The 444,176-nt window shown below is 64.1% G+C and carries 444 protein-coding genes, 12 tRNA genes, 1 other RNA gene and 1 pseudogene (2 of these 458 cut by a window edge); 245 read left to right on the top strand and 213 right to left on the bottom strand.

Annotated features, from left to right (window positions below):
* On the top strand, positions 1–2,183 hold the 3' portion of the coding sequence (locus ACQY80_RS14235) for a CDC48 family AAA ATPase (protein ID WP_428680940.1). The gene continues 142 nt to the left of window position 1, outside the view; only the last 2,183 of its 2,325 coding nucleotides appear in the window; the start codon falls outside the window, past its left edge; the stop codon is at positions 2,181–2,183.
* Positions 2,184–2,199: 16 nt separating this feature from the next.
* Here the strand turns inward: ACQY80_RS14235 and ACQY80_RS14240 are convergent, their stop codons facing one another.
* Entirely contained in the window at positions 2,200–3,462 is a 1,263-nt protein-coding gene (locus ACQY80_RS14240; RefSeq protein WP_428680942.1) for an MFS transporter, read from the bottom strand.
* 185 nt (positions 3,463–3,647) lie between these two features.
* Here ACQY80_RS14240 and ACQY80_RS14245 point away from each other — a divergent pair, with 185 nt between their 5' ends.
* Positions 3,648–4,283 (top strand): class I SAM-dependent methyltransferase, encoded by a 636-nt coding sequence (locus ACQY80_RS14245; protein WP_428680944.1) that lies wholly within the window; start codon positions 3,648–3,650, stop codon positions 4,281–4,283.
* On the opposite strand, the gene ACQY80_RS14250 is transcribed toward ACQY80_RS14245, so the two are convergent.
* Positions 4,280–5,476: a phospholipase D-like domain-containing protein gene (locus ACQY80_RS14250; RefSeq protein ID WP_428680946.1), complete on the bottom strand. Its 1,197-nt coding sequence runs from the start codon at positions 5,474–5,476 to the stop codon at positions 4,280–4,282. The genes ACQY80_RS14245 and ACQY80_RS14250 overlap by 4 nt on opposite strands.
* Positions 5,477–5,608: 132 nt before the next feature.
* On the opposite strand from ACQY80_RS14250, the gene rpoZ reads away from it, so the two are divergent.
* On the top strand, positions 5,609–5,953 hold the full coding sequence (rpoZ, locus tag ACQY80_RS14255; RefSeq protein WP_428680948.1) for a DNA-directed RNA polymerase subunit omega: 345 nt from the start codon (positions 5,609–5,611) through the stop codon (positions 5,951–5,953).
* A gap of 71 nt (positions 5,954–6,024) precedes the next feature.
* On the opposite strand, the gene ACQY80_RS14260 is transcribed toward rpoZ, so the two are convergent.
* The 13 genes from ACQY80_RS14260 to wecB all read right to left on the bottom strand — a co-directional run bounded on the left by ACQY80_RS14260 (position 6,025) and on the right by wecB (position 19,164).
* Entirely contained in the window at positions 6,025–6,630 is a 606-nt protein-coding gene (locus ACQY80_RS14260) for a DUF3800 domain-containing protein (RefSeq protein ID WP_428680950.1), read from the bottom strand.
* Positions 6,631–6,646: 16 nt separating this feature from the next.
* The gene (locus tag ACQY80_RS14265) at positions 6,647–7,132 is read right to left on the bottom strand and encodes a hypothetical protein (RefSeq protein ID WP_428680952.1); all 486 of its coding nucleotides are present in this window, start codon (positions 7,130–7,132) and stop codon (positions 6,647–6,649) included.
* A gap of 23 nt (positions 7,133–7,155) precedes the next feature.
* Complete coding sequence (locus ACQY80_RS14270; protein ID WP_428680954.1) at positions 7,156–7,533, bottom strand: hypothetical protein; 378 nt, start codon at positions 7,531–7,533, stop codon at positions 7,156–7,158.
* Positions 7,534–7,588: 55 nt separating this feature from the next.
* Positions 7,589–9,532, bottom strand: a complete 1,944-nt coding sequence (gene ftsH, locus ACQY80_RS14275; RefSeq protein WP_428680956.1) for an ATP-dependent zinc metalloprotease FtsH — start codon at positions 9,530–9,532, stop codon at positions 7,589–7,591.
* Positions 9,533–9,617: 85 nt separating this feature from the next.
* On the bottom strand, positions 9,618–10,619 hold the full coding sequence (tilS, locus tag ACQY80_RS14280) for a tRNA lysidine(34) synthetase TilS (protein WP_428680958.1): 1,002 nt from the start codon (positions 10,617–10,619) through the stop codon (positions 9,618–9,620).
* Positions 10,573–11,526 carry a tetratricopeptide repeat protein gene (locus ACQY80_RS14285; RefSeq protein WP_428680960.1) on the bottom strand — a complete coding sequence of 318 codons (954 nt, stop codon included), beginning with the start codon at positions 11,524–11,526 and terminating at the stop codon, positions 10,573–10,575. The genes tilS and ACQY80_RS14285 overlap by 47 nt, the downstream gene beginning before the upstream one ends.
* A 120-nt stretch (positions 11,527–11,646) precedes the next feature.
* Entirely contained in the window at positions 11,647–12,513 is an 867-nt protein-coding gene (locus ACQY80_RS14290; protein ID WP_428680962.1) for a helix-turn-helix domain-containing protein, read from the bottom strand.
* 356 nt (positions 12,514–12,869) lie between these two features.
* Positions 12,870–14,171 carry an ATP-dependent protease ATPase subunit HslU gene (gene hslU / locus ACQY80_RS14295; RefSeq protein WP_428680964.1) on the bottom strand — a complete coding sequence of 434 codons (1,302 nt, stop codon included), beginning with the start codon at positions 14,169–14,171 and terminating at the stop codon, positions 12,870–12,872.
* A gap of 2 nt (positions 14,172–14,173) precedes the next feature.
* Positions 14,174–14,740 (bottom strand): ATP-dependent protease subunit HslV, encoded by a 567-nt coding sequence (gene hslV / locus ACQY80_RS14300; RefSeq protein WP_428680966.1) that lies wholly within the window; start codon positions 14,738–14,740, stop codon positions 14,174–14,176.
* A 53-nt stretch (positions 14,741–14,793) separates the two neighbouring features.
* Positions 14,794–15,867: a mannose-1-phosphate guanylyltransferase/mannose-6-phosphate isomerase gene (locus ACQY80_RS14305; protein ID WP_428680968.1), complete on the bottom strand. Its 1,074-nt coding sequence runs from the start codon at positions 15,865–15,867 to the stop codon at positions 14,794–14,796.
* Between the two features lie 22 nt (positions 15,868–15,889).
* Complete coding sequence (locus tag ACQY80_RS14310; RefSeq protein WP_428680970.1) at positions 15,890–16,696, bottom strand: class I mannose-6-phosphate isomerase; 807 nt, start codon at positions 16,694–16,696, stop codon at positions 15,890–15,892.
* Between the two features lie 46 nt (positions 16,697–16,742).
* On the bottom strand, positions 16,743–18,038 hold the full coding sequence (wecC, locus tag ACQY80_RS14315; RefSeq protein WP_428680972.1) for a UDP-N-acetyl-D-mannosamine dehydrogenase: 1,296 nt from the start codon (positions 18,036–18,038) through the stop codon (positions 16,743–16,745).
* Positions 18,025–19,164: a non-hydrolyzing UDP-N-acetylglucosamine 2-epimerase gene (wecB, locus tag ACQY80_RS14320; protein WP_428680974.1), complete on the bottom strand. Its 1,140-nt coding sequence runs from the start codon at positions 19,162–19,164 to the stop codon at positions 18,025–18,027. Before wecB ends, wecC begins: the two co-directional genes overlap by 14 nt.
* Positions 19,165–19,309: 145 nt before the next feature.
* Here wecB and ACQY80_RS14325 point away from each other — a divergent pair, with 145 nt between their 5' ends.
* The 8 genes from ACQY80_RS14325 to ACQY80_RS14360 all read left to right on the top strand — a co-directional run bounded on the left by ACQY80_RS14325 (position 19,310) and on the right by ACQY80_RS14360 (position 29,512).
* Positions 19,310–20,134, top strand: coding sequence for a metallophosphoesterase family protein (locus ACQY80_RS14325; protein ID WP_428680976.1), 825 nt, complete (start codon positions 19,310–19,312; stop codon positions 20,132–20,134).
* A 52-nt stretch (positions 20,135–20,186) separates the two neighbouring features.
* Positions 20,187–21,554 (top strand): O-antigen ligase family protein, encoded by a 1,368-nt coding sequence (locus ACQY80_RS14330; RefSeq protein WP_428680978.1) that lies wholly within the window; start codon positions 20,187–20,189, stop codon positions 21,552–21,554.
* 152 nt (positions 21,555–21,706) lie between these two features.
* Positions 21,707–22,354, top strand: a complete 648-nt coding sequence (locus ACQY80_RS14335; RefSeq protein WP_428680980.1) for a polysaccharide biosynthesis/export family protein — start codon at positions 21,707–21,709, stop codon at positions 22,352–22,354.
* A 29-nt stretch (positions 22,355–22,383) separates the two neighbouring features.
* Positions 22,384–24,579, top strand: coding sequence for a GumC family protein (locus tag ACQY80_RS14340; RefSeq protein ID WP_428680982.1), 2,196 nt, complete (start codon positions 22,384–22,386; stop codon positions 24,577–24,579).
* On the top strand, positions 24,569–25,804 hold the full coding sequence (locus tag ACQY80_RS14345; RefSeq protein WP_428680984.1) for a hypothetical protein: 1,236 nt from the start codon (positions 24,569–24,571) through the stop codon (positions 25,802–25,804). Before ACQY80_RS14340 ends, ACQY80_RS14345 begins: the two co-directional genes overlap by 11 nt.
* A 95-nt stretch (positions 25,805–25,899) precedes the next feature.
* A complete protein-coding gene (locus tag ACQY80_RS14350; protein WP_428680986.1) occupies positions 25,900–27,285 on the top strand; it encodes an exopolysaccharide biosynthesis polyprenyl glycosylphosphotransferase in 1,386 nt (461 codons plus the stop codon).
* Between the two features lie 90 nt (positions 27,286–27,375).
* Positions 27,376–28,536 carry a hypothetical protein gene (locus tag ACQY80_RS14355; RefSeq protein WP_428680988.1) on the top strand — a complete coding sequence of 387 codons (1,161 nt, stop codon included), beginning with the start codon at positions 27,376–27,378 and terminating at the stop codon, positions 28,534–28,536.
* 34 nt (positions 28,537–28,570) lie between these two features.
* Complete coding sequence (locus ACQY80_RS14360; protein ID WP_428685876.1) at positions 28,571–29,512, top strand: GDP-mannose 4,6-dehydratase; 942 nt, start codon at positions 28,571–28,573, stop codon at positions 29,510–29,512.
* Positions 29,513–29,536: 24 nt separating this feature from the next.
* Here the strand turns inward: ACQY80_RS14360 and ACQY80_RS14365 are convergent, their stop codons facing one another.
* Positions 29,537–29,959, bottom strand: coding sequence for a DUF4112 domain-containing protein (locus ACQY80_RS14365; protein WP_428680990.1), 423 nt, complete (start codon positions 29,957–29,959; stop codon positions 29,537–29,539).
* Between the two features lie 43 nt (positions 29,960–30,002).
* Positions 30,003–31,496, bottom strand: coding sequence for an ABC transporter substrate-binding protein (locus ACQY80_RS14370; RefSeq protein ID WP_428680992.1), 1,494 nt, complete (start codon positions 31,494–31,496; stop codon positions 30,003–30,005).
* 125 nt (positions 31,497–31,621) lie between these two features.
* On the opposite strand from ACQY80_RS14370, the gene ACQY80_RS14375 reads away from it, so the two are divergent.
* On the top strand, positions 31,622–32,455 hold the full coding sequence (locus ACQY80_RS14375) for an enoyl-CoA hydratase-related protein (RefSeq protein ID WP_428680994.1): 834 nt from the start codon (positions 31,622–31,624) through the stop codon (positions 32,453–32,455).
* A gap of 12 nt (positions 32,456–32,467) precedes the next feature.
* On the opposite strand, the gene ACQY80_RS14380 is transcribed toward ACQY80_RS14375, so the two are convergent.
* Positions 32,468–32,553: transfer RNA gene (locus tag ACQY80_RS14380), tRNA-Leu, on the bottom strand.
* 89 nt (positions 32,554–32,642) lie between these two features.
* On the opposite strand from ACQY80_RS14380, the gene ACQY80_RS14385 reads away from it, so the two are divergent.
* Positions 32,643–33,587 carry an ABC transporter ATP-binding protein gene (locus ACQY80_RS14385; protein ID WP_428680996.1) on the top strand — a complete coding sequence of 315 codons (945 nt, stop codon included), beginning with the start codon at positions 32,643–32,645 and terminating at the stop codon, positions 33,585–33,587.
* A complete protein-coding gene (locus ACQY80_RS14390) occupies positions 33,584–34,351 on the top strand; it encodes an ABC transporter permease (protein WP_428680998.1) in 768 nt (255 codons plus the stop codon). Before ACQY80_RS14385 ends, ACQY80_RS14390 begins: the two co-directional genes overlap by 4 nt.
* A 33-nt stretch (positions 34,352–34,384) precedes the next feature.
* On the opposite strand, the gene ACQY80_RS14395 is transcribed toward ACQY80_RS14390, so the two are convergent.
* The 4 genes from ACQY80_RS14395 to aroA form a co-directional block, all read right to left on the bottom strand.
* The gene (locus ACQY80_RS14395; RefSeq protein ID WP_428681000.1) at positions 34,385–34,663 is read right to left on the bottom strand and encodes an integration host factor subunit beta; all 279 of its coding nucleotides are present in this window, start codon (positions 34,661–34,663) and stop codon (positions 34,385–34,387) included.
* Positions 34,664–34,871: 208 nt separating this feature from the next.
* A complete protein-coding gene (rpsA, locus tag ACQY80_RS14400; protein WP_428681002.1) occupies positions 34,872–36,584 on the bottom strand; it encodes a 30S ribosomal protein S1 in 1,713 nt (570 codons plus the stop codon).
* Positions 36,585–36,863: 279 nt separating this feature from the next.
* Entirely contained in the window at positions 36,864–37,487 is a 624-nt protein-coding gene (locus tag ACQY80_RS14405) for a (d)CMP kinase (protein ID WP_428681004.1), read from the bottom strand.
* On the bottom strand, positions 37,484–38,812 hold the full coding sequence (aroA, locus tag ACQY80_RS14410) for a 3-phosphoshikimate 1-carboxyvinyltransferase (RefSeq protein WP_428681006.1): 1,329 nt from the start codon (positions 38,810–38,812) through the stop codon (positions 37,484–37,486). Before aroA ends, ACQY80_RS14405 begins: the two co-directional genes overlap by 4 nt.
* A gap of 125 nt (positions 38,813–38,937) precedes the next feature.
* On the opposite strand from aroA, the gene ACQY80_RS14415 reads away from it, so the two are divergent.
* Together ACQY80_RS14415 and ACQY80_RS14420 are read left to right on the top strand one after the other, a co-directional pair.
* Complete coding sequence (locus tag ACQY80_RS14415; protein WP_428681008.1) at positions 38,938–39,261, top strand: TIGR02300 family protein; 324 nt, start codon at positions 38,938–38,940, stop codon at positions 39,259–39,261.
* 129 nt (positions 39,262–39,390) lie between these two features.
* Positions 39,391–39,466 (top strand) — tRNA-Ala (locus tag ACQY80_RS14420).
* A 49-nt stretch (positions 39,467–39,515) separates the two neighbouring features.
* Here the strand turns inward: ACQY80_RS14420 and ACQY80_RS14425 are convergent.
* A complete protein-coding gene (locus ACQY80_RS14425; protein WP_428681010.1) occupies positions 39,516–40,721 on the bottom strand; it encodes a cation:proton antiporter in 1,206 nt (401 codons plus the stop codon).
* A gap of 86 nt (positions 40,722–40,807) precedes the next feature.
* The gene (locus tag ACQY80_RS14430) at positions 40,808–41,254 is read right to left on the bottom strand and encodes an RrF2 family transcriptional regulator (protein ID WP_428681012.1); all 447 of its coding nucleotides are present in this window, start codon (positions 41,252–41,254) and stop codon (positions 40,808–40,810) included.
* Between the two features lie 150 nt (positions 41,255–41,404).
* Between ACQY80_RS14430 and ACQY80_RS14435 the strand changes: the two genes are divergently transcribed.
* Genes ACQY80_RS14435 through ACQY80_RS14445 form a run of 3 tightly spaced genes read left to right on the top strand, consistent with a single transcriptional unit; the run spans position 41,405 to position 43,303 of the window.
* A complete protein-coding gene (locus ACQY80_RS14435; RefSeq protein ID WP_428681014.1) occupies positions 41,405–41,968 on the top strand; it encodes a hypothetical protein in 564 nt (187 codons plus the stop codon).
* Entirely contained in the window at positions 41,952–42,668 is a 717-nt protein-coding gene (locus ACQY80_RS14440) for a hypothetical protein (protein WP_428681016.1), read from the top strand. The genes ACQY80_RS14435 and ACQY80_RS14440 overlap by 17 nt, the downstream gene beginning before the upstream one ends.
* A gap of 32 nt (positions 42,669–42,700) precedes the next feature.
* A complete protein-coding gene (locus ACQY80_RS14445; protein ID WP_428681018.1) occupies positions 42,701–43,303 on the top strand; it encodes an HD domain-containing protein in 603 nt (200 codons plus the stop codon).
* Positions 43,304–43,392: 89 nt separating this feature from the next.
* On the opposite strand, the gene ACQY80_RS14450 is transcribed toward ACQY80_RS14445, so the two are convergent.
* Both ACQY80_RS14450 and ACQY80_RS14455 read right to left on the bottom strand, forming a co-directional pair.
* Complete coding sequence (locus ACQY80_RS14450; protein ID WP_428681020.1) at positions 43,393–44,196, bottom strand: enoyl-CoA hydratase-related protein; 804 nt, start codon at positions 44,194–44,196, stop codon at positions 43,393–43,395.
* A 583-nt stretch (positions 44,197–44,779) separates the two neighbouring features.
* On the bottom strand, positions 44,780–45,418 hold the full coding sequence (locus ACQY80_RS14455) for a hypothetical protein (protein WP_428681022.1): 639 nt from the start codon (positions 45,416–45,418) through the stop codon (positions 44,780–44,782).
* A 77-nt stretch (positions 45,419–45,495) separates the two neighbouring features.
* Here ACQY80_RS14455 and ACQY80_RS14460 point away from each other — a divergent pair, with 77 nt between their 5' ends.
* Both ACQY80_RS14460 and ACQY80_RS14465 read left to right on the top strand, forming a co-directional pair.
* Entirely contained in the window at positions 45,496–47,085 is a 1,590-nt protein-coding gene (locus ACQY80_RS14460) for a peptide chain release factor 3 (protein WP_428681024.1), read from the top strand.
* A 56-nt stretch (positions 47,086–47,141) separates the two neighbouring features.
* A complete protein-coding gene (locus ACQY80_RS14465; RefSeq protein WP_428681026.1) occupies positions 47,142–47,606 on the top strand; it encodes a hypothetical protein in 465 nt (154 codons plus the stop codon).
* Here the strand turns inward: ACQY80_RS14465 and dinB are convergent.
* The 10 genes from dinB to ACQY80_RS14515 form a co-directional block, all read right to left on the bottom strand.
* Complete coding sequence (gene dinB, locus ACQY80_RS14470) at positions 47,599–48,657, bottom strand: DNA polymerase IV (RefSeq protein WP_428685877.1); 1,059 nt, start codon at positions 48,655–48,657, stop codon at positions 47,599–47,601. The two genes, ACQY80_RS14465 and dinB, sit on opposite strands and share 8 nt — an antisense overlap.
* A gap of 223 nt (positions 48,658–48,880) precedes the next feature.
* A complete protein-coding gene (locus ACQY80_RS14475; RefSeq protein ID WP_428681028.1) occupies positions 48,881–49,846 on the bottom strand; it encodes an NAD(P)H-dependent flavin oxidoreductase in 966 nt (321 codons plus the stop codon).
* 137 nt (positions 49,847–49,983) lie between these two features.
* Complete coding sequence (locus tag ACQY80_RS14480) at positions 49,984–50,523, bottom strand: nuclear transport factor 2 family protein (RefSeq protein WP_428681030.1); 540 nt, start codon at positions 50,521–50,523, stop codon at positions 49,984–49,986.
* Between the two features lie 19 nt (positions 50,524–50,542).
* Positions 50,543–50,977 (bottom strand): PaaI family thioesterase, encoded by a 435-nt coding sequence (locus ACQY80_RS14485; protein WP_428681032.1) that lies wholly within the window; start codon positions 50,975–50,977, stop codon positions 50,543–50,545.
* Positions 50,977–52,791 carry an AMP-binding protein gene (locus tag ACQY80_RS14490; protein ID WP_428681034.1) on the bottom strand — a complete coding sequence of 605 codons (1,815 nt, stop codon included), beginning with the start codon at positions 52,789–52,791 and terminating at the stop codon, positions 50,977–50,979. Before ACQY80_RS14490 ends, ACQY80_RS14485 begins: the two co-directional genes overlap by 1 nt.
* Entirely contained in the window at positions 52,792–53,649 is an 858-nt protein-coding gene (locus ACQY80_RS14495) for an SDR family NAD(P)-dependent oxidoreductase (protein ID WP_428681036.1), read from the bottom strand.
* A gap of 10 nt (positions 53,650–53,659) precedes the next feature.
* Positions 53,660–54,427: an enoyl-CoA hydratase/isomerase family protein gene (locus ACQY80_RS14500; RefSeq protein ID WP_428681038.1), complete on the bottom strand. Its 768-nt coding sequence runs from the start codon at positions 54,425–54,427 to the stop codon at positions 53,660–53,662.
* Positions 54,428–54,456: 29 nt separating this feature from the next.
* On the bottom strand, positions 54,457–55,620 hold the full coding sequence (locus tag ACQY80_RS14505; RefSeq protein WP_428681040.1) for an acyl-CoA dehydrogenase family protein: 1,164 nt from the start codon (positions 55,618–55,620) through the stop codon (positions 54,457–54,459).
* The gene (locus ACQY80_RS14510) at positions 55,617–56,411 is read right to left on the bottom strand and encodes an enoyl-CoA hydratase/isomerase family protein (RefSeq protein ID WP_428681042.1); all 795 of its coding nucleotides are present in this window, start codon (positions 56,409–56,411) and stop codon (positions 55,617–55,619) included. The genes ACQY80_RS14505 and ACQY80_RS14510 overlap by 4 nt, the downstream gene beginning before the upstream one ends.
* 118 nt (positions 56,412–56,529) lie before the next feature.
* Complete coding sequence (locus ACQY80_RS14515; RefSeq protein WP_428681044.1) at positions 56,530–57,069, bottom strand: TetR/AcrR family transcriptional regulator; 540 nt, start codon at positions 57,067–57,069, stop codon at positions 56,530–56,532.
* 352 nt (positions 57,070–57,421) lie between these two features.
* Here ACQY80_RS14515 and ACQY80_RS14520 point away from each other — a divergent pair, with 352 nt between their 5' ends.
* Positions 57,422–59,722 carry a TonB-dependent receptor gene (locus ACQY80_RS14520; protein WP_428681046.1) on the top strand — a complete coding sequence of 767 codons (2,301 nt, stop codon included), beginning with the start codon at positions 57,422–57,424 and terminating at the stop codon, positions 59,720–59,722.
* A gap of 75 nt (positions 59,723–59,797) precedes the next feature.
* On the opposite strand, the gene ACQY80_RS14525 is transcribed toward ACQY80_RS14520, so the two are convergent.
* Together ACQY80_RS14525 and ACQY80_RS14530 are read right to left on the bottom strand one after the other, a co-directional pair.
* Positions 59,798–62,005 (bottom strand): CoA transferase, encoded by a 2,208-nt coding sequence (locus tag ACQY80_RS14525; RefSeq protein WP_428681048.1) that lies wholly within the window; start codon positions 62,003–62,005, stop codon positions 59,798–59,800.
* Positions 62,002–62,412: a GFA family protein gene (locus ACQY80_RS14530; RefSeq protein WP_428681050.1), complete on the bottom strand. Its 411-nt coding sequence runs from the start codon at positions 62,410–62,412 to the stop codon at positions 62,002–62,004. Before ACQY80_RS14530 ends, ACQY80_RS14525 begins: the two co-directional genes overlap by 4 nt.
* 112 nt (positions 62,413–62,524) lie before the next feature.
* Between ACQY80_RS14530 and ACQY80_RS14535 the strand changes: the two genes are divergently transcribed.
* A complete protein-coding gene (locus ACQY80_RS14535; protein ID WP_428681052.1) occupies positions 62,525–63,937 on the top strand; it encodes an aldehyde dehydrogenase family protein in 1,413 nt (470 codons plus the stop codon).
* A gap of 4 nt (positions 63,938–63,941) precedes the next feature.
* Entirely contained in the window at positions 63,942–65,147 is a 1,206-nt protein-coding gene (locus ACQY80_RS14540) for an acyl-CoA dehydrogenase family protein (protein ID WP_428681054.1), read from the top strand.
* On the opposite strand, the gene ACQY80_RS14545 is transcribed toward ACQY80_RS14540, so the two are convergent.
* Both ACQY80_RS14545 and ACQY80_RS14550 read right to left on the bottom strand, forming a co-directional pair.
* Positions 65,144–66,148: an acyl-CoA dehydrogenase family protein gene (locus ACQY80_RS14545; RefSeq protein ID WP_428681056.1), complete on the bottom strand. Its 1,005-nt coding sequence runs from the start codon at positions 66,146–66,148 to the stop codon at positions 65,144–65,146. The two genes, ACQY80_RS14540 and ACQY80_RS14545, sit on opposite strands and share 4 nt — an antisense overlap.
* A gap of 1 nt (position 66,149) precedes the next feature.
* Positions 66,150–67,766 (bottom strand): GMC family oxidoreductase, encoded by a 1,617-nt coding sequence (locus ACQY80_RS14550; protein WP_428681058.1) that lies wholly within the window; start codon positions 67,764–67,766, stop codon positions 66,150–66,152.
* A gap of 119 nt (positions 67,767–67,885) precedes the next feature.
* Here ACQY80_RS14550 and ACQY80_RS14555 point away from each other — a divergent pair, with 119 nt between their 5' ends.
* From ACQY80_RS14555 to ACQY80_RS14575, 5 genes are read left to right on the top strand one after another with little or no spacing between them, the layout of a single operon-like run.
* A complete protein-coding gene (locus ACQY80_RS14555; RefSeq protein ID WP_428681060.1) occupies positions 67,886–69,064 on the top strand; it encodes an aromatic ring-hydroxylating oxygenase subunit alpha in 1,179 nt (392 codons plus the stop codon).
* A gap of 37 nt (positions 69,065–69,101) precedes the next feature.
* On the top strand, positions 69,102–70,601 hold the full coding sequence (locus ACQY80_RS14560) for a class I adenylate-forming enzyme family protein (protein ID WP_428681062.1): 1,500 nt from the start codon (positions 69,102–69,104) through the stop codon (positions 70,599–70,601).
* A gap of 10 nt (positions 70,602–70,611) precedes the next feature.
* Positions 70,612–71,832, top strand: a complete 1,221-nt coding sequence (locus ACQY80_RS14565) for a cytochrome P450 (RefSeq protein ID WP_428681064.1) — start codon at positions 70,612–70,614, stop codon at positions 71,830–71,832.
* A gap of 2 nt (positions 71,833–71,834) precedes the next feature.
* Positions 71,835–72,233, top strand: coding sequence for a Zn-ribbon domain-containing OB-fold protein (locus ACQY80_RS14570; protein ID WP_428681066.1), 399 nt, complete (start codon positions 71,835–71,837; stop codon positions 72,231–72,233).
* Positions 72,233–73,399 (top strand): thiolase C-terminal domain-containing protein, encoded by a 1,167-nt coding sequence (locus ACQY80_RS14575; protein ID WP_428681068.1) that lies wholly within the window; start codon positions 72,233–72,235, stop codon positions 73,397–73,399. Before ACQY80_RS14570 ends, ACQY80_RS14575 begins: the two co-directional genes overlap by 1 nt.
* A 6-nt stretch (positions 73,400–73,405) precedes the next feature.
* On the opposite strand, the gene ACQY80_RS14580 is transcribed toward ACQY80_RS14575, so the two are convergent.
* Positions 73,406–74,050 (bottom strand): TetR/AcrR family transcriptional regulator, encoded by a 645-nt coding sequence (locus tag ACQY80_RS14580; protein WP_428681070.1) that lies wholly within the window; start codon positions 74,048–74,050, stop codon positions 73,406–73,408.
* A gap of 76 nt (positions 74,051–74,126) precedes the next feature.
* Positions 74,127–74,846 (bottom strand): SDR family NAD(P)-dependent oxidoreductase, encoded by a 720-nt coding sequence (locus ACQY80_RS14585; protein WP_428681072.1) that lies wholly within the window; start codon positions 74,844–74,846, stop codon positions 74,127–74,129.
* Between the two features lie 83 nt (positions 74,847–74,929).
* On the opposite strand from ACQY80_RS14585, the gene ACQY80_RS14590 reads away from it, so the two are divergent.
* From ACQY80_RS14590 to ACQY80_RS14600, 3 genes are all read left to right on the top strand, one after another.
* Positions 74,930–75,793, top strand: a complete 864-nt coding sequence (locus tag ACQY80_RS14590) for an alpha/beta fold hydrolase (RefSeq protein WP_428681074.1) — start codon at positions 74,930–74,932, stop codon at positions 75,791–75,793.
* Positions 75,794–75,940: 147 nt separating this feature from the next.
* Entirely contained in the window at positions 75,941–78,406 is a 2,466-nt protein-coding gene (locus ACQY80_RS14595; RefSeq protein WP_428681076.1) for a TonB-dependent receptor, read from the top strand.
* Between the two features lie 83 nt (positions 78,407–78,489).
* The gene (locus ACQY80_RS14600) at positions 78,490–78,807 is read left to right on the top strand and encodes a 2Fe-2S iron-sulfur cluster-binding protein (protein WP_428681078.1); all 318 of its coding nucleotides are present in this window, start codon (positions 78,490–78,492) and stop codon (positions 78,805–78,807) included.
* An 82-nt stretch (positions 78,808–78,889) separates the two neighbouring features.
* Here ACQY80_RS14600 and ACQY80_RS14605 read toward each other — a convergent pair whose 3' ends face one another.
* Entirely contained in the window at positions 78,890–80,344 is a 1,455-nt protein-coding gene (locus tag ACQY80_RS14605) for an alpha/beta fold hydrolase (protein ID WP_428681080.1), read from the bottom strand.
* 112 nt (positions 80,345–80,456) lie between these two features.
* Between ACQY80_RS14605 and ACQY80_RS14610 the strand changes: the two genes are divergently transcribed.
* Together ACQY80_RS14610 and ACQY80_RS14615 are read left to right on the top strand one after the other, a co-directional pair.
* A complete protein-coding gene (locus ACQY80_RS14610; RefSeq protein WP_428681082.1) occupies positions 80,457–81,917 on the top strand; it encodes a LytR/AlgR family response regulator transcription factor in 1,461 nt (486 codons plus the stop codon).
* 340 nt (positions 81,918–82,257) lie between these two features.
* Positions 82,258–82,542, top strand: coding sequence for a hypothetical protein (locus tag ACQY80_RS14615; RefSeq protein WP_428681084.1), 285 nt, complete (start codon positions 82,258–82,260; stop codon positions 82,540–82,542).
* A 120-nt stretch (positions 82,543–82,662) separates the two neighbouring features.
* Here ACQY80_RS14615 and ACQY80_RS14620 read toward each other — a convergent pair whose 3' ends face one another.
* Positions 82,663–83,055, bottom strand: coding sequence for a hypothetical protein (locus ACQY80_RS14620; RefSeq protein WP_428681086.1), 393 nt, complete (start codon positions 83,053–83,055; stop codon positions 82,663–82,665).
* Between the two features lie 191 nt (positions 83,056–83,246).
* On the opposite strand from ACQY80_RS14620, the gene ACQY80_RS14625 reads away from it, so the two are divergent.
* Positions 83,247–83,651 carry a hypothetical protein gene (locus ACQY80_RS14625; RefSeq protein ID WP_428681088.1) on the top strand — a complete coding sequence of 135 codons (405 nt, stop codon included), beginning with the start codon at positions 83,247–83,249 and terminating at the stop codon, positions 83,649–83,651.
* Between the two features lie 535 nt (positions 83,652–84,186).
* On the opposite strand, the gene ACQY80_RS14630 is transcribed toward ACQY80_RS14625, so the two are convergent.
* On the bottom strand, positions 84,187–84,663 hold the full coding sequence (locus ACQY80_RS14630; protein ID WP_428681090.1) for a YrhB domain-containing protein: 477 nt from the start codon (positions 84,661–84,663) through the stop codon (positions 84,187–84,189).
* Between the two features lie 96 nt (positions 84,664–84,759).
* Here ACQY80_RS14630 and ACQY80_RS14635 point away from each other — a divergent pair, with 96 nt between their 5' ends.
* Together ACQY80_RS14635 and ACQY80_RS14640 are read left to right on the top strand one after the other, a co-directional pair.
* On the top strand, positions 84,760–85,443 hold the full coding sequence (locus ACQY80_RS14635; RefSeq protein WP_428681092.1) for a hypothetical protein: 684 nt from the start codon (positions 84,760–84,762) through the stop codon (positions 85,441–85,443).
* A 784-nt stretch (positions 85,444–86,227) separates the two neighbouring features.
* On the top strand, positions 86,228–86,464 hold the full coding sequence (locus ACQY80_RS14640; RefSeq protein ID WP_428681094.1) for a hypothetical protein: 237 nt from the start codon (positions 86,228–86,230) through the stop codon (positions 86,462–86,464).
* 40 nt (positions 86,465–86,504) lie between these two features.
* Here the strand turns inward: ACQY80_RS14640 and ACQY80_RS14645 are convergent, their stop codons facing one another.
* The 9 genes from ACQY80_RS14645 to ACQY80_RS14685 form a co-directional block, all read right to left on the bottom strand.
* The gene (locus tag ACQY80_RS14645; protein WP_428681096.1) at positions 86,505–86,756 is read right to left on the bottom strand and encodes an HGGxSTG domain-containing protein; all 252 of its coding nucleotides are present in this window, start codon (positions 86,754–86,756) and stop codon (positions 86,505–86,507) included.
* Positions 86,644–87,273 (bottom strand): hypothetical protein, encoded by a 630-nt coding sequence (locus tag ACQY80_RS14650; protein ID WP_428681098.1) that lies wholly within the window; start codon positions 87,271–87,273, stop codon positions 86,644–86,646. Before ACQY80_RS14650 ends, ACQY80_RS14645 begins: the two co-directional genes overlap by 113 nt.
* The gene (locus tag ACQY80_RS14655) at positions 87,270–88,025 is read right to left on the bottom strand and encodes a hypothetical protein (protein ID WP_428681100.1); all 756 of its coding nucleotides are present in this window, start codon (positions 88,023–88,025) and stop codon (positions 87,270–87,272) included. Before ACQY80_RS14655 ends, ACQY80_RS14650 begins: the two co-directional genes overlap by 4 nt.
* Before the next feature lie 10 nt (positions 88,026–88,035).
* A complete protein-coding gene (locus tag ACQY80_RS14660; RefSeq protein WP_428681101.1) occupies positions 88,036–88,218 on the bottom strand; it encodes a helix-turn-helix domain-containing protein in 183 nt (60 codons plus the stop codon).
* Between the two features lie 101 nt (positions 88,219–88,319).
* A complete protein-coding gene (locus tag ACQY80_RS14665; RefSeq protein WP_428681103.1) occupies positions 88,320–89,114 on the bottom strand; it encodes a hypothetical protein in 795 nt (264 codons plus the stop codon).
* A gap of 6 nt (positions 89,115–89,120) precedes the next feature.
* Positions 89,121–91,916: a DNA methyltransferase gene (locus tag ACQY80_RS14670; RefSeq protein WP_428681105.1), complete on the bottom strand. Its 2,796-nt coding sequence runs from the start codon at positions 91,914–91,916 to the stop codon at positions 89,121–89,123.
* A 61-nt stretch (positions 91,917–91,977) separates the two neighbouring features.
* On the bottom strand, positions 91,978–93,210 hold the full coding sequence (locus ACQY80_RS14675; RefSeq protein ID WP_428681107.1) for a tyrosine-type recombinase/integrase: 1,233 nt from the start codon (positions 93,208–93,210) through the stop codon (positions 91,978–91,980).
* A 199-nt stretch (positions 93,211–93,409) separates the two neighbouring features.
* A tRNA-Gly gene (locus ACQY80_RS14680) sits at positions 93,410–93,483 on the bottom strand.
* A 58-nt stretch (positions 93,484–93,541) separates the two neighbouring features.
* The gene (locus tag ACQY80_RS14685; protein WP_428681109.1) at positions 93,542–94,789 is read right to left on the bottom strand and encodes a bifunctional alpha/beta hydrolase/OsmC family protein; all 1,248 of its coding nucleotides are present in this window, start codon (positions 94,787–94,789) and stop codon (positions 93,542–93,544) included.
* Between the two features lie 220 nt (positions 94,790–95,009).
* Here ACQY80_RS14685 and ACQY80_RS14690 point away from each other — a divergent pair, with 220 nt between their 5' ends.
* The 4 genes from ACQY80_RS14690 (at position 95,010) to ACQY80_RS14705 (ending at position 98,366) form a co-directional block, all read left to right on the top strand.
* Positions 95,010–95,183: a DUF1328 domain-containing protein gene (locus tag ACQY80_RS14690; protein WP_428681111.1), complete on the top strand. Its 174-nt coding sequence runs from the start codon at positions 95,010–95,012 to the stop codon at positions 95,181–95,183.
* Between the two features lie 367 nt (positions 95,184–95,550).
* Positions 95,551–96,147 carry an EF-hand domain-containing protein gene (locus ACQY80_RS14695; protein ID WP_428681113.1) on the top strand — a complete coding sequence of 199 codons (597 nt, stop codon included), beginning with the start codon at positions 95,551–95,553 and terminating at the stop codon, positions 96,145–96,147.
* Positions 96,148–96,285: 138 nt separating this feature from the next.
* Positions 96,286–97,014, top strand: a complete 729-nt coding sequence (locus ACQY80_RS14700; protein WP_428681115.1) for a response regulator — start codon at positions 96,286–96,288, stop codon at positions 97,012–97,014.
* Positions 97,011–98,366: a sensor histidine kinase gene (locus ACQY80_RS14705; protein ID WP_428681117.1), complete on the top strand. Its 1,356-nt coding sequence runs from the start codon at positions 97,011–97,013 to the stop codon at positions 98,364–98,366. Before ACQY80_RS14700 ends, ACQY80_RS14705 begins: the two co-directional genes overlap by 4 nt.
* On the opposite strand, the gene ACQY80_RS14710 is transcribed toward ACQY80_RS14705, so the two are convergent.
* From ACQY80_RS14710 to ACQY80_RS14740, 7 genes are all read right to left on the bottom strand, one after another.
* Positions 98,357–99,157 (bottom strand): acyl-CoA thioesterase, encoded by an 801-nt coding sequence (locus ACQY80_RS14710; protein ID WP_428681119.1) that lies wholly within the window; start codon positions 99,155–99,157, stop codon positions 98,357–98,359. The two genes, ACQY80_RS14705 and ACQY80_RS14710, sit on opposite strands and share 10 nt — an antisense overlap.
* A 7-nt stretch (positions 99,158–99,164) precedes the next feature.
* Complete coding sequence (locus ACQY80_RS14715; protein WP_428681121.1) at positions 99,165–100,334, bottom strand: saccharopine dehydrogenase family protein; 1,170 nt, start codon at positions 100,332–100,334, stop codon at positions 99,165–99,167.
* A 71-nt stretch (positions 100,335–100,405) separates the two neighbouring features.
* A complete protein-coding gene (locus ACQY80_RS14720; protein ID WP_428681123.1) occupies positions 100,406–100,897 on the bottom strand; it encodes a DoxX family protein in 492 nt (163 codons plus the stop codon).
* 79 nt (positions 100,898–100,976) lie between these two features.
* Positions 100,977–101,531: a dCTP deaminase gene (dcd, locus tag ACQY80_RS14725; RefSeq protein ID WP_058816578.1), complete on the bottom strand. Its 555-nt coding sequence runs from the start codon at positions 101,529–101,531 to the stop codon at positions 100,977–100,979.
* 39 nt (positions 101,532–101,570) lie between these two features.
* Complete coding sequence (locus tag ACQY80_RS14730; RefSeq protein ID WP_428681126.1) at positions 101,571–102,020, bottom strand: cytidine deaminase; 450 nt, start codon at positions 102,018–102,020, stop codon at positions 101,571–101,573.
* Complete coding sequence (locus tag ACQY80_RS14735; protein WP_428681128.1) at positions 102,017–102,784, bottom strand: glycoside hydrolase family 25 protein; 768 nt, start codon at positions 102,782–102,784, stop codon at positions 102,017–102,019. The genes ACQY80_RS14730 and ACQY80_RS14735 overlap by 4 nt, the downstream gene beginning before the upstream one ends.
* Before the next feature lie 2 nt (positions 102,785–102,786).
* Positions 102,787–103,284 carry a UPF0262 family protein gene (locus ACQY80_RS14740; protein ID WP_428681130.1) on the bottom strand — a complete coding sequence of 166 codons (498 nt, stop codon included), beginning with the start codon at positions 103,282–103,284 and terminating at the stop codon, positions 102,787–102,789.
* A 131-nt stretch (positions 103,285–103,415) separates the two neighbouring features.
* Here ACQY80_RS14740 and ACQY80_RS14745 point away from each other — a divergent pair, with 131 nt between their 5' ends.
* The gene (locus tag ACQY80_RS14745; RefSeq protein ID WP_428681132.1) at positions 103,416–104,927 is read left to right on the top strand and encodes a replicative DNA helicase; all 1,512 of its coding nucleotides are present in this window, start codon (positions 103,416–103,418) and stop codon (positions 104,925–104,927) included.
* Between the two features lie 3 nt (positions 104,928–104,930).
* Here the strand turns inward: ACQY80_RS14745 and ACQY80_RS14750 are convergent, their stop codons facing one another.
* The 6 genes from ACQY80_RS14750 to astD all read right to left on the bottom strand — a co-directional run bounded on the left by ACQY80_RS14750 (position 104,931) and on the right by astD (position 110,367).
* Positions 104,931–105,722: a phosphoadenylyl-sulfate reductase gene (locus ACQY80_RS14750; protein ID WP_428681134.1), complete on the bottom strand. Its 792-nt coding sequence runs from the start codon at positions 105,720–105,722 to the stop codon at positions 104,931–104,933.
* Positions 105,715–106,128 carry a DUF934 domain-containing protein gene (locus tag ACQY80_RS14755; protein ID WP_428681136.1) on the bottom strand — a complete coding sequence of 138 codons (414 nt, stop codon included), beginning with the start codon at positions 106,126–106,128 and terminating at the stop codon, positions 105,715–105,717. The genes ACQY80_RS14750 and ACQY80_RS14755 overlap by 8 nt, the downstream gene beginning before the upstream one ends.
* The gene (locus ACQY80_RS14760; RefSeq protein ID WP_428681138.1) at positions 106,121–107,752 is read right to left on the bottom strand and encodes a nitrite/sulfite reductase; all 1,632 of its coding nucleotides are present in this window, start codon (positions 107,750–107,752) and stop codon (positions 106,121–106,123) included. The genes ACQY80_RS14755 and ACQY80_RS14760 overlap by 8 nt, the downstream gene beginning before the upstream one ends.
* A gap of 1 nt (position 107,753) precedes the next feature.
* Positions 107,754–108,050 (bottom strand): DUF2849 domain-containing protein, encoded by a 297-nt coding sequence (locus ACQY80_RS14765; RefSeq protein WP_428681140.1) that lies wholly within the window; start codon positions 108,048–108,050, stop codon positions 107,754–107,756.
* Positions 108,047–108,844 carry a uroporphyrinogen-III C-methyltransferase gene (gene cobA / locus ACQY80_RS14770; RefSeq protein WP_428681142.1) on the bottom strand — a complete coding sequence of 266 codons (798 nt, stop codon included), beginning with the start codon at positions 108,842–108,844 and terminating at the stop codon, positions 108,047–108,049. The genes ACQY80_RS14765 and cobA overlap by 4 nt, the downstream gene beginning before the upstream one ends.
* Positions 108,845–108,921: 77 nt before the next feature.
* The gene (astD, locus tag ACQY80_RS14775) at positions 108,922–110,367 is read right to left on the bottom strand and encodes a succinylglutamate-semialdehyde dehydrogenase (protein ID WP_428681144.1); all 1,446 of its coding nucleotides are present in this window, start codon (positions 110,365–110,367) and stop codon (positions 108,922–108,924) included.
* 140 nt (positions 110,368–110,507) lie between these two features.
* Between astD and ACQY80_RS14780 the strand changes: the two genes are divergently transcribed.
* The 3 genes from ACQY80_RS14780 (at position 110,508) to ACQY80_RS14790 (ending at position 114,064) form a co-directional block, all read left to right on the top strand.
* Positions 110,508–111,398, top strand: coding sequence for an alpha/beta fold hydrolase (locus ACQY80_RS14780; protein ID WP_428681146.1), 891 nt, complete (start codon positions 110,508–110,510; stop codon positions 111,396–111,398).
* Complete coding sequence (locus ACQY80_RS14785; protein ID WP_428681148.1) at positions 111,395–112,576, top strand: glycosyltransferase family 4 protein; 1,182 nt, start codon at positions 111,395–111,397, stop codon at positions 112,574–112,576. Before ACQY80_RS14780 ends, ACQY80_RS14785 begins: the two co-directional genes overlap by 4 nt.
* An 84-nt stretch (positions 112,577–112,660) precedes the next feature.
* Positions 112,661–114,064 (top strand): NAD(P)H-dependent flavin oxidoreductase, encoded by a 1,404-nt coding sequence (locus ACQY80_RS14790; protein ID WP_428681150.1) that lies wholly within the window; start codon positions 112,661–112,663, stop codon positions 114,062–114,064.
* 21 nt (positions 114,065–114,085) lie between these two features.
* Here ACQY80_RS14790 and ACQY80_RS14795 read toward each other — a convergent pair whose 3' ends face one another.
* The gene (locus ACQY80_RS14795; protein ID WP_428681152.1) at positions 114,086–115,084 is read right to left on the bottom strand and encodes a 2-hydroxyacid dehydrogenase; all 999 of its coding nucleotides are present in this window, start codon (positions 115,082–115,084) and stop codon (positions 114,086–114,088) included.
* 137 nt (positions 115,085–115,221) lie between these two features.
* Here ACQY80_RS14795 and ACQY80_RS14800 point away from each other — a divergent pair, with 137 nt between their 5' ends.
* On the top strand, positions 115,222–115,680 hold the full coding sequence (locus ACQY80_RS14800; RefSeq protein WP_428681154.1) for an SH3 domain-containing protein: 459 nt from the start codon (positions 115,222–115,224) through the stop codon (positions 115,678–115,680).
* A 26-nt stretch (positions 115,681–115,706) separates the two neighbouring features.
* Here ACQY80_RS14800 and ACQY80_RS14805 read toward each other — a convergent pair whose 3' ends face one another.
* The 3 genes from ACQY80_RS14805 to ACQY80_RS14815 all read right to left on the bottom strand — a co-directional run bounded on the left by ACQY80_RS14805 (position 115,707) and on the right by ACQY80_RS14815 (position 118,085).
* On the bottom strand, positions 115,707–116,102 hold the full coding sequence (locus ACQY80_RS14805; protein ID WP_428681156.1) for a hypothetical protein: 396 nt from the start codon (positions 116,100–116,102) through the stop codon (positions 115,707–115,709).
* Between the two features lie 133 nt (positions 116,103–116,235).
* Positions 116,236–116,706 (bottom strand): hypothetical protein, encoded by a 471-nt coding sequence (locus ACQY80_RS14810; protein ID WP_428681158.1) that lies wholly within the window; start codon positions 116,704–116,706, stop codon positions 116,236–116,238.
* Positions 116,707–116,897: 191 nt separating this feature from the next.
* Positions 116,898–118,085, bottom strand: coding sequence for an acetyl-CoA C-acyltransferase (locus tag ACQY80_RS14815; protein ID WP_428681160.1), 1,188 nt, complete (start codon positions 118,083–118,085; stop codon positions 116,898–116,900).
* A gap of 160 nt (positions 118,086–118,245) precedes the next feature.
* Between ACQY80_RS14815 and ACQY80_RS14820 the strand changes: the two genes are divergently transcribed.
* The gene (locus ACQY80_RS14820) at positions 118,246–119,700 is read left to right on the top strand and encodes a coniferyl aldehyde dehydrogenase (RefSeq protein WP_428681162.1); all 1,455 of its coding nucleotides are present in this window, start codon (positions 118,246–118,248) and stop codon (positions 119,698–119,700) included.
* Between the two features lie 66 nt (positions 119,701–119,766).
* Positions 119,767–119,851, top strand: a tRNA-Leu gene (locus ACQY80_RS14825).
* Between the two features lie 18 nt (positions 119,852–119,869).
* Here the strand turns inward: ACQY80_RS14825 and ACQY80_RS14830 are convergent.
* Genes ACQY80_RS14830 through ACQY80_RS14840 form a run of 3 tightly spaced genes read right to left on the bottom strand, consistent with a single transcriptional unit; the run spans position 119,870 to position 125,272 of the window.
* Positions 119,870–120,811 carry a DUF4886 domain-containing protein gene (locus ACQY80_RS14830; protein WP_428681164.1) on the bottom strand — a complete coding sequence of 314 codons (942 nt, stop codon included), beginning with the start codon at positions 120,809–120,811 and terminating at the stop codon, positions 119,870–119,872.
* A gap of 1 nt (position 120,812) precedes the next feature.
* Positions 120,813–123,899, bottom strand: a complete 3,087-nt coding sequence (locus tag ACQY80_RS14835; protein WP_428681166.1) for a TonB-dependent receptor domain-containing protein — start codon at positions 123,897–123,899, stop codon at positions 120,813–120,815.
* Positions 123,900–123,937: 38 nt separating this feature from the next.
* On the bottom strand, positions 123,938–125,272 hold the full coding sequence (locus tag ACQY80_RS14840) for a dicarboxylate/amino acid:cation symporter (protein ID WP_428685879.1): 1,335 nt from the start codon (positions 125,270–125,272) through the stop codon (positions 123,938–123,940).
* A 213-nt stretch (positions 125,273–125,485) separates the two neighbouring features.
* On the opposite strand from ACQY80_RS14840, the gene ACQY80_RS14845 reads away from it, so the two are divergent.
* The 3 genes from ACQY80_RS14845 to ACQY80_RS14855 all read left to right on the top strand — a co-directional run bounded on the left by ACQY80_RS14845 (position 125,486) and on the right by ACQY80_RS14855 (position 129,461).
* Positions 125,486–127,234, top strand: a complete 1,749-nt coding sequence (locus tag ACQY80_RS14845; RefSeq protein WP_428681168.1) for a sensor histidine kinase — start codon at positions 125,486–125,488, stop codon at positions 127,232–127,234.
* On the top strand, positions 127,231–128,568 hold the full coding sequence (locus ACQY80_RS14850; RefSeq protein ID WP_428681170.1) for a sigma-54-dependent transcriptional regulator: 1,338 nt from the start codon (positions 127,231–127,233) through the stop codon (positions 128,566–128,568). The genes ACQY80_RS14845 and ACQY80_RS14850 overlap by 4 nt, the downstream gene beginning before the upstream one ends.
* 272 nt (positions 128,569–128,840) lie before the next feature.
* The gene (locus ACQY80_RS14855; RefSeq protein WP_428681172.1) at positions 128,841–129,461 is read left to right on the top strand and encodes a PilZ domain-containing protein; all 621 of its coding nucleotides are present in this window, start codon (positions 128,841–128,843) and stop codon (positions 129,459–129,461) included.
* A gap of 3 nt (positions 129,462–129,464) precedes the next feature.
* On the opposite strand, the gene ACQY80_RS14860 is transcribed toward ACQY80_RS14855, so the two are convergent.
* Positions 129,465–130,109, bottom strand: a complete 645-nt coding sequence (locus ACQY80_RS14860; protein ID WP_428681174.1) for an FABP family protein — start codon at positions 130,107–130,109, stop codon at positions 129,465–129,467.
* A 112-nt stretch (positions 130,110–130,221) separates the two neighbouring features.
* Between ACQY80_RS14860 and ACQY80_RS14865 the strand changes: the two genes are divergently transcribed.
* Entirely contained in the window at positions 130,222–130,677 is a 456-nt protein-coding gene (locus ACQY80_RS14865) for a hypothetical protein (protein WP_428681176.1), read from the top strand.
* A 3-nt stretch (positions 130,678–130,680) separates the two neighbouring features.
* Here ACQY80_RS14865 and aguB read toward each other — a convergent pair whose 3' ends face one another.
* From aguB to ACQY80_RS14880, 3 genes are all read right to left on the bottom strand, one after another.
* Positions 130,681–131,532 carry an N-carbamoylputrescine amidase gene (gene aguB, locus ACQY80_RS14870; RefSeq protein WP_428681178.1) on the bottom strand — a complete coding sequence of 284 codons (852 nt, stop codon included), beginning with the start codon at positions 131,530–131,532 and terminating at the stop codon, positions 130,681–130,683.
* Between the two features lie 55 nt (positions 131,533–131,587).
* Complete coding sequence (locus tag ACQY80_RS14875) at positions 131,588–132,571, bottom strand: agmatine deiminase family protein (protein ID WP_428685881.1); 984 nt, start codon at positions 132,569–132,571, stop codon at positions 131,588–131,590.
* Positions 132,572–132,707: 136 nt separating this feature from the next.
* The gene (locus tag ACQY80_RS14880) at positions 132,708–134,393 is read right to left on the bottom strand and encodes a M28 family metallopeptidase (RefSeq protein WP_428681180.1); all 1,686 of its coding nucleotides are present in this window, start codon (positions 134,391–134,393) and stop codon (positions 132,708–132,710) included.
* Positions 134,394–134,561: 168 nt separating this feature from the next.
* On the opposite strand from ACQY80_RS14880, the gene ACQY80_RS14885 reads away from it, so the two are divergent.
* The gene (locus ACQY80_RS14885; RefSeq protein ID WP_428685883.1) at positions 134,562–136,538 is read left to right on the top strand and encodes an alpha/beta fold hydrolase; all 1,977 of its coding nucleotides are present in this window, start codon (positions 134,562–134,564) and stop codon (positions 136,536–136,538) included.
* Between the two features lie 63 nt (positions 136,539–136,601).
* Here ACQY80_RS14885 and rpsD read toward each other — a convergent pair whose 3' ends face one another.
* Positions 136,602–137,213, bottom strand: a complete 612-nt coding sequence (rpsD, locus tag ACQY80_RS14890; RefSeq protein WP_428681182.1) for a 30S ribosomal protein S4 — start codon at positions 137,211–137,213, stop codon at positions 136,602–136,604.
* 199 nt (positions 137,214–137,412) lie between these two features.
* Between rpsD and ACQY80_RS14895 the strand changes: the two genes are divergently transcribed.
* The gene (locus tag ACQY80_RS14895) at positions 137,413–137,727 is read left to right on the top strand and encodes a chorismate mutase (RefSeq protein ID WP_428681184.1); all 315 of its coding nucleotides are present in this window, start codon (positions 137,413–137,415) and stop codon (positions 137,725–137,727) included.
* A 50-nt stretch (positions 137,728–137,777) separates the two neighbouring features.
* Here ACQY80_RS14895 and ACQY80_RS14900 read toward each other — a convergent pair whose 3' ends face one another.
* The 6 genes from ACQY80_RS14900 to rpiB all read right to left on the bottom strand — a co-directional run bounded on the left by ACQY80_RS14900 (position 137,778) and on the right by rpiB (position 141,265).
* Positions 137,778–138,008, bottom strand: a complete 231-nt coding sequence (locus ACQY80_RS14900) for a hypothetical protein (protein ID WP_428681186.1) — start codon at positions 138,006–138,008, stop codon at positions 137,778–137,780.
* An 80-nt stretch (positions 138,009–138,088) separates the two neighbouring features.
* The gene (locus tag ACQY80_RS14905) at positions 138,089–138,817 is read right to left on the bottom strand and encodes an RNA methyltransferase (protein ID WP_428681188.1); all 729 of its coding nucleotides are present in this window, start codon (positions 138,815–138,817) and stop codon (positions 138,089–138,091) included.
* Positions 138,814–139,281, bottom strand: a complete 468-nt coding sequence (gene nrdR, locus ACQY80_RS14910; RefSeq protein ID WP_428681190.1) for a transcriptional regulator NrdR — start codon at positions 139,279–139,281, stop codon at positions 138,814–138,816. The genes ACQY80_RS14905 and nrdR overlap by 4 nt, the downstream gene beginning before the upstream one ends.
* A gap of 3 nt (positions 139,282–139,284) precedes the next feature.
* On the bottom strand, positions 139,285–139,503 hold the full coding sequence (locus ACQY80_RS14915; RefSeq protein ID WP_428681192.1) for a hypothetical protein: 219 nt from the start codon (positions 139,501–139,503) through the stop codon (positions 139,285–139,287).
* 5 nt (positions 139,504–139,508) lie between these two features.
* Positions 139,509–140,816, bottom strand: a complete 1,308-nt coding sequence (glyA, locus tag ACQY80_RS14920) for a serine hydroxymethyltransferase (RefSeq protein ID WP_428681194.1) — start codon at positions 140,814–140,816, stop codon at positions 139,509–139,511.
* A complete protein-coding gene (gene rpiB, locus ACQY80_RS14925) occupies positions 140,813–141,265 on the bottom strand; it encodes a ribose 5-phosphate isomerase B (RefSeq protein WP_428681196.1) in 453 nt (150 codons plus the stop codon). Before rpiB ends, glyA begins: the two co-directional genes overlap by 4 nt.
* A 146-nt stretch (positions 141,266–141,411) precedes the next feature.
* Here rpiB and ACQY80_RS14930 point away from each other — a divergent pair, with 146 nt between their 5' ends.
* Positions 141,412–141,576 (top strand): hypothetical protein, encoded by a 165-nt coding sequence (locus ACQY80_RS14930; RefSeq protein WP_428681198.1) that lies wholly within the window; start codon positions 141,412–141,414, stop codon positions 141,574–141,576.
* A 7-nt stretch (positions 141,577–141,583) separates the two neighbouring features.
* On the opposite strand, the gene ACQY80_RS14935 is transcribed toward ACQY80_RS14930, so the two are convergent.
* Positions 141,584–142,240 carry an alpha/beta hydrolase gene (locus tag ACQY80_RS14935; protein WP_058453864.1) on the bottom strand — a complete coding sequence of 219 codons (657 nt, stop codon included), beginning with the start codon at positions 142,238–142,240 and terminating at the stop codon, positions 141,584–141,586.
* A 138-nt stretch (positions 142,241–142,378) separates the two neighbouring features.
* On the opposite strand from ACQY80_RS14935, the gene ACQY80_RS14940 reads away from it, so the two are divergent.
* The 12 genes from ACQY80_RS14940 (at position 142,379) to ACQY80_RS14995 (ending at position 152,704) form a co-directional block, all read left to right on the top strand.
* Positions 142,379–143,470, top strand: a complete 1,092-nt coding sequence (locus ACQY80_RS14940) for a cysteine desulfurase family protein (protein ID WP_428681200.1) — start codon at positions 142,379–142,381, stop codon at positions 143,468–143,470.
* Complete coding sequence (locus ACQY80_RS14945; RefSeq protein WP_428681202.1) at positions 143,467–143,805, top strand: 2Fe-2S iron-sulfur cluster-binding protein; 339 nt, start codon at positions 143,467–143,469, stop codon at positions 143,803–143,805. Before ACQY80_RS14940 ends, ACQY80_RS14945 begins: the two co-directional genes overlap by 4 nt.
* Entirely contained in the window at positions 143,805–144,683 is an 879-nt protein-coding gene (gene bla, locus ACQY80_RS14950) for a class A beta-lactamase (RefSeq protein WP_428681204.1), read from the top strand. Before ACQY80_RS14945 ends, bla begins: the two co-directional genes overlap by 1 nt.
* A 54-nt stretch (positions 144,684–144,737) precedes the next feature.
* Positions 144,738–144,835, top strand: an RNA gene (gene ffs / locus ACQY80_RS14955) — signal recognition particle sRNA small type.
* Positions 144,836–144,878: 43 nt separating this feature from the next.
* The gene (locus ACQY80_RS14960) at positions 144,879–146,573 is read left to right on the top strand and encodes a DNA polymerase III subunit gamma/tau (protein WP_428681206.1); all 1,695 of its coding nucleotides are present in this window, start codon (positions 144,879–144,881) and stop codon (positions 146,571–146,573) included.
* 9 nt (positions 146,574–146,582) lie between these two features.
* Positions 146,583–146,918, top strand: coding sequence for a YbaB/EbfC family nucleoid-associated protein (locus tag ACQY80_RS14965; RefSeq protein ID WP_428681208.1), 336 nt, complete (start codon positions 146,583–146,585; stop codon positions 146,916–146,918).
* Between the two features lie 130 nt (positions 146,919–147,048).
* Entirely contained in the window at positions 147,049–149,445 is a 2,397-nt protein-coding gene (lon, locus tag ACQY80_RS14970; RefSeq protein WP_428681210.1) for an endopeptidase La, read from the top strand.
* 160 nt (positions 149,446–149,605) lie between these two features.
* Positions 149,606–149,878: an HU family DNA-binding protein gene (locus tag ACQY80_RS14975; protein ID WP_037510426.1), complete on the top strand. Its 273-nt coding sequence runs from the start codon at positions 149,606–149,608 to the stop codon at positions 149,876–149,878.
* Between the two features lie 162 nt (positions 149,879–150,040).
* Positions 150,041–150,115 (top strand) — tRNA-Val (locus ACQY80_RS14980).
* 90 nt (positions 150,116–150,205) lie between these two features.
* Complete coding sequence (locus ACQY80_RS14985; protein ID WP_428681213.1) at positions 150,206–150,520, top strand: PepSY domain-containing protein; 315 nt, start codon at positions 150,206–150,208, stop codon at positions 150,518–150,520.
* Positions 150,521–150,640: 120 nt separating this feature from the next.
* Positions 150,641–151,303 (top strand): response regulator transcription factor, encoded by a 663-nt coding sequence (locus ACQY80_RS14990; RefSeq protein WP_428681215.1) that lies wholly within the window; start codon positions 150,641–150,643, stop codon positions 151,301–151,303.
* A gap of 96 nt (positions 151,304–151,399) precedes the next feature.
* A complete protein-coding gene (locus tag ACQY80_RS14995; RefSeq protein WP_428685885.1) occupies positions 151,400–152,704 on the top strand; it encodes a sensor histidine kinase in 1,305 nt (434 codons plus the stop codon).
* Positions 152,705–153,262: 558 nt separating this feature from the next.
* Here ACQY80_RS14995 and ACQY80_RS15000 read toward each other — a convergent pair.
* On the bottom strand, positions 153,263–153,958 hold the full coding sequence (locus tag ACQY80_RS15000; protein ID WP_428681217.1) for a glutathione S-transferase N-terminal domain-containing protein: 696 nt from the start codon (positions 153,956–153,958) through the stop codon (positions 153,263–153,265).
* On the bottom strand, positions 153,955–154,239 hold the full coding sequence (locus tag ACQY80_RS15005; protein ID WP_428681219.1) for a chorismate mutase: 285 nt from the start codon (positions 154,237–154,239) through the stop codon (positions 153,955–153,957). The genes ACQY80_RS15000 and ACQY80_RS15005 overlap by 4 nt, the downstream gene beginning before the upstream one ends.
* 104 nt (positions 154,240–154,343) lie before the next feature.
* Between ACQY80_RS15005 and ACQY80_RS15010 the strand changes: the two genes are divergently transcribed.
* The 4 genes from ACQY80_RS15010 to ACQY80_RS15025 all read left to right on the top strand — a co-directional run bounded on the left by ACQY80_RS15010 (position 154,344) and on the right by ACQY80_RS15025 (position 158,564).
* The gene (locus ACQY80_RS15010) at positions 154,344–155,357 is read left to right on the top strand and encodes a polyprenyl synthetase family protein (protein WP_428681221.1); all 1,014 of its coding nucleotides are present in this window, start codon (positions 154,344–154,346) and stop codon (positions 155,355–155,357) included.
* 10 nt (positions 155,358–155,367) lie between these two features.
* Positions 155,368–155,754, top strand: coding sequence for a DUF1801 domain-containing protein (locus tag ACQY80_RS15015; RefSeq protein ID WP_428681223.1), 387 nt, complete (start codon positions 155,368–155,370; stop codon positions 155,752–155,754).
* Positions 155,751–158,219 (top strand): ATP-dependent helicase HrpB, encoded by a 2,469-nt coding sequence (gene hrpB, locus ACQY80_RS15020; protein WP_428681225.1) that lies wholly within the window; start codon positions 155,751–155,753, stop codon positions 158,217–158,219. Before ACQY80_RS15015 ends, hrpB begins: the two co-directional genes overlap by 4 nt.
* Positions 158,220–158,285: 66 nt before the next feature.
* Complete coding sequence (locus ACQY80_RS15025; protein WP_428681227.1) at positions 158,286–158,564, top strand: ETC complex I subunit; 279 nt, start codon at positions 158,286–158,288, stop codon at positions 158,562–158,564.
* A 30-nt stretch (positions 158,565–158,594) separates the two neighbouring features.
* Here the strand turns inward: ACQY80_RS15025 and ACQY80_RS15030 are convergent, their stop codons facing one another.
* The 5 genes from ACQY80_RS15030 to ACQY80_RS15050 all read right to left on the bottom strand — a co-directional run bounded on the left by ACQY80_RS15030 (position 158,595) and on the right by ACQY80_RS15050 (position 160,668).
* Positions 158,595–158,813 (bottom strand): DUF4170 domain-containing protein, encoded by a 219-nt coding sequence (locus ACQY80_RS15030; protein ID WP_428681229.1) that lies wholly within the window; start codon positions 158,811–158,813, stop codon positions 158,595–158,597.
* An 83-nt stretch (positions 158,814–158,896) separates the two neighbouring features.
* Positions 158,897–159,286 carry a hypothetical protein gene (locus ACQY80_RS15035; protein ID WP_428681231.1) on the bottom strand — a complete coding sequence of 130 codons (390 nt, stop codon included), beginning with the start codon at positions 159,284–159,286 and terminating at the stop codon, positions 158,897–158,899.
* Positions 159,270–159,659 (bottom strand): hypothetical protein, encoded by a 390-nt coding sequence (locus ACQY80_RS15040; protein ID WP_428681233.1) that lies wholly within the window; start codon positions 159,657–159,659, stop codon positions 159,270–159,272. Before ACQY80_RS15040 ends, ACQY80_RS15035 begins: the two co-directional genes overlap by 17 nt.
* Positions 159,659–160,111: a phage holin family protein gene (locus ACQY80_RS15045; protein ID WP_428681235.1), complete on the bottom strand. Its 453-nt coding sequence runs from the start codon at positions 160,109–160,111 to the stop codon at positions 159,659–159,661. The genes ACQY80_RS15040 and ACQY80_RS15045 overlap by 1 nt, the downstream gene beginning before the upstream one ends.
* Before the next feature lie 17 nt (positions 160,112–160,128).
* The gene (locus tag ACQY80_RS15050) at positions 160,129–160,668 is read right to left on the bottom strand and encodes a hypothetical protein (RefSeq protein WP_428681237.1); all 540 of its coding nucleotides are present in this window, start codon (positions 160,666–160,668) and stop codon (positions 160,129–160,131) included.
* Positions 160,669–160,896: 228 nt separating this feature from the next.
* On the opposite strand from ACQY80_RS15050, the gene eno (ACQY80_RS15055) reads away from it, so the two are divergent.
* Positions 160,897–162,171, top strand: coding sequence for a phosphopyruvate hydratase (gene eno / locus ACQY80_RS15055; protein ID WP_428681239.1), 1,275 nt, complete (start codon positions 160,897–160,899; stop codon positions 162,169–162,171).
* 98 nt (positions 162,172–162,269) lie between these two features.
* Here eno (ACQY80_RS15055) and ACQY80_RS15060 read toward each other — a convergent pair whose 3' ends face one another.
* Positions 162,270–162,701 (bottom strand): hypothetical protein, encoded by a 432-nt coding sequence (locus tag ACQY80_RS15060; RefSeq protein WP_428681241.1) that lies wholly within the window; start codon positions 162,699–162,701, stop codon positions 162,270–162,272.
* 75 nt (positions 162,702–162,776) lie between these two features.
* Positions 162,777–164,708, bottom strand: coding sequence for a S9 family peptidase (locus ACQY80_RS15065; protein WP_428681243.1), 1,932 nt, complete (start codon positions 164,706–164,708; stop codon positions 162,777–162,779).
* 328 nt (positions 164,709–165,036) lie between these two features.
* On the opposite strand from ACQY80_RS15065, the gene ACQY80_RS15070 reads away from it, so the two are divergent.
* From ACQY80_RS15070 to ACQY80_RS15100, 7 genes are all read left to right on the top strand, one after another.
* Positions 165,037–165,231 carry a hypothetical protein gene (locus ACQY80_RS15070; RefSeq protein WP_428681245.1) on the top strand — a complete coding sequence of 65 codons (195 nt, stop codon included), beginning with the start codon at positions 165,037–165,039 and terminating at the stop codon, positions 165,229–165,231.
* A 90-nt stretch (positions 165,232–165,321) separates the two neighbouring features.
* A complete protein-coding gene (locus ACQY80_RS15075) occupies positions 165,322–165,648 on the top strand; it encodes an FtsB family cell division protein (RefSeq protein ID WP_428681247.1) in 327 nt (108 codons plus the stop codon).
* Positions 165,649–165,779: 131 nt separating this feature from the next.
* Positions 165,780–166,850 carry a pyruvate dehydrogenase (acetyl-transferring) E1 component subunit alpha gene (gene pdhA / locus ACQY80_RS15080; protein ID WP_428681249.1) on the top strand — a complete coding sequence of 357 codons (1,071 nt, stop codon included), beginning with the start codon at positions 165,780–165,782 and terminating at the stop codon, positions 166,848–166,850.
* Between the two features lies 1 nt (position 166,851).
* On the top strand, positions 166,852–168,225 hold the full coding sequence (locus tag ACQY80_RS15085) for a pyruvate dehydrogenase complex E1 component subunit beta (RefSeq protein ID WP_428681251.1): 1,374 nt from the start codon (positions 166,852–166,854) through the stop codon (positions 168,223–168,225).
* A gap of 46 nt (positions 168,226–168,271) precedes the next feature.
* The gene (locus ACQY80_RS15090; RefSeq protein ID WP_428685887.1) at positions 168,272–168,853 is read left to right on the top strand and encodes a hypothetical protein; all 582 of its coding nucleotides are present in this window, start codon (positions 168,272–168,274) and stop codon (positions 168,851–168,853) included.
* An 86-nt stretch (positions 168,854–168,939) separates the two neighbouring features.
* The gene (gene cysE, locus ACQY80_RS15095) at positions 168,940–169,659 is read left to right on the top strand and encodes a serine O-acetyltransferase (protein ID WP_428681253.1); all 720 of its coding nucleotides are present in this window, start codon (positions 168,940–168,942) and stop codon (positions 169,657–169,659) included.
* Positions 169,659–170,006, top strand: coding sequence for a DUF2794 domain-containing protein (locus ACQY80_RS15100; RefSeq protein WP_428681255.1), 348 nt, complete (start codon positions 169,659–169,661; stop codon positions 170,004–170,006). Before cysE ends, ACQY80_RS15100 begins: the two co-directional genes overlap by 1 nt.
* A gap of 90 nt (positions 170,007–170,096) precedes the next feature.
* Here ACQY80_RS15100 and ACQY80_RS15105 read toward each other — a convergent pair whose 3' ends face one another.
* From ACQY80_RS15105 to ACQY80_RS15135, 7 genes are all read right to left on the bottom strand, one after another.
* Positions 170,097–171,614 carry a SulP family inorganic anion transporter gene (locus ACQY80_RS15105; RefSeq protein ID WP_428681257.1) on the bottom strand — a complete coding sequence of 506 codons (1,518 nt, stop codon included), beginning with the start codon at positions 171,612–171,614 and terminating at the stop codon, positions 170,097–170,099.
* 2 nt (positions 171,615–171,616) lie between these two features.
* The gene (locus ACQY80_RS15110; RefSeq protein ID WP_428681259.1) at positions 171,617–172,309 is read right to left on the bottom strand and encodes a carbonic anhydrase; all 693 of its coding nucleotides are present in this window, start codon (positions 172,307–172,309) and stop codon (positions 171,617–171,619) included.
* An 81-nt stretch (positions 172,310–172,390) separates the two neighbouring features.
* Positions 172,391–173,710, bottom strand: a complete 1,320-nt coding sequence (locus ACQY80_RS15115; protein WP_428681261.1) for an ATP-binding protein — start codon at positions 173,708–173,710, stop codon at positions 172,391–172,393.
* The gene (locus tag ACQY80_RS15120) at positions 173,707–174,417 is read right to left on the bottom strand and encodes a response regulator (RefSeq protein WP_428681263.1); all 711 of its coding nucleotides are present in this window, start codon (positions 174,415–174,417) and stop codon (positions 173,707–173,709) included. Before ACQY80_RS15120 ends, ACQY80_RS15115 begins: the two co-directional genes overlap by 4 nt.
* A gap of 297 nt (positions 174,418–174,714) precedes the next feature.
* On the bottom strand, positions 174,715–175,788 hold the full coding sequence (locus ACQY80_RS15125) for a hypothetical protein (protein ID WP_428681265.1): 1,074 nt from the start codon (positions 175,786–175,788) through the stop codon (positions 174,715–174,717).
* Between the two features lie 77 nt (positions 175,789–175,865).
* Positions 175,866–176,522, bottom strand: a complete 657-nt coding sequence (locus tag ACQY80_RS15130; RefSeq protein ID WP_428681267.1) for a DUF4328 domain-containing protein — start codon at positions 176,520–176,522, stop codon at positions 175,866–175,868.
* A 61-nt stretch (positions 176,523–176,583) separates the two neighbouring features.
* On the bottom strand, positions 176,584–177,486 hold the full coding sequence (locus ACQY80_RS15135; RefSeq protein ID WP_428681269.1) for an SDR family oxidoreductase: 903 nt from the start codon (positions 177,484–177,486) through the stop codon (positions 176,584–176,586).
* Between the two features lie 204 nt (positions 177,487–177,690).
* On the opposite strand from ACQY80_RS15135, the gene ACQY80_RS15140 reads away from it, so the two are divergent.
* The gene (locus ACQY80_RS15140; protein ID WP_428681271.1) at positions 177,691–179,064 is read left to right on the top strand and encodes an OprO/OprP family phosphate-selective porin; all 1,374 of its coding nucleotides are present in this window, start codon (positions 177,691–177,693) and stop codon (positions 179,062–179,064) included.
* 76 nt (positions 179,065–179,140) lie between these two features.
* Complete coding sequence (locus ACQY80_RS15145; RefSeq protein ID WP_428681273.1) at positions 179,141–179,593, top strand: glycine zipper 2TM domain-containing protein; 453 nt, start codon at positions 179,141–179,143, stop codon at positions 179,591–179,593.
* Between the two features lie 21 nt (positions 179,594–179,614).
* Here the strand turns inward: ACQY80_RS15145 and phoB are convergent, their stop codons facing one another.
* The 6 genes from phoB to ACQY80_RS15175 all read right to left on the bottom strand — a co-directional run bounded on the left by phoB (position 179,615) and on the right by ACQY80_RS15175 (position 185,733).
* A complete protein-coding gene (gene phoB / locus ACQY80_RS15150) occupies positions 179,615–180,310 on the bottom strand; it encodes a phosphate regulon transcriptional regulator PhoB (RefSeq protein ID WP_428681275.1) in 696 nt (231 codons plus the stop codon).
* Positions 180,310–181,029, bottom strand: coding sequence for a phosphate signaling complex protein PhoU (gene phoU, locus ACQY80_RS15155; protein ID WP_428681277.1), 720 nt, complete (start codon positions 181,027–181,029; stop codon positions 180,310–180,312). The genes phoB and phoU overlap by 1 nt, the downstream gene beginning before the upstream one ends.
* A 25-nt stretch (positions 181,030–181,054) precedes the next feature.
* A complete protein-coding gene (pstB, locus tag ACQY80_RS15160; RefSeq protein WP_428681279.1) occupies positions 181,055–181,837 on the bottom strand; it encodes a phosphate ABC transporter ATP-binding protein PstB in 783 nt (260 codons plus the stop codon).
* A 2-nt stretch (positions 181,838–181,839) separates the two neighbouring features.
* Positions 181,840–183,096: a phosphate ABC transporter permease PstA gene (gene pstA / locus ACQY80_RS15165; RefSeq protein WP_428681281.1), complete on the bottom strand. Its 1,257-nt coding sequence runs from the start codon at positions 183,094–183,096 to the stop codon at positions 181,840–181,842.
* A complete protein-coding gene (pstC, locus tag ACQY80_RS15170; protein ID WP_428681283.1) occupies positions 183,089–184,465 on the bottom strand; it encodes a phosphate ABC transporter permease subunit PstC in 1,377 nt (458 codons plus the stop codon). Before pstC ends, pstA begins: the two co-directional genes overlap by 8 nt.
* Positions 184,466–184,683: 218 nt before the next feature.
* Positions 184,684–185,733 (bottom strand): substrate-binding domain-containing protein, encoded by a 1,050-nt coding sequence (locus tag ACQY80_RS15175; RefSeq protein ID WP_428681285.1) that lies wholly within the window; start codon positions 185,731–185,733, stop codon positions 184,684–184,686.
* Positions 185,734–185,966: 233 nt separating this feature from the next.
* Between ACQY80_RS15175 and ACQY80_RS15180 the strand changes: the two genes are divergently transcribed.
* From ACQY80_RS15180 to ACQY80_RS15195, 4 genes are all read left to right on the top strand, one after another.
* On the top strand, positions 185,967–187,067 hold the full coding sequence (locus ACQY80_RS15180) for an AAA family ATPase (protein ID WP_428681287.1): 1,101 nt from the start codon (positions 185,967–185,969) through the stop codon (positions 187,065–187,067).
* Positions 187,064–187,747 (top strand): DUF4276 family protein, encoded by a 684-nt coding sequence (locus ACQY80_RS15185; RefSeq protein WP_428681289.1) that lies wholly within the window; start codon positions 187,064–187,066, stop codon positions 187,745–187,747. Before ACQY80_RS15180 ends, ACQY80_RS15185 begins: the two co-directional genes overlap by 4 nt.
* On the top strand, positions 187,747–188,055 hold the full coding sequence (locus ACQY80_RS15190; RefSeq protein ID WP_428681291.1) for a putative quinol monooxygenase: 309 nt from the start codon (positions 187,747–187,749) through the stop codon (positions 188,053–188,055). The genes ACQY80_RS15185 and ACQY80_RS15190 overlap by 1 nt, the downstream gene beginning before the upstream one ends.
* 126 nt (positions 188,056–188,181) lie before the next feature.
* Positions 188,182–188,727: a hypothetical protein gene (locus tag ACQY80_RS15195; RefSeq protein WP_428681293.1), complete on the top strand. Its 546-nt coding sequence runs from the start codon at positions 188,182–188,184 to the stop codon at positions 188,725–188,727.
* A 56-nt stretch (positions 188,728–188,783) separates the two neighbouring features.
* On the opposite strand, the gene ACQY80_RS15200 is transcribed toward ACQY80_RS15195, so the two are convergent.
* Together ACQY80_RS15200 and uvrA are read right to left on the bottom strand one after the other, a co-directional pair.
* Positions 188,784–189,494, bottom strand: a complete 711-nt coding sequence (locus ACQY80_RS15200) for a hypothetical protein (protein WP_428681295.1) — start codon at positions 189,492–189,494, stop codon at positions 188,784–188,786.
* A 128-nt stretch (positions 189,495–189,622) separates the two neighbouring features.
* A complete protein-coding gene (uvrA, locus tag ACQY80_RS15205) occupies positions 189,623–192,517 on the bottom strand; it encodes an excinuclease ABC subunit UvrA (protein ID WP_428681297.1) in 2,895 nt (964 codons plus the stop codon).
* Positions 192,518–192,750: 233 nt separating this feature from the next.
* Between uvrA and ACQY80_RS15210 the strand changes: the two genes are divergently transcribed.
* Positions 192,751–194,835, top strand: coding sequence for a M13 family metallopeptidase (locus ACQY80_RS15210; protein WP_428681299.1), 2,085 nt, complete (start codon positions 192,751–192,753; stop codon positions 194,833–194,835).
* Position 194,836: 1 nt separating this feature from the next.
* Here the strand turns inward: ACQY80_RS15210 and ACQY80_RS15215 are convergent, their stop codons facing one another.
* A complete protein-coding gene (locus ACQY80_RS15215; RefSeq protein WP_428681301.1) occupies positions 194,837–196,372 on the bottom strand; it encodes a BCCT family transporter in 1,536 nt (511 codons plus the stop codon).
* Between the two features lie 133 nt (positions 196,373–196,505).
* On the opposite strand from ACQY80_RS15215, the gene ACQY80_RS15220 reads away from it, so the two are divergent.
* Positions 196,506–196,874 carry a hypothetical protein gene (locus ACQY80_RS15220; protein WP_428681303.1) on the top strand — a complete coding sequence of 123 codons (369 nt, stop codon included), beginning with the start codon at positions 196,506–196,508 and terminating at the stop codon, positions 196,872–196,874.
* A gap of 12 nt (positions 196,875–196,886) precedes the next feature.
* Here the strand turns inward: ACQY80_RS15220 and ACQY80_RS15225 are convergent, their stop codons facing one another.
* A complete protein-coding gene (locus ACQY80_RS15225; RefSeq protein WP_428681305.1) occupies positions 196,887–197,432 on the bottom strand; it encodes a hypothetical protein in 546 nt (181 codons plus the stop codon).
* A gap of 232 nt (positions 197,433–197,664) precedes the next feature.
* Between ACQY80_RS15225 and ACQY80_RS15230 the strand changes: the two genes are divergently transcribed.
* Positions 197,665–198,006 (top strand): UrcA family protein, encoded by a 342-nt coding sequence (locus ACQY80_RS15230; protein WP_428681307.1) that lies wholly within the window; start codon positions 197,665–197,667, stop codon positions 198,004–198,006.
* Positions 198,007–198,084: 78 nt separating this feature from the next.
* Here the strand turns inward: ACQY80_RS15230 and ACQY80_RS15235 are convergent, their stop codons facing one another.
* From ACQY80_RS15235 to ACQY80_RS15255, 5 genes are all read right to left on the bottom strand, one after another.
* Positions 198,085–198,816: a LytR/AlgR family response regulator transcription factor gene (locus tag ACQY80_RS15235; RefSeq protein ID WP_428681309.1), complete on the bottom strand. Its 732-nt coding sequence runs from the start codon at positions 198,814–198,816 to the stop codon at positions 198,085–198,087.
* Entirely contained in the window at positions 198,816–199,985 is a 1,170-nt protein-coding gene (locus ACQY80_RS15240) for a sensor histidine kinase (protein ID WP_428681311.1), read from the bottom strand. Before ACQY80_RS15240 ends, ACQY80_RS15235 begins: the two co-directional genes overlap by 1 nt.
* Before the next feature lie 93 nt (positions 199,986–200,078).
* On the bottom strand, positions 200,079–201,554 hold the full coding sequence (locus ACQY80_RS15245; protein ID WP_428681313.1) for an MATE family efflux transporter: 1,476 nt from the start codon (positions 201,552–201,554) through the stop codon (positions 200,079–200,081).
* The gene (locus ACQY80_RS15250; protein WP_428681315.1) at positions 201,551–202,039 is read right to left on the bottom strand and encodes a hypothetical protein; all 489 of its coding nucleotides are present in this window, start codon (positions 202,037–202,039) and stop codon (positions 201,551–201,553) included. Before ACQY80_RS15250 ends, ACQY80_RS15245 begins: the two co-directional genes overlap by 4 nt.
* A complete protein-coding gene (locus ACQY80_RS15255; RefSeq protein WP_428681317.1) occupies positions 202,036–204,729 on the bottom strand; it encodes a valine--tRNA ligase in 2,694 nt (897 codons plus the stop codon). The genes ACQY80_RS15250 and ACQY80_RS15255 overlap by 4 nt, the downstream gene beginning before the upstream one ends.
* Before the next feature lie 87 nt (positions 204,730–204,816).
* Between ACQY80_RS15255 and ACQY80_RS15260 the strand changes: the two genes are divergently transcribed.
* Positions 204,817–205,164: a cupin domain-containing protein gene (locus ACQY80_RS15260; RefSeq protein WP_428681319.1), complete on the top strand. Its 348-nt coding sequence runs from the start codon at positions 204,817–204,819 to the stop codon at positions 205,162–205,164.
* A 19-nt stretch (positions 205,165–205,183) separates the two neighbouring features.
* On the opposite strand, the gene ACQY80_RS15265 is transcribed toward ACQY80_RS15260, so the two are convergent.
* The gene (locus tag ACQY80_RS15265) at positions 205,184–207,253 is read right to left on the bottom strand and encodes a prolyl oligopeptidase family serine peptidase (protein WP_428681321.1); all 2,070 of its coding nucleotides are present in this window, start codon (positions 207,251–207,253) and stop codon (positions 205,184–205,186) included.
* 129 nt (positions 207,254–207,382) lie between these two features.
* Here ACQY80_RS15265 and ACQY80_RS15270 point away from each other — a divergent pair, with 129 nt between their 5' ends.
* Positions 207,383–208,087: an HPP family protein gene (locus ACQY80_RS15270; protein ID WP_428681323.1), complete on the top strand. Its 705-nt coding sequence runs from the start codon at positions 207,383–207,385 to the stop codon at positions 208,085–208,087.
* Here the strand turns inward: ACQY80_RS15270 and ACQY80_RS15275 are convergent.
* Positions 208,084–209,361 carry an amidohydrolase family protein gene (locus ACQY80_RS15275; protein WP_428681325.1) on the bottom strand — a complete coding sequence of 426 codons (1,278 nt, stop codon included), beginning with the start codon at positions 209,359–209,361 and terminating at the stop codon, positions 208,084–208,086. The genes ACQY80_RS15270 and ACQY80_RS15275 overlap by 4 nt on opposite strands.
* Positions 209,334–210,245, bottom strand: a complete 912-nt coding sequence (ypfJ, locus tag ACQY80_RS15280; protein WP_428681327.1) for a KPN_02809 family neutral zinc metallopeptidase — start codon at positions 210,243–210,245, stop codon at positions 209,334–209,336. Before ypfJ ends, ACQY80_RS15275 begins: the two co-directional genes overlap by 28 nt.
* Before the next feature lie 160 nt (positions 210,246–210,405).
* On the opposite strand from ypfJ, the gene ACQY80_RS15285 reads away from it, so the two are divergent.
* The 5 genes from ACQY80_RS15285 to ACQY80_RS15305 all read left to right on the top strand — a co-directional run bounded on the left by ACQY80_RS15285 (position 210,406) and on the right by ACQY80_RS15305 (position 215,388).
* Entirely contained in the window at positions 210,406–211,551 is a 1,146-nt protein-coding gene (locus ACQY80_RS15285) for a patatin-like phospholipase family protein (protein ID WP_428681329.1), read from the top strand.
* Between the two features lie 45 nt (positions 211,552–211,596).
* Complete coding sequence (locus ACQY80_RS15290; protein WP_428681331.1) at positions 211,597–212,382, top strand: 3-hydroxybutyrate dehydrogenase; 786 nt, start codon at positions 211,597–211,599, stop codon at positions 212,380–212,382.
* A gap of 103 nt (positions 212,383–212,485) precedes the next feature.
* Positions 212,486–213,124, top strand: a complete 639-nt coding sequence (locus tag ACQY80_RS15295) for a DUF4893 domain-containing protein (RefSeq protein ID WP_428681333.1) — start codon at positions 212,486–212,488, stop codon at positions 213,122–213,124.
* 16 nt (positions 213,125–213,140) lie between these two features.
* Entirely contained in the window at positions 213,141–214,472 is a 1,332-nt protein-coding gene (locus ACQY80_RS15300) for an amidohydrolase (protein WP_428685889.1), read from the top strand.
* Positions 214,473–214,563: 91 nt separating this feature from the next.
* Positions 214,564–215,388, top strand: a complete 825-nt coding sequence (locus ACQY80_RS15305) for a response regulator transcription factor (RefSeq protein WP_428681335.1) — start codon at positions 214,564–214,566, stop codon at positions 215,386–215,388.
* Between the two features lie 60 nt (positions 215,389–215,448).
* Here ACQY80_RS15305 and ACQY80_RS15310 read toward each other — a convergent pair whose 3' ends face one another.
* Both ACQY80_RS15310 and ACQY80_RS15315 read right to left on the bottom strand, forming a co-directional pair.
* The gene (locus ACQY80_RS15310) at positions 215,449–216,297 is read right to left on the bottom strand and encodes an alpha/beta hydrolase family protein (protein WP_428681337.1); all 849 of its coding nucleotides are present in this window, start codon (positions 216,295–216,297) and stop codon (positions 215,449–215,451) included.
* Positions 216,298–216,299: 2 nt separating this feature from the next.
* Complete coding sequence (locus tag ACQY80_RS15315) at positions 216,300–217,067, bottom strand: crotonase/enoyl-CoA hydratase family protein (protein ID WP_428681339.1); 768 nt, start codon at positions 217,065–217,067, stop codon at positions 216,300–216,302.
* A 264-nt stretch (positions 217,068–217,331) separates the two neighbouring features.
* On the opposite strand from ACQY80_RS15315, the gene ACQY80_RS15320 reads away from it, so the two are divergent.
* Together ACQY80_RS15320 and ACQY80_RS15325 are read left to right on the top strand one after the other, a co-directional pair.
* Positions 217,332–217,514, top strand: coding sequence for a DUF465 domain-containing protein (locus ACQY80_RS15320; RefSeq protein ID WP_428681341.1), 183 nt, complete (start codon positions 217,332–217,334; stop codon positions 217,512–217,514).
* Positions 217,515–217,587: 73 nt separating this feature from the next.
* Complete coding sequence (locus tag ACQY80_RS15325; RefSeq protein WP_428681343.1) at positions 217,588–218,571, top strand: TerC family protein; 984 nt, start codon at positions 217,588–217,590, stop codon at positions 218,569–218,571.
* A gap of 33 nt (positions 218,572–218,604) precedes the next feature.
* Here the strand turns inward: ACQY80_RS15325 and ACQY80_RS15330 are convergent, their stop codons facing one another.
* Positions 218,605–218,904, bottom strand: a complete 300-nt coding sequence (locus tag ACQY80_RS15330) for a WYL domain-containing protein (protein ID WP_428681344.1) — start codon at positions 218,902–218,904, stop codon at positions 218,605–218,607.
* 283 nt (positions 218,905–219,187) lie between these two features.
* Complete coding sequence (locus ACQY80_RS15335; RefSeq protein ID WP_428681346.1) at positions 219,188–220,780, bottom strand: isocitrate lyase; 1,593 nt, start codon at positions 220,778–220,780, stop codon at positions 219,188–219,190.
* Positions 220,781–220,941: 161 nt separating this feature from the next.
* On the opposite strand from ACQY80_RS15335, the gene ACQY80_RS15340 reads away from it, so the two are divergent.
* The gene (locus tag ACQY80_RS15340; protein WP_428681348.1) at positions 220,942–222,330 is read left to right on the top strand and encodes a helix-turn-helix domain-containing protein; all 1,389 of its coding nucleotides are present in this window, start codon (positions 220,942–220,944) and stop codon (positions 222,328–222,330) included.
* A 15-nt stretch (positions 222,331–222,345) separates the two neighbouring features.
* Here the strand turns inward: ACQY80_RS15340 and prfH are convergent, their stop codons facing one another.
* The 3 genes from prfH to ACQY80_RS15355 are packed head-to-tail and all read right to left on the bottom strand — an operon-like array spanning position 222,346 to position 224,560.
* On the bottom strand, positions 222,346–222,972 hold the full coding sequence (gene prfH, locus ACQY80_RS15345; protein WP_428681350.1) for a peptide chain release factor H: 627 nt from the start codon (positions 222,970–222,972) through the stop codon (positions 222,346–222,348).
* Positions 222,969–224,075, bottom strand: a complete 1,107-nt coding sequence (locus tag ACQY80_RS15350; RefSeq protein WP_428681352.1) for an RNA ligase RtcB family protein — start codon at positions 224,073–224,075, stop codon at positions 222,969–222,971. The genes prfH and ACQY80_RS15350 overlap by 4 nt, the downstream gene beginning before the upstream one ends.
* Positions 224,072–224,560, bottom strand: a complete 489-nt coding sequence (locus ACQY80_RS15355; protein WP_428681354.1) for a hypothetical protein — start codon at positions 224,558–224,560, stop codon at positions 224,072–224,074. Before ACQY80_RS15355 ends, ACQY80_RS15350 begins: the two co-directional genes overlap by 4 nt.
* 385 nt (positions 224,561–224,945) lie before the next feature.
* On the opposite strand from ACQY80_RS15355, the gene ACQY80_RS15360 reads away from it, so the two are divergent.
* Positions 224,946–225,794, top strand: coding sequence for a sensor domain-containing diguanylate cyclase (locus ACQY80_RS15360; protein WP_428681356.1), 849 nt, complete (start codon positions 224,946–224,948; stop codon positions 225,792–225,794).
* Between the two features lie 108 nt (positions 225,795–225,902).
* The gene (locus ACQY80_RS15365) at positions 225,903–227,180 is read left to right on the top strand and encodes an HD-GYP domain-containing protein (RefSeq protein ID WP_428681358.1); all 1,278 of its coding nucleotides are present in this window, start codon (positions 225,903–225,905) and stop codon (positions 227,178–227,180) included.
* Here ACQY80_RS15365 and ACQY80_RS15370 read toward each other — a convergent pair.
* The 3 genes from ACQY80_RS15370 to ACQY80_RS15380 all read right to left on the bottom strand — a co-directional run bounded on the left by ACQY80_RS15370 (position 227,177) and on the right by ACQY80_RS15380 (position 230,081).
* On the bottom strand, positions 227,177–227,737 hold the full coding sequence (locus tag ACQY80_RS15370; RefSeq protein WP_428681360.1) for a methyltransferase family protein: 561 nt from the start codon (positions 227,735–227,737) through the stop codon (positions 227,177–227,179). The two genes, ACQY80_RS15365 and ACQY80_RS15370, sit on opposite strands and share 4 nt — an antisense overlap.
* A gap of 104 nt (positions 227,738–227,841) precedes the next feature.
* Positions 227,842–228,837: an aldo/keto reductase gene (locus ACQY80_RS15375; RefSeq protein WP_428681362.1), complete on the bottom strand. Its 996-nt coding sequence runs from the start codon at positions 228,835–228,837 to the stop codon at positions 227,842–227,844.
* Complete coding sequence (locus ACQY80_RS15380; RefSeq protein WP_428681364.1) at positions 228,834–230,081, bottom strand: dicarboxylate/amino acid:cation symporter; 1,248 nt, start codon at positions 230,079–230,081, stop codon at positions 228,834–228,836. Before ACQY80_RS15380 ends, ACQY80_RS15375 begins: the two co-directional genes overlap by 4 nt.
* Positions 230,082–230,242: 161 nt before the next feature.
* Between ACQY80_RS15380 and glmM the strand changes: the two genes are divergently transcribed.
* From glmM to folP, 7 genes are all read left to right on the top strand, one after another.
* Complete coding sequence (glmM, locus tag ACQY80_RS15385) at positions 230,243–231,583, top strand: phosphoglucosamine mutase (RefSeq protein ID WP_428681366.1); 1,341 nt, start codon at positions 230,243–230,245, stop codon at positions 231,581–231,583.
* A 2-nt stretch (positions 231,584–231,585) separates the two neighbouring features.
* Entirely contained in the window at positions 231,586–231,810 is a 225-nt protein-coding gene (locus ACQY80_RS15390) for a DUF1272 domain-containing protein (RefSeq protein WP_428681368.1), read from the top strand.
* Positions 231,807–232,964, top strand: a complete 1,158-nt coding sequence (thiD, locus tag ACQY80_RS15395; RefSeq protein ID WP_428681370.1) for a bifunctional hydroxymethylpyrimidine kinase/phosphomethylpyrimidine kinase — start codon at positions 231,807–231,809, stop codon at positions 232,962–232,964. The genes ACQY80_RS15390 and thiD overlap by 4 nt, the downstream gene beginning before the upstream one ends.
* Positions 232,961–233,515 (top strand): ribonuclease HII, encoded by a 555-nt coding sequence (locus ACQY80_RS15400; protein WP_428681372.1) that lies wholly within the window; start codon positions 232,961–232,963, stop codon positions 233,513–233,515. Before thiD ends, ACQY80_RS15400 begins: the two co-directional genes overlap by 4 nt.
* A 16-nt stretch (positions 233,516–233,531) precedes the next feature.
* Positions 233,532–234,428: an oxidoreductase gene (locus ACQY80_RS15405; protein ID WP_428681374.1), complete on the top strand. Its 897-nt coding sequence runs from the start codon at positions 233,532–233,534 to the stop codon at positions 234,426–234,428.
* Between the two features lie 210 nt (positions 234,429–234,638).
* Positions 234,639–235,778, top strand: coding sequence for a site-specific DNA-methyltransferase (locus tag ACQY80_RS15410; protein ID WP_428681376.1), 1,140 nt, complete (start codon positions 234,639–234,641; stop codon positions 235,776–235,778).
* On the top strand, positions 235,778–236,908 hold the full coding sequence (gene folP / locus ACQY80_RS15415) for a dihydropteroate synthase (RefSeq protein WP_428681378.1): 1,131 nt from the start codon (positions 235,778–235,780) through the stop codon (positions 236,906–236,908). The genes ACQY80_RS15410 and folP overlap by 1 nt, the downstream gene beginning before the upstream one ends.
* Here the strand turns inward: folP and ACQY80_RS15420 are convergent.
* On the bottom strand, positions 236,905–238,338 hold the full coding sequence (locus ACQY80_RS15420) for a sigma-54-dependent transcriptional regulator (RefSeq protein WP_428681380.1): 1,434 nt from the start codon (positions 238,336–238,338) through the stop codon (positions 236,905–236,907). The genes folP and ACQY80_RS15420 overlap by 4 nt on opposite strands.
* A gap of 237 nt (positions 238,339–238,575) precedes the next feature.
* Here ACQY80_RS15420 and ACQY80_RS15425 point away from each other — a divergent pair, with 237 nt between their 5' ends.
* The 7 genes from ACQY80_RS15425 (at position 238,576) to ACQY80_RS15455 (ending at position 245,036) form a co-directional block, all read left to right on the top strand.
* Positions 238,576–238,695 (top strand): aa3-type cytochrome c oxidase subunit IV, encoded by a 120-nt coding sequence (locus tag ACQY80_RS15425; RefSeq protein ID WP_428681382.1) that lies wholly within the window; start codon positions 238,576–238,578, stop codon positions 238,693–238,695.
* A gap of 13 nt (positions 238,696–238,708) precedes the next feature.
* Entirely contained in the window at positions 238,709–239,830 is a 1,122-nt protein-coding gene (locus ACQY80_RS15430) for an NAD(P) transhydrogenase subunit alpha (protein WP_428681384.1), read from the top strand.
* Between the two features lie 118 nt (positions 239,831–239,948).
* On the top strand, positions 239,949–240,563 hold the full coding sequence (locus ACQY80_RS15435) for a fasciclin domain-containing protein (protein WP_428681386.1): 615 nt from the start codon (positions 239,949–239,951) through the stop codon (positions 240,561–240,563).
* Between the two features lie 147 nt (positions 240,564–240,710).
* A complete protein-coding gene (locus ACQY80_RS15440; RefSeq protein ID WP_428681388.1) occupies positions 240,711–240,992 on the top strand; it encodes a proton-translocating transhydrogenase family protein in 282 nt (93 codons plus the stop codon).
* A 1-nt stretch (position 240,993) separates the two neighbouring features.
* On the top strand, positions 240,994–242,481 hold the full coding sequence (locus tag ACQY80_RS15445; protein WP_428681389.1) for an NAD(P)(+) transhydrogenase (Re/Si-specific) subunit beta: 1,488 nt from the start codon (positions 240,994–240,996) through the stop codon (positions 242,479–242,481).
* Positions 242,482–242,496: 15 nt separating this feature from the next.
* Positions 242,497–243,468, top strand: a complete 972-nt coding sequence (locus ACQY80_RS15450; RefSeq protein WP_428681391.1) for an alpha/beta fold hydrolase — start codon at positions 242,497–242,499, stop codon at positions 243,466–243,468.
* Positions 243,468–245,036, top strand: coding sequence for an FAD-binding oxidoreductase (locus ACQY80_RS15455; protein ID WP_428681393.1), 1,569 nt, complete (start codon positions 243,468–243,470; stop codon positions 245,034–245,036). The genes ACQY80_RS15450 and ACQY80_RS15455 overlap by 1 nt, the downstream gene beginning before the upstream one ends.
* Before the next feature lie 94 nt (positions 245,037–245,130).
* Here ACQY80_RS15455 and ACQY80_RS15460 read toward each other — a convergent pair whose 3' ends face one another.
* Genes ACQY80_RS15460 through ACQY80_RS15470 form a run of 3 tightly spaced genes read right to left on the bottom strand, consistent with a single transcriptional unit; the run spans position 245,131 to position 246,904 of the window.
* The gene (locus ACQY80_RS15460; RefSeq protein WP_428681395.1) at positions 245,131–245,424 is read right to left on the bottom strand and encodes a hypothetical protein; all 294 of its coding nucleotides are present in this window, start codon (positions 245,422–245,424) and stop codon (positions 245,131–245,133) included.
* Positions 245,424–246,500 (bottom strand): hypothetical protein, encoded by a 1,077-nt coding sequence (locus tag ACQY80_RS15465; RefSeq protein ID WP_428681397.1) that lies wholly within the window; start codon positions 246,498–246,500, stop codon positions 245,424–245,426. Before ACQY80_RS15465 ends, ACQY80_RS15460 begins: the two co-directional genes overlap by 1 nt.
* Complete coding sequence (locus ACQY80_RS15470; protein WP_428681399.1) at positions 246,497–246,904, bottom strand: DUF4383 domain-containing protein; 408 nt, start codon at positions 246,902–246,904, stop codon at positions 246,497–246,499. The genes ACQY80_RS15465 and ACQY80_RS15470 overlap by 4 nt, the downstream gene beginning before the upstream one ends.
* 150 nt (positions 246,905–247,054) lie before the next feature.
* On the opposite strand from ACQY80_RS15470, the gene ACQY80_RS15475 reads away from it, so the two are divergent.
* Positions 247,055–247,753 (top strand): aspartate/glutamate racemase family protein, encoded by a 699-nt coding sequence (locus tag ACQY80_RS15475; RefSeq protein ID WP_428681401.1) that lies wholly within the window; start codon positions 247,055–247,057, stop codon positions 247,751–247,753.
* Positions 247,754–247,768: 15 nt separating this feature from the next.
* Here the strand turns inward: ACQY80_RS15475 and ACQY80_RS15480 are convergent, their stop codons facing one another.
* Positions 247,769–248,170, bottom strand: a complete 402-nt coding sequence (locus tag ACQY80_RS15480) for a DUF2147 domain-containing protein (RefSeq protein WP_428681403.1) — start codon at positions 248,168–248,170, stop codon at positions 247,769–247,771.
* A gap of 112 nt (positions 248,171–248,282) precedes the next feature.
* Between ACQY80_RS15480 and ACQY80_RS15485 the strand changes: the two genes are divergently transcribed.
* The 8 genes from ACQY80_RS15485 to ACQY80_RS15520 all read left to right on the top strand — a co-directional run bounded on the left by ACQY80_RS15485 (position 248,283) and on the right by ACQY80_RS15520 (position 255,878).
* Positions 248,283–249,500 (top strand): parallel beta-helix domain-containing protein, encoded by a 1,218-nt coding sequence (locus ACQY80_RS15485; RefSeq protein ID WP_428681404.1) that lies wholly within the window; start codon positions 248,283–248,285, stop codon positions 249,498–249,500.
* Positions 249,497–250,522: an SO2930 family diheme c-type cytochrome gene (locus ACQY80_RS15490; RefSeq protein ID WP_428681406.1), complete on the top strand. Its 1,026-nt coding sequence runs from the start codon at positions 249,497–249,499 to the stop codon at positions 250,520–250,522. Before ACQY80_RS15485 ends, ACQY80_RS15490 begins: the two co-directional genes overlap by 4 nt.
* A gap of 8 nt (positions 250,523–250,530) precedes the next feature.
* Positions 250,531–251,175, top strand: a complete 645-nt coding sequence (gene maiA / locus ACQY80_RS15495; protein ID WP_428681408.1) for a maleylacetoacetate isomerase — start codon at positions 250,531–250,533, stop codon at positions 251,173–251,175.
* Positions 251,172–253,226, top strand: a complete 2,055-nt coding sequence (locus ACQY80_RS15500) for a TonB-dependent receptor (protein WP_428681410.1) — start codon at positions 251,172–251,174, stop codon at positions 253,224–253,226. Before maiA ends, ACQY80_RS15500 begins: the two co-directional genes overlap by 4 nt.
* Before the next feature lie 64 nt (positions 253,227–253,290).
* On the top strand, positions 253,291–253,737 hold the full coding sequence (locus ACQY80_RS15505) for a MarR family winged helix-turn-helix transcriptional regulator (protein WP_428681412.1): 447 nt from the start codon (positions 253,291–253,293) through the stop codon (positions 253,735–253,737).
* A complete protein-coding gene (locus ACQY80_RS15510; protein WP_428681414.1) occupies positions 253,730–254,011 on the top strand; it encodes an HPr-rel-A system PqqD family peptide chaperone in 282 nt (93 codons plus the stop codon). Before ACQY80_RS15505 ends, ACQY80_RS15510 begins: the two co-directional genes overlap by 8 nt.
* On the top strand, positions 254,008–254,874 hold the full coding sequence (locus ACQY80_RS15515) for an HprK-related kinase A (protein WP_428681416.1): 867 nt from the start codon (positions 254,008–254,010) through the stop codon (positions 254,872–254,874). Before ACQY80_RS15510 ends, ACQY80_RS15515 begins: the two co-directional genes overlap by 4 nt.
* Positions 254,871–255,878 carry a nucleotidyltransferase domain-containing protein gene (locus ACQY80_RS15520; RefSeq protein WP_428681418.1) on the top strand — a complete coding sequence of 336 codons (1,008 nt, stop codon included), beginning with the start codon at positions 254,871–254,873 and terminating at the stop codon, positions 255,876–255,878. Before ACQY80_RS15515 ends, ACQY80_RS15520 begins: the two co-directional genes overlap by 4 nt.
* On the opposite strand, the gene ACQY80_RS15525 is transcribed toward ACQY80_RS15520, so the two are convergent.
* Entirely contained in the window at positions 255,875–256,537 is a 663-nt protein-coding gene (locus ACQY80_RS15525) for an HAD-IA family hydrolase (RefSeq protein ID WP_428681420.1), read from the bottom strand. The two genes, ACQY80_RS15520 and ACQY80_RS15525, sit on opposite strands and share 4 nt — an antisense overlap.
* 60 nt (positions 256,538–256,597) lie before the next feature.
* Between ACQY80_RS15525 and glmU the strand changes: the two genes are divergently transcribed.
* From glmU to ACQY80_RS15570, 9 genes are read left to right on the top strand one after another with little or no spacing between them, the layout of a single operon-like run.
* A complete protein-coding gene (glmU, locus tag ACQY80_RS15530; RefSeq protein WP_428681422.1) occupies positions 256,598–257,950 on the top strand; it encodes a bifunctional UDP-N-acetylglucosamine diphosphorylase/glucosamine-1-phosphate N-acetyltransferase GlmU in 1,353 nt (450 codons plus the stop codon).
* Positions 257,947–258,510, top strand: a complete 564-nt coding sequence (locus ACQY80_RS15535; RefSeq protein ID WP_428681424.1) for a GNAT family N-acetyltransferase — start codon at positions 257,947–257,949, stop codon at positions 258,508–258,510. Before glmU ends, ACQY80_RS15535 begins: the two co-directional genes overlap by 4 nt.
* A complete protein-coding gene (locus tag ACQY80_RS15540) occupies positions 258,507–258,821 on the top strand; it encodes a hypothetical protein (protein WP_428681426.1) in 315 nt (104 codons plus the stop codon). The genes ACQY80_RS15535 and ACQY80_RS15540 overlap by 4 nt, the downstream gene beginning before the upstream one ends.
* Position 258,822: 1 nt before the next feature.
* Entirely contained in the window at positions 258,823–259,284 is a 462-nt protein-coding gene (locus ACQY80_RS15545; RefSeq protein WP_428681428.1) for an N-acetyltransferase family protein, read from the top strand.
* Between the two features lie 30 nt (positions 259,285–259,314).
* Complete coding sequence (locus ACQY80_RS15550) at positions 259,315–259,539, top strand: ribbon-helix-helix domain-containing protein (RefSeq protein WP_428681430.1); 225 nt, start codon at positions 259,315–259,317, stop codon at positions 259,537–259,539.
* Complete coding sequence (locus ACQY80_RS15555) at positions 259,536–259,904, top strand: PIN domain-containing protein (RefSeq protein WP_428681432.1); 369 nt, start codon at positions 259,536–259,538, stop codon at positions 259,902–259,904. The genes ACQY80_RS15550 and ACQY80_RS15555 overlap by 4 nt, the downstream gene beginning before the upstream one ends.
* A 15-nt stretch (positions 259,905–259,919) precedes the next feature.
* Positions 259,920–261,743 (top strand): glutamine--fructose-6-phosphate transaminase (isomerizing), encoded by a 1,824-nt coding sequence (glmS, locus tag ACQY80_RS15560; protein ID WP_428681434.1) that lies wholly within the window; start codon positions 259,920–259,922, stop codon positions 261,741–261,743.
* On the top strand, positions 261,740–262,234 hold the full coding sequence (locus tag ACQY80_RS15565; RefSeq protein ID WP_428681436.1) for an STM3941 family protein: 495 nt from the start codon (positions 261,740–261,742) through the stop codon (positions 262,232–262,234). The genes glmS and ACQY80_RS15565 overlap by 4 nt, the downstream gene beginning before the upstream one ends.
* 60 nt (positions 262,235–262,294) lie before the next feature.
* Positions 262,295–262,708: a GFA family protein gene (locus tag ACQY80_RS15570; RefSeq protein ID WP_428681438.1), complete on the top strand. Its 414-nt coding sequence runs from the start codon at positions 262,295–262,297 to the stop codon at positions 262,706–262,708.
* A gap of 21 nt (positions 262,709–262,729) precedes the next feature.
* Here ACQY80_RS15570 and ACQY80_RS15575 read toward each other — a convergent pair whose 3' ends face one another.
* On the bottom strand, positions 262,730–262,918 hold the full coding sequence (locus tag ACQY80_RS15575; protein WP_428681440.1) for a hypothetical protein: 189 nt from the start codon (positions 262,916–262,918) through the stop codon (positions 262,730–262,732).
* Positions 262,919–262,979: 61 nt separating this feature from the next.
* Here ACQY80_RS15575 and ACQY80_RS15580 point away from each other — a divergent pair, with 61 nt between their 5' ends.
* From ACQY80_RS15580 to ACQY80_RS15595, 4 genes are all read left to right on the top strand, one after another.
* Complete coding sequence (locus ACQY80_RS15580) at positions 262,980–263,639, top strand: HAD family hydrolase (protein WP_428681442.1); 660 nt, start codon at positions 262,980–262,982, stop codon at positions 263,637–263,639.
* Positions 263,640–263,659: 20 nt separating this feature from the next.
* On the top strand, positions 263,660–263,932 hold the full coding sequence (locus tag ACQY80_RS15585) for a hypothetical protein (RefSeq protein WP_428681444.1): 273 nt from the start codon (positions 263,660–263,662) through the stop codon (positions 263,930–263,932).
* 174 nt (positions 263,933–264,106) lie between these two features.
* On the top strand, positions 264,107–264,979 hold the full coding sequence (locus ACQY80_RS15590; RefSeq protein ID WP_428681446.1) for a dienelactone hydrolase family protein: 873 nt from the start codon (positions 264,107–264,109) through the stop codon (positions 264,977–264,979).
* Between the two features lie 26 nt (positions 264,980–265,005).
* On the top strand, positions 265,006–265,305 hold the full coding sequence (locus tag ACQY80_RS15595) for a hypothetical protein (RefSeq protein ID WP_428681448.1): 300 nt from the start codon (positions 265,006–265,008) through the stop codon (positions 265,303–265,305).
* A gap of 4 nt (positions 265,306–265,309) precedes the next feature.
* Here ACQY80_RS15595 and ACQY80_RS15600 read toward each other — a convergent pair whose 3' ends face one another.
* From ACQY80_RS15600 to ACQY80_RS15610, 3 genes are all read right to left on the bottom strand, one after another.
* Positions 265,310–265,762, bottom strand: coding sequence for a DUF411 domain-containing protein (locus tag ACQY80_RS15600; RefSeq protein ID WP_428681450.1), 453 nt, complete (start codon positions 265,760–265,762; stop codon positions 265,310–265,312).
* Positions 265,763–265,825: 63 nt separating this feature from the next.
* Entirely contained in the window at positions 265,826–266,842 is a 1,017-nt protein-coding gene (locus ACQY80_RS15605) for an aldo/keto reductase (protein ID WP_428681452.1), read from the bottom strand.
* A gap of 63 nt (positions 266,843–266,905) precedes the next feature.
* Positions 266,906–267,496, bottom strand: a complete 591-nt coding sequence (locus ACQY80_RS15610; RefSeq protein ID WP_428681454.1) for a LysE family translocator — start codon at positions 267,494–267,496, stop codon at positions 266,906–266,908.
* Positions 267,497–267,569: 73 nt separating this feature from the next.
* Between ACQY80_RS15610 and ACQY80_RS15615 the strand changes: the two genes are divergently transcribed.
* The 8 genes from ACQY80_RS15615 to queE all read left to right on the top strand — a co-directional run bounded on the left by ACQY80_RS15615 (position 267,570) and on the right by queE (position 274,252).
* Complete coding sequence (locus ACQY80_RS15615; protein ID WP_428681456.1) at positions 267,570–268,022, top strand: Lrp/AsnC family transcriptional regulator; 453 nt, start codon at positions 267,570–267,572, stop codon at positions 268,020–268,022.
* Between the two features lie 67 nt (positions 268,023–268,089).
* Positions 268,090–269,076, top strand: coding sequence for an LLM class flavin-dependent oxidoreductase (locus tag ACQY80_RS15620; RefSeq protein ID WP_428681458.1), 987 nt, complete (start codon positions 268,090–268,092; stop codon positions 269,074–269,076).
* Positions 269,077–269,184: 108 nt separating this feature from the next.
* On the top strand, positions 269,185–270,372 hold the full coding sequence (locus ACQY80_RS15625) for an aspartate aminotransferase family protein (protein WP_428681460.1): 1,188 nt from the start codon (positions 269,185–269,187) through the stop codon (positions 270,370–270,372).
* The gene (gene argF / locus ACQY80_RS15630; RefSeq protein ID WP_428685891.1) at positions 270,369–271,295 is read left to right on the top strand and encodes an ornithine carbamoyltransferase; all 927 of its coding nucleotides are present in this window, start codon (positions 270,369–270,371) and stop codon (positions 271,293–271,295) included. The genes ACQY80_RS15625 and argF overlap by 4 nt, the downstream gene beginning before the upstream one ends.
* Positions 271,292–272,206, top strand: a complete 915-nt coding sequence (locus ACQY80_RS15635; RefSeq protein ID WP_428681462.1) for an Hsp33 family molecular chaperone HslO — start codon at positions 271,292–271,294, stop codon at positions 272,204–272,206. The genes argF and ACQY80_RS15635 overlap by 4 nt, the downstream gene beginning before the upstream one ends.
* A gap of 147 nt (positions 272,207–272,353) precedes the next feature.
* Complete coding sequence (locus ACQY80_RS15640; RefSeq protein ID WP_428681464.1) at positions 272,354–272,761, top strand: DUF3617 domain-containing protein; 408 nt, start codon at positions 272,354–272,356, stop codon at positions 272,759–272,761.
* Positions 272,762–272,931: 170 nt separating this feature from the next.
* Entirely contained in the window at positions 272,932–273,615 is a 684-nt protein-coding gene (gene queC / locus ACQY80_RS15645; RefSeq protein WP_428681466.1) for a 7-cyano-7-deazaguanine synthase QueC, read from the top strand.
* Positions 273,616–273,619: 4 nt separating this feature from the next.
* Complete coding sequence (gene queE / locus ACQY80_RS15650; protein ID WP_428681468.1) at positions 273,620–274,252, top strand: 7-carboxy-7-deazaguanine synthase; 633 nt, start codon at positions 273,620–273,622, stop codon at positions 274,250–274,252.
* Between the two features lie 3 nt (positions 274,253–274,255).
* On the opposite strand, the gene ACQY80_RS15655 is transcribed toward queE, so the two are convergent.
* Positions 274,256–274,591: a hypothetical protein gene (locus tag ACQY80_RS15655; protein ID WP_428681470.1), complete on the bottom strand. Its 336-nt coding sequence runs from the start codon at positions 274,589–274,591 to the stop codon at positions 274,256–274,258.
* 9 nt (positions 274,592–274,600) lie between these two features.
* On the bottom strand, positions 274,601–275,254 hold the full coding sequence (gene lipB, locus ACQY80_RS15660; protein WP_428681472.1) for a lipoyl(octanoyl) transferase LipB: 654 nt from the start codon (positions 275,252–275,254) through the stop codon (positions 274,601–274,603).
* A 131-nt stretch (positions 275,255–275,385) separates the two neighbouring features.
* Here lipB and ACQY80_RS15665 point away from each other — a divergent pair, with 131 nt between their 5' ends.
* Together ACQY80_RS15665 and ACQY80_RS15670 are read left to right on the top strand one after the other, a co-directional pair.
* Positions 275,386–276,129, top strand: coding sequence for a hypothetical protein (locus ACQY80_RS15665; protein ID WP_428681474.1), 744 nt, complete (start codon positions 275,386–275,388; stop codon positions 276,127–276,129).
* 74 nt (positions 276,130–276,203) lie between these two features.
* Positions 276,204–277,079 carry a hypothetical protein gene (locus ACQY80_RS15670; RefSeq protein ID WP_428681476.1) on the top strand — a complete coding sequence of 292 codons (876 nt, stop codon included), beginning with the start codon at positions 276,204–276,206 and terminating at the stop codon, positions 277,077–277,079.
* 54 nt (positions 277,080–277,133) lie between these two features.
* On the opposite strand, the gene hemF is transcribed toward ACQY80_RS15670, so the two are convergent.
* Complete coding sequence (gene hemF / locus ACQY80_RS15675) at positions 277,134–277,994, bottom strand: oxygen-dependent coproporphyrinogen oxidase (protein ID WP_428681478.1); 861 nt, start codon at positions 277,992–277,994, stop codon at positions 277,134–277,136.
* On the bottom strand, positions 277,991–278,449 hold the full coding sequence (locus ACQY80_RS15680; RefSeq protein WP_428681480.1) for a tRNA (cytidine(34)-2'-O)-methyltransferase: 459 nt from the start codon (positions 278,447–278,449) through the stop codon (positions 277,991–277,993). The genes hemF and ACQY80_RS15680 overlap by 4 nt, the downstream gene beginning before the upstream one ends.
* A gap of 225 nt (positions 278,450–278,674) precedes the next feature.
* Here ACQY80_RS15680 and petA point away from each other — a divergent pair, with 225 nt between their 5' ends.
* From petA to ACQY80_RS15705, 5 genes are read left to right on the top strand one after another with little or no spacing between them, the layout of a single operon-like run.
* The gene (gene petA, locus ACQY80_RS15685) at positions 278,675–279,232 is read left to right on the top strand and encodes a ubiquinol-cytochrome c reductase iron-sulfur subunit (RefSeq protein WP_428681482.1); all 558 of its coding nucleotides are present in this window, start codon (positions 278,675–278,677) and stop codon (positions 279,230–279,232) included.
* A 13-nt stretch (positions 279,233–279,245) separates the two neighbouring features.
* A complete protein-coding gene (locus ACQY80_RS15690; protein ID WP_428681484.1) occupies positions 279,246–280,526 on the top strand; it encodes a cytochrome b in 1,281 nt (426 codons plus the stop codon).
* A gap of 31 nt (positions 280,527–280,557) precedes the next feature.
* The gene (locus tag ACQY80_RS15695; protein ID WP_428681486.1) at positions 280,558–281,367 is read left to right on the top strand and encodes a cytochrome c1; all 810 of its coding nucleotides are present in this window, start codon (positions 280,558–280,560) and stop codon (positions 281,365–281,367) included.
* 23 nt (positions 281,368–281,390) lie between these two features.
* On the top strand, positions 281,391–281,945 hold the full coding sequence (locus ACQY80_RS15700) for an adenine phosphoribosyltransferase (RefSeq protein WP_428681488.1): 555 nt from the start codon (positions 281,391–281,393) through the stop codon (positions 281,943–281,945).
* 13 nt (positions 281,946–281,958) lie between these two features.
* On the top strand, positions 281,959–282,513 hold the full coding sequence (locus ACQY80_RS15705) for a nucleotidyltransferase family protein (RefSeq protein ID WP_428681490.1): 555 nt from the start codon (positions 281,959–281,961) through the stop codon (positions 282,511–282,513).
* 68 nt (positions 282,514–282,581) lie between these two features.
* Here ACQY80_RS15705 and ACQY80_RS15710 read toward each other — a convergent pair whose 3' ends face one another.
* Positions 282,582–283,349, bottom strand: a complete 768-nt coding sequence (locus ACQY80_RS15710) for a DUF1134 domain-containing protein (protein WP_428681492.1) — start codon at positions 283,347–283,349, stop codon at positions 282,582–282,584.
* A gap of 236 nt (positions 283,350–283,585) precedes the next feature.
* Here ACQY80_RS15710 and ACQY80_RS15715 point away from each other — a divergent pair.
* Positions 283,586–283,675: transfer RNA gene (locus ACQY80_RS15715), tRNA-Ser, on the top strand.
* Positions 283,676–283,783: 108 nt separating this feature from the next.
* Positions 283,784–284,293: a dihydrofolate reductase family protein gene (locus ACQY80_RS15720; protein WP_428681494.1), complete on the top strand. Its 510-nt coding sequence runs from the start codon at positions 283,784–283,786 to the stop codon at positions 284,291–284,293.
* Here ACQY80_RS15720 and ACQY80_RS15725 read toward each other — a convergent pair whose 3' ends face one another.
* The gene (locus tag ACQY80_RS15725) at positions 284,294–285,205 is read right to left on the bottom strand and encodes a DMT family transporter (RefSeq protein ID WP_428681496.1); all 912 of its coding nucleotides are present in this window, start codon (positions 285,203–285,205) and stop codon (positions 284,294–284,296) included.
* Positions 285,206–285,426: 221 nt separating this feature from the next.
* Here ACQY80_RS15725 and leuC point away from each other — a divergent pair, with 221 nt between their 5' ends.
* Positions 285,427–286,839, top strand: coding sequence for a 3-isopropylmalate dehydratase large subunit (gene leuC / locus ACQY80_RS15730; protein WP_428681498.1), 1,413 nt, complete (start codon positions 285,427–285,429; stop codon positions 286,837–286,839).
* On the opposite strand, the gene leuD is transcribed toward leuC, so the two are convergent.
* Positions 286,836–287,420 (bottom strand): 3-isopropylmalate dehydratase small subunit, encoded by a 585-nt coding sequence (gene leuD, locus ACQY80_RS15735; protein ID WP_428681500.1) that lies wholly within the window; start codon positions 287,418–287,420, stop codon positions 286,836–286,838. The genes leuC and leuD overlap by 4 nt on opposite strands.
* Before the next feature lie 127 nt (positions 287,421–287,547).
* Here leuD and ACQY80_RS15740 point away from each other — a divergent pair, with 127 nt between their 5' ends.
* Together ACQY80_RS15740 and ACQY80_RS15745 are read left to right on the top strand one after the other, a co-directional pair.
* On the top strand, positions 287,548–288,051 hold the full coding sequence (locus ACQY80_RS15740) for a MarR family winged helix-turn-helix transcriptional regulator (protein WP_428681502.1): 504 nt from the start codon (positions 287,548–287,550) through the stop codon (positions 288,049–288,051).
* Between the two features lie 74 nt (positions 288,052–288,125).
* Entirely contained in the window at positions 288,126–288,701 is a 576-nt protein-coding gene (locus tag ACQY80_RS15745) for an NADPH-dependent FMN reductase (protein ID WP_428681504.1), read from the top strand.
* Here the strand turns inward: ACQY80_RS15745 and ACQY80_RS15750 are convergent.
* Positions 288,698–289,138, bottom strand: a complete 441-nt coding sequence (locus tag ACQY80_RS15750) for a MarR family winged helix-turn-helix transcriptional regulator (protein WP_428681506.1) — start codon at positions 289,136–289,138, stop codon at positions 288,698–288,700. The genes ACQY80_RS15745 and ACQY80_RS15750 overlap by 4 nt on opposite strands.
* Before the next feature lie 150 nt (positions 289,139–289,288).
* On the opposite strand from ACQY80_RS15750, the gene ACQY80_RS15755 reads away from it, so the two are divergent.
* From ACQY80_RS15755 to ACQY80_RS15780, 6 genes are read left to right on the top strand one after another with little or no spacing between them, the layout of a single operon-like run.
* Positions 289,289–290,923: a long-chain-fatty-acid--CoA ligase gene (locus ACQY80_RS15755; protein WP_428681508.1), complete on the top strand. Its 1,635-nt coding sequence runs from the start codon at positions 289,289–289,291 to the stop codon at positions 290,921–290,923.
* Between the two features lie 25 nt (positions 290,924–290,948).
* A complete protein-coding gene (locus ACQY80_RS15760) occupies positions 290,949–292,079 on the top strand; it encodes an alpha/beta hydrolase (protein WP_428681510.1) in 1,131 nt (376 codons plus the stop codon).
* A 1-nt stretch (position 292,080) separates the two neighbouring features.
* Positions 292,081–293,061, top strand: a complete 981-nt coding sequence (locus ACQY80_RS15765; RefSeq protein WP_428681512.1) for a phosphotransferase family protein — start codon at positions 292,081–292,083, stop codon at positions 293,059–293,061.
* Positions 293,058–294,356 (top strand): phosphopyruvate hydratase, encoded by a 1,299-nt coding sequence (gene eno / locus ACQY80_RS15770; RefSeq protein ID WP_428681514.1) that lies wholly within the window; start codon positions 293,058–293,060, stop codon positions 294,354–294,356. Before ACQY80_RS15765 ends, eno (ACQY80_RS15770) begins: the two co-directional genes overlap by 4 nt.
* A complete protein-coding gene (locus ACQY80_RS15775) occupies positions 294,353–295,273 on the top strand; it encodes an NAD(P)-dependent oxidoreductase (RefSeq protein WP_428681516.1) in 921 nt (306 codons plus the stop codon). Before eno (ACQY80_RS15770) ends, ACQY80_RS15775 begins: the two co-directional genes overlap by 4 nt.
* Complete coding sequence (locus tag ACQY80_RS15780) at positions 295,273–295,965, top strand: alpha/beta fold hydrolase (RefSeq protein ID WP_428681518.1); 693 nt, start codon at positions 295,273–295,275, stop codon at positions 295,963–295,965. Before ACQY80_RS15775 ends, ACQY80_RS15780 begins: the two co-directional genes overlap by 1 nt.
* Before the next feature lie 44 nt (positions 295,966–296,009).
* On the opposite strand, the pseudogene ACQY80_RS15785 reads toward ACQY80_RS15780, so the two are convergent.
* The 9 genes and pseudogenes from ACQY80_RS15785 to ACQY80_RS15825 all read right to left on the bottom strand — a co-directional run.
* A pseudogene (locus tag ACQY80_RS15785) lies at positions 296,010–296,118 on the bottom strand (IS5/IS1182 family transposase); the annotation flags it as partial.
* Positions 296,119–296,185: 67 nt separating this feature from the next.
* Positions 296,186–296,560: an adenosylmethionine decarboxylase gene (gene speD, locus ACQY80_RS15790; protein ID WP_428681520.1), complete on the bottom strand. Its 375-nt coding sequence runs from the start codon at positions 296,558–296,560 to the stop codon at positions 296,186–296,188.
* A gap of 2 nt (positions 296,561–296,562) precedes the next feature.
* Positions 296,563–298,188, bottom strand: a complete 1,626-nt coding sequence (locus ACQY80_RS15795) for an FAD-dependent oxidoreductase (protein ID WP_428681522.1) — start codon at positions 298,186–298,188, stop codon at positions 296,563–296,565.
* The gene (locus tag ACQY80_RS15800; protein ID WP_428681524.1) at positions 298,178–299,710 is read right to left on the bottom strand and encodes a polyamine aminopropyltransferase; all 1,533 of its coding nucleotides are present in this window, start codon (positions 299,708–299,710) and stop codon (positions 298,178–298,180) included. Before ACQY80_RS15800 ends, ACQY80_RS15795 begins: the two co-directional genes overlap by 11 nt.
* Positions 299,703–299,912 carry a DUF350 domain-containing protein gene (locus tag ACQY80_RS15805; protein ID WP_428681526.1) on the bottom strand — a complete coding sequence of 70 codons (210 nt, stop codon included), beginning with the start codon at positions 299,910–299,912 and terminating at the stop codon, positions 299,703–299,705. The genes ACQY80_RS15800 and ACQY80_RS15805 overlap by 8 nt, the downstream gene beginning before the upstream one ends.
* Before the next feature lie 18 nt (positions 299,913–299,930).
* Positions 299,931–300,074 (bottom strand): hypothetical protein, encoded by a 144-nt coding sequence (locus ACQY80_RS15810; protein ID WP_428681528.1) that lies wholly within the window; start codon positions 300,072–300,074, stop codon positions 299,931–299,933.
* A 10-nt stretch (positions 300,075–300,084) separates the two neighbouring features.
* The gene (locus tag ACQY80_RS15815) at positions 300,085–301,428 is read right to left on the bottom strand and encodes a DUF4178 domain-containing protein (protein ID WP_428681530.1); all 1,344 of its coding nucleotides are present in this window, start codon (positions 301,426–301,428) and stop codon (positions 300,085–300,087) included.
* Positions 301,425–302,051: a DUF4178 domain-containing protein gene (locus ACQY80_RS15820; RefSeq protein ID WP_428681532.1), complete on the bottom strand. Its 627-nt coding sequence runs from the start codon at positions 302,049–302,051 to the stop codon at positions 301,425–301,427. Before ACQY80_RS15820 ends, ACQY80_RS15815 begins: the two co-directional genes overlap by 4 nt.
* A gap of 68 nt (positions 302,052–302,119) precedes the next feature.
* Positions 302,120–303,112 (bottom strand): SPFH domain-containing protein, encoded by a 993-nt coding sequence (locus ACQY80_RS15825; protein WP_428681534.1) that lies wholly within the window; start codon positions 303,110–303,112, stop codon positions 302,120–302,122.
* 1 nt (position 303,113) lies between these two features.
* On the opposite strand from ACQY80_RS15825, the gene ACQY80_RS15830 reads away from it, so the two are divergent.
* The 4 genes from ACQY80_RS15830 (at position 303,114) to ACQY80_RS15845 (ending at position 306,892) form a co-directional block, all read left to right on the top strand.
* The gene (locus ACQY80_RS15830) at positions 303,114–303,875 is read left to right on the top strand and encodes a hypothetical protein (RefSeq protein ID WP_428681536.1); all 762 of its coding nucleotides are present in this window, start codon (positions 303,114–303,116) and stop codon (positions 303,873–303,875) included.
* Positions 303,868–304,236: a winged helix-turn-helix domain-containing protein gene (locus tag ACQY80_RS15835; protein WP_428681538.1), complete on the top strand. Its 369-nt coding sequence runs from the start codon at positions 303,868–303,870 to the stop codon at positions 304,234–304,236. The genes ACQY80_RS15830 and ACQY80_RS15835 overlap by 8 nt, the downstream gene beginning before the upstream one ends.
* Positions 304,237–304,344: 108 nt before the next feature.
* A complete protein-coding gene (locus ACQY80_RS15840) occupies positions 304,345–306,156 on the top strand; it encodes a hypothetical protein (RefSeq protein WP_428681540.1) in 1,812 nt (603 codons plus the stop codon).
* Between the two features lie 40 nt (positions 306,157–306,196).
* Entirely contained in the window at positions 306,197–306,892 is a 696-nt protein-coding gene (locus ACQY80_RS15845) for a diacylglycerol kinase family protein (RefSeq protein ID WP_428681542.1), read from the top strand.
* A 566-nt stretch (positions 306,893–307,458) separates the two neighbouring features.
* On the opposite strand, the gene ACQY80_RS15850 is transcribed toward ACQY80_RS15845, so the two are convergent.
* A complete protein-coding gene (locus ACQY80_RS15850) occupies positions 307,459–308,511 on the bottom strand; it encodes a 5-methyltetrahydropteroyltriglutamate--homocysteine methyltransferase (protein WP_428681544.1) in 1,053 nt (350 codons plus the stop codon).
* An 87-nt stretch (positions 308,512–308,598) separates the two neighbouring features.
* On the opposite strand from ACQY80_RS15850, the gene ACQY80_RS15855 reads away from it, so the two are divergent.
* Entirely contained in the window at positions 308,599–310,164 is a 1,566-nt protein-coding gene (locus ACQY80_RS15855; protein WP_428681546.1) for a long-chain-fatty-acid--CoA ligase, read from the top strand.
* Positions 310,165–310,220: 56 nt separating this feature from the next.
* Here ACQY80_RS15855 and ACQY80_RS15860 read toward each other — a convergent pair whose 3' ends face one another.
* The 5 genes from ACQY80_RS15860 to ACQY80_RS15880 all read right to left on the bottom strand — a co-directional run bounded on the left by ACQY80_RS15860 (position 310,221) and on the right by ACQY80_RS15880 (position 313,889).
* Complete coding sequence (locus tag ACQY80_RS15860; RefSeq protein WP_428681548.1) at positions 310,221–310,814, bottom strand: VOC family protein; 594 nt, start codon at positions 310,812–310,814, stop codon at positions 310,221–310,223.
* A gap of 14 nt (positions 310,815–310,828) precedes the next feature.
* Positions 310,829–311,446 carry a glutathione S-transferase family protein gene (locus tag ACQY80_RS15865; protein ID WP_428681550.1) on the bottom strand — a complete coding sequence of 206 codons (618 nt, stop codon included), beginning with the start codon at positions 311,444–311,446 and terminating at the stop codon, positions 310,829–310,831.
* Between the two features lie 72 nt (positions 311,447–311,518).
* Positions 311,519–312,166 (bottom strand): carboxymuconolactone decarboxylase family protein, encoded by a 648-nt coding sequence (locus ACQY80_RS15870; protein ID WP_428681552.1) that lies wholly within the window; start codon positions 312,164–312,166, stop codon positions 311,519–311,521.
* A gap of 12 nt (positions 312,167–312,178) precedes the next feature.
* Positions 312,179–312,574 (bottom strand): nuclear transport factor 2 family protein, encoded by a 396-nt coding sequence (locus ACQY80_RS15875; RefSeq protein WP_428681554.1) that lies wholly within the window; start codon positions 312,572–312,574, stop codon positions 312,179–312,181.
* 19 nt (positions 312,575–312,593) lie between these two features.
* The gene (locus ACQY80_RS15880; RefSeq protein ID WP_428681556.1) at positions 312,594–313,889 is read right to left on the bottom strand and encodes a spinster family MFS transporter; all 1,296 of its coding nucleotides are present in this window, start codon (positions 313,887–313,889) and stop codon (positions 312,594–312,596) included.
* Positions 313,890–313,996: 107 nt separating this feature from the next.
* Between ACQY80_RS15880 and ACQY80_RS15885 the strand changes: the two genes are divergently transcribed.
* Positions 313,997–314,764 (top strand): SDR family NAD(P)-dependent oxidoreductase, encoded by a 768-nt coding sequence (locus ACQY80_RS15885; protein WP_428681558.1) that lies wholly within the window; start codon positions 313,997–313,999, stop codon positions 314,762–314,764.
* A 77-nt stretch (positions 314,765–314,841) separates the two neighbouring features.
* Here the strand turns inward: ACQY80_RS15885 and ACQY80_RS15890 are convergent, their stop codons facing one another.
* A complete protein-coding gene (locus ACQY80_RS15890; protein WP_428681560.1) occupies positions 314,842–317,052 on the bottom strand; it encodes a TonB-dependent receptor in 2,211 nt (736 codons plus the stop codon).
* A 122-nt stretch (positions 317,053–317,174) separates the two neighbouring features.
* On the opposite strand from ACQY80_RS15890, the gene ACQY80_RS15895 reads away from it, so the two are divergent.
* Together ACQY80_RS15895 and ACQY80_RS15900 are read left to right on the top strand one after the other, a co-directional pair.
* Positions 317,175–317,678, top strand: coding sequence for a DUF3237 domain-containing protein (locus ACQY80_RS15895; RefSeq protein ID WP_428681562.1), 504 nt, complete (start codon positions 317,175–317,177; stop codon positions 317,676–317,678).
* On the top strand, positions 317,679–318,407 hold the full coding sequence (locus ACQY80_RS15900; protein WP_428681564.1) for a glutathione S-transferase N-terminal domain-containing protein: 729 nt from the start codon (positions 317,679–317,681) through the stop codon (positions 318,405–318,407).
* 12 nt (positions 318,408–318,419) lie between these two features.
* On the opposite strand, the gene ACQY80_RS15905 is transcribed toward ACQY80_RS15900, so the two are convergent.
* Positions 318,420–319,124 (bottom strand): glutathione S-transferase family protein, encoded by a 705-nt coding sequence (locus tag ACQY80_RS15905; protein ID WP_428681566.1) that lies wholly within the window; start codon positions 319,122–319,124, stop codon positions 318,420–318,422.
* A gap of 2 nt (positions 319,125–319,126) precedes the next feature.
* A complete protein-coding gene (locus tag ACQY80_RS15910) occupies positions 319,127–320,290 on the bottom strand; it encodes a CaiB/BaiF CoA transferase family protein (protein ID WP_428681568.1) in 1,164 nt (387 codons plus the stop codon).
* A 114-nt stretch (positions 320,291–320,404) separates the two neighbouring features.
* On the opposite strand from ACQY80_RS15910, the gene ACQY80_RS15915 reads away from it, so the two are divergent.
* From ACQY80_RS15915 to ACQY80_RS15945, 7 genes are all read left to right on the top strand, one after another.
* Positions 320,405–321,307, top strand: a complete 903-nt coding sequence (locus ACQY80_RS15915) for a hydroxymethylglutaryl-CoA lyase (protein WP_428681570.1) — start codon at positions 320,405–320,407, stop codon at positions 321,305–321,307.
* A 73-nt stretch (positions 321,308–321,380) separates the two neighbouring features.
* Positions 321,381–322,379, top strand: coding sequence for an isopenicillin N synthase family dioxygenase (locus tag ACQY80_RS15920; protein WP_428681572.1), 999 nt, complete (start codon positions 321,381–321,383; stop codon positions 322,377–322,379).
* Positions 322,376–323,539, top strand: a complete 1,164-nt coding sequence (locus tag ACQY80_RS15925) for an aminotransferase (protein ID WP_428681574.1) — start codon at positions 322,376–322,378, stop codon at positions 323,537–323,539. Before ACQY80_RS15920 ends, ACQY80_RS15925 begins: the two co-directional genes overlap by 4 nt.
* Positions 323,540–323,623: 84 nt before the next feature.
* The gene (locus ACQY80_RS15930; RefSeq protein WP_428681576.1) at positions 323,624–324,265 is read left to right on the top strand and encodes a PepSY-associated TM helix domain-containing protein; all 642 of its coding nucleotides are present in this window, start codon (positions 323,624–323,626) and stop codon (positions 324,263–324,265) included.
* An 11-nt stretch (positions 324,266–324,276) separates the two neighbouring features.
* Complete coding sequence (locus ACQY80_RS15935; RefSeq protein WP_428681578.1) at positions 324,277–324,801, top strand: DUF2271 domain-containing protein; 525 nt, start codon at positions 324,277–324,279, stop codon at positions 324,799–324,801.
* Between the two features lie 20 nt (positions 324,802–324,821).
* A complete protein-coding gene (locus tag ACQY80_RS15940; RefSeq protein ID WP_428681580.1) occupies positions 324,822–325,673 on the top strand; it encodes a DUF4198 domain-containing protein in 852 nt (283 codons plus the stop codon).
* 26 nt (positions 325,674–325,699) lie between these two features.
* On the top strand, positions 325,700–326,632 hold the full coding sequence (locus ACQY80_RS15945; protein WP_428681582.1) for an FAD:protein FMN transferase: 933 nt from the start codon (positions 325,700–325,702) through the stop codon (positions 326,630–326,632).
* Positions 326,633–326,635: 3 nt separating this feature from the next.
* Here the strand turns inward: ACQY80_RS15945 and ACQY80_RS15950 are convergent, their stop codons facing one another.
* The 4 genes from ACQY80_RS15950 to ACQY80_RS15965 all read right to left on the bottom strand — a co-directional run bounded on the left by ACQY80_RS15950 (position 326,636) and on the right by ACQY80_RS15965 (position 331,563).
* Complete coding sequence (locus ACQY80_RS15950) at positions 326,636–327,313, bottom strand: Fe2+-dependent dioxygenase (protein WP_428681584.1); 678 nt, start codon at positions 327,311–327,313, stop codon at positions 326,636–326,638.
* Between the two features lie 101 nt (positions 327,314–327,414).
* A complete protein-coding gene (locus tag ACQY80_RS15955; protein ID WP_428681586.1) occupies positions 327,415–329,790 on the bottom strand; it encodes a TonB-dependent receptor in 2,376 nt (791 codons plus the stop codon).
* Positions 329,791–329,922: 132 nt separating this feature from the next.
* Positions 329,923–330,651, bottom strand: a complete 729-nt coding sequence (locus ACQY80_RS15960; protein WP_428681588.1) for an energy transducer TonB — start codon at positions 330,649–330,651, stop codon at positions 329,923–329,925.
* 45 nt (positions 330,652–330,696) lie between these two features.
* On the bottom strand, positions 330,697–331,563 hold the full coding sequence (locus tag ACQY80_RS15965; RefSeq protein ID WP_428681590.1) for an alpha/beta fold hydrolase: 867 nt from the start codon (positions 331,561–331,563) through the stop codon (positions 330,697–330,699).
* A gap of 95 nt (positions 331,564–331,658) precedes the next feature.
* On the opposite strand from ACQY80_RS15965, the gene ACQY80_RS15970 reads away from it, so the two are divergent.
* On the top strand, positions 331,659–332,450 hold the full coding sequence (locus ACQY80_RS15970; protein ID WP_428681592.1) for an SDR family oxidoreductase: 792 nt from the start codon (positions 331,659–331,661) through the stop codon (positions 332,448–332,450).
* Positions 332,451–332,505: 55 nt separating this feature from the next.
* Here the strand turns inward: ACQY80_RS15970 and ACQY80_RS15975 are convergent.
* Together ACQY80_RS15975 and cpdR are read right to left on the bottom strand one after the other, a co-directional pair.
* Positions 332,506–332,580: transfer RNA gene (locus ACQY80_RS15975), tRNA-Val, on the bottom strand.
* Positions 332,581–332,636: 56 nt separating this feature from the next.
* Positions 332,637–333,014, bottom strand: a complete 378-nt coding sequence (gene cpdR / locus ACQY80_RS15980; RefSeq protein WP_428681594.1) for a cell cycle two-component system response regulator CpdR — start codon at positions 333,012–333,014, stop codon at positions 332,637–332,639.
* A gap of 139 nt (positions 333,015–333,153) precedes the next feature.
* Between cpdR and ACQY80_RS15985 the strand changes: the two genes are divergently transcribed.
* Complete coding sequence (locus ACQY80_RS15985) at positions 333,154–334,029, top strand: N-formylglutamate amidohydrolase (protein ID WP_428681596.1); 876 nt, start codon at positions 333,154–333,156, stop codon at positions 334,027–334,029.
* Positions 334,030–334,196: 167 nt separating this feature from the next.
* On the opposite strand, the gene ACQY80_RS15990 is transcribed toward ACQY80_RS15985, so the two are convergent.
* Positions 334,197–334,273, bottom strand: a tRNA-Pro gene (locus tag ACQY80_RS15990).
* Between the two features lie 105 nt (positions 334,274–334,378).
* Complete coding sequence (locus tag ACQY80_RS15995; RefSeq protein WP_428681598.1) at positions 334,379–334,807, bottom strand: JAB domain-containing protein; 429 nt, start codon at positions 334,805–334,807, stop codon at positions 334,379–334,381.
* A gap of 194 nt (positions 334,808–335,001) precedes the next feature.
* Between ACQY80_RS15995 and thyA the strand changes: the two genes are divergently transcribed.
* From thyA to ACQY80_RS16015, 4 genes are all read left to right on the top strand, one after another.
* Positions 335,002–335,895, top strand: a complete 894-nt coding sequence (gene thyA, locus ACQY80_RS16000) for a thymidylate synthase (protein ID WP_428685893.1) — start codon at positions 335,002–335,004, stop codon at positions 335,893–335,895.
* A 93-nt stretch (positions 335,896–335,988) separates the two neighbouring features.
* Positions 335,989–337,284 carry a thiamine pyrophosphate-dependent enzyme gene (locus ACQY80_RS16005; RefSeq protein WP_428681600.1) on the top strand — a complete coding sequence of 432 codons (1,296 nt, stop codon included), beginning with the start codon at positions 335,989–335,991 and terminating at the stop codon, positions 337,282–337,284.
* 32 nt (positions 337,285–337,316) lie between these two features.
* A complete protein-coding gene (locus tag ACQY80_RS16010) occupies positions 337,317–338,321 on the top strand; it encodes an alpha-ketoacid dehydrogenase subunit beta (protein WP_428685895.1) in 1,005 nt (334 codons plus the stop codon).
* Positions 338,322–338,326: 5 nt separating this feature from the next.
* Positions 338,327–339,619 (top strand): dihydrolipoamide acetyltransferase family protein, encoded by a 1,293-nt coding sequence (locus tag ACQY80_RS16015; RefSeq protein WP_428681602.1) that lies wholly within the window; start codon positions 338,327–338,329, stop codon positions 339,617–339,619.
* Between the two features lie 104 nt (positions 339,620–339,723).
* Here the strand turns inward: ACQY80_RS16015 and ACQY80_RS16020 are convergent, their stop codons facing one another.
* From ACQY80_RS16020 to ACQY80_RS16035, 4 genes are all read right to left on the bottom strand, one after another.
* On the bottom strand, positions 339,724–344,805 hold the full coding sequence (locus tag ACQY80_RS16020; protein ID WP_428681604.1) for a hypothetical protein: 5,082 nt from the start codon (positions 344,803–344,805) through the stop codon (positions 339,724–339,726).
* Positions 344,806–344,900: 95 nt separating this feature from the next.
* Positions 344,901–345,959: a hypothetical protein gene (locus ACQY80_RS16025; RefSeq protein WP_428681606.1), complete on the bottom strand. Its 1,059-nt coding sequence runs from the start codon at positions 345,957–345,959 to the stop codon at positions 344,901–344,903.
* A 74-nt stretch (positions 345,960–346,033) separates the two neighbouring features.
* Positions 346,034–346,498 (bottom strand): hypothetical protein, encoded by a 465-nt coding sequence (locus ACQY80_RS16030; RefSeq protein WP_428681608.1) that lies wholly within the window; start codon positions 346,496–346,498, stop codon positions 346,034–346,036.
* Between the two features lie 11 nt (positions 346,499–346,509).
* Positions 346,510–347,517: a hypothetical protein gene (locus tag ACQY80_RS16035; protein ID WP_428681610.1), complete on the bottom strand. Its 1,008-nt coding sequence runs from the start codon at positions 347,515–347,517 to the stop codon at positions 346,510–346,512.
* A gap of 246 nt (positions 347,518–347,763) precedes the next feature.
* Between ACQY80_RS16035 and ACQY80_RS16040 the strand changes: the two genes are divergently transcribed.
* The gene (locus ACQY80_RS16040) at positions 347,764–348,912 is read left to right on the top strand and encodes an AI-2E family transporter (RefSeq protein ID WP_428685897.1); all 1,149 of its coding nucleotides are present in this window, start codon (positions 347,764–347,766) and stop codon (positions 348,910–348,912) included.
* 43 nt (positions 348,913–348,955) lie between these two features.
* Positions 348,956–349,032 (top strand) — tRNA-Asp (locus ACQY80_RS16045).
* A gap of 80 nt (positions 349,033–349,112) precedes the next feature.
* Here ACQY80_RS16045 and ACQY80_RS16050 read toward each other — a convergent pair.
* From ACQY80_RS16050 to ACQY80_RS16065, 4 genes are all read right to left on the bottom strand, one after another.
* On the bottom strand, positions 349,113–349,343 hold the full coding sequence (locus ACQY80_RS16050) for a DUF2842 domain-containing protein (protein WP_428681612.1): 231 nt from the start codon (positions 349,341–349,343) through the stop codon (positions 349,113–349,115).
* Positions 349,340–349,915 carry a 5-formyltetrahydrofolate cyclo-ligase gene (locus tag ACQY80_RS16055; protein ID WP_428681614.1) on the bottom strand — a complete coding sequence of 192 codons (576 nt, stop codon included), beginning with the start codon at positions 349,913–349,915 and terminating at the stop codon, positions 349,340–349,342. Before ACQY80_RS16055 ends, ACQY80_RS16050 begins: the two co-directional genes overlap by 4 nt.
* Positions 349,916–350,152: 237 nt before the next feature.
* A complete protein-coding gene (locus ACQY80_RS16060) occupies positions 350,153–350,578 on the bottom strand; it encodes a cell division protein ZapA (RefSeq protein ID WP_428681616.1) in 426 nt (141 codons plus the stop codon).
* Positions 350,571–350,786: a hypothetical protein gene (locus ACQY80_RS16065; RefSeq protein WP_428681618.1), complete on the bottom strand. Its 216-nt coding sequence runs from the start codon at positions 350,784–350,786 to the stop codon at positions 350,571–350,573. The genes ACQY80_RS16060 and ACQY80_RS16065 overlap by 8 nt, the downstream gene beginning before the upstream one ends.
* 157 nt (positions 350,787–350,943) lie before the next feature.
* Here ACQY80_RS16065 and tkt point away from each other — a divergent pair, with 157 nt between their 5' ends.
* The 5 genes from tkt to ACQY80_RS16090 all read left to right on the top strand — a co-directional run bounded on the left by tkt (position 350,944) and on the right by ACQY80_RS16090 (position 356,815).
* Positions 350,944–352,911, top strand: a complete 1,968-nt coding sequence (gene tkt / locus ACQY80_RS16070; protein WP_428681620.1) for a transketolase — start codon at positions 350,944–350,946, stop codon at positions 352,909–352,911.
* Between the two features lie 36 nt (positions 352,912–352,947).
* The gene (gap, locus tag ACQY80_RS16075; protein ID WP_428681622.1) at positions 352,948–353,955 is read left to right on the top strand and encodes a type I glyceraldehyde-3-phosphate dehydrogenase; all 1,008 of its coding nucleotides are present in this window, start codon (positions 352,948–352,950) and stop codon (positions 353,953–353,955) included.
* An 18-nt stretch (positions 353,956–353,973) separates the two neighbouring features.
* On the top strand, positions 353,974–355,170 hold the full coding sequence (locus ACQY80_RS16080) for a phosphoglycerate kinase (RefSeq protein ID WP_428681624.1): 1,197 nt from the start codon (positions 353,974–353,976) through the stop codon (positions 355,168–355,170).
* A gap of 79 nt (positions 355,171–355,249) precedes the next feature.
* Positions 355,250–356,140 (top strand): fructose bisphosphate aldolase, encoded by an 891-nt coding sequence (locus tag ACQY80_RS16085; protein ID WP_428681626.1) that lies wholly within the window; start codon positions 355,250–355,252, stop codon positions 356,138–356,140.
* Between the two features lie 18 nt (positions 356,141–356,158).
* Positions 356,159–356,815, top strand: a complete 657-nt coding sequence (locus tag ACQY80_RS16090; RefSeq protein WP_428681628.1) for an O-methyltransferase — start codon at positions 356,159–356,161, stop codon at positions 356,813–356,815.
* Here ACQY80_RS16090 and ACQY80_RS16095 read toward each other — a convergent pair.
* Positions 356,812–357,210 (bottom strand): hypothetical protein, encoded by a 399-nt coding sequence (locus tag ACQY80_RS16095; RefSeq protein ID WP_428681630.1) that lies wholly within the window; start codon positions 357,208–357,210, stop codon positions 356,812–356,814. The two genes, ACQY80_RS16090 and ACQY80_RS16095, sit on opposite strands and share 4 nt — an antisense overlap.
* 35 nt (positions 357,211–357,245) lie before the next feature.
* On the opposite strand from ACQY80_RS16095, the gene thiE reads away from it, so the two are divergent.
* The 5 genes from thiE to ACQY80_RS16120 all read left to right on the top strand — a co-directional run bounded on the left by thiE (position 357,246) and on the right by ACQY80_RS16120 (position 362,222).
* A complete protein-coding gene (thiE, locus tag ACQY80_RS16100) occupies positions 357,246–357,872 on the top strand; it encodes a thiamine phosphate synthase (RefSeq protein WP_428681632.1) in 627 nt (208 codons plus the stop codon).
* Positions 357,869–358,378: a M23 family metallopeptidase gene (locus ACQY80_RS16105; protein WP_428681634.1), complete on the top strand. Its 510-nt coding sequence runs from the start codon at positions 357,869–357,871 to the stop codon at positions 358,376–358,378. The genes thiE and ACQY80_RS16105 overlap by 4 nt, the downstream gene beginning before the upstream one ends.
* A gap of 283 nt (positions 358,379–358,661) precedes the next feature.
* A complete protein-coding gene (locus ACQY80_RS16110) occupies positions 358,662–360,623 on the top strand; it encodes an OPT family oligopeptide transporter (RefSeq protein WP_428681636.1) in 1,962 nt (653 codons plus the stop codon).
* A gap of 106 nt (positions 360,624–360,729) precedes the next feature.
* Positions 360,730–361,293 (top strand): elongation factor P, encoded by a 564-nt coding sequence (gene efp, locus ACQY80_RS16115; protein WP_428681638.1) that lies wholly within the window; start codon positions 360,730–360,732, stop codon positions 361,291–361,293.
* A 110-nt stretch (positions 361,294–361,403) separates the two neighbouring features.
* Positions 361,404–362,222, top strand: coding sequence for an inositol monophosphatase family protein (locus tag ACQY80_RS16120; protein ID WP_428681640.1), 819 nt, complete (start codon positions 361,404–361,406; stop codon positions 362,220–362,222).
* Between the two features lie 6 nt (positions 362,223–362,228).
* On the opposite strand, the gene ACQY80_RS16125 is transcribed toward ACQY80_RS16120, so the two are convergent.
* Together ACQY80_RS16125 and ACQY80_RS16130 are read right to left on the bottom strand one after the other, a co-directional pair.
* Positions 362,229–363,212 carry an acyl-CoA thioester hydrolase/BAAT C-terminal domain-containing protein gene (locus ACQY80_RS16125; protein WP_428681642.1) on the bottom strand — a complete coding sequence of 328 codons (984 nt, stop codon included), beginning with the start codon at positions 363,210–363,212 and terminating at the stop codon, positions 362,229–362,231.
* Between the two features lie 59 nt (positions 363,213–363,271).
* Positions 363,272–363,754 carry a YbjN domain-containing protein gene (locus ACQY80_RS16130; RefSeq protein ID WP_428681644.1) on the bottom strand — a complete coding sequence of 161 codons (483 nt, stop codon included), beginning with the start codon at positions 363,752–363,754 and terminating at the stop codon, positions 363,272–363,274.
* Between the two features lie 215 nt (positions 363,755–363,969).
* Here ACQY80_RS16130 and ACQY80_RS16135 point away from each other — a divergent pair, with 215 nt between their 5' ends.
* The 24 genes from ACQY80_RS16135 to ACQY80_RS16250 all read left to right on the top strand — a co-directional run bounded on the left by ACQY80_RS16135 (position 363,970) and on the right by ACQY80_RS16250 (position 385,131).
* Positions 363,970–364,344, top strand: coding sequence for an NADH-quinone oxidoreductase subunit A (locus ACQY80_RS16135; RefSeq protein ID WP_428681646.1), 375 nt, complete (start codon positions 363,970–363,972; stop codon positions 364,342–364,344).
* A gap of 17 nt (positions 364,345–364,361) precedes the next feature.
* On the top strand, positions 364,362–364,895 hold the full coding sequence (locus tag ACQY80_RS16140; RefSeq protein WP_428685899.1) for a NuoB/complex I 20 kDa subunit family protein: 534 nt from the start codon (positions 364,362–364,364) through the stop codon (positions 364,893–364,895).
* The gene (locus ACQY80_RS16145) at positions 364,895–365,815 is read left to right on the top strand and encodes an NADH-quinone oxidoreductase subunit C (protein WP_428681648.1); all 921 of its coding nucleotides are present in this window, start codon (positions 364,895–364,897) and stop codon (positions 365,813–365,815) included. Before ACQY80_RS16140 ends, ACQY80_RS16145 begins: the two co-directional genes overlap by 1 nt.
* A 35-nt stretch (positions 365,816–365,850) precedes the next feature.
* Positions 365,851–367,068, top strand: coding sequence for an NADH-quinone oxidoreductase subunit D (locus tag ACQY80_RS16150; protein WP_428685901.1), 1,218 nt, complete (start codon positions 365,851–365,853; stop codon positions 367,066–367,068).
* On the top strand, positions 367,065–367,415 hold the full coding sequence (locus ACQY80_RS16155; protein WP_428681650.1) for a hypothetical protein: 351 nt from the start codon (positions 367,065–367,067) through the stop codon (positions 367,413–367,415). Before ACQY80_RS16150 ends, ACQY80_RS16155 begins: the two co-directional genes overlap by 4 nt.
* A gap of 3 nt (positions 367,416–367,418) precedes the next feature.
* Complete coding sequence (locus tag ACQY80_RS16160; RefSeq protein WP_428681652.1) at positions 367,419–368,087, top strand: complex I 24 kDa subunit family protein; 669 nt, start codon at positions 367,419–367,421, stop codon at positions 368,085–368,087.
* Positions 368,087–368,266: a hypothetical protein gene (locus ACQY80_RS16165; protein ID WP_428681654.1), complete on the top strand. Its 180-nt coding sequence runs from the start codon at positions 368,087–368,089 to the stop codon at positions 368,264–368,266. The genes ACQY80_RS16160 and ACQY80_RS16165 overlap by 1 nt, the downstream gene beginning before the upstream one ends.
* The gene (gene nuoF, locus ACQY80_RS16170; RefSeq protein ID WP_428681656.1) at positions 368,266–369,555 is read left to right on the top strand and encodes an NADH-quinone oxidoreductase subunit NuoF; all 1,290 of its coding nucleotides are present in this window, start codon (positions 368,266–368,268) and stop codon (positions 369,553–369,555) included. The genes ACQY80_RS16165 and nuoF overlap by 1 nt, the downstream gene beginning before the upstream one ends.
* Positions 369,552–370,253 carry a hypothetical protein gene (locus ACQY80_RS16175; protein WP_428681658.1) on the top strand — a complete coding sequence of 234 codons (702 nt, stop codon included), beginning with the start codon at positions 369,552–369,554 and terminating at the stop codon, positions 370,251–370,253. Before nuoF ends, ACQY80_RS16175 begins: the two co-directional genes overlap by 4 nt.
* 59 nt (positions 370,254–370,312) lie before the next feature.
* Complete coding sequence (locus ACQY80_RS16180) at positions 370,313–370,984, top strand: hypothetical protein (protein ID WP_428681660.1); 672 nt, start codon at positions 370,313–370,315, stop codon at positions 370,982–370,984.
* The gene (locus tag ACQY80_RS16185; protein ID WP_428681662.1) at positions 370,984–371,685 is read left to right on the top strand and encodes a hypothetical protein; all 702 of its coding nucleotides are present in this window, start codon (positions 370,984–370,986) and stop codon (positions 371,683–371,685) included. Before ACQY80_RS16180 ends, ACQY80_RS16185 begins: the two co-directional genes overlap by 1 nt.
* Before the next feature lie 2 nt (positions 371,686–371,687).
* Positions 371,688–373,700, top strand: a complete 2,013-nt coding sequence (gene nuoG, locus ACQY80_RS16190; protein WP_428681664.1) for an NADH-quinone oxidoreductase subunit NuoG — start codon at positions 371,688–371,690, stop codon at positions 373,698–373,700.
* Positions 373,697–374,782, top strand: a complete 1,086-nt coding sequence (gene nuoH / locus ACQY80_RS16195; protein ID WP_428681666.1) for an NADH-quinone oxidoreductase subunit NuoH — start codon at positions 373,697–373,699, stop codon at positions 374,780–374,782. The genes nuoG and nuoH overlap by 4 nt, the downstream gene beginning before the upstream one ends.
* Positions 374,779–375,267: an NADH-quinone oxidoreductase subunit NuoI gene (gene nuoI / locus ACQY80_RS16200; protein WP_428681668.1), complete on the top strand. Its 489-nt coding sequence runs from the start codon at positions 374,779–374,781 to the stop codon at positions 375,265–375,267. The genes nuoH and nuoI overlap by 4 nt, the downstream gene beginning before the upstream one ends.
* A 12-nt stretch (positions 375,268–375,279) precedes the next feature.
* The gene (locus ACQY80_RS16205; RefSeq protein ID WP_428681670.1) at positions 375,280–375,891 is read left to right on the top strand and encodes an NADH-quinone oxidoreductase subunit J; all 612 of its coding nucleotides are present in this window, start codon (positions 375,280–375,282) and stop codon (positions 375,889–375,891) included.
* On the top strand, positions 375,888–376,193 hold the full coding sequence (gene nuoK / locus ACQY80_RS16210) for an NADH-quinone oxidoreductase subunit NuoK (RefSeq protein WP_003051614.1): 306 nt from the start codon (positions 375,888–375,890) through the stop codon (positions 376,191–376,193). Before ACQY80_RS16205 ends, nuoK begins: the two co-directional genes overlap by 4 nt.
* Before the next feature lie 4 nt (positions 376,194–376,197).
* Positions 376,198–378,240 (top strand): NADH-quinone oxidoreductase subunit L, encoded by a 2,043-nt coding sequence (gene nuoL / locus ACQY80_RS16215; protein WP_428681672.1) that lies wholly within the window; start codon positions 376,198–376,200, stop codon positions 378,238–378,240.
* Positions 378,237–379,805, top strand: a complete 1,569-nt coding sequence (locus ACQY80_RS16220; RefSeq protein WP_428681674.1) for an NADH-quinone oxidoreductase subunit M — start codon at positions 378,237–378,239, stop codon at positions 379,803–379,805. The genes nuoL and ACQY80_RS16220 overlap by 4 nt, the downstream gene beginning before the upstream one ends.
* The gene (nuoN, locus tag ACQY80_RS16225; protein ID WP_428681676.1) at positions 379,802–381,235 is read left to right on the top strand and encodes an NADH-quinone oxidoreductase subunit NuoN; all 1,434 of its coding nucleotides are present in this window, start codon (positions 379,802–379,804) and stop codon (positions 381,233–381,235) included. Before ACQY80_RS16220 ends, nuoN begins: the two co-directional genes overlap by 4 nt.
* The gene (locus ACQY80_RS16230) at positions 381,157–381,957 is read left to right on the top strand and encodes a biotin--[acetyl-CoA-carboxylase] ligase (protein ID WP_428681678.1); all 801 of its coding nucleotides are present in this window, start codon (positions 381,157–381,159) and stop codon (positions 381,955–381,957) included. Before nuoN ends, ACQY80_RS16230 begins: the two co-directional genes overlap by 79 nt.
* A 1-nt stretch (position 381,958) precedes the next feature.
* Complete coding sequence (locus ACQY80_RS16235; RefSeq protein ID WP_428681680.1) at positions 381,959–382,744, top strand: type III pantothenate kinase; 786 nt, start codon at positions 381,959–381,961, stop codon at positions 382,742–382,744.
* Positions 382,741–384,375, top strand: coding sequence for a ribonuclease J (locus tag ACQY80_RS16240; RefSeq protein ID WP_428681682.1), 1,635 nt, complete (start codon positions 382,741–382,743; stop codon positions 384,373–384,375). Before ACQY80_RS16235 ends, ACQY80_RS16240 begins: the two co-directional genes overlap by 4 nt.
* A gap of 3 nt (positions 384,376–384,378) precedes the next feature.
* Entirely contained in the window at positions 384,379–384,639 is a 261-nt protein-coding gene (locus ACQY80_RS16245; RefSeq protein ID WP_428681684.1) for a DUF1467 family protein, read from the top strand.
* 84 nt (positions 384,640–384,723) lie between these two features.
* Entirely contained in the window at positions 384,724–385,131 is a 408-nt protein-coding gene (locus ACQY80_RS16250) for a hypothetical protein (RefSeq protein WP_428681686.1), read from the top strand.
* A gap of 63 nt (positions 385,132–385,194) precedes the next feature.
* Here the strand turns inward: ACQY80_RS16250 and ACQY80_RS16255 are convergent, their stop codons facing one another.
* The gene (locus tag ACQY80_RS16255) at positions 385,195–387,552 is read right to left on the bottom strand and encodes a hypothetical protein (protein WP_428681688.1); all 2,358 of its coding nucleotides are present in this window, start codon (positions 387,550–387,552) and stop codon (positions 385,195–385,197) included.
* A gap of 68 nt (positions 387,553–387,620) precedes the next feature.
* On the opposite strand from ACQY80_RS16255, the gene ACQY80_RS16260 reads away from it, so the two are divergent.
* Both ACQY80_RS16260 and ACQY80_RS16265 read left to right on the top strand, forming a co-directional pair.
* Positions 387,621–387,917: an Hpt domain-containing protein gene (locus tag ACQY80_RS16260; RefSeq protein WP_428681690.1), complete on the top strand. Its 297-nt coding sequence runs from the start codon at positions 387,621–387,623 to the stop codon at positions 387,915–387,917.
* A gap of 160 nt (positions 387,918–388,077) precedes the next feature.
* Complete coding sequence (locus ACQY80_RS16265; protein WP_428681692.1) at positions 388,078–389,364, top strand: tetratricopeptide repeat protein; 1,287 nt, start codon at positions 388,078–388,080, stop codon at positions 389,362–389,364.
* A 73-nt stretch (positions 389,365–389,437) separates the two neighbouring features.
* Here the strand turns inward: ACQY80_RS16265 and ACQY80_RS16270 are convergent, their stop codons facing one another.
* Positions 389,438–389,911 (bottom strand): Lrp/AsnC family transcriptional regulator, encoded by a 474-nt coding sequence (locus ACQY80_RS16270; protein WP_428681694.1) that lies wholly within the window; start codon positions 389,909–389,911, stop codon positions 389,438–389,440.
* Between the two features lie 168 nt (positions 389,912–390,079).
* On the opposite strand from ACQY80_RS16270, the gene ACQY80_RS16275 reads away from it, so the two are divergent.
* The 3 genes from ACQY80_RS16275 (at position 390,080) to ACQY80_RS16285 (ending at position 392,926) form a co-directional block, all read left to right on the top strand.
* Positions 390,080–391,720: a histidine kinase dimerization/phospho-acceptor domain-containing protein gene (locus ACQY80_RS16275; RefSeq protein WP_428681696.1), complete on the top strand. Its 1,641-nt coding sequence runs from the start codon at positions 390,080–390,082 to the stop codon at positions 391,718–391,720.
* 35 nt (positions 391,721–391,755) lie between these two features.
* Positions 391,756–392,799, top strand: a complete 1,044-nt coding sequence (locus ACQY80_RS16280; protein WP_428681698.1) for a polysaccharide deacetylase family protein — start codon at positions 391,756–391,758, stop codon at positions 392,797–392,799.
* Positions 392,800–392,850: 51 nt separating this feature from the next.
* Positions 392,851–392,926 (top strand) — tRNA-Ile (locus ACQY80_RS16285).
* Between the two features lie 17 nt (positions 392,927–392,943).
* On the opposite strand, the gene ACQY80_RS16290 is transcribed toward ACQY80_RS16285, so the two are convergent.
* Positions 392,944–393,309 (bottom strand): hypothetical protein, encoded by a 366-nt coding sequence (locus tag ACQY80_RS16290; RefSeq protein ID WP_428681700.1) that lies wholly within the window; start codon positions 393,307–393,309, stop codon positions 392,944–392,946.
* A 112-nt stretch (positions 393,310–393,421) separates the two neighbouring features.
* Here ACQY80_RS16290 and ACQY80_RS16295 point away from each other — a divergent pair, with 112 nt between their 5' ends.
* The 3 genes from ACQY80_RS16295 (at position 393,422) to ACQY80_RS16305 (ending at position 396,973) form a co-directional block, all read left to right on the top strand.
* Positions 393,422–394,897 (top strand): M20 family peptidase, encoded by a 1,476-nt coding sequence (locus ACQY80_RS16295; RefSeq protein WP_428681702.1) that lies wholly within the window; start codon positions 393,422–393,424, stop codon positions 394,895–394,897.
* A 37-nt stretch (positions 394,898–394,934) separates the two neighbouring features.
* A tRNA-Pro gene (locus tag ACQY80_RS16300) sits at positions 394,935–395,011 on the top strand.
* Positions 395,012–395,113: 102 nt separating this feature from the next.
* Positions 395,114–396,973, top strand: a complete 1,860-nt coding sequence (locus ACQY80_RS16305) for a hypothetical protein (RefSeq protein ID WP_428681704.1) — start codon at positions 395,114–395,116, stop codon at positions 396,971–396,973.
* Between the two features lie 95 nt (positions 396,974–397,068).
* Here the strand turns inward: ACQY80_RS16305 and ACQY80_RS16310 are convergent, their stop codons facing one another.
* Together ACQY80_RS16310 and ACQY80_RS16315 are read right to left on the bottom strand one after the other, a co-directional pair.
* Complete coding sequence (locus ACQY80_RS16310; protein ID WP_428681706.1) at positions 397,069–397,371, bottom strand: hypothetical protein; 303 nt, start codon at positions 397,369–397,371, stop codon at positions 397,069–397,071.
* A gap of 147 nt (positions 397,372–397,518) precedes the next feature.
* Positions 397,519–398,934: a M28 family peptidase gene (locus tag ACQY80_RS16315; protein ID WP_428681708.1), complete on the bottom strand. Its 1,416-nt coding sequence runs from the start codon at positions 398,932–398,934 to the stop codon at positions 397,519–397,521.
* Between the two features lie 137 nt (positions 398,935–399,071).
* On the opposite strand from ACQY80_RS16315, the gene ettA reads away from it, so the two are divergent.
* The 3 genes from ettA to ACQY80_RS16330 are packed head-to-tail and all read left to right on the top strand — an operon-like array spanning position 399,072 to position 401,674.
* A complete protein-coding gene (ettA, locus tag ACQY80_RS16320; protein WP_428681710.1) occupies positions 399,072–400,751 on the top strand; it encodes an energy-dependent translational throttle protein EttA in 1,680 nt (559 codons plus the stop codon).
* 59 nt (positions 400,752–400,810) lie between these two features.
* Positions 400,811–401,215: a PaaI family thioesterase gene (locus ACQY80_RS16325; RefSeq protein WP_428681712.1), complete on the top strand. Its 405-nt coding sequence runs from the start codon at positions 400,811–400,813 to the stop codon at positions 401,213–401,215.
* Between the two features lie 60 nt (positions 401,216–401,275).
* On the top strand, positions 401,276–401,674 hold the full coding sequence (locus ACQY80_RS16330) for a DUF805 domain-containing protein (protein ID WP_428681714.1): 399 nt from the start codon (positions 401,276–401,278) through the stop codon (positions 401,672–401,674).
* Between the two features lie 95 nt (positions 401,675–401,769).
* On the opposite strand, the gene ACQY80_RS16335 is transcribed toward ACQY80_RS16330, so the two are convergent.
* The 3 genes from ACQY80_RS16335 to ACQY80_RS16345 all read right to left on the bottom strand — a co-directional run bounded on the left by ACQY80_RS16335 (position 401,770) and on the right by ACQY80_RS16345 (position 403,579).
* The gene (locus ACQY80_RS16335; protein WP_428681716.1) at positions 401,770–402,081 is read right to left on the bottom strand and encodes a hypothetical protein; all 312 of its coding nucleotides are present in this window, start codon (positions 402,079–402,081) and stop codon (positions 401,770–401,772) included.
* Positions 402,082–402,348: 267 nt separating this feature from the next.
* Positions 402,349–402,927: a hypothetical protein gene (locus tag ACQY80_RS16340; protein ID WP_428681718.1), complete on the bottom strand. Its 579-nt coding sequence runs from the start codon at positions 402,925–402,927 to the stop codon at positions 402,349–402,351.
* Between the two features lie 13 nt (positions 402,928–402,940).
* Positions 402,941–403,579: a carbonic anhydrase gene (locus ACQY80_RS16345; protein ID WP_428681720.1), complete on the bottom strand. Its 639-nt coding sequence runs from the start codon at positions 403,577–403,579 to the stop codon at positions 402,941–402,943.
* A 62-nt stretch (positions 403,580–403,641) separates the two neighbouring features.
* On the opposite strand from ACQY80_RS16345, the gene lipA reads away from it, so the two are divergent.
* Together lipA and ACQY80_RS16355 are read left to right on the top strand one after the other, a co-directional pair.
* Positions 403,642–404,568 carry a lipoyl synthase gene (lipA, locus tag ACQY80_RS16350; RefSeq protein WP_428681722.1) on the top strand — a complete coding sequence of 309 codons (927 nt, stop codon included), beginning with the start codon at positions 403,642–403,644 and terminating at the stop codon, positions 404,566–404,568.
* The gene (locus ACQY80_RS16355; protein ID WP_428681724.1) at positions 404,569–405,048 is read left to right on the top strand and encodes a type II toxin-antitoxin system RatA family toxin; all 480 of its coding nucleotides are present in this window, start codon (positions 404,569–404,571) and stop codon (positions 405,046–405,048) included. It abuts the gene before it with no gap.
* Here the strand turns inward: ACQY80_RS16355 and ACQY80_RS16360 are convergent.
* Positions 404,991–405,548 (bottom strand): CinA family protein, encoded by a 558-nt coding sequence (locus tag ACQY80_RS16360; RefSeq protein WP_428681726.1) that lies wholly within the window; start codon positions 405,546–405,548, stop codon positions 404,991–404,993. The two genes, ACQY80_RS16355 and ACQY80_RS16360, sit on opposite strands and share 58 nt — an antisense overlap.
* Before the next feature lie 3 nt (positions 405,549–405,551).
* The gene (locus ACQY80_RS16365; RefSeq protein WP_428681728.1) at positions 405,552–406,727 is read right to left on the bottom strand and encodes a bifunctional 2-C-methyl-D-erythritol 4-phosphate cytidylyltransferase/2-C-methyl-D-erythritol 2,4-cyclodiphosphate synthase; all 1,176 of its coding nucleotides are present in this window, start codon (positions 406,725–406,727) and stop codon (positions 405,552–405,554) included.
* A 97-nt stretch (positions 406,728–406,824) separates the two neighbouring features.
* On the opposite strand from ACQY80_RS16365, the gene dusB reads away from it, so the two are divergent.
* The 7 genes from dusB (at position 406,825) to hflX (ending at position 416,062) form a co-directional block, all read left to right on the top strand.
* The gene (gene dusB, locus ACQY80_RS16370; RefSeq protein ID WP_428681730.1) at positions 406,825–407,823 is read left to right on the top strand and encodes a tRNA dihydrouridine synthase DusB; all 999 of its coding nucleotides are present in this window, start codon (positions 406,825–406,827) and stop codon (positions 407,821–407,823) included.
* Complete coding sequence (locus ACQY80_RS16375) at positions 407,820–408,917, top strand: two-component system sensor histidine kinase NtrB (RefSeq protein ID WP_428681732.1); 1,098 nt, start codon at positions 407,820–407,822, stop codon at positions 408,915–408,917. Before dusB ends, ACQY80_RS16375 begins: the two co-directional genes overlap by 4 nt.
* On the top strand, positions 408,914–410,329 hold the full coding sequence (locus ACQY80_RS16380; RefSeq protein WP_428681734.1) for a sigma 54-interacting transcriptional regulator: 1,416 nt from the start codon (positions 408,914–408,916) through the stop codon (positions 410,327–410,329). Before ACQY80_RS16375 ends, ACQY80_RS16380 begins: the two co-directional genes overlap by 4 nt.
* Before the next feature lie 92 nt (positions 410,330–410,421).
* Positions 410,422–412,716 carry a sensor histidine kinase gene (locus ACQY80_RS16385; RefSeq protein WP_428681736.1) on the top strand — a complete coding sequence of 765 codons (2,295 nt, stop codon included), beginning with the start codon at positions 410,422–410,424 and terminating at the stop codon, positions 412,714–412,716.
* Complete coding sequence (locus ACQY80_RS16390) at positions 412,706–414,085, top strand: sigma-54-dependent transcriptional regulator (RefSeq protein ID WP_428681738.1); 1,380 nt, start codon at positions 412,706–412,708, stop codon at positions 414,083–414,085. The genes ACQY80_RS16385 and ACQY80_RS16390 overlap by 11 nt, the downstream gene beginning before the upstream one ends.
* A 118-nt stretch (positions 414,086–414,203) precedes the next feature.
* On the top strand, positions 414,204–414,698 hold the full coding sequence (gene hfq, locus ACQY80_RS16395; protein WP_428681740.1) for an RNA chaperone Hfq: 495 nt from the start codon (positions 414,204–414,206) through the stop codon (positions 414,696–414,698).
* Positions 414,699–414,706: 8 nt separating this feature from the next.
* Complete coding sequence (gene hflX / locus ACQY80_RS16400; protein ID WP_428681742.1) at positions 414,707–416,062, top strand: GTPase HflX; 1,356 nt, start codon at positions 414,707–414,709, stop codon at positions 416,060–416,062.
* On the opposite strand, the gene mazG is transcribed toward hflX, so the two are convergent.
* The 10 genes from mazG to ACQY80_RS16450 all read right to left on the bottom strand — a co-directional run bounded on the left by mazG (position 416,040) and on the right by ACQY80_RS16450 (position 424,858).
* On the bottom strand, positions 416,040–416,822 hold the full coding sequence (gene mazG, locus ACQY80_RS16405) for a nucleoside triphosphate pyrophosphohydrolase (RefSeq protein WP_428681744.1): 783 nt from the start codon (positions 416,820–416,822) through the stop codon (positions 416,040–416,042). The two genes, hflX and mazG, sit on opposite strands and share 23 nt — an antisense overlap.
* A 65-nt stretch (positions 416,823–416,887) precedes the next feature.
* The gene (locus tag ACQY80_RS16410) at positions 416,888–417,070 is read right to left on the bottom strand and encodes a hypothetical protein (protein ID WP_428681746.1); all 183 of its coding nucleotides are present in this window, start codon (positions 417,068–417,070) and stop codon (positions 416,888–416,890) included.
* Complete coding sequence (locus ACQY80_RS16415; protein WP_428681748.1) at positions 417,067–417,831, bottom strand: MBL fold metallo-hydrolase; 765 nt, start codon at positions 417,829–417,831, stop codon at positions 417,067–417,069. Before ACQY80_RS16415 ends, ACQY80_RS16410 begins: the two co-directional genes overlap by 4 nt.
* A gap of 13 nt (positions 417,832–417,844) precedes the next feature.
* Entirely contained in the window at positions 417,845–418,621 is a 777-nt protein-coding gene (locus ACQY80_RS16420) for a TatD family hydrolase (RefSeq protein ID WP_428681750.1), read from the bottom strand.
* Positions 418,621–420,195, bottom strand: coding sequence for a methionine--tRNA ligase (gene metG, locus ACQY80_RS16425; protein ID WP_428681752.1), 1,575 nt, complete (start codon positions 420,193–420,195; stop codon positions 418,621–418,623). The genes ACQY80_RS16420 and metG overlap by 1 nt, the downstream gene beginning before the upstream one ends.
* Positions 420,196–420,233: 38 nt before the next feature.
* Positions 420,234–421,214: a DNA polymerase III subunit delta' gene (locus ACQY80_RS16430; protein ID WP_428681754.1), complete on the bottom strand. Its 981-nt coding sequence runs from the start codon at positions 421,212–421,214 to the stop codon at positions 420,234–420,236.
* On the bottom strand, positions 421,211–421,837 hold the full coding sequence (gene tmk / locus ACQY80_RS16435) for a dTMP kinase (protein WP_428681756.1): 627 nt from the start codon (positions 421,835–421,837) through the stop codon (positions 421,211–421,213). The genes ACQY80_RS16430 and tmk overlap by 4 nt, the downstream gene beginning before the upstream one ends.
* Positions 421,838–421,915: 78 nt before the next feature.
* Positions 421,916–422,869 (bottom strand): D-alanyl-D-alanine carboxypeptidase family protein, encoded by a 954-nt coding sequence (locus tag ACQY80_RS16440; RefSeq protein ID WP_428681758.1) that lies wholly within the window; start codon positions 422,867–422,869, stop codon positions 421,916–421,918.
* Positions 422,866–423,882: a septal ring lytic transglycosylase RlpA family protein gene (locus ACQY80_RS16445; RefSeq protein WP_428681760.1), complete on the bottom strand. Its 1,017-nt coding sequence runs from the start codon at positions 423,880–423,882 to the stop codon at positions 422,866–422,868. The genes ACQY80_RS16440 and ACQY80_RS16445 overlap by 4 nt, the downstream gene beginning before the upstream one ends.
* Positions 423,866–424,858: a lytic murein transglycosylase gene (locus ACQY80_RS16450; protein ID WP_428681762.1), complete on the bottom strand. Its 993-nt coding sequence runs from the start codon at positions 424,856–424,858 to the stop codon at positions 423,866–423,868. The genes ACQY80_RS16445 and ACQY80_RS16450 overlap by 17 nt, the downstream gene beginning before the upstream one ends.
* Positions 424,859–425,070: 212 nt before the next feature.
* Here ACQY80_RS16450 and ACQY80_RS16455 point away from each other — a divergent pair.
* A tRNA-Ser gene (locus tag ACQY80_RS16455) sits at positions 425,071–425,160 on the top strand.
* A gap of 14 nt (positions 425,161–425,174) precedes the next feature.
* Here the strand turns inward: ACQY80_RS16455 and ACQY80_RS16460 are convergent.
* Entirely contained in the window at positions 425,175–425,861 is a 687-nt protein-coding gene (locus ACQY80_RS16460; RefSeq protein ID WP_428681764.1) for a 2OG-Fe(II) oxygenase, read from the bottom strand.
* Positions 425,862–426,032: 171 nt separating this feature from the next.
* On the opposite strand from ACQY80_RS16460, the gene ACQY80_RS16465 reads away from it, so the two are divergent.
* From ACQY80_RS16465 to ACQY80_RS16480, 4 genes are all read left to right on the top strand, one after another.
* Positions 426,033–429,233, top strand: coding sequence for an autotransporter outer membrane beta-barrel domain-containing protein (locus ACQY80_RS16465; protein ID WP_428681766.1), 3,201 nt, complete (start codon positions 426,033–426,035; stop codon positions 429,231–429,233).
* Positions 429,234–429,314: 81 nt separating this feature from the next.
* Positions 429,315–429,995 (top strand): sigma-70 family RNA polymerase sigma factor, encoded by a 681-nt coding sequence (locus tag ACQY80_RS16470; protein ID WP_428681768.1) that lies wholly within the window; start codon positions 429,315–429,317, stop codon positions 429,993–429,995.
* Positions 429,988–430,923, top strand: coding sequence for a FecR family protein (locus tag ACQY80_RS16475; protein ID WP_428681770.1), 936 nt, complete (start codon positions 429,988–429,990; stop codon positions 430,921–430,923). Before ACQY80_RS16470 ends, ACQY80_RS16475 begins: the two co-directional genes overlap by 8 nt.
* A 2-nt stretch (positions 430,924–430,925) precedes the next feature.
* Positions 430,926–433,406, top strand: a complete 2,481-nt coding sequence (locus ACQY80_RS16480; RefSeq protein ID WP_428681772.1) for a TonB-dependent receptor domain-containing protein — start codon at positions 430,926–430,928, stop codon at positions 433,404–433,406.
* A 33-nt stretch (positions 433,407–433,439) separates the two neighbouring features.
* Here the strand turns inward: ACQY80_RS16480 and ACQY80_RS16485 are convergent, their stop codons facing one another.
* The 7 genes from ACQY80_RS16485 to ACQY80_RS16515 all read right to left on the bottom strand — a co-directional run bounded on the left by ACQY80_RS16485 (position 433,440) and on the right by ACQY80_RS16515 (position 441,355).
* Positions 433,440–434,579 (bottom strand): acyl-CoA dehydrogenase family protein, encoded by a 1,140-nt coding sequence (locus tag ACQY80_RS16485; RefSeq protein WP_428681774.1) that lies wholly within the window; start codon positions 434,577–434,579, stop codon positions 433,440–433,442.
* Positions 434,580–434,675: 96 nt separating this feature from the next.
* A complete protein-coding gene (locus ACQY80_RS16490) occupies positions 434,676–435,869 on the bottom strand; it encodes an acyl-CoA dehydrogenase family protein (RefSeq protein ID WP_428681776.1) in 1,194 nt (397 codons plus the stop codon).
* A gap of 155 nt (positions 435,870–436,024) precedes the next feature.
* The gene (locus ACQY80_RS16495; RefSeq protein WP_428681778.1) at positions 436,025–436,900 is read right to left on the bottom strand and encodes a PAS domain-containing protein; all 876 of its coding nucleotides are present in this window, start codon (positions 436,898–436,900) and stop codon (positions 436,025–436,027) included.
* Positions 436,901–436,992: 92 nt separating this feature from the next.
* Positions 436,993–438,609, bottom strand: coding sequence for a TadG family pilus assembly protein (locus ACQY80_RS16500; protein ID WP_428681780.1), 1,617 nt, complete (start codon positions 438,607–438,609; stop codon positions 436,993–436,995).
* Positions 438,610–438,611: 2 nt separating this feature from the next.
* Positions 438,612–439,061, bottom strand: a complete 450-nt coding sequence (locus ACQY80_RS16505) for a TadE/TadG family type IV pilus assembly protein (RefSeq protein ID WP_428681782.1) — start codon at positions 439,059–439,061, stop codon at positions 438,612–438,614.
* Between the two features lie 155 nt (positions 439,062–439,216).
* Complete coding sequence (yghU, locus tag ACQY80_RS16510; protein WP_428681784.1) at positions 439,217–440,101, bottom strand: glutathione-dependent disulfide-bond oxidoreductase; 885 nt, start codon at positions 440,099–440,101, stop codon at positions 439,217–439,219.
* A 75-nt stretch (positions 440,102–440,176) separates the two neighbouring features.
* The gene (locus tag ACQY80_RS16515) at positions 440,177–441,355 is read right to left on the bottom strand and encodes a CaiB/BaiF CoA transferase family protein (protein ID WP_428681786.1); all 1,179 of its coding nucleotides are present in this window, start codon (positions 441,353–441,355) and stop codon (positions 440,177–440,179) included.
* A 152-nt stretch (positions 441,356–441,507) separates the two neighbouring features.
* On the opposite strand from ACQY80_RS16515, the gene ACQY80_RS16520 reads away from it, so the two are divergent.
* Positions 441,508–444,176, top strand: partial view of an amidohydrolase family protein gene (locus tag ACQY80_RS16520; RefSeq protein ID WP_428681788.1) — the 5' portion only. It continues 574 nt past the right edge of the window; 2,669 of the gene's 3,243 nt are visible here — the first part of the coding sequence; it begins with the start codon at positions 441,508–441,510; the stop codon falls past the right edge of the window.

A 444,176-nucleotide genomic window follows, 5' to 3' on the forward strand; every position in this document is an offset into this window, starting at 1 on the left:
TCAGCGGCAAGCGCGAGACGGCTTCGCGCGTTGTCGCGCCCTATCCCGAGGATGAGGGGCTGGAAGTCATCCGGCTCGACGGCCTGCAGCGCGCCAATGCCGGCGCAGGTGCCGGCGATATGGTTCAGCTCAGCCGTGCCGACACGCGTCCCGCAACGCGCGTCGTCTTTGCGCCCGCGCAGGAAAATCTGCGGTTGCAGGGGTCGGCAAACGCCTTGAAGCGCAGCTTCTTCGGCCGCCCGCTGGTGGCGGGCGATACGGTCGCGACCGCTGGACAGCAGCGCCTGCCGTCAGGCGATATGCCGCCGCAGCTTCGCCAGATGCTCAACGCGCCGGCCTATGCGCTGGCAGAGGTGCGCCTGCTCGTCGTGTCGGCGAGCCCCAAGGGTATCGTCACGATCGACGAGAATACCGAAATCGAGCTGCTTCCCGAATATCAGGAGCCGCAGGACGCACGCCGCACCGACGTCACCTATGACGATCTGGGCGGGCTGGGCGAGACGATCGACCAGCTGCGCGAGATGGTCGAGCTGCCGCTGCGCTACCCCGAACTGTTCCAGCGCCTCGGCGTTGATCCGCCGCGCGGGGTGCTGCTGCATGGGCCGCCGGGAACGGGCAAGACGCGACTTGCGCGCGCCGTCGCCAATGAAAGCGACGCACAATTCTTTCTGATCAACGGCCCCGAAATCATGGGCAGTGCCTATGGCGAGTCCGAGAAGCGGCTGCGCGATGTGTTCGAGGAGGCGACCAAGGCCGCCCCGTCGATCCTGTTCATCGACGAGATCGATTCGATCGCGCCGAAGCGCGGGCAGGTGCAGGGCGAGGCCGAGAAGCGGATCGTCGCGCAGCTTCTGACGCTGATGGACGGGCTGGAACCGCGGACGAACCTCGTCGTGATCGCCGCGACCAACCGCCCCGACGCGATCGACGAGGCGCTGCGCCGGCCGGGCCGGTTCGACCGTGAAATCGTGATCGGCGTTCCCGACGAAAAGGGACGCCGTGAAATCCTGGGTATCCACACCCGCGGCATGCCGCTGGGCGAGGATGTCGATCTCGACGAGCTCGCGCGCACGACCTTCGGTTTCGTCGGTGCCGACATGGCGGCGCTGACGCGCGAGGCGGCGATCGAGGCGGTGCGGCGCATCATGCCCAAGCTCAACCTCGAAGAGGGGACAATCCCGCCCGAGGTGCTCGACGAGCTGCGGGTGACGCGCGAAGATTTCAACAATGCTTTGAAGCGCGTCCAGCCCTCTGCGATGCGCGAAGTGATGGTGCAGGCGCCCAAGACGCGCTGGAGTGACATCGGCGGGCTCGATGCCGCGCGCGACAAGCTGATCGAAGGGATCGAGCTCCCGCTCAAAAATCCCGATGCTTTCCGCCGTCTCGGTATCCGTCCGGCCAAGGGCTTCCTGCTCTATGGCCCGCCCGGAACCGGCAAGACCCTGCTGGCAAAGGCGGCCGCGCGCGAATCCGATGCCAATTTCATCTCGATCAAATCGTCGGATCTGCTGTCGAAATGGTATGGCGAGAGCGAACAGCAGATTGCGCGGCTGTTCGCACGGGCGAGGGCGGTTGCGCCGACGATCATCTTCATCGACGAACTCGACAGTCTGGTCCCCGCGCGGGGCAGCGGAACGTCGGGCGAGCCGCAGGTGACCGAGCGCGTCGTCAACACGATCCTCGCCGAGATGGACGGGATCGAGGAGATGCAGTCGGTCGTCGTGATCGGCGCCACCAACCGCCCGAACCTGATCGACCCGGCGCTGCTGCGTCCGGGACGGCTCGACGAGCTCATTTATGTTTCGGTCCCCGACAAGGAGGGGCGCCGCCGCATTCTGGAAATCCAGACCGGCAAGATGCCGTTGGCAAAGGATGTCGATCTGGCCGCGCTTGCCGAGCGAAGCGACCGGTTCACCGGCGCCGATCTGGAAGATCTGACCCGGCGTGCCGGCCTTGCCGCGCTCAAGCGTTCGCTCGACAGCGACACGGTGACGATGGCGGACTTCGAAGCGGCGCTGAAGGACACCCGTGCCTCGGTGACCGAAGCCATGGAAAAGGATTATGAAAAAATCCAGGGCGAGATCAAGCAGAAGGCGATGAGCGTCGACCCGATCGGCTTCTTCGCGCCGGGGATGTTAAAGCCCGTGCGCGAGCAGAAGCACGGCGACGATTCCAGGAGCTAAGTAGCGGGTCCAGGAGTTAGGTAGCGGGCTGGTCCTGTCGCAAGGCAGACCAGCCCCACGCCACCAGCCACAGGCAAAAAGCCGCCATCAGGCCGTAAGCGACCATCGGGTGCCAGTTGTAGAGCAGCACGCCGATCGCCGGCGAGATGATATAGGCCGACCCGTTGATCGAGGCGGTCATGCCCGCGACCGCGCCTTGATCGCGACGGGGGACCGACAGCGATGCGCCCGATGTAAAGCCCGGTCGGAACAACCCGAAGCCGAGCGAAGCGGTGGCAAAGCCGAGAACGATGCTATGCAGGTCTTGCGCGAGACCCGTCATCAATATTCCGCAAATGGCGAGGGCGGCTCCCCCTAATACCGTCGGGCGCGGTGTCATTTTGAACAGCGGGATCAATCCCCATTGCGCGAGCAGGGTAGCGAAGGCGCTGGCCATCAATACTGTGCCGGTCAGTTCCAGCGCAGTTTCGGGATCGCCCCGTAAATGGAGCCGATCGAGAATCAGGAATCCGATAACACCGATCATCATCGCCTGTGCCTGTCCGCCGAAAAAACCGGCGATCAACCAAGGGCGGACCCGCCCGTCTCGCCAGCTTAACGGCTCTTGCGGGGGCGCGTCGGGGTCATTCTCCTCTTCACCGGTGGGTTCACTCGGGCCAGCTGATAAGGGATAAGGCGCAATCGCGCCACGCGCTGCAAAGCGCGGTGTGTCGTTGGGCAGGCGCCAGCGTAGCAGGATCAGGACGATGATGCCGATCAGCGCGAAGATCAGCATCGGGCCAGCCATTCCGACCACCGGTAAGACAAGATAGGGCGCGACGGCCGGTCCCAAGACTGTTCCGATCCCGAAGGAGGAGGAAACGAGCGATAGTGCCTGCGTCCGTTGCTCGGGGTCGGTGCGCGACGCGACATAGGCCTGCACCGCGGGCGGCGCCGCCGAACCTAGTCCTCCATAGAGGCTGCGGAATAGCGCAAAGATGATAAAGGTCACTCCGGCGCCGATTAGCCCCTTGAGGCCAGCGAGCAGGACGAGGCCGCATAGTGCCATCGACGACAGAAAACCGATCACGCCCAGCGCCATCAAGGCCTTGCGCCCGCGCTTGTCCGACTGCCGAGCCCAATAAGGCGCAGTGAGAACCCATAGCAGCGCCGACCAGCTGAAGGCGAGGCTGACCCATACATCGGGAATGTGCAGCGTCGTGCCGATCGCGGGCAGGATCGACTGCATCGCAGTATTGCCTGCGGCCGCGACCAGCATCACCGCGAACAGAACTGCCATTCGGTCATTGGGAATCGAGCGCGATTTTTCCGTCATTCCGCCCCCTGTCGGTCACCATTCGTCGCGGCTCACAGTCTCCCTACACGCGAAAGGGGGGCTGTCCAGAGTCAAGACAGACTCTTTTCTTGCGCGATGGTCACGATTTTGCCACGCATTTGGCCAACCGCAACAACGCGAAAGCCATCATGACCAATCCGCGGGCGCAGGCCCAATCGAACGTCCCGCCGATCCGCAGGGTCCGCGAGAAGCTGAAGCGCTTTTTCGGCCCTTGGGGCATGTTCGTGAAGGGTTTCATCAAGCATCCCGTCATGGTGGGCTCGATTGTTCCCTCGTCGCCGACGCTGATCCGGCACATGCTGCGGCCGGTCGACTGGCAGAATACGAAGCTGTTCGTCGAATATGGCCCCGGCGTCGGCACCTTTTGCCGCCCGGTGCTCGAACGGATGGCGGGCGATGCGACTCTGATCGCGATCGATACCAACCCCGATTTCATCGACTATCTGCAGAAGGATATTCGCGATAGCCGTTTCATCGCGGTTCACGGCTCGGCCGCCGATGTCGAGGATATCGTGCGCGCACATGGTTTCGAACATGCCGACTATGTGCTGTCGGGCCTGCCTTTCTCGACGCTTCCGGCGGGCGTCGGCCCGGCGATCGCCGCCGCGACCCACCGCGTGCTGCGTCCCGGTGGCGCGTTTCTGGTCTATCAGTTCCGCGCCCGCGCGCGCGATTTCCTGGCCGCGCATTTCCAGCGCATCGACAATGCGTTCGAATGGGTGAATGTGCCGCCCTGCTTCCTCTTCTGGGGCTGGAAAGACTAAACCTCCAGGTCGGGATCGCTTTCGCCGAGCCCGAAATTCAGCCGCCGCGATACGGTATAATCGGCGACGCCGACGACAAACCATGCGAGCGTCCAGCGCAGCCGCGTCAGCCAGCCCGCGCGCGCCTTGTGACTTTCGGCGGTGACGATCTCGCAATCATCCTTCAGCCCGTCGAGAAAGTCGCGCATCTGCCGCGCAAAGCCCGCATCGGCGATGCGCAGCATCCCCTCGACGTTCACGAACAGGCTGCGCATGTCGAAATTGGCGGTGCCGACATGGACGATATCGTCGACGATGATCAGCTTCATGTGCAGCCGGCATGGCCGATATTCCCAGATGATCGCCTTCTGCCGCAGCAGATAGCCATAGAGGAGGCGTGCTGCGCCGATCGTCGCGCCATTGTCCGAGGTCGCGGCCATCACGAAACGCGCGCTGCCGGTGCGCGCGACGCGGCCGAGGCGGCGCAGCATGCCCTGTCCGGGGGAGAAATAGGCCATCGCCATGTCGAGCCGCGTTGCGCCGACCAGATCGGCACGCACCACGCGGGCCCAGGGCGACAGGCGCTGGGTCGGCCCGCCGACGATCCAGGACATCGCCTTGCCGTCGACCGGCCATTCGCGGATCAGGCGCCGCAGCACCAGCAGCTTGCCGTCGTGGCGAACGGTGTAGGCGTACAGCGCCTCGAACCACGCATTCATGTTCGCCACCACCGGCCCGCGGACGATGACCCCCAAGTCGAACCAGCAATGCGTTTGCCGGTCGCTGAGATAGGGATCGGCGATGTTGAAGCCGCCGGTGACGCCATATTCGCCGTCGATCAGCAGCAGCTTTTGATGGTTGCGGACGAGGTAGCTCGACCGCCAGCGGCGCGAGAAGAAGATCACGCTGCCGCCCGCCTCGCGCAGCGGCGTGAAGACGCTGTCGGATATATCGCCCGAACCGAAGCTGTCGATCACCGCGCGGACCCGGACGCCGCGTCTGGCCGCTGCGGTCATCGCATCAAGCACCTGTCGGCCGGCGCTGTCGTTCTCGAAGATGTACATGATCATCTCGACGCTGTGGATCGCGCCACCGATCAGCGCTAGCAGGCGTTCGAGCCGTCTTTCGCCGTTAAATACGACCTCCAGCCGATGTCCCGCAACGTCCGCCTTCAACGTCTGCGCGTCGCTGGCGGGGTGGGCGGCATCGATCATGATCCGGTCATAGGCTGGTCGGCGCGAAGGCCGCAAGGGCAGGGGTTTTATTGACATCGCGGGCGCCCCCTGCTAGCGCGCAGCGCTTGCCGCCATGCATCTGGCTGGCCTCTCCGCATTTAAGGAAAACACATGGCCCGCGTTACCGTCGAAGATTGCGTCGACAAGGTTCCCAACCGTTTCGATCTGGTGCTGCTCTCGGCGCACCGTGCCCGCGAAATCTCGGGCGGCTCGGAGCTGACGATCGACCGCGATCGCGACAAGAACCCCGTCGTCGCGCTGCGCGAAATCGCCGAGCAGACCGTGCGTCCCGCCGACCTTGGCGATGCGTTGGTCGGCGCGCTGCAGAAGGTTGTCGTCGATGATGACGATACCCCCGATGAAATCAGCTCGATCGCGCGTTCGGCCGAAGCGCTCCGCCTCACGGCCGCTGCGCCGCCGCGCAGCCCGGCCGGCGGTGGCGGCGATTTCGAATAATCGCCGACAGCACTTGAAAAGCAAGAGGGCCGCAGGAAACTGCGGCCCTTTTTGCATTCTCCGGATCGACCTCAGGGAAGCTGTGTCAGTTCGGCGATGCGGACGGCGCGGGAGGCCAGCAGCGGCTCGACGATGACACCGATGCGATGCGCCCGGGGCGAACCGATCTCGATATTGAACAGGCTGTTCGCGATCACATCGGCGATCTGGACGCCATCCGATCGGCGGCTGTCGGCAAGCGAGGCTTGTCCCCAGCCGGCGAGCCCCGCCTGAACGCTCTCGCGCACGCCGGCAAGAATGGTGGGGTCATAGCGTCCGTCGTCGATGACGACGTCGGTGCAGACGCCGCCGGTCTCGGGCAGCCAGCTGCTCACCGCAAGGTCGAGAAGGGCGGTGTAGAGCCCAAGGTCGGTCGGCAGCTTGCCGTCGGCGGGCGGCGCCAGCCGCTCGCGTTTGGCAACCGCAACCCATGCGCGTCCACCCGCGCGGTCGAAGAGTTCGAGCAGATAGGCGCGCTCGGTCAGGCTGATCCGGCTACCCTTCATCTCGCCGCGAAGACCGGTGACGGCACGAAAGCGTGCGTGGATCGCCGCCGCGGCATCGGGCGACAGCATCACCGCCGCAAAGGTCATCACACCGGTATTGAGCCCGCCTGACTCGTCGCAATAGATCGTCATGTTTCCGGCCACGCCCTCATTTGACGAGGCCGAAAAACGCGACGGAGCGACTTTGTTGCGGTGCGACCGGGCGCGACCATAGCCAGCGGACATGCGTGACGTCGGACAAAGTGGCCGCACGCGGCGCTGCATTCTCGACAGGGACCATCAGCGAGGCGAGCGGGCCAAAGCTTTTGCCGCCATCGACCGACACGGTGAAGTCCGTCGTGTCGGAGGTGCTATTGAAGTAGAGCCCCTCAGGAATGGGGTTGGTAATATTCAGGCCGGTCGCCGGCGCCGTACCGTTGTTCGTGAAGGTCAACGTAATGCGAAGGCGGTCGCCAGGAACGACGACTTTCGGCTCGACGTAGGAGTAAAGCTCGGCGTTGCGATTGGTCCCCGGCGTTGCCTTCTCCAACTCGACCTTCGAGGTCAGCCCGCCGTTGCCTTGCTGCGCGGCCGCAAAAGGCATGCCGGTCACGAGTGCAGCCATCAGCATCGCCGCGCGAAACTTGCCCATCATCGCCGCCTCCTTTGAAGATATTGCTACACCGGGCAGGGGTAGCGCTTTCGCATCAGCCCGTCGAATGCCGAATAGATGGACGTCGATTTGCGCAGCTGCGGCGGATAGCTGCGCAAATGCGCCATCCATTGATCGGGGGTCAGCGAACCGCTCTCGGGTGGGCAACTCGTCGTCTTGCGGCCGGCCTTGCGCTCGGCGTCGATCCGCGCCTTGTAGCGCTTCCCTGCCGCGACGACCTGGCCCTTCAGATATTGGGCTTCGGGTGTTGCGATCGCCAGCGGACCCAGCCGCTCGATCGAACCGGCGCGCGCGAGGAATGCCGCGACGCTCATGTCACCCGGCGCCATGCCGCACAGCATCACACCTGCGCCAAGCGCCGCCAAGGCCGATCTGGTCCGCATGCTCACTCTGGTCATGCGGACCAAAATCGTGCCGAATCAATGAACAAGGTCTGAATCAGACGCCTTGCGGATTGGCATCGCCAAAGGGACGCGGCTTGCGCTTGATCTGCGGCAGACCGCCCGCATGACCCGACACGGGCGTGCCCGACTTGTCCTGATCATTCTCGCGGCCAATGTCTTCGCCCTTGATCGCGCGCTTTGCCTCTTCGCCCGACAGCGTCTCATATTCGAGCAGGGCACCGGCAAGCAGGTGCAGTTCGTCGAGATTGTCGGTAAGCACCTTGCGCGCGACCTTCTCGCCTTCCTCGACGAGACGGCGAACCTCGGCGTCGATCAGCTTGGCGGTCTCTTCGGACATATTCTGCGCACGCGACACGCTGTGGCCGAGGAACACCTCGTCCTGATTGTCGCGATAGCGCAGCCAGCCGAGCTTTTCGGACATGCCATATTCCATGACCATCGCGCGCGCCATGTCGGTAGCCTGCTGGATGTCGTTCGACGCGCCGGTGTTCAGCTCGTCGTTGCCGTAGATCAGCTGTTCGGCGATGCGGCCGCCGAAGCAGAGCGCGAGGCGCGCCTTCATCTGCTTCATATTCTGCGAATAACGGTCGCGTTCGGGCAGGTTCCACGTCACGCCCAGTGCACGGCCGCGCGGGATGATCGTCACCTTGTGCAGCGGGTCGTTATGCTCGACGTGCAGCGAAACGAGCGCGTGGCCGGCTTCGTGATAGGCGGTGGCCTTCTTTTCGTCTTCGGTCATCACCATCGAACGACGCTCGGCGCCCATCAGCACCTTGTCCTTCGCTTCCTCGAATTCGTTCGAGGCGATCAGGCGCTTGCCCCTGCGCGCCGCGAGCAAGGCCGCCTCGTTGCAAAGGTTGGCGAGGTCGGCGCCCGAAAAGCCGGGCGTACCACGCGCGACGCGGCGCAGATCGACATCGGGCGCCAGCGGCTTCTTGCGCGTGTGAACCTCGAGGATCTTCTGGCGGCCCTCGATATCGGGGCGCGGCACGACGACTTGGCGGTCGAAGCGGCCCGGACGCAGCAGCGCGGGATCGAGCACGTCGGGGCGGTTGGTCGCGGCGACGATGATGATGCCTTCATTGGCCTCGAAGCCGTCCATCTCGACAAGGAGCTGGTTCAGCGTCTGCTCGCGCTCGTCATTGCCGTTGCCGAGGCCGGCACCGCGATGGCGGCCGACCGCGTCGATTTCGTCGATGAAGACGATGCACGGGGCATTGCGCTTGGCCTGCTCGAACATGTCGCGGACGCGCGACGCGCCAACGCCGACGAACATCTCGACGAAGTCCGAACCCGAAATGGTGAAGAAGGGAACGCCGGCTTCACCCGCGATGGCGCGGGCGAGCAGCGTCTTGCCGGTGCCCGGCGATCCGACGAGCAGCGCGCCCTTCGGAATCTGGCCTCCGAGTTTCGAGAATTTGGTCGGATCCTTCAGGAACTCGACGATTTCCTCCAGCTCCTCGCGGGCCTCGTCGATGCCGGCAACGTCGTCGAAGGTGACGCGGCCCTGCTTTTCGGTGAGCATCTTCGCGCGCGATTTGCCAAAGCCCATCGCCCCCGAACCATTGTTCTTCTGCACCTGTCGGAAGACGAAGAAGGCGATGCCGAGAATCAGCAGGAAGGGGAGCGCCTGAATGAGCAGATAAACCCACACATTGCCCGTATCGACCGGCTTGCCGTCATATTTGACGCCATTTTCATTCAGCATCTTGAGCAGGTCGGGGTCGCGCACGACGTTCGCGGTAAAGCGGTCGCCGTTCGACAGCGTGCCGGTGACGCGATCTTCCGAAAGGACAACGTCCTTGACGGCGCCTTCCTGCACTTTCTGGCGGAACTCGGAATAGGCGAGCGTGTTGCCTGTCGGCTGCGACGCGCCCCCGAAGACCGAGGCGACGAGGAGCATGGCAAGCAAGATGCCGCTCCAGATCATCACGCTCTTCATCCAGGGGTTGCCCTGCGGTTCCTTGTCGTCCTGCATCGGAAACTTTCCAAATATCGCGCCCGGTCGCGCATCACCCGATAATGTAGGACAATCGGGTTAAATGACAATGAGCCAGATTGTCCTATTTACCGGCTTTCCGGCGCGGCGCAGCGGAAATACGCCAGATCGTGCGCTCAAGCCCCGGCACGGCGTCGATCAGCAACGCGCCGACCATCGCGCGGCGCCCCTCCTTCATCGCCGCAATCACGCCGTCGAGCGAGGCGCCGCGGACGCGGAGCTGGCTGTCGTTGGCGCGCAGCCGCTGCGTCACGACGCGGCGGAAGATTTCTGGCGGGTAATTTTCGTCGCGGATCACGGCGATGTCGGAGGCGTCGGGCCAGGACGCGATCAGTCGATCGACGGCCCAGTCGATCGCGTCGTCCGCCTCGGCGAGCCAGCGCGCCGACCGCGCTGCAGCCTCGACGTCGAGCGTCGTCTGCGACCGCAGCGCGTGGCGCAGCCGCGCGCGGTCGAACCGGTCGTCGGCGTTCGACGGATCGTCAACGAAGGGAATGTCGTTGTCGAAGGTGATACGCACCAGCTCGTCGCGGCGCCAGTCGAGCAGCGGTCGCACCACGAAACCATTGCGCGCGCGGATCGCCGCGAGCCCGCCGACGCCGCTCGCGCGATTGAGCCGCATGACCATCGTTTCGAGCTGATCGTCGGCGTGATGCGCGGTCAGGATATGCGCGATCCCGTTCGACCGGCGCCAGCCCTCGAGCAGCCGGTAGCGCTCGCTGCGGGCTGCCGCCTGAAGCGATCCCTTGATCGGCACCTGCGGCAGCAGGGTGTCGTGCGGAATATGCTCGCGCGCGCAAAAGCCCGCGACCATACGCGCTTCCTCGTCGGATCCCTGGCGCAGGCCGTGGTCGACGGTCGCCGCCCGAACCTGTCCGGGCAGCAGGCTCGCCATCAGCCAGAGCAGGGCCATGCTGTCGGGGCCGCCCGAAACCGCAACGCCATAATGGAGCCGCTGCCAGTCGGGCCCGGCAAGTGCGGCCAGGTCGCGCCCGAGCCGTTCGACGGCCTCGCCGCTGTCAGCAGCCTGCTTTTGCTTTTGCGGCGGCTGCATCGGTGCGGACATCCTGCGGGGCCTTGTCCCCATAGACTTCGTCGAACTCGCGGAACGCCTTGCAGGCATCGGCCTTGCGACCGAGCTTGTCGAGCGCGACACCCATATACATCAGGCTGTGTGGCGCACGCGGGCCGCTCGGACGGTCCTTGTAATTATTGTAGAAGGCAACCGCCGCCAGGCTCGGCTTTCCCTCATCCATATAGGCGCGGCCAAGCAGGTTCTGCGCATAGCTCGCCTGATTGCTCTTCGGCCATTTGGTGACGACCGTCTTCAGCTGCGTCTGCGCCTCGGGATAGAGTTTCGCGGTCCATAGGCGGAAGCCGTAGTCATAGGCGTCCTGCTGCTCGTTGCCTGATGAAGGAATTTCGACCTTTTTGACCAGTGCAAGGCGCGCCGCGTCGGGGGTCGTCGGTTTCGCCGGCGTTGTGGCCGGTTTTTTGGTCGGCGCCGCCGCAGCCGTCGTCGATACGGGCGTCGTCGTCGGCCTGGTCGTCGGCGCGATCGGAAGGCTGGCGGGCGTCGCGCTCACCGTATCGGTCGCAGGGGCGAAGCGCTTGTCCATCTCGGTCTTGTAGGCCGCGAACTGCTTTTCGAGTTCGCGGAGCTGATAGGCGTTCTGTTCGGTCTGCCCCGTGAGTGTCTGAAGCTGCGATTCCAGAGCATCGACGCGCGCGGTCAGGTCGGCGACCGGCGTCGAGGCCTTGGCGCGCTCACCCGGCGTGTTGTCGGGGGTTATCTCGCCTTCGAAAAAGGTCGGAGCGCCGCCCGGAAAAACCTGACGCTGGACGGCGCGCATTTCCTTTTCCAGCCGGTCGACGCGCTTGGTGACCGTCGTGTCCTGTGCGTCCGCCGCGGGCGCTGCCGCGGCGATGGCCATTGCGGCCGCACCCAGAAAGATCACGGAGTTATTCTTCATATGCCGATCGGCCCCCACACAAGTTAACCAGTTTGATCCCGCCATTCATAACGCCCGAAACAGCGGACGCGCAAACCCATTTCGGCGCGCCGCCGTTTCCGTTCGTCGGGATGCGGGCGTTCAGCCCTTGGTTTTGGGCACCGGTGTTGCGGCCGGAGCGGCCGTGGACGCGCTGCCTTCGGCGCGCGCGACCAGGTCGGCGGGTTTCAGCGAAATGCTCTTTACCAGCGTGTCGGCCGCGCCGATCGCGCCGACGTCGCGTCCGCCGACGGTGATCTTGAGCGCTTGCGGGCGGCTGGTGCGCAGCGTGAACTGTTCGATATAGGCGGCGGGGACTTCGTAGGTCTCGCCCGGATCGAGCGTGCGCCAGTTTTCGGTTTTGCCGGCGGCGTCGTCGAATCCGATCCAGACCTCGGTCGATCCCACCGCCGAGAGGACGACCGGCGCATTCGCCGCGACCGGCGCCCCGGTCTTCGTCGGCGCGGTTTTGGCGGCGGCGACTGCAGCCGGGGCTTCGGACGCTTCGGCGGCCTGATTCTGCGCGGCGATCAGCGCCTCGTCGGGCTCGACCGAGAGGAAGCGCCACACACCATAGGCGGAGGCCAGCAGCAGCGTCACGATGACCAGCGTCCAGGTCAGCCGCGCAGTCGGCAGGCGGGCGGGGTCGGTGGGCTCATAGGCTTCATAGGCCGGCCGCGAGCCATATTGATCTTCTTCGAGCTCCTGACGGATCGACGCCGCAACATCGGCCTCGGGCAGGTCGATCGCGCGGGCATAGGCGCGCGCGAAGCCGGTCACGTACGTGCGACCGGGCAGTTCCGAGAATTCCGACTTTTCAATGGCTTCAAGGTGTCTTTGGGTAATTCGTGTGCGCGTCGCCACATCGGCGAGCGACAGGCCGGCGGCCTCACGCGCCAGTCGCAGCTTGTCGCCGGTGCGCGTAATCGCCAACTCGCCCTGTGTCGGGGCGGTTTCCTCGTCTGCCATCGCTGTCTCCTTGCCGGCCGATGCAACCCGGTTCGACCGCGCGGGGCCGTTCATCGCATTGACGGCGCGGGAAAGTCAAACGAAGTTCGGTAAATGACCGGTTGAAAAGATGCGGATATGAGGCTGGTCGAAGCGGTCGGGAGCATCGGCCTGCACAGGCCGAAAGACGGGCGCCTCTTATCCACTAGTCATGGTTGACGAATCGCTGCGTTTGCATATTCTCCCGGCCAACTTGCGGCCGTCGGGGGGCGGCTGCGGGGGGAGCAGAAATGCCGGAAAGGCCCCGTTGTCCACTGGCGGGGCCTTTTTGACGTCTGGCGATAGGCGAATGGCCACCGTCGGGCGGCCATCAAACCTCAGAGCACATATTTGCTGAGGTCGGTGTCGCCGACGATGTCGGCTAGCTGGCGGTCGACATAGGCAGCATCGATATCGAGCGTCGTGCCGCCGGCGTCTTCGGCGGTGAAGCTGATTTCCTCGACCAGCCGCTCCATGATCGTCTGGAGACGGCGCGCGCCGATATTCTCGACCTTTTCGTTCACGTCCGCGGCAAGTTTGGCCACGCGTGCGATCGCATCGCCCGAGAAGTTCAGCGTCACGCCCTCGGTGCCGAGCAGCGCCACATATTGTTCGGGCAGGCCCGCCTTGGTCTCGCTGAGGATGCGGACGAAATCCTCCTCGGTGAGCGCGCCGAGCTCGACGCGGATCGGCAGGCGGCCTTGCAGCTCGGGAAGCAGGTCGCTGGGCTTCGCGACATGAAAAGCGCCCGAGGCGATGAAGAGGATATGGTCGGTCTTCATCGGCCCATATTTGGTCGCGACGGTGGTGCCCTCGATCAGCGGCAGCAGATCGCGCTGCACCCCCTCGCGGCTCACCGAGCCGCCGCGCACGTCGCTCACCGCGATCTTGTCGATCTCGTCGAGGAAGACGATGCCATTGGCCTCCGCATCGGCGAGCGCAACGCGTGCGACGTCGTCCTGATCAAGGCGCTTGTCCTGCTCCTCCTCGATCAGACGGGTGGCGGCTTCGTGCACGGTCAGCTTGCGGCGCTTCTTGGGCGGGCCGCCCATAGCCTTGCCGAGCATGTCGGACAGGTTGATCATGCTCATCTGGCCGGGCTGGCCGGGCAGTTCGAAATTCATGCTGGGCGCGTCGGCAACCTCGATCTCGACCTCGCTATCGTCGAGATGGCCTTCGCGGATGCGCTGGCGAAAACTCTGGCGCGTCGCCTCGCTGGCGCCCTTACCGGTGAGGGCATCGAGAAGCCGTTCCATGGCGGCCTCTTCGGCGGCGGCGCGCACGGCTTCGCGGCGGCGTTCCTTTTCGAGCCGCACCGCTTCCTCGACGAGGTCGCGGGCGATCTGTTCGACATCGCGGCCGACATAGCCGACCTCGGTGAATTTGGTCGCCTCGACCTTGATGAAGGGCGCGTCGGCGAGCTTCGCGAGGCGGCGCGAAATCTCGGTCTTGCCGCAGCCCGTCGGGCCGATCATCAGGATATTCTTGGGGCTGACCTCGTCACGCAGATCGGGCGAAAGCTGCTGGCGGCGCCAGCGGTTGCGGAGTGCGACGGCGACCGCGCGCTTCGCTGCATTCTGGCCGATGATATGCGTGTCGAGGGCGGCCACAATGGCCTTCGGAGTCAGGTCCTTGTTCATTTTTACTTCCGGATTTCGATGGTTTCGGAGGTGAACTGATCGTTCGTATAGACGCAGATGTCGGCGGCGACTTCCATCGCCTTGCGCGTCAGCACCTCGGGGTCTTTTTCATAATCGACGAGCGCGCGCGCTGCCGACAGGGCATAATTGCCGCCCGACCCGATCGCGGCGATGCCGCCCTTGGGTTCGAGCACGTCACCGTTGCCGGTTATGACGAGCGTGACCTCCTTGTCGGCGACGATCATCATCGCCTCCAGGTTGCGGAGATATTTGTCGGTACGCCAGTCCTTGGCGAGCTCGACCGCGGCGCGGAGCAACTGGCCATTGTGGCGCTCGAGCTTGGCTTCGAGGCGTTCGAAGAGGGTGAAGGCATCGGCGGTCGCGCCCGCGAAGCCGCTGATCACGCTGCCGTCGTGGAGGCGGCGGACCTTCTTCGCATTGGGCTTCATCACCGTCTGGCCCATCGAGACCTGGCCGTCGCCGATGATGACGACCTTGTCGTCATTGCGGGCCGAAAGGATGGTGGTTCCGTGCCAGGGCGCGGCACTTTGCGCGTGGGGATTGGTCATGCGGCGGATATGGGAGATGCGGCGCGGGGCCGCAAGGGGAGGGCGCTATCGGCTTAGTGCGACGGGTTGTTCGCGAGATATTCGACGATCGCCTTGACCTCCTGCGCGCGGCCGCGCGGGATGATGAGCACATCGTCGCCATGCGTCACGACGACCAGATCGGATACGCCGACGACCGCGATACGCCGGCCGGTTTCGGCGCGCAGATAATTGCCGGTCGCGCCGATCGCTATCACATCGCCGATGCGGACGTTGCCCGCATCATCCTTGTCGCCAAGGTCGTGCAGTGCGGCCCAGCCGCCGACGTCGGACCAACCGGGATCGACCGGCGTGACGACGACGCGATCGGCGCCCTCCATCACTGCATAGTCGATCGAGTTCGAGGGGCTGGCGAGAAACGCCTCCGGCTCGGGATGGATTGCCGCGCCGTCGTGCCGCGCGTTCGCTGCGGCTTCGGCGCATGATGAAGCCATGGCGGGCTGCTGCCGCTCCAGTTCGGCAAGGAACCGGTCTGCGCGCATCAGGAAGATGCCGGCGTTCCAGTAGTGCCCGCCCTCGGCGAGCATCGCCTCGGCGCTATCGCGGGGCGGCTTTTCGACGAAGCGCCGGACGGCGTGGACGCCGGGAACGCCATCGACCGGATCGCCGGCGGCGATATAGCCATAGCCGGTTTCGGGATGCGAGGGCGCGATGCCGAAGGTTGCGAGCGCGCCGGCATCGACCGCAGGCCGCGCGGCCTCGATCGCGTCGAGGAAGGCGGGCACGTCCGTCATCACATGGTCGGCGGGCATGACGAGGATCGTCGCGGCGGGATCGTCGGCAAAGGCGGCGAGGGCGGCAAGCGCAATCGCCGGCGCAGTGTTGCGCGCTGCGGGCTCGACGATGATCCGCGCGTCGGTCACGCCAGCTGCCGCCAGATCGGCCTCGACGTGCGCGACATGCGCGGGGCCGCAGACGATTAGCGGCGCGGCGAAGCGGTCGCGATCGACGGCGCGGTCGAGCGTTTGCAGGAACATGCTGCCGCTGCCGGTCAGCGGCTGGAATTGTTTCGGCGCGCTGCCGGTCGACACGGGCCAAAGGCGTGTGCCGGAACCGCCGGACAGGATGACGGGGACGATGATGCTCATATCGAACCTTTAGGGGATGAAATCAGGCGGGCCAACTCAGCAACGCACGGGCTCCCGGCGCCAGCACGATGCCGCCGGCGCGATCGGTCACCACGCATTCGCCGAGCTTCACCGGCTCGCCGTCCATGGTGCAGCCTTGTGACAGCGGCGTGAAGGTAAAGTCCGCGCTTTCCTGCGGGAGATGCGCACCGGCATCGGGGCCGGAAAGGTGGAGCAGGCGGAAATGCGGACCATCGACGAGCAGGCGGTTGTCGCTCGCGGCGACTGTGCCATCGCGGGCGTCGCGGCGCGGCGCAGTCTCGGACACCGCGAGGCCGGCATCGAGATGCAGTTCGCGGGGGCGGCCATAGTCATAGAGGCGATAGGTGCAGTCGACATTCTGCTGCACCTCGACGACGGTCAGTCCCGCGCCGATCGCATGGATCGTCCCTGCCTGATTATAGATGAAGTCGCCGGAGGCGGCCGGGCGCCAGTCGATCATGTCGACGATCGATCCATCGATCGCGGCGTCATGCAACGCCTCGCGCGTCGTCGCGGCGACGAGGCCGACGCCCAACTCGGCATCGGGTTCGGCGCCCAGCACGAGCCAGCATTCTTCCTTGCCGCGCGGATAGCCGGCCGCCTGCGCGGCCACATCGTCCGGGTGGACCTGGATCGACAGGCGTTCCGAGGTGAAGAGGAATTTGACCATGATCGCGGCATCATCGCCGGCTGGATGCGCGAACCAGATCTCGCCGATGCGCCGGCCGCCGAAATCGCCGAACTCGGCCGGAATATCCGTGCGGCCCCATGGCTTCTCGACGACAAGTGTCTGAAGGCGCGTCAACATTCGCTGTTCATGTCGGCCCGCCTCACGGGCGTCAAGCGAAGATAGGTCAGGCCGCCCGGTTGAGGCGGCTGCCACCGGCCGGACCCGGCTGATCGAGCCAGAGTCCGCGCGTGTCATAGACGATCTTGTCGCCGCGCTCTTCGATCGGGATCGATTTGAACAGGTCGTGGTCGACGAGAACGATGAGCAGGTCGCAGCTGGCGAGCGCGCTGTCGAGGTCGATCAGTTCGGCGCCGGTGCCTGCGAACTCCATCGGCAGGCCGCGGGCATAGGGCTCGACGATCCCGATCTGCTTGCCGAAGCGGCGTGCGAGCGCGGCCGCAACCTCGACCGCAGGGCTTTCACGGAAATCGTCGATGTTCGGCTTGAAGGCGAGGCCGAGGCAGGCGACCCGCGCCTCGGGATGCTGCGACACGAGCATTTCGGCGGCGCCGATGACGTGGGATGTCTTGGCGAGATTGACCTCGCGCGCGGTGCGGATCAGGCGGCTGTGGTTCGGCGCGCCATGAACGAGGAACCAGGGGTCGACCGCGATGCAATGGCCGCCGACACCGGGGCCGGGCTGGAGAATGTTCACGCGCGGGTGGCGGTTCGCGAGGCGGATGACCTCCCAGACATCGACGCCCATATGCTCGGCCATCATCGACAGCTCGTTGGCGAAGGCGATGTTGACGTCGCGGTAGCTGTTCTCGACCAGCTTCACCATTTCGGCGGCGCGCGCCGAGGTGGTGACGCAGGCGCCGCGGACGAACTGGCGATAGAAGGTCATGGCGCGGCGGGCGCAGCGCGGCGTGATGCCGCCGATGCAGCGATCGTTGTCGACCAGCTCGACGAGGATGCGGCCGGGCAGCACGCGCTCGGGGCAATAGGCCACGAAGATGTCGGCGGCGCCGGTGCAGGCGCCGGGGATTTTCAGGTCGGGCCGGAGCTCGGCGAGCAGCGCGGCGACCTTTTCGGTCGTGCCGACCGGCGAGGTCGATTCGAGGATGACCAGATTGCCCGCCGCCAGCTTGGGCGCGATCGCGCGCGCGGCCGAAAGGACATAGGCGATGTCGGGGCGATGCTCGTCGTCGTGCGGGGTCGGGACGGCGATGACGAAGACGTCGGCGGGTGCGACTTCGGTCGAAGCGGTGAGCGCGCCGCGCGACACGACGCCCTGAACGAGGCCGTCGAGATCGACTTCCTCGATATGCACCTTGCCGTTGTTGACGGTATCGACGACATGCTGGCTGACGTCGACGCCGGTCACCTTGCTGCCCGAGCGTGCGATCAGCGCGGCGGTCGGCAGGCCTATATAGCCGAGGCCGAGGACGGTGACATTCTGGTCGTTATCGATGGGCACGCGCAACAATCTCCGCAATTCGTGTCGCCGCGCGGCCGTCCCCGAAGGGATTATGTGCGCGGGCCATGGCATTATAGGCGGCTTCATCGTCCAAAAGGCTGAAAATTTCCGAAACGATGCGATTTTTGTCGGTGCCGACGAGCCGCGCGGTACCCGCCTCGATGCCTTCGGGCCGCTCGGTCGTCTCGCGCATCACCAGCACCGGCTTGCCGAGCGAGGGGGCTTCCTCCTGCACCCCGCCGCTGTCGGTCAGGACGAGGGTCGAGGCGCCGAGCAGGCGGACGAAATGCGGATAGTCGAGCGGGTCGATCAGCGCGACATTGTCCAGCGCGCCGAGGATCGGCTCCATTGCGCTGCGGACATGGGGGTTCGGGTGGACAGGAAAGATGACGGCGACGTCGGGGCGTGCCGCGATCCCTGCGATGGCATCGGCGATCGCTTTCATGCCGTCGCCGAAATTCTCGCGGCGGTGCGAGGTGACGGCGATGATCCGTTTGCCCGCGAAGCGGTCGACCAGCGGGGCGAGGCCTGCCGCCAGCGCCGGCTCCTCGTCGATCCGCGCCTTGGTTGCCAGCAAGGCATCGATCACCGTGTTGCCGGTGATATGAATCTGATTCGCTGGGACATTTTCGGCGCGCAGCGCGGCCGAAGCGGTTTCGGTCGGGGCGAAATGCAGGTCGGCGACCGCGCCGGTCACCTTGCGGTTCACCTCCTCGGGCCAAGGATGATAGATGTTGCCGCTCCGCAGCCCGGCTTCGACATGGCCCACCGGGATCTTGCGGAAATATGCGGCGAGCGTCGCCGCCATCGTCGTCAGCGTGTCGCCATGAACGAGGATGCGGTCGGGCTGTTCGCGGTCGAACGTTTCGCCCAGCCCGGTGACGAGCCGCCCGAGCAGGGCGTCGAGCGACTGGTTCGGCGTCATGACGTCGAGGTCGACGTCGGGGACGATTCGCGCGATTTCAAGCACCTGATCGAGCATCTCGCGATGCTGCGCGGTCACGCACACCCGTGCGTCGATACCCGGCGTGGCGTGGAGCGCGTGGACAACGGGGAACATCTTGATCGCCTCGGGCCGTGTGCCGAAGACGGTAACGATCTTTGTGTCGGGGGAGGCGGAGGGCATGCGGGGGTGTAATCCTGACATTGGTTTCGGCCGTTCTAGCACAAGAGGGTTGAACAGCGCTTAACTGCTTGCTCGCGGCTGATTTCAGGCGTTCGGGCGCATTCTTCCTTGACCTTGGATGGTATGTCATGCACCCGCACAACATTTGTCGGCCAAGGCCGATGCCCGAAAAGCGTGCCCGCAGGACGAAATCCCCCCTATGTCGTTCCTAGCCAGATTCAAACGTCGCCCGCCGGCTCCGGCGCGGGAGCCCGCTAGGATTCCGGATGGTGAGCGCGTCTATGCTATCGGTGATATCCACGGCCGCGACGATCTTTTTGCCGACCTGCTCGACCGCATCACGGCCGATTGCAAGTCGCGAGTGCAAGCCACTACGACGCTGATTCTCCTCGGCGATCTGGTCGATCGTGGCCCGTCCTCTTCGTCGGTGGTCGAGCGTGCGATGGCGATCGGTGCGCCCTTCGACCATGTCCGGATGCTCGTGGGCAACCATGAGGAAGCCTTTCTCGCCGCGCTCGGCGGCGACATCCAGCGACTGCGCTATTTCGTCCGCATCGGCGGCGATGCGACGATCCGCAGCTATTGGCACGACGATGCCTCTTATGCAGCGGCGACATTCGAAGAAGTGGCAGCCCGGCTGCCGGCAATCGTGCCCGAGCGGCACTCCCGCTTTCTGGCTGGCGGCGAGGATATGATCCGGATCGGCGACTATGTCTTCGTTCATGCCGGGGTTCGCCCCGGGCGCGCGCTTTGCGACCAGAAAATCAAGGATTTGCGCTGGATTCGCGATGAATTCATCTCGGCAGAACCCGACTGGGAAGAAACGGTTGTGCACGGCCACACGATCTCGAAGCAGGTGGATATCGGCCGCAACCGGATCGGAATCGACACGGGCGCCTATGCCAGCGGCACTTTGACCGCTATCGGGCTGGAAGCGGGACAGCAGTGGATCATCGATACCGCTGACTGACCGATGTTGTATAGGGTACCGGGCGCCGCGCCATTTCTGGGTTGAGAGACGAATGATTTCCAAAACGCTGAACGTGTTCAAGGCCGGCGCGGACGAGGGGAAGGCCAGCCTCTTCTACCTGCTGATCGCGGTTTTCCTTTTCCAGCTTTTCTGCGGTGGTGCACCCAACACGCCGACGATCAAGTTCCAGATCGGCCTGTTCCTGTCGCTCGCGCTGCTGGCGGTCGCGCTATGGGAAGGCGCCTGGAGCACGCTGCTCGCTCGCGACAAACTCCTCGCGCTTGCACTCGTCGGGCTTTGGCTGGTGCCGCTTGTCCAGATCATCCCGCTGCCGCCGGGAATCGCCGACGCGCTGCCGGGGCAGCGACTGGAGCAGGGCATTCTCGATTATGTCGGTCGCGGCGATCTGTGGCGTCCGATGACGACCGATCTGGGCGCGACGCAATTCTCGATCCTGACGCTGGTCCCGGCGACCGCGGTATTCCTCGCGGCGTTGGTCATCGGTCCCGAACAGCGCAAGCTGCTGCTAAGGATTGTGCTTGTGGTCGCGTTTCTCGCGGCGTTCGTGGCCTTTTTCCAGTTCGTTTCGGCCGGTACGACTTTCGACTTCTACAAGACCGCACACAAGGGCTTCGGCATCGGCTTCTTCGCGAACCGCAACCATCAGGCGGACTTCATCGTGATCGCGATGCTGCTCGCCGCCGCGCTGCTGATCCGCGATGCGAAGGATCGGCAGGCGCGATTGATCGGGCTGGCGCTTGTCGCGATCCTCGCTTTCGCGGCGGTGATGGCGACCTTCTCACGTGCTGGCATGGCCTTTTTCCTGCTTGGCTTCATCGCGGTCGCGATTGCCGCGACGGGGCTGCAGCGCATCCGGTGGCTTCCCGCGCTCGCGGCGGTTGTCGTCATCGCCGGGGTTGGCGCGGCGGTGGCGAGCACGCACCAGTTCGAACGCTTCCTCGCGCGCCTCGATACGGCGGCCGATGATCAGCGGTTCGAATATGCGGCGCAGAGCATGCCGATCATCGGAGATTATTTCCCGGCCGGATCGGGAATGGGCACCTTCGTTCCCGTTTACGAGAAATATGAGACGATCGACCGGGTCGTGCCGAACTTCGCGAACCATCTCCACAACGACTATCTGGAGATCATCATGGAGGGCGGCCTTCTCGGCGCGCTGGCGCTGCTGGTCGGGCTTGCCGCGATCGGGCGGCTGGCTTTCCGCAGCCTGCGCGATCCGCTGCGGTCCTCCGGTCTGCCGGGTGCGGCGGCGGCGATCGGGGTCGGCTTTCTGCTCCTTCACAGCATTATCGACTATCCGCTGCGGACGCAGGCGCTCGCCTGTCTGTTCGCCGTGCTCGTCGTCCTGATGCTTGCACGCGGCGAGGGGGCTTCCGGACGGAGCCGTTCGCGCGCCTGAAACACGCCGTCGTCCGCCCGCGAAACGGGACCGGACGAGGCGCGTAACCACCGCATTTGACGTTGCTTAAGCCAATTCGCCCCGCTAATGGATCGGATATTATGACCTTGCGATTTTCCCCGATTTTGCTGGCCGTTTCGGCTTCTTCCGCCATGATTCTCTCGGGTTGTTCGAATGGCCCGACGCCAGCCGGGGTCGGGACCTATAACGTCATCAGCGATGCAGGCGTCTCGCCGGCGCCGGCCGATTACCGGATCGGTCCGCTCGACGTCCTCAAGATCACTGTCTTCCAGGAACCCGACCTGTCGGCTGACGAAGTTCCGGTCGATGCCAGCGGGAACATCCTGCTGCCGCTGATCGGGCAGGTCACCGCCGCGGGCAGGACCGGCAGCCAGCTTTCCGCCGACATTGCCGATCGCCTTGGGTCGCGCTTCCTGGTGGATCCGCAGGTTTCGATCATCATCGTGAAGTCGGTGGCGCAGCGCGTGACGGTCGAAGGCTCGGTCGAAAAGCCCGGTGTCTATCAGATCGAGGGCTCCACCTCGCTGCTGCAGGCGATGGCGCTGGCCTCGGGCCCCAGCCGCGTTGCCAAGACGAGCGAGATCATCGTGTTCCGTACGGTCGACGGCAAGGTCTATGCCGCGCAGTTCAACCTCGACCTCATCCGGCGCGGCACCCAGCCGAATCCGCAGATTCTGGGTGGGGACATCGTTGTTGTCGGTCGCTCGGCGCTCAAGGGGCTTTACAAGGATCTGCTGGAAATCGCGCCGCTCCTGACGACTACCTTCATCCAGATTTGATCCACCGGAATTCTAGGACTTAGATGACTATGCCGCAGAAGCTTGGGCCTTCAACGAGCGTGATCCAGTCGAGTGCGCGCGACGTCGCTCCGGCTTCGGCTGGCGAGGCATCGCTGTTGGGCGGGGTCGACGTTCGTCAGCTGTGGGCGAGCATCTATCGCAACCGCTGGGTCGCGTTGATGATCATCGGTGCGGCGCTGGCGCTCGGTATCCTGTTCTCGCTGCTTTCGACGCCGATCTATCAGGCGAGCGCGTCGATCCAGATCGATCAGGAGGCCGCAAAGGTCATCGGGACCGAGCAGGCCAACTCGTCGGCCGCGATCCAAGATTCGGACCGTTTCCTGCGGACGCAGATCGACGTGTTGCAGAGCCGCTCGCTGCGGCAGGCGGTCGCCGAGGATCTGGGCCTGTTCGACAACAAGGAATTCCTCGCCAAGATGGACGAGGATCAGGTCGACGAGGCAAAGGGCCGGTTGACGCTCGAGGCTACCCGCGAAGAACAGGTTCTGCGCATCCTCAAGGAGAATATGTCGGTTTCGCTGCCGGTTGAATCGCGCGTCGCGCAGGTCTTTTTCACCAGTCCCGATCCCGAACTGGCGGCGATGGTCGCCAACAGCTTTGCCGAGAATTTCATCCGCAACAATCTGCAGCGCAAGTTCGATACCTCGACCTATGCGCGCGAGTTCCTGAAGGAACAGCTCGACGGCGCGACGAAGCGGCTGAGCGCATCCGAAAAGCAGGCGCTGGATTATGCGCGCCGTTCCCGGATTATAGATACCGGTTCGACGGGTGAAGGCGCCGCTGCGGCGAGCGCGAAGAGCCTGACAACCTCGACGCTCATTCAGCTCAACGCCACCTATACCGCCGCGGTCGCCCGCCGCGTCGATGCCGAAAAGCGCTGGGACGCGGCGCGCCGCGGATCGGCGCTCGACCTGCCGATCGTCCAGTCGAACCTTGCCGTGCAGCGTCTGCTCGAAGAGCGCGCCAAGGCACAGGCCGACTATCAGGAAGAGCTGCAGCGCCGCCGCGAGGATTATCCGACGGTGCGTCAGGCGCAGGCGAAGATTGCCGAGCTGAATTCGCAGATCGACCGCATCGCATCGGGCATCCGCTCGACCCTGCGCGAAGAATTCGAAGCTGCGCGCGAGCAGGAAGAGGAATTGGGCCGCCGGCTCGCGAAGACCAAGGAAGACACGCTGACCGAGCAGGGTGCTTCGGTCGAACTGTCGATCCTGCGCCGCGAAGCCGAAACCAATCGCCAGCTCTATGACCTGCTGCTCAAGCGCTATAACGAACTCAATGCCGAGGCCGGCGTGCAGGCGAACAACCTCGCCATCGTCGACGAGGCGAGCACGCCGATCAAGCCGGTCAAGCCGAACCTGCTGGTCAATATCCTGCTGTCGATCCTGGCGGGCCTGATCATGGCCGCGCTCTATGTCTTCGGCCGCGAACAGTTCTTCAGCGCGATCCAGACGCCGGACGATGTCGCCCGCTTGCTCAAGATGCCTCTGATCGGTTCGATCCCGAACATGCCGCAGTCGGTCGACGTCGATAAGGATCTGCTCGATCCAAAGGGCGTCATGGCCGAGGCCTATTCGTCGGTGCGAACCGCGCTGCTGCTGTCGTCGAACGACGGGTTGCCGAAGTCGATCACCTTCCTCAGCACTACGCCGTCTGAAGGCAAGTCGACCTCGTGCTTCGCGATTTCGCTGTCGCTCGCGCGCCTCGGGAAACGGGTGTGCGTGATCGACCTCGACCTGCGCAAACCGAGCCAGCACAAGTTCTTCGAGCTGTCGAGCGATCATACCGGCATGTCCGAGCTGCTGTCGCAGAACGCCACCATCGACCAGGCGGTCCGCACGACGAAGTTCGAAAATATCGACTTCATCGGCAGCGGCCACCGCCCGCCGAACCCGACCGACCTGCTGACCGGCCGCTATCCCGAGCAGCTGCTTGCCGAAATCGAGGCGCGATATGACGTGGTGATGATCGACAGTGCGCCGGTGCTCGGCCTGTCGGATGCGTTGCTCGTGTCCGATCTGGCGGCGCTCACCATCTTCGTGGTCGAGGCCGGGCGTATCCACGCCGGTTCGGTCCAGAGCGCGCTTGGACGTCTGCGCCAGTCGAACGGCCATATCGGCGGCGTGCTGCTGACGAAGTTCGATGCGCAGGCATCGGGCTACTCCAACTATGAATATCAGTATCAGTACCGTTATGGTGCCTGAGGCCACGCAGTCCGGACCGCAGCGGTCGAAGGCCAAACTGGTTGCGCTGATTGTTGTTTTCTGCGCGCTGGCGTTTGTTTTCGCGCGGTGGCAGTCGGCCTATGCTGGCCAGCTTCGCGCCGACAAGGGCGAACTTGCGGCATCGAAGGCATGTCAGCCGAGCGAGACGCGCCCCACGGGGTGCCGCGACCTGTTGCTGAACGCGGTCGGCCGAGCGCCGCTCAGCGCCGACGCGCTGGCTGGACTGATCCGGATTGATACGCTGCGCGGTATCCCTGCGGCAAAGCAGAAGCAGGGCGAGGATCTGCTGAAGCAACTCGGCTTCCGCTCGACCTTGGCGCAGCAATTGCTGATCGAATCGGCGCTGAAACGCCGCGATTTTACCGACATTCTCCTGCGCAGTGACGCGCTGCTGCGACGCGACAAGCTGCAGGACGATGTGCTGCCGATCATGCTGATCGCGGCGGGCGACCCTTCGACACGCGAGCCGCTGATTACTGCGCTGGGCCGCAAGCCCAGCTGGCGGCTTGCCTTCATGACGCATCCCATCGGTTTCTCGCGCCCCGAGCTGCGCGCCGTCCGCGCCGAAGTGCTCGGCGAGATGATCGCACGAAAGCTTCCCGTCGATCGGCTCGAGGTTGCCTATGCCACGCGCGCGCTGTCGAAAGCGCAGGAAAATGCTTCGGCGTACAAGCTCTGGAAGCAATATAACCGCATCGAGGGGCGCCAGTTCGTCGTCTTCGACCCGCGCTTCCACGCCGTCGAACAGGAACAGGAAGAGGTCGCTGGCAGCGACATGCCGTTCGAATGGTTGCTGCTGAAGGGAAGGGGCTACCGCGCGCAGCTGCGTCCCTCGACCAAGCAGAATACGCTGACGTTGTCGTGGAACGGCCGCGGCGCGCCGGTGCTGGTCGAGCAGAAGATCGCGCTGGCTGCAGGGCGCCGCTACAAGCTCGACATATTGGCGACCGAGCCCGCCGCGGTCATCGCCAACCGCTTCGCGATCACGCTCGACTGTCCGGGCCGGGCGCCGGTGGCGTTCGTTGATTTCCAGCCCGCCGAAAAACCGGGGCAGCCCGAAACGGTCACCGCAAAGGAAGCGGTCGGTTGCGATTTCCCGGTGCTGCGTATCCGTGGCAATGCAGTGGATTCGGGCGATCGCGGCGGCAAGGCGAGCATCACCTACATGAACGTTTCACCCGCGCGGCCCGAATCGGCCCAATGACGATCCTCGCACGCCTCGGCCGGTTGATCCGGTAGAAATCAAGGCGCCGGGGCGGTGCTTCTTCTCAAGACCTTCGCGAAAGTGCAGACCATCCCATGACGAAGCCCAGCGAAGAGCGCTTTATGGAATGGATCGAGCAGCGGCCCAAGGAGTCGTTCGGGTCTCGCCGCGCGCGTCTTATGATGCAGTTCCTGACTCTCGATGCGATCGGCATCGTCGTCGCTTTCTTCGCCGTCGGCCTTTCCGCGCCGCGCGGCTTCGATGTCGAGCAGACGGTCAGCCTGTCGATCGTCGTGCTGGCATCCTATATTTTTGCGGCGGCCAACACCAATGCCTTTGCCGCAGAACTCGCCCTCGACCTTGTCGAGAGCCTGAAGCGCGTGCTGTTGACCCTGCTGCTGTCGGCTATCGCGATCCTGACCTTCATGTTCTTCTTGCGCGTCGGATCGCAATTCTCGCGCTTGCTGGTCTTTTCGGGGCTTGTCGCGTCGGCCTTTTTCCTCGTTATGGGCCGCTACCTTCATGCGCGCCTCTTTGCCGGGCGCCGTGCCTCGGACCTGACCGGCGAACTCTGGATCACCGACGGATCGAAGGCGAACCCGCCCAATGCACGCTATGCGATCGAGGCGTCGGACCTGGGCCTCGTTCCCGATCTCGCGAGCCCCGGTGCCGTTGCGCGCCTGGGGCAGGTAACCGACGGGTTCGATCGCGTCGTCGTCCTCTGCTCGCCCGAGGTTCGCAACAAGTGGGTTTCCTTCCTGCGTTCGCAGGACATTCCCTGCGAGATCGTTGCGCCCGAACTCGACGAATTCAAACCGCTTGCACTCGGTCAGCGCCACGGACGGACGACCCTGCTCGTTTCGTCGGGGCATCTGTCGTTCAACAGCCGGGTCCAGAAGCGCATCTTCGATCTGGTACTGTCGGGATCGATCGTGCTGCTGCTGTCGCCATTGCTGTTGCTGATCGCCATCGCGATCAAGCTGGAATCGCGGGGGCCGGCGCTCTTCTTTCAGGAGCGGGTGGGGACGGGCAACCGGCGCTTCCGCATCTGGAAGTTCCGATCGATGTATCACGAGATGCGCGACGAACGCGGTGACCGGTCGACCGCGCGCGTCGATCCGCGGGTAACCCGCGTCGGCAACATCCTGCGCCGCACCAGCCTCGACGAACTGCCGCAGCTCTTCAACGTGCTGACCGGCGATATGAGCCTAGTCGGCCCGCGTCCGCACGCGCTGGGCTCGCGCGCCAGCGACCGATTGTTCTGGGATATCGACAGCCGTTACTGGTATCGCCATGCCGTGAAGCCCGGCATCACCGGGCTGGCGCAGGTGAGGGGATTTCGCGGTGCGACCGAAACGCAGGACGATATTCTGAACCGTCTGGAATCGGACCTTGAATATATCTACAGGTGGAGCCTCGGTCTTGATGTCGTCATCCTGATCCGAACCGGTCTTGTGCTGCTGCACAAGAACAGCTTTTAGGACGGGCCTCTGTTTTGCGCGGGATAGCCGATATTCTCCATGGCCTCTGACTATGCACAAAATCTGCCGGTCGTAAGGACGTCACCCGGGTTGTTCGGGTTGGCGCTGCTGCCGCTGATGCTGTTCCTGCCGTTTATGTACTGGCCGAAGTTCACCGACTTCGACACGCAGCCGACGATTGTCGCGGCGATCGCGCTGGCCTTCATCTTCTTCTGGCCGACGCAGGAACGCCGCATCACCTACGGTATGGTCCGGCTCGTATTGCTGGTGCTCGTCGCAATCGGTTTTTATGTTGCGCGCGGGCCGGAGGTCCAGTTTGCTGTCCGTTATGGCCTGATCCTCCTGACGTTCCTGGCACTCTGGAATTTGGGGGAGCGCGGCGCGGCCGATTATATCGCGCCCTTTGTTCGCGCGACGATCGTCATATGGTTCGTCTTTGGCCTGTATCAGACGATCGGGGTGCGCCTCGGCTGGGAAATGGATTTCGCGGGCCGGTTCGTGGCGTCGTACAGCGGCGTACCGTCGATCACCGCCGAACCCTCCTATTACGGCAGCCTGTCGATCCTGCAGATCATGATCCTCGCGTCGAACCATATGCGGCGGAATATTCCCTTCTATGTCCTCGCGACGATGAATGTGATCATGAGCGGCTCGCTGCTCGCCTTCCTGTTCATGCTCTTTCCGCTGTGGCTGCTGCCGCTGCGCTGGAAGGTCATTGGCGGTATCGCCGTCCTCGTGTTCTTCCTGCTGGGCGTTCAGGTGCTGGAATCGGGCTTCTTCGCGCGTATCCAGAAATTCCAGCTGTCGGGCGTCGGCGCCGATATCATGGGGCTCGATATCAGCCTCAACCTGCGTTTCGGGCACATCTGGTTCATCTTCTACGAAAACCTGGTTCGCGAGATGTCGATGGTCAACAGCATCGACTTCTTCCGCGAATATAATCACTGGGCATCGCGAAACCCGGTGATCTATCCGACATCGACCGACTTCATCCTGCCCTCGGGCGGCGAACTGGTGTTCCGGTCGGGGCCGGTCGGGCTCATCATCATGATCCTGATCGTCCTGTTCGCGGGCAAGACGGCGGGCAACCGGAACATGCGGATATTGAAGATGGGCTTCGTCACCGCCTGTCTGCTGAACCCCATGTCCTTGGCGAACCCGTTCCTCATCTTCTATATCCACCAGAAGGCCCGACAGCCGCGCTTTGCGGGCAGCGATCCCGATCCACCGCCGCAGGACGAGCAGGGGTGACCGTGTTTTGGCCAGCGAGGGGGCGACATTGAGCGTGGGTTCGGCAGTGATTACGGGTGCCAGCGGGCAGGACGGCCGTTTGATGGCCGCGCTGCTGTCGGCGCGCGGCTACCATGTCGTCGGCATCACCGGGCGCGCGATTGCCGAAAACGGCCCGGCGGAGTTGGACGAGCTGGTCGCGCTCGATTATGACGATGCCGACGCGCTCGCGGCGCTGGTGGGTGAGCGTCAGCCCGACCTGCTGTTCAACTATGCTGCGTTGTCGACGGGCGCCGATTTCTACGCCTCCTTTCCTCTGGTGATGCGGCGGAACGGTGATTTCGTCATCGCGCTGCTCGAAGCGATCCGGACCGCTTCGCCGGGGACGCGCTTTTTTCAGGCATCGAGTTCGGAGATGTTCGGGCGGGTGACGGTCACCCCGCAGGACGAGGCGACGCCGTGTCAGCCGATCAGCCCCTATGGCCTCGCCAAATTCACCGCGCACCGCGCGGTCGCCATCTACCGTGAGACTTACGGCCTCTTCGCGTGCGGCGGCATTCTCTACAATCACGACAGCCCGCTGCGCCGGCCCGACTATGTGCTGGCAAAGATCGCGAAGGCGGTTGCGGAGATCAAGTCGGGGGTGCGCGACGGGATCGAACTCGGCCGCCTCGACGTCTATCGCGACTGGGGCGATGCGCGCGAATATGCCGAGGCGATCTTTCGCATCGTCAGCGCCGACACGCCGTCGGACTATGTCATCGCAACGGGTCGTGTCAGCTGTCTTGCCGATGTCTGTGCCGACGCCTTTACCTATGTCGGGCTCGACGCCGCTGACTATATCAAGACCGACCCCTCGCTGATCCGTCCGATCGAGACCGCGCAGCTTTGCGGCGATCCGTCGAAGATCGAACGCGAACTCGGCTGGCGCGCGGTGAACGGGCCGCGCGAGGTTATGCGCGCCATGATCGATGCCAACCTCGCGCGACTGCGATAACTTCTCCGGACGGGCGGGCGATACCTACTGATCGATGATGATCGTGCCGGGATGATGCTTGTCGAGATGCTTCTTGATGATCTTCAGGTTGCGGGTGTTCGACCGGAACAGGAAGTCGAAGGCGTCGCCGGCAATCGGGATCGCGCCCAGCGCCGTGTCGACGCCCAGATTGCCGATCATCCGCCAGATATGCCATTTGGACATACCCAGATTGCGCGCCTCCCAGATGATATAGGCGCCCATCGTGGCGGTAATGACGTCGCCTACCACGGGGACCAGGCCGACGATCGCATCGAGCCCGACCGGGCGGTTGATCCCGGGGATCACGAAGCTGCGTTCCAGCAGAAATTCCAGCGTTTCGACGCGCTTGCGGAGCGCAGCGGGATCACGGCGATTCGATATTAGCGCGTCGAAGATCGCGTCGGGATTCGGGGTCGAAGGGGCCATCGGCATCCTTTCAGGCAGCGCTCGAAAGTGCAGCGCCGCTGTATTAGTTAGTTAAGGCAATAAGATGATTCAATGGGTGCGCGGCGCGGGCGTTCGGGCGCATGCCGGTAAGCCGCTGCGACGCGACCGACCAGCGCAGCGGGCTGGCCAGCGGAATGAAGGGCACATAGCGCGCGAGCACGGCCTCGGCCTCGCCGACCTGCCGCGCGCGTTGGCCTGCGTCGATGTTCGTAGTGGTCGCATCGATCAGATCCTGCGCCTCGCGATTGCAAAGCGTATCGCGCTGGCACGAGAGGCGGCGGAGCGCCCATAAGGGGTCGTCGTTCGGCGCGACTTCGTCGATCAGCCGCAGGTCGGACGCCGCCCCCATGCCGACGCGGCGGCTTTCAAGGCCGATACGCGCGAAGTCGGCGGCGATATAGGCAAAGAGGATGCGTCCGCCCGGCGTGTCGGGGACCGCGACCCGAAGCGGCGCGATCTCACGTCCGGCCCCGCGCCATGCATCGACGGCGCGTTTCGCCTGCGCGACGCGCGAGGCGTCATCATAGGCCGCCCAGGCGGGGAGCAGCGGTTCGGGGCCGTTGTCGCGGCGATAGACCGTCGGCCGCAGCGCGGTCTGCGGCTGCCATTCGGTCAGCCCGAACGCATCGACGAGCCGCTGCCGCCGGATCGCGCGCGACAACGCCTCGCGATTGGCGTCGGTCGCAAGAAAACCCTCGGCGCGGGTAAAGACGAGGCCGAAGAGGCCGGGCGCCGGATCGACGACGAGCCGTGATCGGCCGATGTTCGACGCGACGAAATAGGGGAGGGTCGAGAAACGCCCACCGATCACGCCGTCGGCATAACCGTTTTTGAACCGTGCGAGCGCACCCGCCGGCGACGTCCCGGTTAGCTCGATCGACGCGGCGGGGTTGTCAGCTGCAGCCTCCGCCTCCCCGTCATCTTCGGCGAGCGGGTCGGGAACGGGCGAAAGCAGCACCGCGCGGCCGAGTTTCCGCGCGCGCATCGGGCCCCAGCCCATACCGCGATAGACGATCGTCATCGACGGCTGCGCCAGCAATTCGAGCATGTTCGGTTGCGGGACCGACAGCCGGATTTCGATGACGCTGTCGGTCATCGCCTTTATCGTCTCGATCTCGGGAAACGCCGTTTTCAGAACATGGCGGCTCGAGGGTGCGAGGTAAGACCGCAGCACGGCCGCGACATCCTCGGCGGCGACCTTTCTGCCGTTCGTCCACTTCGCCTCGCGGATGCGGAAGATATAGCTGCGCCCGTCGGCGGTGACGGTCCAGCGCTCGGCGAGGCCGGTGTCGATCTGACCCTCTCCGTCGAAGCTGACCAGCCCCTGCGCCGATGCGTCGAGCAGCGCGGCATTGGCGGACGACAATTCACCGTTCAGCGGATTCGCGCCTGTCGCCAGCGGCCCGATCGCAGCAACCTTGACCGGGCCGGTTTCGCCGAACAGCCCGCAACTCGACAGCACAAGCGCGGCGGCGGCAGGCAGGATGACGGCGGCGGCGGGACGGACGAAGCGCATGACGTCGGCACCCTAGGGCGTCGGCGCGGGCAAGGCGAGGCTCTAATGCGGTCGGCGCTTTGGATAGTGGCGGACGCGGCGACCCGGCCCGAATGTCAGCCGGTAGACCATGAAAGGACTTCGTCATGGAAATATCCGACCCGATCCTCGTCGACCGGCCCGCCGATCGCGTCGCCCGCATCACGCTGAACCGTCCCGAAAAGCGCAACGCAATGTCGAATGCACTGCGCACGCAGATGTTCGCGGCGCTCGAAGCGGCCGACCGCGATCCCGGCGTATCGGTGGTGATCCTGCGCGGGGCGGGAAGTTGTTTCAGCGCCGGATATGATCTGTCGTCCGACGTTCGCGACGAGCAGCCCTGGTACTCCGCCGGCGGGCTGGGCAACTGGCCGCGTCACGTGACCGAGGGATGCTTTCGCATATGGGACATGGCCAAGCCGGTGATCGGGCAGGTCCACGGCTATTGCCTTGCCGGTGGGACCGAACTCGCGGCGTCCTGCGACCTGCTCTACGTCGCCGAGGATGCGATGATCGGCTATCCCGTCGTGCGCTCGATCAGCCCGCCCGACAATCAATTCTATCCTTGGCTGATCGGGATGCGCCGCGCCATGGAGATGATGCTGACCGGCGATACGATCAGCGGGGCCGAGGCAGCCGAATATGGCTTCGCGAACCGCGCCGTGCCGCTGGCCGACCTGGAACCGATGGTGCTCGACATGGCGAGCCGCGTCGCGAAGATTCCGACCGATGTCCAGCAGATCAACAAACGCGCCGTGCATCGGCAGATGGAGGCGATGGGGATTCGCGCCGGCATCCGGGCCGGCACCGAATTGCAGGCGCTGAGCGCGATGACCGAAAGCGCCAAGGCCTTTTACGCCAACGTCCGGAACGACGGCCTGACCAGCGCACTCAGCGCGCGCGACGAGAAGTTCGGGGATTATCGCACGAAAGCGGAGTGAGGCGCGGGAAGATGGTGCGGGCGGCGGGACTTGAACCCGCATGACACGAGGCCGGCAGATTTTAAGTCTGCTGCGTATACCGATTTCGCCACGCCCGCACTTAACGCCGGTCAAGCCGATGGGGTGGGGGAGGTCAAGCGCTGTTTGCCGCTTCACCGCGGCGCGTCGCTCGGCTAGAGCGGACGCCATGCAACCCGTTCTCGAAATCGCCGGTCTTGGAAAGACTTACAAGAGCGGCCACCAAGCGCTCTCCTCGATCGATCTCAGCATCAACAAGGGCGAAATATTCGCGCTGCTCGGGCCGAATGGCGCGGGCAAGACGACGCTGATCAGCATCGTCTGCGGCATCGTCACCGCCAGCAGCGGAACGGTCACCGTCGGCGGGCACGACCATGCCCGGGGCTATCGCGCCGCACGCTCGATGATCGGGCTGGTGCCACAGGAATTGCACACCGACGCGTTCGAAAAGGTGATCACGACCGTCAGCTTCTCGCGCGGATTGTTCGGCAAGCCCAAGGATCCCCCGTTCATCGAGCAATTGCTGCGTGACCTGTCGTTATGGGACAAGCGGAACAGCAAGATCATGGAGCTGTCGGGCGGGATGAAGCGCCGTGTGATGATCGCGAAGGCGCTCAGCCACGAGCCCGAAATCCTGTTTCTCGACGAGCCCACCGCGGGCGTGGATGTCGAGCTTCGCCGCGACATGTGGAACATGGTGCGCGGTCTTCGCGAGCGCGGCGTCACGATCATCCTGACCACCCATTATATCGAGGAGGCTGAGGAGATGGCCGACCGGGTGGGGGTGATCAGCAAGGGCAAGCTGATCCTGGTCGAAGAGAAGAATGCGCTGATCAAGAAGCTGGGACGCAAGACGCTGACCCTGAACCTTGCCGAGCCGCTGGATGTCGTCCCCGGAGACCTTGCGCAGTGGAAGCTGACGCTGGCAGGCGAGGGGCACGAGCTGGTTTACGAGTTCGACAGCCAGGCCGAGGCGACCGGCGTGCCGTCGCTGCTCCGCCGGATGAGCGACCTCGGGATCGCGTTCAAGGATCTCAACACCCGGCAAAGCTCGCTCGAGGATATTTTCGTCGGGCTGGTGCATGACAAGACGAACGAGGAACGCGCGGCATGATTCAGAATTTCCGCGGTATCCGCTCGATCTATCTGTTCGAGATGGCGCGCTTCGGGCGCACCTTCTGGACCAGTCTGATGCTACCGGTCATCACGACGACGCTCTATTTCGTCGTTTTCGGATCGGCGATCGGCAGCCGGATGAGCGACGTCAGCACGGTGCCCTATGGCGCGTTCATCGTGCCGGGGCTGATGATGCTCACGATGTTCACCGAAAGCATCAGCAACGCAAGTTTCGGCATCTATATGCCCAAATGGACTGGCACGATCTACGAGATGCTGTCCTCGCCAATGTCGCCGCTGGAGCTGCTGATCGCCTATGTCGGCGCGGCGGCGACCAAGTCGGTGATTATCGGCGCGATCATCTTCGCGACCGCGCACCTGTTCGTCGATGTCCAGATCGCGCATCCGATATTGATGGTCGCTTTCATGATCCTGATGGCGGTGACATTCTGCCTGTTCGGTTTCATCATCGGCATCTGGGCGCAGAGCTTCGAGCAGCTGCAGGTGATCCCGCTGCTCGTCGTCTATCCGCTGACCTTCCTAGGCGGCGCCTTTTACTCGCTCGACATGCTGCCCGCGGCGTGGCGCACGGTCACGCTGTTCAACCCGGTCGTCTATCTGATCAGCGGGTTCCGCTGGACCTTCTTCGGACAGGGCGATGTCGGCATCGACGTCAGCATGGGCGCGGTGACGCTCTTCCTGGCGCTGTGCCTGGCGGTGATTTTCTGGATGTTCCGGACGGGCTACCGGCTCAAGAACTGAGCTGGAGCCGCCGGTTCGGCAAAGGTTGCGCGATCAGTCGTTCAGACGCTCGCGCATTTCCTTCCCGGGCTTGAAATAGGGGACCGCTTTGGCGTTCACCGCGACGGGAGCGCCCGTTCGCGGGTTGCGGCCGGTGCGCGATTCGCGGCTGCGGGTCGAGAAAGCGCCAAAGCCGCGCAACTCGACACGGCCGCCCGACGCGAGCTGGTCCACGATAGAATCAAAAAAGGCATCGACAATGCGTTCGACCTCTTCGAGGCGCAAGTCACTGTTTTCACTCGCGATCTTCTGAACCAGTTCCGACCGGATCATAAGCTTCCCCTATTGTATCACGCGCGCTCTGCGAGCGCAGGCTATCCGGTCGTTGCCGGCTCCCATGGTGCGTGAGGACCCCTCCCAACGCGGCGCGGAGCGTAACATGAATCGCTGTTCGGTCAAAATATATCACTGAAAGAAAAAGGCCCGCAGAGGGACACTCTGCGGGCCTTTTCTGTTGCCTGACGGCAAGGACGTGAAATTATCAGTCCTTCTTGCCGGCCTTCAGCGCTTCGCCGAGGATGTCGCCGAGCGACGCACCCGAGTCCGACGAGCCATATTGCGCGACAGCCTGCTTCTCTTCGGCGATCTGCAGCGCCTTGACCGAGAAGCTGGGCTTCTTCGAACGGTCGAAGCCGATGACCAGCGCGTCGAACTTCTGGCCGACCTGATAGCGCTCGGCGCGCTGTTCGTCGCGGTCGCGGCCGAGGTCGGCGCGCTTGATGAAGCCAGTCGCGCCATCGTCGCCAGCCTGGACTTCGAGGCCGTTGTCGCGGACTTCGAGGACGGTGACGGTGACAGTCTCGTTCTTCTTCAGCGAGCTCGAAGCAGCGGCACCGCCGCCAACGGCCGGCGCACCCTTTTCAAGCTGCTTGATGCCGAGGCTGATGCGTTCCTTCTCGACGTCGACGTCGAGAACGATGACCTGCACGGCCTCACCCTTGCGGTGGAGGTGCAGCGCTTCTTCGCCCGAGATGCCCCATGCGATGTCCGACATGTGAACCATGCCGTCGACGTCGCCCGGAAGGCCAACGAACAGACCGAATTCGGTCGCGTTCTTGACTTCGCCTTCGACGACCGACCCGACGGGGTGGGTTTCGGCGAATGCACCCCAGGGGTTCGACTGAGCCTGCTTGAGGCCGAGCGAAATGCGGCGCTTGTCGCTGTCGACTTCGAGGACGATGACGTCGACTTCCTGGCTGGTCGAAACGATCTTGCCAGGGTGGACGTTCTTCTTGACCCACGACATTTCGCTGACGTGGACCAGGCCTTCGATGCCGGGTTCGAGTTCGACGAACGCACCGTAATCGGTGATGTTCGTGACGGTGCCCTTGAGCTTCGCGCCGACCGGATATTTGGCGGCGACGCCTTCCCACGGATCGCTCTCGAGCTGCTTCATGCCAAGGCTGATGCGCTGCGTGTCGCGGTTGATGCGGATGATCTGCACCTTGACCGTGTCACCGATGTTGATGACTTCGCTCGGGTGGTTGACGCGCTTGTAGCTCATGTCGGTGACATGGAGTAGGCCATCGATGCCGCCGAGGTCGACGAACGCACCGTAATCGGTGATGTTCTTGACCGCGCCTTCGATGATCTGACCTTCTTCCAGGTTCTGGATCAGGCCCGAACGCTGTTCGGCGCGCGTTTCTTCGAGGATGGCGCGGCGCGACACGACGATGTTGCCGCGGCGGCGATCCATCTTGAGGATCTGGAAGGGCTGCGGCAGGTCCATGAGCGGACCGACGTCGCGCACGGGGCGGATGTCGACCTGCGAACCGGGAAGGAACGCCACGGCGCCGCCGAGGTCGACTGTGAAGCCGCCCTTGACGCGGCCGAAGATGACGCCTTCGACGCGGGCTTCCTTGTTGAATTCCTGCTCAAGGCGGTCCCAGGCGGCTTCGCGGCGAGCACGATCGCGCGACAGCATGGTTTCGCCATTGGCGTTTTCGACGCGGTCGACATAGACTTCGACTTCGTCACCGACGTTCAGGTCGGCCTTCTGGCCCGGCATCGCGAATTCGCGAAGCGGCACGCGGCCTTCGCTCTTCAGGCCGATATCGATAACTGCCAGGTCGTTTTCGATCGCAGTGACAGTGCCCTTGACGACGCGGCCTTCGAAGCCGCCGTCGGCACCACCAAGCGATTCATCGAGCATCGCGGCGAAATCGTCGCGCGTCGGGAAAGCCGTAGTGGCCATGGATGTTATTCCTTACTCAATTGTTCCGGCCAAGCGGTTGGTTCCGCTGGTCTTGTGGCCGATCCGCCACGCCCGCCGGATGCGGAACGCAGCATCGTCCGGACCGTTGCGGGCGGGGCGGGTGCAAACCAAAAAGGGCGCGACAGGGAAACCCCGTCACGCCCGACGCTCTTATCTCGAGCGGCGGCTTGTTCCTGCCTCGACCGGCTGAAAGCCCGTCAGACGCGGCGCGTATATGGTGGAAAGCGTCGGAAAGCAAGGCGAAAGGCGTGCTTTCGGCTACCGCCCCATGCTCTCTTCAACAAAGGCGATCGCGGCGGCGATCGCCCCCTCGATATCCATGTCGCTGTTGTCGAGAAGCAGCGCGTCTTCGGCCTGTAGTAGCGGAGCGTCGGCGCGGCCGGTATCGCGTGCATCGCGGGCGTGGATATCCGTGAGCACGGCATCATAGGTGATTGCCACGCCGCGGCCGAGCATTTCGGCATGGCGGCGGCGCGCGCGCTCTTCGGCGCTCGCCGTAACGAATAGTTTTGCGTCGGCGTGCGGCGCGATCACGGTGCCGATGTCGCGCCCGTCGAGCACCGCGCCGCCCGGCTGATTGGCGAAATCGACCTGGCGCTGGAAAAGCGCCTTGCGGACGGCGGGATGGATCGACACGCGGCTCGCAAGGCTGCCGGTGCTTTCGTAGCGCAGCGCCGGGTCGTCCAGCAAACCGTCCGGGAAGTCGCACGCGGCGAGCGCGTCTGTGCTGTCGTCAGGGTTGCCGTGATTGAGCTGTGTCTGATACCCGACCGCGCGATAGAGCAGGCCGGTGTCGAGCACGGGCAGGCCGAAATGGTCGGCGAGCGCCCGGGCGATCGTACCCTTGCCCGACGCGGTGGGGCCATCGACGGCGATGATCATCCCTGCAGCCCTGCGAGCAAGGCCTCGAAATTGGGGAAGCTGGTCGCGACGGGCGCCATGTCGTCGACCGTCACCGGCGCCCTGCTGGCGAGGCCCGCGACCGCGAAGCTCATACAGATGCGGTGATCGAGGTGGCCGGCTACGCCCGCGCCACCGGGCAGCGGCTCGCCGGCCGTGCCGTCGATGGTGAGGCCGTCCTCGCTTTCCTCGACACGTGCGCCGATGGCTTTCAGGCCGGTTGCCATGACCGACAGGCGGTCGCTTTCCTTGACGCGCAGTTCGTCGAGGCCGGTCGTGACGGTGCGGCCCTCTGCCAGTGCTGCGGCGACGAACAGGATCGGGAACTCGTCGACCATGCTCGGCACGACTGCGGGATCGACCTCGATGCCCTTGAGCGCGCTGTGGCGGACGCGCAGGTCGGCGACCGGTTCGCCACCGACGGCGCGGGTATCCAGCAGCTCGATGTCACCGCCCATCAGCTTCAGCACTTCGACAAGCCCTGCGCGGGTCGGGTTCAGCCCGACATTGGCGATTATGACATCGCTGCCGGGAACGATCAGCGCCGCGACGATGAAGAAGGCAGCCGACGAAGGATCGCCGGGGACGACGATCGTTTGCGGCTTCAGTTCGGCCTCGCCGCGGATGCGGATGTGGCGCGTGCCGTTGCCGTCAGTCTCGACCGTCAGGTCGGCGCCGAACCCCTGAAGCATGCGCTCGCTATGGTCGCGGGTCGGGACGGGCTCGATCACCTCGGTGATGCCGGGGGTGTTGAGGCCGGCGAGGAGCACCGCGCTCTTCACCTGCGCCGAGGCCATCGGCAGACGGTAGGAAAGGGGAATGGCGGGGGCGAGGCCGCGCACCATCAGAGGCAAGCGCCCGCCGGGGGAGGCGCTGATATCGGCGCCCATCTGTGACAGCGGGTCGATGACGCGGCCCATCGGGCGGCTCGACAGGCTGGCGTCGCCGACGAAGGTCGCGGTGACCGGATGGCTTGCGACCAGCCCCATCAGCAGGCGGGTGGATGTCCCGCTGTTGCCCATGTCGAGGGCTTCGCGCGGCTGGAGCAGCCCGCCGACGCCGACGCCATGGATGCGCCATTCGCCGTCATCGCGGCGTTCGATCGAGGCCCCCATCGCGCGCATCGCGGCGGCGGTCGCAAGAACATCATGTCCTTCGAGCAGGCCGGTGACACGGCTTGTCCCGACCGCAAGCGCCGAAAGCATCAGCGACCGGTGCGAGATGCTCTTGTCGCCCGGAATCGCGATCTTACCTTTAAGCGGAGCGGAAGCGGCGAAGCTGCGGGGTATCGCTGTCTGATCGGTCATGGCGTGCGGCTTTTGACAGCGGCCTTGCAATCTGGCAAGGCGCACGCCGATTTGACGGATAGCTATTCAGCTGGCGTTGCTCTTCCGATAATTTTATCCTGTTTCCAAAGGGTTATGAGGCTTATATGATAAAAGCTGAATGGGGCGCGAAGCGTAGCTGCCCGAAATGCGCGACGCGATTCTATGATCTGACCAAGGACGATCCGATTACCTGCATCAATTGCGGCTATGCTTGGCTTCCGGAATCGGTACTGAAATCGAAGCAGCCGATGCCGTTCGAGGCCGTGGAAAAGCCCGGTAAGGCGCCCAAGGAAGAAGGCGTCGACGAGGATCTGGATCTGGACGTCGATGTCGACGAGGATAGCGATTCGCCCGATAATGACGTTGATCTCGGCGGCGACGACGATCTGGGCGTCGACACGGGCGACGACGGCGACGACGAGGCCTGACGTCGGCTAAGGGGTCAAAAAAGCATCGCGGATGCATTTGGCCCCTTGCATAACGGACGCGCGCTGGTAAAGGCGGCGTCCCGGTCGCAGCCGCCAAGATCTTTGGCCAATGCGATCATGAAATGGCACGGGGCCTTAGCTCAGCTGGGAGAGCGCCTGCATGGCATGCAGGAGGTCAGCGGTTCGATCCCGCTAGGCTCCACCATTTTACGAAAAGGCCCGCGAAAGCGGGCCTTTTTCTTTTGGCGCTTTGCCTAGATCGCTTTGACGGGCCGGGGTCTTGCGGCGCGTGAGGCCAGGCGGAACAGCGGCACGGTCAATGTGGTCGACACCAGCGCAAGGGTGACCAGAACCGCGAAGACGGTGGGTGTGATCAGCCCCGCCTGAACCAGAATCGTTGCCGCGACGATCTCCATCAGCCCCTTGCACTGAAGCAGCAGGCCGAGCCGCGTGCGATCGCGTGCGGGCTGATTGGCCGCCGGCGGCACCAGATGCACTGCCGCGAGCTTTGCCGCACCGGCGAGCAGCAGCAGCGCGATCGACACGCTGAGCGCCGCCGGCGTCACCACCGCGCCATCGATGCTGAGGCCGCGGTGCGCGAAGAAGAGCGGCGACAGGCCAAACAGCGCAATCCGGCCGAGGCGTTCGGGCATCAGCCGCGCGGCGAGCCGCTGCGGCATCATCGCGCCTGCGAAATAGGCGCCGAGCAGTTCGTGCAGGCCAAGCGTCCATGTCGCCCAGGCGCCGGCGACGAGAAAGGCGATGCCGACCGGCACTGCGGTGGCGGTATGGTCGGGCAGCACAGGAGCCAGCCGTCCGCGCAGCAGCAGCATCAGAATCGGCACGCCGACCGCGGCAAGGCTGGTCCATCCGGCGGAACTCGCTGCGCCGCTTTCGCCGTGATGAAGAAAGAGCAGCAGCGCGAGCCCGGTCCAGAGGATCGCATCGTCAAGCGCGGCGATGCGGAGCGCGACATTGCCGAGCGGGCGGTCGGCCATCGGTAGTTCACGCACGATGCCTACAAGCACCGGCAGCGCGCTGACCGATAGGCAAAGCCCGATCGCGCCAGCGGACAGAAAGGGCGAAACGCCCGCTGGACGAGCGAGCACCGCCTCCATGGCGCCCGACGACGCTGCAATGAAACCGACCGTAAAGGGCAGGGCAAGCGCGACAAGCGCCGACGCGATTGCCTGCGCGCCGAGCGTGGGAAGCCGGTCGGCCGCGGTGCGCGTTTCGAGCCCCGCACTGAACGCGAGCGCGAGCACCCCGCACCAGCCAATCATCTCGCCGATTGGCGACGGCCCGACTATGGATTTGTCGAAGCCGAACCGGTCGGCGGCGATTGCGACTGCCAGTCCGGTCAGGATCGGAAGCACCGCCATCGGCACCGCGCCGCGCACCAGCCGCCAGCACAGCAAAGGCAGGCCAAGGAAGCAAAGCAGATCGATCAGCAGCCCCATCCGGACTGGCTATCGCGCTGCGGAGAGCGCGGCAAGCGATTTTTGAGAACGTTCCCTTCTGGCGCGAGCGCAGCCTGGCTGCCGGCCTATTCGGCGGCTTCTTCCTTCTCGAATAGCGGTTCCATCTTGATCGGATCGGCCAGAGTGATGCGGTCGAGGATCGATGCGGTGTCGTCGCGCACCTTCAGCATCAGGCTGCGCATCCGGCATTCGACCTCGGGCAGGCAATTCTTGCACTGCTCGTGCGCGTTGCGCGCGGCGCAGGGAACGAGCGCAAGCGACCCGCGCGTCAGGCGGACGAGGTCGCCATAGCTGATGTCGATCGGGGGCAGGGCAAGCTGATATCCGCCGTCGCGGCCGCGCTGCGAAATCAGCAGGCCTTCGCGCGCCATTTCGGACAGGATCACGGTCAGGAATTTCGGCGGGATATTCTGCGCATCCGCAATATCCGCAAGCTGCACCTGCCCCTTGCCCCAATGGTCGGCAAGGTGCTGAAAGGCACGGATCGTATAGCGGGTCTTCTGCGAAAGCATGATCCGGTTAGTGTTACATATTCAGCCTTAATTCAACCTGTCTGGATGAGATTTGCACAGGAGTTGATGAAAATCACAGCCGGTGGCATGAACCTGTGTCAAATGGGTCGCATTGTAGCCCGTAAACGGGCGCGATGAGGATTGATCGATATGCGTATTTTATGGGGTACTCCGGCGGTCCTCGCGGCCTGCATACTGGCGGTGACGCCGGCCGAAGCCCAGTTTGGCGGTTTGCTCCGCAAGGTGACGTCGCCGACCCCGGCACCCAGCCCGAGTAGCGAAGGCAATGGCGGCTGTCCGAAGGGCAAGAAGGGCAGCAGCGTCGGCCGCGGCATATTGGGAGGCGTGATCCGCGACGCGGTCGGCGACGCGGCAAGCAAGGCTGGCGTCTATAGTTATGTGCCGATCTCGGAAGTCAGCGGCACGCTGACCGACGCGATCGCCTGCCGCCTGGACCCGGCCGAACAGGTGCAGGCGGCTGCCGCCACAGAAGAGATCACGCGCGAGGGCGAGATCGGCGCGACCGCGAACTGGACCAGCGAAACGCGCGAGAATGTCAGCGGGTCGTCGACCGTTGCGGCGACGAACAAGCTCGCCGACGGAACGAGTTGCATGAATGTCACCGACATCGTCATCGTCGAGGGCGAGGAAACGCGCGTTTCCAAGAAGATGTGCAAGCGACCGGGCGAAGCGCGCTATGCCCTTTCCGCATAAGGTCGCGCGTATTTTTCTGGCGGCGACCGCGCTCGCCAGCCTGACCGGCGCCGCGAAGGTCAAGATGGACCCCGCGAACCCGACCTGTCCGGCGAACCCCGACTGGTCGGCCAATGCGACGATGGTGCTGACCCCGGTCAAGAAGGGCGACGCAAAGGTGCTGCTCGCCGAGGGCCGCATCGACGCGGGGCTGCCCGACCGGCTCAAGGCCGCGCTGGCGGCGAACCCCGACGTCAGCGAGATCTGGCTGCGCTCGCCCGGTGGCGACGCGCGCGCGGGCAATGCCGCCGGGCGCATCATTCGCGCCAACTTCGGTCTCGTTACCCGCATTCCGGCAGGCTGGGCTTGCTTCAGCGCGTGCAACTTCGTCTTCATGGGGGGCCAGCCGCGCGTGATCGATCCCGGCGGGCTGTTCATCGTCCATATGTTCACGCGCACCGGCGACCGCGGCGCGATCGACATGAGCGTTGCGATGGGGACCGATGCGACCAAGGAACTGATCGGCGACATCGAACAGGACGCCGCGCTTCTCGCGAGCGAGGACAATGATTTCCTGATCCGCATGGGCGTGTCGCGCAAGCTGCTGACCGAGGTGATGTACCAGCAAAAGGCGCTCGCGAACGCCGAGGACAAGTCGACGCGGCGCTGCCTGACGCAGGCCGAGGTCAAGACCTATAACGTTGCAAATAACAACGAATGACGTAGATTGGCGGCTAACGAGGAGAGGCTGCCATGAACGACATGACGCATGAACATGCGACATTCCGGTCGATGATCGACGGGACGCAGGAAGACTGGAACATCATCGCGCGCGAGCAGAAGGAGTTCGCGCCGAACAACGGTAAGCGCATTCTCGAGCACCTGAAACTGCTCGGCGGCGACTATGGCGGCTTTCCGGTCGACCGGCTCGAACACTGCCTGCAGACCGCGACCCGCGCGCACCGCGACGGGCGCGACGAGGAATATGTCGTGATGGCTTTGCTCCACGACATCGGCGACACGCTGGGCGCGTTCAACCATCCCGACGTCGCCGCGGCGATCCTTAAGCCGTTCCTGTCGGAGGAAAATCTCTGGATCGTGCAGCACCACGGCATTTTCCAGGGCCATTATTTCTTCCACTATCTCGGCCTTGACCGCGACATGCGCGACCAGTTCGCCGACAGCCCCTATGCGGCCGCCTGCGCCGAATTCTGCGAGAAATATGACGCGCCAGCGTTCGACCCCGATTACGAGAGCGAACCGCTGGAATTCTTCGAGCCGATGGTGATGCGCCTCTGCTCCTATCCGCGCACGAGCATCTACAAGAAGGTGATGGTCGAAGAAGCGGCGGAATAGGTCAAAAAATACCCCAGCACACGGCCAGGGTTTTCATATTCGCTGTTGTTATGGACCCCGGCTTCGCGCCGGGGTCCGCATTTTCGGGCCTATTTGCCCTTGAACTCGGTCTTGCGCTTCTGCTGGAATGCCATGATCCCCTCCATCGCGTCGGCGCTGTTGCCCGCGATGAACTGGCCCTTGGCTTCGGCGTCGAGCGTGTCGGAGAAGCTCTGCGACAGGCCTTCGCGCAGGACGCGGCGCATCGTGCCGAGCGACACGGTCGGGCCGTTCGCAAGGCGCGTGGCGAGCGCCTTCGCCTCGGTCATCAGCTCGGCATCCTCGACGCATTTGTAGATCAGGCCCCAGTCGGCGGCCTGCTCGGCGCCGATCTTTTCGCCCAGCATCATCATCTGCGTCGCGCGCGGCAGGCCGATCAGGCGCGGCAGCAGCCATGACGAGCCGCCGTCGGGAACAAGCCCGATGTTGACGAAGGCCTGCAGGAAATAGGCGCTCTTGCCCGCGATCGTGAAGTCGCCCGACAGCCCGAAGCTGCAGCCGACGCCTGCCGCGGGACCGTTCACCGCGATAACCACCGGAACCTCGACATTGGCGAGCGCCAGCAGCATCGGGTTATAATGGTTGCGCAGCGCCTTGCGGCTGTTCGCGCCGCCGCCCACGGCCGAACCGCTGCGATCGCCCGCCAGATCGGCGCCCGAACAGAAACCGCGACCCTCACCGGTGATCAGCAGCGCGCGCGCGCCGAGAACGGGCAGATAGTCCAGCGCCGCACGGATATCGTCGGCCATCGCGGGGGGCATCGAGTTCAGCCGTTCGGGACGGTTGAGCGTGATCGTTGCGACATGGTCGGTGACGTCGAACTTGATCGTGTCGAAGGTCGGGGTGTCGGTCATGGGGAAGAATCCTCTCGCGGTCTTTACCTTTACGTTCACGTAAAGCCTGACCCATTTGGCGCGGGAGTGCAAGAGGGAAGGACGGCGACTGGCATGTTCGCTAGCGACCGCTTGCTGCCATAACATCCTCCCTGTGGCGCAGCTATGGGGAGGTGGCAGCGCGAAGCGCTGACGGAGGGGCCAATGGCGCACCGTCGCAGCCCCTCCACCACCGCCTGCGGCGGCGGTCCCCCTCCCCATAGCTGCGCCACGGGGAGGATTCCCTCATCGTCACCCCGGACTTGATCCGGGGCCTGCCTACTTGAAGAAATAGGCGGATCCCGGGTCAAGCCCGGGATGACGGAGGTGATGAAACGACTGCCGCTCTCCACCCCTAAGCCGACATCGACTGCCTAAGCCAACCGCTGCTTTCCTACATTACGCCGCCGTGCAACCATAGCCGCCGGCTCTTTGATTTCGTTGAATTCGTCCCTTTTGCTTAACGCGACAAAGGAGACACAATCGGCACATATGTCCGTATCCTTTGTCGCCTTGATGCCGCAAAGGACATCGTTGGACCCGTCCATGCGGGACTTTTGCGACTTCAGTCGCGCCCCAGCCGCACGAAGCGCATTTCGCCCTCGGCGCGATGCAGGGTCAGGCCGCGGTCGGTCTTTTCGGCGCAGGCATTCTCGAAATCGACAACGCCCAGATCGTTCGGCTCGATGATCACGCGCAGCTTGCCGCCATCGTCATCGGTCAGCGCGTATCGCGGCGCGGTGATGCCATAGATGGGCTCGCGCACCTCGACCCAGCGCGGGATGCGCTTGTCGTCGTCGGGCATCGTCCAGCCATAGTCCTGCGTGTAACCCTCGGCCGGATCGCCGCTGTCGAAGCCGATAACGAAGTCGACGCCGGGGATGCCGCGGCCGTTCGGCCAGGTGACGAGCAAAGTCGGAACCGCACCGTCAACCTCGATCGGCGGGCCTTTCTTCATCGTCGGCGGCACCGGCTTGGGATCGGTGGTCAGGCATATCCTGTCGCCGCGGACCTCCCAGCGTCCTTCGGCCTGTTCGTCGAGGGCGCCCGCGGCCAGCATATATTGAAAGCGGCCATCGTTCCGGATCAGCAGTCCGCCGCCGACGTCGGGCCCTTCGGCCAGCGCATATTCGCCGACGAAGTGTGAGTCCTGCGCGGCGGCAGGGGTGGCGATCAGCGCGGCGGCAAGCAGAAGGGTTCGCATCGTCCGATCATGCGGCGGTGAGGGCAGGGACGCCAGCCCCTTTCCACTTCGCCCGCCACCTGCTAGGCGCCCGCGCCATGAAGCATCCCGACCGCCGCACCTTCGCCATCATCTCGCACCCCGATGCGGGCAAGACGACGCTGACCGAAAAGCTGCTCGTCGCGGGCGGTGCCATCCATATGGCGGGCGAGGTCAAGGCGCGCGGGCAAGCGCGGCGCGCGCGCTCCGACTGGATGAAGATCGAGCAGCAGCGCGGAATCTCGGTGACCTCGTCGGTCATGACGTTCGATCATGCCGGGCTGGTCTTCAATTTGCTCGATACGCCGGGTCACGAAGATTTCTCGGAAGATACGTACCGCACGCTGACTGCGGTCGACAGCGCGGTGATGGTGATCGACGCCGCCAAGGGCATCGAGCCGCAGACGCTGAAGCTGTTCGAGGTGTGCCGCCTGCGTTCGGTGCCGATCATCACCTTCATCAACAAGGTCGATCGCGAAGGCCTGCCGCCGTTCGAACTGCTCGACGAGGTTGCGGACCGGCTCGCGCTCGACGTCTGCCCGATGAACTGGCCCGCAGGCATGGGCGGCCAGTTCGAAGGGATTTACGATCTGGTCGATCCGGCGATCATGAAGCCCGGCGGCGATGCGTCGCGCATGTATGAGGGCGACCGCTTCGGCGTCACGGGTCTCGACGATCCGGCGCTGGCGGCGAAGCTCAGCGCCGATGCGCTGTCGCTGCTCAGGGAAGAAACCGAGCTGGCCTCGGCCTGCTACGCGCCGTTCGACGGGGCTGCCTATCGGGGCGGCGACCTGACCCCGGTCTATTTCGGATCGGCGCTCAAGGAATTCGGGATTGCGGACCTGCTGAACGCGCTGGCGAGCCATGCGCCCGGCCCGCAGCCGCAGCCCGCCGAACCCGCACCGGTGCAGCCCGATGACGAGGCCGTGACCGGCTTCGTCTTCAAGGTGCAGGCGAACATGAACCCCGCGCACCGCGACCGCATCGCCTTCATGCGGCTTTGTTCGGGCAAGTTCGAGCGCGGCATGCGCCTGATGCAGGGCGGGACGGGGAAGGCGATCGCGATCAGCCGCCCGATGCTGTTCCTCGCACAGGATCGCGAAATGGCCGAAGAGGCCTATCCCGGCGACATCATCGGCATTCCGAACCATGGCACTTTGCGCGTCGGCGATACGCTGTCGGAGCGCACCGACATTACGATCACCGGCCTGCCAAACTTCGCGCCTGAAATCCTCCGCCGCGTCGCGCTGGTTGATCCGACCAAGACCAAGCAGCTGCGCAAGGCGCTCGACGACATGGCCGAGGAGGGGATCATCCAGGTCTTCTATCCCGAGATCGGGTCGAACATGATCGTGGGCGTCGTCGGTCAGCTGCAGCTTGAGGTGCTGATCAGCCGGCTCGAAGCCGAATATAAGGTCGAAGCGAAGCTGGAGCAGTCGCCCTGGGAGACGGCGCGCTGGATCGCGTCGGATGATGCCGCCAAGCTGAAAGCGTTCCAGTCGGAACATCGTGGCGCCAGCGCGAGCGACCGCGACGGTGCGCCGGTGTTCATGGCGAAGGACGGCTGGGAAGTCGGCTATATCACCCAGCGCAATCCCGACATCCGCTTTACAGCGACGAAAGAGCGCGTGTTCGCCGACGCGGGTTGATCGCGTCCGCCAAGTCCGCCACCATGACGCCAGTTTCGGCAAAGGTGGGGGTATCGATGCGCGGATGGATCTTGGCACTCGCGGCGATCGCAGTCAGCGCGCCGGTGGCGGCGCAAAACCCCGTCAGCCTGCCCATCGCTCCCGGATTATGGATCAATGGCACCGACAAGTGCGCCACCGCCACAAACGGCTATATCTTTGACGGCGCGCGCTGGGGCGCGGTCTATTATTACGGTCCGAACGCCAGCATGGGGCCTGCCGCCGACCTTGAGGTGATCGGGCGTACGACGGTACGCAAGGACGGCTTCACCAATATGCAGCTCGGCCCGACCGAGGGCGCCGGATATTTCCATGTGAAATCGCTGGCGCCCGACCGGATGACGCTGCGCACCGGCGCGCCCGGGCCAGAGGGTATTCAGGTGATGGACGACACGCTCATCCGTTGCAGCTTCACGGCGATGTCGCCCAAGATGAAAGTCGCGATCAGAAAATTCGCGCCCGCGCTGGCCGTGGTCAAATAAGGCTGAGCAGGTCGGCGGGCGTCGGCGCGTCGCCGTCGTCCTCATCCTCTTCGCCCTCGAACTTGCTGAGCGTCACGCCGAGCAGGCGGATGCCCTGTTCGGTCGGCAGCAGCGGCGCGAGGATCGCTTCGCCCGCCGCGAGCAGCGATGCGCCGTCTACGATAGGGAAGGGAACCGATTTCGCGCGGGTGATCGTCCGGAAGTCGGCATAGCGCAGCTTCAGCGTCACCGTACGTCCGCGCGCGCCCTTCTTGGCCGCCCGGTCCCAGACAACGGTGCAGACATGCGCGAGCGCTTCGCGGATTTCGGTGTCGCTGATCAGGTCGTTGAAGAAGGTGCGCTCGCCGCCGAGTGATTTTAGCGGCCGGTTCGACTTGACCCGCCGATGGTCGATCCCGCGCGCGAGGTTGAACAGCCATTCGGCGCTGTTGCCGAAATGCTCGGCGAGCCAGAGCGGGTCTTTGCCGGCGAGGTCGGCACCCGAAAAGATTCCAAGCCCCTCCATCTTTGCCGCGGTCACCGGGCCGATGCCGTGGAAGCGGCGGATCGAGAGTGTCTGCACGAAGGCGGCGCCCTTGCCGGGCGGAATGATCGTGATCCCGTCGGGCTTGTTCTGGTCCGACGCCAGCTTTGCGATGAACTTGTTGTACGACACGCCGGCCGACGCAGTGAGGCCGGTTTCCGAACGGATGCGCTGGCGGATCAGTCTGGCCGTCGCCGTCGCGCTGCCAAGCCCCGCCTTGTCGCGGCTGACGTCGAGATAGGCCTCGTCGAGCGACAGCGGTTCGACCTCGTCGGCATAGTCGTGAAAGATCGCGCGGATCTGATGCGAAATATCGCGATAGGCTTCGAAACGCGGTGGTACGAAAATGAGGTCGGGACATTGCCGTTTGGCGGTGACACTGGGCATCGCCGAGCGGACGCCGAACTTGCGCGCTTCATAGGACGCCGCCGCGACAACCCCGCGTCGCGAGGATCCGCCGACCGCGACGGGCTTGCCGCGCAGCGACGGATCATCGCGCTGCTCCACCGACGCGTAAAAGGCATCCATATCGACATGGATGATCTTGCGGACAGGCGCGTCCGCCACGGCATCGGAAGCAATTTTGTCACCGTCTTCCACATGGGAAGCATAGCATGTTTCCGAAATGTTCTCAATATGGCGATGAGCGTGGATATAAGCGGGGATCGGTCAGAATTGCCGTCGGAACGTCGCTGATGATCCGCCTTTTCGGCGGAGGAAAGCACTCTCCTCCGCCGATCACAATCGGCCTCTACAGCCGGCTTCGGACGCTTTCCGCCTGTGCCATGATATTCTTCACCAGCTCGGCGCAGGTCGGGATGTCGTGGATCAGGGCCTGGCTCTGGCCGCTGGTCCAGATGCCGCCGTCGACATCGCCATCGCGCAGCACATTCTCACGCCCGCGCACGCCCGCCATCAGGTGCTTGACGTCGTCGAAGGTCTTGGTCGGGTCGCGTTGAATTTCGGCGACCTCGACCGAAACTGCGTTCTTAGCGACGCGCGCGGTGTTGCGCAGCGTGCGGCCGACGAGGACGGTGTCGGTCTCGTTCGCATCGACGATGCGCTGTTTCACATTCTGATGGATCTGCGCCTCGACTGTCGCGCAGAAGCGCGTGCCCATGTTCACGGCATCGGCGCCAAGCGCCAGCGCGGCGATCAGGCTGCGGCCGTCGGCCATGCCGCCCGAGGCGATGATCGGGGTGTCGGGAAGCGCATCGACCGTCGCCGGAAGCAACACGACGAGCCCGACGTCGTCCTCGCCGGGGTGACCCGCGCACTCGAAGCCGTCGATGCTGATCATGTCGACGCCCTTGTTCACCGCCGACACCGAATGGCGGACCGAGGTGCATTTGTGGATGACGGTGACGCCCGCTTCCTTGAAGCGTGGCAGATGGTCGGTCGGGGCGCGGCCCGCGGTTTCGACGATCCGGATCCCGCTCGCGATGATCGCCTCGCGATACTCATCATAGGGAATAGGGTTGATCGACGGCAGCAAAGTGAGGTTCACGCCGAACGGCTTGTCTGTCAGCTTGCGTGTCGCCTCGATCTCGTCGAACAGCGCCTGACCCGTGGGATACATATGCGCGGTGATGAAACCGAGCGCGCCCGCATTGGCGACCGCTGCGACGAGCGGACCATAGCCGACGCCGGTCATGCCGCCCATGATGATCGGCGTTTCGATGCCGAGCTTCTCGGTAATGCGCGTCTTGATGGCCATGCCGACTGTCTCCTCTTCCCTATATGTGTCGTTCGAATGTCGAAAGAATCGCTTGCGCGACGTCCCGTATCAGATCGGATCGTCGGCGATACCCCCCGATTCCGACAGGCGCCGTGAGAGCGCCGACGCGATGCCGCTTATCGCCCCTTCGATCCCGTCAGCGACAGGAGGTAGGCGCCGCCGACGCGCCCTTCGCGGGGCGGCAGCATGCCGAACTGCCGCATCATGTCCGCGATCTCGTATTGCGCCATATAGTCGGACAGCAGCCCGCCCCGGAAACCGAGGAAGATGTCGCAGCCGTAGGTAGTGGCTTTCGTTTCCCGGCCTGAGGCTGGCGGCGCCGACGATGTCTGTTCGAACAGATAGAGCGCGCGACCCGCATCGACGGCGCTGAAGAGCTGGACTTCGCGGAAATGCACGTCGGGCATGACCGCCCAGATCTTGTCGATATAGGCGCGCATCGCGGCATGGCCGTGGATGATTTCGGGCCAGAATATCGTGTCGTTCCAGCGAATGTCGGGATGGATCAGCGCCATGACCTGTTCGGTATCGTGCGAGTTCCACGCGGTTTCCCACCGGTTGCCGAAGTCGCGAACGAATTCGGCGGTGACGATATCGGCGACGGGCAATCCCACATAGGTCTCGCCGAGCGCGTCCGCGGTGTCGTTTGCAGGCATAAGGTCTTCTCCGTGGCGGTCAGGCGCTGATTGGCGCCGGCCGTGGCTGTTTGAACAAGGCGGTCGCTCGGGCGATCTTGCCCGGCGAGCCGATGACGGTTCCGGTCACGAACATCAGGCTGCGCGTCGTATGTTCGAGCGTCACGCGGCTTTCGATCCAGTCGCCCTGCGGCGCGCCCTGCAGGAAATCGACGCTGAGATTGATCGTCGGGCCGCCCCAGTCGTGACCGCAAATCTCGATCGCACAGACGCCGAGGGCGATGTCGAGAAAGGTCGAGAGCAGCCCGCCGTGACAGAAGCCAAGGCGATTGCATTGGTGCGCCTGCACCTCCATCCCGAAGCGGGCGGGTTCGGCAGGATCGCCGGTGTAGAGCATCTGCATGCCGCCGATATGCGCGCAAAAGGGATCGTCGAAGTTCAATGGTCCCCAATCACCGGCTGTTCGCGGCAGCATCAGCCAGGCTCGATCAGTTTGCGCGCGGCCTGCCGGAACGACATCACGGCAGCATCGGGGTGATCGGCATAGAGGCGTTCGACGTCGGCGGTGCGCCGCTCGCGAACGACGCGCTGGGCGACATTGCCCTTTACGGTCACCTCGCCTGTTTCGAACGACGGTGGTTCGTCGAGGATCAGTGCTGCGCCGATCCGGCGGGCAGCGCCACTCTGAACAGCGTTGAAGGCTGCGATGGCCTGTTCGATCGGTGCACGCCGTTCGGCCGCCTTGTCTGGCGTGCGGAGCCAGAGCAACGCCGATGGATAGGGCCGGTTGAGGCCGCAGATCACGGCTTCCGAAACATGATCGCCGCATGCAGCGAGCAGCGCGAGCCGCAGCGCCTCGACGGTGACATAGGTTCCCGAATCCAGCTTGAAATCCTCAGACAGCCGGCCAGCGAAGACCAGACCCGCGCGCGGTTCGGTGGGGTCGGCGAAGCGGACGGCGTCGCCGGTATGGAAATATCCCTCCTCGTCGAACAGCGATGCCGAGGCTTCGGGGGCGCCGATGTAGCCGCTTTGCGGCATCATTGTCGGTCCCTTGACCCGCATCTCGTACCGCCCGTCGAACGGAACGAGCTTGAGGTCGGTGGCGGGGAGGGGAAGCCCGATCACATCGGTCCCGCCTTCGGTCCAGTATTTGAGCGTTCCGAACAGATATTCGGTCGCGCCATAGAAGGAGAAGATCGGCACCGCCTTGCCGCGCGCGGCGACCGATAGCGCGGTCAGCCGGTCGCGGACATCCTCGGCGAGCACCGCCCCGCCGAAACCGAGAAATTTGAGGCGCGAGAAGAAATGGCTGCTGAGGCCTGCATCGGCCTCGAGTGCCTGACACAGCATTGTGTAGCCGAGCGGCACGGTGATGAAATAGGATGGTGCCACGTCACGCAGATTGGCGAGCGTCTTCGCGAACATCTGGGCGGTTGGCTTGCCCTCGTCGATCCACACCGTCCCGCCTGCTGCGATCGTGTTGTTGAAGTTGAAGTTGCCCGCCATGATGTGGCTGAATGGCATCGCCTCCAGGATCTGCGGCGGATCGTCGCCGAATTCGAGCAGGCCGAGCGCGCGGTTCTGCGCGATCGTGATGTTGAGATTGGCGTGCGGCTGCGGCGTCGCCTTCGGCGAGCCGGTCGATCCCGAGGTGTAGATGATGCGCGCGATATGCTCGGGGCGGATCGCCTCCATGCGTTCGGTCACGTCGCGGCGCGGCACGGTTGCGATCACCTCCGCCCATGGGACGATATCGAGGCCCTCGATGCTGCCCGAGGCGGCGACGATCGTCACGCCAAGCGGTGCCAGCGCTTGCAGCGCTGTGGCGTAGCGTGCGGCGTCGTCGACGATGACGACCTTCGCGCCAACCACCGAGACACATTGGCGGAGCTGCGCATGATCCTTCGACATCAGCGAATAGGCGACGCTGACCGGTGCGATTGCGGCGCCGCTCCGCTGGACGCCGATCGCGGCGATCCCGTGTTCGATCGATGGTTCGGATAGAAAGGAGACGACATCGCCGAGGCCGATCCCGCGGTCGACGAGCCATTGGGCAAGGCCGTCGGCCGCTCGGCGCGCCTCGGCATAGGATATGGCGCACCATTGGCCGCTCGTCCCGCGCTGGCGCATGAAGATGGCATCGGGCGCGCGTTCGGTTTGCTCGTCGAAGACATGCGCGAGCGATTTGGGGACGCGGCCGAGCGGCAGGCCGGAGCGCAGGATGATGCTGCCGTCGTCGCGCCGATCGAGCGTCACGCTGGGAGGAGGGGGACTCGCAAACTCCATTCATGCCATCCTGTACATTGTCCGGGGATCGCCGAGCGCGGCGCCGAGAGAGTCCGCCGTCGTGCGCGGCAAATCGAAATCGCGATCGAATGCGACGGAGCCCGGCTCACCGCCAGCGGATCGTTGCCAGCGGAGCTGGGCCCCCCAACCGCCACCGCACTCTACGATCTCTCCGGTCGTTTGCGATAGCGGGTTCAGCAATTCGATCAGGAAAGGCGAAATATGCTCTGATCGCAGGCGGTCCTTCATACGGTCCGAAAACACTCCATCGGTCATCTCGGTCAGCGCCATCGGGGCGATGGCGTTGGCACGGATGCCGAGCCGTTCACCCTCGATGGCCAGCGTCTTCATCAGGCCGATGATACCGCCCTTGGCGGCGGCATAGTTCGCCTGACCGAACGCGCCGTGCATCCCCGCGCCCGAGGTGGTGAAGATGATCGAGCCACGCCCCTGTGCCGTCATGGGTCCCCACACCGCCTTCGCGCAGGCGAAGCTGCCGCCGAGATGTACGTCGATCACCTCCGACCATTCCCCGGCCGTCATCTTCGCGAAGCTGCGGTCGCGGACCATCCCGGCGTTGACGATCAGTCCGTCGATCGCACCATATTCGGCGAGCGCTGCATCGACGAAGGGCATGGGGTCGCGGATGTCGCACCGGACCGCGATCGCGCTTCCGCCGTCTTGCCGGATTGTCGCTGCGACGGCGTCGATCTCTGCGCCTCGCCCCGTCAGGACAAGCCGGGCGCCTGCGCGTGCGAGGTCGGCGGCATATTGCCGCCCGAGCCCGCGGCTCGCGCCGACGACCACGATGACTGACCCCGAAAGGTCGATGGAGGGTAGGGGAGTACGGTCGGTCATATCCGCCGCGTCAGCGCGTTCCCGAGCCGACCTTGGCGCGGGCGGCCAGCATGCGGTCCGAAATCTCCGGATTCCAGTGGACGTCGCGATACTGGACATGGCCGTAGACATAGGCTGCCTGCGGATCCATCGACCAGCTGCGGCGAAGCATCTCGGTCGTGCGGACGACGGTCGGTACGGTGGTCGACGCGATCTCGGCCGCCATGGCCTGCGCGGCGGCCAGCAGTTTGCCTTCGGGCGCGATCTCGTCGATCAGGCCGATGCGGAGCGCTTCCTGTGCGTCGACGCGGCGGCCGGTCAGAACGAGCAGCTTGGCCTGGCTCTGGCCCACTATGCGCTGCAGCGGATCGACGAAGGGGGTCAGGCCAAAGCGGATCTGCGGAAAGCCGAATTTGGCGTTCGGGCTCGAAATGCGGATATCGCAGAAGACCGCGATGTCGCAGCCGCCGCCAAAGGTCGGTCCAGCGACCGCCGCGATCGTCGGCTTTGGATATTCGAGCAGTTCGAGATAGCCGTAATAGGTCGCGTCATACCAGCGCAGCCGCTCTTCCTCACTCTTCCAGTTCATTGTGTCGAGATCGAGCCCGGCCGAGAAATATTCCTCGGTGCCGGTGATGACGACCGCCGCGACGCTGTCGTCGCGCCGCCATTGCTGGAGCGTTTCGACCAGATCCTCGAACAATTCGGTGCTGAGCGCGTTCTTCTTGTCGGGGCGGTCGAGGAAGATGGTGGCGACTCCGCCCTTTATCTCGCTACGCATCGTGCCGTGCTTTGCCATGATATTCACTCCTGAGATGATGGTCTGGATCAGAGATTTCGGGCGATGAGCAGTTTCATCACCTCGCTCGCGCCGCCGTAGATGCGGTGGATGCGGCTATCGCGGAACATGCGCGCGATCGGATATTCGAGCATATAGCCATAGCCGCCGAAGAGCTGGAGGCAGCCGTCGACGACCTTCGTCAGCTCCTCCGACGCCCAATATTTGGCCATGGAGGCGAATTCGGCGGTGAGTTCGCCCCGCACGAGCAGGTCGGTGCAATGATCGACGAAGACACGGCAGACGACCGCCTGCGTCTTATATTCTGCGAGCTTGAACTGGGTGTTCTGGAAATCGGCGAGCATCTGCCCGAACATCGGCCGTTCGCGCGTGTAGCGGATCGTCTCGTCGAGCGCGCGTTCGATCATCGCCATTGCCTGCCAGGCGATGACTAGCCGCTCCTGCGGCAGCTTTTCCATGAGCTGGGGAAGCCCGCGTCCTTCGACGCCGCCAAGCAGCGCGTCGTCGGGCACGAACAGGTCGTCGAAGAAGAGTTCGGAGGTGTCCTGTCCCTCCTGTCCGACCTTGTCGAGGTTGCGCCCGCGCCGGAACCCTGCGGGGTCGCCGCGAACATCGACGATGAACAGCGAGATCGAGCGGCTGCCGCCCGCGGGATCGGTCTTGGCCGCGACGATGATAACGTCGGCGATCTGGCCGTTCGAGATGAAGGTCTTTTGCCCGCTGAGGCGCCAGCCGCCGTCGCATTTGCGCGCGGTCATCTTCATGCCCTGCAGGTCCGAGCCCGCGGCGGGTTCGGTCATCGCGATCGCGGTCAGGCACTCGCCCGAACAGAATTTCGGGAGCCAGTACCGCTTCTGCGCTTCGGTACCGAAGCTCGAGACATAGGGGAGGATCACCGCATTGTGCAGGCTGATCGTCAGCGCGTCGGCGCCGCGATGCCCGATCGCCTTGGTGATGATCGCCTCGAACCGGAAATCGGCGCCCGCGCCGCCATAGGCTTCGTCGACCGAGATGCCGAGCAGGCCGGCCTCGGCCGCGGCGGCCCATGTCGCGCGGTCGACGCATTTGGCATCGCGCCAGCGGTCGATCGCCTCAGGCTCGGCGTGTGCGGCGAGGAAGCCATCGACCGTGCGCGCGAACTGCTCGCACTCCTCGGCCGCGAAGATGTCTGAGGCAATGACGTCGAGGGTCATGGCTTTCCGGCGCGTTCGATTGCAACCGGGTCGCCGGCCTTCAGCCGGTTGAAGCCGCGTGAAATGCGCTCGCGGAAGATACCGCGCTGGAGCAGGTCGTGGGTGACGGTAAGCTCATACTGAAGCGCCCCGAGATGATCCATGTTCGAGGCCCTCAGCGCAACGCCCTTGAAGATTTTGGCGAGTTCGGGGCCCATTTCGGCGATCTGCTTCGCCAGCGTCAGCGATCGGCTGCGCAGCTCTCCAGCCGGCGTCACTTCGCTGACGAGGCCGATCCGCAACGCTTCCTGAGCGTCGATCGGGTCGCCGGTGTAATAGAGACGGCGCGCGTGCTGCTTACCGACGCGCGACATGATGCCGTGATAGAAGCCGTTCATCGCATATTTGACCTGGGTAGATCCGAAGAGCGCATTTTCGGACGCTACGGTGATGTCGCACATATTGGCGACGTCCATGCCATAACCCGGGGCGACGCCCGCGACCGCGGCTACCGACGGTTTACCAAAGTCATAGATCGCCTTCATCAGCGCGAGCGCGAGGTCGTTGAAGCGCCGCCGCTCGTCGTCGCTCACCGAATTCAGGACATCGACGCGCCAGCCGGCGCAGAAATAATCTTCGTTGCCGATGAACAGCACGCACGACACGGCGTCATCGTCTTCCCAAGCGCGCAGCGCGGCGATGATATCCTCGTGCAATTCCCAGCCGAGCGCGTTGCGCACCTCGGGGTGATTGAGTTGCAGGATGCCGACGCCGTCCTCGACGCTGGTGTTCAGATAACGGAAATCGGCCATCGCAAATCCTCTTATTACCTACTAGTCGGTAACATTGTCATATGCATGGCGACAAGCGCTGTCAACTCGCGACGGGAAAAGTCGCGAGGCGTGCGGGATTGCGATGCTTTGGATCAGGTCAGGGCTTGCCGATGCCGTCGAGAATCATGGCGACGAACTGATCGGACACGGCGCCGGGTTTGATTTGCAGCGCGCCCGACTGCCAGTGCGTCATCCAGTTGACCATGCCGAAGATGCCGAAGGAAATGATGCGCGCATCATCGAAGGCGAGCGATCCGTCCTTGCGGCCCACCTCGAGCCGGTCGAGTAGGTCGCGGTTCAGCATCCGCTTGTAGTTGCGCGATTTGGCCTTGCCTGCATCGCTCATCACGCGCTCATCTGCGACGATCATCGACAGGACATTGTCCTGTAGCAGGTCGACATAGCATTCGATGAATATGCGGACGCGTTCGCGGCCGGGCAGGCGGATATCGTCACGGTCGGCTATTTTCTGCTGGAACAGGATATAGCCGCGCGCGATGCATTCGAGCAGGATATCTTCCTTGCTCGCGAAATGATAATAGAGGCTCGGCTTGGTGATCGACAGGCCCGCAGCGATATCGTCGAGGCTGGTGCGATCGTAGCCGCGCTCGCGGAACATGGTGGAAGCGATCGCCATGATCACCTCCTTGTTGACGCTGCCGCGTTTCCGCCCTGGCCTCGCCGTTGCGGTCGAGCCTGCACGTGCCTGGGGCGGTGCCGCCGGCGCCCGTGTCTTCCTTGATGCTTCCGCCATTGCTTTCACCATGCGCCGGATATTCGCTCCTTGCGGCTCTTCCAGCTGCCCCTGAACGCGAGGCATAGGTCCGTCACGACCCGCTGGTCAATAGGTGCCGCCATCATTGCCGATTTGACAATGATCTAAAGCAATATTACCGACCGGACGGTAACAAAAGATTTGAACGCTCTTTCCGGAACGGAACCGGGCGTTACAAATGGTCATCGGGAGGGAAATTATGGCGCTTTCAAAGATGCGTAGTTCGTCGTCGGTTGCGGCTTTGCTGCTCGCGTTGCTCGCGAATCAGGCAGCGGCGCAAGACAAGGCGCAGGCCGAGGATGGCGAGGCGGCGGGCTCGAACGAGATTATCGTTACTGCGCAGAAGCGCAGCGAGAGCATCAACAGTGTTCCGCTGTCGATCACTGCCGTGTCTGGCGACGATCTGCAGGCGCAGGGCGTGACCGATGTCGCGGGCCTCGCGAAAGTGACGCCGGGCTTTAACGCGATCAACAGCGGCTTCGGCACGCCGGTCTATTTCCTGCGCGGCATCGGCTTTTTCGATAGCAGCCTCGCAGCCAAACCAACCGTCACCGTTTATACCGACGAAATTCCCATTCCCTATTCGGTGATGACGGTGGGCGCGTCCTTCGACCTCGAACGCGTCGAGGTGCTGAAGGGGCCGCAGGGTACCTTGTTCGGATCGAACGCGACCGGCGGCGCGATCAACTATATCGCCGCGAAACCGACCTGGTCGCCCGAGGCAGGACTGGCGCTGTCCTATGGCCGCTTCAACCGCTTCAGCGCAGAAGGCTATGCCAGCGGGCCGCTGTCCGATACGCTTGCGGCGCGCATCTCGCTGCGCCACGAAGGCGGTGGCGACTGGCAGAAGAGCTACACCCGCGACGCCAGCCTGGGCCAGCGATCCTTCACGCAGGGGCGGGTGCAGCTCGCCTTCCGGCCTGTCGACACCGTCCGCCTGAACCTGATCGTCAACGCCTATCAGGACCATGGCGATACGCAGGCGCCGCAGTTCATCGCGCCCTTCCAGCAATCGGCAGGCTTCTTCGACCCGCGCCTGCCGACTTATCCGGTCGCACCGGAGGATAACCGGGCTGCGGACTGGGGAACCAGCAATCCGCTGAAAAAGGACAATTGGCAGGTGCAGGCCGCGCTGCGCGGCGAAGTCGACCTTAGCGACGACATCACGCTCACTTCGATCTCGGCGTACACGCGCTTCAAGGAAGCATATGGGCAGGAGTCCGACGGCACGACGCTGCGGCTGACCGACGTGTTCCTCGAAGGCGACATCAAGTCCTTCAGCCAAGAACTGCGGCTGGCCGGCTCGCTGCTGGGCGACGGCACATGGATCGTCGGCGGCAACTATGAATGGGGCAAGACGCACGAACTGCTCACCCAGCGGCTCAACGACCAGTCGTCGGCGCATGTGTTCGACCGCTTCGGCTTCCCGTCGATCGACCTCGTGCCGCAGCTCGGCGACACCAAATATCGCAGCTACGCGGCCTTTGCTGATGTCAGCGTGCCGATCGTCGACACGCTGACGCTGATCGGCGGCATTCGCTATACCGACACCAAGGTCGATTTCGCGGGATGCACTTTGAGCGCCGGTAACGGCACCTACGCGCGCGGTTTCGAACTCATCTTCGGCCTGCCGTCGGGTACGATCCCGCTCGGCGGCTGCGTCACCTTCGACGATGCCGGACGCCCCGGAAAGTTTCAGGGCAGCCTGCCCGAAGACAATGTGTCGTGGCGCGGCGTGCTGCAGTGGAAACCGGCGAACGGCCAGCTAGTCTACGCCAGCGTCAGCCGCGGCTACAAGAGCGGCTCGTTCGCGACGCTCGCCGGCAATCGCTTCGCGCAATATAAGCCCGTCCGGCAGGAGCAGGTCACGGCCTATGAAATCGGCTTCAAGTCGGCGCTACTCGATCGCCGCGTGCAGCTCAACGGCGCGCTCTTCTATTACGACTATCTCGACAAGCAGCTGAAGGGGCGCACCATCGTTCCGGTGTTTGGTCCGCTCGAGGCGCTGGTCAACGTGCCGAAGTCGCGGATCAAAGGGGCCGAGCTCCAGCTTGTCGTCACGCCGGTCGAGGGTCTGCGCGCGAACATTGGCGCGACCTACATCGACAGCAAGGTGACGCGCTCCTTCTCAAACTATACGGCGTTCGGCGCGGTCACCGACTTCAACGGCTTCCGCTTCCCCTACACCCCGAAGTGGCAGGTGAATGCCGACCTCGAATATCGCTGGGATGTCGGGGGATCGAAGGAAGCGTTCGTCGGCGCGAACTATACATATCGCAGCTCGACCTACGGCGACTTCAAACCCGACGCGCGCCTGTCCATCGACGACTATGGCCTGCTCGATCTGCGCGCCGGTATCGGGGATATCGACGGCAAATGGACGGCGAGCCTCTACGCGCAGAATGTGACCAACGAATATTACTGGAACACCGCCGCCCGCCGCGGCGACGCGGTGATCCGGTTCACCGGAATGCCGGTGACATACGGCATGAATCTGAGCTTCAAGTTCAGATAATCATCGAAGGTGCGGCGGCGAGGACCAACCTCGGGCCGCGATCGTCCCGTTCATCGCCTGCTCGACGATCCGCGATCATCGGGCAGGCGTCTGGGCGAGGAATGCTGTGGCCGCTGCCAAAATTTCGGGATCCATCGGCTGCAGGACGCCAGAATTTTCCAGCGCCTTCACGTCATCCGGATCCGGTTGGAGCCATGCAGCTACCACCTCGGCGCTCTGTTCCCCCATTAGTGGGGCGGGGCGGCTGACGGGTGCGGGAAGGTTGCGGTGCTGCGCTGCCGCGCTTTCGGAAATAACCGGGTCGGGAAGATAAGGGTGCCGGTCGACGCGAAAACTTCCCCGTGCAATGCAATAGGCAGAGGACGGGAGGTCGGCGACGCGCAGCATTGGCGCAGCGGCGATGCCATGCGCCTGCAACGCCGCCGCCGCATCGGACGCCGGGCGCGTACCGATCCATTCCTCGATCGACAACGCGTCCGTCAGCGCACTGAGATCGGTGGTTTGGTCGTTCGTCACGGTGAAGGCGCACCATTCGTCATCACCCAGCGCGGGAAGGACCCGTGATCGTGAAGCCGGGGGCGCCATGTCGCCGGGAACGAGCAGGTCGCCGAACTGCGCGAGCATTACCTCGGCCTGCGAAACGCTTGCGGTGCCGCCGCGCCCGGTCCGCTCGCGGCGGACGAGAAGTGCAACAGCTCCGAGCGCGCTGATACGGCCCGCGACATGATCGGGATAAACCGTCACCGCGTCGCTGAAGCTTTCCGGATCGTCGGGATAGCGCCACATCCGCGTGAGGCCGGTCGCGGCGCGGACGAGGGGGCCGTAACCGAGGCGTTTCGCCCAGGGACCGGTCGGCCCGAAAGCCGAGCTGTCGGCCATGACGAGGCGGGGGTTGGTCGCCATCAGCGTCTTCGCATCAAGTCCGAGCGCCTCCAGCGTTCCGGGTTTGAAGTTCGAGAGCAGGACATCGGCCTGGCGCAGGAGGTCTAAGAAAAGCCGGCGTCCCGCTTCCTGCCGCAGATCGAGGCCGAGGCTGCGCTTGCCGCGATGCCCCGCCGCGAAACTCGCCGAGAGGCCATAGGGCAGGTAGGATTGCCGCGAGCCGTCCGGGAAGGCCGCGCTCTCGACCTTGACGACGTCGGCGCCGCCGTCGGCGAACATGCGTCCTGCCTCGGCGCCGACGACGATCACGCCGAGATCAAGGACCCGGAGCCCTTCAAAGGGGCGGGCGACCGCGGTGTCGCCCGGACGGAGCGCATCCGCGTCGGGGGCATTACCGAACGGCCCCATACGGGCGCCGTCGATCGTCAGCACGCCGTTCACGACGGGAATCTTGCGCCCATCGGCGCCCGTAAGTTCGGTCAGCGCCTGCCGCGCCGCGACCTGTCCGCTTGCGGCAAATTCCTCGAAACTCAGAAGTCCCGCTATCGGCACGCCATGCGCCTGACCTTCCGCCTCCAGATCGGCGCGCTTCCGCGGTGCGAAGAAGGCCGCGAGTGCAGCCTGCAGCTCTTCGGATTGCTGCCGCGTGCTGATCTTCGCGAACTCGGGCCCGGCGAAGGCGCCGGGTTCACCCATCCAGCGGAACATCCCCTGCCACTGACGCGGCGCGAGCAAGCAGATGCGGACCTGTCCGTCGGCGCACGGGAAGATTGGATATTGCGTGCCCTTTGCCGGCCGGTCGCGCGACAGCAGATGGACTGGACGCCCCATCGTCGCACTGCCATTGATGCCATAACCCGGATCGAGCGCCTGCATCGCACCGTCGAGTGCCGAATAGTCGATGAGGTCGCCGCGTCCCGATCGCAGCGCCTTGTAGAAGGCGGCGAGGACGACATAGGCGCCCTGCGCGGCCGCGCATTGCCAGGCGAGCTCGCCCGGCGGCAGCAACGGCGCCCGGCCGCGAATGCCCGAGCGCGAGAGGCTGCCCGACAGGGCGTGGAGCACCGCATCGCTTGCTTTCCAGTCGCTGAAAGGGTTGCCGGTGCCGAAGGGGCTGACATGCATCAGCACGAGCGCGGGGTTCGTGGCCGCAAGTGTTTCATAGTCAAACCTGCCGGGCGGCGCGACGATGATATGGGCCGCGGCAAGGGCTGCTTCGTCGGCTGGCCCTGCGCAGAAAGTTTTCCCGGCATTCGCGACGATGTCCGCCGCGTCGCCGGGCGCCGGCAGATAACGGTCGACGCGCGCGCCAAGCTCGGCGAGGTAGCGTGTGATCGGCGCGAGCGGACCTTCGACGAGGTCGATGACGCGGAGCCCCGCCAGCGGCCGGTCGACGCTCATCGCGGATTGCGGGGAAATTGCGGCAGGCTTGCGGGTATCTCGACCCACGGTAGTGCGGTCGACGTCCAGACATGGATCGCGGGGGTGAAGCGTCCGGGATCGTCGGCGGTGCCCGCCTTGACGATGGCGACCTTCGGCGACGCGGCTGACAGCGAGCGTATCGGCGATCCGCAAGTCGCGCAGAATTGCCGCAGCACCGGCTGGCCGCTCTCGGTGTCATGGTCTTCATAGGTGGTGAGGTCGCCCGACAGGCTCATCGCGTCGCCCGCAACGATGACATTGACCGAAAAGGCGCTGCCCGACTGGCGGCGGCAGTTCGCACAATGGCAGACCGCAACGGCAATCGGATCGCTGCTCAGCCGGTATCGCACCGCGCCGCAATTGCATCCGCCTTCGATCTCGCTCATCCTTCTCTCCCGCATCTTTTGGTGTTGCGCTTTTATCTAATGACATTAGTTTATGGAGTCGACAACAGGCAATCGATCCGCAGCGACGGGACGACAAGAGGTGGAGAGACGGATGACCGAAGATTTCACGATGACGATCGACGGCCGGGCGGTCAAAGCCAAGGCGGCGATCGACGTGCGTAATCCCGCGACGGGTGAGGTGTTCGCGGCGGCTCCCGATGCCGATGCTGCCGACCTCGACGCCGCGGTCGCTGCCGCGACCCGCGCCTTTCCGGACTGGCGCGACACGCCGATCGCCGAGCGCAAGGCCGCGCTTGCCAAGGCGGCCGATGCGATCGAGGCACATGCCGACGAACTCGCCGCGCTGTTCGTCAAGGAACAAGGACGCCCGTTGCCCGGCGCGAAGATGGAAATCCTCGGCGCCGCGATGTGGATGAAGGCGACGACGATGCTCGACATCCCCGTTGACGTCACCGAGGACAGCGACACGCGGCGGATCGAGGTGCATCACGTCCCGCTCGGCGTCGTGTGCGGCATCGTGCCGTGGAATTTCCCGGTGCTGCTCGCCGCGTGGAAGATCGGCCCGGCGCTGATGGCGGGCAATACGCTGGTACTCAAGCCCTCGCCCTTCACGCCACTCTGCACATTGCGGATCGGCGAGCTGATCCGCGATGCGTTTCCTGCCGGCGTCATCAACATCATCAGCGGCGGCGATGCGCTTGGTCCGCTGATGACGGCGCATCCGGGTTTTGCGAAGATCAGCTTCACCGGATCGACCGCGACCGGGCGGCGGGTGATGGAATCGGCGGCGAAGGATCTCAAGCGCATCACGCTCGAACTCGGCGGCAACGACGCGGCGATCGTGCTGCCGGACGTCGATGTCGACGCGGTCGCGGCGCAATTGTTCGAAGGCGCGTTCCACAACACTGCACAGGTCTGCGTCGCAACCAAGCGGCTCTATATCCACGCCGACATATACGACCGGCTTCGCGACCGGCTGCATCAGCTCGCAAAAGAATTGCCCGTCGGCGACGGGGCGGAGCAGGGCAATCGCTACGGCCCGATCCAGAACGAGCCGCAGTATCGCCGCGTCCTCGCGCTGCTCGACGATGCGCGCGCCAACGGGCTGACCCTGCTCGAAGGCGGTGCCGTGCCTGATCGCGGCTATTTCGTGCCGCTGACCCTGGTCGACAATCCGCCCGAAGACAGTCGCGTCGTTGTCGAGGAGGCATTCGGTCCCGTGCTGCCCCTGCTGAAATTCACCGACATCGACGATGTCGTCGCGCGCGCGAACGACAGCGACTATGGCCTCGCGGGCGCGGTGTGGTCGGCCGACGTCGAGGCGGCGACGGCTATTGCGCACCGGCTCGACACCGGCACCGTCTGGATCAACCAGAATCTCCAGTCGACGCCCTTCACTCCGCTCGCGGGGGCGAAGCAGTCGGGCTTTGGGCAGGAGAATGGCGTGCCGGGCCTCCTCGAATTCACGCGCCCCAAGGCGATCTTCATTCCAAAGGCAGCCTGAGGCGATGCCGATCAGCCCCGAAGACGAAGCGTTCCGCGAAGAGGTCCGCGCCTTCTTCGCGGCCGAACTGACGCCAGAGCTCCGCCGCGCAGGCAAGCTGATGACCTCGGTCTATGCCGACCACGCATCGCAAATGGCGTGGCAGGCGAAGTTGCATGCGAAGGGCTGGGCGGCGCCCGCCTGGCCCGTTGAATATGGCGGCTGCGACTGGAGCGTCGTCCAGCATCATATCTTTGCGAGCGAGCGCGTCCGCGCCGGCGCCCCGCCGGTATCGCCGATGGGGATCAAGATGTGCGGTCCCGCGATCATCGGCTTCGGCAGCGAGGAGCAGAAGGCTTTCTTTCTGCCGCGGATGCTGAACGGCGAGCATTTCTGGTGCCAGGGCTATTCGGAACCCGGCGCGGGGTCGGACCTTGCCGCGCTGCAGATGAAGGCCGTGCGCGACGGCGACGATCTGGTCTGTACCGGAACCAAGATCTGGACCACGCACGCCAATGTCGCGAACTGGATCTTCTGCCTCGTTCGCACGGCGAAAACCGACCGCAAGCAGCAGGGGATCAGCTTCCTGCTGATCGACATGAATTCGCCGGGGATCGAGGTACGCCCGATCATCATGGCGTCTGGCGAGCATATCCAGAACCAGATTTTCTTCGACAATGTCCGCGTTCCGGTCGCCAACGTGCTGGGTGAAATCGACAATGGCTGGACGGTTGCCAAATATCTGCTCGAATTCGAACGCGGCGGCAGCGCCTATGCTCCCGAGATCGAGGTCGCGCTTGATGGGCTGGCGCAACAGGTCGCGGCGCAGCCTGCGGGGCCGGCGCGTATTTTGCTCGACGTGCGGATCGCCGAAGCGCGGATCCGCTGCGACATCCTCGCGCGGCTCGAAAGCGATATCCTCTCTTGCCTGTCGGCGGGCGCTCCGACCGGGGCCGACGCGTCGATGATGAAGATCCTCGGTACCGAATTGAACCAGTACGTGACGGAACTCGCGCTCGATGCAGCGGGGCCGCTGGCGCGCGCGTTCCAGCCCGGTGTCGCGATGCCCGGCGGGCCGATCCCCGGCCATGTTCTCGACGATTATTGCAGCGGCGAGGTGTGGCAGGCGATCGCGCCGCTCCACTATCTCAACGAGCGCGCGAGCAGCATCTACGCCGGGACGAACGAGATCCAGCGCGGGATTTTGGCGAAGGCGGAACTGCGGATTTAGGTCAGCGCCATGTAGCGCGCGAGATGTTCATCGCGCGTGCCGAACTCGCTCTCGATCACCGTCAGCCGCTTGAAGAAAGCTGACACCGGGAGTTCCTCGGTCATTCCCATGCCGCCGTGCAATTGCACTGCATTCTGACCGACGAAGCGCCCGGCGTCGGCGATCGTGACCTTTGCGGCGCTGATCGCCTTCGCACGTTCGGCCGGATCGAGGTCGAGTGCGTCGGCCGCCAGCGCCGCCGCCGCCGCGGCGCGTCGCGCCTCGATATGCATGTCGACGAGCCGGTGCTGCACGACCTGAAAGCTTGAGATGGCCTTCCCGAACTGTTCACGCTGGACGCAATAATCGCGTGTGTCGGCAACGAGGCGCGCCATGATCGCTGCCGCTTCGGCGGCGATGGCGGCGGCTCCGAGATCGAGGATTTCGGCGATGTCTTCGGGCCCAACCTCCAGCCGCGCCTCGGCCGGGACGGTCACATCGTCGAGGAGTAGGTCGGCGGCGCTGCGACCGTCGATCGTCGGATAGGCCTTCATGGCCAGCGCCTCGCGCGCGATCAGGAAGGCGGCAGTGCCGTCGCCGGTCGCGGCGATGACGATCACCGCATCAGCTTCGGCCGCGCCGATCGCGAGAAGCTTGCCGCCCGACAGCCGCCAGCCTGCGGGATCCACCTCTGCGAGGGCGGGCTCGCGGTCGTCGATCGACGCCAGCGCAAGCTTCGCGTCCCCCGTCGCGACGCGCGGCAACCAATGCGCAGCGGCTTCGCAGCCCGCGCGGTCGAGCAGCGTGCCCGCGAGCAGCACGCATTCGAGATAGGGCAGGGCGATCGCGCGCGGCCCGAGCGCTTCGAGCACCGCAAAGCCGTCGCGCGGCGGCAGGCCGAGCCCGCCATGCGCCTCGGCAAAGGGCAGACCGAGAACGCCGGCGTCCGCCAGCGCCTGCCAGCCGTCGTCACCGGATTTGAGCCGGTCGAACCGCGCGGCGAGGGCATCGTGCAATTCCATTTCAACCGGCCTTTGCTTGCGGCGCGTCGCGCAGGATGACGTCGGCGGCGCGCCATGCCATCGCCATTGTCGGACCATTGGTATTGCCCGACGGTATCACCGGCATCACCGATGTGTCGATGACCCGCAGTGCCTCGACTCCGCGCACGCGCAGCGCCGGATCGACGACAGAAGACTCGTCCTTGCCCATCCGGCAACTGCCGACGGCGTGATAGCCGCAGGTGCCAAAACGGTCGTAAGCGTCCATGATTTCGGCATCGCTGTCGAAGGCCGGACCCGGCAGCGTTTCTTCGGCGATCATTCCCGCGAGCGGGGCCTGTCTCGCATAGTCGCGCATCACGCGTACGGCGCCGACCATCGCGGCGCGATCTTCTTCGGTGGCGCGGTAATTGGGTCTGAAGCTCGCCGCGGCATCGGGGTCGTGCGTCGCGATATGGATGCTGCCGCGCGAGGTCGGGCGCAGCGGATAGAGGACCGCGTTCATGCCCGGATGCTTTTCGAGTTGCGTGCGGCCGGTCGCCATGTCGAAGCTGAAAGGCGCGATCAGCATCTGGGCGTCGGGGCGGTTGAGCCCAGGCCGCGTCTTGAACCAGCCGCCGATTTCATAGGCCGCGGCCGACATCGGCCCGTCGCCGGTCAGATAATATTGCAGCGTCGCGAGCAGCAGGCGCCAGCCACCGAAGACGCGATTCTGCGACAGCGCTTCCTTTGTCAGCTTCCACTGCATGATGATGCCGCGATGCTCGATCAAGCCTTCGCCGACTTCGGGGCTGTGGTGGACAAGCGGGATGCCCAATGCGGCGAGACGATCGCTGTCGCCGATGCCTGACCGTTCGAGAATCGCCGGGCTTGCCATGGCGCCGCCGCATATGATCACCTCATGCGTCGCGTCGATGGTCTCGCGTGCGCCATTGTGCATCACTTCGACCCCGACCGCGCGGGTGCCGTCGAATAGCACCCGGTCGACGGTGCGATCAGTCAGGATGGTGAGGTTGGGGCGCTTTTCGGCGGGGCGCAGAAAGGCCTGCGCCGCACTCTGGCGCTTGCCCTTGAAGATGGTCCGCGGGGCATAGCCGATCGCGACCTGATCGTCGGGGGCGTTGACGTCGGGCTTGTTCGCCCAGCCCATCGCTTCGCCTGCCGCGACCTGCGCGTCCGAAATCGGCAGCCGCTGCGTCGGCATCGAAATTTTCATCGGCCCCGCATCGCCGCGCGTCTCGGCGCCTCCCAGTTCGTGATTCTCGAAGGCACGATAGGCGGCGCCGATATGCGTCCAGCCCCAATCGTCGCTCGATTTCTCGGCGATGGCGTCGAAATCGGCGGGCTGGCCGCGGACATACATCATCCCGTTGACCGAGGAAGATCCGCCGAGGACGCGCCCGCGCACCCAAGCCTCGGACTGGCCCGCGGTCGATTCTTCGGGCTCGCTCATATGGACCCACAGATGCTTCGGATCCTGCATCACCTTGGCGAGCCCCTTGGGCATCGAGATGAAGGGATGGCGGTCGCGCGGACCAGCCTCGATCAGTGCGACTCTGAGCTGCGGATTCTCCGACAATCGATAGGCAAGAACGCATCCCGCCGCCCCGGCACCGCAAATGATATAGTCGAAGCCCATCCTCATTATCCCTTGGTTCCGGCCACTTTTGCGGCGCTTTCAGCCTCTCCATAAAAAACTATTGTCATTAGGTAAAGGGTGGAATAGTCTGATCCCAACGATAAGGAGAGGATCTGCAAATGAGCAACGTTGCAGAAGTGGCACGCCCCGCGCGCAAGGTCACGACACTGGCGCAGCTGACGCCGAGCCAGATCGATGCGATTCGCAAGATTCCGGCCGAAAAGGACGCGGTCGTCGTCCCGTTCGGTGCGACGCGGCCCAATGCGATCTTCACGGGGCAGGAACGGTTCGACCTCGAACAGGAAAAAATCTTTCGCCGCTATCCGGTGCCCGTCACCGTGTCGGCGCTGCTCGAGCCCGGCAGTATCGTCGCTAACGACAGCTACGGCTTTCCGATGCTCGTCTCGCGCACCCGCGACGGGACGATCAGGGCCTTCGTCAACGCGTGCCAACACAAGGGATCGAAGCTGCTGGAGGACTGCGCGGTTCATAAACAGGGCCGCGTGACCTGTCCCTATCACGCCTGGACCTATGGCATCGACGGCAAGCTGATCGGCGTGTCGCGCAGCGAGGCGTTTCAGGATTTCGACAAGAGCCAGCGCGGCCTCGCCGAACTCGAAGCCCGCGAATGGGGCGGCATCGTTTATGTTCAGCTCAATCGGGACATCCCCGCTGACTGGTCGAACCTGTCGCAGCAGGTCGCCGACGATTTCACCGCGATCGGAATTCCCTCGGCGCATGTCTATGGCCGCAAGAGTTTCGACCTGAAAGCGAACTGGAAGGTCGTGCTCGAACCCTTTCTAGAAGGCTATCATGTCCAGCGGCTTCACGCTGCGTCGATCGGCGACAAATTTCAGGACGCGCCGAACATCGTCGATATGTTCGGGCCCAACATCCGGCAGGTGTCGGGACGCATCGGTTACGTCCCCGAAATGCTCGACGAAGACCCGGAGACGAATGTCCACAAGCTCGTCACCCACGCCTATACGGCTTTCCCCAACTGCGTCGTGGTGACGAGCCAATATTATACCAGCGTCATGCTGCTGATGCCGCGCGGCCCCGACCGCACCACGGTCGAATATTTCATGCTGACGCCTGAAGCGGCATCGACCCCGAAGGCCGAAGAGGTGTTTGCGCGCTCGTACGAACTGATCCTCAGCGTGTTCGGCGGCGAGGATTTCCGTGCTGCCGAGATCAGCCAGCAGGGGCTGAATGCAGGGGTGCCCGAAGAAACCGTCTATTGCGGGCTCGAGACCAATATCGTGCGCTATTATGAAGCGATCGAAGCGCTTCTGTGATTATTGAACCGGCAAAAGACCGGACGGAGAGGGATTGATGGCGCAGACTTTACCGAGCGCTATGGACTGGTGGGCACGGATGCGGCCCGAACAGCCGGCGGTGGTACTCGGCAGCGACCGGCTGAGCTATGGCGATTACAAGAGCTGGTCCGATCGCGTGGCGGTAATGCTCGAAGCCGACGGGTTACAGCCTGGCGACCGCGTCGCGATCTGCTCGACCAACAGCCTTGCCTATTGCGCGCTGATCATGGGGATCATCCGCGCGGGCGGGATCGTCAATCCGGTCAATTTCCGCTTCACGCCGCGCGAGATCCGCGAATTGTGCGAAACGACCGAGCCCCGCTTCGCCTTCGCGGCGCCCGATTTCGAAGCGAATGTGGCGGCCGCGGGATTGGCGCCGCGCGCGATGGCCGAGATCGAGGCATTGCGGCACGGCGCCGACGCGGCGCCCACCCATGATCCGCAGCCCGACGCTCCGGTGGTGATCATCGGGACGAGCGGCTCAACCGCGAAGCCCAAAGGCGTCGTGTTCACCAATCGCTCGATGACCGCTTACGCGGCGTGCTGGTCGCTCGAAGAAACATCCTCATCCCCCGGTGCGCGCGTCATCAGCCTTGCGCCGCTCAACACCTCGGCAGGCTTCGTCCAGCTGATGCATTACACCGTGCAGGGCTGCACCATTTTCATGGAGCCTGCCTTCGTCCCCGACGCGATCCTGCAATTGCTGCAGGACGAAAAGATCAACTGTTTCGGTGCGGTGCCGACCTTTTTCGAGGCGATCGCACGCTGTCCCGGGTTCGCCGATGCCGACCTGTCGTCGATCCGTCTTGCGACCGCAGGCGGCGCGCGGGTCAGCCGGCAATTGCTCGATATCTGGAAGACGAAGGGCATCACGATCCGCCAGATCTACGGCCAGACCGAGGTCGGCGGGAATGTGACGATGATGCCCGAGCATCTGGCGATCGAAGAACCCGAGAAATGCGGCTGGGGGGGCATCTTCATGGAGGTGCGCGTGCTGCGCCCCGACGGCAGCCCCTGCGATCCGGGCGAGGCGGGCGAGATCGTGATGCGCTCGCCCGGCATGATGCAGGGCTATTGGCGCAACGCGCAAGAGACCGCGAAGGCGATCCGCGACGGCTGGCTCTGGTCGGGCGATATCGGGACGCTCGACGAGCGCGGCCTGCTGACCTTCGTCGACCGGATGAAGGATCTGATCATCTCGGGCGGGCTCAACATCTCCGCGGCCGAGGTCGAGCGGGTGGTGTGCGAATTTCCGGGCGTCGTCGAGGCGCTGGCGATCGCGGCGCCCGACGCGAAGTTCGGCGAGACGCCGTTTGTCGTCTATCATGGCGCGGCCGAGGTCGATGTCGCGGCGCTGATCGACCACTGCAATACCAATCTCTCGAACTACAAGGTGCCGCGCTACGTCGCCTTTTCGGCCGACCCGCTACCGCGTCTGGCCACCGGAAAATTGTCCAAACCCGCAGTGCGCGCGCTGTACGCCGGCGCGCACGAGACGATGGAGCGCGTGCGATGAGGAGCAATCTATGACCGCCCTTGGGCTCGCCGCCGCGCCGGTGCCGCCGCATATCCCGGCGCACCTCGTCTTCGATTTCGACATCTATGCCGATCCGCGCATCGGCGAGGATGTTCAGGGAACCTATTCTGCGGCACTTGCGGACGCGCCCGACATTTTCTGGACGCGCCTCAACGGCGGGCACTGGATCGTCAAGAGCTTCGACGCGATCAGCCAGGTCGTGCTCGATCCCGAGCATTTCTCGGTCCGCGAGATGCAGATTCCGCGCGTCGAAAACCCGCCCTTCTTCATTCCGCTCAGCCTCGATCCACCCGAAAATCTGCCGTATCGCCGCGCGATGATGCCGATGTTCGGGCCTGCCGCGATCAAGGAGCTGGAACCGCGCATCCGCGAATGGGCGGTCGAGCTGGTCGACGCTGTCGCCGCGAACGGCGCGTGCGATTTTCAGGCCGATCTGGCGAAGCTGTTTCCCGTCAGCGTCTTCATGGAACTGATGGGCATGGACCTGTCGCGGCTCCATGATTTCCGGGCGCTCGCCGAAGCCTTTTTCTCGGCGCAGAACGATGAAGCCGAACTCGGCCGGCTCAGCGCCGCGATCCTTGGCGAGATGAAGGCGCTGATCGAGGCCAAGAAGGCGGCACCCGACGACAAGTTGATGTCGCATTTCATCCAGGTCGACATCGACGGCCGGACGATGAGCGACGACGAAATCCTCGCGATGAGCTTCGTGCTCTTTCTCGGCGGGATGGACACGGTAACGAACGTGACCGGCTTCGCCTTTCAGCAGCTCGCGAAAATGCCCGATGTGCAGGCGCGGCTAGCCGCCGATCCTTCGCTCATCCCCGCCTTCGCCGACGAGGCGGTGCGCCTCTATGGCGTCGTCAACACGCCGCGACTGGTCGTGCAGGACCAGCAGATCGGCGAGGCGCAGTTCCGCGCGGGCGAGATGGTGCTCAACATCCTCTGCCTCGGCAGCCGCGATCCGGCAAAGTTCGATGCGCCGAACGCGTTCGACCTCGACCGCAAGAAGACCGCGCATCTGACCTTCTCGTCGGGCCCGCACCTCTGCGTCGGCCATGTTCTCGGCCGCGCCGAGCTGCGTATCCTGACGGAGGAATGGGTAAAGCGTGTACCCGCCTTTCAGGCGACGCCGGGTGAAAAACATGCCTTCCGCATCGGCACGGTGATGGCGCTCGAAACGCTGCCCCTCGAGTGGACGGTGGCGGCCTGATCATGGATGCGAATGACGGCGCCGATGCGCCTTACTGGAACGGATTGGCCGAAGGCCGGCTGATGCTCCCGCGATGTGGCGGATGCGGCGACTGGCTGTGGCCAGCGGTGAGTCGGTGCGGGGCTTGTGGCAGCGAGACGGTCGAGTGGATCGAGCGCCCGATGCGCGCGACGATCTTCTCGTGGACGCGGACCTGGCACCGTTTCGGCTTTACCGAAAGCCTCGACCTGCCGTTCGTTTCGATCGTCGCGACCGTCGACGATTGCGGCATCCGCCTGCTCGGCCGCCTCGACGATCTCGAGCGGATCGATCCGGTGATCGGCGAAGCGATCGCTGGCCGGATCGGCGCAACGCGCGTCGGTACGCGCGATATTCCCACGATCATCTGGAGCCGCGGCTGATGCATCCGCTTTATGGAACAACCGCCGTCGCCGGGATCGGTATGCGCCAGTACAGGCGTGGCGCTTCGCCGCTTCCCGAGCAGGGCGTGCTTGTCGAGGCGATCCTTGCCGCCTGCGCCAATGCGGGCTTCGCCCCCGCCGAGATCGACGGTTTCGTCTCCTACGGCGACGACAAGAACGAGCCCGTCCGGCTGATGCCGGCGCTGGGTACGCGCGAACTCAAATGGTCGAGCGTGGTATGGGGCGGCGGCGGCGGCGGGGTCGCGGGCGCGTTCGGGCTTGCGGCTGCGGCGATCCTGTCGGGGCAGGCGAGTGCGGTGATCGTCTTTCGTGCGCTGGTCGAGGGATCGAGCGGGCGCCTCTCGGCGGCGGTGATGGCGCACCACCTTAACGATCATATGCTCGCCGCCGGGATCGTCGCGCCGGCGCAGGTGTGCGCGATCCGCGCCAACCGCATGTACGAACATCATGGCGTGCCGGCGTCGGTTGCCGAGGAACTGGTGCGTGCTTCCTATTATCACGGGTCGCGCAACCCCGAAGCGGTCGCTTATGGCAGCGAATTCGACCTGGAAGAGATGCGCAGTTCGCGCTGGATCGCCGAGCCGTTCCGGCTGTTTGATTGCAGCCGCGAAAATGACGGCGCCGCCGCCTTCCTGATGGTATCGGCCGAACGCGCTCGCGACCTCAAGACGCCGCCGATCTATCTGCTCGGCTGTGCTAACGGTGCCGAGAAGGGGTGGGGGGACCTGCTCGAAAATGACGATGAAGCACTCTATCCGACTGCGGGCTTCCGGCCGATTGCACGGCGCCTGTATGCGGATACCGGGCTGTCGCCCGCCGACATCGACGTCGTCCAGCTCTACGAGAATTTCAGCGCGCAGGGCGTCGCCTCGCTGATCGATCACGGTTTTTGCACCTATGAGAATGTCGCCGAGGTCGTTCGCTTCGACAATCTGATCGCGCCGACCGGGAAGCTGCCGGTCAACACCGGCGGCGGGAATTTCGCGCAGGGCTTCATCCACGGCATCGGCACCGCTTACGAGGCAGTGAAGCAACTGCGCGGCGAGTCCGCCAATCCGGTCGCTGATGCGAAACTCTGCCTGCTCGCGGGCGGACCCGGCGCGCCGACGGTCAGCTCGGCGATTTTCGGGAACGAAGTGCCCTAGCTCGGCTCAGCCCGCGGCCGCGTTGAGCGACTTGCCCATCGATCCCTGTTCCAGACGGGCGCGTACGCCGGTCAGGAAGATGCGCAGCGATTCAATGAACAGTTCTTCGTCGTCGAAGGGGCTGTCGGCGATCGCCTTGGCCAGATTGGGATATTTGTCGGGATCGACAAAGGGCATCGGGTCGACGCCGCGCGCACGGGCCGCGGCCTCGAACAATGCGGTGCCATAGGTCAGCCGCTCGATCGCCTCGATCACGACGAGCTGGATCGAGGTCGGGAATGGCTCGTCGCGCGCCGCGCGATCATAGGCTGCGAGCAGCATATGCTTCGGGAAATAGCGCAGGATCAGCGGCGCAGCATTGGGGTGCGTCAGCAGCGCGCGGCGCGTCGAGACACAAATCGCGACGATGCGTTCCTCATAGGATTCGTCGCCGCTGTCCATCAGCGTGATGCGCACCAGCATGATCCGCGCGACTTCCTGCAGCAGCTCCGACTTGTCCTTGAAATGATGGTAGAGCGACGGCGGGCGCACACCGAGCTTCTTGGCGACGAGACCGAGGCTCAGTTCCTCGAGCCCATGCTCGTCGATTACCTCGAGCGCAGCTTCGGCCGCACTGCTGCGCGAGATCAGCGGTTTGGAAGGTCGTGCCAAGAAAATATCCCCTGTTTCGGCCGCTCATGGCAGCCGCGAGGCGCATGCGCCAGCCTAAAAGGAGTCGGTTTACCGCTCATCGCAACATCAGGCCCCCGTCGACGACGAGGCTTTGCCCGGTGATGTAGGAGGCTTCGGACGAGGCGAGGAACAGCGTGGCGGCCGCGACTTCGGGGGGCGTTCCGAAGCGCCGCACCGGGATCATGCGCAGCGTATTTCCGGCCTTGCGCTCGTCGGCGCGGACGTCCGCGGTCATCCGTGTCTCTATGAAACCAGGGGCGACCAGATTGACGCGCACACCGTCGCGCGCCCACTGGTCGGCGACCGCGCGGGTAAAACCGAGGAGTCCGGTCTTGCTGGCGGTATAGGCCGGGGCATAGCCGATCGCGATGAAGCTGGCGCACGAGCCGACATTGACGATGCAGCCGCCGCGTTCTCGCAGGGCCGGGTGGAACATATAGCATAGTTCGACTGCCGCGTTGAGGTTGACCTCGATCACGCGGCCATAGCCGTCCATCGAATATTCGTCGGTATGCGACTGACCGGCATTGTTGACGAGAATGTCGATGGGGCCGGCTGCCTCGACGAGCGCGGCGCGGTCGGCGGGCTGGTCCATACGGGCGCGAACATAGATGAAGCGCGATAGATCGTCGTCATAATCCGCGGCGTTCACCCGCGTGCCCGTAATGACGACCTCGGCCCCCGCATCGGCGAAGGCTTGCGCGATGCCGAGACCGATCCCTTGCGTGCCGCCGGTGACGAGTGCGCGCTTCCCCTGAAAGTCGAACCGGATCATCGTCGCTCTCCCTTGTCTATAAAACTATTGAAGTTAGATAAGGCGAAGCGCAGTCTTTTTGCAAGCAAGAGAGAGGATGCGTAATGGCGAAAGGATTGCAGCGGGCGACTTTCGTCGCGCGCGACGGCTTCAGGCTGGTCGCGGATCGCGGTGGCAGCGCGGACGCGCCGGCGGTGATCCTGCTCCACGGCGGCGGGCAGACGCGGCACAGCTGGAGCCGCGCGGTCGATCACCTGCTGGCGGCGGGCTTTCAGGTCATCAACTATGATGCGCGCGGGCATGGCGAAAGCGATTGGTCGCCCGAAGGAGCCTATCAGCTCGCCGATCGCGCCGGGGATCTTGTCGCGGTAACGGCCTCGCTCGGGGTGCCGTTCGTCTTGGTTGGAGCATCGCTCGGTGGCGCCACATCGATCGTTGCGATCGATCGCGGCCTGCGTCCGGCCGGACTGGTTCTGGTCGATATCGTCCCCGAACCCGACCCGCGCGGGATCGATCGCATCGTTTCCTTCATGCGCGGTCACCCCGACGGCTTCGCAACAATCGACGAGGCCGTCGCTGCGGTTGCCGCCTACAATCCCCGGCGTGCCGTCGCGCCCGACGGGCAGGGGCTGATGAAGAACCTGCGCGAAGGGAATGACGGTCGCCTTCGCTGGCACTGGGATCCGCGCATTATCGCCTACGCGCCATCGCATCATCATGGCGTCGTCCAGCGCGCGACAGGCACGCTGGCCGCACAGCCCGACCTTCCCGTGCTGCTCGTCCGGGGGCTCTCCAGCGACGTGGTCAGCGATGCGGGCGTCGAGGCTTTTCGCGCCACATTGCCGTGGCTCGAGGTGGTCGATGTGGCGGGGGCGGGGCACATGGTCGCGGGGGATCGCAACGACGCGTTCAACGATGCGGTGATCGGATTCGCACGGCGCACCGTGTCAGTCAAAGCTCCGCACTAATCCATATTTATCACAGTAAATCAGTGCTTTGAATGGATTTTCTAAAAACCTTACGGCGTTAATTTTCTCGATTGACTTTAAATCTAATGGTCGTAGGTTATTGCTCAAGGCCGCAGATGACGGCCCGATTTTTGGAGAGGACCCGTCATGGACCGCAGTGCTTCGCTTCGCGCTATCCGCCACGCCTGCCTGGCTTCGATCATTGTCGCTGCCGGGGTGGCCATTCCGGCCTATGCCCAGACCCCCGTGACCGCTCCGGTGCCTGCACCCGAGGACACGACGTCCGCGCCGACGGAGGGCGAAATCATCGTCACCGCGCGCCGCCGCGACGAACGTCTGATCGACGCGCCGGTTGCGATCACCGCATTGGGCGGTGCCGCGCTCGACAATTATGCCGTCACCGAATTCAGCGACATGGCTTCGCTCGTCCCGACGATGGTCGCGGGCAAGGCTGCCTCGGGCTCGTCGGCCAGCATCTTCCTGCGCGGCGTCGGTTCGACCGCGCTCAGCGCCGGGTTCGACCAGTCGGTTTCCTTCGTCGTCGACGGCATGCCGATGAGCCGCGGGCGTGAAATCAGCCTCAGCCAGTATGACGTCCAGCGTATCGAGGTGCTGAAGGGGCCCCAGGCGCTCTTCTTCGGCAAGAACGCGACCGGCGGCCTGATTTCGGTAAGCACCAACAACCCGAAAGATGTATTCGAGGCGGGCTTCAAGGCCGGCTATGGTTTCGAGGCGCAGGAAAAATATGGCGAGGGCTATATTTCGGGGCCGCTCGCCGACACGCTGCGTGCACGCCTTGCATTCCGCCTGTCCGACAGCGAAGGCGCCTTCACCAACACGGCGGCCGAAACCTATCTCGATCCGCTTGGCATGGAACGTCACCGCAACAGCAAATATCGCGGTTACGGCCGGACGTATAGCGGCCGCCTCACGCTCGAATGGGATGCGGCGCCGAACCTGACCTTCCAGCTCAAGACAGGTTACACCGACCAGAAGGATGGCGGTCCGACCGATATCGTCGAACGTATCTGCGGTGGTGGTCGCGTCACGCCCTTCTCGCCCAATCCCTTCGGCGGACCCGCCGGCATTCCGCCGAGCCCCAACGCCGACTGCCGGATCGACGGCCGTTCGGACAGCTCGACGATCCCCCTCGCGGTCGCGCAGGCCAATTATCGTTATGCCGGCGACGGGCATATGTATTCGCGGCTGAAATCGGGTTTCGGGATTCTGACCGGGACGCTGACCACCGACGTGTTCGACGTCACCTCAATCACCTCCTATTACCGCTTCAAGCAGACCGACCTCAACAATGTGTCGGGTGAGGCTTATCCTGCGACCTTCTCGCAGCTCGCCGACTATCGCCAGACGTCGGAAGAATTGCGCTTCCAGTCCAAGTGGGACGGCCCGGTGAATGTGCTGTTCGGCCTCTTCGCGTCGAGCAACAAGTTCATCTTCAATACCGACGCCTATATCTTCCCGGTGCCGATCAGCCCGGTGACCGACACCTATGTCACCTTCAAGCGCGACAATGGCTTTTCGGGCAGCTCGATGTCGGCGTTCGGCGAGGTCACCGCGAATCTGACCGACTCGATCGAACTCGCGGGCGGCGCACGCTGGAGCTATGAATCGCGCGACAGCTATCAGGCGTCGCTCCCGGCGCACCTTGGCTTTGCGGCGGCGTTCCCAGCCGGGTTGCGTCTCGACGACCGCTACCGCGAAAGCGACGTCTCGCCGCAGGTGACGCTGCGCTACAAGCCTTCGCGCGACCTGACCTTCTATGCCGCGTACAAGGAGGGCTTCAAATCGGGCGGGTTCAACATCTCGCAGACGCTGACGCCGGCTGCAACCGTGGCAGCGGGCCAGTTCGGCGCCGAGCGCGCTCGCGGCGGAGAGGTTGGCGCGCGCGCGATCCTGATGGGCGGTGCCTTGTCGCTCAACGCGACGGCCTATTATTATGACTATCTCGACCTGCAGGTGCAGAACTTCGATCCGGTGACCATCGGTCAGGTCGTTGCCAACGCGGGCACGCTCCGCGTCAAGGGGATCGAGGGAGACTTCAACTGGCGCTCGGGCGGCTTCTCGCTGCGTGGCGCGGCGGCATTCAACGATGCCAAGTACAAGGACTATATCGGTCAGTGCTATGGCGGGCAGACGATCGCCGCGGGCTGTAACCTGCTGGCGCCGGCGCCGGGAGCCGCTTTCACCAGCCAGGATTATGATGGCCGCACGCCGCCGAAGGCACCGCGTTTCGCCGGGCGGATCGGGGCCAGCTATGACATGCCGCTGACGGACTCGGGCTGGACGCTGCAAATGTCGAGCGACGTCAGCTACACGGGGAAGTATAATTTCACCGATACGCTGCGCCCCGATGCAGTCCAGAAGGCCTATACGAAGCTCGATGCCGCGCTGCGCGTCAACGGTCCGGACGATCGCTGGACGGTCGGTCTGATCGGCCGCAACCTAACCAACAAGTTGGTCGTGACCGCAGCGAACGACATTCCGTTTGCCGGTGGCACGGGTACCGGAACCGCCGGGCCGGGCGTCCTCGCCGACATGTCGGCGTTCGTCGATAACCACCGCGAAATCTATGTCGAGGTGGGCTTCAAGTTCTGATCGACTGTGAGCATAAACGGGAAGGCCCGCCTGTTAATGGCGGGCCTTCTTGCGCCCGCGTCGGACGAGGCAGGGAAGGGCATATGGCCAAGCTGATTGTGGTGACGCGTGACGGGACCGAACATGAGATCGAAGGCGACACCAGCCTGACCGTGATGGAGAATATCCGCGACGCGGGCTTCGACGAACTGCTGGCGCTGTGCGGGGGTTGCTGCAGCTGCGCGACGTGCCACGTCCACATCGAAGGCGGCGACAAGAGCGCGATGCCGACGATGAGCGAGGACGAGAACGACCTGCTCGATTCGACGACCGACCGCGACGACAGCTCGCGCCTGTCGTGCCAGATCCCCTTCAGCGACGCGCTCGACGGCCTCCGCGTCCGGATCGCCGCCGAGGACTAAATGTCGCTGGCAACGCGGCATGGTTTCCTGCGGCCGGCGCCACCGATCGTTGCAATATGGGCAGCATGGCCCGGTCGCCCCATTATGCGATTTTGAATTCGGGCGGCGGCAGGCTGAGCCGCGTGTCCGCCACCGCCTCGCCGCGGAAGAAGCGCACCAGCAGATCCTGCACGTCGGGATGCGCCTCGAATACGTTGTGGCCTGCATTCTCGACGCGCACGTGCGTCTTGCGCCGGAACTGCGCCGCGACCTCGTCCTGCTCGGCGAGCACCGTGCGGCCATCGAGCGAACCGGCGATCAGCAGCGCGGGATGGTCGCTGCGGATCGGCGCGCGGAAATCTTCGCCCAGATCGACGCCCGGAATGAGGCCCGCGATCTGCGGCATCGGGAAGTTCAGCGCCTTGCCCAGCACGGCGGTTTTCCCCTCGCGCTGCACCTGTGCCAGCCGCGCGGGCGAAATGCCCGAGGCGAGGTCCATCGCCTCGGGCATGCCGCGGAAGCTGAACATGTCGGCGGGGTCGCCGAGGAACTCCGCCAGCATGTCGGTCTTGCCGGCGTCGAGTTCCAGATACATGGCCGGCAGCATCGCCAGGCCACGCGGATTGGCGACCAGCCCGCCCGCGATCAACTGCACGCCAAAGCCGCCCATGCGGATCTCGCCCGGTGCGCCGTGCAGCGTTACCTGCATCGTCAGCGGCTGGGCTTCCAGCCTGCTATGGACACGGCGCATCAGCGCCAGCAGGTCGGGCACTGCGGCGCGCGCGGCGGGATCGGTGCCCAGCAGTGTATCGACCTCGCGCAGATAGGCGTCGCTGCGCGCAGGTAGCTTCACCGTCTGGTCCAGCCCCTCCAGACTGGACAGCGCGACGTGGCTCACGCGATCGCCATGCCGCTTGAGCACGCAGAGTGCCAGATGCGAGCCATAGCTGGTGCCCCACAGGCTGATCTTCTCCGCGCCCAGATGACGGCGCAGGTCGTCGATGTCGTCGGCGCTCTGTTCGGTGTTATAGCCGGCCATCGCCACCCCGGCCCGCGTCCAGTCGGCCCAGGCATTGCGGAACTCGTCGCGGTAATGCGCCGTCATCGCGGCCTCGGTGAAGATCGGCAGCGGGCGCTTCGATACCGGGCGTTCGGGGATCGTGCTCGACAGGCCGGTACCGCGCTGGTCGAAGGCGATCACGTCGGCGACCGCGCGCAGCGCCATGAAAATCGGGAAGCGGGGCCCGGTTGCTGCGCCCGATCCCTCGCCGCCCGGTCCGCCGGCCAGATAGACGATCGGCGGGCCCGGCCGCGCTGCGGTCGAAGGGAAACGGACATAGCCCAGCCGGATTTTCCGCGAGCGCGGGTCGCGGCGGTCCTCCGGCACCTCGAAGAAGCCGCGCACCGCATCGGTCTCCTCGCCGCGCCGGTCCTTGAACCGGAAGGGGCCGGCCTGCAGCGGCGATACCGTCTGAGCCAAAGCCCGGACAAAGGCCAGAGCGGGAAGGGCGAGGGCTGCGGCGATCACGGCGCGGCGATTGAATGGTGGATTGTGCATGCCCCTCGGCTGAGCCCTTTGCGCCGCCCGGCGCTACCCCGCATCGGTCAATGGCAGCGCCTCATCGGCGAATAGCGGTGCATCCCGGCGAATGGCACCCTAGAGGAAAAGCATGCTGCGATTCTTGCTCACCGCCATCTTCCTGATCGCGCTTGCGCCTCCCGCCTTCGCTCAGGAATTGTCGTGGCAGACCTGCCACGGCACAACCGGCCAAGCCGGACCGGTGCTGCGCGATTGCCGCCCGGTCGAGGATTTCATCGATCCGCAAGGGCGCGAGCTGTGGGTCCGTTCCGCCGTCGAGGTCCCCGCCGATGCCCGGCCCCGAGCCTTTTACATCGCGGGCGTAGCGTCATCCGAAGTCTGGCTGAACGGGCGGCGGCTGGGGGACAATGGCCGCCCCGGCGCCACGCCGCAGACCGAGGTGCCGGGGCGCTATCAGGCGATCTTCCCGATCCCGGACACCGCATGGCAGCCGGGCAAGAATATGCTGGTCGTGCATCTCTCATCCTTTCACGGCGGGCTGCATTTCGCCCGCCCGATGAGCGCGATGGGTGTCTGGCCCTATCCCTTTCCACAGCCTGCCGCGCTGTTGGCGCTGACCTTTGTGGCGGCAGGAACCTTGCTCGCCGCGGCGTTTGGCTTTGGCGTCATCCATGCGATGCGCCGCACGGGGTCGAGCCTGATCCTTGCCGCCATGGCGGGTGTCGCCACGCTTCAGGCCGTGGTCGAGAGCCTGCGGATGCTGTTCGACTATGCCTATCCGCTGCACGCCTGGCGGATGAGCGCCATCTGGGTGCTGGCTGCGGCCTTTGCGATCCTGCTGGTCGCCTATGTCACCGCCCGGTTCCTGCCCCGCGCGCGCGGGCTGATGATCGGTCTGGCGCTCGGTCTGGTCGGCGCGACGGCCCTGTTGTCCGGTTTCGACGCGAAGACGGTGTGGGCGTTGACTATAGGCGTGATGCTCGCCGTCGTGCCGACCGTGGCGGGCGTGCGGTCGCGCATTCCCGGCGCGCGACCGGCGCTTGCCTGGCTGGTGCTGTTCCTTGTGCTGGCCTTTGACTCCCCCGAATGGCTGGCGGATCTTTCCTATTTTCTGCTTGCTGCGGGTCTCGTGCTGCCGCTGCTGATGGTCGAAGTCGTACGGCTGGGCCGCGACGATCGCGAGCGCGAGGCCGCGCTGACGCGCGCCGCGAGCCGTCCCGATCGCCTGACCGTCGCCTCGGCGCGCGGCGTCGAACTGATACCGATCGCCGAGATTCTCGCCGTGGTCGGGGCCGATGATTATGTCGAACTGCGTCTGGCAGGTGGCCGCACTTTGTTGCACAGCGCGCGCCTCGACGGACTGATCGCCGAGTTGCCGTCCAGCTTTCTGCGCATCCACCGCTCGGTGATTGCCAATCTTGCGCAGGTGCAGCGCCTCGAACGTGAGGGCGATCGCTGGCGGCTCCACTTGCGCGAAGGCGCGCCCCTGCCTGTCAGTCGATCCCGTCAGCCCGCTCTGCGCGAAGCTCTGGAGGTTTCAACATTCCTCGGCGGCATCGACGCAGCGGCAGGCAATAGCACCAGTCAGTAGCGGGACGGGTGTTGAGAGCGGGACAAGTCGAATTGGACAGAATGATATCGATCCAACAGCCGAGGATCGGTTGGATTTCTGGGAGCTTGTAAAGACCAATCCGACCTGCATCGGTCTGGAACTTGGAGGGTAGCGGGAACCGCAAAGTATCCATAAGCGCTTTAAATGCGTCGCTTTCTGCATTCCATCAGCCGCCTGGCCCCCAAAATGGCCCCCAAAGTCGATTGGTGGCCCCTCGCAGACGGTCTCCAGCTACGCTCAGCCCTACGTCCGAAAACGACCGATTGCGGACATTGCGAGCATCGCTTAGCGTGATCCAAATCTGTTATGGGGCTCGCGCATGAACTGGATTTCTGGACTGTTTGGTAACGCCGAAGGCGCGGAGGACGATCCGATCATACCGGTTCCTTTCCCGCCCCTTATTACGTTACTTCAGCAGCACGAGACTGCGAAGGGATCTGCGCTCACCGAGGCCGAAGTGTTGGATATACGCGATGGGGCTGTCTGCATGACGATGAAACGGTCTCGCGCTGAACAGCTTGCTGCAAGCAGAGGTTTTCCTGACATCGATCCCGCAAATGCTTGGGAAGAGTGGCTCCACGCCCGACACCAAAATTCTGATTAGTCTGCCGTCCGCTTACCACCCCAATTCGAGCCGTCGGCCGCCGATCGGGATGCGATGGCAGGAACCGACCGTTTGCGGACGTTCTATGGGATGGGCGGCCCGCCAAAACGACGTTCGGCGTTACCTCGGCCAGCGCCGCAGTGGCTCTTCTCGGGCAAGTGCGACGGTCGCATCGTCCTTTTCTTGGATGTTGATGACGTGCTTGGCGGAGAAGGGTAGCTCCGTGCCAAGCCAGAACTCGTCATTTTTGGCGATGGCATCCGGCTCGTTATCGAGAACGCCGAGATAGCCTCGCGAGGTTCTCTCACGGACAAGAACCCACATGCGTTCAACAGCCACGCTCTCGGTCGCGTTGTCGACGCTGATTCGGAAAATGAGCTTTGCAAAATCACCGGGTTGAAGGCCTTCCCGCCGTTGTTGCTCGGGCAGCCAGAAAGTTTCGGGTGCGTCGGCGTGGCGAGCCTCCCCATCCTCAAGGCACCACCCGTCAATCTCAAAGTCTGGCTCACGCATCACATGATGCTTAGCTTAACGGGGGATATTTGCAATGCGCCTCAGCCGTCTAAAACCTGCTAGCCCACTCCAGCGGTTAAGAGCCGCTGGATGTAATGGCAGCAACCGACCGAAGTTTGCCGTTCCAGACCGATCCGGTCGTGCTTACAATCGGACATTCGCTTCGATTAATATGCCTTGGGAGAAATGGGATGGCGATGGTCGCGTTTTATGCGTTGGCGTCAATTTTGGTCATAAGTTCCCCAAGTGCATGGGCACGCCAACATCCCTACGAAAACTCAAAGCCGAGCGCGGCAGATGTTCAATGGGTCGAAGCACGGCGTATCAATCCTACGATGGATGGAAATGGAGCTGATCACGCTCGCGTCAGAGAGCTTCGCTGCCAAACTATGCCTATCCGCCAATTCGATCCGGCAGGAGACCGCTGGAATCTGGAAGCGGTTGCTCGGTGTCAATACAAAGTCGCATTCAGTTCCGACACCGGTTGGGCACCGCCGATTTCCAAAAATGCCGTTTTCATTTATCTGCGCGATGGTTGCGGAGAGGCTGGGCAAGAAGCAGATTTGTGGTGCTTTATGTGGCACATTGGAGACTAACGACCGATTGTGGACATTCACCTTTGCTGGCAAATTCCGTCGAATGGCAGATGAACTTGCAAAGGCGATCACCCACGTAATCTGTTCCCGGCGCCCGGTAGGTTGACGGCTCGGTTAAAGAAATGATGTCCGCTTCCCACCCCGTTGTCGCCGTTCGATACAAATCGGGACGCGATGGCAGCAAGCGACCGTTTGCGGATGTAGGCGCGCGCTCTATAGTTTGAGATCATGAATCCACTGATCACTATTGAAGACGTGTTTGATATTCCGGCTTGGGGCGGGTTGATCGTAGTTCCGGGGCCGCTTGTCGCGGATGGCCCCGCTAGGCCTGAAGGCTCAGTGCTGCTCAAGCGCCCCGACGGTACCACCATGTCGGCAGTGCTGCGTATGGGAGAGGTCTTTCAGACTCCTCCCCCCAAGGAACGGCGATGGGCGTGCCTGCTCAAAGGCGTCCAAACTGCTGACGTGCCGATCGGAACCGAGATTTGGCCCTCAGAATAATTTTCGCTTTCGATCGATAGCGAACATGCGTCGATTAGCGGGCGAGCATCACTTCGGGATCGCGATCTAATGAGCCCCCCTCTATGAGGCGACCATCGTCAGTAACCACTACGGGTCCGTGTCCAACTAGCATTTGGTCCAAAGCACCCGTCTCAACATAAGCCCGCGACTGATAGTAAAAGGCCCATCCTTTAGAAAGGCGCTCTGGGCCAGCCGGAAGCGCTAACAACGATTCTCCGAGTTCCCGCTCCTTGGCGGTGAGAAAGGATGCGAACGTACGAACTGGCGACGCCTTATTCGGGGCTGACAAATTAGGGCGATACGCTTCCACGTTTCCAGCATCAACGGCTGCAAAGGTGCGGCTCTTGAGGATACCCATACCTTCGCTGACGCTGGCCGTGATGATTGCTGGCGGCTCCTGATCTGCCGCCGTCCGCAAAAGGGCAACGAACTGTTCGCCGGTCTCTCGCCACCAAATCCGATAGGATTTATATTCTTCATGGGCTGCCATCGGGCGATTATACAACGTTTGCACACGATGTCAGCTAACCACCCCGTTCCCGCCGTTCACGGTCGATCTGGGTGCAACGACAGCAATCGACCGATTGTGGACATTGCTGCAATCGGTTTCTGCCGCCATGTTCAACACATGGTCGATTCTTCTTTGTCTTTTGCCGATGCTCGCCTTCGGGAAGCCGTTGACGCGGTCTACCGCCATTTCGCCATGACGGCACCATCGACGATAGAGGGATGTCCTTGTTGCGTCGGCACGCGAAACGTTGATGTTTTGCTGACAACCCCCCTGCGGGACATCACTGGCCAATCGCTTTGGCGTTATGTGTCCGGCGTATATTATACGATAGGTGGCGATCGAGACTTCCGATACTTACTCCCGCGCATTCTAGAAATATCGGTTACCGATCCGGGCAATGCTAACAATCCAGAAATCGTACTGAACAAGTTAGGCTTGGCACGTTGGCGGTCGTGGGCGCCCGACGAACAGCGGGCGGTAATCGAGCTATTGGACGCTTGGTTCGAGCGGGCGCTGGCGCGAGACTTGTCGGAAGCCGAAGATGGTTGGGTGGGCCAGGAAGCCGAAAGCGTCATTTGCGGAGCCGCGCTCGCCGGGTTCCCGCTCGGTCGCTGGCTGGCTCGTTTGACCGAACCATTTGCAATGCCGGTCTTGAGTGATTTGAAGAACAGATTTCCTAGTGAGCTATCACCGTTCTGGGAGCAGTCACCAGGCGGTCAGAGGGAGCTGTCGACCATCCTGACGCAGGCGCGGGCTTAGGTCAGCTCTCCACCCCATTTGCGTCGCTGACCGCCGATCTCGATGCGATGGTAGGAAACGACCGGTGTGGTCGATTAGCTGATGGAAAGAGGCAGCCGTCGCTCATAAACCCATGCTGCTCCCTTCTTACGATAAATTACGAGATCGGTGCCACCACCCATCCTTCCCGAATATTCACTCGCATAAAATGCTGCCGTCGAGCCATCGTCCGATACGAACGGTAAGGACATAGCTAGAACAGACACCGGCCAAGGCTCTTTCCGGATCAGTTTTTCTATTTCTGAGTCGCTATGGACTACCTCGTTTTCGACAAGCCAAGTTTTCAACGCAGGGCACCGGCTGACGACGCTAACATCCCGTGTCTCTGCAGCACCCCGTAACAACAGAGTATCCGGGTTTTTCTCGGGTTGCGGCGTCTCCCCCAAGTTCGCGTCGACCTCTTGCAGCGTCGGGCCATCGAGCGGAGCGCGGGTGTGGACGGCGATTGGTCTTTTCTCGTCGTGCTTAAAGTCAGCAGCATGTGCAATGGTAACGGCACATGCGCTCTCAATCGGCGAAATTGTATCGCCTAGGGGAGCGCAACCGTGCAGCACAAATATGCACGACAGCAATGTGAGAGGCCTGCAAGACATCGCCTACGATCGCACCGCTCTTGCCATTTCGCAACGTCCGCTTCCCACCCCATATCGGACGTTCGCCCGCACTAACGTCGGAATGGCAGGAATCGGCCGATTGCCGACACTCCAAGGCGGCGTTAAACTGATTGAAGGGGGAAGCGGTCAGTATGGCAAAAGATGGAAAGCGTGCGCGATGGCGCGAGGCTGGTGAGCCCCTTCCAGACGTCGACGAGTATCTTTTCGGGAGCGGCTTGTCTCTTTCGGATTACACCCTTTCGGCCGAAGGCGTGGTCAGTTTCCGAGATAAAGCGGGTCGAGAATTTGACCTGCTAATCGACCATCCGCAGCTTGAGGCCGCTATCAAGGAGAGGCTGGAAGCTCTAGGCGCCAGAGAAGCATTTTAGCAACTTCCCCTTTCCACCCCATATCGGACATTGAGCATTTTCATCGGATCGCCTTCGCAAGCTCCCGCAAATACCGCGCAGCCGCCTTGGTCCTACCCGAATAGCCCCCATGCTTGCGCGCATGGCTGTTGCCCGTTGGCGCGCCGGGGTTAGTCCCCCCGTGCATTCGGCATCGCCGCTTACCGTGAACCGCTGGCGATTGGCACGCCATTCCCGCTCGCGTCCGTGCATGGCAGCGCGGCGCCTTCGCCAGTTGTTCCGGTTGCATGGGATTGTTTGCCGAATTTTTCATTTTCTACCTTCCCCCCATGATGATGGATTTCATCGGCGATGACGGCTTGGCCCCCTTCATTTACGTGGACGTGCCGCACGGTCTGTTCGCGAGGCTGGTGGAGCTTGGCCAGCGCCTCCAGACTGGCGCGACAATTCGCCTGCGCCTTGAACGCCAGCCGCGCATAGCGTTCGGCGGCCAGCGGATAGTCGCCGAAATTCAGGGTGGCGCGCCGCGCCAATTCGGTGAACATGGCATCGAGCGACAAAGCCTGTGCCGTTAACAGCTGGCTTGCCAGCGTCGTATCGCCCTTACTCGCCAGTTCGGCCTTCGTTTTGATGACATTGGCGAAATGGTCGAATTGCGGGTCGCCGGGCGGCTTGCCCGCCATTTTGTCTGTCAGCCCTTTGGCGACGATCCCGTGACGCATAAACGGAGCCACCATGACCCGAGCCATGGTTTCCGCTTCGCTTTCGCCTTCGTTCGCCTGGACTGTCATCACGTTGGCCGCAGCGGCTGTTTGTCGCTTCGCGGTCATGCTGCTTCGCTCCATCGAAAAAGGGTTAGCGCCGATGCGTAGGCCAGTGCGGCGATTTGCGGAGACCAGTCGGGTTGCCACCAGCCAATCAGGCTATCTGTCCTCCTACCCCATGGTATAGCTATGTGTGTGGCGGAATCCCGAACAAGCCACTTTGGCGGAATACTGCCACTTCTGCTGTTTGGCGTATTGAATTGCCATACCGGGTCGGGTGCCAAAATGGGCGGGAAAGCGGCCAACGTATCGCAATCCAATACCGGCAATCGGCCAAGGTCGCGGTCTTTGCGATGGGCTTTCAGCGCGCGCAGCCCGCGCTCCATGCGCTTGCGGGCTTTGGTTTGCGGTGCCGGTTCGCGCTCCAGCATCTCCCACGTCGGTTGCTTGCGACCCGGACCGGTCAGCCACGTCAATCGCCAGCACCGTGCACGTGACTTCTCAGACGCCTTGATGTTGAAATGGCCTTCCTGCGTCATTTCGATAAAGCCCATTTCGGCCAATTCATCGAATGCGCGACTGGCTGCCGTCAGATCGGCGATGCCCATCCGGTGCGCAGCGTCGCGCACGCTTAAATACAGGCTGCCATTGTTGCTGCCGTTGTCCAGCATCGCTAGTTCGACCAGAAGCGCCCGCGCGTTCGGATAGAGGCCACGATAGGCGTTGCTGCGCAACAGGCGATGGTCCAGTCGCACAAAGCGGCTGGTCAGGCTTCGTCCGGTCGCATCCGGCCGTCTGGCCTTGCCCTTGCGTGTCATGGGCGCAGGCCTAACCGGCAATCAGTGCGCGCAGCGACGCAGCGGGAATGAGCGTGCGCTTGCCAATCTTGCGCGCCTCCAGCCGTCCCTCGCCAATCAGCTGATATAGGCGAGTGCGGCCAAGCGACGAAACGCGACTGGCCTCGTTGATGGAATAGGCGAGCGGTTCAAGTGCGTCATTCAGGGTAGTCATGGGAGATCCTCCGTCCGATTGTGAACGGGGTCGATCTAAGGCGGCTGAACGCGTCTAGTCCGCCGAATACCGTCTATTAATAACAAAAACCGGGGTTTCCATTACTCTTGTTCCCATGATTGAAGCGCCGCAAAGATAGCTTTCCCATGAGTGCGCAAAACAGATTCCGATGGATGGATGTCTTGCGCGCCTAGCCATGAACCTAACGCCCGGCTTACGTCTGCGATGGTATTGGGTTTGAAGTCGCCCCGATAGTAGCGGCCTGCTATTTCAAGCGCTGCGGCCTCCCAATCAGCTATTGGCGGTCGCCCGCCTTGACTGGTGGCGGGATAAGATGGTGTCGGCAGCGCCGCGTCATCTTCGACATGGTTCGCAAGTAGCCTTGGTTGGAAATCGATATCCCACGCAGAAAACCATTCCTCTAAATAATTGCTCGCATTAGTGGGCGTTTCGGGCGGACAAACTGCCGTGCAGAAACGATTGTTAGCGAAAGCCCATTCATAAACGGGGCAATCGGTCATTTCGAGCTTTTCCAAATCGACGTGCGCGTTTGGCCATTCATGGTTGTCGAGTTGCTGGCGTTCTTCGGCAATCAGATCCGCAAGGACTTGCCAACGGTTGGGTTTCAAAATCTCATTAGACCCTTCGAGCTGGTAATGCTCGCCCCACTGATATTTTTGCCATCGAAAATAGCCACGCGAAACCAACTGTCCGCGACACAATAGGCTGAGCACCGCCATTTGGGGGCACGGTATTCCTTCCATCCCCAATCGATTCACCGCGTCATCGAGGCCCATGCTACAGAGAGATAAATTTCCATCGGGATCGCAAAACCCCCACTGCCACTGCTGGATTATTTTCAGCGCAGCATCTGCTCTCGAATCGGGGGTATCCATGAGCGTCTATGCACCGCCTTCAGCTTTGCGCGCCAAGCGCTTGTTCTTTGCCGCGCCCAGCCGCTCCAGCGGGTTCACAAGCGCTTCGTAGCGCCCAAACAGATGCTCAACCCGGTCGCGGTCGGTGGCGAAGGGAGCGGGGCGATAGAGGCGGTCCACGGCGCGGTCCAGCGCGGCATGGGCGCCGCGCAGATCGGCGGGCATGGTGTCTGGGTCATATAGGTCGGCAAGGCTGGACGTCGGATGCGCGGCGCGGGCATCGAGCACCGCCTGCGCCAGCGCCTCCACCTTGGAGCGCTGTGCTGGCGTGGTGTCAGGCCACGGGAAGGTGTTGTAAACTAGGCCCGGAGAATAGCTGAAGTCGCTTTTCAGGCGTCCTCCAACATGAGCAAGCCATGACATATGTGCGCGGCTGGTCAAAACTCCAAAATGCCACAATCCGGCACCTTCCATAACCAGCAGCTTGTTGCTGGGGATCGCAGGCGGCGTAACCCAGCCGATTGGCACATATTCGCGCCGTTCGGAACTAACCTCAGGCATTACCAGAAAGGGGGCATCTGGCACGACGGTCACATGATAGGCGGTGGGGTTGTCGGCCAGTTGCTTTGCCAGCTTGCCCGTTCCCGTGGATCGAAGGTGACGCACGGCAGCAATTCGAGCTTTGACATGGGGCATTTCCCGAATTTCGGCTGGTGCCAAATCGGCGGTATGCAGAATCCATCGGCCTTCACCGTTGATGAACTCATAACCACCGAGAAAAGGCCGCATTACCTTTGCAGCGCTTGGCTCCAAAGCTAGAAATTCGACGCGCTCGCTGGCATCAAAGATGTATTTGCCCCCATCTACAGGCTTGGTGCCTACGCAGATACGGGGCGCGCCTTGCAACGATTGGCTAGCACGGTTCACCACCAAATGGCGATTTGCTACACTCTTCGCATCGAACAAATAGGCGGTTAGCGCCCCGTGGCGGCTTTCCACCGGGTCGCCTTTGATGTCGGGGTAGCTGTATAGATGTTTTTCCGTTGGCTCGTGGTCACGGTGCGCCAGTCCCACAATCACCACATGCACTTGGGCCTTGCCCCGCGCTTCACTGCCCCAGCTGAAGGTGCGATGGGCGAAAACGATTTCCAGCCCGTGCCGGTCAAACAGGATGGGCCATAGCTGCGCCACCTGTTCCCCTTGGCAGATGGAATTGGTGGCAACGAAGGCAATGCGGACGTGACGGTTGCCTTGCAGATATTGCCCTGCCTTGATGAACCACGCTGCCACATAGTCCAATCTGCTACTGCTTGCGCCGTATGCAGAAACGAGGCGAGTAAACTGCTCCTGTTGTGTTTCAGTGCGCCAGACGAACCCCACAAACGGCGGGTTGCCCATGATGTAGCTGCATTTTTCCGGCGGCAACAGCGCGGACCAGTCGGCCTCCAGCGCGTCGCCGTGCAGGATATGCGCGCTGTCCTTCAGCGGTATGCGTGCATAGTTCAGTCGGAACGCCTCATTGATCGCGTTATTGGCGATATGGTCCATCATCCACATGGCCACTTCGGCAATTCGGGCCGGAAATTCCTCAAATTCGATGCCGTAAAATTGATCGACCGTGACGCGCGACAACAGCGCGGCGTCGATTTGCTGGTCGCCATATTGCGCCTTCAGCGCCTCAAGCTCCAGCCGCCGGATTTCGCGATAAGCTATGACCAGAAAATTGCCGCATCCGCAGGCCGGGTCGAAAAAGGTCAGTCGGCTCAACTTGTGCTGAAACTCGGTCAGCGCCTTGTCCCGGCCGGTCCTGCGCGACCTGATAGTTGCAAGTTCGGCCTTCAGATCGTCCAGAAACAGCGGTCCGATGACCTTCAGTATATTCGCCTCAGTGGTGTAGTGTGCGCCCTTCGCTCGCCGCTCTTTGGCATCCATCACGGATTGGAACAGCGAACCAAATATGGCGGGCGACACGCCGGACCAGTCATGCCGCGCCGCGTCCAGCAGATGCTCGCGCATGGATTGCGTGAAATGCGGCGTCCTAAGCCGACCAGCAAACAACCGGCCATTGACATAGGGGAAGGCATTCAATTCGGCCTGTAGCGTCGTCTGGCGGGCATTGTCGGGGGTATCGAGCACGTCGAACAGGTCATTGAGCACCCGGCCGGTATCGCTGCCATCCGGTTTCGTATCATTTTCGACCAGCTGGAGAAAAATGTCCTTTGGCTGGAATATGCCCGTGTCGTCGGCGAATAGGCAAAACAGCAATCGGACCAGCAATTGCTCCAGATCGTGACCGGAATATCCCGACGCCTCCAGCGCATCGTGCAGCTTGCCCATCAATTCCGCCGCCTTGATGGTGACGCCCGCCTGCGTCTCAAAACTGACCTTGCGGCCCAGCATGAAATCGAACGCGGTAATATGCTTGTGCAGGTCGCCCAGTCGGAATTTCAGTTCGGCGCGGGTTTCGAGGTCCAGCAAGACCCAGGACTGGAAGTCGCAGGTCAGCACCCATCGCGGTTGCTGCGTCGGGTGCAATCCCTCCACATAATCGAGCGCCTGCCCCTGCGCGCGGCCAAGGTCCAGATTGCTGCTTTTCTGTTCGACCAGCAATGTGCCCGGCCAAAACAAGTCGATAAAGCCATGGCGGCTGTTCAGCAGCTTTACCCGTTGCTCATAGATCGCGACCTGCTTGCGCTTGATGCCGAATATCTCGAAAAATTCATTGTAAAAGGTCTGCGTCTGGCCGCGCTCATAATGCGCATCTTTCCATTCGTCGCTGAACGCCTTGGCCCGCCGTTTGATTTCGTCCCAGCCTAAGCGCATCTGTCCCCCTTTGTTCGCAGGGGTCTATCGCCGTCCGGTCAATCCGCCAAGCCGCAAGATTTCATCCCGTTGCGCGGTCGGGAAAGGGCACAATGTCCGCGCCCTTGCGCAAAGTGTCCAGATAGTCGCTCCACCATTGCGCCATTTCGACCCTTTCCTGCCAATGCGCTCCACGATGATAGGCAGCGCGCACCTTGTCGGTATCGCCGTGCGCAAGCGCCCGTTCGATAGCGTCGGGGTGCCACTTACCGCTTTCGTTTAGCAATGTGGACGCCATCGCGCGAAAGCCGTGCGCGGTCATTTCGTCGCTGGCATAGCCCAACCGCCGCAATCCGGCATTGATGGTATTTTCGCTCATCGGGCGGGCGCGGGTGCGGATGGACGGGAACACATATCCGCTTGGCCCTGTCACCGAATGCAGATCGCGCAGGATTGCCACCGATTGCTGCGAAAGGGGGACATGGTGCGCCTTGCCCATTTTCATCTTGCCCGCCGGAATTGCCCATAGCGCCCCGTCCAGATCAATTTCGCTCCATTCGGCATGGCGCAGTTCGCCCGGTCGCACAAACACATGGGGGGCCAGTTGCATCGCCTGTTTGGTCAGCGCCTGCCCCTCATAGCCATCTATCGCGCGCAACAGTTCGCCAACGCGCTTGGCGTCGGTAATGGCCCCATAATGCGTGACCTTTGGAGCCGTTAGCGCGCCGCGAAGGTCGCGCGTCGGGTCAGACCGCAACCGCGCCGTCGCCACCGCATAGCGAAACACCATGCTGGCCAGCTGCAACGTGCGCCGCGCGCTTTCCAGATTGCCCTTGGCCTCAATCTTGCGCACCGCCGCGAGCACGTCGGCAGGCTCGATTTCGGATATGGCCAGCCGACCAATGCTGCCACGCAAGAGGGACAACAAATATTCGCTGCGCGTCGCCGTCGCGGGGGACCAGCCCTTCTCCCCGTCACGCTTGCGCTTGGCGCAATATTCGTCGGCAATCGCCATGAACGTGTCCGCTGCCTCAATGCGCGACCGCACCTTGTCGCGCTGCTTTTCTCGCGACGGGTCGATACCCTTGGCAATCATCGCCCGCGCATCGTCGCGGCGCTTGCGGGCATCGCTCAGGGTCACGTCCGGATAGGTGCCAAAGCCCAGCTTCTTTTCGCGCCCGTCGATTCGGTATTTCAGCCGCCATAGCTTGCCGCCGGACGGCTGGACCAACAGGAACAGGCCCAACGCATCGGCCAGCTTGTAAGGCTTGGTCCGGGCCTTCGCGTTCCGGATCGCAATGTCGGTCAATGCCATGTGCCGCGCTACCTAGGTCGGTAGTGGCCCCCACGCTGGGGGCCATTCCCATCGGTCGCCGCGCGTGGCCCCCACCATGGCCCCCTGAATTTGGCGGCTACAGGTGAACACTACCGGCCGCTGGCGACCTGATAATGCGACAATACTGCGCTTTTCTGGGGCTTGTCCAGACAGATACGGCCAATGCTGAACAGAAAATTGGAGCGGGTAGCGGGAATCGAACCCGCCTAGCTAGCTTGGAAGGCTAGAGCATTACCACTATGCTATACCCGCGTTCCCAAGGCCGCGGCGATTGCCAGTTTGCCCGGCCGCCGTCAAGCGCTACCCATATTCACACATCGACCGAGCGGTCCATCGCCTCCATATGTGCCTCCGGCGGCTCGCAGGGGGCGGGCGGCTCACCCGCCGCCGTGCTGAACCGCGCGCCGCGTTCCAGCGTGCGGTGGACGGGGCAGCGTTCGGCGATTTCCATCATCCGCGCGCGCTGGTCGTCGTCGATCGGCCCCTCGATATCGATGCGGACATTGAACTGGTCCGGCCGGGGATCGCTGACGTCCTTGTCGTGGCCGACCGCGGTGCGGATACGCGTCACGGGCCATTTCTTGTTCTCGGCATAAAGGCGCAGCGTCATCGTCGTGCAGGCGGCAAGCGCCGAGGAGAGCAGGTCGAAGGGGCTGGGCCCCGAACCCAGTCCGCCGACACTGACTGGCTCGTCGGCCAGAAAGACATGGTCGCCCGAAGCGATCGCGACCTGAAACTTGCCGTCGCCGGTTTCTTCGGCCTCGGCATCGACGGTCGGCGCGGGCGTATCCGTCGGCGCGGTCAGATAGGGCGCGGCCCAGGCGGCGATCATCGATCCCACGCGCTCGACATCCTGAGGCCGCGTCAGCAGGTGATCGGCGTCGTCCAGGGAGAAGAAGCTTTTGGGATGGCGCGCGGCGACATAGATTTTGGTCGCATTCTCGATCCCGACGGTGTCGTCCAGCGGCGCGTGCATCACGAGCAGCGGCCGGCGCAGCGCCGCGATCCGCGCGCCCTGATCCTGTTGCCGCAGATCGTCGATCAGCCCGCGTCCGACGTGGAAGCGCCGACCGCCAAGCAATACGTCGGCCGCCCCCTCTGCATCGATCACCGCGAGCGCGGCGGGATCGAACTGATGGAGCGTATGGGCGACATCGAAGGGGGCGTTGACCGTTGCGACGGCGCGGATCGCCGGGAGCGCGCCGGCGGCCGCGATCGCCGCCGCACCGCCCAGACTATGACCGATCAGCAGCGAAGGCGCCTTGCCTTCGTCGGTCATCGCGCGCGCCGCTGCCTCGATATCCTGAACATCGACCGAAAAACGGCTGTCGGCAAACTCGCCCTCGCTGTCGCCGAGACCCGCAAAGTCGAACCGGAGTACGCCGATACCCTGCCGCGCGAGCAGGCGCGCGATACGGACGGCGGCGCGGTTATCCTTTCCGCACGTAAAGCAGTGCGCGAAGATTGCCCAGCCGCGCACGCGCCCGCCGGGCATTTCCATCCGCCCGGAAAGCTGCTTTCCGTTTGATCCCGAAAAGTGAAATGGACGCGTGACCATTGTATCCCCTTTCGATCGCGCACCGACTCCGGTCGCGTCCCGATGATCGTCCGCGTTCGCGCCTCGATTGTCCAACAGGAACTTTTTCAGATGATGACCGTTTCATCCACGTAGTCGAAATGCAGGATACACCGGCGAGGCAACAGGTTGCCCGTCCTTCCGGAGGCACAGGCCGCCGCGAAGGTCGGCTTCGTGCGGCGGCCGAACAAGGAGACATCAGATGTTCAAATGGGCTTTGATCTTTGCAGTGATCGCGCTGCTCGCGGCGGTTCTTGGTTTCGGTGGCATCGCCGGCGCCGCGGCTGGTATTGCAAAGATCCTGTTCTTCGTCGGACTGGCGCTCGTCGTGCTGTTCCTGATCCTCGGCGCGGCCGCTGGACGGAAGGTGGTGTAGCCGCTGGCACGGGCCGAAATATTTCCGCGATACGCGGGAACCATTCAGTCCGGACGAGCGTTTATATTACCTATCCGATCGAAAGAGACGGTAGAATTCGCTTCCTGTCCTCGGACGGAAGCCAAGGAGCCCCGCCGCAGAAATGCGACGGGGCTTACTCTTTTCCGGCCCCCAAATTTCTGGCCCCAAAAGGCGCATTTCGCTTGCGCCGCCATGAACGGCGGGCCGTTTCTGCGACATCTTGCGACAATTTTTCGTCCATCCGGCAACGGTGTGGGACAAATCGCCCTTAGAACGGGCTCATTGGGACACCGCGGATCATTCGATCCTGTCCTCTGGTTTAGTCCTTTGACGAGGAGTTCGTTACGTGAAGAAGAAGCTCTCTTTCCTGACCCTGGGCGCGGCGCTGATCGCCGTTCCCGTCCTCGCGGCTCCCGGCGCTGCCGACCGTGATGCCACCCAGACGCGCGCCGAGGTACAGTCGCGCGCTACCGAAATGTTCGCCAAGCTCGACGTCAACAAGGACGGAAAGCTCGACGCGAGCGATCGTGCCGCCAAGCGCACCGAGATGCAGGCCAAGATGTTCGACCGTCTCGACGTCAACAAGGACGGCAGCATCAGCAAGGCCGAGTGGGACCAGCATGGCGCCGACCGTGCGGCGAAGCGCGGTGAGAAGCGCGCCGACGCTGGCGCCGGTGACGGCAAGCGCGGCATGCGCGGCCACGACGGGAAGCGTGGCGGCCATGGCATGATGATGGCGCGCGCCGACACCGACGGCGACAAGGTCATCAGTCAGGCCGAGTTCCAGGCCGCAGCGCTCGCGCGCTTCGATGCCGCCGATGCGAACAAGGACGGCAAGGTGACGCCTGAAGAACGCGCAGCCCAGCGCGAGGCCTGGAAGGCGAAAGCCGGCGAATGGCGCGGCAAGCGCGGCGCTCCGCCTGCGGCGCCCGCCGGCGAATAATCGATTTGGCAGGGGCGGCCGCGCGGCGGCAGCTTTTCTCCCCCCTCCCTGGCATTGCCTTTGCTTGCCGTCCCTGCCAGCTATCGCCCACCGGTCCTCGCGGCCGGTGGGCGAACTATTTTGTTTGACGGACGAACCATGACCGACACGCCGCGCATATTGCTGATCGACGACGAGCCCTCGATCCGCGAACCGCTGTCCGAATATCTGGAGGCGCAGGGCTTTGCTGTGACCGATGCGGCGAATGCCGCCGAAGCGCGGTCGGTGTTGCGGGCACAATCGGTCGATCTGGTGGTCAGCGATATCATGATGCCCGGCGAGGATGGTCTGTCGCTGACGCGCCACCTGCGCGAGACGAGCAGCATTCCCGTGATCCTGCTGACCGCGCGTGCCGAGGATACCGAACGGATCATCGGGCTGGAGATCGGCGCCGACGATTATGTCGTCAAACCGTTCAACCCGCGCGAGCTGGTCGCGCGCATCCGCACCGTGCTGCGGCGCACGCAGACCAATGGACGGGCGCTCGACAATAGCGGGACGAGCTATGCGTTCGGGCCTTGGGTGCTCCGTGAGGTCGAGCGCGTGCTCGTCGACGAGGAGGGTATAGAGGTCGCGTTGTCGTCGGGCGAATATCATCTGCTTCACGCCCTTGTTCGTCACCCGCGTCAGGTGATGAGCCGCGACCGCCTGCTCGATCTGGTGCGCGGGCGCGAGGCGGATATTTTCGACCGCGCGATCGACAATCTGGTAAGCCGCCTTCGCAAGAAGATCGAGATCGACGCGGCGCACCCGCAGATCGTCAAGACGGTGTGGGGCGGCGGGTATACGCTCGCGTGCGAGGTCAAGCGGCTGGGGCCGGCGACGTGAAGTTGAGGCTCTGGCCAAAAAGTCTGGTCGGACAGCTGGTCTTCGCTGTCGCCGCGATGCTGTTCGTTGCGCAGGCGATCAATTTCACTTTGCTGTCGCGCGGGCTCAAGCAACAGACGCTGGCGCATGGCGGGGGCATGGCGGTCGCGCGCGTGATCGATGCGATCGAGCGCGACCGGCGCGGTGAGTTCCGGCGGCCGCCGAATGACGAGGAAGAGCGCGAGCGTGCGCAGAAGCTGATGATATCCTCGACACCGCCCGATCTTCCGACCGGTGCGGTGCGGCTGCCCGAACTGTCCAGCTATATCAGCGGGCTGCTGAGCGACACCAATATTCATGCAGAGTCTATCGAGGCGTGGGCTCTGCCGCCGCGGTCGAGGCAGCGGCTGCAGCGCGCGGCTTTTCCGGATCGTGCCGTCATCGTCGTCGCGAAAGTCGACGGACGTTATTTCGCTGTCCGGTCGCGGATCGCGGCGGGTGGAACCCGCTTGTCGGGCTTCCTGATCTGGCAGACGCTTTCGCTCTATCTGCTGCTGCTGATCCCGATCGTCGTCATCGCCTATCGCGCCGCGCGGCCGCTGCGTGACCTGACCCGTGCCGCACGCGCCAACCCGGCGATGCGCGACGCCACGCCGCTGGAGGAAGAGGGGCCGTCCGACGTTCGCGACCTGATCGCGGCGTTCAACGCCTATCGCACCCGCATCGCGACGATGTTGTCGGACAAGGACCGGATGCTGGGCGCGGTCGGCCACGATCTCCGCACCCCGCTGGCCAGCCTGCGCGTGCGCGTCGAGGGAGTCGAGGAGGACAGGCTGCGTGAAAAGATGATCGCCTCGATAGACGAGATGACCGCGATGCTGACCGATATCTTGGCACTCGCCCGTTCGGGGGCGGGAACGGAGGCGCAGGAGCGCGTGCCGCTCCGCGAACTCATCGGGGAGCTAGAGGCCGATTATCGCGAGCGCGACAAGGATGTGGCGGTCGGCGATGTCGCCGATGTCGCCGATGTTCACGTGCTGGTCCGCCCGATGCTGCTCAAACGCGCGCTGCGGAATCTCGCCGACAATGCGCTGGCCTATGGCGTGCGGGCACGGCTGTCGGTGACCGCAGCGGCTGGCCGGGCGCGCATCATCGTGTCGGACGACGGTCCAGGGCTTACCGAAGAGCAGATTCGGACGCTGATCGAACCCTTTGCCCGCGGCGAGCAATCGCGCAATCGCGCAACCGGCGGTGCCGGACTTGGCCTGTCGATCGCACGCGAGATCGCGGAGGGCGAGGGCGGAGCGCTCACGCTCGCGAACCGTAACGGCGGCGGGCTCGATGCGGTGATCGAATTGCCGGTTCAGGCGTAGATCGCGATTGCCTGACTGCCGCTCAGCACCGGCTCGCCTGCGCGGTTCCACAGCATCATGTCCTGCACCGACAGGCCGCCGCGCGCATAGCCGGTCTTGGCCGACAGCAGCCACCAGCCGTCGTCGGTCGTCGGCGTGCCGCCGAGCATGTTGACCGTCCAGTTCATCGAGCTGATCGGGCCGAATTCGCTGAACAACGCCATCGCGGCCGGCGGCAACGCGTCGCCGAGAGCGAGCAGCTGGATCGCCGGATGACAGTCCGGCTGCTCGACGAAGCGGACCCACGTCAGATATTCGCCGACGTCGCTTTTCCAGGCAAAGCGCGGACCGGTGGTCGGGCGCATGTCGAAATGCCGGACGAACGATGGGCGTGCCTTATGCTCGGGAACCGGTTCCAGCGTTTCGGGCGCGGGGGCATCGGGCATCGTCAGGCGGTTGTGGTTTAGATGGCTCGCGCGCTCGCCCGAGAAGGCGAACACTGCGGCGGTCCCGAAGCCCTGATCGCTCGACACGCCGGCGTCGATGAACAGGCTAGATTTCGACTGGCGCAGCACCCGCGTGTTCACGGTGCAATCGCCTCCCACGGGGCCGACGAAGCTGATCTGCGCATAGCGGAGCGGCGCTTCGGTCGGGTGGAGCAGCATTGTCCCCGCGAGCGCGACGGCCGAGCTGATGCCGCCATAGGCGGTGCGACCCTGCATCCAGCCTTCGTCGATATGCGCGGTCGCAGCATCGCCATCGGCGCGCACGGTGGAGAGAAGCGCGTCGAGCGCGCTGGGAGAGGTCGTCATCTTTGCCTTAGTCCTCGATCTGGAACGTCAGCCCCGCATTGGCGGTAAGCCGTTCGATCAGCGCATCGCCGAGCAGCGCGCCCGGGGTCCATACCCCGCCGGCGCTCTTGTTTTCGAGCAGCGCAATGCCGGTTTCTGCGATCATCTTCGACGTCGATCCATAGCCGGGGTCGCGGTCGCCCTGAACCGAGGCGCGAACGGTGGTGCCGTCGGGATATTCGCCGATGAAAAGGACGTCATAGAAGCCGTTCTCGCGCTGCTCCTTGCTCGGGCCGTCGCCGGGCTTGATGCTGGGGTCGAAGGGATTCGCCTTTGCCATCGCTTCGGCCATCGCCTTGCCGGCGTCGCCGATCGTCGTCATCACCATCTCGTCATAGACCAGATCCTCGCCCCATTTATGACCGAGCAGGAAGTTGGTGCGGTGGACGTTCTTGGTGTTGATCGGGGCCATCACGAACGGCGCGGTCCAGGTGCCGGTCGCGCTGTCATATTCGGGGACGAGCCCGGTTGGCTGTGATGGCCCCTCGAAGCCCGGGGTCAGCGCGAAGCTGGACTTCAGAAGCAGCGCGAGCGACGGCTTCTTCGCGATAGCCTTCAACGTTTCGGTCAGACTCGCGATCGTGCCGCCCGACGCGCCGCCTGCCATCTTGCGGACGCGGCCCTTGACGCGCGGCGCGGGCTTGCCGTGGCGTTTGATCGCCTCGGCCTGCAGGAAATGAACGCCGAGATCGAAGGGGATCGAGTCGAAACCGCAGCTGAAGGTGATGCGCGCGCCAGAAGCCTTGGCGGCCTCTTCATGTTCGTCGATCATCTCGCGCATCCAGCCGGGCTCGCCGCAAAGATCGGCGTAAGCGGTGCCGGCGCGGACGCACGCGGCGACGAGTCCGTTCCCATAAAGCTGGTAGGGGCCCACGGTGGTCAGGACGACCTTCGTGCTCGCCGCCATCTTGTCGAGGCTCGCGGGATCGCTCGCGTCGGCGACGATCAGCGGCGTTTCCTCGCTGGCGCCGATCAGGTCGCGGACCTCGGCGAGCTTGTCGAGGCTGCGCCCCGCCATCGCCCATTTCGGCGCGTCCTTGCGACCCTTGTAATGGTGCGCGAAATATTCGGCGACGAGACGGCCCGTGAAGCCGGTCGCGCCATAGACGATGATGTCGAGATCGCGGGTTCCCGCCATGGCCATCCTCCCTTTACGTAAACGTTAAGTGGAGGCTAGCGCAGGCGGGAAGGCTTGCCAAGCGCGAAGCGTCAGCGGCGCCACCAAGGGCGCTTTTCGACAACGACCGGCGCGTCGACCGCTTCCGCGCGGCCCTCGGCGCGCGCGGCGCGGAGCTCCGCATTATGGGCGTCGATTTCGTCCCGGCGTTTGCGGCGCAAGCCGTCATAGCTCCAGCGGGTGTTGCCATAGCCGAAGAGGCACAGCAGGCCGCCCGCGATCGCCAGATTCTTCATCGCCATCATCGCCTGCATCGGGTCGGTGAAATCGCGGTGGAAGAAGAGGATCGTGAGTAGCACGAAGCCGGCGAGCAGCACGGAGAAGAGCCGGGCATAGATGCCGAGCGCGATGCAGACGCCTGCGATCAGTTCGAACAGGCCGGTCGGGATCGCGAGCCCGCCCGGCAGGCCTGCGGCGCTTATCATCGCGCCGGTGTCGGTGACGTGAATCAACTTGTTGATCCCCGACACGATGAAAATCACGGCGATGAACAGGCGGCCGATGAAGACGGCGATCATGGACATAGGGAATCCTCCACTCGCGCCCCGTCCGCTGTGCAGACAGGACGCTTGGGAGCGGCGTGGGGTTCCCTGAACCCGTGCCTTAGAGTTTGGGCAGCGTAACGCCCTTCTGCCCCATATATTTGCCCGCGCGGTCGGCGTAGCTCGTCTCGCACGGCTCGTTGCCCTGCAGGAACAGGAACTGGCAGGCGCCTTCGTTCGCATAAATCTTGGCGGGCAGGGGGGTGGTGTTCGAAAACTCCAGCGTCACATGCCCTTCCCAGCCGGGTTCGAGCGGGGTGACGTTCACGATGATGCCGCAGCGCGCATAGGTAGATTTGCCGAGGCAGATGACGAGCACGTCGCGCGGGATGCGGAAATATTCGACCGTCCGCGCGAGCGCGAAGCTGTTTGGCGGGATGATGCAGACGTCGGTTTCGCGGTCGACGAAATTCTTGGGATCGAACGCCTTGGGATCGACGATCGTGCTGTCGACATTGGTGAAGATCTTGAACTCGGGCGCAACGCGCGCGTCATAGCCGTAAGAGGAGAGGCCGTAGCTGATGCAGCCGTCGCGGCGCTGTGCCTCCACGAACGGCTCGATCATGCCCTGTGTGCGGGCGGCTTCGCGAATCCATTTGTCGGAAAGAATGCTCATGCCGCTGTCTTGTCGGTCCTGCGGGTCTTGCGCAAGCGGTCAGTCGATGAGGCCGAGATCCTTCGGCCCGAAGGCGGCGGGGAGCAGCTCGCTGAGCTTGTAGCTCTTCACGGCCGTGCCGTCGCCCGAAGCGCAATGGACGAGGATGTCGGTCTTCGAGCGTTCGGCGGCTTCGTTCAAAATCTGGCGGCAACGGCCGCAGGGATTGACCGGATCGCTGCCGACCAGATCGTCGCCTTGCGGTCGCCCGCCGATGATCGCGACCTCGGCGAGTTCGCCGATCCAGCCCTCGTTGGCGATCTTCGCGATCGCCGTGGTTTCGGCGCAGAGGGTCAAGCCATAGCTCGCATTTTCGACATTGGCCCCGGTGACCACGTCGCCGTTCTTCAGGAGCAGCGCGGCGCCGACATGAAAGCCCGAGTATGGGGCGTAGGCGCGGCTCGCGGCATCGCGGGCCGCGGCGATCAGGGCGTCGAGCGTGTCGCTCATGGCGTATCTCCTTCGGGGCGGACGACGTTCCAGCCGACGGTGCCATCGGCGCCCGTCAGCCGGACATAATTATTGGCCTGCCACATCGCCCAGGGATGCGCGCCATAATCAGGTTCGAAGAAATCGCGGCGGAGCCAGGTCGTGCGCGCGATGCCCTGCGTCACCTTGTAATCGGACTCGAAAGCAGGGCCGGGGGCGATCAAGCTGCGCTTGCCGGTATGCGCCTCGATCTGGGCAAGAAAAGTGGCGAGTTCGGACAGCAGCAAGGCGCGCGTCGGCCGGTCGGGGCAGCGATCGTCATAGTCGAGCCAGACGACCGCGGGCAGCGCGTCGGCGCGGCGCGGGACGTGCCGGATGAAGTTCGCGGCCTGATCGGTCGCAAGCTGGCAGAGACTGTAGCGGTGGATCGCGCCGACCTGCACCCCGACCTCGCGTGCACCCGACAGGTTGCGTGCGAACATCGGGTCGATGCCGGCGTTGCCGTCGGTCGCCATAACATAGGCAAAATCGGCGCCTGCGGCCTTGATCGATCCCCAGTGGACGGTGCCGTTGCCGGCGTCGATCGTCACGCCTTGCAGCGGAAAGAGGTTACGGTCGGGGGTCCAGCGCGCGGCCCACCAGAGCGCGAGGCCTGCGAGCAGCAGCAGGAGCGCGAGTCCGCCGCCAACGCGGCGTAGAAAGCGTTTGATCGCGCCACGCCAGTCGACCGGCGCGCTGTCGGCGGGTTTCGCCGCCTTGCCCTTGCTGCGTGCCCCCGTTGCCATCGTCAGCCCTTGATGTGGAGCACGCAGATCAGCGTGAACAGACGCCGCGCAGTATCGAAATCGACCGCAATCTTGCCGTCGAGCCGGTCCATCAGCATTTCGGCCGCCTCGTTGTGGAGGCCGCGGCGGGCCATGTCGACGGTCTCGATCTGTTGCGCGGTCGAGGTCTTGATCGCCTGATAATAGCTGTCGCAAATCGCGAAATAGTCGCGGATCGGGCGGCGGAAGCGGCCAAGGCCCAGAATGATCGCCTCGAGCGGCGAGCCGTCTTCGCGGCTGATTTCGAAGATCAGCCGGCCTTCCTCGACGCGGAGCATCAGCCGGTAAGGGCCGGCATAGCCATCGGGATGGCCGCGCTGCGGCACGAACTTGTTATCCTCAATCAGGTCAAAGATCGCGACGCGCCGTTCCTGTTCCACATCGGGGTTGCGCCAGACGATCGAGCCCTCGTCGAGCTCGACCGAGATAATGCGCTGTTTGGAAGGGTCGGCGTCGGTCATGCTGCAAGTGCTTCTACCGGTCGCGCGGCGAAGGGCAAGGGGGGGACTTATCCCCAGAACGACCCCCGGCGCTACCGGCCGGCAAAGCCAAGCCGGTTGCGCGTATCGGGTGAACGGCGCATGGTATGGCCATGGCTGAACTCGCTCTCTTTCCGGCCCCGGTCACCACCGGGGAAGAACGTCAATTACCCCGCAATATCGAGGCCGAGGCTGCTTTTCTGGGCGCCATTCTGATCGACAACCGAGTCGTCGAGGATCTGCCGGTCCAGCTTCAGGCCGCCCATTTCTTCGAACCGCTGCACGGCCGCATCTTTCAGCAGACGATGGCGCTGATCGAGCGCAACAGCATTGCGACGCCGGTGACGCTGAAACCTTTCTTCGAAGCCGACGAAGCGATGAAGGCGGTCGGCGGGGTCGGCTATCTCGCGCAGCTCACCGGTTCGGGCGCGGGCCTGATCGGTGCGCGCGACTTCGCGCGGCAGATTTTCGACCTCGCGCTGCTTCGCGAGCTGGTCGGCGTCGGGCGCGGGCTCGTCGATGGCGCGCTTGATACGAGCGAGAGCGTCGATCCGCACGCGCAGATCGAGGAGGCCGAAACGGCGCTCTATCGTGTCGCGGGCGGCGAGGCCGAAATGGGATCGGTGAAAAGCTTCAGCGCCGCCAGCCTGACGGCATTGCAAGCGGCCGAGCGTGCCCTCAATTCGGGCGGCCATCTGTCGGGTATCACGACCGGTATCGGCAGCATGAACGCCAAGATCGGCGGCATGCACAATTCGGACTTGATGATCCTCGCGGGGCGTCCGGGTATGGGCAAGACCTCGCTTGCGACGAATATCGCCTATAATGCTGCTGAACGGTTTCGCCGCGACGAGGAAGACGGCATCCCGCCCGAGAAGAATATGGGCGCGAAGGTCGCCTTCTTCAGCCTCGAAATGTCCGCCGACCAGCTCGCGACGCGCGTGCTGGCCGAACAGTCAGGCGTGTCGGGCGAGGCGCTGCGCATGGGCAAGATCAGCAAAGAGCAGTTCCAGCAGCTCAGCCGTGCGGCGCAGACGCTCCAGACGTTGCCGCTGTTCATCGACGATACGCCGGGCCTGACGATCGCAAGCCTGCGCACCCGCGCGCGCCGTTTGCAGCGCCGCCATGGCATCGGCTTCATCATCGTCGACTATCTCCAGCTGCTGCAGGGTTCGTCGAAGAGCGGCGACAACCGCGTGCAGGAAATTTCCGAAATTTCACGCGGCCTGAAGACCTTGGCGAAGGAACTTCATGTTCCGGTGATGGCGCTGTCGCAGCTCAGCCGTCAGGTCGAAAGCCGCGAAGACAAGCGTCCGCAGCTCTCTGATCTTCGTGAATCGGGCTCGATCGAACAGGACGCCGACATGGTGCTCTTCGTGTTCCGCGAGGATTATTATGTTGCCGCGCGCGAACCCAAGCGCCCGGTCGAGGGCGACGACGTCAAAATTCATGCCCAGCACGAGGAATGGGCGGCGGAGATGGAGCGCGTCTTCGGTCTGGCCGAAGTGATCGTCGCGAAATCGCGTCACGGTTCGACCGGCAAGATCCGCATGCACTTCGAGGCAAAGACGACGAAGTTCAGCGACCTCGCCGACGAGAGCCAGGCTTACGCCGACTACGAATAAGCTTCAGAATGCCGGATCGTTCGCCGGGTCATCGTCGATGGGCGTGACCGCGGTGTGGATGCCGCATTCGGTCTTGTCCCAGCCGCGCCAGCGGCCCGAACGCGGGTCTTCGCCGGCCTGGACCTTCGACGTGCAGGGCGAGCAGCCGATCGAGGGATAGCCCTGCGATTCCAGCGGGTGGCGTGGCAGGTCGTGCGCCTCGAAATAGGCGTCAAGCTCTTCGCGCTTCCAGTTGGCGAGCGGGTTGAACTTCAGTCGGCCGGTGCTGCCGTCGAGTTCGAAGCGCGGCAGGCCGCTGCGCGTCGAGGACTGAAAGCCCTTGCGGCCGGTGATCGAGGTGTCGAAATCGGTCAGCGCCTTTTCGAGCGGCTTTACCTTGCGGATTTCGCAGCAGCCGTCGGGGTCGTAAGACCAGCGCAATTCGGTTGCGTCCTTCGCAGCAAGATCCGCAGGGTCGGGCGTCAGATTGACGATATTGAGACCGAGCCGCTCGGCCAGCGTGTCGCGATAGGCAAGCGTTTCGGGGAAATGCTTGCCGGTATCGAGGAACAGCACCGGCATGTCGGGCGCTGCCCGGCTAACCAGATGAAGCAGCACTGCGCTCTCGGCGCCGAAGCTGGAAACAATCGCGGTATCGCCGAGAAGCCCCGCACCGATCACGCTCGCGACGACCTCTGCCGCGTCCTGACCGCGGAACAGGTTGTTGAGGCGGATAACGTCTGCCTGCGTGAAACGCGGAGCCACGTCAATCCGGTCGCGGGTCCGATCCTGTGCGGAGGTGCGGACGTCAGCCATGCCGCAGCTTCCAGATCGGCACCGCGCCGTCGGCCGCGCCCTGATAATGTTCGGGCCAACGGGTCAGTGCCGCCTCGACATCGGCGGGATTCAGTTCCTTGTCGGGAACGAAGCTGTCGAAGCCGCAGCGCTTCATATAGGCGATCTGGTCGACGAGGACGTCGCCCTGCGCGCGCAGTTCGCCAGTATAGCCTGCCTCGCGCAGGATACGCGCCGACGAATAGCCGCGGCCGTCGCGAAACTTCGGGAAGGCAACCTCGATCAGCGCGAGCCGGTCGAGGAAGGGGATCAGCGCGCGCGCATCTTCGTCGGGCTCGAGCCGCACCGCAGTCGCATTCGACTGTTCGAGGAAGGCGTCGAGGGTGACCGCGGGTTCCTCGCCATCAGCATGAAAATGCTCAACCATAGATCGCCTCCTTGAAGGGGGCCATGCCGATACGGCGATAGGTATCGACGAAGCGTTCGCCATCGGTACGTTCGGCCAGATATTTGTCGGTAACGCGCTCGACCGCATCGACGATGCCATCCTCGTCGAAACCGGGGCCCGTGATCGTGCCGAGGCTGACGTCCTCTGCGCCCGATCCGCCAAGCGACAATTGATAGTTTTCAGTGCCCTTACGGTCGACGCCGAGGATGCCGATGTGGCCGGCGTGGTGGTGACCACATGCGTTGATGCAGCCCGAAATCTTGAGCTTCAGTTCGCCCAGCTCCTTCTGGCGACCGAGATCGGAGAAGCGCGTCGCGATCTTCTGCGCGACCGGGATCGAGCGCGCATTGGCGAGGCTGCAATAATCGAGTCCGGGGCAGGCGATGATGTCGCTGATCAGGTCGAGGTTCGGTGTCGCGAGACCCGCTGCGTCGAGTTCCTGCCAGATGGCGTAGAGATCGGCCTTGCGGACGTGCGGCAGCACGATGTTCTGTGCGTGGGTTACGCGCAGTTCGTCATGGCTGTATTTCTCGGCAAGATCGGCCATCAGGTCGATCTGCGCCGAACTGGCGTCGCCGGGGATGCCGCCGACGGGCTTCAGGCTGATATTGACGATCGCATGGCCGGGGACTTTGTGCGCGGCAACATTCTGGTCGACCCAGACCGCGAAGTCGGGATCGCTGCGCTCGATCGCGTCGGGCGCCGAAGCGTCGAGCGCGGGCGGTGCGAATTGCGCGGCGATGCGGTCGAACTCGGCCTTCGGCGGATCGATACCCAGCGACTTCACATGCGCGAACTCTTCCTCGACCTGGCGGCGATATTCGTCGGCGCCGAGTTCGTGGATGAGGATCTTGATCCGCGCCTTGTAGATATTGTCGCGGCGGCCGTAGCGGTTGTAGACGCGCAGGCACGCCTCGGCGTAGCTCAACATATCCTCGAGCGGCACGAAATCCTTGATGAGCGGCGCGATCATCGGGGTGCGGCCCATGCCGCCGCCCACGTAGAAAGCGGCGCCGTGGACGCCATCGCGCTCGACGATCTGGATGCCGATGTCATGGAGGCGCATCGCGGCGCGATCTTCCTCGGCCGCGATGACGGCGATCTTGAACTTGCGCGGCAGATAGCTGAATTCGGGGTGGAAACTCGACCATTGACGGAGCAGCTCGGCCCACGGACGCGGATCGGTGATCTCGTCGGCAGCGGCGCCGGCCCACTGATCCGAGCTGATGTTGCGGATGCAATTGCCGCTGGTCTGGATCGCATGCATCTCGACCGACGCAAGGTCGGCGAGGATCGCGGGTGCGTCCTCCAGCTTGATCCAGTTATACTGGAGGTTCTGCCGCGTAGTGAAATGGCCGTAATCGCGGTCATATTTGCGCGCGATATGCGCCAGCATCCGCATCTGACGGCTGTCGAGCGTGCCATAGGGCACCGCTACGCGCAGCATATAGGCGTGAAGCTGGAGATAGAGGCCGTTCATCAGCCGCAGCGGCTTGAACTGGTCCTCGGTGATTTCGCCCGCAAGGCGGCGGCGCACCTGATCGCTGAACTCGGCAACGCGAGCGTCGACCATCTGCTGGTCATATTCGTCATATTTATACATGTCAGATCACCCAGTCGCCGGCCGCGGGATCGGCGGGTTTCAAAGTCAGGTCGGGACGCACGGTCGGGCCGAGCGCGCGGATGCGGTCCTTGATATGCGCGGGGCGCGGCCCCTGGGCCGTCTGCTCACCGGCGATGATATAGGGTGCGTTGACGCGGCGTGCGCCTTCTTCCGCGGCGAGGATAGCCTCGCCGGCATCGCCGACATCGGCGGCGTCCTCGATATGCAGCGACCAGTCGGCGCCGGTCCACCAGGTGACAAATCCTGTTTTCAGGTCATTGCCTGTGAGCAGTTTCATGTGAAGTCCCTCATATTTTCTATGTTTGCGGCAACTCCGGGAGCGCCGAGGCAGTCGAGCGCGTCAGCGCGCGCCGCGACCTTGCCGACGATGATCAGCGCCGGGCTGCCGACTTTTTCGCGTGCAACGAGGTCGCCGAGATCGGTCAGCAAAGTGCGCAGCACGCGCGCGTCGGCGGTGGTGCCGCGCTCGACTACCGCGACAGGCAGGTCGGGCGAGACGCCATCGGCGATCAGCTTGTCGGCGATCGCAGAGGCCGTCGCGAGGCCCATATAGATGACGAGCGTACGGCCATGGCCTGCAAGCCCCGACCAGTCCTGATCGGTCAGATCCTTGCACTGGCCCGCGACGAAGCTGACGGCGCTTGCATCCTCGCGGTGCGTGAGGGGAAGGCCGGCCTGCGCGGCGCAGCCCGCGGCGGCGGTGATGCCGGGGACGACCTCGCAGGCAACGCCGGCTTCGCGGGCAGCTTCGAGTTCTTCGCCGCCGCGGCCGAAAATGAACGGATCGCCGCCCTTCAGGCGCACAACCTGCTTGCCGGCCATAGCCTCGCGCACGATCAGGTCGTTGATCAGTTCCTGCTTCATCGTGTGGCGGCTGCGCTGCTTGGCGACACTGATCCGCTCGACGTGCGCCGGGATCAGGGCGAGCACGCCTTCGCCGACCAGCCCGTCATGGACGACCAGATCGGCCGCCGTAAGCAGCCGCGCGGCGCGCAGCGTCAGCAGGTCGGGATCGCCGGGGCCGGCGCCGACAAGCCACAGCTTGCCTGCAGGGAGAAGGGTCTTTTCCATGCAGGACAAATGGGCCGCCGCCGCCAAGATGGCAAAGCAGCCTTTATTGACGGCGATGAAGGTAAAATTGGGGTGGCCTAGAGATACTTCTTCGTCACCAATTGCGACCCTTCGGGATCGCGCAGGCCGACCCCGATCGAGGCGCGCATGGCATCGCTTTCGGCGCTCGCGACCGGATAGGCGCAATAGTCGGCAGCGTAGAAGGCGCTCGGCCGGTGATTGCCCGACAGGCCGATGCCGCCGAAAGGAGCGGCGGATGACGCGCCGTTGGTCGGGCGGTTCCAGTTTATCACGCCGGCGCGGGCGTTCGCCCAGAACTGGTCGTAAAGCTGCGGTGTGCCGCCGATCAGTGATGCCGACAGGCCGAAGCTGGTGTTGTTCGCCTCGGCAATTGCGGCTTCGAAACTGTCGACGCGGATGACTTGGAGCAGCGGGCCGAACAGTTCGATGTCGGGCCGCTCTGGCATCGCCGTCACATCGATGATCCCGGGCGTCAGATATGGACGATCCGCGATCGGACGCGACATGTGCCGCACGACCTGGCCGCCGTTCGACATCAGGATCAGGAAGCTCTCGGTCAATCCGTCGGCCGCCTCATTGTCGATCACCGGGCCCATATAAGGTGCCGGGTCGGCGTGCGGATGGTCGACGATCAGCCGGTTCGTGAGCGTCTTTACCTCTTCGAGCAGCCGTTCGGCGATGCTGTCCTTGACGATCAGGCGGCGCGCATTACTGCACCGCTGGCCGGCGCTGAGGAAAGCCGACTGGACCACAAGGATCGCGGCGGTCGCGATATCGGCGGTGTCCCAGACGACGATCGGGTTATTGCCGCCCATTTCGAGCGCAAGGATCTTGCCCGGCCTGTCGGCGAACTGGCGGTTCAGCGCCACGCCGGTGCGCGCCGATCCGGTGAAGAGCAGCCCGTCGAGGCCCGCGTGCGCGGCAAGGGCCTTGCCCGTGTCGGGGCCGCCGATGACGAGCCTGAGCACCTCCTGCGGAACGCCGGCGCTGTGGAACAGTTCGACGAGTTTTGCGCCGACGGCGGGGGTCTTCTCGGACGGTTTGAACACCACCGAATTGCCCGCGAGCAGCGCCGGGACGATATGCCCGTTGGGCAGATGCGCCGGGAAATTATAGGGGCCGAGCACGGCAAGCGTGCCGTGCGGTTTGTGGCGCACCGCGTTGCGCAGGCCCATCGCGCCTTCGATGCGGCGGTTGGAGGTGCGCTCGGCATAAGACTTTACCGAGATATCGACCTTGTTTGCGACCGACTCAACCTCGGTTCGCGCTTCCCACAAAGGCTTGCCGGTCTCGCGCGCGATGAGGTCGGCCAGGACTTCGCCCTCGGCCTTCACCCGGTCGGCGAAGCGGCGGAGTGTTTCGGAACGGAAGGTGACGGCTTTCGCGGCCCATTCGGGCCAGGCGCGCCGGGCGATCTCGACCTCGTGATCGACTTTGCTCACCGGGCCGCGCCACAGCTCGTTGCCGGTCGCGGGTTCGAAGGAAAGCAGCTGTTCACTCATGGTCATCCGCCTCTTATCGGTGAAAGCGGGAGGCGGCAACCGCTGCGGCCCATTTCGGTGACGGATCGCTTGCACGCGGCGCGCGGGTTGGCGATAGACGGGCGGGAAGCGCCAGATGAAGAGGGGAAAGCGCGATTTCGGTGAAGCAGGACATCAAGCGCGGCTGGGACGACCATTATTGGTGGTCGCACGATGGCGTCCGGCTGCACGCGCGCGTCTATGCCGGGCCTGACGGGAGCGAAGGTCTGCCGCCGATCCTCTGCATGCCCGGCCTTGCCCGCAACGCGCGCGATTTCGAGGGGCTGGCGCCGCATATGGCCGCGAAGCGGCGTGTGATCGTTGCCGAATTCCGCGGCCGCGGCGAAAGCGCCTATGCCAAGGATCCGATGACCTATGTCCCGCTAACCTATGCGCAGGACATCATCGCATTGTTCGACGACATGAAGGTTGGGCGTTTCGCAACCGTCGGCACGTCGCTCGGCGGACTCGTCTCGATGCTGCTCGCGGCGACGCAGCCAGGGCGAGTTATCGGCGCGGTCCTCAACGACGTCGGACCCGAGCTCAACGCGGCGGGACTCGATCGCATCCGCGACTATATCGGTGCGGGGGGCAGCCAGCCGACATGGATGCACGCAGCGCGCGCCTTTTCGGAACTCAACGCCGCCATTTATCCGCACTACGAGATCGAGGATTGGCTGCGGTTGACCAAGCGGACGCACCGGCTGACGCCCGAGGGGCGGATCGTCACCGACTATGACAAGCAGATCGCGGCGCCGCTCCGCGTTCCCAACGGCGGCGACGCTGCGCCGGACCTGTGGCCCGTCTATCGAGCTTTGGGCGAGATTCCGGTGCTTATCCTGCGCGGTCAACTGTCCGACATCCTGTCGGCGTCGGCAGGCGCGAAGATGATAGGCGCCTTGCCGCAGGCGCGGCTTGTCGAGGTTCCGGGGGTCGGTCATGCGCCGACGATGGACGAGGACGAGGCCCGCACGGCGATCGACGCGTGGATCGCGGAGCTTCCGGCAGCGTGAGCGCGGACGAGCCCGAGACCCCCTGGCCGATCCGTATCCTGCACCTCCATTCGAGCTTCTCGCTCGGGGGCAAGGAGGCGCGGGCCGTCCGGTTGATGAACCTGATGGGCGACCATGCACATCACACTATCCTGTCGGCGATGCCCGACGCGCTCGGCGCGCGCGACGCAATCGATCGCGGGATCATCGTGGATTTTCCGAAAGACGCCCCCGCGCTGCACGGCAAGCCGTCGCTACCGCGCTACCGCCAGCTCGCCGACTATATGACGCGGTTCGAGCTGGTGCTGAGCTATAATTGGGGCGCGATGGACGGGGTGATGGCGCGCCGCGTCCATGTCGGCCGGCTTTGGCACAGCATGCCCGACCTGATTCATCACGAGGACGGCTTCAACGAGGATGAGAGCGTCCGGCGCAACTGGAAGCGCAATCTGTTCCGGCGGATGGCACTGCGCCGCAACGCCGCGGCGCTGGTGGTGCCGTCGACGCTGCTTCAACGGATCGCGACCGATGAATGGGGCGCGGGCGACCGCGTGGAGCTGATCCGCAACGGCGTCGACGTCGCGGCCTATGGCCGTGGCCCAAGCGCGTCGATTCCCGGTTTCGAGCGGCGCGAGGGCGAGGTGGTGATCGGCACCGTCGCGGGCCTGCGAAAGGTCAAGGATTTGCCGCGGCTTGTTCGCGCGGTGGCGACGTTGCCCGCAAATGTGCGGCTGGTGATCGTCGGCGAGGGGCCCGAGCGCGAGGCGATTGCCGCCGAGGCTGCCGCTTGCGGCATGATCGGCCGACTGGTCATGCCCGGTTTCATGGCCGAGCCGGCACGCTGGATCGGCCATTTCGACCTGCTGGCGCTGTCGTCGCGGAGCGAACAGGCACCGATCGCGGTGATCGAGGCGATGGCGGCGGGGCTTCCCGTGGTGAGCCCCGAGGTGGGTGATGTCGCGGCCATGGTATCCGACGCCAACCGGCGCTTCATCGCCGGCGACGAAGCGGCTTTTCGCGCAGCGCTGGCCGAACTGGCCGGAAATGTTGCGCTGCGCGCCAGCATCGGCGCCGCCAATCGCGGGGTCGCGGCCGAACGCTTCGACGAATCAGCCATGGTCGCTGCCTATGAAAAGCTCTATGCTCGCGGGCTTGAAGGATACGGCCCGTTCAGCGGCCGCTGGATCGGCACCGATTGACAAAAGTCACCGTTTTCCGCTTACGGAAACGACAGACGGGGCCGCGGTGCGGGAGCGCTGGCGGTGGAGAGAAAGAGGTTCATAGTGTTCAAAGGTTTGAAGCCCATCCTTTACGGCGGACGCGAAGTCTGGCCGCTGGTCGAGGGTGGCAAGGGCGTGTCGGCGACCAACCATATGTCGAGCGGCGCCTGGGCGGCCGCCGGCGGGATCGGCACCGTGTCGGCGGTCAATGCCGACAGCTATGACGCCGAAGGCAAGATCGTCCCGCAAATCTATCACGCGCTGACGCGCAAGGAGCGCCACGAAGAACTGATACGGTACGGCATCGAAGGCGCGGTCGCGCAGGTCGAGCGGGCGTATGAGGTTTCGGGCGGCAAGGGCGCGATCAACATCAACGTGCTCTGGGAAATGGGCGGCGCGCAGCAGATTCTCGAAGGCGTGCTGGAGCGTACCAAGGGCAAGGTAACGGGCGTCACCTGCGGCGCGGGCATGCCGTACAAGCTCAGCGAAATCGCCGAACGGCACAATGTTCTCTATCTCCCGATCATCAGCTCGGCGCGCGCCTTTCGCGCGCTGTGGAAGCGCGCTTACAGCAAGGTTCCGCATCTGCTGGGCGCCGTGGTTTACGAAGATCCCTGGCTTGCCGGCGGCCACAACGGCCTGTCGAATGCCGAAGATCCGCTGGTTCCGCAGGATCCCTATCCGCGGGTCGCCGCGCTGCGCGAAACGATGCGTGCCGAAGGGATTTCGGACGATGTGCCGATCGTGATGGCGGGCGGTGTCTGGTATCTGCGCGACTGGGAGAATTGGATCGACAATTCCGAGCTCGGCCAGATCGCCTTCCAGTACGGCACACGGCCTTTGCTGACCGAAGAAAGCCCGATTCCGCAGGAGTGGAAGGACCGTCTCCGCACCCTCGACGACGGCGACGTGCTGCTTCACCGCTTCTCGCCGACGGGTTTTTATTCGAGCGCGGTCCGCAATCCGTTCCTCCGCGATCTCGAAACGCGCTCCGAACGCCAGATCCCCTATTCGAAGCAGGAAGCAGGCGATCATATCGTCCAGCTCGACGTCGGGGTGAAGGGGAAGAATTTCTGGGTCACGCCGCACGACCGCGCCCGCGCGCGCGACTGGGCGGCCGAGGGCTATACCGAAGCGCTGAAAACCCCGGACAATACGGTGGTTTTCGTGACCGAGGCCGACAAGGCGATCATCCGCAAGGATCAGACCGATTGCATGGGCTGCCTGTCGCATTGCGGTTTCTCGTCGTGGAAGGACCATGACGACTACACCACCGGCTACCTCGCCGATCCGCGCAGCTTCTGTATCCAGAAGACACTGCAGGACATCGCGCACGGCGGCGATGTCGAACAGAATCTGATGTTCGCGGGCCACGCCGCGTTCAACTTCAAGACCGATCCCTTCTATTCGAACAACTTCACCCCGACGGTGAAGCAGTTGGTCGACCGGATTCTGACGGGGGATTGATCGCCTTCAGGGTGGGTGGGCTCAGGCCCACCCCTCCAACACCTGATCGGGCGGGCGGTGGCCGTCGCACCAGGCGCGGATGTTGGCGATAACCTTTTCGCCCGACGCCTCGCGGCCCTCGATCGTCGCCGAGCCGAGGTGGGGCAGCAGCACGACATTGTCGAGCGCGAGCAGGGCGGGATCGACCGCGGGTTCGTGCGTATAGACATCCAGCCCCGCACCCGCGATGCGGCCGGTTTGCAGGGCTGCGATCAGCGCCTTTTCGTCGACAATCTCGCCGCGCGCGGTGTTGATCAGATAAGCCGTCGGCTTCATCGCGCCGATACGCGTCGCGCTGACCATCTCGTGCGTTTCGGTGGTGTGCGGGCAGTGGATGGTCACGACGTCGCTGATCCTCAGCAACGTATCGACGCTGGCGTGATAGCTCGCGCCCAGCTCTTCCTCGATCGCCTCGGGCAGGCGGCGGCGGTTGTGATAATGGATCGACAAGCCGAAGGCGCGCGCGCGGCGCGCGACAGCCAGCCCGATGCGGCCCATGCCGATAATGCCGAGCAGTTTGCCGCCGACGCGATGGCCGAGCATCGTGCTCGGCGCCCATCCTTGCCACTTGCCCGACCGCATCAGCTTCTCGCCCTCGGCGAGCCGGCGCGGCACCGACAGGATCAATGCCATCGTCATGTCGGCGGTGTCCTCGGTAAACACCCCCGGCGTGTTCGACACCATGATGCCTTTGGCGCGCGCCGCCGACAGGTCGATATGATCGACCCCGGCGCCGAAGTTGGCGATCAGCTTCAGCCGGTCTCCTGCCGCCTCCAGAATTTCGGCGTCGATTTCGTCGGTCACCGTCGGTACCAGCACGTCGCAGTCCGCGATCGCTGCCTTCAGTTCGTCGCGGCTATAGGCATGGTCGTGCGCCGACAGCGCGACGTCGAACAATTCGGCCATGCGGCCCTCGACATGCGGCATCAGCTGGCGGGTGACGATGACGCGTGGGCGTTTCGGACGGGATGAATCGGGCATGGCCGCTGCTAGAGCGCGCCGCGGCATCGCGGTCAAGAGGGCGGAGCCGCTTCGGAGCCGGGCGCTATTGTGGACGAATGCCGCTTATGATGCGGCGAGCGGTTGAAAAGCCGGGCCGATTTTGACAAGGCTGGGGGATGACCAGCCGCCATATTCTGACCCTCGCCCTGCTGCTCGCCGCCGTGGGACCGGCTGCCGCGCAATCCGACGTTGAATTGCCCTATTGGGCCTCGATCAACGTCGACGAAGCGCGGATGCGCAAGGGGCCGTCGCCCGACGTCCCGGTAATATGGGAATATCGGCGCAAGGATCTGCCGGTAAAGGTGGTTGCGCGCTTTGAAACCTGGCGCAAGATCGAGGATCCCGACGGGACGCAGGGCTGGATGGCGGCGCGGCTGCTCAGCCGGACGCGCACCGCGATCGTCACCGGCGGCATTCGCCCGATGCGCGAGGAACCGAATATCGCGGCCGCCGTTGCCTATCGCGCCGAAGCTGGCGTCGTCGGCCGGATCACCGACTGCAAGGACGGCTGGTGCCGGATCGATGTCGGCGGCCGCAAGGGCTGGATTGAAACCGACCATATCTGGGGCGATTGAGCACCCGTCGATACGGCCGCTTCGGCTTATTTCTTCTTCGGCGTGACCGTCACGACGGTGCCGTCATCGGCGGTCGCGGTAAAGCTGCCGTCGGCGCCCGGCTTCGACTTGCTCCAGCACATCCCGGGCTCATCGCCTTCGGGATCGAAACAATCCTTACCGTCGTGCTGCGCGAACAGGCCCTTGACAGCTTTTCCTTTTCCGTCGGTGTCGACATAGGTTCCGTCGGCGTTGATTGTCGATGTCGCGATCGTGCCGTCCGCCATTTTGACATCGTATGTGCCCGGCGGCGTCCCCGAGTCGGCAGCGGCGGCCGGCGCCGCGGTTTCGGCGGGTGCCGGGGCGGTTTCCTTCGACTCTTCAGTCTTTTGCGAACAGGCGGACAGCGCTGCGAGTGCGGCAATCAGAACGAGCTTTTTCATGTCGATGTCTCCCCCATGAGAAGGCCGGAAGGCTATGCCTTTCGGGAAGGGGCGGCAACGACAATCGCGACGCAGAAAAGAGGGTCGACGGTTGCCCGCCGACCCTCTTCCGCTATTCGACTATCGCTCGCGTTTAACGGCGGTAGCGAAATTCGTCGCGATAGACCTTCACCACCTTGCCCGTGCGGGCGTTGACCAGCAACAGGTCGTTATAGTGGCGGACATAGGTCAGGCCGGCACCGGCGCGCGGGACGCCCCAGCGGCTGTCCCAGGTCGGACGATAGGCCGGCGCGTAATAGTTCGAGCGGAGCGTCGAACCCACGCGGAACTGCTGATATTTGAACGGCGCGCGATAATTCTGGTAGCGCGCGTCACGGCGCCAGTCGCGAACGTCCTCGCGATATTCCTTTTTCGCGCTGCGAACATCCTTGCGCGCATCGCGGACGTCGCCACGGTCACCATAGCGCTTCGCGTGATTGAGGTCGCGCTGTTCCTGGCGGATTTCCTGACGGTCGCGACGGAGTTCGCCGGTCTGGGCCTGCGCCGCAGCCGGGATGATCATCGCGGCGATCAGGCCGGCGGTGAGAAATTTAATCTTCTTCATATGCCATTCCTTTGCATCGTCAGGGGGAGGGGATCTGCCCGATGACTGCGAATGGTCTAGGCGAGTCGGTTTGAACCGAACCGGAATGCGCCGTTTATTTTCAGGTCATTAGTGTCGCAATTTGTCGCGCCATGGCGACGAAAGGGCGCCGCCTTGCGACGACGCCCCGGAACTTTTCATGAATGGCAGATTCAAACGAGTTCGATCGCCACAGCGGTTGCCTCGCCGCCGCCGATGCAGAGGCTGGCGATGCCGCGGGTCTTGCCGTGGCGCTGGAGCGCGGCGATCAGCGTCGTGATGATGCGCGTGCCGCTGGCACCGATCGGGTGGCCAAGCGCCGTCGCGCCGCCATGGACGTTGATCTTCTCGTGCGGGATGCCGAGGTCGTGCATCGCGAACATCGCGACGCAGGCGAAGGCTTCGTTGACCTCGAACAGGTCGACGTCACCGATCTTCCACCCGGCCTTTTCCAGCACCTTGTTGATCGCGCCGACGGGGGCGACCGTGAAGTCCTTGGGCTCCTGCGCGTGCGCGGCGTGCGCGACGAGCCTGGCTACGGGTTTCGCGCCCTTGGCATCGGCGACCGACTGGCGCGAGAGGACGACAGCAGCGGCGCCATCCGAAATCGACGAGCTGGTCGCGGCGGTGATCGTGCCGTCCTTGGCAAAGGCGGGCTTCAGCGTCGGGATCTTGTCGGGGCGGCCCTTGCCCGGCGCTTCGTCGGTGTCGACGGTGACCTCGCCGGCGCGGGTCTTGAGCGTGACCGGGGTGATCTCGGCGGCAAAGGCGCCGCTGGCGATCGCGGCCTGCGCGCGGCGCAGCGACTCGATCGAATAATCGTCCTGCGTCTCGCGGCTCAGCTGATAGGCGTCGGCGGTGTCCTGCGCGAAGGTGCCCATCGCGCGGCCGGCCTCATAGGCATCTTCCAGCCCGTCGAGGAACATATGGTCATAGGCGGTGTCGTGGCCGATGCGCGCGCCCGAGCGGTGCTTCTTGAGTAGATAGGGCGCGTTGGTCATCGACTCCATGCCGCCCGCGACGACCAGATCGACGCTGCCCGCGGCGAGCGCTTCGGCGCCCATGATCACGGTCTGCATGCCCGAGCCGCAAACCTTGTTCACGGTCGTTGCCTGCACCGATGTGGGCAGGCCGGCCTTGATCGCGGCCTGGCGCGCCGGTGCCTGACCGAGGCCGGCGGGCAGCACACAGCCCATATAGATGCGTTCGATATCGCCGCCCGACACGCCTGCGCGTTCGACCGCCGCCTTGACGGCCGTTGCGCCGAGGTCGGTCGCGCTCGCGTCCGAAAGAACGCCCTGCATGCCGCCCATCGGGGTGCGGGCATAGGAGAGGAAGACGACGGGATCGGTGGCGGTCATATCGAGAGACTCCGTAGGGGAAAGATACGTCGGCGGGTCGCTTAGCGCCTTTGCTGCACTTGCGAAAGGGGTAGGGGACAGGTGGGGAGCCGGTTTCATCTTGCAACCCGCTGCACGGCGTGATCAAACAACGCCCGCAAATCATAAGGGGAGATGGGTCATGGCTAGTGCGATCAAACAGGACATCGCCAGCGAAACCGCGCGGATGGACGAGGTGCTGGCGGCGCAGAAAGCGAGCTTTACGGCTGCCATGCCCGAAAGCCTTGCGGTGCGCACCGATCGCATAGACCGTGCCATCGCGCTGCTTGTCGACAATGCCGAGGAATTCGCCAAGGCGGTGAGCGAGGATTTCGGACATCGCAGCCGCGAACAGACGCTGATGACCGACATCATGCCGTCGGTGAGCGCGCTCAAGCACGCCAAGAAGCATATGGCCGCCTGGTCAAAGGGCGAGAAGCGCAAACCCACCTTTCCGCTCGGGCTGCTCGGTGCGAAAGCCGAGGTCGTTTATCAGCCGAAGGGTGTCGTCGGTATCGTCGCGCCCTGGAATTTCCCCGTCGGTATGGTGTTTGTGCCGCTCGCGGGCATTCTGGCCGCCGGTAACCGCGTGATGGTCAAGCCGTCGGAATATACCGAAAATGTATCGGCGCTGATGGCGCGGCTGGTCCCGGACTATTTCGACGAGAGCGAAATTGCGGTCTTCACCGGCGACGCCGATATCGGGGTGGCTTTCTCGAAACTCGCCTTTGACCATATGATCTTCACCGGCGCGACCAGCGTCGGCAAACATATCATGCGTGCCGCCGCGGATAATCTGGTGCCGGTAACGCTCGAACTCGGTGGCAAGTCGCCGACCTTCATCGGGCGCAGCGCCAACAAGGAACAGGCGGGTCAGCGCGTCGCGCTCGGCAAGCTCATGAACGCGGGGCAAATCTGTCTCGCCCCCGATTATCTGCTCGTCGCCGAGGATCAGGAGAGCGAGGTGATCGACAGCGTCACCAAGGGCGCGGCCGCGCTCTATCCGACGATGCTCGCCAACGACGATTATACGTCGGTGGTGAACGTGCGGAACTACGACCGCCTGCAATCTTATCTGGCCGACGCGCGAGAAAAGGGCGCCGAGGTCATCGAGATCAATCCGGGCGGCGAGGATTTCGCGAGCGCCAACGGGCACAAGATGCCGCTGCATATCGTGCGTAACCCGACCGACGACATGAAGGTGATGCAGGAGGAAATCTTCGGCCCGATCCTGCCCGTGAAGACCTACAAGACGATCGACGAGGCGATCGATTATGTGAACGCCAACGACCGACCGCTCGGCCTCTATTATTTCGGACAGGACAAGAGCGAGGAGGACCGCGTGTTGTCGCGGACGATCTCGGGCGGTGTGACCGTCAACGATGTCCTGTTCCATAACGCGATGGAGGATCTGCCGTTCGGCGGGGTCGGCCCGTCGGGCATGGGCAATTATCACGGCTTCGACGGCTTCAAGACCTTCAGTCATGCGCGCGCAGTCTATCGCCAGCCGAAGCTCGACGTTGCCGGGCTGGCGGGTTTCAAACCGCCCTATGGCAAGGCGACGGCGAAGACGCTGGCGAAAGAGCTCAAGAAATAACTTGGCAAAATGCGGCGCTTCGCCTTAGGGAAGCGCCGCGCTTTCGGGCGCGCCAAGGTTGCTTGGGCCCCTGTGGTGAAATTGGTAGACGCGCTCGACTCAAAATCGAGTTCCGCAAGGAGTGCTGGTTCGAGTCCGGCCAGGGGCACCATCCACCCGACCATCATCGTTACGACCGCGGTTGGCCCTTCAGCACCTCGCTCGCGATCTTTTGCAGCGCCACCGCCTGCTCGTCCGACAGGCCGAGTTCGTCGGCGCCCTTTTCTTTCGCGCCCAAGGTCACCGGATCGACGCCGGTGATCGCGCCGAACGTGACGAGCGCCGAAAGATAATAGCCGGCAACGCTGGCGTGATAATTGTCATAGGTCCACAGATCGAGCTGGCCGTAACCGATCCCGTCATAGGGGTTCGGGTCGGCGACGCCTGTCGTCATCGCACGGTTCCACGCCTCGCCGACGGGCAGGATGCCCCGCACCGCCGGGTTCGCAGCGCGCGCTTTTTCGGCGGCGGCGGCGAGATCGTCCGCCATCGCGGTCACCGGCTTGCCATGCCAGTGCCCCTCGGGCCTGTAGGTCTGGTCGGCGCGTGTCCAGGTTGCGGCGAGACGGATGTCGACCGCCGGATTGCGCTTTTTGAAGAGCGCGACCATGCGTCCGACATCGCGGATGTAGTTGGCCGGATCGCCGGGTTTGGCGCGGTCGAGCGTGCTGAATTCCTGCAGCACGACAATGTCCCACGGCTTGTCGAACAGCTGGCGCCGTTCTTCATAATGGAAGGCCAGCGATTTGCCGCCCTGCGTCTCGAGGCTGACGCGATAGTCGAGCCCAGCCTGTTCGCAGAAAGCTTTGAACAGCGCCGGCACCCCGCCATAGCCGGCGCCGTTGAGGTCGGTCACCGTGTCGGCGCCCCAGTTGCGCGCCGCCGAATGCGCGCCCTGCGTAAAGCTGTTGCCGACGAACAGGATCGTTCGCGGTGCGGCCTTCGCAGCGGCGCTGGCGGGGGTCGCGCCGGCGGCGGTCGGCGCGGGCGCGCTCTCCTTTGCCGATGCCGCCGGCGCGAGGGCGAGCCCGGCGCAGCCGATGAGCAGCCAGATACCGGACCCGTGTTTCATATCAGAACTCCGTAGTGACCGAGGTGTACCAATAGCGGCCATAGGGGTTGTAGAGCGACCCCAGATAGCCTTCGGACGACAGCGGCGGCTTCTTGTCGGCGATGTTGCGGACGCCGACGCGCCAGCGCATGTCGCCGCCGATGCCGTCGCGGTCCTTGATGCGGACTTGGGCATAAAGATTGGCGGTGAACTGCGACTTGATGCGCCACGGATTGCCGTTGGTATCGACGAAGGCCAGCTCGTCGACCGCGCCGGTATAGCGGCCGAACGCGCCAATCTGTAACTGGCCGAGCGACCATGTGAGCGATGCGGTGCCGCGCCATTTCGGGCGCCCGTTCGCCTCGATCAGATTCTGCGTTTCGGGCAGCGGGGTCGCGGCGTTGATGTCGCCGTTCGCACGCGCCTCGACAAGCTGGTCGACCGTGTCGCCCGGCGCACGCGAGAATTTGAGCAGGCGGCTGGCGTTCAGAGTGAAGTCGAACTTGCCGATGTCGGTCTTCGGCGACTGCCAATAGAAGGCGAAGTCGATCCCGCGCACCGTCTGCGGCTGCAGGTTGATGAACTGGTCGCGCACCGTCATGATGCGGCCGACCGGCGCGATCCCGGTGCCGGCGAAGGCGGCGATATCGTCGGCGTTCGCTGCGTCACGAATGACGTTGGGGTTCGACGATCCTTGCAGGCGCAGCAGATAGTCGAGTGCGATCGCGGTGTCGTTGCCGAGGATGCCGACAATGCCCTTTTGCCGGATCGACCAGTAATCGACCGTGAAGGTGATCTTGCCGAGACCGGAGGGCAGGAAGGCCGGCTCGAACACCGCGCCGATGTTATAGTTGGTGCTCTTTTCGGGCTTCAGGTCGGGGTTGCCCGACACGCGGCGCGAATAGCCGACATTGTTACCGCAGGCGTTGAAGTTGCTGATCCGGCCGGCGCGCAGGTCGACCTCGCAGCGCAGGAAGTCCTGGCTGGTCGCAAGCCGCGCATATTCGACGGCGTTGACCTGTTCGAGATTCGGCGCGCGGAAGCCCTGCGAGAAGGAGCCGCGGAAGCGCAGCCCGTCGACGACATCCCATGCGGCGGCGACCTTCGGCCGCGCGACGCTGCCGAAGTCGCTGTAATGCTCGTAGCGGCCCGCGAGTTGCAGATCGAAGCGGCGCATCAGCGGGATGTTCATGTCTTCGGACACGAGGGGAACGGCGAGTTCGGCATAGGCGGCGGCGACGGTGCGCTTGCCATAGGTGTCCGGATTGTCGCTGACCGCGGCGGCGTCGCTGATCGTGACTGCGCCCGACACCATGTCGATGAAGGGCTCTGACCCGTCGACCGCGGAGTCGCGATCGTCGCGCTGTGTCTCGCGGCGCAGTTCGACGCCGAACGCCATTCCGACGTCGCCGCCGGGCAGGGTGAGGAGGTCGGCGCGCGAGGCGCGGAAGTCGCCCATCGTCAGCGTCGTTTTCGAGCGGCGGCGTAGCTGGAAGGTGATCGCGTCGATCGCCGTCTGCGAGCTGGGCGTGCAGTCGCCCGAACTCAGGCTGTTGATACAGCCGCCGTTGAACGGATTATAAGCGTCGGGGGTCGAAAGCGCGAGGCTCTGCTGAAGCGCCGAACTGCGCACGGCAAGGCTGCTGTCGACCGCGGAGGCTTCCGAATAGGTGAAGGCACTGTCCCATTTGAAGCCTGCGGTCTCGCCACGAACGCCCAGCAGGGCGCGAAGCTGTTCGCCGCTGACCTTCACCGTCTGCGGCCCCGTATCGACGAAGCGATAGGTGGTGAGGAGGACCGGCAGGCCAGCCGCGGGCACGTTGACGAGACCGGGGATGCGGTTGGGATTCGGCTGGCCGTTGATCGTCGTCGCGCCGAAGGGATTGTAATAGTTGCTCGCCGGAATCCAGATCTGGTTGAGGTTGATCACCGGCGGCTGGATGCGCGTCGTGTTCGACCGGTAATAACCGAACTCGCCGAACAGGGTGAGTGTATCGGAGAGGTCGTAATGGCCGTTGGCAAAGGCGTTGTAACGCTGCACGCTGGGCATCACCGTCGTCCCCGCTGCGGTGTCGTAACGCAGGTTGCGAAAGGCGCCCGTCGTCGCGAGCGCGGTGTTCACGAGGCAAAGATCGGCGGTCAGCGCCTGTGTGCAACCGCCGAGGCTGGTCGGCCGCACGGTGAACGCGCCTGCCGCCGTCGTCAGATTGGTGGTGCCGCGGCGCGGCCGTCCGCCGGTGACTGGGACCATCAGCGCGGGCCAGGCACCGCGTGTCGCGCGCGCATCGGGCGTCGTTGAGCTCGCAAAATCGGGATAGTCGGCAAACAGCGGTCGCAGATCCGCCGAGGCGGTGAAATCCTGATCCTCGGCGCGCAACGCCGCGCGGTCGGTATATTCGAACGACAGGGTGATGTTGCCGCGATCGAAATTCTTCCCCGCCAGGATGTTGGTCTGAAATTCGCGCAGATGCGTGCCTTCGGCGCCGCCATATTGGGCCTGGACGCGCAGGCCGTCATAATTGTCCTTGAGGACGGTGTTCACGACGCCCGCGACCGCGTCGGAGCCATAAAGCGCGGCGGCGCCGTCGAGCAGCACCTCCATCCGCTGGAGTCCGGTCGTCGGGATCGCGTTGGAGTTGTAGCTGAGCACCGGCACCGTACCGGTGTCGGACAGTCCCTGGCTCGCGGGGTGCGTGACGATGCGGCGACCGTTGAGCAGGACGAGCGTGTTGCCGACTCCGAGCCCGCGAAGATTGATCGATCCGACATCGCCGCGTGCGGCGTTGCTGGTCTGGGCGTTGTTGCCGGGGTTGAAGGTGACGTCGCCCATTTGCGGAATGCTGCGGATCAACTCGTCGCCGCTGACCGCGCCGATGGCATCGATACGGTCCTGGTTGACGACGACAACGGGAAGCGCCTCGGTGACGCGGGCGCCTTCGATACGGGTGCCGACGACTACGATGTCGCCCTGCGTCTCACCGTCATCGCTGACGTCCTGGCTTGCGGCGTCGGCCGTTCCGGGCGCGGCGTCCTGCGCGCGGGCCGGAGCGGAGGCAAGCAGGCAGATCGCCGTGCTCGCCAGCAGCATTGCCGAAGTGGAACCCCTCATTGATCGTCTCCCTTGTTTTCGTCCGGGCCTTTGCGGCCTCAGTCCGGATCTTGTTCTATTGGTGGCGCGGCCAGTGGCGGCGCCACGCCGCTGTCCAGCGCCAGCCGCAGCTGGTCGCGGTCGAGCGCATTGTCCCAGCGCGCGACGACTACCGTCGCGACCGCGTTGCCGATGAAATTGGTGAGGCTGCGGCACTCGCTCATGAAGCGGTCGATGCCGAGGATCAGCGCCATGCCAGCGACCGGCACCGACGGCACGATCGACAATGTCGCGGCCAATGTGACGAAGCCCGCGCCGGTGACGCCGGCGGCGCCCTTCGAGCTGATCATCGCGACGCCGAGCAGCGCGAGCTGTTCGCCGAGCGACAGATGGACGTTGCACGCCTGCGCGATGAACAGCGCCGCGAGCGTCATATAGATGTTCGTGCCGTCGAGATTGAAGCTGTAGCCGGTGGGAACGACGAGCCCGACGATCGACTTCTTGCAGCCGGCACGCTCCATCTTTTCCATCAGGCTGGGCAGCGCGCTTTCGGACGAGGAGGTGCCGAGCACGAGCAGCAGTTCGGCGCGCAGATAACGGATCAGCTTGAAGATCGAGAAGCCGGCGAGCTTTGCGGTAATGCCGAGGACGACAACGACGAAGAGCAGCGAGGTGATGTAGAAGGTCGCGAGCAGTCCGGCGAGATTGGCGAGCGATCCCACGCCATATTTGCCGATCGTGAAGGCCATTGCGCCGAACGCGCCGACCGGCGCCGCGCGCATCAGTATGCCGACCAGCTTGAACACGACGAGCCCGACGCGCTCGAACATATCGCGCACCGGTGCGGCGGGTTCACCGACCATCAGCATCGCGATGCCGAACAGGATCGAGACGAACAGCACTTGGAGTAACGATTCGCCGGCGAGTGCCGAGACCAGCGTCGTCGGAATCGCCGACATGATGAATTCGACGATGCCGCCGCCGTGCTTGGCTTTTTCGACATAGCCGCTCACGGCGCCGGCATCGAGCGATTTGGGATTGATGTTCATCCCCGCGCCCGGCTGCACCGTGTTGGCGACGATCAGCCCGATGATCAGCGCGAGGGTCGAGAAGAAGAGGAAATAGGCAAAAGCCTTCACCGCCACACGACCGACCGATTTCAGCTCGCTCATCCCGGCGATGCCGGTGACGAGAGTCAGGAAGATCACCGGGGCGATGATCATTTTCACGAGCTTGATGAAGCCATCGCCGAGCGGTCGCAGCGCTTCGCCGGTTTGGGGCCAGAAGTGGCCGATGATGACCCCGGCGACGATGGCAACGAGCACCTGGACATAGAGGTGGCGCCAGAGCGGCGTGCGCCCTGCCGGCACCTGTCCGGATCCGTCGATTGTTATGGCAGCCACCTGTGCATCCTCCCGAGCGCGGCTCTTCACCGCTGCTTCCCCAAGATTATGGCCGGCCCGATTGCCGGTCCAATGACTTCAAGAAATCAGTCAAAACTATGAAATATATGTTTTAAATTCAAATTTAGCTGGCGGGGTCTCCGCTATTTGTGCGATTTTCCGCTTAGCCAAATCCAATTTGTGCGATAATCCGCACATATGCAATTGCCAAAGGCTCTTGATGATTCGCACGGCTCCGGGGCCAGGCGGCGGCTGATCTGGGCGTCGGGTCTCGCCCTGGCCCTGCTTGCGCTGATCGCGGTCGTCGCCTTTGGCTGGGCACGCGACCATGCACGGGCGGCCGCCGACATCGCGGCCGAGCAACAGGCGCGCAGCGCCGCGAGCCGTTTCGCCGGCGAGTTGCAGAAGTTCCGTCTGCTCCCGCTGGTGCTGATCGAATATCCCGACGCGCATGCCGTTCTGGCGAGCGGCGATACAGCTGCGGCGATGCGGATGAACAGCAAGCTCGAACTGCTCGCCGACAGGACCGACGCGGCCGTCATCTATCTGATCGCGCGCGACGGCCGTACGATCGCGGCGAGCAATTGGCGCACGCCGCAAAGCTTCGTTGGTCAGAATTACGGCTTTCGTCCCTATTTTCGCGATGCGATGGCAAAGGGCGGAGCCGAACTCTTCGCGCTTGGCACGGTCAGCGGCCGGCCCGGCCTGTATATCGCGCGACGTATCGAGGAAAACGGCCGGCCGCTCGGCGTCATCGTGGTGAAGGTGGAGTTCGACCGGCTCGAAGCCGAATGGGCACGCCAGCCGCTGACGACCTTCGTCACCGACGATCATGGGGTGGTGATCATCACCAGCCGGCCCGACTGGCGCTTTCGCACGCTCGCCCCCCTCGATGAAAAGGCGCGCGCCGAAATTCGCTCGGCCCTGCAATTCGGCAATCTGCCGCTGAAGCCTTTGCCGCCGACGCGCGACGGCGCCACATGGACCGGCGGCGAGGTCCGCTATCGCGAAGCGTCGGTCGCGACACCGATGGCGGGCGCGCGGCTGCATGCCTTCCAGCCGCTGGCGCCGGCCGAGGCGAGCGCAAACGCGACTGCGCGAACGGCGCTACTTATCGCTTTCATCCTGCTCGCTGCGTTGCTCATCTGGATTTTCCGCGCACGCGAGAAACAGCGCCTGCAGGAAGAGGCGCGGCATATGCTGGAGGTCGAGGTTGCGGCGCGCACCGCCGATCTGGTGGATGCCAACCGCCGCTTCCGCTCGGCGCGCGAGGAACTGGCGCAGGCGAGCCGTCTCGGCACGATCGGCCAGATCACGGCGGGCGTCGCGCATGAAATCAACCAGCCCGTCGCCGCGATCCGGGGCTTCGCCGAGAATGCCGGCACGTTCCTCGACCGCGGGGAACCCGCCAGGGCACGCGACAATATCGGGACGATCGTCTCGCTTACCGAACGGATCGCCGCGATCATTGCCGAACTGCGGACTTTCGCGCGGCGCAGCACCCCCGCGCTCGGCCCGGTCGAGATCGCCGTGGTGATCGATGGCGCCTTGCTGCTCGTCGGCGACCGGATCCGCGAGAATGGCGTTGCGGTCGAGCGGACGGGCGAGGTTGCAGGGCTGCGCTGTATCGCCGACCGCGTCCGGCTGGAGCAAATCCTCGTCAACCTGCTCCAGAATGCGCTCGACGCGCTCACGGGCGCGCCCGATCCGCTTATCCGGATCGAGGTCGCGGCGGACAGCGACATCGCGATCAAAGTCTCCGACAACGGTCCGGGGATCGCACCCGACGTTGCCGACAATCTTTTCACGCCGTTCGTTACCGGCAAGTCCGACGGACTGGGCCTGGGGCTGGGTATTGCACGCGACATTGCGCGCGAATTCGGCGGCACGCTTGACGGTTTGGCGTCACCGCTGGGCGGGGCGGCCTTCGTGCTGAAAGTCCCCCGGGCATGAGTGAATTCGTGACCCGTCAGCAGGTGGTCTTTGTCGACGATGACGACGCGCTCCGCGCCGCGACGGTGCAGTCGCTCGAGCTTGCCGACCTCGACGTCCGGGCCTTTGCCGATGCCGAAACGGCGCTGGCCGAGATCGGACCGGACTTCACCGGCGCGATCGTGACCGACATCCGGATGCCGCGGCTCGACGGGCTCGAGTTTTTTGCGCGCATCCGCGCTGTCGATCCCGAAATCCCGGTCATCCTGATCACCGGCCACGCCGACGTGCCGATGGCGATCGGCGCGTTGAAAAGCGGGGCGTTCGATTTCCTCGCGAAGCCCTATGCCGCTGACCATCTGATCGCGTCGGTCCGAAAGGCGCTCGAAACGCGGCGGCTCGTCCTCGACAACCGCATGCTGCGGACGGCCGCCGAGAGCAGCGTCGACAGTCCGCTGATCGGCGACAGCCCGGTGATGGCACAGCTTCGCGCGACGATCCTGCAGATCGCCCGCGCCGACATCGATGTGCTGGTCGAGGGTGAGACGGGGACCGGCAAGGAACTCGCAGCGCTCCTGCTGCATCGGAAGGGGCCGCGGTCGGGACGCCCGTTCGTCGCGGTCGATTGCGGTGCACTTCCCGAACAACTCGCCGAGGTCGAGCTGTTCGGACATGATCGCGGCGCCGTCGGTTATGGCCCGATCGCGCGCGAAGGGCGGATCGAGCAGAGCCATGGCGGGACGCTGTTTCTCGACGGCATCGACAATATGCCGCTCGCGATCCAGTCGAAGCTGCTCCGCGTCGTCGAGGAGCGCAAGGTTCAGCCGCTCGGCGCGACCGAGCCGCGCGGGGTCGATCTGCGTATCGTCGCATCGTCGCGCCGCGACCTGCATCAGGCGGTGCGCGACGGGGAATTTCGCGAGGATCTCTTCTACCGGCTCAACGTCGTGCGGCTGCGCATGGCACCGCTGCGCGAGCGCAGGGCGGATATCCCGCAGCTTTTTGCCTTCTTCGTCGAGGAAGCGATCGGCCGGATGGGTGCGCGGGATTTCGCGCTTGGCGATGCCGCGCGCAAGCATCTGATCGAGCATGACTGGCCGGGGAATGTGCGCGAGCTGCGCAACTTTGCCTATAGCGAAGTTCTGGGGCTCGATACCCCCGCCGCCGCCGATGTCGACGGGCTGCCGACGCTGCCCGAAAGAGTCGCGCAATTCGAGGCACATGCGATCCGCGATGCGTTGGCCAGCGCCGGCGGCGACATTGCGGCAACGCTGGCACTTTTGCGCATTCCGCGGAAGACGCTCTACGACAAGATCGCCCGGCACGGAATCGACCCCAAAAGCTACAGAAATTGAGCGCCTTCGCCCTCGGCAGCCCGAAACGATAGCATGCTTAATATTGCCAGTCTGGCGCCGTTAAATTCTGCAAAATGGGATTTTATTCATATTCGGAAGCCATGATTGCGTCAGGCTTAGACCGGTTCGTTTCGTAGTTGTTAACTGTGGTTCATAGTATCGTTGAATAATATGCGAAATTTCGCTATTAGAAGGCGACAGCATCCAGGTGGTTTAATAGTATAGCCATGACGTTTTCCCGCTCTCCCGGTGCTGCTCAGAACGAGGATGGCATGAAGAAACCGCTGCTCTCCGGTCCATCGAACGAACGCGCGATCGATGCTGACACAGATCGTCGCGGGTCCGATCGCTATCGCACCGTGTGGCGCATCGCGAAGGTGAAGCGCGACGGCGACGTCGGGCTGTGGCGTGTGCGTAACATGTCTGATCGCGGGATGATGCTCGCGGCCGATGTGCCGATCGCGATTGGCGAAAAGCTGGAAATTGCGCTTTCGGATGCGGTGACCGTGCGCGGCAAGGTGGTTTGGTCCGACGAAGGGCGCTGCGGTGTGGCGTTCGACGAAGAGGTCGACGTCGCCGACGTGCTCAAGCGGCTGGCCGCGGAGCAGCGCGCGAGCGGTTATCGCCAGCCGCGCCTTCCCGTGCATACGCGGGCGCAGCTCATCACCGACGACGGTACGAGCGAGATCGAGCTCGTCGACCTGTCGCAGAGCGGCGCGGGCTATGTCCACGCCGGGCATCTGGAAATCGGCAAGGAGGTCGATCTGGTCCTCGCGAGCGGAATCCGTCGCAAGGCGATCGTCCGTTGGTCGAGGGAAGGGCGCGGCGGCCTGTGGCTGACGCAACCGCTCGACCGCGCCGACCTTGAAAGCATCCGCCGCTTTCAGAACTGACGCCTAGGCCGCACCTTTGACGATCTTTGCCCAAGGGTTGAGATCGGGCTCGGCGACCTTCACGAGGCGGTTGTGGTCGCGGTGCCGGAACAGTTCCGACCGGCCCTTTACCATCAGCATTGTATCCGAAACATAGCTCCACGAGCCGTCGTCGTGGAAATCGATCGTCAGCTCGTAGCGGTCGGTCCGAAAGGCCAGATCGAGGAAGCTCGTCGAGCAGATGCCATATTCGGTCTCCCCGCGCTCGGCTTTGACGACAAGTCTCTTTGCGTCAGGTTCGGCATGGCCCGAAGCGATCGCAATCTGCCCGCGCGGAATAGCGAGGGTCTGGATGATGAGGCCGGTCGAGACTTCATAGAGCCAGTATCCGACCTGATCGTGGAAAGTGATGTCTTCTTCGCGCGTGTTGACGTGCTGGTGATAGCGCAGACCATAGAAGAGCTGCGGCCCGTTCGCTTGCGGGTCGATCGGCTGCATCTCGATCCGTTCATAATATTTGCGCGTCTCGGGGCCGTCGGCCTTGGGGTTCACATCGACTCCGCGTTCACCCTCCCAGATGCCGGCGAGCCGCCGCAGCGGGCCGAGATTGGCAAGCGTTTCGGGATCGACATCGTCCGGTTCGGTGAAAATATCGTCCGGCAGTTCCATTCCGTTTGCCCCTCGCTTTCGGTTTGCCGCCAAAATCGACGAAACCCGAATTGCCTTTAATCGCGGCCGAACCCAGCTTCCAAGAAGATTGTCTGGGTGGGGAGATCGGGAGATGCGGTTTTTCAATGTAAAGGTGCAGGTCGGTGGGCGTGAAGCCCATTGCACGGTGAAAGAGGGCGTCCTTGCGACAATGGAGCTGGGGTCGCACGTCGACAGGGTGCCGCGGCCCGAACACAAGGTGTCGATCCTGATGGGCGAAGCGGTTTCCGGCCCCGCAGCCTGGGTTCAGGTCGCGGCCTTCGATGAGAAGGGCGCTCTTTTGGTCGAGACCGAAGGCTGGACCACTTCCGACGGCGGTGCGCACAGTATTGCCTCGTTCGGCAAATCGGCGGTCGCCAGCTTCGAGGAAATCGATGCAGTGTCGAAGGAAGCGACCGACTGTGCCGGCGAGGCCGGTTTTGGTCCGCTTGCGTGTTGCACCGCCTATGGCAGTGGCTGCTATGTCACATGCTGCGGCGGATGCTGTTCCGATCCATACCGCTGCCCCGGCGCGAGTTGCTGCGGCTGACTGTCAGATATCTTCGACCAGCCGTCCGTAAAGCTGCGGGCGGCGGTCGCGGAAGAAGCCCATGCCGGCACGGTGCTTCGCCGCGCGGTCGAGGTCGATCGTTTCGATCAGCACGCCGGTCTCGGTAGCGCCGAACGCCTGCGTCATGTCGCCCCATTCGTCGGTGATGAAGCTGTGGCCATAGAAATTGGCGTCGCCTTCGGTACCGATGCGGTTTGCGGCGATCACCGGCATGCAGTTCGACACGGCGTGGCCGTGCATTGCGCGGCGCCACATGCGGCTGGTGTCGAGGTCGGCGTCATAGGGCTCGCTGCCGATCGCAGTCGGATAGAAGAGCAGTTCGGCGCCCATCAACGCCATCGCGCGCGCGCATTCGGGATACCATTGGTCCCAGCAGACGCCCACGCCGATCCGGGTGCCGAACACATCCCAAACCTTGAAGCCGGTATTGCCGGGGCGGAAATAATATTTCTCTTCATAGCCGGGGCCGTCGGGAATGTGGCTTTTGCGGTACGTTCCCATGATCACGCCGTCGGGATCGATCATCGCGAGCGTATTGTAATAATGCGGGCCGTCCTTCTCGAAGAAGCTGGTCGGGATCGCGACCTTCAGCTTCGCCGCGAGCGCCTGCATCGCGATGACGCTCGGATGCTCGATCGTCGGGCGCGCCGAGGCGAACAGCGCTTCATCCTCGACCTGGCAGAAATAGGGGCCCTCGAAGAGTTCGGGCGGCAGGATGACCTGCGCGCCTTTCGCTGCCGCTTCCTCGACGAGCGCGGTCACCGCTTCGATGTTCGGTTCGACGGGGCCGGGCAGGGGAAGCTGCAACGCGGCGACGGTGATGGTGCGGGTCATGGCCTGTCCGATATGCGGGATTCGAGGCGGAATATAGGGGGCTTCGCGGTCGATGCTAGGCCGGAAGCTGCTGGCTCGAGCAGTGGAAGCTGCCGCCCCCGACGATGATGCCGCGCGCGGGCACGCCGACTGCGCGGCGATCGGGGAACAGCGCGGCGAGCGTGTCGACCGCGGCCTGATCGTTGGGAACGCCATAGGTCGGCACCACCACGGCGCTGTTGCCGATATAGAAATTCATATAGCTCGCCGCGGCGATCTCGCCGTTCACTTCGACCCGGCCGGGCGAGGGGAGATCGATGATCTCGATCCCGTCGAACGCTGCGGCGCGCGCGCGGGCATCGGCATAGATATGTGCATTGGGGTCGTCCGATCCCGCCGCGACGGGCAGCGCGAGCCGGCCTTCGCCGACGAAGCGCGCCAGATTGTCGACATGGCCGTCGGTGTGATCGCCGACCAGCCCGTTACCAAGCCACAAAATCCGGTCGATCCCAAGCGACTGGTGGAGTCGCACCGCGATATCCTCGCGCGTCAGCGCCGGATTGCGGTTCGTGTTGAGCAGGCATTCCTCGGTGGTCACGCACAGGCCGGTGCCATCGACGTCGATTCCGCCACCTTCGAGCACCCAGTCGAGGTGCTGCGTCGGCAGGTTCGCATGCGCGGCGAGGATTGCCCCGACTTCGCGGTCGCCGGGCATCACGAACTTGTTGCCCCACCAGTTGAAGTCGAAATTGCGCGCTTCGCGCCGGGTGCCCGCACCGACGATGATCGGGCCTGTGTCACGCAGCCAGATATCGCCGAAGGGGGCGACGAACAACTGAACGCCCTCATCGACGAGCGCCTCGGCGATGTCGGCATTGTCATGGTCGCGAACAAGAAGATGCACCTTTTCGCCGCGCCCGCCGTCATGCACGGCGTTCGCGAAGGCCGCGACATCGCGGCGCGCTGAGTCGATCTGGCCCGACCACTCGTCCACCATATGCGGAAAGCCGATCCAGACGGCGTCGTGGGGCGCCCATTCGGCGGGCATGCGGTGGGTCATCGCGTGATGGTCCTTTGTGTCGATGTCCATGACATCGATCAACTCGTCCAGAATGCAGCAATCCAGAATGGCTACTGCCATTCTGGATTGCCGGAACATGATGCTCCCCGCAACTGCAGAGGAGCGGTTGTCGTCGTTACTTCGCCGGACGCGACTTGTCGCGCGCGGCCCGGAATTCGTCGCCTTCGTTCCAGTTCGGCCATGCATCGGTCGAAGCAAGCATACGGCCGGCGGCGTAATAGAGCCTCAGGTCCGCGAGCATGCCGTCCCAGTTCTTGATCGCCGCATATTCGTCGGCCGGCGCGTGGTAGCGGTTCTTCTCATAATCTTCGGCCGCCTTCTTGCCGGCGTCCTTACCGCCCTCGACCAGGTCTTCACCCGCGCCGAAGTTGAAGAAGGGCACGCCGAGCTTGGCGAAGCTGAAATGATCCGACCGATAGTAGAAGCCCTTTTCGGGGGTCGGTTCGTCGACGATCGTCACATTCGCCGCCTTGGCGATCTTTTCCAGATAGGCATCGAGCTGCGACTTGCCGCGGCCGACGACGACGATGTCCTTCGCGGGGCCGTTCGGGTTCAGCGAATCCATGTTCACGCCGCCCACGGTCTGGGCGAGCGGGAAGATCGGGTTCTCGGCATAATATTTCGAGCCGAGCAGGCCCGATTCCTCGGCGGTGACGGCAAGGAAGACGACGCTGCGGTCGGGAGCGCCGGCCTTTTTATAGGCCTGCGCCAGCGTCACGAGACCGGCGATGCCGCTCGCATTGTCGACGGCGCCGTTGCAGATGTCATCGCCCTTGACGGGCGTGCAGCGGCCGAGATGGTCCCAGTGGCCGGTATAGAGCACATATTCGTCGGGCCGCTTGGCGCCGGGCAGCACGCCGATGACGTTGCGCGACAGCTTCTTGGAAATCTCGTTGTCAAAGCTGAGCGAGGCTTTGACGCCGGTCAACGCCACGGGCTTGAAGCCCTTTTTCGTCGCTGCGGCGCGGAGCGCGTCGAAATCCTGGCCGGCGCTGGCGAACAGCTCCTTTGCCTTGCCGAGCTGGATCCAGCCATTCGCCGCAGTTTCCTTGGCTCCGCCATCCTTGCTCTCGGCCAGATAGTTGGCGCCCGTGTTGCTCGATTCCACGACATTCCAGCCATAGGCGGCGGGTTTGGTGTCGTGGACGATCAGCGCAGCGGCTGCGCCCTGACGCGCGGCTTCCTCATATTTATAGGTCCAGCGGCCGTAATAAGTCATCGCGCGGCCGTTGAATTCGCCCTTGTTTTCCGTCGCCTGCCAGTCGGGGTCATTGACGAGAATGATGACGGTCTTCCCCTTCACGTCGAGGCCGGCGTAATCGTTCCAGCCCTTTTCGGGGGCGTTGATGCCGTAACCGACGAAGACGACGTCGCTGTCCTTGATTTCGGTCTTCGGCTGCACGCGATAGCTGTTGGCGACATAGTCGGTCGCATATTGCAGCGTGACGGGTGCCTTGCCGCCGGTGAAGGTTAGCGGAGTCGCATTCTTCGGCGTGATCTCGACGAGCGGCACGTCCTGCGTCCACTTGCCGTTGTTGCCGGGCTTCAGGCCCGCAGCCTCGAACTGCTTGATGAGATAGGCGACGGTCTTTTCCTCGCCCGCTGTGCCCGGCGCGCGGCCTTCATAGGCATCCGACGAAAGCTCTTTCGTCACATCCTGAAGGGTCTGCAACGACAGCTCGGGGAACTGGACGTCGGGAAGCGACGCGGTGTCGGGTGCGGCTGCCTTGTCGGCGCCGTTGCACGCCGTAACGGAAAGAAGGACCGCGAAAGCCGCGGCGGCTCGGGGGGAACGAAGCATGGAATTTCCTTGGATTTTCGAGTTCGGTGCCGGGCTTGTGCCAGTCCGCCGCCGGCGATGCAAGGCAGACGGGGATGATCGCGAACCGGCTGTAAAACCGCTTGATAATTACACGTCCTTGTTCAGACATGCGTCTATCCGAACAGATACGGGGAGATGTTTTCGGTGATGTATCAACGGGGGTTGCGCCGGTCGCTTTCGATCGTGGCGCTTGCGGCGGCTTTGTCCTTCATTTCGAATGCCAATGCCCAAGGGACAATCGACAATGCGGCGCGTTTCGGCGCGCTCGAGGCGATTCGCGACGTCAGCCTGTCGCCCGACGGCACGCATGTCGCGTTCGTCGAAAATGGCGAAAAGCAGACGCGCCGGCTGTTCGTCGTCGATACGGCCGAGGGGTCGACGCCGAAGCAGATTCTTTCGAGCAATGGCGAAGACGGATTTCTGAGCTGGTGCGGCTGGGTCACCAACGGCCGCATCGTGTGCCAAATCTATCAGCGCGACAAGGTGGCCGGCGATATCTATGCGGCGACCAGCATCGTCGCGGTCGATGCTGCGGGCGGCAATCTGAAGCTGCTTAGCAATCGGCGCAGTTCGCGCTCGCTCTATGCGGATTTTCGCGGCGGCAGCGTTCTCGACTGGTCGGCCTCCGACAAGGGCTCGCTATTGATGACGCGTACCTATGTGCCGGAAAATAATACCGGCACGATGGTGGTGCAGCGCGGCGAGGGGCTGGGGGTCGATCGCGTCGATGCCTCCAACGGATCGGGATCGCGCGTCGTCGGCCCTAACCGCGATGCCATTTCCTATCTGTCCGATGGCCATGGGCAGGTCCGCGTCATGGCGACCCAGCCGTGGATGAATTCGGGTCAGATCAGTCCCAAGATTCAGTTCTTCTATCGCGCGAAGGATAGCAGCACCTGGAAAACCCTGTCCGACTATGACGTGCCGAGCGAAAAGGGCTTTGTTCCCGCAGCCATCGATCCTGCGACCGACCGTGTTTTCGGATTCGACACGATCGACGGGCGCAAGGCGGTCGTCGCGATCGCGCTCGACGGAACGGGTGCCAGGACGACGATTTTTGCGCATTCTGACGTCGATGTCGACGATATCGTCCGGATCGGCCGGAACGGCCGGATCGTCGGAATCTCCTATGCGACGGACCGCCGAGTGTCTGTGATGACCGATCCGCAGGTCGAAAAGATGACCGCATCGCTGTCGAAGGCGCTGGGCGGCAAGCAGATACTGATCGCCGACGCCTCGGCTGACGAGAGCCGTTATCTGGTTCGCGCAAGTTCGGATACCGATCCGGGGCAATATTTCCTGTTCGAGCCGAAGGCGAAGTCGCTCCGTCCCTTGCTCGGCGAGCGCGATGCGCTTGCGGATGTCACACTGTCGCCGGTGCGACCTGTCACCTATCCGGCGGCTGACGGGACGCAGATTCCCGGTTATCTGACGCTGCCGCCGGGGCGCAGCGACGCCAAGGGGTTGCCGGCGATCGTGATGCCGCATGGCGGACCATCGTCACGTGACGAATGGGGTTTCGACTGGCTGGCACAATATTTCGCGCAAAGCGGTTACGCGGTGTTGCAGCCCAATTTCCGCGGTTCGTCGGGCTATGGCGACAGCTGGTATCAGCAGAACGGCTTTCAATCGTGGAAGACCGCAATCGGTGACGTCGCCGACGGCGGCAAGTGGCTGATCGCGAGCGGAGCAAACCCCGCGAAGCTGTCGATCGTCGGCTGGTCCTATGGTGGCTATGCGGCCTTGCAGTCAGGCGTTTTCGCGCCCGATCTGTTCAAGGCGATCGTCGCGATCGCACCCGTCACCGACCTCGACCAGCTCAAGCGCGAAGAGGCGGACGAGGGGGGCGGGGCAATCAATTCCCGCTTCATAGGATCGGGCGCGCATATCAAGGAAGGGTCGCCGGCGCAGAACGCCGATGCGATCAAGGTGCCGGTGCTGATGTTCCACGGCAGTTTCGACCAGAATGTCCGCATCGAACAGTCGCGGACGATGAAACGCGCGCTGGAAGCGAAGGGCAAGCGCGTCGAACTGATCGAATATCCCGAACTCGCCCATAGTCTGGAGACGGGTGAGGCGCGGACCGACATGCTGCGCAAGATTTCGGCGTTTCTGCCGCATTGACGACAACGAAAAGGGGCGGCCCGTTTCCGGACCGCCCCTTTTTGAATTCCAGCTGGAACCCGATCAGCGTGAATAGAATTCGACGACGAGGTTCGGTTCCATCTTCACCGGATAGGGCACTTCGTCGAGCGTCGGAACGCGAACGAAGGTTGCCTTCGTGCCGTCGAGGGCCAGATATTCCGGCAGGTCGCGCTCGGGCAGGCTCTGCGCTTCGGCGACCAGCGCCATTTCCTGTGCCTTCTTGCCGAGGGTGACTTCATCGCCCGGCTTCACGAGACGGCTCGCGATGTTGCACTTCACGCCGTTCACATAGACGTGGCCGTGGCTGACGAGCTGGCGTGCCGAGAAGATCGTCGGAGCGAACTTGGCGCGATAGACGATCGCGTCGAGGCGGCGCTCGAGCAGGCCGATCAGGTTCTGACCGGCGTCGCCCTTCATGCGCGATGCTTCGAAATAGTTCTTCTTGAACTGCTTCTCGGTGATGTCGCCGTAATAGCCCTTCAGCTTCTGCTTCGCGCGGAGCTGAATGCCGAAATCCGACATCTTGCCCTTGCGGCGCTGACCGTGCTGGCCGGGGCCATATTCGCGGCGGTTGACCGGGCTCTTCGGGCGACCCCAGATGTTTTCACCCATCCGGCGGTCGAGTTTATACTTGGCGCTCTGGCGCTTCGACATATGTCGTCTCCAACTTGCTGTGTGCCGAAGGATTTCGGCGTGTCCCGGGCCGCACCATATGGAGGTTTCCATATGCGACCGCCGCTTCACCGGGGTGCGGGGTCAATTTGCGAAGGCGCGCGGTTAGACGGTAGGCGTAGCCGAGTCAACCCGTGCCGAACGCTGGACGGCGCGGAAAAAGCCGCTAAAGGCAGCGCGCATGACCGTTGCCAAATTTCCCCAAGACTGCGAAACGATGGTCGACGTCCGTGCCGGGGTCGATCAGGTCGATCGCGAACTCGTTGCGCTGCTTGTCCGCCGTTTCGGCTATATGAATGCCGCCGCCCGCATCAAGGCCGACCGGAACAGCGTGCGTGACGAAGCCCGCAAGGCGCAGGTGCTCGACAATGTCGCGCGGGAGGCGGAAGCAGCGGGGCTGGAGCCCGCGCGGCTACGCGCCGTATGGAACGAGCTGGTCGAGCAGTCGATCGCCTATGAGGCGGTCGAATGGGACCGGCTGCGCGCCGACAGCTGACCTTGCGGTTCGGCCAGCCGCGCGTGGCGCGGCCGGCGATCCTTTGACGATCAATTTCCCTTGTTGTCGTTCAGCCGCTGGCTGACGGTGTCGGCTTCGCGATTCCACTCTTCCTGCGTCTTGCAGATGCGCTTGGCGAGGCGGGTTCCGGTGTTGGGATCGCGGCGGCAGACCAGCTTTTCCTTTGCCGGCGCCTCGGTGGCACTATCGGTGCGCTGCGTGGTGGTCGCGTCGGGGGCGGCGGCAGTCGAAATCAGAAGCGAAAGAGCAAGGCTAAGCATGAATACACTCCAGGGAGGGGATTACGCCAGCGACGTCGACGCCACGGGGGCGAACGGGTCACAGGTCGCGATGGCGCCTTCTAGGATTGTTTTTTCGTCCGGCCAAGAGCCGTTATGATGCCGTGCATCATTCTGATATCATTATGCGACCACCCAGTTCTGGTCAGCGTAGTGCGCAAAGTGCGCAGCGTCGCTTCGCGGCGGTCGGCGGGGAAGAAATAGCCCGCAGTATCGAGATCTCGGACGAAATGGCCGATCAGTTCCTCCATTTCACTGTGCGGGGCAGGCGGATCAAGCGGCACATGGGGAGGGCTCGCGAGTGCGACACCCTTCGACCATTCATAAGCGAGCAGGATCACCGCCTGCGCCAAATTGAGCGACCCGAATTCCGGATTGATCGGCACGGTGACAATCTTGTGCGCGAGCGCCACGTCGTCGGTTTCCAGCCCCGATCGCTCGGGGCCGAAGATATAGGCCGAGCGGCCGGCGGTCCCATGCACTTCGCGCGCAGCCTCTTCGGGAGTCAGAACAGGTTTACTCACGCCGCGCTTGCGGACGGTCGTGGCATAGATGGTGGTGCAATCGGCCACCGCCTCGGCGAGCGTGTCGAAAACCTGTGCCTCGGCCAGCACCGGATCGGCGCCCGATGCCGCCGGGCCCGCGTCGGGGTTGGGCCAGCCGTCGCGCGGGGCGACGAGACGCATCTCGGTCAGCCCGAAGTTGAGCATCGCGCGCGCCGCCTTGCCGATATTTTCGCCAAGCTGCGGACGGACGAGAACGATGACGGGGGGCGGGGCGGCCGCGGTCATTTGCCGGGCCGTGCGGCCTCGGAAATCGTTGAGGCGAACTCCTCGAAATCCTTGGCTTCGGTGAAATCGCGATAGACGCTGGCAAAGCGGATGTAGGCGACATTGTCGAAGCCCTTGAGTGCTTCCATCACCATCGCGCCGATCTGCGCGGCTTGCACTTCATTGTCACCGGAGGTTTCGAGCTGACGCTGAATGCCCGATACCAGTCGTTCGATTCGCGCGCCATCGATCGGGCGCTTGCGGCAGGCGATCTGGACGCTGCGCATGAGCTTTTCCCGGTCGAAGGGTTCACGCGTTCCGCCTGCCTTCAGCACCGCGACTTCGCGAAGCTGGATGCGTTCGAACGTCGTGAAGCGCGCGCCACAGTCTTCGCACTGGCGGCGGCGGCGAATCGCGGCGCCGTCCTCGGTCGGGCGGCTGTCCTTCACCTGGCTGTCTTCATGTCCGCAATAGGGGCAACGCATCGGTCAGCGCTTCACCCGGCTGAACAGCGCAATGGCGGCGCCTGCGAACAGGCCGACGGGCCAGGATATGACCGGCAAAACGGCGCCCGCGATCGCGCCGATGACGCCGCCGGTCAGAACCGGCCGCGTCGTCGGGTGATCCATCCCTTGCTTGCCCATCGCCTTGATCTCTTCGATCGTCAGCTCGACCAGCGTCGGTTCCTCGGGGCTCTGGCGCGCCATCGCTCTTAGCCCTGATAGATGGGGAAGCGTTCGCACAGTGCGCGAACGCGGCCACGGACATTGGCTTCGACATCAGCGTCGCCGTGCTCGCCCTTGTCGCGCAGCGCTTCCAGCACGTCGGCGACCATGTCGCCGATTTCCTCGAACTCGGTGATGCCGAAGCCGCGCGTCGTGCCGGCAGGCGAGCCGACGCGGATGCCGCTGGTCTTGACCGGCGGCAGCGGATCGAAGGGCACGCCATTCTTGTTGCACGTGATCGCCGAGCGCTCGAGCGCTTCATCGGCATCGCGGCCGGTGATGCCGAGCGGACGCAGATCGATGAGCGCGAGATGCGTGTCTGTGCCGCCCGCTACAACGTCGGCGCCGCGCGCCTTCAGCCGGTTGGCGAGGGCCTGCGCATTGGCGATCGTCGCCTTGGCGTAATCCTTGAACTCGGGCCGCAGCGCTTCGCCGAACGCGACTGCCTTGGCGGCGATGACATGCATCAGCGGGCCGCCCTGCAGGCCGGGGAAGACCGCCGAATTGATACGCTTGGCGATCGCTTCGTCATTGGTCAGGATCATGCCGCCGCGCGGGCCGCGCAGCGTCTTGTGCGTCGTGGTGGTCACGACATGCGCATGTTCCATCGGCGAGGGGTGCGCACCGCCGGCAACGAGGCCGGCGAAATGCGCCATGTCGACCATCAGCAGCGCGCCGACGTCATCGGCGATGGCGCGGAAGCGTGCGAAGTCGAGCGTGCGCGGATAGGCCGAACCGCCCGCGATGATGAGGGCAGGGCGATGTTCCTTGGCCAGCGCCTCGACCTGATCGAAATCGACGAGATGGTCGTCGGGGCGTACGCCGTACTGCACCGCGTTGAACCATTTGCCCGACATTGCCGGCGGCGCGCCGTGGGTCAGGTGACCGCCGGCGTCGAGGCTCATGCCGAGGATCGTCGCGCCGGGCTTGGTCAGCGCCAGCATGACTGCGCCATTCGCCTGCGCGCCCGAGTGCGGCTGGACGTTCGCGAAGTTGCAGTCGAACAGCTTCTTGGCGCGGTCGATTGCGAGTTGTTCGACCTCATCCGAGGGGGCACAGCCCTGATAATAGCGTTTGCCCGGATAGCCTTCGGCATATTTGTTGGTGAAGACGCTGCCCTGCGCTTCGAGCACAGCCTTGGAGACGATGTTTTCCGATGCGATCAGTTCGATCTGATACTGTTCGCGTTCCATTTCATGCTTCATCGCTGCCGCGACCGCCGGGTCTGTGGCGCCGACGCCGTCGGTGAAATAGCCAGCCGATTTGATGGGCTTGTCGAGCGTTTCTGTGGTCATCGGCTGTTCTCCAGGACGGGCGGGTGGGAAAGCTTGTCGACGCGGCGCGCGTGGCGGTCGCCGGCAAAGTCGGTCGTCAGGAAGGCGGTGATGCACGCCTTCGCCATATCGATCCCCGTCAGGCGGGCACCGAGCGCAATGACGTTTGCGTCATTATGTTCGCGCGACAACTTCGCCGAGAGGGGCTCGGACACGAGCGCGCAGCGGCACGCGGGGTTGCGGTTGACCGAAATCGAGATACCGATGCCCGACCCGCAAAGCGCGACGCCCTTGTCGGCGCTGCCGCCGGCGACGGCTTCGGCGAGGCGATAGCCATAGTCCGGATAATCGACGCTGTCGGGGCCGTTCGTGCCGAGGTCAGCAACCTCATGCCCTTCGCCGCGCAGCCAGTCGGCAAGCACGGCTTTCAGCTCGTAAGCGGCGTGGTCAGAGGCTATCGCGATACGCATGGCGCGGCTCCCGCAAGGCAAAGGGAATCGATGAGCGCGCTTTAGGCGAAGCTTTCGCCATTGGCCACAGGGGCGCCACGCTTTTCGACGCAATTTTGTCATACACCCGGTTTGACCGCGCGGACGCGCCACCGTAGAGCGCGGCCATGGGTGACACGCTGCTTTCGATCGTCATGCTCGCCGGCTTTGCATTGCTCGCCGGCGCGGTCATGGTCTTTCGCCATGGCGACCGGCGCCGCGCGCTCCTGATGATCGTCGGGGCGCTGGTCATGTTCGCCAATGTGGCGATCTGGATGATTCCGGTGAAGTAGGCAGCCCTCAGCGGATCGGCGAATCGGGCGCGAGCCGCATGTCGAGATAATTGTCGAGCGACTTCATCAACTGGTCGAGCTCATGCTCGAAGAAGTGATTGGCGCGCGGGATCTCGTCGTGATGGATCGTGATGCCCTTTTGCGTGCGCAGCTTGTCGACCAGTTTCTGGATCGCGGCCGGGGGGACGATCTCGTCCTGACCGCCCGCGACGATGATACCCGACGAGGGGCAGGGCGCGAGGAAGCTGAAGTCGTACATGTTCGCCGGCGGCGCGACCGACAGGAAGCCGCGGATTTCGGGGCGGCGCATCAGCAGCTGCATGCCGATCCACGCGCCGAAGCTGAAGCCCGCGACCCACGTCGTCTGCGCCTCGGGATGGATCGACTGAACCCAGTCGAGCGCCGACGCGGCGTCGCTGAGTTCGCCGATACCGTTGTCGAACGTGCCCTGGCTGCGGCCGACACCGCGGAAGTTGAAGCGGAGAACCGCAAAACCGCGCGCCACGAAGCTCTTGTACATCGCCTGCGTGATGCGGTCGTTCATCGTACCACCGCCCTGCGGGTGCGGGTGCAAGATCAGCGCGACGGGCGCGCGCGGACGCGGCGGAGGCGAAAAACGACCTTCGATGCGGCCCTCGGGGCCGGGGAAAATCACGTCGGGCATGGAAACACCTCTTATCTTTTGAGCTCAAGGCCGAATCGCCGGTCGGCGGGGTGGCGGAGCGAAGGTGGCGCCTATATAGAAAATAGGTCTCAACTTGCAACTTTTGCGAATCGTTCGCAATAAGGATTCTCTCGGCGAATGATTTACCTCGACTATCAGGCCACGACGCCGCTCGCTCCCGAGGCGCGCGAGGCGATGTTGCGCTGGCTGGGCGGACCTGACGAGGCGGACGGTTTTGCGAACCCGTCGAGCACGCACAAAGCCGGTCGTGCCGCCGCCGCCGCGGTGGAGGTGGCGCGCGATCAGGTCGCGGCGCTGCTGCCGAAGGGCGGCCGGGTCTTCTTCACCTCGGGCGCGACCGAGTCGCTCAACTGGGCGCTGTTCAGCGGCGCGAAGGCGAAACCGGGCGGCGTTTCCGGCCTCAGCATCGAACATGCCGCCTCGCTGCAATGCCTTGAACGTCTGAACGCGGCGGTCCTGCCGGTCGATAGCGCGGGATTGGCGCTGGCGCCCGATGAGGCTCTGATCCCCGAGAACGGTATCGTCGCGATCATGCTGGTGAATAACGAGGTCGGGACGATCCAGCCGGTCGCCGATTTCGCCGCGGCCGCGCACGCGAAGAACGGCTGGCTGCTCTGCGATGCGGTGCAGGGGCTGGGCCGCGTCGCAATTCCGGCGGAGGCCGATATGATCGCGCTGTCGGCGCACAAGATCCACGGGCCGAAGGGCATCGGCGCGCTGTGGGTGCGCGACGGGATCGACCTTGAGCCATTGATGTTCGGTGGCGCGCAGGAACTGGGGATGCGGTCGGGCACCGTGTCGCCCGCGCTCTGCGCCGGCTTCGGCGTGGCGGCGGCGCTCGCGGGCGAGCGGTTCGACCGGGACGCCGAGCATGTCGAGCGCCTGTGGTCGCTGGCGATGGACATGCTGCCCGAATGGACGCTCAACGGCGCGGCAAGCCCGCGCTATCATGGCAATCTCAACGTCCGCCGCGAAGGGGTGAACGGGCTTCGCCTGATGTCGGACGCGCGAGAGGTGGCCTTCTCGCTCGGCAGCGCTTGCGGCAGCGGGTCGGGCAAGGTCAGCCATGTGCTGCGTGCGATGGGGATGAGCGAGGGTGATGCGCGTGCGTCGATCCGTCTCGGTTGGGGACGCTACACGACCGAAGCCCAGTTGCGCGAGGGGCTCGACGCCATCAAGGATGCCGCCCGTTTGCAAGGGGTCAATTGATGCGCGTCACGTTCGTTCACGCCGACGGTAAGGGACGCACCGAGGCCGAGGCCAATCCCGGGGACATTCTGCTCGATGTCGCACAGGCGCATATGATGCCGCTCGAAGGCACGTGCGAGGGTCAGATGGCCTGTTCGACCTGCCATATCATCGTCGCGAAAGAGGATTTCGATCGCCTCCCCGACGCGAGCGAGTTGGAGGAGGATATGCTCGACCTGGCTGCCGGGGTGCGCCGCACGAGCCGCCTGTCGTGCCAGATCGTGCTGACCGCCGACCTTGATGGCCTGACCGTCCATATTCCGGGCGAAAGCCGTAACATGCAGGGGGCGCGCTGATGCGCGCGGGCGTCCCCATGGCCGCGCTGCTGGCGCTCACCGCCTGCGCGTCCTCCGCGCCGATGCGCGAGCCGACTGGCGATTCGGTCATTCTCGCCAAGCAATTGACCGACATCGAGCGGCGCTCGGGCGGCCGTTTGGGCGTTGCGGTAACCGACACGACCGGGCGGCTGCTCTTCGGGCAGCGGTCCGACGAACGATTTGCGATGTGCTCGACCTTCAAGCTGCTGCTTGCGGGGCAGGTGCTGCGGGGCGCCGCAAGCGGCGGGCCCTCGCTGCGCACGCCTTTGCCCCTGGCCGAGACCGACCTGCTGCCGCACTCACCCTATAGCGAGACGCAGGTCGAGACTGGCGAACTGCGCCTTGGCTTTGCCGCCGAACAGATCGTCAAGGTCAGCGACAATGCGGCCGCCAATCTGATCCTGAAAGCCACGGGCGGACCGCCGAACTTCACCCGGCTCCTTCGGATGACGGGCGACACGGTGACGCGGCTCGACCGGAACGAGCCCGACCTCAACGAAAATGTTCCCGGCGATCCGCGCGATACGACCAGCCCTGCCGCGATGGCGCGCAGCAGTGCGTTGCTCGTTTACGGTGATTATCTGAACTCCGATTACCGGCGGATGCTGCGGAACTGGCTGATCGACAGCGAAACCGGCCGGACGCGTATTCGCGCCGGGCTGCCGCCGGCATGGATCGCGGGCGACAAGACCGGGACGTGCGGCACCGCCTATAATGACGTGGCCTTCATCGAGTCGCCTGACGGCGGAAAATATATGATCGCCGCCTATCTCGATCGTCCGACGGTGAGCGACGATGCCGCCAATGCCCTGCTGGCCGAGATCGGGCGCGCGGTGGTGGAGAATCCGCCCGAATAGGACAGGGCGGTCAGCAGACGACTTGCATTTCGCTGCCGTCGCCGTCATATGCGCCGCGGAAGTCGGGCGGACGTGGTCTTCGCCAACCCGGTCAGGTCCGGAAGGAAGCAGCCGCAACGAATTCGCCGCGGGTCGTTCCGGCTTCCACCCATTTCCCCCTTCGACAAGAGCGCACCTGCCCCCTAAGACGGGCGCATGGACGATTCCGCCGACGACGATATTCCGATGCTGGGTATGGACCTGCCGGAGACGCCTGCGCCCCCCGCGTCGAGCGGTCCTTACCGCGTTCTCGCGCGCAAATATCGCCCGCAGACTTTTGCCGAGCTGATCGGGCAGGATGCGATGGTGAAGACGCTGGGCAATGCGATCGCCCGCGACCGGCTGGCGCATGCGTTCCTGATGACCGGGGTGCGCGGGGTCGGCAAGACCTCGACGGCGCGCCTGATCGCCAAGGCGCTCAACTGCATTGGACCGGACGGGCAGGGCGGGCCAACGATCAACCCGTGCGGGATCTGCGAGCCGTGCCGCGCGATCACCGAAGGCCGCCATATCGATGTGATCGAGATGGACGCCGCGTCGAACACCGGCGTCGACGATGTGCGCGAGATTATCGAGGCGGTGCGCTATGCCGCCGTCTCGGCGCGCTACAAGATCTACATCATCGACGAAGTGCACATGTTGTCGCGTAACGCCTTCAACGCGCTGCTGAAAACGCTCGAAGAGCCGCCACCGCACGTCAAATTCCTGTTCGCGACGACCGAGGTCAACAAGGTGCCGGTCACGGTGCTGTCGCGGTGCCAGCGTTTCGACCTCCGCCGCATCACGCCCGACATGCTGTTTGCGCATTTCAGTTCGATTTTGCAGAAAGAAGGCGTCGAGGCGGAGGCACCGGCGATCTGGCTCATCGCCAATGCGGCAGAGGGTTCGGTGCGCGATGGCCTGTCGATCCTCGATCAGGCGATTGCGCACGCGGACCTCGATGGCGGCGGGCGGATCGGCGCCGATCAGGTTCGGGTGATGCTGGGGCTGTCGGATCGCACCGCGATCACGCAATTGATGGCCGCGATCCTCGAAGGCGACAGCGGCGGCGCGATCGACCTCGCCCGCGCGCAATATGCGCTGGGGATCGAGCCGGTCGCGATGGTACGCGGTTTGATGGACCTGACGCACGCAATCACGCTCGCGAAGGTCTCGCGTCACGACGACCCGGCAATTGCGGCAAGCGATCGTGAACGGATCGGTGACTGGGCGCAGAAGCTCGGTTTTGCGCCGCTCAACCGCCTCTGGCAGTTGCTGCTCAAGGGGCATGACGAGGTGCTGCGCGCGAACAATCCGCTCGAGCATCTGGAAATGCTGTTGCTGCGCGTGATCTATGCGGCGTCGCTGCCCGATCCCGGCGAACTGGCGAAGCTGCTCGAATCGGGAGGTGTGCCGACGATGCCGCTCGCCGCGCCCGCCGCACCGAGCGGGCAGGAAAGTGCGCGGGCGGAGTCCGTCGCCGAGGCTGCTGCCTCCACGCCTGCGGAGGCCCCGGCCGCCGCCCTCACGATCGCCCAGATTCACCAGCTTCTGGAAAGCAGCGGAAATCATCAGCTTGCAGTCCGAATTTACGATAACCTCCAGATACTGGAGCTTGAGCCTGGCTTGCTCGTCTATGCGGCGCATCCTGTACTCGACGCGGATTTCGCGCGCAGACTGGGTGAGGCATTGCTCAACGAAACGGGGAGCCGCTGGCAGGTGCGCCAAGGCGAGGGCGAAGGCCGTCCGAGCCTTGGACAGATGAAGGCCGCCAAGCTCGCCGACAATGATTCCCGTATCCGCGAGTTGCCCGTCGTAAAGGCGGCATTTGCGGCTTTCCCCGAGGCAAGATTTGCCGACGACAACAAATAGGTCAAATTCATGAAATCGATCGAAGAAATGATGAAGGCGGCACAGGAAGCCGCCGCAACGGTGCAGGCGCAGATGCAGGAGGCGCAGGCGAAGCTCGACAGCGTCGAGGTCGAAGGCGTCTCGGGCGGCGGGCTGGTGAAGATCACCGCAACCGCAAAGGGCCGCATCAAGGCCATTCACATCGACGACAGCCTGATCGTTCCGTCGGACAAACAGATGCTCGAAGATCTGCTCGCCGCGGCGTTCAACGACGCGCGCGAAAAGGCCGATGCCGCGAGCAACGAGGAAATGGGCCGGATGACCAGCGGCCTGCCGCTTCCGCCGGGCTTCAAGCTGCCGTTCTGACGCACCGGACGGCGGCGTATCTGCGCCGTTCAGCGCAGCGACATTGAATGCGCGGCAAGTTACGCCATATTAGCGATGAAACGCTTATAAGAAGAGCGCGACGCCGGTTGGTGTCCGCTCAGGAGTCCCGATGACGCAATCTTTTCCCCTGTTGCCGCTGCGCGATATCGTCGTTTTCCCGCATATGATCGTTCCGCTGTTCGTGGGTCGCGACCGCTCGGTCGCTGCGCTCGAAACCGCGATGGAATCCGACAAGGAAATTTTCCTCGTCGCGCAGCTCGATCCCGGTGAGGACGACCCGCAGCGTGACGATCTTTATGATACCGGCGTGATCGCCACCGTCCTGCAACTGCTGAAGCTGCCCGACGGCACCGTGCGTGTGCTGGTCGAGGGCAAGGAGCGCGCGGAGCTCGTCACGTTGGTCAACGAAGACAAGACGGTGATGGCGAGCGTGAAGCCGATCGCCGACACGACCGACGACAGCGTCGATACCGCGGCGCTGATGCGCTCGGTCGTTGACCAGTTCGAAAGCTATGCCAAGCTCAACAAGAAGATGCCGGCCGAAACCGCGGTGCAGCTGTCACAGATCGACGATGCCTCGCGCCTTGCCGACTCGGTTGCTGGCAATCTCAACATCAAGGTGTCGGACAAGCAGGCGCTGCTCGTCGAGGATGCACCCGCCAAGCGGCTCGAAATGGTCTTTGCCTTCATGGAAGGCGAGCTTGGGGTGCTGCAGGTCGAAAAGAAGATCCGTGGCCGCGTGAAGCGGCAGATGGAAAAGAGCCAGCGCGAATATTATCTCAACGAACAGTTGAAGGCGATCCAGCGCGAGCTCGGCAACGACAATGGCGAGGGCGGCGACGACCTGGCCGAGCTGCAGATCAAGATCGACGGCCTCAAAATGTCGAAAGAGGCCAAGGCCAAGGCGAACGCCGAGCTCAAGAAGCTCCGCGCGATGGCGCCGATGTCGGCCGAAGCCACCGTCGTGCGCAACTATCTCGACACGCTGATCGGCCTGCCGTGGGGCAAGAAGTCGAAGCTGAAGAAGGATATCGCAAAGGCGCAGGACGTCCTCGACGCCGACCACTTTGCGCTCGAAAAGGTCAAGGACCGGATCGTCGAATATCTGGCCGTGCAGGCGCGCACCAACAAGTTGAAGGGGCCGATCCTGTGCCTCGTCGGTCCTCCGGGCGTCGGCAAGACCTCGCTTGGCCGTTCGATCGCGAAGGCGACGGGCCGCGAGTTCGTGCGCCAGTCGCTGGGCGGCGTGCGCGACGAGGCCGAAATCCGCGGCCACCGCCGCACCTACATCGGCTCGCTGCCGGGCAAGATCGTGACCAACCTCAAAAAGGCCGGCACGATGAACCCGCTGTTCCTGCTCGACGAGATCGACAAGCTGGGTCAGGACTTCCGCGGGGATCCGGCATCGGCGCTGCTCGAGGTGCTCGATCCCGAACAGAATGCTAAGTTCCAGGACCATTATCTGGAGGTCGACGTCGACCTTTCGGACATCATGTTCGTGACGACGGCCAACTCGCTGAACTTGCCCCAGCCGCTGCTCGACCGCATGGAGATCATCCGGTTAGAGGGCTATACCGAGGATGAGAAGGTCGAGATCGCCAAGCGCCATCTGATCGACAAGCAGATCGAGGCGCATGGTCTGAAGGTCGGCGAGTTCGAACTGACCGACGAAGGGCTCCGCGACCTTATCCGCTATTACACCCGCGAAGCCGGCGTCCGTACCCTCGAACGTGAAATTGCGCGTCTGGCGCGCAAGGCGCTGCGCAAGATCCTCGAAGCCAAGGCGACCAGTGTCGTTGTGACGCCCGAGAATCTCTCCGAGTTCGCGGGCGTGCGGAAGTTCCGTCACGGCGTGTCGGACGGCGAGGATCAGGTCGGCGCGGTCACGGGTCTTGCCTGGACCGAAGTCGGCGGCGAGCTGCTCACGATCGAGGCGGTTACCGTTTCGGGCAAGGGCCAGGTCCGCACCACCGGCAAGCTTGGCGAGGTGATGACCGAGTCGGTTCAGGCCGCGCTGTCGTTCGTGAAGGCGCGCGCGCCGGCCTATGGTATCAAGCCCAGCCTGTTCGCGCGAAAGGACATCCACATCCACCTTCCCGAAGGCGCGGTGCCGAAGGATGGCCCGTCGGCGGGCGTCGGCATGGTCACCGCCATGGTCTCGACGTTGACCGGCATAGCGGTCCGCAAGGATGTCGCTATGACCGGCGAAGTGACGCTGCGCGGCCGTGTGCTGGCGATCGGCGGGCTCAAGGAAAAGCTGCTCGCTGCGCTGCGGGGCGGCATCACGACGGTCCTCATTCCCGAAGAGAATGAAAAGGATCTGGTCGAGATTCCGGCGAACATCACCACCGCGCTCAAGATCATTCCGGTAAGCCATGTCGACCAGGTTCTGGCCGAAGCGCTGGTCGGCCCGGTCGAGCCGATCGAATGGACCGAAGCCGACGAACTCGCCGCTTCGCCGCCGATTGCGCCCGGCGCAGACCCCGAAAGTGCGATTCGCCACTGATCGGGGCCGCCGGGGCGGGCTTTTCGTCGCAAAATCGACGTTTTGGAGCGGTTTTTGCCGTTTTTTGCTTTGACAAGGCAGGGCGAAACATCGTTAGTGGCGCGCCATGGCTCCGGGCCATGAATCATTTAACCAACCATAATGCAGGGGTTCCTTAGGCATGAACAAACAAGACCTGATCGCCGCCGTCGCTGACTCGAGCGGCCTGACCAAGGGTGACGCGAGCAAGGCCGTGGAAGCCGTGTTCGACGCCATCACGGGTTCGCTCAAGAAGGGCGGCGAAGTCCGTCTCGTCGGCTTCGGCACCTTCGCGGTCAGCAAGCGCAAGGCATCGACCGGTCGCAACCCGCGCACCGGCGAAACGATGACCATCGCGGCGTCGAACCAGCCGAAGTTCAAGGCCGGCAAGGCCCTCAAGGACGCCGTCAACTAAGTTGACCGGCACCTTTTGGTGACACCATCTCGGGCCGCGGCGAAAGCCGTGGCCCGATTTGCATCGGCAGGCGAAAAATCGGCAAATGGACGTTGCATTACCGGCGCCAGCGGCTATGGCCGTCCAGCTTTCGGACGCCGGACCTTCGTTCGGCCTCGGAATGGGCGCGTAGCTCAGCGGTAGAGCACACCCTTCACACGGGTGGGGTCACAGGTTCAATCCCTGTCGCGCCCACCATTCCTTGCCGAAAGCGACGATCGATGGCCGAACGGAGGCTGACGACGTCATTCATCGCCTATTCAATGCGTTCGCGCTAGGACCATGGGCATGTTCCGCATTCTGACCATCGCACTTGCTTCCGCTTCGCTGCTCGCCGCCGGCACGCCGGCCGTCGCGCGTGGTGACCGCGATCGCGACCAGGACAATCTGCGCGACGCGGCGGCACAGGGGCAGGTCATTCCGCTCAACCGGTTGATCGCAGACGTGAAATCGCGCCCGCCCTACAGTGGCATGACCTATCTCGGCGGGCCGCAGTTCGACGCAGGCCGCATGATCTATGCCCTGAAATTCATGGACGGCAGCCAGGTCGTGATCGTCTATGTCGATGCCCGCTCGGGCCGGATCGTCGGCCGCAAACCCTGACATTTTGCAAGCGTTCGGCCGGTTCGTCGCAACGAGATTTTGCGATGGACGTTCGGACTTGATACATGAGTAGTCGCAGAGCGGCCGGCCCTGTCCGGATCGCAAAGGAAAGGCGCCTGAATGCGGATTTTGATTGTCGAGGACGAACCCACGCTGGGCCCTCAGCTGAAGGCGACGCTCGAGGGGGCCGGCTATGCCGTCGACCTCGCGACCGACGGCGAGGATGGCCATTTCCTGGGTTCGACCGAAAATTACGACGCAGCGATTCTCGATCTCGGCCTGCCCGAGATCGACGGATTGACCGTGCTCGACCGCTGGCGGCGCGAGAAACGCAATTTCCCGGTGCTCGTCCTGACCGCGCGCGACAGCTGGTCCGACAAGGTTGCCGGGCTTGATGCCGGCGCTGACGACTATCTTGCCAAGCCGTTCCAGACAGAGGAATTGATCGCACGTCTGCGGGCCTTGATCCGCCGCGCGGCGGGCAATGCGTCAAGCGAGCTGATCGCGGGGGATGTCCGTCTCGACACGCGCTCGGGCCGCGTCACGCTTGACGGCGCGCCGGTGAAGCTGACCGCGCAGGAATATAAACTGCTGTCCTATCTGCTCCATCACAAGGGCAAGGTCGTGTCGCGCACCGAGCTGATCGAACATATCTACGATCAGGATTTCGACCGCGATTCGAACACGATCGAAGTGTTCGTGACGCGCATCCGCAAAAAGCTGGGGGCCGACATCATCACCACCATCCGCGGTCTCGGCTACCAGCTCGACGATCCGCAGTAAGGCATGGCCGAAGCCGACGACGCCTCGGCGGTTAGATCCGATCCGGCGAAGCCGGTCGCGTTGACGAGCCGGATCACCGGCTCGCTTACGCGCCGCATGATCGCGATCGCGACGATCTGGATTTCGGTGCTGCTGATCGGCGGCGGCTTCGCGCTCGACCGCGTACTGACCGGCGCCATCACGCGCAATTTCGATTCGAGCCTCGAATATGTGCTGATCGCGATGATCCGGTCGTCGGAAATCGGGCCGGATGGCGAGGTGCGGCTGATCGAGCCGCTCGGCGATCAGCGTTTCCTCGAACCCTATAGCGGCCTCTACTGGCAGATCAGCGGCGGCGGGCAGGAGCCCTATCGCTCGCGCTCGCTGTGGGAGCGCACGCTGCGCCCGCCGCGCGAGCATGTCGATAACGCGCTTCACACCTACAACAGCAACCAGTTTCCCGACGAAGAACTGCGCGTGCTCGAACGCAATGTCATCCTGCCGGGCAGCAAGACCAACTGGCGGTTCCAGATCGCGCAATCGCGCGACGCGCTCGATCTTCAGACCCGTGCGGTGCGTGCGACGTTGATTCCCAGCCTCGGTCTGCTCGGGCTGGGGCTGATCATTCTCGCGACCCTGCAGACTTTTTATGGTCTGTTGCCGCTGCGCCAGATCCGCCGCGCGATCGCGGCGATGCGCGGCGGGCAGAACCGCCGGATCGTCGCGCCGCTGCCGCTGGAAGTACAGCCGATGGTCGACGAGCTGAACGCGCTGCTCGCGCATAACGAGAAACAGGCCGAAGAGGCGCGACTGCACGCGGGCAATCTGGCGCACGCGCTGAAGACCCCGCTCACCGTGCTCGTCAACAGCGCGACCGGATCGGACAGCGATCTGGCGCATACGGTCCGGCGCGAGGCGGCAACGATGCAGCGGCAGGTCGAGCATCATCTGGCGCGCGCGCGCGCGGTCGGGCGGCGCGGCGCGGCGCAGGCGCGCGCAGTGGTGCGCGAAAGCGTCGACAGCGTGTCGCGCGCGGTCGGGCTGCTCTACCCGAACGTGCGCCTCGACGCCGAGGGTGACCGCGCGCTCGTCGTGCGTGTCGAGCGGCAGGATCTGGACGAGCTGATCGGCAATCTGCTCGAAAATGCCGCCAAATATGGCGGCGGCAGCGTGTTCGTCACGATCCAGCGCGACGGCAATATGGCCGAGATATTGATCGAGGACGATGGCGTCGGCATCTCGCCCGCCGACCGCGACCGCGTGATCGACCGCGGTGTCCGGCTCGACAGCGGAAAGCCCGGAACCGGCCTTGGCCTCGCGATCGTCCGCGACGTCGCCGAAATCTACGGCGGCAGCATCGCGCTGGAAGAGAGCGAGGATCTGGGCGGGTTGCTGGTGCGGCTGAGATTGCCGGCTGGTTAGGCTGCTTAGGGGTGGGAAGCGGAATGTCCGGTTTGGGTTGGAAAATTGGGCATGCTGCCGTTGCACTCTCGCTGGATTATAGGCACCATCACCCGATGGTCGTCGCTTCCCTCGTGCTTTTGGCTTCTGTAGGCAATCAGGCTGTGCCAATCTGGAGCGGCAAGTTGGCGCCGCCCGGCAGCGTTAAGGGCGAGTATTGCAATGTTGCCGTCATTCGCAGCCAACGGCCTCTCATAGTTCGAGCTGGCCCCGAACGCACCTTTGCGAAGATCGCTAGCCTTCCAAGAGGCTCTGTCGTCTATACCTGCGATGAGAGCGCTGACCGGAGGCTTGGCTACGATCGATTTTGGGTAGGCATAGCCTACAAAGGCAATGGCAAACCATGCGCTGGCGCTGAAACCCGAGGCCTTGCGATCCAACTGTCAGCGCAGTGCAAGACCGGATGGGTCGAGCGGAATTGGGTTGAGACGCTCACTGGGTGAAGTCTAACGGCTGCTGTTGATGAGCAAGGTGAACTTGCCCAACCGCCCACAACGGTCGCCAGCGGTCACCTAACCGCTAAGTCGAACACACCACCAGCCCGCGCTGCACCGCTGGCCTTGCAAGCCCGCGCTCGAGCCAAGCCTGCACATTCTTGAACCGGTCGAAGCCGACGATCTCTGCCGCATCATAGAAGCCGATCAGGTTACGAATCCAGCCGAGGAGCGAGATGTCGGCGATGCCATATTCCTCGCCCATGATCCATGTCCGGCCATCGAGCCGGCCGTCAAGGACGCCGAGCAGGCGCGCGGATTCGGCCGCGTACCGGTCGCGCGGGCGCTTGTCCTCATAATCCCTGCCGGCGAATTTGTGGAAAAAGCCGAGTTGGCCGAAGATCGGCCCGGCGCCGCCCATCTGCCACATCAGCCACTGGATCGCTTCGTAGCGGCGACCCGGATCTTCGGGCAGGAAGCGGTCGGTCTTGTCGGCGAGATAGATCAGGATTGCGCCCGATTCGAACAGCGCCAGCGGCTTGCCGCCCGGCCCGTCGGGGTCATAGATCGCGGGAATCTTGCCGTTCGGGTTGAGTGCGAGGAACGCCGGATTATGGCTTTCGTTGGCCATGATATCGACGCGGTGCGCCTCATAGGGCAGCCCGCATTCCTCCAGCATGATACTGACCTTGACGCCGTTCGGCGTCGGTGCGCCGAAGAGCTGGAGCCGGTCGGGATGCTTGGCAGGCCATCTGGCGAAGATCGGATGGATCGGCGTCATGCGTCCTGCTCCCGCTTCGCCTGCTGGTGATGACGGATCACCTCGTCGATGATGAAGCGCAGGAATTTCTCGGTGAAATCGGGATCGAGATCGGCATCGCGCGCCAGTTCGCGCAGACGCCCGATCTGGCGCTCCTCGCGGCCCGGATCGGCGGGGGGCAGGCCGTCGCGCGCTTTCAGCTCGCCGACCGCCTTCGTCACCTTGAACCGCTCGGCCAGCATATAGACGAGCGCCGCGTCGATATTGTCGATGCTTTGGCGATAACGGCTGAGTTCGTCCATGCGCGGCTCCTGTGATGTCCGGAACGCTTGGCACCGGGCAGGGGGCCAAAGCAAGCCGAAAGTCGTTGCAAATTTACGGCCCTCCGGCCAAGGCTCGCCGCGTCATGACTGCCGAAATCCACCAACTGCACGGCGACCGTCCGCCCTCGCTCGACCCGATGATGGCGCTTGTCGCCGCCGATATGAACGAGGTGAATGCGGTCATTCTCGATCGCATGCAATCGCAGGTGCCGCTGATCCCGGAACTGGCGGGGCATCTGATCGCCGGAGGCGGCAAGCGGATGCGCCCGATGCTGACGCTCGCATGCGGCAAGCTGCTCGACTATCCGGGTCGCCGTCACTGCAAGCTCGCCGCGGCGGTCGAGTTCATCCACACCGCGACGCTGCTGCACGACGATGTCGTCGACAAGTCGGACCTCCGCCGCGGCCGCAAGACCGCAAACATGATCTGGGGCAACAGCGCCCCGGTGCTCGTCGGTGATTTTCTGTTCAGCCGCGCCTTCGAGGTGATGGTCGAAGACGGGTCGCTGAAGGTGCTCAAGATCCTGTCGCGCGCCTCGGCGGTAATCGCCGAGGGTGAGGTCAACCAGCTCTCGGCGCAGCGCCGGATCGAGACGAGCGAAGACCAGTATCTCGCGATCATCAACGCCAAGACCGCCGAACTGTTCGCCGCCGCGTGCAAGATCGCCGCGGTCGTCGCCGAGCGCGACGACGCCGCCGAAGCCGCGCTCGATGCTTATGGGCGCAACCTTGGGATTGCCTTCCAGCTCGTCGACGATGCGATCGATTATGTTTCCGACGAGGAGACGATGGGGAAGGGCGTCGGCGACGACTTCCGCGACGGCAAGGTCACGCTGCCCGTGATCCTCGCCTATGCGCGCGGCAATGCCGAAGAACGCGAGTTCTGGAAGCAGGCGATCATCGGCCACAAATCGTCGGATGACGATCTGGCCCATGCCAAATCGCTGCTGCTCAAGCACGATACGATCGCCGACACGCTGGCGCGGGCGCGGCATTATGGCCAGCGCGCGGTCGATGCGATCGGCGGTTTCCCGGCGAGCCAGGCAAAGGCGGCGCTAACCGAAGCGGTCGCCTTCGCGGTCGCGCGCGCTTATTGAGGCGCCGCCGATGGCGATGATGGGCCCAGCGGCGGACAGCCCCGATGCCTATATCGCCGCTCTTTCGGGCTGGCAGCTCGAACGATGCACGATGATGCGCGCCGCGATCATGGATGTGGCCCCCTTCGAAGAGACGATCAAATGGACCAACCTCGTCTTCATGGCGAACGGGCCGTGTATATTGATCCGCGCCGAGGAGAATCGCGTGCTGCTCGGCTTCTGGCGCGGCAAGCGCCTGCGCGAGGTCGATCCGCGGATCAGGGCGAGCGGCAAATATGAGCTCGGCAATCTGGTGATGACGACGGCGTCCGAGGTGTCGGCCCAACAGGTCTCAACGCTCGCTGTCGAGGCATACCGGCTCAATATCGAGCTGGGCAACCCCGCAGCGCGCGCATGACGAAAATTTCGTTGCCGATCGATCAGGTGCTGCCCGACATCATGGCGGCGCTGCTCCTGAAGCCCAACGTCGTCGTCGTGGCGCCGCCGGGCGCCGGCAAGACGACGCGGATCGCGCCGGCGTTGCTCGAACAGCCGTGGTGCAAGGGGAATGTGTGGCTGCTTTCCCCGCGCAGGCTCGCGGCGCGCGCCGCGGCCGAGCGGATCGCCGAGGAGATGGGCGAGGCAGTCGGCCGCACGGTCGGCTATGCCACGCGGCTCGACAGCAAGCAGTCGGCCGCGACGCGGCTGCTGGTGATGACCCCCGGCCTGTTCCGCAACCGCATCCTGGCCGACCCCGAGCTTCAGGGTGTGTCGGCGGTGCTGTTCGACGAAGTCCATGAGCGCAGCCTTGACGGCGACTTCGCGCTCGCGCTGGCGATTGACGCGCAGCAGGGGCTCCGCGACGACTTACGGCTCGTCGCCATGTCGGCGACGCTCGACGGCGCACGCTTCGGCGCGCTGCTCAGCAATGCGCCGGTGGTGAAGAGCGAAGGCAAGAGCTGGCCGCTCGACCTGCGACATATCGGCCGCCGCGCCGAGGACCGGCTGGAAGCAAGCGTGCTGGCCGCAGTGCGGCAGGCGATGGCCGACGAGGCGGAAGGCGATATGCTCGCTTTCCTGCCCGGCGCTGCCGATATCGAACGCGCTGCGGCGGCGGTCGAGGACGCCGGATTGCCGCTCGTCGTGCATCGGCTGCACGGGCAGATCGATCCCGCCATGCAGCGCAAGGCGCTCGTCCGCGATCCCGAAGGGCGGCGCAAGCTGATCCTCGCGACGAGTATCGCCGAGACGAGCCTGACGATCGAGGGCGTCCGCATCGTGATCGACGCCGGCCTGTCGCGCCGTCCGCGCTTCGACAAGGCCGCCGGGATCGCGCGCCTCGTTACCGAGCGCGCCAGCCAGGCTTCGGCGACGCAGCGCGCGGGGCGTGCGGCGCGGCAGGGGCCGGGCGCGGCATATCGGCTGTGGGAAGCCGCGGCGACGGCCGGCATGCCACCGTTCGATCCGCCCGAAATCCACGAAAACGACCTGATGCCCGTCGTGCTCGATTGCGCGAGCTGGGGCATTGTCGATCCGCGCCAGCTTGGCTGGCTCGACCCGCCGTCGCCTGCCGCCATCGCCGAGGCCAAGACGCGGCTGCAGGCGATCGGGGCGCTCGGCGGCGATGGACGTATCACGTCGCACGGCAAGGCGCTCGCCGCGGTGCCGCTGCCGGTGCCGCTCGCGCATATGCTGCTCGACGCGGCGCGCGCCGGGGAGGCCGATCTGGCCGCGAAACTGGCGGTGCTCCTGACCGAGCCGGGACTTGGCGGACGCGGCGCCGATGTCGAGGCGCGCCTCAACCGCTGGAAGGGCATGAAGGGCGACCGATCCGAAGGCGCATGGCGCCTCGCGCGCCGTCTTGCCGAGCTGGGCGAGAAGCAGGTGGCGGACGAACGCAGGCTGGCCGGGCGCTCGGTGGGCGGCTGGATCGCCACCGCCTGGCCCGACCGCGTTGCGCGCCGGCGCGCCGGCCAGCGGGGCGAATATCTGAGCGCCGGCGGCCGTGCCTACAAGCTGGACCCGCTCGACCCGCTGGCGAACAGCGAGTGGCTCGCGATCGCCGATGCGCAGGGGCACGCCGCCGGTGTTCGCATTCTGGGCGCCGCGCCGATCGAGCTTGCCGAGGTCGAGGCGATATTTGCCGACCAGATCGAAAGTCGCTCGGCGAGCCGCTATGATGCGGAGAGCGATCGCGTAGACCATCGCCGCGAGCGCCGCCTCGGCGCCATCACACTGTCGAGCGGACAAACCGGACGCAGCGAAGGCGCCGAGGACGATGTTGGCGTGCGGCTCGGTGCGGTGCGCGAAAAGGGGCTGGGACTGATTGGCTGGGGGCCGGTGTCGCAGGCGCTGCGTCAGCGGGCATCCTTTGCGGGCCTCGACACGCTATCGGTGCCGGCGCTGGGGGACAGTCTGGAAATATGGCTCGGGCCGCTGCTCGAAAAGTCACGCGGCCTTCGGGATCTCGGCGATCAGCGGCTGGCCGATGCGCTGTCGGGGCTGCTCGACTGGCCGGCGCGGCAATTGCTCGAAAAGCTGGCACCCGCCGATTTTGTGACGCCCGCAGGCAGCCGCCACGCGATCGACTATGGCGCCGATGGGGGCCCGACGGTCAGCGTGCGAGTGCAGGAGATGTTCGGGCTGGCGCGGCATCCCACGATCGGCGATCCGCCGGTGCCGCTTGTCCTCGCGCTGACATCTCCCGCGCATCGCCCGATCCAGACGAGCCGCAACATCATCAGCTTCTGGAGCGGAAGCTGGACGGAGGTCGCGAAGGAAATGCGCGGCCGTTATCCGAAACATAGCTGGCCCGACGATCCCGCGAACGCCCGGCCGACATTGTTGACCAAAGCGGCGCAGGCGCGGCGCGATGCGCAATAGGCCCCTTTTCGCCAGCCCCGCTTGGCGCTAAGGCGTAGGCATAACAATCCAGCCAGGGACTCTCCGATGAAAGCGCGTATTTTTCAGAAGCCCAAGAATGCGATGCAGTCGGGCCGTGCCGGCACTCAGCGCTGGTTCCTGGAATTCGCGCCAGCCGAAGCGCGCAAGGCCGATCCGTTGATGGGCTGGGCAGGCAGCGGCGATACGCAGCGCCAGCTCCGCCTTGGTTTTGCGACGGCTGACGAAGCGCTCGCTTATGCGACGAAGAACGGCATCGAGGCCGAAGTCATCGCGACGCCGGCGCGCACGCTGAAGCTTCAGGCCTACGCAGACAACTTCCGGTAATAGCGAAGCGGCCCCGAAGGGCCGCTGACATCAGGCTTCGTTTTCCGGCTGCAGCAATTTGTGCAGGTGGACGACGACATATTTCATCTCGGCATCGTCGACGGTGCGCTGCGCGGCGCTGCGCCATGCCTTTTCGGCGGTCTTGTAGTCGGGGAACAGGCCCACGACGTCGAGGTTGGTCAGATCGACGAAGTCGAGGCCCTGCGGATCGCTGACGCGTCCGCCGAACACGAGGTGCAATTTGCTCATGGCTGGCTTTCCTTGCGGGTTAGCACTGGAGGGGGAGGATGCGGCCGCCCCTACCAGCGCTTCGCCCTAACGGCAAGTCCGGCTCAATCTTCGTCCTTGCGGCCCTTCGGCAGCAGCGAACCGAGGAGCGCGCCGATCGCGACCGCGCCGGCCACCAGCGCCAGCGGCTGCTTTTCGGCAACATCCTTCAGCTTGCTGTTCGCGCGCTTGGCTTGCGCCTTGCCCTTTTCATAAGCCTGGCCCGCGACTTCGCGTGCGGCATCGGCCTGTTCGCGGCCTTTCGCGGCGAGTTCGTTCGTGGCGGTCAGCGTACGATCGGCGAGTTCGCTCGTTGCGGCGCGGGCGCGGCCATAGCCGTCCTGGATGCGCGCCTTCGCCGCCTCGGCGGTGGCACGGGCGCTTTCGGCGGTTTTCTCGGCAAGTTCACTCGCCTTTGCACGAGCTTCGTTCGCGGTTTCACTGAGCGGCTTCATCTTGGTCCTCCGTCAAATCCTGCTCGTCGGCGGCCTGTTCGCCCGCGTCCGAATGAAATTTCGCCATGGCCGCATCGGCCAGATCCTGCACCTTCTGCGCCAGCTTTGGCGCATGTTCCTTGATCGGCTCGCGAAAGAGCCACGCCAGCCCGGCCACCGCGGCAAGCGCGATCGGCAGCTTGTTCTCGCGAAACTGCCGCCGTGCGGCGTGCGCGGCTTCTTCGATCTTGGCATCGACGTTATACTTGCCACGCGCATAGAGAGCCTTCGGTTTGAAGGCATCCTTGGCGACATCGAGCCGGCGATGCAGCTCGGCGCGCTGCAGCATCGAGCGGCGGGCGGCGTTGATCAGGCGATTGCGGGTCCGCGGCATCAGTCGTCACCCTCCTCGTTCGTCAGGTCGCGGCGAAGCGCGGTGCGGATGTCGTTATAGGCGACCTGCGCACGCCACCCGGCAAAGGCGGCGAAAGCGAGCAGGACACCGACGACGATCAGCGTTGCAAGCAGCGGTCCGACGTGCGGCATCAGTACTAGTATCGCCCCGAACGCCAGCGCCAGCATGGCGATGCCAGCCAGAGATGCGGCAACGGCGCCCCATCCGGCGGTCCAGCTCACGCCGTGCAGCGCCAGTTCGCTGCGCGCCTCCAGCAGGGCCAGTTCGGCCTTTGCCGTTGCCGAGAGATTGTCGATAACATCATCGACAATCTTCTCGAGCGGGACGGGCGCCGGCGTGGCCGCGCGTCCGTCCGGCGCATAGCCGTGACTTATGCGGTCAAAGGCGCGCGCGTCGCCCTGCGGCGGCGTAGTGGAATCGGAACTGGCCATCGGTGCGACTGTAGCGATCAGTCGCTGCTCGAGCCACCCTTGAGCAGCCGGGCAAGCACGAAGCCGAGCACGGTCGCGGCACCGACGGCGATCGCCGGGTTCTTCTTGACCATGTCGCGGGTCGAGGCGGCCAGCTCGTCGAGATCCTTCTTGTCGAGAGTTGAGGCGAGACCGGCGACGGTCGAAGCCGCCGAGCGGGCATAGTCGCCATATTGCTTGCCAAACTTGCTGTCGACGGTGCCCGCGCCATCCTCGAGCAGCTTGGCGAGGCTGCCGACGGCTTCGGCGGCCTTGTCCTTGCCCTTGGTCGCCGCTTCGCGCGCCTTGGTCGAGGCCTGGTTCTTCAGCGCCGCAGCCTCATCCTTCAGCGAGGCAGCCTTCTTCGAGGCTTCGGACTTGATGGTGTCGCGCGTCGCCGCGAGCTGGTCGCGGATCGGATGATCCTTGGCAGCCGCCTTTGCGGCAGGCTTGCGTGCGGGGGCAGCCTTGGTGGCGGCGGGCTTTGCAGGCGCCTTCGGTGCGGCTTTCTTGGCGGCGGGAGTAGCGGCTTTGGCCATGGGCACTGTCCTCTTCTTTTTTGTCGAGCCTCGTGCCGTCAGGGGGTGGCGGTCGTGGGCTCTTTTTGGTCCTGTCCCAATATATAGCAAGGCAAGCTGAATGGTTCCATCCCCGCGCAAAATTCCCCCAAAATTCCTATGCAGCGGTTGCACTGAGGGCACCCTGCCGATAACAGGCGGGCGCCTTTCCCTACCGGTCCGTCGCGGGCCGCCAGCAGGACGAACTCCATGACCGCCATCATCGACATCCACGGCCGCGAAATCCTCGACAGCCGGGGCAACCCTACCGTCGAAGTCGATGTGCTGCTGGAGGATGGCAGCTTCGGCCGCGCCGCCGTGCCCTCGGGCGCGTCGACGGGCGCGCACGAGGCGGTCGAGCTGCGCGACGGTGACAAGAGCCGCTATCTCGGCAAGGGCGTGACCAAGGCCGTCGCCGCCGTGAACGGCGACATCGCCGATGCGCTGATCGGCCTCGATGCCGAAGATCAGCGCGAACTCGACATGACGATGATCGACCTCGACGGCACGCCGAACAAGAGCCGCCTCGGCGCCAATGCGATCCTCGGCGTCAGCCTCGCCGCCGCCAAGGCCGCAGCCGATGCGCGCGGCCTGCCGCTCTATCGCTATGTCGGCGGCGTCTCGGCGCGCACACTTCCGGTGCCGATGATGAACATCATCAACGGCGGCGAACATGCCGACAATCCGATCGACGTGCAGGAATTCATGATCATGCCCGTCGGCGCCGGCAGCATCGCCGAAGCCGTCCGCTGGGGTAGCGAAATCTTCCACACGCTGAAGAAGGGCCTTGCGGCGAAGGGCCTTGCGACGGCAGTCGGCGACGAGGGCGGCTTCGCGCCGAACCTTGCCTCGACCCGCGCCGCTCTCGATTTCATCGCGGCCTCGGTCGATCAGGCCGGCTTCAAGCTCGGCACCGACGTCGTCCTCGCGCTCGATTGCGCCGCGACCGAATTCTTCAAGAACGGCAAGTACGAGATCAGCGGCGAGGGGCTGTCGCTCAGCCCCGAACAGATGGCCGACTATCTCGCCGCGCTCGTGAACGACTACCCGATCAAGTCGATCGAGGACGGGATGAGTGAAGACGACTTCACTGGCTGGAAGGCGCTCACCGACCTGATCGGCGACAGGTGCCAGCTCGTCGGCGACGACCTGTTCGTTACCAACCCCGTGCGTCTGGAGGACGGCATCAAGACGGGCCTCGCCAACTCGCTGCTCGTCAAGGTCAACCAGATCGGCACGCTCAGCGAAACGCTCGACGCCGTCGATATGGCGCATCGCGCGCGCTACACCGCCGTCATGTCACACCGTTCGGGCGAAACCGAAGACTCGACAATCGCCGACCTCGCGGTCGCGACCAACTGCGGCCAGATCAAGACCGGCAGCCTCGCGCGTTCGGACCGGCTTGCGAAGTACAACCAGCTCATCCGTATCGAGGAAGAGCTGGGCGACATGGCGCGATACCCGGGGGCGGCAATTTTCGGGTAATGCGCCGGGCCGTATCGACAATATCGAACCGCCGGAACTGATTGACGACCTCATCTTGATCCTCCCTGCCGCGTAGCGGTGGGGAGGTGCAGCCGCTCCTATCTCCCGGACTGGATCCGGAGCCCGCTGCCGACGCTGGATCCTGGCGACGAAATCAGGTTCTTACAAACGACGCCAACCTCTTTTGGGACGGAGTTCGGCAAGGCGATCGGTCCGTTTGTCCGGCTCCCCACCTGGAGGTGATGCTTGAGGCGCCCGACTGGCAGGGCGTCAGTTGAACCAGTAATTGATGTATCCAAGGAGGAATATCTGCGCGGCGAGGCAGAAAAATCCCCATAAATCGCATATGCTTTTGCGCGCAGCGCGGCGAATGGTGCAACCGGCGCAAAAATAATAACAGCTATCACGAAAATCCGGTGAACTTCGTTATTGAATACAAGAGGGTAGGTCGCGAAAACGGTAATGAGGACCATCGCGCTGATGAGGCACAGCGCGGACGACCAGATCGCGGCAAATCTCAAACTCGACATTCGCTCACCTGTTGCACCTGCCAGACCCCATACCCGCAGTTATAGTCCAATCGGATAGCGTTCCAGCGAAGGCGCTCACTTTCCCTTCAGATATTTGTCGAACCAGCCGATCGTGCGGCGCAGCGCGTCGAGCTGGGTTTCACGCTTCTGGAAGCCGTGGCCCTCGGCCTTGTAGAAGACGGTTTCGACCGTGTTGCCCTTGGCCTTCAGGATATCCTCGACCTCCTGCGCCTGACCCCGCGGCACGCGGATGTCGTTTTCGCCCTGCAGGCTCAGCAGCGGCGCTTTCGCGGCCTTGATATAGGTGAGCGGCGACGAGGCGTCATAGACGTCGGGATTCTCGTCGGGGGTGCCGAGCAGCGAGCGCTGATAGGCTTTCAGCAGTTCGTCCTGATCGCGGTACATCGTCCGCCAGTTGATGATCCCGAACCACTGCACCGCCGCGGCGAATTCGTCGGGGGTGCGGCCGATCGCCATCAGGGTCATGAAGCCCCCGTAAGAGCCGCCGAAAATGCCGACCTTCTTGGCATCGACATAGCCCGACTGGACGAGGAAGGTCTTGGCCGCGACGGTGTCTTTCAAATCGCCGCCACCCAGATCCTTCACATTGGCTTCCTGGAACGCCTTGCCATAGCCGGTCGATCCGCGGAAATTGGGCTGGATCACGACATAGCCGCGCGTCGCGAAGGCGGTGGCATAGCGCGAGAAACCGTCCTGCGACTGGCCGGTCGGGCCGCCGTGCGGGATGACGATCGCGGGGTTGCTGCCGTCGCGCTTCAGGTTGAACGGCGTGGTGACGATCGCGCTGATCAACGTGCCGTCGAAGCTCTTGTAGGTCACGACTTGCGACTTCGGCAGCGTCGCGGGGGACAGGCTGGCCATCGCCATCGGCGCGGTCGGCGTCGCGACATCGGACGCGAGGTCATAGGTATAGAGCATCGTCGGCGAATCCGCGCCGCTGCGCGCGACGAACATCCGCTTGCCGTCGGGCGATATGGCGGCGGGGCCCATGGTCGACGCGCGGCCGGGATCAATCGCGAGGTCGGTCTTCTTCATCGTCGCCAGATCGACGCGCGACAGCGTCGAGCGACCGTCGTTGTTCGTGCGCACGATCATCGACGCGCCGTCGGGAGTCATGATGTCGCTCGATTCCTCCCAGGGCGTCGCTGGCAGCCAGCGCCATTTTTTCGTCGCGACGCTATAGGCGCCGGCGTGCGATTGGCCGGTGCCTTCGTCGGTGGTCGCGGCGATCGTGCCGCCGTCGGGCGAAGCACCGGTCGCGGCATAGATCGTCTTCGGCTTGGCGAGCAGCTTGGTCGCGCCGCCGGTCGCGGCGTCGATCCGCCAGACTTCGCCGACGGTGCCATCGACGCTCGACCGGTTGGCGATGATCGCCTTGCCGCCGTCGACCCAAGCAACGGCGCCCCAGCTATATTGCGGATCCTTCTCGGCGGTCAGGCCGCGGATCTTGCCGCCGGCATCCATGACCGCGAGATTGCTCTGGCCTTCCGATTTGAGTTTGGTCGACAGCGCGACGAGGTCGCCGGTCGGCGCGACAAGCAATCCGGTTTCACTACGTTCGGGCGTGTTCGTCAGATTGTCGACTGCGCCGCCGTCGACCGGCACGCGGTAGAGATCATAATATTCGTTCCCTCCCGCATCCTGCGTGAAATAGAGCCACTTGCCGTCGCGCGACACCGCGAGGCCAGACTGGGCATCGTCGGACTGAGTCAGCTGCACCGGCCAGCTGCCATCGGCGTTCATCTTCCAGATGTTGACGCGGCCGGTCAGGTCGGTCGCGATGAAGATCTGTTTGCCGTCGGCGCTCCATACCGCGTCGTACAGCGCGCGAGTTACGCCGATGTCGTCGAGCGGGACCGGACGGGCGGCGGGATTTGCCGGTGAGCTCACCGTCTTCGGGTCGGTGACGGGGCGGTCGGGCGAAGCGACTTGCGCCGCAAGCGGCGAGGCGGAGGCGAGGAGGGCGGCGGTCAGAATCAGGCGCATGTCATTCCCCTTTTTGTGATGGATTCAACCTGCCAGACGACGAGCTGTATTACAATGGCAACACGGGGCAGTCTTTTTGCAGGGGCAAGTGGTTGGCATAATGGCATATTCTGAAAGTGCGGCCCCGCCGGTGGCAGAAAATCGTCAAATAATTAGGGGAGAGAGCCGGCGCCTGCTATACCTCTTTTGACGACTGCAGTTTCACCACTTGATCGGCTTTTTGTGGTTCGGCTCCTCCCGCAGTCCGTGTCGTTGCATGACTGGCCGATCTGATACTTTGCCGAGAGCTTTGGGTCGCACCTGCTCCCGCCGAAGAGGGAGCCTCCCCATGCCCGCCTTTCATATCCTGCTTGAAGACGATGAATCGGGCTCTACGCGCATCGATTTCGATGCCGACAGCCGCGACTTTGCGCTGGTGATCGCCCAAGGCCATTCCGGCGGTCGCAATATGGAACTTTGGGAGGGGGCGTCGCTCGTCGGAACGCTCCACAAGGCCGCGCCGCAGCTCTGGCGACTCAGCTGACCGTATTTCGTTTTGCTGCGCAGCAATTTCGGTGGAAAAAGCCGCTTCTCTGCCTTGACGCCATGAATCAACTCTGATTCAAGGGCTGAAATGACGCAGCGCCACAAATTACGGAAATCGATGAACCGGGCGGTCGGCCCCGCGGTGGCGCTGATCGCGGTGCTTGCGATGATCGGCTATGCGATCCTCGGTCCGACCGGCCTCTACGCCTGGGGCGATTACAGCCAGTCGGTCGACAAGAAGCGCGTCGTGCTGACCGAGCTCGCCAAGAAGCAGAGCGAGTTGCAGAACCGCGTCAATCTGCTCGACCGTCGCCGGGTCGATCCCGACCTTGCCGATGAATATGTGCGCGAGAAGCTCGGGGTCATGCACCCTGACGAAATCGCGATTCCGGTCGAACCCGAAGCAAGGCCCTGACACCCCGGTCGGGGAGGGAATTGCATTTTTTGCATACGTAGAATGGGATGGCTCTCGCGCGTTGCCAAACAGGGCTTCGCGCTCCTATAGGGGTGGCCTGCCGTAACGGCTAACCGTAAAGGAAACCCGCCTTGGCCAAAGCCCCAGCGCGCAAGACTGCTGCGCCCAAAACTGCCGCTTCCACCCCCGCTCCCGCGACCAACCGCGAGTCTCCGCGCGATCCCGTCCCCTATGACGCGACGCCCGAGGAGCTCGAGAAATTCTATCGCGAGATGTTGCTCATCCGCCGCTTCGAGGAAAAGGCGGGCCAGCTTTACGGCCTCGGCCTGATTGGCGGCTTCTGCCACCTTTATATCGGTCAGGAGGCCGTTGCGGTCGGCCTGCAGTCGGCGCTCGACGGCGACAAGGACAGCGTCATCACCGGTTACCGCGACCATGGCCACATGCTCGCCTATGGGATCGATCCTAAGGTCATCATGGCCGAGCTGACCGGCCGTGCCGCCGGTATTTCGCGCGGCAAGGGCGGTTCGATGCACATGTTCAGCGTCGAGAAGAAGTTCTACGGCGGTCACGGCATCGTCGGCGCGCAGGTGTCGCTCGGCACCGGGCTCGCGTTCGGGCATAAATATCGCGGCGACGGCGGCATCGCGATGGCCTATTTCGGCGATGGCGCCTCGAACCAGGGCCAGGTCTACGAGAGCTTCAACATGGCCGAGCTGTGGAAGCTGCCGATCATCTTCGTGATCGAGAACAATCAATATGCGATGGGCACGTCGGTCAACCGCTCGTCGGCCGAAGACCAGCTCTATCGCCGCGGTGAAAGTTTCCGCATTCCCGGCATGCAGGTCGACGGCATGGACGTGCTCGAAGTTCGCGGCGCGGCCGAGGCGGCGATCGAATGGGTGCGCGCGGGCAAGGGGCCGGTGCTGATGGAGCTCAAGACCTATCGCTATCGCGGCCATTCGATGTCCGATCCCGCCAAATATCGCAGCCGCGAGGAAGTGCAGGCGGTGCGCGACAAGAGCGACGCGATCGAACATCTTAAAAAGCTGATGACCGAAGCCGGAATCACCGAGGACAAGTTCAAGGAAATCGACAAGGAGATCCGCCAGATCGTGAGCGACGCGGCCGACTTTGCCGAAAGCGCCCCCGAACCCGAACTTCACGAACTTTATACCGACGTGCTGGTGGAGCAATATTGAGATGGCCATCGAACTGAAGATGCCGGCGCTGTCGCCGACGATGGAAGAGGGCACGCTCGCCAAGTGGCTCGTCAAGGAAGGCGACACGGTGAAGTCGGGCGACATTCTCGCCGAGATCGAGACCGACAAGGCGACGATGGAATTCGAAGCCATCGACGAGGGCACGATCGGCCAGATCCTGGTTGCCGAGGGCACCGATAACGTGAAGGTCGGCACCGTGATCGCAACGATTGCGGGCGAGGTTGAAGACGCCGCTGCGCCAGCGCCCGCGCCAGCCGCTGCTCCGGCTCCGGTCGAAGCGCCGGCGCCTGCTCCGGCCGTTGCGCCTGTTCCCGCCGTTCCCGCGCCGGTGGCGCGCGCCGCCGATCCGTCGATTCCCGAAGGGACCGCGACGGTCCGCCTGACGGTTCGCGAAGCGCTGCGCGATGCGATGGCCGAGGAAATGCGTGCCGACGACCGCATCTTCGTGATGGGCGAGGAAGTCGCCGAATATCAGGGCGCGTACAAGGTGACGCAGGGCCTGCTCGAGGAATTCAGCGCGCGCCGCGTCATCGACACGCCGATCACCGAATATGGCTTTGCCGGCCTCGGTACCGGCGCGGCGATGGGCGGCCTCAAGCCGATCATCGAGTTCATGACCTTCAACTTCGCGATGCAGGCGATCGACCACATCATCAACTCGGCCGCGAAGACCAATTATATGTCGGGCGGGCAGATGCGCTGCCCGATCGTGTTCCGCGGTCCGAATGGCGCCGCGAGCCGCGTCGCCGCGCAGCACAGCCAGAACTACGCGCCCTGGTATGCCAGCGTCCCCGGCCTGATCGTGATCTCGCCCTATGATGCTGCCGACGCCAAGGGCCTGCTCAAGGCCGCGATCCGCAGCGAAGACCCTGTCGTCTTCCTCGAGAACGAGCTGCTCTATGGCCGCAGCTTCGACATCCCCGATGTCGAGGATTATGTCCTGCCGATCGGCAAGGCGCGGATCATGCGCGCGGGCACGGACGTCACCATCGTCAGCTATTCGATCGGCGTCGGGCTTGCGCTCGAAGCTGCCGATGCGCTTGCTGCCGAGGGGATCGAGGCCGAGGTCATCGACCTTCGCACGCTGCGTCCGCTCGACACCGCGACGGTGCTCGCCAGCCTCAAGAAGACCAACCGCCTCGTCGTCGTCGAGGAAGGCTGGCCGGTCTGCTCGATCGCCAGCGAGCTTGCGATGGTCGCGATGGAGCAGGGTTTCGACGATCTCGATGCTCCGGTGGTCCGCGTCTGCAACGAGGATGTGCCGCTGCCCTATGCGCACAACCTCGAAAAGGCGGCGCTGGTCGACACGCCGCGCGTCATTGCGGCGGTGAAGGCGGTCACCAATCGCGCCTGACGCGCCGGAAGCGGCCCCTTATCCGGACATCCGCGATCCGCGCGTGATGGTGGCGGTGCCTCGTGAGAGGCGCCCCGCCATCGCCGCGCTATGGGCGCTTGCCGAACGGCTGACGAAATTGCTGCAGGATGCGCGCGAACCGCTGATCGGTCAGATCAAGCTCGCGTGGTGGCGTGACATGATGGCTATGCTCGCAAACGATCCCGCGGCGTTGCCGAAGGGTGAGCCGTTGCTTGCAGAGCTTCAGGCGACATGGGCGGGACAGGGAGGGCTCGAGGGGCTCGTCGATGCGGCCGAGGCGATGCTGTTGGCCGAGGATGGTTCGTCGCGTCAAGCGGCGGCGATGGCATTTGGGCGCGCATTATTCGGCCGCTCGGGTGGACGCGAATACAATGGAGAACGATGGGGCCTAATATGGGGAGCCGGGCTGCAGGAAGAGTTGCTCGACGGGATAGATCTCTGCATTGAAGCTATGAGCCGGCCCGTGCCTTCTACAGCATCCTTTGACGGCGATCGAGCATTGCTGATGCTGGATCGCTGGGCGGGGTTGATCGCTGAAAGACAGGGATTCCGGAGCTTGCGCCGCGAGGGGCTGCTTCTGCTCCGTATCGGCCTGTTCGGCCGTTGACGCAATAAATGCGGTCGGGGCTGGAAAAGCCATCGCCGAACATCTATCTTGCGCGGTACAGAAATAGGGTCGCAGGGGACATTTGAATGTTCAACGGGCTGATAGCCTATCTGGATTCGATCAAGGCGCGAGATCCTGCGCCGCGGTCGCGCTGGGAAATTCTCCTTTATCCGGGGTTGCTTGCGGTCGGAATGCACCGCGTCGCGCATTGGCTGTTCGAGGCGGAGCTGTTTTTCCTTGCGCGCTTCGTCAATCATTTCTCGCGCTTTCTGACGGGCATCGACATCCATCCGGGTGCGAAAATCGGTCGTCACCTGTTCATCGACCATGGCTTTGGCGTGGTGATCGGCGAAACGGCCGAGATCGGCGACAATGTTTCGATCTATCAGGACGTGACGCTCGGCGGCACCGATCCCGCGAACGGCATCGGCGGTAAGCGGCACCCGACGCTGTGCGACGATGTGATCGTCGGATCGGGCGCGCAGATTCTGGGCCCCGTCACCATCAATCCGCGCGCCCGCGTGGGCGCGAATGCAGTGGTGACGAAGGACGTGCCCGAGGGTGCGGTGATGGTCGGTATCCCGGCGCGCTCGACCTTGCTCGATGCGACCGAATATGCGCGCGAGTTCGTACCTTACGGCACCCCCTGCAGCGAGACTTTCGATCCCGCGACGCAGAAGATCGAATTGCTGCAATGCCAGCTCGAACAGATGCAGAAGCAGCTTTCGATGCTGATTGCCGAGCGCGACGCGCTCAAGGAAGATGTTGACGCGCCGCAGCGCAAGGGGAGCCGGAAAAGCGCCTGATGGGAACTGTCACGCCTCTGCCGTTCAACAATCGGACGGCACCGCTGCAGACCGGCTTCGAGCGCCCCGAACTGATGCGCATTCTGGACCTCTACGGCCGAATGGTCGCCGCGGGTCACTGGCGCGACTATGCGATGGATTTCCATCGTGACGCCGCAATCTTCTCGGCCTTTCGCCGGGCCGCCGAGCGGCCCGAATATCGTATCGAGAAACGTCCCGCGTTGCGGAGCCGGCAGGGCATGTGGGCCCTTGTCTCCGAAGCCGGGGCGATTTTGAAGCGCGGCGACGAGCTGGCGAATGTGCTGGCCCCCGTCGAACGCAAACTGATGAAGCTGGTCGGGGACTAACGACCGGCTTCATCAGAGTAGTGAAGTGTGGATCAGGCTTTTCTCTGTTGCCTGACCCACACCTCCGGTTACTCCCATAGGGAGATCCCGCTATCCGGCGGTGGCGAGCCGCCGCAGTTTCTTGTCGTCGCCCAGCAGCACCGTCGGGCTGCCGTGCGCCTTGCGCCGTGCGACCCAGTCACGCAGCAGTTCGGCGCAGCTGTGATCGAGCCCGGCGAGCTGGCCGCAGTCGATCGTCACCGGCTTGTCGCGCGGAATGGCGCCCAGCGTATCTTCCAGCTTGGGAAGCTGGACGAAGGTGGCCGCACCGGTCAGGCGAACGCGCGTCCCCTCGTCATTGTCGGATTGATCCACCTTGAGCCGCAGGCGGCGGACATGGGGGATAAGCTCGACGAGCGAGAAGAGGATGCCGACGATCACGCCGGTGAGCAGGTCGACCGCAACCACCAGGACGAGCGTTGTCGCCCAGATCGCTACCGGCAGCATGCCATGATGCTTCAGCAGCTCGCGGGCATGGTCCAGCTTGACCAGACGCCAGCCGGTCACGACAAGCACCGCACCGAGCGTGGCCATCGGCATCGCGCGCATTACCGAGGGCAGCAGCGCGACGAAGGCGAGAATCCACACACCGTGCAGGATCGTCGAGAGCCGCGAAACGGCGCCCGCCTGCACGTTCGCCGAGCTGCGGACGATGACGCCGGTCATCGGCAATGCGCCGGCACCGCCGCACAACATGTTGCCGACGCCCTGCGCGCGCAGTTCCTTGTTGAAATCGCTGCGCGGGCCATCGTGCATCTTGTCGACCGCCGCCGCCGAGAGCAGGGTCTCCGCGCTGGCGATGAATGCGACCGCGAGAGCTGCGGCAATGATTTCGGGCGACAGCCAGCCGGCGAAGTTCGCCGGAGGCGTGATCGCGGCGAGGATCGAATCCGGCACCTCGACGCGTGCGACGTTCAGGTTCAGCACAAGCGAGACCACCGTGCCGGCCACGACGCCGAGCAGCGCGCCGGGGACCAGACGCAGCGATTCCGGACGCCATTTTTCCCACGCGAGCATGACGCCGATCGTGATGGCGGCGATCAGCAGCGCGAGTTCTGCGCCGCCGGGCGCCGAGGTATTCAGCCCGAGCAGGCGGCCGGGCATGGCGGCGATATTCTCGAGCCCGCTCGCCAGCGGTTTGGCGTCGAACAGGACGTGGAACTGGCCGATGACGATCAGCACGCCGATGCCCGCGAGCATCCCGTGGACGACGGCGGGCGAAATCGCGCGGAACCAGCCGCCGAGTTTCATCACGCCCGCGATCAGCTGGACCGCACCCGCGATGAGCAGGATCGGACCGAGCGCTTCGATACCTTGGGTACGGATCAGCTCGAAGACGATCACCGCCAGGCCGGCGGCGGGGCCGCTGACCTGAAGCGGTGACCCGGCGATCGCACCGACGACGATCCCGCCGATTATGCCCGTGATCAGGCCTTTTTCCGGCGGGAGTCCCGATGCGACGGCGATGCCCATGCACAGCGGCATCGCGACGAGAAACACGACGATCGACGCCGCGAAATCGCGCGATAAGCCGCTGGCCGGGCTGGCGGGGAGAGCCTGGCTCGCCATGATCAGGCGGCCTTCGCCGGGCCTGCGTGCATCGCGAGCCGCTGGGCGGCAGCGAGCGCGACGGGCAGGGGTTCATTGTCACGGATGGGAATGAAACGTCCGGTCTCGCCATCGAGGCCCATCACGGCACCCTGATGGATGTCGATGAACCAGCCGTGCAGCGAAATCTCGCCGCGCGCGATGCCGGCGGCGACCGACGGATGCGTGCGCAGATGAGCGATCTGCACAACGATATTCTCGAGGCTGGCGGCGCGCACGAGACGGGCGTCGTCGAGGTCCGAGTACCCCGAACGCACGACATGTTCGGCGGCATGGCTGTGGCGGAGCCATGCCGCAACATTGGGCATGCCTTCGGTCATATGCGGGTTCATCAGCGCTTTCATCGCGCCGCAGTCCGAATGGCCGCAGACGATAATGTCGCGCACGCCGAGCGCCGCGACGGCATATTCGACGGTCGACGAAACGCCGCCATTCTGCGTCGCGAAGGGCGGGACGATGTTGCCGGCGTTACGGCAAACGAACAGGTCGCCGGGCTCCGCCTGCATGATCTGTTCGGGGACGATACGGCTATCGGCGCAGGAGATCATCAGGGCCTTGGGGCTTTGCCCGTCGGCGACCAGCTTGGCGAACAGATCGTTGCGGCTGGGGAAAACGCGCTTTTCGAAATCGAACACGCGTCCGATCAGGTCGTTCATGAAACCACTCCTTTTGATTGGTTTCACGCACATGGCGAACGAACTTTGCTGCGGTGCAGCGCAAATGTAACGAAATGTTTCTCAGGCGGCGGGAAGGCGCAGGCGCGCGGTCAAACCGCCAAGATGGCTCTGGCCAAGCTCCAGCGCGCCGCCATGAATCTGTGCAATCCGGTCGACAATCGACAGGCCGAGGCCGAATCCGCCCGTATCGCGCGCGCGCGCCGTGTCGAGCCGCGCAAAAGGCTGGACCGCCTCTTCACGCAGATGCGCCGGAATGCCCGGACCGTCGTCGGCAATCTCGATTTCGACCCAGCGGTCGGTCTGGCGCAGCCGTACTTCGATCTGCGAGCCGAAGCGCAGTGCATTGCCCAGCAGATTGCGGACGGCGCGCTTGATCGCGATGCCGTGCACCGTCAGCGTCAGATGGTCGGGGCCGATATAGCGGACCGGAAAACCCTGATCGCTCGCCTCGTCGGCGGCGGTCGCGCAGAGGACTGCAATATCTGTGAGGGCGAGGGGCTCGGTCGGGTTGTCGATGTCGCCCGACAGATAGGCGAGCAGCGAGTCGATCATCCGCTCCATCTCGCCGATGTCCTGTTCCAGATCGCGGCTGGCGAGCGGGTCTTCGATGCTCTCGGCCCGAAGCCGCAGCCGTGCGAGCGGGGTCCGGAAATCATGCCCCACCGCTGCCAGCGCCTGTGTGCGGTCGGTGATCATTGCCGCGATGCGATGCTGCATGTCGTTGAAGGCGCCGATGACCTTCTGCACCTCGGCGGGGCCGCGTACCGGAACATCGACGAAATCGCGCTTGCCGATCGTTTCGGTCGCGCGCGTCAGGTCGCGCAACGGGCGGAGCGTGTGGCGGATGAGCAGGCTGGCGAGCAACACGAGCGCAATCGCGGGAATCAGCGTCTGCAGGCTGCGGCCGACAGTCAGGTCGAGCTGACGGATATGATCGCGTGCGCTGAAGCTGACCCAACTGCCGTCATTCAACCGGATGGCGCCCGATATGGTGCTGTGAAGGCCGGGTGACTGCAGATAGAGTCGCAGGTCACGCTCCCTGATCTCGGGCTCCCAGTCGAGGATTTGCCGCGTGATATGGTTGAGCTTGGGCGAGACCGGCGGTGGATTGGCGAGGCGTTCCTGCCATACGAGGTGATAGCGCGTCGTCGTCAGTTCGGACGCCACCGTGTCGCGCTGCGACCGCGGTGCTTCCTCGATGAGTTTGCCCGACAGGACGAGATGTTCGGCAAGGCGCCGCGCCTTGTCGCCGTTGATCGAAAACTGGCTCGCGCGTTCGTAAAGGAACATGCTCGCGGCGCTTTCGAGCAGTACCGCAGCGAACAGGATCGCGACGATCTGTCCGAACAGGCCGAACCCGCGCCTTTCGAACAGGCTCAAAGCCGCTCCACCGGGACGTTAAGCATATAGCCGATGCCGCGCACCGTCACGATCGGCGCGGGCTTGTCCGACATCGACAATTTGCGCCGCAGACGGCTGATCAGCACGTCGATGCTGCGGTCCGAACTGTCGCCGAGGCGGGTGCGCGACAGCTCGATCAGCCGTTCGCGCGCGATGACGCGCTGGGCGTTGTCGCACAGGCTGACGAGCAGGTCGAATTCGGCTCCGGTCAGCTCGATCGAGGCACCATCGGGCGAGGTCAGTTGGCGGCGCGGCAGGTCGGCGGTCCAGCCGTCGAAGCGGATCAGCCCGCGCTCGCGGTCTGCCGGTGTGCGCTCGACGGCGTGGCGCCGCAGCACGGCGCGGACGCGCGCAACGAGCTCGCGGACACCGAACGGCTTGGCGAGATAATCGTCGGCGCCGAGTTCCAGCCCGATGATCCGGTCGGTCTCGGTCCCCTTGGCCGACATGAAGATGATCGGGACATTGCTGGTGCGGCGGACTTCGCGGCAGATGTCGATGCCCGAGGTTCCCGGCAACATGATGTCGAGCAGCAGCAGGTCGGCGGGCGCCGCGCGCAGCGCATCCCACATCTGCGGCGCGGTGCCGGCGGTACGGACGATATAGCCATGTTCCTGCAGCGCGCGGGCCGTCAGGGTGCGGATCGGAGGATCGTCCTCCACCATGAGAATATTCGGCGGTGTCATCGCTTCACCTGGGAGAGGTTGCGCTATTCTTTGGCCCGGACCCGCCCGTCCATGCCAAATCGGGTAGCGAAGGGAATGCCTTGCCACGCGGCGTAAGGCGAGAGTGGCTCACGGGATGCTCGGTCCCGCAAATCCGCGCTCCTCATATCGTGCCCGTCCGGCGAGGCAAGGGGGCGAATCATTTTTTTCCGGGATAGGCGTCTGGCAATCCGCGCACAAAAAAGGGCCCCGACCGTCCGGCCGGGGCCCCTGAAGCGCAGGTTTCCGAAGCCGGAAACCGTTCAGATCGACGCGGTCTCAGCCGTGTGCGACAGCCTTGGTCGTGCGGATCGTCGCGGGCAGCTGGTTCGCCAGATTGTCGGGAAGGAAGCCGACAACCGCAGCGCGGGCATTCTGCCAGAAGGCCGAGAGCAGCAGCAGCGCCGAGCCGATCACGAACGCCGTGAGCGCGACGTTGAGCTCGACCGCGCCGAAGGTGCGGAACAGCTGGGTCATCGCGAACAGGACATAGGCGAGCGCCGAGACGAGCAGCGCGCGGCGGTCGATTGCCAGCGCGATCAGGCCGAAAGCGACATAGATCGCGACGACGAGCATCGCAGCACCGCTGCCGATGTTGTCACCGCGCGTCACGCCGATCAGGTGGAAGATCGGATGGACGATCATCGGCGCGGCGAGCAGATGGAGCCAGAAGGCGACGTCGCTGCGACGGGTCTGGCGTGCACGGTCGCTCTTGTCCCACCACATCGCCAGCGCAAAGACGCCGAGGCCGGCGATCAGCACGAGGATCATCGGCAGCGTCCCGTCGGGGCTGGGGACGCCGGTGACGGCGAGGACCAGCGCGACGGCGGTCGCAGCGAGCGCAGCGGTGCCCGCGGCGACGGTGATCGGCACCATGAAGCGCTTCCAGTGAAACCAGGTCGCGCCGGCGGTGATCAGCGCCATCGCGCCGATCAGCGCGGCGCCGGTGGTTTCGCCGATGTCATTGCCGAAAATATTCTCGCCGTGCCGGACGAGGAAACCGACCATCGTCGCGAAAACGCCGCCCGAAAAGGCGAGGACCAGCACGATGCTGGGAAGCGCCATGCGGCGGCGGCGGGTGAAATATTCGGCGAGGCCCCACGCCGAGGCGGCGACGAAGGCGCCGGCGAGCGCGGTGTGGATCGACTGGCCGATCCACGCGACCGCGACGAGCAGGATCACCGCCGCGATGCTGACGAAAATATCGTTGAAACCGGTGATGAGACGGAAGGATTCCTCATCCGCTCCGGGGGCTTCGCGGACCGATGCGATATGCGAGCGGAAAGCCGCAGCGGCCTCCGGCGTCATGACTTTCGCATCGACCGCAGCTTGCAGGTCGCTTTCACTATACATCGGGGTCGTCCTTCTGTCCGATCCCCTTGCCCCGCGATGGATATGGCACAACTGTGTTAGTGATGCAATACGATAAATCAGGCGAAGATGTTCGCCGCAGTCAACCGTTCGCGTTGCGCCGCCGTGATCTGGTCGACCAGCTTGTACGCAGCCAGATAGAGCGCAAGACTGACGATCGAGGAGAAGATGCCGACCTGAAGTCCCAGAAGCGCCTCTTCGGGCGACGTCGTGTTGAAGGTCAGGCGGAACGAGATATTCGCCGCAATGTTCGACACGAGCCAGGTTCCCCACCAAAGCGCCAGCAGGCCGTTGCTATGATCGAGCTTCTCGTTGCGTTCGCCGTGACTGGCGTTCCAGATCTGGCGTATCGCCGCGAACGGTTTGACGAGATTGGCAAAAGGGATGAAAAACCAGCCCACGGCCCAGCCGGGCGTATAGGCGAAGCCATGAACCTCGGCCGCGACGATGTTTGCGGCGGCGCGATAGATCCACATGCTGAAGACGATGATTGTGGTGATGCCGACGAGGAAATCGAGGAAGATCACCCCGAGATAGAGAATCGCGCCGCTCGAAAGCTCAGCGGTTTCCGCGGGGGAGAGGAGGCCGCTGAGCTCGGCAATTTCGCCGATCAGAACCGCAGCGACGAGAACGAAGCCGCCCGCCAGCAGGAATTTCAGGAGCCGGGCTCGCCGCTCCAGCAGGTCGATACCTTCGCCCAGACCCATGATAGCCATGATATTCCCCCTTGCGGGGGCGCCGCGTTCCGGCGCCCCCTCGGAAAGGAATCTATCAGGTTCAACCCAGCGCCTGAAGCGCCTTCATGACGATCAGCGACTGTTCGCTGCCCGATTGCGGGACGATCTCGCCATTGCGGTCGATGATCTTTTCCCACGCCGCAGCGACGCCCTCGGGCGTGCGCTCGCCTTCGGGAAGCGCAACGCCAGGGGTCGCGGTGACATAGGCCGCGTGGAACGCGCCAGCGCCTGCGCCGATGATCATGTTCGTCGGGGCGTCTTCGCTGACCAGATAGAGCGCGGCCGGAACGACATTTTCGGGCGTGAACTTTTCGAACAGTTCGGGCGGGAAGATGTCTTCGGTCATGCGCGTGCCCGCGACCGGTGCGATCGTGTTGCAGCGGATATTATACTTCGCGCCTTCGAGGTGGAGCGTCTTGGTCAGGCCGGCGAGGCCCAGCTTCGCCGCGCCATAATTAGCCTGGCCGAAGTTGCCATAGAGGCCGGTCGAGGACGCGGTCATCAGAAGGCGGCCGTACGCCTGTTCGCGCATGATATCCCACACGGCCTTGGTGACGTTCGCGCTGCCGCTGACATGCACTTTCAGCACGAGGTCGAAATCGGCGGGCTCCATCTTGGCGAAGCTTTTGTCGCGCAGGATGCCGGCATTGTTGATCACGATGTGAACGCCGCCCCATTCTTCCTTGGCCTTGGCGACCATTTCGACCATCTGGTCATATTCGGTGACGCTGCCGCCATTGGACATGGCCGTACCGCCCGCCGCGCGAATTTCTTCGACGACTTGCAGCGCCGCGTCCGAATGGCCGGTGCCGTCGCGCGAGCCGCCGAGGTCGTTGACGACGACCTTCGCGCCGCGCCGTGCCAGTTCGAGCGCATAGGCGCGGCCAAGGCCGCCACCGGCGCCGGTCACGATGGCAACACGGCCGTCAAATTTGATCGTCATGATGGTCTCCCGAAACAGGGTGAAGGGTTGTTGATGAAAACGCGAACGTCCTTAGCCGTTCATCGCAGTCAGACAAGAGGGATGACGCGAGCAGAAAAATGGCCCTTGTCGCGAATTTGTCATTGTGATGACGCATTTCTGAAATATTCCAGCAATACTAGCCGCGCTGAGCCGTCGTCACCCTTTCGCAATGGAGCTTCGATCTTGCGTCACACTCTGGCCGCCGCCCTTCTGGCGACGTCGATGTTCTGCATGCCGACGCCCGCGATGGCGCAGGCGATGAGCCCCGAAGAAGCGGCCTCCCTCCGTGCGGAACTCGCGGCGTTGAAGGCGCAGGTCCAGACGCTCGAAGCGCGGCTCGATGCCGCGACCGGGCAGCCGGCACCGCCGCCTGCATCGGCGCCTGCGCCGGTCCCCGCTCCGACGCCGCCCTCGGTGACCGCCAAGCCCGCCACCGAAATCGCGTGGAAGGGAGCGCCCGAGATCAAGACCGCCGACGGCTGGAGCTTCAAGCCGCGCGGGCGGATGCAGATCGACGTCACCAGCATCGACGCGCCGGCAGGGGTCACGGGCACGCATGGCGGTGTCGGCACCGAGATGCGGCGTCTGTTCCTGGGCGTCGACGGAAAGATTCCGGGGGGCTTCGGCTATCGCGTCGAGGCCGATCTCGCGAACAGCGCGGTAGAGCTTACTGACGTTTATCTGACTTATGGCACCGGTCCCGTGACGATCACGGCCGGACAGCACAAGCCCTTCTGGTCGCTTGACGAGCAGACCAGCGATCTGTTCACGACGATGATGGAGCGCGCGGCCTTTACGCAGGCGTTCGGGTTCGAGCGCCGCGTCGGCCTGTCGGGACAATATCGCGGCAAGACATTGCTGGTGCAGGGCGGGGTGTTCGGCGACAACGCCAACGATCTGCTCGCCGATTCGGACAATGCCATCAGCGTTGACGGCCGGGTGGTCTGGATGCCGAAGTTCGGCGATGCGCAACTGCATCTCGGCGGATCGGGGCACTTGCGCAATATCAATGACGGTCCCGCGGTGCGCTACGCGCCGCGGCCCTTCATCCACACGACTAACAGCCGCATCGTCGATACAGGCACCTTCACCGCGTCGAGCGAGCGCGGGCTGGGGCTGGAGGCTGCGGCGATGGTCGGACCGTTCCACGTCTCCGGCGAAGGCTTCTGGCAGACGGCGCGGCGCCCGGGTTTTGCCGATCCGACCTTCTTCGGCGGTTATGCGGAAATCGGCTATGTCCTGACGGGCGGCGATGCGCGGACCTATCGCGATGGCAATTTCGACCGGCTCGCGCCTTCACGGCCGGTCAATGCCGGTGGTCCCGGCGCGATCGAGCTCAACGCGCGCTATGACTATCTGGATCTCAACGATGCCGGGATCGTCGGCGGTCGGCAGCGGGCGATCGACGTGTCGGTCGTCTGGGCACCGATCGCCTATGTCCGCTTTATCGCGAATTACGGCCATCTGATGTTCGACGATGCGGCGATCGGGACGGTGACCGGCGACCGCAATTATTCGGCCGATGCGTTCGGTTTCCGGACACAGATCGACTTCTGATCGGGGGCGATCTTTCCGCTCGCGACGGCGGCGCGTCTCATGATAGGCTGCGGCAGCTTTTCAGGAGACAGATGCCATGCGCTTCAGCCTGTTATCCGCGACACTCGCCGTGACCTTTCTCGCAGCCGCTCCATTGGCCGCGCAGCAGAATTCGCGCGACGCGCTCCGACAGTATAATCAGCAGACGATGCCGCACGAGGATCGCGACTGGCGCAAATTTGCCGACTATGACTTCGACCGGCTCGAGAGCGGTCAGAGCAAATATTATGCGAACCGCTATTATCGCGACTACCGCTACTACGAGCCGCGTGCACTGGGGCGTGAGGATCGCGTGTATCGCGGCGGCGACAGTGCCTATTATTGCCGCCGCCCGGACGGGACGACCGGCCGCATCGGCGGGCTTGCAGGGAAGCTTCCCGACAATCTGCTCCGTCGTGGCGGATCGGACCTGCTCGGCGTGCTAGCCGACGCGAGCGGCACAGCGGCTATCGGACAGTCGGTCGACAGCGGCAAATTGATCTGCCGCTAACCGGGTTGGGTCTGGCGACCTTTATCCTTTGCCTGCATCCAGCGCATAGCCCGCCGAGCGGACCGTGCGGATGATGTCGGTGGTGCCCGGCAGGTTGATCGCCTTGCGGAGGCGGCGGATATGGACGTCGACCGTGCGCAGTTCGATGTCGCTGTCCTGACCCCACACGCTGTCGAGCAGCTGCCCGCGTGAGAAGACGCGGCCCGGATGCTCCATGAAATGGCGGAGCAGGCGGAACTCGGTTGGCCCCATCGCGACAATCTGGCCATTGCGGACGACCTTGTGCGCGACCGAGTCGAGCTCGATGTCGGCATAGGCGAGCAATTCGCCCGCGAGCGCGGGGCGCAGGCGGCGGAGAACGGCCGATACGCGCGCCACGAGTTCGCGGGGGCTGAACGGCTTGGTGACATAGTCGTCGGCGCCGGTTTCGAGACCGCGGATGCGGTCCTCTTCCTCGCCGCGCGCGGTCAGCATGATGATCGGGACGTTCGCCGACTTGGGATTGCGGCGCAGGCGCCGGCAAACCTCGATGCCGGGCAGGCTCTCGATCATCCAGTCGAGCAGGACGATGTCGGGAACACGCTCCTCGACCAGGACGAGCGCCTGTTCGCCATCGGGGGTCTGGCGGACCGAGAAGCCCTCGCGGGCGAAATGCCACACGATGAGTTCGGCGATCGCTTCGTCATCCTCGATCAACAGCAGGTCGGGCTGCGGCATCAGCCTTGCTCCTGTCCCGAGGCGGCGCCTTCGGGCGTTTCGCCGCGCTCGCGTTCGTCCATATGGTCGCCGGTCACGACATAATAGACCATCTCGGCGATGTTCGTCGCATGGTCGCCCATACGCTCGAGGTTCTTGGCGACGAACAGCAGGTGCGCGCTCTCGGTGATATGCTTCGGATTTTCCATCATGAAGGTCACGAGGGTGCGGAAGATGCTGTTGTAGAAATCGTCGATATTCTTGTCGCGGACGGTGACGCGTACCGCGAGCTCGGCGTCGCGCGCGGCGAAGCTGTCGAGCGCGTCGTGGATCAGCTCGGCGACGCCCGCCGACATCGACATCAGCACCGGGATCGCCTCGATCGAGCGCGTCTGGTCCATCAGCGCGACGCGCTTGGCGATATTCTTCGCATAGTCGCCGATGCGTTCGACGACCGAGACGATCTTGAGCGCCGCGATCATCTCGCGAAGATCGTCGGCCATCGGGGCGCGGAGCGCGATCGTCTGGACGGTGAGTTGCTCGACTTCGCTTTCCAGCGCGTCGATCTTCTTGTCGCCCTCGACGACCTGCGCCGCGAGTGCGAGGTCGCCATTGTTGAGCGCGTTCATCGCCTGGAGCAGCGCCTGTTCGGCGCGTCCGCCCATCTCGCTGATCAGGCCGCGCAGGCGGTTCAGATCTTCGTCGAAGGCCTTGACGGTATGATCGTTGACTACTGCCATCGTTCGTTCCTTTCGCGGCTACGGATCAACCGTAGCGGCCGGTGATATAGTCCTTGGTGCGTTCCTGCTTCGGGTTCGTGAAGATGTCGGTGGTCTTGCCGTACTCGACCAGTGTCCCGAGGTGGAAAAAGGCGGTGCGCTGCGACACGCGGGCCGCCTGTTGCATGTTGTGCGTGACGATCACGATAGCATATTTGCCGCGCAGTTCGTGGATCAGTTCCTCGATCTTCGCGGTCGCGATCGGGTCGAGCGCCGAGCAGGGCTCGTCCATCAGGATGACTTCAGGGTCGACCGCGATCGCGCGCGCGATGCACAGGCGCTGCTGCTGGCCGCCCGACAGGGCGGTGCCGCTTTCGGCGAGGCGGTCCTTGACCTCGTCCCACAGGCCGGCGCGAACCAGCGCGCGCTCGACGATGACGTCGAGATCGGCCTTGGCGGCCGCAAGGCCATGGATGCGGGGGCCATAGGCGACATTGTCATAGATCGACTTGGGGAAGGGGTTCGGCTTCTGGAACACCATGCCGACCCGCGCGCGCAGCTGCACGACGTCCATCGACGGCGCATAGATATCTTCGCCGTCGAGCGTAATCCTGCCCGTGACGCGCGCGCCGGCGACGGTGTCGTTCATCCGGTTCAGCGAGCGGAGGAAGGTCGACTTGCCGCAGCCCGAGGGGCCGATGAAAGCGGTGACCAGGTCGGTGCCGACGTCGATCGACACCTCGTTGATCGCCTGCTTCTCGCCATAGAAGACGTTGACGCCTTCGGCTTTCATCTTGGGGTCGGCGATGGTCAGATCGTCTTGGGTCATGGTCACCAGCGTTTTTCGAACTTGTTGCGGAGATAGATCGCGAGCGCGTTCATCGACAGCAGGACGATGAGCAGCACGATGATCGCGGCGGAGGTCTTTTCGACGAAGCCGCGGTCGACCTCGTCTGACCAGAGGAAGATCTGCATCGGCAGCACGGTCGACGGCGAGCAGATGCCCTCCGGCACGTCGCCGATGAAGGCGCGCATGCCGACGAGCAGCAGCGGCGCGGTCTCGCCCAGCGCGCGTGCCATGCCGATGATCGTGCCGGTCAGGATGCCGGGCAGCGCGAGCGGCAGGACATGGTGGAACACCACCTGCACCGGGCTGGCACCGACGCCCAGCGCCGCATCGCGGATCGACGGCGGCACCGCCTTGATTGCGTTGCGGCTGGCGATGACGATCACCGGCATCGTCATCAGCGCCAGCGTCAGCCCGCCGACGAGCGGGCTTGCCTGGCAGAGGCCGAACCAGTTGATGAACACCGCGAGCGCGAGCAGGCCAAAGATGATCGAGGGCACCGCCGCGAGGTTGTTGATCGACACTTCGATGAGGTCGGTCCAGCGGTTCTTCGGCGCATATTCTTCCAGATAGAGCGCGGCGAGCACCCCGGTCGGAAAAGCGATCAGAAAGGCGATGAAGATCGTCAGCAGCGATCCCTTCAGCGCGCCCCAGATGCCCGCGACCGCAGGATCGGTCGCGTCGGCATTCTTGAAGAAGGGCGTGTGGAGCCCCGTCGACAGCTTGCCGTCCTTCTCCAGCGCCGCGACTTTCGCGCCGATCGCGCCCTTGCCGCCGTCCTTGGCCGCAATATCGACCTCGGACGAGGCGGGGAGGTGGAAGGTCGTCTTGCCGTTCAGCAGATCAGGATCGGCCTTGATATCGGCGCGGACTTCCTTCCACGCATTCTCGCTGATCAGCTTCGACCCGTCGGGGCCCAGCGCCTCGTCGGCGGCAAAGGCGACGATGTCGGCCAGCCCGGCGTTCGCGATTGCCTGATCGACGTCGGGATCGGACAGGCGCGACGCGTCAACCGTCAGCGGCATCGCCTTGAAGTCGATCGGAACCTCGACATTCGTATAGGTGAAGCCGCGCAGGCCGTTGCCGACCATGACGAACAGCAGGAAGGCGAGGAAGAAGCCCGAGAGCAGGACCGCGCCCAGCCCGAAGAGCCTGAAGCGGCGCTCGGCGCTATAGCGGCCGGCGATGCGCTTTTGCATCGTGGCGCTTTTCCAGTCGGTGGGGGCGGTTTCCCTAGTCATAAGCTTCGCGATACTTTTTGACGATGCGCAGCGCGACGATGTTGAGCAGCAGCGTGACGAGGAAGAGGACAAGGCCGAGGGCAAAGGCGGCGAGCGTCTTTGCACTGTCGAATTCCTGGTCGCCGGTCAGCAGCTTGACGATCTGCGCGGTCACCGTGGTGACGCTGGCAAAGGGGTTGGCGGTCATGTTGGCGGAAAGGCCCGCGGCCATCACGACGATCATCGTCTCGCCGATGGCGCGGCTGACCGCGAGCAGGATGCCGCCCATCACGCCCGGAAGCGCGGCGGGGATCAGCACCTGGCGGATCGTCTCGTTCGGGGTGGCGCCCAGCGCGAGCGAGCCGTCGCGCATCGCCTGCGGCACCGCGTTGATACTGTCGTCGGCCATCGAGGACACGAACGGGATGATCATCACGCCCATCACGATACCCGCGGCGAGCGCGCTTTCGGTCGAGGCGTTGGGAATGCCCAGCATCACCGCGAAGTTGCGGAGCGCCGGCGCCACCGTCAGCGCGGCGAAATAGCCATAAACGACGGTCGGCACGCCCGCGAGAATCTCGAGGAGCGGCTTGACCCAGCGGCGCACCGCGGGCGCGGCATATTGGGTGAGGTACACCGCGGTCATCATCCCGATCGGGATCGCGACGATCATCGCGATGATCGCACCGATCAGCACCGTGCCCCAGAACAGCGGGATGCCGCCGAACGTGTCGGGCTTGGGCGCGCCGCTCTGCGGGTTCCAGTAGGTGCCGAAGAGAAGCTCGGTCGGCGGGACAAGGCGGAAGAAGCGGATCGATTCGAACAACAGCGACAGCACGATGCCGAAGGTCGTCAGGATCGCGACGAGCGAGGCGACGAGCAGGATCGCCATGACGATCTTTTCGACCCGCGTCCGCGCGCGAAAGTCGGGCTTGATCCGCGTGAAGGCGTAAAGGCCGCCGGCGAGTGCGAGCGCCAGCATCGCGGCAATGCCGATCGCCGCGTAAGTGTGCGTCGCTTGCGTATAGGGTTTGACCAGCGGCGCCGCGGCGGGAAGCCGCACGGCGGCCTGCTGCCCGGTCGCGACGTTGCGCGCATCGGACAGGATCGCGCCGCGCTCGAAGCCGAAGGCGGGCAGCGACTGCGCGGCGTCGCTTGCGAGCACCGAATTGGTGATCAGGCCCGGCGACACCGCCGACCAGACGGCCAGGAAGATCGCGGCGGGGGCGAACAGCCACAGCGCGACGTACCAGCCATGATATTGCGGGCGCGAATGCAGCTTGGTGCCCGAACGGCCCGCAAGCATCGCCGATCGAGCCCGTCCGGCAAGCCAGCCGATCAGGGCAAGCCCTCCGATCAGCAGCAGTAAGGCGGCGGCGTTGAAAGTCACTGTGTCCCCGTTATCCTGTCTGGATAGCCCGGTCCGACCCAAAGCGGGGCGGCGTGGCAATTTGATGACTCTGTGTCACAATTTTCACCGTCTGCTCGTTTCGGGCTCGTCGAAAGGCAGCGCTTCGACAGGCTCCGCCCGAACGGAGGAACTGGCAACCCGAAAATCGGCGGCCGGGCAGGGGATGTGGCCCCGTGCGCCAGCCGCCAGCGGGGGAGTTACTTCAGCTCGGCGCCGTCGAGGACGGTCATGCCCTTGGCGTTCGCCGCGGCCTTGTCGGCGATGTCCTTGGGCGAGACGACCAGACCCTTGGCGGCGAGATAGCCACCCGAGGCCGCACCCTTCAGGAACTCGGCGACATATTCGGCAAGGCCCGGGATGACGCCGATGTGCGCCTTTTTGACATAGATGAACAGCGGACGCGAACCCGGATAGGTGCCGTCGGCGATCGTCGCGTAGGTGGGCGACACGCCCTGCACCGGCACCGCCTTGATCTTGTCCTTGTTGGCGTCGAGATAGCTGAAGCCGAAGATGCCGAGGCTGTCGGGATTCTTGTCGAGCTTCGAGATGATGAGGTTATCATTCTCGCCCTGCTCGACATAGAAAGGCGCACCGCGCAGGCCCGTGCAGACCTCTTCATGCTTGTCCTTGTCGCTGTCCTTCAGCGCCTTCATCTCGGCATTGGCGTCGCAGCCCTTGCCCAGGATCAGCTCCTTGAACGCATCATAGGTGCCGCTGGTCGACGGCGGACCGAAGACCGAGATCGAGACCGCGGGCAGCGCCGGGTTGACGTCTTTCCACGTCTTGGCGGTGTTCGGCTTGCCATAGGGGTTCGCCGCGAGCGCCTTGTATACGTCTTCCTCGGTCAGCTTGAAGCCGGGGCCGCGCTGCGCTTCGCCCAGCGCGATGCCGTCGATGCCGACCTGGATTTCGACGATGTCCTTGACGCCATTCTTGGCGCAGGTGTCGAATTCCTTTTTCTTGATGCGGCGCGAGGCGTTCGCGATGTCGGGGGTGTCGCCGCCGACGCCCTGGCAAAAGCGTTCGAAGCCACCGCCGGTGCCGGTGCTGTCGATCTTCGGCACCTTGTTGCCGGTCGCTTCGGCGAACTTCTCGCCGGCCGCGGTGGCAAAGGGATAGACGGTCGAGGATCCGACCGCGCTGATATAATCGCGCGCGCCGCCGCCCGAGGACGCCTGATCCTGACAAGCCGAAAGCGCCAGTGCGGCAGTTGCAACACACGCGGCGAGGGCAAATTTCTTCACCATGGAAAAATCCTGTCGGGGGTCGTTACCGAACCAAGCCGCCACCCCCGCAGCGACTCGCTGAGCCGCCAATGGGGGTTTTGTGTGACGTGTTTGTGACAGAGACTGTCATGGAAGTGTCATGGGTGAGATGCTTGAAGCCCACATTCCTTGTACGGACTTCGTGCTTGGCCATGCTAGTGCCTACGTGATCATTGAGTCGTTTGATTTCGTGCGCCGTCACGACGGGATTTGAAATGCCAGCAATTGATTGGATTACGGTTCAGGGCTTCAAAAGCCTACGGGATATCGAGAAGCTGCCGCTAAATGATGTTAATGTCATCATCGGGTCCAATGGATCTGGCAAGAGCAATTTTATAAATGTCTTTTCTCTTCTGAACTCCATTCGGGGAGGGCGTTTGCAGGAGTACGTCGCTACCAACGGAGGCGCGTCATCGCTCTTATATATGGGGCCAAAAGAGACCAGCAAAATATCTATACATATCGCTTTCTCTAATGAGAAAAACCAATATAAAATAGATCTTTCTTATTCTGACGGGGATATATTGAAGCCCACTCTTGAATCAGTATTTTACTGGGATAAATCCAAATACAACTATCCGTACGATACCAGTTTGGTTGCTAGGGATGGCGAGGCTGGAATTAGCGCGCAAAGCAATCATGCAATTGCCTCTTATGTACAAAATCATTTGCAAAAATGGCGTGTATATCACTTTCATGATACTAGCAGAACGTCGCCAATGAAGCAGAATTGTGATGTTGGAGATAATAGATTTTTGCGAGCAGATGGATCAAATCTGGCTTCTTTTATTTATCTTTTAAAAAATGAACATCCAGATTGCTACAATATTATTCGAGCTAGTATAAAGCGCGTGGCCCCATTTTTTGACGATTTTTCCCTCTCTCCTTCTGAGCTAAATGGCGATAAAATAAAGCTCGAATGGAAGCACGTCGGGACGGATGCGTATTTTTCTGCCGCCTCGCTGTCGGATGGGACGCTTAGGTTCATTGCGCTGGCTACTCTCCTTCTCCAGCCGAGCGCTTTGCGTCCATCTGTCATTTTGATCGACGAGCCAGAGTTGGGCCTCCATCCGTATGCGTTGGGAATACTTGCTGCGATGATCCGTTCTGCTGGGCGAGGGAGCCAGATTATCGTTTCTACTCAGTCAGCGCTTTTTTTAGATTACTTCGAGCCGAAGGATGTGCTCGTGGCCGATCGCGTCGACGGCGCGACGATTTTCAATCGTCTTGACGACGAGAGGCTTTCGAGTTGGCTTGAGGAATACAGCTTGGGGCAGCTTTGGGAAAAGGCTGAAATTGGAGGACGGCCCCGTTGACTCGGCTTCTTGTCCACGTGGAAGGGCAGACGGAAGAAACCTTTGTGAATGAGGTGTTGGCACCTCATTTGTATGATTGTGGATACAATTCCGTCGGCGCCCGGTTGCTTGGAAACTCCCGAATGCGGAGCAAGCGGGGGGGAATCTCCGATTGGAAAATTGTTCGGCGCGAAATTGATCGCCATCTAGCGGAAGACGGCGGAGCCATCGCAACGACCTTTGTAGACTATTATGCTTTACCCGAACAGTGGCCTGGGCGGCAAAACGCGCCGTCACTACCGATCGATGTCCGAGCTGCTCACGTCCAAGAACAAGTGGCCGCTGATTTTTCCGCATTCAGTCCAAGGCACCAACGGTTCGAGCCCTTTGTAGTTTTGCACGAATTTGAGGCCCTATTGTTCAGTGATTGCAAGGCCTTTGGAGAAAGCATCGGCCATGCGAATAAAGTTGAACAACTGCAAATGGTACGAGACGCTTTCCCTTGCCCTGAACATATTAACGATTCTCCGCAGACGGCGCCGTCAAAGCGGGTTTGTACTATTATCCCGGGGTATGAGAAGGTTATATTTGGTAACGTGGCCGCACTGAGCATTGGACTTGATACTATGAGGGCAACATGTCCGCATTTTGAGGACTGGCTAAGCCGACTAGAGGGCAAGCTCCTGCAAGGGGTGGCCTGATGATCCTCATCACCGGCCACGTCATTCTCGCCCCCGAGCATCGCGCGCGCATGATCGCGCTCGGCGCCGAGCACAGCGCGCGGTCGCGGTCCGAACCGGGGTGTCTGGCGCACAACTGCCATGTCGATGTCGAAAACCCCGACCGGCTGATGTTCGTCGAGGAGTGGGAGAGTATCGACGCCGTGCGCACCCATTTCGCGGTTCCCGCGTCGGGCGCCTTCGTCGCCGAAATGCGCGCGCTCTCGCCGCAGCCGCCCGCGATCCGCATCTATACCGCCGAGGACATCACCGCGAAGCTGATGGGGTGATCCTCTTCTCCCCTCCCGCTTGCGGGAGGGGTTGGGGGAGGGTAGCAGCATCGGCGGGATGGCCGACGGCGGCCGCTCCCCAAACCCCTCCCTGAAGGGAGGAGCTTTCTTTATGTGCGGGGGCATATGAGCGGGTTTGAATTCATCTTTTCGCTGTTCGGGCTGATCCTCGGCCTCGCGCTGGCCGAGGGGCTGGGCGGGCTGGCGCGTGCGCTCAAGGCCAGCCACCGCGTGCGGATTGGCTGGCCGACCGCGCTGCTCGGCCTGTTCGTGTCGTGCGACGTCGTGACCTTCTGGATGTATGGCTGGGCGATGCGCGACCTGTTGCCGCTGAGCTGGCCGGTGCTGTTCGGCGGCTTCCTCGTCACCGCCATCTATTTCATCGCGGCGACGCTGGTGTTCCCCGACGATGCCGAGGCGTGGCACGATCTGAACGGCCATTTCGACAAGCAGCGCCGGTTGGTGATCGGCGGCGTCTTCCTCGCCAACATCGCGCTGCTGTCCACCGTCGCATATTTCGCGGGGCTGCCCTCGCTCAGCCTGCGCAACATCGTGACGACCTGGTCCTTCTTCCCCGTCGCGCTGACCGCGATCACGGTGACCGATCGCCGCATCGTCTGCGCCTGCCTGATCTGGCTGATCGCGCTCTACCCGCTGTCGGCGGTGTGGTGATGTAAAAAAGCCCCGGACCGCGGCCCGGGGCTTTTCCTTTTCGTCGGTGCGGGCGATCAGGTCGCCGGCGTGCTTGCCGGGGCCGGTTCGGCCGCGGGCGCGGTCGCAGGCGTGACCACCGCAACCGGAGCGGCGGGCGCAAGCTGGGCGGTGGGCACGATTACCGCCCCCGCCGGGATAGCATAGGCGAGCGGCTCGTTGGTGCGTGCGATCAGGTGCTGGCCATTCGGGATGATCGCCGACTTGCCCGTCACAAACGCGCCGAACACGCCGACCGCGATCGCCGCGCCGACCGCGGCGCCGGTGTTTCCTTGGCCTTCCTGCCGGTGCATGCCCGCCAGCGGCAGGCGCTGACCGTTCGCGAGCGTCAGTTCGTTGAAGGTGACCTCCATCTTCGCCGACTTGCCGAAAGCCCCCTTGCCGGTGCGCCAGGTCACCGTCCCCATGCCGCGCGTGCCCTTCGGGATCACGACGACGCCATTGTGCATCACGTCGAACACCGTGTGCATCGGGATCGTATGCCCCTCGCGCAATTTCTTGCTGTTCGCCTCGGCGTCGGGCGTCAGGATGATCTCGGTATAGGCGGGCAGCAACAGCGCCGGTGCGGGCGCCGCGATGGCGGCGACGGCCGGTGCGGCGGTGGCTTCGGTGACGGTTTTGGCGGCCGGTTCGGCGGCGGCGGTGGCCGGCGCCTCCTGCGCGTGGACGGTGGTTGCGGCGAGCACAGCAAAAGCACCCGCCAAAGCGGTTGCGACCCTCGGTTTCATAGACATTCCCCCAATGCCGCAGGACGCGGCAAGCCCTTCCTGCTAAGGGGAAAAGCGATTGTCAACGATGTAAGTAATGACCCCGTCGGGCCACGGTTTTACGCCGCTTTTTCTGTGCCGCGGACCGCCTATTTCTCCAGCAGCGGCTTCAGATACTGGCCGGTAAAGCTGCGCGGTTCCTTCACCACCTGTTCGGGGGTGCCCGCGGCGACGATCTCGCCGCCCTTGACGCCGCCCTCGGGGCCGAGGTCGACGATCCAGTCGGCGGTCTTGATGACGTCCAGGTTATGCTCGATCACCACGACGCTGTTGCCCTGATCGACGAGCGCCTGCAGCACTTCGAGCAGCTTGCGGACATCCTCGAAATGCAGGCCGGTGGTCGGCTCGTCGAGGATATAGAGCGTTTGCCCGGTCGAACGGCGCGAGAGTTCCTTGGCGAGCTTCACCCGCTGCGCCTCGCCGCCCGACAGCGTCGTCGCCTGCTGCCCGACCTTGATATAGCCAAGCCCGACGCGGACGAGCATCGCCATCTTCTCGCGGATCGACGGCACCGCCTTGAAGAACTCCGCCGCATCCTCGACCGTCATGTCGAGCACGTCGGCGATGCTCATGCCCTTGAACTTCACCTCCAGCGTCTCGCGGTTGTAGCGTTTGCCGTGGCACGTCTCGCACGTGACATAGACGTCGGGCAGGAAGTGCATCTCGATCTTGATCAGGCCGTCGCCGGTGCAGGTCTCGCAGCGGCCGCCCTTGACGTTGAAGCTGAAGCGTCCGGGCTTGTAACCGCGCGCCTGACTTTCAGGCAGGCCCGCGAACCAGTCGCGGATGATCGTGAAGGCGCCGGTGTATGTCGCGGGGTTCGACCGCGGGGTGCGGCCGATCGGCGACTGGTCGATGTCGATCACCTTGTCGCAATGCTCGAGCCCGGTGAGCGCGTCGTGCGGACCCGCGACCATCCGCGCGCCGTTCAGCGTCCGCGCCGCGCTGGCATAGAGCGTGTCGATCACGAGGCTTGACTTGCCCGACCCCGACAGGCCGGTGACGCAGGTGAAGGTGCCGAGCGGGATCGTCGCGGTGACATTCTGCAGATTGTTCGCGCGCGCGCCCTTCAGCACCAGATCGAAGCCGTTGCCGGGGCGGCGGTGCGCCGGAACCTCGATCTTCTTCGCGCCGGTGAGGTATGCGGCGGTCAGGCTCTTCTTGTTCGCGAGCACCTGTTTCAGCGTGCCCTCGGCGACGATCTCGCCGCCATGGACGCCCGCGCCGGGGCCCATGTCGACGACATAGTCGGCATGGCGGATCGCATCCTCGTCATGCTCGACGACGATCACCGTATTGCCGAGGTCGCGAAGGCGCTTGAGCGTCGCGAGCAGCCGGTCGTTGTCGCGCTGGTGGAGGCCGATCGACGGCTCGTCGAGAACGTAGAGCACCCCCGAGAGACCCGAACCGATCTGGCTGGCGAGCCGGATGCGCTGGCTCTCGCCTCCGCTCAGCGTGCCCGAAGTGCGGTTCAGGTTGAGATAGTCGAGGCCGACATTGTTGAGGAAGCCGAGGCGTTCGTTGATCTCTTTCAGGATCGCCTTCGCAATCTGGCGCTGCGTTTCGCTCAGCTTCGCGTCGAGCGTGCTGAACCAGGCGAGCGCGTCGGCAACCGAGCGCTGCGCGGACATACTGATGTCCTCACCAGCGATCTTCACCGCGAGCGGCTCGGGACGGAGGCGCGCGCCATGACACGTCTCGCACGGCTGCGCGGTCTGATACTTGCCCAGTTCCTCGCGCATCCACGCGCTCTCGGTCTGCAACATGCGGCGGTTGAGGTTGCCGATGACGCCCTCGAACGCCTTGTGCGTCGTATAGGTGCGCTTGCCGTCCTTGAAGGTCAGCTCGACCGGCATACCGCCGGTGCCGTGCAGGATGATCTGCTGCACTCCGCCCGGCAAGTCCTGCCACGGTGTGTCGAGCCCGAAGTCATAGGCTTTGCCGAGGCTTTCGAGCACCTGCATATAATAAGGCGAGGGCGGGTTCGATTTCGCCCATGGCACGACCGCGCCCTTCTTGAGGCTGAGCGCATGGTTCGGGACGACGAGTTCGGGATCGAACTCGAGCCGCTCGCCAAGCCCGTCGCATGCGGGGCAGGCGCCTTGCGGCGCGTTGAAGCTGAACAGCCGCGGTTCGATCTCGGCGATCGTGAAGCCCGAGACAGGGCAAGAAAATTTCTCGGAAAAGATGATGCGGTTGGCGGGAATGCCCGCGCCTTTCATCGCCCCGCCGGTGTCTTCGTCCTCGCGGCCCGGAACCGGTCCATCGGCGAGATCGACATAGGCGAGGCCCTCGGCGAGCTTGAGCGCGGTCTCGAAGCTGTCGGCGAGCCGCGTGCCAAGGCCTTCGCGCACCGCGATGCGGTCGACGACAACCTCGATGTCATGCTTGTATTTCTTGTCGAGCGCGGGCGCGTCGCCGATTTCATAGAACTCGCCATCGATGCGTACGCGGGTGAAGCCGTCCTTCTGCCACTGCGCGAGTTCCTTCTTATACTCGCCCTTGCGGCCGCGAACGACGGGCGCGAGCAGATAGGCACGCGTGCCTTCGGGCAATTCCATCACGCGGTCGACCATCTGGCTGACCGTCTGCGCACTGATCGGCTCGCCGGTAACAGGCGAATATGGCACGCCGACGCGCGCCCAGAGCAGGCGCATATAGTCGTAGATCTCGGTCACTGTCGCGACCGTCGAGCGCGGATTGCGGCTGGTCGTCTTCTGCTCGATGCTGATCGCCGGCGACAGCCCGTCGATATGCTCGACGTCGGGCTTCTGCATCATCTCGAGGAACTGGCGCGCGTAGGCGGACAGTGACTCCACGTAGCGCCGCTGCCCCTCGGCATAGATGGTGTCGAAGGCGAGCGACGATTTGCCGCTGCCCGACAGGCCGGTGATGACGATCAGCGCGTCGCGCGGCAGGTCGACGTCGACGCCCTTGAGATTATGCTCGCGCGCGCCGCGCACCGAAATATGGGTGAGACTCATGGGAGGGGTATGTTCCAGATTTGTTCTAAAGGCGCAAGGGGCCGTATTGCACCGCTTCGCGGCCTAGATAGGGAGCCCGGGCGCGCCTCGCAATGCATCGCCTTTCCACCAACATCCCGAAGGCTTCGACCAATGTCCGGTCGCTCGCTTGACGCTGTGGCGTGACGGGCGGAGAAGGCGGATCATGTTCGTGGTCCCGTCGGGATCGCGCGCGACACCGAGGAGACTGGGGAATGAACAAGTTTTTTGCAGGGGCTGCGGGCCTTGCGATCGCAGCCGTGCTGGCCGCATCGCCGGCGATGGCATGGCCAACCGGAGCGGACGCGACGCTCGCTGCCAAGGCGGACGGCGAGGGCGCCGCACCGGCGAAGGATGACGGTTCGCTGAAGGCCCTGACCTTCGGCAGCTGGGGCGTCGATCTGGGCGCGCGCGACACGTCGGTGAAGCCGGGCGACGATTTCGACAAATATGCGAACGGCGGATGGTTCGCGCGCACCGAGATTCCGTCGGACCAGGCGTCGGCGGGCGTCGACTACGACGTCTATAACCTGACCCAGCGCCAGCTGCGCCAGCTCGTCACCGGCGCCCCCGCGACGAGCCAGGTCGGCGGTCTCTATCAGAGCTTCATGGACGAGGCGCGCGTCAATACGCTCGGCTCGAAACCGCTGATGGCCGACATCGCCAAGGTTCAGGCGATCAAGGACAAGAGCGAGATGGCGCGCTTCATGGGCGCGACGCAGGGCACGTTCGGCACGACGATCGTCGGCGGTGGCCCCTATGCCGATCCCGACGCGCCGACGACGAACGTCCTGTGGCTGGGGCAGGGCGGTCTCGGCCTTCCCGAGCGCGACTATTATCTGAACGACGCTTTCAAGACGCAGCGCGACGCCTATCGCGCCTATATCGTCCGGACGCTGAAGATGCTCGGCAATGCGGCTCCGGATAAGGGCGCCGACGCGATCATGGCGTTCGAAACCGAGGTCGCCAAGGTCAGCTGGGCGATCGCCGACCGCCGCGACATCAGCAAGATCAACAATCCGATGACGTCGGAATCGCTCGCCGCCTATGCGCCCGGGCTCGACTGGAATGCCTGGTTCGCGGGCGCGGGCATCACGCCGCAGAAGCGGATTATCGTCAACGAGAATACGGCGATCCGCGACATTGCCGCGCTTTATGGCAAGACCCCGCTCGACACGCTGAAGCTGTGGCAGGAGTTCCATGTCGCCGACAATGCGGCCAATTATCTGTCGCAGGACTGGATCGACAGCCGCTTCGAATATAGCAAGGCGCTGAGCGGCGTGGGCGAACTTCGCCCGCGCTGGAAGCGCGGCCTGCAACTCGTCGACGGCAGCCTCGGCGAACTGGTCGGCGAAACCTATGCCCACCAATATTTCCCGGCGAGCGCGAAGGCGAAGATGGAAACGCTCGTCGCGAACCTGAAGCTTTCGATGGGCGACCGCATCCGGAACAACAGCTGGATGGCGCCCGAGACAAAGACCGCGGCGCTCGCCAAGCTCGAAAAGATGGACGTCATGGTCGGCTATCCCGACAAATGGCGTGACTATTCGGGGCTGAAGATCGACCCGGCCGACCTCTATGGCAATGTGAAGCGCAGTGCGGCGTTCGAATATGCCTATTCGCTCTCGGACCTGAACAAGCCCGTCGATCGCAAGAAATGGTCGATGAACCCGCAGGAGGTGAACGCTTATAACGGCGGGCTCGAGAACAAGATCGTGTTCCCGGCCGGTATCCTGCAGGCGCCTTATTTCAGCGAGAGCGTCGATGATGCGGTCAACTATGGCGCGATCGGCGCCGTGATCGGCCACGAAATCACGCACGGCTTCGACGACCAGGGCCGCAAGATCGACGCGACAGGCGCGGTGCGCGACTGGTGGACCGCCGCGGATGGAAAGCGTTTCGAGGAGCAGGCAAAGGCATTCGGTGCGCAATATGCGACCTATGAAGCGGCGCCGGGTGCGTTCATCAATCCCGACCTCACGATGGGTGAGAATATCGCCGACCTCGCGGGTCTGGAGGTCGCCTATGACGCCTATCACCGCTCGCTGAACGGCAAGGAAGCGCCGGTAATCGACGGGCTGACCGGCGACCAGCGCTTCTTCCTCGCCTTTGCCCAGGCGTGGCGTGACAAGGCGCGCGACGATTCGATCAAACAGCAGGTGGCGAGCGATCCGCACAGCCCGGCGCGCTGGCGGATCATCGGCCCGGTACGTAACGTCGATGCCTGGTACAAGGCGTTCAACGTCACGCCCGACGCCAAATATTATCTGAAGCCCGAAGCGCGCACGCGCATCTGGTAACTCAGTCGGACAGCACGGGGGCGGCCGATGGTCGCCCCCGCAGCGTCATCACGGCGAGCGACAGCGCAGCGCCGATAATCACGAACAACGCGGGGGCGCCGCCCAGCACCGACATCATGCGAATGCCGTCGAGCCCCGATGCGGCGACGAGCACGACCGCGACCAGCCCCACCGCGATACCCCAGACGCTCTGTACTGCGAGCGGCGCTTCGGGCGCGTCGGGGGTGATTCCGCGCGTCGACAGCGCGCTCATCGCCGAGACATTGGCATCGGCGCCGGCGACATAGGACAGAAAGATCGTGAACAGGATCAGCCCGGTCACCGCCGGCCCACCGCCAAGGGCGTCGAACAGATGGAAAAGCACCGCGTCCGGTCCTTTTGCCGCAATGGTCGCATAAAGGCCGGCCGCGCTCTGCTGGTCGAGGATGATCGCCGAGCCCGCAATCGCCGTCATCCACAGCGCGCCGAACAGCGACGGAAGAACGAGATTCATCAGAATGAACTCGCGCACGCTATAGCCGACCGCGAGACGGCCGAGGAACAGCGCGGTCACGGGAGCCCAGGCGAACCAATTGCCCCAATAGAAGATCGTCCACTGGCGGCTCCAGTCGGGATCGACGCCGATGCCGAGATTGCGGGGTACGAAGGTCGAAATATATTCCCCGCTCGCGCGCAGCGAGAGACCGAACATCTCGGCGGTCGGCCCGGCGAGCAGGGCAAAGGCGATGATCGCGAAAAACAGCCAGGTGTTGAGCACCGACAGGCCGGCGATGCCTTTTTGAAGGCCCGTTGCTGCCGAGATCAGGAAGCTCGCGACGATCAGGATTGCGATGAGCCAGCGAAGCGGCATGCCGCCGGTGAAATGCCCGAGATTTTCTATACCGCCCGCGAGCGCCAATATCCCCGCACCCATCGATGCGGCCATACCGGCGACAAGAGCATAAAGGCATATGATGTCAATGCCCGTTCCCACGGGACCGTGCGCGCGCTTGCCGATCAGGGGAACGAACAGCGATGACAGGCTAAAAGGCTCGCGCCGGTTGTAATAGACGAGCGCGAAGGCCAGCGCGGCGACGGTGTAGATCCCGTATGGCGTCAGCGTCCAGTGCAGGAACATCGTCGACATGGCGAAGGTCGCGGCGGCATCACTGCCGGGTTGGAGCCCTAACATCGGCGGGGGCGTGTCGAGATGAAACAGCGGCTCGGCAGCGCCCCAGAAGAGAATGCCGGTCGCGATCGTAGTGCAGAGCATGACCGCGAACCAGCGCCAGCGATCGAGCAGCGGCTTGGCGTCCGGTCCGCCGATGATCGTCTTCCCCAGCGGCGAAATCGCCACGACCGCAAGCAGGACAAGAAAGGCGAGGCCCGCCCCGGCGAACACCGGCCCTAGCTGCCGCAGCACCCAGTCGTTGGCAGCCGTTTCGACCGCCACGAACGCATCGCCCTGCCAGATGCTGAGCAGCAACGCCGCCGAAAGGATCGCCAGCGGAATGAAGAAGACCGGGCGGTTGATCGGGTGGCGAGAAGCTGCTGGCAAATGATCCGCCGTTAGGACATGAGGGACGCCGTCAGCATGACGGCTGCGCGCCGCGGCGTCAAACCCCCGAACGGGAACGACCCGCCGGGCAAGGCGTTCGACCGACAGGTGTCTCAATTGCAGGAGAGCTTCGATGATCAGGACAATTTTGACCGCTTCGGCGACCGTGGCGCTGCTTGTGGCCGGACAGGCCGCGGCAATGCAGAAGAACCCCGATGGCACGACTGCGGAAGAGCGCGCCAATACGTCGCGTCTGAATGCCGATCAGCTGGCGAAAGCCAATGCCGAGACGAAAGCCTATGAAGCCGCGGTCGCCGCACGCGCGCAGCAGGAAGCCGCGAGCCAGGCCGAATATGCCAAGGCCACTGCCGCCTACGAAGCCGAGAAGGCGCGTATCGCGGCCGCGAACGCCGAAGCACGGATGAAGTGGGAGGCCGACGTTGCGGCGTGCGAGGGCGGCGACAATTCGCGCTGCGCCCCTCAGGGCACCCCCAAGAACTGACGGCCGGACCGGCTATTCCGGTTCGGGAATCGCAGGAGGCTCCGGCATTTCGCCGGGGCCTTTTTGCTGCTTGGCGCCCGACCTTTGGGGCATCTCGGGGGCTGTGGCCGACAGCCCGACGGGAACGACCATCGCCGGCGGGCTGCGCCGCGCCGGGACGAGGGGCGGGGCCGGGTCGGGCAGTCGTCCGCCGTAGCGATACCCGTCGTTCGCCTCGGGCGATGGTGGCATGTCGACATCGACCTCACCCAATCGGCGAAAGGGCTCACTCATTCGCGTTTCACGCTGGGCGCGCAGCCGGGCTGCGACGCCGTAACTGTCCGCGCAGCCTGGACAGGCCACGGGCGCAGGGGCGGCTTCGGTGATATGGGCTTCGGGGTTGGCGCTCAGCCCGGCGAAGGATGCCGCTTCGCGCACCTCGCCATCGAGGCCCTTGCCGACGACGATCATACCGAGCAGCGCGCCGCCGCCGAGCCCGGCGATCACAAAGGCGAGCGCCCATATCAGCCGGCGCTCGACCGCATTGCGACTCGGATAAAGGCCCCGTTCCCGCGTCATGAGCCGGATGAGGCCATTGTGACACCCGGATTGCAAGCTTTCGGCCATTCGTCGATGCCCAAACGGCTTTCGTCCACCCTATCGACGGCGCCTCCGGGCCGGTCGAACCTTGCATGCGTCGATGCCGCAAATGCCGCATTCAGGCTGTGCGGGATGCGGGTTGACCAGGTCTTCCCCGGTTCCGGACAGCTTCGTGTCCCGCATCATCACCCCCGGATGAGAGGACTCCCCCATGTTCAAACCGACTCTGGCCCTGTTGGCCGCCACCATCGCAGCCGGCGCTGCCGCTGCCCCCGCCATCGCGCAGGACGACGGCGCGCCCCGGATCACGATCCGCTACAGCGACCTCGACCTTGCGACCGCCGATGGCCGCGGCCGGCTCGACACCCGCGTTCGCGTCGCGATCCGCGCCATGTGCAACAGCGAACCGCGCCAGTCGCTGCGCCAGCGTGAAGCGTCGCTGGAGTGCGAGGCGCAGGCGCGGCGCAGCGTCGATCCCCAGCTTGCTTCGCTGTTGAAGGGCAGCAGCGCACGTTTCGCGAGCGAAAAACCGCCGGTCGTCGCTGCTCCCTGATGACTCCGACCGACCTGCATCGTCCGATGCGGGTTGGAACGAAGGCGGTCATGCCCACGGCATGGCCGCCTTTTCGCGTCAGGCGTGCATGATCGCCTTGACGTCGTGAAGATAGGTGCGGCCGATCCGGTGGACGCCGCCTTCGCCAAGGTCGACGCTCCACGCGCCGTCGCCATGATGCTTCAGCCCGACGATCCCGTCGCGGCGGATCATCTTCGACCGGTGGATCCGCATGAACTGGTCGGGGTTCATCCGGGCCTCGAGCGATTTGATCGTCTGATGGATCAGCCAGCTGCGCCCGCCGACGTGCAGCCGCATATAGTCGCGCTCGGCCTCGATCAGGTCGACCTGGTCGGCGTCGATACGCAGCATTTCACCGCGGTTCTGGACCCAGAATTCATTGATCCACTTGCTCTTCTGTTTGGGCGCGCGATCGGTCGCCCCCCATTCGCGAACGCGTGCGAGGGCGCGGGCAAGCCGGTCGGGCGAGACGGGCTTCAGCAGATAGTCGACCGCGGCCACGTCGAACGCGGCGACCGCGTACCGATCGAAGGCGGTGACGAAGACGACGGCGGGCGGATTGTCGAGCAGTTCGATCGCCGCCGCCACGGCAAGCCCGTCGAGGTCTGGCATCGCGATGTCGCACAGGACCAGATCGGGCGCGAGCGCATCGACCATGCGGAGCGCCGAGGCGCCGTCGCTGGCGGTGCCGACCAGCGCAATGCCATCCTGCTGCCCGGCAAGAATCTGGAGCCGCTCGATCGCGAGCGGTTCGTCATCGACGATAAGCGTTCGTAAAGTCTGCATCATCAGCAGCCCTCCCGAGCCAAGGGTAGCCAGAGCGACACAAAGAAGCCACCCGTATCGGACGGTCCCCATTCGCACCCAGCGGCCGGGCCATAGCGGGTCAGCAAGCGTTCGCGCACATTGCCGAGGCCGAGGCCGGTTCCCGCGGCGGGCGCGGGCGCTTTCGGATCGATGTCGTTTTCGATGCGAACGACCAGCAGACCATATTCGTTGCTGGCGGTCAGGCGGACCGCGATGCGGCCCTTGCTGGGCGCCACGCCATATTTGATCGCATTCTCGATGATCGGTTGAAGGATCAGGACCGGGACACAGGCGTTTTCCAGCTCCTTCGGGATCGTCACCTCAACCTGCAGCCGGTCGGGGAAGCGCACCTGTTCGATATCGAGATACAGCCGCTGGAGCGCGATTTCCTCATCTAGGCTGACGAGCTGTTCGGGATCGACCGCTAGACTTGAGCGCAGGAAGGACGACAGGTTCATGATCATCGTCTCAGCCTCGCTCTTCGATCCGCGCAGGACGAGCGTCGACAGCGAGTTGAGTGTGTTGAACAGGAAGTGCGGGTTGACCTGATAATGGAGCGCGCGGAGCTGCGCAGTCTGGGCCTCGATGCGGAAATGGTTCGCGCGCCGCTCGACCGCGCGCATCTCGTTCGCATAGCCGAAAGCCACATAGAGCGCGGCCCACACCGCGAAGAAGAAATACCAGCGGATCGAGCTGTCGAGGATCAGCACCATCTGCCAGGCCACCGGGAATTTGGACTGGATATCGGCGATGACCTTCGGCGAGTCTTCGAGCGGAAGCCAGTAATAGAAGACCAGCAGGTTCAGGCAGGCATAGACGATGACGAGCGGGATCGCGGTGCCCATCGCGACCCCGAGGCGCGCCGCGAACCCGCGCGGCTGGACGTGCTGGATCAGCTGATAGAGGACGAAGGTGCAGAGGATGCCGGCGACCACCACCGCGGCGCGGCGGCCGGCATATTCCCACTGTTCGGCGCCCGCAAGAATGCCGAGGCCCGTGGTGATCACGAAATAGAGAAGCCACATGGCGACGATCGAGCCGATCGCGACGCGCGGGTTGACGCGGGCATCGGACGCACGCCAGTCGGGCGCCGCCGCCAGCATTTTCGCACGCTGGTCACGCAGCGCTTCTTTACGGATATTGCCACTCATTGCGGCTGCTTTAGCGTCAAATATCGTCCCAAGGCTAGCGCGCGCCGAGCCACCAGTCGAAGGCGTGCGGTCCTTGGTCGAAAGCGGACCGCTTTATCCGGCGTTCGGCTGCGGCAATGTTCGGCGCCAGTTGCCACGCCGGTACACTAGCCACGCCATCGCCAGCGAGGTGAGGGAAGAGAGCGGGAAGCTCCACCAGAGGATGTCGCTGCCGATCACCGGATAGCCGAAATAATAGATGCCGAGGCGGATCGGGAACATCGACACGAACAGGATGACGAGCGGCGGCACGACCGAGCCATTGGCGCGCAGCGTGCTGATGAGCACGATCGTCGTGCCGAAGGGCAGGAAGGTCCAGGTTGCGATATACTGGATGTGGCGCGCGACCTCGACCGCATCGCTCCCGCTGCCGAGGAACAGCGACAGCGCGGCGCGGTCGAACAGCAGCAGCAGCGCGATCAGCACGCCGGTCATCGCAAGGTTGATCATGATGCCGCTGGTCGTGACCCCGGCCACGCGATCCCAACGCTGCGCCCCGATATTCTGCGCGGCCATCGAGCTGACCGCAGCGCCGACCGCGAGCGCCGGCATCTGGATATAATTCCAGAGCTGAAGCGTCGCGCCATAGGCGGCGGCGGTGACGAGGCCCTCGCGATTGACGAGCCCGACCATGATGAGCCCGGCGCCCGAGATGACGAGCATCTGGGCGCCCATCGGCAGGCCGCGCCCGATGATGAAGCGCAATTCGTTCCAGTTCGGGATCAGATAGCGCAGCTCATGCCCGCGCAGGCGCAGGACGTGATTCTTCGCATAGAACCAGGCGATCATCCCCGTAAGGCTGATCGTTCCGGCGAGGGCGGTTGCCAGCGCGCTTCCCGCGATGCCAAGACGCGGGAAGGGGCCAAGGCCCAGGATCAGCACCGGGTTGAAGGCGATATCGAGGACGACCGCGAGGATCATGAAGCGGAGCGGTGTCACCGCATCGCCCGCGCCGCGCGATGCCATCATCAGCGTAACCGACAGCATCGAAGCTGGCACTGCCAGAAAGGTGACGCGCAGATAATCATGCGCCAGCGCAAAAGCCTCGGGCGGGGTTTCGAGCCAGCGCAGGATGCGGTCCGACGCGAACCAGCCGAGGATCGCGATCACGACCGAGAAGATCAGGGCAAGGCCGATGACGCCGCCGGTCGCGCGCCGCGCGGCATCCACGTCGCCGCGCCCCATCGACTGGCCGATGAGCACGGTCGCCGCCATGCCGAAGCCGAAGAAGGCGCCGAACATCAGGAACATGATGATGTTCGCATTGGCGGTCGCGGCGAGCGCGCCTTCGCCCAGAAACTGTCCGACCCAGATCGAGTTCACCGAACCCGACAGCGTCTGAAGGATGTTCGACGCAAGCGTTGGGAGCGCGAAGAGGATCAACGTCTTCGCGATCGGCCCCTGCGTCAGGTCCATTCGCCCGCCGCCGCGCGCGGTCTGGCGCGGTGGAACCGGGCTTGCGGCCGGATCGGCGGCGGCAGCAACGGGCGTTGGCGTCAGGGGCGTGTCGTCGCCATATTCGGTGGTCATTCGGGTCCGCCTTCGAGATCGCCGACGCATTGAAGTTCGGGGTCGGTTATCGCGGCCTTTTCAAGATCGCGGGTCTGTTTGGTCACGCCGGGAAACAGCCGGTCAGGCGCGATGCGATAGGACTGGATCAGTGCGATCGCCCATTGATAATGCCGCGCGCCGGCAGCGCAGCTGTCGCTGCCGCCGTCACCCTCGGCCCAGACCGTGCGCCAGCCTGTCTGACCGTCGTGCTTCAGGAGCGACTTGAAGCCGCCGATGACGCCATTGTCGCCCTCGGCATAGGCGATGGCGCGGTCGCCATCGTGCCATACCCGCAAATAGCGGAAGGTGAAGCGCATGTCGGGATGGGTGCGCAGCGCCTCCAGAACGGCGGCGCGATCGGCGCTTCCGGTAGCGGGCGTGAGCGGCGAAGCGTCTTTGGCAGCCAGCGGAGCGGCGCAAAGCAGCGCCGTCGCCAGAACCAGACCTCGCGCGCCGCGGATCACCCCAGTCGCGCCAGTGCGGCGGTCAAACGATCGGCTTCGGCTTCCTTGGCCGCATGGTCGGCGCGTGCCTTTTCGACCGCCTCAGGCTTCGCGCGTTCGACGAACGAAGGGTTGTTCAGACGGCCGGCGAGGCCATCGCGTTCCTTCGCCGCGGCGGCGAGCGCCTTTGTCAGGCGGTCGCGTTCGGCCGCGATGTCGATCACGCCTTCGAGCGGGATGGTGATCGTCTCGCCCTCGACGACGAGCTGCGCCGAGGCGCCCGCGGGCGCCGGATCGAAGCTGATCGCCTCAAGACGCGCGAGGCGGTCGAGCTGTGCCGCAAGCTTGTCGGTGCGGCCCTTGAGCGACGCCGGGAAATGCGCGTTAAGGCGCGCGCCCGGGGGCAGGCCGAGCTCGGCCTTGGCGGTGCGCAGTTCGCTGACAAGCTTGATCAGCCAGTCGATGTCGGCGCTGGCGGCAGCGTCGCTATCGGCCGTCGGCGCAGGCCATTTGGCGGTGATGAGCGGATAGTCGGCGCGGTCGCCTAGCCCGGTCCACAGCTCTTCGGTGATGAAGGGCATGAAGGGGTGGAGCATGACGAGGATCTGGTCGAGCACCCAGCCGGCGACGGCTTTGGTCTCGTCGTCGATCGCGCCCTTGATCAGCTCGAGATACCAGTCGCAGAAACGGTCCCAGGCAAAGCTGTAGATCGCGTTTGCGGCCTCGTCGAAGCGATAGGCGGCGAAGGCGGTTTCCATCGCGGCGACGGTCGCGGCGACTTCGCCGATGATCCAGCGGTTGACCGGCAGCGTTGCGGCCGGCGCCTCGAAGCTGGTCGAGGCCGAAATGCCGTTCGCTTCGCAGAAGCGCGCGGCGTTCCACAGCTTGGTCGCGAAGTTGCGATACCCCGCGAGGCGCGCGTCATCCATCTTGATGTCACGGCCCTGGCTTTCCATCGCCGACATGAAGAAGCGCAGCGCATCAGCGCCGTACTGGTCGATCAGGCCGAGCGGATCGACGACATTGCCCTTCGACTTCGACATCTTCGCGCCGTCGGGCGCGCGGACGAGGCCGTGGAGATACAGCGTCTTCCACGGCACGTCGCCCATGAACTCCATGCCCTGCATCGCCATGCGCGCATCCCAGAAGAAGAGGATGTCGAAGCCCGAGATGAGGACGTCGTTGGGGTAGTGGCGCTTGAGAAGCTCGGTGTTTTCGGGCCAGCCGAGGGTAGCGAAAGGCCAGAGCGCGGAGGAGAACCACGTGTCGAGGACGTCCTCGTCACGCGTCAGTGCGACGCCCGCGCCGGCTTGTGCCTGCGCTTCCTCTTCGGTTTCGGCGACGAATATGCGGCCGTCCTTGGCATACCAGGCCGGAATCCGGTGACCCCACCAAAGCTGGCGCGACACGCACCAAGGCTGGATATTCTCCATCCAGTTGAAGAAGGTCTTTTCCCATGTCTTGGGGACGATGTTGATGCGGCCGTCGCGCACCGCGGTCATCGGCGGCTGTGCGAGCGTTTCGGCGTCGACATACCATTGGTCGGTCAGCCAGGGCTCGATCACCACGCCGCCGCGGTCGCCGAACGGCGTCTGGATCGTGCGCGGTTCGGCGTCCTGTTCGACGGTCTCGCCGTCCTTTGACGTTACGACATGCGGGATGAGGAAGCCGAGTTCCTTCATGCGCGCGACCACGAGCTCGCGTGCGCCGTCGATCCCGTCGCGCTTGAAGCGGTGGAGGCCGAGATATTCTTGCGGGATCAGTCCGTCGGCGGTCTGGATGACGTTTGCATCGCCGTCGAGCATGTTGAGCATCTCGCCGGGCTTGAAACCCGCGCGCTTGCCGACATCGAAGTCGTTGAAATCATGGCCCGGCGTGATCTTCACCGCGCCGCTGCCCAGTTCAGGGTCGGCATGTTCGTCGGCGACGATCCTGAAGCGACGCCCCGTGATCGGCTGGAGGATATCCTTGCCGATCACGCTCTTGTAGCGCGCATCGTCGGGGTGCACCGCGACCGCCATGTCGGCGAGCATCGTTTCGGGGCGCGTCGTCGCGACCTCGATATAATCGCGGCCGTCGTCGAGCGTCACGCCGTCGGCGAGCGGATATTTGAAGTGCCAGAAGCCGCCCTGAACCTCGTGCGTCTCGACCTCGAGGTCCGAGATCGCGGTCTTGAGCTTCGGATCCCAGTTCACGAGCCGCTTGTCGCGGTAGATCAGACCCTTTTTGTGGAGGTCGACGAACACCTTGACGACGGCGCGCGTGAAATGCGGGTCCATCGTGAACTGCTCGCGGCTCCAGTCCATCGAGCAGCCGAGACGGCGGAGCTGACCGGTGATCTGGCCGCCGCTTTCCGCCTTCCACTGCCAGACCTTCTCGACGAAATCCTCGCGACTATAGTTGGTGCGCTTGTCCTGCCGCTCTTCCATCTGGCGTTCGACGACCATCTGGGTTGCGATGCCGGCATGGTCCATGCCGACGACCCACAGCGCATCCTTGCCGCGCAGTCGTTCGTAGCGGACGAGCACGTCCTGCAGCGTGTTGTCGAGCGCATGGCCGATATGCAGCGCGCCAGTGACGTTTGGCGGCGGGTTTACGATCGTGAAGGGTGTCGCGTCGGGACGCGCGGGACGGAAGAGTCCACGGCTTTCCCACTCATGGGCCCATTTCGCCTCGATAGCGGCGGGATCGAAGGTTTTTTCCATCGGCATAGCCGGGCGCCTTTGCCAGTCGGGCTGCGGGCTGGCAAGCCGGATCGGCAGAGTCCAGACTGCCGCCCACTTGCAGGAGCTCAGGTCATGGACGATGCGATGCGCAGCGGGGTCATCCGCCTTGCCGATTATGCGGCAAAGGTGCCGACGCCGGAGGGCGAACGATCGGTGCTGGCACTGAAGCGCGGAACGCTCGACGTCCGCCTGTCGGTCCCTGTGCCCCCGAACCGCCAGACGCCGCACGAACAGGACGAGCTTTACGCGGTCATCCGCGGCGAAGGCGTGCTGATCCACGGCGGTGAGCGAACGCCGTTCGCGGCCGGCGACCTGCTGTTCGTCGCGGCCGGGGTCGAGCATCATTATGCCGATTTCAGCGACGATCTGGCGCTGTGGCGGATCTTTTATGGCAGGACTGGCGGCGAGATCGCGGAGTGATCCGCCGCCCCGTCGGGCATCATTTCTTCAGATAGCCGCCCAGCCAGTTGAACACCGTCTGGTGCCACTGGACGCTGTTTGCGCCCTTCAGCACCCAGTGATTCTCGTCGGGGAAGACGAGCAATTGCGAGGGAATGTTCCGGCGCTGGAGCGCGGTGAAGGCGGCAAGGCCCTGCGTGTAGGGAATGCGGAAATCCTTTTCGCTGGTGATCACCAGCATCGGGGTCTTCCACTTGGCGACATGGTTCACCGGGTTCCATTTCTCGAACTCGTCGGGAACCTCGAAATAGGGGCCGCCATGCTCCCATTCGTCGAACCACAGCTCTTCGGTTTCATAGGCCATGGCGCGCGCGTCGAAGACGCCGTCATGCTGGACGAGGCATTTGAAGCCGTCGGTCCACTGGCCCTCGATCCAGTTCATCATATAGCCGCCATAGGAAGCGCCGAGCGCGCAGGCGTTCGCGATGTCGAGCTGCGGATCCTGCTTGCCCGCCGCGGCGAGGCCCAGCTTCAGATCCTGAAGCGGCTTGCCGCCCCAATCCTTGTTGATGCTGTCGGTGAAGGCCTGTCCGTATCCGGTCGAACCGTGGAAATCGACCGAAACGACGCCATAGCCCTGCTGCGCGAACAGACGCGGATTCCAGCGGGTCGACCAGCCGTTGCCAAAGCTGCCCTGCGGGCCGCCGTGGACGATGAAGGCGACCGGCAGTTTCGCGGCGGCGGCGGCGGCAGGCTTCAGGATGATGCCCCACACCTTGTCGCCGTTCGCGCCGGCGAACTGCATGCGGTCGAACCTGACCGGATCGAACTCGGCGAGCGTCGCGGCGTTGACCGCGGTCAACTGCGCCACCTTGCCCTTGGCGTCACGGACATAAAGGTCGGTCGGGGCGAGGGCGCTGTTGCGCGAATAGAGCAGCGCGCCGCCGGGCAGGGGGGTGACGTCGCCGACCGTGCCGTCAAACGCTTCGGTCGAGGCCTTGAGCTTCTCGACCTTGCCCGTCGCCGCATCGACACGGAAAACGGGGTGATCGAGGACGTCCTGCGCGGTGACATAGAGCGCCTTGCCGTCGGGCGCCCAGGCGATCGAGTCGACCGAACGGTCCCATGCGTCGGTGAGCTTCTTCGTCTCGCCGCTTTCAAGATTGCGCAGCATCAGCACCTGCCGGTCGGCTTCATAGCCCGGCCGCGCCATCGCGACATAGGCGAGCCATTTGCCGTCGGGCGACGGGGTGGGCAGCGTGTCGGTGGCAAGGTTGTCCGCGGTCAGGTTGACCGGCATCATTCGGCTGTCGACCAGCCAGCTGTAGATATCGAGATTGGTCGATGTCGGCTCGTGGCGATCGGCCTTGCGCAGCGTGAAAAAGACGGTGCGGCTGTCGGCTCCCCACGCGAGTTCATCGCCCCCGCCCATCGGCTTCGACGGGCTGTCACCGACCAGTCCCGCGTCGACCGGGCGCGCGACGCTCGCCTTGCCGCCTTCGAGATTGAAGACGAACGGGCGGCTATAGGTGCCGGGGGTTTCCCACGCGTCCCAGTGGCGCACGAAACCGACGCCATCCTTGTAAAGACGGCCGCTGCCGGGGCCGACGAGCGCGCCCTTGTCCTTGGCGTCGCAGCCGAAGTCGGTGCACTCTTTCGGGATGTCGCCCCACGCGAGCAGCCTTTTGCCGTCGGGCGAAATCTTGAATCCCGCGACATCGGCCTGGGTGTCGGTGACCTGTGTCGCGGCGGCGCCGGCCGCAAGGTCGACGCGCCAGACCTGATCCTTGCCCGACGCGTTCGAGACGAAATAGAGGCTGCCGTCGGGTGCGAAGGCGGGCGAGGTCTCGTTCTTGCCGGCGGCGTCGGCGATCCGGACAGGCTTTGCATCCTTGGCGTTGCGGTCGACGAGCCAGAGTCCGGTCGAGCGCTTGTAGCTCTCCTTCTCGGTATCGGTCTGCTGGAAGACGACCCAGCGGCCGTCGGGCGACGCCGTTGGCCCGCCAACGCGTTTCAGCGTCGCAAGATCGACCTCGGTCATCGGGCGGGCAAGCGCGGGGGAGGAAAGGGCGGTGAGCGCGATCGCGCTGGCAAGAAGCATGTTACGCATGGCGGGGGTTTAACGCCGCCGTGCGCGCTTTCAAGCGCGATCGTAAATCCGGCTTCGCGATCCCCAATCAAAGCTCTCTGGACCGCGACGGCGCGATCGACCATCGGCGCTGGCGAAGAGGAGAATCGCGTGTTTCAGGCGCTGTCGACGACCACGACCCGGATATTCGTGCCGCTGCTGGCGGGGGCGAGCCTGCGCGACCGCGCGATCGGCAGTATCGGGGCACTGATCGGGATCTGCGCGGTGGGCGCAGTCTGTCTGGCCCTGTTTCCGCAGGCGACGCCGTGGATCGTCGCGCCGATCGGCGCGTCGGCGGTGCTGCTGTTCGCGGTCCCGGCAAGCCCGCTTGCCCAGCCCTGGTCGGTCGTCGGCGGGAATGGCGTGTCGGCGGCGCTCGGCGTCCTCGTTGCCGGATTGATACCGCAGCCGGCGCTGGCCGCCGCGTTGGCCGTTGGCGGCGCAATCCTTCTGATGTCGCTCCTGCGCTGCCTTCATCCGCCGGGCGGCGCGGCGGCACTCAGCGCCGTGATCGGAGGCCATACGCTGCAATCGGGACACGCCGGCCACCTGCTGCTTCCGGTTCTAGCGAACTCCGTGCTGCTTGTGGCGATCGGCTGGCTGTTCCACCGCTTCTCGGGCCACAGCTACCCGCACCGCGCGAAGCCGGTGGAAGGCAAGCCCGTCGTCCCGGCGGCGCCCGGCCTGCACATGGCCGACATCGATGCGGCGCTCGACGATCTCGGCGAAACCTTCGACATCAGTCGCGAGGATCTGGCGCTGCTGCTCGCGCAGGCGGAGGTTCACGCCGCAGAACGAGGCGCGGCGAAAGCCTAGCGGACGATCGCGCCGCCTTTCATCACATGGTCGATCTTTTCGAGCAGGCTGATGTCCGCCAGCGGATCGGCCTTGACGGCGATCATATCGGCATAACGGCCGGGGACGATCGCGCCGATGTCGCCGCGGCCCATTTCTTCGGAGGCGCGGCCAGTGGCGGACTGGATCGCCTGCATCGGGGTCATGCCATATTTGACCATGTTGCGGAATTGCCGCGCATTCAGGCCGTGCGGATAGACACCGGCGTCGGTGCCGTAGCCGATGTTGACGCCAAGCTCGACGGCGCGGCGGAATGCGGCGCGCTGGGTGTCGGTGGTTTCGCGATTTTTGCGGAGATATTCTTCGGGCCACCCCTCGCGCGTGCCCTCCTCGTCGATATAAGTGCCGTTGTAGATGTCCATGACCAGCCAGGTCCCGCGCGCCTTGGCGAGTTGCAGGGCTTCCTCGTCGGCGATGCTCGCATGTTCGATGCTGTCGACACCTGCGTTGATCGCATTCTTGATACCCTGCGCGCCGTGGGCGTGTGCGGTGACGCGCTTGCCGCGGGCATGCGCGACCTTCACGATCGCGCGAAGCTGGTCGACGGTGAGCTCGGGCGCGCCGGGCTCGGTCCCGATCGCCAGCACCGCGCCGGTCGCGATCGCCTTGATGAAATCGGCCCCATGATCGAGCAGATATGTCGTCTTTTCGGCGGCCTCTTCGGGGGTGGCGGCGACGCCGAGGCGCATGTCGGGTGGCAGTTGTTCGTTCGGAACGACGCCGTTGAGTTCGCCGCCGCCCTTCGGGATGGTGAGGTACGCGCCCGCGACCCACATGCGCGGCCCCGGCACATCGCCCCGGTCAATTGCGTTACGCAGAGTCACGTCGGTCAGTCCGCGATAGGTTCCGACATCGCGCACACTGGTGAAGCCAGCTGCGAGCGTTACGCGCGCGTTGCGTGCGCCGACGAGCGCGGTTTCGGCGGGCGAGGCCTTCATCGGTGCGGCAAGATCGGCGCTCTGGCCAAGATCGGCCAGATGCGTGTGCAGATCGATCAGCCCCGGCAGGACGGTGTAGCCGGACCAATCGAGCAGTTTGGCGCCGTCGGGCGCCTTTCCGCACGGTCCGACCGCCTTGATATGTTCATTTTCGATCGTAACGCACTGGCCCGTGCGCACCTCGTTCGAGATGCCGTCGATCAGGCGCCCGGTCTGGACATAGAGCGTCTCCGCCGCAGCCGGAACCGCAGCGAGCGCCGCCGCCGCGATCAGAGCGACGCGTTGAACGTATCGCACTGTTTCGGATCCCCCGTCTGCAGGCCGCGGCGCAGCCAGGTCATGCGTTGTTCGCTCGTCCCGTGGGTGAAGCTTTCCGGAACTGGGCGCTGGCCGGCGGAGCGCATCAGCGTGTCGTCGCCGATCGCGTTGGCGGCGCGCATGGCTTCTTCCATGTCGCCCGCTTCCATGACGGTCTGGCCGTCCTTGTTGCGCGCCCGGTTGGCCCAGACACCCGCATAACAATCGGCCTGCAGTTCCATCCTGACCTGATAGGCGTTGCCCTCGGCCTGCGACGCGCGTTGTTGCGCGCGGCGAACCTGTTCGGAGATGCCGGTGATCGTCTGAATATGATGGCCGACCTCATGCGCCACGACATAGGCCTGCGCCGCATCTCCGGCGGCGCCGAAACGGCCCGCGAGTTCCTTGAAGAAGGCGGTATCGAGGTAGATGCCGTGATCGGCGGGGCAATAGAACGGACCCATCGCCGACTGCGCGGCGCCGCAGCCCGACGTATTCTGATCGGTGAAGAAGCGCAGGCCGGGCTCCTTGTACCCGTTGATCTCGCTGGCCCAGAATCGGTTGGTCGAGCTGAACACCTGACAGGCGAAGCGTTCGGCCTGTGTATCGCACGCCGCGGCTCCGGCTCCGGCGCTGCGGCTATCGACCGCCGGATCGGCGGTGCTGCCGCCCGATCCGAGCATGCTCATGCCCGGTCCGAGCAGGAAGAAGGCGGCCATGCCGAGCAGCAAGATCGTCCCGCAACCCATCTTACGGCCGAGGAGCATCGGCAGCAGGCCGAAAAGCAGGCCGCCCATGCCGCCGCCTCCGCCACTGCCGAAACCGCCGCCTCCGCGCCCGAGATCCTGGATGTCGTCTCCCGGATCATAATCGTCGAGGCGCATGGAACCCTCCCGCCGCTAAGTGTTTGACCGGCGTCGATAGTGGCAGCAGCGGGGCGTAAATGAAAGGGGCTTCGCACGGCGACGCGGACTTGCAATTGCGCCTGTTGCGGTGCACAAAAGGCGAGGGTGCCGAACGCAGAATAAGGATCGCTTCGAGTCCATGCCCCGCCGTGCAACCCGCGCCGCCCTTCCGCTTCCCGATCTGGTGGTCCTCGTCCTGCAGGGAGGAGGCGCGCTCGGCGCGTTTCAGGCCGGAATCTACGAGGCGCTGATCGATCTCGGGATCGAACTCGACTGGGTTGCCGGCATTTCGATCGGTGCGGTCAACGCCGCGATTATCGCTGGCAATCCGCGCGACGAAGCCGTCGGCAAGATGCGCGAGTTCTGGGAAGGCGTCTCTTCGGCGCTGCCGCCGTTGCCGATCGCCGACAATGACCTGCTACGCGAATGGACGCATCTGGGCGCCGCCGCACAGGTCGCAAGTTTCGGTGTGCCGGGCTTCTTCGTCCCACGCATTCCGCCGCCGATGTTCGCCGAGCGACAGACGCCGGCTGCCGTCAGCTTTTACGACACCGCACCGCTCGCGGCGACGCTCGACCGGCTCGTCGACTGGGACCGGCTCAACAATGGCAAGGTCCGCCTGTCGGTCGGCGCAGTCGCCGTCGAGACCGGAAATTTCCGTTATTTCGACACGACCACCGATACGATCGATGCACGCCACATCATGGCGTCGGGGGCGTTGCCGCCGGGGCTGCCGCCGGTCGAGATCGACGGCAACTGGTATTGGGACGGCGGGTTGGTGTCGAACACCCCGCTCGAGCATGTCGTCGAGAGCGCGGATGACGACATGCTCGTCTTTCAGGTCGACCTTTTTCCTGCACGCGGCGAGCGACCGCACGATCTGGAAGAAGCCTGGTCGCGCGAAAAGGACATCCGCTTTTCCAGCCGCACCCGGCGCATTTCCGACGGGCTGGTGCGGCGGCGCAAGGAGCATCGGCTGATCGACCGCATGCTCGCCAAGCTGCCGCCCGAAGCGCGCGATTTGCCCGAGGTGAAGGCGGTCGAGAAGATGGTCGATTGCAAGGCGCTCAACGTCGTCCAGCTCATCCACCAGCCGCCCGCCTGGCAGACCGGTGCGCGCGATTTCGAATTTTCGCGCTCGACGATGGAGGTCAACTGGGCGCTCGGCCGCTCGGCGGTCGAGGCGGCGATGAAGGAAGGACAGCTACTCGCCGAAAGTATCGCCGAGGGCCGTTCCGACAGTTTCGCGGTGCAGGCCGACATGCTGCGGCCGAAAGACGGCTGACCCGAAGAAAATTCTCCCCGATCCCCCACCTGAAAGGAATATCCCATGCGTCTCCAAGGAAAGACCGCCCTCGTCACCGGATCGACCTCCGGCATCGGGCTCGGCATCGCCAAGGCGTTCGCGGCCGAAGGCGCCAATGTTATCATCAACGGCTTCGGCGAGGCCGATGCGATCGAGGCCGAGCGTGCGGCGCTGGTTGTGCTCAACGGCGGGAAGGCAGTCTATGACGGTGCCGACCTGACCAAGCCCGATGAGATCGAGGCGATGTTCAAGCGCGCCGACAAGGATCTGGGCGGGGTCGACATCCTCGTGAACAATGCGGGTATGCAGTTCGTCTCTCCGGTCGAGGATTTTCCGCCCGAAAAATGGGACATGATCATCGCGCTCAACCTGACTGCGGCATTTCACACCATCCGCCATGCAGTACCGGGAATGCGAAAGAAAAAATGGGGCCGTATCATCGGCACCGCGTCGGCACATTCGCTCGTCGCATCGCCCTTCAAATCGGCCTATGTCACCGCGAAGCACGGACTGGCGGGGCTCACGAAAACCGTCGCGCTCGAGGTCGCCGAGGCGGGGATTACGGTCAATTGCATCAGCCCGGGCTATGTCTGGACGCCGCTGGTCGAAAACCAGATTCCCGACACGATGAAGGCCCGGCACATGACGCGTGAGCAGGTGATCAACGATGTGTTGCTCGCCGGTCAGCCGACGAAACAATTTGTTACAGTCGAGCAGGTCGCGGCGATCGCATCCTTCCTGACCCGCGACGAAGCGGCGAATATCACGGGCGCGAACCTCAGCGTTGATGGCGGCTGGACGGCCGCCTGATACGCCGTCCCGATCAGCCGGCCTTGAGCATTGTCGTTTCGGCTCCTAAGGTTAACGAAAATAACGGGGCCAGGAGACAAGGATAATGCGGGGTCGCATCCCAATGATTTCGACGCTGGCGCTGGGGCTAACCCTCGGCGCCTGCGGTACCGTACCATCGATGCCGCCATCGGCGGCCGATCCGCCGGCGGTGGACGTCGACGCCGCGGGCACGTGGCGCGCGACCGCGACCGATCAGGACAAGCAGCGGATCCGGAACTGGTATAGCAGCTGGACCGCCGCGATCGCCGATGCGCGCGCCAAGGGCTATGGCGCCAGCATCGATCGTGAAGGCGTGTTGCTGCAGCCCAACGCGGCACTGCCCAATCCGCACCTGCCGCCGGGCGATTATCGCTGCCGCACGATCAAGGTGGGGACGCAGGGGCGCGGCACAATCGGCTATATCGCCTATGACTGGTTCCGCTGCCGCGTCGCCGCAGAACAGGGGTTGATGAGCCTGACCAAACTGACCGGGTCGCAGCGTCCGGTGGGCCTGATCTTTCCCGACAATCTGACGCGGCAGGTCTTTTTGGGCACGTTGGTGCTCGGCGACGAGTCGCTCGCGGTCAGCTATGGCAGCGACCGGATGCGCGACATGGCGGGAGTGGTCGAACGGATCGGCGACAATCGCTGGCGGCTGGCCTTGCCGGCGCCCGCCTATGAATCGAAGCTCGACGTGATCGAGCTTGTTCCGGTGCGATAAGAACGGGGGAAAGATGATGCGGAGCTTGTGGATGGGCGTAGCCGCGCTGGCGCTTGCTGCGCCGGCGGCGGCGCAGGACGCCGGTGGCCCGAATCTGGGCACAGACGTGCAAAACCAGATGCCGTCGCTGATGGCGATCTACAAGGATCTGCACGCCAATCCCGAACTCAGCTTCATGGAGGTCCGCTCGGCTGGCATCCTCGCGGCCGAAGCGCGCAAGCTGGGCTTTCAGGTGACCGAGAAAGTCGGCGGCACCGGCATCGTCGCGGTGATGAAAAACGGGCCCGGGCCGGTCGTTCTCATCCGCGCCGACATGGACGGGCTGCCGGTGACCGAACAGACCGGCCTTGCGGGTGCCTCGAAGGTGCGGGTGACCACGAAAGAGGGCGTCGAGACTGGCGTCATGCACGCGTGCGGTCACGATACGCATATGACCGCGTGGATCGGCACCGCGCGGCTGATGGCGGCAAACAAGGATAAATGGTCGGGCACGCTGGTGATGATCGGCCAGCCCGCCGAAGAGCGCGGCGCAGGTGCGCGAATGATGCTCGCCGACGGGCTTTATACGCGCTTCCCGCGGCCGCAATATGCGCTGGCCTTTCACGATGCAGCCGGATTTCCGGCAGGGATGATCGGCTATACCCCAGGCTATGCCCTCGCCAATGTCGACAGCGTCGACATATTGGTGAAGGGCCTTGGCGGGCACGGCGCCTATCCGCAGGCGACGAAGGATCCGATCGTCCTCGCGAGCCGTATCGTGACGACCTTGCAGACATTGGTTTCGCGCGAGATCAGCCCGCTCGACAGCGCGGTCGTGACGGTCGGCAGCTTCCATGCTGGTGCCAAGCACAACATCATATCCGACGAGGCGAAGCTGCAACTCACCGTGCGCAGTTATACCGACGAGGTGCGCGCGAAACTCCTCGACGGGATCGCGCGCATTGCGAAGGGGGAGGCGATCGCTGCCGGTCTTCCCGAAGACAAGATGCCGGTGGTGACCGTCGAAAAGGACGAATTCACCCCCGCGATGTTCAACACGGTCGATTTCACGAACGAAATGGCCGGTTTCCTCAAGACCCGGTTCGGCGAGGCACGCGTCGTGCAGCAGCCGCCGGTCATGGGCGGTGAGGACTTCAGTCGTTTTTCGCGCGAAGAAAATAAGGACGTCAAAAGCCTGATCATCTGGGTCGGCGGTGTTCCGCAGGCCGAATATGATGCCGCGAAGAAAGAGGGACGCACGCTGCCGAGCCTGCACTCACCCTTCTGGGCGCCCGATGCCCCCGCCGTCATCTCGACCGCGACCGAGGCGCTGACGTCGATGGCGATGAAGCTGATGGCGAAAGGGTAGGCAGAAAGACCGGAACGCTTGCCGGCCCCGTGGCCGCTTCCCAAATAAATTGGGATAGACGCGTTCGGGAGGCTGTGGTCAGCAACGAGATATGCCTGCCCAAGACCCTATGTCCGGCTTGTCCGCATGCCTTACAGACCGGGAGGTCGAAATCCTGCGCCTGTTGGCGGCAGGGCATACCGTGAAGACCATCGCCGCGCGTCTGGATCGGTCGGAAACCTCGATCAACGAGCGCTTGCGGACAGCCCGCCGCAAGACGGGCGTCGGCAGTAGCCGCGAATTGGCGCGTCTTTTGGACGCCCAGAAAACTTGTGACAAAAATATCGATCTTTCGATGCAGCGCTCCACTGTGAAGGACTTGGCGCACGCCGCGACCATCGGGGTTCGCGGTTCGAAAGGAACGATCGTCATGCTCTTCGCAATACCCGTGGCCGCCGCTGGATTGATTGTCGCGGCCCTTCCTTCCGCCGATCCGCTCGCGACGCCGAGTACCGTTTACACTGCAACGTCGCAGCAGCTGCCGCTGGTCGGGAAATGGTCGCTCGACACCTCGTTGATGCCGGAGAACGAGCGTCCCCAACGGGTAACGATGACGTTCCGTGCGTCACGCGACGGAAAATGGACGACGCGCGTTGAAATCGTGGCGCCGGACGGCTCGCACCGGCATTCGGAATCGACCGCTGCTCTGGATGGCGTTCCGGTGCCGGTCACGGGCAATATGGATTTCATCGACAGCGTTGCCCTGCGTCAACCAGCGCCGAACACGTTGGTTATGACATTGGGGAAGGCCAGTGCGAAGGTATCGACGCGAGTCTATACGGTCGCCAAGGATCGAAAATCGATGACCGAGACAATTGTCTGGTCCGGCGACGATCATCAAAAACTGGAAACGACGCATTTCAATCGCATCGATTGATCGCGAGGTCGTTTTGCACCGGCGGGCGGCAATCGGTCATGTCGCTTTCAGGGTTTCAAGTCACCCCAAAACCTCCGCATGCAACCGCACGCGCTCATCCGACCAGCTATGGTCGGTCGCGACGTGCAGCGTTTTCAGCTTCGTTCCGCCGCCCGCAGCGATCGCCTTGGTCAGTCCGTCGCTCATCGCTGCAAGCCCGTCGTCGGAGGTCAGCACGAATAAATTGGTATCCAGCAGCTCCGGCGCGGCTTTCGCGAAGTCGAAGCGGTCGCGGTTGGCGATGATCTCGTCGGCCATCGTTTCGGGCGTCGTTCCCGCGAGCGCTTCCATACCGTTGTCGCGCAGCAATGCGATCGCCTGATCGCGCGGTGCGCGGCCGATCAGGCCCATATTGCCCGCCAAGATCATTGCAGCGCCGAGCAGCTGCTTGTCGTGCGCGGCGGTCAGCTCGGTCACCCAGCCGCCCATGCTGTGGCCGATGATGACGAGGCGTTTGGGGTCGATGCGCAGCTTGGCGGCGTTGGCGGGATCGCGCGCGAAGGCGAGCACCGCGTCGGCGTCCTCCAGATTCTGCGCGAAGCGATATGCGCCGGGACTGCCCCACGAGCCGCGATAATTGAAGGTGATTACCGTCCAGCCCGCGCGGCGCATCGCTTGCGCAAGGTCGAGGTTCTTTTCGTTGCCGGGCAGCCCGTGGCAGAGGACGACGGTCGGGTGCGGGCCGGTGCCCGCGGCTATATAGACGACGCCGTTGATCTCGACGCCGCCGCTGGGGATGTGGACGACCTCCATCGCGGCTGGATGCGTCTTGTCGGGCGCGGGGTCGGTGTAGATTGCGGCCGGAATATCGGGCCCTGCCGTCGCGGGAAAGGGCAGGGCGAGCAGTGCCGCTGCGATCCAGAGTCTCATCGTCATTCCCCCTTGAATGCGGCGAAGCTGCCGCCGCGTCCAACGCCGTCGGTAAAGCGTTTGGCGCCCACCGCAGCGCCTTCGCGAAGCGGCGCGACGCCCGCATGGGCTTCGTGCGCCAACGCGCCTTCGATATCGAAATCCCATTGGCGATAGGTGCTCAGCCGGTCGCTGTTCATGCAGATCTGCGGGAAGGCGGCGATATGTTTTGCAAGTTCAATCGCAGCGGACAGCGCCTCTCCATCGGGAACCACGCGGTCAGCCAGACCGATACGCAGCGCCTCGTCGGCGGCGACGGGGCGGCCGGTCAGGATCATGTCCATCGCGCGGCCTTGCCCCACGATACGTGGCAGGCGGACGGTGCCCCCGTCGATCAACGGCACGCCCCAGCGGCGACAATAGACGCCGAAGATGGCGCTTTCCGCTGCAACACGCATGTCGCACCACAACGCGAGTTCCAGCCCGCCAGCGACGGCATGACCCTCGATCGCAGCGACCACCGGCTTGTCGAGCAGCATCCGCGTCGGCCCCATCGGTCCCGGTCCGTCAGGGTCGTAGCGCGTCGCACCGACCGCACCGAGGTCGAAGCCCGCGCAGAAATGCCCCACGCTGCCGGTCAAGATCGCGACGCGGGCATCCGGTTCGGCGGCAAAGGCCGCGAACGCGTCGCGAAGCGCGATCGCCGTGCCGGGATCGACCGCGTTCCTCTTCGTCGGGCGGTCGATCGTGACGATTGTCACCGGGCCATCATGGTCGATCAGGACGGACATGCGATTTCCCCTCGAAGCTCGGCGATCCGATGCTGTTGTGCGCTAGCATGATGGCGGGGGCGGGGGCAAAGGCTTGAAACATCCGATCGGACACCCTAAATGGGACTCATGCGGGCCGGGCCCCTCTGGCGTCGGTGGAAGCCCCCTTCCACCACGTGATGTCGGACCGCATCGGGTGACACCGATGCTTGGCCTACCTCCCCCCTCAAACCCGGGTCCGGTATCGGCGTCACCTGCTTGATTTCATCAATCAGGAGGCCCTTTATGACTTTCAAATCGCGCTTTTACCGGCTCACCGAACTGCATCGCAGGATCGATGACGCGCTGCGTCGCGAGAATCGCCGCCGTGGCGCCGACCCGTTCAGGCTGCTCCGGCTTCAGACGCTGAAGTTCGCCATTCGCCAGCGTCTCGCCGGTCTGTTGCGTCAGCCCGCGCTCGCGCTCTGATCCAACATAACAGGACATCAGAGGCGCCGCCCCGCAGGGACGGCGCTTTTGGTGCGTTCCAGGGACAATCATCATGGAATTTCTCTTTGCCGACTGGCTAGGCACCCCGGCGTGGTTCTGGCTGGCGTTCATCTCGCTCGTCGTCGCGTTCACCGCGTTCGACCTCGGCATCCTCAACAAGGAAAACAAGGAGATGGGGATTGGCGAGAGCCTGAAGCTCTCGGCGCTTTACATCACCATCGCGCTCGCATTCGGGGCGTGGATCTGGATCGAGAAGGGCGGCGAGGCCGGCCTGCAATATTATACCGGCTTCTTCATCGAGAAGGCGCTGTCGATCGACAATATCTTCGTGATTTCGCTGATCTTCGCGACCTTCGCGATCCCGGCGCGCTACCAGTATCGCGCGCTCCTTTGGGGTATCGTCGCGGTGATCGTGCTGCGCGGCATCATGATCGCGGGCGGCGCGGCGCTGGTCACCGAATATGGCTGGATCCTCTATATTTTCGCGGCCTTCCTGATCTTCACCGGCGTGAAGATGCTGTTCGCCAGCGACAAACCCATGGATGTTGCGGGCAATCCGGTCGTCAAATGGCTGTCGCGCCACATCCCGATTACGAACGAACTGCACGGCGAGAAATTCTTCGTGAAGGTGCCTGACAGCAAGACGGGGCGGCTCGCGCTCGCCGCGACGCCGTTGTTCCTTGCACTCGTGGTCATCAATCTTGCCGACCTGGTGTTCGCGGTCGACAGCGTGCCCGCGATCTTCGCGATCACGACCGACACCTTCATCGTCTATACGTCGAACATCATGGCGATCCTTGGCCTGCGCGCGCTCTATTTCGCGCTCGCGGCGATGGTGCACCGGTTCCACTATCTCAAATATGCGCTCGCGCTGGTGCTCGTCTTCATCGGATCGAAGATCTTCGTCGCCGATTTCATTCTGGGCGGCGACAAATTCCCGCCGCTCGTCAGCCTCGGCGTGACGGTCGCGCTGATCGCGGGTGGCGTGATCTGGTCGCTCGTGAAGACGAAGGCCGAAGACACCCCCCGGGGATAGCAAGGGTAAAGGGCTGGCAGAAACGCCGGCCCTTTATACCGCCATCAGCAGGATGTCGTCGTCGCGCGGTGCAGCCGCCTCGAACGAGGGCAGGGGATCGAACTCCTCGTCGCCGAGTTCGGGCGCGCGGAGCCCGTCGAGCTTGAAATGGCCGAGGCGCCGCTCTTCTTCGGAGCGCCACGTCTTGCCGAGATTCAGAGCGCTGACGAACAGCGCGCCGTGGCGCTCGAACAGCTGGTGCGGGGCGAGCGTCATGCGGTTGCCGTTATAATCGGCAGAAACGGTACGTCGACGGGCGATCGCTTCCATCATTTTCAGGCGCGTGTCGCTCATCGGCCGCACATCCGGGGGAGGAGATTCTTCTTGTGCATTGCAGCATGATGCATGGGCCGAACCCTTGGAGCAAGGGTAAACGTTGTCATAAAATAGTCATTTTTGACGAAAATGCCCGCCGGAGGCCTTTCGGCTTCCGACGGGCAGGCTTTCCTCCCCAGGAAAGCTCGGAAAGCGCGGGCTTTTGCAAGGGACTCCGCGCCAGAAAGGTTGGCGCGAGGGGTGCAACGAATCCCTCGCGCCAGTCTCGGATCAGGGGGCTAACTGGTTCCCCCTGCGGCCGTCAGGCCGCAAACTGGTTCATCGTATTGTCCTTGCCAGCGGCCTTCAGGGCCGCTTCGCCGGCGAAATATTCCTTGTGGTCGTCGCCGATGTCGCTGCCCGACATGTTCTGGTGCTTGACGCAGGCGATGCCCTGGCGGATCTCGGCGCGCTGGACGCCCTTGACGTACCCCAGCATCGCTTCGTCGCCGAAATATTCCTTGGCGAGATTGTCCGTCGACAGTGCCGCGGTGTGATAGGTTGGCAGCGTGATGAGGTGGTGGAAGATGCCCGCCCGCTTTGCCGCGTCGCGCTGGAAGGTGCGGATGCGGTTGTCGGCTTCTTCACCGAGCTCGGTCGCGTCATAGTCGGCGCTCATCAGCTTGGCGCGGTCATAGGCGCTGACGTCCTTGCCCTCGGCACTCCATGCGTCGAACACCTGCTGGCGGAAGTTCAGCGTCCAGTTGAAGCTCGGCGAGTTGTTATAGGCCAGCTTCGCGTTGGGGACGACTTCGCGGATGCGGTCAACCATGCCGGCAATCTGTTCGATGTGCGGCTTTTCGGTTTCGATCCACAGCAGATCGGCGCCGTTCTGAAGCGAGGCAATGCAGTCCATGACGCAGCGGTCCTCGCCGGTTCCCGAACGGAACTGATAGAGGTTCGAGGGCAGGCGCTTCGGGCGCATCAGCTTGCCGTCGCGGTTGATCAGGACGTCGCCGGGGTTGCCCGCGCCGTCGACCTCTTCGCAATCGAGGAAGCTGTTATACTGGTCGCCAAGGTCGCCCGGCTCCTTCGAGAAGGCGATCTGCTTGGTGAGGCCCGCGCCGAGGCTGTCGGTGCGCGTCACGATGATGCCGTCCTCGACGCCGAGTTCCATGAAGGCATAGCGGCAGGCACGGATTTTCGCGATGAAATCCTCGTGCGGCACGGTGACCTTGCCGTCCTGATGGCCGCACTGTTTTTCGTCCGAAACCTGATTTTCGATCTGCAGCGCGCAGGCGCCGGCCTCGATCATCTTCTTGGCGAGCAGATAGGTCGCCTCGGCGTTCCCGAAGCCCGCGTCGATGTCGGCGATGATCGGCACGACATGCGTTTCGTGATTGTCGATCGCGGCCTGAACCTGCTTGGCTTTGAGTTCGTCGCCTTCGGCGCGTGCGGCGTCGAGCTCGCGGAACAGGCCGCCGAGTTCGCGGGCGTCAGCCTGGCGTAGGAAGGTGTAGATTTCTTCGATCAGCGCCGGAACGCTGGTCTTTTCGTGCATCGACTGGTCGGGCAGCGGACCGAATTCGCTGCGCAGAGCTGCGATCATCCAGCCCGACAGATAGATGTAGCGCCCCTTCACGGTGCCGAAATGCTTCTTGATCGAAATCATCTTCTGCTGCGCGATGAAGCCGTGCCAGCAGCCGAGCGACTGGGTGTAGTTCGCGGGATCGGCGTCATAGGCGGCCATGTCGGCGCGCATGATGCGCGCGGTGTAGCGGGCGACGTCGATGCCGGTGCGGAACTTGTTCTGGGCGCGCATGCGGGCGACGCTTTCGCCGCTGATGCCATCCCACGTGCCGTCGTAATCGCGGATGAGGCGGCCTGCCTGTGCCATATCTTCTTGGTAGCCCATGATCCTGTCCTTTCGGTGCGACCAGTTCGGGAGAGCGGTCGGGTGATGGGCAAGATTTGCTCTGCCTCGCGCCGAAAGTGAAAAGCTTTGTCAATAATATTTGTGAAATATAGCTATTCGGTGTAAAAATGCGTGTAAATTAGTAAAGAAAGTTACAGACGATGGCGGAGCGGCGGGTGTTTGCGGGGCCGGCGGTGCGCAAGGTAAGGCGCGAGGCTGCGATGACGCAGGCAGCGATGGCTGAGGCGCTCGACATCTCGCCAAGCTATCTCAACCTGATCGAGCATGGGCAGCGGCCGCTGTCGGCGACGGTGATCGTGCGGCTGGCCGAGCGGTTCGGGTTTGACGCGGCGAAACTGGGCGCCGAGGATGTTCCGGGCGGACTGGCAGGCCTCCGGCGGCGGCTGGCCGATCCCCGCTTTGCCGACCTTGGCATTGGGGCGCAGGAGGTCGAAGAGTGGCTGCAGAGTGCGCCGGCGACTGCTGCGGCCTTTGCGCGCCTGTTCGACGCCGCCCCCGAAGAGCGCGGCGAAGTGCAAGGCGATGCGCCTGAAGTCGCCGCCGTGCGCCGTGCCATCGAGAAGTGGCGCAACCATTTCCCCGACCTCGACGCGCGCGCCGAGGAACTGGCAGACGAATTGCGGCTCGCGGGCGGCGATCTCTACGGCACCATTTCAGAGCGCTTGCGGACGCGGCATCAGCTCGGCATCCGCATATTGCCCGCCGACGTCATGCCCGACCGGCTGCGCTGGCTCGATTGGCACGCGCGGCAACTCATGCTGAACGAACTGCTGCGCCCGGCCTCGCGCACCTTTCAGGCGGCGGCGACGCTCGGCCAGATCGAGGCGAAGGCCGAGATCGATGCGCTCGTCGCGGGCGCCGAGTTCGCCGAGGCTGCTGCGGCGCGATTGTTCGAGCGGCACCTGATCCATTATTTCGCGGCGGCGCTGATGATGCCTTACGGTCGCTTCCTGCGTGCCTGCGATGCGACGGGATATGATCTGCTGTTGCTCCAGCGCCGTTTCGGCGCGGGGTACGAGCAGGTTGCGCACCGGCTGACGACGCTCCAGCGCGTCGGCGCACGCGGGTTGCCCTTCTTCATGATGCGCGTCGATCGCGCAGGACAGGGGAGCAAGCGCTATGCGGGGGCGAGCCAGTCGCCGCTCGTCGATGGCGATGCGCGCTGCCCGCTGTGGGGCGTGCATGAAGCGTTCGCGCGGCCCGGCGAGGTTGTCGCCGATCTCGTGGAGCTTGAGGATGGCTCGCGCTGGTTCACGCAAAGCCGTTCGGTCGCGGCCCCCGGCGCCACGGGCAGCGGCACGCCCGCGCGCTTCGCTGTGTGCGTCGGTGTCGATGCCAAAGTCGCTGCGCCGCTGATCGCGGCGCGCGGGGTCGACCTGATGCGCAACCCCGCAACCCCGATCGGGCTCGGGTGCCGTCGTTGCACGCGTACCGGGTGCGTCCAGCGCTCGATGCCGCCGCTCGGCCGCCCGCTGCGCTTCCGCGAAGGCGAGCGCGGGGTTAGCGCTTTCGACTTTGCGGGGGATTGACCGGCGACGGCGCGATCACTGCCTTTTCAGGCGGAAATCAGAGCCGGCATAGGTCCGCACCGCATTGCCCCGTTCGAGGCTCTGGTTGCGATCCCACGCCGCGCGCCGGGCTTCGCCTTCGGCTGCCTCGGCGCGTTCGGCAAGCAGCAGCGCGAGTTTCAGCCGCGCAACCTTGCGGTTTGCGTGCTGCGAGCGTTGCTCCTGCGATACCGCGACCAGCCCCGTCGGACGGTGCGTCGCGCGGACGGCGCTGTCGGTCTTGTTGACATGCTGTCCGCCGGGGCCGCTCGCGCGCATCGCCTGATAGTCGATGTCGGTGTCACGCAGATCGCCGGCTTCCTCGGCCATCCCGACGCGCGAAACGCCTACGAACCAGTTCTTGCGCTTGTGGGTGGGGCGGAAGGGGCTTTGTCCGGTCCATAGGATCGTGCCTGTCCGGTCCTGTGCGAAGCTTTCGGCGCCGGATCCCGAGACGCGGAGCAGCAGCGAAGCCGGATCGTCGCCGATTGGTTCGAGCGGTTCGCAAAGGGCATTGCAGCCCTGTGCCTCGCGAACGAAGGCGCGGACGAGGCGCGCAAGAACCCAGCGGCATTCGGCAGGGCCGCCGCCCGACGAAAGGTGCATAATGATCTCGGTCGTCATATACGTCTCGTCTTGTAGCTGATCAGCGGGCGGAGCCGCGCGATGGTGCGGATCAGGCCCGCCTCTTCGAGATCGGCGATCACGCGCGCGATGTCCTTATAGGCTTGGGGTGCCTCTTCGAAAATCAGCTGCTTGTCCTCGCAGATCACCCGGCTGCCGAGCGCGGTGCGTTCGAGATCGGCTACTCTGAAGCGTTTCGACAGCCGCGCGCGGGCGTCGCCGCGGCTCCATTTGCGGCCAGCGCCATGCGCGAGCGAGTGAAGCGCTGTGTCGGCATTGTCGGACAGCGGCTCGACCAGATAACTGAAATCGCCACGCGAGCCGGGAATGGCGACCAGCCCGCGGTCTGCCGGTGCAGCACCCTTGCGATGGAGCCAGCCATCGCCGTGCGCGGTGACGCTGTTGTGGCAGATGTCGAGCAGGCCGCGCCCATTGAGGCCGAGCGCGGCAAGGAAGCGCACTGCAATGACTCGCCGGTTGACGATGGCCCACGCCAGCGCGCGATCATGCTCCGCCAGATAGGCCCGGCCTTCATCGCTGTCGCTGACCAGACCTTCGACGGCTCCGCGGGCGGTCCATCTGTCGAGGATGGCTTGACCGAGCCCGCGTGAACCGCTGTGAACCATCATCCACATACGGTCGGTGGCGAGGTTCAGCGCGGCAAAGCGTTCGGAATCGACGACTTCCTCGACGCGCTGCAGCTCGACGAAATGATTGCCGCCGCCGATCGTGCCGAGCGATGCATCGGCGAGATCGGCAGGAAGTTCCGCCGCTTCGAGCACTGCGGCGGCATCGCCGTCCCAAGGGCCGTCGAGCCCGTGCAGCTTGCGCTCGGCGGCGTCGAGGCGGAATTTGCGCAACGCGCCATCGGTCTGCCACAGCGCCATGCCGCAGCCGATGTCGCTGCCGACGAGGTGCGGATAGAGATGAGAAGGCGACCAGAATGCCGCCCCCACCGCGATGCCGCGTCCCGCGTGGAGGTCGGGCAAGCCGACGACCCGCGCGATACCGGGCATCGCGGCGGTGCGTTCGAGCTGGTCGATCGCGACTGGATCGAACTGGTGGGGATCGGCGCCGATCAGCGCGATCGGGGTGTCGCTCATCGCGGACCCCCTTTCGTGGCACGATTGGCGGGCGGCAGGCACCAAGCCAGGTCGGCGCCGTCGCGCAGGATGCCGTCGGCGGGGTCGACGAAAAAGGACCAGCGGCGCCAGCCCCAACGATCCGCCCGGCCCAGCACCCGGCCATCGAACAGCCATTCGCCATGGCGCCCGATCGAGATGCGCGATGCGACGAAGTCATCCAGATGCTGGCGGACGTGCATCTTTACCGTGCTGCCGGTGTCGAGCCCGGCGCAGATTTCGGCGAAGACATCGTCCCAGCGGCGACCGCGCCGGCTCCGCAGGAAGCGGATCAGCGGGGCGAGATTCTCGTTGAGATGCTTGTGATAGGGTGCGGCTGTCTTGGCGTGACGCTTGTGGCCGATGAAATGAATGCCGGGATCGCTCCTCTTGAGTTTGACGGATGCGGCGTGCCGCGACGCCCAGCGCGGGCGCTCGACGATGACCTTGAACATATCAGCGCGCATGACGAACCTCCCCGAAACGGGAGGCGGCCGATGCGACGCCAGCGGTATTGAAGGAAAAGCTTGTGCCCGCTGCGGCGGGACGAAGCGAAAGGGTCAGGCGAGCGGTGCCGCCTGCAAGCAAATTGCCCATGTCACAGAATCCTGATGACGGTGGAAAGTTAGGATGTGAGGCGTGCAAGATGCAGCGGTTCGCATGATCGTTCCTTTCCGTTTCAGGGTGTGGCCGGGATTTGGCTGGCGCGGCTCCTAGCCGGCCCGGTCTCGATTGGCAAGCCGGCGGGCACGGCGAACGCGATGAAAATGCGCCGAGCGCCATGTTTGAACGCTGGTTTGTCGGGATAAATTCTGCAAATGCGGAAGGGGTTAGTTCAACGCGGTGAGACCTGTGCCAAACATCGATCCTCAAGCATTTCGTATTCTGTTGGAAACAGCGCCCGACGGATTTTTCCTGCATGACGCCGCGGGGCGCTTTCTGGACGGCAATGCCCAATTCTGTGGAGACCTCGGCTATTCGCGGGACGAGCTGCTCGGCCTGTCGGTAGGGGACGTCTTTCCGGGCTCCGTCTTGGACGCTTCGGCCGGGCCATGGAGCGGAGCCTTGCGGGTGCGACAGCGCGATGTCGCGATTTGCAAGGGCGAGGCGAGCGTCACTATGGAGCTCAGCCTGACGCGCGAGACGATAGAGGGTCAGCTTCTGTTCCTCGGCATCACGCGCAGGCTGGGTGATTTCGTGTCCGAACGCGACCTACTGACGGGCCTCGCGAACCGCCGGGCGCTCGACGAGGAGCTGGCGAAAGCTTGCCTCCACGCGACGCGGACGGGCGAACCACTGACGCTCGCGATGATCGACTTCGATCATTTCAAGCTTTTCAATGACGAGCAGGGCCATGTGCGCGGCGATGAGGCGTTGAAGGCGGTCGCAGATATCCTGCAGTCGGCGGCACGCCGGCCCTATGATCTGGCGGCGCGCTATGGCGGCGACGAATTTCTGCTACTGCTGCCCGGCGTCGAAGAGCCCGAGGCGCTGATCGAGCGTATATTGGGTCAGGTCGCCGGGCTCGACATCACCCATCCCGGATCGCCCGATGCGCCGCGCCTCGCCGTCAGCTGCGGCTGCGTGATTGCGTCGGAACTGGCCGACGTCAGCCCGCGCGATCTGCTCACCCAATGTGACCGCGCGCTTTGCGAGGCGAAAGAAGCGGGACGGAACCGCGTTCATATCTCTCGGCTCTGAAACCGGTTGGCCTGAGCGCCGGGATATACGCCAATTTAAGAAAAAGCGTTGTAGCGGTGCAGGTTGACGTCGGCGGGGGCGTCGTTCGACCTTTGGGACCGTGTAGGAATGTTGGTTCGGATCAGACCGGAGGATGCCGAGATCGGCATGTTCGTCCACGGCTTTGACGGCTCGTGGTTCGATCACCCGTTCTGGCGCCGGAATTTCCGGCTCGAGACATCCGAACAGCTTCTGCGTATCCGCAATTCGGCGATCGAGGCGCTGGTAATCGACCGGAGCCGGAGCGTCGTCGCGGATGCCGCCTCGGTGTCGCAAGACAACGGCAATGCATCTCCGGTCGCCCTGATCGAAGACGAGCCCGCGCCGCGGCGCCAGCCGATCAGCTTTGGCCCGCCGCCGTCGACCGAACGCGAGGAACTCCGTCGCCGACCCGGCTATGGTCCCGAATGCCGACGCGCCAAGCGGGCGATCGAGCGGTCGAAACAAGCCGTCGCCACGATGTTCGAGGACGCGCGGCTGGGCCGTGCGGTCGAGGCGCGGCGCATGGTGCCGCTGGCGCGCGCGATCGGGCAGTCGATCGAACGCGACGCCAGGGCGCTGATCAATCTCGTCCGTTTGAAGGAAAAGGACGAATATACTTATCTTCATTCGGTCGCCGTCGCGGCGCTGATGATGAATTTCGGTCGCCATCTGGGTCTTGAGGATCCCGTGATCGAGGATCTGGGTGTCGCCGGCCTGCTTCACGATGTCGGCAAGGTCGCGGTTGCCGAAGATATATTGAACAAGCCGGGCGGCCTGTCCGATGGCGAGATGCGGTCGGTTCGCGGGCATCCGCTTGCGGGCCATCGCCTGCTCGAAAATTCGTCGGGAGTTCCTGAAGCTGCGCTCGAGGTGTGTCTGCGCCATCACGAAAAGATGGACGGCGCCGGATATCCGGGCGGGCTGCGCGGAGAGGCGTTATCGCTATTCGCCCGCATGGGCGCCATCTGCGACGTCTATGACGCGGTAACCTCGGACCGTCCGTATAAGCGTCGCTGGACGCCGTGCGAGGCGCTCACCGAAATGCAGGGCTGGGACGGCCATTTCGACCCCGCGCTGCTCGACCGTTTTGCCGACAGCCTCGGCATCTATCCCGTCGGCACGCTCGTCCGCCTGTCGACCGGTGAACTCGGCATCGTGATGGGCAGCGACGGTGATGCTTATGAGAATGTCGTCGTCCGCGCCTTTTTCGATTGCGAGACGCTGATGGAATGCGAGCCGCGTGACCGCCCGATCGCGCCCTCGGCGGAGAATCCGCGCATCGTCGGGCGGGACAGCCCGACCTTCTGGCGCTTTCCCGACTGGGATGCGACCCGGCTGCGCGTGATGGCCGCGAAGCCGGCCTAGAACAGCAGCCAGCGCGGCGTCGTCCGGCAGAAGGCGGCATAGGCTTCGCCGAATGCGCGTGAGAGATGCGCTTCCTCGACCCGGACCTGCAACGCACACACGACCGTGAAAGCTACGGCTGCGGCCGACACCCACAAGATTTGCGCGGAGAGCGCGATTCCGGCGGCCATCAGGATCATCCCGACAAAGATCGGATTGCGGCTGAAACGGAACAGTCCGGCCGTGACGAAAAGCGGGGCATCGCGGTCGCGAACCCCGACACGCCATGCCGCGCCCATCTGGATCTGCGCGACGATGACGGTCGCGGCACCGGCGGCCGAGAGAAACGCACCGGCCATGAGGTTGAGGCCCTCCGCGTCGTCCGTCGCGATCAGTGCGGCCGCGATACCGAGTGCAACGACCAGCAGCGCGAATAGCAACCCCGTCACACGCTGGCCGCCACGGGCGTCGCGGAATGCCCAGGCGCTGATGCCGGACTCGCTGCGAACACGCCGCCCGCGCAGCAGGGTGGTCGCGGTGACAAGAGCGAGAGCCAGAATCGGGATGAGCTTGAGCATCGGAATATCCTTTTGAAGGCGCGATGCGGAGCCCTCTAAACCCTGTATGAACTACAGGGTCAAGGATGAATGCAGGAGATGTCCCGGGACGACGTTGGCTTGGTTTACAGCCGCACCATCCGCATACCCATTTCGCCGTAGCGCGGGCCGTTTGTCCCACCCACAGGCGCGGCGGCGTCGATCACGGCAAGATCGTCGGCGGTGAGGGTGACGTCGGCCGCCGCGACGCTGTCCTCCATTGTCACGCGGCGCTTGGTGCCGGGGATGGGGACGATGTCGTCGCCCTGCGCGAGCAGCCATGCCAGCGCGACCTGCGCATTCGACACGCCGTGCTTCGCCGCAACGCTGGCGATCGAGTCGACGATCGCGAGGTTGGCGGGCAGATTTTCCTCCGAATAGCGCGGGTCGTTGCGGCGCCAGTCATTCGCGGGCAACTCGTCGCGGCTGCGGATCGTGCCCGCCAGAAAGCCGCGGCCGAGCGGCGAATAGGGAATGAAGCCGATGCCGTTCTCGCGGCAGGCAGCCAGAATCTCGGTCTCGACCTCGCGTTCCCAGATCGAATATTCGCTTTGCAGCGCGGTGATCGGCGCGGCCTTGGCGGCGCGGCGGATCGTCTCGGGACCGGCTTCGGAGAGCGCGATGTGCCGGACCTTGCCTTCCTTCACCAGTTCCATCATCCCGCCGACGGTTTCCTCGATCGGCACCGACGGATCGACGCGGTGCTGGTAGAAGAGGTCGATCGTGTCGATACCGAGCCGCTGGAGCGAGCCTTCGCACGCGCGGCGGGCGTTCTCGGGGCTACCGTCGACGCCGACGATCTGGTTGCCGTCGAACTTGAAGCCGAACTTGGTCGCGATGACCAGCCCGTCACGCTTGCCCTTGATCGCTTCGCCAACAAGCTCTTCGTTGGTGAAGGGGCCATAGATTTGTGCGGTGTCGAAAAAGGTGACGCCAAGGTCGATGGCGCGATGAATGGTACGCGTCGATTCATCGAGGTCGGCGGCCTCGCCATAGAGGATGTTGCCGCCCTTGATCATCGGCATGCAGCCGATGCCGATCGCGGATACTTCGAGGCCGTGGCCGAGCGTGCGATATTTCATGGCGTCTCTCCTGCTGTCTCGTCACCGACTCCGTCGGCGGCATATTTGGTGGCGGCGACGTCGGCGATAACGTTGCCGATCGTCCGGAAGATGTCAGGGAAGGTCTCGACCGCGACGAGCAGCCCCAATGGCGCGACGGGCACGCCCATCGCGATCGCGATCGGTGCGATGGCCGTCACGAAGCTGATCGAGCCGGGCAGGCTGACGGAGGAAAGTGCCGCAGCGAGTGCGACGCCCAGGCCCACCGCCATCTCCCATGGCGTCAGCTCAACCTTGAAGAGCCAGGCGACATAGACGACGACCGCAAGGTTCATCGCCGGACTGGTGAAGCGAAACAGCGCGACCGCCAGCGGTAGCACGATATCGGCTTTCTTCGGATCGACGTCGAGCTCGGCTGACGCGCGCAGCATCGCGGGGAGGCTGGCGAGCGAACTCTGGGTGCTGAGCGCGACGGCGAAGGTCGGAACCATCGCGCGGACGAAGCGCGGCAAAGGGATGCCGACCACGAAGATCGCCAGAAGCAGCGCCAGAATAATCGTGCAGACGCCGATCGCCGAAAGCATCAACACATAGTGGAGTAGCCCGCCGAAGGCCGCGACCCCGGCCTTGACCGCGAGCGCATAGCCGAGCGCGAAGACCCCGATCGGCGCCAGCGCGAGCACCCAGCCGATCACGACCAGCATTGCGTCGCCGAGCGCCTTGAAAAAACCCGAGAGCGTTGTGCGTTCCGCTGTGCCGATGCGCGTGATCGCGAAGGCGAAGATCGTCGTAAAGACGATGAGCGGGAGGATCGATGTGTTGGCCGCTGCCGAGATCGGATTGGTCGGGATCAGGCCGAGAATGAAGTCGGCGAAGGTCGGCGATGCGACGCTTTCGGTCGGGCCGCCGAGACCATGACGCAATCCGTTCGCAGCGGCGTCGGACATCGGAAAAGCGCCAAGTAACAGCGGCAGCACGACCAACGTCATCAGGCCGGCAAGGATGTTGGCGCCGATGAAGATGGCGACGGCGCGTCCGGCGAGCTTGCCCGCGCGCGCGGCGTCGGCGGTCGCAGTGATGCCGGTGACCAGCAACGCGACGATCAATGGAATGATCGTCATCTTGAGCGCGTTGAGCCAGAGCAGGCCGACCGTCTCGATATAGGGCAGGCTGGCCGTGCCCCAGCCGACCGAGATCATTTCGACCGCGATGCCGAGCAACATGCCGGCGATAAGCGCCGAAAGGATAATCCATGCCGATTTCAAGTTCAAAACCTCCGGCCAGCTTGCCAAGCAAATGAGCGTGACTTAGAGCACCTCCCGGAAAAAGTGGAACCGGTTTTTGGGCCGGGAAACGCTCGACGAGGGCCATTCCGGGGTGCCGGAGCAGGTCTTGTCCGCTTCACGGCTTAGGTAGCAGGGGTCGCATGCGCAAGTTTTTCGGAACCGACGGGATTCGCGGACTCACCAATCAGGTTCCGATGACGGCCGAGGTCGCGATGCGCGTCGGCATGGCGGCGGGCGCGCATTTCCTGCGCGGCGACCACAAGCACCGCGTCGTGATCGGCAAGGACACGCGCCTATCGGGCTATATGCTCGAAAATGCGCTGGTTGCGGGCTTCACCAGCGTGGGCATGGATGTCGTACAGGTCGGCCCGATGCCGACCCCGGCGGTGGCGATGCTGACCCGGTCGATGCGCGCCGATCTCGGCGTGATGATCTCGGCGAGCCACAATCCCTTTTTCGATAACGGTATTAAATTGTTCGGCCCCGACGGGTACAAGCTGTCCGACGCCGATGAGGCGCAGATCGAGCATCTGCTGACCGTCGAGCCGAAGCTCGCCGACCCGAACCATATCGGCCGCGCCAAGCGGATCGAGGATGCGCGGGGCCGCTATATTCACGCGGTGAAGCAGAGCCTGCCCGAGTCCGTGCGGCTTGACGGGCTGAAGATCGTTCTCGATTGCGCCAATGGTGCCGCCTACAACAGTGCGCCGACGGTGTTCTGGGAGCTGGGCGCCGATGTCGTCGCCGTCGGCGTCACGCCCAACGGCATCAACATCAACGACAAATGCGGATCGACCGCGCCGGGCCTTCTCCAGGAAACGGTCGTCGCGAGCGGCGCCGACATCGGTATCGCGCTCGACGGCGATGCCGACCGGCTGATCGTCGTCGATGAAAAGGGCGCGATCGTGGACGGCGACCAAATCATGGCGCTGATCGGCGCGAGCTGGGCGCGGCAGGGTCGGCTGAAGGGTGGCGGGGTCGTCGCTACGGTGATGTCGAACCTTGGCCTCGAGCGATTCCTCGAAGGCGAAGGGCTGCGGCTCGAACGCACCAAGGTCGGCGACCGCTATGTCCTCGAACGGATGAAGAGCGGCGGGTTCAATGTCGGCGGCGAGCAGTCGGGGCATATGATCTTGTCGGATCATGCGACCACCGGCGACGGTACGCTTGCGGCGTTGCAGGTGCTTGCCGAACTGGTCGGCGCGGCAAAGCCGGCCAGCGAATTGCTGCATCAGTTCGACCCGGTGCCGCAGCTTTTGAAGAATGTCCGCTTCGCCGGCGGCAAGCCGCTCGATAACGCAAAGGTGCAGGCCGTGATCGCAGAGGGCGAAGCGGCATTGGCCGGACGCGGACGGCTCGTTATTCGCGCATCGGGAACCGAACCGGTGATTCGCGTCATGGCCGAAGGCGATGATGCCGGGCAGGTCGAGACAATCGTTGATATGATCTGCGACGCTGTGCGCGTCGCAGCAGGAGAATAACCATGCTTGAAATGCGACCCGACTGCGAAAAGTGCGGACGCGATCTGCCCGCCGATCACCATGGCGCCTTTATTTGTTCGTTCGAATGCACCTTCTGTGCGACCTGCGCCGACAAGCTGGACGAGACCTGCCCCAATTGCGGCGGTGACCTGCTCGACCGTCCGCTGCGCGAAGGCGCGGCGCTGCACAAATTCCCCGGCTCGACGGAGCGGAAGTTCAAGGGGTGACCGCACGCGTCCTGATTATCGCCGGCTCCGACAGCGGAGGCGGTGCAGGTATCCAGGCCGATATCAAGACGGTCACGATGCTGGGCGGTCATGCGATGACCGCGATCACGGCGATTACGGCGCAGAATACGCTCGGCGTGCAGGGCGTCCACGCGATCCCGACCGACATGGTGATCGCGCAGATCGACAGCGTCGCGTCGGATATTGGCGTCGATGCCGTGAAGATCGGGATGATCGGCAGCGCGGAAACTGCGGCGGCGGTCGCGGAGCGGCTCTCGCAGCCCAACCTTGCGCAGGCGGCGGTCGTGTTCGACCCCGTGATGATCGCGACGAGCGGATCGGTGCTGGCCGATGCGGCGACGATCGAGGCGTTCCGCGCGCTGCTCGACCGCGCGATGGTCGCGACGCCGAACCTGCCCGAACTCGAAGCGCTGGGCGGTGAGGAGGCGATCCTCGCGCACGGCTGCTCGCTGCTGGTCAAGGGCGGTCACGCTGAGGGCGAGACGGTGATCGATCGCCTGCTCGAAACCGGCGAGGGCGAGGTCGCGCGCTGGGAAGCGCCGCGGATCGACACGCCGCACAGCCATGGCACCGGCTGCACGCTCGCCAGCGCGATTGCGTGCGGTCTGGCCCAAGGCATGCCGCTGGAGCCGGCCGTTGCGCGCGCGCGCGATTTCGTGCGTCTGTCGCTGCTCGATGCGCCGAGGCTCGGCAACGGGCACGGCCCGATGGGACAGCAGATGGTGCGCAACGACGGGCTGTTCACCGGCCCCGCGCTCAACCAGATCGCCTTGCCTGCGAACGACTATGCGGTGTCGGTCGCCTTTTACAAACAGCTTGGCCTGACGCAGATCGTCGATAGTCCCGACGCTGACGGAATTGGTGGCTATGCGCGCTTCGAGGCGGCGAACGGCGTCACGCTGTCGATTCATGTCGGCGACGGCGCGGCGGGCGGCGCGACCGCCTATCTGGAAAGCGGCGCGCTCGACGCCTGGGTTGCCTATCTGGCGCGGCGCGGGGTGCAGTTCGACCAGATGCCGAAGGACGAGGATTGGGGCTGGCGCGAGGCGCGGCTGTCCGATCCGGCGGGCAACCGCCTTTGTCTGTATCAGGCGGCCGAATATCGTCGCTATCCGCCCTGGCGGATCGGATGATCGTCGGGGTCGACGAGGCCGGTCGCGGGCCGCTGGCGGGGCCGGTGGTCGCCGCGGCGGTCCTGCTTTGCGAAGGCGGCATCGACGGGCTCGATGACAGCAAGAAACTGACCGCGAAGCGGCGCGGCGAGCTGGAGGTCCTGATCAAGGCGCGGTGTCGCTGGGCGGTCGGCGAGGCGACCGTTGCCGAGATCGACAGCATCAACATATTGCAGGCAACCTTCCTTGCGATGACGCGTGCGGTCGACGCGCTGGGGTTCGAGCCGGCCGAGGTGCTGGTCGACGGCAACCGGTTGCCCAGATGGCGTTATACGGCCCGTGCCATCGTCGGTGGCGATGCGCTACATCCCTGCATTTCGGCGGCGAGCATCCTCGCCAAGGAACATCGCGACCGCTTCATGGTCGACGCGGCGCGCGAGTATCCGGGCTTTGGCTGGGAGACGAATATGGGTTATGGCACCGCGCAACATCTGACGGCGCTCCGCACGCATGGACCCACGCCGCACCACCGGTCGAGTTTTGCGCCGGTCGCACAACTGACGCTGATCTGACGGGCAGGAGAGGGCGATGCGGAACGGGTTCACGGCTGACGATGTTCCGACGCAGACCGGGCGGCGTTTCATCGTCACCGGCGCCAATGCCGGCATTGGCTTCGAGGTCACGAAGGTGCTGGTGGCGCGCGGCGCGCATGTCGTGCTCGCATGCCGCGATGCCAATCGCGCCGAGGCGGCGATGCAGCGGATCGCTGACGAATTCCCCGCAGCTGATCTGTCGTTCCTGCCGCTCGATCTCGCCGACATCGATCAGGTCAGAGACGCAGCGCAGGCGGTGCTCGCGGCTCCGCGTCTCGATGTCCTTGTCAACAATGCCGGTGTGATGATTCCGCCGAAGACGCTGACGAAGCAGGGCTATGAGCTGCAGTTCGGCGTCAACCATCTCGGCACCTTTGCCTTCACGGGGCTTGTGCATGGCCATGTCGACGACCGCATCGTCGTCACCGGCAGCATCGCGCACAAGGGCGGCACGATGGACTACAGCGACCTTGTCGCGAGCCGCAGTTATCACAACTGGCAACGCTACCAGATGAGCAAGCTCGCCAATCTGCTCTTCATGGTCGAACTCGACCGGCGGCTGAGCACCGCGGGCCGCGCGACGCAGGCGATCGGCTGCCATCCCGGTGTGGCGCTGACCGAGCTGACGCGGCATCTTCCGTTCCCGCTACGCAACATGACGCCGCTCGCCACGCCCTTCTTCAACAGCGCGGCGCATGGCGCGTGGCCGACCTTGCAGGCCGCGACCGGCGCCAATGTCCAAGGCGGCGATTATCTGGGTCCGCAGGGACTGGGCGAGATATCGGGGCGGTCGGGTCCGGCGCGCGCGACGCGTGCGGCGCGCGACCCGAAGCTGGCGCGTGAGCTGTGGCGGCGCTCGATCGAGCTTACGGGAGTCGATCCGGGGCTCTGATGAAAATATTTTCCACGAGTGAGTCCTCTTCGCCACACCACCAGTGGTTGAGTCCCCGAGTCGGCACGGACTCCATATGTCGTGGCAGACTCCTTTCGTTCTCGTTCCGTTAACCAGTTAGTGACGCAGAATCCCTAGAGTCCTGCGCTTGACGGCGGGTGTCGCCTGACTCATCAGGGCCTTCTTTCAGGGCAACGACGGGGTGCGGACATGGGTGTGATGGAACGGGTCAAGGCGCCGGCGACGAAGCAGCGGACGCCGAAAGTCGACCCCGCGGACCTGCCGCTCGACAGCATCCTGCAGGGCGATTGCGTCGAGATGATGCGCTCGCTGCCTGCCGCCTCGGTCGATATGATCTTCGCTGACCCGCCCTATAACCTCCAACTCGGCGGCGATCTGCTGCGTCCGGACGGCAGTCAGGTCGACGCGGTCGACGATGATTGGGACAAGTTCGACAGCCTCGCGACCTATGACCGCTTCACCCAAGCATGGCTCAAGGAAGCGAAGCGCATCCTGAAGCCGAACGGCAGCATCTGGGTCATCGGCAGCTATCACAATATCTTCCGCGTCGGCACCGCGCTGCAGGACAATGGCTACTGGATCCTCAACGATATCGTATGGCGCAAGGCGAACCCGATGCCCAATTTCAAGGGCACGCGCTTCACCAACGCGCATGAAACGCTGATCTGGGCGTCGATGGGCGAGAAGTCGCGTTACACCTTCAACTATCGCGCGATGAAGACGCTGAATGACGAGCTGCAGATGCGGTCGGACTGGCTGATCCCGATCTGTGGTGGTCAGGAACGGCTGAAGAAGGGCGGCACCAAGGTGCACCCGACGCAGAAGCCCGAAGCCTTGCTCTATCGTATCCTGCTCGCCTGCTCGAACCCGGGCGACGTGATCCTCGATCCCTTCTTCGGGACGGGCACGACCGGCGCGGTGGCGAAGCGCCTTGGCCGCCATTTCATCGGCATCGAGCGCGAGGACGATTATATCGAGGCTGCGCTGGAACGCATCGAGCTGGCGTTGCCGCTCGACGAGAGCGCGGTGAAGACGATGATGGCGCCCAAGGCCGCGACGCGCGTTGCTTTTGGCACGCTGGTGGAATGCGGCATGATCGCACCGGGCACAGTGTTGACCGACACGAAACGCCGCTGGAAGGCGAAAGTCCGCGTTGACGGCAGCTTGGAATGCGAAGGCCAGCCCGCGGGATCGATCCACAAGGTCGGCGCGACCCTGCAGGGTGCGCCGAGCTGCAACGGCTGGACCTTCTGGCACATCGATACCGGCAAGGAATTGCGCGTGATCGATGCGGTGCGGCAGGACTGGCTGCTCGCGAACGAGGTCTGATGTTCCAGCCGCTGACCAAGCCCGATCTCGGCAAGACCTGGGAAGACGCACGCGTCTATCTGCGTCCGGCCTGCTTCGTCGACCGGCCGCACGAGCTGGACGATGATTGCCTGCGCATTGCCGATACGATGGTCTGGTTCGCGGCCTGGCATGTCACTCTGCGTGATAATGATGCGGTAAAATCGGCGATTGTGCCGGTTGCCGAACTCGATAGCTGGATCGCGGCGATGCCCGATCATCTGGGCGCGGCGGCAAGGACACAGCGTGCGGCGGTGGCGCGGCCACGCGGCAGCCTGCAGCTCGGCGAGCGCGTCGTGCGTCTCGGCGAGCCGCAGATCATGGGCATTCTGAACGTTACGCCCGACAGTTTTTCCGACGGCGGCAAGCATGTCGACACGGCGGCGGCGACCGAGGCGGGCTTCGCGCTGGCCTCGACGGGCGCGGCGATCGTCGATGTCGGGGGAGAGTCCACCCGTCCCGGCGCCCCGCTGGTCTGGGAAGGCGACGAGATCCAGCGCGTTGAGGGCGTCGTCGCAGCGCTGGCGCGCGGCGGGGTTGCTGTGTCGATCGACACGCGCAAGGCCGCGGTGATGGAGGCTGCTCTCGCGGCAGGGGCGACGATAGTCAACGATATCTCGGCGCTCCGCTATGACGAGCGCGCAATGGACGTGGTTGCGAAATCGGGCTGCACGGTGGTGCTGATGCACGCGCCGTCGGCGAAGAGCGATCCGCATGAGGGCGGCGCCTATGTGCATCCCGTTCTCGACGTCTATGACCTGCTCGCCGAGCGGGTTGCGGCGTGCAAGGCGGCGGGCATCGCTCCGGCGAAGATCATCGTCGATCCGGGCATCGGTTTCGGCAAGGGCATTGCCGACAATCTCGCGCTGGTGAACGCCATCGCATTGTTCCACACGCTCGGCTGTCCGATATTGTTCGGTGCTAGCCGCAAGCGGATGATCGGCGCTCTCGATAACGAGGCGCCCGCCGACCAGCGGCTCGGCGGCAGCATCGCGCTCCATTATCAGGCGGCGACACAGGGCGCGCAACTGCTGCGCGTGCACGATGTCCCCGAAACGCGGCAGGCATTGCGGGTATGGCGCGGCCTGCGCGATGCGGCGCTGACGGCTTAAGCGGCCGTGTCGATCCCGAGATCGCTGAGTTTGCGATAGAGTGTCGAGCGGCCGATGCCGAGGCGGCGGGCGACTTCGCTCATGCGGCCACGGTAATGGCCGATGGCAAGGCGGATTACGTCGGCCTCGATCTCCTCGAGCGGACGAAGATTGCCGTCAGGCAGATAGAGCGTGACGCCGATCGCTTCACCATTGATCGCGACGTCGCCTTCGCCGCCGGGCGTGCCGCCGCCGAGGGCGGCCTCGATCGCCTTGAAATCGGCGCTGGTGAGTACGTCGGTCTTGCTCGATGTCGCGGCGCGGAACAGCACGTCCTGCAACTGGCGGACGTTGCCCGGCCAGGCATAGGCTGCAAGCAGGCGCAGCGCATCGTCGGTGACACCGATCGGACCCATGCCCGGCAGCCCGCCGATGCGCGCGAGCAGATGGCGCGCAAGCGGGCCGACGTCACCGCGGCGTTCCGAAAGCGAGGGGAGGGTGAATTGCGCGGTCGACAGCGCATAATACAGGTCTTCGCGGAAGTGACCGGCCTCGATCAGCTTGTCGAGCGGGCTCGTGGTCGTCGCGATGATGCGGACGTCGACGCTCTGGCGGATCGTGCCGCCGATCATCTGGACCTCGCCGCTGTTCAGGAATTCGACGAGCTTCGCCTGCGTTTCGAGCGGAATGCATTCGACATGGTCGATGATGATGCTGCCGCCGTCGGCCTGGACGAGCCGGCCGATCTGCCGGTCGAACGCGCCCGGAAAGGCGCCGCGCTCATGGCCGAAAAGGCCCGACCCGATCAGCCCCGGCGAAACCGCCGAGCAGTCGACCATGACGAGCTGTCCGCGCGCGCGCGGGCTGGCGCTATGAATCGCGCGGGCGAATACTTCCTTGCCGGTGCCCGGCTTGCCGTTGATCATCACCGGCACGCGCGCCCGCGCGGCCTTGGCAGCAATGGCGAGCGCGCTGCGGAAATTGGGGCTCGACCCGATGATTTCCTCGAATGCCAGCGGCGCGCGAAGTTTTTCGGTGAGCGGGCGAAGTTCGGCCTGCGGGCCGCTCGGTGCGACGATGCGGTCGAGTGCGCCGAGCAGGCGGTCGGGTGCGATCGGCTTTTGCACGAAATCGCTTGCGCCGGCGCGCATCGACGCGACGGCGATCTCGACCCCGTTGCGCATCGTGATGACGATCAGCGGCAGCGCAGGACGCCAGCGGCGCAGTTCGGCGACGAATTCGGCGATGTCCATGCCCGGCGCGCCCTGGTCGACGAGCACCGCGTCAAGTGCCATGCCTTCCTGCGTACCGAGCTTCGCGAGCGCGGTGTCGGTGTCGCCGGCGACGACGCTGCGCCAGCCGCCACGCGCGACCAGCGCCGACAGGAAGCGCTGCTGAGCGGGTTCGCTGTCGACGATCATCACCATTCGCGTGTCGCGAGCGTTCGCCATCGTTTTGATTCTGCCCCCATTTGGCGGCATTTGCCATGCCGTATTCCGCGAGTACCCGAAGATGTAGCTGCAAGGGGTAAAGGGGCCATTAAGGCCGTTGGACATTTACCCTTGCCAAGGGCTTTTGACCAAACCGCCCCTTGAGCATCGCTGACAGCGTGGCTAAGACCAGCGCGACGTCCGATTCTGGGCGCGCGGGCGCGCGCTTTTCCGGGCAACAGGCAAAGGGGACAGGTCATGGCACAGCAGGAAATGAAGGCGGCGAACGAAACCTATGCAGGTTTCCTGAACCTGCTGAAGGTCGGCTCGATTCTGACCGCGATCGTTGCGGTCTTTGTCGTCCTGATCATCTCCTGACCGGCCTCCCGGCATGCGCATCGCTGTCCTGAAGGAGCTCGCCGCTGGCGAGACCCGCGTCGCCGCGTCCCCCGAAACCGTGAAGAAGTTCATCGGTCTGGGCGCAGAGGTAGCCGTTGAAGCCGGGGCAGGGGAGCAGGCGTCGATCGCCGATGCCGACTATGCCGCCGCGGGTGCGAGCGTTGCCGCGCGCGCCGATGTGCTGAAGGGCGCGAACATCATTCTCGCTATTCAGGGCCCTGATCCCAAGGGATTGAAGGGCTTTGCCGACGGTGCATGGCTTGCGGCGGGGCTCAACCCGTTCGGGGAGCGCGCGCGCGTTGACGACTATGCCAAGCTTGGCCTTGAAGCGCTGGCGATGGAATTCATGCCGCGCATCACGCGTGCGCAGTCGATGGACATCCTCTCCAGCCAGGCGAATCTTGCGGGCTACAAGGCCGTCCTGATGGCGGCGAACGCCTATGGCCGCGCGTTCCCGATGATGATGACCGCGGCAGGCACCGTCAGCGCCGCCAAGGCGTTCGTGATGGGCGTCGGCGTCGCAGGGCTTCAGGCGATCGCGACCGCACGTCGCCTCGGCGCACAGGTCAGCGCGACCGACGTGCGCGCGGCGACCAAGGAACAGATCATGTCGCTCGGCGCCAAGCCGATCTTCGTCGAGACCGTCGCAGGGATCGAGGGCGAAGGCGCAGGGGGATACGCCACCGAAATGTCCGACGAATATAAGGCGGCGCAGGCCGAACTCGTGTCGTCGCACATCGCCAAGCAGGACATCGTCATCACCACCGCGCTGATCCCGGGGCGCCCCGCGCCGCGGCTCATTTCGGACGCCCAGCTTGCGACGATGCGCGCGGGCAGCGTGATCGTTGATATGGCGGCCGAAAGCGGCGGCAACGTCGAAGGATCGGTCTCGGGCGAAGCGAAGCGCATCCACGGCGTCACCGTGATCGGCGCGCAGAATATCGCGGCGCTGATGCCCGCCGACACCAGCGCGCTGTTCAGCCGCAACCTGTTCAACTTCCTTTCGGCCTTCTGGGACAAGGAAGCGGGCAAGCCGGTCCTCGACGAAGAAATCGGCAACGCGGTGCGCCTGACGCAGGGCGGCAAGGTCGTGAACGAGCGGTTGCTCGGCTAACCGCCGAGGCTGTCTTTCTTTTGAAACTTTCGCGTCGCAGGGCGCGTTTCGATGCGGGTGACCCGCGGATTCAGTTGGATCCTTGGCAACCCCGTCATGGTTTCAAAGGAGAATATCGGTGACCAGAACATTGCTGTTGACGACCGCGCTCGCTGCGGGCCTCGCGCTGGCTGGGTGCAACAAGACGCCCGAGCCGCCGACAACTCAGGCTGAGGCCGGCGCTACCGGCGATGTCGTCACTGCGAGCGCCAATCCAACGGTCGGCGGCGCCGAGATGCTGCCGGCGAAGACGATCGTCGAGAATGCCTCGGCCTCGCCGATCCATAAGCAGCTCGTCGCCGCGATCAAGCAGGCCGATCTGGCAGAAACGCTGTCGGGCACCGGCCCTTTCACGGTTTTTGCGCCGACCGACGAGGCCTTTGCCCAGATCCCTGCCGTGCAGCGCGACGGCTGGATGCGACCGGCGCAGAAGACGGTACTGGCGGGTATCCTCAAATATCATGTCGTCCCGGGAAAGCTGACCGCCGACGACATCAGAGCGAAGATCGCGGAGGGCAAGGGCAGCGCGACGCTGAAGACCGCCGATGGTCAGGATCTGACCGCGACGATCAGCGGCGAGCAGATTTTGCTGACCAGCGCCAGCGGCAACAAGGCGGTGGTGACGCAGGGTGATATCGACCAGTCGAACGGCGTCATCCACGTCGTCGATGCGGTGCTGCTGCCCAAGATGTAAGGCATTCCGCGACATTTTATTTCGCATAGGGCGCGCATTTCCGGCTTTCGGGAAATACGCGCCCTTCTTTTTGGCAGCTTTGGAGTCGACACGCCCCCTCGCGCACGGCAAGAGGTGCGCCAAGCGGAATCAGCAGGGGAGCCGACCGTGGATTTTATCTCGATTTTCTCGATTTTCGTTCTGGCATGCTTCGTCGGCTATTTCGTTGTCTGGTCGGTGACACCGGCGCTGCACACGCCGCTGATGAGCGTGACCAACGCGATTTCTTCGGTCATCATCGTCGGGGCGCTGATCGCCAGCGCCGCTGCGGGGTCCGTCACGTCGAAATGGCTCGGCCTCGCGGCCGTCGTGATGGCCAGCATCAACATTTTCGGCGGTTTCGCGGTCACTGCGCGCATGTTGGCCATGTACAAGAAGAAGGTGCGCTGACATGAGCTTTCAGCACATCCTTGCCGCTGCGGCGGGTGAACATGGCATCGCGGTAAACCCTTGGGCTGCCGTTGCCTATCTGGTCGCGGGCGTTCTCTTCATCATGGCGTTGCGCGGGCTGTCGAGCCCGGCGACCGCACAGAGCGGTAACCGCTTCGGCATGGCGGGCATGACGATCGCCGTCGTCACCACCTTGCTGACGCACGCGCCTGTCACGGCCGACGGCCAGATGGACGGTGTCTCGCTGATCGAGATTCTCGTCGCGATCGGCATCGGCGCCGTGATCGGTATCGTGATGGCGCGCAAGATCGCCATGACAGCGATGCCGCAGCTTGTGGCGGCGTTTCACAGCCTCGTCGGCCTTGCCGCGGTCGCGGTGGCGGCGGCGGCCTATCTCAACCCCGGCGCCTTCGGCATCGCCGACGCTGCGGGCGAGATTTTCACGGTCAGCCGCGTCGAGATGGGGCTTGGTATCGCGATCGGCGCGATCACCTTCTCCGGGTCGGTCATCGCCTTCCTCAAATTGAACGGCAATATGTCGGGTTCGCCGATCATGCTGCCCGGGCGCCACATCATCAATCTCGGCACGCTGGCCGCGATCATCGGGCTCGTCGCCTATTTCACCCAGGATCAAAGTCCGTGGGTGTTCTGGACTGTCACCGGCCTCAGCTTCGCGATCGGCTTCCTGTTGATTATCCCGATCGGCGGCGCCGACATGCCGGTCGTCGTGTCGATGCTGAACAGCTATTCGGGCTGGGCTGCAGCGGCGATGGGCTTCACGCTTCACAACACCGCGATGATCATCACCGGCGCGCTCGTGGGCTCGTCGGGTGCGATCCTGTCATATATCATGTGCCGCGCGATGAACCGCAGCTTCATCAGCGTGATCGCGGGCGGCTTCGGCGCCGATGCCGAAGCGAGCGCCGGTGGCGGCGCCAAGGAACAGCGTCCGTGGAAACCGGGCAGCGCCGACGATGCCGCCTTCCTGATGAGCCAGGCCGAGAATGTCATCATCGTTCCGGGTTACGGCATGGCGGTCGCGCAGGCGCAGCACGCGCTGCGCGAAATGGGCGACCAGCTGAAGAAGGAAGGCGTCAACGTCAAATATGCGATCCACCCGGTTGCGGGGCGCATGCCGGGGCATATGAACGTGCTGTTGGCCGAAGCCAACGTCCCCTATGACGAGGTGTTCGAGCTCGAGGATATCAACGGCGAGTTCGCGCAAGCCGACGTCGCTTTCGTCATCGGCGCGAACGACGTCACCAACCCGGCGGCGAAGACCGACAAGACCTCGCCGATTTATGGTATGCCGATCCTCGACGTCGCCAACGCCAAGACCGTGCTGTTCGTGAAGCGCTCGATGGGCGGCGTCGGCTATGCCGGCGTCGACAACGACGTCTTCTACATGGACCAGACGATGATGCTGCTCGGCGATGCCAAGAAGATGGCGGACGACATCGTCAAGGCGCTGAACGGCGGCGGTCACTAAGTCGGGTCGTCCCGCATGATGCGGTGGCTTTTCAGGCTGGGCGGGGGGCTTCTCCTCGCTCTCGTCCTGCTCTTTGCCGGCTTCCGCGTCGCCGCATGGTGGCGCGAGGGGCCGGTGCCGACCCCGCCGCAGATGGTGATGGTTGCGACCGGCTACGGCAAGGTCGCGGTGCAGCTCTCCGGCCCCGAAACAGGCCGCCGCGTTGTGCTGCTTCACGGCACTGCGGCATGGAGCGGCTTCTGGCGCGACGTTTCGGCGCATCTCGCGGCGCAGGGCTGGCGGGTGATCGCGGTCGATACCCCGCCGTTCGGCTGGTCCGAGCGCGATCCGCAGGCCCGCTATGACCGGGTGTCGCAGGCCGACCGGCTCGCACAATTACTCCGCGCCACCGGCGGCCCGGCAATCATCGTCGGGCACAGCTTCGGGGCGGGGGCCGCGGTCGAACTCGCTGCTGGCAAGGATGCGGCACTGGTCGACGGGCTGATCCTCGTCGATGCCGCGCTCGGCACGCTCGACCCGCCCCAAGGACGCGGTGCGGCGGCTGCCACGCTGTCCCTTGCGCCATTGGCGCAGGCGGTCATCTCGGCCTCGGTCACCAACCCGCCGCTTACCGGGCCGCTGCTGCGCTCCTTTCTGGCGCGCAAGGATGCCGCCGACCCCTGGCTCGCGACGCTGAAAGAACCGATGCGGCGCGAGGGCACGACCGCCGCCTATGCCGCGTGGCTGCCGAACCTGCTCATCGTCAACGACGGCGCGCTGAGCCGCACGCGCGCTGGCCTCAAGGGCATTGCTGCGCCAAGCGCGATCATCTGGGGCGCCGCCGATACGGTGACCCCGCCCGCGCAGGGCAAGGAACTGGAACGATTGCTTAATTTACGCTCTGCTATCTATCTTGCCGGCGTGGGGCATATCCCGCACATTGAGGATCCGAAGGGCTTTCAGACCGCGCTCGATCGCAGCCTGATCGCCGTGACGCGGGGGAAGTGATGGTCAAGAAGCGTTGGGTGGTCGGCGGGGTCGCGGCCGCGTCTGTCACCGGAGCCGCGATATGGGCGGCACCGCTCGCCGCCGATCCCGAAGGCGACAAGGACTGTGGGCCCGACGTCGCGAAGCTCGCCTTCGGCAAGGCGCAGGCCGATGCCGCCGCCGAACCCGACTGGGCGCAGGCGGGCGGGACGATCAACGACGAAAGCTGCCTCAACCGCACCGCGATCCGCGGCATCGTCGCGCCGACGACCGATGCGCAGCTTGCCGATGCGCTTGCCTATGCCCGCGCGAACAAGCTCCCCGTCACGGCGGCGGGCGCAAAGCACAGCATGGGCGGACAGGCCTTCGCCAAGGGCGGGGTCGTCGTCGACATGCGGCGGATGAACGCGATCACGCTGGACAGGCAGGCGCGTACGATCACCGTCGGCGCGGGCGCGCGCTGGCACGATATCCAGAACAGGATTCATCCCGAATTTGCGGTAAAGGCGATGCAGTCGACCGACGTCTTCACCGTTGGTGGTTCGATAGCGGTCAATGCGCATGGCATGGACCACCGCGCCGGCGCGCTGATGGGATCGATCCGCTCGATGCGCGTGATGCTGGCGGACGGCAGCATGGTCACCGCGTCGCGCGAGGAGAATCCCGAACTCTTCCGTCATATCGTCGGCGGCTATGGCCTGTTCGGCATCGTGACCGAGGCGACGCTCGATATCGTGCCGAACGATATCTATCAGTCCGCGCGTGCGGTGATCGCGGCGAAAGATTTCCCGAAGACTTTCGCGGCGCTGGAGGCCGATCCGAATGTCGGGCTGACCTATACGCATCTGTCGACGGCGCCGGGCAATCTGCTCGAGGAAGCGCTCGTCTACAGCTACACCAAGGTACCCGACGAAGCCGGCATGGAGCGCGCGCCGCTGTCCGAAGTCGGCGCGGTCAAGCTGCGCCGCCTGACGGTCAATATGTCGAAGCGCGCCAACTGGCTCAAATCGCTCAAATGGTGGAGCGAGAAGAATATCGAGCACCGGATCGAAAGCTGCACCGTCACGCGCGCGCAGGCGATGCAGGATGGCGAGGCGTGCCTCGTCTCGCGCAACGACCCGATGCATGACTCGGTGCCCTATCTTTACAACAACCTCCGCGACGAAACCGACATCCTGCACGAATATTTCGTGCCGCGTGCGGCGTTGCTGCCCTTCGTCACCGAGATGCGTGCGCTGTTCAAGCGTCACCACACCAACCTTCTCAACGCATCGATCCGCGCGGTGGAGAAGGAGGAGAATGCGCTGAGCTATGCGCCCGAACGCGCTTTCTCGGTCGTCCTCTACATCAACCAGCCGACCGACGCGGCGGGCAATGAAGAGATGGCGGCGCTAACGCGCGACCTGATCGATTTGACCGCGAAACATGGTGGGCGCTTCTTCTTGCCGTATCAGCTCCACTACACCGGCGAGCAACTCCGGCGGTCCTATCCCGAATTCGATGCTTTCGTCGCCGAGAAGATAAAATGGGATCCCGACGGACTGTTCCGCAACAGTTGGTACGACCGTTATGCGGGGTCAATCACCTAGCGTTGTCATTGCGAGCGTAGCGAAGCAATCCAGAGCGGGTTTACGCGCACTCTGGATTGCCGCGTCGCCTTCGGCTCCTTGCAATGACGCTGCTTCAGGGCTTCGCCAGCGGAAAACAGGCTGCCGCCACCCGTCCCTCGATCACCAGCGGGGCACCGTTCCGGTAGAGCCGCCAGACGAAGCCGCGCTCGTCGTTCGCGACCGCCAGCACCGCATTCTTGCGTACCGCCACCACGCGCCCACCGGCATCGGCGATGGTGCGCAGCGCCGTGCCGGTATCGCCGACGACCGCGACCTGCCGACCCGGCGGGCCAACTAACGGCATGGCGAGCATGATGACCGCCCAGCCGGCAAGTGCGATCACGGCCCCGATCAGCGTGCGCCGCATCAGTAATCGTAGATATGCTCAAGCGTCGCGCCCTCGGCGGGCAGTGCCGCGAGGGTCGACGACAGCGCGGACACCTTGATCCGGTACCCGCGCCGTTCCCAGCCCGGACGATCGCCGAGTGCCATGGTCAGCAACGGCTTGCCCGCCGGTTTCGAAGCGGGCGCGAGGACGGTGAGGAAGATATCGTCGTTGCCCGCGATCTCGCGAAACGGAATGCCGGCTGCGGCGATCTTTTTCGCAAGGTCGGTGAATTGGGCGTAGCGCGGCGCATCGACGATCGTGCCCTGCGCGCCGGTCGAGATGATCTTGAGCCGCGGATCGACCGCTGCGACCTGTTCGGGCGTCGCGCCCAGAACCAGCCGCATTCGCACCTCGTCGGCGCCGAGCGCGGTGCCGCTCGCCCAGCCGATGAGCTTTGCATAGCCTGTCTTGACACCATATTCCAGGCTGAGGGCGATGCGCCGCTCGATACCGCGGACCCCGCCGAAGTCGCTGCCCCAAAGGCCCGTGAACGCCTGGCCGAAAGGGAAACGATACCAGGGCGTTTCGTTCATGAAGGCGCCGTAGCGCTGCTGCACGCCTGCGGCGTAGCGATCCTCGGGGCTCCTGTACCCGCCGACCCATTCGAAGATGCGGCCGATCGTATTCTCCCAGGCCGCCTTGACGGCCATCTCGGCGCTGAAGCTGATCCCGATCGTATAGAGCATCACCTTGGCGTCGCCGCCCTCTTTGGGATCGGCCGCCTGATTGAGCGCGCAATAGCTGGACCAGAAACTGCCGATGTCGCGGAAATAGCGATAGCCGCTCGGGGGCCTGTCCTGCAGGTGGCGGCCAAGGCTCTCGGCCGAATAAACGATATGCCATTCGGGATAGGTCAGCAGCGTGCGCGCCTCGGGCCGCTGATCGGCCTTGCCGGCAAGCAGCGGGCGATACGGCGCGGCCGCCTGAACCGACGAGCCGCAACCGAGTTCGATGTAGAGGATCGGCCACAGGATCAGCGCGACCAGCAACAGCCCCAGCGCATAGCGCTTTTTGAACCGGCGCTTTTTCGGTTCGGTCGCGGCCTTTTGTCTCACGCGGTTTTCCGGGCCATCACATAGCCGACATAGGCGGCCCAGCCGCCGAGGATAAGGTGCGGCAGGTTGGCGAAGAAGCGCGTCAGCAGCGGCAGGTCGATCGGGCCGTACAGAAAGATACCGCCGTCGAGATAGCCCATGCCGGTGATCAGCCCGAGCACCCCGTCGAGGAAATAGAGCGGTCCAAAGATCCTGAAATATTGCTCGGCGGCGCGCCGCGAGTGCCAGGCTGCGATCCCGCCCCACAGGCCCGAGGCGAGGTGGAGCGCATCGTCGTAAAGGTCGAGCTTGAACAGGCCGAAGAGATTGCCGTCGGCATCTTCGAAGGCCGGGATATATCCGACGACCACGACCAGCACGAGTATGCCGAAATAGATCCAGCCCCACCTGCGTATCGGATCCATCGGTCTTTCTCCTTACCCTGACGCGGCGCATGTCGGCCGCTCCCCGTCGCCGATGAACGATATTCGGGGCTTATGGTCAAGCTGTGCCTCGACCGCATCATATCTTGCCGGTAAGGCTTTCAAAAATCCTGAAACCGGGGAAATGACCATATGCGTAAAATCGGCCTGATCGGGGGTATGAGCTGGGCGTCGACCGAGCTTTATTACCGGCATCTCAACAAGGGCGTGCAAAAGCGCCTCGGCACGGCCTGTTCGGCGCCGATCATGCTGGAGAGCCTGAACTATTGCGAGCTGTCGCGCATCTCGACGCCCGAGCAATGGACGCATGCGAAGGAGGTGCTGATCGCTTCGGCCAAGCGGCTCGAGGATGCGGGCGCGACCGCGCTGATGATCGCGGCGAATTCGATGCACAAGGTGGCGGAAGACGTTGCCGCGGCGATCTCGATCCCGCTGCTCCATATCGTCGACGAGACGGGCGAAAAGATGAAGGCTGACGGCGTCAAGTCGGCGGCGGTGATCGGCACGCAGGGCGTGATGACCGAACCCTGGTTCCGTCAGCGCCTCGTCCGTCACGGCCTGACGCTCGCGCCCTATGACGCCGCGCGCGCCGAGGCGATCGACAATATCATCTATGAGCAGCTGATGCAGGGCAAGGTGACCGAGGATGCGCGCCGCCAGATGCGGACCTTCATCACCGACATCGCGAAGCAGGATGTGCAGGCGCTCGTCCTTGCCTGCACCGAGCTGGTAATGATCGTCGATCCCGACGCCAACGTTCTGCCGATTTATGACACGACGCGTATCCACGTCGCGGCGGGTGTCGACTGGATCCTTGGCGACGCGCCGTAAGCGAGTTGAAAGACGCTAACTCACCCGCGTCCAGGTGACGGTCCTGCAGAAGAGTGAGACACAGCCCTTCATCGTCAGCTTGTTGCCGGCGACGCGCAGGTGCGCGGTGTAATAGCGGCCGTCCTCCGGGCTGTAACCGGAGCCCTTCCAGCCGCCTTCGTGGGGAACAAGATCCCAATAGATTTGCAGGCCGGTAACCTGACGGGCGCGTTTCGCCTTGTCGGGGTTGCGCTCGTCGAGTTGGCCGCCCGCCGGCTGCTTGATCAGCAGCCGTTCGATCTTTCCGCACATCTTGGCACCGCATGGCGCCATCGTGACGATGCCCTTGCCGTCGTCGGTCTTCCACCGCCCCGTCAGCGAAGCCGGCGCGGCCGCCATCGACGGTACTGCTACAAAGGCGGCAAGCGCCAATCCCATTCTGTAAATCACTGCGACCACTCCCCGGTTTATTAGCTACACGCATGTCAGCAACGCGCTTGGCATCCGTCAAGTCTTGCCGCATGGTCGCGCGAAAGCAAGGGAGAGACACATGCGATTCCAAAGCCTCCGCCACGCGGCGACGCTTGCCCTCGTTGCGGCGTTTGTCGCCAGTCCGGCGGCCGCCAAGACGATCAGCGTCAAGGCCGGAACGCCCGACGCCAATGAAAAGCTGCAGGAAGCGCTGATTCTCGCCGAACCCGGCGACACCGTCGAACTGGGTGCGGGCGTCTGGACGCTGACCGATGGCCTGTCGCTCGACGTGAACAATGTCACGGTGCGCGGCGCGGGGGTGAAGGATGGCGAGGGATCGATCCTCGATTTTTCGGGGCAGCAGGGCGCGGGCGAGGGGCTGCTCGTCACCTCCGACGATGTATTCCTGACCGATTTCGCGGTGCTCAACACCAAGGGTGACGGGATCAAGTCGAAGGGTGCCGACCGCATCGTCTATCACCAGCTTCGTGTCGAATGGACCTCCGGACCGAAAGCCACGAACGGCGCCTATGGCATCTATCCGGTCGAGAGCAGCGACGTGCTGATCGACAGCGTGTTTGTTCGCGGCGCGTCGGATGCGGGCATCTATGTCGGCCAGTCGAAGAATATCATCGTGCGCGAATCGATCGCGACCGAGAATGTCGCCGGGATCGAGATCGAGAACAGCTTCGACGCCGACGTCCACGACAATATCGCGACGAAGAACACAGGCGGCATCCTGGTATTCGACTTGCCGAACCTGCCGCAGCAGGGCGGCCACAATGTCCGCGTGTTCGAGAATGTCGTGAACGACAACAGCACGCCGAACTTTGCACCGAAGGGGAATATCGTCGCGAGCGTGCCGACCGGCACCGGGGTACTCATCATGGCGAACCGCAATGTCGAGATATTCGGCAATGCCTTCGACCAGAACGGCACCGCGAACGTGATGATCGTCGGCTATCGCTACGATCAGAAGGACGTCAAATATCAGCCGCTGCCCAAGGGCATCGTCGTGCGCGATAATCAGCATGGCAAGGCGGGCTATGCCCCGGCCTTTGCCGGCGGCGACCAGATCGCGGCGGCGATGGGCGGATCGATCCCGCCGATATTATGGGACGGCGCGGGCGATGCGGTCGTGCTCGACAAGGTGGGCGTGCTGTCGCTGAACCTGCCCGACGTGAAGACGCCGCAGAGCGAGGCAAAGCCGTCGCCCGCCGACCTGTCGAAGGGAACCCCGCCAGCGGCGCTGCCGGGCATCACGCTGCCCGAGAGCATGGAGGCAAAGGTCCGGTGAGGCGGTTTGCCGCCGCGCTGCTCGCGGCGCTCCTTTGCTCCAGTGGCGCGTCGGCGGTGCCGGACGCGCGTCCCGACCAAAGCGTGATCGACGGCACGGCGATGCCGCCGAAGCTGTCGGCTTTCGGGCTGTTCCGCCCGGGGACGAGCGAACTGCTGCCTGCATTGCTGCCCTATACTCTCCATACGCCGCTGTTCAGCGACTATGCCGAAAAGCATCGCGCGATCTGGATGCCCGATGGCAAGAATGCGCCGATCGGCGCCGACGGCGTTCCCGGCTTTCCGATCGGAACGGTGATCGTCAAAAGCTTTGGCTGGCCCGACTGGAACGGCGGCCGGCCGGTCGAGACGCGGTTGCTGATCCGGCGCGAGGCGGGCTGGACCGCGCTTCCCTATATCTGGGACGCCGACGGCAAGGATGCCTCGCTCGCGATCGCGGGGCGCCGCGTGCCGGTGACCTTCAAAAGCCCCGACGGCACGTCGCACAGCATCAGCTACGCCGTGCCGAACAAGAACCAGTGCAAGGAATGCCACAGCCTGAAGGGCGAGATCGTGCCGATCGGTCCCAAGGCGAACAATATGGTGTTCACGCCCGCGCCGGGGCGGCCTGCCTCCTCGCGCTTCTTTTCCTATCCCGCGATGCGGATTGCGCCGATGCCGAAGTGGGACGACCCCAAAAGCGGCTCGCTGCAGGACCGTGCGCGCGCCTATCTCGCGGTCAATTGCTCGCATTGCCACAATCCGGAAGGGAGCGCGTCGAACAGCGGCTTGTTCCTGCGCTGGACCGATCCGGTGAACGTCAATTACGGCATCGGCAAGCGACCGACCGCAGCGGGCAGAGGGAGCGGCGGAATGGATTTCGCGATCGCGCCGGGCGACCCCGATCACAGCTTCCTGATCTATCGCCTCGAAAGCCTCGACCCCGGCATCGCGATGCCCGAGCTTGGGCGCTCGACGGTGCACAAGGAGGGCGCGGACTTGCTGCGGCAATGGATTGCGGCGATGCCCAAAGACGCGCATTAGGACGCGCCATGACTCATCAAGCGACCACGCTCGTTCTCCACGATTATTTCCGCTCCTCGGCCAGCTTTCGCGTCCGCATCGCGCTGAACCTGAAAGGTCTCGCCTATGATCGCGTCGAGATCAGCCTGATCGCGGGCGAGCAGAAGAGCGACGCGTATCTGGCGCAGAACGCACAGGGCTTCGTCCCGATGCTGGTCGCCGATGGCGAGGCGATCATCCAGAGTCTCGCGATCATCGACTGGCTCGACCGTGCCTTTCCCGAACCGCGACTGATCCCCGACGACCCGATGCCGCGCGCGGTCGCGCTCGCGCAGGCACAGGTGGTGGCAAGCGATATCCATCCGCTCAACAATTTGCGCGTCCTCAAATATCTGACGAGCAACCTCGGGCTCAACGAGATCACCAAGGATCGCTGGATTCACGAATGGATATTGCAGGGCTTTGACGCGCTCGAGGCGATGGCGGGTGAGGGGACTTATCTCGGCGGCGACGCTCCAGGGATCGCCGACTGCTGTCTTGTGCCGCAAATCTATAACGCCCGCCGCTTCGACGTGCCGCTCGACGCCTTTCCGCGCCTCATCGCGATCGACGCGGCGTGCATGGAGTTGGACGCCTTTCAGAGGGCGCATCCTGACGCAGTAAAACCCGCGTGATCCGCCTGTTGATCGGAACCGCCGCGCTGGTGCTGCCGGCCGGGGCGATGGCGCAGGAGGAAGGGGACTATGTTCGGGCGGAAGATATTCCCTGCGTGACCTCGTCGCCGCGTCCGCGCGATCTCATCATCGTCATCGGCAGTGGTGCGCTGAGCCGGTCCGACGGCGACGCCGTGCAGAGCGGTGCGGTGCTGTCCGACATCGCCCCGGGATTCGGCTCGCGTGTCGAGAACCGGCTTCGCGACGAGGCGGGGCTTGTGCAGTTTCGCCGGTCGGACGGCCGCAGCGCACATCCGACCAGTCAGGGCATCACGCTTCGCGGCCTCGGCGGCAATGCGTCGGCGCGCGCGCTGGTTACCCTCGACGGCGTGCCGCAAGCCGATCCCTTCGGCGGCTGGGTCGCCTGGTCGGCCTATGACGCGATCAATCTGGGCGGTGTCATCGTGACGCGCGGCGGTGGCAGCGGCGTTGACGGGCCGGGCGCGCTTGCCGGAACGGTGGGCCTATACTCGCGCATGACCGACGGGATTCAGGCAAGCGCCGCCTATGGTAGCCGCGACAGCCTTGACTTGTCGGCATCGGCGGGCAGCGATCTTGGCCGCGGCGCGATCGCGATCGACGGCCGCTACAGCCGCGGTGATGGCTTCATCCCGATCGCCAAGGGGCAGCGCGGCAGCGTCGACCGCGCCGCGCCCTATGAACAGGGTGGGCTGGGCCTTCGCCTCCGCTTCGACGCGGGCGAGGACAGCAGGATCGAGGCAAGCGTGCGCGGCTTTTCGGACCGGCGCGATCGCGGCACCAATTTTACCGCGAGCAAGGTCGACGGGATCGATGCCAGCGTCCGCTTCGTTCACGATCCCTATGGCGCCACTCAGTGGACTGCGCTCGCCTATCTTCAACTGCGCGACTTCGAGAGCGGCTTTGCAAGTGTTGTGGCGGGGCGCAACAGCGTCGCGCCGGCTCTGTTCCAGCGCGTTCCGGCAACCGGCCTCGGCGCGCGGTTAGAGCTTCGCCCCGCGATAGCGGACAGCAATCCCTTGGGCCTCGGCATCGACTGGCGCCGCACGAGTGGGCGGACCGAAGAGGATTATTTCTTCTCCGGCGTTACGCCGGGGCGCCACCGCATCGCGGGCGGCGACAGCCATACCGTGGGCGCCTTTGCCGAATGGACGTCGGGCGACGGGCAGGATGGCTTTCTGTGGACGCTGAGCGGCCGCGTCGATCGCTGGTGGCTGGGTGAGGGATACCGGATCGAGCGCAATATCGGCGGCTCGCTGATTACCAACCTTCGCTTTCCCGCCCGGCAGGGCTGGGAAGGCAGCGGTCGTGCGGGCGTGCGCTGGACGTCCGACGGCTTCACGCTACGCGCCGCCGCCTATCGTGGCTGGCGCCTGCCGACGCTAAACGAGCTCTATCGTCCGTTCCGCGTCGGCGCCGACACGACCACGGCGAACGAGATGCTGAGGCCCGAACGGTTGTGGGGCGGCGAGGCGGGCGCCGACTGGGCGCGCGGCGACACGAAGCTGTCGGTGACATTGTTCGCGAACCATCTGTCGAACGCGATCGCCAATGTGACGATCGGACCCAATCTCAGCCAGCGGCAGAATCTCGACGCCATCGACAGCAAGGGCATCGAGTTTGCCGGCGAGCAGCGGATCGGCCCCGCGACCCTGCGCGCGACATGGGCCTTCGCCGACGCAAAGGTCGACGCCTCGGGACTCGCGGCGACGCTCGACGGCCGCCGCCCGGCCCAGATTGCGAAAAACAGCGGCAGCGTTTCGCTGCGATCGAACGGCGCGGGCCCGTTCGGCGGCTTTGCCACGCTGCGCTATGTCGGCAGCCAGAATGAGGATGACCTCGGCCTGCTCAAACTGGACGACGCAGTGACGCTCGATGCCGGTCTGTCGTGGCGGATCACCGACGCGCTCAGCGTCGAGGCGCGCGGCGAGAATCTGACCAACGAACTCGTCCCCGCGGCGATCTCGTCATCGGGGATCGTCGAGCGCGCGACCCCGCGAACGTTATGGGTCGGCGCGCGGGTGAACTTCTGAGGCTTCACAGCGCGCAAACAGGCGATAGGATGGATGCGCCACAAGCGCAGTGGGGATTTGAAGCATGGCCACGAAGAAGCTGAATCTCGACAATTTCCTGCCCTACCGGCTGTCGATCGCTTCCAACGCGCTTTCTGAGCGGATTGCCACCGAATATCAGAACCGCTTCGGGCTCAAGATTCCCGAATGGCGGCTGATGGCGGTGCTGGGCGAGGGCAGGCCGCTGACCCAGCGCGAGCTTGTGTCGGCAACCCGCATGGACAAGGTCACCGTCAATCGCGCGGCCAAGGCGCTCGCCGACCGCCAGCTCATCGCGCGCCAGGCGCATGAGGTCGACGGGCGCTCACACCATCTGGAGCTTACCGAGACCGGGCGGTCACTCTATGATGCGATCGCGCCCGCTGCGCTGGCGAGCGAGGCTCGGCTCGAATCGAACATCACTGCAACCGAGCGCGCGACTTTGCTCGCGATACTTGCCAAGCTGACCGCCGCCGCCGAAGATTATGGGTGACCGGGCATATCGTGCCGCGCCGGCGGCCGACCTGCGCGTCGAGGCGCTCGGCGAGCTGACCGCGATCTTCGACCGACGGTCGATGCAGACGCATATCGTCGTGTCGCCGATGCCAGAGATACTCGTCGCGATGGCCGGTGATGCCTGCGATGCCGCGACGATCGCGGCGCGCCTCGCGGCAGAGTTCGATCTCGAGGCGGAAGGCGACGCGCCCGCAGTCATCGCCGACCGGCTAGAGGAGCTCGCGGCGATGGGTCTGGTGGTCCCCGCGTGAGGCACCGCACGCGCATTACCGTCGGCCCTGTCCAGTTTCGTGTCGGCAGCGACTGGGCCGCACCGATTGCCGCGCTGAATCGTCTCTACGCCGGATATCCGCGCGACGATGCTCGCCCGGCGGAGGCGACGGTGCGTTTGTTCGCGGCGCGGCCCTGGCGGCGCTGGCTGCGTCCCTCGGTGCATATCGGCGGCGATTTCGTCGTCCCCGACGCGCTGCCGTTGCCGCTCTCGATGGGGCTTCTCGCCGCCGAGATGGGAATGAACTTGCAGGTCGCGCTCGGATGGCGGCGGCACATGCTGCTCCACGCCAGCGCTGTCGCGCGCGATGGCCGGGCGGTCATCATGTCGGGCGAGTCGGGGTCGGGCAAATCGACACTTTCGGCGCTGCTGGGGGAGAGCGGCTGGCGCCTGATGGGCGACGAGTTCACCCTGATCGATCCGGCGGACGGCGACGCGCTTGCTTTCCCGCGCGCGGTCAGCCTCAAGAATGCCGCGATTGCAGAGGTTGCGACACGGGTCGATCCCGCGCGGCTCGGGCCGCTGCTGGCAGGCACGCCCAAGGGCGATATCCGCCACCTGATCCCGCGCGCCGATGCGGTCGCGGCGATGCATGAGCCCGCGCGCCCGGCGCTGCTGCTCTTCCCGCGCTTTGGCGGCGAAACCTCGGTCGAGCGGATGGGCGAGGGTGAGGCCTTCGTCCGCCTGACCGAGGCGTCGACCAACTATGTCGCGCTGGGTGAGGCCGGATTCGCCGCGCTGACGCGGTTGGTGCGCGAAACACCGGCGTTCGGCATTTCCTATCCCGACAGCGAAGCGGGCATGGCGCTGGTTAAACAGCTTTTTGCCGAGGCGGCGGGATGACAGCCATCGCCACCACGCTGACCCGGGTCTTCGCCGACCCTGCCGGCGCACGCATCGACGACTGGGAGGGCCTGATCTGCGCCGCGCGGTCCGAGGCTATGCTCTCGACGCTCGCCCATCTGATCGACGGTGCCGACATGCCCGCGCCGGTCGCGGCATTATTCGCCGATCTGCGCGCGGCGGCCCGCGTTACGCAGGCGCAAGCTTTGTGGGAGGCCGACATGGCGCGTCGCGCGCTGGCGCCAGAGGGGATCGAGTTCGTGCTGCTGAAGGGCACTGCCTATGCGGCGGCGGGCTTGCGGTGCAGTATGGGGCGGCAGATCGGCGACCTCGATATCCTCGTGCCGATGCACGACATCCGCCGCGCTGAAAATGCGCTGCTCCGTGCCGGCTGGGAATGGGTGAAGCCCGACCCCTATGACGACCAATATTACCGCGAGCATATGCACGAACTGCCGCCGCTGATTCATGGCGGACGCGACCGCATGATCGACGTGCACCATACGATCCTGCCACGCACGCATCGCGTCACGCCTGATGCGCTGTCGCTGGTCAGCGATGCGGTGATGACCGAAAGCGGCTTCGCGGTGCTGTGTCCCACCGACATGGCCTGTCACTGCGCGGCGCATATGATCGCCGACGGCGATCTGCAGGGCGGCCTTCGCAACCTGTGGGATTTTCATTGCCTGACGCGCGATTTCGCCGCAGCGGACCCCGGTTTCTGGGGCAAGCTCGACGCGCGCGCCGACCTGCACGGATTGCACGCCCCGGTGCACCGTGCCGCACGATTGGCGCGCGATCTTTACGCCTCGACGCTTCCGCCCGGATGGGATCGCCATGACCCTGCCGATCTCTCGTTCAGGCGCCGCCTGCTGGCGCGCGACCGGTGGGGGCGTCCGACGAACTTCGCGTTGCAGCAAGCCTTCTATATCCGCTCCCACTGGCTGCGGATGCCACCGCTGATGCTGGCCAAGCACCTCTGGACGAAGTGGCGAAAGCGCTAGAGCGTCTCGAGCAACGGGATCAGCGCATCATAATCGCCGATGACATGATCGGCGCCGAACTCCTCGGCCGGCCGGTCGAGGAAACCGAAGCCGACGAGGATGCCCGGCGTTCCGGCCGCTTTCGCCGCCATGACGTCATAGATGCTGTCGCCGACGAACGCGGTCCGACCGCCACCAGCCTGTTCGATCATCGCGAGGATCGGTTCGGGCGACGGCTTGCGGACCCCCAGCGTATCACCCCCGATGATCACCGCCATGCGGTCGGCAAGGCCGAGTTCGCCCAGCAGCATTCGCGCCATGCGCTCAGCCTTGTTCGTGACCACGGTCGTTGCGACACCCAGATCGTCGAGGCGATCCAGCGCATCGGTCAGGCCGGGGAAGGGCCGGCTGTTCACGGCAATATGCGCCTCGTAATAGCGCAGCAGGTCGGGCAGCAGCCGGTCGACCATGCCCTCCGGCGCGCCGCCGGTCGCGAGCAATCCCTGTCCCAGCATATGCCGGGCGCCGAGCCCGATCATCGGCCGCACCGCAGCTTCGGTCAGCGGCGCGCGGTCGATCGACGCCAGCGCGTGGTTCACTGCGGCGGTCAGATCGGCGGCTGTATCGACGAGGGTGCCGTCGAGATCGAAGCCGACGATGCGGAAGGGGAAGTCGTTCATGGGGCTCCGCATGGCGTGATGTTCTGGAATCCGCAATGATTTGCTGGCATGGATCGCGGCATGAGCAATCCGATCGCTGCCGTCATTCTCGCCGCGGGCAAGGGCACCCGCATGAAGTCCGATCTGCACAAGGTGCTGCACCCGATCGCCGGGCGACCGATGCTGCTGCATCTCATGGCCAGCGTCGATGCGCTGAACCCGGCGCAGAAGGTCGTCGTCGTCGGGGACAAGGCCTACCAGCTGGAGGCCGCGCTTGGCGGTAGCGCATCGCTGGCGGTGCAGGATCCGCAGCTTGGCACCGGCCACGCCGTTCAGCAGGCCGAAGGCGCTCTGACGGGCTTCGATGGCGATGTGCTGATCCTCTATGGCGATGTGCCCTTTGTACCGGCGGCGACGATGCAGGCGATGATCGACCGTTTGGGCGCCAATGATGCGCCTGCGGTCGTGGTGCTGGCGTTCGAGCCCGATGATGCGTTGCAATATGGTCGCGTCATCACTGACGGCGACCGCGTCGTGAAAATGGTTGAGCACAAGGATGCGACCGAGGCCGAGCGTGCCGTGCGGCTCTGCAATTCGGGGCTGATGGCGGCGAAGGCGCGCGACCTGTTCGCGTTGCTCGCGCGCGTCACCGACGACAATGCGGCGAAGGAATATTACCTCGTCGATATCGTCAATATCGCCAATGCCGACGGGCGTCATTGCGCGGTGGTAAAGACCGACCCGAACGATGTCGCGGGCATCAACAGCCGCGCCGAACTCGCTGCTGCCGAGGCGCAGTGGCAGGCGTTCCGGCGCGAGGAAGCGATGGCGGACGGCGCATCGCTGCGCGCGCCCGACACGGTCTGGTTCTCGTGGGATACCGAACTCGGTCGCGACGTGACGATCGAGCCCAATGTCTTCTTCGGACCCGGCGTGAAGATCGCCGACAAGGTCAACATCCGTGCCAATTGCCATATCGAGGGAGCAGTCATCGGCGCCGGCTGCGAAGTCGGCCCCTTCGCGCGCCTCCGCCCCGGCACGATCCTCGGCGAAAAGGCAAAGATCGGCAATTTCGTCGAGACCAAGAAGGCGGTGCTGGGCAAGGGCGCCAAGGCGAACCATCTCACCTATCTCGGCGATGTCAGCGTCGGCGCCGGCGCGAACATCGGCGCCGGCACGATCACCTGCAACTATGACGGCTATTTCAAATACAGGACCGAGATCGGCGCAAATGCCTTCATCGGATCGAACAGCGCGCTCGTCGCGCCGGTGAAGATCGGCCGCGACGCGATCGTCGGTGCCGGCAGCACCGTGACCGCCGACGTGATGGACGGCGAGCTTCGCCTCGTCCGTGCCGAACAGTCGGTGAAGCCCGGCTGGGCAGACCGCTTTCACGATGCGATGCGCAAGAAGAAGGCGGCGGAAAAGAAGTGACGCAGGCTGCGTCTGGCGCGGCGCCGACCCTGACGACCCCGCGACTCGTGCTGCGGCAGCTTCGCGAGGATGATGCCCCGGCCTTGTTCGCAGTGTTGTCTGACCCCGAGGTGATGATCTGGTGGTCAAGCGGCGCGCACGCTTCGCCCGCGGAGACCGCGGATTACGTCAAAGGCAATGCTGGTGAAGGGCAGGGCTTTCTCTGCTGGGCGATCACCGCTGGCGACGATGTCGCGCTCGGCTGGGTGATCCTGATCGACGGCAAGCCCGATGTGAAAGAAATCGGCTATATCCTCCGCCGCGACCAGTGGCGTGGCGGGATTGCGCGCGAGGCGGTAGGCCGGGTGATTGACCATGGCTTCGCCGATCTCGGCCTCCGGCGCATCTTCGCCGACACCGATCCCGAAAATCGGGGCTCGATCGCTTTACTCGAGCGCCTCGGCTTCCAATATGAGGGACGGCTTCGCGGCGAATGGGAAACCCATATCGGCGTCCGCGATTCGCTGATTTATGGGCTGCTGCGCGACGAATGGGCCGCGCGAACGGGAGAGAAGAGTTGAGTGACCGCTACGAAGACAAGCCCTTTCTGCGCTATGTCGATGCCTGGGTGTTGAACGCGATCGGTCATCTCGACGAGCCGACGCGGGCTTATTGCGTCGCGATGGAGCCGACGATACGCCAGAGCCTGACCCTCACCGGCAGCTGGACCGAAATGGTCGCACAGCAAATGAAGTTCCCGCCCGAACTCGCCGGGCAGATCCGCAAGATCTGGGACGACGGCAAGGCGAAGTTCGAGGCCGCGAACGGCCGTCCCGCCGATCCGGCGCAATTCGCGATGACCTTTGTCGACCGCAATTTCGGACGGAGCTGAGGTGGGCGCCTTGATCGTGCGCGCTGCCGCACGCGCCGACTTCGATCGCTGGTTGCCGCTGTGGGACGGCTATAACGCCTTTTACGGTCGCAGCGGCGATACGGCCCTGTCGCCGGAGATTACGGCGGCAACGTGGGAGCGCTTCTTCGACCCCTATGAGCCGGTGTTCGCGCTCGTCGCCGAACAGGATGGCGCGTTGCTCGGCCTGACGCATTACCTGCTCCACCGCAGCACCACCTCGTTGCTCCCGTCGCTCTATCTGCAGGATCTGTTCACCACGGCTGAAGCGCGCGGCAAGGGCGTCGGACGCGCGCTGATCGAGGCGGTCTATGATGCCGCCCGCGCCAAGGACTTGCCGCGCGTCTATTGGCAGACGCACGAAGCCAACGAGACGGCGATGCAGCTCTATGACCGGATCGCCGAGAAGTCGGGGTTCCTCGTCTATCGCAAGCTGATCGATTGACATGATATCATGATATGATATCATTGACGCATGCGCTTCCTCGCTGATATCCCTGACTCTGACGTCGAATGGCTCGACACGCTCGCGGCCGGGCAGGGGGTATCGCGCGCTGAACTCGTTCGCCGCGCGGTGGCAGCCTATCGCGCCGATGTATCGGGTGATGCTGTCGATAACGCTTTCGGTATCTGGAAAGCGCGCGACGACATCGGCGACGGCCTCAAATATCAGCGCCGCCTCAGGGGCAAGCGCGAATGATCGACGCCCAGTTCGACAGCGATATCCTCATCGACGCGCTCAACGGCGTCGAGGCCGCGCGCGGCGAGATCCGCCGTGCCGGGCGCAAGAGCATCAGCCGCGTCAGCTGGACCGAAGTGATGTCGGCCACTGATGCGCAGAGCCTGAAGGCGGTCGAGGCCTTCCTCGGCTGCTTTCAGGTCGAGGAGATCGGCGATGCGGTCGCGCGCCGCGCCGCCGCGCTACGCGCCGAACGCAAGGGGCTGACGCTCGCCGATGCCTTCGTCCTCGCGACTGCGCAGATCAGCGGCCGCATTCTTGTTACACGCAATATCAAGGTGTTTCCGGCATCGATGCCGGGTATTCGCATCCCCTACACGCTCTGAACGAAAGCAAGACTCATGTGCGGCATCATCGGAATTATCGGCAAGGCACAGGTGGCGGATCGCCTCGTCGACGGCCTGCGGCGCATGGAATATCGCGGCTATGACTCGGCAGGCGTGTGCACGGTCGAGGGCGGGCGGTTGATCCGCCGCCGCGCCGAGGGCAAGCTCGGCAATCTGGTCAAAGAGCTCGCCGGCAATCCCGCGCCGGGTACCGTCGGCATCGCGCATACGCGCTGGGCGACCCACGGCGCCCCGACGACGAGCAACGCGCACCCGCATGCGACGGGCGAAGTCGCGCTCGTCCACAATGGGATCATCGAGAATTTCAAGCCGTTGCGCGAAGCGCTGCAGGCGCGCGGCCGCACGTTCGAAAGCGAGACCGACACCGAAGTCGTCGCCCACCTCGTCAGCGAACAGGTCGAGGCAGGCAAATCGCCGCAAGACGCGGTCAAGGCCGTCCTGCCGCAGCTTCGCGGCGCCTTCGCGCTCGCGATCGCCTTTCGCCAGCATCCGGACCTTTTGATCGGCGCGCGCCTCGGCTCGCCGCTCGTCGTGGGTTACGGCGAGGGGGAGACCTATCTCGGCTCGGACGCGCTCGCGCTCGCGCCGCTGACGCAGAAGATCACCTATCTCGACGAAGGCGACTGGGTCGTCATCACGACCGAAGGCGCGCAGATCTACGACGCCGCGAACAACCCCGTGACGCGCGAGATCACGACGTCGGGCGTGACCGCCGCAGCGGTCGAGAAGGGCAATTACCGCCACTTCATGCAAAAGGAGATTTTCGAGCAGCCGACCGTCGTCGCACAGACGCTCTCCTCCTACATCCGCCCGCTCGAACAGACCGTCGCGCTGCCGCAGATGGACTTCGACCTGTCGAAGATCGACCGCATCACCATCGTCGCGTGCGGCACCAGCTTCTACGCCGGCATGGTCGCCAAATATTGGTTCGAGACCTTCGCCCGCGTCCCCGTCGACATCGATGTCGCCTCGGAATTCCGTTACCGCGACCCGGTGCTGCAACCCGGCGGGCTCGCGCTCTTCATTTCGCAGTCGGGCGAAACCGCCGACACGCTCGCCGCGCTCCGCCACTGCAAGGCGAACGACCAGACGATCGCGGTCGTCGTCAACGTGCCGACGAGCAGCATGGCGCGCGAGGCCGACCTGCTGCTGCCGACCCACGCCGGGCCTGAGATCGGCGTTGCCTCGACGAAAGCCTTCACCTGCCAGCTCGCGGTCCTCGCCGCGCTCGCCGCGCATCTCGCGCTCAAGAAGGGCAAGCTCAGCGCTGCCGACGAGCATGAGATCGTCAAGCATCTGATCGAGGCACCCGCCGCGCTCAACGCCGCGCTCGCGCATGACGAAGAGATCGCCAAGATGGCGCATCTCGTCGCCCCGGCGCGTGACGTGCTCTATCTCGGCCGCGGACCCGACTATCCGCTCGCACTCGAAGGCGCGCTCAAGCTCAAGGAAATCTCCTACATCCACGCCGAAGGCTATGCCTCGGGCGAGATGAAGCACGGCCCGATCGCACTGATTGACGAGGCGGTGCCGGTGATCGTCCTCGCCCCCTCGGGCCCGCTGTTCGAAAAGACCGTCAGCAACATGCAGGAAGTCATGGCGCGCGGCGGCAAAGTCGTGCTGATCTCGGACGCCGAGGGTCTCGCCGAAGCCGGCGACGGCTGCATGGCGACGATCGAAATGCCCAAGGTCCACCCGCTGATCGCGCCGCTCGTCTATGCGGTTCCGGTGCAGTTGCTGGCCTATCATGTGGCGGTCGCGAAGGGCACCGATGTCGATCAGCCGCGCAATCTGGCGAAGTCGGTGACGGTGGAGTGATCGGACAGACCTTCATTGCGCGATATTCTTTCTGGCGCCTCGGCCTCCTCGCTCTCGCCGCCGTAGCGTTTGTAGCGCTGGGCTTGTTTCTTGCCGGAGTTTTCGGATCGACGCCGCGACCGGGGGGCGAGTGGGTCGGCTGGCTGAGTGCTGGTTTTTTTGGACTTTGCGGAATCATCGTAGTGCGTCGAATGTTCAGCGGCGGTAGCGAGGTCGTCCGCATTTCCGCGACTGGCATCTACTTCAAATCATGGTCGGAGCAGACGATTCCCTGGTCAGAAGTCGTCGACATAACGATCTGGGAATTCCGTCGCCAGAAGTCGATCGTCCTCCATTTGCGGCATCCCGATCGCTACCCGTCAACCCGATTGCTCGGCATAATGGCCGGCGCCAATCGCGCGCTCACCGGCGGCGACATTCCGATAAGCCTGACGGGCACCGACGGCCGTTTCGCCGAGGCGATGGCCGTAATTTCCTATTACCGGCGCTGAGGCTGACATGATCTTCGATGCTGCCCTGCGAGGCCACCGTTTCTACGTCCGGAGTATTGTATGAGCTGGGAAACCACCTGCCATTGCGGCGCCGTCTCGGTGCGGCTTGCCAAGGCGCCTGAAGAACTCGCCGAGTGCAATTGCTCGCTCTGCTTCTCGCACGGCATCCTGTGGGCCTATTATTCGCCGCGCGATGTCGTGATCGAGGGCGAAACGCGGACCTATAATCGCGCCGACCGGCCGAACCCCAATTCGGATCTGCATTTCTGTGCCACCTGCGGCTGTTCGACGCACTGGTCGGCGACCGCGGGCCTGATCGAGCGGATGGGCGGCGCGGTCGATCTGATGGGCGTCAACATGCGCCTGTTCGCCCCTGAACAACTAAGCGGGTTGAAGCTGGCGTTTCCCGACGGACGCGGCTGGTCGGGCGAGGGGGCATGGGGCTACGCCCGCGATAGCGAGCTTATGCCCTGAAAGTGGCGTGTCGCCGGCGCCTCACCCCGATGCGTTGGCCTGCGCCAGTATCGACGCCGCGATGTCGTCGAGCTTGCCCGCGACGAGCAGCGGCGCGCCGCCGACCATGCCGACTTGGGTCTGACCATTCTCATAATCGCGGAGCCAGGCGACATTTTCGGCAACGACGAGATAATTGCCGCCGCGCGACTTGAGTTCGATGAATTTCATGGTGATGGCTCCCTGATCCGGAAGGGCTATGGGCCGGAAGTATGAAGATTGTGAGATTCGCATGACCCCTGCCGCCATTATCTTCGACTTCGACGGCGTGATCGCAGACAGTGAGGTTCGCGCGAACCTGTCGCTCGCCGAAAGCCTGACCGCGGTCGGGATGCCGACGACCTATGACGAGTGTCTGCGCGACTATTATGGCCACAACTGGCAGGAGACGCAGCGGCGGATCGAGGCGCGGTTCGGCCGCGCGCTACCTGCCGATTTCCGCGAGACGCATCGCACCCGTGCCCGCGCGCGTTTCATGGAGGGGTTCGATGCCGTCCCCGGTGCGCCGGCCTTTCTCGATACGCTGGGGTCGACGCCGCGGGCGATCGCCTCTTCGAGCCGCGCCGAGTATATCGACTGGGCGCTCGGGCTGTTCGGGCTGCGTCATCATTTCGGTGAGCATATCTACAGCGCCGACGGCTGGGATCGCGGCAAGCCGCATCCCGATATCTATTTCGCCGCAGCGAAAGGCCTCGGCGTCGATCCGGCACAATGCCTTGTGATCGAGGATTCGCCGATTGGCGTTCGGGCGGGACTGGCGGCCGGAATGACCGTCGTCGGCTTCTGCGGCGCCAGCCATATCGTCGACCGCCCCGCGCATGGAGAAGTTCTGCGCAGCACCGGCGTCCACCATCTTGCCTTTGCCTTCGACGAGATTAGCATCATGGGCTGATCCATTTCCGGGGGGAAGCGATGGTCTGGAATATTTTGTGGCCGCTGATGCTGTTCTGTTCGGTCGTCGTCCTGCCGATATGGCTCTGGCAGCGAATGAAGGCGGTCCAGCGGGCGGCGCGCGATGCGCTCGACGAAGAGCCGCTGCGCGGGGAAGCCGCCTGGGAAGAAACCGCAGCATCGGAGGACGGGCTGAACTATGGCCGGGCGCATGGCTTCGATCCCGTTCTCGCCAAGGCCTCGCGCGATGCCGGGCATGTGGACGACATCAAAAATCTCGAAGGACGTCGCTGACGATCCCCGGCCCATCGCGGCCTTTCCTATTCTTCTCCGGCGTGCTTAGCTGACCCCGTAACCATCGGCGTCGCCCATGCGATTTGCGAATGAAGTTGCGCTGTTTTCCGCGGCTCTGCGCGAATCGCTGTGCCAGCCGATTTTGCGTTCGGGGGCGGAAAGAGGAGAGATATCATGTGCACTGACATCACCGAAGCCGATCTCGACCGCGCGGGCGTTCCCGTAAATCGCCGGAGATTCGGTACGCTTGTCGGCGCGGGCGCGCTGGCGTCGATGCTGCCGATATCGGCGGGGGCGGCCGGGCCGGTCAAGGGCCGCGATGTGGAGATCAAGACCGCCGACGGCACCGCCGACGCCTATTTCGTCGCGCCGGCCGAGGGCAGGCATCCGGGCGTGCTGGTGTGGCCCGACATTCGGGGCCTGCGCCCCGCCTTTCGCCAGATGGCCGACCGGCTCGCGGGTGAGGGCTATGCAGTGCTGACCGTGAACCCCTTCTACCGCTGGCAGAAATCGCCGGTCGTCGATGCCGCGAATGATTTCAGCGACCCTGCGATCCGCGACAAATTGTTCGGCTATCTGAAACAGCTGAACAAGACGCTCGTGACGACCGACGCCACGGCCCATCTCGCCTTCCTCGATGCGCAGAAGGAGGTCGATACGAAGCGCAGGCTTGGCACCACCGGCTATTGCATGGGCGGGGCGATGACGATCTACACCGCGGCGCTGAAGCCCGAACGTGTCGGCGCTGCGGCTAGCTTTCACGGTGGCGGCGTCGGCACCGACAAGCCCGACAGCCCGCACCTGCTGATCCCGGCGACGGGTGCCGGCTATCTGTTCGCGATCGCAGACAATGACGATCAGCAGGATCCCGAGGAAAAGAACCGGCTGAATGCCGTTCTGACCCCGCGCAAGCCTTGGCATGAGGTCGAGGTCTACAAGGGCGCGATGCACGGGTGGTGCCCGCCCGACGGTCGCGCCTATAACGAGGCGGCGGCCGAAAAGGCATGGGGCCGGATGCTCGAACTGTTCAAGGCCGAGCTGGCGTAAGGTTTGCGGCCGAAGGAGACGGCGGGATGTTATGGGCGGTCATCGGAATCATGCTGGTGGCGGTGCTGATCGTGAAGCTGTCCGGCGGCGCGATCCCCGGCATCACGCGAGGAGACCCGGCGCGACGCGACCCGCCGCGCGACGGCGGCGATTCGAGCTATGGTGATTCCACCTATTCTGCATCCCCGATGATGATGACCAGCGAAAGCGGCGGGGTGCCGACCTGCGATGTCGGTGACTCCGGCTGGAGCAGCGGCAGCGACGGCGATTGCGGCGGCGGCGGTGACGGTGGTGGGGACGGCGGCGGAGGCGGCGGCGGCGACTAGGGGGTCAGCGGCTCGCGGCGTAGCTTGCGTAGACGCGCTGGCCGCCGGGGCCGAAGGTCATGACCTTATAGGCTTCGCGGTGGTTGCCATGCTCCATTCCCGGCGATCCCGTCGGCATCCCGGCGACCGCAAGGCCGGTGACGCCCTTGGGCTTTTCCTTGAGCAGGCGGGCAATCTCCTTCGCCGGCACATGACCCTCGATGACATAGCCGTTCACCAGCACGGTGTGGCAGCTGCGCAACGCATCGGGGACGCCCTGCCGATCCTTGACCGCGTCCATATTGGCGGCGTTGACGATCTTCGCCGTGCCGCCGAGCGCGGTTTTTACCTGCGCCAGCCATTTAAGGCAGCAACCGCAGCCCGCGTCGCGGAACATCGTCGGATCGGCGGCGTGCGCGGCGCCGGCGGCGGCGAATAGAGCGGATACGGCGATCAGGGCACGGCGGGCGGGGGGCATGGTCGCTCCTTGGACATGGCAGCTGGTCCGAGGATAGCGACAGACGGCCCGCATGCAAGACGGTCACCCCATCGGGTAGAGGAACTCCTTGCCGACCTTGTCGAGCGTCTTCATCAACTCGTCGCTCAGCACCAGATCCTTCGCGGCGAGGATCGGATCGACCTGATCATAGGCGCTGACCCCGACGATCGTGGAGGCGACGAAGTCGTGCTGCTTCGACCAGGCCGTCGCCAGTGTGACGGGATGCAGGCCATTGTCTTCGGCGATCTGCAGATAGCGCGCCGTCGCCGCGAGCGACTTGTCGTTGACGAACCGGCGGCCCATCGCGGCCTGCCGGCCTTCCATGCCCAGATAGCGCGAAAAGCGCGCGCCCTCAGGCCGTGCGCCGCCCTGATATTTGCCCGACAGCACCCCGCCGGCGAGCGGCGAATAGGGGATCAGGCTGACGCCTTCCTGCCGGCAAACCTGCGCCAGCTCATCCTCGAAGCGGCGGTTGTTGAGGCTGAAATTATTCTGGATCGTGTGGTGGCGGGCGCCGCCCAGCCTCTCCGACGCGGCGAGCGATTTCATCAGCCCCCAGCTCGTCTCGTTCGAGCAGCCGAGGACGCGGACCTTGCCGACGCGGACGAGTTCGTCGAGTGCGTCCATCATCTCGTCATAGGGCGCGTCATGGTCGGGCCAGTGCGTCTGGTAGAGGTCGACATAGTCGGTCTGCAACCGCGTCAGGCTGTCGTCGATTGCCTGCATGATGTTCTTGCGGTCGAGCGCGGTCATGCCGTTCCGGCACGGCGACTTGAACCAGACATGGCTCGGTCCCGATACCTTCGTCGCCATGATGATCGCGTCGCGCGGCTTGGTCTTCATCCAGCGGCCGACGATCTCTTCGGTGCGACCGACCCATTTGATGTCGGGCGGCACCGGATAGCCCTCGGCCGTGTCGTAGAAATTGATCCCCTCGTCGAAGCAGCGGTCGAGAATCCGGAATGCCTCTGCCTCGTCGGTCTGGCTGCCGAAGGTCATCGTCCCCATGCAGATATCGGAGACGTGGATGGCGCTTTTTCCAAGGCGGCGGCTTTGCATGGCTCTCTTCTCCTCTGAGGGGAGCGCCGTCTTTAGGTTGCGGTTCGCAACCTTGCAATCGGGTCAGATGAGCAGCGCGAGCGATCCGACGAGCAGTGCAGCCATCGTCCAGTTGAAGGCCTTCAGCCGCGCCGGGCTGGACAGCCAGCCGCGCAGCGATACGCCCATCACCGCCCAGATGCTCGTCGAGGGCAGGTTGATGATCCCGAACACGGCGGCGACCAGCGCTACCGCTGCAAAATTGCGGTCGGGCGCATAGAGTGCGATCGCCGTCAGCGCCATCGACCATGCCTTGGGGTTCACCCACTGAAAGGCCATCGCCTGGAGAAAGCTCATCGGCTTGCCGCGGGGGCTGTCGCCATCGCCAGGTGCGCCGGCGTTGGCGATCTTCCATGCGAGCCACAGCAGATAGGCGACGCTCGCCACCTTGAGTATGATGTTGAGTACCGGAAACAGGTCGAACAGGCCCATTAGCCCGATCCCGACGAGGACGATCATCAGGGTGAAACCGACACCCACGCCCAGCGCGTGCGGCACAGTGCGACGGAGGCCGAAATTGGCGCCCGATGCCATCAGCATCATATTGTTCGGTCCCGGCGTGATCGACGAGACAAGCGCGAAAGCGGAGAGCGCGGCAAGGGTGGTCTGTTCCATGCGCGCAACATAATGCGTTTTGACGCGCGACGGATTGCAAAGATGGAGGGAGATCGCGTAGATTATGCAATCTATGAGCAAGATTGACACCATTGGCCGCAATATATTGCGCGAGCTATCACGCGACGGACGAATCTCGAACCTCGAGCTGGCGGAGCGTGTCGGGCTGTCGCCGTCGGCGTGCCTGCGCCGCGTGCAGGAACTTGAACGCAGCGGCGTGATCAAGGGCTATCGCGCGGTGATCGATCCAGCGAAGCTGGGGCTGACCTTTCTCGCTTATGTGACCGTCGGCCTGTCGTCGCACACCAAAAAGTCGCAGGCAGGGTTCGAGGCCGCGATGGCACTCGCCCCCGAGGTGCGCGAATGCCATAATATCACGGGCACGATCGAATATCTGCTGCGGGTCGAGACGCAGGATCTCGCCGCCTACAAGCATTTCCATACCGAGGTGCTGGGCGTGCTGCCGCAGGTCCATTCGATCACCACCTATGTGCTGATGGACTCGCCGAAGGACGAGCGGGCGTAGAATTTCTTCGCCATGCCCGCGAAGCGTTGAGGTTGAACCCGGCGATCTGCAACCGCATATCGGTTGCATGACGAAACTCTCCTTCCTCGATCTCGTGCCCGTGACCGACACCGGCACGATCGCCCAGTCGCTCGCCAACGCCGCCGACCTCGCGCGCCACGCCGAAGCGCTTGGCTATGAACGCTATTGGGTCGCCGAACATCACGGCATGACGGGGATCGCGAGTGCCGCAACCTCGGTCGTGCTCGCCCATATCGGGCAGGCGACGTCGAGCATCCGTATCGGCGCCGGCGGGATCATGCTGCCGAATCATGCGCCGATGGTGATCGCCGAGCAGTTCGGCACGCTTGAGGCGCTATTCCCCGGCCGTGTCGATCTCGGCCTCGGCCGCGCGCCAGGTTCTGACGGTGTGGTTGCGCGCGCGCTGCGCCGCAATCTTGCGAGCGACGAGCGTCAGTTTCCGCAGGACGTCGTCGAGCTGCAGGCCTTTCTTGCCGGCGATGACCGGCTCGGGATCCGCGCCGTTCCGGGCGAGGGAACGAACGTACCGTTGTGGATCTTGGGGTCGAGCCTGTTCGGCGCCCAGCTCGCGGCGATGCTCGGGCTTCCTTACGCCTTCGCCAGTCATTTCGCGCCCGACGCGCTCGACGAGGCGCTCGAAATCTATCGTCGCCAGTTCAAGCCTTCGGAACAATTATCCGAACCCTATGCCGCCGCCGCGTTCAACGTGTTCGCCGCCGACACGCGCGGGGAGGCCGAACTTCTGGCGTCGTCGCAGCAGCAGGCGTTCGTGGCGCTGCGCACCGGCAATCCCGGCAAGATGAAACCGCCGCTCGAAGGCTATAAGGACAGCTTGCCGCCGAACGCGCGCGCAATCCTCGATCATGTACTCCAATGCTCGGCGGTGGGGACAGTCGACGATGTCGCCGCGGGCCTCAAGGCCTTTCAGGTCCGCACCGGCGTCGACGAAATCATCGTTGCGTCGTCGATGTATGATCATGACGCGCGCAAGCATTCGGTCGCGCTGGCGATGCAGGCGGGGAAGTCGCTCTAACCCCCGTGTTGACGCAGCTCCGGCCGCGGCAGTATAGGGACGGTCCCACCAAGGGCGGCCCATCGGGGTCGCCTTTTTACTTTTGGTCTGTTTGGAAAGGTGCCTGACATGTCGATCACGCCGCTGATGCCCGTTTACCCCCGGTGCGGTGTGCGTCCGGTGCGAGGCGAAGGCGCCTATCTGATCGGCGAGCGAGGCGAGCGCTATCTGGACTTCGCGAGCGGTATCGCTGTCAACCTGCTCGGGCATGGCCACCCGCATCTGACGAAGGCGATTGCGGAACAGGCTGCGACGCTGATCCATGTGTCGAACCTCTATGGCAGCCCGCAGGGCGAAGCTTTTGCCCAGCGGCTGGTCGACAATACTTTTGCCGACACGGTGTTCTTCACCAACTCGGGCGCCGAGGCGGTCGAATGCGCGATCAAGACCGCGCGCGCCTATCATTCGAGCGCGGGCAATGCCCACAAGCATACGCTCATCACCTTCAACAATGCCTTCCACGGCCGCACGCTCGGCACGATCTCGGCGACCAATCAGGAAAAGCTGCGCAAGGGATTCGATCCGTTGCTTCCGGGCTTTGCCTATGCCCCGTTCGACGATCTCAACGCGGCGCTCGACCTGGTCGACGACAGCACGGCGGGTTTCCTTGTCGAGCCGGTGCAGGGCGAGGGCGGTATCCGTCCCGCGTCGCAGCCCTTCCTTCAGGGGCTGCGCGATATCTGCAACGAGCGCGACCTGATGCTGGTGTTCGACGAAGTCCAGTGCGGCGTCGCCCGCACCGGCTCGCTCTATGCCTATGAACAGTACGACCTCGCTCCCGACATTCTGGCGAGCGCCAAGGGTATCGGCGGCGGTTTCCCGATGGGCGCCTGCCTTGCCACGGAAAAGGCGGCACGCGGCATGGTGATCGGCACGCATGGCTCGACCTATGGCGGCAACCCGCTTGCGATGGCAGCCGGGCAGGCGGTGTTCGACGTGATCCTCGAGGAAGGGTTCCTCGATCAGGTTCAGGCGACCGGCGAACGGCTGCGCGGTGCGCTGGAACAGCTCATTCCGAACCATGATCATCTGTTCGAAAGCGTCCGCGGCATGGGCCTGATGCTCGGCGTCAAGATGAAGTCCGACAGCCGCGCCTTTGTCGCGCATCTGCGCGACAATCACGGGCTGTTGACGGTGGCAGCGGGCGACAATGTCATCCGCATCCTGCCGCCGCTGAATATCGAGCAGGGCCATATCGACGAGTGCATCGAGAAATTGTCGGCGGGAGCGGCGAGCTATACGCCGCCTGAAGTCTGATGCCCGATTTCCTGAACCTGTCCGACGCGGGCGGGGATGCCGTCGCGGCGATGCTGTCGGATGCGATCGACCGCAAGACGGCCCGCGTGGGCTGGCCGAAGGCGAAGCCCGACGCCGACACGCCGCTCGCCGACCATGTACTGGCGATGGTGTTCGAGAAGAACTCGACGCGCACGCGCTGTTCGTTCGATCTGGCGATCCGCCAGCTCGGGGGTGTCCCGATGATCCTCGATGCGGGCACGAGCCAACTCGGGCGCGGCGAGACGATTGCCGACACTGCGCGCGTGCTGTCGCGATACGCCGATGCGATCATGATCCGCACCGATCATCACGACAAGATCGAGGAATTGGCGCATCACGCCAGCGTTCCTGTCATCAACGGCCTGACCGATCTGTCGCACCCGTGCCAGATCGTCGCCGACCTGCTGACGATCGTCGAAAGCGGCAAGGCGCTGCCGGGGCTCGAGCTCGCGTGGCTGGGGGACGGAAACAATGTCCTCGCATCGCTGATCGAGGCGGCCGGTCTGTTCGGTTTCAACGTCCGGGCGGGCGTCCCGCAGGGCTATGAACCCGACGCGGGCTTCGTTGAGGCGGCGCGAGCGAAGGGCGCGAAGATCGACATCGTGCGCGACGCGCGCGAAGCGGTTGCGGGCGCCGATTTGGTCGTCACCGATACCTGGGTGTCGATGGGTCAGGATCATGCACATAACAAGCTTGCGGCGATGGCGCCCTATCAGGTCGACGAACGCCTGATGGGCGGCGCGAAGAGCGATGCGGTATTTCTCCACTGCCTGCCCGCGCACCGCGGCGAGGAAGTGGTCGATGCGGTGATCGACGGATCGCAGTCACGCGTCTGGGACGAAGCTGAAAACCGCGTCCACGCGCAAAAGTCGGTCCTTCTCTGGGCGCTCGGCAAGCTGTGAGCGAGATTATCGAAACCTGGTTCGACCAACCGCTGCCATTCACGATCAGCGATCGTCATGTGCGCGGACGACTCGTGCGGTTGGGGCCGGTCCTCAATATGATCATGGCCGCGCACAGCTATCCGCCGGTGGCGGAAAAGCTGCTTGCGGAGGCGCTCGCGCTGACGGTGCTGCTGGGTTCGACGCTGAAGGACGAGGGAAGCCAGCTCACCCTGCAGGCACAGACCGGCGGTGGCCCGGTCGAGCTGCTCGTCTGCGATTATCGCGATGGCGAGCTGCGCGGCTATTTGAAGTTCGACGCCGAGCGACTGGCCGAGGCCGGCTCGGACCCGACGCTGTTTGCGCTGTTCGGCGAAGGGTTCCTCGCGATCACCTTCGACCAGGCCGCGACCGGCGAGCGCTATCAAGGGATCGTTCCGCTCGAAGGCGCATCGATCGGGGATGCTGCCGAACATTATTTCGAACAGTCCGAACAGATTCCCAGCCTGATCAAGCTTGCGGCGCGTCATGATGCCGAGGCCGGGTGCGTCGCGGGCGGCCTGCTGCTTCAGCATCTGCCCGAGGGCGAGGTCGGGCGCGATCGCCTGCATGTGCGGCATGACCTGCCCGAATGGGAGCATGCCAAGGCGATTGCCGCCACGTTGAAGGACGAGGAACTCACCGATCCCGCAACCTCGCTCGAAACGCTCGCATGGCGCTTGTTTCACGAGGACGAGGTGCGCGTCGATCCGGGGAGTTTTATTTCGCGCGGCTGCCGTTGCAGCACCGATTATTTCGCCGGCGTGCTGTCGAAGTTTCCGGAATCCGAGCGTCGCGACATGGCAGACGATTCCGGTTTCGTGAACGTCGATTGCGCATTCTGTTCGCGCATTTTTCCGATCACGCTCGATGAGATCGCAGAACATAGCTGAACCGGCTGGTCCCGCTTTGAGGCGCTTGGCGACGACGAAGCGGGGCAAACTGGCGCCAAGCGGTTGAAATTCGCCCTCCGCGTTGCTATCTCCTCCTCAATGGGGTCGCATTTCCGTCCAACTATGGACGGCCGGATGGAAGGAAAAATGGCGATCTTGTCCCCCCTCTTCAGACTGTCGTTAATCGCGACCGGCGTTGCTGCGGCCACCGCGGTTCCGGCACAGGCCCCGTCGCTTGCCATGCTCGACCGGCTCGAAAAGGGCAGCTGGCAGCTGCGCGAGCGTGGCAAGGATGCCGTGCTGCAAACGATGTGCCTCGGCGATGCGCGGCGGATGATCCAGATTGAGCATCCGCAGACGAATTGCTCGCGTTATGTGATCGAGGATACGCCGGCGTCGGTGACAGTGCATTACACCTGTCCTGGCGCGGGGCACGGACGCACTACTATTCGCAGCGAGACGAACCGGCTGGTCCAGATCGATACGCAGGGGATCGCCGGCGGACGGCCTTTCTCGCAGGCGATCGAGGCGCGACGGACGGGCGCCTGCTCCTAACCCTTTGTTAACCACGCTCTGCTAGACGGGAGATGCGATGCACTGATGTGTGTCCTTCTCCCTAACGGCTTTCATGCCGAACTGGGCCGTGCTGCAACCGCCGCGCGGCCCATTTTCTTTGGTGCACCGCAACACTTGCGCGGACCTTGCCGCAGGCCTATCTGGCGCCGATGCAGCAAGTTTCCGGAAAAACGGTGATCGTCCTCCTGTCGGGCGGCCTCGACTCGATGGTCTGTGCGGGCCTTGCGCGCGAAGCCGGTGCGCGGGTCGTCGCGCTCACGATCGATTATAATCAGCGCCACCGCGTCGAACTCGACTCCGCAGCGCGGATCGCCGCCACTATTGGTGCGGCCGAGCATATCGTCCTGCCGCTCGACCTTCGCCGCTTCGGCGGTTCGGCGCTCACCGCCGATATCGACGTGCCGAAGGATGGTGTTGGCGAAGAGGTTCCGATCACCTATGTGCCCGCGCGCAACCTTATCTTCCTGTCGCTGACGCTCGGCCTGGCCGAGGCGCGGCAGGCGCAGGACATCGTCATCGGGGTCAATGCGCTCGACTATTCAGGCTATCCCGACTGCCGTCCCGAGTTCATCGCCGGGTTCCAGGATCTGGCGCGCCTCGCGACGCGCGACGGCGACAAGGGCGTCGACTTCAAGATCCATGCGCCGCTCCAGCATATGACCAAGGCCGATATCGCGGCCGAAGCCGCACGGCTCGGCATGGACGCCGGGATGAGCTGGTCGTGCTACGACCCGACGCCCGAAGGGCTGCACTGCGGCTATTGCGACAGCTGCCGTTTGCGTAGCAAGGGCTTTGCCGACGCCGGGCTGGCCGACCCGACGCGCTACGCCTGATCCGATGGTCTACGCCGTCAAAGAGATATTTCTGACGCTGCAGGGCGAAGGCTCGCAGGCGGGCCGCCGCGCGGTGTTCTGCCGCTTTGCCGGCTGCAATCTGTGGACGGGCCGCGAGCAGGATCGCGCCAAGGCCATCTGCCAGTTCTGCGACACAGATTTCGTGGGCACCGACGGCACCCTCGGCGGCAAATACCGGGCCGCCGAAGCGCTCGCGGCGGTCATCGCCGAAAGCTGGGGCGATAGCATGGGCGACCGCTACGTCGTGCTTACCGGTGGTGAACCGATGCTCCAGGTCGACGACGCGCTGATCAAGGCGCTGCACGCCGAAGGGTTCACGATCGCGATCGAAAGCAATGGCACGCACGCGGTGCCGCGCACCATCGACTGGATCTGCATCAGCCCAAAGGCTGGCAGCGAACTGGTTCAGACGAGTGGCGACGAATTGAAACTCGTCTGGCCGCAGCCGGGCAGCGATGTCGAGGCGCTGGCCGCGCTGGATTTCGAGCACCGGCTGATCCAGCCGCTCGACGACCCGCACGCCGCGGCCAATGTGCAGGCCTGTATCGATCTGGTAATGGCCGACCCGCGCTGGCGCCTGTCACTGCAGACGCACAAAAGCCTGGGCTTGCGCTAGAGCCTATTCAGCCTTCTTGGCCGCGCTGTCGGTTGCCGGAGCGGCCTTCTGCGTTGCAGGCGCTTCGACGGAATCGGGATTGGCGGGGGCCGCTTCGCCGCTTTCGGCGGGCGAATCGTCCTCCGGCTTTGCGGCATCCTTCTTGGTGCCATCGCTGGGAACGCTGTTGTCGACCGCCGTGCCGTCGCCCGACGCATTGTCGAGGATGATCATCGAATCGCTGACCGATCCGGGCTGAACCTCGACGGCATCAAGCTTGGTCGTCGTTTTTCCCGACGGCTCGCTGTTGCATCCGGCGAGCAGGACAAAGGGCAGGGCGATGAAGAGGATCCGCGTCATGGCGCCGTCCTAACCCCTTGGTGAAAGCTTGTCGAGAAAGGCCGGCGCCGTCTCGGCGAGCGCCTTGTCGACATCGGCGAAGGTTGCGGGATTGCCGAGCGCCGCGAGGCTCGTCACCGGAAATTCGGCAATGCCGCACGGCACGATGCCGGTGAAATGCAGAAGATCGGGATTCACGTTGAGCGAAAATCCGTGCAGCGTGACCCAGCGCTTCACCCGGACACCGATCGCGCCGATCTTGGCTTCGCGGCCGTCGCGGTCGTCGGTCCAGATACCGATACGGCCTTCTGCGCGGCGCGCTTCGACACTGAGCAGCCCGAGCGCGTCGATCACCCACCCCTCAAGCGCCGAGACATAGGCGCGCACATCGCGTCCGCGCTTGGTCAGGTCGAGTTGGACGTAGCCGATACGCTGACCGGGACCATGATAGGTGTAGCGGCCACCACGCCCGGCGTCGAAGACCGGAAAGCGCGGGTCGAGCAGTTCGGCGGGATCTGCACTCGTCCCGGCGGTATAGAGCGGCGGATGCTCGAGCAGCCAGATACGCTCGTCACCATCTCCGGCGTGTATAGCGGCAGCGCGCGCCTCCATATCGGCCAGCGCTGCGGCGTAGTCGGTAAGGCCGGAGGAAACGGTCCATTCGGGGGTTAGGGGGCTGATCATCGCGCCCGCTTCCTGCCGTTTCGCGTCTCGGGATGCAAGGGTGGGGGCGGCTTTCGGTAACAAGGCTGGACAATGGGAACGAAGGCGGTCAGTTTCAACCGCAACGGATTAGAGAAAATGACGGGGTATCAATGACAAAGTTCGACATGGGCGCGGCCTGGGACGATGCGACGACCCTCGTTCGCGCGCATCTTCCGCTCACCGGGGTGCTGGCCGGCCTCTTCTTCTTCCTCCCGGGCATGGCGATGGCGTTGCTAGGCCCGGTTCAGCTCGCTCCGCCCGATAACGCCACACCTGACCAGCTCATGGCGATGCTGATGGCCGATATGCGGCAGCAACTGCCGTGGCTTCTGGCGATCACCATGGCGTCGACGCTGGGCTCGATTGCCATATTGCGGCTTTGGCTGGCCCGGGCGGGGATCAGCGTCGGTGAGGCGCTGGCTTTCACCGTTTCGGTAATCCCGACGATGATCGCAATATTCCTGGTTCAGTCGTTTCTGTTCGGGTTCGCACTTTTGCTGTTCATTGTGCCGGCGATCTATCTTCTTGGCCGGTTTGCTGCCGTCTATCCGCTGGTGGCGGACCGGGATGTAAGGAACCCGTTCACTGCGCTGGCGGGAAGCTGGCAATTGACGAGCGGCAACGGCTGGCGCGTCGCCTTTTTCGTTTTCCTTTTCCTGCTTGTCCTGATCGTGATTTCGCTGATCGTGCAGAGCGTGACCGGGATTTTCGGTCTCCGTGGCTCGTTCGGCTATCTGATCGGAGGTGTGATCAATTCGGCAGTCGCGGCGGGTTTTGCCCTGCTCAACACGGCGGTGATCGCATCGGTCTATCGCCAGCTGTCGGTGAGAGGCTCGGGCGATATCTTTCAGTAAGCCGGAAATGGGCAGGAGACAGGGGTCGCCTAACGAAAAATGGGAAATGTCGGGTTTGGAGTAGGGGGAATGACATGATAAAAATGAGTATCGGCGCCGCCTTTTCGGAGACGTTCGCCTTCATAAGGACCAACTGGGCCCAGATGCTGGCGTGGACAGCTGGCGCGGTAGTGCTTTTGGCGCTGCTTGGCTATCTGGTGCTGGGATCGACTTTTACCGCGATGGCGATGGCACCCGCCGATCCGTCGGTGGCGATGGGCGCGGTTGGCCGGATGTTCCTGTTCGGGCTTTTCGCTGCGGTGGTCCTGTATGCCGTCTGCATGCTGGTCTGGCGTAGCGGACTCCATCCCGGAGAAGCGCCGAATTTCGGTTGGGCCTTGCAGGCCGGGCCAGCCTTCGCCTTCGGCATGTTCGTCGTCTTTATCGCGGCCTATATTGTCGTGATGATCCTCGCATTCGTGATGATGCTCATCTTCGGCGCAGCTTTCGCCGGGGCCGGGGGCTTCTCGCCGACAGCCTTTCAGTCGGGCGCCATGGGCGGCGGCGCGATCGCGCTGATGATCGTCTTCTATCTTGCGATCCTCGTCTTTTTCCTGTGGCTGTTCGGGCGCCTGTCCGTTGCCGGTCCGGTCATGGCCGATCGCCTGACGCGCAATCCGCTCACGGGCATCACCGAATCGTGGCGGATCACCGCAGCATCTCAGTGGACGATTGTCGGCTTCTACGTTCTCGTTTTCATCCTGTCGCTCGTATACGGCCTTGTGGCCGGCATGATCTTCGGCGGCATCATGGGAGCGGCCGCGTCCGGCGGGTCGGGCGTCGGTGCGATCATCTCGATCATTCTCATGGCGCTGGTGGTCTATGTGCCGCAGCTGCTGCTGTCGTTCGCACTGCCGGTCGGCATCTATCGTGCCATCGCGCCGCGTGCATCAGCAGACGTCTTCAGCTGATCGGTCGTCATTTTACAGAAAAGGGCGCTCCGGAAACGGGGCGCCCTTGTTGTATCAGCTCCACTTGGCGAGTGGCGGCAGGCTCATCAGGATTGCGTCGATATTGCCGCCGGTCTTGAGTCCGAAAAGCGTCCCGCGATCATAGACCAGGTTGAACTCGGCATAACGCCCGCGCCAGATCAACTGCTCTTCGCGCTCGGCCTCGGCGAAGGGCAGGCCCATGCGCCGCCGCACGATCTGCGGGAAGATGTCGAGAAAGGCTTCGCCGACAGCCTGGGTGAAAGCAAAGTTGCGATCAAATTCGGCATCGTCGCCGCATTCGAGATGATCATAGAAAATGCCGCCGACGCCGCGATGCACGCCGCGATGCGGGATATAGAAATAATCTTCGGCCCATTTGGAATAGCGCTCATAGACGTCGGGGCCATAGGGCGCACAGGCCGCGCGGAAGCGGGCGTGAAAGGCGTCGGTATCCTCGGCATAGGGAATCGGCGGGTTAAGGTCGGCGCCGCCGCCGAACCAGCGCTTCGTCGTCGCGAGGAAGCGCGTGTTCATATGCACCGCGGGAACATGCGGATTCGCCATATGCGCGACCAGGCTGATTCCAGTAGCAAAAAAGCTGGGATCCTCGCCCGCGCCGTGGATCGATGCGGCGAAGTCGGGCGCAAACTCGCCGCCGACGGTCGACACGTTGACGCCGACCTTCTCGAACACCTGCCCGGTCATCACACCGCGCACGCCGCCCCCGCCTTCACCTGTCGCGAGGCCGTCGGCTTCGCGGTCCCACGATGTATAGGCGAAGCTGGCATCGCTTCCCGCCTCGCGCTCGATCGCCTCGAATTCGGCGCAGATCCGGTCGCGCAGCGATTCGAACCAGGTCCGCGCCTGCTGCTGCTGGTTGTCGAGCGAGATCATGCGGAAAAGCCTTTCGTCTGGCGGAGTGCCTCGGCGAGCGCGATGCCAGCCGCGACCGCGACATTCAAGGATCGAAAGCCCGGTTGCATTGGAATCGCGACCCGCGCGGCGACGGCTTCGTGCACATGATGCGGAACGCCGGCGCTCTCGGACCCGAACAGCAGGATTTCGCCCTGCTCGAACGCGAAGTCGGGCAGGGGAGTCGCGCCTGCAGTCGTCAGCAGTACGATCCGCTGCCCCCCGATCTGCGACCATTGCCGGAACGCGTCCCACGATGGATGCCGCCGCACATTCGCGCGCACCGCATAGTCCATGCCCGCGCGTTTCAGCGCCGCATCGCCAAAGGGAAAGCCGCACGGCTCGACGATATGCGCGGGTGCGCCGAAACAGGCGGCAGTGCGCAGGATCGTGCCGACATTGCCGGCGATATCCGGCTGAAACAGGGCGATTTCCATGGCAGGAGCATAGCCGCGCGCGGCGCGGAAATCGAGGGCCGGAGGTGACGGTGCAACCACGTATGCGCAAAGCGGAAATTGCCTGTTGGCAAGCCCGGACTGTGCGGCTATCAGGCCCGCAATTCCCGGAGGGGCCGCCGGGCTGCGCCATTTCGTGTGCGCGTTAGCAGGGCGGGTCACTCCTTCTTGGGAACTATGTCAGTTCACCCATGCAAGGGCAGTCGAATGACCAGTGAAACCGATACTTCCGCCGGCATCGAAGATGGCGTGCGGCGCCGGGACTTCATCAACATCGCAGCAGTCAGTTTTGCCGGTGTCGGTGCGGTCACGGTGGTGCTCCCCCTGGTCAATCAGATGAATCCCTCGGGCGACGTGCTTGCCCAGTCGACCACCGAAATCGATATTTCGTCGATCCAGCCGGGCCAGGCGATCAAGACCAGCTGGCGCAAGCAGCCGGTTTTCGTCCGCAACCTCGTTCCGGCCGAGATCGCCGCGGCGAAGAAGGTTCCGCTCAGCGACCTGCGCGACCCGCAGACGATTGACGAGCGTACCAAGCCCGGCAAGGAAAACTGGCTGATCACGCTCGGCGTTTGCACCCATCTGGGCTGCGTGCCGCTCGGCGCAGCCGAGGGTGAGAACCGCGGCGACTTCGGCGGTTATTTCTGCCCGTGCCACGGTTCGCATTACGACACCGCAGCGCGTATCCGTAAGGGCCCGGCACCCAAGAATCTGGTTGTGCCGCCCTATGAATTCAACAGCGACACCGTCGTGACGATCGGCTGAGGAGCGAGATAAGATGAGCTTTCCCTGGGCCAAGAATTATGAACCGCAGCAGCCGCTGATGAAATGGCTGGACGATCGGCTGCCGCTGCCGCGCCTCGTCTATAACGCGGTCGGCGCCGGCTATCCGGTTCCGCGTAACCTCAACTATTTCTGGAACTTCGGCGTCCTCGCGGGCGTCGCGCTGGTGATCCAGATCGTGACCGGTATCGTGCTGGCAATGCATTATGCCGCAAACGCGGGCGTCGCGTTCAACTCGGTCGAGCACATCATGCGCGACGTGAATGCCGGCTGGCTCATCCGCTACGCGCATATGAACGGCGCGAGCATGTTCTTCATCGTCGTCTATCTGCACATCTTCCGCGGTCTTTATTACGGTTCGTACAAGGCGCCGCGCGAAATGGTGTGGCTGCTCGGCGTCGTGATCTTCCTTCTTATGATGGCGACCGCTTTCATGGGCTATGTGCTTCCCTGGGGCCAGATGAGCTTCTGGGGGGCGCAGGTGATCACCGGTTTCTTCTCGGCCATTCCTGCCGTCGGCGAGCCGATCCGCGTGTGGCTGCTCGGGGGTTTTGCGCCGGACAACGCCGCGCTGAACCGCTTCTTCTCGCTGCACTATCTGCTGCCGTTCGTGATCGCGGGCGTTATCATCCTGCACATCTGGGCGCTGCACATCCCGGGTTCGTCGAACCCGACGGGCATCGAGGTGAAGGACGAACAGGACACCGTTCCGTTCCACCCCTATTACACCGCGAAGGACGGCGTCGGCGTTGGCGTGTTCCTGCTGCTGTTCACCGTGCTGACCTTCTTCAGCCCGAACCTGCTCGGCCATGCCGACAACTATATCGCGGCGAACCCGCTCTCGACGCCGGCGCATATCGTACCCGAGTGGTATTTCTGGCCCTTCTACGCGATCCTGCGCGCCTTCACCTTCAACTTCCTCTGGATCGATGCGAAGCTGTGGGGCGTCATCGCGATGTTCGCGGCGATCGCGCTGCTGTTCTTCCTTCCCTGGCTGGACAGTTCGCCGGTGAAGTCGTCGAACTATCGTCCGCTCAACCGCATCTTCTTCTGGCTGCTCGTCCTTGACGTGTTCGTCCTCGGCTATTGCGGCAAGAGCCCGGCGGAGCAGCCGTATGTGATCTTGAGCCAGCTCGCTTCGATCTATTATTTCGCGCACTTCCTGATCATTCTGCCGATCATTTCGCGGATCGAGCGGCCGCTTCCGATGCCGAACTCGATCACCGAATCGGTTCTCGCAAAGCATGCCGACGCGCCGTCGGCAGCCACGGCCTGAGCGCCGGACTTTAATAGGAGCTGATACAGCCATGGTTCGTCCGCTCGGTTTTCTCGTCGGTCTGGGTTTCATCGTCGCACTGTTGTGCGCGATCGTCACCACGCCGCTCACCAATGAGCCCAATGCTTCACACGAGTTCCACAAGCATCCGGAACATCTGAAGCTCTCCAGTGATGGCCTGCTGCCGCACTGGAACAAGGCCCAGCTTCAGCGCGGCCTTCAGGTGTACAAAGAGGTCTGCTCGGCATGCCACAGCCTGAATCTCGTCGCTTTCCGTGACATCGCGGATCTCGGTTACACCGAGGGTCAGGTGAAGACTTTCGCCAAGGGCTTCCAGGTCCCGTCGATCAATCCCGATACGGGCGAGCCGGCGACGCGTGATGGCCTGCCGTCGGACCATTTCCCGGCGCCCTATGCAAACGAAGTTGCGGCGCGTGCGGCGAACAACAATGCGCTGCCGCCCGATCTCTCGCTGATCACCAAGGCGCGCGAAGGTGGCAAGGACTATGTCTATTCGCTGCTGACCGGCTTCCAGAATCCCCCGGCGAACCTGCCGAAGGAGCTGAAGCCGGGCACGGGGCTGCACTACAACCCCTATTTCGCGAACCTCAACCTCGCGATGGCGCCGCCGCTGACCAAGGGGCAGGTGACCTTCGCCGACGGTTCGCCGAACACGGTCAAGGCGATGGCGGCCGACGTCAGTGCCTTCTTGGTGTGGACCGCCGAGCCGAAGCTGGTGAAGCGCGTGTGGACAGGCTGGGCCGTGTTCTTCTACCTGCTCATCTTCACCGGCCTGACCTATATGTCGTACCGGAACATCTGGGCCGACAAGAAGCATTGAGGACCTGAGGGAGGGCCGTCGGAATGATCGCCCTCCCGCCTCAGCCCGACCTCGACCTCGCGTCGCTTGTTCGCACCATCCCGGACTTTCCCAAGCCGGGCATCCAGTTTCGCGACATCACGACACTGATCGGCGACGCCGCCGGCTTTTCGGAAGCCGTGCGGCGTCTTTCGATTCGTGCTGCCACTTATCGCCCCGATTATATCGTTGCGGTCGAAGCTCGCGGCTTCCTGTTCGGTGCGGCGATGGCGACCGCGATGGGGATCGGTCTCGTTCCCGTTCGCAAGGCGGGCAAACTGCCCGGCGTAACAATTGGCGTCGATTACGAGCTTGAATATGGCACCGACCGGCTCGAACTGCACGAGGGTGCCGTGCTGCCCGGTCACCGCGTCGTGCTGGTCGACGATCTGCTCGCGACCGGGGGGACGATCATCGCCGCTGCCGAATTGATGCGAAGCGTCGGTGCCGAGGTCGCGGCGGCTCTGTTCGTTATCGACCTGCCTGACCTGGGCGGCTCGCAGCGGCTGCTATCTGCGGGGTTGGCGTGTGAGACGCTGATCGCCTTCGACGGCGACTGATCACCCTAAGGGCGTGGATCATGTTCTGGCCATTCAGGATTTGCTTGCCGCGGATCCCCGTCGTTCGGAGGCACTCTCTGCGGTTGCCGATCTATCGCTCCCCGATGCGTGGATTGGCGCGGGCTTCATCCGCGACGCAGTCTGGGATCACTTGCATGGCCATTCCTTCGCGCCGCCGGCGGGCGATGTCGATGTGGTCTGGTTTGCGCCTGATATGCCCCTTGAATCTGCCGACCGCGACATCGAGGACAGGCTTCGATCCATGCTTCCCCAATTTACCTGGTCGGTGAAGAATCAGGCAAGGATGTATTCTCGGAATGGAGACATGCCTTACACGTCCGTTGTGGATGCGATGATGCATTGGCCGGAAACAGCGACCGCGGTGGCCGCGCGATATGACGGTCGCAAGATCGAGGTCAGCGCGCCATTCGGTCTCGACGACCTATTCGCATTAAGGCTGCGACCGACGGCTGCTTTCGTCGAAAGGAAGCTCTCGATCTTTCAGGAGAGGCTGCGCTCGAAACGCTGGCTGGAGCGATATCCCATGCTGACCTTGGTCGACCGGTAGCATGGGCAAAGAAAAAGCCCGCGCCGGAGCGCGGGCCATGCTCGCCCCCGTGGCAAGCTCGACGATCCCTAGAAAGGGATCCAGTTCTGCTTTTTGCGGATCTTCATATAGCCGGCGTTGATGCCGAGCCGTGCGCCAACGCCGACGCGGATCGGAATCAGCACGACGTCGCCGCGGCGCAGGTAGCTGGCGTTGAAGCCCCCGATCAGATAGGCGGCGCCTTCGCCCGCGGGATAGCGCTTGTAGAGATCCTCGGTATCGAAGAGGTTGTAGACCAGCACGAAGGTGCTGCCGGCGTTGGCGCCGGCGTCGAAGCCGATCGACGGGCCGTTCCAGTAGACAGGCTTTTCGCCCTCCACTTTGTGATGCAGGGTGCCCGAACCATAGCGAACGCCCAAGCCGAGCGCGCCGCTGGCTTCGCGGCCGACGATATAGGCGTTGGGCTCGCCTTGCTTCTTCAGGATATCTTCGATCAGTCCGGCCAAGCCTTGCGCGCCCTTGCCGAAGACGCCTTCGGCGGCGCCGATCAGATCGTCCTTCTTGTAAGTCGTTCCGTCGGCGGCGCTCGTCGTCAGGGCGTCCGCCGTCGTCGAGGTGCCGGTGTCGGGGGTCGTCGAATATTGCTGGTCGCCCGTCGCGAGGTCGCTGTTCAGCGTCGGGTCGGTCGTTGAATAGTCGCTCGGCGGCGGGGCCGGGGGCTGCGGGTTGTCCAGATCCGAATCGATCGCGCTGTTCGGATCGACCGACGTCATCTGCGCATGCGCAGAGACCGGCGCAAGCGCCAGCCCGATCGATGCGAAAGCCGTGACGGCGAAAGCGGCAAGCGTTTTACGCATAAATCCCCCAAATCGGCAGACGCGTCGTGCGCTGCGCGGGTTAACCATGACTCGGACTGTGAATCGCGGGCAATGAATGGGCGATGACTTGAGTCGATTTTGCGCCAGACCGAATCCTTTTCGCTGCGAATTGCCGAACGACGACACGAAAAAGGCGAATGTTTGCCGTTGCGGGGCGCGAAAGCCATAGCTATAGCGCCCTCCAAGCCAACTGTCGTTCGCGCGGCAGACCATGCGGAGACGTGGGTGAGTGGCTGAAACCAACGCTTTGCTAAAGCGTCGTACGGGGAACCGTACCGAGGGTTCGAATCCCTCCGTCTCCGCCACTTTTTTTCATAGCAGCCAACGAAACCGTCGCGTCCCCGGCGGGGATCATATACTATTACTAGGCCGTTCCGCAGAAGAGGCAGACCATGGCCAGGCTTGTGTTCGGGATGAACCAGTCGCTCGACGGCTATGTCGATCACATGGCGTTCGGGCCGAGCGCGACGCTGTTTCGCCATTTCATTGAGGAGGCGCGCGAACAGACCGGCAGCCTGTACGGCCGCCATGTCTACGACCTTATGCGCTATTGGGATGCGGATGACCCCGAATGGGATGCGGACCGGCGGGCTTTTGCGGACGCGTGGCGGGCGCAGCGCAAGTGGGTCGTGTCCCGCTTGTCGCCGTCGGTCGGTCCGAACACCGTGCTGATCGGCGGCGACCTGGAGCGCGCTGTCCGCCACCTGAAAGCGGCCCATGAAGGCGAGATCGAAGTTGCCGGCCCCGATCTTGCGAACAGTCTGACCACTCTTGGCCTGATCGACGAATATCGGATATATCTGCACCCTGTCGTGCTCGGTCGGGGCACGCCCTATTTCGCAGGCCCCCGGCCGCCGCTTCGTCTGGTGGCGCACGACCGGATTGATGACGACGTCATCCGCCTGAAGTACGTGCCTCTCTGATCACACGGTCGCGAGCAGCGCGAGCACGACGCCGATCGCTACAAGCAACAGACCCACCGCTTCGTGCCAGCGCACCGGTTCGCGCAGATAGAAGTGAGCGAAGCCGATGGTGAAGATCACCTCGACCTGACCCACGATCCGCACTAGCGCGGCGGGCGCCGCTGCGAAGCCGGTATACCAGCATGCCGAACCAAGCGCGGAGAGCAGACCGACTTGGCTCGACGAGCGCCACGAGCGCGCCACCGCAGCCAGCGTTCCGCGATCACGCGCGATGATCCATCCCAGATGAAGCGTGCTTTGCATCGCCATCACGACGACCAGCGTCACCAGCGCCGAGGCGACGACATCAAGTTCGGGCAACTCGGCGGTCGCCAGCTTGATCGCGATCGCGGCGCACGCGAACATCGATCCCGCGCCAAGCCCGCACAGGGCTGCCGGCTGGCGGAGCGCTTGCCACGCCTGTCGCGCCGAAATTCCTCCGCCGGCCAATGCAAGGATCAGCACGCCTGCGACCCCGGCCAATATCCCCGCCCACGCAAGCAGCGGCAGGCGCTCGCCCAGGAAGAGGGCGGTGACCAGCGCTGCCTGAATCGCTTCGGTCTTGGAAAAGGCGGTGCCGACGACAAAACCGCGATGACCGAAAGCGAGGATCAGCAGGATGGTCCCCGCCATCTGGGTAACGGCGCCAATGGCGGAAAGGCCAAAATAGGCGGAGGAAAAGGGCGGCAATGTGGTGCCGCGCAGTCCTAGCCATGCCGCGGCGAACAGGAACGCGAAAGGCAGGCCATAGAGATAGCGGACGAGCCCCGCGCCGCTCACGCTGAGTTCGGCCCGCAAACGTTGCTGAAGCGCGGTACGCCACGCCTGGAACAGGCCGCCGAACAGCGATGCGGGAAGCCAGATCGGGTTCACATCATGTCTTTCAGGCGGCCATTTGCCGGTGCTCGCCTTGCTGCCGATCGCCGAATCGTCCGTCTCCCCATCGCGCCCACTTGCCTCGCGCGCCGCGTTCGGCCTATATAATTAGTATTCTAAGTAAATAGGGGCCGGGGCGCAACGGTGCAAATGCAATCGGGGGACAGGAAAGACAATATGAACGATTGTGCTATCGGCAGGACGAAAGCCGGCGCGCGATGACGTCGCCGCGAACGCTCTACGACAAGATATGGGATGCCCATGCGATCGCCGACGACGATGGCGAGACGCTTCTCTACATCGATCTGCATCTGCTCCACGAGGTGACCTCGCCGCAGGCGTTCGCGGGACTGGCCGCCGCAGGGCGGCCCGTGCGGCGTCCGGAACGGGTATTGGCGCTGTCCGATCACAACGTCCCGACGACAGGGCAGGCCGCTGGCCCCGCAGGCGTGGAAGATGCTGAAGCCCGCGCCCAGCTCGAGGCGCTTGTCGAGAACACCCGCCGGCACGGGATCGAGAATTTTCCGATGGGCGATCCGCGCGGGGGGATCGTCCATGTTGTCGGGCCCGAGCAGGGGCGGTCGCAGCCCGGCATGACGATCGTTTGCGGCGACAGCCATACCTCGACCCATGGCGCGTTCGGCGCGCTCGCCTTCGGGATCGGGACGTCGGAGGTCGAGCATGTGCTTGCGACGCAGACGATCCGCCAGCGCCGGTCGCGCAACATGCGGGTCCGCGTCGAGGGGCCATTGGGACCCCACGTCCACGCCAAGGATCTGGCGCTTCATATTCTCGCTGTGATCGGCGTCGACGGTGCCACGGGGCATGTCATTGAATATACGGGCGACGCCATAGAAGCTCTCTCGATGGAGGGCCGGATGACTCTCTGCAATCTCAGCATTGAAATGGGCGCGCGCGCCGGGTTGATCGCGCCCGACGCAACGACCTTCGCCTATCTCGCGGGGCGCCCGGCGGCTCCGATGGGTGCAGCTTGGGACGAGGCGCTTGCCCGCTGGCATGCGCTGCCCAGCGATCCCGATGCCCGCTTCGACCGCGAGGTCTCGATCGACGCGGCGACGGTCAGCCCGATGGTTAGCTGGGGGACGAATCCGTCGCAGGTGATCGGCATCGATGCGCTGATACCGGACCCCGCCACGCTGCCCGACGATGATGCGCGCGCCGTGGCGGAACGCGCGCTTGCCTATATGGATCTGGCGCCCGGCCAGCCGATCGCCGGAACGCGGCTCGACCGCATCTTCATCGGCAGCTGCACGAACAGCCGGATCGAGGATCTGCGGATCGTCGCCGACGTCGTGCGCGGTCGCCGCGTCGCGCCGCATGTGCGCGCGATGGTCGTTCCCGGATCCGGGCTGGTGAAGCGGCAGGCGGAGGCCGAGGGCATCGATAGGGTGCTCCGCGCGGCGGGATTCGACTGGCGCGAGCCGGGCTGCTCGATGTGCGTCGGGATGAATGCCGATCGGCTGCAACCCGGCGAGCGTTGTGCCGCAACCTCGAACCGTAATTTCGAAAATCGTCAGGGGCGCGGCGGGCGCACGCATCTGATGAGCCCGGCACTCGCCGCCGCGAGCGCAATTGCCGGCCGTATCGCCGATCCTGCCAATCTCGATTAGGTCGTCGCCTCGAAGCGAGCGATGGCGCCTTCGTGGCGCATCGTGCGGGTGATGTCGTCGAGGCCTTCGATCAGCGTCCGGCGATCGTCGGGATCGATAGCAAAGGTGATCGCTTCGCCCGATGCCAGGATGATGTGCTGCCCGATCAGATCGATCGAGATCGGCGCGAACTGCGACAGGGCGATTTCGTCGCGCAGCCGCTCGCAAACATCGTCGGGCAGGCGGATCAGCAACAGGCCGTTCTTGCGTGCATTGTTCGAGAATATGTCGCCGAAACTGGGCGCAATCACGCAGCGGATTCCGAAATCGGCGAGCGCCCATACCGCATGCTCGCGCGACGATCCGCAACCGAAGTTTCGGTCGGCGATCAATATCTGCGCGGCCCTGCAGCCTGTATGATTAAGGACGAAATCGTCGCGTTCGGTCCCGTCCGGGGCGTAGCGCAATTCACGGAATGCATGCCGGCCCAAGCCGTTGCGCGTCAGGGCCTTCATATATCGTGCAGGGATGATCATGTCCGTATCGACATTGGCAAGCGGCAGCGGCGCGGCGACGGCGGTCAGCCGGGTGAATTTTTCCATGGGCTTCTCTCAATAACTTAGTATCCTAAGTATAATCGCGAGCATGGCTTGTCCAACGATATCGATACCCGAAGCTATTGCCGCGCGATTCGTAGAGGCCTAAGGTTCGGGAAAAAGGGGAAGTCTGGTGGCAAAGAACAAAGTCTTTCGGCATCCCGCCGAATATTACACCAACCCGGAAAACAGTATCGGCTATCTTGCCCGTATCGTTTTTCGGTCGTTTTCGCGGCTGCTTGAGCGCGGGACGCTGAAGCATGACGTGTCGGCGGGACAGTGGCGGTTCCTGCGCCAATTGTGGCGCGAAGACGGGGTCACGCAGCGCGAACTCAGCGAGCGCGTAGGGATGCGCGAGCCGACGACGGTGGTCGCGCTGAAGGGGCTCGAAAAGGCCGGCTTCATTACGCGCAAGAAGACCGAGGACGATCGGCGCAAGACTTTCATCTATTTGACGCCGCACGCGAAGAAGCTCGAGCTGGTCCTCGCGCCGATGAATGCCGAGGTTCATGAAGTTGCGACGCGCGGAATGACCGACGAAGAGGTCGAGACTCTGCAGGCGCTGATGCGCAGGGTTATCGATAATTTGGCCGATGAAGCAGCAAAGCTCTCGACGCTCTCGGACGTCAAAGCCTGACGTTCGCGCCAAAGGGTGTTGCGACCCGTCTCGAAAATAGATTAGTATTCTAATCATTTTGACGGGAGGGAAGATTGACGAAAATTGCTGTAATTGTCGGAAGCACGCGCGAGGGCTCGTTCAACCGCGCCCTGGGAAAGCTCGCGATTGCTGCGCTTGAGCGCCATGGCGCGACGGTTACCGATGTCGATCTCGCCAGCTTTGACCTGCCGCTCTATTCGGCGGCTCTGGAAGCGAATGCCTTTCCGGCGGACGCCCAGCGGCTGAAAGCGGTGTTTGCTGCCCAGGACGGGCTGCTGTTCCTTTCGCCCGAATATAATGGCTCTCTGCCGCCATTGCTCAAAAATGCGATCGACTGGGCGTCGCGCCCCACCGGCGACGAATCGCTCGTCGCGCTGAGCGCCTATCGCGGCAAGGCGAGCGCGGTCATGTCGGCGTCAATCAGCCCGTTTGGCGGGCTGCGCGGACTGATGCACCTGCGCCAGATCCTCTCGACGATCCAGACGCTCGTCATTCCCGAACAGGTGCTGATTCCGAATGCCCACGCGGCGTTCGATGCTGACGGCAATCTCGTCGAGCCGCTGCCCGCGACCTTGGTTGACATGACCGCCGCGCGGCTGGTCGCCGTGGCAAAGGCGCTTGCGACCTAGTCCGGATCTTCGCGTTCGATGTTGTCGCCCCAGTCGGCCTCGAGCGTGGCGATCAGCTCGGCGAACCGGTCCTGACCCAGCCGTTCGGCGAGCTGGTCGGACAGCGCGTCCATGGCATGCTGCGCATCCTGTCGCATTCGTGCGCCGGTCTCGGTCAACGAGACGACCATGTGGCGACGGTCATCGGGATCGGGTTCCAGCGCCACGATGCCGACCGCGACCATCTGGTTGATCGTGCTGTGGATCGCCTGACGCGAGACGCCAAGGTTGCGTGCTATGTCGGACGGACGAACGATGCCGGTGACGATATTGGTCATCACCATCGATTGCGGCCGGCTGACGTCGGGCCAGCCGCGATTGTGAAGCCGGGCCTGAAGGCCTTCGTCAAGCCAGCAAAAGCGCTGGAAAAGGGCGATGATAAGCTGGTTGGTGTGCATGCGGTGCTGGCGATATACCCCTGTTGCCGGCGGCAGGCCGACACGCCACGCTAGAAGAGCGTGCCGGGCGAAGCAAGGCGGGAGCAGCGTTGCAAAGGTAAAATGCTTAGTATACTATCTTTCTGGTGAAGCGAGGGAGATACGCGCCGCATGGACGGGTTGATGCAGAATGTGCCGCTGACGGTAGACCGGATCATCGACCATGCCGCAGCGTGGCACGGCGACCGCGAAGTGGTGTCGCGGGATGCCGAAGGCGGGGTGACCCGCTCGACCTATGCCGCCATCCATGCCGATGCGAAGCGGGTGTCGAACGCACTCGCGGCCGAAGGAATGAAGCCCGGCGACCGTGTCGCGACGATGGGATGGAACAGCGCACGCCATCTCGCCGCCTGGTATGGCGCTGCGGGTATGGGCATCGTCCTCCATACGCTCAATCCGCGGCTGTTCCTTGAGCAGATCGCCTATATTGCGAACCATGCCGGCGACCGCCTGCTGATCGCCGATCCCGCGACCGCCGATCTGGTTGAAGAGTTACTGCCGCAGGTGCCGAGCATCGAGAAGGTGATCTTCTTCTGCGACGCGGACTCGCTGCCGAAGACCAGCTATCCTGCCGTCTCCTTCGACGACTGGATCGCCGGCCAGCCGGCCGATCATGCGTGGGGCGATTTCGACGAAAATGCAGCGTGCGGCCTCTGCTACACCAGCGGCACGACCGGGAATCCCAAGGGCGTCCTCTATTCGCATCGCTCGAACTATATTCACGCCCTGATGACGCTCCAGCGTGACGCGCTCGGCCTGTCGGCGCGCGATACCGTGCTGCTCGTCGTGCCGATGTATCATGCCAATGCCTGGGGTGTCGTCTATTCGGCGCCCGCGGTCGGGGCAAAGCTGATCCTGCCGGGCCAGCGCATGGACGGCGAATCGATCTATAATCTGATCGAGGAAGAGGGCGTGACCTATTCGGCCGCCGTCCCGACGGTGTGGCAGATGCTGCTGCAATATATGCAGGAAAACGGAAAGCGCTTCACGACGCTTCAGCGCGTGACGATCGGCGGGTCGGCTTGCCCCGAATCGATCATCCGTACCTTCCGCGACGACTATGGCGTCGACGTCATTCAGGGTTGGGGTATGACCGAAACTTCGCCGCTCGGCACGGTGTCGGTCCCCAACGCGTCGGTTGCGGCAAAAGGCGACGATGCGCAAATGGCGTACAAGCTGAAACAGGGCCGTCTGCTTTGCGGGCTGGAGATGAAGCTGGTCGATGACGCCGGCAATCGACTGCCGCACGACGGCAAGACCCCCGGCCGGCTTATGATCAAGGGGCCGACGATCGCTCGCGGCTATTTCGGCGGCGAGGGCGGCGATGTTCTCGACGCCGAAGGCTTCTTCGACACCGGCGACGTCAGCACGATCGACGGCGAAGGCTATATGCAGATCACCGACCGCGCGAAGGATGTCGTGAAGTCGGGCGGCGAATGGATCAGTTCGATCGAGATCGAGAATATCGCTATGGGGCATGATGCGGTGGCGAACGCGGCGGTCGTCGGTATCGCGCATCCCAAGTGGGACGAACGGCCAATCCTCCTTTGCGAGCTGAAGCCGGGAGCGAGAGCGTCAGCCGATGATCTCAAGGCCTATCTCGACGGAAAGATCGCGCGCTGGTGGATGCCCGACGATGTGCTGTTCGTCGGCTCCATCCCGCTCGGCCCCACAGGCAAAATCGACAAGAAGGCGATCCGCGCGGGACTCGACGGCTATAAACTGCCTTTCGACGTGACCCGCTGACAATAATCATATCAGGAGAGACATAATGCTGGATCCGAACGGGATCGAAGGACTGGACGCGCAATTCATCGGATTGGTGTCGCCGACGGCGCCGCGCATTCAGGCGGGCGGGCACCCGTGCCAGGGCATATACTGGACTGAAAGCGGCAAGCGGCCGAAGGTCGCGATCATCGCGACCCACTATAATGTCGATTTCTCCGAACATTATATCGCCCCCTATTTTGCGCGGCAGGGTTTCGGCTTTCTCGGCTGGAATACGCGTTATCGCGGTGTCGAAGACCAGTTCCTGCTCGAGCATGCGATACTCGATATCGGGGTCGGGATGACGTGGCTCAAGGAAAAGGCCGGGGTCGAACAGATCGTCATCCTTGGCAACTCGGGTGGCGGCTCGCTGATGGGTGCCTATCAGGCCGAGGCGATCGCGCCGACGCTGACCGACCGCTTGCCGTCGATCGGACAGGACGCGCTGGCGAGCCTCGTGAAGGGCGATCTCTACATCAGCTTCAATGCGCATCAGGGGCGGCCCGAAGTGCTGACCGACTGGATGGACGCATCGGTGATCGACGAAAATGATCCGACGCTGACCGATCCCGAACTCGATCCGTTCAACCCGGACAATGGGCCGCCCTATTCGGAGGCGTTCATTGCAAAATATCGCGCCGCACAGCGTGCGCGCAACCAGCGGATCACCGATTGGGCCAAGGCTGAGCTCAAGCGCCTCAACGACGCGGGCATTCCCGACCGTATCTTTCCGATGTTCCGCTGCTGGGGCGACATCCGCTGCGTCGATCCGTCGATCGACCCGTCGGACCGCAAGTCCAACTGGTGCTATCGCGGCGACCCGGCGATCGCGAACCGCACGCCCAGCATCGGCCGCGCAAACACGATCAAGACCTGGCTCAACATGTGGAGCCTCGAAACTTCGCCGTGTCAGGGGCAGCCGCATCTGGTGAAGCATGATACGCCCGCGTTGGTGGTACAGGGAACTGCCGACACCGGGGTCTTCCCAAGCGACGCACACAAGATTTTCGACTTTCTCGGTTCACAGGACAAGACGCTCGAACTGATCCCCGGCGCGCATTATTTCGAGGACTCGATCGAAGAGCGCCAGAATGCGGCCGATCTGGTCGGCGCGTGGATCCGGGAGAAGCTGTGACGTGACGGTCGACGCCGACATCATCGACGGATTGCGCGACGCCGGCCTAGTGGGAGAGGGCGATGTCGTCCTCGAGCCACTGACCGGAGGCGTGTCGTGCGACGTCTGGAAGGTCGAGACGCCCGGGGGTCCGATTGTCGTCAAGCGTCCGTTGCCGCAACTTCGCGTCGCTGCCGAGTGGCTTGCGCCGGTCGAACGCGGGCAGAGCGAAGTTCGCTGGCTGCGGCGCGCACGCGGCGTAGATGCCAGTATCGCGCCCGAGGTACTGGCCGAGCTGCCCACCGGGCACGCCTTCGCCATGCGCTTTCTGCCCGGCTGCCCGGTGTGGAAGGACGAATTGATGGCGGGGCGGATCGACGTGCCCTTTGCTGCGCAGGTGGGGCAGGGAATTGCGGCAGTCCACGCAGCGACCGCGCACAACGACGACGACCGCGCGGCCTTCCCCAACGATGCGATGTTCCGCGCGCTGCGCGTCGACCCCTTCCTGCTCTATGTTGCGCAGCATGACGCCGAACTAGCGCCCGTGCTGACGGCGCTCGCCGGCGACCTGACCGCGCGCAAGATCGCGCTCGTTCATGGCGACGTGAGTCCCAAGAATATTCTCGTCAGCGCCGAAGGGCCGGTGTTTCTCGACGCCGAATGCGCCACCTATGGCGATCCTGCGTTCGACCTTGCATTCTGTACGACCCATTTGTTGCTCAAGGCCGTGTGGTTGGGCGACGCCCGGCTGAACGAGGCGGCGGTTGCGCTCGTCACCGCCTATCGTGCGGGCATCGACTGGGAAGATGCCGACGCGCTGCTGCTGCGGGCTGGCGAGCTCACCGCGGCGCTGCTGCTTGCCCGCGTCGAGGGCAAGTCGCCCGCGCCCTATCTTACCGACTCTGTACACAAGCGCGCCGTGCGCGATCAGGCGCGCGCGCTCATTCTGGCGCCGCAGCCGATCGATGCGCTCGTCGCCAACTGGAAAAGGAATCTTGCATGACCTCGCGTATCGCCTCCGTAACAGGCCGCCAGCTCTGGGATTCGCGCGGGCGGCCGACGGTCGAGGCCGAGGTCGTGCTGGAATCGGGCGCCATCGGGCGCGCGATTGCACCCGCGGGTGCGTCGCGCGGCGCGCATGAGGCGATCGACCTTCGCGATGGTGGCACGGCGTTCGGCGGCTTCGGCGTCAACCGTGCGGTCGCAGGGATCGGATCGGAAATCGCGGGCGCGATTACCGGCATGGACGCGCGTGATCAGGCATCGGTCGACGCTGTGCTGTGCGCGCTCGACAACACGCTCAACAAGGCGCGGCTGGGTGCCAATGCGATCGTGTCGGTGTCGATGGCCGTGCTGCACGCTGCCGCCGCCGATGCGCGCGAGCCACTGTGGCGCTACCTCGCCGACGGGCAAAAAGTGCGCGTGCCGCTCCCCGAGATCCAGATCTTCGGCGGCGGCGCTCACGCGGGACGGCGCACCGATGTGCAGGACTTCATGATCATGTGCCCGAACGCCGGCAGTTTCCGTCGCGCGCTCGAAATCACCGACGATGTCTATCGCGCCGCTGGCCGACTGATGGCCGCCAAAGGCCCGCTGACGGGGGTCGCCGACGAAGGCGGCTGGTGGCCGAATTTTGCTTCGAACGAGGATGCGCTTGATACGTTGACGAAGGCGATCGAGGCGAGCGGCCATCGTGCAGGCGAAGATGTGTTCATCTCGCTCGACATCGCGGCGAACGAGCTCGGCGATGCCGACGGCTATGAGCTCGCTCTCGACGACCGCAAGCTGTCGGGCGAGGAAATGGCGGCGCGCATCATCGAATGGGCGAAGCGCTACCCGATCCTGTCGATCGAGGATCCGGCGGGACAAGACGACTGGACGACGATGATCGCAGTGACCGCCGCGATCGGCGAAACGGTCCAGATCATCGGCGACGACGTCCTCGTCACCAACGCCGCGCGCGTCGAACGTGCGGGCGAGGCGGCGGTGTGCAACGCGGCGCTGATCAAGGTCAATCAGGTCGGTACTGTGACCGAGGCGAAGGCCGCGCTCGACGCGGCCGTCGCGCGCGGCTGGGGCGCGATCGTCTCGGCGCGTTCGGGCGAAAGCGAGGACGTCACCATCGCGCATCTCGCAACCGGCTGGAACGCGGGGCAATTGAAGGTCGGCAGCTTCACGCGGTCCGAACGCATGGCGAAGTGGAACGAAATGCTGCGGATCGAGGAATCGATGGGCGCCGACGCGGTGTTTGCGGGCTTCTCCGCATTCGCGGGTTCGATCGGGGCGGTGCACGCATGATCGTCCTTCACGCTCGGCCGAGCCCGGGGTTTCGCGAGGCTGTCGATGCGATTTTCGGGGCGGGCGTGGTGAAGCACGTCGATGAGGCCGCACCGCTCGATGCGGTCGCGCCCGATATCACCGCATTGCTCCATGTCCTGACCCCGGTGACCCCCGAATTCATAGCCTCGGCGCCGAACCTGAAACTGATCCAGAAGCTCGGTGTCGGTGTGAACACCATCGCGCTCGACGCCGCTCGCGATCAAGGAGTCGCCGTGTGCAACATGCCCGGCACCAACAGCCAAGCGGTTGCGGAAATGGCCCTCTCGCTGATGATGGCGGTGCTGCGCCGGACCTGCTTTTTTGACGCTCGTACCCGTGCCGGCGAAGGCTGGACCGCCGATCCGTCCGAACTCGACAGTGTGGGGGAGATCGGCGGGCGCACGATCGGCCTTGTCGGCTTCGGCAATTCGGCGCAGTTGCTGGCGCCGGCATTGAAGGCGCTCGGGGCGAGGTTGGTCTACACCGCGCGCAGTCAGCATGACGGACCTTATGACTATCTGCCGCTCGATCGCCTGCTGGCAGAGAGCGATATCGTCTCGCTGCACATTCCCCTGACGGAGGAAACGCGTGGCACCATCGATCCCTTCGCGATGAAGAAGGGCGCGGTGCTTGTGAACACCGCGCGCGGCGAGCTGGTCGACCAAGGCAAATTGGTCCGGGCCTTGGCCAGCGGCCACCTGCGAGGTGCCGGCCTCGATGTGTTCGCCGAGGAACCGCTGCCGCGCGGCAACCCGCTGCTGGGCCTGCCGAATGCGGTGCTGGCGCCGCACATCGCCTGGCTCACCCCCGAAACGCTTGTGCGTAGCCTCACGGTCGCACACGAAAATTGCCGCCGGCTGATGGCTGGCGAACCCCTTCTGCATCAGGTGGTCTAATGTCGCTTCCCGTCGTTCTCATTACCGGTCAGTTGCTGACCGAAGCGGTCTGGCAGCCTTTGCTCGACGCCTGGTCCGACCGCGAGGTCATTGTCGCCGACAACCGGAGCGACGACACGATCGAAGATTTCGCGCGGCGCCTGCTCGATAACGCTCCGCCAAAATTTGTACTTGTCGCGCATGCGATGGGTGGTTTTATCGCGTTCGAAGTGATGCGCCGCGCGCCTGAGCGCGTCGCGAAGCTGGTCCTGATCTCGACGCTGGCATCGGCTGATGGGCCTGCGCAGACCGCGCGGCGGCAGGGCTATATCGACCTCGTCGAAAGCGGCCAATTCGACCAGGTCGTCGAGGAGCGTATCCCTATCCTGTTTCCCGAGGAAAAGCGCGGCGACGCCCGTCTGCTCGGTATTGCGCGGCAGATGGCCGCAGACACCGGCGCCGACACATTCCTCGCGCAGCAGCGCGCGATCATGGCGCGCATCGACAGCCGCCCGCGACTTGGGGAGATTGCGGTGCCGACCTTGCTGATCTGGGGCGAGAAGGATGGCATCACCAGCCGCGCACATCATGACGAGATGCTGGACGCGATCCCGGGAGCGCGGTTGGAGATGATCGCCGGGGCAGGGCATCTGCCGACGGTTGAGGCGCCCGAGATTGTCGTGCCGTTACTGGCGGCGTTTATTGACGAATAACGTCTCGTCATTCCCGCTTTCTCGCACACCGATGTTATAAGATGGGGCGACCATTCGCCGTCGGTCACAGCATGCAGCTTTGTGTTCATGCCGCCTTCGTGCGGCGCTATCAGGCGCCCGGCCCACATTTTTCACCTGAAGGCTCGGCGCCGTGCCACCCGCCGAACGCCTTTTGAAATTCTCGTCTAAGAGCTGCCGGTCCGCTATCGGCCAAATCCGGTCAAATCTCCTGCGCCACGGAGCGTGCAAGCCGTTCGATACGGGCGACCTTCAGGACCTTCGCAACCAGAGCAGATGTTATTTGCGTCAGCGCCGCCTCGGCGTCGGCTTGCGCCCCGCAGACGAAAATATCGACGGCAGCCAGCTCATCCTCCGGCCAAGTGTGAATGGAGATGTGCGATTCGGCCAATAGCGCAACGCCGGTCACGCCATTGCCTCCGCCAAAATGGTGTAGCCGGACTTCCAGCAACGTCACCTTCGCCGCCGCGGCGGCGTCGCGCAATATCGCGGCGATGAAGGCCGGATCGTCGAGCCGTTCGCTCGTCGCGAGATCGGCGATCAGGTGCAGGCCATGGAGGAGAGGGCGCGGGGGCATATTCAGATGAGACTCGTAAAGGAATGGCCGAGGGTCTGCATCGCGGCCTCGGCCGCCGCCACCCCTCGATAATGCGCTTCTTCGAAAAGCGACAGTCCGCTGATGTCGGAGTGGGCGTGGAAAATCGGCGGTGCAAATTGCTGCGCGGCAGCGCGCGCGGGATCGGACAGGAAACCCGGAACCGGCCGGATCATCGCATGGCCCCAGCGCCAGACGTCGATACGTTCGATCGCTCCGGCAAGATCGGGGTTCATCGCCAGAAGGTCGTCGGCGACCAGCATCTGCCAGTCGTGCAGCGTGCGTTCGAGCAGGAGCTTGCGCGCGTCGGCTGGTGCCTCGCGTGACAAGGGAAGATACCAGGTCAGCACCCGCGGCCCACCCGCGGTGCCGGCGGTCTGGTGCGCCGCGACGACATAGCCGAGCGACTCGCTGCTTGCCGAGACATTGTCCCACGCCAGCGCTGCCCCGCGTCCTTTGGGCGGGCGGCTGACGGTCACATTCGCGACGACCCAAGGCGCATAGGAGAAGGACTTGCCGGCGCTTTCGCCGGGCGCGATGCGGGCCGCCACGAAATGCGGCATGGCGATGATCGCGGCGCGGGCGCGGGTGCGAACCGAACGGCCGCGCCGATGGTCGAAGCGGTCGACGACGACTCCGTTGCCGTCGCGCCGGACCGCGAAGATGGTACTGGCGGAGCGGACGCGCGGGCCGAGCCGTTCGCTCATCAGCGCGACGAGACGCCCGTTTCCTTCGGGCCAGGTCAGCTCGCGGTCACCATCGCCGTCGGCCGCCCAGCCGCGCCGCGCGGCGAAATAGTGCAGGCCGGCCCAAGCCGAGACATGGTCGGGTTCGGTGCCGTAATCGTCGCGGCAACAGTAACGAAGATGCGCGAGCAGCGGGCGCGAGTCGAAGCCGTTCGCGCGCAGCCAGGCGCCAAAGCTCTGCGCGTCGAGCGACAGATAGTCGGGGTCGCGGCTCGAATAGGCTGCGGGGACAGCGAAAGCCGGGCGACCGTCGCGTCCAACCGCGCTCTTGAAGCCCTCCACGCGCGCGAAGAAGGTATCGCGTTGCCGGATGTCTTCGGGCGACAGGCCCTTGCGCGGAAACAGCCCCTCCTGCCACTGTCCGCGCCACAGGAGGCGCTCCTCCGCATCGGCGCAGAGCTGGTAGGGATCATAGCGCGGCGCGCCCTCGGCATCGTGGCCGACGATCATGCCGAAGCGATCGAGCATGTGGCGGAGCGCGCCAGCTTCGCGGTTGGGCACGGGAAGATAATGGGCGCCGAGCGGATAGGCCGATACCGCATTGCGGCACGAGCGGGCGTTGCCGCCGACGCGATCTTCGAGCTCGTGGACGATGAAATCATCATAGCCCGCTTCGGCGAGGGTCCATCCGGCCGCGAGGCCGGCTACCCCGCCGCCGGCGATCAGGATTCCGGCGGTTTCCTCCTCGTCGGGTTCGGGCGCGGGAAAGCGGCGATCGCGCAGCCGGTGCCCGCGCGCCATATCGACACCGTCGATCGTGCCGGGAAAGGCTTCGGCCGGGCCGCATCCGCCGGGGAGCATCGCCGCTGCTGCCAGTCCCGCGCCGCGCACCAAAAGCCCGCGGCGCGTGGGGTCATCCCTCATAATGGCCCCATTCCTCGGCGAAGCTTCGCACAAGCGCCTGATTGTCGAGCCGGTTCACCGGCGTCGGTCGCCGCGCCATATCTGGCGGAAACTGATAGAGCAGCGGTTCGCTCTCTGCGGTCAGAAACCGCAGCCCGGCAGGTAACGTCGCAGTGGTGGGGACCATGCCATGGCCGGCCATCGTAAAGCCCCATTCGCCGAAACTCGGGACATAGGCGTGATAGCCGCGTACGGTCAGCCCCGCCGCTTCGAGCGTGCTCGCCACCGTCCAGTAGGACCGCGGCGCGATCAGCGGCGAGGTGCTCTGTACCGTCATCACGCCGTCCGGTTTCAGGATACGCGCGACCTCGCGATAGAAGCTTTCGGTATAGAGCTTGCCGAGCGCGAATTCGGTGGGATCGGGAAAATCGACGATGATGACGTCATAAGAACCGCGGGCGCGGCGGATCCAGCCGAAGGCATCGGCATTTTCGACGCGCAGCCGGGGCGAGGACAGCGCGCCGCGATTGAGCCCCGCCAGCGTCTTGCTGTCGCGAAACAGCCGGGTCATTTCGGGGTCGAGATCGACGAGTGTCACCGCGCGCACTTTCGGGTCGCGCAAGACCTCGCGCGCGGCGAGGCCGTCGCCGCCGCCGAGGATCAGCACGTTTGCGGGGTTGGCGACGCGGCCCATCGCCGGCCACACCAGCGCCTCGTGATAGCGATATTCGTCGCGCGACGAGAATTGCAGATTGCCGTTGAGGTAGAGGCGCAGGTCGTCGCCGCGGCGCGTCAGCACAATCCGCTGAAATCGCGTCGAGCGCGCATAGACCACCGGCTCGTCATAAAAGGCGACTTCGGACCACCGCTGCAACTGCTCGGCATTGGCGAGGCCGCCGACGAGCGTTGCGAGAACCAGCAGTGCGGCGATCAGGTCGAACAGGATGCGCCGCGAATTCCGCAGCACCCAGATAAGCGCGAGGGCGACCGCGACATTCGCGATCCCGAACGCAAAGCCGGTGCGGATCATGCCGAGCTGCGGGACGAGAACCAGCGGAAAGAGGACCGAGGCGAGCAGGGCGCCGACATAGTCGAAGGTCAAAACGTTCGACACCAGCTCGCGAAAGGCGAACCGACTTTTCAGGATCCGGATCAGCAGCGGGATTTCAAGGCCAACGAGCGTGCCGATCGCCAGCACGAGCGTGTAGAGCGCGAAGCGGAAATCGCCGACGACGGGGAACAGCAGGAACAGCGCCGCCGCTGACCAGCCGCCGAGCAATGCAATCATCAGCTCGACGCGCAGGAAAATGCCGAGCTCGTCGCCGCGCACATAGCGCGAAAGCCAGCTGCCGATTCCCATCGCGAACAGATAGACGCCGATGACGGTCGAGAATTGCGTAACGCTGTCGCCGAGCAGGTAGCTCGCCAGCGTTCCCGCCAAAAGCTCGTAGATCAGTCCGCAGGTCGCGACGACCAGAACGGAAAGAAGCAGGACAAAGGCAAGAGAAGGCCCACCGACTTCGGGCCTTTCGTCATCAGCCATGCATAACCGCGGCGATGATGTTCGAAATGCCGATGGCGACCGAGCCGGCAAGCAGCGCCACCGCCATATTCTTGCGTTCGATGATCTCGGCCCACAGCTTGCCTGGCGTCAGCAGATCTACGAGCACGAAGCTGACGATGAAGATGACGATCCCCATGACCGCGTAGATGAGGGTGGCGAGGAAGATATCGGTTGTCAGCATGACTGTCCTTTCGCGCGTTTATTTGTGGGTCGGGCCGCGCACCGCGACGACCCCGCCGCGGCTCTCGTCCGAAAAGGGAGACCAGGCGTAATAAGAAGCGATCGCCGATCCGGCAAAAACCAGAAAGCACCAGGCGGCGAAGAGATAGAGGCGCTGCGTCATCGTTTCATTCCTAGTCCGAACGCCACCAGAGGATGATCAGCGGCATGCCGAACAACAGCGCCATTTCGAGCCACAGATTGCTCCACATGACGCCGCCCGCGCTCGCCTGAAAATGGACCTCGACATTCTCGCCGCCGCTCCAGGCGGCGGGCTGCTGAATGTCCCAAGGCCGGGAATCGGAGCCGGAGGGCGCGGGCTGGTTCAGCTGGCTGGTCAGCGGCGCCGGCCAGGCGTGCGCGCCAGCATCGACGACGACATCATAGGTGCCGCGCGGGATCGAGCCGAACTTGACCGTCGCCGAATAGCCGCCCTCGGTCCACGGGCCGTCGCCGTCGCTGCCCGAATAGCGTTCGACCACGCCATAGGCGGTGTGGGCACGCTGCGTCGCCTGATCGACCAGCATGTAATCGAGATCGATCCAGCGGTTGTCGAAACTGCTCGACCGCGCCTCGATCGTCACCGGCTGATAGGACCGGCCGATCGTCAGCGTACCGATCTTCAGGCTCTGTTCCTCGCCATCGACGGCGACGTTCAGGCTGTTCTCCACCGACTGGGTCGAAATGCCGAAGCCGATCATCACCACCAGCGAGGCGAACAGGGTCGCGAGTCCCATCAGGAACATCTTCATCAGATCGTCCTGACGCATCCCCCGCGCGCTGGTGAAATCGCTATAGGCGCCGCCGAGAAGGCCCAGCCCGCCACCACCACCGTCGTCATCGTCGTCCCAGCCGCCGTCGGCGGGCTCCGCCGGCTGAAGGCCGAACGAGGCGCGGATATTGGCTTCGCTCAGCGACACCAGCTGCGTCCAGTTGATCTCGCCATTCGTCCATTCGGCCGAGAGCATGTCGTTGCCGCTGCTGTAGGTCGATGCGGTGACCCGGTCGCCCGCGCGCACGCGCCAATAGAATTCGCCGACGACGCGGTCGGTCGTCGTCGTGACAGGGTCATAATCGATGTCGTATCGGGCGCCCCGCCACAGCGCGCTTCGCCCGTCGGCGATCGGGCGATCGAGCAGCATCGTGCCGAACTGCCACTCGTCCTCACTATGGACGAGCCAGCGATATCCCCCATAGGGGTTAAACAGCAGAAATTCGGTCCAATAGACGTCGCCGTCATTTCGTGCGAGCGCACCGATCACTTCCCATTCGGTGCCGAACAGCGTGCCGCGTGTTCCCAGCGGGATCGGAAGCCCCTGCAGGGCTGTCCGGTATTTGGCGATCACCGCGACGTCGGGGTGCGCGACGTCGATAAGCGCGCCGCAATATTGGCAACCGAGCGAGACCGAATGGCCCGCCGCCTTGATTGCGATCGAACCGCCGCACGAGGGACAGGTGATCGCGCGTTCGGCCGTCATTGCAAGGCCGCCGGGATCGACCAGCCTTCGATCGCACGCAGATTGCCGGGTGCAAGTTGCTGAAGCTCCAGAAAGTCGCCGAGCCAGGCGGTCGCGCCGGTTTCGTCCCTTTGCAGGCTGAGCGCGTCGCCGGTCGGCGAACGGAAATCGACGCTCGTCATCTTGCGGCCGATCGGTGTCGCGAACGGCAGGTCGCCCTCGCTGCCGAGGCATTCGGCTTCCTTGACGTCGCTCGCCTCGAACCGGAGTTTGCCGACCACGGCGAGGGTGCCGACCGCGATCGGCTCACCGGCGGCGAAGGCCGCGATGGCCGGCTGATCGAAGAGTGCGGGATATTCTTCGCTGATCAGATACTGCCCCATCGCTTCGCCCAGCCAGCGATGCTTGCCGTCGTCGCCTTCGGCCAGCCATTCGTTCCACGATCCGTCTGACCAGCCCCAGCGGACGCGGCCGACCAGCGTGAAGCGCGTACCGCGCCAGTGTCCGGTGGTGCCGAGTTGCAGCGGCGACACGTCGAAGGGCAGCACGGCGACCTTGCCGATCGCCTCGATATTGTCGCCCTCGCGCCGGATAAGCGTCTGGCAATAGCCGCAGGTGACATAGGGCAGGGCCGAACTCCGCACGGGAACCGCCGCCCCGCACGATGGACAGGATAATGTCGGCTGCATGGCGATGCCCCCCCAGCGCGCCCTTATTTCACGCGGGCCAGAAGCTCGGCTTTCTTGGCATCGAATTCCTGCTGGGTGATCGCCCCGATGCTCAGCAGCTTGTGCAGCTTTTCGAGCAGCACGAAGGGGTCTTCACCCGTGGTGGCGCCCGCCGCCGGTGCGGTCGCGGCGCCGAGACCCTGTGCCATGACGCCGCCGAGGCTTGCCGCGGCGGCGATGCCGGCGCCAAGGCCGGCGATGCCGCCGTCATTGTCGGCGGCTTTTTCCAGCGCTTCGGCCGCCTGGAATTTGGCGTAGCGGTCGAGGTCGCCGATCGCACGCATCGAGCTGCCCTTGTCGAGATGGCGTTGCACCTCTTCGGGAAGCGAGACGCTCTCGACGAAGAAGGTCGGGCACGACAGGCCCCATTCGGCAAAAGCCTTGTCGACCTCGGCCTTGATCTTGTCGGATAGCGCCTGCTGGTTCGCCGCGAGGTCGAGGAAGGCGATACCGCCGCCGCCGAGCGCGGTCGCCAGCGAGGTCTGGATCGCCGACCGCAGCTGCGGTTCGAGCGCGCTGACGGTCAGGCCGCCGAGCGTCCCGAGTACCCGCGTCGCAAAGGTCTCAAGATCCTCGATGCGGATTGAATAGCTGCCGAAGGCGCGGATCCGCAGCGGCCCGAAATCGGCGTCGCGCACGGTGATCGGCTGCGTCGTGCCCCATTTGAGCCCCGCCTGCTCGCGCAGGGAAAAGAAGACGACGTCCGACTTGAACGGCGATTTGAACGCCTTGTCCCAGTTGAGCAGGTTCGTCAGGATCGGCAGGTTCGCGGTTTCCAGCGTGTGCAGGCCTGCAGTGAAATAATCGGCAAGCTGCCCTTCGTTGAGGAAGGCGGCAACCTGTCCGTCGCGCACCGTCAGCTGGGCGCCCTGCTGAATTTCGTTATCGGTGAAAGGGACGCGCCAAACCAGCTGGCCGGGTTCCTCGAACCATTCGATAACATCAACGAACTGCTTTTTGAGAAAATCCAGTACCATAATGCCCCGCCATCCGAATGAACCTCGACGTTATCGCCGGCAATGTTTTTTGCAAGATGCGGCATGGATCTTCTCCGATCCGACGACGAGTTCATGCGCCGATCGAGCGCCGACAATGGATCAGTCGTTAGAACTTTGCATTGCAAAGTTGTTTGCCTACAAGGATCGTATGAATGATATCGATTCGGCACTGGGCGACATCCATCGCATTCGCGACAGGCTTGCAGCCGGTACGCGGTTCGAAGGGTTCGCGCCAAAGCTTGTCGCGCTTACCGGCGCCTTTGCCCTCGCGCTCGCCGGGTGGCAGGCGCACAGCGGCGAAGCCAGTCTGTTTGCGTGGATCCTCCTTGCGCTGGTGTGCGCGCTGATGATCGGAATGGAAGCGATCGTTCGCGCGCGCGCCGTGCATCGTGCAATGGCTGACCGATTGATCAACAGCACGTTGCAACGCTTTCTTCCCGTCGGGCTTGCAGGAGCCATCGCGGGTTTCATCATCCTCATTCAACTCCCCGAGCACGCCCGGCTGCTGCCTGGGCTGTGGCAGCTGTTGATGGCGGTCGGCATCTGTGCCGCGCTTGGCAATCTGCCCCCCGCGATGCGATGGCCTGCCGCCTTCTATTTCGCGACCGGAACGATCAGTTTGGCGATGAGCGGCGATGCGTCGATCGATGCTGCATGGCTGATGGGGCTGCCCTTCGGCATCGGGCAATTTCTGGTCGCCGCTGCGCTTTACATCTCGTCCGGAAGGAAGCCTCATGACTGATCGGAAGGACGCGCCCTTTGCGTTCGAAGGCCTCGACCGCGTGCTTCATGAAAAGGCGCGGCTCGGCATATTGACCTCGCTCGCCGACTATCGCGATGGGCTGAGTTTTGGCGAGCTGCGCGATCTCTGCGGATTGACCGATGGCAATCTCAGCCGTCACGTTCAGACCCTCGAAGAGGCGGGCCTGATCGAAGTCACCAAGGGATTTGAGGGGCGGCGGCCGCATACGAGCTGCAAATTGACGCCCGCGGGGCGCCAGCGCTTCGACGATTATCTCGTGGTTCTGGAGCAGGTGCTGCTCCGCGCTCGCGGCGATGCGGCGTCGCACATCGCCCGGCCGCATAAGAGGAAGCCAATATGATCGATCGGCTATGGCGTGCGACAGGGCCCAAGTCTGCGATCCAGCCTCGTGCCGCCCCATTTTTTGCCGATATACTCTGCAATACAAAGTTATTTGCAGAAGCGTAGAATGATCCGGGGCACGCATTCGCGCCGGCAGCAAGGACGCATACTCTTGCTCTATGGACTTCTCGTCGGCTTGGCGACGGTGGGGAGCCTCCTTGGCAATCCGGAAGATTGGGGAAGGGCGGGGCTTCTCAGCCTCGTCTTTCCCGGCCTTGGATTTGCGCAGTGGGCGTCCGGCGATCAGCTCTGGATCGCGCTTTGCTGGATTGCCGTATCGCTGTTCGCGTTCGGCCTGGCGCTGCTGATCTGGTTCGGAACGGGCAATGTCCTCGCGCCGCCCGTCCTGTGGGGCGTATCGGCTTTGGCGGCCAGCCGTCCGGAGTGGGTGGGGCTCGATCCCGTCCCGCTTGAGTCTGACTGGCTTGTTGCAGTGGGACCCGCACTTTTTGGCGTTGCAGCTGTCGCCTGGTTTGGATCCGGCCGACAATCGCGGCAGCCCGCGACACCGACCGTTGCAGCCGGTTGGAACCGGGCTCCATTGCCCGATAGGTCAGGCGAATTGTCGTTCGAAGACCTCCAGCGCCAGCGAGTGTTGCTCGATCGGGCGCTTCAACCTGAGCAGGATTTTCGTGGCTTCGAGTGGCGCGACCAGTTTCAGACTGCCGCGATACGTTATCAGGTCAATTTCCTTTCCTATGCGCTGGCGACGACGCGCGCCCGCTACGCGCCTGCCGCCGACGCCTATTTTCAGGAAGCTCAGGCAAGGCTGCTGTACAAGGTCGGCGATCGCCGCCTGTGGCGATACTGGCAGCTCGAAAATGCATGGGGACGGTTCCGGCTCGATGCCGATCCAATTCCCGACGAGAACATCATGTATTCGGGGTTCACTGCACTGCAGATGGCGCTTTCCGGCCTGTCGGACGATCTGGTCCTGCACCGGCGAGGCAAGGATTGGCGGCGCTATTCCCTTGATGACATCGCCGAACGACTGGTGGATCAGTATAGCGCATCGCCCTACGGACTGCTCGCGTGCGAGCCCAACTGGATCTACCCGCTCTGCAATCTGATTACCGCTGCGGGGATCAAGGCGTCCGACACCCGCAACGGCACCGCCCGATGGCTGGCGATGGCGGGCGACTTCCGCAATGCATTGCTGCGTGAAGGCATGCGCGGCGACGGACGGTTCATCGCCTTTCGTTCGTCGCTGACGGGTATTGCGCCGCCCGCGCCCGGCGGAATCGTGATGCAGAGCTTTCCCTGTTTCTTTCTCAACACGATCGATTCCGCGTTGGCCGAGGAACAATGGCATGCGGTGCGCGCGGAGCTGGAGCGACGCGACTGGCACAAGCTGTTCTGGCCGATCGACGTCGGCAACTACGGCTTCAGCCGTGCTGCGGGCTATGCCGCAACCGCGGCTGCCGCAGCCGAGATGGGCGATACCGGGGTGATGCGCCAATGCCTCGAACGGCTTGAGGTCGAATCTCCGTCGCACAGCGAGGGCGGGGTTACGCACCGGCATCGCGCGTCGCTATGGGCGCATTGCCTCGAGATGATCGCGTGCAACGTCGGTCGTGACGGGCTGCATACGATGGTCGCCGCCGGGCCGTGCGCCGGGGGTCCGCGATTGACCCGAGCGTGCTATCCCGATGTCCTGATTGCCCGTGCGGTCGCCGGCGCCCGGTCGCTCGATCTGGTGCTGTACCCCGGCGGCGGCGCGGCGGCGTCGAAGATCGAGATCGGGGGACTGCTCCCCGGCCGGCATTATCTGACCGGGCTGGCAAAGCCGAAATTTCTGCGCGCCGATGCAAAGGGCGCGGCAACGATCGACGTGCCGCTTCGTGGCCGGACGCATCTTGCGATCGAATTGTTTGTCTGAGGGAGGCCAGATGGTCTGTTGCACGCTAATCGCGGGCCTGTTGGCGCTCGCTTTCCTGCCCGTCGTCGCTTGGCGGCCGAGCCCGCTGGCCTGGCGGCCGCATGATCCGGCGGCGCCGCGTCCAGCGATCTGGGCGGCGCGAATGCGCAGCTTTGGATATGCCGTCTCGGGGCTCTCCTTCGCGGTGCGCAACGAGTCCAATATGCGAATTCACGCGGGAGCGTCGATGTGCGTTGTCGTTCTTGGTCTGTGGATCGGGCTCGATCCATCCGAATGGCGCTGGCTGATCGTCGCCATGGTCGTCGTTATCGCGGCCGAGGCGCTCAATACGGCTGTCGAGCAATGCTGCAATGCGGTCAGCGAGAGTTTTCACCCCGCAATCAAGTCCGCGAAGGACGTGGCTGCGGGTGCGGTACTGGTGAGCGCGTTCGGCGCCGGTCTGATCGGGATCAGCGTGTTGGCACCGCACTTCCTGACCGCTCGGGCTATCCATTTCCCAACTTGCGGCGACGCAGCAATTCAGGCTCCCGGGTCATCCTCCCGACAAAGCCCTGCTTTTGCGGAGCTGGCCGACGGTCCACCGACGGCTAGCTCGGGCCGTTCGATTCGGTTCAGCAGCGAACGTTCGCTTGTTGCGATCCGCGCTCGCCAAAGCGGTCCGACCGAAACGGCCAGCTATCGAGAGAGGCCATCTCGTCGGGGATTGCGCTTGCCTTTGGTACGGCTGGTCAAATGAAATAGCCGGCACCGGTCGCAGCGATACGTCCGGAGCTGCAAATCAGAGCGTCGGACGACCGCGAACGCCTCTTCCTCCGACAAGTAGGAAAGCTTCTTTTTGCAGATGCTGAGCCGAGTGCGCACGTCGTCTATTCGCTAAAAATTACCAACAGACGCTTCTTGCACAAAGGAGACCGGATTGGGACCGGTCGCTGTCAATCATCGCAAGACTCTATGACGGCTGGGACGGGCTGGAAAAAAAGGAGATTCTGCAGCCGCGCATCTGCCGCGAGCGTGCGGAGCGCGAAGGATGGCAGATCGTTGGTGCCCATGAGGATGCTGCGATCTCTGGGCGAGTATGATCCCGCGTTCCGGTATCCACAAGCCTCTTGACGCTTCACGCGATATCCGTCCGCTCGTTGGCAGACTTAATACTGCATCCCGGCGACAAGCGGGGCGAGGTTTATGCCACCTTGCATAGTTCGCTCATGGGATATTGGACTTTGTGAATGACAATCCACAACCCGACGCCAGCCGAGTTATAATATCGGTGGCCTCGGGTTCACGGGAATGACGAACGGGTTATTACTTCAGCTCTGCGCGCACCAGCGCGGTGCCGTCGACCATCGCTTTCAGCTTCGCCTGGCTGTGCTCGCGGCTGTGGTACTTCATCCCACAGTCTGGCGCGATCCACAGGCGCTCGGCGTCAACATAGCGTAGCGCCTCGCGGATGCGGCCCGCGACCACTTCGGGAGTCTCGACCTCGGGGATCGACAGGTCGAGCACGCCGTACATGATCGTCTTGGTCGGCAATTCGGCAAGGATCGCGGGATCGAGCCCCGGCTGCGCCGCCTCGATCGAGATCACGTCGATTGCCGACGCTTCGAGTTCGGCCAGGAAGTCATAGGCCTTGGGTTTCGGACCCGTCGCGCCCGCGCCGTGGTGCACCATCGCATAGCCGAAGCAGATGTGGAGCGCTGTGGTGCCGCCCACGCCGTCGAGTGCGCGATTGATCGCCTCGATGGCATAGCTGTTCGCTTCGGCGGCGCGCGCCTGCAGATAAGGCTCGTCAAGCTGGACGACGTCGACACCCGCCGCAAACAGATCCTTCACCTCGGCATTCACCGCATCGGCATAGTCCATCGCAAGCGATCGCAGGTCCGGATAATAGCCATTCTCGGCCTGCTGCGTCATTGTGAACGGCCCGGGCAGGGTGAGCTTGACCGGCTTGGTCGAATGACGACGGAGGAACGCCGCATCCTGCGCCTCGATCGGCGCGACGCGGCGGATCGGACCCGACACGAGCGGCACCGGGTTGGCGTTGCCGGTGCGGTCGATCGCGGTTCCGTGCCTTTCGGTATCGATCCCCGACAGCGCGGTTGCGAGGCGGTTCGAATAGCTTTCGCGACGCATCTCGCCATCGCCGACGATGTCGATTCCCAGCTCCTCCTGATCGCGGATCGCCATCAGCGTCGCGGCCTCCTGCGCGTCGGCGAGCCAGGGTTCGGGGATGCGCCACAGCGTCTCGGCACGTACGCGCGGGGGCAGGCTGGCCTTCAATCGCTCACGATCGATCAGCCAGTCGGGCTGGGGGTAGCTTCCGACGATGGTCGTGGGCAATATGGGGTGGTTGAACAAGGCCGATCCTCTCGATTTTTGGGCTGGCCAAACATTTGCTTAGTATTCTATCTAATTCAAGTTCAAAAGCGAGTTTGGGAGAGAGAAATGATCGATCTGGAAGCAATCCGGACCCTGGCGGATATTCCGGCGGCGCAGGCGCGAAAGCGCGGCGATGCGGTCGCGGTCAAATTTGGCGACCGCGAAACGACCTTCGCCGAGCTCGACGACCAGTCGAACCGCGTTGCCAACGCTTTGGTCGCGTCGGGCGTGACGCCTGGCGATCGCGTGTCGGCGCTCACCAAGAACCACGACGGCTGGTATCCGCTCTTCTTCGGAACCGCGCGGGCGCGTGCCTGTCTGGCGCCGGTCAACTGCCGGCTTGCGGCGGGAGAGATTGCGTTCATTCTCGGCGATGCCGCACCCAAAATGTTGTTCGTCGGTGAAGACTTCTTCGATCTGGCGCTGGCCGCCGTCAGTGAACTCGCGAACCCACCGCAGCTTGTCGCGCTCTATGGCGAGCATCCGGCGTTCGCGCCGCTCGAAGTCTGGCTGGGCGATGCGCCGGCAACCGCCCCTACGCTCGAACCGCAACTCGGCGACGATGTGCTGCAACTCTACACCAGCGGCACGACCGGTCGACCCAAAGGGGTTGTGCTCGCGAACAAGAATTATCGCCGCTTCCTCGAAATGGCGACCGAGGTCGATGGCTTCGCCTATGGCGAGGACGAGACGGTGATGATCGTCATGCCACTGTTCCATGTCGCGGGGACCAACGTCAGCTTCTCGGGCCTCGCGCAGGGCGGGCGGCTCGTGCTCGTCAAGGATTTCGCGGCGGGCGATGCGATCCGGATGATGACCGACGAGCGGGTGGCGCATGCATTCCTTGCCCCCGCGATGATCCAGATGATGCTCCAGCAGCCCGGAGCCGACAGCGGCGATTATTCGCAGCTCCGTTCGATTGCCTACGGTGCCTCGCCGATCGCCGAGGATGTGCTGCGCCGCGCCCGCGCGACCTTCGGATGCGATTTCGTGCAATTCTATGGCATGACCGAAAGCTCGGGCGGCGGCTCCTACCTGTCGCCCTCGGCGCATGACCTGCCGGGCAAGCTCACCTCGTGCGGCAAGCCCTGGCCGCAGACCGAGATGGCGATCCTCGACGGCGAGGGTCGCGCGCTTGGCGACGGCGAGATCGGCGAGATCGCGATCCGCGGCGACATCGTGATGAAGGAATATTGGAACCGCGCCGAGGCGACGGCCGACACGGTCATCGACGGCTGGCTTCATACTGGCGACGTCGGTTTCCGCGACGCTGACGGCTTCTACTTCGTCCATGACCGGATCAAGGACATGATCGTGTCCGGCGGCGAGAATGTCTATCCGGCTGAGGTCGAAAGCGCGATCATGGGCTGCCCCGGGGTCGCCGACGTTGCGGTGATCGGCGTACCCGATGACAAATGGGGTGAGGCGGTGAAGGCGCTTATTGTTCCCGCGGCAGGCGCAAGCGTCGACGCCGCCGACGTTATCGGTTGGGCGCGCGAGCGGATCGCCGCCTACAAGGCGCCCAAGAGCATCGATTTCATCGACGCGCTGCCGCGCAATCCGTCGGGCAAGGTCCTCCGCCGCGAATTGCGCGCGCCCTATTGGGAAGGCCGCGACCGGGCGGTCGGCTGATAAAAAATGGCCCGGCGTTCGCACGCCGGGCCAAGAGGAGTTCCCAGTGGGATATCTTACTCGGCAGGCACCGGCGTCCGGCCCGTGATGAAGCCTTCGAGCTTCGTGCCGTCGGCCTGCACCGGATCGTGCGCGACGTCGCGTTCGTCGAACACCTTCGTCCAGGCCGCGAATTCCAGGCAGACGCCGTCGGGGTCGAAGAAATAGACCGAGCGGACGAACACATCATCGTGCATCACCGGCGACGATTGCGTGGGCGAATCGTCGTGGTTCAGGATCGGCGTAACCTCGACGCCCTTGTCGATCAGGCGCTGATAATAATCGTCGAACTTTTCCGCGCGGACGTTGATCGCGATATGGTTCATCGATCCGTGCGCCGAGACGAAGCTGCCCTGCGTCGGCAGCGCCGCCGGGGCTGAAATGCCCGGCGCGGCCTCCGGAGCGTTGGGGAACCAGAAGAAGGCCAGGCTGTCGCCATTGCCGATGTCGAAGAAAAAATGCTGTCCGCGTCCGCCGGGCAGGTCGATCGTCTTGGTGAGCGGCATGCCGAGGATGTCGCGATAGAATTCGACCGTCTTCGCCATATCCTTGCAGACCAGCGCCAAATGGTTGACGCCAAGGAATTCGAACTCGTTGTTGGGTGCAGCCATCATCCGTCTCCTTATCAATTCGGGTTGGCGCTGGGGCGGGTCTTCATGCGGTCGTACCAGCGCGTGATATTGGCGTTTTCGGGATCGAGCGGCTGACCGACCGAGACGCCGAAGTCGAGGAAAGCGAAAAGCAGGATATCGGCGAGCGTCAGCGCGTCGCCGGTCACGAACTCGCGGCTCGCGATCAGCGGGTCGAGCCAGCGGACACCGTCCTGCGCGACCGCCTTCAGCCCCGCCGCCGCCTCGGGCAGGCAGCGCATGCGCGGTTCGAACAGCGGCAGCCCTTCGGAAAAACGGAAACCGTTGGTCAGCGGCTCGCAGATCTTGATGTCGATCCGGCGGGTCCACATGCGCGTCCTGGCGCGCTCTTCGGGGGTCGTGCCGATCAACGCGGGGGCAGGGAAGCGCTCGTCCAGATATTCGCAGATCGCGGTGATCTCGGTCAGCACCGACCCGTCGTCGAGTTCGAGCGCAGGGGTCTGGCCCGCCGGGTTTACGTCGACATTATAGGGTGCGCGCCGGTTCTCGCCGCCACGCAGGTCGATCATGACCTCGGGGATCTCGATACCCTTTTCGGCCATGAACATCGTCACGACACGCGGGTTGGGACCAACGCTATTATAGAATCTCATACGATCCTCTCCGCGAGTCTCTTATCATCTTCGGCCATAACCGTCAACTAAGTTGACGGTTATGGCTTTCCCTCAGGATTGAACCGGACGCGGCGCGCTCAGGAAGTCGGCCGCGTTGAAGCCCTCGGGCGCGGCGACCTCGACGATCGGGTCTTCGCGCGCATCATATTCCATTCGCAATGCGCGCGTGATCACGGCGTGCATGTCATAAAGACAGGTGATGTAGGTGAATTCGAAGATCTGCTCATCGTTCCAGAAGGTCCGCAGCTTGTCGAAGATCTCGAGCGGAACGCGGCCGCCGCCCTGGCTCAGACAATCGGCATAGGCGAGGACCGCACGCTCCTGCTCGTTGTAGCAGTCGGCGACGGCCCAGTGCGCGATGGCGGCGATCTTCTCTTCGCTGCAGCCGAGGCCGCGGAGCGATTTGCAATGCTGCGAGAAGACGAACTGGCTGCCCTTGACCCAGCCGGCGCGCGTCTGGCCGAGCTCGCGCAGTATCGGGTCGATCGTGCGCGCGGGATTGCGGTAGACCGCGAAACCCTTGACCGCATGTTCGAAGATGTCGGGCGACAGCGCGAACACGGTCCACCAGTCGCCGGGCGTGCCGGTCGCAGTGCCGGGTTCGGCCACCGGGTCGCGGTCGCCGAACAGGCGGTTGTAATAGGCAAGAACGGTTTCGTCGGTGACTTCCGAACGGGGAACCTGGCGCAGGACGGGCATGGATATCGCTCCTCAGGCGTTGGCGAATTTGCGGAACTCGGCAACGTGCGCCGAATCGAAATATTCGTCGAGCCGGGTGATCTTGCCGTTCTCGACCTTGCAGATGATGGCGCAGGGAAGGCGCACCGCGCCATCGTCATATACGCGCTTGCCCTTCAGCACATGCTGCTGAACGAAGCCGCCGGGAAAGGCGATCAGCTGGCGTTCGGCATATTCGCGGTCCTTGATCCGCGCGACCATGCCGGTCAGCGTCTGTGCGGTCTGCGCCGGGGTGACGATCAGCTCGTCGGTGTTGTGCCAGATCTCCGCATCGGGGGTGAAGCTGTTGACCATCGTGTCGATGTCTCCCTGTTCGATCGCATCGAAAAAGCGCTGCGCCATTGCGCGGATCTCATTCTCTTCGCTCATCACACTCTCCTTCGATCGATTATTCGGCGAAATCCTGGTCGAGGTGCCGCGTCATCGCAAATTGCGCGATACCGGCGGCGACTGCGAACGGGATGAGCGCCATCAAAGCCCAGCGCAGGCTTTCATCGCCATAGGCCGGCTTCAAGGCATCGCTGACTGCGCCCGCAAAGAGCGGGCCGAGGCCAAGGCCGACGATGTTGAACATCAGCATCAGAAGCGCGACCGACGTGGCGCGCGACCGCGGCGTGGTGAGGTTCTGGACAAGGGCAAGCGCCGGCGCAACATAGACGGTGCAGGCGGCCATCGGCAGCAGCATCAGTGCGAGTGACAGTTGCCAGCTATCGACGAGCAACGCCGCGATCAGGCCGGGGACGAGGACCGCGGTCGCGATGGCCGGAATACTGCCATAGGCGCGCGCCGACCGGGTCGCGAAGCGGCTGACCAGCCAGCCGCCGCCGAGTATGCCGATGCCGAAGGTGATACCGGCGCCGCTGGCATACCATGTGCCCAGCGCCTCGATCGGCATCTTCTGCGTCCGCATCAGGAAAGCCGGAATCCAGTTCAGCATGCCATAGCTGACGAAGGCGGCGAGGCCGCTGCTGACCATCACCATGCGGAGCGACCGGCGGCGGATGAAGGCCGCGAAGCATTCAGCAAAGGTGGGGCTTTCCACGGCAGCGCTCTGCGTGTCCATCTGGCCGCGCGGCGGTTCGCGAACCAGCCAGAGGAGCAGGGGGACGATGACGACGCCGATTGCGCCGATCACGAGGAACGCGTTGCGCCAACCGATGTGAGCTGCTGCCCAGGCGCCAAAGGAGGTGCCAAGGAAAACGCCGAGCGGGCCGTTGAGCGTGAAGATGCCCGAAACGAATGGACGCTGCGCCGGCGGATAATAGTCGGCGAGAACCGACAGCGATGGCGCAGTTCCGCCCGCCTCGCCGGCGCCGACGCCGAAACGCATTAGCGCGAGCTGCCAGAAGTTCGAAGCCAGCCCGCACGCAGCGGTGAAGCCGCTCCACACGACACAGGCGATGCCGATCAGTTTGATGCGGTTCCAGCGGTCGGCGATAATCGCGACAGGAACGCCCATTGCGGCGTAAAAGAGCGCGAAGATCAGGCCGGTGAGCAATCCGAACTGGGTATCGCTGAACTGCATCTCGGCGCGGATCGGTTCGACAAGCACCGACAAGAGCTGGCGATCGACGAAGTTGATCGTGCCTACAACGAACAGCATCGCCAGCGCGACATTGCGCCTTACCGCGATCGATCGATCGGGCGACGCGGTGCCGCCGTCGAACATGGTCGCCTCGGACATGGCTCTCCCCAAAATTGCGCGATTCATCGCTTCCCAAAAATGCTTAGATATTTAAGTTTATCTGTCAATCTGCTTTACGGTAGATCGAGCCAATCGGGAGAGACAAGATGGATATCATGGGAAAGACGGCGATTGTCACGGGGGCTGCGAGCGGCATTGGCCGCGCGACGGCGCTCCTGCTCGCCGCGCGCGCCGCCGCCGAAATCCGGCTGGTCGATGTCGACGATGCGGGTCTCGCCGAAACGCAGCGGCTGGTGGAAGCAATGGGTGCACGGGCGAGCGTGCATCACCTCGACCTGTCGGACATCTCGGCGACCGAGGCGTGGTTCGTTATGCAGGGCGACGTCGATATCCTGCACAACAACGCCGGGGTCGTGTCGGGCACGCCGCAATTCCCCGATGCCGATGCGGCGCGCATCCGGCGGGTGATCGACGTCAACGTCACCTCGCTGATCGCGGCGACGCAGATTGCTGTGCAGACGATGCGGGCGCGCGGCGGCGGCGTGATCGTCAACACCGTCTCGACCGTTGCGCTCGGTGCGGGCTTCCGCGACGCGATGTATGCGACAACCAAGGCAGCCGTGATGATGTTCACGCGGTGCTGTGCCTCGCTGAAGGAGGAGGCGAATGTGCGGGTCGCGGGCGTGCTTCCGGGCCTCACCGACACGCCGATCCTGCATACGACCGGCGGCGATCGTGCCGCTGACTGGATGGCGCCGATCCTCGCCAACAACGAACGCTGCCAGCCCGAAGATATTGCGGCAGCGGTGATCGACCTGATCGAGAATGATGCGCTGGCCGGTGGCGACTGGGTCGCGGTGCGGCGCGAGGGCGGCGTTGTGACCCGCCAGTGGGGACATGACACGCCGGTGTGACGTCCCCAACGAAACATCCCCTCCGCCGCGAGGCGAAGGGGATGTCGGGACGTGACGTCTTGAAAGGGACTAGACGTCTAGAATTTGAAGCCTGCCTCGACCGCGATGTTGCGCGGGGGTTCGATAAACAGGATCGAACGCGTCGACGAGGTGATCGGGAAGGGCAGGCGGAAGGCGCTGCCGGTCGTGATCTTGTCGGTCAGGTTCTTGCCGATCAGCGCGACGTGCCAGCTTTCGTCCTGCGGCGCGAACTGGACGCGCAGGTCGAGCTTCGCATAGCCCTTCTGATAGCCATAGAGCGGGCTCTGGTCGTCGGAGTCGAAGAAGCCCGAGCGTCCGCCGAGCACTGCGGTGCCGTCCAGCTTGTAATCGCTGATATCGACGCGGCCGTGGACCGAGACGTTGCCGGTGAACTTCGACGTATAGGGCAGGCGATAGCCGCTGAGATCGCAGGTCGTGCCGGTCATCCCTGCAAGGCAGGGCGCGTTCGGATAGCTATCGTACTTGATGTCCTGATAGGCGGCCGATGCGGTGATATCGAAATATTTGCTGGGCGCGATACGGATCGACCCTTCGATGCCGGTCGCCGTTGCCGACGCCGCATTCTTGGTGATGTAGGATGACGTGTCGGGGTTGTAGCTCGATGTCTGGAGGTCGGTGAACTTGGTGTCATAGACCGACAGGTTGACCGTCGCCCGGCCGTCCCACAGCGTCGATTTGATCCCGGCTTCCCAGTTGCGCGAACGCTCGGGCTTGTAGACGAAGGTCGACGAGACCGTCCCGAGCGTGTTCGACACGAAGCCGCCCGATTTCGAGCCGCGACCATAGACGGCATAGACCATCAGGTCGCGCGACAGGTCGTACTGCACCGTCAGCGAGGGATCGACGAGCCCTTCGCTGATCTTGCCCTGCGCCGATGTCAGCGCGCGGAAAATCTGGCCGGCGAGCAGCTTGCCGCTGAACGTCGCATCCTTGTGCGTGTTGGTATAGCGCAGGCTACCGATCAGGCGGAGGCCATCGAACGGACGCACCGTCGCCTGGCCGAAGGCCGAAAGCGTACGCGAATTCTGGTGGAAATAGGTCTGGTTCAGCGAGACGATGTTGAACGCCTGGACGTTATAATAGAGGAACGGGTCCACATTGTATTTGGCGGTGTCGTAATAGGCGCCGACGACATATTCCAGTGCCCCGCCGGTCGGCGAGAGCAGGCGGACTTCCTGCGAGAACTGGCGGAAGTTTTCGGGATATTTGTTGGCCACCGAATTTTCGACGATCGCCCCGGTCGGCGTTTCCTGATCGAAATAGTTGGTCACCGATCCGTTGAACCAGGAATAGCCTGTAATCGACGTCAGGGTATGCGTGCCGACCTTCACGTTGGCGACCACCGAGCCGAGCACCGAACGGTTGAGATAGCCTTCGCGGCCCAGCGGAAACTCTTCGGTGTAACGCGTCAGTTTCGGCTGCTGAACGGTGGTGGTGGGGCTAGACACGCCCAGGCCGCCGATGCGCTGTGCGTTCGACATTTCCAGCTTGGCCGTGAGGTCGAAACTGTCGCTCGGCTCCCACAGCGCACTGACGCGGACGAGCGCGAGCTTGTTGCGCGGATCGTCGCGGCCGGTCCCGAGATTCTTGATATAGCCTTCCTGGTTCTGAAGCCGTGCCGCGACGCGCACGCTCAGCGTGTCGGTGACGGGGCCGGAAACGAAGCCGGTCAGGTCATAGCCCTGAAGGTCGAAGTTGTAGGTGGCCGTTGCGCCCGCCTGAAAGGTGGAAGTCGGGCCGGCGCTGACGACGCTGACGGCGCCCGCCGGCGTGTTCTTCCCGTAAAGCGCGCCCTGCGGGCCGCGCATCACCTCGACGCGTGCGACGTCGAAGAACGGGTTGAGCGCCTGGCGCATCTTGCCGGCATAGATGCCGTCCATATAGACGCTGACTGCCTGGTCGAACGAGAAGTTCTGCGGCGGCGAGCCGAAGCCGCGGATATAGATGGTGTCGTTGCCGTTGGTCTGCTGGACGAATACGTTCGGTACGTAGTTCTGCACAGCCTTGAAGTCGACGGCGGCGAAATCGGCGATGCGTTCGCCGCTGACCACTTCCATCGAGATCGGCACGTCCTGCAGATTCTGCGCGCGCTTTTGTGCGGTAACGATAATCTCGTTGCCGCCCGCGGCATCGGCGGGGGCCGCCGCGGCGGCCGTATCGGCCGCCTGCGCCATGGCCGGAGCCGCGCCGAGGGTCATCGCGCTGATCGCGACGCCGGACAGCAAAATCGAGTGAGCAAGCTTCATATATACCCTCCCATAAATCCACGCTGCGGTACCGGCACGGGGAGACCGGATCCGTCAATCTGATTGACCCTTAGTATACTAATGGTTTTATACTGTCCATAGGTTTGGAAGGAGGATTCGACATGATCGAGACAGAGAACGCACCGGTTCCTGCGGCGCTGAAAAGCCGCCATTTGTGCACGGTAGAGTTCGACGTCGGGGGCGGCATCATCGCGATCGGTGCGTCGCCGTTCGGCGAGCAGCGCGTCGGCTATGTCACTGGCGGACGCATTCTGGGCCCGCGAATCACCGGCGAGGTATTGCCGGGCGGCGGCAACTGGCCGCGCTCGGGCCGGATCGACGACGCGTCGGTGGGCACCTTCGACGCGCGCGCAGTGTGGAAGACCGACGAGGGTGATCACATCTATCTGACGTACACCGGGCGCAGCCTGATCCCCGACGATGTGCGCGCGCTGTTTGCCGACCCTGAAAAGCCGCCGGTCGATCCTTCGCGCTATTATCTGCGCATCGCGGCGGTCTTCGAGACCGCGAGCGAAACCTATCGCTGGCTCAACGGCACGCTTGCGATCGGCGTGGGCGAAGTCACCGACTTCGGCGTCCGGCACGTCTTCTACGAGGTGCAATAGATGATCGACCTTCATTATACCGCGACCCCGAACGGGCAGAAGATTACGATCATGCTCGAGGAGATCGGCGTACCCTATCGCGTCCTTCCCTATGATATTTTCGAGGGCGACCAACTCACTGCGGCGTTCGGACGAATCAACCCGAACCATAAATTGCCGGCCATCGTCGATCTGAATCCCGCTGGTGGCGGGGCATCGATCCCGGTCTTCGAATCGGGCGCGATCCTGCAATATCTGGCTGAGAAGAGCGGGCAGTTCCTGCCGACTGCCCCCGCAGCGCGCGCGGCGACGCTGTCATGGCTAACCTGGCAGGTCGCGGGGCTCGGGCCGATGGGCGGGCAGGCGAGCCATTTCCTGCGCTATGCCCCCGCGGGTCAGGACTATGCGATCGAGCGCTACACGAAGGAAGTCGTGCGTTTGCAGACCGTGCTGGAAAAGCAGCTGGAAAAATGCGCCTATGTCGCGGGCGCGGATTATAGCATCGCCGACATGGCGATCTGGCCTGGCCGGGCCTCGGCCTTCGTGATGGGGATGGGGCTCGATGAATGGCCCGCGACGCGCGACTGGTTCGAGCGCATCCGCGCCCGCCCCGCCGTAATACGGGTGATGGAACGCGCCGACCTCGCCGCGCCGGCCAAATATATCGGCCGGCACCAGACGCTCGACGAAAAGGAATGGTCGAACATGTTCGGCGACGCCAATCACGCCGCGGTGCGCGCGGCCGAGTAGGGCTATCGACCGCTAGCGCGCGGCGTGCTGGCGGTCGCCCCACAGGATCGCGCGATGTTCGTCGCCGAACCCCTTGAGACCGCCCGCGATCGTTTCGGCGCGCGCGACGCCCAGCGCCATGCCCTCGGCGACCGCCGGGCGCTCCATAGCCGCGACATACCAGCGCCTGATGTTCGGGAATGCCTCAGCCTTTGCCTCGCTCTGGCTGGTCGACCAGGGAAGCGTCGCCATATCGGCGATGCTGTATTCGCCGCCCGCGAGCCATTCGGCTTCGCCCAGTCTTTTGTCGAGCACCATCAGCAGGCGATCGACTTCGCGGGCATAGCGTTCGATCGCGTAAGGATGCTTGTCCTTGGCGTAGTGGCTGAAATGCGCGTTCTGCCCGAACATCGGGCCGATACCCGCCATCTGGAACATCAGCCACTGCCAGCAAAGCGCGCGCGACGCGGGATTGGCGGGCAGGAAGCGTCCGCTCTTCTCGGCCAGATAGAGCAGAATTGCCCCGCTTTCGCAGAGGATAAAATCACCGTCGCCGGGGCCGTTATGATCGATGATCACCGGCGTCTTGTTGTTGGGGTTCAGCGCGAGAAACGCGGGCTGCAGCTGGTCGCCCGCAAGAATGTCGATCGGCTCGAGTTGCCAGTCGAGGTCCATTTCCAGCAGCGCGATTGCAACCTTGCGCGCGTTGGGCGTTGGCCCGCCATAAAGCGTGATCATGGCTATCCTTTCCGTCCGAGCCAGCGGTCCAGCACATCGGCGCTATCCTGTCCGACGGTCAGCGGGGCAGGGCGGCGGACCCCGCCGGGGGTCGCCGACAGCTTGGGAAACACCCCCTGCATCCGGATTTCGCCCAGTTCGGCATCAGGGACCGTCACCAGCGCATCGCGCGCGGCGAAATGCGGGTCGGCCAGCATGTCCTCGGCATCGAAGATGCGGCCAGCTGGAACGCCCGCCTCGATCATTTTCGCTTCCAGCTCGGCGATGGTCATCGTGCCGGTCCATGCGCCGATCAGCGCGTCGAGTTCCTCCTGTCGCGCACCGCGTGCGCGGTGCGTCGCATAGCGCTCATCGGTCGCGAGCTCGGGTCGGCCCATCGCCGCAGCGAGGCGTGCAAAGACTCCGTCCTGATTGGCGCCGATCAGATATTCGCCATCGCTGCATGGATAGACGTTCGACGGTGCGATCGCTGGCAAGGTCGATCCGGTGCGGCGGCGCTTCGTGCCGCTCGCGGAATAATCCGACACGGTCGATTCCATGACCTGCAGCACCGCCTCATATAGTGCGGAGTCGACGATCTGACCTTCGCCCGTCTTGCTGCGATGATGAAGCGCGGCGAGCGCGCCCATGCAGCCATAGGTGGCGGCGAGCGTGTCGCCGATCGATACCCCCATGCGCGCGGGCGGCAGGTCGGGATAGCCGACGATGCCGCGCCACCCGCCCATCGCCTCGCCGATCCCGCCGAAACCGGCGCGCGCCGAATAGGGGCCGGTCTGGCCATAGCCGGAAACGCGCACGACGATCAGGCCGGGGTTGGTCTTGCGCAGCTCGGCTGGGTCGAGGTTCCATTTTTCGAGTGTGCCCGGACGGAAATTCTCGATCAGGATGTCGGCCTTGGCGATCAGGTCGCGCGCAAGCTGCTGGCCTTCTTCGCTGCGCAGGTCGACCGCGACCGAATATTTGTTGCGCGCAATGACCCGCCACCAACTCGGCTTGTCGCCCTGACCCCAGTTGCGCATCTGGTCGCCGGTTTCAGGCGGCTCGAGTTTGACGACCTCGGCGCCCATGTCGCCGAGCAGCTGGCCGCAGAAGGGACCGGCGATCAGCTGCCCCATCTCGACCACCTTGATCCCGTCCAGCGCTCCCCCGCCGCTTGCTTCGGTCATATCATTCCTTTCGGGCCCGACTCTGATAGAGGTCGTTTCGCCCATGGTGTTTATATACTTAGAATGCTATGTAATTTTCAACCTGCTAAATGACTCGGATGAAACAGGACGAAGATGTCGAAAAACCGGACGGTTGAGATGGTCGAGGTGGGCCCTCGCGATGGCCTGCAGAACGAGGCGACGATCGTCTCGACCACCGACAAGCTCGCGCTGATTCAGCGCGCGATCGACTATGGCGTCCGCCGCATCGAGGTGACGAGCTTCGTCAACCCGAAGAAGGTGCCGCAGCTTGCCGATGCCGAAGAGCTGGTTGCGATGCTGCCTCATCGTGAAGACATGACTTATATCGGTCTGGTTCTCAATCGTCGCGGTGCCGAGCGCGCGATCGCAACCGGGCGGATCGACGAGCTCGGCGCGGTGTGCGTTACCAGCGACACATTCGGCATCCGCAACCAGGGGCAAAGCTCCGATGAATCGCTCACGGCTGCGATCGAGATTGTTGCGCTCGCGAAGGCTGCGGGGCGCCGCGGACAGATTACGATCGCAACGGCCTTCGGCTGTCCATTCGAGGGCCGCGTCGCGGTCGATCGCGTCGTCGAAATGGCAAAACGCGCGGCCGACGCGGAGCCGCGCGAGATCGCGCTCGCCGACACGATCGGTGTCGGGGTTCCGGCGGAGGTGTCCGAGCTTGTGGGGCGCGTGCGCGAGGCGCTCGGCGATCTGCCGGTGCGGGTCCATTTCCACAATACGCGCGGCACCGGCATCGCCAATGTCTGGGCCGCGGTGAATGAAGGCGCCGCGACGGTCGACGCATCGCTCGGTGGCCTCGGCGGCTGTCCGTTCGCGCCGGGTGCAGCAGGCAATGTCGCGACCGAGGATGTCGTGTACATGCTCGAACGTAGCGGCGTCTCGACCGGACTGACGTTGCCGGGCGTCGTGGATGCCGCCGGTTGGCTCGGCGGCGTGATGGGGCGTCTGCTCCCGGCGATGGTGAGCAAGGCGCCCGCCTTCGGATAGCGCGCGCCGCAAATCTCCATCGCTCCGGGCGAACGCCCTTGCTAGGCTGCGCCGATTGCAAGGGACGAATCCGATGCTCGCCGAAATCGATATCTCATCGCTTCGCCACATGACCGACGAAGCCGTGACAGCGCGCGCGGCGCAGCAGATCGACGACGCATCGAGCCGGTTCGGTTTTTTCTACGCCACCGGTCACGGTATCCCGCGAGAGGCCTTCGACGCCTTGCTGACCGCGAGCGAACGCTTCTTCGCGCTCTCCGAAACGGCCAAGGCGACGATCTCGATGAACCGCGGCGGCACTGCGTGGCGCGGCTGGTTTCCGGTCGAGGGCGAGCTGACCTCGGGCCTGGCCGACCGCAAGGAAGGCCTGTACCTGGGCGAGGAACTGGGGCCGGATGATCCGCGCGTTCAGGCGGGGCTGCCGTTGCATGGCGCCAACCTATGGCCCGAGGCCGTGCCCGAACTGCGTTCGGCGGTCGAAGCATGGCTTGGTGGCGCGGTCGCTGTCGCCGAGGCAATCATGCGCGGCATGGCGCTGGCTCTCGGGCTCGATGCAGATCATTTTGCAGCGGGACTGACGCGCAATCCCACCCTGTTGTTTCGCATCTTCCATTATCCTTCGCAACAGCCGAACTCGGATGAAAGCTTCGGTGTTGGCGAGCATAGCGATTACGGTCTGCTGACCCTGCTCGCGCAGGACGACAAGGGCGGCCTTGAAGTACGGACCCGCGACGGCTGGATCGACGTGCCGCCGCGCGATGACGCCTTGGTGATCAACATCGGCGACATGTTCGAGCGATTGACGCGCGGCCGTTTCCGTTCGGCGCCGCACCGGGTGGTCAATCGCGCCGGGACGTCGCGCTATTCCTTTCCGTTATTCTTCGACCCCGATTTCTCGGCGCCGGTCGAGCCCCTGCCGATCGCGACCGAAACGCGATTTCCTCGCGAAACGCGCTGGGATGGCGTGGACCTCCATGAACCGATCGGAACCTATGGCGACTATCTGATCGGCAAGGTGGGCAAGGTGTTCCCGGATCTCGCACAGAGGAAGCTGGCCGGGACAGGCGAATGAGCGGCATTCATCCGGTCTACGCGGCAATGGCGCCGACGATCTTCGAGCATATGTCGGGGCTGGCGCGGACGCATGGGGCTATCAATCTGGGGCAGGGTTTTCCCGACGAAGCTCCCCCGCAGGATCTGATCGCGGCGGCCGTGCGGGCGATCGCCGAACGATCGAGTCAATATCCGCCGGCCTTTGGCGTTCCCGAACTGCGTGCGGAAATCTGCCGCTTCTATGCGCGGCGGCAGGGGCTGGCGCTGACCCCCGACAATGTGGTCGTGACGTCGGGCGCAACCGAGGCGCTCGCGGCGAGCATCCTTGCGCTGGTGAAGCCCGGCGATGAGGTTATCCTGTTCCAGCCGGCCTATGACAGCTATGCGCCAATGGTCCGCCGCGCGGGCGGCGAGCCCGTGTCGGTACGGCTTCATCCGCCAGACTGGTCCTATGTGGCCCAAGATATCGAGCGCGCGATCACACCGCGGACGCGCCTGCTCATTCTCAACGATCCGCTCAATCCAGCCGGAAAGGTCGCGAGTGAGGCCGAACTGTCGATGCTGGCTGATGTCTGCGTGCGGCACGACCTGATCGCGATCTGTGACGAAGTGTGGGAAGATGTGCGCTTCGACGCTCGTCCCCACCGGTCTTTGCTGTCCTTTCCCGGGATGATGGAGCGGGCGGTCAAGATCGGCTCCGCGGGGAAGATATTCGGGCTGACCGGATGGAAGGTCGGATGGTTTTGCGCGGGGAACGAACTCGCGATCGCGATCGGCCGCGCGCACCAGTTTCTGACCTTTACCACGCCGCCGGCGCTACAGTGGGCCGTCGCCGAAGGACTTGCCCGCGACGAAGCGGCCTTCGCTGCGCAGCGCGAAGGGTGGGCGTCGTCACGCGCCGCACTGGCGACCGGTCTCGAACGCGCGGGTTTCGTCGTTTTGCAAAGCGCGGCAACCTGGTTCCTTTGCATCGATCTCGCAGCTTCCGGCATTGGCCTGACCGATCGCGAATTCAGCGAGCGCGCGGTCGTGGAGGCCGGCGTGGCGTCGATCCCGGTGTCGGCGCTGATCGAAGGGCAGGGGCCGCAGCATATACTGCGTCTTTGCTTTGCCAAGGACATCGCATTGCTCGACGAAGCCGTCGCGCGGCTCGCCGCTTTTCGCGACACATTGCGCTAGCGGACCGAGGAAAATCCCGTTTGCTGTTGTAATTGCGAATCGTTCTCGATAGGGCGGCGCATCCTTTCGTTTCAGACTGTCCCGATGCACGCACCGACCACCCCCCGCCCGGCGACCAAAAAGAGCCGGAAAGCCTTCTGGCTGAAACAGCTCCACATGTGGCACTGGATGAGCTCGGCCATCAGCCTGATCGGGCTGGTGCTGTTCGCGATTACGGGCTTCACGCTCAATCATGCCGCCGACATTGAAGGGTCACCGGTGGTTACGCAGAAGGCGGCGCAAATGCCGCCTGCGGTGCTCGGCAAGCTCGGCACCGATCCCGAGGGCGGCAAAGGCGTGCTGCCGAAGCCCGTTGCGACCTGGGTCGAAGCCAATTTCCCGGTCAAGGCATCAGGCGAAGCCGAATGGTCGGCCGACGAGGTCTATCTGCCCGCGCCGCGCCCCGGTGGAGACGGCTGGGTCGCGATCGATCGCGCGAGCGGCGCGGCGACGAGCGAAATCACCGATCGCGGCTGGATTTCCTATCTCAACGATCTCCACAAGGGCCGCAATTCGGGCGGCGAGTGGAGCCTGTTCATTGATGTCTTCGCCTTCGCCTGCCTGATCTTTGCGATCACCGGCCTCTTCCTGCTCTGGCTGCATTCGGCGAAGCGCAAGAGCACCTGGCCGTTGGTCACCGCCGGGCTCGTCCTTCCGGCGGCCATCGCTATCATCTACATTCACTAGGAGGCTCTCTCATGCAGCTTAAGCCACGTGTATTTCTGGTCGGCGGCTCACTCAGCGCCGCGCTGGCTGTTCCCGTCCTCGCGGCCGCGCCGGCGACGATGGATGTGACGATCAATATCCCGCAGTTGAAGGTGGCCGAATATCATCGCCCCTATGTGGCGATCTGGGTCGAAAAGGCCGGTGCGCCCGCGAAGACGGTCGCGGTCTGGTACGACTATGACATGAAGAATAATGAGGGCACCAAATGGCTGCGCGATGTGCGCCAGTGGTGGCGCGCTTCGGGGCGCACGATGAAGTTCCCCGCCAACGGTATCTCGGGTGCGACGCGTGCACCTGGGGCGCAGAAGATCTCGTTCAGCCGTGCCCAACTCGGCGCGACCGCGCCCGGAGAATATACGCTGGTGATCGAGGCGGCGCGCGAGGTCGGCGGCCGCGAATTGCTTCGCATTCCCTTTACCTGGCCGGCAAAAGCCGGCGCAGGCGGCCGTGCCGCCGGCAAGACTGAACTGGGCGCCGTTACGGTGGCCTTCCGCTGATTGATCGAAAGGACAGGGCCATGAAAAAGCATATTCTGGGTTTCGCGGCGAGCGTCGCCTTTGCGGCGATGATCGCGGTTCCGGCCAGCGCACACCGCCAGTGGATGCTGCCGTCGTCGACTGCCCTTTCGGGCGACGATGTCTGGGTCACGGTCGATGCCGCGGTGTCGAACGACCTCTTTTATTTCGAGCATCAGCCGATGCGCGTCGATGGCGTGAAGGCGTGGGCTCCCGATGGCACCGAAGTGCAGGTCGAGAACAAGGCGACGGGCCGCTACCGCAGCACCTTCGATGTCCATCTGACGCAGAAGGGCACCTATCGCATCGCATCGATCTCCGACATGCTGATGGGCAGCTATGACCTGAACGGGAAAACCGAGCGGCTGCCGCGCGGCACCACCGCCGCCAATCTCGCGGAGCGCATTCCCGCCGGCGCGACTAACGTTCAGACAGCCGAGGCGAACAACCGAAACGAGATTTTCGTCACGGTGGGCGAGCCGACGACGACGCTGTTCAAGCCCACGGGCAAGGGCATCGAGCTGGTGCCGGTCACCCACCCGAACGACCTGATCGCGGGTGAAGCCGCGACCTTCCAGTTCCTGCTCGACGGCAAACCCGCCGCCGGTCTTCCGGTGACAGTGATCCCGGGCGGCATCCGCTATCGCAACGATCTGGGTCAGATCGACACCAAAACCGGCGCCGATGGCAAGGTCGAAGTGACCTGGCCCGAACCGGGCATGTACTGGGTCAACGTGACTACGCCGCAGGCGGAGCGGGCGGAAGGTGGCGGCGAGGGCGGTCAGCCGCCCGCCGGCGCCCCGCCCCAGCGCCGGGCGAGCTACGTGACGACGCTCGAGGTGCTCGCGCCCTGAGCGACCGCATCCTGATCCCGCGCGCGTTGACGCCCGCCGCCTTCGCGGCGCGCGTCGCGGGCGCGGCCATCCAGAGTTTTACCGGTGAGACGATGGGGACCGACTGGTCTCTGCACGCCGTGTCCGCGCCCGCGGGCACGGCTGCTGGCGTTCAGGCGGCGCTCGACCTTGTCGTCGCGCAGATGAGCCAGTGGGAACCGGATTCGGACCTGTCGCGCTTCAATCATGCGCCGGCGGGCGAATGGCATCGCGCTCCGCCCGAGTTTTTCCATGTCGTCGCAGCGGCGATCGACCTTGCGAAGGTCAGTGGTGGCGCTTTTGACGTTGCGATCGGCGAATGGACCGAACGCTGGGGCTTTGGCAGCGCCGGGCCGGTCGATAACCTCCCGGGCGTTCTTGCGTCTCCTGCGCGTGGCGAGATCGAGATCGATGCTGCGACCTCGAGCATCCGGCGAAGCAACGGCGCGATGCTCGACCTGTCGGGGATCGCCAAGGGCTATGGCGCCGACCTCGCCGCGGAGTGGCTTCTGAGCCAAGGCGTGCGGCATTTCCTGATCGAGGTAGGCGGAGAGCTCAGGGGCGAGGGGATTCGGCCCGACGGTCAGCCCTGGTGGGTCGACGTCGAAATGCCGCCGACTTCGTCAATCCCGTCCTGGCGGATCGCACTCCACGACCTGTCGGTCGCGACGTCGGGCAATTACCGCCGTGGCTTGATCCTCGACGACCGGCATTATTCGCACAGCTTTGATCCGCGCACGGGGCGGCCGATCGTCAATGGCGTCTCTTCGGTGACGGTGCTGCACCGCAACTGCATGATGGCCGACGGCTGGGCGACTGCGCTGACCGTGCTCGGCCCCGAAGCGGCCATTGCAATAGCCGATGCGCAGGGTCTCGCTGCATCGATGGTGGTTGGCGACAGGGAGTTCACCTCGCGCGCGTGGCGCGAGATGCTGGGGTAGAGGCTAGCTGTCGGCCCAGAGCCGCAGCAGGTTATGATAAACACCCGTGAGTTCGATCACCGAACGATCCTTGCCCCCCAGCTCTCCGGTCAGGCGTTGCACCGCACGGTCGAGGTCGAACAGCGTTCGGCGCTTTTCGGCATCACGCACCATCGACTGCAGCCAGAAGAAGGAGGCGACGCGGCGGCCGCGCGTAATTGGCGTAACCCGATGCAAGCTGGACGATGGATAGATGACCGCGTGACCGGCGGGCAGCTTTACCCGCTGGACGCCGTAATGATCCTCGATCAGCAGCTCGCCGCCATCGTAATCCTCTGGGGATTCGAGGAACACTGTGATCGACAGGTCGCTGCGGAGCCGGAATTCACGCTTGATGCGGATCGCATTGTCGACGTGCGTGTCGAACTCGTGCCCTTCGCCATAGCGGTTGAACAGCGGCGGGAAAATCTTGAGCGGTAACGCCGAGGCAAAGAAAAGCGGCGAACGGCCCAGCGCGTCAAGGATCATGCGTCCGGCCCGCTTTGCGGCTTCGCTTTCCTCGGGCAGTTGTTCGTTGTTCTTGGCGAGCGCTGCCTGGGGGCCCGAGGTCACATTGCCATCGACCCATTCGGCGGCGTCGATGATCTGCCGGATTTCGCCGATTTCAGCATCGGACAGCAGGTCGGGAACAGCGATCAGCATGGCGGGTCAATCCCTTCGGCGGTAGCGGTTCGCGCTGCCATAGGTTCAGCCCGCAATCAATGGCGGCGGGAGGGGATACGTATCTCCCCTCCCGTCCGGGGTCAGTATTGATAGGTCAGCGAGAAGATCGCCGCGCGTCCGTCGCCGGGGGTCGCCCAGCCATTGTTGCGGATGCGGGTGAAGTAGAGTTCGTCGGTGAAATTCTTCACGTTGAGCTGTGCCTTCAGCTTGTCGGTGACATCGTAGGCGACATAGGCGCTATGAACGAGATAGTCGTTCGACCGGAAGACGGTCGACGATGCCAGCGTCGGCAGGTTCAGCGCAAAACTGCCCTGATAGGTCATGCTGTAGCCCAAGGTCAGGCCGAAGGGGAACTCATAGGTCGTGAACAGGCTGCCCGAATGCTTCGGTGTATTCTGAAGCTCGGCACCGCGCGCGGGATCGCGAACCGCGGTGCTGTTGGCGCAGGCCGTGCTCGGATTGGCGAGGCAGAAGTCAGACACCGACTGGCGAAGGCTGCTGTCCAGATATGTGTAATTGGCGGTGACCGACCATTGCGGCGTGATCTTGCCGACGACGCTCAGCGCGATGCCGTCGACGCGCGACTTGCCGTCCAGAACCTGGTCGGGAATCGTCGGATCGTTTGAAGGCACGCGATACTGATTGCGCTCGTTTCGGAACGCCGCTGCCGACAGGAGCAGCTTGCCTCCGGCGACTTCTGCCTTGGCCCCGATTTCGATATTGCGCGCAGTCTCCGGATCGACGTTGCAGGTCGCGACCGTGCATGCACCGTTGACGGCGCTGATCGACGGCGTCTTTGCATTGCCATAAGCAGCATAGAGCGTGACCGATTCCACCGGCTTGAAAACCAGGCCCACGCGGTAGGAGAAGAGCTTCGCCTTGTTGCGCAGCACCGGGCCGACGACGATCGGGCCCTGCGGCGTGGTAACCGTGGCGGCGGTTGACGTATCGGTACGATAATTACCGCTGTTGCTTTCCCAGCGAAGGCCGCCGTTGAGCTCGAACTTGCCGACCTTCATCGCGTCGAACAGATAGACGGCATAATTGTCGACTTCGCCGCGCTGGCGGCCGCTTTCGAAGTAGTTCACGGGGCCGGTGTAGAGGTTGCTCCCATAGACGCGGCCAGCGCCGGCTGGGCCCTGAATGACTTCGTTCGGGTTGCCGAAGTTGATCAGCGGGAAGGTCGCATAGGCCGCAGTGCCGTTCGCGTTGCGATAGACGTTGCCGGTCGAGAGGAAATATTTCTCCCAGCTTGCCGACGCACCAGCAACCAGCGTGTGTTCGATGCCGCCGGTGTTGAACACCGCGCGAAGGTCGAGCTGGTTGTACATGATCTCGTTCTTTGAATCGCGCGTATTTCCGCGCGGTCCGCCGATCAGATAATAGCCTGCCGGTGTGGTCGCGGGGCAGGCAGCTCCGGTCGGAAGTGTGTTGTTGGCAAGGCAATAGGTGCCTTGCGGCGGGCCGACGATGGTTAGTTGAGTGACCTGCTGCCAGCGCGAGAGGTTGCGGATCGACACGGTGTCGCTGAGATCATGCTCGAAGGTCAGCGTCGCCTGATCGACGGTAATTTCCTGCGTATCGATGTTGCGATAGCCGAAATAGTCGCTGTGATCGATGCCGGGCAGCGGGCCGTCGAGAATGGCATTCTGGTAATAGGGAATCCCGTACTGTGGGATGTTGTTGTCCTCCTGATGGAGATACTGAAGCGTCAGGCTGGTCGGACTGGCCACGCCAAGCGTGATCGACGGCGCGACACCCCAACGTTTGTAATCCTCGACATCGCGGCCGGGCACGTCATTCTTGTGCGCCATCGCGTTGAGGCGGAACGCGATCAGGTCGCTTGCGCGGATATTGGCGTCAATCGCACCGCGATAGTAATTGTCGGTGCCGATGCCGGCAGTCGCGACAACGCGCGTTTCGGCGAGCGGGCGCTTGGTTACCAGGTTGATCGAGCCGCCGACCGAACCCGAGCCGCCATAGACCGAGTTCGCGCCGTTGACGATCTCGAGCTGTTCGAGGTTGAAGGAGTCCGAGCGGTTGTAGGCGCCGCTGTCGCGCACGCCGTCCTGGGTGATGTCCGAACCCGCCGAATAGCCGCGCAGCGTGATCGAGTCGGCCGGCGGCGAGCCGCCTTCGGCCGCGCCGAAGGTGATGCCGGGAACGGTCGAGAGCATGTCGCGAAGGGTGAGCAGATTCTGCTGTTCGATCGTCTCGGCAGGGATGACCGTTACCGTCTGCGGCGTATCGCGAACCGAACGGGTCGATTTCGGCGATTCCTGCTGCGTCTGATAATGCTGACCGGTGACGATGATCTGTTCGCGCTCGTCGCGGCGATCGCGTTCGGTCTGCTGTTCGGATGTGTCCGCACCGGTGTCAGCCGCCATGGCTGCGGTGCTGATCAGGCTGCCGACGCAGGAGAGCGCCAGGAAAGTGGCGGACGTCGAAGACTTCACGGCTGTTACCCCCTTGTTGTTGTGTCGGGGGTGCCGCTATTGAGAGTCGTTCGCAGTGTCAACAGATATTGATAATCGTTCGCGATAATGTCGCAAATTGCTGCATCATATGAGAAGCTCCCCGAAGGGCCGTCAGCGCCGCTTCTCGAGCCACCAGCTTTGGCGCCAGCCATAAGGGCTTGCGATCGGCGTCCCGGATGCGTTGGTCGCAGGCCGGAAGCGGAACCGCTCCTCGATCAGTCGGCAGGTGGTGGCATCGAGTGAAGAATCGCCGCTGGACCGGGTAACGCGGCATCCCGTGACACGTCCGGTCGGCTGGATCGTAAAGCGGACCTCGACCTCGCCGCCGATCTTCGCGCGCGATGCGTCCCGCGGGTAATCGCTGTCGCGGATCGTCCCGCTGCGCCAGACGGCTCTGGCTCCACCACCGGTTCCATTTCCCGAACCTCCCGCGCCGGTTCCGTTGCCGCTTCCGCCCGCACCTGAACCGGGTCCCGGAACGGGCGACGCGCCCGCCGAGGCTTCGTTGCCGGTCCCCGGGTGCGGAGCGGCCGCAACCGGGGGCGGTTCGGGCGGGGAGAATTTTGGCTTGGGCGCGGCGATCGGCGCCGCCTTGGCATGCTGGTTCGCAGGCGACGCACGGCCGTTCTCCCGCTCGGTGGCGGTTGGCGCGGGCTTTGTTTCTTCACGCGGCGGTGGAGGCGCGGGGAGGGCGATGGCGCTGATCGCCTCGCTTGCCTTGCGGACGGCGTCTAGATCGAGGCCGCTAACAAGCACCACGCCCACGCCGAGGACGGTGAGTAGCGTTCCGCTTCCTGCGGCGAACCTCTGTCTTGCCGAAATCTGCCCCGAATAGGCCATGGCGCCGTCCACAGCGCGCGCCGGCCGCGCGCTTTCGTCGTGGGATTAGAGGAATTCGTCTAGCGTGGACATGAACCGGTCGAACTGGTCGTGGTGCAGCCAGTGGCCGGCATTCTCGAACTCGAGGACGCTGGCGGTCTTGAAATGAACCGAGCGGCCGTCCTTCTCCGGGTTCGAGGCCCAGCTGTCGGCGCCATAGAGAAGAAGCGTCGGGCAGCTGATCGCACCCCACAGTGCTTCGATATCGCTCTGTGGCAGATCCACCGTCGGCCAGACGTTCAGATAATTGTCGAACTTCCAGCTCCAGCTGCCGTCTTCGTTGCGATTGATTCCGTGGATCGTCAGATGGCGCGCCTGCTCGGGGGTCAGATAGCTGTTCTCCGCCGCCATGCGCGCCAGCGCATCGTCGAGCGTGGCATAGCGCCGCGGCTGGCGTCCCGCCGCCTGGCGCTTGTCGTCGATCCATTTGCGGAACCGGTCGCCAAACGGCTTCTGCGCGCGCTCCTCGAGAACCTTTGGCGAGGGGCCGAGGCCCTCGATCGCGACGAGCTTCCGCACATTCTCCGGATAGAGGCCGGTGTAGCGGAGCGAGACATTGCCGCCCATCGAGTGCGCGACGATCGTCACCGGCGCGAGGTCGAGCTGATGGATGAGCTGCGCGAGGTCATAGACAAAGGCGCCCATCTCGTAATTGCCATCGGGCGCCCACGCGCTGTCGCCATGGCCGCGCAAATCAGGCGCAATGACGTGATAGCGATCGGCCAGCTTCTCGGCGACCCAGTCCCAGCTGCGGCAATGGTCGCGTCCGCCATGGACTAGCAAAAGCGGCGGTGCGCCTTCGTTGCCCCAATCGGCATAGTGGAGCTTCAGGCGCTGCGAGATGAAGCTGTGCGAGGTGGGGCCACTTGCCATTGTCGGTTCCTTGCTGTCTGGTCAGGTTTCAAAAGGCGACTGAATGGCATCCGTCAAGAGCGGTCGCGGAACATAGAGGGAAGGGAAGAGGGCGCATGACGACATTCCGGGACAATCTGCTTGCGGGGAAGACCGCCTTCGTTGCTGGCGGCACCAGCGGCATCAATCTTGGTATCGCAAAGCGCTTCGCTGAACTGGGCGCGAAGGTGGCCGTGGCGGGCCGCGATCCCGACAAGGCACAGCGCGCCGCTGCCGAGATCGGACATGATGCGATCGGGCTGTCAGGCGATGTACGCGATTATGCGGCAATCCGCGGCGTGATGGAAACCGCCGCCGAAAAGCTCGGGCCGATGGACATTGTGATCTCGGGCGCGGCGGGCAATTTTCTGGCGCCGGCGCTCGGCATGTCCTCGAATGCCTTCCGGACCGTCGTCGACATCGACCTCAACGGCACGTTCAATGTATTCCGCGGGTGCCACGACCTGCTCAACCGTCCGGGCGCGTCGCTGATCGCGATCACGGCAGGACAGGCAGTCAATGCGTCGGCGCTGCAGGCGCATGCGTGTGCGGCAAAGGCCGGCATCAATCAGCTCATCCGTGTCCTCGCGCTCGAATGGGGGCCCGAGGTGCGCGTCAACGGCATCTCGCCGGGGCCGATCGCCGATACCGAGGGCATGGCACGGCTCGCGCCCGACGCCGCGTCGCGCGAGGCGCATTACGCGCGGATCGCGATGAAGCGCTGGGGCAAGGTCGAGGAGGTCGCCGAATCGGCGGTGTTCCTCTGCTCGCCGGCAGCCGGCTACATCACCGGAACGATCCTCGACTGCGATGGTGGATCACAGGTTGGCGACGCATCGCGTCTGGACCTTTCGCGCGGAATGGCCTGACCAAAGCGCCAAAAGCAAAAACGCCGCCAACCCGTTGGGGTGGCGGCGTTTTTAATGGTGGGCGTGGCAAGGATTGAACTTGCGACCCCTGCGATGTCAACACAGTGCTCTACCACTGAGCTACACGCCCATCCCTTGGGGTGACGCGCCCCCTAAAGGCCTCCGCGTCGCTTGGCAAGCCTTTCGTTAAGACTGGCTCGACCGGTCGGCGCGACCGAACAGATTATCGACCTCGCGAACCAGATCCTTGAGGTGGAACGGCTTGGAAAGCAGTTTCGCCTGCGGGACGTTTTCTTCGGCGCGTAGCGACACGGCCGCGAAGCCGGTGATGAACATCACCTGCGTCTGCGGCGCGGCTTTTGCGGTATGCTGCGCGAGTTCGATCCCGTCCATTTCGGGCATGACGATATCGGAGAGCAGCAGGTCGAACGTACCCGAATCGATATAGGGCACCGCCTCGGTTCCGCGATCGACCGCAGTGACGTGATAGCCGGCGCTGGTCAGCGCCCGCGCCAGATATTCGCGCATCACATCATCATCTTCGGCGAGCAAAATGCGAATCATCTGAAAATCGGTTCCCTGGCCATCGACACGCCGGTCTGGTCCGGCCGCCCCCTGTTTAGCTCTTCGTTTCTATAGCGCGAGACCTTTAACAAATTTGGTCCGACTGGATTCATCTGTCGATTTTTGGCACGCTTTATCCATGTCGCCTCGCAAACCCTCTTTCGCCGCCATTGCCATCGACCGTCCGGGCCTTGCCGGGCCGGTGGTCGTGTCGGTCTCGCATGCAGGACGCATCTATCCGCCGGAAATTCTGGCGGCGGCACGCGTGGGGCGTCCCGACCTTGAACGGCTGGAAGATGGCTGGTGCGATCGCATCGCGGCCCGCGCCACCGATGCCGGGGCGACGGTCGTTCGCGCGCTTTGGGCGCGCGCCGTGGCGGATTGCAATCGCGGGGAGGGACAGATGGCGCCGACCGAGGTCGCGCCCGGGCTCCGCCCGCGTTTCTCGGCCCCGGGGCGTAAGGAGCGCGCCGGGCTGGGGGTGGTGCCGACACGGCTTTCCGATTGTGGACCGCTCTGGAAGCGGCCGATCGACAGCGCCGGGCTCGACTGGCGGCTCAACGCCTTGCACCGGCCCTATCATGCGGCGCTGGAGGCCGAGCTTTCGGCGGCGCGCCTGCGCTGCGGGCACGCGATCCTGATCGATCTCCACAGCATGCCCGCGATCCCGCGCGGTCAGCCGGGATATGGCGCCGGTGTCGTGATCGGCGATCGCTTCGGTGGGACGGCGGACGATTGGCTGGTCGATCTTGTCGTCGATCACGCCGAAGGGTTGAGCGTACCGGTGTCACGGAATCAGCCCTATGCCGGCGGTCATATCGTCCGCACCCATGGGCAGAAGTCGGCGGCAGTTCACGCTGTGCAGATCGAAATCGACCGCAGCCTTTATCTCCATCCTGACCGGACGCCGGACGAAGCCCGTCTCGAAGGATTGCGGCGCTGGTTCGAAAGGCTGGTCGAAGCAGCGGGTCGCGCCCGCCCCGTCGACGAAAACCTTCCGCTCGCTGCCGAATAAAAAACCACCTCGTACCGAAGTACGAGGTGGCCAGGGTCCAGGGAGGACGCGCCCACGTCTTTCGACAGGGCACTCACCGCGATGGAAAGGGGGAAAACCATGGCGGCGTAACGACAATCTATTCATTGTCGCGCCGACTTACAAGGTCTGTTGATTACAAAAGATACTGGTCGGGGAGAGAGGATTCGAACCTCCGGCCCCTGCCTCCCGAAGACAGTGCTCTACCAGGCTGAGCTACTCCCCGACCGATCTTTGCACCGGCGGACCGGCGCGAAGGCAGGGCGGTCCTCTAGACGCGCAATTTGCGAACATCAAGCGCCAATCGGCATAGCCGCGACGATTGTTCCCGCTAGAGCAGACCGGCATTGCGAAAGCTGAAATGACCGCTTTCGACGAATATCAGATGGTCCGAGAGATCTATACCGATCAGGCGCAGAAACTGCACGGCTTCGCGCGTGCAGCGCATGTCGGCGTCGCTGGGCTGCGCGATTCCCGACGGGTGGTTGTGGGCCATCAGGACGGTCGCGACGCGGCGCCCAAGCAGGCGGTTCCAGCATTGCGGCGCGATGATGCACCGTCCCGTCGTGTCGCCGACGGCGCTTTCCAGTCCAATGAGTCGCGCATAGGCGTCGAAGCCCGCGAGCAGCACGATTTCGCGATCGGCAATCAGCATCGGGCGCAGCAAATACCGTGCGACGTCCTCTTCGGCATCGCGTGCGACGAAGCCGGCGGCCTTTGGAATGAGCGGCGGCTTGCCTACGGGGTCGAGCAGGATCATTGCGGCTTCTTGCGCCGTGGAAAAAGGCCATGAAAGTCGGGATTGGGCCGTATCGGACGAGTGCGGAGGCAAGCGGTTCGGGCGCGCCGCAGCGCCCCTTGTCGCGCCGCCCGGCGAAGCCTAGCAAAGATGGCGATTACGAGGAGAGAGTCTTGCCCGATTCCATCCATTATGAACTGCAATATCTCGACCTGATGCGCCGCATCTGGGTCGAGGGCGACGAGCGTGTCGACCGCACAGGTGTCGGCACGCGCTCGCTGTTCGGCGAGACGATGCGATTCTCGCTGAAGGACGACGCCATCCCGTTGCTCACCACCAAACGCGTCTATTGGAAGACGGCGCTGCGCGAGATGTTGTGGTTCCTCACCGGCGACACCAATATCCGGTCGCTCGTGTCGCAGGGCGTGAAGATCTGGACCGACTGGCCGCTCGAAAAATATCGCAAGGCCACCGGCGAAGATATCGCTGCCGAAGCGTTCGAGGCACGGATCATCGCTGACGAGGCCTTCGCCGCGCAATGGGGCGATCTTGGCCCCGTCTACGGGCATCAATGGGTGAACTGGCCGCGCTACGAGCCGGCGGGCGAGGGACTGTTTCGTCGCTCCGCCGAAGGGCATAATCAGATCGCCGCGCTGATCGACTCGCTGAAGACCAATCCGGGCTCGCGGCGCCATATCTTCACGGGCTGGAATGTTGCCGAAATCGACCGGATGGCGCTCCCGCCCTGTCACATGACCTATCAATTCCATGTGCGTAGCGACGGCGGGTTGTCGTGCCTGCTGTTCCAGCGCTCCTGCGATCTGGGCCTCGGCTTTGCCTTCAACATTTTCGAAGCGGCACTGCTGACGCGCATGGTCGCCGAGCAGGCGGGCCTTCACGCGCATGAGGTTGTGTGGACGGGCGGTGACGTGCATCTTTACCTCAATCATGCCGAGTTGGTCGAACAGCAGCTTCGGCGCATTCCGGACGGCGCGCCGAAGCTGCGCATCCTTCGCAAGCCTTCGGGCATTTTCGACTATCGGTTCGAGGATTTCGCTGTCGAGGAATATGCGCCGCAAGCCCATATTTCCGCGCCTGTCGCAGTCTGACGGGCATCGTTGCATTCGTATGGTGACCGTAATAATATGTCGCCATGTTGAAATATAACTAGGCGCTGATTCGCGCCTTGCAGGGAAGAAGATATGCCTGAGTCGGATCGTCGACCGGCGAGCAATCTGCCGCCGCTGTCGCTTCATATTCCCGAGCCTCGTTATCGGCCCGGCGACACGCCGGACTTCGGCGATATCGTCGTCCCTGCCGTCGATGCGACTCCGCGTCCCGGCGAAGCGACGAAGCCCGATGCGATGCGTGACCTTTGTTACGGCCTCGTCCGCGTCCTCGATTTCGACGGGCAGGCGAAGGGACCGTGGGATCCGAAACTGAGCGCCGAGCGGTTGCGCACCATGCTACGCTACATGATGCTGACCCGCGCTTTTGACGATCGCATGTTCCGGGCGCAGCGGCAGGGCAAGACCAGCTTTTACATGAAGTGCACCGGCGAAGAGGCAACGTCGATCGCCTCGACGATGGCGATCGACCGGTCGGACATGTGCTTTCCCAGCTATCGCCAGCAGGGCATCCTGATCGCGCGCGATTATCCGCTGATCCAGATGATGAACCAGATCTACTCGAACCGCGGCGATCATCTGATGGGGCGTCAGCTGCCGATCATGTATTCGGCGCCCGAACATGGTTTCTTCAGCGTGTCGGGCAACCTCGCGACCCAATATCCGCAGGCGGTAGGCTGGGCGATGGCCTCGGCGTCGAAGGGCGACAGCCGCATTGCGACCGTGTGGTGTGGCGAAGGGTCGTCGGCCGAGGGCGACTTCCACTCGGCATTGACCTTCGCGACTGTCTACAACGCGCCGGTCATCTTCAACGTCGTGAATAACCAGTGGGCGATCTCCAGCTTCTCGGGCTTTGCCGGCGGCGAGCGAACGACTTTCGCTGCGCGTGCCGTGGGCTACGGCATCGCCGGACTGCGTATCGACGGCAACGATCCGCTGGCGGTCTATGCCGCGACGCAATGGGCGGCCGACCGCGCTCGCACGAACAACGGTCCGACGCTGATCGAGCATTTCACCTATCGCAGCGAAGGGCACAGCACCTCGGACGATCCGAGCGCCTATCGCCCGTCGGAAGAGCCGACGATCTGGCCGTTCGGCGACCCGATCGCGCGCCTGAAACAGCATCTCGAAGTGCTCGGCGAGTGGGACGATGAACGCCACGCTGCGCAGGCGAAAGAGCTCGAAGAGCTGGTAAAGACGACGCAGAAACAGTCAGAAAAGCTCGGAATTCTCGGGCATGGCATGCACCAGCCGTTCGAGACGATGTTCCAGGATGTGTTCGAAGAAATGCCTTGGCACCTCAAGGAACAATGCGATCAGATGCTCGCCGAGCAAGAGGCCAAGTTCGGCCCCAACTGGAAGCCCGAATAATGACGCCCAATGACTCTGGCTCAACCAAGACCATGAACATGATCGAGGCGATCAACAGCGCCATGGACATCATGCTCGAACGCGACTCCAACACCGTCGTGATGGGCGAGGATGTCGGCTTTTTCGGCGGTGTGTTCCGTGCGACGGCGGGTCTGCAGAAAAAGCATGGCAAGACGCGGGTGTTCGATACCCCGATCAACGAATGCGGGATCATCGGCGTCGCGGTCGGCATGGGCGCCTATGGCCTGCGCCCGGTCCCAGAGATCCAGTTCGCCGACTATATCTATCCGGGGCTCGACCAGCTCGTGAGCGAGGCGGCGCGCCTGCGCTATCGTTCAGCGAACGACTATATCTGTCCGATGACGGTGCGCACGCCGTTCGGCGGCGGTATCTTCGGCGGCCAGACGCACAGCCAGTCGCCCGAAAGCATCATGACGCATATCTGCGGGGTGAAGACGGTGATTCCATCGAACCCCTATGATGCCAAGGGCCTGCTGATTGCCGCGATCGAGGATAATGATCCGGTCGTGTTCCTCGAGCCCAAGCGCATCTACAACGGCCCGTTCAGCGGCTATTACGACCGCCCGGTCGAGCCTTGGTCCAAGCACGACGCGAGCGCGGTGCCCGAGGGCTATTACCGCATCGATCTCGGCAAGGCTGCGACTGTCCGTGAAGGCGAGGCGCTGACGATCCTTGCCTATGGCACGATGGTCCATGTGACCAGGACGATCGTCGAGGAAATGGGCATCGATGCCGAAATCATCGATCTGCGCACCTTGCTGCCGCTCGACATCGACGCGATCGAAGCGTCGGTGAAGAAGACCGGCCGCTGCCTGATCATCCACGAAGCGACGCGCACCTCGGGATTCGGCGCCGAACTCGCCGCGCTGGTGCAGGAGCGCTGTTTCTATCATCTCGAGGCGCCGGTCGAGCGGGTCACCGGTTTCGACACGCCGTACCCACACAGCCTTGAATGGGCCTATTTCCCCGGACCGGTCCGCATCGCGACCGCGCTGACCAAGATTCTGAAGGACTGATCGCCATGGCTCGTTATTCGTTCCGTCTGCCCGACATCGGCGAAGGCATCGCCGAGGCCGAAATCGTTGCATGGCACGTCAAGATCGGGGACCGCATCGAGGAAGATGCGCAGCTTGCCGACATGATGACCGACAAGGCGACCGTCGAAATGGAATCGCCGGTCACCGGGATCGTCGTCGAACTCGCGGGCGATGTCGGCGACATGGTGTCGATCGGTTCGACCCTCGCCGTGATCGAAACCGAAGGTGAGGGGGCCGTCGATGAACCGCCCGCCGATACGCCGGTCGAGGAAGAGATCGTTGCCGAAACGCCGGGTGCCGAAGAGGTTTCGGTTGCCGAAGTTGCTCCGGCGTCTGCACCAACACCGGCTCCCACGCCGACCCCCGCTCCGGCACCCGTCGCCGCAGCGGTGGATCACAGCCGTGCCGTTCTCGCGTCACCCGCCGTCCGGGCGCGTGCGAAGGATATCGGCGTCGACCTTGGTCAGATTCATGCCGAGGGCGACCGTATCCGCCATTCGGACCTCGACGCCTTCCTCCGGTACAGCGGCGGGCAAGGGTATCACGCACCCGGCGCCAGCCGCGCGCGGGGCGACGAGCCGGTCAAGGTCATCGGCATGCGCCGCAAGATCGCCGAGAATATGGCGGCATCGAAGCGCGCCATTCCGCACTTCACCTATGTCGAGGAAATGGACGTCACCGCGCTCGAAGAGATGCGCGCAGACCTAAATGCCAATCGCGGCGGTCGTCCCAAGCTGACGATGCTGCCCTTCCTGATCGTCGCGATCTGCCGGACGATCCCGCAATTTCCGATGATCAACGCGCGCTACGATGACGAAGGCGGCGTGGTGACGCGCTATGGCGCGGTGCATCTCGGCATGGCGACGCAGACCGATGCAGGGCTGATGGTTCCGGTGATCCGCGACGCGCAGGACAAGAATGTGTGGCAGCTCGCGAGCGAGATCACCCGCCTCGCCGAAGCCGCGCGCACCGGCAAGGCCAAGGTCGAGGAGCTGACGGGCGGTACGCTGACCGTCACATCGCTCGGCCCGCTCGGCGGTATCGCCACCACCCCGGTCATCAACCGTCCGGAAGTGGCGATCATCGGTCCGAACAAGATCGTCGAGCGTCCTGTCTTCGCCAAGAATCCTCAGGGGGGCGACGAAATCCGCCGCGCGAAGCTGATGAACCTGTCGATCAGCTGCGACCACCGCGTCGTCGATGGCTGGGATGCCGCAAGCTATGTGCAGGCACTCAAGAAGCTGATCGAAACGCCGGTCCTGCTGTTTGCGGATTGATAACCCTCGTCATTGCGAGGAGCGTAGCGACGAAGCAATCTCCAGCTGTCGGCTGAGCAGGCCGACGGCTGGAGATTGCTTCGCTTCGCTCGCAATGACGGTTGTTATAGCCCCAACCCCGCAAGGCTCGTTTGATCGAACTTCAGCTTGAAGGTGACATAGGCCCCCGAGCGCGAGAAGCGTGCGTCTTCGAAGTCGCGGTCGTGGAAGCCGGCGAAGTTGTAGCCGAAGGTGATGTTGGCATTCTCCATCGGTGCCAGCGTCACCGTCGGTCCTGCGGCCCAGGCGATCGTGTCGCCGCCGGTACCGATCCGCGCGGTGCCCGAGGCGCCGATGTCGATATGCTCGTTCAGGTTAAAGCGCAGGTCGGCGCCGAGCAGATTCGACCAGCCCTTCACATCGTCGGCGCCAAAGCGGTCGAAGTTATAGCGGGTGCCCCAGAAGAGTCCGATCTCGGCCCGCTCGTACCAGCCGTCTCCGCTGCCGATGCCGCGGTCGCCGAGCGGGGTCCAGTTCACCGACAGGCTGTTGAGCAGCCGGCGGCTCGTGGCATCGCCGTCGATCGTCAGCACAGCGCCGCCGACCGGCCCGGCCTGACCGGCAACGGCGTCGCGCACCTCGTCCGAACGGGCCTCGCTCTTGTTGAGCCACGAGATTTGCGAGTCTGCGGGGCGGTGCGCCCAGCTTGCTTCGAAGGTGATGACTTCGGTCGTCGGCGTCGTGCCTGTGCCGCTCGCCTTGGCATAGGTGAACAGCGCGCCGAGCGCCTGTCCTTCGCCAAGCTGGCGGATGCCGCCCAGCGTCAGCCCGTAACGGTTCGCCAGCTCGCCGTCGCGATATTCGGCGCGGCCGGTGACTGTCCAGCGGTCGCTTCTATAGGTCGCACCGGCGCTGATCGCGGTGAAATCTTCGGTCAGCGTGCCATTGTTGCCGAGGAAGCCGCCCGATGCGACCGGATGATCGACGTTCAGGACATCGCCGGCGCGAATGCCGCCGATCGTGCGGTTGCCGTCGAGCGACAGGTCGACCGACCAATGTTCGTCGAGCTTCAGCGATTGCGACAGGCCATAGGCGGCGAAGCTGCGCGGACCATATTCGCTGATTTCCTGCTGGTTCGCGGTCGCGAGCAGGCGGGCGCCGGCCCACGGCGTCAGGTCGAAGCCGACCCGCGCGGTGCGCGCCTTCACCGTATCTCCGTCTGCGATCTCATAGCTGCCGACGAGATTGACGTCGCGGGTGATCGCATAGCGAGCCCCGATGCGATGCCGCGTCGGGAAATCGACGCTGCCATCGTCGCCGCCGAGCGCGAATTCGGTCTGCGCGTCGAGTTCGAGCTTCTTGTCGAACAATCGCTGCGTTGCGCCCAACTGGACGATGTTCGAGGTATTGCGCGAACCGTCGGTAAGGCGATCGTCGGCATGCGTCAGGCCGGCGCGCACCTTGCTGGTGCCATTGTCATATTCAACGAGCGCGCTCGCGGCGCGGCGGCGCGCGTCGACGTCGAGATAGTCTTCCTGCCACGCGCTGCCGGTGACCGACAGGTTGCGCGTCGCCTTCACACGAGCCTCGAAGCCGAACTTGCGTGTGCCATCTTCGCCGCTGTTGAGCTGGCCGGTGCCGAAGCCTGCCTCGCGCTCGCGGACATAGGCAAGGAAATCGGCCTTGCTGCTGTGATGCTCGGCCTCGACCAGCCACGCCTTGGCCGTCCCGGCGGCCGCGCTGCTGCTTCCGGTTTTTGCCTTGGCGTCGCTCACCGCATATTCCGCGCGCACCTCGGTGTCGGCATTCGGACGATAGCGGGCGTCGATGCCGCCAAGGTTGGTCTTGGCGTCATTATCCTCGTCATGGATGAAGGTCGCGCCGACGCGCAGCTTTTCATCGTCCGATTGATAGCTGACGCGGCCGCCGGCGTTGAGCACGCGTTCGCCGATGCCGTCGACCTCATACTCGGCGACAATGAACTGCGGGTCGAGGTTCGACGAGCGGCTCAGCACCGGCGCACGGAAACGGATCGTTCCTGCGAGATAGTCGATGTCATAATCGATGTTGCGCGTCATCGTCACGCTCTCGATGATCCGTTCGCTGTGCAGCCGGTCGCGCGTCTCGATGACGATGCGCTCGCTGTTCGGCAGGACATCGCGCGCGCCGAGCTGGTACGGCCCGGTCAGGCCGTTGCCTTGGATCTCGTCGCGGCGGAAGCGGTAGGGCGTGTCGGCGACGAACGCGGTCGCGGCGATGTTGCGGCCACGATACTCGGCCTTGCCGCCGTTCAGCGCGCGCTGATAGCGGGCAAGCTGCGGTTCCGAGATGCCCGTCTCGATATCGCCGAACATCGCATAGAATTGCGGACGTTCGAGGCGCAGATAGAGTTTGCGGACCGAGGCGGCGTCATAGCGCGTCTCGTTGCGGTCGGCGTAGATGGTGTAATAGGCACGCGGATCGATCACGCCGCCGAACCGCGCGTCGTCCTTGTCCTTGTCGCTGTCATACGCCAGCGTCATCAGCCATTTGCCCTGGACCCGACCCTTGGCATAGAGGGCGAGGCGCGCATCAGCGTTCAGGTCGTCCAGCGTTTCCGCGACGGATTCCATCCGGTCGTCGAGCGTGTTGTAACCGATCGTGCCGGCAGCAAAGCCGACCACTGTCCACGGCCGATCGCCCGGATCGAGCCACATTTCGACCGTCTGCTGACGCTGGACCTTGTCGTCGCGGAAGTTGAAATTCATCGTCAGTGTGCCCGACGCGGTCGTCGGTTCCAGCTCGACATAGGCGATGCCATCGTCGCCATCGATGCGCCAGACCGGCTGCGCGCGTTCGAGGCCCGCGAGCTGTCGCGCCTGCTGGGCATCGGCCTCGATGGCGGGATAATAGGGTGCGGGGACACTGAAGTCGCCCGTCAGGCCGGCGCGGATCGGCTTGCCGTCGCGGTCGGTCAGGCGCACCGCGATCACCGGGCGCGTCACGCCATCGGCGACGAGCACCGACTTCTCGCGGATCAACGTCGCGCGCATCGGCGTGATCGAATAATGAACGCTGCGTTCCAACGTCTCGACGGTGGCGCCGCCGGCGTCTTTCACCGTCGCGACCAGGCGGTTATCGCCTTCGCGGATTTCGATCCCGCGCCACAGGCTGACCGTGACGAGGCCGTCGGCGGACTTGCTCATCCCGTCAAAGGTCAGATCGTCGACCGGCTTGCCGTTGATCGTCAGCGAGACCGTCTGACCCGGGGCATGCTTGATCGCGGCCCGGATCGCCTTGGCGCGCGGATTGTGATCGGCCTCGGGAAAGAGCCAGCCGATGCCGGGCGCCTCGCCCGCAAGCCAGTTGCGGTTGGCGCCGGCGGCGTCGGGGTCGCTGAGCGGCCTCGGCGCTTCGAATTTCGCCTTTTCTGTCGCGGCACGCGGCGCGGCGGCGATGGCGCGGAAGTCCGCGCGCTTCAGCGAACCGCCGCGTCCCTCGACGAAGCGCGAGATCGGGCTGCCGGCGCTTGCGGTCGAACGCGCGCAGTCGATGGCTTCGCGGTCGATCGGCAGCGTCGAGGGATCGATCTGGACGACGTGAAGCCCCGGGCGCACGCCCTCGAAGTGATAGCGGCCGTCCTCGTCAGTGACCGTATAGCTGCCATCCTGCAGCATGACGCGCACGCCGGCGATGCCGGGGGACTTGTCGGGGTCGACGCTGCAACCGCCGTCGGTGATACGGCCGATGATCGTCATGCGGTCGCCGAGCTGATCGCGTTTGATCGAGATTGTCGCCTCGGCGACATTGCTTTCGGTGCCGCGATTGTCGGCCGCCGACGCGCGGTTGAGCGCATTGCCGGGCTGCGCCGACACGATGACTTCGGCGACATAGGTCAGCAGCACCGTGCCCGAGGGCGCGATCGAAGGCAGGGTGACGGTAAAATCGCGGCCGTTCGCGTTGACGGTCGCATCGACGCGCGCGCCGTTGACACGCACCGTGTCGGCGCGCAGGCGCATGCCCACGGGCAGCGCGTCGCTGACGGTCACCGCGCCGGTCGAGCGCCGCGCGTCGCGGTTCGCGACTTCGATGCGATACTGCACCGCGTCGCCCGGAACCGCGGTCTGGGTCGACGTCGTCTTCCGCAGGATCAGCGGCAGCCCCGGCTGGTCGACGGGGATGTCGACGCGCACGGGCGCGGGGCTGTCGAGCGTGAAGTTGCGGCTGTAGCTCGCGTCGGTGATCGTGAAGGGCAGGCCGTCGTCGGGCCGGCGCAGACCGGCGAGATCCGCAGGGCTCGCCTTCGACGGTGCGGTATAGGGCGCCGGCGGCTCGACCACCAGACGGTAGGTGCCAGGCGCGACGAAGGGGAAGCGATAGTCGCCGGGGGGGAAGGTATAGACCTTGCCGCTCGCGTCGGTGACATTCTGCCCCGTGATGACCGTTGCGGGATAGGCGCTGACGCCGTCGTCGCCGAACACGTGCGCGGGCTGGCCGGACGCGGTGTTGATCAGCGTGACGCGGCTACCCGGAACGGCCGAACCGTCGCCGCTGTCGAACACGATGCCGAAGGGATCGACAAGGAAGTCGATCGTCGCAATGGCGACCAGGCTGGCATTGGCTTGATCGGTGATGCGCAGCTGGATCGGCGATCCGGGATTGACCGACAGGCGGCAATCGCCGGCAACAACGGCCGGCGGAACACCGATCGTGTTGATAAAGCCGACGAATTCTCCGCTGTTCGCGCCGGTTTCGGTCAGCGTGATGCGCTCGCTGTCGCCGTTGGCGAGGTCGAGGATCACCGGCAGCGTGTCGATCGCGTTGGGATCGACATTCGCCGAAGCGAGCGTGACACCGACCACCAGCACTTCTCCGGCGCGAAAGGCATCGCTGCTCTGGAGGGAAGCCGGCGCGGTCGGGATACCGGCATAAACGCCGGCAAGCTGAATGAGCTGATCGCCGCTCGACGCGGCCGACTGGGCGGCGATTCCGCCCACCGATCCGGCACAGCGCGTCGGAACGAGCGGCACGGTCTTGTTGCCGCCGCCGTCGACAATGCGATAGGTCTTGATCACTGGCTGTTCGGGCGGACGTGCGCGAACGGTCACGTCGACGCGGTTCGACAGCGCGTTGCCGCCGGTCCAATCCGCGGACGCGGTGTTGCTGATCACCTGTGCCTGCGTCTGGGGAACCGCGGACAGCGAGGCTGCCGCGACCAGGGCGGTCACGAAGGACTTATATGTCTGGCGGAGGTTCATCGCTGGTCCCGATGGGGGGCAGCGGGAGGACGAAATCCTCCCGCTGCTCCGGTCATTCCGTCAGGTCAGTTGACCGTGGCGCGGAAAACGAGCGTGCTCGACGCGCCCGCGGCGATCGATGCGATCGTCCCCGACACGTTTGGCGCCGTATAGCTGCCGCCTGCGCTTCCGTTGAAGTCGCAGGTGCCGCCGGTCACGGTGCCGCCGAGCAGGATCGTGCCGGCGTTGAACGTCAGCTGGCCCGGCACGGGATCGGTGATCGCCACCGAGGTCGCCGCCGCACCGCCACTGTTCGTGACGGCGATGCAATATTCGACCACGGCACCGGGGATAAGCTTCGGATTCGTCGTGTTGTTGAACGGATCCGAAATGACGCGGCTGATCTTGGTGACCGCCAGCGTCGCCGTCTGCACGGTATAGTCGTCGGCGGCGCTATGCGAAGCGTCGCGCGCGGCATCGTTCACGCCCCCAGTATCGGCGAAGACGGTATCTTCACCCGCCGTGTTCGCGCCCGTGGTCTGTGTAACCGCAGCGCCCTGGCTTCCGGTCGTTCCGCCTTCGCGCGCCGTAGCGCGAAGCTGGACGCCGGCCACCGCGTTGTTTGCGAGGCCTGCCGGAATGTCGGAAACCACGAACAGACGGATGATGCCGTCGGCGGCCACTTCGTCGGCGTAGGTAACGAGCGCGTCGCCCGCATCCCAGCTTCCGACCGTGCCGGTCGTCGGATTGTCACGATAAATCCGGACGTTGTTGACGTTGAACGTGTCGGTTCCGCCATGCGCGGCGGTGCCGCCCGTGATCTGCGTCGCCGCCAGTACAAAGTCGAGCACGTCGTTCGAGCTGTTGGTCAGCTGGAAGGTCGTGACGGCATTAGTCTGGCCCGGAACGACGTTGGTCGTGACGGTTCCCACCTCTTCGACGAGCAGATTGATCTTGCGGTCGACGGTAAAGGTATCGGACGCGGTCTGCGCGCCCTGTGCGACGCCACCAACCTGATAATTGACGGTGGCGGTATTCGTGATGGAGGTACCCGCGGTGGTCCCGGCCGCATAGGCAGGGCTGGCGACGGCAGTGAATGCCGCTGCCAGACCGAAGGCACCCCAGTAAGTCAGCTTGCTGGTCATAGCTGAGCTCCCAGGCTTGATCGGCTGCCAAATTCCCCACCGCCGGCAACCATTAAGCGGTAATAATCAAAGGATTATTTGACAATTCCCCTGAACATCAGCTTCCCGGCGCCCCCCGCCGGAATCGGTTTCTGAAACGCCCAGCGGATGTGCGTGACATCGGCGGGCTGCGCCGGACGGCGGGTGCCGTCGGCAAGCGGAACAGTGAGGGCGTCGAGCGTGCCCCAGTTCCTGCCACCATCGACCGAGACGAGCGGGCGCGTGTCGCCGGCGTCGGCATAGCGGACGGCCGACGGCATCGGGTTGGTAATCACGAACGCGTCGGCAGGCTGGGTGCCGGCGTTGCGGTAGTTCAGCACGAACACCAGCTTGTCGCCCGGTACGACGACCTTGGGCTCCTCAAGCAGGACGCGCGGCTTGCCGGCGGCGTCGGTCGTCGCGCGTTCGACGAACACGCTGTTGTCGAGCACGACCTGGTTCGCGGCAAAGGCTTGCGTCGGAGCGAGCACGGCGAGCAGAAGGAAAAGAGCGGTACGCATGTGCATCTCCGTCAGTTGGCCTTGATTTTGGTTTTGAAAGTGACCGTGCGCGTCTGGCCGCCGGGCACGGTGCCGAGCAGAACCTGGATGCGCGTGCCGTCATAATTGGCGGCATCGGCGTCGTTGGCATCGGTCAGTGCCGATCCGCCGAGCGTGATCGAACTGGCGACATAGTCGGTGTTCGCCGGGATATTGTCGTTGATTGCCAGGCCGCTGACCGATCCCGAACCCGCGACGGTAGCGGTGATCGTATAGGTGATGGCGGCACCGGGCACGGCCTCGGCGCCGCCGAACGGATCGACGATCACCGCCGATTTGACGAGCGAGACCGTCGCCGCCGCAACGCGATACGCGCCGTTGTCCTGCCCGTCGGCACCCGTCGAGCCGACGATTGCATCGCCGCCGCCTTCGCCCATGCCGGCGAATGTCGTGCCGGGCGCGCCGGTGCCGGTCTTGGCACGGGCGACGAGCGTAACGATACCGCGATTGCCATCGGTTGCGGTGCTCAGCGTCGTTGCGAGCACGAAGACGGTCATCGACGCGTCGGGCTGCAGCGGCGTTTCCGACCCCGCAACATAAAGCGTGTCGGTCGGGTCCCACGTGCCGTTGTTATTGGCATCGATATAGATCTGGGTGACGGCGGGATCATAATCGTCGCCGCCGACGTTGGCGATCGTGCTCAGCGCAAAGGCTTCGGGGCCGTTGCCGGTGTTGGTGACGCGATAGGTGAGCACCTGATTGGTCGCGCCCGGCGTCGTCGGGACGTCGGTTGTGCTGCCGGCGACGGTCACGTCGAGCAGCTCGTCGACGCGCAGGTCAACGCGATTCGAATCGATCGTCTGAACGCCGCCGCCATTGTCGAAGCTGGCGCTCGCGGTGTTGCTGATCGTCGAACCGGCGAGGGTGCCGGCGGCATGGGCCGTGACCGGCGCGAACAGCGCTGCGGCCAGCGCCAAGGCTGAACAGGAGGGAAAAAGAAGCGGATGATGCTTCGCGCCCCCCACAGGCGCTTTCATCATGGTTGAAACTCCAAAGCTGGTCCTTGGAATTTGTTCTCGCGGAAAAACGGAAATATCTGGTTAAAATATCGATAGAAAATGGGGTTTTGGCCCAAATGGAGACAAATGCCGTCGTCCGTTTCCGGCGATTCTGGCCGACTGGCGCGGCGCCCAAAGCTCGCGTAGGAAGATGTGGTAAACCGGGAGGCATAAAGCGTGGCCGAAGACAGGGGGAGGAAGGACACACGGTCGGGGCAGGGCGATCCCCTGCGTCAGATCGAAGTCGATGATTTCCGCCGTGACCGGTTACTCGCGGCGCTCGCACTGATTCTGGGCGCCGCTTTTTGCCTTGGCTTTCCGTTCGCATTGAAAGCGGGGGCGGAGTTTTTCCTGCCGCTGACGGCGGCGATCGTCATCTCGATCGCGCTGGTGCCGCTACTCGAATGGCTTGAGCGCCGCGGCGTTCCGTCGGGCCTTGCCGCCTTTCTTTCGCTCGCGGGCTTTCTGATGATCGTGAACGCGGCGCTGGCGATCATCGTCGTTCCGGCGACCGGGTGGTTCGCGCGGATTCCCGAATCGATTCCGCGCATCCAGAGCAACGTCGCGCCGCTCATCGATTTTTACGCGAGTTTTCAGCGTTTCGTCGACCGGACGTTAATGTCGGTCGCGAGCGGGACCGAGGCGACCGCGCAGGCGGTTGCAGCGCAGGCTCCGTCGTCGGTCGTGGACTATTTCATCTCGGCCGCGCCCGCGGCGGCGATCCAGCTTTTCTTCGCGGTGCTGGTGATCTTCTTCTTCCTGGCGGGCTGGACTCGGCTGCGGCGCGGGACGATCCGCCGCCGCGGCAGCTTCGACGGGGCGATGCAGACCGCGCGCGTGATCCAGAATGTCGTCGATGCAACCGCAGACTATCTGGCGACGATCACAATGATCAACGCGATCCTCGGCCTGATCGTGTCGCTGCTGCTCTGGGCGCTCGGCATGCCGTCGCCCTTCATGTGGGGCGGCATCGTCAGCATCTGTAACTTCGTGCCCTATCTGGGCCCGATCGTCGCGGCGGTGCTGCTCGGTTTGGGCGGACTGATGACTTTCGACGCGGTGGGATTTGCACTTCTACCCGCGATGATCTTTATCGGCGTTCATCTGGTCGAGGCGAATCTGGTGACGCCGCTGGTTCTCGGCCGTCGTCTGACTATCAATCCGCTGCTGATTCTGGTGTCGCTGAGCTTCTGGGGATGGGTGTGGGGCACACCCGGCGCGCTGCTTGCGGTGCCGTTGCTTTTGATCCTCCAGACCGTGCTGCACTCGACCGGAACGCCGGATCTGGCGGGTTTCCTCTTCGAGCATGGGACGCTGACGACCACCGACGAGATGCGCGATCGATTAAATCGCACAAAGGATGAAGGCGACGGTTGACAGGGTGGGGCGCGGCGCATATTGGCGCCTCTCCCAAGCACACGCGGGTGTAGCTCAGTTGGTTAGAGTGCCGGCCTGTCACGCCGGAGGTCGCGGGTTCGAGCCCCGTCACTCGCGCCATTTCCTGCCCTTTCGGGCGAAATGGCCACCGCGGCTTGGGAGCATTCCAGAATTGGAATTTACGGGGTTGGCGCGGCTTTTTAGCCGCGCCACCGCCCTAGCTCCATCCAGCGTAGCAGGGGCTTGAGCGGCAGCACCCAGATGATTCCCGCGACCAGATAGAAGATGGCCTGGATCAGGATCGGCCAGCCGCCGACCCATGGTGACAGCGCCACGATTCCGACCGCCCATATCGCGATCAACGCCAGAATGATGAAGATGCCTGCGGGCTTGCGCCAGCTCGGCGGCGGGTCGGCGGGAAGCTGGCTCACAGACGGTCTCCGGTCACGAAAAATTCCTGTTCGGTCAATATGGCGTCCAGCGGGACGTCGGTCGGCTCAAGCGGCACCTTGTCCACTTCCTGCACCGACCAGGCAATTCCGATCCGCGGGATAGCGGGATGCGCCGCAAAAAAGCGGTCATAGTGGCCGCCGCCCTGACCGAGGCGGCCTCCGCTGCGATCGAACCCGACAAGCGGGCAGAAAATCAGCGCCGGCAGCGCTGCCGCGGCCGTGTCAGCGGGCTGCAGGGTTCCCCACGGCCCTTTCAGCAGCGGCTCGCCTGGCTTCCACTGCCGGAAGTCCATCGTATCGACGCATCCGCTGTGATGCGGGAGCAGCAACGACATGTCGGTTAACATCGGCAGGATATCGGGCTCGCCGCCGCAAGCGGCATAGGCCGCGATCGGAGAGGCGGTGGCGATATGGTCCGCCAGCGAGACAGGGAGGGCGCGAAAGGCACCGAGACGCGCCATGTCGTCCAGATTGGCGACGAAATGCCGACGCCGGAAGCGGAGCCTCTCACGGAGCTGCTTCTTCTGCTGGACGAAGGCGTCGGAGGTCATATCGTCTCCGGCTCCTCGGAATGCTGGCGCGGCGGGTGGCGGGACCACCGTGGGTCGTTTGCTGGAAGATCCTCTGACGCCAGTAACGTCAGGTGGGGACCATATACGTCGGACCAGGGTCCGGGCAGGGACAGCCCCCTAGGATGAAGTATCGCCTCAGGGATTTTCGCAAAAGCTCGTGCCGGGCAGTACCCGCCGCCCCCTATGTAGGAGGGCGGCCCGCCAGTCTCAAGCCATTTAGGGAATTTGCTCGATCCGGCTTGCGAGCGTCTCGATCCGGTCAGCGATCTGGAGCAGGGCGCGATCGTGCAAAGGCGCAGCCGTGGCTGGTGCCGCCGGCGGTGCCTTTTTGAGCGCATCGAGTTCGCGAAGTGCGGATTTCAGCTCGTCGCGGGCCTGTGCTTCGCGGCTCTCGGCAAGCGCCACCGCCGCGCGCAACGAATCGGACTGGGGTTCGGCCTTGTCGGCTTTGCCCTTGGCGTCCTGCGCTTCATCGGCCAGCATCAGCGCGGCGAACAGCATCTGGCGAATCTCGGTGCCGCCGGGCATCGAGCGAATCTTTTCATCAACGACGGTTGCGAGCTGCATCAGCTGCGGTTCCTGCCCGTCGGCGCAATGCACGTCATAAACGCGGCCCGCGATGTGGAGCTTGACGTCAGCCACGCTTTGCCTCCTCGATCAGCCGGTCGAGCTCGCCGATAACCGCCACGACTTCGGCCTTCAGGGCCGATTCTTCTGCGCCAGCTGTTTCGGGCGCGGCGATTTCGGGGGCGGGGCGGTTCGCCCGGTCGGTCAGGGCCTTTTCGATCCGGCTGAGCGCCCGTTCGATGCGGCCGATGGCCAGGCTGGATTCGTCGAGATCGAGTTCCATGGCAAAGGGGTAGCAGCCGAGGCTAAGGGGCGCAATCGCCTGTCCGTGCCGAAATGCGCGCTATTTTCTGCCGTGGGCGGTTGACTCCTGACCCCACCACCGCAAAGGGCTGTCCCCACCGAATCCGGTCATCTTCACATCCTTTCCCGGGGGACTCATGACACTGCCCGAACGTAAGCTCGCCAACGCGATCCGCGCGCTTGCGATGGACGCCGTACAGGCCGCGAACAGCGGTCACCCCGGGATGCCGATGGGCATGGCCGACGTCGCCACCGTGCTCTACTCGGATTATCTGAAATTCGATCCGTCCGATCCGAAATGGGCCGATCGCGATCGCTTCGTCCTCTCGGCGGGCCACGGGTCGATGCTCGCTTATGCGACGCTGCATCTCGCCGGCTACGCGCATCCGACGATGGAGGAAATCCGCAATTTCCGTCAGCTGAGCAGCCCTTGTGCCGGCCACCCCGAGAATTTCGAGCTCGCGGGCGTCGAAACGACCACCGGGCCGCTGGGGCAGGGGCTCGCGACCGCGGTCGGCATGGCGCTCGCCGAACGCCACCTCAATGCAATCTATGGTGACGATCTGGTCGACCACCGCACCTGGGTGATCGCCGGCGACGGCTGTCTGATGGAAGGCATCAACCACGAAGCCATTGGTCTGGCTGGCCACCTCGGTCTTGGCCGCATGACCGTGCTGTGGGACGACAACAAGATCACGATCGACGGCGCGACCGACCTGTCGACCAGCGAAGACATCCCGGCCCGATACGCCGCGACCGGCTGGCACGTCGAAAGCTGCGACGGTCATGATCCCGTTGACATCCGCCGCGCGATTGACGCCTCGCTTGCCGATCCGCGCCCGTCGCTGATCGCGTGCCGCACGATCATCGGCTTCGGCGCGCCGAACAAGCAGGGCACATCGGCAACGCACGGCGCCCCGCTTGGTGCCGACGAGATCGCCGCCGCGCGCAAGGAACTTGGCTGGACGGCCGAGCCTTTCGTCATCCCCGCTGACATTGCATCGGCGTGGACCGCCTTTGGCGAAAAGGGCAAGGCGCTTCACGCCGAATGGAATGCCCGCCTCGCAAGCAGCGAAAAGAAAAGCGAATTTTCAAACCGCTTGAGCGGTAAGGTCGTGCCAGGCGACGCTTTCAAGGCTTATCTCGACGGTCTCGTCGCCGAACCCCCGAAGGTCGCAACGCGCAAGGCGTCGGAGAATACGCTGGGCGCCCTTACGGCCGACATCGCGGCGCTCATCGGTGGCAGCGCCGACCTCACGGGTTCGAACAATACCAAAACATCGTCGACCAAGCCACTGACGAAGAATGATTATTCGGGGCGCTATGTCTATTATGGCATCCGCGAGTTCGGCATGGCCGCGGCGATGAACGGCATGGCGCTGCACGGTGGCGTTGTGCCCTATGGCGGCACCTTCCTTGTCTTTGCTGATTATTGCCGCGCCGCGATCCGTCTGTCGGCGCTGCAGAAGCAGCGTGTCGTCTATGTCATGACGCACGACAGCATCGGCCTTGGCGAAGACGGCCCGACGCACCAGCCGATCGAACATCTCCAGTCGCTCCGCGCGATGCCGAACCTGTTGGTCCTGCGTCCCGCCGATGCGGTCGAAACCGCCGAATGCTGGGCCTTGGCGCTGGCGCAGGAAGACCGGCCGTCGCTGCTGGCTCTGACCCGCCAGAATCTTCCCCCGCTGCGCCATGACGTCACGGAAAATCTTTGCCTGAAAGGCGGTTACCGTCTTCGCGATGCCTCGGCAGCGCGCAAGGTCGTGCTCGTCGCGACGGGCTCGGAAGTGTCGCTCGCGATGGAAGTCGCCGACAAGCTCGAAGCTGCAGGCCAAGGCGCCGACGTCATTTCGATGGTGTCCACCGAGCTGTTCGACGAACAGAGCAAAGCCTATCAGGCCGATATTCTGCCCGACGACGCGCTGATCGTCTCGATCGAGGCGGGCACGACCTTCGGCTGGGAGCGCTACACCGGCCGCGATGGCCTGCGTTTCGGCATCGACAGCTTTGGCGCCTCGGCGCCGATCGACGACCTCTACAAGCATTTCGGCCTCACGGTCGATGCTATCGCACCCCAGATCCTGGCACGGCTCGGCGCATAAGACCGACGGCCTCATCCGCAGAAAAGGACATTCGACATGGCAGTGAAAGTCGCAATCAACGGTTTCGGACGTATCGGTCGCAACGTGGCGCGCGCCATTCTGGAACGCACCGACCATGATCTCGAACTGGTGTCGATCAACGACCTTGGCGATGCAAAGGCGAATGCCCGCCTGCTCCGCCATGACTCGGTCCACGGCGCTTTCAACGGCACCGTCGAAGTCGACGGCAATGACCTGATCATCAACGGCAAGCGCATTCAGGTAACCGCCGAGCGTGATCCCGCCGCGCTGCCGCATGCCGCCAATGGCGTCGACATCGTGATGGAATGCACGGGCTTCTTCACCAACAAGGCCGGCGGCCAGAAGCATCTCGACGCCGGCGCCAAGCGCGTGCTGATTTCGGCGCCCGCCAAGGAAGTCGACCTGACCGTCGTCTATGGCGTCAACGACGACAAGATCACCGCCGATCATCTGATCATCTCGAACGCGTCGTGCACGACCAACTGCCTCGCCCCCTTTGCCAAGGTGCTGCATGAGGCGATCGGTATCGAGCGCGGCCTGATGACCACGATCCACGCTTACACCAACGACCAGAAGATCCTCGACCAGATCCACGACGACCCGCGCCGCGCCCGCGCCGCCGCGATGTCGATGATCCCGACCTCGACCGGTGCCGCAGTGGCTGTCGGCCTTGTCCTGCCTGAACTCAAGGGCAAGCTTGACGGCTCGTCGATCCGCGTCCCGACCCCGAATGTGTCGGTCGTCGACCTGACCTTTACGCCGCTCCGCGATACGACGAGGGAAGAAGTCAACGCGGTGCTCAAGGCCGCCGCCGAAGGCCCGCTGAAGGGCGTTCTCGGCTACACTGAAGAACCGCTGGTTTCGATCGACTTCAACCACAATGCGGCCAGCTCGACGATCGACAGCCTCGAAACTGCCGTCATCGACGGCAAGCTGGTGCGCGTACTCAGCTGGTATGACAATGAATGGGGCTTCTCGAACCGCATGATCGACACTGCGGGCGTGATCGCGAAGTTCCTTTAAGCCTTATGGGAGGCCGAAATGGCTGGGTTCAAGACGCTCGACGATCTGGGTGATATCACCGGCAAGAAGGTGCTGGTGCGCGTCGATCTCAATGTTCCCATGTCGGGCGGCGCCGTGGCCGACGACACGCGGATCCGCGCGGCGATGCCGACGATCCGCGAATTGTCGGACAAGGGGGCGATCGTCCTGCTCCTCGCCCATTTCGGCCGTCCCAAAGGTGCGAAGAACCCGACCCAGTCGCTCAGCCTGGTGATCGACGGCGTCGCCAATGTGCTCGGCCATTCGGTGATGTTCATCCCCGAATGCGTTGGCGAAGGCGCCAAGGCGGGCGTTGCGGTGCTGGCGGCGGGTGATGTTGCGGTCCTCGAAAACACCCGCTTCAATCCCGGCGAGGAAAAGAATGATCCGGCTTTCGCCGATGCGCTTGCCGAGATCGGCGACCTCTATGTGAACGACGCTTTCTCGGCGGCGCACCGCGCGCATGGCTCGACCGAAGGCATCGCGCATCGCCTGCCGAGCTATGCCGGCCGTGCGATGGAGGCCGAACTCAATGCGCTCGACGCGGCGCTCGGCAATCCGGCGCATCCGGTCGCGGCGGTGGTCGGCGGCGCGAAAGTGTCGAGCAAGATCGACGTGCTGCGCAATCTCGTCGGCAAGGTCGACCATCTGATCATCGGCGGCGGCATGGCGAACACCTTCCTCGCCGCGCGCGGGGTCGATGTCGGCAAGTCGCTGTGCGAGCATGATCTGGTCGACACTGCGAACGCGATCTTCGATGCCGCAGACAGTGCAGGCTGCACGATCCATCTGCCTTATGACGTTGTGGTGTCGAAAGAGTTCGCGCCGAACCCGCCGACGCGCACCGTGAATGTCCACGAGGTCGCGGCGGACGAGATGATCCTCGACGTCGGCCCGGCTGCGGTCGAGGCGCTTGCCGATGTGCTCAAGAATTGCCGCACGCTGGTGTGGAATGGACCGCTCGGTGCATTCGAGACACCGCCGTTCGACACCGCGACGGTGGCGCTGGCCAAGACCGCTGCCGCGCTGACCCGCGAAGGCTCGCTGATCTCGGTCGCGGGCGGCGGCGATACCGTCGCGGCGCTCAATCATGCCGAGGTGGCCGCAGACTTCACGTTCGTCTCGACGGCGGGCGGGGCCTTCCTCGAATGGATGGAAGGCAAGCCGCTTCCGGGTGTGGACGCGCTCAAAGCCTAGAGTTTCTGTCGCATTTGCATCCCGGCAGAGGGGTCGCTATGCGCACCGCCACATACGTATGCAACCAACCGGAGATGTTATGACCACCGCCAATGCCGAGATGCTGGAACAGATCAAATCGGGACAGGGCTTCATTGCCGCGCTCGACCAGAGCGGCGGTTCGACGCCCAAGGCGCTGGCGGGTTATGGCATCGGCGAAGATGCCTTCGCGAACGACGAGGAAATGTTCGGCCTGATCCACGACATGCGCAGCCGCATCGTCACGGCGCCCTGCTTCAACGGCGAGAAAGTCATCGGCGCGATCCTGTTCGAACGCACGATGGACGGCGAAGCCGGCGGCAAGCCCGTTCCGGCGTTGCTCTGGGACCGCGGCGTGGTGCCGTTCCTCAAGGTCGACAAGGGTCTTGAGGCCGAAGCCGACGGTGTCCAGCTGATGAAGGCGAACCCCGACCTCGACGCGCTCTGTGAACGCGCGGTCGCCAAGGGCGTGTTCGGTACCAAGATGCGCAGCGTCGTTAACCTCGCCAACCCGGCGGGCGTCAAGGCGATCGTCGAACAGCAGTTCGCCGAAGCCGCGCGGATCGCCGCGCACGGTCTGGTCCCGATCATCGAACCCGAAGTGAACATCAAGAGCGCCGAGCGCGATGCCGCCGACCGCCTGCTGCTCAAGGAAACGCTTGCCGCGCTCGACGCGTGGACTGGCGCGCCCGTGATGCTGAAGCTGTCGCTGCCGACCGAGGCCGGCCTGTTTCAGCCGCTTGTCGATCATCCCAAGGTGCTGCGCGTCGTTGCGCTCTCGGGCGGCTTCGCGCGGCCCGAAGCCTGCGTCGAACTGGCGAAGAACCCCGGCATCATCGCGAGCTTCAGCCGCGCGCTGCTCGCAGATCTGCGCCATCAGATGAGCGACGAGGAATTCAACAGCTCGCTCGGCGGCGCGATTGCCGAAATTCACGCGGCCTCGGTGGCTTGATGTGACGGGACCCCTGAAATGAGTGGGGGGTGGCAAGCCGTCGACGATTATATCGCCGACAAATTACTCGGCGCCGACGACGCACTTGTCGCCACTCTCGCCCATAATGAAGCACAGGGCCTGCCGCCGATCGACGTGTCGGCGGCGCAGGGCAAGATGCTCTGTCTGCTCGCGCAGATGGCCGGTGCGAAGCGCATCCTCGAAGTCGGGACGCTCGGCGGCTATTCGACGATCTGGCTCGCGCGGGCGCTTCCGGAGGGCGGCTCGCTGGTGACGCTGGAACTCGAAGCGCATCATGCGAAAGTCGCGCGCCAGAATTTCGATCGGGCCGGACTGTCCGACCGGATCGACATTCGTGTCGGTCCCGCGGCCGACAGCCTGGCCGCGATGAGGGCCGGCGATCCCTTTGACCTTGTCTTCATCGACGCCGACAAGCAGAGCAACGCGCTCTACGTCGAAGAAGCAATCCGCCTCGGCCGCAGTGGCATGACGATCATCGTCGATAATGTCATCCGCGAGGGCGGCGTACTCGACGCGGATAGCGCCGACGAGCGAATCCAAGGCACGCGCGCGCTGTTCGACAGGCTCAATGCCGACCCGCGTCTCGATGCGACCGCGATCCAGACGGTTGGATCAAAGGGCTGGGACGGTTTCTTGCTGGCGCGGGTGCGCTAAAGCCCGCCCGCAAAGCGGAACGAGAAGCGGTAGTCTGCGGACTTCGTGGCGTCGCCGGTCATCTTCTCGGGGCGCACCGATTCGAGCGTGAACTGGCCATCGGCAAGCTGCACGGGTTCGCCCAGCGTCACTTCGAATGGCTGCCGTTCGCCATTGCCGCGAATCCAGACCATCTGAAGTCGCACGCGGCCCGCCCAGATGCAGCGCGCGTTCATCGGGCAGCGGCTGTCTTCGAGGATTTTGACGGGCTCGACGATCGGGCCGTCGACCATCGCACGCTGTCCGAGCGCGACATTGCTACCGTCGGGCAGCGACGTCTGCTGAGCCATGGTGGCGCAGGCCGGTAGGGCGAAAACGGCGAGGATCGGGATGGCGAGGCGCGTGATGTTCTGCATTTGCCCGACACTGGCTGCCTCGCTATGAACCCGCCATGACCACACCCGCTTGCCAGCTCTATCTGATTTCGCCGCTCGACGTCGGCGGTGATTTTCCCGCGCAGCTCGAGGCCGCCTTGTCCGCAGCTCCGGTCGCGGCGTTCCAGTTTCGCGTCAAAAACGTGGACCAGCACGAAGCGGCAAGACTTGCGGAGCCGCTTCAGGCAATCTGCGCCGCGCATGACACGGCCTTTATCGTCAACGACGATATGGCGCTCGCCAAGCGGCTTGGCGCCGACGGCGTGCATCTGGGGCAGGGCGACGGCGATTTGCAGGACGCGCGGCGGCTATTGGGACCACAGGCGCAGATCGGTGTCACTTGCCACGATAGCCGCCATCTTGCGATGGAAGCGGGCGATGGGGGAGCGGATTATGTCGCGTTCGGCGCTTTCTTTCCCACGACGACCAAGACAGTCGAGCATCGCGCCGAGCCCGAAATCCTGACCTGGTGGCAGGGCTTGTTCGAACTGCCCTGCGTCGCGATCGGCGGGATCACCGTCGACAATGCAAAGACATTGATCGACGCGGGCGCCGATTTCCTGGCGGTTTCGGGCGGCGTCTGGGCGCATCCCGACGGCCCGGCAGAGGCGGTGCGGGCGTTCGACAAGCTGTTCGCGGGGTGAGGCGGGCGCGGGCCAGCCTGCTCGGTGTGGCGGCCTTCGCCGCCGTCGGTGCAGCGCAGCCCGCCCCCGACATCATCGTCCCGGTTGAGGGCATCCGGCCGTCCGAGTTGATTGACAGTTGGAACAAGAGCCGGGCCGAGGGACGCCTTCACCGCGCCATCGACATCCCGGCGCCGCAGGGTACGCCGGTGCTGGCGGCGATGGACGGGCGGATCGAAAAGCTGTTCGCGTCGAAACGCGGCGGGCTCACCATCTATCAGCGGTCGGCCGACGGGCGGCTGATCCTCTATTACGCGCATATGAAGGGCTATCGGCGCGGGCTGGCGGAGGGGCAGAAAGTAATGCGCGGGCAGGTTATCGGAACGGTGGGGGCCAGCGGTAACGCCGATCCCGCAGTCCCGCATCTTCATTTCCAGATACTCGAAACTGCGCCGGGTAGCGGCTGGCAGGATGGCGAGCCGGTCAATCCCTATCCGTTGCTGACGACCAGGCGCCCGCGCGGCTAGGCGGCGGGATGATCGCGCCCGGTGGTATGGCCAGGCTTCTCGTCACCACTTTTGCGCCATCCGAAAAGTCCGGCGCAAGGCGTGGGCCGCCGCGACAGCTTTTTCGGCGTGCGGGATGGCGGTGGGGTCTGATCGGGAAGGTCGATAATCGTCATGACGTGCTTATGAATCGCATTGCGACGAAGAAATTGGATCGATGCGTCAAATCGCCCTCGGTTCGTCGCGTTTTCGCTTGCCTCGAGAAGCGGCGCCCGCGAGATGTCGCACCAAGAGATTGGGGATAATGATTATGGACCGGACCGGCACCGAAATGCGCGAACTCACGCTGCGCGCGATCATCCTGGGTGGCTTGCTGACCTTTCTGTTCACCGCAGCGAACGTCTATTTCGGATTGCGGGTCGGGCTGACCTTTTCGACTGCGATTCCCGCTGCGGTGATTTCGATGGCCGTGCTGCGCACGCTCGGCGGATCGAATATGGTCGAGAATAATATCGTCCAGACGATCGGCAGCGCCGCGGGCGCGGTTGCGACGATGATTTTCATCCTGCCGGGCTTGGTGATCGTGGGATGGTGGACGAACTTCCCCTATTGGACGACGATGCTGACCTGCGCAGCGGGCGGTGTGCTGGGGGTGATGCTGTCGGTGCCGCTGCGCCGGGCGCTCGTCATCAACTCGGATCTTCCCTATCCCGAAGGCGTCGCGGGCGCGGAAATCCTGCGCGTCGGTATGGCGGGGGATGAAGGAGCGCGCGAAAACCGCCTCGGCCTGTCGACGATCATCCTCGGCGCGCTGGTCGCTGCCTTCTACGGGGTGATGACCGCGCTCAAGGTCGCTGCCGCCGAAGTCGCCAAGAATTTCAAGCTCGGCGCAGGAGCCAGCGGCGTCGCGGGCACCATGTCGCTCGGCCTCGTTGGCGTCGGCCATCTCATCGGCCTCGCGACGGGTATTGCAATGGCCATTGGCGCGACGCTGTCGTGGTTCGTGCTGCTGCCGTGGCTGAGCGCGGGCCGGGATGGGCCGATCGACGATGTCGTCGGCGCCGTATTCAGTCAGGAAGTGCGCTTTGTCGGGGCGGGCGCGATCGCGGTCGCCGCGATATGGGCGCTGATCCGCATTGCCGGGTCGATCGTGCAGGGGCTTCGCGGCATCGCGAGTGCGGCGCGCGCGCGTCAGAGCGGTCAGACGCTGGAATTGACCGAGCGCGATCTGCCGGGATCGATCGTCGCGGGCACCAGCCTTCTGCTCATGATCCCGATTGGCCTGCTGATCTGGAATTTCGTCCAGGGAGGCCCGCTCGCCGGCGAAGTCGGCGCAGCGCTGACGCTTGCCATTCTCTTCATCCTCGTCATCGGCGTCGCGACCGCGATCGTCACCGGCTATATGGCCGGGCTCGTCGGGACGTCGAACAGCCCGGTTTCGGGGATTGGCATATTGTCGATTCTGGTCGCGTCCGTGCTCGTCGCGGCAATATTCGGTGGAGAGGTCGCTGCCGCCGATCGCGCCCCGCTGATCGCCTTCGCGCTGTTCGTCACCGCCTTCGTCTTCGGGATCGGTATCGTCGCCAACGACAATCTGCAGGATCTCAAGACCGGTCAGCTCGTCGGCTCGACACCGTGGAAGCAGCAGGTCGCGCTCGTATTGGGCGTCCTCGCCGGGTCTTTCATCATCCCGCCGGTGCTCGACCTGCTGAACACCGCTTTCGGTTTCGCGGGTGCGCCGGGCGCGGGGCCTAACGCCCTTGCAGCTCCGCAGGCGTCGCTGATCGCCTCGATCGCGCAGGGCGTGCTCGGCGGCACGCTGCGCTGGGATCTGGTCGGACTTGGCGCCGGGATCGGCATAGTGGCGATCGTCGCCGACGAGATTCTGGGTAAGACCGGAAAAATGCGGATGCCGCCGCTTGCGATCGCGATGGGCATGTATTTGCCGATGTCGGTGACATTGCCGACGATCATCGGCACGGTCGTCGGCCATTTGTGGAACAGGATGGCCGACCGGCAATCGCGCCCCGAGTTTGCACGCCGCATGGGCGTATTGCTCGCGACCGGCCTCGTTGTCGGTGACAGTCTTTACGGGCTGGTGTTCGCCGGCACCGTCGCGGCGGTGGGCGACGCAGACAGGCTCGCGATTGTCGGCCCCGATTTTGCGGTTGCGTCGGAATTTATCGGTCTCGGCCTGCTCGCCGCGCTCGGCTGGTTCGCCTATTCGCGCACGCGCAAGCGCCTGAACGAGACGCCCGCCGAATAAGCACCGCTTGCCCTTGGCCGCCGGGGCGGCTAAGGGCGCGCTCCTGTGACCGGCGCTTTGCGATGCGCTGGCGGCTCTTTCCATCCTTGAACTGCGAGTGTGCGCGATGAAAATCACCGGCGTTGAAATCCGTCCCGGCAATATTATCGAATATGAAAAGGGGATCTGGAAGGTCACCAAGATCCAGCACACCCAGCCGGGCAAGGGCGGCGCCTATATGCAGGTCGAAGCCAAGAACCTCATCGACGGACGCAAGCTCAACAACCGTTTCCGCAGCGCGGACACAGTCGAGAAGGTGCGTCTCGACACCAAGGATTTCCAGTTCCTCTACGCCGAAGGCGACGACCTGGTGTTCATGGACAAGGACACGTTCGAGCAGATCAATATCTCCAAGGACGTCGTCGGCGACGCGCATGAATTCCTGCAGGACGGCATGGACGTCGTGCTCGAGCTTTGGGAAGAGCGTCCGATTTCGGTCGAACTGCCCGAAACGATCGAAGCCACGATCGTCGAGGCCGACGCGGTGGTGAAGGGCCAGACGGCATCCTCGTCGTACAAGCCCGCGATCCTCGACAATGGCGTGCGTGTCATGGTGCCGCCGCACATCACGAGCGGAACCAAGATCGTCGTGCATGTGTACGACCGCGAATATGTTCGCCGCGCCGACTGAATAAGTTCCCCTCCCGCTTGCGGGAGGGGTTAGGGGTGGGCGAAAGGCCCGCCCCACCTATCATGCCCACCCCCGACCCCTCCCGCAAGCGGGAGGGGGGAGTTACGACTATGGCCCTTTCCGGCATCATCACCGTCATGGAACGCGCCGCGCGCAAGGCCGGCACGAAACTGCGCCGCGACTTCGGCGAGATCGAGCATCTGCAGGTCTCGCAAAAGGGGCCGGCCGATTTCGTGTCCAAGGCCGATCAGGCCGCCGAGCGCACGCTGTATGACGAGCTGACCCACGCCCGTCCGGGCTGGGGCTTCCTGATGGAAGAGGCCGGCGAGATCGAGGGCGAGCCCGGCAAGCCGCGCTTCATCATCGACCCGCTCGACGGCACGTCGAACTTTCTCCACGCAATCCCGCAATTCGCGATCTCGATCGCGGTGCAGGAACCGAAGCCCGGCGGCGGCTGGGGCGAGGTAACCGCAGGGCTGATCTATCAGCCCGTCACCGACGAAAGCTATTGGGCCGAGCGCGGGCGCGGTGCGTGGCTGCACGACCGGCGCTTGCGCGTCGCCTCGCGCCGCCACCTCAACGAATGCCTCATTGCGACCGGTATTCCGTTCATGGGCCATGGCGACATGGCGCAGTGGAGCCGCATTTTCGGCGCGGTTGCGCCCGAAGTCGCCGGCATCCGCCGCTTCGGCGCTGCCAGCCTCGACCTTGCATGGGTTGCGGCAGGCCGCTTCGACGGTTTCTGGGAAAGTCACCTCAACATCTGGGACGTCGCCGCCGGTATGCTGCTGGTGCGCGAAGCGGGCGGCTTCGTCAGCGACTTTCGCGGCGGCGACCGCGCAATCGATCGCAGCGAATTCATCGCGGGCAGCGGCGCGGTACACTCGAAGCTGCAAAAGCTGGTCGCGGGCGCGCTTCGCAACGCCTGACGTTCGTCAGGGTTTCAGCGCGTCATTGAGAAACGCGACGACCTTCGGCCAGGCATCGGCGCGCGCTTTGGCGTTCGCGCCAGGTGTGCCGCCGCCACGCGGATCGTCGCGCGGCTCAGCGGACGCTCCGCCAAGGTCATGACCGGCCTCGGGATAGATCAGCGCTTCGGTATCAAGCCCTGCCGCCTTTCGCGTGGCGACAATATTGCGGGCCATCCGCCCTGAATTCCACAGATGGTCCTCGTCTCCGGCAACGAGCATCAGTTTGCCGTGATAGGCCTCGACCGGAATGCGTGCAGCAGCTTCGCGGTCGGGATGATCGGCGCGACCATTCTCGTGAATCGCGCGAAGGTCGGCCTTTGGTCCCAGCTGAAGACCTTCGACGAACCCGCGATAGGGCATGAAGGGCAGGGGCTTGCCGTCGAACGAAAAGGACGAGCGCGTGCCTTCGGCCGCTACCGTTTCAAGACCCCAGCCTTCCCAGACCAGATCGGACGGGGCATAGGCGACGACGGCCTTGATCCACGGGTAGCGGCTCGCGGCAATCAGCGCGAACTCGGAGCCCTTGGATCCGGCGAAGATCCCGATTTTGCCGGTGTCGACACCCGGCATTTTTGACAGCTCGGCCCTGAGGGTGCCAAACTGGTCGACGCGAATGTCGATAAAGCTTCCCGGAAGGTCCGTAAATTCGGGCGGCGGTCCATAGCTGCCCCAGTTCGGCGAATAATAGGGCAGGCTGACTGCGGCATAACCAAGCCGTGCCAGGATAGGTCCGAACCGCTTGCCAGCGCCATCGCCGCCTTCGGCGCCCGGAAGGATTACGAGCACGGGGCGGGCGTCCTTGCCGGGCAGGCGATAGATGCGTGCGTGCGGAAAGCCCTCGATCTCGTGCTCCTCAATGGCCACCGAAGCCGGCGAGGTTTGGGCCTCCGTGGTCGTGGCGGGCGTCGCGAGCGCCAGCAAGGGTGCAGCGAAGATCGAAAGGATCATAGGGCCTCCTGTTGCCTTGCTGTTTTAGTGAATTAATACAGCAAGGCAACAGCTATCGCTCACTTCTCGTAAATGAACTCGCGATAGCTATCCATCAGCGAGGCCCAGGTGTTGAAGGTCTCGCCGATATTCTCGCGCGGGATGCCGGAGAAATCGACGTCCACGTCCATCTCCAGCACCGGATCGCCCTCATCGTCGCGATAGGCGCGGGCAAAGCGCTTTTCCTTGTTCCATTCGTTGAGCCGCTCGAACGACACATTTTTCGCATCGTTGAAGCCCATGTAATATTGCAGCGTCTTGCAATTCTTGTTGTCGTCGCAGTTCATGAACAGGATCAGGAATTTGAGCCCGTTGCGCGTGCTCTCGATATAGGGATCGTCGCCGGCCTTGGTGACCAGCGTGGCGGGCCAGCCCTGCGACTCGACGATCGCCTTGATCGTCGCGGGGTTTTTCGCATTGACCAGCTCGGCATGGGCCGGCGTGGCGGAAAATACGAGCGCGGCTCCCAAAGCCAGCGCAGCCCGGACGGAAAAATTACGCATAGGATATCCCCAGTATAAAGCAGGCGGAAACGCCCCGAATGCCGACCCGTAAGGACGGCGTAACACAGCGATAGCGGGCCCGACCAGCGCTCCTTATGCTTTTGGTCACAACGGCAACGAATTTCCTGCCCGCGGTGCTTGCGGGGGGCGGCTGACTGGCCTAAAGCGCCCGCAACAACGGGTGGCAAACACCTTAAAACAGACTGCGAGCTCCCATGGTCGACCTGACGCAATATCTGCCGATCCTGATCTTTCTGGTCATCGCCGTTGGCCTGTCCTCGGCCTTCGTATTCCTGCCTATGGGCGTTGCCCGTCTGACCGGCGCGCACAAGCCCGACCCGGCAAAGCTCAGCGAGTATGAATGCGGTTTTCCTGCATTTGAAGACGCGCGCAGTCAGTTCGACGTGCGTTTCTACCTCGTCGCCATTCTCTTCATCATCTTCGACCTCGAAGCGGCCTTTCTTTTTCCCTGGGCGGTGAGCCTCAAGGAAATCGGCTGGGCCGGCTGGGCCACCATGATGATCTTTCTTGCCGAACTCGCGATCGGCCTTGTGTATGCGTGGAAAAAAGGCGCGTTGGATTGGGAATGAATACTTCCAGCATCATCATGCCCGGCCAGATGCCGGTCGCCCCGGGAACGAACCCGGATCAGGGCTTTTTCGACGACCTCAACAGCGAAGTCGGCGACAAGGGTTTCCTCGTCACCTCGACCGAGGATCTGTTCAACTGGGCACGCACCGGCTCGCTGTGGTGGATGACCTTCGGTCTCGCTTGCTGCGCGGTCGAGATGATCCACGTCAATATGCCGCGCTACGACATGGAACGCTTCGGTGTGGCGCCGCGCGCATCGCCGCGCCAGTCGGACGTGATGATCGTCGCGGGCACGCTCTGCAACAAGATGGCTCCGGCGCTTCGCCGCGTCTACGACCAGATGTCGAACCCCAAGTACGTCATCTCGATGGGCAGCTGCGCCAATGGCGGCGGCTATTATCATTACAGCTATTCGGTGGTGCGCGGCTGTGACCGTATCGTGCCCGTGGACATCTATGTCCCAGGCTGCCCCCCGACTGCCGAAGCCTTGCTGTATGGCGTGATGCAGTTGCAGCGGAAAATCCGCCGCACCGGGACGATCGAACGCTGATGGCCAGTCCCGCTCCCCTGATCGCGCCGCGCGACGGTATCGCTCCGGCGCTGCACAAGCTGCTTGGCGGCGACCTGATCGAGCATGCCTTCACGGTCGGTGAGGACAGCATCACGGTGCGCCGCGAGGCGATTGCCGGCGTGATGGTCATGCTGCGCGACGAACTCGATTATCAGCAGCTGATGGAAATCGCCGGGGTCGATTATCCCGAACGCGCCGAGCGCTTCGAGGTCGTCTATCATCTGCTCAGCGTGACGAAGAACCATCGTCTGCGCGTCCGCGTCTGCACTGACGAAGCAACGCCGGTTCCGAGCATCGTGCCCGTGTGGCCGGTCGCCGGCTGGCTCGAACGCGAAGTGTTCGACATGTATGGCGTGCTGTTCGCGGGCAACCCCGACCTCCGCCGTATCCTGACCGACTATGGTTTCCAGGGGCATCCGCAACGCAAGGACTTCCCGCTGACCGGCTATATCGAGCTGCGTTATTCGGAAGAGGACAAGCGCGTCGTCTATGAGCCGGTGAAGCTGGCGCAGGACTTCCGCAGCTTCGACTTCCTCAGCCCGTGGGAAGGCGCCGATTATATCCTGCCGGGCGATGAGAAGGCCGGCGGCACGGGCGAAGCCCCGGGCAAGGGTGCCCCGACGCCGATGACCGCACAGGCGGTCAAGACGGCCGACGACAAGGCCGAAAAGAAAGCGCCGGCGCCGACGCCCAAGACCACCGACAAGCCCGAGCAGACGGGCGCGGGCGCGAAGACGAATCTGAAGGCCGCGAAGACGAGCCGCGACGGCGCCAAGGCGACCTCTGCCGCGAAGGCCAAGACCCCCGCGACCAAGAGCGCCGAAAAGGCGCCCGCCAAGGCAAAGGCTCCCGCGAAACCGCGCGCACCGCGCAAGCCCAAAGCAGGAGGTGACGCATGACCGACTCTCCTCAGGTCAAGCACCACGGCAGCGACATGTTCGAAGGCTATCCGGTCGATACCGCGGACACCGCGGGCGATCAGGCGGTCACCAACTACACGATCAACTTCGGCCCGCAGCACCCCGCGGCGCATGGCGTGCTGCGCATGGTGATGGAGCTCGACGGCGAAATCATCGAGCGCGTCGATCCGCACGTCGGGCTGCTGCATCGCGGCACCGAAAAGCTGATCGAATACAAGACCTATCTGCAGGCTTTGCCCTATTTCGACCGGCTCGACTATTGCTCGCCGCTCGGTATGGAGCACAGCTATGTCCTCGCGATCGAGAAGCTGCTCGATCTCGAAGTGCCCGACCGCGCGCAATATCTGCGCACGATGTTCGCCGAGCTGACGCGCATCTGCAACCACATGCTCAACATCGGGTCGCACGTCATGGACGTCGGCGCGATGACGCCGAACCTTTGGATTTTCGAGCTGCGTGAGGATTGCCTCAACTTCTTCGAACGCGCCTCGGGCGCACGCATGCACTCGGCTTATTTTCGCCCGGGCGGCGTCCATCAGGATGTGCCGGAAAAGCTGCTCTATGACATCGGCCAGTGGTGCGAAACGCGGCTACCCAAGCTGTTCGGCGACGCGATGAGCCTGGTCATCGACAACCGTATCTTCAAGCAGCGCAACGTCGACATCGCGACGGTGAGCAAGGAAGACGCGCTGGCCTGGGGTTTCTCGGGTCCGATGATCCGCGGCAGCGGAATCGCATGGGATCTGCGCAAGTCGCAGCCCTATGACGCCTATGCGAAGATGAACTTCGACATTCCCGTCGGAACGCGCGGCGATTGTTATGATCGCTTCATGGTCCGGGTGCAGGAAGTCTATCAATCGGCGCGTATCATCCTGCAGTGCATCAACGAGATGCCGACCGGACCGATCGCCAGCCTCGATCGGAAGGTCGTGCCGCCGAAGCGTGGCGAGATGAAGCAGTCGATGGAGTCGCTGATCCATCACTTCAAGCTTTATACCGAGGGTTTCCACGTTCCCGCGGGTGAAGTTTACGTAGCGACCGAAAGCCCGAAGGGCGAATTCGGCGTCTACCTGGTCAGCGACGGCACCAACAAGCCGTACCGCTGCAAGATCCGCCCGACGGCGTTCAGCCATCTCCAGGCGATGGACTTCATGTGCAAGGGCCATATGCTCGCCGACACGACCGCGATCATCGGCGCGATCGACGTCGTGTTCGGGGAGTGCGACCGGTGAGCACCCTTCTGGTCTTGGCTGCGATGGCGTCACAAGGCGCAACGGAAGCGCCGATCAGCGCCGAAACCACGGCCCGCAAGTTCGTGGCCGCCGTCACGCGCGGGATCGATCCGGTCGGCGCGGGCATCGTTCCCTCTTTGACGCCAGAACAGTCAACGCAACTGAAGGCGCTTCAACCCTGTAAATTCAGCCTGCTTGGAACAAGCACGAAGCAGCGCACACGCATCCTTTGGCAATGCGGCGCTGGCCGTGATGAAAAAGCGTGGATGACCCAACTCAGTTTCACAGACGCGTCAATCACCTCGGTCGAAATCGAACCGTTGGTGAAGCGCCCGATGGCACGGTGACAAATGGCTGACGCACCCCAAATTCCCGATGAGGCCGAAGTCCGCGCGCGCTGGGGCGCTTTTGCGTGGACCAAGGAAAATGCCGAGCAGGCGAAGATCGTCATCGCGCGTTATCCGGCGGGGCGTCAGCGCTCGGCGGTGATGCCGCTGCTCGACCTTGCGCAGCGTCAGGTCGGTGCCGAGACGCAGACGCAGGGCTGGCTTCCCGTGCCGGTGATCGAATATGTCGCGGCCCAGCTCGATATGCCGTTCATCCGCGCCTATGAGGTCGCGACCTTCTATACCATGTACAATATGGCGCCGGTCGGCCGCTATCACGTGCAGGTCTGCGGGACGACGCCGTGCCTGCTGCGCGGCTCGGACGACGTTATGGCGGCGTGCAAGAACCGTGGCATGACCAAGGGCAAGACCACGCCCGACGGCCTGTTCACGCTGACCGAAGTCGAGTGCATGGGCACCTGCACCAACGCGCCGATGGTCCAGATCAACGACGATAATTACGAAGACCTTGATTACGACAGCACGGTTCGCCTGCTCGACGATCTTGCCGCGGGCAAGACGCCGAAGGCCGGTACGCAAAATGCCAAGCGTCACACCAGCGAGCCCGAAGGCGGCCCGACGACGCTGAAAGAGATGGTCAAGGCCAACCATGATTACCGGAAGGACTGGTGATGGACCTGCAAAAGATTCTTCACCTGATCATATTGCTCGTCTTCGTGATCGTTGCGTGCGTAGTGATGGCGTTCGCGGCAAAGGTCGCGATCAACGTGGCGCAGATCGCGCTGGTCGTTGCGATCGTTCTCGCGATCTATTTCGCGGGTGAACGCCTGTTCGGAAAGGGGCGCCGCTGATGCTCGCCGACAAGGATCGCATCTTTACCAATCTCTATGGCTTCCAGCCGTGGAACCTCAAATCCGCGCAGGCGCGCGGCGATTGGGACAAGACGAAAGACCTGATGAAGCGCGGCCAGGACGCGATCATCGAGGAGATCAAGGCGTCGGGTCTGCGTGGCCGTGGTGGCGCAGGTTTTCCCACGGGGCTCAAGTGGAGCTTCATGCCGAAGGAGCCGCGGGCCGACCGCCCCAGCTTCCTCGTCATCAACGCCGATGAATCCGAGCCGGGTTCGTGCAAGGACCGCGAAATCATCCGCCACGATCCGCACAAGCTGATCGAAGGCGCATTGATCGCGGGCTTCGCGATGCGCGCGCGCGCCGCGTACATCTATATTCGCGGCGAGTTCATCCGCGAGGCCGAAACGCTCTTCGCGGCGGTGCAGGAGGCATATGACGCCGGCTTGCTCGGCAAGAATGCGGCGAAATCGGGTTACGACTTCGACGTCTTTGTCCATCGCGGCGCTGGCGCGTACATTTGCGGCGAAGAAACCGCGATGATTGAAAGCCTCGAGGGCAAGAAGGGCCAGCCGCGCCTCAAGCCGCCGTTCCCGGCAGGCGCAGGCCTCTATGGTTGTCCGACGACAGTGAACAATGTCGAGAGCATCGCGGTCGTCCCGACGATCCTGCGACGCGGCGCATCGTGGTTTTCGTCCTTCGGGCGCGAAAATAACAAGGGTACCAAGCTCTTCCAGATCTCGGGCCATGTCGAACGCCCGTGCGTCGTCGAGGAAGAGATGGGCATCACCTTCCGCGAGCTGATCGACAAGCATTGCGGCGGCATTCGCGGCGGCTGGGATAATCTGCTCGCGGTGATCCCGGGCGGCTCGTCGGTCCCGCTTGTTCCCGCGGCCGAGATTATGGACGCGCCGATGGACTTCGACGGGCTGAAGGCCGTCGGTTCGGGCCTCGGCACCGCTGCCGCGATCGTGATGGACAAGTCGACCGACGTTGTGCAGGCGATCAGCCGTATTAGCTATTTCTACAAGCATGAAAGCTGCGGCCAGTGCACGCCGTGCCGCGAGGGCACCGGCTGGATGTGGCGCGTGATGGAGCGGCTGCGCACCGGCGACGCCGACATCAGCGAGATCGACACGCTCTACGACGTCACCAAGCAGGTCGAAGGCCACACCATCTGCGCGCTCGGCGATGCCGCCGCATGGCCGATCCAGGGCCTCATCAAGCATTTTCGACCCGAAATCGAACGCCGCATCCGCGAGAATGGCGGAGTGATGGAGGCAGCCGAATGAAGACGAAGCTTCTGGTTCTGCTTGCCGGCACGACGCTGGCGATCTCTCCCGCCATGGCGCAGCGCGAAGTCAATGCCGCCAACGCCAATCCCCAGGACGCGATGGTCCGCGCCGATGCCGCGCGCGGCAGGGACAAGGCCGAGGATACGGCGCCCGAGATCGAGCCGATCGCCGCGCAGGCGATGTATAATTTCGCGGGCTGCGTCGTCGAACTCAATAGTGCCGGCGCGACCAAGCTGCTCGCGAAGGATTATCGGAGCAAGGAATATCAGGACGATATTCGCAAGATTTCAAAGGGTCATGATCGCTGCATCACGCCCGGCGGCAGGCTCAGCTTCGGTGGTCTCATATTCGCGGGCAATCTGGCCGAACATCTGCTGACCGGCAAATTTACCGGCCCTGCGCTGGCGACCGAACTCGGGCGTGACCGTACGGCTACCCCTATCGCCGCGCGCAGCACGACCGAGGCGATTTCGCTGTGCGTAGTCATGCGGGCGCCGGGTGAAAGCGCCGCGCTGTTTCGCACGGAAGTCATGAGTGACGCCGAGAAGGTCGCAATGCAGGCGCTTGCGCCGCAGCTGTCGGGTTGCATCAAGGAAGGAACCCAGTTCCGGACCAATCGTCCCGGACTGCGCGCCTTGCTTGCTCTGGCGTCCTATCGCCTCGCGGTGACGAGCGCGGATGGTGCAGCAGGATGATCGCGCGCCACGCCTCTGTCTTTGCAGCGCTTTTGGCCTGCGCGGCGGCTATGTCCGCGATGGCGAAACCCGCCAGCGGCGGCATGCAGCCCGAAGCACAGATCGGCACGCGCTTCCTCAAGAAGCCGACCGAGGTCAATCCGCGCGAGGCGGGGATCGAGCGCAAGAATTTCGGACGCTGCGTCTATAGCCGGCTTCCCGACCGGGTCGACAAGCTGCTCGAAAACAGCGATCCCGAGGGGATCGAATATTTCGGGGCAGGCGAGAGCCAGGAACGCTTCTGGCAGGCGATCGGTAAGGATAATTTCTGCGGCGGGCTGAACTCGGCCGTGTCCGAACGGCGCCAGCTCAGCATGTCGAACAGCGCCTTCCGGTCGCTGATGCTCGAGGAAGCCTATCTCGCGCGCTTCAAGCAGGTTCCGGCGATGCCGGCGGATGCGACCGAAGCGGCGAACCGCCGCTACATGACCGAGGGCGCCACCACGGCGCGCTCGCTCGGCCTGTTCGCCGACTGCCTGGTGTTCCGCGACACCGCGGGCGCCGATGCGTTGCTTCGGACCATGCCGGGCAGCGATGAGGAAAAGCAGGCGGCACGCGCCATGGCGCCGTCGCTCGGCGCCTGTCTGGTGCGCGGGCAGACGCTGTCGCTCAACACGGCAAATGTCCGCGCGTTCGCAGCGGATGGTCTCTGGACCCGGTTCGCCCGGGGCATGAAGGGAGCATCTGAATAATGCGCCCACTGGCAATTTTCGCGGCCACTTTATTGGGCACGTTCGCGATCATCCCGGCAGCGCTGGCGCAAAGTACGGGAACGCGTATCGGTCCTTCGCCTGCCCAAGTTCCGGACAGCGGATACGGGACCAAGGATGATCAGGCGCGGGTGGCGATGTATCGCTACGCGGAATGTGTCGTGGACAGCGGCCGAGATCGTGTCGAGCTGTATTTGGCGACTTTCCCGGGCTCCAAGGCGGCGCACAAAAGCGCAAACTCGCTGGCCGTGGACAGGTGCCTTTCGACCGGCGAGATGCGATTTAGCGAATCCCTGTTCCGCAGCGGTGTTTATGACGTGCTTTACCGGAAGAAGTTTCTGAAGGACGGACCGGTCGACTTTGCCGCAATTCCGGCAATCGACTATGCGGCAGGCGAAGACATCAAGGCCAATGGCACGGCGCAGTCGCGTGTTGTTATTCGTCAGATCGCCGACTGCACGGTGCGCAAGGCGCCACAAGAATCTCGGGTGCTCGTCTTGAGCGCGGTGGCGAGCAAGAGCGAAAGCACAGCCTTTACCCAGATCGTACCGGCGATGAGCGGCTGCGTATTTGAAGGATCCGAATTGAACTTTTCCAAATCCGTCCTGCGCGGCGTGATCGGAGAGGCACTTTATCGGCTATCGGTCGGCGCTAGTCAGCCGATGATAGCAGCCAAGGACTGACGATGCCTAAAGTAACCGTAGATGGCGTAGAACTCGACGTCCCGCAGGGCGCGACCGTCTTGCAGGCTTGCGAGATGGCGGGGAAGGAAATTCCCCGTTTCTGCTACCATGAACGTCTGTCGATCGCCGGCAATTGCCGCATGTGTCTGGTCGAAGTCGCGCCGGGCCCGCCGAAGCCGCAGGCGAGCTGCGCGCTGCCTGCTGCCGAAGGCCAGATCATCAAGACCGACAGCCCGATGGTAAAGAAGGCGCGCGAAGGGGTGATGGAGTTTCTCCTCATCAACCACCCGCTCGACTGCCCGATCTGCGATCAGGGCGGCGAATGCGATCTTCAGGACCAGTCGGTCGCCTATGGCCGCGGCGCGTCGCGCTATGACGAAAACAAGCGCGCGGTGACCGAGAAATATATGGGGCCGATCGTCAAGACGGTCATGACCCGTTGCATCCAGTGCACGCGCTGCGTCCGCTTTGCGGAGGAAGTTGCGGGCGTCGAGGATATCGGCGCGATCTATCGCGGCGAGAATATGCAGATCACCTCCTATCTCGAACGCGCGGTTGCGAGCGAACTCAGCGGCAATGTCGTCGATCTGTGCCCGGTCGGCGCGCTGACGTCGAAGCCCTATGCGTTCGAAGCGCGTCCGTGGGAGCTCGCCAAGACGCTCGGCGTCGACATGATGGACGCGGTCGGCACCAACGTCCGCATCGACGCACGGGGGCGTCAGGTTCTGCGCGTTCTGCCGCGCGTCAACGATGACGTGAACGAGGAATGGGCGAGCGACAAGACCCGCCACCATGTCGACGGCCTGATCCGCCGCCGTCTCGACCGTCCGTTCGTCCGCAAGGACGGCGCGCTCGTCGAAGCCAGCTGGGCCGAAGCCTTCGCCGCGATCAAGGCCGCGAAGGCGGGTTCGTCGGTCGCAGCCGTCGCGGGCGATCTTGCCGATTGCGAAACGATGTTCGCGGCCAAGGCGCTCGTCACCGCGCTCGGCGGCACCCTGCTCGAGGGGCGCCAGACCGGGCTCGATTACGACGTCACCAGCCTGTCGGCGGTCAATTTCAACACCACGATTGCCGAGGCCGAAAACGCCGACGTGATCCTGCTCGTCGGCACCAACCTTCGCTGGGAAGCGCCGCTGATCAACACGCGCATCCGCAAGGCGGTGTGGAAGAAGGGCGCGAAGGTCTTCGCCATCGGCCCCGAAACCGACCTCACCTACAAGACCGAGTGGCTCGGCGACGACGCCTCGCTGGTCGCGAAGCTGCCACAGCATGTTGCCGACGCGCTGAAGGGCGCCGAGCGGCCGATGCTGATCTTCGGCGGCGGCGCGCTGTCGGTGCCGGGCGTCCATGGCGCCGGCCTCGCGCTCGCCAAGGCGGTGAATGCGGTCAAGGATGGCTGGAACGGCTTCAACGTTGTGCATTTCTCGGCCGCACGCATGGGCTCGCTGATGCTCGGTTACGGCCTGCCGGGCGGCATCAAGGACGTGATCGCCGCCAAGCCGAAGCTCGCCTTCTTCCTCGGCGCCGACGAGGTCGATTTCTCGGCCTTCGCCGACACGTTCAAGGTCTATGTAGGCCATCATGGCGACAAGGGCGCGCACGCCGCCGACGTCGTCCTGCCGGCGGCCGCGTGGACCGAAAAGGATTTCACGACGGTCAACACCGAAGGCCGTGTCCAGCGTAGCGAACGCGCGGTGTTCGCGCCGGGTGACGCGCGCGAGGACTGGAGCATCTTCCGGGCACTCGCCGATGCGCTCGGCGTCAATGTCGGTTTCGACAGCTTCGCCGAATGCCGCGCGGCGATGATCGCCGCAGTGCCGGCGCTCGGTGTCGAGGGCATCGCCGATTACGGCTGGACGGTTCCCAAGCTGCCCGCAAAGCCCGAAGCGCGCGCGATCCCGTCGCCGATCAAGGATTTCTACCTGACCAACGCCATCTGCCGCGCGTCGCCGACGATGCAGCGCTGCTCGGATGAACTGATCCATGGCGCCGATTATGCGGAGGCCGCGGAATGACCGAGTTTTTCCAGCGGATGATGCTCTACGTCCCGTTCAAGGGATGGGTGGACATGGGCCTGTCCTATGAGGCGGCGTGGGCGCTCGCGACCATTTGCGGGATCCTGCTGATCGCGTTGCCGCTGATGCTCGCGGTCGCGATGATCATCTATGCCGACCGCAAGATCTGGGCCGCGATCGCGCTGCGCCGCGGTCCGAACGTCGTCGGTCCCTTCGGGCTGCTGCAAAGCTTTGCCGACGGCTTGAAGGTGTTCCTGCAGGAAACGATCATCCCGTCGGGCGCGAACCGCGGCCTGTTCCTGATCGCGCCGATCATCACCTTCACCGTCGCGTTGATGGCGTGGGCGGTGATTCCGTTCAATTCGGGGGCGGTGCTTGCCGACATCAACGTCGGGCTGCTCTACATCCTCGCGATCTCGTCGCTCGGCGTTTATGGCGTGATCCTGTCAGGCTGGGCGTCGAACTCGAAATATCCCTTCTTCTCGGCGCTCCGTGCGTCGGCGCAGATGATCTCCTACGAAGTCTCGATCGGTTTCATCCTGATCGGCGTCGTGCTGTTCGCCGACAGCTTCAACATGAATGACATTGTGAAGGCGCAGGGCGGCGATGGAGCGGCGCTTGGCTTGTTCCAGGGCTTTGGTTTCTATCCCATCCTCTTCCCGCTCGCGGTGATGTTCCTGATCTCGTCGCTTGCCGAAACCGCGCGCGCGCCTTTCGACCTGACCGAGGCGGAATCGGAGCTCGTCGCGGGGTATCAGACCGAATATTCGTCGATGAGCTTCGCGCTCTTCTGGCTCGGCGAATATGCAAACGTTCTTTTGATGTGCACGCTCAACGCGGTGCTCTTCTGGGGCGGCTGGCTGCCTCCGCTCGATATCCCGATCCTCTATGCGGTTCCGGGCATCGCCTGGCTGTTCGCGAAGATCCTGTTCTTCTTCTTCGTCTTCAGCTGGGTCAAAGCCACCGTCCCGCGCTACCGCTATGACCAGCTGATGCGGCTGGGCTGGAAGATATTCCTGCCGATCTCGCTCTTCTGGGTCTTCCTGATCTCCGGTTATCTGATGCTGACGAGGTATTCATGAGTTACGTTGGACATCTCGTCAAAAGCTTCACCTTGTGGGAGTTCGTGAAGGCGCATGCCCTCACGCTCAAATATTTCTTCAAGCCCAAGGCGACGATCAACTATCCGTTCGAGAAGAACCCGCTGTCGCCGCGTTTCCGCGGCGAGCATGCGCTGCGTCGCTATCCGAACGGCGAGGAACGCTGCATCGCGTGCAAGCTGTGCGAAGCGGTGTGCCCGGCGCAGGCGATCACGATCGAGGCCGAGCCGCGCGAGGACGGTAGCCGCCGTACGACGCGCTACGACATCGACATGACCAAATGCATCTACTGCGGCTTCTGCCAGGAAGCGTGCCCGGTCGATGCGATCGTCGAGGGGCCGAACTTCGAGTTCGCGACCGAAACGCGCGAGGAGCTGCTCTATGACAAGGCCAAGCTCATCGCCAACGGCGATAAATGGGAACGCGCGATCGCGGCGAATCTTGCCGCCGACGCGCCCTATCGATAAGGGCGCGCGCACATGATTCAGCTCATTGCCTTCTATCTTTTCGCAACGCTCGTCATCGCCTCCGGCGCGATGGTGATCTTCGCGCGCAACCCGGTTCACAGCGTCATGTGGCTCATCCTCGCCTTCTTCAACGCGGCGGGACTGATGCTGCTCGTCGGGGCCGAATTTATCGCGATGCTGCTCGTCATCGTCTATGTCGGCGCGGTCGCGGTATTGTTCCTCTTCGTCGTGATGATGCTCAACATCGATTTCGCCGAACTGCGCGCCGGTTTCGTCCGCTATCTGCCGCTCGGCGCGCTCGTCGCGATCATCCTTGCGGCCGAACTGGTCTTCGCTGTCGGCGCGTGGAAAGCCGGCGGCGTCGATCTGGCTGCCCGCGCGGCGCCGGCGTCGACCGACACCAGCAATATCCAGCAGATCGGCGAGCTGCTCTACACGCGCTACATCTTCCTGTTCGAGGCGGCGGGTATCGTCCTCCTCGTAGCGATGATCGGCGCAATCGTGCTGACGCATCGCCAGCGCGGCGGCGTCCGCGCCCAGAATATTTCGCAGCAAGTGCGTCGCCGTCCGGAGGATGCGACGCGCCTTGTCGATCCGGGCGTCGGGCAGGGGATGGAACTGTGATTTCGGTCGGCCATTATCTCGCCGTTTCGGCGGTGCTCTTCACGCTCGGCGTGCTCGGCATCTTCATCAACCGCAAGAATATCATCGTCATCCTGATGGCGATCGAGCTCATCCTGCTGGCCGTGAACATCAACCTCGTCGCGTTCAGCGCGGCGCTGGGCGATCTTGTCGGGCAGGTCTTCTCGATGTTCGTGCTGACCGTCGCTGCGGGTGAGGCCGCGATCGGTCTTGCCATTCTCGTCATTTACTTCCGCGGCCGCGGCACCATTGCCGTCGACGATGCCAACCGGATGAAGGGGTAAACCGGTGATCCAGGCGATCGTTTTCCTGCCGCTCCTAGCGGCGCTTGTCGCGGGCCTCGGCCAGCGCGTCATCGGCAATGTGCCGTCGAAAATCATCACCACGGGCGCGCTGTTTACCAGCTGTGCGCTCAGCTGGCCGATCTTCCTGTCGTTCGTGGGCGGAAGCGGCGAAGCCACGGTGACCCCGGTGCTGCATTGGGTTTCGTCGGGCGCGCTCCATTTCAACTGGGAACTGCGCGTCGATACGCTGACCGCGGTGATGCTCGTCGTCATCACGACGGTGTCGGCGCTCGTCCACCTGTATAGCTGGGGCTATATGGAGGAAGACCCGGACCAGCCGCGCTTCTTCGCCTATCTGTCGCTCTTCACCTTCGCGATGCTGATGCTCGTGACCGCGAACAATCTGGTCCAGATGTTCTTCGGCTGGGAAGGCGTCGGCCTCGCATCCTATCTGCTTATCGGATTCTGGTACAAGAAGCCGAGCGCCAATGCCGCGGCGATCAAGGCGTTCGTCGTCAACCGCGTTGGCGATCTTGGTTTCATGCTCGGTATCTTCGGCACCTTCCTCGTCTTCGGTACCGTCTCGATCCCTGAAATCCTGGCGGCAGCGCCGGGCATGGCGGGCAGCACCATTACCTTCATGGGCATGCGTCTCGACACGATGACGATCCTCTGCCTGCTGCTGTTCATCGGCGCGATGGGCAAGTCGGCGCAGCTTGGCCTGCACACCTGGCTTCCCGACGCGATGGAGGGCCCGACGCCGGTGTCGGCGCTGATCCACGCCGCGACGATGGTCACCGCGGGCGTCTTCATGGTCTGCCGCCTGTCGCCGATGTTCGAGACTGCACCGGTCGCGCAGGGCGTCGTGATGTTCGTCGGCGCTGCAACCTGCTTCTTCGCCGCGACCGTCGCGACGACGCAGTGGGACATCAAGCGCGTCATCGCCTATTCGACCTGTTCGCAGCTCGGCTACATGTTCTTCGCGGCGGGCGCGGGCGCCTATGGCGCGGCGATGTTCCACCTGTTCACGCACGCCTTCTTCAAAGCGCTGCTGTTCCTCGGTGCCGGCTCGGTCATCCATGCGATGCATCATGAGCAGGACATGCGTTACTATGGCGCGCTGCGGAAACGTATCCCGATCACCTTCTGGGCGATGATGCTCGGCACACTGGCGATCACGGGGGTCGGTATTGCGGGCGTTGCGGGCTTCGCTGGCTTCTATTCGAAGGACGGCATTCTCGAGGCCGCCTTTGCGAGCGGCGGTGGCGGCGTGATCGCCTTCTGGGTCGGCATCTTCGTGGCCTTCCTCACCAGCTTCTATTCGTGGCGCCTCGTCTTCCTGACCTTCTATGGCAAGGCGCGCTGGGAACAGAGCGAGCATATCCAGCACGCGGTGCACGACGATCACGGCCATGACGACCATGCACACGCCGCGCATGACGATCACCATCATCATGATGTGCACGGCGATGGCACCGCAGGCTATCGCCCGCACGAAAGCCCGATCAGCATGCTGATCCCGCTCGTCGTGCTGTCGATCGGTGCGGTGTTCGCGGGCATCGCGTTCCACCACCAGTTCATCTACCCCGAAGAGGGCATGGCGTTCTGGAAGGGAAGCCTCGCGTTCGACGAGCATCTGATGCACGCCGCGCATGAAGTGCCGCTGTGGGTCAAATGGACGCCGTTCACGGTGATGGCGATCGGCCTGTTCCTCGCGTGGAACAGCTATATCCGCAACACCACGCTTCCGGCGAAATTCGTGGAGCAGTTCAAGCTGCTGCACCAGTTTCTGTACAATAAATGGTATTTCGACGAGCTCTATAACATCCTCTTCGTGAAGCCTGCCTTCGCGATCGGCCGCTTCTTCTGGAAGCGCGGGGATGAAGGCACCATCGACCGCTTCGGTCCCAATGGTGTCGCGGCGCTCGTCCAGGGGGGCACGCGGCTCGCGGTCCGGCTGCAATCGGGTTATGTTTATGGATATGCGTTCGTGATGCTGCTTGGTCTCGTCGGCCTCGCCAGCTGGGCCATGGTGAAGTTCCTGTGAGCGGTATTCCCATCCTTTCGCTGATGCTGGCGGTCCCCGCGATCGCCGCCATCGCCTGCCTCTTTACCGGAGACCGCAACGCGCGCTTCGTTGCGCTCGGCGCGACGCTCGTGAACTTTGCCCTTGGCATCGTCATGTGGGCGGATTTCGACGTGGGCGGCGCGCAGTGGCAGTTCCAGGAATTGCATGAGGGGCTTTTCGGGCCCTTCAACTATGCCCTCGGCATCGACGGCATGGCGCTGATGCTCATCCTGCTCAGCGTCTTCCTGATGCCGCTGTGTATCCTCGCGAGCTGGGAAGCGATCACGAAGCGCGTCGGCCTCTACATGGCGATGTTCCTCGTCATGGAGACGATCATGATCGGCGTCTTCGCGGCGCAGGATCTGCTGCTCTTCTACATCTTCTTCGAAGCCGGCCTGATCCCGATGTATTTCATCATCGGCATCTGGGGCGGGGCGAACCGCATCTATGCGGCGTTCAAATTCTTCCTCTACACACTGCTCGGCTCGGTGCTGATGCTCATCGCGATGATCGTGATGATCCGCGAAGCGGGAACGACCGATATCCCGACGCTGCTCGTCTATAATTTTCCGCCGGAAATGCAGACCTGGCTGTGGCTTGCCTTCTTCGCCAGCCTTGCGGTCAAGATGCCGATGTGGCCGGTCCACACCTGGCTTCCCGACGCGCACGTTCAGGCGCCGACCGCAGGTTCGATGATCCTGGCGGGCGTGCTGCTCAAGATGGGCTCTTACGGTTTCATCCGCTTCATGATGCCGATGTTCCCCGACGCCTCGGCGCAGCTCATGTGGATCGTCTTCGGCCTGTCGATGGTTGCGGTCGTCTACACCAGCCTTGTCGCGCTGGTGCAGAGCGACATGAAGAAGCTGATCGCTTACTCGTCGGTCGCGCACATGGCGATCGTCACGGCGGGCCTCTTCGCCTTCAACCAGCAGGGTATCGAAGGCGCGCTGATCGTCATGCTCAGCCATGGTGTCGTGTCGGCGGCGCTCTTCTTCTGCGTCGGCGTGATCTATGACCGGCTACACACGCGCGAGATCGACCGCTACGGCGGCCTCGCGGTGAACATGCCGGCCTATGCGATCTTCTTCATGCTGTTCACCATGGCGTCGATCGGTCTGCCGGGCACCAGCGGTTTCGTCGGCGAGTTCCTGAGCCTGCTCGGCATTTATGAAGCGTCGAGTGTCGTCGCCTTCGTCTGCACGACCGGCATCATCCTCGGCGCCGCCTATATGCTCTATCTCTATCGCCGCGTCGTGTTCGGCGAGCTGACCAAGGACGATGTCAAGGCGATGTCCGATATCAATCCCCGCGAATGGGCGATCTTCGTGCCGCTGGCCGCGGTCGCGCTGTGGATGGGCGTTTATCCCGAAAGCTTCCTTGCACCGATGCGCGGTGACGTGACCACGGTGGTCGCGCGCCTCGCGCCGGCAAAGCCCGCCGGTGACGCGCATCTGAAGGCCGGCAAGGCGAAGCCTGCGGCGGCGGAGCATGGCGAACATGGTGCCGCCGCACCCGAAGCCCATCATGCGGGAGGCGTCCAATGACCGCCGACCTGATGCTCATCTGGCCCGAGCTGATCCTGACGATCGGCGGGCTGATCACCCTTATGCTCGGCACCTTCCTCGGCGACCGGAACGTTGGCGCGTACCAGCTTTCCGCGATGCTGACGCTCGCGGGTGCTGCGGCGGCGGTCGTCGCGCTGTTCGGTGTCGATACGACGGTCTTTTCGGGAATGCTGTCGGTCGACAGCTTCGGCGGCTTCGCCAAGCTGATCATCTATGCCGCCAGCTTCCTCTGCGTGCTGATTGCGCCGCGCTTCTTCAAGGACGGTATGCGCGCCGAATATCCGGCGCTGATTCTGTTCGCCGCGCTCGGCATGGGGATCATGGCCTCGGCGCGCGACCTGATGACGCTCTATGTCGGGCTCGAACTCAACAGCCTTGCATCCTATGTGCTCGCGAGCTTCATGCGCAGCGACGAGCGGTCGAGCGAAGCGGGCCTCAAATATTTTGTCCTCGGCGCACTTGCATCGGGCATCCTGCTCTATGGCATTTCGCTGCTTTATGGTTTCACCGGAACGACCGATTTCGCCGGCATCGCCAAGGCAGTCGGCGGCGAACTGAACATCGGCCTGATCTTCGGGATCGTCTTCGTCGTCGCGGGCCTCGCGTTCAAGATCAGCGCCGTGCCGTTCCACATGTGGACGCCCGACGTCTATGAAGGCGCGCCTACTCCGGTGACGACCTTCTTCGCCACCGCTCCCAAGGTGGCGGCGATGGCGCTGATGACGCGCGTCGTGATCGGCGCGATGGGCCCTGCGATCGACGCGTGGCAGCAGATCATCATCTTCCTCGCGCTTGCCTCGATCATTCTCGGGGCGGTCGGCGCGATCGGGCAGAAGAATATCAAGCGCCTGCTCGCCTATTCGTCGATCAACAACGTCGGCTATATGCTGATCGGCCTTGCGGCGGGAACGCAGCAGGGCGTCGAAGCGATCCTGACCTATCTGCTCGTCTATGTCGTGACGACGATCGGCAGCTTCCTGATCGTGATGCAACTGCGCGACGATCAGGGCGATCAGGTCGAAAGTATCCCGGCGCTGGCTGGCTATTCGCAGCGTCGTCCGGGGCTTGCCGCGGCACTCGCCGTATTCCTGTTCAGCCTTGCCGGCATTCCGCCACTCTTCGGCTTCTGGCCGAAATTGCTGGTGTTCCAGGCTGCGGTGGACGCGAACCTCGTGCCGCTGGCGGTTGCAGGTATCGTCGCTTCGGTGATCGGCGCCTATTATTATATCGCGATCATCAAGACGATGTACTTCGACGAAAAGTCGGACACCGAATTTCCGAAGGGAACCGGCACGGTTGCCGAGGATGCCATGATCACCGCGAGCGCCTTGTGGCTGTCGGTCATCGGCTATCTCTTCATCGGCGTGCTGGGGGCACTTTCCGCCAGCGCGGCGGCGGTGCTGTTCTGATCCCGCCGATCGAGCGGATCCAGCAGACCGGTTCGACCAACGCCGACCTGCTGGCGCGGCTGGCAGGCGGCGAGCATGTCGGCGAGGGCCACTGGCTCGTTGCCGACCGCCAGACCGCCGGGCGCGGGCGCCTCGGCCGTGCCTGGGGCGACGGGCAGGGCAATTTCATGGGCTCGACCGTCGTCCGGTTGACCGCGAGCGACCCGTCGCCCGCGACGCTGGCGCTTGTCGTCGCGGTTGCGCTGGCGAAAGTGGTCCGGGTTTTCGCGCCGTCGGTGTCGCTGCAGCTCAAATGGCCGAACGACCTGCTCGTCGACGGTGCCAAATGCTCGGGTATTCTGCTCGAACGGAGCGGCGATGCGGTCGTCGTCGGCATCGGGGTCAATCTCGCCTCGGCGCCCGATCTGCCCGACCGCCCGACCTTTGCCTTTGCGGACGCGGGCATCGCGATCGAGCGCGACCGCTTCGCCGAAGCGCTGGCGATCGCGCTGATGGATGCACTGTGGACCTGGCGACAGGAGGGTGTCGGGAGCATCGTTCGCGCCTGGCTGCCGCTCGGCCATCCGGTCGGGACACCGCTCCACGTGTCCGAACAGGGGATCGACGGCGTCTTCGACGGGCTGGAGCCCGATGGCGCGCTGCGCTTGCGCCGCGCCGACGGGACGGTCATGCTAGTTCATGCGGGCGACGTCGAATTGCGCCGACCCGTGGAGGGGAACTGAGATGCTGCTCGCGGTCGATGTCGGCAATACCAACGCCAAATTCGCTCTGTTTCGCGGCGGCGAGCTGCTCACGCGCTGGCGCATCGCGACCGACGACCGACGGACCTGCGACGAATATGCGGTGTGGCTTGACCAGCTCATGCGGATCGAGGGCTATGACCGTGCCGACGTCGGTGCTGTGATCATCTCGACCGTGGTGCCGCGGGCGCTGCACAATCTCCAGCTTCTCGCCGTCAAATATTTCGGCGTCGACGCGCTCGTCGCCGGGCGCGAGCCGGTAAGCTGGGGCATCGCGCTGAAAGTCGACGAACCGCAGTCGGTCGGCGCCGACCGCGCGGTCAACGCGATCTCGGCGCAGGCGGTCGAGCCCGGCCAGGACAAGCTCGTCATCAGCTTCGGCACCGCGACGACGCTCGACCATATCGGCCCCGACGGCGCCTATCTCGGCGGTATCATCGCACCCGGCGTCAATCTGTCGCTCGAGGCGCTGGTCGCCGCCGCCGCCAAATTGCCGCGCATCGCGATCGAGGCACCGGCAACGAACAGCGTCATCGGACGCACGACCGAAAGCCAGATGCTGATCGGCGTCTATTGGGGCTATGTCTCGATGATGGAGGGCCTGATCGCGCGCATGAAGGCGGAGATCGGCAAGCCGCTCACCGTGATCGCGACCGGCGGTCTTGCGACCCTGTTTCAGGAACAGGCCCATCTGTTCGACCGCATCGAACCCGATTTGACGCTCAACGGGCTGATGCATCTTTATAACCAACGAAAGCCAACAATATGACGACTCCGGGCAAGGAGCTGATTTTCCTCGCATTGGGAGGATCGGGCGAGATCGGCATGAACGCCAATCTCTATGGCTGTGACGGCAAATGGATCATGCTCGACCTTGGCGTGACCTTCGGCAGTCAGGACTATCCGGGCATCGAGATCGTGATGCCCGACCTTGAATTCATAGAGGATCGCAAGAAGGATCTGCTCGGGATCGTGCTGACGCACGGGCACGAGGATCATATCGGCGCCATCCCCTATCTCGCCGCCGACCTTGGCGTGCCGCTCTATGCCAACCGCTTCACCGCCGGCCTGATCGCGCACAAGCTGGCCGAGGAAGGGCTGGAGAAGGAGGTCAAGATCAACGTCGTCGACATCGACGAAAGCTTCCGGATCGGCCCCTTCGGCATTCGCCTGATGCCGCTCGCGCACTCGATCCTCGAAATGAGCGCGGCGGTGATCGATACGCCTTATGGCCGCGTCTTCCACACCGGCGACTGGAAGCTCGATGAAGATCCGATCCTCGGCACGCCGTCAAGTGCCGCGGCGCTGACCGCGGTCGGCGACGAAGGCGTCGATTTCCTCGTCTGCGATTCGACCAACGCCTTCAACGCGCAGGCGTCGGGTAGCGAAGGCAGCGTACGCGATGGTCTGCTCGCGGCGGTCGGCGCGGCGAAGGGCAGGGTGGTCGTCACGACCTTCGCCTCGAACGCGGCGCGGCTTGCAACGCTGGGCGCGGTTGCGAAGGCGACGGGACGCACCCTGTGCGTCGCGGGACGCTCGCTCGACCGCATCCTCGGCGTCGCGCGCAGCGTCGGCTATCTCAGGGATTTCCCGCCGACGGTCGATTTCGACGAAGCAATGCGGCTGCCGCGGAACAAGGTGATGGTGGTCGCGACCGGCGGGCAGGGCGAAGCGCGTGCGGCGCTCGCCCGCATGGCGGCCGACAGTCACCAGATCAAGCTGGAGGCGGGCGATACGGTGGTCTTCTCGTCGAAGCAGATCCCGGGTAACGAGGTTGCCATCGGGCGGATCATGAACCAGCTCGCCGCAAAGGATGTGCTGACGGTCACCGAGAAGCAGGCGCATATCCACGTCAGTGGTCATCCGGGGCAGCCCGAACTCGCCGCGCTCTACGGTTGGTTGCGGCCGAAGACTGTCGTGCCGGTGCATGGCGAAATCCGCCACATGCACGAGCAGGCGCGCTTTGCGCTCGAAACGGGCGTACCGAACGCACTGGTGCAGGAGAATGGCGATCTCGTCCATCTCGCTCCCGGCAAGCCGCGGATCGTCGAGCGCGTTCGCTCGGGCCGCCTGATCCTCGACGGCGACGTGATCCTTCCCGCCGATGGCGAGACGATCAACGAGCGCCGCAAGCTGTCGCTGCATGGCCAGATCTCGGTCGCGGTGGTGCTATCTAAGGGCAAGTTCCAGGGCAGCACGATCCAGTATCGCGGCGTGCCGGTCGAGGATGACCGCGAAGCCTTTCTCGAGGAAATGAACGAGGCGGCCGAAAAGGCCGTGACCGGCCCGGCGCGCGACCGTGATGCGCTGAAAGAGTCGATCCGCCTCGGTGTCCGCCGCATCGCGACCGACTGGACCGGTAAAAAGCCCGTCACCGACGTGCTGATTGTGGACATCTGACCGATGAAATGGACCTCCGCCCTCGCGATCTACACGCTCTTCTGGTGTTTCAGCGCCTTCTTCGTGCTGCCCTTCCACGGCCGCCGCGCCGAAGACGACGAAACCCCGCTGGTGAAGGGACAGGATATCGGCGCGCCCGCGACGTTTCGTCCCAAGCGCATCCTGCTGCAGATGACCATCGTCGCGAGCATCGGCTTCGTGCTCTACTATATCGCCTATGTGAACGGCTGGGCCGACCCCGATGTGCTGAGCGGGCGGGCCTGATTTAAGCTGCGTACCTTCAGCGACTGCATTGGGGTGGGGAGCGGACGGGCTGGTTCCGTCCCCAAGACTTGATAATATGTCGGAATGGACACCATAGACCCACAAGCTATCAGGGATTCACTTCTTGCTCGGGACGTGATCTTGAACCCGCCCGCAACAGAAGATGTTATTGCACAGCTAAATTCTTGGGCTGGCGGGAGGCTTCACTCCCATGTTGCCCAAATGCTGCGAGAGTTCGACGGTTTTTCTGATTGGGATTATGAAGGAAAATCCTTCGTTTCCGTATGGCCCGTCGAAAAGGCATTGTCAGACGATTGGACCCGGCGGCCACTGTTGGCATTCTCTGACTGGTCCATAAATGCGATGATTTTTGGCTTTGATCCATCGTCTAATGGACCAATAATCAGTATTGAAGATGCTTCTGTAGTCGCTCCAACCTACGCTGAATTCTGGCTCCGGCTGCTCTCTGATAGCCTATTTCAAACCAAGTGACCGAAGCGTCCGCAATCGGTCGAAAGCCGTCATATCGACGGGGCCCGCCAAACAGGGAAGCTATCACCCCCGCAGGCGGTCGATCGCTTGCGCCAGCGCGACATAAAGCTTGCCGATATCCGACGACAGCAGGGTCACGCTGATCGCCGATCCGTCGCGCGCGCCGATCAGCAGGCGTAGCATCGCTTCGAAATCGTGAATGAACTGGTTCACCGATGCGTGGAAGCCGTCGTCATTCTGATAGAGGCGCAGGATTTCCTTGGCCTCGCTATTCTCGACCAGCTTGACCGCGCGCCGCGCGAAGACGCCGCGGTCGCCCTTCAGATAAGCGTCCCACGCGGTATCGCTGACCTCGCTCGACAGGATCTTGGTCATGTCTATCGCGGTCGATTTCAGCGCTTCGGTGAGGACGCCGACCTGCTTTGCCAGCGAGTCGCGGTCGGACGCGGCGATCGCCTGTTCGGCCTCCAGCGCGCGCTGTTCGACGCTGGCGCTGGTATCCATGATCGTGATGAGCTGGCGCATCAGGCGGTCGGCGGCGCCATTCGCGGCCTCGACCGCGCGCTGCGAGGCGTCTTCGATCGCGGCAAGCTGTGCCATGATCTCGGTCTTGAACGCGGCGTCGATCGCTTCGGTTGCGGTGGCCTGCATCGCCTCGCGAGCGCCGGCGACAAGCTTGTCGAGCGTCTGGCGTGCTTCCTCGGCGGCGGAATCGGCGGTCGTGCGAACTTCGCCCAGCGTCGCGATCATCCGCGCGCCGCCCTGTTCGGCAAACTCGTCGGCGCCACTCCGCAGGCGGGCTAGCGCCGTGTCGGCGTCGGCGAGCGAGGCGCTGATCCGGTCGGCGAGCGCCTGCTGGCCTTCGGCGTGCGAGGCCATCTTGTCCTCGTTCGCCTGCAAGGTCGATTTGACTGCGTTGACGTGCGACAGCGTCGATTGCGCGACCAGTTCGGACGCTTCGAGCATCGGCTTCATCTGGGCGAGGGCGGTCTGCGTCGTCTTGCCGTGCGACGTCATCCGGTCGAGCGCGTGCGGCAGCGTTTCGTCGAGTTCGCGCGTTACGGCATCAAGCGCGAGAAGCAGCGATTCGGCCTGCGTGATGAGCTGATGCGTCGAGCCATTGCCGCTCTGCACCTCGGCCATGAACGCTGCGAGCTGACCCTTGGTGTCCTCGATCGCGCGGCCGATGACGCCCGTGCTGGCCGAAACGCTGACATCGAGAACTTCGAGTTGCTGGCCGATCTCCGACACATGCGTCGCAATGCGCGTCGCAAGCGCTTTGCTGGCTTCGCCATGCGCGCTGATCTGGACGCCCATTGCGTCACCCGCTTCGCGTGCAGCAGCAAGTCGCGCATCGAGCTGGGCCGCCGCAGCATCGACGCTGTCGCGAAACTGGCGCCAGGTGCCGTCCATCTGGCCGGTGACCGTCGCAATGGTCGCCTTGAGATCGTCGCGCGCCGTTGCCGACGCCTGCGTCATCTGCGCCAGCGCCACGCCATGCGCTTCGGCTGCCTGCGCCGACGCGGCTGCTACGCCGGCTTCGACGTCCTTCGCCTGCTGCTGCAGCGTGCTCATCGCTTCGCTGAGGCCCGCGGCCGATGCCTCGCCCGTCTGTGCCGCCTTGCCGGCTTCTTCGGAAAGGGCGGCAAGCCGGGCTTCCAGATTCGCGCCCTGCTGATGCGCGACGAGACCGGCTTCGCGGAAATTGACCGCAAGGCGCTGCGCGACGTCGTCGATGCGTGGCAGCCCGGCGAGCAGGCCGTCCATCCGCTGCATCGCGACGTCGCCCGACCGCGCAAGCTGGTCGTGCGCGTTGGCAATGACCGACGCGTTGGTTGCGAGCTTGTCGCTGCTTTCGTTGAGGCGTGTCACGGCGTCGAGGCCGAGCTGCTGGACCGTGCGCGCTTGTTCGGAGAGCTGGCGCTGCGCGTCGGCCAGATGGTCCGCCAGCGCGCGCATCGACTGGTTGAGCGCGAGATTCTCTTCGCGGAGCGCGCCGGCGACCTGTGCAAAGCGCGCCTGCTCCGAGCGGCCCGAGCGGAGGACCATCATCCACAGCAGCGCGAGCAGGGTAAGCGGAACCGCAATCGTCGCGACCAGCGCAGGCCAGTCGGCGAGCGCCGGCGCGCGAGCAAAGCCGGCCGTCGCGGCAAAAACCGCAAAGGCTGCCCAGCCGAGGCCAAGCAGGATCAGGAGGGCAGGGACGAACCGGTCACGCGCGCCGGACAAATCCTTGTCCGCGGCGATTTCATAGTCTTCGGTCGCGGCAAGCGCCGACATATCGAGCCAATCCCGTTCCGGCGCCGCAGCGGGTTCCGGCTGCGCCACGACTTCGGGCGCGGGCGCCTCTGCCTGCGCCGCGTCTTCCGGCTTTGCTGCGGAATCCCGCCACAATCCGACGATCTTCTTTTCCCCCGTCATCCCGTCATCTTAGCATCAAATGCCGTCCATGAAACGGAAACTTAACCACGCCATGCCAAGGCTGTGGAATGTCGTTCGATAGCGGACCCCTTGACCGGTATATCAGCGCCACGGTTGGCGACGATCCCGTCGTTGCGCGCGAACTGCGCGCCAGCTTCGCCGCCGGTGCGCGCGAGCTTGCCGACCTGATGCGGCGTGCGCGCTGCGATGCGAACTGGCATGTCGCCGCCGAGCGATTGAAGAGCCTTGCAGCAACCTTCGGCATCATTCCGCTGATCCAGATGGCGGAAACCGCGATGGACGGGGCGCCCGGCGATCCGGCGATTCTTCGCGACATCAACGCGGCGATCGACAGCCTCGCCTGACCCGAACCGGGTTCAATCGCCGTTCAGCCGGCGCCTGCCACTATAAATATCGATCCCGGCCGCCTTGCCTTGGCAACGCTACGGGTCTAGCCGCGTTGTGAACCGCGGCTGGCCCCCTCTTGCACCCCGGCAAGCCGGCCGTTTGTGAGGAGAGATTTCGATGTTCACGCGTTTTCGTCCGATGACCGCAACGGCGATGGCGGCCATCCTCGGCTGCTCGATGCTGGCGACGACCGCGCCGGCGGCGGCGAAGGAAAAGCCGAAGAAGGAAGAAGCCGCCAAGGGCCCGTCGCTGAGCCCGAGCAAGGCGTTCCAGCCGGTCGGCAAGCAGATGGAAGATGCGTCGAAGAAGAAGGACGCGGCTGCGCTCCAGGCGGCCGTGACCGCAGGGCAGAGCGTTGCGACGACCAACGACGACAAATATTTCCTTGGTTTCTACACGCTGCAGCTCGGCATTCTGACGAAGAATGAAGCGCTGCAGGAACTAGGCCTCGACACCGCGCTCGATTCGGGCCTGACGCCGGCGGCGGATCAGGGTCTTTATAATTTCTATTCGGGGCGCTTCGCCTACATAAAGAAGGACTATCCGAAGGCGCAGAAGCGGCTTGAGGCGGCGAAGGCCGCCGGCTCGGCGGAAACGGCGCTGCCGATGCTTCTGATGGATACCTATCTGAGCCAGAATCAGGTCGATCAGGGCCTCGCGGTTGCGAAGGCCGCGATCGCTGCGGATCAGGCCGCTGGCCGCGTTCCGTCGGAAGAGCTGTTCGTCCGCCCCGCCAAGGCCCTCCAGGCGGCGAAGCGCACCGAGGATCTGCTCGACATCCTGACGCTCCGCGTCCGCGCCTATCCGATCCCCCAGGTCTGGCGCAACACGCTCTATATCCTGCTGCAGCAGTCGGGCGGCGACAAGGATCTGAACATCGACGTCTTGCGCCTGATGCGCGCGACCAATTCGATGACCGAACGCGGCGAATATCTGGAATATGCCGCTCTCGCCACCGAGGCCGGCTATCCCGGCGAGGTTGTCGCGGTCGTCAATCAGGGCATCGCCAAAAATGTGTTCCCCAGGACCGACGAGCGCTTCGCTTCGATTTTGAGCACGCAGACCGATCGCGCCAAATCCGACAACGCGGGCCTGCTTGCCGACGCGGGCAAGCCGGCCTCAGCTGCAAATCCGAAGGCTGCGCGCGCGACGGCCGACGCTCTGGTCGGCATTGGCGAACCCGCGAAGGCGATTCCCTTCTATGAAGTGATCGCAGCGAGCGATCCGGTCGCGCAATATCGCCTCGGCGTCGCGCAGGCGCTCGCGGGTCAGAAGGACGCGGCGGTCGCCAGCTTTGCCAAGGTGACGGGCAATCGGGCGCGACTCGCGCAGCTTTGGACGATCCATGTTCAGGCGCCGGCCGCTGCGGCTGCGCCCGCACCAGCGACAACGCCCGCGAGCTAATTGCTGCCAACCCATAGAAAGGGCGCTTCCCCTGGGGGAGCGCCCTTTTTTGTAACCCGCGGCGGAACGCCGATCAGGTTTCGACAGGTATGCCGGACAACTGCTTGGCCGTCCGGATGGTCAGCGAGGTCTTCACGCTGGTAACGTTCGGTGCCGACGTCAGATGCGCCGTCAGGAACGACTGGAAGCTCTGCAGATCGCGTGCGACGACCTTCAGCAGGAAGTCGATCTCGCCATTCAGCATATAGCATTCGCGCACTTCGGGCAGTTTGCCGACATAATCCTCGAACGCCTTGAGATCGCTTTCCGCCTGGCTGCGAAGACTGACCATCGCGAAGACGGTAATGCCATAGCCAAGCTTTGCCGCGTCCAGATCGGCGTGATAGGACCGGATCACGCCCGACTCTTCGAGCGCACGGACTCGGCGAAGGCAGGGGGGCGCGGTCAATCCGACCATTTGCGCCAGTTCGACATTCGTCATTCGCCCGTTTTTCTGCAGCTCCCCCAGGATCTGAAGGTCGATCTGATCGAATTTCTGACTCGCCATATTTGAAACATCCGCTTTCCAAAAGTGCTGTCACCATAATATTATTTCAGGCGAATGCAATTGTCCCACAATGTGACGTGCCCGGCGAAGGCACTTTCATGACCGGGGGATTCACGCTAGCCGCTAATCAAATGCTAACCAACGAACAGGGTGTGGGGCCGGCTTCGCGTGACTGCTGACTCGATGATCGCGACCATCTTGCGTCAAGCGCCCGGGGACCGCCGCGCGGGTATCGCGGCGTGGCGGCAAATCTCCGATATTCTGGCGCAGCGCGGCAATCAACTGTCCGATGACGATGTGCGCCGTTCGCTGCATGCACTCGTCGTATTGCGGCCCCAGGTTCCCGAAAAGGTTCGCCGCGACTGCGCGATGGCTATCGCGCGCCACGGTCGTTTCGCGCCGCTCGTTGCATTCTACGCGAACGACGTTCCGGCGGTTTCGGCAGCGATGCTGCAGCGGGCCCGGCTTTCCGAAGCCGACTGGCTTGCCGTCCTGCCGGCGACCGCCGCGACCGCCCGGTCGATTCTCGCCGGGCGCCGCGACTTGCCGGACAATGTGCGACGCGCCCTCGAAAGCCTTGGTGCGGGTTCGGTCGCCTTGCCGCAGCCCGAAACGGTCGCGTTCGTCGCACCCGCGGAACTGCCCTCGGCCGCTGAAATCGCCCGCCCTGCGGAGACCGCGCCGAGCCAGATCAGCGAACTGGTCCGCCGGATCGACCGCTATCAGTCCGCACGCGCTCGTCCCGCCGCGCGCAAGACCACCCCCGGTTTCCTGTTCGAAACCGGCGCGGACGGCCTGATTCGCTGGGTCGACGGGGTCACGCGCGGCGCAGCGGTGGGGCTGTCGATCGCCGATGCGGCATTCGGCGGCGAGCCGGGGGCGGATGGCGCGGCGGCGGGCGCATTCCGCCAGCGCGCCGAAATCGTCAACGCGCGTATGATGCTGGAAGGTGCAGACGCCGAAGCTGGAGAGTGGCGCTTCTCGGCCCTGCCGTGGTTTGATCCGGCCACAGGCCAGTTCCGCGGCTATCGCGGTAGCGCGCGGCGCCCGCAACAGAGCGAAATGCCCTATGGCCGGCCCGCGGTCGCCGAATCGGGCGACTCGATCCGCCAGTTGATTCACGAGCTGCGCAGCCCGCTGAACGCGATCTCGGGCTTCGCCCAGATCATTTCGAGCCAGATGTTCGGGCCGGTCAGTACCTCCTACCGAGCGATGGCGGAGGCCATTGTGGCCGACGCGGCGTCGATCCAGTCGATCATCGACGATCTCGATACCGCTGCGCGCGCCGCGCCCACCGCTCCCGCGGTTCCGCAAGGCGAAACGGCCGACCTTGGCGCGGTGGTGTCGCAGGTTGAAAGCGATCTGGGCGCGATCCTGACCGATCAGCGCGTCGACCTCAGCATCTCGCGCGTCGGCGGCCCGTTCCTGGCACAGGTGGGCGACGCCAATTCGCGGCGGATGATCGGACGCCTGCTCACCGCCCTCGTCGATATTTCTGAACCGGGCGCGGTACTCGTTGGCCAGTTGGTGACCGAGTCGGGGCATGATGACATGCTCCAGCTTCGCATCGTGCGGCCGCTGGCGATCCGCTTCGCGACCGCCGCCGATCTGCTCGATCCCGGTTTCAGTCCCGAAGGCGAAGCCCCCGGCGCTGCGATCCTCAGCCTCGGCTTCTCGCTGCGCCTCGTCGACAGTCTCGCGCGCGGCGCGGGCGGACGTCTCGATATAGGGCATAACGCCTTGACCTTGCACCTCCCCTCGGCCAACCCAAGCACCGATACGGAGCTCGGCATCCAGCAGGGCGAATAGCTCGCCCGGGGCGGGCCGGCACGGAAGGGGGCAAGGTGCAGCCTGCGGGCAGTTTCCAGGCATATCCGGCGGCGTCGGAACTCATCGGACTGGGCAGCGACGAACGCCCGCGTTTCTGGGTGACGATCGATACCGAAGAGGATTTCGACTGGGCGGCTCCCTTTGCGCGCACCGGGTACCGGCTCGAATCGGTCCCTGCGCTCACTGAATGCCAAGGATATTTTGCCCGCGCGGGCGTGAAGCCGATCTATCTGGTCGACTGGCCCATCGTGCACGATGACCGCGCTGTCGCGATACTGGCGACGGCGCAGGCTGACGGCCAGTGCGAGGTCGGTGCGCAACTGCACCCTTGGGTCACCCCACCCCACGACGAGGACGTCAACGAACGCAACAGCTATACCGGCAATCTGCCGCCCGCCTTGCAGCGCGCCAAGATGACGGCGCTGCGCGATGCGATCCGCGACCGCTTCGGTGCCGCGCCGACCGTGTATCGCGCCGGGCGTTACGGTTTGGGCACCGAAAGCGCCACGATGCTCGCCGAGCTGGGCTTTCGCTGCGACACGTCGGTCCGGTCGGGTTTCGATTATCGCGGCGGCCACGGCCCCGACTATCGCGCCGCACCGCTCAAGCCTTGGTGGGTGCAAACCACCAAGGGAGCCGTGCTGGAAGTGCCGGTCACGACCGTGTTCGGCGGACTTCTGGGGCCAGCTGGTGCTGGCGTCTATCACCGGATCGCGCGCAACGGCATGCATGCCGGGGCAGCACTTGCGCGGCTCGGTCTGGTCGAACGGATCGCACTGACGCCCGAGGGAATCCCGGCCGAACGCGCCTGCCGTGCGGTCGACATCGCGCTCGAACAAGGGCTTCCAGTCCTCAATTTCTCCTTCCACTCGCCATCGTTACAGCCGGGCAACACGCCCTATGTCCACAGCATGGCCGACCTCGATCTCTTCTACCGCTGGTGGGATACCGTATTGGATCACCTCGCGCGGCGCGGGGTCGAGGCGATCGATGCGGCCGGCATATTGGCGATGGCGGCCCGAAAGGCGCCGCCGGCGTCAAACGCTCCGGGCGCGTAAGCCGCTTGCCAATCGGCGGCGCGCTCCGCTATCGCCAGCGCAGCGCTACGGGGGCCTGTAGCTCAATGGTTAGAGCTGGCCGCTCATAACGGCTAGGTTGCGGGTTCGAGTCCTGCCGGGCCCACCACTTTCCGCACGAAATCGCTATTTGCCCGAGGAGCGCTGCGCGATGGTCTGCGCGCGCAGCACCTGAACGCGCATGTCGAGTTCACGCTGTTCGGATCCCGACAGGCCGTCGCGGCCATAGCGTTCGGCCAGCGTGTCGATCTGGCGTGCTTCGCGCCGCAACGCTCGCGATTCCCTCTTCGACAGGTCGCCTTCTTCGCGTCCCTGGCTGATAAGGTCGCGGGCGCGGCGAAGATCGCGGCCCATCGAAGGTTCGGCGGATAATGTTCCCATGTCCGAAATGCCCGGCATGCGGTCGCCGGGCGGCGGGGTACGGGGCATGAACTGCGCCTGTGCAGCGACAGGCAGGATCAGCAGAAGGGGGAGGGCGGACAGCAATCGCATAAATCTCTCCAATCCCCGCCAGCGTCAGGCTGCACGGGTGAACCGGCGCTTAATTGGGTTGCATATCGCCATCTTTCGCGGTCTTCTGGCGCCCGAGAAGAGGGAGAGGATTATGGGCAAGGGTCGGACGATCATATTGGGCGGCGTCGCGGCGATCGCGGTTGTCGCTGCGGTCGTGGGAGTTCGCACCGCGACCTTCGCGCCGAACGACATTGCCGACGGCCGCGAGATCAAACTTGCGCCGGCGCCGGCCTATGACCTCGACACCGCCGTCCAGCATCTCAGTCAGGCGGCGCAGATCCAGACGGTTTCGCACCAAGACCCCGCCGACAACCAGATCGCCGAGTGGGACAGGCTCCACAGCTGGCTCGCGACGACTTACCCGGCCGTCCACGGTGCGATGCAGCGGACGATCCTGCCGAACAAGACGCTGATCTATCACTGGGCGGGCAGCGATCCTGCCGCGGCGCCGATCATCGTCATGGCGCATCAGGACGTCGTGCCGGTAACGCCGGGAACCGAGAAGGATTGGAAATACCCACCGTTCGCCGGGGCGATCGCTGAAAAGGCCGTATGGGGACGGGGAACCGTCGACGACAAGGGGTCGCTGATCGGCCTGTTTGAAGCGCTCGAGGCACTCGCCAAGAGCGGTTTCAAGCCGAAGCGCGGTATTTATCTGGTGTCGGGGCACGACGAAGAGGTCGGCGGATCGGGCGCGGTCGCTGCCGCCGCCAAGCTGAAGGCCGAGGGTGTGAAGGCAATCTTCACGCTCGACGAAGGCAGCCTCGTTCTGACCGATACCCCCGTCATCGACGGCCCCGCCATCATGATCGGGATCGCCGAGAAGGGTTATGCGACGCTGAAGGTCACCGCAAATGCCGCGGGCGGGCACAGCTCGATGCCGCCTGCCGAGACGGGCGTCACCACCTTGGCGAAGGCTATCCTCGATATCGTGGCCGACCCGTTCCCCTATGAGGTTCGCGGCCCCGGGGCCTCGATGATCGAGGTGCTCGCGGCGAAGAAGGGCGGCACCACCAAGATGGCTGTCGCCAATCAGTGGCTGTTTGGGCCGCTGCTGAAGCGACAGCTCGGCGACGTGCCCTCGACCGCCGCCGCCTTCCACACGACGATCGCGCCGACGATGCTGGAGGGAAGCCCGAAGGAAAATGTGCTGCCGCAGTCGGCCAATGCGCTGATCAACTACCGCATCGCGCCATGGAACAGTTCGGCGGAAGTCATGGCACGCGCCAAGGCGGCGGTCGGCGATGCCAAGGTCGATCTCGCATGGGACCGCCCCCCGCGCGAGCCGTCGCGGGTGTCGTCCACCAATTCGCAGGGCTGGAAATGGATCGCCGCGGCCGCGCGCGCTGATGCGCCCGATGCCGTCCTCTCGCCGATGCTCGTTGTCGGCGGCACCGACAGCCGCAGCATGGAGCCGGTGTCCGAGGACGTCTATCGTTTCATGCCGATGCATTTCACGCTGAAGGAATCGGCGATGATCCACGGCACCAACGAGCATATGGACATCGACAGCTTCAAGCGGATGATCGATTTCTACGCCCGGCTGATTGCGACGTCTGCGGGATAGACTTGTCGGGCGGCCCCGTCTAAGGCGCGCGCACGGTCGGGGAGTAGCGCAGCCCGGTAGCGCGCCTGCTTTGGGAGCAGGATGTCGCAGGTTCGAATCCTGTCTCCCCGACCAATGACAGCGAGGGCCGGGCCGCCCGACCACGCAAATCACGCTTAACGCGCTGATAAACATTTGCCTTTATGACCGATGTCCGTGGGACCAGGGCATTTGAAGATGGTGGGCTTCCGAACGGAAAAGCTGATTGCAGCGCTGTTTGCGCTGATCCTGTCGTTGTGCGCCGCGAGCCCGGCGCTGGCGGCGAATTGCTATTATGCGACCTCGCAGGGTTCGACGGGTCCTACCGACTGGCAAACCTATTGCTGGCTCGACCTCAGCAGCTATTCGGACACGATGGCGCGCACCACCGCCGGCCAGAATTTCTCCTACACATTGCCCGACGGCACGGTGATGACTTTCAACATGAAAGTGTCGGGCGCTGCGGCGACCTCGGCGACTTCGCCATCGTGGACGGGCGCGGCGGTCGGCAATACCGCCTTTCTGGGTATTGCTGGACGGCCTATCCTCTATCAAACCGCCGGCGGCACGACGACGGCGGTGATCTCGGGCATCACGCTCACGCCGCCGACATCGGGCACGATCAGCAATTTCATGTTTGTTGCTGCCGATGGCGAGTCGAGCAACGAGGGCGAGTCCCTGCGCTTCCAGACCAATGGCGGTGTGTGGCAGGAACTCGACCGCGCCGGGCCGATCAGCGGATCGACCTATCCGACGACCACGGGCGTCGGAACGACCAGTTTCACGGAAAACGGCGCGGCGGGCACCGTCGGCGCCTATATCATGGGTTCGACCTCGCCGACGCAGGTGACCGCAACGCTCGTCGGCGGCGGGCTGCAGGGGACGATGTTCGCCGTCCGCTTTGCCTCGATCCGGCTCAACACGCAGATTTCGGGGGCTCGGATCAACGCGGCCGACCAGTTCACATTTTCGATCAACGCGACGAGCGGCGGCGCGACGCTGGCGTCGGGGACGTCGAGCGGGACGGGGTTCGGCCCCTTCACCGCAGCCGCGCTGTCGAGCACCGCCGCGATCCCGCTGACGCTCAATCAGGCGATGGCAAGCGGCAGCAGCAGCGCGATCGGCCAGTATCGCTCCACGCTGACGTGCACCAATGCGACGTCGGGTTCGCCAACGGTCATGCCGACCAATGCGGTGACGACCTCCTACAGCTTCGGGACGCTGCGTTTCGGCGATGCGGTCCAGTGCACCTTTACCGAGACGCCGTTTCCGCATTTGCGGCTGACCAAGGCGCTCGCGGCTTCCGGACGCCAATTTGCGGGCGACCAGTTCGTCATGACGATCGCGCAGGGTGCGACAAATGTCGCGACCACGACGACCACCGGCAGCGGTGCGACCGTGACGAACGGGGCAACTCCGCAGACGCAGGTGGTGGCGGGGACGGCCTATAGCTTCAGCGAAGCTGCGTCGGGGACGACGATCCTGAGCCAATATACCGCGGCGATGACCTGCACCAACGCCGCATCATCGTCGACGGTGCTGCCGGCCAGCGTGGGAGGCAGTGTGACACCGCAGATGGGCGACGTCATCAATTGCGTGATTACCAATACGAAGCGCGCGTCGAACGCGGCGCTCGATATCATCAAGACGTCGGCGCTGGTGTCGGACCCGACGAATGGCACGACCAATCCCAAGGCGATCCCTGGCGCCATCGTGCGTTACAGCCTTCAGGTCAGCAACAGCGGGCCGTCGACGGTCGACAGCAACAGCGTCTTCATCGTCGATACGCTGCCCGCGCAGATTTCGGTGGGGACGGCGGCGTCCCCGGTGTTCACGCAAGGCTCGCCGACCAGCGGGCTCAGCTTCAGCACTGCTGCCGACATCCGCTATTCCAATGCTGCGGCGGTGCCCGCCAATTTTGCCGCCTGCAGCTACACGCCGGTCGCGGCCTATGATCCGGCGGTCAAATATGTGTGCCTGCGCCCGCAAGGCGTGATGGCCGGATCGACCGGCGTGCCGACCAGCTTCACGGTCAGCCTGCAGGCCCAGATCAAGTAACGCCAGTCCACGCAATCAAGGCAAAGAAAAAGGCGGCCTTCCCGAAGGAAGACCGCCCGTTTCTCGTTTCAGTCATTGCCCCGAAGGGCTGCGACTTACTTCTTTTCTTCAGCCGGAGCAGCAGCCTTGGCGTCGGCAGCCGGAGCAGCCTTGGCGTCAGCGGCCGGAGCAGCAGCGGCATCAGCGGCCGGAGCGGCAGCAGCGTCGGCGCCAGCAGCGGCAGCGTCGGCACCAGCGGCAGCGGCGTCGGCGCCAGCAGCAGCGGCGTCAGCGCCTTCTTCCGCAACCGCTTCAGCGGCGGGGGCGTCGGTGGTAGCAGCTTCGTCAGCAGCCTTTTCACCGCAAGCGGCGAGGGCGAACATGCTGGCGGCAACGGCGATAGCAGCAAACTTCTTCATGATGTGTGGGCTCCCTAAAATGCCTTTCCGCGTACGGGAAACTTTCCCGTAGCGCGAGCGGCGGGATTTAGCCGTTCCCCATGAATCGTCAACAAAAATAATTGAGATGCTTGAGCGGGCCGGAAAACTGTCATTTCACGGAAACAATCAGGGAAGTTCGCTGTCGCTGCTGTTCGCCAGAATCGCCAGAGTCGCGGTCCAGGCGACGACATTCTGGCGCAATTGCGCCGGATCGATCTTGTCGAGCGTGTCGTCGGGAGTGTGATGAATGTCGAAATAGCGGGTGCCGTCCTGTTGCAGGTCGATCGCCGGAACGCCGGCTGCGATCAGCGCGCCGACGTCGGCACCGCCGCCCGCGGGATTCTTGCCGCGGGTGATGCCAAAGGGAGCGAGCGCCGTCGCGATGCGGTCTGCCAGCGGTTTGGCGCTGTCGGGCAACTTGAAGTCCACCCGCCATACGCGGTCGGCACCGAAGTCGGACTCGAGCGCAACGGCGTGCTTCTCTTTCCCGTGCGCGTCAAAATAGGCCTTGCCGCCAAACACGCCGACCTCTTCGGCGCCCGCCCACAGGATGCGGATCGTCCGGCGCGGCTGACCCGCACTCATCACATGCTTCGCCGCAGCGGTCACGATGCCGCAGCCGGCAGCATCATCGATCGCCCCGGTGCCGAGATCCCAGCTATCGAGGTGGCAGGCGACGATCACCGGCGACGCGGCGAGGTCGCTGCCCGGAACCTCGGCGATCACATTGCCCGAATGCTTCGTGCCCAGGCTCTGCGGCGTGAGGACGAGCTTCATCGTCAGCGGCTCGGGATCATAGCCCATCGCGCTTTCATTCGTGCGTATCTGTAGCGTGCGCTTCCACTGGCGCACCAACTGGTCGGCATCGGGGTTGGAAATCGCGCCCGCCGGGATCGGCGCCACACCGGCCTCGAAATTTGTCACTCCGGTATGCGGGTTGCGGTGTGCGTCGGTGCCGATCGAACGGATCACGATCGCAATCGCGCCCTTCTTCGCCGCGACGTTCGGCCCGGCGAAGCGCCCGCGGCCATAATAGCCATAGCCGCTACCGTCCTGCGCCCGCTCCATATGATTGTCGATGAAGACGATCTTGCCTTTCACCGACTGGTCGGGCGCGGCGGCGAGCGCATCGAAGCTGTCGAAGAAGGCGATTTGTCCGGTAAGCCCCTTGGCGCCGGTCGATCCCGAATTGCCGAGCGCCGCGATCGCCAGCTTCTGCGGTTGGAAAGGGCCGGTCAGCCACGCCTCTTCGGCGCCGCGGACCCACACGGGCATGTCATATTGTTCCTCGCGGACATTGGCGAAGCCCATCGCCTGCAGCCTTGTGACCGCCCAGCGCCGCGCGGCGGCTTCGGCTTCGGTGCCCGCCATGCGCGGGCCGATCTCGGTCGTCAGCCCCTCTGTGATCGCCCAGGCGGGGTCCTCGCCTCGCTGCGCCAGATCGACCGCACTCGGCGGCGGCGGGATCGTGGCCGAAGCTGTGGAGGCAAGGAGCAGGGCGGCGATCCCGGCAAGGCGGGCGGGGGTGGGGGCGATTTTCATGCCGCTTTGGTAACGACGCCCCTCGCGCGCGCAAGAGGCGATTGCCCCGGTGATTGCCAACGCCGCGCCCATTCGCTAACCGGCGCCCAACTCTCCCGGCCGCACGACCGCGGCCCAGCCTCTACCGGAGCAAATCCATGGCCGCCCAATATAGTTTCGTGATGAAGGGTCTGACCAAGACCTATCCCGGCGCGCAAAAGCCGACGCTCAGCAACCTCAGCCTGCAATTCTACCCCGATGCCAAGATCGGCATCGTCGGTCCGAACGGTACCGGCAAGTCGACCCTGATGAAGATCATGGCCGGCATCGACAAGGAATTCACCGGCGAAGCATGGCCGGGCGAAGGGATCAGCGTCGGCTATCTGGCGCAAGAGCCGCAGCTCGACCCGACGAAGACCGTCAAGGAAAATGTCATGGACGGCGTCCGCGGCGTTGCCGACATGATGGACCGGTTCAACGAGATCAGTACGCTGATGGCCGACCCGCCCGAGGACGCCGATTTCGAAGCGCTCATGGAAGAAATGGGCACGCTTCAGGAAAAGATCGACGCGGTCGATGGCTGGACGCTCGACAACCAGCTCGAAATCGCGATGGAAGCGCTCCGCTGCCCGCCGGGCGACTGGAGCGTCGAGAATCTGTCGGGCGGTGAAAAGCGCCGCATTGCGCTGACGCGCCTGTTGCTCGAAAAGCCGTCGATCCTGCTGCTCGACGAACCGACCAACCATCTCGACGCCGAAAGCGTTGCCTGGCTTGAAAAGCATCTCGTCGACTATCCGGGCAACGTGATCCTCGTCACCCACGATCGCTACTTCCTCGACAATGTCGTGAACTGGATCCTCGAACTCGATCGCGGTCGCTATTTCGTCTATGAGGGCAATTATTCGACCTACCTCGACAAGAAGGGCAAGCGCCTCGAACAGGAAGCGCGCGAGGATCAAGGCCGCCAGAAGGCGATCCGCGACGAACTCGAATGGATCCGGCAGTCGCCCAAGGCGCGTCAGGCCAAGTCGAAGGCGCGTATCAAGAGCTTCGACCAGCTCGTCGAGGCGCAGGAAAAGCGCACCCCCGGCAAGGCCCAGATTGTCATCCAGATCCCCGAGCGTCTCGGCGGCAAGGTGATCGAGGTGGCCGGCATCTCGAAGGCCTATGGCGACAAGCTGCTGTTCGAGGATCTGTCCTTCACGCTGCCGCCGGGCGGAATCGTCGGCGTGATCGGCCCCAACGGCGCGGGCAAGTCGACGCTGTTCAAGCTGATCACCGGTCAGGAAACCCCCGACAGCGGCACCGTCACCATCGGTGACACCGTCCGCCTCGGCTTCGTCGACCAGAGCCGCGACGACCTGAAGCCCGACAACAATGTCTGGCAGGAAATTTCGGGCGGTCACGAGCTGATGAACATCGGCAAGCACGAGATGCAGACGCGCGCCTATGTCGGCGCCTTCAACTTCAAGGGCGTCGATCAGCAGAAGAAGGTCGGCCTGCTCTCCGGCGGTGAACGCAACCGCGTCCATCTGGCCAAGATGCTCAAGGAGGGTGGCAACGTCCTCCTGCTCGACGAACCGACCAACGATCTCGATACCGAAACGCTCGCTGCGCTTGAAGAGGCGCTGGAAAACTTCGCCGGCTGCGCCGTGGTCATCAGCCACGACCGCTTCTTCCTCGATCGTCTCGCGACGCATATTCTGGCGTTCGAGGGTGACAGCCACGTCGAATGGTTTGAAGGCAATTTCGAAGCCTATGAAGAGGACAAGATCCGTCGCCTCGGCGACGAGGCGACGCGTCCGCATGCGACCAGCTACAAGAAGCTGACGCGCTGATTCCTATGGCGGGGGAGGCGGAACCGGTATCGGCGCCGATATCTTCTGGCGCGATCCGCATGGACGCGGACGCGCTCAACGCCTTCATGGCGGAGGCCTTCCCGCATTCGAAACCGGGTTCGCGTGGCCATGTCGTCTCCGCCGAGCCCGGCCATATCCGCGCACGGATCGACCCGAACGAACAGGCGCTGCGTCCCGGCGGGCTGATTTCGGGGCCGACGCAGATGGGCTTCGCCGATATGGCGGCCTATGCGCTCGTCCTCGCGCATATCGGCCCCGTCGCGATGGCGGTGACGAGTGGCCTCAACTACCAGTTCCTGCGCCCGTGCCGTCCCGGCCCGGTCTTCGCCGACGCGCACATGCTGCGCCTCGGCAAACGGCTGGCGGTCATGGACGTGCGGATCTGGACCGACGATGCCGACAAGCCGGTCGGTCAGGCGAACGTGACCTACGCGATTCCTTGAGCCCGATAGCGGCTAACGACCGATTGCGGACGATGGAAGATTGGTCGTAAAGATGTACGCATGATCCGTGCTGGCCATACACTGTCGCCTTGGGGCCGCACGTCACGTGAGCACTATTGGATTACACTAATAATTCTCGGGTGTGGTGTTGCATGTATATGGGCGATTGGGAGTGCGCTCGGCGCCTTGCCGTCACTCTTCCTGCGCGCGTTGGTTGTGATGATCTACACGGTGGCAACGATGAGGCGGCTGCACGACGCCGGCTTTGCGCGGTGGTGGGCGGCGCTCTGCTTTTTTCCGATGTCGATCACTTGGAATCTTTTCGAAGTTCAAGTTGGCATGTCAACTTGGCAGTTTGTCGATTTATCGACTGCGATCAAGTTGATCCCCGCTCTGATTGGCTTGGTCAGCAAGACACAGGGCGCGCCAATCAGTGAGTTGGCGCGCATATTTCGGTAACGAGTAACAAACGTCCGCTTCCCACCCCGTTTTCGTCGTTCGGTGCAGTGACCGACGCGACAGCAGCAGCGACCGGTTGCGGACGTCACGGCTTCCTACTTTAAAGGAAGCGCGCAACTGCCGCACTTGATCAGAAATGGCGGCGGAACTTTCCAGAACGGCACGGCTTTCTGATCGCATTTGGGGCATCGGAACGCGAACATCCGGATCGTCACGAATGGAAAGGCGATACAATAGATCAGCACCGACACGATAAAGATAATCGTCGCAAGTTGAGCGGAAAGCTGCGCAGCTAGCAAAACGAGCACAATCGTGGCAATGATTTGGCCAGCGCCGATCAGCCAGAACCATCGGACGCGCTCGCGCAGCGCTTCGTAATGATCAGGCCAGTCGCGTATGGTTTCCATCCGGGCACTGTTGCAGGATGAGTCGGCGCAAGCAACGTCCGCTTTCCACCCCAAAGCGGTCATTGTTCTCGGCCGAATATCGCTTTCCTACATTATTCGGCCATGCGAGCCTCTCGCTTGGCTCTTTGATCTCGTTGAAATTCGTCGCTTCGTTTAGAGCGACAAAGGCGACAAAATCGCCGCACGCATCCGTATCCTTTGTCGCCTTAAGGCCGCAAAGGTCACAGTTTCGCCTCCCTTATGCGTGACTTTTGTGGCTTTAAGCCGTCAGGCCGGCGCCACTTCCCACAGGATCAGCTTGGTCGCATTGACGTCTTCGCGTGCCTTCGCAGCGTCCAGGCGGGTGAGTTTGACGCTGCCCTTGAGCGCGCCCATCTCGATCATCGCGTTGATGACGACCACTGCGCCGGCGCCGATTTCGATGTCCATCTCGCCCGCGTTGGCGAGCTTTGCCTTCGCGGTGCCGACATGAAGATGATGCGTGCCGGGTTCGACATCGGCCATCAGCATCTGGCCCGATTTGATCTGGCCCTTCGCAACGTCATCAAGCGTCACGTCCATGCCCTGCAGCGCAGCGACGAAGCCGCGGCGGGTCACATAGATCCGCGCCTTGCCCTCGGGTGCCCGCATCGTACGCGCTTCGGCCAGTGCGGCGGTATCGGCTTTCTTGCCGCCCTTGTTGCTCGACAGCGCCCAGATGCAGAAGACGATGATCCCGCCGAACAGCAGGACGGTCAGGATCAGCAAGGTGCCGGCGGAAAAGGTCTGGGCGAGCGAGGGACCCAGAAACGCACCGAAAATAGCGGCCGCGAAAATGATCGTCAGCCACATGGCATTCTTGCTCATCGTCTTTCCCCTGTCAGGCGGGGGCAAAGCCCCCCGTGTCCTCGTCCATGACGTGCAATATGCCGTCATTGATCGCAAAGAATGCGCCGCGCAGGCGAAGCGTTCCACGCTTTTCCTTCTCCTGAATACAGGGGAAGGTGCGCAGATTCGCTATGCTCACGCGCACAGCTTCCATTTCCATCGCACGGCCGGCCTCGCGATTGTCGAAATCGGGATAGGCCGCGCGAACTTCGGCGCTCGCGTCGTCGAGCATCGCGATCCAGTCGGCGATGAAGCCGCCGCGGCCGGGCTCGGCGCCTTCCATCGTCTTGTGGAGTGCCGCGTGGCAGCCGCCACACATGCCGTGGCCCATCACGACGATTTCCTCGACCTTCAGAAACTGCACCGCGAACTCCAGCGCGGCGGATACGCCGTGGCGGCCGGGATTGGTCTCGAACGGCGGCACCAGCGCCGCGACATTGCGGACGACAAAGATCTCGCCCGGATTGGTGTCGAAAATCTGCGAGGGTTCGGACCGGCTGTCGGAGCAGGCGATGATCATCACCTTCGGCGATTGCCCTTCGGCCAGCTGTTCCCAGCGGTCGCGTTGCTGCTGCCAACCGCCGTTACGGAAACGGCGATATCCCTCGATCATGTCTGCAAAGTGAGTCATGCGCGCGCCTTAGCATAGCTAGAGAGGTTGAGAAGAGTGCTCGGCACGACTATGTGGGCCGAATGAACGCTCCCGCATCCAAACCGTCCGAACGCGCCCGCAAGCCCGACTGGATCCGCGTCAAGGCCCCGACCAGCCCCGGCTATGCCGAAACGCGCAAGCTGATGCGCGAGTTGAACCTGCATACGGTGTGCGAGGAAGCGGCCTGTCCGAACATCGGCGAATGCTGGACCAAGAAGCATGCGACGGTGATGATCCTCGGGGACACCTGCACGCGCGCCTGCGCCTTCTGCAACGTCAAGACCGGCATGCCGCGCCCCGTCGACCTGCTCGAGCCCGAGCATACTGCGATCGCGGCGGCGAAGATGGGGCTGACCCACATCGTCATCACCTCGGTCGACCGCGACGACCTGCCCGACGGCGGCGCCAGCCAGTTCGTGAAGGTGATCAACGCGCTGCGCCGCGAAACACCGCAGACGACGATCGAAATCCTGACCCCCGATTTCCGCAACAAGCCCGAGAGCGCGGTTGCCGCGATCGTCGACGCGCGGCCCGACGTCTATAACCACAACCTCGAGACCGTGCCGCGGCTCTATCCGACGATCCGCCCGGGCGCCCGCTATTATGCCTCGCTCCGCCTGCTCGAAAGCGTCAAGCGCCGCGATCCGTCGATCTTCACCAAGTCGGGCATCATGCTCGGCCTCGGTGAGGAGCGGATGGAGGTCCATCAGGTCATGGACGACATGCGCAGCGCCGACATCGATTTCATGACGATGGGCCAATATCTGCAGCCGACGCCGAAGCATGCCAAGGTCGCCGAATTCGTGACGCCGAAGGCGTTCGACGCCTATGCGCAGATCGCCCGCGCCAAGGGTTTCCTGCAAGTCGCCTCGTCGCCGCTGACGCGTTCGAGCTATCACGCCGGCGACGATTTCGAGCGGATGCGCGCGGCGCGCGAGGCGCAGCTCGCGCGCGTCAAGGCCGACTGATTGCCAAGGCACCACGAAACGCGCGAGTTGCCGTACAGCGCCGGGCAGATGTTCGCGCTGGTCTCCGATATCGCGCGCTATCCCGAGTTTCTGCCGTGGGTTGTCGCGCTTCGCGTGCGTAGCGACAATGAGGAAGAGGCCGTCGCAGACATGATCGTCGGGTTCAAGGGCCTGCGCGAAAGCTTCTCCTGCCGCGTCCACAAGGAGCGGCCGCAGAAGGTGGCGGTCAGCTACATCGACGGTCCGATGAAGCACCTCAGCAACGAATGGCATTTCGCGCCGCTCGAAACCGGCGGGTGCCGCGTCGATTTCATGGTCGACTTCTCGTTCCGCAGCCGCGTCTTCGAGGCGCTCGCGGGGCAGATGTTCGACAAGGCGCTCCGCAAGATGATCGCGGCGTTCGAAACGCGCGCCGGCGAGCTTTACGGGGCGGGGAGCGTGATATCCTCGGACGGCCGCAGCGAGTCCCTCTCGGGCTGAAGCAGGTCGAGCGCGAACAGCGTTGCGGCATGGCGGATCGCCGAACGATCCTTCGAGTCAAACTGCACCCGCTGGGAGAAATAATCGTCGGGATCCTGTCCGCGCAGCGCCCGCGCAAAGACGACCTGGCCGACCGGCTTCTTCTCCGACCCACCACCGGGGCCGGCAATGCCCGTGATCGCGACCGCGACGTCGGCGTCGCTGTTGGCGAGCGCGCCCGCCGCCATTGCCCATGCCGTGGCCAGCGAGACTTCGCCGAAGGTTTCCAGGATCTCGCTGCTGACGTCGAGCTGCGACTGCTTGGCGTGGCCCGAATAGGTGATAAACCCCGCCGAAAAAACGTCCGAGCTGCCGGGAATATCGGTCAGCGCGACCGACACCATTCCGCCGGTGCAGCTTTCGGCCGCTGCGATCTTGCGTCCGGCGGCGCGATTGTTGGCGAGCACGATCGTGGCGAGTTCGTCACGCGCGGCGTGGCGCGAGTCTTCGGGGGGCTGCAAGGCTCAAATCTCCGGAATTGAAAGCGTAGCGACGGCCTGCGCGGCAATCCCTTCGCGGCGGCCGGTGAAGCCCAGCCGCTCGGTCGTTGTCGCCTTCACACTAACGCGGCCCACCGGAATCGCAAGGATTTCGGCGATGCGATCGCGGATGGCCGGGCGGTGCGGCCCGATTTTCGGCGCTTCGGCGATGATCGTCAGGTCGACATGATCGATACGCCCGCCGCGCGCTGCGACGCGTTCGCCGGCAAAGGCAAGAAAACGGTGCGAGGCGGCGCCGCGCCATTGTGGGTCGCTCGGCGGGAAATGATCGCCGATATCGCCATCGGCAAGCGCGCCGAGTATCGCGTCGGTAATCGCATGAAGTGCGACGTCGGCGTCGCTATGACCTTCAAGTCCATGACTATGCGCGATTTCTATCCCGCCGATCCAGAGTGGCTTGGCGACGACGAGACGGTGAACGTCATAGCCCATGCCGACGGCGGTTCGCATCGCGTTCGTCCCCAGAAGCCCCGAAAGGATCGCCATATCCTCTGCATATGTCAGTTTGTGGAGCCGGGCGTCGCCCGCGATCGTCGCGACCGGCACGCCGAGCCGGCGCACGAGTTGCGCATCGTCGGTCGCCGCGGCCTCTATGGCCTCGCCATGGGCCTGGCGGAGCGTGCCGAGGCGGAAGGCCTGCGGTGTCTGGACGCGAGCAAGAACCGAACGATCGACAACGTCGCCGGCCTCGTCGTGCGCCTGTTCGACGAGCGTGTCGGGAACCGGCAGGGTAGGGATCGCTGCTTCGGCCGTATCGAGCGCAGCCAGCAGGCGATCGATGACATGGGCGGTCAGGCCCGGACGCGCCGCATCGTGAATGAGCACGCGCGCGTCGTCGCTCTCGCCCGTCAGCGCGGCGAGCGCGTTGGCGACCGATTGCTGGCGCTCGGCGCCCGGATCGGCCAGAATCCAGCCTTCTGGGAGGCTGCCTGCGGCCGTCATGACGTCATCATTCGCCACCAGAACGCCGAGGGAAATTGCGGGATGGGCCGCGAATGCATCGAGGCTCCAGCGAAGCACCGGCTTACCGCCGAGAGGCTCGAGTTGCTTCGGCTGGCGGAACCCCGCACGCGAGCCGATCCCCCCGGCGAGCAGGATCACCGCGACACGCGGAGCGGAGGCAGGGGCGGACTCGGTCATCAACCGAGGCGGTTAGCGCAGCCGCGCCTTGCGGGAAAGCGGCTTAGCGTGTAGGGGCTGCTCAAAATTTAGGCAATTTCAGCGAAAGATCCCCGCCATGGCGCCGCTGCGGCCCATCCAGATCGGCAACATCACCATCGCGGATCCCGTGATCCTTGCGCCGATGACGGGCGTCACCGATCTGCCGTTCCGAAAGCTGGTCCGCTATTATGGATCGGGGCTGAACGTGACCGAGATGATCGCCAGCCAGGCGGCGATCCGCGAAACCCGTCAGTCGATCCAGAAAGCAGCGTGGGATCCGGTCGAAGAGCCGGTCTCGATGCAGCTCGTCGGCTGCACGCCCTATGAAATGGGCGAGGCGGCGAAGCTCAACGAAGATCGCGGCGCGTCGATCATCGACATCAATATGGGCTGCCCGGTGCGCAAGGTCACCAACGGCGACGCCGGTTCGGCGCTGATGCGCGATCTTAAGCTGGCGGCAGCGCTAATCAAATCCTGTGTCGAGGCGGTTTCGGTGCCCGTAACAGTCAAGATGCGTATGGGCTGGTGTCACGACAGCCTCAACGCCCCCGAACTCGCGCATATCGCCGAGGATCTGGGTGCGAAGCTGGTGACCGTCCACGGCCGCACGCGCAACCAGATGTACCGCGGCGAGGCCGATTGGGCGTTCGTCCGCTCGGTCAAGGATGCGGTATCCATCCCCGTTATCGTCAATGGCGACATCTGTTCGGCCGACGACGCCCGGACCGCGCTGGCGCAGAGCGGTGCGGACGGCGTGATGATCGGCCGCGGTGCTTATGGCCGGCCTTGGCTGCTGGGGCAGGTGATGGCGGCGCTGCGCGGCGAAGCCGAACGGCCCGACCCCGGTCTCGACGAACAATATGACGTCATTGCATCGCATTACCGGGCAATGATCGAACATTATGGCGAAATGACTGGCGTCAACATGGCGCGCAAGCATCTCGGCTGGTACGTCAAGGGACTGCACGGCTCGGCCGAGTTCCGCAACAAGGTCAACCAGATCCCCGACAGCAAGGGCGTGCTCGACGCACTCGAAGCCTTTTACGGACCGCATCTGACCAAGGCCGCTGCGTGAGCGCGCGGACGTCGAGCATTCCGACGTTCGACCATGACGAAATCATCCAGTCGCATCCCATTGCCACCTTGCTGATCGACAAGGGCGGGGTGATCCTCTTCGTCAACGCTGCCGCCGAGCAGCTTTGCAACATCGGCCGGGCCGCGATGGTCGGTCGCGTCGTCTATGACGTGATCGGCATGGATCGCGGCTATCGCCAGCGCATGAACGATCCGGCAACCTCGGCGCTGTTCGCGCATCGCGCTGAAATCACCATTGGCGGGCGGAAATCGGCCTTCGTCGATATGCAGATGGTTCCCTATGGCCGCAGCGGCCACCGTATTCTCACTTTGGTGCCCTCGCAGAGCGAAGCCGAATTGATGGGCGGCGCGATCGGGCGATCGGGTCGCGCTGCGGGCGCCGCGGCATCGATGCTGGCGCACGAGATCAAGAATCCATTGGCAGGGATCAAGGGCGCCGCGCAGTTGCTGGCGCGCAAGACCGATGCCGGGGGCGAACGCTTCACGACCTTGATCTGTGCCGAGGTCGACCGGATTACCACACTGATCGACCAGATGGAGCATTTCTCGCGTGGCCAGCCCATCGCTTGCGGGCCGATCAACCTCTATCAGCCGATCCATCAGGCGCTGGAAACCGTGCGTGCGCGCCAGTTTCCCGGCGTTCGCCTAGCCGAGGATTTCGATCCCTCGCTGCCGATGGTGCATGGCAATCATGACGCGGTTGTCCAGATATTGCTGAACCTGATCACCAACGCCTGCGAAGCCCTCGGCGGTCGCGACGATGGCGTCGTACGCATCGCCACCGCCTTTCGCCACGGCCTCTCTATCGACAATGGCGATGGTCGCGGCCGTATCGCACTGCCTATCGAGGTCAGCGTCAGCGACAATGGGCCCGGTGTTCCGGCCGATATCCGTGGCGACCTGTTCGATCCCTTTGTGACCACCAAACGAGAGGGGCGGGGGCTGGGCCTCGCGCTCGTCGCGAAGCTCGCGCGCGACATGGGCGGCACCGCGCAGCATATTCGCGACGGCGACTGGACGCGGTTCCGTGTTCATCTTCCGGCTGCACCGACGCGGAAAGGGCGCGACGAATGAGCGACAAGACGATCCTGCTGGTCGAGGACGATCCCGCGATCGCCCTGATCATCCGCGAGACGCTGATTGGTGAATGCGCGACCTTTGCGTCGGTCGCCAGTATCGGCGAGCGCAACGCATGGCTCCTTGAGCACCGACCCGATCTGATCATCACCGATGTCGTCCTGCCCGATGGCGACGGCATCGATTCCCTTCCGGGCGTAGGCGTGGATCCCGCTACTCCGGTGATCGTGCTGTCGGCGCAGAACACGCTCGATACCGCGGTGCGGGCGACCGGCATCGGCAGTTACGACTATCTGCCCAAGCCCTTCGATCTGGAGGAGTTGACCGCGAGCGTTCGCGCCGCTCTTGAGCGGGGGGCGCAGCCCACGGCAAAGCTTGATCCAGGGCAAGCCGACAGCCACGGTCTCGTCGGCCGCGCCCCGGCTATGCAGGCGGTGTACCGGACCATCGCGCGGCTCGCGACCAACGATCTTGCGGTATTGATCCTCGGTGAATCCGGAACAGGCAAGGAAGTCGTCGCGCGCGCCGTTCACGCGACAGGTCTCCGCCGAGCGGGCCCTTTCGTCGCGATCAACATGGCGGCAATCCCCCGTGAACTGATCGAAGCTGAACTGTTCGGCCACGAAAAGGGCGCCTTCACCGGTGCGCACAGTCGGAGCGCCGGGCGGTTCGAACAGGCGGCGGGCGGCACGCTCTTTCTCGACGAAATCGGCGACATGCCGCTCGAAGCGCAAACGCGCCTGCTCCGGGTGCTTCAAAGCAACGAATATTCGACGGTTGGTGGCAGCCAGGCGCTGCGCGCCGACGTTCGCGTCGTCGCGGCGACTCACCGCGACATGCGTACCCTTGTCGCCGACGGACGGTTTCGCGAGGACCTCTTTTACCGGCTGAACGTCATTCCGGTGACGCTGCCGCCGCTCCGCGACCGGCGAAGCGACATTGCGGCGCTGGTGCGACATTTTGTCGATGCCGGACGGCGGTCAGGACTTCCGGACCGGCAATTTGCCGCCGAAGCGATGCAATTGCTCGAACGGCATGATTGGCCGGGTAACGTCCGAGAACTCGGCAATGTCGTGCAGCGCCTGGCGGTGCTGTCGCGCGATACCGTCGTCGGCGTTCGCGATGTCGAGGCGGTGTTGCGCGAAAATGGCGAGACCGCGACGATTGCGGCGCCTGCCGAGCTGATCGCGCGTGCAATCGACGACTGGGCGCGCGAGAAGCTGGCTACTACAGACAATGACGGAGAAATTCACGAGCAGTTGGAAGCGATCGTTGAGGCCGCGCTGCTGCGCCGCACGCTTCGCGAGGTTCGCGGCAACCAGCTGGAGGCGGCACGCCGGCTGGGGATCAATCGTAACACGCTCCGCAAACGACTGGGGCAGCTCGATATCGATCCCTCGCACCCCTGACTCTTCGGACGGGCGGTAAAAAGCGACCATTTCGCCGCGCCGCCATATATTGTGTGTTTTCTATGCAACAGGATTGTCGTAGCAAGGCAACAATGGAGCCTGCTGCTTCCCTGAGTGCTGAAGCCGATTCTGAAGACCTGACCGCACGCGGGCGGGGTTGGCACTTTGCGGCACCCGAATATTATACGCTGGCGATCATCATCAGCGTCGCGATCGCGACCTACATTTTCGTGACCGGCGACGCCCAGAGTGAGCGATTGCTGACCCCGGCGCTTGTCGCTGCGATCATGGTCGTCAACCTTGTGCCCGCAATGGCCCTGATCGTGCTGGTTGGCAGCCGCATTGCACGCGCACGCGCCGAGCGATCGATGGCCGGGGGCAACGGGCGTCTCCACGTGCGTCTGGTCGCGCTGTTTTCATTACTCGCTGCGACCCCGACCTTGCTCGTTGTGATCTTCGCCTCGCTGCTGTTCCAGTTTGGCGTCGATTTCTGGTTCTCCGACCGGTCGCGCGGCATGTTCGAGAATGCGGCAAGTCTAGCCGAGGGCTATTATCAGGAAAACCAGCGAGAAGTTGGCGCCAATACCGCCGCGATGGCCACGGACCTCGGCAGCCTGCTGACGCGCGTTCCGATCGATGCTCCGGCCTTTTCGAGCTATTATTTCCAGCAGGTGGTCGTCCGGAACCTCAATGAATCGGCGATCATCGAGGTCGGCAAGGATGGCATCGCGCGTACCGCCGCGGCGGTCAGCCCCGATAATCGCGTTGCCGAAAGCCGCCTGACGCCGACGATGATGAAGCGGTTGGCGGCTGGCGAGGATGTCGTCGTCGTGCGTCAGTCGAACCGGATCGAGGCCGCGACCCGGCTTCCCGGCGCCCCTGGGGCCTATGTTTACGCGTCGCGCGATGCCAATGTGCCGGGGTTCCAGCAGTCGATCCGCGCCGGCAACGTGCTGGCGGACTATAACGACCTGTTCCAGCGTTCGCAGAAATTGCAGCTTCAGTTCAACGGCGCGCTCTATCTGGGGTCGCTGCTGTTGCTCGCCCTCGCCGTGATCGCGGCGATCGTCGTCGCCGACCGCATCGTGCGTCCGCTCGGAACCTTGATCGGCGCGACGCAGACCGCCGCCGGGGGCGATTTGTCGGTGCGCGTGACGCCGCCCGCCCGCGATGACGAGATTGCGGTGCTGACCCGCGCCTTCAACCGCATGACCGAGCAACTCGAGGGTCAGACGGGTGCGCTCGTCAGCGTCAACGAACAGCTCGAAACGCGCCGCAGCTTTATCGAGGCGGTGCTGAGCGGCGTGTCGTCGGCGGTGGTGTCGGTCGATGCCGACCATCGCATCCTGCTCGCCAATTCTGCCGCCGAGCGGCTGATCGGGCAAAGCGTTGCCGACCTGACGGGCCAGCCGCTCGCCGATGTCGCGCCCGAACTCGCGCGCCTTTTGAGCGGCGACGAACGCGAAGGTGTCGTTCAGCTCGCGCGTCGCGACGCCGAACCGGCGACATTGGCCGCGAAAGCAGTCGCACAGGGCGATGGCTTCGTCCTCAGTTTCGAGGATATCACCCAGCAATTGCTCGATCAGCGCCGCGCCGCCTGGTCCGATGTCGCGCGCCGTATCGCGCATGAAATCAAGAATCCGCTCACCCCGATCCAGCTCGCCGCCGAACGACTTCAGCGCCGCTTCGGCAACAAGGTAGAGGGCGACGAAGCGACCTTCCGCAAGCTGACCGATACCGTGATCCGGCAGGTTCACGACATGCGCCGGATGGTCGACGAATTTTCGAGCTTTGCGCGGATGCCGAAGCCGACGTTCGGGGTCGAAGACGTCCGCGACATCCTTCGCCAAGCGGTTTTCCTGTTCGAGGTCGCCAAGCCCGACATTGCGTTCAGCGTGAAGACGCCGAACGAGATCGAGCCGCTGGTTTGCGACCGGCGCCTCTTGTCGCAGGCCCTGACGAACATCGTCAAAAATGCAGTAGAAGCCATTGAAGAAAATACCAGAAATGGCGACGGCGTATCGCCGGTCGGCCATATTCACGCCGAGCTGGATATCGGGGCAAGCGACGAGATCGTCATTCGTGTCAGCGACGACGGGATCGGGCTTCCCGAAGCGCGCGACACCATCGCCGAGCCCTATATGACGACGCGGCAGGGCGGCACGGGTCTCGGGCTGGCGATCGTTAAAAAGATCGTCGAGCAGCATTATGGCGAACTCGAATTTTGCGACAATCCGGCGGGGCAGGGGACATGCGTCACATTGACGCTGCATCCCGACCGTCTGAAATCGCTGGCAGGCAAGGGTGGGGATTTGGTGACAGGGCGGATCGAAACGGTCCCGGGGCGCGTCCGGAATCGGCAGGATAGAGAAGAATATGGCGCTTGATATTTTGATCGTCGACGACGAGCGCGACATTTGCGAGCTGGTCGCGGGCGTCATGGAAGACGAAGGCTATGAGGCGCGCACCGCATCGGACAGTGATGCCGCGCTCGACGCAATCCGCCAGCGTCGGCCGTCGCTCGCGCTGATCGACGTCTGGCTGCAGGGGTCGCGGCTCGACGGGCTGGGTCTGGTCGAGGCGATCAAGGCGTTCGACCCGACGCTTCCGATCATCGTGATCTCGGGCCATGGCGGGATCGACACCGCCGTTGCGGCGATCCGCCGCGGCGCCTTCGACTTCATCGAAAAGCCCTTCGAGGCCGAGCGGCTCCTTCACCTCGTCGCTCGTGCGACCGAAAACGAGCGCCTGAAGTTCGAATATGAGCAACTCCGCGAAAAGGCGGGGCCCGCCGACGAACTGACGGGAACCAGTGCTGCGATCAACAATGTCCGTGCGACGCTGAAACGCGTTGCGGGCACCGGTAGCCGCGTCCTCATCACCGGCGCCCCCGGGGTCGGGAAGGAAGTCGCCGCGCGCGTTCTTCACGGATGGAGCGGGCGTCAGAATGCGGCCTTCCGCGTCATTTCGTCGGCGCGGATGGATCCCGAGACGGTCGAACTCGAACTGTTCGGGTCGGAGGCCGAGGATGGCTCGATCCGCGTCGGGCTGCTGGAACAGGCGCATGGCGGCACGCTGTTCCTCGATGAAGTCGCGGATATGCCGCTGACGACGCAGGGCAAGATCCTGCGTGTCCTGACCGATCAGAGCTTCACCCGCGTCGGCGGCCGCACGATGATCCGCGTCGATGTCCGCATCATTTCGGGCTCGGCGCGCGACCTGATGACCGAAATCGCCGAAAGCCGCTTTCGCGAGGATCTCTACTACCGCCTCAACGTCGTGCCGGTGCATATTCCGCCGCTACGCGAACGTCGTGACGATATTGCGAGCCTGTGCGATCATTTCGTCCGGCGCTATGCCGCCGACCGCCGCGTGCCTCCGCCCGAAATCAGCGCCGAGGCGATGGCCGCGCTGCAGGCGCACGACTGGCCGGGCAATGTGCGCGAACTGCGCAATGTGATCGAGCGTGTGATGATCCTGGCGCCAAGCGACCGTCTGGGGCGGATCGATGCCGACATGCTGCCCGGCGAACTCGTCCGCGGCGGGGCCGACATTTTGCCCGGCAGCGAGTCGATCACCGCCATCCCGCTGAAGGAAGCACGCGAGAATTTCGAACGCGAATATCTGCGGATTCAGATCAACCGCTTCTCCGGCAACATCTCGCGCACCGCAACCTTCATCGGGATGGAGCGTTCCGCGCTGCATCGGAAGCTCAAGCTGCTCGGATTGACCGAAAATCCCGACGGCGAGGGTTGACGGCTTTACGCTAGACCTCGGCGGCGCTTTGCCCCATATTGCGAATGCGAAGAAGGTCTCGAAAGCCGGAAAACCGGCACCGCAGCCGCGGTAATACCGCCAATATAAGGAGGCAAATATGTCCGATAAGAATCAGAATCTCCAAGACCTTTTCCTGAATGCGTTGCGCCGGACCAAGACACCGGTGACCATGTTCCTCGTCAAAGGGGTCAAGCTTCAGGGCATCATCACCTGGTTCGACAATTTTTCGCTGTTGCTGCGCCGCGACGGCCAGTCGCAGCTCGTCTACAAGCATGCGATCTCGACGGTGATGCCGTCGCACGATTTCGACCTGACCTCGCTGGGCAGCGATATCCGCGAAGCGCCGGCCAGCAAGGGCAAGGCGTTGCAGGACGTATTCCTGAATGCGGTGCGCCGCTCGGACGAGTCGGTCACCATGTTCCTCGTCAACGGCGTGATGCTGCAGGGCGACATCGTCGCTTTCGATCTGTTCTGCATGCTGCTCGAGCGTGAGCGGCAGGTCCAGCTCGTCTACAAGCACGCGATCTCGACCGTGCAGCCGAACGGGCCGATCAACCTGACCGATGACGGCGGCGAGGACGCCGACGCCTGACCGACGCAATGGATGATAACGCAGGCGAAGTGACGCGCGGCGCTGCGGCGCTTCTGGTCGTGCCCGAATGGCACGGCCAGCGCCTGTCGCGCGACCTCGACGCGCGGGTGGAAGAGGCAAGGGGGCTGGCGCTTGCGATCGGGCTCAACGTCGTGTCCGCGCATCCCCTGCGTCTGCGCAAGACCCGCGCCGCGACGCTGATCGGCGTCGGCCAGATCGAGGCGATTAAACCCGATATCGCGATTGAAGGCGTGCAACTCGTCATCGTCGACGCCGCGCTAAGCGCGATTCAGCAACGCAATCTGGAAACCGAATTCGGCACGAAAGTGATCGACCGGACCGGGCTGATCCTCGAAATCTTCGGGGAGCGTGCCGCGACGGCAGAAGGCAGGTTGCAGGTCGAACTCGCGCATCTCGATTATCAGGCAGGGCGGCTCGTGCGAAGCTGGACCCACCTCGAGCGTCAGCGCGGCGGCTTCGGCTTCCTGGGCGGTCCCGGCGAAACGCAGATCGAGGCCGACCGGCGGATGATCCGCAACCGCATGGCGCGCATCCGCAAACAGCTGGAGGACGCGCGCCGGACGCGCCAGCTCCAGCGGTCGAAGCGGCAGCGGGCACCATGGCCGGTCATCGCGCTCGTGGGCTATACGAACGCTGGAAAATCGACATTTTTCAATCGCCTGACCGGAAGTGACGTCATGGCGGAAGACCTGCTGTTCGCGACGCTCGATCCGACAATGCGCGAAATCCGGCTTCCGGGGATCGACAAGGCAATCCTGTCGGACACCGTGGGTTTCGTGTCCGACCTGCCGACCGAACTCGTCGCGGCCTTTCGCGCGACGCTGGAGGAGGTCACGACCGCCGACCTGATCGTCCATGTCCGCGATATCGCGCACCCCGACAGCGATGCGCAATATGACGATGTTCGCGCGATCCTCGACTCGCTTGGCGTCAATGGACCTCAGGATAGCGGCGGAAAGCAGAGGGAAGGGGAGAATGCCCCCGACGTCGTCCCGCAGATCGAGATCTGGAACAAGATCGACACCGCCGACACCGACCGCCGGACGCAGATCGAGGAAATGGCGGCGAAGCGTCCCGACGTCGCAGTGATTTCGGCGGTGACGGGTGAGGGCGTAGAGGCGGCGCGGACACTCATGGCGTCACAATTGACGGCGCAGCACCAGGTCGACCGCCTTTTCCTGACCTTCGATCAGGGCGAGGCGATGGCATGGCTGCACGCGCGCGGCGAGGTGCTGTCGGACGAGATCGGCGGCGAGGGGCATGTGCTGACCGTTCGGCTCGACCCCGCGGACCGTGCCCGTTTCGAGCGACTGTGGCCGATCAGGAGCGCTCCGACGCCTTGACCTCCTGCCAATAGACTTCGAGCGTCTCGAGCGGAAGGCTGGTGATGTCCGCGCCGGCGCGTTCCTCGACCCCATGAAATCGTCGGGCGAACTTGTGGTTGGCATCGCGCAGCGCGCTCTCGGCATCGACGCCAAGATGGCGTGCATAGTTGACGACGGCGAACAGCAGGTCGCCGATCTCTTCGGCACGCGCGGCATCGTCGGGTGCCGTCACGACTTCAGCGAGTTCCTCGATGATCTTGGCGCGTGGGCCTTCGGTATCCGGCCAGTCAAAGCCGACACGCGCGGCGCGTCCCTGAATCTTTTGCGCGCGCAGCAAGGCCGGCAGCGACAGCGCAACGCCATCAACCGCGCTTTTGGGCCCGTCGGACGCGCGTTCGGCCGCCTTGATCGTTTCCCATTGACCGCGAACATCGTCCGTCTTGGCGTCACCGAAGATATGCGGATGGCGACGCTCCATCTTGTCGCTGATGGCGGTCGCGACATCGTCGAAGCCGAACAGGCCTTCGTCGGTTGCGATCTGGCTGTGGAAGACGACCTGAAGCAACAGGTCGCCAAGCTCGTCGCAGATCGCAGCAGGATCACCGCCGTTGATCGCGTCGGCGACCTCATAGGCTTCCTCGATCGTGTAAGGCGCGATCGTCTCAAAGCTCTGTGCCAGATCCCATTCGCAACCGCCGTCGGGACTGCGCAGCCGGGCCATGACGCCAAGGAGGCGGTCGATGGGGGATTGCTGCGAAGAGGGTTCAGTCTCAGGCATCTAATTATCCGATAATATATATTATGTTAAATTTATTCAGACTAGGAGGGAGCGGGATTCCGCAGTCATCCCCCTCGCGCCATCTGAAACGCCCAGATGGCCAGGAACACCACCCCGAAAATTGCAGCCCACGCCAGCGCCATCTTGACGCCATCCGCCAGTTTGATGCGCCGTGCGACCAGCGCGCTGATCACCAGTGTGAACGCGCCGACGAACCAGATCAGGTCGACGGCCGTGTCGCCGCTCACAACTGCACCTCCAGCCCGTCATAGCCCGGCTCGACGCCCGGCGGCAGCTCGTCCGCCAGATCGTCATAATCCATCGTATTGTCCATGTGCGTGATGATCGCGCGCGGATTGCCGATCTTGGTCAACGCCTCGAGCGTCATCGCCAGATGCGGATGCGTCGGATGCGGATAGCGGCGGAGTGCGTCGATCACGAACAGGTCGACGCCTTGGAAGAAATCGACCATCTCGTCAGTGAACTTCGAGAAATCAGTGGCATAGGCGATCTTGTGCGCGCCATCGCTGAAGATCAGCCCGCTTGCCTTGATCGGGCCGTGCGGCATTTCGATCGCTGATACCTCGATCGGGCCGATCGACTGATGATCGAGCAGGTCGATCGGGTCGACCGACGCGGGATAGCCGGCATTGCCAGCAAAAGCGTAGGTGAAGCGCCACTTCAATATGTCGAGCACATGGTCGCGCGCATAAACCGGCACCGCCGAGCGGCGCAGGTGCATGATCTGGCGTAGGTCGTCGAGGCCGTGTGTGTGGTCGGCGTGCTCATGCGTCCAGATGACCGCGTCGACCGCGCCAACCTCGGCATCGAGCAGTTGGAGCCGCATGTCGGGGCTGGTATCGACGAGGATACGAAAGCCGCCCAGCGAGACCATGATCGAGGCCCGGCTGCGAAGGTTGCGCGGATTGTCGGGGTCGCACGCGCCCCAGTCGTTGCCGATCCGCGGCACCCCCGAAGACGTCCCGCAGCCAAGGATTCTCAGCTTCATGAGCGCTGTGACGTCATGGCGCCGCCTTGCTGAAAAGCGCGAAGAAATTGGCCGCCGTGGCGGCTCCCAACGCATCCCGGTCGTCACCGCGCAGCTCCGCGAGAAAGGCCAGCGTGTCGGCGACAAAGGCCGGTTCGCCGGTTTTGCCGCGGTGCGGGACAGGGGCAAGGAAGGGCGAGTCGGTTTCGATCAGCAGCCGGTCTTGCGGCAGCCATTTCGCGGTCGCCTGCAGATCGGCGGCGTTCTTGAACGTCACGATCCCCGAAATCGAGATGAAAAGGCCGAGATCGAGCGCCTTGTGCGCGAAGTCGTCGCTGGCGGTGAAGCAATGGATCACGCCGGGGAACGTCGCCCTGCCCAATTCTTCGCCTAGCAGCGCGAGCGTGTCGGCTTCGGCGTCGCGCGTGTGGACAATGATCGGAAGCCCGGTCTGCTGCGAGGCATGGATATGGCGGCGGAAACTATCCTGCTGCCGTGTGCGATCGCTCTTGTCATAATAATAGTCGAGCCCCGTCTCGCCGATCCCGATCACGCGTGGATGCGCGGCGCGCTCGACGAGTTTGGCGGTATCGACATCGGGATGATGGTCGGCGTCGTGCGGATGGATGCCGACGCTCGCCCATACATCGTCATTCGCCTCGGCTGCGGCGAGCACGTCGTCCCACTCGCTCTCGCGCGTCGCGATGTTGAGCATCGCGGTGACACCCTTCTCCCGCGCGCGCGCCAGCACCTCGCCCTGCTGCTCGGCAAGGCCCTTGTAATTGAGGTGACAGTGCGAATCGACGAGCATCAGGCCTCCCCTTCCCCCTCATCTGCAGGCAGTTCGAGGCGCGGGAAGATCGGAATCGGCTGACCGACGGTGAAGCCGCCGGCCGCGAGCTTCGCAAACCAGTCGGTGTCGGCGAGCGCCGCAAAATCGCGCGCATCCTCGGCAATGCCCATCTGGTCGAGCAATGTGTCGGCGGACGCCGGGACGACCGGACGGATTGCGATCGCCAGCGTTCGGACTGCCTGGAACAGGGTCATCAGCACCGCGCGCATGCGCTCGGGATCGGTTTTACGCAGCGCCCATGGCGCCTGCGTGTCGACATATTGATTGCACGCGAAAACTGCACGAATCCAGTCCTCGATGCCGATCGAGAATGCGAGCTGCTCGAACTCGCGCGGCAGGCGCGTGCGGGCCATATCGTTTACGTCGTGAATTAGATCGAGATCTTCCTGCGTAGGCGTAAAGTCGGCAGAAATCTTTCCATCCAAATTCTTGAAAATCATCGACAAGCTGCGCTGCGCGAGATTGCCGAAGCTGTTCGCGAGGTCGGCATTCGCGGTGCGCACGATCGCCTCGGCCGAATAGCTGCCATCTTGCCCGAAGCTGACTTCGCGCAGCAGATAATAGCGCAGCGCGTCGACACCGAATTCGTCAGCAAGCACCATCGGATCAACAACATTGCCCAGCGATTTGGACATTTTCTCGCCGCGGTTGAGCAGGAAACCGTGGCCGAACACCTGCTTCGGCAGTGGCAAATTGGCGCTCATCAGGAACGCCGGCCAGTAAACCGTATGAAACCGCACGATATCCTTACCGATCATATGGATATTTGCGGGCCAGAAACGGCTGAAATCGCTGCCGGGATCAGGATAGCCCAGACCCGAAAGATAGGTCGTCAGCGCATCGACCCAGACATACATCACATGCCCTGGCGACCCGGGAACGGGCACGCCCCAGTCGAAGCTGGTGCGCGAAACGCTAAGATCCTTGAGCCCACCCTCGACAAAGCGCAGCACCTCGTTGCGACGGCTTTCGGGACGGATGAAGTCGGGATCGTCGGTATAGAGCGCAAGCAACCGGTCCTGATAGTTCGACAGGCGGAAGAACCAGCTTTCCTCGACGGTCCACTCGACCGGCGTATTCTGCGGTGAAAGGCGGACGCCCCCGTCCCCTTCCGTCAACTCACTCTCGTCGTAGAAGGCTTCGTCGCGGACCGAATACCAGCCTTCGTAGCGATCGAGATAGAGGTCGCCATTGGCCTCCATTGCTTTCCAGATTGCTTGCGATGCAGCATGATGCGCTGTATCCGACGTACGCATGAAATTGTCATAGCTGATGTTCAGCTTGGCATACATCTCACGGAAATATCCGGACATTTCGTCGGCAAGCTCGATCGTCGGGCGACCTTGGTCGCGCGCCGTCTGAAACATCTTCAATCCATGCTCGTCGGTGCCCGTGGTCAGGCGCACGTCGCGACCGCGCGCGCGCTGGAACCGCGCCATTACATCGGTTGCGATGGCCTCATAGGCATGGCCGATATGCGGGCGACCATTGGGATAGCTGATGGCGGTGGTGATGTAGAAAGGTTCGGACATGCGCGCGCCTTAGCCGGTGGTGCGCCGAAGGGGAAGCGTCAGCGCGCCGCCGATCGTTCGCGCCGGGCCAACTCGGCAAGGCAATTGCCGATGGCGAAACCGATCATTGCTCCATCATAGGATCCCCGGATGGCGTCGCGCATCGTGCGCTGGACCTGATCCCATTGCGCTAGTACCGGCGCGATTTCGGCGATTGGGCGGTCGCGTGCCAGGCGGGCGAGCAGCACCGGCACGATATCAATCACGAGCTCAAGCCGCGCACGATTGCTCGTCCCGCCGACCTCGCGCGCCAAGGCCTCGCGAAGACGATTGCCGGGATCGCCGCTGGAAGCGATCGCGAGCAGCTTCTTTTCCATCGCGCTGACGTCGCTGTCGATCAGCAACAACGCTTTTCCCGGCACACCGCCCGATGCGGCGGCAACCGCCCGGACCTCTGCTGCGTCGAGCATCGGTCGCTGATCATGGAGCCACGTCGTCATGACGTCACGCTCAACAGGTTGAAAACGAAGAATTCTGCATCGCGACCTTATGGTCGGGAGCAATCGGCCCGGAGAATGACTGACGAGCAAGAAGAGGGTTCGCGCTGGCGGTTCTTCCAGCGTTTTCAGAAGCGCATTGGCGCCGTCGGTCTCCAGATCGTCGACGGCATCGACAATGATGATGCGCCAGTCGCCCAGAGACAGTGACAGGTGCAGGCGGCGGATAATGCCGCGAACCTGATCGATCGTGATGTTTCGGGCGAGATCCTTGCTCTTGTCCTTTACTTGCCTCGCAAGATGAAGAATTTCGGGGTGATTACCCGCCTCGACAAGCTTCGCGGCTGCTGCATCTCCGGGATCGTCGAGCGAGACCTCCTGCCCGTCTCCACCCCGCCCGTGCGTGGCGAGGAATCGCGCGGCGCGTGCGGCGAAGGCGCCCTTCCCCATCCCCTGCGGCCCCGCAAGCAGCCAGGCATGGTGCAAGCGACCGCTCTGCCAAGCTTCCAGAAAGGCCTTCTCGGCGCTTTCGTGGCCGATCATAGCCAAACCTCGAGGTCCGCAACGATAGCTCTTGTAACGACATCCGCCGCCTTGCCGGCATCGATCACGCACCAGCGGTCGGGTTCGGCGGCCGCCATTTCCATGAAGCGCGCGGCAAGGCGCGCCTGGTAATCGGCAGGCTTGCTGCCCATACGGTCGGCCTCCCCGGCGTCGCGAACCGCGAGGCGCTGCATGGCTTCATCGGCGCCGAGCGTGAGAAGGAATGTGCGGTCCGGCAATAGTCCCTGCGAACCGAATCCATGCAGCATCAGCAGGTCGTCATCGGTGATACCGCCGCCGCCGCCCTGATAGGCGCGCGAGGAATCGACGAAACGGTCGCACAGCACCCATGCGCCGCGGTCGAGCGCGGGCCGGATCTTCCGCGCGACATGATCGGCGCGCGCGGCCGCGAAAAGCAGCGCTTCACTTCGCGCATCCCAGCGATCGTCGCTGCCTTCCAGAAGCAAGGCGCGGATCGCTTCGGCCCCGGTGCTGCCGCCCGGTTCGCGTGTCGCCACGATTTCAACGCCCCGCGCTTCGAGTGCGGCAGTCAGCGCGCGAAGCTGCGTCGATTTGCCGACCCCCTCCCCGCCCTCGAGCGTGATGAAACGCCCGCGCCTCACGAGGTGCGCCCTTGCGTATCGAGAATAGGATGCCGACCGTGCATCATCCGGCGGTAGCGGCCCCGAAAGCCTTTGTCATCAAGGCGTCGCGGCCGGCCGCTTGCCCTTCGCTGGGCCTTGGCTGGCGACGGAGGTTCCATTGATGCCGAAACCCCAATTCATCAGCCGCTCGGCTTCGTCGCGGCGGGACTTTTCGCTGGACATTCCTGCAACCACCATGACCAGCCGCCGCCCGTCGCGCTTCGCTGATCCCAGGAAGCAATAGCCGGCCTCGCTCGTGTGGCCCGTCTTCAACCCGTCCGCACCGGCAAAGCGCCCGAGAATCGGGTTGCGATTGGCCTGAACGATCGGCTTCCCGTCGGGCGAGGTGCCGTGCTGGAGTTTCGGGATAGAGAAGTAGCGCGTGTAGTCGCTGGGATGGTCCCGAATCAACCGATCGGCGAGCAAGATCAGATCACCGGCGCTGACCTTGGTGACCCCGCCGTCGGGCCATCCGCTGGGCGTGCCGAAGTTACTCGACGACATTCCAAGCTTGGCGGCCATTGCATTCATTCGTTTGGAAAAAGCTTCTTCACTGCCATCGATCCCGACGGCAAGGACCGCTGCCGCATCATTGCCCGATACGGTAATCAGCCCTTTCAGCAACTCGTCGACCGAAACCTTCTCACCCGAGCGCAGGAACATGGTCGAACTGCGCGAGCGCGCGCTCCACTTCTTCCATGTCGCATCTTCGACCGTGAAGAGCTTGTCACGCGACAATTGCCCCTTCCCGATCAGGTCGAGCACCACATAGGCTGTCATCACCTTGGTCATCGACGCTGGCGCAAAGCGCTTGTCGGCGCCACGAGAGAAGAGGATCTTGCCGGTGTCGAGATCCTTCAGCATCACGATCGGCGCCTGCGTTTCATAGGGTGTGCGCGCGGAAGACGCCGCTTTGGGCTTAGGGGTGTCTGCGGAGGCCGCGGGAAAGGTGATGGCGAGGGTGAATGCCGTGACGGCGCCTCCGGCGATCCGTCTCGCCGCCCGCATCATCGGTCGCGAACGACCACCGCGTCGCGGAAGCCCTTTGCCTTGGCCCTGCCGAGCGCGCCGCGCGCGTCGGCGTCGCTGCCGAACGGGCCGATGCGGACACGCCAGAGATTGCCGACCTTCGCTACGGATCCGCCGACGGACTTGGCGGCCGCGTTGGCATTGCCTTCGCTGCTGAAGGCCCCGACCTGCACGAAATGCGAACCCGCCACAGCGACGGGCTTCGCCGGCGCCGGCTTGTCCGCAGGCGCAGCCTTGGCTGGCGGAGCAGCCTTGGGTGCGGGCTTTGACGGAACTCGCTTGTCGGCGGAGGGCTGGACCGCGACGCGATCATCGCCGGGCTTTGCCTTCCCTGACGCGACCGGCGGGGCGGGCTGTCCGCCGACAGGAGGCGCGGCCGCAGGCGTCGCCGTCTGGCTCTGAAGCTTCTTGCGCAGGATGGCGAGCAGCGAATCGGGCGTCGAGATCCGCTCGGGAACGGCGCGTCCGGCCCGGAGCTGGGCGCGTTCAGCCTGCGGCGGATTGGTCCGGCGCACGCGGACGGCCGAATGGCCCTCGGTCAGGCCGAGCTGCTCGGCGGCGCCGCGTGACAGGTCGATAAGTCGGCCGCTCACCATCGGACCACGATCATTGACGCGAACGAGGATCGTACGTCCGGTGTCGAGCGCCGTGACCTCGACATAGCTTGGCAACGGCAGCGTGCGATGCGCGGCGCTGATCCCGTCGGGGTTGAAGATTTCGCCGTTGGCGGTCGGCTTTCCGGCGAGTTCCTCGCCATACCAGCTTGCATAACCGACATCGTCATAATCGGGGATATCGGCGGGCGTGTAGGTGACGCCCGCAACCGTATAGGGATCGCCGACCTTGACCGGCGTGTCGCTCACCAATTCGCCGGACGGCGCGGGAGCCGGTCCCGGAGAGGGCCCGCCTTCGCGATTGCCGCCGACAACACCACAGGCCGAAAGCAGCAGCGCCGCCCCTGCGACCAGCGCCCCCTCCCTAACGATCGATTTCATCCGCCAGCAACCCCACAGATAGTGCGTAAAAATTGGAACAATTATAGTCCAATATCGCACGATAGTTACCGGTCAGCAAATAGGCGGTCTTTCCGGGGCCGTCGGGCTCGAGAAGCGTGGCCTGAACCTGGCTGTCGGGCCAGCGGCCGTTGAGCGGCTGAAAGCCGTCGGCGCGCCATTCGGCCATTGAGCGCCAGCGGCTGTAGCGGGCAAAAACACGCGGACAGCGGGTCGGCTGCAGACGGCTTGCCATTGCGGTGCGATTATATCCGGCAGGAACCTGCACGGCGACGCCCCACGGCTGCCCGGCGCGCCAGCCGGCGCGGCGCAGGTAGGCGCCGATCGATTCGATCGCATCGGCCTCGCTCGACCAGATGCGCGCGACGCCGTCACCATCGCCGTCCTCGGCGACCTGCAGATAGACCGACGGCAGGAATTGCGGATAGCCGAACGCCCCTGCCCAGCTGCCTTTCAGCACCTCGCGCGGAACGCCCTTTTGCACCATTTCCAGCGTTGCAATGAATTCGGGTTCGAACAGGGTGCGACGGCGACCTTCGTAGGCGAGCGTCGCAAGTGCTTCGGGCAGGTCGAAATTGCCTGTCACCGCGCCATAGGCGGTCTCGTGCCCGAAGATCGCGATCATGACGCTTGTCGGGACTCCCGTCCGCTGTTCGATCCGCGACAGCAGCGGCAACAGGCGGTCGTGAACGCGGCGCCCGCCGTTAATGCGCGAGGCATCGACATGCTTGGCCCTGTACGGCGCAAAATTGGGAATTGGCGTGTCGGCCGTGGGCGGCGCACCCAGATTGTCGCGGTCGAGCGCAACGACGCGGGGGTTGTAGCGCAGCCCGGCCGTCACGCGGTCGAAGGTCGCCCGCGATACGCCGCGCGCCTGTGCCTTGGGCCACAGCGACTGGACATAGGTATCGAAGCCGGCATCGCCGCTCTGCGCATAAGTCGGGCCAGATATGGCCATCGACCACGCCGAAAGGGCAAAGCCCACCCAGTTGGAAAGACGTCGGATTCCGAATGTTCGCGCGTTCATCATGTCCCACCCTTAGATTGGGATTGAACCAGATGCACGTGCGTTCGCCATCCACCGCGAGACGGGTCGAGTCATTCGCGCGGCGAACCGAGCCATGATCTTTTGCTTGCCGCGAATGCGCCGCGCGCTATTGCGGCCGCGACGGACAGGTGGCCGAGTGGTTTAAGGCAGCGGTCTTGAAAACCGCCGTGGGTGCAAGCTCACCGTGGGTTCGAATCCCACCCTGTCCGCCATTCACATCGCCCATTCACGCCGCATCGTGAAAGATCACGCCGAGCGTGAAGCGTTCGCCGCGGCGGATTTCGCTGACGCCATGGCGAAGCTTGACGCGGTAGACGCCGCGGCTGCCCACCCGCGGCGCCTCGTTGACAGCAAAAACCACTGCATCGCCCTGCGCCAGCGGCACGACGTGCGCGCGCGACTGCATCCGCGGCCGTTGTTCGGCCAGCACGAACTCGCCGCCGTCGAAATCGCTGCCGGGCCGGGACAGGAGGATTGCGATCTGGAACGGGAAATGCCGTTCTCCGTACAAATCCTGATGCAGGCAATTATAGTCGCCGGCACCATAACGGAGGATCAGCGGTGTCGGCCGTGCCTGCCCGGCAAGCGCGCATTGGGCGAGAAAGGTGTCGAGATCGGCGGGATATGCCGATGCGCGGCCCAGTCGCTCCGACCAGGCGTTCGCAAGTACGGCAAGTGCCGGATATAAATCGCGGCGGAGCGCCGCGACGATATCGGGCAGCGGATAGCGATAATAACGATATTCGCCGCGACCGAAGCCGTGGCGCTGCATCGAGACGGTGCTGCGATAAAGGCCGTCGGCGCCATAGCCCGCGCGCAGGGCCGCACACTGGTCTCCGTTCAGCAAGCCGGGCAGCACATGCCAGCCCCTTGCATCGAGGCCGTCTGCGATGATGTTCATGTCGAGCGGCATCAAAACCCTTCCCTGAAAACAAGGCCTCAGCCCTAATCTCGCGCAGCGCCCGTTCCGCCCCGTTTCTTGCGATCAAAATGGCCTGAAATTTTTTCCAAGGCTGCGCCGACGCGGCTCCGTCTTGTGATCGGTTCCGGGGACCAACCCGGTCGACATCAAAAGAGGGAATTCATGCGCAAGACTCTGCTGGCCTCCACTTGCCTGGTCGCAATCGTTTCGGTGCCCGCTCAGGCAGAAACGACGATCACCACCGCCATCACCACCCCCGTTCGCACCTCGACCGTCAAATCGGGCGCAGCTGACGATGTGAAGATCACATCGACCGGATCGGTAAAACCGGCAAGCGGCACCGCAGTCACCGTCGATAGCAACCACAAGGTCGTTAATGACGGCGCGATCCAGATCACGAACGCCGACGGCGCCACGGGCATCTTTGCCAACGCTGGCACGACTGGCGGCATCACCAATTCGGCGACCGGCAAGATCATCATCGACGAAAGCTATGCGCCGACCGATATCGACAAGGACGGCGACATCGATGGCCCCTTTGCCGTCGGCACCGGCCGCACCGGCATCGCTACGGGCGGCGCCTTTACGGGCAATATCGTCAACAGCGGCGAAATCACGATCGAAGGCAACAACTCGGCGGGCATCCGTCTTGGCGGCTCGCTGACCGGCAATTTCACCAACGATGGCAAGATTTCGGTCCTCGGAGACAATGCGCTCGGCGTCGGCCTGCAGGATGTCAACGGCAATGTCCGCCTTGCCGGCAGCATCAGCGCAGTGGGCCAAAACGCGACCGCAGCGCGCCTTGCGGGTAATATCAACGGCGCGCTCGTCGTCCAGGGCGCGCTCACCGCGACCGGCTATCGTTACACCACAGCGCCGGCTGACCCGTCGAAACTCGATGCAGACGATCTGCTGATCGGCGGCCCGGCGCTGTCGATTGAAGGAAATGTCACGGGCGGCATCGTTGTCGCGATCCCGCCGAAGGACACCAAGCCCGACGACAAGGATGAGGACAAGGACGGGATCGACGACGACAAGGAAGGATCGGGCCTGATTCAGTCCTTCGGCTCGGCACCCGCGATGCGTATCGGTTCGGCAACCCAGGATATCGCCATCGGCGCCGTTGCAGGCACTGGCACCGGCTTCGGCCTGATCATCGACGGCGGCATCGTCGGCAACGGACTTTATGCCGGGAAGGACGCGACCGCGCTCCAGCTTGGAGGAATGGGCCGGAATGTGACGATCGCCGGAGGCGTCAGCGTTTCAGGTAATGTCGCCGCGATTTCGAACGGCGCGTCGGCAACCGCGATCCGCGTCGGCAGCGGCACGACGACCCCGGAAATCCGCGTCGCGGGCAAGGTCGAGGCAACGGGCGGCAATGCCGCGACCGCGATCTCGACCGCCATCCTGCTCGAAGCCGGCAGCAACGTCGGCCTGATCCGCAACAGCGGCCTGATCGGTGCCAAGGCCGGCGAGACGGGCACGGCGCGCGCGATCGTCGATCTTGCTGGCACCGTCGGCGCGATCGAAAACAGCGGCACGATTAGTGCCACCGGCGCGCTCGCAACGTCGGATCGCAATGTCGCGATAGACGTATCGGCAAACGGCAGCGGCGTGACGGTCAAGCAGACTGCGGTGGCCGCAGGCATCGCTGCGCCGAGCATTGTCGGCGATGTCCGTTTCGGCGGCGGCAATGACGTTTTCGACATCGCCGATGGCTCGGTGAAGGGGAACACTACTTTCGGCGCGGGCAACAACCGTCTGTCGATGTCGGGCGACGCGACCTATGCCGGTCTTGCAAAGTTCGGGGGCGGCAGCGACACGATGGCGCTCGCGGGTACGTCGGTGTTCAGCGGAACCGCCGATTTCGGCGGCGGCAGCGACACACTGACGATTGGCGGGACGTCGCGCTTCTCGGGCAATCTTCTCAATTCGCAGGGACTCGCTGTCTCGGTCGATGGCGGCACTTTCGATGTGACTGGCGCCGCTTCGATCGCGTCGCTCGCCGTGACGAACAAGGGTGCGCTGGCCGTGACGCTCGATGGCGGTTCCACCGGCACGGCCCTGACCGTAGCGGGCAATGCGAGCTTTGGAACGGAATCGAAGCTTTTGCTCAAACTTTCCAGCTTGGAACAAGCGGAGGGCAACCACACGGTGCTGACGGCTGGCTCGCTGACCGGCGCGAGCAATCTGACGGCCCAGTCGACGCTGCTGCCCTTCCTCTACAAGGGCACGCTGACATCAAACGCCACGCAGTTGATCGTCAACGTGTCGCGCAAGAGCACGGCTGATCTCGGCCTCAACCGTTCGGAAGCGAGTGCATTCAATGCGGTGATCGATGCGGTGACCGCCGACCAGAAGGTCGAGGACGTATTCCTCGGCATCACCGATGGCGATCAGTTCCACAACCAGCTCCGCCAGATGCTTCCCGAGCATGAAGGCGGCGTGTTCGAGACCGTCACCTCGGGCTCGCGTGCGCTCTCGCGCTTCTTGCAGGATCCCAACGCCCCCTTCCAGGACGAAGGCAAGTGGCGTTACTGGGTCAATCAGGCTGCGTGGGGCACGGCAAAGGGCGTCGGCCAGACCGCAGGCTATAATGTCAGCGGCTGGGGCATTTCGCTCGGCGCCGAGATCAAGAGCGACGTCGGCAATTTCGGCGGCTCGATCGCCTTCCTCAATGGCAAGGACGGCAACAGCAGCAACGACAACGAAGTTTCGTCGAGCCAGTTCGAGGGCGCGCTGCACTGGCGCCTTCAGTCGGACGGCTGGCTGGCGAGCGCCCGTGTGTCGGGTGCGCCGATCAGCATGAAGGGCACGCGCTTCTTCCGCGCCGAAGCAGGCGCCACCGACATCGAAAAGACGATGCGCGGCAAATGGGACGCGAAGCTCTACTCGGCGTCGGGCTCGATCGCGAAGGACGCGACGCTTGGTGGTCTCACCATCCGTCCGACCGTTGCCATCGATTATTACAAACTGCAGGAAGACGGCTATGCCGAAAGCGGCGGCGGCGATGCGCTCGACCTGACCGTGCTGGATCGTAGTAGCGACGAACTCGCCGTTTCGGGCACCGTCGCGGTCGGCCTGCAGTTCGGCGGCACCGATGAATATGACGGCTGGACGCGCTTCGAACTCGAAGGCGGGCGCCGCCAGATTGTCGGCGGCTCGCTCGGCGCCACTGTGGCGTCATTCAAGGACGGCACGCCTTTCACCCTGGTTCCGGAAGATCGCACGAGCGGCTGGGTCGGCCGTTTCCGTGGTATCGCAGGCAATTCGGCCTTTCAGGTCGCCGGCGAAGTGTCCGCGGAAGAACAGCAAAGCCACATCGGCTGGGCGTTCCGTGCGAGCCTGCGGGTCGGCCTGTAGCCCCCCTCGGCAGGCCCGCAGCAAGGGGGAAGCACCCCTACCCCCGCTTCCCCCTTGCCAAGGCTTGAAGGACATAAGGAGATGATGCAGTCGGCGACCATCCTTCCCCGCAACACCGGCCCCGCCACCTCGAAGCGGTTGCATGGCGCACGCCTGACGCTATATGGCGACCTGATCAGGGGGCCGGGTGGTGCGCGATGGGGCAGGCGCCGACAGAAGATGGCATTCCGAAGCAAGCAATTCATGACCGACGCGAGTGATCGAACCGACGCCGTTCAGGGCATCGAAGGCGTGTTGCTGGCCAACCGCGACCGTATCGTGCGCTTTCTGGAAGTGCGTGGCGCGGGCGACGCAGCAGAAGATTTGTTTCAGGATTTGTGGATGCGTCTGACCGAACGCGGCACCGGGCCGATTGCCGAACCTTTGGCCTATGCCATACGCGCGGCGAACAATCTGATGCTCGATCGCTACCGTTCGGCCCGGCAGAGCGCGCTGCGCGATGCCGCGTGGGGCGATGCATCGGTAGCCGAGGCTCCCTCGGCAGAACGGGCGCTGATTTCACGCGAGCAACTCGGACTGGTTGAGCAGACCATCGCGAGAACGGGGGAGCGCCCGGCACGCATCTTTCGCCGGTTCCGCATGGATGGCATCCAGCAGCGCGAAATTGCGGCGGAGATGGGTGTCAGCCTGAGCACGGTCGAAGCCGATCTGCGCAAGGTTTATGCCGCGATTGCCAAGGTGCGGAGGCAGTTTGATGCATGACGATGCCAAAATCGCCGCCGAGGCGCAGGCGACCGACTGGATCATCCGTCAGCGCGATCCCGCGTTCGACGATTGGGATGGCTTCGCGGACTGGCTGGCCCAAGACCCTGACCATGCATCGCTTTACGATGCGCTGGCGACGCTCGACGAGGATCTCGAGGCCCTGCCGCCCGCGATGCAGCCGTCGGTCGTCATCTATCTCGACCGTCACGGCCGTCCGTCACGGCGCGCCTGGTTCGGCGGCGCGATAGCAGCGGCACTGGTGGCGACGATAGCCATCCCCAATCTGGGACTGTTCGCCGACCCGAACCGTATCGAGACCGCCGCCGGCGAACATCGCACCGTCGCGCTCGCCGATGGTTCGAAGATCGAGGTCAACGGAGCTTCGGTCGTGATGCTCGACAAGGACCGCCCGCGCTTTGCGAGGCTCGAGTCCGGTGAGGCAATGTTCCACGTCGTTCACCGCGAAGGCGATCCTTTCGTCGTCGAAGCCGGGCGCGCGCGCATTGTCGATCTCGGCACCGCGTTCAACGTCGTCCGCCGCGATCGCGGCACCTCGGTGGCGGTGTCGGAAGGCGTGGTTCTCTATAATCCTGCCCGCGACAAGGTTCGTGTCGAAGCCGGTCAGGCAATCGAAGCGGACGACGACGATACGAAGCCGCCCCAGATTCGTCCGATCGATGTGGCGAATGTCGGCGGCTGGCGGACCGGGCTGCTCGTTTACAACGGCGCTCCACTTGCGGTCGTCGCCGAAGATCTGAAGCGGACGGCGGGGATCGACGTCGCCATTGCGCCGGGCGCCGCTGGCCGGTCGTTCCGCGGCGCGCTGATCGTCGACAAAGACCGGGCGCGAACCGTGGCCGACCTCGCGGCCCTGTCAGGCACCACCGCTGCGCGGCAGGGTGACGGCTGGGTGCTGACGCGCTGACCATGGCGGGCTGGCGACCGTCCCTGCTGGCGATCGCGCTGATCGGTGCGCCGGTACAGGCCGCCGCGACCGAAGAGCGCGTGTTCAATGTGCCGGGCGGTGCGCTGTCAGTCGCCCTTCCCCAACTCAGCCGTCAGGCGGGTGTGAGCATCAGCGTCGCGGACGGGCCGCTCTGGCAGGCGGACGTGCGGCCCGTCCGGGGTCGCATGGATGTCGAGGATGCCCTGAAACGGCTTCTCGTGGGCACCGGCGCGCGGGCGGTGCGGGTCAACCGAACGAGTTGGCGGATCGAGCGTCGCCTGCCGGCGCCCCGAGAGGCCCGGCGCGTCGCGCCTTCCTCGCAACCCCGCGCCCGAGAGCCAGCGCGCGATGTCGTTGCTGCGGCGCATGACGAGATCATCGTCACCGCGAGCAAAACCGACCTTCCCTATGCACGGTTCGCCGGCGTCGCCACCCGTCTGGATGGCGACGATCTGTCATTCGGCGGCGAGCGCGGGACCGAAACGATCCTGTCGCGCGTCGCCACCGTATCCTCGACCCACCTCGGCTCGGGGCGCAACAAGCTGTTCATCCGCGGCATCGCCGATTCCAGTTTCACAGGGCCGACGCAGGCGACCGTGGGACAGTATCTCGGCGACATCCGTCTCAGCTACAATGCGCCCGATCCCGATCTGCGCCTCTACGACATCGACAGCGTCGAGATTCTGGAGGGTCCGCAAGGGACGCTCTACGGCGCGGGGTCGCTCGGCGGAATCATCCGCACCCTTCCCAAAGCCCCTGACCCGCGGGCCAGCTCGGTTCAGGCGATCGCGGGTTTCTCGCTTACCCAGCATGGCGACCCGGGCGGCGACATCGCGGCAATCGCGAACCTTCCCGTCGGCGACCGGCATGCGCTGCGCCTTGTCGGCTATACGATCTCCGATGGCGGCTATATCGATAATCCGCTCACCGGGCAGAAAGACGTCAACCGCGTCCACGTCCGTGGCGGTCGCGGGACGTTTCGCCTGTATCCGGGCGACGACTGGACGATCGACATTGGCGGCGTCTACCAAGCGATCACATCCGACGATGCCCAATATGCCGACAAGGACGGACCGCCGCTCACGCGTAGCTCGATGGTCCAGCAGAACGCGACCGCGCGCTATGGCATGGGTTCGGTCGTGGTGATGAAGGATTGGGACGATCTACATTTCCAGTCGTCGAACGCCTATATAGACCATCGCCTGTTCGAGCGGTTCGATGCCAGTCTGCCCGTCGCCCAGTCCGGCAACAACAATAGCCCTGGCGTCGCCATGGGCGCCGTCGATGTCGAGCGCCTGTTCGCTCCGATACAGATCATTCCGATGAGCAACGTCCCGCGTGTGCTGGACCAGCGCAACCGGACGCGAATGTTCGTGAGCGAGAACCGGCTCTCGCGGCCCTATCGCGACGGGCTGGGGTGGGTTATCGGCGCGAGCTTCATCGACAATCGCGCGCGGCAGAACCGCGAATATGCCTACGGCCCGCTTCGCGCGACGCTGCCCGGCGTGACCAATACGGTCACTGAAGTGACCGGCTATGCCGAGGCGACCGTCGAACTCCTGCCCGACCTGATGGCATCGGGCGGGCTTCGCCTGTCGCACGCAAAGCTCGGCGGCATGGCTGAAGGGGTATCCTTCGCGCTGGCGCAAGCCAACCTCGCGACCACCGCATCGCGTACCGAAACCGACCTCCTCCCTTCCTTCTCGCTGCTGGCGACGCCGCTGGACAATGTCCGGTTGTACGCCCGCTATCAGGAGGGTTTTCGTCCAGGCGGACTGGCGGTCGACGGCAATTTCGTCCGGCGCTTTCACAATGATCAGGTGCGTACATGGGAGGCGGGACTGCGGCTGGGCGACAAGGGGCGCGGTCTGATCGATGCGAGTTTCTCGGTCTCGCACACTCGCTGGCGCAACATCCAGGCTGACTTCATCGACAGCACCGGTTTCCCGACCACAGCCAATATCGGCGATGGCCGCATCACCAGCGTATCGGGTGCGGTCGCGATCAGGCCGACCGCGGCACTGACCTTCGATCTTGGCGCGGTCTATAACCACAGCCGGGTCGACGATCTATCGCCGCAGATTCTGCCGGTATTCGATCTCGCGCCGGGGCGGCTCGGCCGCATTCCTAATGTTGCAAGCCATGCGGTTCGCGGATCATTGACCTATGCCACGGTGATTGGTGACGAGGATTTCCGGGTCAATGGCTGGGCCAGCTATATCGGCCCCTCGCGGCTTGGAATCGGGCCGGTGCTGGGCGAGAGTCAGGGCGACTATGTCGATACCGGGCTTGCGATGCGCGTCGGCAACGAGCGGCGGGGCCTTTCGTTCACGCTGACCAATTTGTTCGATTCGCGCGGAAACCGCTTTTCGCTCGGTACCCCGTTCATTGAGGGCAATGAGGGATTCATGACCCCGCTGCGTCCGCGGACGCTCCGGGTCGCCATCGACGTCGCCTATTAAGGGCAACGCCGACAGCTAACCCGTTCGGTCGACTTAGTCGGCGAGGACGATCCGCTCGTAACGGTCGAGGTGATAATCCTCGCTGCCGAACTGACCCTCGATCATCGTTGCGCGCTTGAAATAATGGCCGATCGCCAGTTCCTGCGTGATGCCGATGCCGCCGTGCGTCTGAATCGCATTCTGGCCTGCGAACCTCGCGCCGCGTGCTACCTTGCTCTTCGCCGCCGACACCGCGGCCATGCGCTCGTTTGCGGGCAGATCGAGCTTCAGCGTCGCCATAAGGGTCATCGACCGCGCCTGTTCGACTTCCATGAAAATGTCGACCATGCGGTGCTGGAGTACCTGGAACTTTGCGATAGGCACGCCGAACTGCTTGCGCTGCTGGGTGTATTCCAGCGTGCCCTCGTGGAGCTTCTGCATCACGCCGGTCGCTTCGGCGCACACCGCAACAGTCGCCTCGTCTACGATCTGTTCGATGAGCGGCAGGCCGGTGCCTTCGCCGCCAAGCAGGGCATCAGCGGGGATCGCTACATTTTCGAAATAGATTTCCGATGCACGGTTGCCGTCGACGGTGGGATAGTCGCGGCGGACAATGCCCGGAAGATTGGCGTCGATGAGGAACAGCGAGACGCCGTCGCGATCGCGATGGCCACCGCCGGTGCGCGCGGTGACGAGCAGATGCGTTGCCCACGGCGCGGCATAGACCACCCCCTTGTGGCCATTCAGCACATAGCCTGCGCCGTCCTTCTTCGCGGTCGTGCGAAGATTGGCGAGGTCGTAGCGGCCCTGCGGTTCGGCATAGGCAAAGGCGACGATGGCGTTGCCGGCGATGATCTCGGGGATCATCGCGTCGGCCTGCGCACCGCCGACGGCCTTCAAGGCACCTCCGGCGATAACCACGGTCGGCAGATAGGGTTCGATCCCGATGACCTTGCCCAGCTCTTCCATAATGATCGCATTTTCGAGCGCGCCGCCGCCAAGGCCGCCGTGATCCTCGGAGAAGGCGGCGCCAAGCATGCCGAGTTCCTGCGCGAGCGCGGTCCAGATCGCCGGATCGCGGCCCGCATCGCTGTTGATGAACTTCTGGCGCGTTTCGAAATCATAGGTGTCCGCGAGGAAGCGCGACAGCGTGTCGCGGATCATGTCCTGCGTTTCGGTGTAGGTGAAATCCATTGTTCTATTCCCTAATTCCACCGCCACCCCGGCGAAGGCCGGGGTCTCAATGCCGATGCGTTGAGATTCCGGCCTGCGCCGGAACGACGTCTATTTTCAGAGGCCGAGCACCATCTTTGCGATGATGTTGCGCTGGATCTCGTTCGACCCGCCATAGATCGTCGTCTTGCGCATGTTGAAATAGGTCGGCGCAGCACGATGGGCATAATCGGGCCCGATCGGATGCTCGTTGTCGCCTTCGCCGAAGCCCCGGAAATAGGGGGCGCCATAATGGCCCACCGCTTCCAGCGTCAGTTCAGTCAGACGCTGCTGGATTTCCGAACCCTTGATCTTGAGCAGGCTCGATTCCGGCCCCGGCCCCTTGCCAGCGTTCGCGCCGGCGAGGCTGCGAAGCTCGGTGAATTCGAGCGCGGTCAGGTCGATTTCGAGTTCGGCCATCTTGCGCTTGAAGAAGGGGTTGGCGAGCAGCGGCTTGTCTCCGTCAAGTTCGGCGCGGGCGATCGCCTTGACCTTCTCGATCCCGCGCTTCGACGCTGCGACGCCGGCAATGCCGGTGCGTTCGTGCGCGAGCAGGAACTTGGCGCAGGTCCAGCCCTTGTTTTCCTCATAGACGCGCTGGTCGACAGGGACGCGGACATCCTCGAGGAACACTTCATTCACCTCATGTTCGCCGCCGAGCGTGATGATCGGGCGCACGGTGATGCCCGGCGATTTCATGTCGATGAGGAGAAAGCTGATGCCTTCTTGCTGCTTGGCATCCTTGTCGGTGCGGACGAGGAAAAAGCCCCAGTCGGCATGTTGCGCCAACGTGGTCCAGGTCTTCTGGCCATTGACGACATAATGATCGCCGTCGCGAACCGCCGTGGTGCGGAGCGAGGCAAGATCGGAGCCCGAGCCGGGTTCCGAATAGCCCTGACACCACCAATCCTCACCCGACAGGATGCGCGGCAGGAAATGCGCTTTCTGTTCGGGGGTGCCGAAGGTGTAGATGACGGGGCCGACCATCGCGAGACCGAAGGGCATAAGGCGGACGCAATCGGCGCGGGCGGTTTCCTCCGACCAGATGAAGCGCTGCGTCGGGGTCCAACCGGTGCCGCCATATTCGACCGGCCATGCCGGCGCGATCCAGCCCTTCTTGTACAGGATCTTGTGCCAGACGAGGAAATCCTCCTTGGACATCTCTTCGCCCTCGTCCTGCTTCGCGCGCAGGTCGGCGGGGTAATTTTCGGCGATGAAGTCGCGCACTTCCTTCTGGAAGGCGAGGTCTTCGGGGCTGAACTCCATGTCCATATCGATTCTCCCAATGGGCTATGGTGCCGTTATAGAAGGCACTCACGTTTACGTAAAGGTAAGTTGCGGGTCGCAACCCTTCCGACGCAGGTTGCGCGCAAGCCCGTGCCATGTCCAGCCGTTGGCGGGCAGAATTGCATGGATAGCGAGACCGGCTAGCAGGGTGTCACGACGACGACCGCGCCTTCGCTTGCATAGACGCCGCGCCGTTCGGCGATTGAGAGCGTTACGGGAATGGCAACGCCGTCACGCGTCACCAGCGACGAGGCGAGGCGTGCCGGCGCACCGGTACGGAAAACCTCTTCCAGCGCTTCGGTAAAGGCATGGCGCTCGCCGGTTGCGAGCAGCGCCGAAAACCGCACGCGGCGGATCGCGGTGGCATCGACGCCCGCCATCGCAGTCAGGGCATCGCTTGCATCTTCGACCATCTCGCGGACCGACACCGTTGCATGACCGATGCTGCCATGCGCGTCGATCGCATCGGCCAGCGCTTTGCGCGTGTCGCCCGCTGTTATGGCCTCCATCGCTGCGCTGATGTCGCGAAGGACGAGCGCTCCGCCGGTTGCCAGGGGGACAAGGTCGATATGGAGCCATTGATGCGGTCGCAAGAGCCCGGGAACGTCGCCCGAAAAGCGTTCGCGCAGGTCGAGCATACGGTTGATATGGCCGAACAGGATATTGTCGGCGACCCGCGGCAATATCTCGATCAAGGCGCGGCCGAGCAGCAACGCTGCGGCCTCTCCCATCATGTCGGAGGCAGCGGGATTGACCGCCAGAATGCGTCGTTCGCGATCGATGACGATGATTCCGTCGCGGATCGATTCCGCGAGGTCGGCGAGCGAGCCCTTCAGATCGTCGGCCGCGACCGTGCCGGCATCGAGCCGGCGATAATCGTCGAGCGAGATCAGGACATGGGCATCCTTGCCATGATGCGTGACCACGACCGGCTTTCGCGCCGCCTGCAAGCGCCAGCTCGCAAACCCCCGAATGAAGTCGGCCGCCGACACGCGCTGTGTTTCCTGCATTTTCATCGCACCGTTCCCCTTTCCTTCCCCGGATATTATGGGAAGGCGTCGGGGTGTCTGGCGGCTGAATAAGTCCAGTTTGATACCGAAGCGGCGGTTTAGACGAGCCGTGCCTTTCCGCAACGCAGGGCGTTTACCCGCGCGTCGGCTTCGCCGATGTGAACGCCAAGGATTCCGGTCAGTCCCTCCAGCACCCCGTCGAGGACGGGTGCGGCGAGTCCCAGCGCGTCTCCCACGACGCCGCTCAGCGCATTGACCCCCAGGCCGATGCCGAGAATGTTGACCTTCAGATCGATTCGGTCGGCCAGCGATTTTGCCGCGCCTGCCACAAGGCCGGTGCTTTCGACCGTCTTCGTCGTTCCCCGCTCGATCTCGTCGCGGGTAAAGCGCGCCGGCTTGTCATTAAGATCCGAGAGGACGAGTTCGGCCTTCCCTTCGACATTCGCCAGCGGCAGCTTGACCAGCTTTGCCGCCACCGGCGCGAGCGGTCGCTGCATATTCCCGAAATCGCTGTCGGCGACCTTGCCGATCGACAAGGTCGCTGGTGACGTCTTGATACCAAGGGTCACTGCATCGCTGCCGCCAGCGCAGTCGATGTCGGTAATCCGCGCCGAAGCTGATCCGAGTTCGGCGTAGACCGGAATTTCAACGGTCGCGAGCGGCAACGCGACTTTCGTTTCCAGTTTCACTCGCACCTGCGCGGTGCGAACCACAACCTGTTGCGTATCGGTGATCGCGATCAGCGGCGAGTTGGCGGGCGGCTCGCCGACCAGCAAGGCGATATTGACGCCCGATCCGCCGGGCAGGCTGCTCGCCACCGAGAGGTCGATCTGGCGGTTCGCATTGGCAAGGAGCAACATCGAGCGGAGCAGGCTCATCGCGTTGACCTTGACGGGGTTGGCTTCGTCGACGCGGATGCTCGTCGAACGGGGTCCGAGGTCGATCGCGCGCGATGGGAACAATGCTTTGGGCACGGCGCGCGTCGCGAGGCCGCCTAGCGCGGCCGACGCCTGTCCGTCCGTGGAGGCCGCCAATGCCGAGAGGACTTGCGGCAGCGTTACCTGCGTGTCGAGTGTCTGGCCAAAGGTCAGGACATTGGCGTTCATTTGCGTCCGAAGCGCATCGGAAAAGGCGAGCAGGTCTACATCGGCGCTGGCGAGCGCATTATAGTCCATCACCGACAGATTCACCTGACTTCCGGTCAGCGCGGATAGCAGCGCATTCGGCACCCCGCCATGCACTGCGGCGACGCGCGAGCCGAGTGAGAAGGCGGCATAGCCGCGCCGCGCGCCGGTTGCAGACGCGCCAATGACGGTCTTGTCGCGACCTGTCAGAAAACGGCCGAAGAACATCGGCCGATCACGCGTCAGGACGATCCGCACCGCATTCTGCGCCGCGCCACCGGCGCTAAAGCGCTGTTCGGCCTGAACCGCCGGGTTCGGCTGGTAGGTTCCGGGTGTAAGCGACGCGATGACGATGCCGCAGTCGCAATTTGCGGCGATGATCCGCTCCGCGGCTGCGCGCTCCTGACCCGGCCGCCCGGCCGCGGCAAGCGCGGCGGCGTCGGCGATGCCCTGCAGCTTGCGGCGGTCGAGATAGAAGGAGCCGACATCGACCGCGAGCGCCACGGCGCCGATCAACATCGTCATTGCCGCGGCCGATGCGATGCTGATGCCGCCGCGCCGGTCTTTGATCAGTGAGTGGAGCAGTGTCATCGTCAGTCCACCGGCAGTTCGAAGGTCGCGCTAGCGCGGATCACGTTGCCGGGCGACGGGACGAAGGAGGAACGGATGAGGCTGGTCCGCGGCACGTTGTAGGCGATGGCGACAGTCACCGCCTCGCCCGTTTCCGATACGGCGACGGTCCGCGATGCCGGCGTAAAGCCGCCGATGCTCCGCATGCTGCGATCGACGGCGCGGATCGCGATCGCGCGCCGGTCTGCGGCATCGAGCCCAACGATCGCGGCCCGGCCGCCGTCGTTTGCGGCCTGCTGCACGCTGTGTGCGAGCATGAAGTATTGGCCATAGACCAATATGCCCATGACCAGCGCAAGGAAGAGCGGCAGCACCAGCGCCATTTCGACGATTGCGGCCGCCCGCTCGCTGCGTGCAAGTCGGGCTGCGAGCTGCGAGCGGACGAACCGCTCAGAGAGATCGGAAGTCATCATGCGCCGAAGATGGCCCAGCGCGATGAAGAGGCGGTCGAGTCCGGCCGATTTCGATTTTACGGATTTTGCAGAAAACGGGGCGGCGTCAGAGGGCGCAAACGCTCGGCCGCCGGCCGATCGTTAAGATCGCCGGCGGCTGGAAAATGCAATATTCGCTATTCGGCCGCTGCTTGGGCTTCCAGCTTGTCCTGGGTGCGGAGGTCGAAATCGGACGCATCGTGGCGTTCGCGCAGCTGGCTCGCCGGATCGCCCATGACGCGATTGACTATGCGGCCGCGCTTGACCGCTGGCCGTTCGGCAAGCTGATCGGTCCAGCGAATAACGTTCTTGTATTCCTGCACCTGCAGGAACTCGCCGGCATCATAGACAAGGCCTTTGACCAGTGCGCCGTACCAAGGCCAGATCGCCATGTCGGCGATCGTATAGTCGGCCCCGGCGATATACTCGCTCGTCGCAAGCTGGCGGTCGAGCACGTCGAGCTGGCGCTTTACCTCCATCGCATAGCGGTTGATCGGATACTCCTGCTTGAACGGGGCATAGGCATAGAAATGGCCAAAACCGCCGCCGAGGAATGGTGTGCTGCCCATCTGCCACATCAGCCACGAAAGCGTCTCGGCCCGCTTTGCTGTTTCGGTCGGCAGGAAGGCGCCGAATTTCTCCGCGAGGTGGATCAGGATCGCGCCCGATTCAAAGACACGGATCGGCTCGGCGCCGCTGCGGTCGACGAGCACCGGAATCTTGCTGTTGGGATTGGCAGCGACATAGCCGCTCGAGAATTGATCGCCCTCGCCGATGTTAATCAGCCATGCATCATATTCGGCGCCGCTATATCCGGCCGCGAGCAGCTCCTCGAGCAGAACGGTCACCTTTACCCCATTGGGGGTGCCGAGCGAATAGAGCTGCAGCGGGTGCTTGCCGACCGGCAGTTCCTTGTCGTGGGTCGGCCCGGCGATCGGGCGGTTGATGTTGGCGAAACGCCCCCCGCTCTCCTTGTCCCAAGTCCAGATCTTCGGCGGTACATATTCAGTCTGATCGCTCATCGGGGGGCTCCTGGGTTGAATTCTATACTGACCGGTATCTAATCATCCACTGGCCTCTCGTCCAGAGCCCCGTGCTCAAATTATGTTTTGCGCGCGCAAAGCGGAAATGGCGTCGGCGTCATATCCGGCTTCGGCGAGGATTGCGTCGCTATGCTCACCGACCGTCGGCGCACGCGCCGGAGCCGGCTTGTCCGAGCCGGACAAGGCGATGGGTGATCGGATCATCGGAATATCATGGACCGCGCCGGGATAGTTTACCGGTTCGACAAGGCCCATGGACGCCACCTGCGGCTGCGCCAATGCTTCGCCCGATTTGAGCACCGGCGCGGCAGGAACCCGCGCGGTGCCGAGCTCGGCGATCGCTTCGGCACTGGTGCGCCCGATGCACCATTGCTGCATGATGACGCTCAGTTCCTCGCCGTTGTCGCCGCGCGATATGTCACTGGCATAGAGCGGGTCGTCGATCAGCCCGGGACGGCCAACGAGCCGGGCCCAGCGGGCGAAGATGCCGCCCCCTACGATTTGCGTGACGATCCATCCGTCACGGGTGCGGAAGATGTCGGTGGGGCCCGAACTAAAGCTGCGGTTACCGATCGGCTGGCGCTCGATTCCGTTGAGCGCATGGTCGATCGACAGCGAATTGGTCATTGCGAGCGCGGTACCGAGCAGCGAACCCGAGACGCACTGCCCCTTCCCCGTCACTTCGCGCTCGCGCAGCGCGACCATCACTCCGAAGGCGGTGTGGAGCGCGGTGCCGAAATCGACATAGTTTACCTGCGCGCGATAGGGCTGATCAGGCGTTCCGGTCAGGTGAACAGCCCCCGACATCGCCTGACCCACCGCGTCGAACCCGACATTCTTCGCGAGCGGCCCCGTGCTTCCGAAGGCGGAAGCCGTGGCGAGGATGATCCGCGGATTGATCGCCGACAGGCTGTCATAGTCGAGGCCCAGCTTGATCAGCGCATCGTGCGGCAGGTTCGCGACGACGACGTCGGCGGTCTCGACAAGCCGGCGGACGATTTCGCGCCCTTCCGGGGTGCCAGGCTTCAGCGTCAGGCACCGCTTGCCGCGGTTCATCTGCATGAACATCGCGCCCGACCCATCGTCGGCGACCGGCACCGTATAGCGATCATCATTACCGCCGGGCGCCTCGATGCGAATGACGTCGGCGCCATAGTCACCGAGCAAGGCGGCACAATAGGGGCCGGCGATATAGCGACCAAAATCAAGCACCCGAATACCAGTCAGCGGCACGCCCGTCTCCCCAGCGATATTTCTCTTATGATATTTCGCCCGGCGCTAGCAGCCACCTGTCGAGCCTGCCAGCCTCTTCATCGAAAGCGGCGGCTTGCTCTTCAGTCTCAAGGCCATATGGTCGGCACATAATTTCAACAGGGGATAATTTCATGGCGCGCTTCGCTCTCGCCCTCGCGGCGACATTGGCCTGTTCGACTTCGGTGTGGGCGCAAACCGCTCCAGCCACTCCTGCAACCGATGCGAAGCCCGAAAAATGGAATGTCGAGGCGCCCCCTGGCATGACGACGCACAAGGTGCCGATCGCGGTCGATGAAGGCAGCTGGATGAACGTCGACGTCGCGCCCGATGGTCGCACGATCGCCTTCGATCTGCTCGGCGACATCTACACCATGCCGATCGAAGGCGGCACGCCGACGCGGATCGCCGACGGGCTTGCCTATGAGCATCAGCCGCGCTTCTCACCCGACGGCAAACGCATCGCCTTTGTGTCCGATCGCGGCGGCGGCGACAATATCTGGCTGATGAATCGCGACGGCAGCGACAAGCGCCAGCTCAGCAAGGAAGAGTTTCGCCTCCTTAACCAGCCAAGCTGGAGCCCGGATGGCCAGTTCATCGTTGCGAAGAAGCATTTCACGACCGGACGCTCGCTCGGCACCGGCGAAGTGTGGATGTACCACATCTCGGGCGGCGCGGGCGTTCCGCTCGTCAAGAAGCCGAACGAGCGGCACCAGAAGGAACTGGGCGAGCCGACCTTCGCCCCCGACGGCAAGGGCGTCTACTATACCCGCAACGTCACGCCCGGCCCGATCTTCGAATATGCGCAGGACAGCAACACCGACCTGTTTCATATCGAGCGCTATGACCTGAACGACGGCGAGATTTCGACTGTCGCATCGGGCGCAGGCGGCGCGGTGCGCCCCTCCCCCTCACCCGACGGCAAAAGGCTTGCGTTCGTGCGGCGAGAGGGAACGCAATCCAAACTCTATGTCAAAGACCTAGCGTCGGGCGCCGAAAAGAAGGTCTACGACGCGCTCGATCAGGACGTGCAGGAAACCTGGGCGGTGACCGGCGTCTATCCGAACATGAGCTGGACACCCGACAGCAAGGACGTCGTGTTCTGGGCGGGCGGCAAGCTCCGCCGCGTAGGCGCTGACGGCGTCGAGGCGCGGATCATTCCGTTCAGCGTCAACGATGACCGGGTCGTCATCGATGCAACACATCCGACGGTCGAGGTCGCCCCCGACAGCTTCGAAACGAAGATGCCGCGCTGGGCCGAAGTATCGCCAGATGGCCGGACCGTGGTGTTCGAAACGCTGGGCAAGCTGTGGGTCAAATCCGCGACCGGCGGTGCCGCCCGCCGCCTGACCGGCGACAAGGGCGACGCCTTCGAACTGTGGCCGAGCTGGTCGCGCGACGGCAAATCGCTTGTCTTCGTCCGCTGGACCGACGCGGGTTTGGGTGAGATCCACGTCGTCGGCGCCGGCGGCGGTGCGTCGCGCAAGTTGACGACGATGCCCGGCCATTATGCCGAACCGCGTTTCTCGCCAGACGGCAGGATCATCGCGTTCGAGCGTCGCTCTGGCGGCGGGCTGCGATCGGAACGCTGGGGCGAGAATCCGGGTATCTATCGCATCGCGGCGACCGGCGGTGCGGCGGAGCGCGTCAGCGACAATGGCGGCAAGCCACAATTCGGCGCGTCCAGCGATCGCATCTTTATGATCGCGTCGGCCGACGGCAAGACACAACTCGTCAGCACCGATCTGCACGGACAGGACAAGCGCGTCCATGCGAGCGGCGAACTGGTCAGCGACTATGAGGTGTCGCCCGACGGTCGCACCCTCGCCTTCCGCCAGAACTACGACGCCTATGTCACGCCGCTGATGCCCGGCGGACAGGATGTATCGCTTTCGACTTCGGGTGGCGCGATGCCGGTGACGCGGATCAGCGGCAGCGGCGCCGACTTCATGCACTGGTCCGATGGCGGGAAGCGCCTGCACTGGACCCGCGGCCCGACGCTATTCAGCGCCGACCTCGGCGCCATGTTCGCGCAAGCGCCGGCAGGAGAGGAAAAGCCCGCCAAATTCACCCCGCCGACCGAAGGCGTCTCGCTGTCGATGACCCGGGCAGCGTCCAAACATAAGGGCGTCGTCGTCCTGACCGGGGCGAAGATCGTGACGATGTCCGACAAGGATGGGGGGATCATCGACAATGGCGCACTCATCATAGACGGCGATCGGATCGTCGCTGTCGGCGCAGCCGGAGCGATTACTGTTCCCGCCGGTGCGGTGACGGTGGATGTAACCGGCAAGACGATCGTCCCGGGCTTCGTCGATGCCCACGCCCACGGCCCGCACGGCGATGACGAACTGATCCCGCAGCAGAACTGGTCCGAAATCGTCAATCTGGCGATGGGCACGACCACCAGCCACAATCCCTCGTCGCGCGCTTCGGAAATCTTCGTGTCCTCGGAAATGCAGCGCGCCGGGCTGATCCTCGCGCCGCGCATCTTCTCGACCGGCGAGATCATCTACGGGGCCAAGGCCGCAGGCGTTTATGCCGAGATCAACAGCTATGAGGACGCCCTCGCCCATGTGCGCCGCCTGAAAGCGCAAGGCGCGCACAGCGTGAAGAATTACAACCAGCCGCGCCGCGAGCAGCGCCAGATGGTCGTGAAGGCGGCGCAGGCCGAAGGCATGGAAGTCGTGCCCGAGGGCGGTTCGCTCTACACGATGGATCTGACGCTGATCCAGGACGGCAATTCGACCGTCGAGCACAACATCCCGCTCCACACCTTCTACAAGGATCTGGTGCAGCTCTG

The sequence above is a fragment of the Sphingopyxis sp. genome, from assembly GCF_965279755.1.
In the GTDB taxonomy this organism is placed as follows: domain Bacteria; phylum Pseudomonadota; class Alphaproteobacteria; order Sphingomonadales; family Sphingomonadaceae; genus Sphingopyxis.

Excerpts from the sequence above, each read along its gene's own strand:
- ACQY80_RS16180 (WP_428681660.1), top strand. The coding sequence starts at position 370,313 with ATGGCGAAACCCGCCAGCGGCGGCATGCAGCCCGAAGCACAGATCGGC.
- ACQY80_RS14820 (WP_428681162.1), top strand. The coding sequence starts at position 118,246 with ATGGCTAGTGCGATCAAACAGGACATCGCCAGCGAAACCGCGCGGATG.
- ACQY80_RS15085 (WP_428681251.1), top strand. The coding sequence starts at position 166,852 with ATGGCCATCGAACTGAAGATGCCGGCGCTGTCGCCGACGATGGAAGAG.
- ACQY80_RS16095 (WP_428681630.1), bottom strand. The coding sequence starts at position 357,210 with ATGCAGAACATCACGCGCCTCGCCATCCCGATCCTCGCCGTTTTCGCC.
- ACQY80_RS14390 (WP_428680998.1), top strand. The coding sequence starts at position 33,584 with ATGATTCAGAATTTCCGCGGTATCCGCTCGATCTATCTGTTCGAGATG.
- leuC (WP_428681498.1), top strand. The coding sequence starts at position 285,427 with ATGACGTCGCCGCGAACGCTCTACGACAAGATATGGGATGCCCATGCG.
- ACQY80_RS15120 (WP_428681263.1), bottom strand. The coding sequence starts at position 174,417 with ATGACACCGCCGAATATTCTCATGGTGGAGGACGATCCTCCGATCCGC.
- astD (WP_428681144.1), bottom strand. The coding sequence starts at position 110,367 with ATGAGTGAACAGCTGCTTTCCTTCGAACCCGCGACCGGCAACGAGCTG.
- hflX (WP_428681742.1), top strand. The coding sequence starts at position 414,707 with ATGGATGATAACGCAGGCGAAGTGACGCGCGGCGCTGCGGCGCTTCTG.
- ACQY80_RS15600 (WP_428681450.1), bottom strand. The coding sequence starts at position 265,762 with ATGCCCCCCGCCCGCCGTGCCCTGATCGCCGTATCCGCTCTATTCGCC.
- ACQY80_RS14670 (WP_428681105.1), bottom strand. The coding sequence starts at position 91,916 with ATGCGCTTAGGCTGGGACGAAATCAAACGGCGGGCCAAGGCGTTCAGC.
- ACQY80_RS15175 (WP_428681285.1), bottom strand. The coding sequence starts at position 185,733 with ATGGTGAAGAAATTTGCCCTCGCCGCGTGTGTTGCAACTGCCGCACTG.
- ACQY80_RS15320 (WP_428681341.1), top strand. The coding sequence starts at position 217,332 with ATGACTTTCAAATCGCGCTTTTACCGGCTCACCGAACTGCATCGCAGG.
- ACQY80_RS14550 (WP_428681058.1), bottom strand. The coding sequence starts at position 67,766 with ATGGGCTTCGACTATATCATTTGCGGTGCCGGGGCGGCGGGATGCGTT.
- ACQY80_RS14750 (WP_428681134.1), bottom strand. The coding sequence starts at position 105,722 with ATGGCTGACGTCCGCACCTCCGCACAGGATCGGACCCGCGACCGGATT.
- eno (WP_428681239.1), top strand. The coding sequence starts at position 160,897 with ATGACCGCCATCATCGACATCCACGGCCGCGAAATCCTCGACAGCCGG.
- thyA (WP_428685893.1), top strand. The coding sequence starts at position 335,002 with ATGCGCCGCATCTGGGTCGAGGGCGACGAGCGTGTCGACCGCACAGGT.
- ACQY80_RS14865 (WP_428681176.1), top strand. The coding sequence starts at position 130,222 with ATGCGGTTTTTCAATGTAAAGGTGCAGGTCGGTGGGCGTGAAGCCCAT.
- ACQY80_RS15335 (WP_428681346.1), bottom strand. The coding sequence starts at position 220,780 with ATGGGCTACCAAGAAGATATGGCACAGGCAGGCCGCCTCATCCGCGAT.
- ACQY80_RS15885 (WP_428681558.1), top strand. The coding sequence starts at position 313,997 with ATGGATATCATGGGAAAGACGGCGATTGTCACGGGGGCTGCGAGCGGC.
- ACQY80_RS14440 (WP_428681016.1), top strand. The coding sequence starts at position 41,952 with ATGCCCTTTCCGCATAAGGTCGCGCGTATTTTTCTGGCGGCGACCGCG.
- ACQY80_RS15045 (WP_428681235.1), bottom strand. The coding sequence starts at position 160,111 with ATGGCCAGTTCCGATTCCACTACGCCGCCGCAGGGCGACGCGCGCGCC.
- ftsH (WP_428680956.1), bottom strand. The coding sequence starts at position 9,532 with ATGCAGGACGACAAGGAACCGCAGGGCAACCCCTGGATGAAGAGCGTG.
- rpsA (WP_428681002.1), bottom strand. The coding sequence starts at position 36,584 with ATGGCCACTACGGCTTTCCCGACGCGCGACGATTTCGCCGCGATGCTC.
- ACQY80_RS15025 (WP_428681227.1), top strand. The coding sequence starts at position 158,286 with ATGAAAGCGCGTATTTTTCAGAAGCCCAAGAATGCGATGCAGTCGGGC.
- ACQY80_RS15800 (WP_428681524.1), bottom strand. The coding sequence starts at position 299,710 with ATGGCTGATGACGAAAGGCCCGAAGTCGGTGGGCCTTCTCTTGCCTTT.
- ACQY80_RS14765 (WP_428681140.1), bottom strand. The coding sequence starts at position 108,050 with ATGAAACTGCTCACAGGCAATGACCTGAAAACAGGATTTGTCACCTGG.
- ACQY80_RS15940 (WP_428681580.1), top strand. The coding sequence starts at position 324,822 with ATGAAAAAGCATATTCTGGGTTTCGCGGCGAGCGTCGCCTTTGCGGCG.
- queC (WP_428681466.1), top strand. The coding sequence starts at position 272,932 with ATGCAGCAAGTTTCCGGAAAAACGGTGATCGTCCTCCTGTCGGGCGGC.
- ACQY80_RS14675 (WP_428681107.1), bottom strand. The coding sequence starts at position 93,210 with ATGGCATTGACCGACATTGCGATCCGGAACGCGAAGGCCCGGACCAAG.
- ACQY80_RS15795 (WP_428681522.1), bottom strand. The coding sequence starts at position 298,188 with ATGAGGGATGACCCCACGCGCCGCGGGCTTTTGGTGCGCGGCGCGGGA.
- ACQY80_RS16035 (WP_428681610.1), bottom strand. The coding sequence starts at position 347,517 with ATGATGAAAGCGCCTGTGGGGGGCGCGAAGCATCATCCGCTTCTTTTT.
- ACQY80_RS14650 (WP_428681098.1), bottom strand. The coding sequence starts at position 87,273 with ATGACCGCGAAGCGACAAACAGCCGCTGCGGCCAACGTGATGACAGTC.
- ACQY80_RS15910 (WP_428681568.1), bottom strand. The coding sequence starts at position 320,290 with ATGACCGAAGCAAGCGGCGGGGGAGCGCTGGACGGGATCAAGGTGGTC.
- ACQY80_RS16495 (WP_428681778.1), bottom strand. The coding sequence starts at position 436,900 with ATGAAAATGCAGGAAACACAGCGCGTGTCGGCGGCCGACTTCATTCGG.
- ACQY80_RS15100 (WP_428681255.1), top strand. The coding sequence starts at position 169,659 with ATGGGAACTGTCACGCCTCTGCCGTTCAACAATCGGACGGCACCGCTG.
- ACQY80_RS14445 (WP_428681018.1), top strand. The coding sequence starts at position 42,701 with ATGAACGACATGACGCATGAACATGCGACATTCCGGTCGATGATCGAC.
- ACQY80_RS14480 (WP_428681030.1), bottom strand. The coding sequence starts at position 50,523 with ATGCCTGCAAACGACACCGCGGACGCGCTCGGCGAGACCTATGTGGGA.
- ACQY80_RS14990 (WP_428681215.1), top strand. The coding sequence starts at position 150,641 with ATGCGGATTTTGATTGTCGAGGACGAACCCACGCTGGGCCCTCAGCTG.
- ACQY80_RS15075 (WP_428681247.1), top strand. The coding sequence starts at position 165,322 with ATGACGCAGCGCCACAAATTACGGAAATCGATGAACCGGGCGGTCGGC.
- cobA (WP_428681142.1), bottom strand. The coding sequence starts at position 108,844 with ATGGAAAAGACCCTTCTCCCTGCAGGCAAGCTGTGGCTTGTCGGCGCC.
- ACQY80_RS14375 (WP_428680994.1), top strand. The coding sequence starts at position 31,622 with ATGGAAATATCCGACCCGATCCTCGTCGACCGGCCCGCCGATCGCGTC.
- ACQY80_RS14250 (WP_428680946.1), bottom strand. The coding sequence starts at position 5,476 with ATGATCGATGCCGCCCACCCCGCCAGCGACGCGCAGACGTTGAAGGCG.
- glmU (WP_428681422.1), top strand. The coding sequence starts at position 256,598 with ATGAGCAATCCGATCGCTGCCGTCATTCTCGCCGCGGGCAAGGGCACC.
- ACQY80_RS15485 (WP_428681404.1), top strand. The coding sequence starts at position 248,283 with ATGCGATTCCAAAGCCTCCGCCACGCGGCGACGCTTGCCCTCGTTGCG.
- ACQY80_RS15295 (WP_428681333.1), top strand. The coding sequence starts at position 212,486 with ATGATTTCGACGCTGGCGCTGGGGCTAACCCTCGGCGCCTGCGGTACC.
- ACQY80_RS15350 (WP_428681352.1), bottom strand. The coding sequence starts at position 224,075 with ATGAGCGACACCCCGATCGCGCTGATCGGCGCCGATCCCCACCAGTTC.
- ACQY80_RS16420 (WP_428681750.1), bottom strand. The coding sequence starts at position 418,621 with ATGCTCGTCGATTCGCACTGTCACCTCAATTACAAGGGCCTTGCCGAG.
- ypfJ (WP_428681327.1), bottom strand. The coding sequence starts at position 210,245 with ATGCGCCTCGACGATTATGATCCGGGAGACGACATCCAGGATCTCGGG.
- yghU (WP_428681784.1), bottom strand. The coding sequence starts at position 440,101 with ATGAGCGATCAGACTGAATATGTACCGCCGAAGATCTGGACTTGGGAC.
- ACQY80_RS14395 (WP_428681000.1), bottom strand. The coding sequence starts at position 34,663 with ATGATCCGGTCGGAACTGGTTCAGAAGATCGCGAGTGAAAACAGTGAC.
- ACQY80_RS15700 (WP_428681488.1), top strand. The coding sequence starts at position 281,391 with ATGATCGCCCTCCCGCCTCAGCCCGACCTCGACCTCGCGTCGCTTGTT.
- ACQY80_RS15595 (WP_428681448.1), top strand. The coding sequence starts at position 265,006 with ATGTTATGGGCGGTCATCGGAATCATGCTGGTGGCGGTGCTGATCGTG.
- ACQY80_RS15760 (WP_428681510.1), top strand. The coding sequence starts at position 290,949 with ATGCTGGATCCGAACGGGATCGAAGGACTGGACGCGCAATTCATCGGA.
- ACQY80_RS14525 (WP_428681048.1), bottom strand. The coding sequence starts at position 62,005 with ATGAGCGTCGACCGGCCGCTGGCGGGGCTCCGCGTCATCGACCTCGTC.
- ACQY80_RS14715 (WP_428681121.1), bottom strand. The coding sequence starts at position 100,334 with ATGGCGGGAACCCGCGATCTCGACATCATCGTCTATGGCGCGACCGGC.
- ACQY80_RS15070 (WP_428681245.1), top strand. The coding sequence starts at position 165,037 with ATGCCCGCCTTTCATATCCTGCTTGAAGACGATGAATCGGGCTCTACG.
- ACQY80_RS15610 (WP_428681454.1), bottom strand. The coding sequence starts at position 267,496 with ATGGAACAGACCACCCTTGCCGCGCTCTCCGCTTTCGCGCTTGTCTCG.
- ACQY80_RS14405 (WP_428681004.1), bottom strand. The coding sequence starts at position 37,487 with ATGATCATCGCCGTCGATGGCCCCACCGCGTCGGGCAAGGGTACGATC.
- ACQY80_RS15905 (WP_428681566.1), bottom strand. The coding sequence starts at position 319,124 with ATGATCACGCTTTATGGCGGGCCAACGCCCAACGCGCGCAAGGTTGCA.
- lon (WP_428681210.1), top strand. The coding sequence starts at position 147,049 with ATGACGCAATCTTTTCCCCTGTTGCCGCTGCGCGATATCGTCGTTTTC.
- ACQY80_RS16125 (WP_428681642.1), bottom strand. The coding sequence starts at position 363,212 with ATGATCCTTTCGATCTTCGCTGCACCCTTGCTGGCGCTCGCGACGCCC.
- ACQY80_RS15920 (WP_428681572.1), top strand. The coding sequence starts at position 321,381 with ATGCTCGCCGAAATCGATATCTCATCGCTTCGCCACATGACCGACGAA.
- ACQY80_RS14600 (WP_428681078.1), top strand. The coding sequence starts at position 78,490 with ATGGCCAAGCTGATTGTGGTGACGCGTGACGGGACCGAACATGAGATC.
- rpiB (WP_428681196.1), bottom strand. The coding sequence starts at position 141,265 with ATGCGTATCGCGATAGCCTCTGACCACGCCGCTTACGAGCTGAAAGCC.
- ACQY80_RS16165 (WP_428681654.1), top strand. The coding sequence starts at position 368,087 with ATGGACCTGCAAAAGATTCTTCACCTGATCATATTGCTCGTCTTCGTG.
- ACQY80_RS15970 (WP_428681592.1), top strand. The coding sequence starts at position 331,659 with ATGACGACATTCCGGGACAATCTGCTTGCGGGGAAGACCGCCTTCGTT.
- ACQY80_RS15015 (WP_428681223.1), top strand. The coding sequence starts at position 155,368 with ATGGCGATGATGGGCCCAGCGGCGGACAGCCCCGATGCCTATATCGCC.
- ACQY80_RS15690 (WP_428681484.1), top strand. The coding sequence starts at position 279,246 with ATGAGCTTTCCCTGGGCCAAGAATTATGAACCGCAGCAGCCGCTGATG.
- ACQY80_RS16110 (WP_428681636.1), top strand. The coding sequence starts at position 358,662 with ATGATTATGGACCGGACCGGCACCGAAATGCGCGAACTCACGCTGCGC.
- ACQY80_RS15290 (WP_428681331.1), top strand. The coding sequence starts at position 211,597 with ATGCGTCTCCAAGGAAAGACCGCCCTCGTCACCGGATCGACCTCCGGC.
- ACQY80_RS14485 (WP_428681032.1), bottom strand. The coding sequence starts at position 50,977 with ATGCTGCCGCGAACAGCCGGTGATTGGGGACCATTGAACTTCGACGAT.
- maiA (WP_428681408.1), top strand. The coding sequence starts at position 250,531 with ATGACTCATCAAGCGACCACGCTCGTTCTCCACGATTATTTCCGCTCC.
- ACQY80_RS15125 (WP_428681265.1), bottom strand. The coding sequence starts at position 175,788 with ATGTATAGTGAAAGCGACCTGCAAGCTGCGGTCGATGCGAAAGTCATG.
- ACQY80_RS15840 (WP_428681540.1), top strand. The coding sequence starts at position 304,345 with ATGATCCGGGGCACGCATTCGCGCCGGCAGCAAGGACGCATACTCTTG.
- ACQY80_RS14735 (WP_428681128.1), bottom strand. The coding sequence starts at position 102,784 with ATGGCAACGGGGGCACGCAGCAAGGGCAAGGCGGCGAAACCCGCCGAC.
- ACQY80_RS15555 (WP_428681432.1), top strand. The coding sequence starts at position 259,536 with ATGATCGACGCCCAGTTCGACAGCGATATCCTCATCGACGCGCTCAAC.
- ACQY80_RS14995 (WP_428685885.1), top strand. The coding sequence starts at position 151,400 with ATGATCGCGATCGCGACGATCTGGATTTCGGTGCTGCTGATCGGCGGC.
- ACQY80_RS15365 (WP_428681358.1), top strand. The coding sequence starts at position 225,903 with ATGTTGGTTCGGATCAGACCGGAGGATGCCGAGATCGGCATGTTCGTC.
- ACQY80_RS14625 (WP_428681088.1), top strand. The coding sequence starts at position 83,247 with ATGGCGATGGTCGCGTTTTATGCGTTGGCGTCAATTTTGGTCATAAGT.
- ACQY80_RS14285 (WP_428680960.1), bottom strand. The coding sequence starts at position 11,526 with ATGAAGAATAACTCCGTGATCTTTCTGGGTGCGGCCGCAATGGCCATC.
- ACQY80_RS15835 (WP_428681538.1), top strand. The coding sequence starts at position 303,868 with ATGACTGATCGGAAGGACGCGCCCTTTGCGTTCGAAGGCCTCGACCGC.
- ACQY80_RS15030 (WP_428681229.1), bottom strand. The coding sequence starts at position 158,813 with ATGAGCAAATTGCACCTCGTGTTCGGCGGACGCGTCAGCGATCCGCAG.
- ACQY80_RS16335 (WP_428681716.1), bottom strand. The coding sequence starts at position 402,081 with ATGGAAACCATACGCGACTGGCCTGATCATTACGAAGCGCTGCGCGAG.
- ACQY80_RS15875 (WP_428681554.1), bottom strand. The coding sequence starts at position 312,574 with ATGAGCGAAGAGAATGAGATCCGCGCAATGGCGCAGCGCTTTTTCGAT.
- ACQY80_RS16500 (WP_428681780.1), bottom strand. The coding sequence starts at position 438,609 with ATGACACTGCTCCACTCACTGATCAAAGACCGGCGCGGCGGCATCAGC.
- ACQY80_RS14505 (WP_428681040.1), bottom strand. The coding sequence starts at position 55,620 with ATGACCCTCGACGTCATTGCCTCAGACATCTTCGCGGCCGAGGAGTGC.
- ACQY80_RS16440 (WP_428681758.1), bottom strand. The coding sequence starts at position 422,869 with ATGATGCGGGCGGCGAGACGGATCGCCGGAGGCGCCGTCACGGCATTC.
- ACQY80_RS14855 (WP_428681172.1), top strand. The coding sequence starts at position 128,841 with ATGAAGAAACCGCTGCTCTCCGGTCCATCGAACGAACGCGCGATCGAT.
- ACQY80_RS16160 (WP_428681652.1), top strand. The coding sequence starts at position 367,419 with ATGGCTGACGCACCCCAAATTCCCGATGAGGCCGAAGTCCGCGCGCGC.
- phoB (WP_428681275.1), bottom strand. The coding sequence starts at position 180,310 with ATGCCGCAGCCCGACCTGCTGTTGATCGAGGATGACGAAGCGATCGCC.
- ACQY80_RS14610 (WP_428681082.1), top strand. The coding sequence starts at position 80,457 with ATGCTGCGATTCTTGCTCACCGCCATCTTCCTGATCGCGCTTGCGCCT.
- ACQY80_RS16445 (WP_428681760.1), bottom strand. The coding sequence starts at position 423,882 with ATGAAATCGATCGTTAGGGAGGGGGCGCTGGTCGCAGGGGCGGCGCTG.
- ACQY80_RS14895 (WP_428681184.1), top strand. The coding sequence starts at position 137,413 with ATGACCGTTGCCAAATTTCCCCAAGACTGCGAAACGATGGTCGACGTC.
- ACQY80_RS15950 (WP_428681584.1), bottom strand. The coding sequence starts at position 327,313 with ATGCTGATCGCTGTTCCCGACCTGCTGTCCGATGCTGAAATCGGCGAA.
- ACQY80_RS15655 (WP_428681470.1), bottom strand. The coding sequence starts at position 274,591 with ATGACGCGGATCCTCTTCATCGCCCTGCCCTTTGTCCTGCTCGCCGGA.
- nrdR (WP_428681190.1), bottom strand. The coding sequence starts at position 139,281 with ATGCGTTGCCCCTATTGCGGACATGAAGACAGCCAGGTGAAGGACAGC.
- ACQY80_RS14490 (WP_428681034.1), bottom strand. The coding sequence starts at position 52,791 with ATGGAGTTTGCGAGTCCCCCTCCTCCCAGCGTGACGCTCGATCGGCGC.
- hfq (WP_428681740.1), top strand. The coding sequence starts at position 414,204 with ATGTCCGATAAGAATCAGAATCTCCAAGACCTTTTCCTGAATGCGTTG.
- ACQY80_RS15060 (WP_428681241.1), bottom strand. The coding sequence starts at position 162,701 with ATGTCGAGTTTGAGATTTGCCGCGATCTGGTCGTCCGCGCTGTGCCTC.
- pstA (WP_428681281.1), bottom strand. The coding sequence starts at position 183,096 with ATGACTAGGGAAACCGCCCCCACCGACTGGAAAAGCGCCACGATGCAA.
- ACQY80_RS15625 (WP_428681460.1), top strand. The coding sequence starts at position 269,185 with ATGTCGATCACGCCGCTGATGCCCGTTTACCCCCGGTGCGGTGTGCGT.
- ACQY80_RS14745 (WP_428681132.1), top strand. The coding sequence starts at position 103,416 with ATGGCTGAACTCGCTCTCTTTCCGGCCCCGGTCACCACCGGGGAAGAA.
- ACQY80_RS15090 (WP_428685887.1), top strand. The coding sequence starts at position 168,272 with ATGGTGGCGGTGCCTCGTGAGAGGCGCCCCGCCATCGCCGCGCTATGG.
- ACQY80_RS14455 (WP_428681022.1), bottom strand. The coding sequence starts at position 45,418 with ATGCGAACCCTTCTGCTTGCCGCCGCGCTGATCGCCACCCCTGCCGCC.
- ACQY80_RS14500 (WP_428681038.1), bottom strand. The coding sequence starts at position 54,427 with ATGGCAAAGCACGGCACGATGCGTAGCGAGATAAAGGGCGGAGTCGCC.
- ACQY80_RS15225 (WP_428681305.1), bottom strand. The coding sequence starts at position 197,432 with ATGACGCGGGAACGGGGCCTTTATCCGAGTCGCAATGCGGTCGAGCGC.
- ACQY80_RS16250 (WP_428681686.1), top strand. The coding sequence starts at position 384,724 with ATGGACACCATAGACCCACAAGCTATCAGGGATTCACTTCTTGCTCGG.
- ACQY80_RS15470 (WP_428681399.1), bottom strand. The coding sequence starts at position 246,904 with ATGGATCCGATACGCAGGTGGGGCTGGATCTATTTCGGCATACTCGTG.
- ACQY80_RS16140 (WP_428685899.1), top strand. The coding sequence starts at position 364,362 with ATGCCCGGCCAGATGCCGGTCGCCCCGGGAACGAACCCGGATCAGGGC.
- ACQY80_RS16260 (WP_428681690.1), top strand. The coding sequence starts at position 387,621 with ATGTCGTTCGATAGCGGACCCCTTGACCGGTATATCAGCGCCACGGTT.
- ACQY80_RS15305 (WP_428681335.1), top strand. The coding sequence starts at position 214,564 with ATGCCTGCCCAAGACCCTATGTCCGGCTTGTCCGCATGCCTTACAGAC.
- ACQY80_RS15105 (WP_428681257.1), bottom strand. The coding sequence starts at position 171,614 with ATGGCGAGCCAGGCTCTCCCCGCCAGCCCGGCCAGCGGCTTATCGCGC.
- cysE (WP_428681253.1), top strand. The coding sequence starts at position 168,940 with ATGTTCAACGGGCTGATAGCCTATCTGGATTCGATCAAGGCGCGAGAT.
- ACQY80_RS16005 (WP_428681600.1), top strand. The coding sequence starts at position 335,989 with ATGCCTGAGTCGGATCGTCGACCGGCGAGCAATCTGCCGCCGCTGTCG.
- glyA (WP_428681194.1), bottom strand. The coding sequence starts at position 140,816 with ATGACCACAGAAACGCTCGACAAGCCCATCAAATCGGCTGGCTATTTC.
- ACQY80_RS15375 (WP_428681362.1), bottom strand. The coding sequence starts at position 228,837 with ATGAAATATCGCACGCTCGGCCACGGCCTCGAAGTATCCGCGATCGGC.
- ACQY80_RS16305 (WP_428681704.1), top strand. The coding sequence starts at position 395,114 with ATGGTGGGCTTCCGAACGGAAAAGCTGATTGCAGCGCTGTTTGCGCTG.
- ACQY80_RS14270 (WP_428680954.1), bottom strand. The coding sequence starts at position 7,533 with ATGCGGACCAGATCGGCCTTGGCGGCGCTTGGCGCAGGTGTGATGCTG.
- ACQY80_RS14685 (WP_428681109.1), bottom strand. The coding sequence starts at position 94,789 with ATGGTCACGCGTCCATTTCACTTTTCGGGATCAAACGGAAAGCAGCTT.
- ACQY80_RS14905 (WP_428681188.1), bottom strand. The coding sequence starts at position 138,817 with ATGACCGCGGCCGCCCCGCCCCCCGTCATCGTTCTCGTCCGTCCGCAG.
- ACQY80_RS16150 (WP_428685901.1), top strand. The coding sequence starts at position 365,851 with ATGTTCGAAGGCTATCCGGTCGATACCGCGGACACCGCGGGCGATCAG.
- ACQY80_RS14620 (WP_428681086.1), bottom strand. The coding sequence starts at position 83,055 with ATGCGTGAGCCAGACTTTGAGATTGACGGGTGGTGCCTTGAGGATGGG.
- ACQY80_RS16485 (WP_428681774.1), bottom strand. The coding sequence starts at position 434,579 with ATGGATTTCACCTACACCGAAACGCAGGACATGATCCGCGACACGCTG.
- ACQY80_RS15370 (WP_428681360.1), bottom strand. The coding sequence starts at position 227,737 with ATGCTCAAGCTCATCCCGATTCTGGCTCTCGCTCTTGTCACCGCGACC.
- ACQY80_RS15505 (WP_428681412.1), top strand. The coding sequence starts at position 253,291 with ATGGCCACGAAGAAGCTGAATCTCGACAATTTCCTGCCCTACCGGCTG.
- ACQY80_RS16330 (WP_428681714.1), top strand. The coding sequence starts at position 401,276 with ATGATCCGTGCTGGCCATACACTGTCGCCTTGGGGCCGCACGTCACGT.
- ACQY80_RS16475 (WP_428681770.1), top strand. The coding sequence starts at position 429,988 with ATGCATGACGATGCCAAAATCGCCGCCGAGGCGCAGGCGACCGACTGG.
- ACQY80_RS14570 (WP_428681066.1), top strand. The coding sequence starts at position 71,835 with ATGGATGCGAATGACGGCGCCGATGCGCCTTACTGGAACGGATTGGCC.
- ACQY80_RS14595 (WP_428681076.1), top strand. The coding sequence starts at position 75,941 with ATGGACCGCAGTGCTTCGCTTCGCGCTATCCGCCACGCCTGCCTGGCT.
- ACQY80_RS14665 (WP_428681103.1), bottom strand. The coding sequence starts at position 89,114 with ATGGATACCCCCGATTCGAGAGCAGATGCTGCGCTGAAAATAATCCAG.
- ACQY80_RS14510 (WP_428681042.1), bottom strand. The coding sequence starts at position 56,411 with ATGGCCGATTTCCGTTATCTGAACACCAGCGTCGAGGACGGCGTCGGC.
- ACQY80_RS15780 (WP_428681518.1), top strand. The coding sequence starts at position 295,273 with ATGTCGCTTCCCGTCGTTCTCATTACCGGTCAGTTGCTGACCGAAGCG.
- rpoZ (WP_428680948.1), top strand. The coding sequence starts at position 5,609 with ATGGCCCGCGTTACCGTCGAAGATTGCGTCGACAAGGTTCCCAACCGT.
- ACQY80_RS15805 (WP_428681526.1), bottom strand. The coding sequence starts at position 299,912 with ATGCTGACAACCGATATCTTCCTCGCCACCCTCATCTACGCGGTCATG.
- dinB (WP_428685877.1), bottom strand. The coding sequence starts at position 48,657 with ATGGATGCCTTTTACGCGTCGGTGGAGCAGCGCGATGATCCGTCGCTG.
- ACQY80_RS14935 (WP_058453864.1), bottom strand. The coding sequence starts at position 142,240 with ATGCCCGACGTGATTTTCCCCGGCCCCGAGGGCCGCATCGAAGGTCGT.
- ACQY80_RS14460 (WP_428681024.1), top strand. The coding sequence starts at position 45,496 with ATGAAGCATCCCGACCGCCGCACCTTCGCCATCATCTCGCACCCCGAT.
- ACQY80_RS14340 (WP_428680982.1), top strand. The coding sequence starts at position 22,384 with ATGCCGCAGAAGCTTGGGCCTTCAACGAGCGTGATCCAGTCGAGTGCG.
- ACQY80_RS15695 (WP_428681486.1), top strand. The coding sequence starts at position 280,558 with ATGGTTCGTCCGCTCGGTTTTCTCGTCGGTCTGGGTTTCATCGTCGCA.
- dusB (WP_428681730.1), top strand. The coding sequence starts at position 406,825 with ATGGCGCCGCTGCGGCCCATCCAGATCGGCAACATCACCATCGCGGAT.
- ACQY80_RS15325 (WP_428681343.1), top strand. The coding sequence starts at position 217,588 with ATGGAATTTCTCTTTGCCGACTGGCTAGGCACCCCGGCGTGGTTCTGG.
- ACQY80_RS15550 (WP_428681430.1), top strand. The coding sequence starts at position 259,315 with ATGCGCTTCCTCGCTGATATCCCTGACTCTGACGTCGAATGGCTCGAC.
- metG (WP_428681752.1), bottom strand. The coding sequence starts at position 420,195 with ATGTCCGAACCTTTCTACATCACCACCGCCATCAGCTATCCCAATGGT.
- ACQY80_RS14605 (WP_428681080.1), bottom strand. The coding sequence starts at position 80,344 with ATGCACAATCCACCATTCAATCGCCGCGCCGTGATCGCCGCAGCCCTC.
- ACQY80_RS16145 (WP_428681648.1), top strand. The coding sequence starts at position 364,895 with ATGGCCAGTCCCGCTCCCCTGATCGCGCCGCGCGACGGTATCGCTCCG.
- ACQY80_RS14585 (WP_428681072.1), bottom strand. The coding sequence starts at position 74,846 with ATGATCCGGTTCGACTTTCAGGGGAAGCGCGCACTCGTCACCGGCGGC.
- ACQY80_RS14815 (WP_428681160.1), bottom strand. The coding sequence starts at position 118,085 with ATGACCGCCACCGATCCCGTCGTCTTCCTCTCCTATGCCCGCACCCCG.
- ACQY80_RS14915 (WP_428681192.1), bottom strand. The coding sequence starts at position 139,503 with ATGGCGCGCCAGAGCCCCGAGGAACCGACGCTGGTCGAGCTGACGATC.
- ACQY80_RS15145 (WP_428681273.1), top strand. The coding sequence starts at position 179,141 with ATGCGCTTCAGCCTGTTATCCGCGACACTCGCCGTGACCTTTCTCGCA.
- ACQY80_RS16295 (WP_428681702.1), top strand. The coding sequence starts at position 393,422 with ATGGGCAAGGGTCGGACGATCATATTGGGCGGCGTCGCGGCGATCGCG.
- ACQY80_RS15570 (WP_428681438.1), top strand. The coding sequence starts at position 262,295 with ATGAGCTGGGAAACCACCTGCCATTGCGGCGCCGTCTCGGTGCGGCTT.
- ACQY80_RS14305 (WP_428680968.1), bottom strand. The coding sequence starts at position 15,867 with ATGAGCATCATCGTCCCCGTCATCCTGTCCGGCGGTTCCGGCACACGC.
- ACQY80_RS14795 (WP_428681152.1), bottom strand. The coding sequence starts at position 115,084 with ATGCCCGATTCATCCCGTCCGAAACGCCCACGCGTCATCGTCACCCGC.
- nuoH (WP_428681666.1), top strand. The coding sequence starts at position 373,697 with ATGACCGAGTTTTTCCAGCGGATGATGCTCTACGTCCCGTTCAAGGGA.
- ACQY80_RS14690 (WP_428681111.1), top strand. The coding sequence starts at position 95,010 with ATGTTCAAATGGGCTTTGATCTTTGCAGTGATCGCGCTGCTCGCGGCG.
- ACQY80_RS16055 (WP_428681614.1), bottom strand. The coding sequence starts at position 349,915 with ATGACCTCCGACGCCTTCGTCCAGCAGAAGAAGCAGCTCCGTGAGAGG.
- ACQY80_RS14885 (WP_428685883.1), top strand. The coding sequence starts at position 134,562 with ATGTATCAACGGGGGTTGCGCCGGTCGCTTTCGATCGTGGCGCTTGCG.
- ACQY80_RS15260 (WP_428681319.1), top strand. The coding sequence starts at position 204,817 with ATGGACGATGCGATGCGCAGCGGGGTCATCCGCCTTGCCGATTATGCG.
- ACQY80_RS15670 (WP_428681476.1), top strand. The coding sequence starts at position 276,204 with ATGATAAAAATGAGTATCGGCGCCGCCTTTTCGGAGACGTTCGCCTTC.
- ACQY80_RS15420 (WP_428681380.1), bottom strand. The coding sequence starts at position 238,338 with ATGGCGAACGCTCGCGACACGCGAATGGTGATGATCGTCGACAGCGAA.
- ACQY80_RS14310 (WP_428680970.1), bottom strand. The coding sequence starts at position 16,696 with ATGTTGACGCGCCTTCAGACACTTGTCGTCGAGAAGCCATGGGGCCGC.
- ACQY80_RS15890 (WP_428681560.1), bottom strand. The coding sequence starts at position 317,052 with ATGAAGCTTGCTCACTCGATTTTGCTGTCCGGCGTCGCGATCAGCGCG.
- ACQY80_RS14940 (WP_428681200.1), top strand. The coding sequence starts at position 142,379 with ATGATTTACCTCGACTATCAGGCCACGACGCCGCTCGCTCCCGAGGCG.
- ACQY80_RS16135 (WP_428681646.1), top strand. The coding sequence starts at position 363,970 with ATGGTCGACCTGACGCAATATCTGCCGATCCTGATCTTTCTGGTCATC.
- ACQY80_RS14330 (WP_428680978.1), top strand. The coding sequence starts at position 20,187 with ATGATTTCCAAAACGCTGAACGTGTTCAAGGCCGGCGCGGACGAGGGG.
- ACQY80_RS15830 (WP_428681536.1), top strand. The coding sequence starts at position 303,114 with ATGCCCCGCCATCCGAATGAACCTCGACGTTATCGCCGGCAATGTTTT.
- ACQY80_RS15450 (WP_428681391.1), top strand. The coding sequence starts at position 242,497 with ATGATGCGGTGGCTTTTCAGGCTGGGCGGGGGGCTTCTCCTCGCTCTC.
- hemF (WP_428681478.1), bottom strand. The coding sequence starts at position 277,994 with ATGATCTCGCTCGACAACCAGCAGCAGCAGGCGCGGACCTGGTTCGAA.
- ACQY80_RS15520 (WP_428681418.1), top strand. The coding sequence starts at position 254,871 with ATGACAGCCATCGCCACCACGCTGACCCGGGTCTTCGCCGACCCTGCC.
- ACQY80_RS14555 (WP_428681060.1), top strand. The coding sequence starts at position 67,886 with ATGAGCAACGTTGCAGAAGTGGCACGCCCCGCGCGCAAGGTCACGACA.
- petA (WP_428681482.1), top strand. The coding sequence starts at position 278,675 with ATGACCAGTGAAACCGATACTTCCGCCGGCATCGAAGATGGCGTGCGG.
- ACQY80_RS14720 (WP_428681123.1), bottom strand. The coding sequence starts at position 100,897 with ATGTCCATGATCGCCGTCTTCATCGGCCGCCTGTTCATCGCCGTGATT.
- ACQY80_RS14700 (WP_428681115.1), top strand. The coding sequence starts at position 96,286 with ATGACCGACACGCCGCGCATATTGCTGATCGACGACGAGCCCTCGATC.
- ACQY80_RS15310 (WP_428681337.1), bottom strand. The coding sequence starts at position 216,297 with ATGAGACTCTGGATCGCAGCGGCACTGCTCGCCCTGCCCTTTCCCGCG.
- ACQY80_RS15000 (WP_428681217.1), bottom strand. The coding sequence starts at position 153,958 with ATGACGCCGATCCATCCGATCTTCGCCAGATGGCCTGCCAAGCATCCC.
- ACQY80_RS16465 (WP_428681766.1), top strand. The coding sequence starts at position 426,033 with ATGCGCAAGACTCTGCTGGCCTCCACTTGCCTGGTCGCAATCGTTTCG.
- ACQY80_RS15460 (WP_428681395.1), bottom strand. The coding sequence starts at position 245,424 with ATGCGGCGCACGCTGATCGGGGCCGTGATCGCACTTGCCGGCTGGGCG.
- ACQY80_RS16290 (WP_428681700.1), bottom strand. The coding sequence starts at position 393,309 with ATGCGATTGCTGTCCGCCCTCCCCCTTCTGCTGATCCTGCCTGTCGCT.
- ACQY80_RS15430 (WP_428681384.1), top strand. The coding sequence starts at position 238,709 with ATGCGCATCGCTGTCCTGAAGGAGCTCGCCGCTGGCGAGACCCGCGTC.
- ACQY80_RS16205 (WP_428681670.1), top strand. The coding sequence starts at position 375,280 with ATGATTCAGCTCATTGCCTTCTATCTTTTCGCAACGCTCGTCATCGCC.
- ACQY80_RS15065 (WP_428681243.1), bottom strand. The coding sequence starts at position 164,708 with ATGCGCCTGATTCTGACCGCCGCCCTCCTCGCCTCCGCCTCGCCGCTT.
- ACQY80_RS16085 (WP_428681626.1), top strand. The coding sequence starts at position 355,250 with ATGACCACCGCCAATGCCGAGATGCTGGAACAGATCAAATCGGGACAG.
- ACQY80_RS16345 (WP_428681720.1), bottom strand. The coding sequence starts at position 403,579 with ATGACTCACTTTGCAGACATGATCGAGGGATATCGCCGTTTCCGTAAC.
- ACQY80_RS16365 (WP_428681728.1), bottom strand. The coding sequence starts at position 406,727 with ATGACCGAGTCCGCCCCTGCCTCCGCTCCGCGTGTCGCGGTGATCCTG.
- bla (WP_428681204.1), top strand. The coding sequence starts at position 143,805 with ATGCGCGCGGGCGTCCCCATGGCCGCGCTGCTGGCGCTCACCGCCTGC.
- cpdR (WP_428681594.1), bottom strand. The coding sequence starts at position 333,014 with ATGATTCGCATTTTGCTCGCCGAAGATGATGATGTGATGCGCGAATAT.
- ACQY80_RS15180 (WP_428681287.1), top strand. The coding sequence starts at position 185,967 with ATGCCAGCAATTGATTGGATTACGGTTCAGGGCTTCAAAAGCCTACGG.
- ACQY80_RS15575 (WP_428681440.1), bottom strand. The coding sequence starts at position 262,918 with ATGAAATTCATCGAACTCAAGTCGCGCGGCGGCAATTATCTCGTCGTT.
- ACQY80_RS15960 (WP_428681588.1), bottom strand. The coding sequence starts at position 330,651 with ATGGCCTATTCGGGGCAGATTTCGGCAAGACAGAGGTTCGCCGCAGGA.
- ACQY80_RS16470 (WP_428681768.1), top strand. The coding sequence starts at position 429,315 with ATGATGCAGTCGGCGACCATCCTTCCCCGCAACACCGGCCCCGCCACC.
- ACQY80_RS16175 (WP_428681658.1), top strand. The coding sequence starts at position 369,552 with ATGAAGACGAAGCTTCTGGTTCTGCTTGCCGGCACGACGCTGGCGATC.
- ACQY80_RS15035 (WP_428681231.1), bottom strand. The coding sequence starts at position 159,286 with ATGAAGCCGCTCAGTGAAACCGCGAACGAAGCTCGTGCAAAGGCGAGT.
- ACQY80_RS15005 (WP_428681219.1), bottom strand. The coding sequence starts at position 154,239 with ATGGACGAACTCAGCCGTTATCGCCAAAGCATCGACAATATCGACGCG.
- wecB (WP_428680974.1), bottom strand. The coding sequence starts at position 19,164 with ATGCCCTCCGCCTCCCCCGACACAAAGATCGTTACCGTCTTCGGCACA.
- ACQY80_RS15775 (WP_428681516.1), top strand. The coding sequence starts at position 294,353 with ATGATCGTCCTTCACGCTCGGCCGAGCCCGGGGTTTCGCGAGGCTGTC.
- ACQY80_RS15220 (WP_428681303.1), top strand. The coding sequence starts at position 196,506 with ATGATCAGGACAATTTTGACCGCTTCGGCGACCGTGGCGCTGCTTGTG.
- nuoF (WP_428681656.1), top strand. The coding sequence starts at position 368,266 with ATGCTCGCCGACAAGGATCGCATCTTTACCAATCTCTATGGCTTCCAG.
- ACQY80_RS15855 (WP_428681546.1), top strand. The coding sequence starts at position 308,599 with ATGATCGATCTGGAAGCAATCCGGACCCTGGCGGATATTCCGGCGGCG.
- ACQY80_RS15640 (WP_428681464.1), top strand. The coding sequence starts at position 272,354 with ATGGCGATCTTGTCCCCCCTCTTCAGACTGTCGTTAATCGCGACCGGC.
- ACQY80_RS14290 (WP_428680962.1), bottom strand. The coding sequence starts at position 12,513 with ATGGCAGACGAGGAAACCGCCCCGACACAGGGCGAGTTGGCGATTACG.
- ACQY80_RS16310 (WP_428681706.1), bottom strand. The coding sequence starts at position 397,371 with ATGAAGAAGTTTGCTGCTATCGCCGTTGCCGCCAGCATGTTCGCCCTC.
- ACQY80_RS14475 (WP_428681028.1), bottom strand. The coding sequence starts at position 49,846 with ATGGCCATCAAGACGCGCATTACCGAGAAGCTCGGCATCGAAACGCCG.
- ACQY80_RS16450 (WP_428681762.1), bottom strand. The coding sequence starts at position 424,858 with ATGGCCATATCTGGCCCGACTTATGCGCAGAGCGGCGATGCCGGCTTC.
- ACQY80_RS16315 (WP_428681708.1), bottom strand. The coding sequence starts at position 398,934 with ATGAAAATCGCCCCCACCCCCGCCCGCCTTGCCGGGATCGCCGCCCTG.
- ACQY80_RS16490 (WP_428681776.1), bottom strand. The coding sequence starts at position 435,869 with ATGGACATGGAGTTCAGCCCCGAAGACCTCGCCTTCCAGAAGGAAGTG.
- ACQY80_RS15720 (WP_428681494.1), top strand. The coding sequence starts at position 283,784 with ATGAACCAGTCGCTCGACGGCTATGTCGATCACATGGCGTTCGGGCCG.
- leuD (WP_428681500.1), bottom strand. The coding sequence starts at position 287,420 with ATGGAAAAATTCACCCGGCTGACCGCCGTCGCCGCGCCGCTGCCGCTT.
- ACQY80_RS15355 (WP_428681354.1), bottom strand. The coding sequence starts at position 224,560 with ATGCGCGCTGATATGTTCAAGGTCATCGTCGAGCGCCCGCGCTGGGCG.
- ACQY80_RS15340 (WP_428681348.1), top strand. The coding sequence starts at position 220,942 with ATGGCGGAGCGGCGGGTGTTTGCGGGGCCGGCGGTGCGCAAGGTAAGG.
- ACQY80_RS14530 (WP_428681050.1), bottom strand. The coding sequence starts at position 62,412 with ATGAGCGAGATCGAAGGCGGATGCAATTGCGGCGCGGTGCGATACCGG.
- ACQY80_RS14495 (WP_428681036.1), bottom strand. The coding sequence starts at position 53,649 with ATGACCGACCGTACTCCCCTACCCTCCATCGACCTTTCGGGGTCAGTC.
- ACQY80_RS15255 (WP_428681317.1), bottom strand. The coding sequence starts at position 204,729 with ATGCCGATGGAAAAAACCTTCGATCCCGCCGCTATCGAGGCGAAATGG.
- ACQY80_RS16430 (WP_428681754.1), bottom strand. The coding sequence starts at position 421,214 with ATGATCGGCCACGAAAGCGCCGAGAAGGCCTTTCTGGAAGCTTGGCAG.
- ACQY80_RS16245 (WP_428681684.1), top strand. The coding sequence starts at position 384,379 with ATGAAATGGACCTCCGCCCTCGCGATCTACACGCTCTTCTGGTGTTTC.
- ACQY80_RS15620 (WP_428681458.1), top strand. The coding sequence starts at position 268,090 with ATGACGAAACTCTCCTTCCTCGATCTCGTGCCCGTGACCGACACCGGC.
- ACQY80_RS16480 (WP_428681772.1), top strand. The coding sequence starts at position 430,926 with ATGGCGGGCTGGCGACCGTCCCTGCTGGCGATCGCGCTGATCGGTGCG.
- ACQY80_RS15190 (WP_428681291.1), top strand. The coding sequence starts at position 187,747 with ATGATCCTCATCACCGGCCACGTCATTCTCGCCCCCGAGCATCGCGCG.
- ACQY80_RS16460 (WP_428681764.1), bottom strand. The coding sequence starts at position 425,861 with ATGCCGCTCGACATGAACATCATCGCAGACGGCCTCGATGCAAGGGGC.
- ACQY80_RS14730 (WP_428681126.1), bottom strand. The coding sequence starts at position 102,020 with ATGAGCGACACGCTCGACGCCCTGATCGCCGCGGCCCGCGATGCCGCG.
- uvrA (WP_428681297.1), bottom strand. The coding sequence starts at position 192,517 with ATGAGTCTCACCCATATTTCGGTGCGCGGCGCGCGCGAGCATAATCTC.
- hrpB (WP_428681225.1), top strand. The coding sequence starts at position 155,751 with ATGACGAAAATTTCGTTGCCGATCGATCAGGTGCTGCCCGACATCATG.
- folP (WP_428681378.1), top strand. The coding sequence starts at position 235,778 with ATGTTCCAGCCGCTGACCAAGCCCGATCTCGGCAAGACCTGGGAAGAC.
- ACQY80_RS15480 (WP_428681403.1), bottom strand. The coding sequence starts at position 248,170 with ATGGGATTGGCGCTTGCCGCCTTTGTAGCAGTACCGTCGATGGCGGCC.
- ACQY80_RS15285 (WP_428681329.1), top strand. The coding sequence starts at position 210,406 with ATGCCCCGCCGTGCAACCCGCGCCGCCCTTCCGCTTCCCGATCTGGTG.
- ACQY80_RS14520 (WP_428681046.1), top strand. The coding sequence starts at position 57,422 with ATGCGTAGTTCGTCGTCGGTTGCGGCTTTGCTGCTCGCGTTGCTCGCG.
- ACQY80_RS15860 (WP_428681548.1), bottom strand. The coding sequence starts at position 310,814 with ATGGCTGCACCCAACAACGAGTTCGAATTCCTTGGCGTCAACCATTTG.
- ACQY80_RS14880 (WP_428681180.1), bottom strand. The coding sequence starts at position 134,393 with ATGCTTCGTTCCCCCCGAGCCGCCGCGGCTTTCGCGGTCCTTCTTTCC.
- ACQY80_RS15300 (WP_428685889.1), top strand. The coding sequence starts at position 213,141 with ATGCGGAGCTTGTGGATGGGCGTAGCCGCGCTGGCGCTTGCTGCGCCG.
- glmM (WP_428681366.1), top strand. The coding sequence starts at position 230,243 with ATGCGCAAGTTTTTCGGAACCGACGGGATTCGCGGACTCACCAATCAG.
- ACQY80_RS15040 (WP_428681233.1), bottom strand. The coding sequence starts at position 159,659 with ATGCCGCGGACCCGCAATCGCCTGATCAACGCCGCCCGCCGCTCGATG.
- tilS (WP_428680958.1), bottom strand. The coding sequence starts at position 10,619 with ATGTCCGCACCGATGCAGCCGCCGCAAAAGCAAAAGCAGGCTGCTGAC.
- ACQY80_RS15510 (WP_428681414.1), top strand. The coding sequence starts at position 253,730 with ATGGGTGACCGGGCATATCGTGCCGCGCCGGCGGCCGACCTGCGCGTC.
- ACQY80_RS15615 (WP_428681456.1), top strand. The coding sequence starts at position 267,570 with ATGAGCAAGATTGACACCATTGGCCGCAATATATTGCGCGAGCTATCA.
- ACQY80_RS14850 (WP_428681170.1), top strand. The coding sequence starts at position 127,231 with ATGAGTGAATTCGTGACCCGTCAGCAGGTGGTCTTTGTCGACGATGAC.
- ACQY80_RS15455 (WP_428681393.1), top strand. The coding sequence starts at position 243,468 with ATGGTCAAGAAGCGTTGGGTGGTCGGCGGGGTCGCGGCCGCGTCTGTC.
- ACQY80_RS14265 (WP_428680952.1), bottom strand. The coding sequence starts at position 7,132 with ATGATGGGCAAGTTTCGCGCGGCGATGCTGATGGCTGCACTCGTGACC.
- ACQY80_RS16030 (WP_428681608.1), bottom strand. The coding sequence starts at position 346,498 with ATGCGTACCGCTCTTTTCCTTCTGCTCGCCGTGCTCGCTCCGACGCAA.
- ACQY80_RS15750 (WP_428681506.1), bottom strand. The coding sequence starts at position 289,138 with ATGCACACCAACCAGCTTATCATCGCCCTTTTCCAGCGCTTTTGCTGG.
- ACQY80_RS15665 (WP_428681474.1), top strand. The coding sequence starts at position 275,386 with ATGACAAAGTTCGACATGGGCGCGGCCTGGGACGATGCGACGACCCTC.
- lipB (WP_428681472.1), bottom strand. The coding sequence starts at position 275,254 with ATGATCAGCCCCCTAACCCCCGAATGGACCGTTTCCTCCGGCCTTACC.
- ACQY80_RS16130 (WP_428681644.1), bottom strand. The coding sequence starts at position 363,754 with ATGCGTAATTTTTCCGTCCGGGCTGCGCTGGCTTTGGGAGCCGCGCTC.
- ACQY80_RS14565 (WP_428681064.1), top strand. The coding sequence starts at position 70,612 with ATGACCGCCCTTGGGCTCGCCGCCGCGCCGGTGCCGCCGCATATCCCG.
- ACQY80_RS16385 (WP_428681736.1), top strand. The coding sequence starts at position 410,422 with ATGGAGCCTGCTGCTTCCCTGAGTGCTGAAGCCGATTCTGAAGACCTG.
- ACQY80_RS14335 (WP_428680980.1), top strand. The coding sequence starts at position 21,707 with ATGATTCTCTCGGGTTGTTCGAATGGCCCGACGCCAGCCGGGGTCGGG.
- hslU (WP_428680964.1), bottom strand. The coding sequence starts at position 14,171 with ATGAACAAGGACCTGACTCCGAAGGCCATTGTGGCCGCCCTCGACACG.
- ACQY80_RS16010 (WP_428685895.1), top strand. The coding sequence starts at position 337,317 with ATGAACATGATCGAGGCGATCAACAGCGCCATGGACATCATGCTCGAA.
- ACQY80_RS15390 (WP_428681368.1), top strand. The coding sequence starts at position 231,586 with ATGCTTGAAATGCGACCCGACTGCGAAAAGTGCGGACGCGATCTGCCC.
- ACQY80_RS15865 (WP_428681550.1), bottom strand. The coding sequence starts at position 311,446 with ATGAGATTCTATAATAGCGTTGGTCCCAACCCGCGTGTCGTGACGATG.
- ACQY80_RS14575 (WP_428681068.1), top strand. The coding sequence starts at position 72,233 with ATGCATCCGCTTTATGGAACAACCGCCGTCGCCGGGATCGGTATGCGC.
- ACQY80_RS14245 (WP_428680944.1), top strand. The coding sequence starts at position 3,648 with ATGACCAATCCGCGGGCGCAGGCCCAATCGAACGTCCCGCCGATCCGC.
- ACQY80_RS15880 (WP_428681556.1), bottom strand. The coding sequence starts at position 313,889 with ATGTCCGAGGCGACCATGTTCGACGGCGGCACCGCGTCGCCCGATCGA.
- ACQY80_RS14800 (WP_428681154.1), top strand. The coding sequence starts at position 115,222 with ATGACCAGCCGCCATATTCTGACCCTCGCCCTGCTGCTCGCCGCCGTG.
- ACQY80_RS15590 (WP_428681446.1), top strand. The coding sequence starts at position 264,107 with ATGTGCACTGACATCACCGAAGCCGATCTCGACCGCGCGGGCGTTCCC.
- phoU (WP_428681277.1), bottom strand. The coding sequence starts at position 181,029 with ATGGCAGTAGTCAACGATCATACCGTCAAGGCCTTCGACGAAGATCTG.
- ACQY80_RS16340 (WP_428681718.1), bottom strand. The coding sequence starts at position 402,927 with ATGAGCAAGAATGCCATGTGGCTGACGATCATTTTCGCGGCCGCTATT.
- ACQY80_RS14755 (WP_428681136.1), bottom strand. The coding sequence starts at position 106,128 with ATGGTTGAGCATTTTCATGCTGATGGCGAGGAACCCGCGGTCACCCTC.
- ACQY80_RS14535 (WP_428681052.1), top strand. The coding sequence starts at position 62,525 with ATGACCGAAGATTTCACGATGACGATCGACGGCCGGGCGGTCAAAGCC.
- ACQY80_RS14540 (WP_428681054.1), top strand. The coding sequence starts at position 63,942 with ATGCCGATCAGCCCCGAAGACGAAGCGTTCCGCGAAGAGGTCCGCGCC.
- ACQY80_RS14760 (WP_428681138.1), bottom strand. The coding sequence starts at position 107,752 with ATGTATAAATATGACGAATATGACCAGCAGATGGTCGACGCTCGCGTT.
- ACQY80_RS15245 (WP_428681313.1), bottom strand. The coding sequence starts at position 201,554 with ATGACCACCGAATATGGCGACGACACGCCCCTGACGCCAACGCCCGTT.
- ACQY80_RS15010 (WP_428681221.1), top strand. The coding sequence starts at position 154,344 with ATGACTGCCGAAATCCACCAACTGCACGGCGACCGTCCGCCCTCGCTC.
- ACQY80_RS15130 (WP_428681267.1), bottom strand. The coding sequence starts at position 176,522 with ATGGCTATCATGGGTCTGGGCGAAGGTATCGACCTGCTGGAGCGGCGA.
- ACQY80_RS14875 (WP_428685881.1), bottom strand. The coding sequence starts at position 132,571 with ATGACCCACCGCATGCCCGCCGAATGGGCGCCCCACGACGCCGTCTGG.
- ACQY80_RS15525 (WP_428681420.1), bottom strand. The coding sequence starts at position 256,537 with ATGAACGACTTCCCCTTCCGCATCGTCGGCTTCGATCTCGACGGCACC.
- ACQY80_RS14645 (WP_428681096.1), bottom strand. The coding sequence starts at position 86,756 with ATGAAAAATTCGGCAAACAATCCCATGCAACCGGAACAACTGGCGAAG.
- ACQY80_RS14615 (WP_428681084.1), top strand. The coding sequence starts at position 82,258 with ATGAACTGGATTTCTGGACTGTTTGGTAACGCCGAAGGCGCGGAGGAC.
- eno (WP_428681514.1), top strand. The coding sequence starts at position 293,058 with ATGACCTCGCGTATCGCCTCCGTAACAGGCCGCCAGCTCTGGGATTCG.
- glmS (WP_428681434.1), top strand. The coding sequence starts at position 259,920 with ATGTGCGGCATCATCGGAATTATCGGCAAGGCACAGGTGGCGGATCGC.
- ACQY80_RS15135 (WP_428681269.1), bottom strand. The coding sequence starts at position 177,486 with ATGACGATCAAATTTGACGGCCGTGTTGCCATCGTGACCGGCGCCGGT.
- ACQY80_RS15110 (WP_428681259.1), bottom strand. The coding sequence starts at position 172,309 with ATGAACGACCTGATCGGACGCGTGTTCGATTTCGAAAAGCGCGTTTTC.
- ACQY80_RS15195 (WP_428681293.1), top strand. The coding sequence starts at position 188,182 with ATGAGCGGGTTTGAATTCATCTTTTCGCTGTTCGGGCTGATCCTCGGC.
- ACQY80_RS16380 (WP_428681734.1), top strand. The coding sequence starts at position 408,914 with ATGAGCGACAAGACGATCCTGCTGGTCGAGGACGATCCCGCGATCGCC.
- ACQY80_RS14860 (WP_428681174.1), bottom strand. The coding sequence starts at position 130,109 with ATGGAACTGCCGGACGATATTTTCACCGAACCGGACGATGTCGATCCC.
- ACQY80_RS16025 (WP_428681606.1), bottom strand. The coding sequence starts at position 345,959 with ATGACCAGCAAGCTGACTTACTGGGGTGCCTTCGGTCTGGCAGCGGCA.
- ACQY80_RS15210 (WP_428681299.1), top strand. The coding sequence starts at position 192,751 with ATGAACAAGTTTTTTGCAGGGGCTGCGGGCCTTGCGATCGCAGCCGTG.
- dcd (WP_058816578.1), bottom strand. The coding sequence starts at position 101,531 with ATGAGCATTCTTTCCGACAAATGGATTCGCGAAGCCGCCCGCACACAG.
- ACQY80_RS16505 (WP_428681782.1), bottom strand. The coding sequence starts at position 439,061 with ATGATGACTTCCGATCTCTCTGAGCGGTTCGTCCGCTCGCAGCTCGCA.
- ACQY80_RS15965 (WP_428681590.1), bottom strand. The coding sequence starts at position 331,563 with ATGGCAAGTGGCCCCACCTCGCACAGCTTCATCTCGCAGCGCCTGAAG.
- ACQY80_RS14985 (WP_428681213.1), top strand. The coding sequence starts at position 150,206 with ATGTTCCGCATTCTGACCATCGCACTTGCTTCCGCTTCGCTGCTCGCC.
- ACQY80_RS15200 (WP_428681295.1), bottom strand. The coding sequence starts at position 189,494 with ATGAAACCGAGGGTCGCAACCGCTTTGGCGGGTGCTTTTGCTGTGCTC.
- ACQY80_RS15825 (WP_428681534.1), bottom strand. The coding sequence starts at position 303,112 with ATGGTACTGGATTTTCTCAAAAAGCAGTTCGTTGATGTTATCGAATGG.
- ACQY80_RS14930 (WP_428681198.1), top strand. The coding sequence starts at position 141,412 with ATGGGTGACACGCTGCTTTCGATCGTCATGCTCGCCGGCTTTGCATTG.
- ACQY80_RS14900 (WP_428681186.1), bottom strand. The coding sequence starts at position 138,008 with ATGCTTAGCCTTGCTCTTTCGCTTCTGATTTCGACTGCCGCCGCCCCC.
- ACQY80_RS15605 (WP_428681452.1), bottom strand. The coding sequence starts at position 266,842 with ATGCAAAGCCGCCGCCTTGGAAAAAGCGCCATCCACGTCTCCGATATC.
- ACQY80_RS14365 (WP_428680990.1), bottom strand. The coding sequence starts at position 29,959 with ATGGCCCCTTCGACCCCGAATCCCGACGCGATCTTCGACGCGCTAATA.
- ACQY80_RS15915 (WP_428681570.1), top strand. The coding sequence starts at position 320,405 with ATGTCGAAAAACCGGACGGTTGAGATGGTCGAGGTGGGCCCTCGCGAT.
- pstB (WP_428681279.1), bottom strand. The coding sequence starts at position 181,837 with ATGACCCAAGACGATCTGACCATCGCCGACCCCAAGATGAAAGCCGAA.
- ACQY80_RS16270 (WP_428681694.1), bottom strand. The coding sequence starts at position 389,911 with ATGGCGAGTCAGAAATTCGATCAGATCGACCTTCAGATCCTGGGGGAG.
- ACQY80_RS14710 (WP_428681119.1), bottom strand. The coding sequence starts at position 99,157 with ATGACGACCTCTCCCAGCGCGCTCGACGCGCTTCTCTCCACCGTGCGC.
- ACQY80_RS15315 (WP_428681339.1), bottom strand. The coding sequence starts at position 217,067 with ATGTCCGTCCTGATCGACCATGATGGCCCGGTGACAATCGTCACGATC.
- ACQY80_RS14640 (WP_428681094.1), top strand. The coding sequence starts at position 86,228 with ATGGCAAAAGATGGAAAGCGTGCGCGATGGCGCGAGGCTGGTGAGCCC.
- ACQY80_RS15710 (WP_428681492.1), bottom strand. The coding sequence starts at position 283,349 with ATGCGTAAAACGCTTGCCGCTTTCGCCGTCACGGCTTTCGCATCGATC.
- ACQY80_RS15235 (WP_428681309.1), bottom strand. The coding sequence starts at position 198,816 with ATGATGCAGACTTTACGAACGCTTATCGTCGATGACGAACCGCTCGCG.
- ACQY80_RS14590 (WP_428681074.1), top strand. The coding sequence starts at position 74,930 with ATGGCGAAAGGATTGCAGCGGGCGACTTTCGTCGCGCGCGACGGCTTC.
- rpsD (WP_428681182.1), bottom strand. The coding sequence starts at position 137,213 with ATGTCGAAGCGCCAGAGCGCCAAGTATAAACTCGACCGCCGGATGGGT.
- ACQY80_RS15410 (WP_428681376.1), top strand. The coding sequence starts at position 234,639 with ATGGGTGTGATGGAACGGGTCAAGGCGCCGGCGACGAAGCAGCGGACG.
- ACQY80_RS16120 (WP_428681640.1), top strand. The coding sequence starts at position 361,404 with ATGGCCCTTTCCGGCATCATCACCGTCATGGAACGCGCCGCGCGCAAG.
- ACQY80_RS15995 (WP_428681598.1), bottom strand. The coding sequence starts at position 334,807 with ATGATCCTGCTCGACCCCGTAGGCAAGCCGCCGCTCATTCCAAAGGCC.
- ACQY80_RS15755 (WP_428681508.1), top strand. The coding sequence starts at position 289,289 with ATGGACGGGTTGATGCAGAATGTGCCGCTGACGGTAGACCGGATCATC.
- ACQY80_RS14740 (WP_428681130.1), bottom strand. The coding sequence starts at position 103,284 with ATGACCGACGCCGACCCTTCCAAACAGCGCATTATCTCGGTCGAGCTC.
- ACQY80_RS15400 (WP_428681372.1), top strand. The coding sequence starts at position 232,961 with ATGATCGTCGGGGTCGACGAGGCCGGTCGCGGGCCGCTGGCGGGGCCG.
- ACQY80_RS14660 (WP_428681101.1), bottom strand. The coding sequence starts at position 88,218 with ATGACTACCCTGAATGACGCACTTGAACCGCTCGCCTATTCCATCAAC.
- ACQY80_RS14545 (WP_428681056.1), bottom strand. The coding sequence starts at position 66,148 with ATGGAATTGCACGATGCCCTCGCCGCGCGGTTCGACCGGCTCAAATCC.
- nuoG (WP_428681664.1), top strand. The coding sequence starts at position 371,688 with ATGCCTAAAGTAACCGTAGATGGCGTAGAACTCGACGTCCCGCAGGGC.
- ACQY80_RS15870 (WP_428681552.1), bottom strand. The coding sequence starts at position 312,166 with ATGCCCGTCCTGCGCCAGGTTCCCCGTTCGGAAGTCACCGACGAAACC.
- ACQY80_RS14260 (WP_428680950.1), bottom strand. The coding sequence starts at position 6,630 with ATGACGATCTATTGCGACGAGTCAGGCGGGCTCAATACCGGTGTGATG.
- ACQY80_RS16015 (WP_428681602.1), top strand. The coding sequence starts at position 338,327 with ATGGCTCGTTATTCGTTCCGTCTGCCCGACATCGGCGAAGGCATCGCC.
- ACQY80_RS14515 (WP_428681044.1), bottom strand. The coding sequence starts at position 57,069 with ATGGCGATCGCTTCCACCATGTTCCGCGAGCGCGGCTACGATCGCACC.
- ACQY80_RS16325 (WP_428681712.1), top strand. The coding sequence starts at position 400,811 with ATGGACGCGGACGCGCTCAACGCCTTCATGGCGGAGGCCTTCCCGCAT.
- ACQY80_RS15050 (WP_428681237.1), bottom strand. The coding sequence starts at position 160,668 with ATGGCCAAAGCCGCTACTCCCGCCGCCAAGAAAGCCGCACCGAAGGCG.
- ACQY80_RS16080 (WP_428681624.1), top strand. The coding sequence starts at position 353,974 with ATGGCTGGGTTCAAGACGCTCGACGATCTGGGTGATATCACCGGCAAG.
- ACQY80_RS15330 (WP_428681344.1), bottom strand. The coding sequence starts at position 218,904 with ATGAGCGACACGCGCCTGAAAATGATGGAAGCGATCGCCCGTCGACGT.
- ACQY80_RS14240 (WP_428680942.1), bottom strand. The coding sequence starts at position 3,462 with ATGGCAGTTCTGTTCGCGGTGATGCTGGTCGCGGCCGCAGGCAATACT.
- ACQY80_RS15810 (WP_428681528.1), bottom strand. The coding sequence starts at position 300,074 with ATGACGCAGCGCCTCTATCTCTTCGCCGCCTGGTGCTTTCTGGTTTTT.
- lipA (WP_428681722.1), top strand. The coding sequence starts at position 403,642 with ATGAACGCTCCCGCATCCAAACCGTCCGAACGCGCCCGCAAGCCCGAC.
- ACQY80_RS15265 (WP_428681321.1), bottom strand. The coding sequence starts at position 207,253 with ATGCGTAACATGCTTCTTGCCAGCGCGATCGCGCTCACCGCCCTTTCC.
- ACQY80_RS16090 (WP_428681628.1), top strand. The coding sequence starts at position 356,159 with ATGAGTGGGGGGTGGCAAGCCGTCGACGATTATATCGCCGACAAATTA.
- ACQY80_RS14450 (WP_428681020.1), bottom strand. The coding sequence starts at position 44,196 with ATGACCGACACCCCGACCTTCGACACGATCAAGTTCGACGTCACCGAC.
- aguB (WP_428681178.1), bottom strand. The coding sequence starts at position 131,532 with ATGACCCGCACCATCACCGTCGCCGCGTTGCAGCTTCCCCTGCCCGGC.
- ACQY80_RS16255 (WP_428681688.1), bottom strand. The coding sequence starts at position 387,552 with ATGACGGGGGAAAAGAAGATCGTCGGATTGTGGCGGGATTCCGCAGCA.
- queE (WP_428681468.1), top strand. The coding sequence starts at position 273,620 with ATGGTCTACGCCGTCAAAGAGATATTTCTGACGCTGCAGGGCGAAGGC.
- ACQY80_RS16185 (WP_428681662.1), top strand. The coding sequence starts at position 370,984 with ATGCGCCCACTGGCAATTTTCGCGGCCACTTTATTGGGCACGTTCGCG.
- ACQY80_RS15680 (WP_428681480.1), bottom strand. The coding sequence starts at position 278,449 with ATGGAAATCGCCCTGTTTCAGCCGGATATCGCCGGCAATGTCGGCACG.
- prfH (WP_428681350.1), bottom strand. The coding sequence starts at position 222,972 with ATGACGACCGAGATCATTATGCACCTTTCGTCGGGCGGCGGCCCTGCC.
- ACQY80_RS14370 (WP_428680992.1), bottom strand. The coding sequence starts at position 31,496 with ATGCGCTTCGTCCGTCCCGCCGCCGCCGTCATCCTGCCTGCCGCCGCC.
- ACQY80_RS15580 (WP_428681442.1), top strand. The coding sequence starts at position 262,980 with ATGACCCCTGCCGCCATTATCTTCGACTTCGACGGCGTGATCGCAGAC.
- ACQY80_RS15230 (WP_428681307.1), top strand. The coding sequence starts at position 197,665 with ATGTTCAAACCGACTCTGGCCCTGTTGGCCGCCACCATCGCAGCCGGC.
- ACQY80_RS15585 (WP_428681444.1), top strand. The coding sequence starts at position 263,660 with ATGGTCTGGAATATTTTGTGGCCGCTGATGCTGTTCTGTTCGGTCGTC.
- ACQY80_RS14385 (WP_428680996.1), top strand. The coding sequence starts at position 32,643 with ATGCAACCCGTTCTCGAAATCGCCGGTCTTGGAAAGACTTACAAGAGC.
- nuoN (WP_428681676.1), top strand. The coding sequence starts at position 379,802 with ATGACCGCCGACCTGATGCTCATCTGGCCCGAGCTGATCCTGACGATC.
- gap (WP_428681622.1), top strand. The coding sequence starts at position 352,948 with ATGGCAGTGAAAGTCGCAATCAACGGTTTCGGACGTATCGGTCGCAAC.
- ACQY80_RS15985 (WP_428681596.1), top strand. The coding sequence starts at position 333,154 with ATGTCGCCTCGCAAACCCTCTTTCGCCGCCATTGCCATCGACCGTCCG.
- ACQY80_RS15445 (WP_428681389.1), top strand. The coding sequence starts at position 240,994 with ATGAGCTTTCAGCACATCCTTGCCGCTGCGGCGGGTGAACATGGCATC.
- ACQY80_RS14435 (WP_428681014.1), top strand. The coding sequence starts at position 41,405 with ATGCGTATTTTATGGGGTACTCCGGCGGTCCTCGCGGCCTGCATACTG.
- ACQY80_RS14465 (WP_428681026.1), top strand. The coding sequence starts at position 47,142 with ATGCGCGGATGGATCTTGGCACTCGCGGCGATCGCAGTCAGCGCGCCG.
- ACQY80_RS14835 (WP_428681166.1), bottom strand. The coding sequence starts at position 123,899 with ATGAGGGGTTCCACTTCGGCAATGCTGCTGGCGAGCACGGCGATCTGC.
- ACQY80_RS15475 (WP_428681401.1), top strand. The coding sequence starts at position 247,055 with ATGCGTAAAATCGGCCTGATCGGGGGTATGAGCTGGGCGTCGACCGAG.
- ACQY80_RS14830 (WP_428681164.1), bottom strand. The coding sequence starts at position 120,811 with ATGAAACACGGGTCCGGTATCTGGCTGCTCATCGGCTGCGCCGGGCTC.
- ACQY80_RS15925 (WP_428681574.1), top strand. The coding sequence starts at position 322,376 with ATGAGCGGCATTCATCCGGTCTACGCGGCAATGGCGCCGACGATCTTC.
- ACQY80_RS15240 (WP_428681311.1), bottom strand. The coding sequence starts at position 199,985 with ATGAGTGGCAATATCCGTAAAGAAGCGCTGCGTGACCAGCGTGCGAAA.
- aroA (WP_428681006.1), bottom strand. The coding sequence starts at position 38,812 with ATGACCGATCAGACAGCGATACCCCGCAGCTTCGCCGCTTCCGCTCCG.
- ACQY80_RS14415 (WP_428681008.1), top strand. The coding sequence starts at position 38,938 with ATGATAAAAGCTGAATGGGGCGCGAAGCGTAGCTGCCCGAAATGCGCG.
- ACQY80_RS16240 (WP_428681682.1), top strand. The coding sequence starts at position 382,741 with ATGACGACTCCGGGCAAGGAGCTGATTTTCCTCGCATTGGGAGGATCG.
- ACQY80_RS14810 (WP_428681158.1), bottom strand. The coding sequence starts at position 116,706 with ATGAAGAAGATTAAATTTCTCACCGCCGGCCTGATCGCCGCGATGATC.
- ACQY80_RS16415 (WP_428681748.1), bottom strand. The coding sequence starts at position 417,831 with ATGAAGCTGAGAATCCTTGGCTGCGGGACGTCTTCGGGGGTGCCGCGG.
- ACQY80_RS15935 (WP_428681578.1), top strand. The coding sequence starts at position 324,277 with ATGCAGCTTAAGCCACGTGTATTTCTGGTCGGCGGCTCACTCAGCGCC.
- ACQY80_RS14965 (WP_428681208.1), top strand. The coding sequence starts at position 146,583 with ATGAAATCGATCGAAGAAATGATGAAGGCGGCACAGGAAGCCGCCGCA.
- ACQY80_RS15930 (WP_428681576.1), top strand. The coding sequence starts at position 323,624 with ATGCACGCACCGACCACCCCCCGCCCGGCGACCAAAAAGAGCCGGAAA.
- ACQY80_RS14655 (WP_428681100.1), bottom strand. The coding sequence starts at position 88,025 with ATGACACGCAAGGGCAAGGCCAGACGGCCGGATGCGACCGGACGAAGC.
- ACQY80_RS16235 (WP_428681680.1), top strand. The coding sequence starts at position 381,959 with ATGCTGCTCGCGGTCGATGTCGGCAATACCAACGCCAAATTCGCTCTG.
- ACQY80_RS14345 (WP_428680984.1), top strand. The coding sequence starts at position 24,569 with ATGGTGCCTGAGGCCACGCAGTCCGGACCGCAGCGGTCGAAGGCCAAA.
- ACQY80_RS14430 (WP_428681012.1), bottom strand. The coding sequence starts at position 41,254 with ATGCTTTCGCAGAAGACCCGCTATACGATCCGTGCCTTTCAGCACCTT.
- ACQY80_RS15425 (WP_428681382.1), top strand. The coding sequence starts at position 238,576 with ATGGCACAGCAGGAAATGAAGGCGGCGAACGAAACCTATGCAGGTTTC.
- ACQY80_RS14630 (WP_428681090.1), bottom strand. The coding sequence starts at position 84,663 with ATGGCAGCCCATGAAGAATATAAATCCTATCGGATTTGGTGGCGAGAG.
- thiE (WP_428681632.1), top strand. The coding sequence starts at position 357,246 with ATGACCACACCCGCTTGCCAGCTCTATCTGATTTCGCCGCTCGACGTC.
- ACQY80_RS14425 (WP_428681010.1), bottom strand. The coding sequence starts at position 40,721 with ATGGGGCTGCTGATCGATCTGCTTTGCTTCCTTGGCCTGCCTTTGCTG.
- nuoI (WP_428681668.1), top strand. The coding sequence starts at position 374,779 with ATGAGTTACGTTGGACATCTCGTCAAAAGCTTCACCTTGTGGGAGTTC.
- ACQY80_RS16390 (WP_428681738.1), top strand. The coding sequence starts at position 412,706 with ATGGCGCTTGATATTTTGATCGTCGACGACGAGCGCGACATTTGCGAG.
- tkt (WP_428681620.1), top strand. The coding sequence starts at position 350,944 with ATGACACTGCCCGAACGTAAGCTCGCCAACGCGATCCGCGCGCTTGCG.
- ACQY80_RS14805 (WP_428681156.1), bottom strand. The coding sequence starts at position 116,102 with ATGAAAAAGCTCGTTCTGATTGCCGCACTCGCAGCGCTGTCCGCCTGT.
- ACQY80_RS14560 (WP_428681062.1), top strand. The coding sequence starts at position 69,102 with ATGGCGCAGACTTTACCGAGCGCTATGGACTGGTGGGCACGGATGCGG.
- ACQY80_RS16265 (WP_428681692.1), top strand. The coding sequence starts at position 388,078 with ATGTTCACGCGTTTTCGTCCGATGACCGCAACGGCGATGGCGGCCATC.
- ACQY80_RS14975 (WP_037510426.1), top strand. The coding sequence starts at position 149,606 with ATGAACAAACAAGACCTGATCGCCGCCGTCGCTGACTCGAGCGGCCTG.
- ACQY80_RS15900 (WP_428681564.1), top strand. The coding sequence starts at position 317,679 with ATGATCGACCTTCATTATACCGCGACCCCGAACGGGCAGAAGATTACG.
- ACQY80_RS15405 (WP_428681374.1), top strand. The coding sequence starts at position 233,532 with ATGCGGAACGGGTTCACGGCTGACGATGTTCCGACGCAGACCGGGCGG.
- ACQY80_RS15815 (WP_428681530.1), bottom strand. The coding sequence starts at position 301,428 with ATGACGGCCGAACGCGCGATCACCTGTCCCTCGTGCGGCGGTTCGATC.
- mazG (WP_428681744.1), bottom strand. The coding sequence starts at position 416,822 with ATGCCTGAGACTGAACCCTCTTCGCAGCAATCCCCCATCGACCGCCTC.
- ACQY80_RS16065 (WP_428681618.1), bottom strand. The coding sequence starts at position 350,786 with ATGGAACTCGATCTCGACGAATCCAGCCTGGCCATCGGCCGCATCGAA.
- hslV (WP_428680966.1), bottom strand. The coding sequence starts at position 14,740 with ATGACCAATCCCCACGCGCAAAGTGCCGCGCCCTGGCACGGAACCACC.
- ACQY80_RS14960 (WP_428681206.1), top strand. The coding sequence starts at position 144,879 with ATGGACGATTCCGCCGACGACGATATTCCGATGCTGGGTATGGACCTG.
- ACQY80_RS15895 (WP_428681562.1), top strand. The coding sequence starts at position 317,175 with ATGATCGAGACAGAGAACGCACCGGTTCCTGCGGCGCTGAAAAGCCGC.
- ACQY80_RS14350 (WP_428680986.1), top strand. The coding sequence starts at position 25,900 with ATGACGAAGCCCAGCGAAGAGCGCTTTATGGAATGGATCGAGCAGCGG.
- efp (WP_428681638.1), top strand. The coding sequence starts at position 360,730 with ATGAAAATCACCGGCGTTGAAATCCGTCCCGGCAATATTATCGAATAT.
- speD (WP_428681520.1), bottom strand. The coding sequence starts at position 296,560 with ATGCCCCCGCGCCCTCTCCTCCATGGCCTGCACCTGATCGCCGATCTC.
- ettA (WP_428681710.1), top strand. The coding sequence starts at position 399,072 with ATGGCCGCCCAATATAGTTTCGTGATGAAGGGTCTGACCAAGACCTAT.